Consider the following 461,373-nt stretch of genomic DNA (forward strand, 5'->3'; position numbering starts at 1 on the left):
CCGACCTGGGGTTCCACCAGAACACGTCGGCGGGCGTGGTGCCGGGGGTGTGGTCGGGATCGACCTCCGCGTCGACCGACTTCAACGGTTCGTCGTCGCGGGTGCGGTTGCCCCGTCGGCTGGTGACCGACGGGGCCTACCAGTCGATCAGTCTGTGGTTCCGGACGACCGACACCGATCAGGTGCTCTACTCGTACCAGAAGGATCCGATCACAGCGGGAAGTACGGAGGACGGCTTCACACCGGTGATGTACGTCGGCGCGAGCGGCAAGCTGCGGGCGAAGTTCTGGGACGGCGAGTTCGACACGATGGTGACCGCCCAGCGGGTCGACGACGGGCAGTGGCATCACGCGGTGCTGGCCGGAGCGGGTGACAGCCAGGCGCTCTACCTCGACGGAGCGCGCCAGGACACCGCCGACGGCATCATCGACATGTTCCAGTACGGTGGGGCGGCCAACGAGTACGTCGGCGCCGGGTTCCTGGGTGGAAAATGGCCGGACCAGAGCCTTCACAACCCCGTTGTCCACCTCGGATTCGCGAACTTCTTCGACGGGCAGGTCGCGGACGTCGCGTACTTCGACCACTCGCTGACCGGAGCGGACGTCACCGAGCTGTACACGGCGGCGACGAGCCAGAGCTGGCAGCTGTCGAAGGTGACCAGCGCCGAAGGGCGGACGCTGGCGTCGCTGTCGATGGATTCGGTGACCGGGAAGCTGGCGTCGGTGACCGACAGCAACGGTGGGACCTGGGGGTTGGGGACGCCGCGGGTGGCGGGGACGAGCGCTGTGTACGCCGCGGCGGTGCTGTCCTCCGAGCCGACGGACTACTGGCGGTTGCGGGATGCGGCCGGTGCGCAACCTGTCAACGAGACGCGACAGCCGAGTGATTCGTTCGAGTCGGTGAGGTTGGGGGCGGCGGGTCCGTTCGCGGACGGAACGGCGGCGGAGTTCGACGGGGAATCGTCGTCGGTGTACGTGCCAGGGGGGCGGGTGATGCCGGCGGGGCCGCGGTCCCAGGAGCTGTGGTTCAGGACCACGGCGACCAGCGGGGTACTGGTGGGCGCGCCGCTGCCCACGCTCGGTGGCATCCCTTCGCCGGCGCTGTGGATCGACGCCGACGGCCGGTTGCGGGGGCTGACGCCGTCGGAAGATCCGAACGGGCCGTTGACGGGGATCGCCGGCAAGTGCGCGGAGTGGGACAAGGCCGACAACAGCGTGCGGCTGCGCACCTGCAACGGTGAGTGGGAGCAGAGCTGGCTCTTCGACCGCGAAAGCCAGCAGCTGCGCCAAGGCACCAAATGTCTGGGTCTGACCGGTCAGGCGACCGGCAACGGCACCCTGGTCCAGGTGCAGGACTGTTCGAGCAGCTCGAGGCAGCAGTGGGCGCCGGACCGGGACGCATGGCGCAATGTGGGTGCCGGCCGTTGCCTGGAGGTGCCCGGCTCGTTGACTACGGACGGCACCCAGCTGGCGATCCGCAACTGCAACGACCAGGCCAATCAGTCGTGGGCGTTCGCGTTGGTGTCGGCGGTGCCGGTCAACGACGGCAAGTGGCACCACGCGGTGCTGACCGCGAGCAAGGAATCCACCGGCACGGCCCAGTCGCTGTACCTGGACGGCGTGCACGTGCAGACCACCACGAGTGCCGAGCCGTTCGACGGGGCACCTCCGCTCAGCCGCGCGAGCCTGGGCGCGGGGTACGTGGACAACGGTTGGTCGGGGTTCCCGGAGGAAATATGGGTCGCGCTCTACGCGGGTTCGTTGGCGGAGGTCGCGCTCTACGACCGGGCGTTGAGCGCGGACGAGGTGGCGTTGCACTACGAGTCGGTGGGTCGGACGGTGCCGTTGGTAGTGACTGCGGCGGGCGATGAGGTTGCCGAGTCGTCGTTGTCGGAGACGGCGGCGGGTGGGTTGCCGGTCGAGGTGTTGCCGCCGGGTGCGGTGCGGGTCGACGAGGCGGCGGAGCACGTGCAGACGACGACGGTGTCGAATCCGGTGAAGATCGTGTCGGTGACCGGTCCGGGTGGCAACGAGGTGTCGTACTCGTACGACCTGGTGTCGGGGCGGAGGGTGTCGCAGACCGACGCGTTGGGTCAGACGACGTTGTACGGCTATGACACGGGTGGGTTCACGAGTCTGGTGTACGACCCGAACGGGAACGTGACCCGGTCGGTGCAGGACGAGCGGGGCAACACCATCCAGGAGGTGACCTGCCAGGATCAGGCCGCGGACAAGTGTTCCAGCAGCTACTACCGCTACTTCTGGAACAGCGACAACGTGGCGGATCCGCGGAACGACCGGCTGATTGAGCTGCGCGGCCCGGGCTCGGATAGCGCGCAGGACAACGAATACCTCAGCCGCTACTCATACGACCACAAGGGCAACCTGACCGAGTTGCGGGACCCGGTCGGCCGGCAGATGAGAATCACCTATGGCGTGTCTGGCAGGTCGGCAGGTATGCCTTTGCGGGTGCTGGACTTCTCCGCCGGATCCCAGGAGATCACGTACACCACGGCGGGTGACGTGGCCGGGGTGTTGGACGCGGCGAATGCGGAGACGACGTTCACGTACGACGGGTTGGGTCGGACGTTGACGGAGACGGTGGTGACGTCGTCGTTTCCGCAGGGGCGGACGACGTCGTTCACGTACGACTCGGTGGGTCGGGTGGTGACGCGGACGGGTCCGGCGGTGACGGACCGGGTGTCGGGTGCGGTGCATCGGGCGGTGACGCGTTTTTCGTACAGCGTGGACGGGTTCCTGGTGGAGGAGCGGGTGAGTGACGCGTCGGGTGGGGATGTGGCCCGGGTCAGTACCTGGTCGTACGACTGGCACGGTCGTCGGTCGGCGTCGGTGGACGCCGAGGGCGCGGTGACCGGCTACGGCTATGACGTGTACGGGCACCTGGTGGAGCAGACCGATCCGGACGGTGTGGTGAACGCCTACGAGGTGGATGTCAACGGGAATGTGCTGTCGCGGACGGTGAAGGGGTTCACCGGGGATCCGAATGATCCGACGGATCCGGTGGATCTGGTGGTGGAGTCGAACGTGTACGACCCGGCGGGTCGGTTGGCGTCGGCCACGGACGCGATGGGCTTTGTGACGCGGTACACGTATACCGATGATGGGCGGACGGCGTCGGTGACCCGCTCCGACGGTGACAGTTCGTTCCTGCTGGAGGGCAACGGTTACGACGCGGCGGGGAACCTGGTTGAGCAGGTCACCGACAACGGTGCGACGGTGACGGCGTTCGAGTACGACGCTGCGGGTCGGCAGGTGCGGAGTGTGCTGGATCCGGGCGGCCTGGAGCGGGTGTCCGAGGTGGCGTTGTCGCCGGCTGACCGGGTGTTGTCGCGGGTGGATCGGGACGCTGCGGGGGAGGCGTTGTCGGTCGTCGATTATGCGTATGACGTGTTGGGTCGTCCGGTGTCGCAGACCCGGTATCTGTCGGCGGACCGGATGGTGACGCCGGTGGCGCGGTGGCGGTTGGACGAGGCGGGTGGGACGACGGCCGCTGACTCGGCGGGTAACAGTCCGGGTACGGCCACGGACGTGGTCTGGGCGTCGGATGCCGAGCGGGGTCGGGTCGCGTCGTTCAATGGTTCGTCGTCGCGGATCGTCACCGATGCGCCGGTGGTGGACACCACCCGGCCGTACACGGTCGCCGCCTGGGTGAAGGTGGACGACGTCGCGGCTGACGCTCTGGTACTGGAGATACCCGGCTCCGCCCGCCTGGGTCGGACCGCGTTCCTTGCCGCCTTGCAACTGAGCTTCGACTCCGCCACCGATGGATGGCGGATGACCATGACCGAGCAGGTGGGCCCGGGCGCCTACGTGACCCGCGATCAGACCTTCGGCCAGGGCACGGTGCAGGCGGGCGAGTGGCAGCACGTGGCCATCGGGCTGAACCCGCTCTCCGGATCGACCACGGTGTACCTCGACGGCGTCTACATCGGTCACTTTTTGGCGCTGAGCAACCAGGCGCGGGGCGGTCTGCGGATCGGTGGCGGGCTCAAGGGGGCCGTCTCCGATCTGCAGATCTATCAGGGGGTGCCGGGCGACGACGGCTGGGCCGCTGGGGTGATGGCGGGTGCGGTGCCGGTGGCGGATGCGGGGGTGTCGCGGACGAGTTATGTGGTTGATGAGGCGGGTCTGGCGACGTCGGTGGTGGATCCGTTGGGTCAGGCGACGTTTGTGGAGTATGACGAGGCGGATCGTCCGGTGGTGACGACGGGTCCGGCGGTGCAGGTGGAGTCGGGTGAGTTGGATGGTCCGGTGGTGTCGGCCCGGCCGGTGGAGCGGGTTGGTTACAACACGTTCGGTGAGGTGGTTGCGGAGTCGGATCCGAACGGGGCGGTGACGACGTTCGGGGTGGATCGGGTGGGTCGGCCGGTGGAGGTGCGGTTGCCGAGCTACACGCCGCCGGGGAGTTTGACCCCGGTCACTCCGGTCAGGACGGCGAGTTACGACAGTCTGGGGCAGGTGGTGTCGCAGACGGATCCGCTTGGCCGGGTCACGGAGTTCGACTATGACCAGTTGGGTCGGGTGGTGACGCGGGTGGCGCCGGACGGTGGCACGTCGACGGCGCGCTACGACCTGGTGGGCAATGTGTTGGCGGTCACGGATCCGACGGGTGCGGTGGCCGGTAGTGGTTACGACTTCCTGGGTCGGGTCACGAGTGTGAGTGAGGCGGTGCGGCAGACCGGTCAGGTGCACACGACGACGGTGGGTTATGACGCCGCCGGGCGGTTGTCGTCGGTGCGGTCGCCGGCGGGGGTGACGGTCGGGTACGGCTACAACGCTGCTGGTGAGGTGACGGGTGTGGTCGACGGTGCGGGGCAGACCCGGGGTGTCGTCCACGACGGGTTGGGTCGTGCGGTGAAGGAGGTCAATCCGGACGGTACGTACACCACCACGGGTTACGACATGTTGTCCCGGCCGGTGTCTGCGGCGGCGTTCCGGGCGTCCGGCGGGGCGGCGTTGGCCACGTCGAGTTGGACCTACGACGCCGCCGGCAACACCGTGTCGGCGACGGACGCGCGGGGCACGGTGACGCGGTTCGGTTATGACGCGGCGGGGTTGTTGCGGACGCAGTCCGAGCCGGTGGATGCGGCGACGACGATCGAGTCGTCGTTCGGGTATGACCTGGCGGGGAATCCGACGCGGTTCACTGACGGTCGTGGTCAGGCGTTCCGGTCGACGTACAACGTGTGGGGGTTGCCGCAGTCGCGGATCGAGCCGGTGACGGCGGCGTATCCGGATGCTGCGGACCGGACGTTCACGACGGTGTACGACGTGGCCGGGCAGCCGGTGTCGCAGCGTGCCCCGGGTGGGGTGGCGCGGACCCTGGTCTACGACGACGCGGGCCGGTTGGTGCGTCAGTCCGGCTCCGGTGCGGAGGCGGCCACCACGGATCGGACGTACGGCTACGACGCGGCGGGTCGGTTGGTGGAGTTCTCCGCGCCGGGGGGCAGCAATCAGGTCGTGTACGACGATCGGGGCCTGCCGTTGTCGGTGACCGGTCCGTCGGGGGACGCGGCGTTCACGTACACGGCGGACGGGTTGATGGCGTCGCGGGATGACGCGGCGGGGTTGACCGAGTACGGGTATGACGGTGCGGGCCGGTTGGCGTCGGTGGACAACACGGACATGGGCACGGCGATCGGCTACACGTATGACGTGATGTCGGCGGTGTCGTCGATGACGTTCGGGACGTCGGGGAACCGGCGGGTGTTCGCCTACGACGATCTGCACCGGTTGACCAGTGACCGGTTGGTGTCGTCGGGTGGGTCGACGATCGCGTCGATCAGCTACGGCTGGGACGTCAATGGTAACGAGACCAGTAGGACGGTCACCCGTGGCTCGTCGACGACGGTCAACACGTACAGCTACGATCTGGCGGACCGGTTGACGTCGTGGGACGACGGGAACACGACGGTCGGTTACCGCTACGACAGGGCGGGGAACCGGACCGGGGTCGGGGATGTCGACTACGTGTACGACGCCCGTAACCGCCTTGTGTCGGACAGTACCGGTGTCGGTTACCAGTACACGGCGCGGGGCACCCGCAGCGCGGCTGGTGGTGCGGCGACGGTGTCGGACGCGTTCGACCAGGTGGTTGAGCACGTTCCGGCGGGTGGTAACGCCCGGGTGTTCGACTACGACGGGTTGGGTCGGGCGTTGCGGGACGGCTGGGAGTACACCGGTCTGGGTAACCATCTCGCGCGGGACAGTTCCAACGCGTTGTTCACCCGGGATCCGGGTGGTGGTGTGGTCGGGGCGCGGCACAACACCACGCGCCGGTTGGTGTGGACGGATCTGCACGGTGACGTGGTCGCCCAGTTGAACCCGGCCGGGGCGTCGGTGACCGGCAGCCGCACCTATTCGCCGTTGGGTGAGGTGACCGCGGACAGCGGCATGCTCGGTGACCTCGGCTACCAGTCGGAGTGGACCGACATCCGCAGCGGGCAGGTCAACATGCATGCCCGCTGGTACGACCCGGTGACGGCGCAGTTCGGTGCCCGCGACAACCTGACCGTCAGCCCGGTGCCGGACTCGGTCCGGGCCAACCGCTACCAGTACGGCGACGGCAGCCCGTTGACGGTGGTCGACCCCACCGGCCACGTCGGAGAGCGGTTGACGAAGGGCTGGGACGACTTCACCGACTGGGCCGGCGACAGATGGGAAGACGTCACCGACTGGGTCGGCGACCGGTACGAAGACGCGACGAAGCTTGTCAACGACATCAAACAGAACGTGCAGCAGACGTACCAGGACGCCGCCCGGGCATTCGAAGCCGGTCTCGACCAGATCGGACAGTGGGCCCGTACGGCCCATGACTGGATCGTCGAGCACAAGGCCGCGATCGTCGGCGCGATCGTCGGCATGGTCGTCGAGGCCGGCTGCCTGGTCGCGATCGGTTGGACCGGTGTCGGGGCGGTCGCCTGCGGCATGGTCGGCGGCATGACCGATGCCCTGGTCGCCGGCCTCATCGACGGCAAGAGAGGCTTGGAGCTGCTGCAGGACGTCGCGATCGGCGGCCTGGCCGGTGGCCTCGGCGGCGCCCTGCCGATGATGGGCCCCGCTGCCGGTAAAGCCCTCGGCAAGCTCGGCTCCACCGGGGCGAAGAAGGTCGCCGGTACGAGCCTCGGCAAGGCCGCCGCCAGGGTCGGCGCGAAGGCCGTCGCCGGGGCCCGGTCGTTCAGCCGGGCGGTCACCCGCAAAGCCGACGACGCGTCCCGGGCGGTGTCCCGCGGCTCCAGCCGGTCCACCCGGGAAGCCGCCGAACACACCGACGACGCCGCCCGCGCTGGCGGGAGCCGGGTCGACGACGCCGCCGGGACTGGTGGCAGCCGGGTCGACGACGCCGCCGACGGGACGGCGGACGGGGCCGCCGGCTGCATGCTGCACAGTTTCGCCCCGGACACCCGGGTGCGGATGGCCGACGGCAGCACCAAGCCGATCGGCGAGGTGGAGCTCGGTGACGAGGTGCTGGCGACCGACCCGGCCACGGGGCGGAGCTCCGCCCGGCCGGTGCGGGTGCTGCACGGTCACGTCGACCGGGAGTTGACCGATGTCACGGTCATCGACACCACGACCGGTGAGAGCGCGGTGGTCGAGACGACCGCCCGGCACCCGTTCTGGAATGTCGACACCAACAGGTGGACCGACGCCGCGGACCTGCGTCCGGGTGACCGGTTGCGCAGTCCGGACGGCGAGACCAGCCAGCGGGTCGCGGCGGTCCGGGTGTGGACCGGCCTGAAGTGGATGCGCGACCTCACCGTCGGCGGCGTCCACACCTACTACGTCCTTGCTGGTGAGGCGCCGGTCCTGGTGCACAACTGCAGCCGGAAGACCACGTTGCTCGGCCGGTTCGCGGACATCAAGCGGTACATGCTCGATCGGCCCAGTGGAGCCTTCGACGCGGACTTCCTGAACATCAGGGGGACGTTGAACAACGGTAAGGGCGGCGTGGGTGGCTGGAACTGGACGCGGAACAAGCGGTTCATCAACGACGCTTTCGCCAACGGCAACGAGGTGCGGATCGTGACCAACCCCAACGTTCCGAACTATGCGGGTGGGAACGTGTTCCAGCGGGAGTTGAAGTACCTTCGGGACAAGGGCTACGGGTGGGCGCCCGTGGGTGACCACTGGTTGGTCACCAAGGTCCGACCGTAGGAGACAGTCCGACCGTAGGAGACGGTCCCGGTCGGGGTGACCGGGGTGGAAGGTGGACGTGCGGTGGCCGGTAAGGGGTTCGTCACCGTCCAGAAGGCGTTCGCCGAGGAAGCGGGAACCGCGTTCAGCTTCCTCGGCGACGAGTTCGGGCTGGTCGGACCGGTGTACGACGATGTCGTCCCGCAGACTGTCACGTTCACCTCGCCGGTGGCCCGGTACGCCGTCATGCTCGACCCGGCCGACAAGCTCGTGCTGACCCAGGTCGCGATGGACGTCGGCGCCAAGACCCTGGTCGCCGACCTGCCGGATCTCGTCGCGGCCGCGGAACTCGGCCCACGTAACCAGGTCCCGCAGTCCGCGCACACGCTGACCAGCCTCCGGAAGGCCCTGACCGGGCAGGCCGGCTACCTCAGGGCGATCCACCCGCGGATCGGAGCCGACTCGGCACCGACCCTGCTACGCGCGGCAAATGCCCGGGAATGGGCGGGCAGGTAGGCCGCGCCGGTGCTCGATGGTCCTGATGCGGTGGCGTGGGACGAGCTGTCGCAGGAAACGCTTCTCGACGAGCTGCTTCAAGCGGAGATTAGCGTGATCGCCTGTCTCCGCAACTAGGTAGCCGGGGCATCGCTGTCCGCGACGGTGATCACGACGTTGCCGACCTTGTGCCCGCTGTCGACGTACCGGTGGGCCTCGACGATCTCGGCCAACGGGTAGCTGCGGTCGATGACGACCCGGAGCCGGCCGTCGCCGAGCAGGTCCCGCAGCGCGGCCAGGGCGGCGTGCTTGCGTACCGACATCCCGGTCCGGACCCGCCGGCCGCCGGTGACGGCCGTGCCGGCAGCCAGCAGGCTGTTCGTCATCAGCCCGGTCGTCGGCAGGTAGCGGCCGCGCCGGTTCAGCACCGGCCGGCACCGGGCGAATGAGCTGCGACCTACGGTGTCGAAGACCACGTCGTAGCGTTCGCCGCTGGCGGTGAAGTCCTCGGCGGTGTAGTCGAACACCCGGTGTGCGCCGAGCGAGCGGACCAGTTCGGCGTTGCGGCCGCTGCACACGCCGTGCACCTCGGCGCCGAGGTGCTTCGCGAGCTGGACGGCGTACGTGCCGATGCTGCCGGAGGCGCCGACGACCAGCACCTTCTGACCGGGACGCAGGTCGGCCAGGTCGTGCAGGAAGTGCCAGGCGGTGGTGAAGCCGTCGACGGTCGCAGCCGCCTGCGGATACGTCACGTTCGCCGGCATCGTCGTCATCGACGCCCGCTCCGGCAGGCACTTGTACTCGGCGTTCGCCCCGACACCGAAGCCGGTGAAGCCGAAGACCCGGTCGCCGACCCGGAACCGGCTGGTCGCCGGCCCGGTCGCGGTGACCTCGCCGGCGAACTCCAGCCCGAGCACCCGGATCCCCTTGCGTGGACGCCGTACGCCGATGATTGCCCGGCCCCAGCGGGGTTCGCCCCTGCGCATCCCGCACTCGGCGGACGTCACAGTGGTGGCGTGCACCCGGACCAGCACCTGGTCGCCACGGGGCACGGGGGTCGGCAGGTCGACCTGGGTGAGTACGTCGGGCGGGCCGTACGCGTCGAACATCACCGCTCGCATGTGGCGATGATGGTGCAGGCACGCTGTGAGCGTGCTGAGAGGGAGCGGGACCACCTCCGATCACCAGGACAGCAGCGGTACCTGGCTGTCCGTACCGAGGTGTTCAGACGTTCGGCCAATCCCATGATCCGCCGGTGTCCGACCGCCGTACCCCGAGTTGCGACAGGTGCAGGACAACCCTATTGACCTGCGTAAACACCCCTGTGGCGACGAGGAAGGGCAGCAGGATCGTGACAGGACAGACAGCATCGACGGCGGCCTACCGGTCGCCGCGCGGGCGGCGGCGCCGCCCGCGCAACCGGCCGGGCTGGCTCCGGCTGCGGAACCTCTTCGTGGGCGGCGCGGCGGCGGCGGCGATCTCCGCCGGCGTCGTACTGGCGCCGACCGCGCAGGCGGCGGAGAGCCCGTTCGAGCGGGGACCGGCGCCGTCGGCGGCCAGCATCACGGCGGCCAACGGTCCGTTCGACATCGACGAGACGGTGGTACGTCGTTCCCAGGCCTCGGGCTTCGGGGGTGGGACCATCTTCTTCCCGACGTCGACCACGGAGGGCACCTTCGGCGGGGTGGTGATCGCGCCCGGTTTCACCGCCCGGCAGTCGTCGATGGCGTGGCTGGCGCCGAGGCTGGCGTCGCAGGGCTTCGTGGTGTTCAACATCGACACGAACACGACGACCGACCAGCCGGCCAGTCGGGGCCGGCAGATGCTGGCCGCGCTGGACTTCCTCACTCAGGACAGTCCGGTGCAGGACCGGGTTGATGCCGACCGGTTGGCAGTTATCGGACACTCGATGGGTGGGGGAGGAGCTCTGGAAGCGGCGGACGCCCGGCCGGAACTGCGGGCAGCCATCCCGTTGACCCCGTGGAACCTCACCAAGAACTGGTCCGACCTGCAGGTGCCGACGATGATCATCGGCGCAGAGCGGGACGGCATCGCTTCGGTACGGCGCCACTCGGAACGGTTCCACGCGAGCTTCCCGGACGACCTCGAGTCGGCGTATCTGGAACTGCGGGGTGCCAGCCACTTCGCGCCCAACATCCCGAATGCCACGATCGCCTCGTCCAGTGTCGCCTGGTTGAAGCGGTTCGTCGACGACGACCTGCGGTACGAGCAGTTCCTCTGCCCGCCGCCGGCCGACGACCGCGCCTTCTCCGAGTACATCGACAGCTGCCCGCTGCTCTGATTGGGTAGGACGTGCCGGACCCGGGGGCGGCCGGGAACGGCACGGTGCGCGAGGATGAGCAAGTGGAAGCTCTCAGACTCGTACTGCTCTACGCCCACCTGATCGGGTTCGCGTTGCTACTCGGTGGGGCTGTCGCCCAGTGGTTCAGCGGTCGCATCCGGATCAACCCGGCGATGCTCTGGGGCGCGGTGATCCAGGTCGTCACCGGCATCGGGCTGTCCGCGCCGTTGCGGGACGGCGCCGAGCCGGCCCCGGCGAAACTCGTTACCAAACTGGTGCTCGGGCTCGCCATCCTGGCGATGGTCTTCTTCTCCCGTAAGCGCGAATCGGTCAACAAGGGGCATTTCCTGGCGATCATCGTGCTGACGTTGGTCAACGCCGCCGTCGCCGTCTTCTGGCGCTGACGCCACGCCACCGTACCGCGACCGACCGTGCCGTCACCTGCCCCGGTCACGACCGGGTGAACCGCCGACGACCCGCTGCCGCCCCTTATAGGGTCGGCGGCGGGAGCGACCCTGCGGATCCGCGGGTGATCTCCCGCGCGGGAGAGTTACGCGAGGGTAACGGCGGCTCAACAGTCGTGCACGATTGTCGGCCGGTGGACGGGACCGCGCGTACGCTCCCGTCCAAAGTACGTCCGGTCCGACCGGCCGGGTGGGGACGCGATGCCGCGACAGTCTGCGGTGTGCAATGGAAGGAGACCGTCTTGCGCGCTACGCGTGGGATGCGGATCGTCTCGATGATCGCGGCGGGTGGGCTGGCGCTCACCGCTGCCGCGTGCGGCGAGGCACCCGATAACGAAGGCACGGACGGCACCGGTGGCGAGCCCACCGAGGCGTACAAGGCGTGCATGGTGACCGACGTCGGCGGCATCGACGACCGGTCCTTCAACGCCTCGGCCTGGGCCGGGATCGAGGCGGCGCAGAGCGAGAACGACGCGGTCGACGGCGACTACGTCGCCTCCAGCGCCGAGGCCGACTACGAGCCGAACCTGACCGGCTACGTCACCGGGGACTGCGACTTCATCCTCGCCGTCGGCGGCCTGATGCGCGACGCCACCATCGCGGTCGCCGAGGCCAACCCGGACCAGCAGTTCGGCATCGTCGACGCCACGACCGACCTGGCCAACGTCTACCCGATGCAGTTCGACACCGCCCAGGCCGCGTTCCTCGCCGGCTACCTGGCGGCCGGGTTCTCCGAGAGCGGCATCGTCGGCACCTACGGCGGCCTGCCGATCCCGCCGGTGACCATCTTCATGGACGGCTTCGTCGACGGCGTCGCCCACTACAACGAGGTCAAGAGCGCCGACGTGCAGGTGCTCGGCTGGGACAAGGCGACCCAGAACGGCTCGTTCACCAACGACTTCGTCAAGCAGGACGAGGGCAAGAAGGTCGGCGACAGCCTGGTCGCCCAGGGCGCCGATGTGATCATGCCGGTCGCCGGTGGCGCCGGGCTCGGCACCGCCGCCGCCGCGCAGGCCGCCGGTGGCGCGTACAGCGTCATCTGGGTCGACGTCGACGGCTGCCAGAGCGCCGAGCAGTACTGCGACACCTTCCTGACCACCGTGGTCAAGAACATCCCGGACGCGGTGAAGCAGGCCGTGCTGGCCGGCGCGAACGGCGACGAGCTCGCCGCCGACCCGGGCTACCTGGGGAACCTGGAGAACAACGGCGTCTCGCTGGCCCCGTACAACGAGTTCGACGACCGCGTCTCCGACGAGCTGAAGGCCGAGGTCGAGCAGCTCAAGGCGGACATCATCGCCGGCACCATCGAGGTCACCTCCGACGCGCAGCCGGAGTAGCCGGCGGCCGGCGTGCCGGGGCTGCCCCGGCACGCCCCGCGAGCGACACCCCGCCCCTGTCACCGGGGTCCACAGACCCCGGTGACAGGGGCGGCCTCAGCCATCGACCCCTCCGGGCACCCGCCGGTGGCCCGGAGTCTCCCCGGGAGGCTCCGCTGAGACTCGAACTGCGCGGCATCACCAAACGCTTCGGCGACCTGGTCGCCAACGACCACATCGACCTGACCGTCGAGCCCGGCGAGATCCACGCCCTGCTGGGCGAGAACGGCGCCGGCAAGTCGACCCTGATGAACGTCCTCTACGGGCTGCTGCAGCCGGACGAGGGCGAGATCCTGGTGGACGGCACCCCGATCAAGATCCGCAGCCCACGGGACGCCATCACCGCCGGCATCGGCATGGTGCACCAGCACTTCATGCTGGTGCCGGTGCTCACCGTGGCGGAGAACGTCATGCTCGGTGCCGAACGCACCCGGGGCGGGCTGCTCGGCTTCCTCGACCAGCGCCGGGCCCGCGCCGAGGTGGCCGACGTCTCGAACCGGTACGGCCTGGCGGTCGAGCCGGACGCGGTTATCGAGGACCTGCCGGTCGGCATCCAGCAGCGGGTGGAGATCGTCAAGGCGCTGACCCGCGACGTCGACCTGCTGATCCTCGACGAGCCGACCGCCGTGCTCACCCCACAGGAGACCGAGGACCTGCTCACCGTCATGCGGTCGCTGAAGGCGGCCGGCAAGTCGATCGTCTTCATCACCCACAAGCTCGGCGAGGTGAAGGCGATCGCCGACCGGATCACGGTGATCCGGCGGGGCCGTACGGTCGCCACCGCCGAGCCGACCGCCAGCCGCGACGAACTGGCCGCGCTGATGGTCGGCCGCAGCGTCAGCCTGACCGTGGACAAGTCCCCGGCGCAGCCGGGCGGCCCGGTGCTCGAGGTGGCCGGCCTGGTCGTCGCCGACGAGCGCGGCGTGCGGGTGGTCGACGGGGTCGACCTGACCGTACGGGCCGGCGAGGTGCTCGGCATCGCCGGAGTGCAGGGCAACGGCCAGACTGAACTCGTTGAGGCGATCATGGGTCTGCTGCCGGCGGCGGCCGGCACGGTCACCCTCAACGGCGAACGCATCGACGGCTGGAGCACCAAACGGGTGCTGCGCGCCGGGGTCGGCTACGTGCCGGAGGACCGCAGCGTCGACGGCGTCGTCAAGGAATTCACCGTCGCCGAGAACCTGGTGCTCGACCTGTACGACCAGCCGCCGTTCGGCTCCGGCCTGGCGCTGCGGCCGGCGGCCATCGCCGCCTCCGCGACCGAGCGGATCGCCCAGTTCGACATCCGTACGTCGTCGGGACAGGCGGCGGTCGGCACCCTGTCCGGCGGCAACCAGCAGAAGGTGATCGTGGCCCGGGAGCTGAGCCGGCCGCTGAAGCTGTTCATCGCCGCCCAGCCGACCCGGGGCGTCGACGTCGGCTCCATCGAGTTCATCCACGGCCGGATCGTCGACGAACGCGACGCCGGCACCGGCGTCCTGGTCGTCTCCAGCGAACTGGACGAGGTGATCGGGCTGGCCGACCGAATCGCGGTGATGTACCGCGGCCGGATCATCGCCGTGGTCGGACCGGACACCCCACGGGAACAGATCGGCCTGCTGATGGCCGGGGTCACCGGCGGGACCGAGCAAGAAGGGACGCAATGAGCAGCGACAACGGCTCGTCGGCCGGTTCGCCGGACAAGCCGCCCGCCGAAGCCGGTGACTCCCTCGGCCAGCGCTTCCTGCACAACCTGTGGGCCGCCAACACCGTCACCGTGACGGTGCTCGCCCTGCTGCTGGCCGTCGTCATCGGCGGCGTACTGATGATCGTCTCCGACCCGGAGGTGCTCGCCACCTACACCTACTTCTTCGCCCGCCCGGGTGACGCGCTGTCCGCCAGCTGGACCCTGGTCAGCGAGGCGTACGCCAACCTGTTCAAGGGCTCGGTGATCGACCCGGCGGCGGTGCGGTCCTTCGCCGCCGGCGACGCCGAGTGGTCGACGGTGTTCCGGCCGATCTCCGAGACGCTGACCTACACCGCGCCGCTGGTCTTCACCGGGCTGTCGGTGGCGTTGGCCTTCCGGGGCGGCCTGTTCAACATCGGCGCCCAGGGGCAGGCGATCATCGGCGTCGTGGTGGCCGCGCTGGCCGGCTTCCTGCTGCCGCTGCCGCTGGTGCTGCACGTGGTCGTCGCGGTGCTGGCCGGGGCGCTCGGCGGCGCGCTGTGGGGCTTCTTCCCCGGTTTCCTCAAGGCCCGCACCGGCGCCCACGAGGTGATCACCACGATCATGCTCAACTACGTGGCGCTGTACTTCCTCACCTGGATCATCGTGCAGCCCGGGGTGCAGAACCCGGACCGGCCGGACGCGATCAGCCGGCCGGTGGACACCACCGCCCAGCTGCCCCGGCTGCTCGGCGACGGGCTGCGGGTGCACGCCGGCATCCTGCTGGCGGTCGTCGTCACCGCCGCCGTCGCGTGGCTGCTCAACCGGTCCACGTTCGGTTTCGAACTGCGCGCCGTCGGCGCCAACCCGGACGCCGCGCGGACCGCCGGGATCAGCGTCACCGGCACCTACGTACTGCTGATGGTGGTCGCCGGCGGGCTCGCCGGGCTGGGCGGCGCCAACATGGTGCTCGGCAGCACGGCGAACGCGTTGACCCCGCTGGTCGCGGCCCAGATCGGCTTCGACGGCATCCTGGTCGCCCTGCTCGGCCGGGTCAAACCGTGGGGTGTCGCGCTGGCGGCGCTGCTGTTCGGGGCGCTGCGGGCCGGTGGCAACGCGATGCAGTCGGGTTCCGGTATCTCACTGGAACTGGTCACCGTGCTCCAGGCGTTGATCGTCATCTTCATCGCCGCCCCCGCCCTGGTGAAGGCGATCTTCCAACTCCGGGCGGCCCGGTCCGCCCGGTTGCAGACCAGCATGGCGAAGGGCTGGTGACCGCGTTGTCCACCATGATCGCAACTGACGCCCCGGTGGCGGTGGTGCAACGGTTCTGGAACCGTACCCGGATCAGCGGCGCCGTCCTGGTCGCCGCCGGCGTGGTCGCGGCCGCCGTCTTCGGCTCGCTCGCCGCCGAGCAGCAGGCCCGGTTCACGCTCAGCGAGACCGCCGGCGGGGCCGCGCTGCGGATCCCCGGCAACCTGGGCGCGGTGCTGTTCGGCCTGGCGACCCTCGCCGCCGGTGCGCTGCTGCTCAGCCCGTACGGTGCCCGCTGGTTCCGCTGGCTGCTCGGCGTCGGCATCGTCGGCTTCGTGGTCAGCTTCCTCTGCTGGCAGATCTCCACCGCGCCGACCGGGCAGAACTTCATGCCGATGGTCAACATCGTCCGGGGCACCTTCCTGCTGGCGTTGCCGCTGGTCTTCGGCTCGCTGGCCGGGGTGCTCTGCGAACGCTCCGGGGTGGTCAACGTGGCCATCGAAGGACAGCTGCTGATGGGTGCGTTCGCCGGTGCGCTGATCGGCACCATGTCCGGCAACGTCTGGGTCGGGCTGATCGCCGCCGCGTTCGGCGGGGCGTTCATCTCGCTGCTGCTGGCCCTGTTCGCCATCCGCTACCTGGTCGACCAGGTGGTCATCGGCATCGTGCTGAACCTGTTCGCGATCGGCCTGACCGGCTTCCTCTACGAGCGGCTGATGCAGACCGACCAGCCGGCCTACAACCAGCCGCCGCACTTCGGCACCTGGGAGATCCCGCTGCTGTCCGACATCCCGGTGCTCGGGCCGGCGCTGTTCCGGGGCAGCATCTTCCTCTACCTGGCGCTGATCCTGGTCGTGGTGATCAATGTGGCGCTGTTCCGGACCCGGTGGGGGCTGCGGACCCGGTCGATCGGCGAACACCCGATCGCGGCGGACACCCTCGGCGTACGGGTGCTGGGATTGCGTTACCGCAACGTGCTGCTGGCCGGCATGGTGGCCGGGATCGGCGGCGGGTCGTACACCCTGCTGCTCTACTCGTTCACCAAGAACATGATCGGCGGCAAGGGCTTCATCGCCCTCGCCGCGATGATCTTCGGCCGGTGGAGTCCCACCGGGGCGCTGCTGGCGTCGCTGTTCTTCGGCTTCGCCGACCAGCTCGGTGCCTACCTGGGGGCGATCAGCAGCGCCATCCCGAGCCAGTTCCTGGCGATGCTGCCGTACCTGGCGACGCTGCTCGCGGTCGCCGGACTGGTCGGCCGGGTACGGGCACCGGCCGCCGACGGCAAGCCCTACATCAAAGCCTGATCAACGCCGGTTACCGTTTACTACTGGCCGGTCAGGTCCGGTCGAACGAACCGGACCGACCGGCCGGTGGCGGTGGCCGGTGCAGGTGAGGAGGGCAGTCGTGGAGATCGACTGGGTGGAGCTGCGGCGGGCCGCGACCGAGGCGATGCGGCACGCGTACGCGCCGTACTCGAACTTTCCGGTCGGCGCGGCCGGGCTGGTCGACGACGGCCGGGTGGTCGTCGGCTGCAACGTCGAGAACGCCGCGTACGGCGTGGTGCTCTGCGCCGAGTGCGGCGTCGTCTCGTCGCTGCACAGCACCGGCGGTGGCCGGCTGGTGGCGTTGTCCTGCGTCGGCGGGGACGGTCAGCCGCTGATGCCGTGCGGGCGCTGTCGCCAGCTGTTGTGGGAGCACGGCGGGCCGGAATGCCAGGTCGAAGCGCTGCCTGCGCCGTTGACCGTGGCAGAGCTGCTGCCGCACGCGTTCGGCCCGGCGGACCTCGCGGCCGCCGCGCTCGCCCCGGGCGTCGGCGTCGGCCGGGGCACCGGACGCGGTGCCGGTCGTGGCGCGGCGGAGCGGGACCGGGTCGGCCCCGAGCACGTCGGGCGGGCCGACGCCGCCGGCCGCCCGGTGGTGGCACCGGACACCGCGGTGCCGGCCCGGCTGGCCAAGTGGCGGGGCCGGGGCACCGTCTTCGTGCACCCCGATTCGGCCGGCGGCGAGCTGGTCTGGACCGGCTACTGGGAACGGTCCGAATCCACCGGCGAGGCGGCCGGCTCGGGCATCCTGGAGGAGGCGCCGAGCTGGCCGTCGGCCGAGTCGGTGGTGGCCTGGGGCCGGGCGCGCACCCACCGGGTGGTGGTGGTCGACGCCGACGGCGGGGTCTCCTGGGCCGGCGAAGGCGACCCGCCGACCGAGGTGAGCACCCGCTGGACCAGCTGATCGAGCGCGGTAGCACCGCGAGCACCCGGCAGCAGCACCGCGAGCATCCGGCAGCCGATTTTCCTACCCCGCCCTCTCCGGCGTCGCCCGCGACCCTGGAACCATCGTAAAGGTATGACCGATTTGTCTAGTTACAGCACCAAGATAGCCGGCGTAGTCGACGTGATCCGCACCAAACGCGACGGCGGCCGGCTCAGCGACGCCCAGATCGACTGGACCATCGCCGCGTACACCCGGGGTGAGATCGCCGACGAGCAGATGTCGGCGCTGGCCATGGCGATCCTGCTGCGCGGCATGGACACCGCCGAGATCGCCCGGTGGACGGCCGCCATGATCGCCAGCGGCGAGCGGCTCGACCTGTCCGGCGTAGCCCGGCCCACCGTCGACAAGCACTCCACCGGCGGCGTCGGCGACAAGATCACCCTGCCGTTGACCCCGCTGGTCGCCGCCTGCGGCGCCGCCGTACCGCAGCTGTCCGGCCGAGGGCTCGGCCACACCGGCGGCACCCTGGACAAGCTGGAGTCGATCCCCGGCTGGCGGGCGGACCTGACCAACGACCGCTTCGTCGACCAGCTGCGCGACGTCGGCGCGGTCATCTGCGCGGCCGGCGACGGCCTCGCCCCGGCCGACCGCAAGCTGTACGCGTTGCGCGACGTCACCGGCACCGTCGAAGCAATCCCGCTGATCGCCAGCTCGATCATGAGCAAGAAGATCGCCGAAGGCACCGGCGCGCTGGTCCTCGACGTCAAGGTCGGCAGCGGAGCCTTCATGGCGTCGGTCGCCGACGCCCGGCAGCTCGCCCGCACCATGGTCGACCTGGGTGCCGCGCACGGCGTCCGCACGGTCGCCCTGCTCACCGAGATGTCCACCCCGCTGGGCCGGGCGGTGGGCAACGCCGTCGAGGTGACCGAAGCGGTCGAGGTGCTCGCCGGCGGCGGGCCGGCCGACGTCGTCGACCTCACCCTCGCGCTGGCCCGCGAAATGCTCGACGCCGCCGGCCTGCCCGACGCCGACCCGGCCGCCGCGCTGCGCGACGGCCGGGCGATGGACACCTGGCGGGCGATGATCGCCGCCCAGGGCGGGAATCCGCACGCCCCGCTGCCGGTCGCCGCCGAAGCCGAACTGGTCCGCGCCGACCGGGACGGCTACGTCGCCGCGGTTGACGCCCGTGCGATCGGGGTGGCCGCCTGGCGGCTCGGTGCCGGCCGGGCCCGCAAGGAGGATCCGGTCAGCGCCGCCGCAGGAGTGATCCTGCACCGCAGGCCGGGGGAGCCGGTCCGGGCCGGTGACCCGCTCGTCGAGCTGCGCGCCGACGACCCCGACCGGATCGCCGACGTGCTGCCGGCCCTCTCCGGCGGGTTCGGCCCGACGGATCCCGTTCAGCTCACCGACGCACCACCGGCGACTACCGAGCTGGTCGTCGACCGGATCGCCTGATCCGCCGCGACCGGCGTACCGACACCCCTTGTCGTGGTACCCGTGACACAGAGCGGATATCCTGCCTCGCCGGGGGTCCGTTCAGGAGAGAAGCCGACGCCGACTAGCAGGGAACGAAGCCTGTGACCGTACTCGCTCCTGACCCCCGGGCCATCCGCGCGGAGAGTCTCGACGAGCTGCGTCGGCTCCGCCTACCGTTGCCTCCGGCCGGCTTCCCGCTGGTCTGGGAGCCGGGTGACGGGGTCGAGCTGCGGCCCACCCCGGAGATCGAGGCCCGCACCGCGATCCTGCATCTGGTGCTGGCCCGCTGCTTCGGGATGCCGCCGCAGGCGGCGATGAGCTGGCTGCTCAACTCGCACCTGGTCGAGCTGGTCACCCCGCCGGAGTGGCAGTTCGTCATCGGGGGGCGTGGCGACCACCGCTCGTTCGTCCTGCACCACGACGCGATCTTCGCGTTGGCCTGGGTGCTGGGGCTGACCCGGCACCTCGACCCGGTCGCGGTCTCCGACGACCGACTGATGGCGTTGCTGCCGAAGCTGGCGGCCGGCGAAACCTTCGCCCAATGGCGTTCCCGGACCCTCGTCGCCCCCCGCGACGCGGCCGAGGCCGCCGTACTGCTCGACTTCTACTACTGCCTGGACTGGGGTTACCTGGAAGCGGAACGGCGGGGCGACCCGTTGCCCGGGGTGGTGGACGCCAACGCCATCGGGCAACGGCGGTGGGCCCTGGAATGGGCGGTCGTCTTCCGGGGCCCGTACCACGACGCACCGCCCGGCTGGGAAGAGGTTGACCTGTCGACCTGACCGGTCCTCGGTCAGCTGCCCGGCTGGCAGCGGTAGATCGCCAGTTGGACGGCGGCGGAGACGGTGACCGGTTCCGGCAGCGCGGCGATCGCCGAGGCCAGGTCGGCCGGGTCGGTGTGCCGGGCGCTCGGCCCCATCCGTACCAGCGCGGTGACGTCGCGGTGCGACAGGCGCAGCCGGCGGCGCAGGACGTGCAGCGCGACCCGGTCGAAATGGTGCCGTAGCGCCGCGCCGGTACGGTCGTCCTTCGCCGGGTCCACCCGGAGCAACCCGAGGGGGCCGATCACCTCGCCGAGATGGTCGGGCAGCGGGGTGACCACGACCAGCGCGCCGCGCGGGCGCAGGATCCGGGCGAACTCCCCGCCGTTGCGCGGAGCGAACACGTTCAGCACCAGGTCGGCGCAGGCGTCGGCGACGGGCAACGGTCGCCAGGTGTCGCAGCGGACCGCGGCGGCCGACGGATGGGCGCGGGCGGCCCGGCGTACCGCCGCCTTGGACAGGTCCAGGGCGAGTCCGACGGCGCCGGGCAGCGCGTCGAGCACCGCCGCGAGGTAGGCCCCGGTCCCGGCGCCGGCATCAACCACGATCGGCCCGGCCCGGTCGTCCGGAGCCGGCTTGCCCGCGACCCGGTTGTCGGGGGCTCGGTTGTCGAGGGCCGGGCTGCCCACCGCCTCGACCAGCCCCGTGGCGACAACGTCGAAATGTCCGGTTCGAAGGAACTCGTCGCGGGCGGCGACCATCTCGGCGGAGTCGCCGGCGTGCCGGGCCCGGCCGGTCACCAGGTCCACGTAGCCCTGCCGGGCCACGTCGAAGCTGTGTCCAGCCGGGCAGCGCAGCGCCCGCACGGCGCCGTCGGCGTTGCCGTTGGTGCCGCCCGCGCGGGGGACGCCGCCGTCGCGGGCGGCGAGCGGCGCTCGGCAGACCGGGCAGCGCAGGTACGGCAGTACGTCGGTGAGCATCGTAGACATCCTGCCTGGCTGGTGACCGGCACCCGCGCAGGCATCGGCAATACCCGTGTCCCGTGCCGGAGCGCGACGTCGGAACCTACTACCCTCCACCCATGGTGGCTGTTTCGTTGGCGGAGATCGTTCGGGCGCCGAAGGTGTTGCTGCATGACCATCTGGATGGTGGGTTGCGGCCGGCGACGGTGGTGGAGTTGGCGGACGAGGTGGGTCATGTGCTGCCGGTGACGGATCCGTCGGAGTTGGGTCGGTGGTTCGTGTCGGCGGCTGATTCGGGGTCGTTGGAGCGGTATCTGGAGACGTTCGCGCACACGGTGGCGGTGATGCAGACGGAGGCGGGGTTGTTCCGGGTGGCGGCGGAGTGTGCGGTGGATCTGGCGGCGGACGGGGTGGTGTACGCGGAGGTGCGGTTCGCGCCGGAGCAGCATCTGTCGCGGGGGTTGGGGTTGGGTCAGGTGGTGGAGGCGGTGTTGGCGGGGTTCGCGGCGGGGTGTGCGGAGGCGGCGGAGGCGGGTCGGGTGATCCGGGTGGGGACGTTGTTGACGGCGATGCGGCATGCGGCGCGGTCGCAGGAGATCGCGGAGTTGGCGGTGCGGTACCGGGATGTGGGGGTGGTGGGGTTCGACATCGCGGGTGCGGAGGCGGGTTTTCCGCCGACGCGGCATTTGGACGCGTTCGAGTTTTTGCAGCGGGAAAATTTTCATTTCACGATTCATGCGGGTGAGGCGTTCGGGTTGCCGTCGATCTGGCAGGCGATTCAGTGGTGTGGTGCGGATCGGTTGGGGCATGGGGTGCGGATCGTGGATGACATCGAGGTGGGTGGGGGTGGGGTGCGGTTGGGGCGGTTGGCGTCGTATGTGCGGGACAAGCGGATTCCGTTGGAGTTGTGTCCGTCGTCGAATGTGCAGACGGGTGCGGTGGGTTCGATTGGTGAGCATCCGGTGGGGTTGTTGCGTGATCTGCGGTTCCGGGTGACGGTGAACACGGACAACCGGTTGATGAGTGGGACGTCGATGTCGCGGGAGATGTGGTTGTTGGTGGAGGCGTTCGGGTGGGGGTGGTCGGAGTTGCGGTGGTTGACGGTGAACGCGATGAAGAGTGCGTTCATCCCGTTCGACGAGCGGCTGGCGGTCATCGACGACGTCATCAAGCCTGCGTACGCCAAGCTGATCGGCTGACCTGGTAGCCAACCCGCCGGTGGCCCATCGGCCGCCGACAGTGGTCCCCCGTTCGGGCCACCGGTAGCCAACCACCCGGTCGGTGGCTGGTCGCGGAGGGCCATGTCCGGCGGGTCCTATCGGTGGTGGCGGCTCGACGTGGTGGGCGTAAGATGCTCGTCGCGCTCCGAGAGCACAGTTGCCCTCGAAGCCGGCAACACGGACCGAAGTGTTTACTTAACGTGATCAGGCAAGTGCTATTTGTCACAGGTCGGGATAACCATCGCATCACACTCGCAGTGACGAGCCACCTGGGCTTTCTCTTTGCGTGGTGTCGTGATGGAATCTCGGGGGTCCGATCCGCCCGGGTCGGCCGATGGGGTGTCCGGTGCAACGAACCGGCACCGATGAGGAGGGCGGTGACGTGAGCGAGCGGCCGAAGACGGCAGATTCATTCCTGTCGCGTCTCCGCCGGCCGGTTGGCCGGCTCAACGATCTGCCGATCTGGTCCAAGCTCGGTCTGATCATGATCGTGCCGACCCTGGCGACGATCGTGGTCGGTACCAACGGCCTCATCGGGCACCTGGAGACCGCTGGGAACGCGTCTCAGGCACGCACACTTGCCACCTTGGCCGCCGCCTCCGGCGACCTGGCCCACGACCTGCAGAACGAGCGGGCCGCCGCAGTGCTCCTGCTCGGCACCGGCAACGAGCAGCGCCGGCAGGGCTACCTCGATGCGTACAACGCCCTGCACGGCACCGTCGACGAGGCCCGGACGCCGTACTCGCAGCGCCGCGCGGAGCTGACCGACCTGCCGGTGAACTTCCGTAACCTGCTTTCCCGGATCGACCAGAACCTCGCCGACCTGCCCGGGGTACGCAGCCAGGTGGTCAACAGCGCCACCGCCGACGGCACCTACCGTCTCACCGAGGCCGCCCGCGCCTACGAGGTGCTGCTCAGCGACCTGCTCGACATCCGCGACTCGGCCGCCCAGCTGGCCAACGACACCGAGCTGAGCGACCACATGCGGGCCGCCGCTTCGCTGGCCCGCAACAAGGAGTTCCTCTCCCGTGAGCGGATCGTCGTGCTGCGGGCGTTCAGCCAGAACGCGTTGACCCCGTCACTGCGAACCGACTACATCAGTACCCGGGCCGGCCAGGCCCAGTCCCGGCAGAGCTTCGAGGCCGCCGCCGTCCAGGAAGACCTGGAGTTCTACAACCAGACGGTGGCCGGTCCGGCGCTGCGGGAAGCGGACACCTACGGCGGTTTCATCCGGGGCCAGAACGAAGAGTCGATGCGTGACACGCCGTTCGACGCCGACGCCTGGGACGCGGCGCTGACCGGACACGCGGACCTGATCCGCACCGTCGAGCAGAAGATCGACAGCGACGTGGTCAACGAGGCCACCATCCTGCGCGACGACGTACAGCAGCAGTTGTTGATCGAGACGATCCTGCTGCTCGTCGTGCTGCTGCTGGCGATCCTCTTCGCTGCTCTGGTCGCCCAGGCGATGGCGCGTTCGCTGCGTGAACTGCGCCAGGGCGCGCTCGCTGTGGCCCAGCACGGTCTCCCGCATGCTGTTGCCCGACTGCGGGACCCGCAGGTCACCGCGCAGAGCTCGCCGATGCAACTGGCCAACCAGATCGCCGAGCCGCTGCCGGTCCGCAGCAAGGACGAGTTCGGTCAGGTGACCGAAGCGTTCAACGCGGTTCACCTGGAGGCGGTCAAGACCGCCGCCGAACAGGCCGCACTGCGTTCGTCGGTGTCGACGATGTTCGTCAACCTCGCCCGCCGGTCACAGATCCTGGTCGACCGGTTGATCGGCCACCTGGACCGGTTGGAGCGCGGCGAGGAGGACCCGGACCGGCTCGGCGAACTCTTCCAGCTCGATCACCTCGCCACCCGGATGCGGCGCAACGACGAGAACCTGCTGGTTCTCGCCGGCGCGGACTCTACCCGCGTACAGCGTGAGCCGGCGGCACTGAGCGACGTGCTGCGCGCCGCGCAGTCCGAGGTCGAGCACTACACCCGGATCGAATTCGGGATGGTCGACCGGGACATCGAGGTCGCCGCGCACGCCGTCAACGACCTGGTCCACCTGGTCGCCGAGCTGTTCGACAACGCCACGGCCTTCTCGCCGCCGGACTCGCAGGTGATGGTCGAGGCCCGCCGGGTCGGCGACCGTGCCGTGCTCTACGTCGAGGACCGCGGTATCGGCGTCAGCGCCGACCAGCTGCGGGAGCTCAACGACCGGTTGGCCAACCCGCCGATGGTCGACGTGGCAGTGTCCCGGATGATGGGTCTCGTCGTGGTCGCCCGGCTGGCCAAGCGGCACGGTGTCAAGGTCGAGCTGCGCCCAGCCGCCGACCGGGGCACAGTCGCCGACGTCACCCTGCCGACCTCGGTGCTGATTCCGCGGGCCCTCGCCGGCCGCAACGCCGCCCCGGCCGCGTTCGGCTCCGGTGGCGGCCAGGAGATGCCCGCCGTCGCCCGGCCGTCGTTCGCCGCACCCCTTGCGTTGGAGGGCGGCAACGGGCCGTCGGGCGGTGGCTTCGGCGGCCGACCGGCCGAGCCACCGGCACCGGCACCGGCCGGCCCCCCGCCACGACCGTTCGAACCGGCACCGATCAACGGTGGTGGCCCGGCGACCCCGCCGGCCGCCCCGGCCCGCCCGATGCCAGCCTGGTCGGACCTGACCGGAGCGACCAACGGCACGAACGGCGCCAACGGCTCCGACGTGCTGGGAGCCCCGCCGGCCAATGGCCAGCAGCGCACCGGTCCGCTGCCACAGCGCCGATCCAACGATCACTGGACAGTCGACGGCGAGGTGACCGGAGCGGCGCCCACCAGCGGCATCCCGCGTCAGGCCCCCACCTCGCCGGAGACCCACGGCGCGCCGACCGGCCACCAACCGGTCAGTGGGCAACCGTACGTCCCGCCGGTATCCGCACCCCCGGTCCGGCCGTTCTCGGCCCCGCCGGCGCCACCACCGGCAGCCGCCCCACAGCCCGCCGCGTTCCAGCAGCCGGCCAGCTTCCAACGCCCGACGCAGCCGCCGCCGCACCAGCAACGACCGGCGACACCGCCACCGGCTGCTCCGGCACCCTCGGCCGCGCCGCCGCCCAGCGCGGCACCACCGGCCTGGCCGCCGGTCGCGGCGGAGCAACGGGACACCCCGGCACCGCCGGTCCCGGAGAAGCTCGCTGCGGCGCTGGACATGACCGCCGAACTGCCGAGGGTGTCCCGGTCAGGTCCGGACAACGCGGCGACCGCCCAGCACCCGACGATCACCCCGCCAGCGGCACCCAAGCAGTTCGCCGACGAGACCATGGAACTGCCGATCTTCCGCGAGCTCGAGTCGGCTTGGTTCCGGACCCGGCGCCCCACCGCAGACGAAGCGCGGGCGGCAGCGGGAGCAATGATCAAGCAGTCCGGTGGTGCGGCCTCGACCGCCACCACCCAGCCGATCGCCAAGGTGGAGGCCTCCCAGCCACCCGCTCCGGCGACGGAATCCGGGACGACCACGGCTGGCAGGCCCGGTTCGTCGTTGCCGCGTCGACCCGAGCCGGTGGCCGCCACCTCGCGGTCGGCTGCGGCCGGTGGCGGCGGTGGCGAGGGTCCGCAGGACAGCTGGCAGACCGCCGCAGACGACGGCTGGCGCGCGGCAAGCGCTGCGGCTGATGTCGAAGTGGCCGAAAAGACCCAGGCGGGCCTGCCCAAGCGGGTCCCGATGGCACAGCTAGTACCAGGTGGCGTAGACAAGGCGTCAGGTTCGGTACAGCGTCGCACACCGGAAGCGGTCCGTGGGCTATTGTCCGCGTACCACCGTGGTGTGCAACGCGGCCGTACTCAGCCCAAGGACGACCACTCGACCAACCCGGGGGCGACCCCGGGAGGGCAGCAATCCTCGCAGGCTGGCAAGGAGCATGAGGGATGACAACTACGCAGGATCTCGGTTGGCTGCTGGCCAACTTCGCCGATCGCGTGCCGGGGGTCGCTCACGCGATTGCGGTCTCAGCGGACGGTCTGCTCCTGGCGGCGTCCCGGGATCTTCCCCGGGACCGTGCGGACCAGCTCGCGGCCATCGCCTCCGGACTGGTCAGCCTCACCCAGGGCGCGGCGCGGTGTTTCGAGGGTGGTGCGGTGCTGCAGACAGTGGTTGAGATGGACAACGGCTTCCTCTTCCTCATGTCGATCTCGGACGGTTCGTCGTTCGCGGTACTGGCCGCCCGAAGCTCTGACGTCGGCCAGGTGGGGTACGAGATGGCTCTGCTGGTGGACCGGGTTGGCGAGGCGCTGACGCCAGCGCCCCGCACGGCCGCCGGAATGCTGGGCTGACCACGCTGACGAGACCGGTGCCGGCGTCGACGACCGGCACCGGTCTAGCAGAGAAGAACTGGACGCTACGAGCTCCGACAGGTGGAGCTGCGGGCAGGACGAGAGGGGGTGACGGCAGATGACCGAGCGCGATGAACCGACCGGTGCTCTGGTCAGGCCGTACGCCGTTACCCGTGGTCGTACCCGGCCGAAGCTGGAAATCGCCCTCGAGGCGCTCGTGGAAACGACGGTGCGCGGCCGGTCCTCAGGCGCTGTGCAAGGCGGCTCGGGCCGGGAGCACCAATACATTGCCGCGCTATGTGACGGCCGGCTGCAGTCGCTCGCTGAGATCGCGGCGCGGATGCAGCTCCCACTCGGAGTAGCCCGGGTCATCATCGCGGACATGGCCTCGGACGGCCTGGTCGCGGTGTACGAGCCGACATCCTTGGACGACACGAACGACGCGGTGGGCACGGAACTGCTGGAGAGGGTGCTGAGTGGACTTCGCAGGCTCTGACATGGCGCACCGCCCCATGGCCGGGCGCGTGACATCGGCGAAGATTGTGATCGCCGGTGGGTTTGGCGTCGGCAAGACGACGCTGGTCGGCTCGGTCTCGGAGATCACGCCGTTGACCACCGAGGCGATCATGACCTCGGCCGGTGTCGGCGTGGACGACACGCGACAGGTGCCGGGAAAGACGACCACCACGGTCGCCATGGACTTCGGACGTATCTCGATCGACCGAGATCTGATCCTCTATCTGTTCGGTACGCCGGGCCAGACTCGATTCTGGTTCATGTGGGACGAACTGGTGCGAGGAGCGATCGGGGCGGTGGTGCTGGTCGACACCCGTCGACTAGCCGACTGCTTCGCGGCGATCGACTTCTTCGAGCATCGGCGGCTGCCCTACCTGGTGGCGATCAACTGCTTCGACGGCATGCAGTACCACGATCCGCAGGACGTGCGTGACGCGCTGGCCATCTCCAGCGACGTCCCTGTCGTCCCGTGTGACGCGCGGAACCGTGAGTCGACGAAGCACGTGCTGATCTCGCTGGTCGAGTACGTGCTGACCATGCGGCGTCAGCGCGCGGTGGCACCGGCCTGACCGCCCCGACCCACCCGGCACGGACTCTCCCGATCTGCGACCCGAACCGGCGGCACCTGACCCAGGTGCCGCCGGTAGGTGTCGTTTGCGGCCGGCCCGCGTGTGGTGCCTGCCGACATCAGCGGGGTGGGAGCGACATCGGCGTGGGCGGCAGTGGCACCTGCGGCAGGACGGGCGTTCCACGACGGGTGTACGGAGCACGGCGGGCACGACTCTCGGGCACCAGGCCCGAGCAGGCCGGCACCAGGCCCGAGCACGCGGGTACCCGTCAGCGGCGGGTGGTGACCCCCGGTCAGGAGTGGTGACCGGCCGGTCGGTACTCGTACTCGCGGCCGTCGCCCTGTCCGCTCTGGTCCCGGCTGAAGTCCCATCCGCCGGCGGCTTCCCGGCCGGGCCGTCCGCCGACGGCGTACCCGCCGATCTCCTGACCTCGACGCCAGCCCCGGAAGTAGCCGTTGGTGTGTTCGGCGATGCTCGCCGCGTCTCGGACGATCCGCAGCGGGCGCTCGTCGCGCAGCGGTGAGCCCGGAACCAGGTTGGCCTGCGGCACCCGCTTCGGTAGCCCGGCGTTGGTTGCGGCACCGATCGACGGCTGCGCGGCCAACTCGGCAGCCCGCCAGCCGTTGTCCGCCTGCGTCGCGAACTCCGCCCCGTCGGTTTCCGGATGCCGGACGAACCAGGCCGACCGTGCCGCCGCGAAGATCAGCAGGTCGCCGTCGCCCTCATCGGGTACGGGCGGGGCGCTCAGCGGCTCTACGGCGGCCCGACGGCCGCGACCGTACTCGGTGGGCTGGGGAGCGTCCACGAGACGCAGCGGTGGAGTCTCCGCCGGGGCGTCGGGCCGGCTGTAGTCGTCGGGCCGGTAGCTGTCGGGCCGTCCGTAGCCGTCGGCTCGGAAGTCGTCCTGTCGGACCTGGTCGGCGACCGGCGGTTCGACCAGACGCAGCATCGGTGGCTCCGGCGGCAGGTCGTCGGCCAGCCACGGTGGCTTGACCCGGCCGCTGTGCCCGTTGGACGCGGCCGGCAGGTGTTCCTCGTGCCCTCCCGGGTAGACCGGATCGGGCTCGTCAGCGCCGTCGGGACCGGGCGGCACCAGCGGCCAGTTGGACCGGGAACCGGGTGGTGACGACGTCGGCGGACCGGGTCGGGGGGCGGGAACGGGCAGGCTGTAATCGGTCGCGGAGAAGCCTCCGGTCGGCGGCTCGGCGAGCGGCGAACCACTGACCGGTGCTGCCGAGGCCGGTGCCCCGGACATCGGTGCCCCGGACATCGGGCTGCCAGAGACCGGGTGCGCCGACACCGGGGTCCCGGAGACCGGCGCCGTACCCGCCGGTGGCGCCGACTGTGGCGAGATGGTCGGGGCGGGGCCGGCCGGACCGGCACCTGCCCGGGTGTTCGGCCGAGGGGTGATCGGGGTCGGCCGGCGCTGTGCCCGCGCGTCGTTGATGGCAGCAGTGGTGAGCGTGGCGCGGAACGGCTCGCCGGCGTCCGCTGGTGCGATGCCGGGACGTTGCGCCGGCATCGGGGTCATCCCGGGCGGTGGCGGGGGAGGGGGAGGGGCGGACACCGGACGGTCGCTGCCCGGTTCGGCGGAACGCCGGGCCACCGGGGCGAGTGGGGTGAGTGGCGTCGGCGCGTTCGGCGGCGGCGCCACCGGGGCCGGTGCCACCGGCGGCGTGGTCATCGGCTGAGGGGAGGTGGGGGTGCCACCGCCTACCGGCTGCGGGCGGGCCCGCCGGCCGCCGGCGGGGGTGCGACTCGGGCCGGCGTCCGGGGCCGGCGGTACCGCGTGCAGCCCGGGTGCCGGCGGCCCGGAGGTCGGGTCGGCCGCCCGGCGCGCTGCGTGCGGCGCGCCGATCGGGGGCGGGGCGACGACCCGGGCGGTCAGGGTGGCGACCAGGGCATCGGCGGCGGCGTCGCAGGCCCGGACGGCGGCGACGGCGTGCCGCACCGTCTCGGCGGTGGCCGAGGTGAGCGCCTTGTTGACAGTGCTGCGGCGGGGCGACTCGACGATCGCCACCCGTAGGGCGGTCACCGCCGCGTCGATGGTCTGCGCGTCGGCCACCCCGTCGGAGGCGAGGTGGGCGGCGACCGCGTCAGCGGCGACGGTGAGCTCGCGGTTGCGTGAGCTGGTGCCGCTGAGCATGCCCGGCTCCGGCAGGGCGTCGAGCACCGCGAGCGCGACCGGCTCGGCCGGGTCGGGGTAGGCCCGCAGCGCGGCCGGGTACAGCTCCCGGAGCACCTCGCGCAGTGCCACGGCGGCGGCCTGCCGGCCGTTGGCCAACGCGGCGTGCGCGGCCAGCACCGGCTTGTACGCGACAAGGTCGCGGGAGACGGGCAGGGCCACCGCGGACATCGCCCCGGCCTGGAGCGACCGGGCCAGCCCGACGGCGCGCCGCTGGGCCGGCGCGGAGGACATCTCGTCCAGCGACTCGTCGTCGGCGAACCGCTCGGCGTAGTCGTCCGCGGCGTCGTCGTCGGCCACCGCGAGTGGGCGACCGGCAGCGGTCAGCAGCGAGGTGACGACGTGGTCGTCACTGTCGGCGGCGATGGCAGCTCCGCTCGCGCCACCCGACCGCTCGATGAGCATGCAGCTCAGCCGGGCGTAGCCAGCCGGGTCGTCGCCGATCTCGCAGACGTCGAGCAGCCGGCCGGCGTCGTCGACTATCGCGGCGGACAGGGCCGGACCGGTCGAAGCCGACCGGGCAGCCCGGTCCGCCGATGCCAGACCGCAGTACACCCGCACGAGCGCCACCGCGCCGTCCTCCTCCCGGACACCCGTCATGCCAAGGACTGATGGTCCCTGGTGAGGGGTCAGTCGCGCCAGTCCGCAGCGGCAGAGATCTTGCCGATAATCGTGCGCCAGCCGAGACTTGCCGTTTGTGCCCCGATTTTCTTCAACTTGCGGCGCGCCATGAAACCGCCGATGCCGCCGTCAACCGTCGACCTTAGCGCCTCGTCAAGATCGTCCAGCCTGGATCCGGTGGAGAGCATGTCCAGCACTGAGGGCATCCGCAGAGCGTACGCGAGGTCCCTCGCGACCTCGCCGGACTGGATCAGCAGCGCCGCGTCCCAGGCGTCGTGGCCGCCTCGCAGGTTCTCCACCACGAGATCGAGTTCGTAGGTGTCCTCCGGGAGCGCCGCGACGTCCGCCGGCTGCAGCCGGTCGACCAGATCCGGCCAGCTGTCCAGCTGCGCGAGGTCGTGCGACGCGCCGGACCGGACGAAACTGACGAGCGCCTCGGGGTCGCGGAACAGCAGCAGCTTGCCCCGGTGGCTGAGGAAGATCGGCACCTCTTCACCGCCGTCGGCCGACTCGGTGACATCGACATCGGCATCCGCATCGGCGACTTCGTCGGCGTCGTCACTCCCACCGGCTGCGTCACCCTTGCCGGCCTTGCCACCCTTGCCCGACTTGCTCGTTGACCCGGCCTGCTGCTCCTTCTCTTCCTCCGCGAGCGCTGCGGCGAACTCCTCGTCCAGGATGACCACGGACTCGTCGTCCTCGTCCTCCTCGGCGGCTGCCCGCTGCCGAGCGGCGAACAGATCATCCTCCTCGCGCTCGGAGATGTCGGTCGGGGTCAACGCGGCGGACGGCCGGTAGGCGCGCAGCGTGTAGCCGACGCCAGCCGGCAACGCGATCTCGACCGGGTCGATCCGTACGTCCTGCCAGAGCGACCGGTCGGCGGCGAGCGCCGTGTCGTCGGGGTCGGATACGGTGTCGGCCGCTGCTTCGACGTCGGCCGTCGCGGCGTCCACCGCGTCGTCAGGACCCTCGGATCCGGCCGTGCGCCGGTCGGCATCGGGCTGGTTCGGCAACTTGGCCACGCTGACCTCCGTGTGTTCTCCGGTGACGGCGCCCAGACCCGGACTGTCGGGTGGGTGACTCTGCGCACACCCTAGTGGGCTGCCCGCCGTGTGGCATGCCCGGACCCCGTCCCGCCTCAGTTGGCTGCCGCCAGGTAACCCTGTTCGGCGGCCCGCTGCATGATCCACTGTTCCTGGTACCAGCCGGGCCGTCCGGTCAGCTCGGCGTGGTCGCCCCGTTGGACGATCCGGCCAGCGTCCAACACCAGGATCTCATCCATCGATTCGAGCCCGGTCAGCCGGTGGGTCACCAGCACCACGCTGCGGCCGTCGGCGGCGGCCAGCGCCGACGCCAGCACCGTGTCCGCCGTCGGCGGGTCGAGCCCTTCGGTGGGTTCGTCGAGGACCAGCACCGATGGGCCGACCAGCAGCGCCCGGGCGAGGGCGAGCCGCTGCCGCTGTCCACCGGAGATCCGGCTGCCGGCCGCCCCTACCAGGGTCTGCCAGCCGTCCGGCTGCTCGCGTACCCAGTCGAACAGGCCGGCCGCAGCCGCCGCAGCGGCGAGCTCGTCGTCGGTCGCCGTGGGCCGGCCCAGCAGCAGGTTGTCGCGAACTGTGGCGTTGAACACGTACGCCTCGGCGAGCAGCCCGCCGACCAGCCGGTGCCGCCCTCCGGCCGGCACGTCGGCCAGGTCCACGTCGTCGACCGTCACCCGGCCGCCGTCCGGTGGCACCGCCCCGGTGAGCACGCCAAGCAGGGTGCTCTTGCCGGCGCCGCTCGGACCGACCACGGCGATCCGGCGATCGGGCGGCAGCGACAGATCGACCCGGTCCAACGCCGGCGACGCGCCGGCCCGGTATCGCACCGTGACGCCGTCGAGCACCAGCGTCGGCCGTCGGCCGTCGGCCGCCGCAGCGCCGACCGGGTCGGCCGCGAACTGTTCCGTCGTACGCGGCTCGGCGTCGGTCTGTCCGGCGTCGGCCTGTCCCGCTTCGGTCAGCAGGTCGGCGACCCGGCGCAGCCCGCCGCGCAGCTGTGCCCACTGCCGGGCGGCGGCGACCAGCGCCAGACTCATCTCGACGGCGGCCAGGGCACCGACCGCGAGGACGCCGACCAGTACCCCGCCGACGTCGTCGCGCAACGCGGTCACCGTCACCGCCGCCACGGTCAGCCCGGCGACGAGCACGCCGACGCCGTCGACCGCCCAGCCGGTCGCCGCCAGCCGCCGCTCCAGCCGGGCGAGTTCCCGGGCCCGCCGGGTGCTCCGGCGCAGGGCGTCGGCGGTGCCGCCGAACGCCGCCAGGTCGGCCGCCCCGTGGATCAGATCGGCGCCGTCCGCCGCGAACTCGCCGCGCAGCGGCGCCACCCGGTCAGCCGTACGCCAGGTGAGCAGCGCCGCGACCGCCGGCAGACCGCCACCGGCGACCGCCAGCCCGGCCGCCAGTGTGAGCGCCGCCGCCGGGCTGACCGTCGCGGCGCCGGCGACCGCGAGCACCGCGACGGTGGCCGCAGCGGTACCGGGCACCAGCACCCGCAGCAGCAGATCCTGCACGGCCTCGACGTCGGAGACCAACCGGCTGAGGGCGTCGCCGGAGCGGTCCTCGGTGGTCGGCCGTCGCGCGGCCAGCGCGGTGAAGATCCGGAACCGTACGTCGGTGACCACCCGTAACGTGGCGTCGTGACCGGCCAACCGTTCCGTGTAGCGCAGCACGCCCCGGCTGATCGCCAGCGCCCGTACGCCGACGATCGCCACGGTGACCGCGTCCAGCGGCGGCCGACCAGCGGCGGTGATCAGCAACCACACGGCGGTGGCCATCAACGCGAGCGCGGCCGCCTCGGTCGCCGCGGCCAGCAGGCCGGCACCGACCAGCCGGCCGAGGTACGGCCGGGCCAGCGACAGCACGGTCCGCTCCGGCCGCACGCCGGTCACGGGGCGGCCGCCGCGAGGTCGCGTCCGGTGATCCGGCCGGCGTCCAGCCGGACGACCCGCTCGACGCCGTCGAGCAGCGCCGGCCGGTGCGCCACGATCAACGCGGTCCGACCGGTGACCAGCTGCCGTGACCCGGCCAGGACCGCCGCCTCCGAGGCGCCATCCAGCCGGGCGGTCGGCTCGTCGAGCAGGACCACCGGCGCGTCCCGGAGGAAGGCGCGGGCCAACGCGACACGTTGGCGCTGCCCGCTGGACAGCCCGTGGCCCCGTTCGCCGAGCCGGGTGGCCAGCCCGTCGGGCAGCGCCGCCACCACATCGGTGAGCGCGGCGGCGCGTACCGCCGCCGACAGCTCGTCCGGGTCGGCGTCCGGCGCGCCCAGCGCGATGTTGTCGGCGAGCGAGGCGGCGAACAGGTGCGCGTGTTGGGGCACCCAGGCGAGCCGTAGCCGCCACTGCTCGATGTCGAGTTCGGCGAGGTCGACCCCGTCGACGGTGATCCGGCCGGCGGTCGGCGTGACGAAGCCGAGCAGCAGATGCAGCAGGGTGCTCTTGCCGGCTCCGCTGGGACCGATCACGGCGATCCGTTCGCCGGCCCGGATCGTCAGGTCGACGTCCCGCAGCGCTGTGGTCCGGGGGTAGGCCACGGTGACCGACTCGAACCTGATCTCCGCCGGCGGCGACCCGACGACCGCCGGTGTCGCTCGGCCCGCCCACCTGCCCGCGCCGTCGGCGGCGTCGCGGGCCGGATCGCCGTCGGCGTCGCGGGCCGGATCTATGCCGCTGACGTCGCGCGCCGGATCGTCCTCGCCGATCAGCGTGAGCGCCTCGTCGAGCACGGTGAGACCCTCCATGCTGGCGTGGAACCGGCTGCCTGCGGTGCGCAGCGGCAGGTACGCCTCCGGGGTGAGCAGCAGCACCAGCAACGCGGTGGACAGCGCCATTCCACCGGTGAGCAGCCGCAGTCCGATCGGCACCGCGACCAGCGCCACCGCCAAGGTGGCTACCAGCTCCAGAACCAGCCCGGAGAGGAAGGCGATGCGCAGCGTACCCATGGTGGCGACCCGGTGCCGGTCGGCCATCCGGCGTACCACCTCGGCCTGCGCCCGCTGCCGGCCGAAGGCCCGCAGCGTCGCCAACCCCGCCACCATGTCCAGGAAGTGGCCGCCGAGCTGGGCCAACCGCCGCCACTGCCGTTCGGTCGCGGCCTGCGCGTGCCAGCCCAGCAGCGCGCCGAAGACCGGGATCAGCGGCAGGGTGACCGCGACGATCAACGCGGAGCTCCAGTCGGCGAACGCCAGCCGGGCGAGCACCGCCACCGGCACGGTCACGCTCAGCACCAGCTGCGGCAGGTAGCCGGTGAAGTAGCCGTCGAGCGCGTCGACGCCCCGACCGGTCAGGGTGGCGAGCTGGCCGGCGCGCTGACCGGACAACCAGGCGGGGCCACGTCGGTGGATCGCGGCCAGCAGGTCCGCCCGCAACTGCGCCTTGACCACGGCTGCGGCGTCGGCGGCGAGGTAACCCTGCGCCCAGAGCAGCGCGGCGCGGCCGGTGACCGCCAGGACGAAACCGCCGAGCGCGGCACGGTCCAGCTCGCCACCGGCGGCCGCGGCCAGCACCAGTGCCAGCGTGGTGGCCTGGGCGATGATCAGGCCGGCGGCGACCCCACCGAGTACGCCGAGCAGGGCGAGCCGTACCCGCACCGCCGGCACCTGGCGCACCAGCCGGGGATCGAACGGCCGGCGGCGACCGGCCCGGTCGGCCGGTGCGGTGGCGGTGCCGGCGGTGCTCACCAGCTGAGGTACAGCGACGCGGGCAGCAGGAGCAGCGCGGCGGCGACCACACTCGCGGCCGCCGGCCGCAGCCGGGGTGCCGGACCGGCGAGCAGCAGCCGCTGCACCCGGGCGTCGAGCTCCAGGTCGGCGGCGCCGAGCGCACCGGCCGGGGTGATCCGGCTACCGGCGCTGGCGAACCGACGCAGCGCGGTGGCGAGCGGCTCGTCGGCGTGCTGACGCCGGGCCTTGTCGTCGGCGCGCATCTCGACCAGCAGGGCGACCGCGTCGTGCGCCGCCCGCAGCCAACGCACCCGGGGCAGCGCCCGGCACAGCGCGGTGAACGGCAGCAGTACCAGGTCGTGCCGTTCGTCGGCGTGCGCCCGCTCGTGGCTGAGCACGGCGGCGAGCTCGCCGGGGCCGAGCAGGTCGAGCGTGCCGGCGCTGACCACCACGGTCGGCCGAACCCCGGGCAGGCAGTAGGCGGCCGCCCCCGGGTGGTCGAGCACCAGTGCGCCCGGTGCGGCCGGATCGGCGCGGCCGACCAGTGCGAGCAGGTCCCGGTGCCGGCGCTGGACCCGTACGGCGGCGAGCAGGCTGCGTACGGTGGATCCGAGCAGGACGGTGGCGATCGCGGCGGCGAGGCCGACCAGCGCCAGCCGGACCGGCCCCAGCCCGGCCGGGAAGCCGCCCGCCGGCCAGCCGTGTCCGGTGGCCAGGCTGGTCACCCCGGCGGCGAGGTCGCCGACGAACAGGCCGGTGGCGCGGCCCGGCCCGGTGCCGTACGGGGCGAGCCCGACCGCCAGCGGAACGCCGATCGCGGCCAGCCCGACCGCCAGACCGAGCGCCTGCCAGCAGAGGATCGCCACCCGAGGGCTGCGCCAGGTCCAGCCGGGGCCGAACCAGACCGAGCGGGTCAACGCCTGGGCGGTCAGATAGCAGGCGAGGATCACCGCGGCGAAGTGCGCGCCGTAGGCCATGGCAGCGTCAACTCCGCCGGTCCGCCGCCTGCGCCTGGTCGGTGAGCGCGGCCCGGAGCACTTCGGCTTCGGTGCCGGTGACCGATCTGGCGAATCGGACCAGGGCCGCGTCCCGGCTGCCGGCCAGGTCCAGCGCGTCGAGCATCAACTGGGCGATGTACGCCTCACGGCTGGCCGCCGGCTGGTAGTGCCACGCCCGGCCGGCGCGCTCCCGACTGACCATGCCCTTGCCGGCCAGCCGGTCCAGCACCGTCATCACCGTCGTGTACGCCAGGTCGCGGTCCTGCAGGGTTTCGGCGACGTCGCGGACGGTGACCGGACCGGCTGCCGGGTCGCGGTCCCACAGCACGTCCATCACCGCGCGTTCGAGGTCACCCAGTCGCGTCACCTCGCGATCCTATCGCCCGTAGTAGACGTGCGGACCGCGATACCTGGCTGCCTCGGCTCGCCGGCCTTTCCGGTCGGTACCGGTTGGTATCGGCGTCGGAGCACCCGACGGGTGAGTTCTAGGCCGGTTTGCGCCAGTACCGGCACGTCCAGTCGACCTGGTGGAGCTGGTCGTCGATGCCATGAGCGCGCCGGAAGTCGTCGACCGCCTGACGACAGCCGCGTACGGCGTGATAGTCATCGACGATGACGTAGCCGCCGGCGGAGAGCTTCGGATACAGCGAGTCGAGCGCCACCATCGTCGAGTCGTACAGGTCTCCGTCGAGTCGCATGACAGCGACCCGGTCGACGTCGGCCGTCGGCAACGTCTCCTCGAACCATCCCGGCAGGAACCGGACCTGGTCGTCAAGCAGGCCGTACCGGCGGAAATTCGCCTGGACCCGGTCCAGCGGCACTGCGAGGAACGGCTCTTTCCAGAGGGCGTCCTCTACATCCTCGAGTCGATCGGGATCCGGTCGGGGCAGCCCTCGAAATGAGTCGGCTACCCAGACCACGCGATCGGTTTCCCCGTACGCCTTGAGTAGCGCGCGCATGAAGATGCAGGCGCCACCGCGCCACACCCCGGTCTCGATCAGGTCTCCAGGAACCTGGTTCCTGATCACCTCAGTCACACATCGTTCAAGGTTGTCGAGTCGCCGTAGGCCGATCATCGTCTCGGCTTCGGGGGGCCAGTCGCGGCCGTTCGCGCGTTCGTCCGCGTCGAACGGGAATCGCACCACGATGTCCATGTCTCGCCGGTTGAGTAGCCGCTGACCCTGACGGAGCAGGGTGCTGCGCAATGAATTGCGGCGCGGGTGGTAACGGATCCATGATTCGCCGAAGGCGTACCTTGTCAGGGCGCGCTTCATGAGGTCCAGGTACAAGGCGCGTGGGTCGCCGGCGGCGGTGACGGTGGGTTCCGGGTCTAGGGCCGGAATGACGCTCATCTGAACTCCTTCTGAGAAGTGGTTTCATCAATCAAGATTGGCCGTACAGACGCCGGTGGCCATCATCTGCTGAAACACGTTACTACTGACCGGCATCGAATGGCCGCTATTCGGCGCGAATCGCTGATTGTGTAGCGCCGGTCAGTGCTGCGGACTGCGTCGCTCGAGGAGCCGTTGCCGTCGGCGTGGCGGCAGCGGCCGGAGTCTCGGCGCCAGCCGGCGGATCCGTCCGCCGGTGCCGGCCGCCGTCGGAGCCCGGGGCCGCGATTCGGTCGGGGCGACCGGACAACCGGTGGGACAGCATGGCCGCGCCGTCAACGACGACGACACCGACGAACGGCACACCAAGATGCCGCATCAGCATCGAGGCCTGCCTGGCGTCGGCCGCGTCGGTGTCACCTCGCCGGACCACCAGCACGACGGCGTCGACCCTTCTGGCGAGCGTGGCCGCCGTGGTTCCGGTCAGGACCGGCGGCGCGTGCACCACCAGGTCGTCGTCCTTGCGACCGATGGTCTCGTCGAGCTGCCCGCCGATCGACCACTGGCCCGCCAGGTCCGCACCGACGACGGTGGGAACAGGCCCGGTCGCCGGCTGGCGGCCGAAGGTGCGTTCCATGAAGCTCAGGAGGATGCGGTCGGCAACCGGCTGCGGGTCACCTTGGTCGGCGGTCTGAGCTTCGACGAGAGTCACGTCGTCGCGGCCGCCGGCGATCCGAAGGGCCAGCAGGGCGGCCACCATGGCCTTCCCGTCGTCGTGTCGGGCGCTGGTGACCAAGATCCGCCGGCCCGGCAGCGAATCGACGAAGACGCTGAGGCCTGCGACCAGGGCGTCCGCTGCCACGGTAGCCGCACCGTGTCGCAGCATCCGGACATGTCGCGGCACGAAGCGTCGCGGCAGTTGCGGGAAGACCGCCAGCACCGGTAGACCCAGCTGGGCGTCCACGGCCTGAACATCGCGCAGCCGGTTGTCGAATCGATTGCGGGCGGTCGCCAGGCCGAGGCCGACGAGCAGGCCAGCTATCGCACCCAGCGCGCTGTTCAGCGTGGGTTTCGGTAGGACCGGCCGGGCCGGCGCAGTGGCCCGGTCCAGTACCCGCGCATCGACCTGAACCTGCTCCGCGAGCGCGAAGTCAGCGAGCCGCCCGATCACCGCCGCCGCGGCTTCGTTTGCGATCCCGGCCGCCCGGTCGGCCGACCGGGCGGCCGCCGCCACGGTGACAATCTGCATGCCGGGCTCGAACTGTCCGGTCACCTGCCCGACGACCTCGTCCGCCGGCAACCGCAAACTGTCGGCGGCTCTGGTCGCGACCTCGCGCGTCTCGGCCATCCGGGCGATCGTCGGCGCCAGGCTCTGCGCGAGAGTGATCGACGCTGTCTCCTGGCCGGCAACCTCCCCGTCGGCCTTCGCGCTGATCAGCAGCGAAGCCGACGCCTGATAGGTGGGCGGGGTCCACTGGGTGACCAACTGCGCGGCGAGCAGCCCGAGGCACAGTCCGAAGGCCGGAAGCCCGGCGAGCCGGGCGACGGCACGGACTGTCGACCGGCCACGGGACCATCGGGTCATGGGTTCGCCTCCAACTGCTGCGCTGCGGTGGTACGCGGCGTACGTTGCGGTTCCCTGCGGTGTCGGGGCAGGCTCGTCGCCGAGCGCCGGTCCCCGGCGTCGCGAAGCCCGTTCCACACATCGCACATCGCGTCGGCGATGCTCTCCCAGCTGAACAGCCGGTTGACTCGGGCCAGTCCGTTGGCGGACAGCCTGGCTGCGAGCTCCGGATCGTCCCGGAGTCGGGAGAGACAATTGGCAAGACCGACCCAGTCGCCAGCGGTGAAGGTCAGGCCGGCATCGCCGATCACGTGTGGTATCTCGCCGACGTCGCTGCCGACCACCGGTGTGCCACAGGCCATCGCCTCGACAAGTACCCGGCCGAACTGTTCGCGTAGCGGTATGCCCACCCACGGCAGGACGTTGCGCTGCACGACCTCGATGGAGGGCAGCGCCAGGGCATCCATCCGATTGAGGTGGCCGGGCAGGTCATGGTGATCTGCCCAGGAATGCAGCACGATTCGCCCTGGTCGGTTCTCGATCGCCTGCTCGACCAGGTGCCGGAGGGCTCCTGCGCCGATGAACGCCACGTCACAGTCGACCGACTCGGCCGCGCGCAGCAGATCGGCGATACCCTTGTGGTGTTCGAGCCGACCGACGAAACCAACGGTGAAGCGGCGGTTCACGTCCCCGGCCGGTTCTGGCCGAAACAGTTCCGGGTCGACGCCCAGCGGCACGACCGAAGCGCTGCCGGAGTATCCCTTGACTCGAAGGACGTAGAGCGCCGCCGGGGTGATCGGGAACATGTGATCGACCTGACGGTAGGAGTAGCGCTCGATGGTGGGAAAGGGTGCCGGGAACCTGATAACGATGTTCTGCGCGGCGTAGAGCGAGACCGGTACACCCGGCCAGCGTCGCCGGCAGGAACGGATCACTTGCCAGGTCGACAGGTAGGCGGCCTCACCGATGATGTGCACGACATCCGGAGGATGCTCCACAAATCGGCTAACGTCAGTCCGGAAGAGGACCGATGCCATGTGCCCGGTCCGGCCTTCCCCTAACAGGTGGGGAACGACGTGGTACCGGAACCTGGGGGATCTGCGGGACACCAGGTCGAGTTCGGTCCGGGTCAGCTTGGAAACATCGGCCGCGACAACCGTGACCGTGACGTCAGGGCGATTCGCCAGGGCGGCGAATAATTCGATCCAGTGTTCCGTCCGTGCGCCGACGACGGTGACCATCACGTGCACTTTTTCCTCCACGAAGTCTCCGGCCGGCTGGACAACGCGATCCGTGAAATCTCTGACCAGGCTCGAGCGCGGGCCGCTCCGGTTCGAGGTTGGATGGGCAACCGCATCCCGGCGATACCAATACCGAGCATCGCGCGCAGCAGCACCACGGCACGGAGAGCCGCGAGCGTCGCAGGTCGGTGGAGCGCGAAGAAGCGCAGCATGCTCCGGTACAGGTGCGGCCAGGTGCGGGCGGGGTCGGCACTGCTGCTGCCGCCGCCCACATGCATCGCCTCTGCGGACGGCAGGTACAGGACTGCGACGTCGTTGCGCCATGCCTGGAGGCACAGCTCCTCGTCCTCGTAGTAGAGGAAGTAACCCTCGTCGAGGCCGCCGACTCGCCGCAGCAAGTGGACGCGCACGGCCATGCACGCGCCGGAGATCCAGTCGACGGAGACCGGGCCGCCCGTGCCCCAGCACGCGTCGTACGCCGCCCGGCGGGTTCGCCCGGACACGAACCGGCGTAGCTGCACCGGTAGCAGATTGCCGCCGAACCGGGACGCAACGACCGTGGCCAACGATTCGAACGGGTGCGCACTAATGGCTATCTGTCCGTCCGGGCGGCGAATGCGCGGCCCTACGATTCCGGCCCGAGGGTGGTCACGCAAGGCAGTGAGGAGGGCGTCCACCGTAGCGGAAGGGCAGATGCAGTCCGGGTTCACCAGCAGTACGACATCAGTCCGGACGGTCGTGACCGCCTGATTGACGGCAGTCGCGAACCCGACGTTGACGATGTTCGCCTGCAGTGTCACCTCGGGAAACTCTGATCGTACGATCGCTACTGTGGAGTCGCTGGATGAATTGTCCACCACGATGACCGGCAGTCGGCTTCTCGCCAGTTCCGTCAGGGTGGCGCGAATATGATCTTGCGAGTTGTGCGTCACGATCACCGCGGTCGCGTTTGACTCGGTCATGTCCTCACCTCCTCGGGGACGGTCGGCTGGGGTGAATCGGCGGAGCCCGTGGTCATTGTCAGAGCTGGCAACAGGCCGAGTTCCCAGTGGCCCGCCGTCGGTCCGGCGAATGCTGCTCCGACAAGAAACCCACAGGTGAGCGCGGCGAACCCGAACGCTATGCCGTTACCGTACAGAAATCCGTTCCGTATTGTGCGGTAAAGTGGCCATAGCACGACGATGAGGCCGAGGATTCCGATGTTCGCCAGGACGGTCACGTAGAAGGCGTGGTAGACCGGGCCGACATCATCTCGAGCGAAGTCTGGTAGGTAGATGTTTCGCACCGACTGCCCCAGCCCACCACCGGTGAAAGGGCGCTCCGCGAAGACGTTCATCCCGACAGCGGACTCGGGGCCCCGGTAGCCCGACGACTCCTGCAGTTCAAGGGCCACCACGTCGACGTGGTTGGCAAGGTTCGACCCCAGGGCCAGGAACGCGACACCTGCGACGGCGACGGCGACCGTCGCCGCCATGCCACGACGTAGGGTGCGTCCGCCCCAGACCAGCATCACCGCGAGAGCGACTGCTGCGGCCAACCACAGCGCCCGGTACATCGACATGGCGACATCGGCGAGGAGTAACCCGGCGAGCAAGGCGAAGCCGGCCCGGCTCCAACCTTCGGCGAGCCCGGCCAGGACGATCAGCGGTGGTACGGCGAGTAGCGCGATCAGGCCACCGGTCTGGTTCGCTGTGGCCAGCGCAGTCAGTGTGAGTGCCACGGTCGGCACCAGGTACAGAATGGCGGCTGCGCGCAGCCGTCTCAGGTCGCCCAGCGTCTGGGCCGCGATCCAGAAGTAGACCGGAATGACCGCGATCTGGTAGGCACCGACCAGGACGTCCCGGGGTGGGTTGCCGAGCGAGAGGCCGTACACCGCCGCCAGCAGCACCAACAGCGTGAGACCCAGCATCGGCAGGTCCGCAGTCGTACGCCGGATCTTCTCCACTCGGATCAGCACCCGGATCAGTAGTGCGAGCCCTCCGGCACCGAGTGCGGCCGCGTGCATCGCGACGATCGTGGCGACGTCGCCGCCACCGACGGTTGCGCCGGCGATCGTGCCGCCGATGATGGCGACTGGGAGCACCGCCCACGGCCAGAGTACGAACGCCGCACAGCAGACAGCCGAAGCTGCCAGGACGGTACCGAGGAGGCCAGGCGAGACGGCCAGTGCTCCGACGACGGTCGCGGCGAACACCATCGGCAGCGGCGCGGTCCACAAGCTGTACGCCGGTCTCATCGTGGCGGCCCGGCCAGATCTGTGAGCAGGGCACGCAACTGGGCACCCCGTACCGCCCAGCTGTTGTCGACCGCGACGGACCGGCGTAGTGACACCTCGGCCGGACCGTTCGCCGTCTGCAACGCCTCTTCGACCGCAGCGCCGAACTGCTGCGGCCCCGCCGCCAGCCGGATCGGAGCGCCGATGCCACGCAGCGCTGGTAGCGGTGTGGCGACGACGGGTTTGCCTGTCGCGAGATACTCGTAGCACTTCTTGGGATGCACGTAGTCGATCAGCCCGCCGACCCGGTAGGGGATGATCGTCACGTCACAGCCGCGCAGGATCGCGGGGACGTCCGTGAAGGGAACCGGACCGGTGAGGACGATGTTGGGCAGCCTCGCGAGCGGAGTCCGGCCGCTCCGGGTCGTCGGACCGGCGAGTACGAAGGTCCACTCTGGGTGCTCCGTTGCCAGCTGTGCCACCAGGTCGGCGTCGAACGCCCGAGTGTCGACCGCACCGACGTAGCCCAGCACCGGACGGGGCAGCCGGGCCAGCCACGAGGAGACCGGCCCGGCTGGATGGAACCTGTCCGGGTCACAGCCGTTCGGCAGTACCACCACCGACCGCTGCCCGGTGGGTAGCCGCGTGGGCAGCGCCGACGACGAGGCCAACACCACATCGGCGGCGGCCAGCGCACTGCGCAGTGCCCGCCGTAGGTGCCATCGGTTCCACCGCCGGGTGAACGTCCAGTCCAGATCCGTCGCGTCGTAGACGACAGCTAGCTCTCCCAAGCGCCCGGCGACCGTCGCGGCCAGGTCCTCGTCGATCCACAGCAACCGGTGACCCGGCCGGTCGTCCAACCATCGACGGATGAGTGACGCGCCGCATCGGCGGTTGACCAGGTTGGCCGGGGGCAGCTGTCGGCCGAGGGGTAGAAGGACGGGCACCTCGGCGCGCCACAGGTTGTGCTCGACCGGGGTGACCGACATCCGCCAACTCGGTAGCTGGCCAGGGGGATCCACGTAGAGCACCCGCCGGTCTACCGCGATCTGACGGGCCAACGCGTGCTGGCGGTGGGCTCCGCCGCGCCATGGCGTAGCGCTGAACATCACCACCCACCCGCTGCCGACGTCGGTGGGGCGTCGTGACACATCGGTGTCGCCGGTACGGTGCATCCGCGGTCGTGGCGTGGCGGTGGACCGGGATGACCGGGACGACGAGCGGACCGGGTGACCAGGCCTAGACATGAGCTGGTTCCGCCACCACCGGACGGGACGACGACGAGACACTGCGTACCTCATCCTCGCCGAGGTATCCGATCACCGCGGTCGCGCGATCGTCGGTCAGGTACAGCACCCGGGCGCCGGCCTGCCGGTCCAGCCAGCGGCGTAGCCGGCCGGCGCCGACACGCAGATTGAGCCGATCGATCCAACGGACGTACCTGCCGAACGGCAGCGCCGACGGAAGGTCTGCGGACCAGACGGACTGGTCCTGCGTCTGAACCGTCAACCGCCAGCGTGCCCGTGCGGCGGGCTCCGCGTGCAGCAGCAGGACCCGCTTGTCCCCCAACCGGCTCGCCTCCGTCACCAGGGCTGCGGTCGCCGTGCCTGACGGAGGGGAGCCGGCAGCTGCCCCGGACCGCCCCGAGTCGACGATCACCCACCAGTCCCGGATGTCACCATCAGGCAGCGGGCCGACGTCGCCGCCTAGCGCCGCTCGTAGATCGCTAAGCCCCAGCGGCACGGGCCGGCCAAAGAGCCGTTTCACACCGTGATCGACGAGCGCCACCGCGCGGAAGATGGCCAGCTTGTATCGCGGTTCGGTCAGGGACAGGTAGCCGACCAGGCTGCCGAGTAGATGGCGCTGGCGGATGGTCGGTCCGAGCCGGCGGCACGAGGCGCCTCTACTGTGTGTCACCACCGCGTGTGGGATCATCCACAACTGGCGGCCGGCGTCGCGCAACGTTCGGGCGAGCACGGCGTCGTTCCAGTAGATCGGAAACCGTTCGTCGAAGATGTGATCCGTCGGCAGCACCTGCCTCCTCAGCAGCATGCAGCTGCCGGAGGCCAGCAACCGGGGTCGGCTGAAGTCCTCTCCGCGCATCTGAAATCTGTGCAGTGCCTGCCGGAAGACCGGGAGCTTGCGTAGCGCGGTGACCAGAGCGATCGTGGCAGTGAAAGTCGGCAGATTGACATAGTGCTGCTGGAAGGTCCCGTCCGGGTTCAGGTACAGCGGACTGACCCCGGCAGCCTCGGGATGCTGTCGCAGATGCTCGATCATTGTGCTCAACGCGCCCGGGTGAAACCGGACATCGCTGTTGAGCAGCAGGATAAGCGCGCCTCGGGCCTGCCGGTAGGCCTGGTTGACGGCGGCGGCGAACCCGACGTTGTGCTCGTTGCGCAGCAGCCGTACCTGGGGATGGTTGTCCAGTAGCTCGGCCGACCCGTCACACGAGCCGTTGTCGACGGCGACGATCTCGAAACGTAGGTCCCCGTGGATCCCGGTGGGCAGCGACTCGAGGCATGCCCGCGTCTCATCCCGGGTGTTCCAGCTGACCAGCAGGATCGACAGGTCCACGCTGCTCATCGGTCCTCCCTGCGCGCGAAGACCCGCAGCAGGTCGCCGAGGGTCGGGTGACTGACTTGCAGCGATCGACAGGCCGCGAAGTCGGCGACCACCAGGTTGCGGGCCTGCCGCAGGCGAGCCGGAGCCCGCCAGTAGAAGCGGGAGAAGACCGTGTCCTGACCGACCACCCGGAAGCCGGACTCGGCCAGCAGCCGGGCGAGCGAGTGCGGCGTGAAGTGCCAACGGTGGTAGTCGGGGGCGATCGCCGGCCACGCGCTACCGAGCCTGCGCGCGGCCGCCGAAGCGATGTTGGGCACCTCCAACGCCAGCCAGCCGTCCGGTCGCAGCGCAGCCCGGGCCGCCGCCAGGAACCGCCGCGGATCGGTCACGTGTTCGAGTACGTGAAAGGCGCAGACCGCATCGACCGGGGCGCCTGGCCGATGATCCTCGAACCGGTCCGTGCGTACCGGCACACCCAGTTGCTCCCGGGCGAAGCTGGCAGCCGCCTCCGACACCTCGACCCCACGGGCGTCGATGCCGGCGTCGCGGGCGGCCCGCAGGAAGTAACCACCAGCCGACCCCGCCTCCAGCAGGGTCGCCGGGCGAACCCGTGACCGCAGCCAGCGGAGTCGCCGGGCGGACTCGTAACGTCGTTGTCCGGCGGACGTGAAGTAGTCCTGGTATCCGTCGGTCTCGTAGTAGGCGCGGTCGTACAACTGCTCGGGTGGCGGCAGGTCGCTGGCCGTCCAGACGAACTGGCAGGTGTCGCAGCGCCGGAGCAGCCCGTCCGTGACGGGTCGACCGCCCGAGCCGTCGCCGCACAGCAGGCAGCCGGTGGCGACCTTCTCCGCAGATCTCATCGATTCTCCTGTCACTCGCCGTCCGTCGCTTTCGCCACCAGACGGACCAGGTCGCCCTGTCGTGGATGGACCAGCCGCAGCGAGCGGGTCGCCGACCAGTCCGATGGCAGCAGCCGGTGGGCGTGCCGTAGCTGATACCGGAGCGGCATGTAGTAGCGGAACACCGTGGTGTCCTGCCGGAGCACCCGGAACCCGGCCATCGTCACCAGATGCGCCAGCGAGCCGGGGGTGAAGTGCCAACGGTGGTACTCGGGCTGCAACCCGGGCCATTGCTCGCCGAGCAGCCGGGCCGCCGCCGAGGCGATGTTGGGAACCTCGAGCACCAATGCGCCCCTGGGACGCAGCGCCGCCCGTGCAGCACGCAGGAACTGCCAGGGATCCGTGACGTGTTCGAGTACGTGGAAGGCACAGACCGCGTCGACTCGGTCGGGTAGCGTCGCGGATTCGAAGCTGCCCTGCTGAACTGGCAGATTGAGGCGGTCGCGGGCGTAACGGGTCGCCGCCGGGGAGACCTCGACGCCGTACACGTCGATACCGCACCTGCGGGCAGCTTCCAGGAAGAACCCGCCAGCTGGTCCGACCTCTAGCAGGGACTGCGGCCGGACCGTGGAGCGCAGCCAGCGCAACCGCCGGCTGGCTTCGAACCGGCGCGGACCCGGCAGGAAGTAGTCCTCGTAGCCGCCGCCTTCGAAGTACGTGTCGTCGTAGAGGTCCGGTGTCGGATCGGCTGCGCCGACCGTCCAGGCGAAGCCGCAGGCCAGACATTGCCGCAGCCGTCCTCCGAGGATGGTTTTGTCGGTCGGTCCCGGACCGCAGACCAGGCAGTAGGCGCGACGGGGGCTCATCGGCTGCCAACTTCGTCGGTCAACGGCGCTCCGGTGCGAACGGCAATCTCCGCATCGACACATGGATGCACCTGGGCCGCCGCGCGGTCCGCCGGACCTGGTGCGCGACCGGCGATCGTGGGCCGGATCAACCGAACGCCGGCCACCAGGAGCGCCGAGACCAGTATCGTGATTCCGGTTCTGCAGCAGACCGCGAGCGCAGCGCCCAGCCGTCCGTCGCCGTCCGGCAGGTGCGGCGACACGAGGCCGCCGACGGCCGCCGCGACGGCGGTGGCGGTGGCCGTCCAGCCGAGGATTCGTAGTATCGGCGTCAGCGGCCGAGCCGTGCTGCGGTGGAAGTGCCACAGAAAATAGCCCGACGAGAGCAGGATCGCGGCCGCGGTGGCGAGCGGTACGCCGACCGGGCCGTACAACCAGATGAGGGGGACCGTCGCACCAAGGTTGAGCAGGACCGACAGCATGACGTACCGCGTCTCGAGGCCCGGGCGTCCCTCTGCCCGGGCCACGATCGTCGCCGCGCCGAGCACCAGGTTGACCGCGTACGCGGGAGCCAGTACCGCGAGGTTCGTCGCCGCCCAGGGCACCTGGGCGCCGATCCAGAGTCGGACCAGCGGGTCGGCGGCCACCACGACGGCAGCGGTGCACGGTGCCAGAAAGACGGCGAGACGCCACGTCGTGCGCAGGTAGAACCGGTTGAGCCAGCCAGGGTTGGCCGCGCCCGCGACAGCGACCGGAAAGAGCGCGAGGAGCGCGAACCCCGGGGGGAGTCGGAGCAGGTTCAGCAGCCGGGCACCCAGGTCGAAGTGCCCTGCGGTGGCCGGGGTGAAGAAGCCACTCAGTACGAACCGATCGAGCTCCGTGTTGACCACACCCGAGGCGCTCGTGGCCTGCACCCGGAGGCCGTAGCCGCGGACGACGCGCAGATCCTCGCGGCGGATGTCGGGAACCCGCGGGGTGTAGCCCGGGCAGTACCGGTGGGCGGTCAGGATAGTCAGTCCGGTCCGCAGGCCGCTGGCCAGGGCGGTGACGGCGGCCAGGCCTACCAGCCCACCGCCGATTCGCAACATACCGACCGTCAGCACACCGCCCACCAGCGCGGCTCCGGCACCGATCCAGGCCGCCGCGCCGTGTCGCTGGGTGCCCTCCAGAACCGCGCGCCATGGCAGTTCGACGCCGCCGAGGAACAGTGACAACAGCAACCACAACATCGCTCGGCGTGCCTCACCGGCGAGCTCACTCAGCTGCAACAACCGAGCGACCCAGGGCCAGGAAACGGTCAGTAGGGCCGTTGCCAGTACGGTGAGGCACACCGCCCAGACCAGCCCGAGGGCCAGCGTCGCATGTAGTCGCCGGGACGACGAGTCGCCGTCGTCCCGCGCGACTTCACGTACCATCGCTGAGCCGAGGCCCAGGTCGATGATGGCCAGGACGGCGACGACTGCGCAGAGCAACACCCAGACACCGAACTCCTGGCTGCCGAGGTGCCGATACACCAGGGGCAGCGTCACCAGCCCGACTGCGGTGACGATCAGTCGACCGCCCAGCAGACTGGCGGTGTTGCGGGCCACCCGGTGGCCGGTCCGGGTCGACAGGCTAACCACGGGGGAATCCCCGGCAGAGTTCCACGATGGTGAGCAGGAGCAGACCCAGGTCCAGCCGCAGTGACCGGCAGTGCAGGTACAGCAGGTCACACCGAAGTTTGTCCTCAGCCGTCGCTGCATAACCGCCGGTCAGCTGCGCGATGCCGGTCAGCCCTGGTCGGATGAGGTGACGCAGGTGGTAGTGCTGGAGCCGGCACAGCTCACCGACGAACTCGGGCCGTTCGGGCCGCGGCCCCACCAAACTCATCTCCCCCCGGAGGACGTTCCACAACTGCGGGAGCTCGTCGAGGCGGGTACGCCGGAGCAATCGGCCGAGTCTGGTGATCCGCTCGTCGTCGGCAGCGGCCAACGTCGGCCCTGTGGCGGACTCGGCGTCGACGTGCATCGTTCGGAATTTGACCAGTCGGAAGAGCCGACCACCGGCACCTACTCTGGTCTGCACGTACAGTGGTGGGCCGGTCACGGCCACCGCCAGCCCGACGAGTAGCAGCAGGGGGATGAGCAGGGGCGCCGCGAGCAAGATCAAGGCGAGGTCGAGTCCTCTTTTCGCCCACCTGTCTGCGGTCGTCAATGGACCGGAACGCAGTTGGAACCAGGGCAGCCCGCCGTACCTCCGCAGGCGGGCCGGCCGGAGGAGTCCGTACACCGGGCGGGCGAGCACGAGGATCGGCACCCGGTGGGCGCGACAGGCGGCGATCAGCCGTGCATCGGCGGCGTCGAGGGATTGCTTCAGCAGCAGCAGCTTTGGCTGGTATTGAGCGAGTACGGCTGGCAGTGCCTCCAGGTCTACCGGTCCGCGCAGGCGGAGCGCGACGTCGAACTCCTCGTCGAGCCGGTCCGCCGGGCTCTCGGGCCCATCGTTCTCTAGGACCAGGACCCTTCCGCCCCGGCTCCCGTCCGGGCTGCTGGAGTGCCGACGGCCAGCTCCACCGTTCGGCATCCGGGGTGCGACCCGCCGATCGGCGCCAGGCAGGACGGAAGCCGGCGCCGACGCGTCCGCGTGACTCGGCATGCGTGTACTCCAAACCAGGTCTTGGCCGTTAACCCCGCAAATCGGATGTAAGCACTATATATCTTGCTCAGCCGCCTACAGGTAACATATAGCTTGAAAACGTGTAATAGATCTTGAGCCATTCGTTGAAGGCGGCGCTGGTTCCTGCATGATGGGCAGGTGCCCCCAGGTCGTCGCCAGATCTTCGCCGTCTCCGGCATCCTGCACCCGGCGCCGGGTGAACCGGCTCCGCGCCGCAGCGCACTGCTCGACCACGCGATCTCGTTGACCGGCGTGCCGGTGGCGAAGGTCTGCCTGGTGCCAACCGCCACCGGTGACCAGCCAGACGTGATCGAGTCCTTTTACGCGGCGGTCGGCGACGCCAAGCAGGTGATCCCGTCCCACCTGCAGCTGTTTCCTCGGCCGAACGTCGACGACGTCGGGGCGTTCCTGCGCGAGCAGCAGCTGATCTGGGTGACGGGCGGCAGCGTGGTGAATCTGCTCGCTGTGTGGCGGGCGCACCGGGTCGACGCCATCCTTCGCGAGTGCTGGGCGGCCGGTGTGGTGCTGGGCGGGGGCAGCGCCGGCAGCATCTGCTGGCACACCAGCGGGGTGACCGACTCGTTCTCCGAGCGGCTCGACCCGGTCACCGACGCGTTGGGGTTGTTGCCGTACAGCAACGGCGTGCATCACGACCTGGCGGACCAGCCGCGTCGGAGGCGGTACCTGGAGTGCGTCGCGTCAGGCGACCTGCCGGCCGGGCACGCCACTGACGACGGAGTCGGCCTGCACTACGTCGGTACCGAACTGGTCGAGGCGGTCAGCAGCCTGCCCGGCGCCGGGGCGTACCGGGTAGAGCCGGGCGAACGGCACGGGACAGTGGTGGAACGGTCGATCCCGACCCGGCTGATCGGTGCCGCCCGGCGGACGTGAGCCGGGACCGGCGGGATGCTCGACGCCGTTGGCGTCAACCCGCTAAGCCATGATCAATCATGCCGTGACCCGGCGGTTCGCATGCAGCCCGGCACGGAGTTCGTCGTCGCTCATCACCAGGTAGACGAGGCCGCAGTCGGCCGGACCGGTGGCACCGGGCAGGCACAGCGTGCAGGGCTCGCCCGGCCGGATCGGGCATTTCGCCTCGGGGCGTCGGTGGTGCACTCGCGCGGTCATACCCTCACGGTCCCGGGTCGACGCGGCCGGCGGCAGGGCCGGACGGCACCCGGCGAGCCGGACCTCAGGCCTGGGACGGGGCGCCACGGTAGGTGCCCGGCCGTACTACTGTGCCGACGGCGGCGCGCGGCGGAAGAGATGGGTGGCATGGGATTCGGGGCGAACTGGTCGCTGCGCGACCACGACGGCGTGCTGCTGGCTGATCTGGCCGTGACCGACGGCGACTTCCCCTGGTTGTACGCCACCTTCCGGCCGACCGAGTCGTTCGCGCCGCTGCGGCCGATCTTCGACGCGGAGCTGCGGGCGATGCGGGTGGTCGAGGACGGTCCGGACGACGGCGCCTGGGAGCGGGCGTACCAGCAGGTTCGGGCCGCGGTCGTGCTGATCGACCCGGACGGGGCGGCGGTGCCGGAGTTCCTGCTGCACGTCGAGGGCGACGAGGCCTGGTGGCGGTGGAGCGACGAACCGTTCGACGAGGACGACGAGGACGGACCGTTCGACGAGGACGAGAAGGACGGCGGCAGCGACGGCGGCGGCGAGCCTGTCTCCGGGAACCAGACGGGCGACCGGTGATCCGCCGACGGGCCGGTGCGCTGCTGCTGGCGGCGGTGCTGCTCGCCGGCTGTGCCGGTCAGCTGCCGCAACCGGGTCCGCAGCCACCGGACAACGATGTGGCACCCGTTCCCACGCCGACGCCGGTGCCGTCGGCGGACCCGTCACCTGACTGCCCGGACTCCGGAGCGCTGCTCAGTCTGGGTGCGGTGGACGCCGCGATGGGTCTGCGGGCGATGCCGATTCGGCTGGTCAAGGGTGCCGAGGAACCGGTGCACGTCGACGGCTTCCCGGAGCTCACGGTCCTCGACGGGCAACTGCAGCCACTGGCGGTCGAGGTGATCGAGGGTGCCGAGGTGATCGCCCGGGTCGACACCGTGGCCGGCAGCCCTGTTCCGGTCACGGTGCAGCCGGGCGAGCGGGCCGGCGCGGTCCTGGTCTGGCGCAACACCGTGGACGATGTACGGGTGCCGCCGACGCACGGCAGCTTCCTGGCCGTGGCGCCGGCTGCGGGCGTACCGGCGCAGGTGCTGGAGCCCGACGGCGGCCTCGACATCGGCACCACCGGCCGGGTCGCGGTCAGTCCGTGGGCCCCGGTCGACTGATCGCCGCCTGCAGGTCAGCGCGGCCACCGATCATTTGAGCGACTGCTCAAACTCGTGCTAACCTCTCAGTTGAGCGTTCGCTCAAACCAGGGAGGTCTGGCGTGCTGTACATCGAGACGCTGATCCAGGCCCCGGTTGACCAGGTGTGGCGGTACACCCAGGACCCGGCCCGGCACGCCCGGTGGGACCTGCGCTTCACCCGGATCGAGCCGTACGGGTCGCAGGGACGGTTCCGGTACGCCACCCGGCTGCTGCCCGGCCTGACCGTCGCCGGCACCGGACAGTCCACCGGCGAGCGCCGCCGACCCGACGGCTCCGCTGCCTCCGCGTTGCGGTTCACCTGCGACCACAAGCTGTCGCTGATCCGAGCCGGCCACGGCTTCTGGCGCTACCAGCCGACCCTCAACGGCGTCCGGTTCTGGACCGGCTACGACTACACGCCCGGGTGGGGTCGCCTCGGCCCGCTCGCCGACCGGGCCTTCCGCCCTGCCTTCGGCTGGGCTACCGCGTGGTCGTTCGACCGGCTGCGACTGTGGCTGGAGCAGGGCGTACCGCCGGAGCGCAGCCGCGACCGGGCACTCGCCGAGGTCACCGCCCGGCTCATCCTGGTGGTCGCCGCCGTCGCGCTCGATCACCGGCTCGCGCTGGTGGCCGTACCGCTGGTCGCGCTCGCGCCGCCGCTGCCGACCACCCCGGCGGCCCGACGGTGCCGGCCGCGCCGCTACCGGCGGGCCGCCACCCGTGTGACCCGGGCAGTGCCCCGGTGACCTCGATCTTCCGACAGGCGCTCGGTGCCGACTTCGACCGGCTGCACCCGCGACTGCGGCAACGCTTCGGGATCAGCAGTCAGGAGCGGACGAGCTGCGTCGGCACCGGGGTGATGGACCGGATCTGGCACGGCCCGGCGGTCACCGTGCCGTTGCTGCGCCTCGGCGCGACCCGCCACATCCTCTTTCCCGAGCAGGGCGCCGACGTCCCGTTCAGCATCGGCAACTACGCGTACCGGGACAGCTTCGGCCGGGAGACGGTCACCTTCGTCCGCACCTTCGACGTCGCCGCGCACCGTCGCCGTCGGTTCGACGCGACGATGGTCTACAGCCCGGCCCGGTCGGCCATCGTGGACTATCTCGGCACCCATCAGCACTACGCGGTGCTGCTGAGCCTCGCCGTCGACCGGCGCGGCGGGCTGGTGGTCCGTACCGGCGAGCAGCGCTACGCCGGCCGGCGTTTTCCCCACGCCCTGTCCGGCTGCGCCGAGGTCCACGAGTGGTGGGACGGCTCCGACGGGTGTTTCCGGATCGAGGTACGGGTGACCAACCGCTTCCTCGGCCCGGTGTTCGGGTACCGGGGCCGGTTCACGGCACAGTACGTGGACACGGGGACGGCCCCGGTACCCGCTGCGGTGCGCCCGCTGCGGGAGAATGCTCGGGTATGAACAGTGCCCCCACCTCCACCAGGCAACGGTTGATGGACGGGGCGGTGCAGGCGATCCGCAGGTACGGCATCGCCGGAGTGTCCGCCCGTACCGTCGCCGGCTGCGCCGGAGTCAACCAGGCGCTGGTCTTCTACCACTTCGGCACCCTTGACGACCTGCTCGTCGCGGCCTGCCAGACGGCCACCGCCGAGCGGGTGGCCGACTACCGGGACCGGTTCGCCGCCGTACGGTCCCTCGGCGAGCTGCTCGACCTGGGCCGTGAACTGCACGAACAGGAACGCGAGGCCGGCAACGTCGCGGTGCTGGCCCAGGTGTTGGCGGGTGCGCAGACCGACGAGCGGCTCGCTCCGGCTGCGGCGGCCGCGCTGCGGCTGTGGACCGACGAGATCGAACTGGTGCTCCGCCGGGTGCTGGCCGGATCGCCGTTGGCCGGGTTGGCGGACCCGCCTGGCCTGGCCCGCGCCGTCGCCGCCGGGTTCATCGGCCTGGAGCTGTACGAAGGGGTCGACCGGCCCGGCGCCGACGACGTGTTGGCCGCGTTGGAACAGTTGGCGGTGCTGGTCGACGTCGTCGACGACCTGGGGCCGGTCGCCCGCCGGGCATTGCAGGGCAGGCTCGCCCGCCGCAGCCGGGGTCGGGCCACGCCGGGCAGCCGGAGCTGACGCGCGGTGGGATCCGGCGGACGGGCGGGCCGGAGCTGACGCGCGGCGGCGCCCGGCCGGCCGGGTCACAGCGGCCCCAGCACGCTGCCCGGGTCCGCGTCCAGCGTCAGCGTCTCCAGCACCGTCAGCAGTTGGCGTTCCTCGTACCTGAAGTGGGACTCCATGATCGCGGCCAGGCCGTCCAGGTGCCGGTCCAGCTCGGCGGGCGGCGCGGCCCGCGCCACGGCGGCCTGTAGCCCGCTCAGCAAATACGCGATCATCGAGTGGTCCTGCCGCAGGTTGCGCAGCGTGTCCTGCAGCTCGGGATGCTGCGCGGCGATGGCCGGGAACAGTCGATCGTCCTCGCCCTCGTGGTGGGCGGTCAGGGCGGCGCAGAACCCGTGACAGAACAGCAGCAGATCCCGGGTCGCCGACTCCGCCGGCCGGCCGGCGGCCAACGCCTCCCGGGTAACGGTCAGCGCCTCCCGGAGCCGGTTGTGTACGCCGCGCAGTTCGCGGCTCCAGGCCACCAGCCTGGCTTCGTCGCCCTCACCCACGGGTGAAGGGCGAAGGAACGACGGTCGTCAACGTCGTGCTCCCTCCGGTCCGGCGCCTCCATGCCTGACACGGACTGCCACCGGCACGCGACGCTGCGGCGAGGTTACCAGATGTGGCCCCGGACCGACCGGACCGGCCGGACCGGTCAGTCTTGTAGACAGAGGACTGTGACCAGGTTGTCGCCGTATTTACGATGGCAAACTTGGCGGGCGGTGATAAGGTTACTGTACGGCGACTCACGGGGAGACAGATCATGCTTCGAGTTGAGCCATGTGCATTCATTGTCCGGTGACCCGGCCAGCGATTCGACGCTGTTTCGCTTGGCGGTCGACGGCCGCGCCGGCCGGCCCGCGCTGTCGTAGCCTCGGTCAGCGGTAACTGACCTATCGGTGGCCGGATTCCGGCCACGAGGAATCAGCGGTTCGTCGCGTTGCGCGACGTGCCTGGTGCCCGCGCCCGCCAACCGGCCAAGCCGGTCTGCGGTGCAGTCCATCTGTATGCAATCCGGGGCCAGCGTCACGCCCTGGTCGGGACCCGACCGCCTGTCGTCGGGCTGCCGGCACTTGCCGGGCCGATGCCGGGTAACCGTTGTCGACCACTACCTGTTCCGTCTGATCGGCGCGATTCCCGACACCGTCCGGAGAGTCGCAGCTGATCGCTGTCTGCCAATGGCAGTTCCGTCGGATTCTGCCTGTCGACGTCAGCGGAGGTGATGTGTGATGGAGACCGACTGACCCGTTTCGACCGTTCCGATCCTGCGTCACGGCTGAAGTGCCGGAAACCACTGGATGCCGTACGCGAGATACAGTTCCGGATCGTCGAAATCCGTGAACACCTCGCCGACCGCGTCCGGCTGCAGCAGTTCACTGCCGGGCTGCGGTGTGTCCAGTAACCGAACGGGCTCCCCGGTCACTCGCCGCACCCACTTGGGCAACCGGTCCGGGTCGAATCTCACTCGCAGCTCGAAGCGCCGGCACCGTCGGGTAGCCGTCAACACGTAGTGCGGTGAGGCGATCTGGCTCGGCCCCAGCCGGGTGACCACACTGAAGTCGCACGACTCACCGGCGGCGAGTGGCCGGGGCAGGCCCACGACCAACTGTGACCGCTGCGGCAGCGGTCGTTCGTGCCTGATCAGCCGCCCACCCCAGTGCACGTCTGCCCGGATGTCGAGCCCGTCGCTGCCTGGTGGGCAGGGCAGCGACATACCGAGCACGACCTCGTCGACGCCGTCCCGGTCGGCGACGATCCGCCGTTCCTCGTACGCCTCCATCGTCGGGGTGTCCAGCCGGACCAGCACCCGCAGCCCGGCGACGTGCCAGCCGGCGCCGACCGGGCTGGAGCTGCGCCGGCCCAGCTCCTGGCCGATCGCCTCGGCCAGCAGCACTTCCGCTTCGTTGATCCGGCGCAGCGCGGTCCGGTCCTCGCGACCCAGCCGTCGGGCCAGCCAGGCGACCCGGCCACGGAAATGCGCGTCCTGCGCCTGCGGGTGCAGCCCCAGCGCGACCCTCGCCGCCAGCGCCATGTCGTCCGGTAGGCGTCGGACCTGGCTGTTCAGCTCGGCGATCACCCGCTCGCGCAACTCAGCGGGCTCGTCGTCGCGGTTCACCGCACTGTTGCCGCAGAGCGTACGCAGGTGGTCGCCGAGCCGACCGGACAGATCGGGTGCCGACACACCGCGACCGGCCCGCAGGGTGCGCAGCTCCGACTTGACCTCCACAGCGGACACGGATGTCACCGTCCTTCCTGGGCGAGTCACCTTGTCCTCGCCGTGACATCAGCACCAGATTCTGTCACGCGATGCGACTTTTGCGGACGTTCACCGTGGCCGAGACTGGTTGCAGCGAGATCCGGCGTGGTCCGCTCCTGCGCGGAAGGGCGTGAGCCGCCGTGCCTCCGTGTCCCGATCTGTGGGTGCCGGGACCGGTTCACGTGGTCGACGCGTGGACAACGGGGATGGCTCCGGTACCCGCAGCGGGGACGGCTCCGACGCCCGCAGCGGGAAGATCCGGCCACCCGGCCCGCCCCGCCAGACGGTCATCCACCGCCGGGCGGCTCCCCGTCGGCCGGGTCGAACAGGGACGACGGAGGCCCGGCCGCAGCCACGGGGCCGGGCCGGTGACTGGGCGGTGCCAACGGCCGCTCCGGCTGCCGGCTGAACAACCGTACGCCCGATCGCGCCGTGGTCGTCCGGACGGTGACCGGCAGGGTGACCATCCGCACCGGCTCAGGCGGGGCGGTGAAGCCACGACTGCCCCATCGGACCCAGATCGCCACTCGACCAGCGGCAGCCTCGGCGAGCAGTTTCTCCACCGTACGGTGCCGGTCGGTGTGGTCCACCTCGATCACCAGCGGCGGCGCGTCGGGCCGGGCACAGGCCACGTCGACGACCGAGTGCCGGCCCTGCATCGGCGGCGGCAGCGGCAGTACGCTGGCCGCCCGCCGGTACACCCGCCAGCCCTGCCCAGCACCCCACCGCACCACGGCGTCGATGATCGTCCTGGTGACCTGTTCGGTGCCGAGATCGGTGAAGGTCAGCGTGGCCAACTGGTCGCCCAGCCCGGCGGCCACTCGCGCCGCGTCGGCACCGTCGGTCACAACGGCAGCCAGGCGAGTACGTCCCGGATCTTGGCGTCCCAGTAGCTCCACACGTGGTCACCGGCTTCGAAGTCGACAGTGAGTGGAACGCCCCGGGCGGCGCATGCGTCGCGGAACCGGACGTTGTCCGGGTACAGCACGTCCTCGGTGCCGCAGCACAGCCAGAGCTGTGGCAACGCCGTCGGGTCGGCCCGGTCGAGCACCGCGAGCAGGTCGTCGTCGCTGCCGGCGATGTCCTGCTCGCCGAAGACCCGCCGCATCAGCGGGTCGGTGGCGGACACCGACGGTCCGTGCTGGCGGGCGGCCACGTCGAGTACGCCGGACAGGCTGGCCGCCGCCGCGAACCGTTGCGGCTGGCGCAGCGCCCAGCGCAACGCCCCGTACCCGCCCATCGACAGGCCCGCGACGAAGGTGTCCTCCCGCCGTCGGGAGACCCGGAAGAACGAGTCGACCACGGCCGGCAGTTCGGTGGACAGGAAGGTCCAGAACGGCGCTCCGTGCACCTCGTCGGCGTACATGCTGCGGTGCACCTGGGGCATCACCACGGCCAGGCCGCGCTCCTCGGCGTACCGCTCGATGGAGCTGTACCGGGTCCAGGCGGTGGCGTCGTCGGTGAGCCCGTGCAGCAGATAGAGCACCGGGGGATCGGTGTCGCCGGCCCGCGCCGGAGCGCCGATCCGGGTCCTGGTGTGCTGGGGCAGCAGGACGGTCATCGAGGTGGCCTGCTCCAGAACGTCGGAGTAGAAGTCGACCCGCAGGTGTGCCATCCGCCCAGTGTGCCGGTTCACCGGACGGCGGCCGCTGGTCGGGTCAGTCGTTCCCGGCGCCGCGCCGTTCCCGACGGACCTGGCCCGGCGGTACCCCGTACGCCCGTTTGAAGGCCCGGCAGAACGCCGCCTCCGACTGATAGCCGAACCGGCGGGCGACCACCGGCAGCGGGTCCGCGCAGCGCTGCAGATGGTCGTGGGCCAGCTGCAGCCGCCAGGTCGCCAGGTAGCGGATCACCGGTTCACCGACCAGCTCGGTGAACCGGGCGGCGAACGCCGACCGGGACATGCCGGCCTGCTGAGCCAGGGTGCTGACCGTCCAGTCCCGGTCCGGCTCGCGGTGCAGTGCGGTCAGCGCCCGGCCGATCTGGTCGTCGCGTAGCGCGGCCAGCCAACCCTGGCGCGCCTCCGGAGCGGCGTCCAACCAGGACCGGATCGCCTGGATCACCAGTACGTCGGCCAGCCGGGTCAGCATCGTCTCACCGCCCGGTCGCAGCGCCTGTGCCTCCCGGGTGACCAGCCGCAACGTGCTGTGCAGCCACCCCGACTCGTCGTCGTCGAACCGGTCGAGATGCAGCACCGGCGGCAGCTGGGCGATCAGCCGCCGGGCGGCGACGTGGTCTGGGCGCAGCACCGCGTACGTCACCTGGGTGAGCTCGCCGCCGCCACCGTGCCGCATGATTTCGTACCGGTCGCTGAGCTGCTGCACCGGGATGTCGAACAACGGCCGCGTCGACGCGGCCGGGGCGCTGCGGAACCGGTGCGGGACACCGTCCGGGATCAGCGTCAGACTGCCCGGCCCGATCAGGTACGGCTGGGCGTCGCCCACCTCCAGCCAGCACCGGCCGGCGGTGACGACCTGCAACGTCATGCAGCCCGGCAGGGCGGGCACGTCGATGCCCCACGGGGCGGTCAGCTCGGCCCGGCAGTAGAGGGTGCCGGTCAGCCGGAACATGTGCAGGGTCTCGCCGAGCGGGTCGCTGATCGCCGGGATCGCGCAACCGGGTGTCGTCCACACCCTGCCCAGCTTCCCGGACAATTTGCCAACCGTCCACAAGCCTGGACGCTGCGCAAAGAAATCAGGAATCACGGTCATTGTTCCGCCGCCGACGCCCCGGCAGGCTGATCGGTAAGGCAGCACCTTCCCGGGTCGGACGATTCGCCGACCCGGGCGGGTGGCCAGCAGCGGGCGGTAGAAGCCTGTCCGCGACACCCAGACCGAACGGGAGTTCCCACGCCATGTCACGACCGTCAGTGCTCGTCACCGGGGCGACCGGCAAGACCGGCCGGCGCATCGCCGACCAGCTCACCACGCTCGGCCATCCGGTGGTCCGGGCCAGCCGCCAGGGCGAGCAACCGTTCCACTGGGCGGAGCCGGCCAGCTGGCCCGCCGCGCTGCGCGGGGTGGACGCCGTGTACCTGTCGTACTCGCCGGACCTCGCCGCACCCGAAGCGCCCACCGTGGTCGAGAAGTTCACCGCCGCCGCCCGCGACGCCGGTGTCCGCAAACTGGTCCTGCTCTCCGGTCGGGGCGAGACCAACGCCGGCCGCTGTGAGGCGATCGTCGCCAGTTCCGGGCTGACCTACGGCATCGTGCGGGCCAGCTGGTTCAACCAGAACTTCACCGAAGGACACCTGCTCGGCCCGGTCCTGGCCGGGACGGTGGCCCTGCCCGCCGGCGAGGTGGCCGAGCCGTTCGTGGACGTCGACGACGTCGCCGACGTCGCGGTGGCGGTGCTCACCGACCGCCGGCACGACGGCCGGATGTACGACGTCACCGGGCCGCGCCTGCTCACCTTCGCGCAGGCGACGGCGGAGATCGCCGCGGCCAGCGGCCGGGCCGTCGGCTACCAGCCGGTCACCGCCGAGCAGTTCCATCTCGCCCTGGTCTCGCAGCTGGGGCCGGACTACGCGCGGCTGCTCACCGACCTGTGCGTGGAGGTGTTCGACGGGCGCAACGCGTCGCTCGGTGACGGCGTCGAGCGGGCGCTGGGCCGGGCCCCGCGAAACTTCGCCGACTTCTGCCGGCTGGCGGCCGCCGCCGGGGTGTGGCGGCAGTGACCGCCGTCGCCGGCCCGGCAACCGACGCGCCCCGCAGCCGCACCCGTACCCGCAGCCAGCAGGTGATCCTCGTCGTCGCCGGCCTGATCGTGGTCGGTATCGGGGGCGCGGTCCTGACCGCACCGGACGCCTTCCACGCCGGCAACGGCATCGACTTCGCCGGCAACAGCAGCCTGCTCAGCGAGACCCGGGCAGCCGGCGGGGCACTGCTGGCCACCGGGATCCTGGTCACCCTCGGGGCGTTCGTCCGCCGGCTGACCTTCGCCGCGGCGCTGATCGGGGCGACCGTCTATCTGGCGTACGGACTGTCCCGGCTGCTCAGCATCGCTCTGGACGGGATGCCGGCCACCGGTCTGGTCGCCGCTGCCGTCGCCGAGCTGGTCCTCGGCACGGCCTGCGGGTACGTCCTGCACCGTAACCGCCGTGCAGGTGCGAATCCGGCACCGTAACCGTCGCGCAGGTGCGAGTCCTGCCGGTAACCGTCGCACAGGTGCGCGCCCGGTCACCCCAACCGGGCGCGCCATGCGTCGAAGTCGTCGGCAAGCGGGTCGTCACCGGCCGCCCGGCAGCTGCCGGTGGCCACCTCCAGCAGCCGCTGCCAGACCGGCAGGTACGCCGCCGGTTCCGGCGGGGGCCGGCCGGGGGCGGCCCGGTACGCGCTGGCGAGCAACGCGTGCGCGGCCAGCGCCAGCCGCCGTCCGTCGGCGTACGCCGACGCCGTGGGCAGCACGTCGACGGCGACCGTCGCCAGCTGCACCGCCGCCTCCAACGACAGCCCGGACAGCCAGCGCATCGATGTGGTCCAGAGCAACGTCGGATCGCTGCGCGGCGTCGCCGTCTCCAGCGGTGTCGCCTGCCCGGCCCCGGCGGTGTGCCGCTGCGCCACCGCTGTCAGCGTCGGCTGGGCCGCCCGGTCCAGCCAGTCGTCGGCCGGCACCCACAGCAGGCCCCGGTCCCGCACGGTCGGCAGCACCAGCCGCGCCAGGCTGCGACCCATCTCCGGTGGGAACGGCACCGGGCCACCGGCCATCGAGAGCAGCCCGTCGACCACCCGCAACTCGGCCTCCAGCGCCTGCCGGGCCTGGCCCGGCGGGAGACCGGCGGCGATCACCGCCGCCGGTACGAAGCCCTCGACCACCCGGCCGTCGACGAAGTTCAGCAGTGCCGACACCACCGCTGCACTGTGTACGTACCCACTGTCGACGGTGCCGTCCGCGTCATTGCTGTCCGCGTCGTTTCCGTCTGCGTCGGGATGGCCGTAGTAGCCCAGCGCGGCGTTGGCCGAGGCGATCGCGAGGTGCGGGTCACCGTCCGGTGCCAGCGTCGCGGCGTTGGACGCCAGCACCCGGGCCAGGTCCCGGCGTCGCGGGTGGGCCGGATCGCCGCCGGTCACCGACAGATAGGCCAGGACCGCCGCGTCGGCGTCGACCTCCGCCGAGGCGGCCCACCCCGTACCGACTGGGCGAGACCACGGCGGGCCAGCACGTCGGCCAGCGTCAGCTCCGCGTCGGGCACGGCACCGACCAGCCCGGCGTACGCGCGTACCGCGTCGTCCAGCGCCGCCACCGCCGCCGCCGGATCCCGGTCGGCGAGGTACAGCGAGCCGAGCCGGTAGCACAGGCCACCCAGCCCGGTCCGCCGTCGCGCGTCGTCCGGCGCGTCGTCGAGCAGCTCACCGGCCAGGTCGACGGCCTGCCGCTGGCAGCGGACCGCCGCCGACCAGTCACCCCGCCGGCTGTGGTCGGCCGACTCGCCGACCAGCTCGTCGATGCGTGACTCGGGCGGCCGGTCCGGGACCACCGTCCGGGTCACCGCCCACTGCGCAGATCGTCCGGAACCACGTCGTCCAGACTGATCTGCTCGAACGTGGCGGTGCAGCGGTCACCGGTGGGCGACTGGGCGAGGAAGCCGGCCCGGGTCGGCGCATCGGCGGCACCGGTCAGCCGGAACAGTCGGGCGAACTGCCACGACATGCCGTCGAGTGAGTAGTGGAACGCGTACGCCGACCCCTTGCGCAGCACCCGGAGGTGGACGCTGGACGCTTCGACGGTGACCGCGTTGGCGTCGTCGGAGGTGCCGTTGGTCACCACGGTCACCACCATCGGCCGACCCTGCGGTGAGTATTCGAAGCACAGCTTCGCCCAGTGTTCCTCGTCGATACGCAGACACAGCACGCCGGCGTCGAACGCGGCCGTGAAGTCGACCGTGACCCGGGCGGAGAGCGCGAACTCGCCGTCCGGGCAGTCGAACAGCAGCGCCGGTGCGTTGTGGGTGCGGTACTCGCCGACCGGGTCGACGAACCAGTCGGTGCCGGCGCCTGCGGTGAGCGACAGGGCCTGCCGACCGGCGTGATGATCCGCTGCCACCGGCGTGTGCTGCCAGGCGAGCGGCGGCAGCCCGGCGATCGCGGGCGGCGGAGGTGCCTGCGGGGTCATCCTGCCTCCCGGCGGGGCATGTCGGTCTCGTCGGACGCGCACATCGATCTGGTCGGAACTGCAATGCTGCCACGGGCCGGCATCCCGCCGCTGGCCCGGCCCGTCGGCTCCGGTACCCGGCCGGCCTTGACCCCGGGCCGGCCTTGACCCCGGCTGGCCTTGACCCCGGCTGGCCTTGACCCTCGACCTGGTCGAGGCCGCAGAGTCCATGGACGTGGAGAGCGACATGCACAGCATCGGCGAGACGGCCCGCGCCAGCGGGCTGACCGTCAGCGCGCTGCGGTTCTACGACGCCGCCGGCGTGCTGGTGCCGGCCGCGGTGGATCCGCACACCGGCTACCGGTGGTACGCCGTGAGTCAGCTGCGCGCCGCCCGGCTGCTGGCCGGGCTGCGCCGGGTCGGCCTGCCGCTGGCCGAGATCACCGAGGCGGTCCGGGCGTTGCCCGACGTCACGGTGGCCCGGCGGCTGCTCGACGTGCACCTGCGCCGGCTGCAGGACGGCCTGGCCGATGCCCGTCGGGAGCTCTCCCGCATCCATGCCCTGCTCGATGCCGAGGAGAACCGAACCACCATGACCACAACCACGACCCGGGTCACCGTCGACGCCGCCGACCTGGCCGGCGCGCTGGACGCCGTACGGTTCGCCGTCGGCACCGACCCCGAGATTCCCGCCCTGGCCGGGGTGCACGTCGAGGTCTCCACCGACGCCGTACGGTTGGCCGCGACCGACCGTTACCGCATGGCGGTCGCCGAACTCGTCCCGACGGCGGTCGACGGCCCGGCGGTGACGGTCCTGGTGCCCGGCGGCTTCGTGACCGGCGTACGCAGCCAGGTCGACCGTAACCCGGTAGCGGAACTGGCCTTCGGTCCGGACGGCGTCGACGCCTGCGCGCCGGGCTGGCGGATCACCACCGACCCGCTGGACCACGACTTTCCCGACTACCGGCCGTTGCTGCCGGTCCGGGGCGCCGAGGGCCGACGGCAGGTCACCGTGGACGCCACCGAGTTGCGACGGGCGCTGGCACCCGACCGGGCCCCGGCGGTGGTACGCGAACACCTCGGCGTCGCCCACCCGGTCGCGGTGCTGGCGGCGACCGACGACGGTACCGTCGAATGCGTCGACGAGGCGGCCTGGCAGGCCGCACCGGATCGGTACGTCGCGGTGAACCGGGAGTTCCTGCTGCAGGCGGTGGTGGCCGCCGGCGGCGGTCAGCTGGTGCTGGAGCTGGACGGGCCGATCCGGCCGCTGGCCGTGCGACTGCCCGACGACGACCGGAGCTGTTCGCTGCTGATGCCGATCCGGCACTGACGTCGGCGCGGTCCGGCCCGGGACGGGGCCCAGGGCCGGACCGCGCCGCGCGCGGCAACCATCGTGCTGCCGCGCAGGGCGACCGCGAACTGCGCCAACGGAGGCAAGGTGCTCGGGGTCACCGGTGGCTCCACCGTGCAGGGGGCGCAGATCGTGACCTCGGACGACAACGGCCAGAACCACACGCTCTGGCGGTTCGTCTGACCCGTACCGGCTCGGGCCGGTCGCCCGTACCCGGGCGGCCGGCCCACCCGGCGGCCGGCCGGACTCGCGCAACCGGCCGCGCGGTCTCTGTCAGTGGTCGACGGTCCCGGCCGCAGCCATCACCCGCAGCGCGTTGGCGTCGACCCGCAGCCTGATCGGGGTCTCCCCGCACACCTCACCGTCGATCTCCACGGGCGCCGGCCGGTCCGTCTCGACCAGCAGCTCGCCGACCGCGAGGAACGGGTCGTGCCGCAGGGTACGCCGGTGGCCGGTCGCCGCGTTGCGTACCGTCGCACCCAGCAGGCTCTGCCGGGTCGCGCCGCCGACCGGGTACGCCACCAGCAGCCGGTCGTCGGCGTTGGCGTCCGCGGTGATCGGCCGGCCGGCCTGGTGACCGCCGTTGGCGACGTACAGCTGATGGGTCTGGAAGTCCCGGTTGCTGCTGGCGGTCCGGACGCTGACCCGTAGCGGACGGTGCCGGGCCATCAACGCCGCCGCCGTCGCCGGATAGGCGAACTTGCCGACCACCCGTTTCAGCCGGGGCGGAGTACGCAGCATCACCTCGGCGGACAGCCCGATACCGACGTGGTTGGCGAACGACAGATCACCGGCGAGGCCGAGATCGACGTCGATCACCTTGCCGGAGCTGATGACGCGGACCGCCGCGTCCAGGTCGATCGGGATCCCGAGGGTACGGGCGAAGTTGTTGGTGGTGCCCAACGGCAGCAGCCCGAGCGCGATGTCGCGGTGGGCGAGCAGCCGGGCGGCGGCCCCGATGGTGCCGTCCCCGCCGCCGGCGATCAGCAGGTCCGGGGCCATCCGGACCGCCTCGTCCAGGCTGCTCTCCAACTCACCGGGCTCGTCGACCGGGTAGCTGGCGATCAGCTCGAAGCCGGCGTCGGTCAGTCTGCGGGCGGCGTCGGTGTAGAACCGGCGGCCCCGGCGGGACCTGGCGTTGACGATCAGCACCGCCCGCCGTTGCTGCCGGATGGCGTCGGTCAACTCCTGCTTGGTCCGCACGGCCAGACCTTATCCTCACCGGCCGCGCGACCCCCTGGCCCGGGGGTCGCGCGGCCGGTGAGGATCTCACCTGTCAGGTGTCGTCAGCTCACCGTCACCGCCGAGCTGGCGGTCACTGCCACCGCACCGCCGGTCAGCTGGTGGGTGAAGGTGAACTCGCCGGGTCGGCGGGTGCGTACGTGCAGCTCCCAGGTCAGGTCGGTGCCGGCGGTCAGCGCCACCTCCGGCGAGATGGTGCCGACCAGGGCGCCGTCCTGCACGGACATCGGGATCCGGACCCAGGCCCCGTCGACCCGCAGCTGCACCGCGACGTCGCGGGCGAGCAGGTCACCGTCGGGGTGGGTGACCGTCAGCGTCGACTCGGCGGTGCCCTGGTCGACCCCGCTCGGGTTGACCACCCGGACCTCGGGATGGAACCAGCCGTCGACCTCGGCGCTCTGCGGGTAGGTCGAGGTGATCGTCGCCGCCTCGGCCAGCACGAGGGACGACTCGGCGTCGACCAGCCCGCTGTACCAGCCGGTGTCCAGCTCCAGTTGGAGCTGGTACCGGCCGGGCTGCGGGTCGGCGACCTCGAACCCGTACGGCTGGGCCGCCCAGTCGAGGTAGCCGGCCCGGATCTCGGCGCCGGTCGGGTCGGACAGCCGCAGCACCGGCCGGGCCTCGTTGGGCGCCAACGCCCGTACCGCCGGCACGACGTCCTCCAGGCGGGTCACCGCCGGCAGGTCGACGAACGGCCGTACGTCGGTGGCGCGCACCGTCGCGAACGGGTGACCGTGCGCATCGGTCACCGACCAGTCCACCTCGACCGAACCGGGTTCCGGTGTCGAAGCGGCCAGCTCGACCTGCGCCGCGCCGCCGAAGCCGAACGTGGCGTCGAACGGGTCGATCCAGTCCATCTCCGGCAGGATCTCGCTGACCAGCCACCAGTCGCGTTCCAACCGGGGCAGCTGGTGCACGGTGACCGCCTGGTAGCTGTCCAGCGTCGCGACAAGCGGTCCGGGCCCGAACGAGTACGCCCACGGCGCGGTGCCGGCCGGGCGCAGGTAGACGGTCGCCTCATGGCCGCTGCCGACCAGGTCGGCGGCGAGGTCCACCCGGGCCGACAGATCCTGGGCCGCCTCGGCCCCGGCCGGCCCACCGGCCAGCACCCGGGGCGCGAACAGCACCTCGTCGTCGTCGAACACCGTGATCACCTTGTGCAGTAGGTACGACGTACCATCGTCGGTCGCGGCCTTGCGCACCACCAGGGTGTACCGGTCGACGGCGGCCGGCGTCTCGAAGGTGAGGGTGCCGGCGTCGTCGGTGGCACCGACCGGGATCACCGCGCCGTCGTGGACCAGCTCGACCGCGGCGCCGGCCAGCGGGCCGGGTTCGGCGTCCGGAGCATCGACCGTACGTGCGGTGAGGCTCACCCGGGGCGGACGCACCCGGAACGACCCGGTCAGGTACTCGAGCGTCACGGCATAGTTGCCCAGCTCGGCCCGCTGCACCGTCCAGCTGACCGTCTGGTTCACGCCGGAGCCGACGTTGACCGTGGTGGTCGCCGCCGACTCACCGTCGACCCGCAGCACCGCCTGGTACGGACCGGCCGCCGCGCCGATGTTCTTCACCTGGGCGGTGACCCGTACCGGTTCGTTGCTCTTCACCACCTCCGGGTCGACCGTCAACCCGTGCACGGCGAAGTACGGCTGCCCTTCCTCGGCCGGGCGGGCCGCCCAGTCGATCGCGTCGAGGAACACCTGGGTGGCCTGCTCGGTCCAGTCGACCGGGCCACGGGTCACCGACACACCGTGGGTGGACAGCAGCACGTGCCGGTTGGTGGCCCGCTGGTCGACGCCGATGCCGCCGCCGTAGATCCCGGTGGTGTCGCTGCGGCCCAGGTCGGCGAGGGTCTGCCGGCCGTCGCCGGAGTAGTCGCCGAACCAGGCGATCCACTTGGCCTGGGTGCTGTCGTCCAGCGGAATCCGGTCACCGACGGCGTACCCGTCGAGGATCGGGTGTTCGGCGGTCACCTCGTAGTACGACTCGGCCACACCGGTGCCGCCGGTGTTGGAACCGGTCGAGACGGGCTGCCCGGTGTGCTGGGACAGCTGCCGGATGCCGTTGCCGGTGCTGTAGGCGTGGTCGGTGAAGATCACCCCGGTGCCGGCGGCGTCGGTGGCGTCCAGGAACGCCTGGAAGGTCGCCTCGTCGTAGTCGCTGCTCACCCCGTAGCCGAGTACCACGACCGGATGGTCGGCGGCGGCCACCAGCTCGTCCCAGTCGTAGATCACCGTCTCGATGCCGCGTGGGGCGAAGATCTCGTCGGCGTACGTGTCGACGTAGCTGCCGACCAGGGCGACCGTCTGTGGCGGTGGACTGAGCGTGAAGTCGGCGGTGACCGCGCCGCCTTCCGGAATGGTCACCTCGATGGCCGGGGAGACATCGAAGCGGGGATGGTCGGCCGTGATCCGGTAGCTCCCGGCCGGCAGTTCGAGCCGGTAGCTACCGTCGGTGCCGGTGACCACCGGGCTGCCGACCGGCGCGCCGTCGGCGGAGACCGTGACCGTCACCCCGGGTACGCCGTGACCGCTCTCGTCGAACGTCGCGGCGCCGGTGACCACCCCGATTGGCAGCGGCACCATCGCCAGGTCGACGGTGGTGAACGACTCTTCGACCACGACGACGTCGGCGACGCTGGCGGTCTCGTGACCGAACGCGGTGGCGGTCAGCGTGTAGCTGCCCGGTGCCAGCCGCAGGGTGAAGCTGCCGTCGTCCCCGGTACGCACCGAGGCCCCGCCCGGCGTGACGGTGACGGTGGCGTCGGCGACCGGGGCGCCGGTGCCGTCGGTGGTGACCCGTCCGGTCACGCCACTGTCGAGCGCCACCTGCACGGCGGCGGCGTACGCGTCGATCCGGCCGTGGCCGTAGCGGGTGTCGGGTGCCACGTCGGCGTACCGGTCGTCCCAGAACGCGGTGTCGATCAGCGCGGTACGGGTCGCGTCGACGCTGAGCTCCGGTGCGCCCTGCAGCAGCAGCGCGGCGACCGCGCTGGTGTGCGGGGTGGCCATCGAGGTGCCGCTGGCGTAGCCGTATCCGCCACCCGGCCTGGCCGACCACACCTCGTCGCCCGGGGCGGACAGGTCCGGGGTGACCCAGCTGTCCGGCCAGTCCGCGGGCGGGCTGGCCCAGCTGGACTTGTTGACCACGTTGCCGCAGGAGAAGTCGGCGACGTTGTCGTCGATGTCGGTGGCGCCGACGCCGACGGCCTCGTAGACGTTGCCGGGGCTGGACGAGCCGACGCCGCAGCTGCCGAAGATGTCCTCGTTGCCGATGGCGAACGACGGGAATGCGCCGGCGGCGACGATCGCCCGGGTCGGGGCGACCATCTCCGTCGCGTAGATCGCCGCGCCGAGCGACATGCTGACCACGTCGGCCGGGCGGCCCGCCGGGGTGCCGGCCGAGTCGGTCGGTGCGACCGCCCACTGCATGCCGGCGGCGACCTGCGCGAAGGAGCCGTTTCCGCCGGGGATCACCAGGCCGTGTGCCATCTCGGCACCGGGCGCGCCGCCGATTGTCACGCCGGACGCCGCACCACCGTGGATAGTGCCGGAGACGTGCGTACCATGGGTGGACGAGTCGTGCGGCTCGGAGGCCACCAGACCGCCGGCGGAGCTGAACTCCATCCAGCCACCCGGATAGGTCGGGTCGGTCGGGTCGTCGGTGGCCATCTTGCCGACCAGGTCGGGGTGGTCGATGGCGACCCCGGTGTCCAGGGTGACCACCCGGACGCCGGCGCCGTCCAGACCGAGCTCGGTCCAGACCTTTTCGACGCCGATGCGGTCCATGCCCCAGGTGATCCGGTCGTCGATGATCGACGCGGCCGGGTCGGCGGCGGCGGTCATCTCGGTCTCCGGCACGCTCAGGGTGAAGTTCGGCAGCACCCGTTGCACGCCGGGCAGGCTCGCCAGCGCCGACAGCCGGGAAGCGTCGGCGGTGAACTCGACGAGCAGCATGTTGGTGATCCAGAAGCGGTTGACCACCCGTACGTCGCCGGCGGTCTCGGCCCGCTCCTCCAGCGCCGTCTCGACCTCGGCCTGGATCTCCTCGGAGTGGGCGCGCAGCTGGTCGACGGCGGTGTCCGGGTTGGTCGGATAGCGCTGCGGGTTGGGCAGCATCAGCAGCGCCTGGACCCGGTCGCCGGTCGATTCGGCGACTGTGGCCTGTAGTTCCTCGGCGACTGCGGCGGTGCCGGCACCGGGGGCGTCGGCACCGCCGTCGGTGGGCGCGGCCGAGACGGGCAGTGGTACGCCGAGTAGCCCGCCGGCCAGCACGGCACCAGCGGTGACGGCCAGCAGGCGGCGTGCCCGGGGCAATAGTCGTGGTAGGGAGGGCTTGCGTCCTGACATCGATCGTCTCCTGGATCGCAGGGCCGGGATCAACCGGTTGGCATCGAAGATCGCTGAACGCCAATGGCGAACATGTTGATGTCGATGACTCCCCGCCGTCAACCCCTCACGATCCGGAACGGGGTCTACCATCCAGACGCGTCAGGTGGCGGTCAGCACCTCGTAGAGGTCGGGTCGACAGTTCAGCGCGGCCTCCCGAAGTGCGGCGACCCGGGCCAACTGTTCGTCCGCCGGCAGCGACCGCAACGTGGCCAGCGCCTCCTCGACCATGCCCTGTACGGGATTCCAGAACTCGTCCGGTGCCGCGTCCCGGCCCGCCAGCCAGAGGCCGGCCGCCGCCCGGGCCGCCTGGATCGGCTCCCAACCGTCGACGTCGTCGAGAGCGGCGCCGCACGCGACGGTCCCGGCGCCGTCGAGGATCTCGGCTTCGAGCGTGGGCAGCCCGGTGGCGATCGTCCCGTCGCCGTAGATGAGCAGATGGAAATTGGCCGTCTTCCGGCGCTCCGAGATCGTGGCGCCGTGCGGGCCGACCTGCTGCACGACGGCAGTTGGCGGGTCGGGCAGCCTGGCCAGCAGAGCCAACGCCCGCCGGGCCGGCCCGACCAGCTCCGGCAGGGCCGAGGCGTCGACCCGGCTGACGCAGACCCGGGGTGTCCCGTCGGCACAGACCAGTTCGGTGGCGCGCAGGTCGGGGTGCGCAGCCTCATTGACCGGTGGCAGCACGATCAGGGCGACGAGCAGCCCGGCGACGCCCGGCAGCACGGCGAGCAGCCGCGACCGGCCAGCGGCGGCGGCGTACAACGCCCACCCGGTCGCCGCCAGGGCGACGTACCACACCATCATGCCCGCGACGGCTCGGTCGTCGATCGTGGAGTAACGGTCAACCGGCCCGAGGGATGCCGGGCTGAGCAGCAACGCCCGGTTGTCGCCGCTGTTGGCGAGCAACTGCAGCGCGATGACGGCGGCGAGCGCACCCACGGCGAGCAGCGGGGCGGTCAGCCGGGACGGCAGCAGCCGACCCAGGCCGAGGCCGAGCAGACCGGCCGCCGCGACGCTCGCCGCGCCGAGCAGCACCGGCCAGACCCAGCCGGCCGGCTGATGGTCTGCGGTCAGCACCGCGAGGGCCAGCACCTCGAGCACTCCGCAGGTGAATCCGCCAGCGAGGCAGCCGACGAGCGCGACCGCCCGGGGCGCCACCCGGGTCAGGCCTGGTCGGGCACTCGTCGCGATCAGCTCGGTCATCCTGCTGGCGTGCTCCCGGCGCCCGTGCCAGGCGCCGACCGAGAGCGCGAGCGGCCAGATCAGTTCCAGCGTGTTGTGATGGGCCAGCACCCCCGCCATCCAGTACCCGTCCCAGCGTTCCCCGTCGACGGCCAACGAGGCCGCCGCGAACGCCAGCCCGACACCGAACCACACCACCGCGGTACGGCGCAGTTCCACGAAGAGAATCCGACCCGTCACGTCGTCGCACCGTTCCTGTCGTCGTTCCTGTTGTCGTTCACAACCGGCAAGACGGACCGGGTAACGGGCCCGGCTTTGGGTGTCGGTGTGAGCTGGATCTCACCTCTGTCGACCGGCCGGCCTGACTGCTGGACAGCCCAGCACATCGGATGGCGGCGGGTGTGGTGGCAGGGCGATCGACGGTGGGCGTGGTGGCAGGATGGGCGGCGTGCCGACCGTGCAGCCGTCCGCCCTGCATCCCGAACATCCTGCCCTGCATCCCGACTATCCGGTCCGCACCGAGCGGCTGCTGCTGCGTCCGCTGACCGGCGACGACGTCGAGGAGCTGTTCGCCTACCGCAGCCTGCCGACCGTCTGTCGGTACGTGCCGTTCGAGCCGATGACCCGCGACGTCATCGTCCAGCGGCTCGCCGCCCAGTGGGCGAACACCGGCCTCAGCGACGAAGGTCAGGCCCTCACCCTCGGTGTCGAGGTGGCAGCGACCGGCCGGCTGGTCGGGGACGTCGTGCTCTTCTGGCGCAGCCGGTTCCATCGCGGCGGCGAGATCGGGTACGTCGTACACCCGGACGCCGCCGGCCGGGGCTACGCCACCGAGGCGGCACGGGCGCTGCTCGGTCTCGGCTTCGACCAACTCGGCCTGCACCGGATCGTGGCCCGGGTCGACGAGCGCAACGAGGCGTCGGCCCGGCTGGCCCGACGCCTCGGGATGCGTCAGGAGGCCCGGCTGGTGCGCAACGAACTGTTCAAAGGCGAATGGAGTACGGAACTCGACTTCGCGATGCTCGCCGACGAGTGGGCGGCGTACCGTGACGGTCGGACGCCGGCCCTACCGTGACGACGGTCGGACCCCGGACCCGGCCGGGAGGAGACAGTGATGTGGGATCCGGCCGCCTACCTGCGCTTCGCTGATCAACGCTCCCGCCCGTTCGTCGACCTGCTGGCCAGGGTCGCCGCCGCCGACCCGGCAGTGGTCGTCGACCTCGGTTGCGGGCCGGGCACCCTCACCGTCCACCTTGCGGACCGCTGGCCGGAAGCCGTCGTGACCGGGATCGACTCGTCGACCGAGATGATCACCGCTGCTCGGGCGCTCGGGTCACCGGTCCGGTTCGACGTCGGCGACGTGGCCGACTGGGAACCCGGCCCGGACGTCGACGTGGTGATCTGCAACGCCGTACTGCAATGGGTGCCCGGTCACCCCGCCCTGCTCGACCGGTGGGCGGCCCGGCTGCGACCCGGTGCGGTGCTGGCCTTCCAGGTGCCGGGAAACTTCGACGCACCGTCGCACCAGGCGATCCGTACGGTCGCGGCGGATCCGTCCTGGCGGGGGCGGCTGCCGGACATCCGCGGCGGCGACGCGGTGCTCGACCCGGCCGGCTACGCGACCCGACTGCTGCGGGCCGGCTGTACGGTCGACGCCTGGGAGACCACGTACCTGCATCTGCTGCCGGCCGGGGACGCCGATCCGGCGGCGCATCCGGTGCTGGCCTGGGTCGAGGGGACCGCCGCCCGGCCGGTCCGGGCCGCCCTCGACGACGCGGGGTGGGCCGCGTTCCGTCGACGGCTCGGCGAGGAGTTGACCGACCGGTACCCGGCCCGGGACGGGCTGGTCGCGTTCCCGTTCCGACGGGTGTTCGTGGTGGCGACGAAGCCGGCTGGCTAACCTGTGGGTGTGCGCAGTGCGGTGCGGTACGGGTACCCCGATGGCTGACGCCGACGACGTCCGCCGGCTGGCGTCGGCTCTGCCGCAGGTCGTCGAGATCGACAGCGACGGCTTCGACTTCCGGGTCGCAGGCAAGGGCTTCGTCTGGTCCTATCCGGAGCGTCGGCCCGGCAAGCCCCGGGTGATCCGGACCGACGTCGCCGTGCTGTACGTCGGCGACGAGGCGGAGAAGCAGGCGTTGCTGCTCGGCGAGCCCAACCTGTTCTTCACCACACCCGGCTACGACGGACTGCCGCTGGTGATGCTCCGGCTGGCGCGGGTCGACGTCGACCGGCTCGCCGAGCTGGTCACCGACGCCTGGCGGATGCGTGCCCCGGACGGGGTGGACCTGCCGTCGGGGTGCTGAAGGTGCGGCCGGATCGGCGTCCGACGCTCGACGATTCTTACCGGCAGGTAGCAGGACAAGGCGACAGCTGCGCCCGAGGTCGCGCTCCGGGCGACCGCTTCACTGCATCACGGTGGCCGGCGGGTGCGTCGGTGAGGTCGGGCAGGCGAAGACGTGCAGGGAGTAACCCCGACCGATCAGTACGTCAACCGGGTTGCCGTCCGGATCGTCGGCGGACCGCCAGCGGGCGCTGCCATTTTGTTCGCCGGAGCTCGCGGTGAGCAGCAACGTCATTGCCGCCCCACACTCGGTGCAGTCGACCGGGTGCCAGTCGGAAAGTGACCAGTTGGCGAAACCGCCGACCTTCCAGCCCGGTGCGAGCGACAAGTCGGCCTGATAACTGTGCCCGGACTGCTTTTCCCAGGCGTACAGCCGCTTCTTGAGATTCTCCGGAAGTAGTCCGACGTACTGGTACTCGCGGACCTGTTCCGGACGCACCAGGCACGGCGTCGGCAGGTAGTTCTCGTTGACCACCACCGGCTCCGGCGCAGTTGCCAGCTGTTCGCCGAGCTCGGCGGTCCGCCGCCAGCGGAGCTCCACCCACGGGCTGTACCCGTTGTCGGGATGGTCCAACGGGCACCACAGCACCTGCAGCAGGTCCGGGGTCAGCAGCCGGTCGACGTAGTGCTCCCGGCCGGTGCAGTGCGGCCAGGACTCGTCGGCCGGCCAGCGCAGCGGACCGCCGATCGAGCTGTCGAGCGGGCCCGGCCGCCCGGGGCGGGGGTGCAGCCGGGTGGCGGTGGCCGCGTACTCCCTCAGCTCGGGAAACAGCTGCTCGATGTCCACCGGCGGTGGGCCGGCCGCAGGGTCCGACGGTCGCGCCAACTCGTCCTCCAGTCGCTGGTTGCGCGGGATGCTGTCGGTCGCGTGGATGCCGCGCGGGTCAGGCCACCCTACCGGCGGTGCCGGCGGCCCGGCCCGTCGCCCGGATCGGGCCAGTACGCCGCAGTGCCGGACGGTGAATGGCGCGTTTCCGATCGCGGTGTGACAGATTTCTTCACGTAGCGAGCAGGAACAGGATTGTGCCCTGCGGTCGCGGTCGCGAATAAGAATGATTCGTCATGTTTGCTTCTGCGGCTCCGCCGGACTGTCTCAATATCGACATAAAGCTATCGATCTTGTGGTTCCTCGACTCTTATTCGAGAAGCTGCGGCAACCGGCCGCAAATGTAGACGGAGGAATCATGTACGTGAGGAAGAGAGCGCTCGCCGGCACCGTCGCGGCGGCAGCCGTCGCGCTGACCATGCTCGGCGCCAGCGCGGCGCATGCCGCGCCGGACGGCGGCAAGGCGACCACGGGCTCGGCTGTCACCCGGCTCGACGACCGGCTGGCCCCGGACCGCACCGGCCGCGCCACGGTCGCCGCGTCGGTCGCCGCGTCGGCGATGTTGGAGACGATTCAACGCCGGATCGCCGACTACGTCGCCACCCACGGCACCAAGTACACGTTCGGCAGCTACCTCGACGCCACCACCGGCAAGATCGTCGTCGACACCGACGCGCCCGCCGACCTGGTGGCCGCGCTGATCAAGCCGGCCGGCACCTCGGCGGCACACCTTCGGGCGGCCAGCGAACTGCAGGTGAGCCGGTCCACCATCAGCGACTTCTGGCATCGCCGTGACGACATCCAGCCGTACTGGGGCGGCGGCGGCATCACCCAGACCGCGGGGGCGGCCTGGTGCTCGGCCGGGTACGCGGTGCGCAACGGTGCCGGCACCCGCTTCTCGGTCACCGCCGGACACTGCTTCGCCAACGGCATCAACGTGCTCACCGAGTCGGGTGCCAACGCGTACGGCGTGGTGTCGAACCGGCGGCTGCCCACGGTGAGCGGCCACGCCCAGGACATGGAGCTGGTCGGCGGCCGCTCCTACTCGGGTCGGATCTTCACCGGCGGAGTGACCAGCACCTCCAGCGCCCCGGTGGTGGCGGCCGGCACCGCGTACGTCGGCTTCTCCGACTACTGCCACAGCGGCCGCACCACCGGCGAGCACTGCGGACACACCGCGACCAGCATCACCGGCCAGGTGTGCACCTCGACCGGCTGCAAGTCGCCGGTCATCGTCTTCAACGGCGGCACCCAGCCGGCAGGCGGCGACTCGGGCAGCCCGTTCTACGTGAAAGACACCTCGGGTGGTGCCTGGATCAGGGGCAACGTGATCGCCGGCAACGGTGTCACCAGCTATGCGGAGCGCTACATCGACGTCGCGGCCGCGTACGGCGTCAGCATCGTCACCGGCTGAGCTCCAGCTGCCGGCAGATAGTCCAGCCGGCGTTAACCTGCCGGCTGGAACCCGCACCGACGAGCGGAGGGCCGGGGACCATCCAGCGGTCCCCGGCCCGGTCCGTACCCCGGTCGGCGTCGCGACCCGTACCTCAGGTCCTGCGTACCTCAGGTGACCCGGATCGGCCACGGGCCACCGAAGGACACCAGCCGGTCCGTGCCGCCGTGCGGGACGATCACCACCCGCGCGTACAGCTCGTAGGCGCCGGTCGGAACCGGTCCGCCGGCCGGTTCGCAGGAAACCAGCGGTACGTCGCCGGGCAGCTGCTCGACGTCGCCGGCCGCCAGATCCCACTGGACACCGATCAGGTCCTGCGCCGCCGGCACCGCCGCCACCCTGCCCTGCCGGACCAGGAAAACCTCGGCCCGCGGGCCGACCACGCCACGGATGGCGCGTCGACTGGTCACCTCGACGGTGCCGGTGACGGCACGGTCGGTGCCGGACGCCGTCGACGGGAACCGCCCATCGACGGTCAGTACGTCGTCACCCGGCGTCTCGAACGGTTGCCCGCAGCCGAGCGGGTCGGTGCCGGTGGTCGGAGCAGGATTGATGGTCGCCCGCTCCTCGGGAACCGGTCCGGAGCTGGCCGGCCCGACCGGACCGACAGTGTCATCCGGGCCGGGCGAGCTACCTGCGCCGGGGCCCGCGCAGCCAGCGGCGGCGAGCGCCACGACGAGCGGGACGAGAGCGAGCCTTCCGGTGTACCTCCGATGGTGCTGCATGGCCACCTCCTTGGGTGAGGGGCGTCGGATCGGACAGCGATTGGACGCGTACGCAGCGAATTCGGTTCCCTGGCCAGCGGCCGTAGCCCAGTGGCCGTAGCCCAGCGGCCGCGTAGCCTCCCGGCGGTCAGGGAGCTCCCGACAGTGCGCCGACGATCCCGAAGCCGCCGCAGCACAGCACCCCGATCACGACGAGCGCGACCAACGCGATCAGGTAGTTCGACCACATCCCGAACCTCGTCACGTCGGTGCCGTATCCGTCGTGGACGCGGTTGCGCCAGCCGCCGAACCGGAACGACAGCGGATGCGCCGCGCCGGGGTGCGCGACGACCGTCGTGGTGATCACCGGCACGCCCATGAAGTCGGTGTACCGGACGTCGTGCTGCCCGGCCGGCACCGCCACGTGCCAGGTGCCCTCGTGGGCGATCGGGACGTCGCGGCCGTCGACCTTGAACCTGCCCGCCGCCGTCGCCGGTACCAGGTACGGTCCCCGGTTGACCGAAACGACCAGCACGGCGCAGCCCGGCGGCGGCGCGATCGGCTGCGGGTAGGCGACCAGGAGGGACACGGCGCCGGGCATCGGCGGGTAGCCGGGGTGGTGAGGGGGGTACGACATGGCCACATCCTGGCATGCGCTGTTGCATCGATGCGTCACTGTGGGCGCAGAGCGGTCACCAGTGCGAAGGCGGGTCGGCGCCAATGTTCCGTGCAGCCGAAGAAGTGATGTCGGGGTGGACGGCGTTCGGGTGGTCCGTCGCGATCGCCGCCGGCGTCGGTCTGGTGGTGTTGGGGCTGATCTGGCTGTTTCTACGCGGCGAGCAGTCGCGCGACGCCCAGCTTGTCCAGCAGTTGCGGGCCGATCTGCTACCGGAGGCCGCCCGGACCGGATGGGTCGAGTCGGAGCCCGCGCCGGAGCTGACCCGGTGGGGCCTCGGCACGGTCGTGCCGGACGAGAAGCGCTGCTGCTCGCTCACCAGCCAGCAGGCGGGCCATCAGGCAGCCCTGATCTGGTGCGTGCACGGCGACAACGACAGGACGTTGCGCTACACGGTGCTGCTGGTCGGCCTGGCCGTCCCGGTGCCGGCCATGGAGATCCGCCGCCGGTTCAAGATCTTCTCCTTGCTTCGGCCCGGGCCGACCGGTCAGGAGACCGACGAGGACGCTCGGGTCGATCAGACCTTCAAGATCGTGTCGCACGCCGATTCCGACGCCCTCCGTCGGCTGTCGACCGGCCCGGTGCGTCGCGCCCTGCATCGACTGCACGAGCTGGGCGGGCTGGACCATGAGCCGATCCGGCTGGACGGCCGGGCGATGCGCGTCGTCCTGTCCGGCTGGCCACGGCTACCGGCGATCAGCGAACGACTGAACGCCACCATCGAACTCGCCGCCGCGCTGTCGACGACGGGGACCGACGACCCGGCACCGGCAGGTGCCTGACCGGCGGACGATCGAGTCAACGGAGCGGTGCCCGTGGAGATCATCGTCCTGGCCGTCCTCGCGGCCAGCGTGGTGACGCTGATGGTGTCCTTCTATCTGGGTGGCCGGATACGGAGGCTGCGCAGGCTGGCGGAGCTCGTCTCCAGTACGCCGCGGCTGACCGCCGAGGACGCCGCGTCGGCGGTGGCGGCGGCGTCGTCGGCGGTGGCGGCGGCGGCGGAGCGGGTGGCCGTGGTCGGACGTACGGTCGCCGGGCCCGACGGGCCTGTGCAGGCACCGCTGTCGGGCATCGACTGTGTCTGGTACCGGGTGGTCGTCGCCCGGCAGGACACCATCGGTTCCAACGAGGGCGTCGGCTCGGTCGAGCTCTACACCACGTCGGGTGGGACCGGTCCGATCCCGGTGGTCGACGGGCCACAATCTCTGCCGCTGCACGTCGCGGCGGAGCTGGCCGGGCAGGCGTTGGTGCCGTGGGCCGGCGCGCTGTTCGAGACCAGCGTGACGGAGTACACCGAGCGGACCCGCTCCGACCCCGTACCGCCGTCTCCTCGGCTGGCCGAGCTGCAGCGGTCCGGCGCGATCAGTCCGGAGCAGTTGCGACCCAGGCGCGACACCCGGGGATTCATGGTCACCGAGGACGTCGTCCGGGCGGGTCGCCCTGTTCTCGCCATTGGTCGGCCCCGGCCGTACGGCGACACGGTGGTGCTCGAGCCGGTCCGGGGTGGCAGTGGCGCGACGACCGCGACCACCGAGCAGATCCGCGAGCACGTGGCTCGGGCGATCGAGCTGCCCCGGCGACTCTGGCTGCCGCTGCTGCTCCTCGGGACGGTCCTGTTCGTCGTCGGCTGCTGCCTGGTGAGTGCCTAGACCGGCCAGACCAGTGCCGTCCTCAACTCCCTATACTTCCTTATATTGTTGTTGCGTAGGGAAGTTTGAGGTAGCTTAGCGCCATGGTTCTCCTGAAGGATGTCGGTCTCAGTCAGCGAGGTCGGCGATGACTTCGATCTACCGGTCCGAGGACGCGCGCCGCGCGGTCGAGCAGCGGTACCGGGCGTTTCTGCGGTGCTGGCCGGTGCCGGCGACGGAGTCGACGGTTCCCACCCGGCACGGCGACACGTTCGTGATCGTCTGCGGTCCCCGGGACGCCCCGCCGGTTGTCCTGCTGCACGGCGGCAGCTTCAACTCGGCGGCGTGGACCGGCGACGTCGCGGTCTGGGCGCAGACCCACCGGGTGTACGCCGTCGACGTCATCGGCGAACCCGGGTTCAGCGCGCCGTCGCGGCCTCCGCTCACCTCCGGCAGCTACGCCGAGTGGCTCGACGACGTGCTGGCCGCGTTCGACATCGGCCGGGCGGCGTTCGTCGGCGCCTCGCTGGGCGGGTGGCTGGCGCTCGACTACGCACAGCGCCGACCGGAGCGGATCAGCCGGCTCGCGTTGCTCGTACCGGGCGGCATCGGCCGCCAGAAGAACGGCGCGGTCATCGGGTCGCTCTTCCTCCTGCCGTTCGGGGCGTGGGGCCGGCGCGCTGCCGTCCGACTCGTGCTCGGCCCGCCCCCGGCGGCGTCCGACGTCACGGGGATGCCCGAATCGGCGGAGCTGGCAGACTTCCTGCTGCTCATCCAGCGGAGCTACCGGCGACGCCGCGACCGGCTGCCGATCTTCAGCGACGACCGGCTGCGCCGCCTCGACGTGCCGGTGCTGGTCGTCGCCGGCGCCAGGGACCGGCTGCTGGACTCCCGGCAGACCGCCCGCCGGGTGCGACGACTGCTGCCGCAAGCGACCGTCGTCCTGCTGCCCGACACCGGGCACATCCCCATCGGGTACACCGGGTCCGTGCAACGGTTCCTGGCCGGTGAGGAGGCACGTGTCCCAGACGGCGGGCGGCGGCGCTCACCGCAGCAGCAGAGTCCCGCTGACCGCGACGATGACCAGTAGCAGCCCCGCCGCGGCCGGGCCGCGGCGGTCGGCGGGGAGCCGGCGGAACAACCGCGACAGTCGACCGAGGACCGCCAACGGTGCCGCCGCGCGCCAGACGTCGCGTTCGACGCCGCGTCCGGCGAAGGCCACCACGCCGGGCAGGTGCCCGACCGCCCGCAGTAACGGTCCCACCATCGCCCTGCTGGCACCCCGTACGGGCGGTTGGCCGGCGGATGCCCGGGTGAGTGCGGACCGCAGCCCGCGTTCGTCGTTGGCCCAGTGTGCCCGGTAGACGATGACGCCGGTGGGGCTGAGCAGGTAGGCCGAGTTGGGTTTCGGGGTCATGGCCCGGTGCAGGTCGCCGTCGATGTCGTCGACCGCGACCTCGAAGGCGAATCCGTGGTGGGTACGCAGTTCCTGGGCGTGTGCCCACTTCTGCTGCGTGGTCCGTGGCTGGGTGAACACCTCGCCGGGATGTGCTTCGCGGGTGTTGACCAGCACGAACCGTACCCGTCCGGCGAATTCGGCGTGCAGGGTGCGCAGGATCGGGCCGGCGCTTTCGGTGACCGGGCAGGTGCGTGATCCGAAGATCATCAGTACTGGCAGCGGCCCCAGGTCGGCACTGCGGAACCGCCCGCCGTCCAGGGTGGGTAGATCGAAGGTCGGCACCCGGTCGCCGGCACCGGGCGCGTCGGCGCGGAAGAACATGTCGTCGACGAGCAACGCGGTGGTGAAGCGTTCGAACCGGTACGTGGACCCCGGCGTGCCTGTGCGTCGGGTACGGGTCGCTGTCGCTGGCCGGTCCATGGCTGGTTCTCCTCGTGTCGTCGTGGCCGGCCGCGCGGTTGACTGATCGGTCAACTGCGCGGGGTACGCGAAACCGCACGTCGTCGTCGACGTGCGGTCAGTCGGTCTGGTCGATGAGGGTCCGGACGGCGGTGCGGGCGGTGGCCACGAGGGTCGGATCGTCGTAGACCTTCGCCAGCAGCGCCAATCCCTGCAGGTAGGCCAGGACGCGCAGCGCCGCCGCCGCCGGGTCGGTGGTCCGGGCCAGTTGACCGCGGGTCTGAGCCTCCCGGATGGCGTCGGCGAAGTAGCGGGCCCAGGCTCGCAGGACGTCCTGTGCGCGGTCGCGGCCCGGCCCCGGCTGGGTGGACAACTCGGCGGTCAGGTCGCCCAGCGGGCAGCCGGGCGTCGCGCCCATCTTCTCGCGCATCAACCCGAGCATTCGGGCGAACCCATCGATGGAGCGGTCGATGCGGGCGAGTGGTTCGACCTTGGCCTGGAACGCCTCGTCCAGCACGGCCCGCACCATCGACCAGTTGAGGTCGAGCACCGCCAGGCCGAGCGCCTCCTTCGATGGGAAGAAGTGGTAGAGGCTGCCCCGGTGGACGCCGGCCCCCGCGCAGATGTCCTCGATGCTCACCTCGGCCAGCGAGGTGCCGTGCACGAGGTCTCGTGCCGTGCGCAGCAGGCGCTCCCGGGTGTCTCGTGCCATCAGATGAACCCGCCTTCTTGACCGTCTGGTCAACAGACTAGGTAAACTTGACTGTACGGTCAAGAAAGCGGGTGTGGAGCCCGGTCCAGATCAGCGGTACGGAGGTGCGACATCGCCACCGATTTCGTCAGGTTCTATGAGCAGGCCAGCCGGCACTTCTGCGACCTCGTCGCACGGATCGGCACCGATCAGTGGAGCGCCCCGACGCCGTGCTCCGAGTGGGACGTACGCGCGCTGGTCGATCACGTGGTGCGTGGCAACCTCGCGGTGGTCCCGGTGCTCGACGGTATTCACCTGGCCGAACTCGGCAGGCTCGACATCGCCCGACCGGAATTCGACGTGCTGGGCGACGATCCGCTCACGGCGGTACGCCACTCGGTCGACGTCGCCGTCGAGGCGTTCTCCCGCCCCGGGGTGCTCGACGCCGTCGTCCACCATCCGGCCGGCGACATGCGGGGCCGGCGGCTGGCCGGACTGTGCTTCAACGACAACCTGGTGCACAGCTGGGACCTGGCCCAGGCGATCGGCGTCGACACGGCCCTCGACCCGGTGCTGGTCGAAGCGGCCCACGCGTATCTCGCGCCGGTGGCGGGCTCCCTGCCGGCGAGATACTTCGCGGCGGCACCGGACGTCGGGCCCACCACGGACCGCCAGACCGAGTTGCTCGCCCTGCTGGGCCGCGACGCGCCGGCGTGGGACCGGGCGCGTTGACCTCCCCTCCACCCTAAAGGGCCTCCCTCCGCCCTAAGGGCCTCCCTCCGCCCTGAAGGGACGGAGTTTCCCTACCCGCGCCAGTCCTGTCGGGTGTCGTATCCCTGAGCTGAGCAGCACAGTCGCAGCTATTGAGAATGATTTTCGTTAGCTATAGGCTGCGCGCGGAGAAGGGAACGATCATGAACCTGAGACGCTCGCTCATACACCGCCCGGCGGTACGACTGGCCGCCGGGGCCGTCGCGATCGCCGTCGCCGCATCGGCCGGCGCGCTGCTGCTGCCCACCACGCAGGCCGCCGCCGCACCCGGCCCGGCACCCGCGCCGCAGCAGTACCGCGTACTGCAGGACATCCACACCGACGCGATATCAACCTTCCTGGACGACGGCGTTCTCGCCCTCGGCACCAAGGCGGACGTCGCCGAAGGCACCGGCACCCGGTTCGCCGCCGACGACATCTGGTTCCACATCGACGACGACGCGGCCAGCCCCGTCCCCGCCGGTTACGAGTTCATCGCCGCCGCCGGCGAGCAGGCCTGGATCGCGCCGGAATCAAACCCGGGCGGCACGCAGCTCTGGCCCGGCTTCTCGACCGAGTCGGTGCCGGCCGGCGCGGTCGCCGGCGATCAGACGACCTTCACACTGAGCGAGTTCGACGGGCCCGGCGACATCGAGCTCTTCCGCACCGGGTCGTTCGGCACCCCGACCCGCCTGTGGTCCTCCGACGAGGATCACAAGACCTTCAGCGTCGGCCGGACCCACATGCACGCCAACTGGGCGTTCACCGCCGCCGGCACCTACCGGCTCACCGTGACCGCCACGGCCACCGCCGGCGCCACCCCGATGGCCGCCACCGCCACCTACACCTTCGTGGTCGGTGACCTGCCGGAGGTCGTGGCCACCTCCACCGCACTGACGGCGTCGACGACCGCGCTGACCGTCGGCGAGCCGGTCACCCTCACCGGGACGGTGACGCCTGCGGAGACCGACGGGTACGTGGAGTTCCGCGACGGTGCCACCGTGCTCGGCCACGCGCCGGTCGACGGCGGATCGGCCGAGTTCGTCGTACCGGATCTGGCGGTCGGGACACACCCGCTCACCGCGTCCTTCGTACCGGCGGTCGGCAACCTCGCCGGGGGTTCCACCTCGGCGTCGGTGGCGGTCACCGTCACCGACGACTCCGGCGTCGAGTTCGGCATCGCCGGCATCGCCGATGCGTACCAGCCCGGTGACCTGCTCCAGGCCCGAGTGGTCGGTGCCACCCTCGCCGAAGGCCAGAGCTTCCAGTGGGCGATCCGGCCGGTCGGCGCGACGAACAGCGGGTACGCGTTCTCCGGCACCGGTGGGCAGGCTGCGCAGGGCATCGTCGAGCAGCGCGTCGACGTCGCCTACGACGGATACGAGATGCGGGTACGGCTACGCGCCGGCAGCACGACGCTGTCGACGACCGGTTGGGTGCCGATCCGGGTCGAGTCGTCGGCGGAGCCACTGTCCTTCGGCTTCGTCGCGACCGGCCCGCTGTACCTCGGCGACGACGTCCTGCTCCGGTGAGCGGCCGGGAACTCGCCGCTGGCGAGAGCCTGCGGTTCGTCGAGCGGTTCGGCTCCCCGTGGTCGCCGCGCGCCGGAGTGAGCCAGGTCGACGCCACCACGTACCAGGTCCAGCCGACCTACGCCAACACCAGTGGCGAGTGGGCGTTGCAGGTGATCCGCGACGACCTCGTCGTCGCCCAGTCCGCGCCGGTGCCGGTCGACATCCGCGCCCGGGAGGTGCTGGTCGAAGGCATCCAGGGGGTCTACCGGGTGGGTCAGACGCTGCGGGCCACCGGCACGGTCTACCCGGCCAAGGAGGGCCTGCTCTACCGCTGGGTCCTGCTGGACCTCACCACGTACCAGGGCACGACCCTGCAGGAGGGGGCCGACGCCGCGGCACTGTCCATCGAGCTGCCGGTCACCCTCGACCTCGACAATCACCAGCTGACCCTCGCCGCGGTCTGGGACTACGGCTCGACCGAGGTGTACGCCGGGCAGAAGGGCACGAAGATCGTCGTGTCCGACGCGGACCCGTCGACGCAGCTGTTCTTCTTCAACGGACTCAGCGGCCACTACCACCAGGGCAGCCCGATCAACCTTCAGTTGCTCGCCGACCCGCCGCTGGCCGACGGTGACACGGTCGACTGGCAGTGGCGGTGGCCCGGCAGCGACGAGTGGACGACCCTGCCCGGCGCGTCCGGTCTGGCACACTCCGTCGTCGCCGAGCAGGCGCTCGACGGGGTCGAGGTCCGGGCCACCCTGACCTTCGGTGTCGAGGGCACCGAGCCGATGGTCGCCGAGCCGGTGACGATCCACGTCGACGACCACGGCGCGGCGCCGCGCCAGCAGGTGACCGTCACCGGCGAGACTTCGCTGGCCGTCGGCGACGTCGCGACCTTCACCGCCGACGTGTCCGCCGACACTGTGCTGACCGGCTACCAGTGGTTCGAGAAGGCGCCGGACGCGGCCGAGGCCACCCCGATCGCGGGGGCGACCGGTCGCGAGTACTCGTTCACCGTCACCGCCGGGCACCACAGTCGCGAGCTCGGCGTCGCGGTGGTGACACCCACCGGGCAGACCGCGTACGGGCCGTCGAAACCGGTCACCCTCGCCGTGGACGATCACGGCGGCGGGGTCGGCGCGACCAGTCAGGAGATCATCGCCGCGGTGCCGGACGGCACCCTGGTGATCAGCGTCGACGCCGACGACCAGGTGCTGATGAGCGACTTCGCGCTCAGCGCCGAGGCCGACCGCTGGGTGTCGACCGGTGAACTGCGGCCGGTACGGGTCACCGACGCTCGGGCATCGGCACCGGGCTGGACCGCGTCCGGCCAGGTCAGCGACTTCGTCGCCGGTACGCAGACGCTGTCCGGTCGGTTCCTCGGCTGGACTCCGCGCGTGGTGTCGCAGCCCGGCGCGGGTGCCGTGACGGCGGGGGCGAGCATCGCTCCGGCCTTCGACGCCGGCCGGGGCCTGCTGGACAGCAGCCCGCTCGCGATCGGTGCCGCCGGTGCCCGGGGCACCAGTGAGCTCGGCGCCGGCCTGCGTATCGAGGCACCGACCGACGTCGCCGCCGGCACCTACGTCGCCACGATCACCTTCACCGCGATCTGACGGGCTGTCACCAGCCATGAGGTGAGGCTGATCCACGTCACGCAACGATGTGACGTGGATCGGCCTCACCTCGACGCGTTTCACGGCCACCGCTTTCCCGGTTTTCGCGGAGGCGGGACTTGATATGCAAGTGCAGGCTTGCCTATTGTGGGGCGGGTGGCGGTCCTCTACCGGGCACTCGCGGACCCGACCCGGCGGCGGATCATGGACGAGCTCGCCCGCAAGGGCGGGATGAGCCTGTTCGAGATCTGCACCCGCCTGCTCACCGAACACGGCACCACCTCCACCCGGCAGGCGATCTCGCAGCACCTGGCCGTGCTGGAGGAGGCCGGGCTCGTCCGCTGCGAACGGGTCGGCCGCACCAAACTCCACTACCTCGACACCCGGCCGCTGCGCTCGATCATCGAGCGGTGGCCGCTCAGCGATGAGGAGAAGACATGAAAGCCCGCATCTACGTGACCAGTGTCTTCGTCGACGACCAGGCCAAGGCGCTCGCCTTCTACACCGACAAGCTCGGCTTCGTCCCCAAGACCGATTTCCCGGTCGGGGAACACCGGTGGCTCACCGTGGTCGGCGCCGACGCCCCGGACGGCGTCGAACTGCTGCTGGAGCCCGACGAGAACCCGGCCGCCCAGGCGTACAAGCAGGCGCTCGCCGAGCAGGGCATCCCGGCGGCCTCGTTCGCCGTGGAGGACGTCGAGGAGGCCTACCGGGTGCTACAGGCCGAGGGGGTCACCTTCATCCAGACCCCCACGCCGATGGGCCCGTTCGTCGGCGCGGTACTCGACGACACCTGCGGCAATCTCATCCAGCTGGTCAGCCCGGCCTGACCCCTGATCTCGACGCGATGCGGTAGCCAGGTTCTGGTTCGGTCCGACCACTACTGAGCCGGTCGACACGGCATCGGCGGGACGTAGATCTCCGGGATCTCATCCATGATCCGCCGTACGGTCTCGGCAACGTCCAATGTTGTCGTGTCGATGCCGATGTAGCGGTAGTCGGCATCGAGAGCCTCGCGGATGGTCCGATCTTCCGGGATCAGATCGACCCGGTCGCGCCATCGCTGTGTCGTTCGCTTCGCCCGGGTGAGCCGGCGCTGGTCGCGTACGGCTCGGTCGACCAGCAACTCGCCAGCACGACGTCGAGCAGTTCGGCCGGCTCGGGCCGGGACCCGGTCAGCCGGGACCAGCCGGCTTCCGCCGCCGCGACGGCGACCGCCACCGCGCCCAGGACGGCGTCGGGGTGGGCGTGGGTGACCTCCGCCGACCGCCAGGCCTGCAGAGCGGCCGTACGGTTGTCGCCGGCGTGGAAGGCGCCGAGCGGAGCGACCCGCATTGCTGCGCCGTTGCCCATCGATCCCTGGCCGTCGAATGCTGCTGCGGCAGCGTCTCGCCAGGCGACGCCTTGGCGGACCTGGCGCAGCAGGACCACCGCGCCGGCACCATAGCCACGGTACGGCTCGAAGTGCTCGGCGAACCGGGCCGCCAGGTGGTCCTGGTCGATGCCGTCGTGCTCGCGCAACTCGGCGACGATCGAGCAGGCCATCTCGGTGTCGTCGGTCCACGGCCACGGCCCGGCCGGCGGAACCCCGTCGAGCAACGCGGCAAGGCTGGTGCCGGGGACGAAGAACTGGGCGCCGAGGGCATCACCGACGGAAAGACCGTCAAGACTGTCGGAGCAGAGGTCGAGCGACGTCATGTTGACGCAGACTCTGCCAGTTGCGGCGGCGGCCCGGTAGCCCTGGCTGTCATCCTGCGCCCGTGGCGGCACGTCGACGGTTACCCCAGGTTCCTTTCCCGTACGGCGATGAGCAGCCGGTCGACGGCGGCCCGGTCGGGTTGTTCCGGTAGTGCGGTGCCGGCCGCAGCGTCGTCGAGCTCGGCCAGCAGGTCCGCTGCCCACGCGGTGACCACCGCCCACGGCAGCTCGCCGCGCCGGACCGCCAACAGCCGGTCCCGCAACGGTCCCACGTCGACCAGGACCTGCCCGGTGCGCAGCACGTGCGCTCCGGCGGTCAGCAGCCGGATCATGTGCATGGCCTGCTTGTGGTTCGTTTCGCCGGTGCGTTCGCGGCGGGCCGCCACCCGGTCGAGCTGGTCGCGGGCGTAGCCGCCGTACGTCTGGGCGAGTCGCGTCGACAGGAACGCCTGCCGGGCCGCCAGCAACTGCTCGCCGTCCTCGCGCAGCGTCTCGATCAGCGGAGACCAGAGCACCTCCAGGACGGTCGGGTTGCCCTGCAGCGCCAGGGTGCAGAAGCGTTCGAACTCCCAGGAGAACTGCTCCGGCGCCGGCCCGTCGAGATGGGTGGGCGGCTTGTCCAGCTGCCAGAACGCTCGGGTCGGGGCCACGTACACGCCGCGCCGGTCGTAGTCGGAGTCCGGCCCGTGCAGCCCGTACGCCCGCGATCCGACGACGACGGCGAGGACGGTGTGCCGCTCGACAAGCTCGCTCACGCCGGCACGTTACCGGTCACCGGTGCAACTGGAAGTAGAGATAGCGGGTGTCGCCAGGGCCGGGGCGGCTGTGGCCGTCGGCCTGCCAGCCGCGAGCGGCGTAGAAGCGTTGGGCCCGAGCGTTACGCTCCCACGCCTCCAGCACCCCACCGGTCCGACCGGTCCGGTGCAGGTACGCGACGAAGGCGTCGTGCAGCAGCCCGCCGATCCCCCGACCCCAGCAGTCGGGGAGTACGTGGATCTGGTGCAGTTGGCCGACGTGGGCCGCGTCGACGTGACCGACGGCGGCGGGTCCCATCGCTGCGCAGCCGACGACCCGGCCATCGAGGACAGCGGCGACGGTGAACCGCTCCGGCAAGGTGAGAACCTTCGCCCAGGCGGCACGGCGTTCGGCGTACGCCTCGGGCGACGACAGCGACGGGTCGTCCGGGTCAAGCCCGCCGGCCGCCGTGTAGTAGGCGGTGCGGGCCAGCGTGTGCACCTCGGTCAGCTGATCGACATCGGCGAGAGTCGCCTCGCGTACGTGGGCCGATGCCGGCTGTGGCTCGTCATGATCACTTGACGTTCTGCTGGGCGACACGCCGACATTCTCCCAGCAGAGCATCAAGTGATCATGGCAGGGCTGGAGCGCTTCATCGATGTGAGGCTGAGATACCTCACGACGCGCTCGTAGCGTGTCTCAGCCTCACATCGACGCGGCACTGCTGCAGTCAGGCCGCGAGCCACTGGCCGACGGTGGAGAAGTCGGCGTCGATGAGGCCGAGATGCGGGTCGACGCGGTGCAGCAGCGCCTTGCCTGGGTGATGCTCTGCGACCCAGTGCCGGTCCAGGTCGGTGATCTCGTCGTCGAGCCAGACGAAGGTGCGCCCGGCCGCCCACGTGGTGAGGAACGGCGTCTTCCAGTGCACGCCGCGCGGCGGCTCGTCGTCGGAGTCCGGCCATGGGACGACCGGCAGTTCCGGCAGGCCGAGCAGTGGTGCGACGACCTCGTTCGCCTCGGCCATCCAGGTGGTCGCCCAGACGAGTTGGCAGTCGAGCGCCAGCAGCCGGTGGCCGTCCTCCGGATCGACCCGCTCCAGCAGCGGATTGCCGATCGAGTCACGATGAGCCGCACGGTGGGGCGAAGGTGACCGGCCGGTGGTGCGAGCGGCGAAGGGAATCAGCACTCCGTCGACGTCGAGGAAGACGTACGGGCGGTCGGCGGGCACGGGTGTCGGTCGTCGGAGGGGGTAGGCCGGTCGGGTCAGCGGCTGGACACGGTGGTGAGGAACGCCGTCCAGACGCCGGCGGGGAAGAGCAGCGCCGGGCCGTGCGGGTCCTTCGAGTCGCGTACGCCGATCGTGCCGCCGGCCAGCGTGGCCACCTCGACGCAGTTCGAGTCGCTGGCACCGCTGCGGCTGCTCTTGCGCCAGTGGGCGTGGGACAGGTCTGGTGCGGTCATCCCGCGTCTCCTCTGGCCGGTCGGGGTCAGTCGGGAAGCTCCTCTGCCGCCCGAGCCAGGAACCTGCCGGACTCGTCCGGGTCCATGGCCTTGGCACGGAGGTGGTCGAACATGAGTTTATATCGCGCTACCTGGGTGTCCTCCTCCAGCAACAGCGTGTTGTTGTCGTTGGCGACGTAGACGACGGGTGGGTCGAGGATCGGGTCGGAGTAGCCGAGGATGGTGAACGGGCCACCCATCGCGGCGTGCGCGCCTGCCCCGAACGGCACGATCTGCAGCTCGATCGACGGCTGGGCGCAGGCATCGATGAGCCGGGTGAGCTGAGTGCGCATCACCTTCGGGCCACCGACGACCCGGCGGATCGCCGCCTCGTCGAGGACGATCCAGAGCCTCGGCGGCACGTCCCGCGACAGCAACGACTTGCGGGCGAGCCGGGCGGCGACCCGCCGGTCGATCTCGTCCGCGTCGGCGGTGCTGCGGCCGGCGTGGATGATGGCACGGGCGTACTCCTCGGTCTGCAACAGTCCCGGCACGTACAGGCACTCGAAGCTGCTGATCGCGGTGGCCTCCGCCTCGAAGCCGACGTAGTCGTCGGGCAGTACGTCGCCGTACGCGCTCCACCAGCCCTTCTGCCGGGCCTGCTTGGCGAGCGCGGTCAACGACTCACGGTCCTCGTCGGACGCCTCGTAGAGGGCCAGCATTTGCTCAGTGTCCTTGAGCGTTATCCGTGAGTGGCCGTGTTCGAGCCGGATGACCTTGGTGCGGTGCCAGCCCAAGCGGCGGGCGACGTCCTCAGCCGTCAGACCGGCCGAGTCGCGGAGCCGACGTAGCTCCCGGCGTAACCGGCGAGCGCGGATCGTCGGGCTCGGAACCTGTGCCACGAGAACACCTCCGGGTGCATCCGGGTCTGGCAGCGGCGATGTGAGTTCGATCGAAGTATGTACTAGAGATTTCCCGAACGGAAGTTCGTTGCGACGTTGTATTTTTGTGTACGTGGATGCATGCTGAGGGCAGGATGACGTCGCCACTGCCTGGAGGTGTCCGTGACCGACAACCGTTCAGCACGCTGGACCGACCCGACCCTCGATCCGACGCAGCGCAACCGGGACCTGTTCGCCGTACTCGATCGGGCTGACCTGTCCGAACCGGCGCGGGCCGCCGTCGCGCACGCCCTCGGACCCGAGGCCGGCCCGGCCGGGCACGCCGAAGCGCTGGTCAACCGCTACCTCAACGAGCGCGAGCGCCGCCGGCCGGTGACGCAGGTCAACGGCAGCAGCGAGGGTCCGGGCGGGATCGGCAACCTGCCGGACTGGCTGCGGTACGACCGGCGCGGCCGGTACACGCTGCACCTGACGTTCGCCGCCGTCGACGTCGGCACCGCGCGGGAGCAGGCCGTCGCGTACGCCGAAGGGCTCGCCATCCTGTGTCCGGAGTTGGGTGAGCACGCGCCGTTGCTGTCGCGGGCGGAAGCGTGGAACGTCAACGAGCCGCTGTTCTGCGGCGTACGCGGCCCGGACGGTGAGGTGTGTGCAGAGGTCCGCCACCACCCGGGGTTCCACCGGGCGGCCGGGCTGGGCGGGTTGTGCTGGGGCGACGGCGACAGCCACGCCAATGGCACCGGCGACGCCGACGGCACACTGACATGACCGGCACCCCGGTCACGCCGCCGTACCCGAGGGTCGCGCCGTGCCGGCACTGCTGCCGGCCGGTGTTGCGCGACAACGACGGCGTCTGGATTCACGCCGACCTGTCGTACGTCTGCCGCGACCGCTGGGGCGGGATCACCGCCACAACCGCCGCACCCGAACCACCCGCCTGGTGCACCGAACAGCACCCTCCCCAGGCGATCCCCTGAGTGGCTACCGGTAGGGGTCGCGGCCCGGCCCGCGTACAGCTGCGGTGGCCGCCTGGGCGATCTCGGCCGCCGCCCCGGCGGGCAGATAGACCCGGGAGGTCGCGTTGCCGCGAGGCGTCAGCAGGCCGGCGCGGGTCAGCGCCTGCACGTCGCGGATGGCCTGATCGCGGCTGAGACCTTCGTCCTGCTGATACGTGGTCCGCCGTAGCTCGCCGGCGGCGGCAGCGTAGAGCGCCGAGACGACCCGTCCGGGCAGGCCCTGCTGCTCGGTGAGGCGGTCCAGATCGTTCCACAGTCGAACTGTCCACTCGTAGCGTCGTTTCACCCGTTGCGCCTGCCGATGATGCGCCGCCAGCACGAACCGCAGCCAGGGGTGGGCGTCGCGATCCGGTTGGAAGCTGCCGTTTTGGGCGGACCGCAGTGCCTCGTAGTACTGGACGGTGTTGATCTGCTCGCCCAGCCACTCCTCGATCGAGGAGAACTCGGCGGCGAGTTCGCCGGTGCGAGCCAGCACCAGGGTGTGCAGGGCGCGGGCGGTCCGGCCGTTGCCGTCGCGCCAGGGGTGGATGCTGACCAGGTTCAGGTGTGCCATCGCCGCTCGCGCGTACGCCGGCGCGTCGAGGTCGCCGTCGCGGAGCCAGTCGACCAGTTCGCCCATCAGCCCGGGGACCCGCTCCGCGTCCGGGCCGGTGTACACGGGCTCCAGCGGGTCGGCACTGGTCACGAAGATCCCGCCGGTCCGGTAACGGCCGGGCCATCTCGCCGGCTGATACTTGGTGATCATGAAATGCAAGGTCGAGAGCAGCGTCTGAGAGTACTCGAAGAAGTCCAACTCAGGCGTCTGCTGCACGTACGTCATCGCGTCGCGGTAGCCGACGACCGCCTGGCGGACCTCGTCGCTGGTCTCCGCCGACATGGGTGCCTGCTCGACGAGCGCTCGGGCGTCCGAACCGCTGATCGTGATGTGCTCGATGGTGTTCGAGCCCTGGATCGCGGCGGCGAACAGGCTCCGCCGCAGTTGGCCCGCCCAGCGTGGGGTGGACCGTAGCTGCAGCCGCAGGTCGGCACGCATCTGGTCCAACTCGTGCAGCACCCGCCGGTCGGCGGCGTCGAGCTGCGGCATCGCGTAGAGCATGCCACCATGCTACAAGAGTAGTAGCATTTGCGGGTCAGGGTAGCCAGCCGGGGCGGACCAGGCCGGCCTCGTACGCGAACACGACCAGCTGGGCGCGGTCCCGGGCACCGAGCTTCACCATCGCCCGCGACACGTGGGTCTTCGCCGTCGCCGGGCTGACCACCAGCCGGGCGGCGATCTCGTCGTTGGACAGTCCGGTGCCGACCAACGCCACCACCTCCCGCTCCCGCTCGGTCAGCTCGGCCAACCGCCGGGGCGCGGCCGGAGTGGCCGTCCGGGCGGCGAACTGCTCGATCACCCGCCGGGTCACGCTCGGCGACAGCAGACCGTCCCCGGCGGCCACCACCCGTACCCCCTGGATCAGCTCGGCCGGCTGCGTGTTCTTCACCAGGAACCCGGCCGCCCCGGCGCGCAGCGCCTCGCCGACGTACTCGTCGAGCTCGAACGTGGTCAGCACGATGATCCGTACCTCGGACAGTCGCGGGTCGGCGGCGATCTGCCGGGTGGCGGTCAACCCGTCCACCCCGGGCATCCGGATGTCCATCAGGACCACGTCCGGTCGGGTCTGCCCGGCCAGCCGGACCGCCTGCGCGCCATCGCCGGCCTCACCGACGACCTCGATGTCTCCCTCGGCGGCCAGCAGCGCCCGGAATCCGGCCCGGACCAGCACCTGATCGTCGACCAGCAGCACCCGGATCACGTCGACGTCTCCTCAGCCTGCGAGTCGGTGGGCAGCGGCAGGTGGGCCCGTACCCGCCAACCGCCGGCACCGTCCGGCGCCGGACCTGCGGTCAACTCGCCGCCCAGCGCGGCGGCCCGCTCCCGCATCCCGGTGATCCCGTTGCCAGCCGGAGCAGGAGCCACGGATGCGGCCGGCCCCGGTGCACCGGCGCCGTCGTCGTCGATCTGCAGCATCACCGCATCCTGCCGGTATCCGATGGTGACGGTGGCGGCGGCACCCGGGCCGGCGTGCCGGCGGACGTTGGTCAACGCCTCCTGCACGATCCGGTACGCGGCTCGGTCCACGGCGGCCGGCAGCGGCCGGGCCGGGCCGTCGATCACCGTCCGGGTCGGCACCGCCGCGTCGTCGGTCAACTCGCCGAGCCGGTCCAGCCCCGGCGCCGGGGCGCGCGGCGCGGCCTCGCCGCGCGGGTAGAGCGTGTCGAGCACCGCCCGGACCTCGCGCAACGCCTCCGCGCTGGACTGCGCGATCGCCTCCAACGCCGCGCGGGCCTGTTCCGGGTCGCGGTCCATCAGGTGCAGACCGACCCCGGCCCGTACGTTGATCAGCGACAGGTGGTGCCCGAGTACGTCGTGCAGCTCGGCGGCGATCAGCAGCCGTTGCTCGGTGGCCCGGCGGCGCTGCCGCTCCTCGGATAGCCGGCGCTGCTCCGCGACGCCCTCGCGGACCCGGTCGGCGACGAGGGTGCCGATCTCGGTGACCAGCCCGGCGGCGACGATCAGCACCAACGCCAGCGTCGCCTGCCGCAGCGTCGCCCCGGTGACCAGCACCCAGATGCCGTACGAGGTCACCGCCGCCACCCCGACCAGCCAGCGGTGACCGGCGGCCCGCGCCGCCGACGCGGCGATCATCGGCGCCAGCAGCGTCACCCCGGCCGGCTGGTCCAGCAGGTGGTACGCCAAGGTCGCGGCGACCACGATCAGGAAGTTGCGCCGAGGCGACCGGTGCCGGTCGGCCAAGGCCAGCCCACTGAACACCAGCAGCGCGTACCCGATGATCGAGACGTTGCCGGACTGCCAGCTGGCGGCGACCGCAGTGCCGACCGGCTGCCCGATCGCGGTCAGCACCGCCAGTCCGGGCCCGCGTCGCGACCCCGCCGGGCCGGCGTCCGCTGCCGCCGACCGCCAGTGCGGCGCGGCCGGGCCAGCGTCGGTGTCGGGCTGCGACCGGGGCATGCGCCGACTGTAGGCCGGCCGGCGGCGACGGCGGCAGCCCCGACGGCGGCAGCCCGGCGTACGCCCGGGGGAGTAGGCCGGCCACCGCGCTACCGCGCCGGGCGCAGTAGCGGTGCCGCCGCCGCGCCGACGCGCCGCCCCGGCCTTTGCCGACAAGCTGTGGACACCAGAGAATCCAGTGAGGAGAATCAGCGATGAAGGCGATGGTCCAGGACCGGTACGGCTCACCTGACGTCCTGCGGTTGCGCGACGTCGACACCCCGACCCCCGGCGACGGCGAGGTGCTGGTCCGGGTGCACGCCAGCTCGGTCAACGCGTACGACTGGCACGCGATGCGCGGCGACCCGTACCTGGCCCGGTTGTCGTTCGGGCTGCGCCGGCCCCGCACGGCCGTGCGCGGACAGGACTTCGCCGGCCGGGTCGAGGCGGTCGGCGGCGCGGTGACCCGGTTCCGCCCCGGTGACGAGGTGTACGGCGAGGCCGGCGCCGCCGGTGGCGCGTTCGCCGAGTACCTGTGCGTACCGGAGAACCTGGTCGAGACGAAGCCGGCGAACCTGGGCTTTGCGCAGGCGGCGGCGGTGCCGCTGGCCGCCACCACCGCCCTGGTCTGCCTGCGGGACGCCGCCGACCTGCGGGCCGGGCAGCACGTCCTGATCAACGGGGCGTCCGGTGGGGTCGGCACCTTCGCGGTGCAGCTGGCCAAGGCGTACGGCGCGCAGGTGACGGCGGTGTGCCGGACCCGCAACGTCGAGCTGGTCCGGTCGCTCGGTGCCGACCACGTCGTCGACTACAGCCGGGAGGACTTCACCCGTACCGACGCCGTCCGGGCCGGCCGCCGCTACGACGTGCTGCTCGACCTGGTCGGCAACCGGTCGTTGGCCGATCTCCGGCGGGTGCTGACCCCGGACGGGACGCTGCTGCTGTCCGGTGGCGGCGTGTCCACCGGCGGCAGCGTGTTCGGGCCGATGGGTCTGCTGCTGCGCGGGCCGCTGGTGGGGCGGTTCGTCAGGCAGCGCATCATCGCGCCATCGGCGACGGCGGGCCGGGGGCATCTGGCGGCGCTGCGGGAGCTGGTCGAATCGGGCAAGTTGACCCCGGTCGTCGACCGGACGTTCCGGTTGAGTGAGGTGCCGGCGGCGATCCGGTACGTCGAGACCGAGCACGCCCGCGCCAAGGTGGTCGTCACGATGTGACGACGGAGGGGACGGCGATGATCGACGGTTCGGCATATCCTCGGTGCGGGCGGGGGGTGGCGATGATGACGAGCCGGATGAGCGAGCTGCTGGCCGAGGCCGATCGGGCCGGGCAGGTCGACGGGTTGCACGCGGTCGTGGTGGTACGTCGTGGCGAGTTGCTGTGGGAGCATTACGGCACCGGCGAGGACTTCTCCTGGGAGCACTCCCTGGGGCAGGTCGACTTCGGCCCGGCGACGCTGCACGACCTGCGCTCGGCCACCAAGAGTGTGACCGCCCTGCTGTACGGCATCGCTCTCGGCGACGGGCTCGTCCCGGCCCCGGGGAAGCCGCTGCTGGGGCAGTTCCCCGAGTATCCCGACCTGGCGACCGACCCACAGCGGGCAAGGCTCACTGTCGAGCACGCGCTGACCATGTCGCTGGGGCTGGACTGGCGCGAGGACGTCCCGTACGACAGCCCGGACAACGCCGAGATCGCCATGGAGCTGGCCCCGGACCGCTACCGGTACGTCCTGGAGCGGCCGATCGTTGAGCCACCCGGCGAGCGCTGGTCCTACTGCGGCGGTGCCACCGCGCTGCTCGGCAAGCTGATCGCCGACGGCACCGGGCAGGCGTTGGAGGCGTACGGCCGGGCGAAGCTGTTCGCTCCGCTCGGCATCGAGCAGGTCCACTGGATGGCCGGCGACGACGGGGTGGCCTCGCCCGCGTCCGGGCTGCGGCTCACCCCGCGCGACCTGGCCCGGATCGGCGAGCTGGTGCTCGCCGCCGGGGTCTGGGCCGGCCGTCGACTGGTGCCGGCCAGCTGGATCAGTGAGATGCTCGAGCCGCGTCTGCCGACCGGTTGGTCCGCTGAGTACGGCTACCACTGGTACTTGCAGACCGTCGCCGGTCACCGGACGGCGGCGGCGATGGGCAACGGCGGCCAGCGCCTGATCGTCCTGCCCGACCTGGAACTCGTCGTCGTCGTGACCGCCGGCAACTACGACGACCCTGAGCAGTGGCGCACCCCGGTCGCGGTGCTGGAGCAGGTCGTCCTGCCCGCGCTCGACGTCACCTAGCCACCCGGCACGAGCCGAACACCAGGTACCTGTCGGCGGGAAGATGAGGTATCTGGTGTTCGGCTCGTCAGGGCTGGGCGCGGCGTCCGTCAGGGCTGGGCGCGGCGTTCGTCGATCGTCTGCCGGACATCCTTTACGACTTGCCCGCATTTGCGGAGTACGTGGTCCGCGGTGAAGCGCAACACCAGCCAGCCGGCGGCCCGCAGCGCGTTGTAGCGGTGCACGTCCCGGCGGAAAGTGGCCCTACCCCGGTGATGGTCACCCTCATATTCGAGGGCGATCCGCCACTGCGGGTAGGCGAGGTCGACGCGGCCGATGAAGCGCCCCCGCGGATCCGCGACCTTGTGCTGCGGCACCGGTCGGGGCAGGCCGGCGTCGTGCAGCAGCAGCCGCAGCCGGCTCTCCATCGGCGACTCGGCCAGCGGCTCGACCAGGCCGACCAGCTCACGCAGTTGCCGGGCGCCGGGCCAGCGCGGATGGCTGTCAAGGTAGCCGGCGAGTGCCTCGGTGCGCAGCAGCCGGCGGTGCAGCAGCGCGTCGACGGCAGCGACCGCGTCCGGGCGCGGCAACGTGCGTCCCAGGTCGAAGGCGGTACGGACCTCCGTGGTCACCGGCACCGCACTGAGCAGAACGGCGTCGTCGACGGCCAGCGTCGAGTTGGTGACGGCGATGCGTGGGTGCCGCCGGATCCGACCGGTCCGGGGCAGTACGACATGGACCGGGCTGCGCCGGGGGAGCAGGTCGACTCCCCAGAGGTACGCGGCGCTCAGCCCGCAGACCGCAGCGCCGGCCGGCAGTTTCAGTGCCACCGCGTTGCACCACATCCGATGGTCGTCGGGGTCGAACGCCGCAGCGTGCACATAGACGTCGGGCAGCAGCCGACACCACGCCGGCCCGGCCAGCATCCGTTTGCTGAGCAGGCCGGCGGCGACGGCGTGGCTACCGGAGAACGGGAGGAAACTCAGCTGATTCGGGACACTGGCGACGCGGGACACCGGCGTAGCCTGCCCGGCGGCCGGCCACTGCCGCTGCCCTGACCGGCCGGACGGTCACCCATCCGACACGTTGCGTCTGCCGTCCGCGTACCTTGCCCGGCAACCACCCGTGGCGGGTTCAGCTGCCCTTCGGATGCCAGACGGTCTTGGTCTCCAGGAACGTGGTCATCCGCCGGGTGCCCGGATCGGCGGACCAGTCGACCGACCCGACGGCTGGGCGCAGCACCCGTTTGAGGTTGCCGGCGGCGGCCTGCTCCAACTCGACGGCCAACTGCGGATCGGCCACCCCGGTCAGGTCGAGCGCGTCGACGTCCAGATGCGACGCCAGCCACGGCGCCGTCTCGGTGATCCTGCCGGTCAACACGTTGACCACCCCGGCGGGCAGGTCACTGGTGGCCAGCACCTCGGCCAGGGTGACCGCCGCCAGCGGACGGGCCGGCGAGGCCAGCACCACCGCCGTGTTGCCGCTGACGATCACCGGGGCGACGACGCTGACCAGGCCGAGCAGCGACGGCTCGACCGGCGCGACGACACCGACCACTCCGGTCGGCTCCGGTGTCGACAGGTTGAAGTACGGGCCGGCGACCGGGTTGACGCCGCCGTACACCTGGGGGAGCTTGTCGGACCAGCCGGCGTACCAGACCCAGCGGTCGATCGCCGCGTCGACCTCGCCGGCCGGCTCGCCGAGCGCGACGAACTGCTCGCGTCGGCCCTCCAGCATCTCGGCGACCCGGTAGAGGATCTGACCCCGGTTGTACGCGGTCGCGCCCGACCAGCCTTTCACCGCCGCCCGGGCGGCGACGACGGCGTCGCGGAGGTCCTTGCGCGAGGCGAGCGCCACGTTGGAGTCCTGCACCTGGTACGTCCGTCCCGACTCGCTGCGCGGAAACTTCCCGCCGATGAACAGCTTGTACGTCTTGCGTACGGCCACCCGGGTGGCGACGCCGCCACTGTCAGACATCGAGGTACGCCTCCAGCCCGTGCCGGCCGCCCTCGCGGCCGTAGCCCGACTCCTTGTAGCCGCCGAACGGCGATGTCGGGTCGAACTTGTTGAACGTGTTCGCCCACACCACCCCGGCGCGCAGCCGGTCGGCGGCCCACAGCACCCGGGAACCTTTCTCCGACCAGATGCCGGCGGACAACCCGTACGGCGTGTTGTTGGCCTTGTCGATGGCCTCGTCCGGGGTGCGGAAGGTCAGCACGGACAGCACCGGGCCGAAGATCTCCTCGCGGGCGATCCGGTGCGCCTGGCTGACCCCGGTGAAGATGGTCGGCGCGAACCAGAAGCCCTGCTGCGGCAGGTCGCACGGCGGCGACCAGGCCTGCGCGCCCTCGTCGCTGCCGGCGGCGGCCAGGGTACGGATCCGGTCCAGCTGGGCGGCCGAGTTGATCGCCCCGACGTCGGTGTTCTTGTCCAGCGGGTCACCGACACGCAGCCGGGCCATCCGCCGCTTCAACGACTCCAACAGCGGTTCGGCGATCGACTCCTGGACCAGCAGCCGGGAGCCGGCGCAGCAGACGTGGCCCTGGTTGAAGAAGATGCCGTCGACGATGCCCTCGACGGCCTGGTCGATCGCGGCGTCGTCGAAGACGATGTTGGCGGCCTTGCCGCCGAGCTCCAGGGTGAGCTTCCGGCCGCTGCCGGCGACCGCGCGGGCGATCTGCCGGCCGACGTCGGTGGATCCGGTGAAGGCGACCTTGTCGACGCCGGCGTGGCCGACCAGGGCCTGCCCGGTGGTGCCGGCCCCGGTGACGATGTTGACGACGCCGGGCGGCAGATCGGCCTGCTGGCAGATCTCGGCGAACAGCAGCGCGGTCAGCGGGGTCGTCTCGGCCGGTTTGAGCACCACCGTGTTGCCGGCCGCCAGCGCCGGGGCGATCTTCCAGGCCAGCATCAGCAGCGGGAAGTTCCACGGGATGACCTGCCCGGCGACGCCGAGCGGGCGCGGGTCCGGGCCGAAACCGGCGTACGGCAGCTTGTCGGCCCAGCCGGCGTAGTAGAAGAAGTGCGCCGACGCCAACGGCACGTCGACGTCGCGGGACTCGCGGATCGGTTTGCCGTTGTCCAGTGACTCGAGTACGGCCAGTTCGCGGCCGCGTTCGGCGAGGATGCGGGCGATCCGGAACAGGTACTTGGCCCGGTCGCGGCCGGGCATCGGACCCCAGACCCGCTGGTACGCGGCCCGCGCGGCGGCCACCGCCCGGTCCACGTCACCGGGGCCGGCCTCGGCGACCTCGGCGAGGACCTCCTCGGTGGCCGGGTTGACGGTCTTGCGCGCGCCGCCGTCGGTCGGGTCGACGAACTCGCCGTCAACGAACAGACCGTACGAGTCGCGGATGGTGACGACCGAGCGGGACTCGGGTGCCGGTGCGTAGTCGAACACGCTGATCAGTCCAGGGTGACGTAGTCGGGACCGGAGTAGACCCCGGTGCGTAGCTTCGACCGCTGCATCAGCAGGTCGTTGAGCAGGGTGGAGGCGCCGAACCGGAACAGGTCGGGGGTGAGCCAGTCGTCGCCGGCGGTCTCGTTGACCAGCACCAGGTACTTGATCGCGTCCTTGGTGGTACGGATGCCGCCGGCCGGTTTGACGCCGATCCGCCGCCCGGTGACGGCGTGGAAGTCCCGGACCGCCTCCAGCATGATCAACGTGACGGGCAGCGTCGCCGCGACCGGCACCTTGCCGGTGGAGGTCTTGATGAAGTCACCGCCGGCCAGCATCGCCAGCCAGGAGGCGCGGCGCACGTTGTCGTAGGTGGCCAGCTCCCCGGTCTCCAGGATGACCTTGAGGTGGGCGTCGCCGCAGGCCTGCTTGACCGCGACGATCTCGGCGTACACCTGGTCGTAGCGGCCGGCGAGGAACGCCCCCCGGTTGATCACCATGTCGATTTCGTCGGCGCCGGCCGCGACCGCCGCCCGGGTGTCGGCCAGCTTCACCTCCAGCGGCGCCTGCCCGGACGGGAAGGCAGTGGCCACGCTGGCCAGGTGTACGCCGGAACCGGTGAGCGCCTCGGCGGCGGTCGGCACCATCGACGGGTAGACGCAGACGGCGCCGACCGGCGGGCAATCGGGGTCGGCCGGGTCGGGGCGGCGGGCCTTGGCGCACAACGCGCGTACCTTGCCGGGGGTGTCGGCGCCTTCGAGGGTGGTCAGGTCGACCATCCGGATGGCCAGGTCGATCGCCCACGCCTTGGCGGTCGTCTTGATCGAGCGGGTGCCGAGCGTCGCGGCCCGCTGCCGCGCCCCGACCTCGTCGACGCCGGGCAGCCCGTGCAGGAAGGCGCGCAGGGTCGCCGCGCTCCGCCCCACCTCGGCCAGATCGTGGCGCGCGGGTGCCGGGGTGCTCACCGCTGTCGTGCCCGCGAGTCCGGTCATGCCGCGAGTCCTGTCATGTCCGCGAGTCTACGTCGCCAGCGAGTTCGCGATCTTGGCCGTCGGCTGATCGGACGAGCAGACTTAACGGCGCTGTTGGCCTACCGTTACATCATGTTGGCCCCGGTGACCCACCGTGCCTGACGTGCGAGCAGTGCACTTCACCGACACGTACCTGCCCCGCCGCGACGGGGTGGTCACCTCGCTGCGGACTCTCGCGGCGGCGTCGGCCGCCGCCGGGCATCCCGGCCTGATCGTGGTGCCCCGGCATCCGGACCAGCCGGCCGAGGCGGACGTGCTGCGGCTACGTGCGCTGCCCTGCGGAGTCGCCGACCTGCGGTTGTCGCCGTGGCTGCTGCGCGGCGCCGCCGCCACCGGCACCATCGCCGAGATCGCCGCCCACGCCCCGGACGTGGTGCACGTGCACACCCCCGGACCGGTCGGGCTGCTCGGCGTCCTCACCGCCCGCCGGCTCGGTCTGCCGCTGGTCCAGACCTACCACACCGACCTGCACGCGTACGCCGACGCGTACCGGGTGCCGGCCCGCGCGCTCAGCGCCGGCGTCCGACTGTACGCCCGCCGGCTCGGCGTGCCCCGCCCGGCGGCGGCACCGGCCGGCCACGCCCGCGACCACCGGCCGATGGCCAGCGGTGCGGTCGCCCGCCGCCGGGCCGCCATGGACGCCACCAACACCCTGCTGCTCGGCGGCGCCGACGCGGTGGTGGTGCCGACCCGGGCGGTGCTGGACCGGATCCACCTGCCGGTGCCCGCCGACCGGGTGCACCTGGTGCCGACCGGGGTCGCGGCCCGCCGCACCACCGCCGACGAGATCAACGCCTTCCGGTACGGCCATGGCATCACACCCAGCGACCGGGTGGTCCTCTATGTGGGTCGGATCAACCGGGAGAAGGGCATCGACCTGCTGATCGCCGCGTTCGAGCGGGTGCTGGCCGGCTGCCCGGCCGCCCGGCTGGTGCTGGTCGGTGCCCTGTACGAGCCGCGCTGGCTGGCCGGGCTGCTGCGCGCCATCGACCCCCGGGTGGCCGCCCGGATCACCCTCACCGGCCAGCAGGGCTCGGAGGTGGTGGCTGCGGCGTACGGGGCCGCCGAGGTGTTCGCGTTCGCCTCGCAGACCGACACCCAGGCGCTGGTCCTGCAGGAAGCCGGCCTGGCCGGGGCTCCGGTGGTGCTGGTCGACCGGGCGCTGCACGCGCACGGCGCGCTTGCCGGTGCCGCGCTGCGCACCGAGCCGCAGCCGGGTGCGCTGGCCGGCGGGGTGCTGCGGCTGCTGCTCGACCCGGACACGGCCCGCCGGCAGGCGGCCACGGCGGCGGCCCGCTGCGCCGAACACACTCCGGCCCGCTACGCCGAAGCGATCCGTGAGGTGTATGCGTCGGCCGCCGGGCTGGCGAGTAGGTTCAACGACCGTGGACGTACTCGTCGTTGATCACCCTCTCGCCCAGTCCCGGCTGACCGCGATGCGCGACGCCCGGACCGACTCGGCGGCGTTCCGCGCCGCGCTGCACGAACTCACCACCATGCTGGTGTACGAGGCGGCCCGATCCTTCCCGGTGGAGTCCTTCCCGGTGACCACCCCGGTGGCACCGACCGACGGGATCCGGCTGGCCAACCCGCCGCTGCTGGTGCCGGTGCTGCGCGCCGGGCTCGGGATGGCCGACTCGGCGTTGGCGCTGCTGCCGGAGTCGTCGATGGGCTTCGTCGGGCTGGCCCGCGACGAGGAGACCTACGAGCCCCGGGCCTATCTGGAGTCGCTGCCGGTCGACCTGACCGGCATCCCGGTGCTGGTGCTCGACCCGATGCTGGCCACCGGCGGTTCGCTGGAGCACTGCTGCCGGCTGCTCGCCGACCGGGGTGCCACCGAGATCACCGTACTGTGCGTACTCGCCGCGCCGGCTGGAATCGACCGGCTGGACCGCTCCGGCCTGCCGTTGCGGCTGGTGACCGCGTCGATCGACGAACGGCTCAACGAAAAGATGTTCATCGTGCCAGGGCTCGGCGATGCCGGTGACCGCCAGTTCGGCGGGATGCCGCGCTTCTGACCGGCCTTGACCAGTTCGGTTCAGCCGGCGGTGGTCCAGCTCCAGCTGGTCGCGACGCCGTCGGTGAACGGCATCACGCCGTGGAAGACGGTCGGCTGCTCGGCGAAGACCAGCGGCAGGAAGTGCCGGTCGCTGGGCCACATCGGCACCCGGCCGGCGAGGACGTCGGCCAGGTCGGTCCAGATCAGGGTGCCTTCCGGACAGTCCGGCCGGGGTTCGCCGGACCAGGTCGGCACCCGGAACAGGAAGCCGAACCAGTTTTCGCTGTGCCGGCCGAAGCCCGGCCAGGAGATGGTCCCGGCCAGCTCGACCCGTCCGCACTCCAACCCGGCCTCCTCCCGGATCTCCCGGCGCATACCGGCGATGACGTCCTCGCCCGGCTCCAGCTTGCCGCCCAGCCCGTTGTAGTAACCGTAGTGGATGTCGTCCGGCCGGGTGTCGCGGCGCAGCATCAGCACCTGACGTCCGTCGGGGGAGAGTACGTAGCCGAGGGTCGCGATGATCGCCTGCACCTGGTCACCATAGGTACCCGGTGGCCGGTCAGCCGCAGCGGTGTCCCACCAGCACCTCGGTGGCCGGGACCGGGTCGGCCGCCGACAGCGGGTCCGGCTGTGCGGGGTATCCGGCGTCGTGGTGGCGGGTCTGCTGCGGTGCGGCGGCCAGCCGCAGCTGCGGATTGACCGGGAACCGCCCGACCGGTGGGCGCAGCAGGCGCTGCGCCAGCTCGGTCGCGGTGAACGGGGCGCGGGCCGCCGCGGTCTCCGCGTCGACCTCGTACGGTGACCGGGTCGGGAAGTAGCGGTTGAGGAACTCGACCCGCAGCCGGCGGGCGGCGGAGTCGACCGCGTTGGTGAGTTCGGTGTCCAGCCCGAAGGCGTCGGCGTCGCGACGGTCGAGCAGGCGGTGCAGCCGCAGCGCGGCGTCGGGGGTGGCCGGGTCGACCCGGTGCCGGCGCAGTGACCCGGGGACTGCGGTGCCCCGCAGGTACGACCAGTGTGGGTGCAGCGAGCGGATCAGTGACACGTCGTCCGGATGCCGGATCTGGTGACCGCGAATCCGGGCGACCACCTCGGGAATGCTGGTGCAGATCTCGGCCAGTGTGGAGCGGCGCACCGGCAACGGTACGCCGACCTGGGCGCCCGGGTCGACGAGGCGGTCGAACTGGTCGGCGAAGACGCGCCGCGCGGCGGCCTCCGCCGGGGTGTCTCCCGAGCGGGCCAGCCGGCCGGCTCCCCGGCCCGGCCCGGGCGGCGGGCCGAGCAGCACCTTGGGGATTCCGTTGGGCTCGAAGAACGTGGTCCGGTCGACGGGCCGGCCGAGAAAGACGTTGCCGGGCAGGTAGAGGAACCGTTCCGCCAGGCCGTCGATCTCGTGCACTGCGGACTCGACGGCGTACGGGTTGAAGGTGGGCAGCACGGCGTGGCCACCGAGCAGGTCGCGATAGTCGACGACGGTCAACTGCGGATCGTTGACGTCGAGCCAGCCCGGCACCTGGTCTGCGGTGATCAGGAAGATCCGCCGGATCCAGGGCGCGTGCAGGTGCACCGAGCGGAGCAGGTGGCGCAGTTCCTCGGTGCCGTCCCAGCCGATCCATTCGTTGCCGGCGGGATCCGCCGGGCCGGCACCGTGGCGGTGGCGGTGCCGGTCGGCGCGCCGGGCGGCCGGCACCGGACCGGCGGTGCGGGCCATGGCCCGCTGCCGGCGGGAGCGCCACCGCGGGTCGGTCGGGTCGGTCCAGCAGCAGACCAGGTCGACTGGGAAGTCGGGCCAGGTCGCCGGCCGACGGGTGAACGGGGTACGGGTCACGTGCCGGGCGATCCGGTCCTCCGGCGCGAAGCAGCAGGCCTCGGCCTCGGTCAGCCGTACCGGGGCCGACCGGGCCGGGACGATGGCGGTGACGTCGTTGCTGCGGGGCGCGTGCAGCCGGTCACCGTCGACCGCCCAGAACTCGATCTCGCAGGCGGCCTGCCCGCCGTACGTCAGCTGACCGTTGACGCCGGTCACCGGCTGGAAGACCCGGATCACCGGGGTCCGGCGCAGCCGCCAGTCGGGCCGGGCCGGCAGTCGCCGGTACCGGTGTCCGGCACGTGCCACGGCCAGGCCGTCGAGGCGGCCGAGGGCCCGCAGTGCGGCGGTACGCTCGCCGGCCGGCACCCCGACCCGGCTGCTGAACCCGGACGCGGTCGGGATGACGAAGTGGTCCACCCCGGCCCGGGCCAGTGCGTCGGTGACGAGGTGCAGGTTGCGCCGGTGGGCGTTGAGCGGGCTGATCGTGTCGTCGTCGACGACGACGGCCATGACGGGGCGTCCGTCCAGTACGGACCATCGCCGGGGGAGACCGGCGGCGGTCGGGCGGGCCGGCCGCAGACGTCGGCCCAGCCAGCATCGGGCGGCCTGGCCGGGCCGACGGGTCAGGCGGAACAGGGCAGTCTGCCGGTGGAAGGGGAGCAGCGTGTACCGCCGGTGCGTCGCGGCGGTCAGGTAGGCGAAGCAGCGGCTAGCTAGCATAACCAGCTAAACGATCAGCAATATGAATTGGTCGCGCCTAACGGGTGAAACGGGCATCATCCGATGTTTAGGGCGGCTGATGTCTCCGTCCGCAGCTGTGCCAACGCCCGATCGGCCCGTTCGCGGGCCGCAGCCGGATCGCTGCCCGGCACCGGCTGGACCACCTCCAGGTACGCCTTCAGCTTCGGCTCCGTCCCGGAAGGACGGACCACGACCCGGGCAGTGCCGGTACGCAGGATCACCACGTCGGCGTCGGGCAGCAGATCCTGCGTCGCGGTGACCGGCTCGCCGAGCAGCGTCGTCGGCAGGTTGGCCCGCAGGTACGCCATCGCGGTGGCGATCTCACTCAGCTCGTCGACCCGCACGGCGAGCTGGTCGGTCTGGTACACCCCGAACTCGCAGGCCAGTTCGTCGAGCCGGTCAGCCAGGCCCCGACCGGTTGCCTTGAGCTCGGCGGCCAACTCGGCGAGCAGCAGCGCGGCGGTGATGCCGTCCTTGTCGCGTACCCGGTCGGGTGCCACGCAGTAGCCGAGCGCCTCCTCGTAGCCGTAGACCAGCGGCACCTCGGCCCCGTCAGTGGTGTCACTGCCGGCCCGGACGATCCACTTGAAGCCGGTGAGGGTCTCGGCGTACGGCTCGCCGCGCGCCGCGCACAGCACGCCGAGCAGCGACGACGAGACGATGGTGGTGGCGTAGCGGCCGTGCCGGCCGCGCCGGATCAGCTGATCGGCGAGCAGCACCCCCAGCTCGTCGCCGCGCAGCATCCGCCACCCGTCGCCGCCGCGTGGCACCGCGACCGCGCACCGGTCGGCGTCCGGGTCGTTGGCGATCGCCAGGTCGGCTCCGTGTGCCCGGGCCAGCGCGACGACCCGGTCCATCGCGCCGGGCTCCTCCGGATTGGGAAACGCCACGGTCGGGAACTGCGGATCCGGCTCGGCCTGCTCGGCGACGACCAGCGGTGCCGGGAATCCGGCACCGACGAACGCCTCCCGCAGCACCGCCCCACCGACGCCGTGCAGCGGCGTGTACGCCACGGTCAGCGCCCGGGGGGTCGCCCGGTCCACCACCGCCACGGCGGTCCGCAGGTAGCCGGCGACGATCTCGTCGTCCAGCGTCTTGCCGGGGCCGCCGAGCGGCACGTCGACCAGCTTTCCGACCGCCCGGATCGCCGCCTCGATCTGTTGGTCGGCCGGCGGGGCGATCTGCGCGCCCGCACCGGCCGGTCCGCCGAGCTGAGCGCCGAGATAGACCTTGTAGCCGTTGTCCTGCGGCGGGTTGTGGCTGGCGGTGACCATCACTGCCGCCACCGCGTCGAGGGCGCGGACCGCGTACGCCAGCACCGGGGTGGGCAGCGGGCGGGGCAGCAGGTAGGCGTCCCGCCCGGCACCGGTGACCACTTCGGCGGTGCGCACCGCGAAGGCCCGTGACCCGTGCCGGGCGTCGTAGCCGATCACCACCGGTCCGGAGCCGCCCTGCTCGGCCAACCAGCTCACCAGCCCGGCGGCGGCCCTGGTGACGACCTGCAGGTTCATGCCGTTCGGGCCGGCCCGCAGCGGACCGCGCAGCCCGGCGGTGCCGAACGTCAACGGCCCGGCGAACCGGTCGGCCAGCTCGGCGGCGCTGCCCGGCAGCTGGTCCAGCAGGGTCAGCAGTTCGGCGCGGGCGGCCGGGTCCGGCTCGTCGCCGAGCCAGGCCACCACCCGGGTACGCAGAGTCTGGAGACCTGGACCGTCGTAGTCGGATGAGCTGCCGTCAATTGGCGAGGTTGCGGGCTGTGACATGAACCACTTCCGAGTTAGTGTATCCGTCTTGACACTTTGAGTAGTTGTTTTCAATGTTACATATTAATGGTAGTCAATCTTTTGGCGTGCTGTCCTGTTGTCTTGATGGCACTTCCTCGCCTGGTGTCGCCAGCGGGATCATCTTAGTAGGGAGTTTTGTCATGTCTCGAAGAGTTGCAGGTTTCAGGGCTTCCCGGATGCTGGGATATGCGGGATCGATCGCGGGGCTTGCCTCAGTAGGCCTTCTTCTCGCATCAGTCCTAGCTGTTCCTGCCTCTGCTGGGCAGGGTGCTGAGGTGGGGAAGCGTTCCTCCTCAACTTCTGCGGCATTGGCTACTTCCTGCGACACTACGAGTGAAACGCTGAATGGGGTTCCGTTCTATGCGAGTTGGTGTTGGATGACCGTGTCGGGCGACTATGGGTTCCAGCGTGCCCTTGCGAACTGCCGCTACCCAGGTGGCGGTGGTATCCCGGCATACAACTACCAAGATCAGGGGCAGGTCGTCTTTGACAGTTCGACCTCGTCGCCGACGTCAAGCGCCTTCTGTTCGCAGAACTCTGGAGACTACCTGGTGAGTGGTCAGGTGGAGATCTTGTAGATTGCGCTGCCCGAGGACCGGTACGCCCTGGGGAAGGGGTGCCGGTCCTCGGGCAGGAGGTCCATACTTAGCTGCTCGTCAGAGAGAAAGTTCGTACCATTTCGTCGAAGATCGGCTTACTTTCCTCGAATCGGGCGTCTGGGGTGGTCAGGAAGAACGAGTACGCCTTTCCGTTGGCGACCACGGCGTGCCAGATGCCGTGTCGTTGTTCCTGTCCTTCGCCGCAGGTGTACTCCAGTTCAGCTGATGGCTGGTCTGCGATCTTGGACTCATCCAGTCTGATCTCCTGATACGGCTCATCGCAACTGCCGCGATTTTTCGACAACCGGTCGCCTGCGGCTCTGAGGAAAGACAGCGGCTGAGTGGAGGAACCTGCGTTCTCGACAAGGAGTCGAACGCGACGCCCACTTTCCTCTGGGTCGGTGTAATCGACCCAGACCCCAGCTTCTGTCCTGGCCCAGCCGTCGGGTACCTCAACCGAAATGCCGCGCTCAACGTAGGTCTGCGTCTCGAATGATGGGCCTGGCGGTTCAGTGCTGACAGGCGCAACGATAGACGGGGTCTGCGACGCGTCGTCGTCGCCACTAAACAGCGTCACGGACAGCAGCAGGATCAGCAGCGTGGCACCGGCCGCCGCGCCGATCTGCACCTTCCGGTCCCAGCTCTTCACCTTCTCGACGGCGCTGCCGGTGCCCTGCCGGAGCCCGGCGATCGCCTTGTCCAGCATCGCCCCGGCGGTGGCGGCACCTCCCGGTGCCGGCCGACCGGCCGCCGGTTGATCCCAGCCCGGCTGCCCGTCGCTCCAGCTCGGCGCCGGCATCGCCCCGGTCGGGCTGAGCAGCGCACCGCCCTGGCCGCCCTGCTGGCCGTGGCCGCTCTGCGGGCCGTGGCCGTGCCGAACCGGCTGCTGCCCACGCGGACCGGGTACGCCGGCCTGGCTGATCGGCATCGCGGCGGTCGCTCCGGCCGCCGGCGAGGTCGGGTTTGCGTTGTCCAGCCCGGCGGCGGACCACTGCGCCGCGCTCGGCATCTGCCGGCCGGCCTTGCGCAGCTCGGCGAGGCGGTCGGTGAGCGACTCGTCCGGGCCGATCATCGCCCGGCCACCGATCTTGCCACTCGGCTGGGGCTGCGCCGGTGGCGCCGGTCGGGCCTGCTGCTGCCAACTGGGCGGTCGCTGCACCGAGACCACCGCGTACGGGTCGGTGACCAGGTTGGCCGGGGCCTTGCTGGCCAGCGGCCCGGCGAGCAGTTCGCGCAGCATGCTCCGGGCGGTCGGTACGTCGAAGCGTCGCGCCGGGTCCTTCTCCAGCAGGCCGAAGAGCACCTCGGTGAGCGGGCCGGAGCGCACCGGGGCGGCGGGCGGGTCCTCGACGACGGCGTGCATGGTCTCGATCGGGTCGCCCTTGTCGAAGGGCGGGCGCCCCTCGACGGCGGTGTAGAGCGTGACGCCGAGGGAGAACAGATCACTCGGCGGCCCGAAGTCCTGGCCCATGGCCCGCTCCGGGGAGATGAAGTGCGGCGAGCCGAGCACCATCCCGGGCGTGGTGAGCTGGACGTCGGTGGGCATCCGCGCGACACCGAAGTCGGTGAGTACGCAGCGACCGTCGGTGCAGATCAGCACGTTGGCCGGCTTGACGTCGCGGTGCAGGACGCCGATGGCGTGGGCGACCTCCAACGCGCCGAGCAGCGCGATGCCGATCTTGGCGACCGCGCGCTGGGCGACCGGGCCATCCTCGATGACCATGTCGGCGAGGCTGCGGGCGTCCAGCAGCTCCATCACGATCCACGGGCGGCCACCCTCGGTGACCACGTCGTAGACCTGGACCACGGCCGGGTGCTGCAGTGCGGCCGCCGCGCGGGCCTCCCGCAGGGTGCGTTCGTACATCGCGTCGCGGTCGCTGGGGGCCAGCCCCGGGGGGAGGACGACCTCCTTGACCGCCACGTCGCGTCGGAGCAGGGTGTCGGTGGCGCGCCAGACGGTGCCCATGCCACCGTGCCCGACCGCGGCACGCAGCGAGTACCGGCCACCGATGGTGGCGCCGGGTGCCGCTCGTGCGCTGGTAGAGCTGACTGGTCCGCCACTCCACGTCGGAATCTGAGTCACAGGAAATGCCGCCGAGAGAAATTGAGGGGCCGGGGAACCAACCCCTCTATCTTGCTGGGTCGCTCGGCGGAACGAAAGCTACGCGCCGAGGTTGGTGAGAAGTCCACTCTGTGTCGTTGTGTGGTAGCCCAATGTACACCGGATCGGACTCTAGGTGCGCAACCCGTCACGGTGTCGTTATCAGATGGCACGCCCGGACTGGGGGGTGTCGCGACAGTCAGATATCTGTCAGTTTTCGGTCGAACCGGCAGCCGGGTCGCTACGTGGCTCGTTACTCGGCGTAGGAGGTGTGGGACCCATGGCTGCCTACGATGGTGACATTCGGGGCGGACCGCAGCGGTCCGATCGCCTCTACCAGGCATTCCATGACAATACGCGATGCGGCCACTACCCGAATGACGTTGCGCAGCGTTACCGTCCCCGGTCTAGGCTGTCGGAGTCCCATCCCATCCACAGTGATCGAGAATCTGACGTGACGAGTGCGTTGACGTTGCCCACCGGCAGCGAGATGGCGTCGTCCTGGCCCGATCCACTGCCAGGTGCCCAACCCCTGCCGGCCGGGCTGGACCAGTTGCTCGATGCCCGCGGGCGGCAGTTGACCGCGATCCGGCGGCACCTGCACGCCCACCCGGAGCTGTCCGGCCACGAGTTCGAGACGGCCGCGTTCATCGCCAACCAGCTCACCAGGATGGGGCTCACCGCCCGGCTGCTGCCCAAGGGCAACGGCGTCATCTGCGACATCGACGCCGGCCCCGCTGACGGCCCGGTGGTCGCGCTGCGCGCCGACATCGACGCGCTGCCGCTGGCCGACGTCAAGGACGTGCCGTACCGGTCGACCGTGCCGGGCGTCTGCCACGCCTGCGGGCACGACGTGCACACGACCGTGCTGCTCGGCGTGGCGATGCTGCTCGCGCAGCTCGCCGACCGGGGCGAACTGCGCCAGCGGGTCCGGCTGATCTTCCAACCGGCGGAGGAGATCCTGCCCTGCGGCTCGCTGGAGGTCGTCGCGGCGGGCGGGCTCGAGGACGTCACCCAGATCTTCGCGCTGCACTGCGACCCGAACCTGCCGGTCGGCCGGGTCGGGCTGCGGGTCGGCCCGATCACCGCAGCGGCGGACAACATCAGCGTGCGGCTGTCCGGTCCGGGCGGTCACACCGCCCGCCCGCACCTGACCGTCGACCTGGTCAACGCCCTGGGCCGGCTGGTCACCGAGGTGCCCGCGCTGGTCAACCGGCGGGTGCCGGCCAACGCCGGCCTGCTGCTGGTCTTCGGTCAGGCGTCCGCCGGCACCCAGTACAACGTGATCCCCAACGAGGCCAGCGCCGCCGGCACCTTGCGGGTGCTGGACCGGCCGACCTGGGACGCCGCACCGGACATCGTCACCCAGATCATCCGGGAAGTGGTCGCCCCGACCGGCGCGACGGTCGACATCGAGTATCTGCGTGGTCGACCACCGGTGATCAACGATGCCGCCGCGATCGGCGCGCTCACCGCCGCCACCGCAGCGGCCCTCGGCCCCGCCGCCGTCGCAGACACCCCGCAGAGCATGGGTGGCGAGGACTTCTCCTGGTACCTGGAGTACGTGCCGGGTGCCCTGGCCCGGCTCGGAGTCGGCCGCGCCGAGGCCGGCAGCGACCTGCACCGCGCCTCGTTCGACGTGGACGAGCGGGCGATCGCCGTCGGCGTCCGCCTGCTCGTCCACACCGTGCTGCAGCTGGCCGCGGCCGACTGACCGGCGGATCAGCCGGCCGTCGCGTCGCCGGCGACCCGGTCGTCGTCCGTGCGGTCACCTTCCGTACCGTCGTGGTCACCTCGCGGTGTCGGCACCGGTGCGCCGCCGGCGGGTGCGGTGGCGGCCGGAACCGGCCGGGACCGGCCCCGCGACGTCCGCACCAGCCAGAACACCCCCAACGCGGGTACGCCGAGTGCGATCAGCCACGGCAGCAGCGCGCCGACCACGGTGACCAGCACCTGCATCGACCCGACGAACGCCCGCCAACCGGCCCCCAACCCGGCCAGGAAACCCAGCTCCGACTCGTCGTCGACCGGTGGCGTCGCGTCCGGGCCGATCAGCTCGACGGTGATCCGCGACAGCGTCACCAGGTCGTCCAGGCCACGTTTGCGGGCCTCCAACGACGCCAGGTCCGCCTCCCGCTTGGCCAGCTCCGACTCCAGCATCACCAGATCGGCCAGGGTCTCCGCCTCGGCCAGCAGCGCCCGGCCGCTGCGCACCCGGGCCTGCTGGGTGGTGATCCGGGCGTCCAGGTCCAGCACCTCCTCGGTGACGTCCTGGGTGGTCAACTCCCGGCTGACCTCCTCGCCGAGGCGGGACAGCCGGTCGACGACCTGGTCGAACTGCTCCGCCGGCACCCGCAGCTCCAGTGTGGCCCGGCCGTACGACTCGTACTCGGAGCGTTGGTCTCGCCCGACGAACCCGCCGACCGAGGTCGCGATCGTCGCCGCCTCGCCGGCCTTCGCCGGCACATCGGTCACCCGTACGGTGATCGACCCGGAGTAGATGATCGACCGGTTGCCCACCGCCAGGTCGACCGGTGAGGTCCCGTCCGGCCGGTCGGCCTGGCCGCCCCGCTCAGCGCCGCCGGCCGAGTCCGCACCGGCCGCCTCCTCGCCGCCCGCGTCGTCCCCGCCGGTCAGTCCGCCGTCGCCAGGCGCGCCACCCGCCGGGGCCGGTTCGGCCCGCTGCGGCATGTCGGCGGAGCTGCTGACACCGGAGTCCTCCGATCCTGAGCAGCCGGTCAGGATCAGCAGGGCGAGCAGGGCCGCCGTGCCGGTCGCCGCGCCGCGCCGGCCACCGGTGCGCCACCGGCCTCGTCTTGCGTTGTTCACAGTCAAGGGGTGCTCCTCGGAATCGTCATACGGGTTCGCCAGGTGTCGTTCAGACGCGCGGCGCGAGCCGGCCGGTTCCGGCAGACTGCGAGGCGGCAGATCACGATTCGGCTCACAGGGGGTCACGGTGCGACTGATGAAGTTCGGGCATTCCTGCGTACGGGTGGAACACGACGGCGCGGTGCTGGTGATCGACCCGGGCGCGTTCAGCGAGCCGGCCGCGCTCGACGGCGTCGACGCGGTCCTCGTCACCCACGAGCACTTCGACCACCTCGACGTCGGCCAGCTGACCGACGCGCTCGCTCGACGACCCTCGGTGACCATCCACACTCATCCATCGGTGGTGTCCAAGCTGGACGGGCTCGGCGAGGTGGCGACCGCGGTCGAGTCCGGGGAGCGCTTCGAGGCCGCCGGTATCCCGGTCCGGGCGTACGGGGGATGGCACGCTGAGATCCACCCCGACCTGCCCCGGGTGCCCAACCTCGGCTTCCTGATCGCCGACTCGGTCTACCATCCGGGTGACTCGTTCGACGTGCCGACCGACGCCGAGGTGGACACCCTGTTCGTGCCGGTCTCCGCGCCCTGGCTGAAGCTCTCCGAGGCGGTCGAGTTCGTCCGCGCAGTGGCCCCGCGCCGGGCGCTCGCCCTGCACGACGGGCTGCTCAACGACGCCGGGCACAAGGTCACCGACAGCAACATGACCAAGCTGGCCGGCTGCGACTACGCCCGGCTGCCGGCCGGCACCCCGGCCCGCTGAGCCGGGCCGCCGTGACCGGCAGCGTAGTACCCGCCGAGGTGGTGCGACGGCTGTACGCCGTACCGCCGGCGCGGTTCGTCGCGGCCCGTACCGAGGCCGTCTCGGCCGCCCGGGGCAGCGACCCGGACACCGCCCGGGCCATCAGCAAGCTCCGCAAACCGACAGTGGCCGCCTGGCTGGTCAACCTGCTCGCGCTGCGCCGCGCCGACCTGCTCGACGGCCTGGTGGAGCTCTCCGGTCAGTTGCGCGCCGCCCAGCGGGACCTGCGGGGTCCCGCCCTGCGCGAGCTGTCGACCCGGCGGCGGGCGCTGGTCGACGGGCTGGTGGCCGAGTGCCGGGAGCTGGCCGTCGCCGAGGACCCGGCGCTGGCGTCGACGAAGCTGCCGTTGGGCGAGGTCGAGGCGACCCTGTCCGCTGCCCTCGCCGACGAGGAGATCGCCGCCCAGGTGCGATCCGGCCGGCTGGTCCGTGCGGTCGACTACGCCGGTTTCGGCGAGGTCCCGCGGCCCCGGTTGCGGCTGGTCGGCCCGGACGACGGGGTGGCCGCCGCCGATGAGCCGACCCGAGTGGCCGAGCCCGCTCGGGCGGCGGACAAGGCCGCTCGGGCGGCGGACAAGGCTGCTCGCGCGCGGGCCGCCCGCCGGCAGCGGTTGGTCGACGAGCTGGACAAAGCCGAGGCCGGCCAGCGGGCCGCCCGCACCGAACTCGACCGGGCCGTCGCCGCCGAGCAGGACGCGGCCGACGCCGTCGCCGAGGCGCAGCGTCAACTGGCCGAATGGGAACGGCGACGCTCAGCAGCCGAGCGGGAGCATGCCCGTCGTAAGGTGGCGCGCAAGACTGCGGAACGGGCAGCCGTCGCCGCCCGACGGTACGCCGGCGACGTGGCAGCCGCGCTGGAGGACCTGCCCGGGCCGCAGACCGACCGCTGACGGAAAGTCGGTGGCGGTGACCGGCCGGGCGGGTGGGCGAAAGGCGATGACGCGGTGATTCCCGATCAGGCGGCCGGCGCGTGCCGGCGCAGCCTGCACGAGTTGAGTACGGCGTACCAGGAGTGTCCGCGCACGTTGAGCCGGGCGCGCCAACTGGGGCTCAGCGGCTGGGCGTTCCACATCGCCGGCCGGGCCGGGGTGCTCGGCGGCGTACCGGCCGAAACGGTCGCGGCCGCGCTCGGGTTCATCGCCGCCGACGCGGTGGCCGACGGCTGGCAGGCTGCCAGCGCGGTGACCGACCCGACCGGGGTGGCGGCGGTGAGCATGGCCGAATGCTGCCGGTGGGGTGTCGAGCAGCTCGGCGACTGTCCGCAGGTGGACCGGCTGGTCGAGCTGGCCGAGGCGGTGGTGGGGGCGGCGGACGCGACCGCGATGCCGCTGTTCGCCGCCTGGCGGGCGATGCCCCGGCCGGACGACGCGGCCGGGGCGCGGGCCGCCGTCGCGGTACGACTGCTCGGCGAGCACCGCTCCGGGGCACACCTGATGGCGGTACGGGTGGCCGGGCTGACGCCGGTGGAGGCGCTGATGGGCGGCCCGGACGGGACGAAGGCCGCGGTCGCGGCCGGGTGGTCGCCGCCGTGGCCGCCGGTCGGCCCGCTGATCCGCCGCCGGTTGTGGGCGGACCGGGTTACCAACCGGATCACCGGTCAGGCGTTCGCCGCGCTGCGTGCCGAGCAGCGGCGGGAACTCGTCGAGTTGCTGCACGCTGCGCTGTCCCACGTACGGCCGGCGACCGGTCGGCCGGCCGACTGACGAGCGTACGGCCGGCGTCCTGCTGCTCGGCCGGCGGTAGGCAGGTCAGGCGGTGGCGGTACGGGTGGGTCGCTTTCGTAGCTCGGCGACGTAGTCGTCCGGCGCGCCGGCCTTCTCGGCGGCGTTGGCGATCTCCGACAGGTACCAGGCAGTGGGCAGCCCGCCCTCGTACCCGTCGAAGACGTAGACCCAGGCGGTGACCGCGCCGTCCAGGGTGACCGCCCGGACGGTCAGCCGCCGGTAGGTGCCGGACAACGCGCCCTCGACCTCGTCGAGCTGCGCGGCGTCCCACGGGTGTACGTCGTAGAGTGCGACGAAGACCCGGTCGCCGGGCGACTCCACGATGGTGGTGACCGCTCCCTCCCAGCCGATCACCCCCTCACCGGCGAAGGTGAGCCGCCAGCCTTCCAGCCAGCCGGTGCCCACCATCGGCGAATGCGGACAGTAAGCACGCATCCGAGCAGGGTCGAGGTTTGAGCCATACGCGGCGTAGTGACGCACGGCGATGACGATAGCCCGGCAGGGGGGTGGGGGAGAATACGAGTGAGCGTGTCGCGTGTCGGGCAACCGGTCGGCGGCCGTAGCCAGCCGGGTGTTTCGTCAGCATAAGTTCAAGTTTGGGGAGAGAGTCGTTTTGAAGCGGATAGTGATAATCGGCGGTGGCCCGGCCGGCTACGAGGCGGCGTTGGTCGCGGCACAGCTGCGGGCCGACGTCACGGTGGTCGAGGCGGACGGGGCCGGTGGCGCCTGCGTGCTGTCCGACTGCGTCCCGTCCAAGACCTTCATCGCAAGCTCAGAGGTGGTCACCGGGTACCGGGACACCGAGGAGTTCGGCATCGACTCCGATGGGCTGGAGGCGGTCACCGTCGACGCGACCGCAGTGCACGCCCGGGTGAAGCGGCTCGCGCTGGCCCAGTCGGCCGACGTGCACAGCAAACTCGTCAAAGCTGGTGTGACATTCGTCGCCGGCACCGCCCGGCTCGGTGAGGACACGCTCGGTCACACCCACCGGGTGCTCGTCAGGCCCGACTACGGTGACGCTGAGTACCCGATCGAGGCGTCGACCGTACTGGTCGCCACCGGCGCCACGCCCCGGCAGCTGCCCACCGCCGTGCCCGACGGCGAACGCATCCTGACCTGGCGGCAGGTGTACGACCTGCCGGCGCTGCCGGAGCACCTGGTGGTGGTCGGCTCCGGCGTGACCGGTGCCGAATTCGCCAGCGCGTACCTGGCGATGGGGGTGCCGGTGACCCTCGTCTCCAGCCGGGACCGGGTGATGCCGCACGAGGACGCCGACGCGGCGATGGCGATCGAGCAGGTGTTCCGGACCCGGGGCATGACGATTCTGAACAACTCGCGCGCCGACGCGGTCACCCGGGTCGGAGACGGGGTCGAGGTACGGCTCAGCGACGGCCGTACGGTGACCGCCTCGCACGCGCTGATCGCGGTCGGCTCGGTGCCGAACACGGCGGACCTGGGGCTCGCCGAGTACGGGGTGACGGTCGCGGACAGCGGGCATGTGCCGGTGGACCGGGTGTCGCGTACCAACGTGCCGGGCATCTACGCCGCCGGCGACTGCACCGGGGTACTGCCGCTGGCCAGCGTCGCGGCGATGCAGGGCCGGATCGCGATGTGGCACGCGCTGGGCGAGGCGGTGGTGCCGCTGCGGCTGCGTACCGTCGCGGCGAACGTCTTCACCGATCCGGAGTTGGCCACCGTCGGAGTGTCCCAGGATGAGGTGGACGACGGGCGGGTGCAGGCCCGGCAGGTGATGCTGCCGCTGGCCGGCAACGCCCGGGCGAAGATGGCCGACCTGCGGGACGGCTTTGTCAAGCTGTTCTGCCGCCCGGCCAGCGGGCAGATCATCGGCGGGGTGGTGGTGGCCCCCAAGGCCAGCGAGCTGATCATGCCGATCACCGTCGCGGTGGAGAACCATATGACGGTGAGCCAGTTGGCGCACACAATCACAATTTATCCTTCGTTGTCCGGATCAGTCGCCGAAGCCGCACGTCAGCTCATGTGGCATGACGAAGAGTGATTGACTAGGAACTTTCGGGGGCGGCGCGGATCGGCCAGGAAGGCGTACGGTTGACACGGCAACATCTGCTACCCCCGGATCCCCCGTTCCCGGTGGTCGCGGACGACGCCCGGGCTGCCGGCAGGTCCCGTGCCGGCAGCCCGCCTCCGCCTCGCGGTGCTGGTCGAACTGGCGAGGGCGAGCCCGCGTCGCGTGGCGATACGCCGGGGGGGCCGATGTGCAGGCCGACCCCTGCCGAGCAGCATAGCCGTGGTGGCCGGTCCGGCGTACCGTCGCGATGAGGGCGCTGGCCGGTGCAGTGGCCAGCCGTCAACATCCGTGTGGGAGGGACTCTGTGCGCGTCGTCGACCCGCGTCTACCCGCGACACTGCGGGCGCTACGGGAGCAGGCAGGCCTGTCACTACGTGACCTCGCCCGGATCGTCTACTCCAGCCGGTCACATTTGCACGACATCGAGCAGAGCCGCCGAAAGCCACCGCCCGAGCTGCTTGCGCGTCTCGACGACGCGCTCAAGGCCGGAGGGCGGCTCACCGCGATGATCCACACACCGGCCACGGTGCTCGACGGCGACCAGGTCGCCCGGCTGCACCACGCGAGCCGCACCAACCAGATCAGCGCAGGCGGAACTGCGGCACTCGCCGATCTGCTCGCGGCCCAGCGGCGACTGGACGACGCGGTCGGCTCGGGCTCGGTGCTCCCGGCGGCCGCGATGCAGCTCGACGTCATCACGGGCCTCGTCCGCGACGCCGCCGACGCGAACCGGCGCGCCCTGGTCGACGTCGCGGGGCAGTGGGCGCAGTTCGTTGGCTGGTTGTACGCAGCAGTGGGCGACGCCGCCGGAGCTGAGCGGACGTGGGCTGCCGGGCTCGCGTGGACCGCCGAGACCGGAGACACCGACCTCGCCGCCACGATCCTGAGCTTCCGTGGCTACGCCGCCGAGCATCAGGGCCAGGTTGGCGCGATGATCTCGCTGTCGCAGGCCGCGCAGCGCCAGCCGGGTGTCCACCCTGGCCAGCTGGCGTACAGTGCCGGTCAGGAGGCGCGCGGTATGGCCTCCTGCGGGCATCGGCCCAGCGCAGTGCTCGGCGTCCTGGACCGGTCCGCCGAGCACGCTACCCGGCAGTTCGAGCGTCCGGTGCCGCCCTGGAACTACTTTCATACCGGCGCGTTCTTCCTGGTACAGAAGGGCGTCGTCCTCCTGCACCTCGCCGACGCCGGCCATCCGGGCTACGCCGAGAAGGCCGTCGAACTGCTTGCCACCGGCCTCGCGCCGGACCGGCGGCGGCCCGGTTGGTCCGGCGCACACCTGTGTGACCTCGGCGATGCCCACGCACACATCGGCGACCGTCGAGCGGCGGAGCAGGCGTACACCGAGGCTGCCTCGGTAGCGGCCACCACAGGGGACGACCGCCTCGCCGCCAGGGCGTCCGCAGGTGTCCGCGCTCTGTCCGCACCGTCCGCGTAACGGTGCGATCGGTAGACCGCCACGCGTCGTGGCCGGCACTCTACGTGCGGGTCGTGTAGCTGCGCTGGAGCGCCGCAGGGCGTGCGGCCCGTACGGCCCGGTCCTGCTCGGTACCCCGCGAATGCCCTCGCGTGGGATCCGCGGGGCCGGGCCCCAGATCGGCGGCGGTCTGGCCGGGTTCCCCCGTGCCCACCGGGCCGACCGGCGGGGCGGCAACGGCGGCCGGTACTACCTGTCGTGACCGGCGGGGTGGGGCGGTGACCGCGATGGACGACGGGCCGGTCACCGACCGGGACCTCGACGAAGCGGCGGCCGGCGCGGTGCAAGCGCATGACGCTGGCCGCCGCCGAGTACCGCCGCATCCGACGGTCGATCTGAGCCGCAGCGCACGATCTGATCGACTGCGACGGGGCTGCCGGACCTTTCGGTGCCGCCAGACCCATGGTGTTTTTATGCCTGATGCCACAGGTGCATCAAGATGCACCTGTGGCATCAGGCTCGGTCGGACAACTCGACCCAGCGAGGTGACGCTGCGTAGTTCGTCGCCCCCTGGAGAGGTCGGAAACTGTACAGAATTCGCGCCAGTTCTGCTAGGCTGACGACATGGCGATCATGCCGTTCACTGATGCCCGCAACAGGCTGTCGGAGCTGATCGAGGAAGTCGAACGTACCCACGAGCGCATCGAGATTACGCGCCATGGACGCCCGGTCGCGGTTCTCATCTCTCCGGACGATCTCGCCGCGCTGGAGGAGACTCTGGACGTACTTTCCAGCCCGGAGGCCATGCGCCAGCTCGCCGAGTCCCGGGCGGCCATCGCGGCCGGTGACGTACTGGATGCCAGCCAGGTGGCCGCGCTGATGGCCAGCCGGGCTCCGTCATCTCGTGACCAGTGAGTCAGCCCTCGGACCAGCGGCCCTATCAGATCCGTATCGCCGGACCGGCGGCCCGTGCCCTTGCCGGGCGGCTGCCGGAGAAGGTCGCGACAGCCGTCTACGAGTTCGTCACCACTGTGTTGATCAACAACCCACACCGGCTCGGTGAACCGCTGATGCTCCCGCCCTACGAAGGGACCTGGTCGGCCCGACGCGGCGCCTACCGGGTCCTCTACGAGATCGATGATGAGCGGTACGTGGTCACGGTCACCGCCGTCGAGCATCGTGGCGATGCCTACCGGTCGCGCTGACCGGCGCGACGGACACGTCCGGTCGCGTTACTCGTACGCAACGAGCAACGCGTACCGTGCGGGAACCGTGAAGATGCAGGCGGCCGCGCTCCGTGGTGTGATGCAGGCAGGTGTGATAACCATCGGGGACAGGGAGCAGACCGCAGTCGTCGGATGAAGGGCGGGGCTGGCCGATGGCCGATCTGTTCGAGGACTACCACCTCGGCCCCGGCTGGGACGAGATGTTCGGCGAGCCGGGCATGCCGCGACAGACCTACGAGGCCCTGCACGCCACTCTGCAGCCCCCGTCCAGCGCCGAGCTGGAGGTACGCGCCGACGTCCTCGCCCGGGCCTTTCTCGACCAGGGCATCACCTTCGCGCTCAGCGGGTACGCGCGTTGGAGGCGTTCCTCGCCGACATCCACGGTCCGGCCCGGGTGCTTGCCGACGGCGTGGTACCCCGCCGGCTGGTGGTGACCAGCGCCCACTTCCACCGCGAGGCGGCCGGCATCATGCCGCACAACGGGGTGCGCATCCATGTCGCCGGAGTCGACCTGATCCGCGACGAGCAGGGCACCTTCCGGGTCTTGGAGGACAACGTACGGGTGCCGTCCGGGGTCAGTTACGTGATGGAGAACCGGCGGGCGATGGCCCACGTACTGCCGGAGGTCTTCGCCTCGACCCGGATCCAGCCGGTGGAGTCCTATCCGGCGCAACTGCTGCGGGCGCTGCGGGCCGCCGCGCCGGCGGGCGTCGTCGACCCGACGGTGGTGGTGCTCACCCCCGGGGTGCACAACTCGGCCTACTTCGAGCACGCGCTGCTGGCCCGGGAGATGGGCGTCGAGCTGGTCGAAGGGCGCGACCTGGTCTGCGTCGGCAACGAGGTGGCGATGCGCACCACCGGCGGTAAGCAGCGGGTCGATGTGATCTACCGGCGGATCGACGACGACTTCCTCGACCCGGTGCACTTCCGGGCCGACTCGGTGCTCGGCGTCGCCGGGCTGCTCAACGCGGCCCGTGCCGGCCGGGTCACCATCGCCAACGCGGTCGGCAACGGTGTCGCCGACGACAAGCTGCTCTACACGTACGTGCCGGAGCTGATCCGCTACTACCTGGCCGAGGAACCGATCCTGCCGAACGTCGAGACGTACCGCCTCGACGACGGCCCGGACGTGCTCGACCACGTCCTCGACCGGCTCGATCAGCTGGTGCTCAAGCCGGTCGACGGCTCCGGCGGCGCCGGCATCGTGATCGGTTCCCAGGCCAGTGACGAGCAGCTGGCTCAGGTCCGGGAGCGGATCCTGATCGACCCCCGTGGCTGGATCGCCCAGCGCGAGGTGGCCCTGTCGATGGTGCCGACGCTGATCGGCAACCGGCTGCGGGCCCGGCACGTCGACCTGCGCCCGTTCGCGGTCAACGACGGCGACCGGGTCTGGGTACTGCCCGGCGGCCTGACCCGGGTGGCGTGGTGGTCAACTCCAGCCAGGGCGGTGGATCCAAGGACACCTCACGCACCCTCGACGTACACCTGCACCGGATCATCTCTGATCCGTGGGTGGCCGAGGAGACCGCCTGCCGGTCGCTGCTCGGCGTGATGGGCGTCGACGTCGACGACCAGCCGGTGTCATCGGCGCGGCTCGTCGGGCTGCTCGGCCTCGACGGACGCAGCGCCAGTTCGGTCGTCGGGTCACTGGCCGCCGCCCGGGAGAACGCCCGTGGCGCCCGGGAGACGATCTCGTCGGAGATGTGGGAGTGCTCTCCACGGTGGAGACCCTGCCGCCGGGGGACCTGCTCGACGGGCAGAGCCACGCCTGGGTGGAGTGGTGGGCCGGCCGGTGGACGGCGTTCGACCCGACCAACGGGATCCCGGTCGGCGAACGGCACGTGGCGGTCGGCCGGGGCCGGGAGTACGGCGACGTGCCACCACTCAAAGGGGTGTACGCCGGCCCGGCGAACACCGGCCAGGGCGTCGAGGTGGCGATCACCCGGCTGCGCTGAACCGCGACCTCGCGCACCGACCGACTGGACTTCGCGCACCGACCGGGCTTCGCTCACCAGCTGCCGGCCACCGGCAAGCCTTCGGTGTAGCCGGCGGTGCTCTGCAACCCGACGACCGCCCGGTCGTGGAACTCGGCCAGGGTCGCGGCCCCGACGTAGGTGCAGGCACTGCGTACCCCGGCGACGATCTCGTCGATCAGGTCCTCGACGCCGGGTCGGGCCGGGTCGAGGAACATCCGCGCCGACGAGATCCCTTCTTCGAAGACCGCCTTGCGGGCCCGCTCGAACGGGCTGTCGTCGGCGGTGCGGGCGCTGACCGCCCGGGCGGACGCCATGCCGAAGCTTTCCTTGTAGCGTCGGCCGTCCGGGTCGGTGTAGATGTCGCCGGGCGACTCGTAGGTGCCGGCGAACCAGGACCCGATCATCACGTTGGCCGCTCCGGCGGCTAGGGCGAGCGCCACGTCGCGGGGGTGGCGCACCCCGCCGTCGGCCCAGACGTGCCGCCCGCGTCGGCGGGCCGCCGACGCGCATTCCAGCACGGCGGAAAATTGCGGACGGCCGACCCCGGTCATCATCCGGGTGGTGCACATCGCGCCCGGCCCGACACCGACCTTGACGATGTCGGCACCGGCGTCGATCAGGTCGTCGACCCCGGTGGCGGTGACCACGTTGCCGGCCACCACCGGCACTGTCGGGTCCAGTTTGCGCACCGCGCGGACCGCGGCCAGCATCCGTTCCTGATGGCCGTGCGCGGTGTCCACCACGATGGTGTCCACCCCGGCGGAGAGCAGCGCGGTGGCCTTGCCGGTGACGTCGCCGTTGATGCCCACGGCGGCGGCCACCCGCAACCGGCCGGCGGCGTCGACTGCCGGCCGGTACAGGGTGGCGCGCAGCGCGCCGGCCCGGGTCAGCACCCCGACCAGCCGGCCGGCGTCGTCGACCACCGGCGCGGCCCGCCGTCGGCCCTGCGCCATCAGGTCGAATCCGGTACGCGGGTCGGTGGTCTCCGGCACGGTCAGCGGCTCGCGGGACATCACGTCCCGCAGTTGGGCGAAGCGGTCGACGCCGGCGCAGTCGGACTCGGTGACGATGCCGACCGGACGCCCGGCCTCGACCACGATCACCGCGCCGTGGGACCGCTTGGGCAGCAGATGGATCGCGTCGCCGACGGTGTCGGTGGGAGCCAGGGTCAACGCCGTGTCGTGCACCAGGTGCCGCCGCTTGACCCAGGCGACCACCTCGGCGATCACCTCGATCGGGATGTCCTGCGGGATCACCGCCAGGCCGCCCCGCCGGGCGACGGTCTCGGCCATCCGCCGGCCGGCCACCGCGGTCATGTTGGCGGCGACGATCGGGACGGTGGTGCCGGTGCCGTCCGTGGTGGCCAGGTCGACATCGAGGCGGGACGCCACGTCGGAACGGTTGGGCACCAGGAAGACGTCGTTGTAGGTGAGCTCGTGCCCGCCGGGCACGTCGGAAGTGAACCGCACCCGGCCATCATGCCCTCCCGGGCATCCCGGCGCGGCGGTTCCGGAGCCGATCGCGAGCGCAGCAGGTCCAGGTCATGCCCTGGCGATCAAGAGCCGGAGACGTTTCCTCAGAACTTCTGAAAGCGAACCCCCAGGCGATCCTCAGCATTCCCTCAAGTTCCGGCATCGTCCTCCGTAGATGATTCCTGACGGTCGACCGCTGTGCGACCGAATGTATCGAGGTGGGAAGAGGTAGCCGCTGATGTCTGCGAGTCGTGCTGTTCACCGTCGGCGTCGCTTGAGGACAGCGGGGACGTTCGTTCGGTGGCGGCGGTGGGCCGGTGGGGTCGCTGTGGTGGTCGCGGCGCTGGTGGGGTTGTCGTCGTCGGTGCCGCCGGGTGCGGTGCCGGCGGACGGTGAGTTCCCGGTGGGGTGGTTGTCGTCGTGGTTCACCGGTCGGTCGGGGTGGTTGCCGTGGGGTGGGCCGGCGGTGGAGTTGCCGGCGGCGCGGGTCGGTGACGGTGCGGGTGCGGGTGGGTACGTGGGGTCGGCGGCGACGCGGGCGTCGGGTGGGGCGGGTTCGGCGCAGCGGTTGGTGAACGGTCTGTCGGGGTACGCCGGGGAGCCGGTGGTGGGCGAGTCGGTGACGCCGGTGACGGTGGGCCGGTTCGATCCGCAGACGAGTGTGCGGGACGCGGTGGCGTCGGGGCCGAATGCCGATGTGTACGCCAACACGGATGGTTCGACGACGGCGGAGTTGAGTACGGGGCAGGTCAACTACGAGGCGGCGGATGGTTCGTGGCGGCCGGTGGACTCGACGTTGGTGCGTCGGGGTGACCGGTGGGTGGTGCGGGAGAACTCGCTGGGGGTGTCGCTGGCGGGCGCTGCTGCCGGTGAGTCGTTGGTGGAGTTGTCGCTGCCCGATGATGGGTCGGTGGGCTGGGGTCTGGCTGGTGCGGCGGCGGTGGTGCCGGCGGTCGACGGCAGGACGGCCACGTACCCGGAGGTGTTCGCGGACACCGACCTGGAGGTGGTGGCGCGGCCGGACGGGGTGCAGCAGGGGCTGGTGCTGGCGTCGCGCGAGGCCGGGTCGGAGTGGGTGTTTCCGCTGACGCTGGACGGGGTGTCGGTCCGGGCCGGTGAGGGTGGGTCGGTCGAAGTGGTCGACGGCGCCGGTTCGGTGGTGGGGTCGATCCCGCCAGCGGTCATGCAGGATTCGTCGGTCGACCCGGAGACGGGGTTGCCGGCGCGGTCGGCGGCGGTCGCGATGGAGCTGATCGAGGTCGACGGTGCCCCGGCTCTGAAGCTGGTGGCCGACCGGGAGTGGTTGACGGATCCGGCGCGGGTGTTCCCGGCGCGGGCGGACGTGGGCGCGCTGATCTCGACGAGTGGGGACGTGTTCGTCGACACCGATCCGGACACCGGCCCGGCCGTGCAGAACGGTGACCGTCTCGCGATCGGCAACCGGGACGGCGTCCTGTCCCGGACGTTTCTCAAGTTCACCATCCCAGCGGAGTTTGCGAAGGCGGGCTGGTTCATCTCCTCGGCGAACCTGCGGCTGTACCTGAACTACCGGGCGAGGTGTGACGTCCAGCGGGTCAAGGTCGGGCTGGTCGAGGAGGAGTGGACGGTCGGGGATCTGCGGACCGCCGCCCATCCGGGCCCGAAGATCGATCTGGGACCGAACCACTACAGGTACTACACCGACAACGGGCGGGCGTGTGAGAACCCGAACGCGAATCCGTCCGTCGGCCAGTGGGTCGAGGTCGATGTCCGGGACCTGATCTCGGGCTGGGCGATCGGTCAGCCGAATCTTGGTCTGGCGCTGTTGGACGAGGAGGACTTGTCTGCGGCGGCGGCGGCCCTGTTCGCCTCGGCGAACTATGCCGGCGGTGACTACGCGCCGCGGTTGCAGCTGACCTTGTCGAACAATCTGCCGCCGCAGGTGGACCAGCGGGCACCGGCCCACGGTGCGGTGGTGTCGACGTTGACACCCCGGTTGTATGTGCGGGGTCGCGATTTCGACGAGTCCGGCACCGTGCGCTACAAGGTCTGGATCTACGACAACGCCGGGACCCTCATCCACGTCAACGAGGGCACCAAGTCGTACTACGACGTCCCGGTCGGGTTGTTGGAGACGAACAAGCAGTACTCGTGGGCGGTGCAGCCGTTCGACGGGGCTGTCTACGGCGCGCGCTATCCGAAGTACGTGTTCTACACGAGGATGCCGCAGCCGGCGTTGGGGTCGCGGTTGGTGCAGAACCCGGGGGTGGGCTATCACCCGGAGATCGGCAACTACACGTCGGCGGTGACGGACGCGCGGGTGACGGGGGTGGGGCCGGCGCTGGAGATCACCCGGTCGTACAACACTCTGGACACCCGGCGGTCGGGGGCGTTCGGGCAGGGCTGGTCGAGTCTGTTGGACGCGCGGGTGACCGAGCGGACCAACTCGGCGGGTGCGGTGCTGGGTGTGGTGGTGCGGTATCCGGACGGGTCGGAGGCGGTGTTCGGGCCGGGGTCGGACGGGTCGTTCGTGGCGCCGCCGGGGCGGTACGAGGTGTTGACCGCGGTGAAGTCCGGTTCGTCGGTGACCGGGTACCGGTTGACCGTCAAGCACGGGACGACGTACGTGTTCTTGCGCGCGGCCGGGGGTGGCGCGTTCAAGGTCACGTCGGTGACGGACGCCAACGACCAGACCTTGACGTTGACGTACAACGGCAGTGGGCTGGTGTCGAAGTTGACCAGCGCGTCGGGGCGGTCGTTGACGCTGACCTGGGCGGGCACCACCAGCCCGTCGGTCGGGTCGCATGTGACGAAGGTGACGACGGACGCGCCGACCGCCGGTGGCGGTGGGTACGTGTGGCAGTACACGTACGGCAGCTATGACCGCCTGACGAAGGTGTGTCCGCCGACGGCGTCGTGTACCACGTACACCTGGGATAACAGCGCCAACCAGGGGGCGAACGCGGTGCTGAATCATGCGCCGTCGTCGTTCTGGCGGTTGAACGAACCTTCCGGATCGACCCTGGCGGCCAGCAGCGTGCTGGACAACGGCGGCACCGACGTGGCGTTCTACGAGGGTACGACGCCGGGCCCGACACCGGGGGTGTGGCCGGGATCGACGTCGACGTCGACCGCCTTCAACGGCACGTCGTCGCGGGTGCGGCTGCCCAGCGGGCTGGTCAACGACAGCGCGTACCAGTCGGTCAGTCTGTGGTTCCGGACGGGGACGGCGTCCCGGGCGGGGGTGTTGTTCTCGTACCAGCATGATCCGATTTCGGACGGGACGACGTCGAGGAACTACACGCCGTCGATCTATGTCGGGTCGAGTGGGAAGTTGCACGCGAAGTTCTATGACGGCAACTCGACGACGATGCAGTCGTCCGGTCGGGTGGACGACGGGCAGTGGCATCACGTCGTGCTGGCCGGGGCCGGCTCGAGTCAGTCGCTGTATGTGGACGGGATCCGGCACGCGGGCCGCACCGGCCTGATCGAGATGTTCGACGTGGGTGGGTCGGCGCATGAGTACGTGGGTGCGGGGTTCGTCGGGGGGAACTGGCCGGACCAGCCGCATCATGGTTCGCCGAATTACCACGGGCATGCGAACTTCTTCGACGGGCATATCGCCGATGTGGCGTTCTTCGACCGGACGCTGACCTCGGCCGAGGTCACTGAGATCAACGCGACGGCGCGGGGTCAGAGCCGGCAGTTGTCGAAGGTGACCAGCCAGGAAGGTCGGGTACTGGCGTCGCTGTCGATGGATTCGGTGACCGGGAAGCTGGCATCGGTGACCGACAGCAACGGTGGGACCTGGGCGTTGGGGACGCCGCGGGTGGCGGGGACGAGCGGGGTGTACGCGGCGGCGGTGCTGGGGTCCGCGCCGACGGACTACTGGCGGTTGCGGGACGCGGCCGGTGTTCAAGCGGTCAACGAGACCTGGCAGACCACAGCGACGTTCAGTTCGGTGACGTTGGGAGCGGCGGGTCCGTTCGCGGACGGCACGGCGGTGTCGTTCGACGGGTCATCGTCGCTGGTGTCGGTGCCGGGGGAGCGGCTGGCGCCGGCCGGGACGCGGTCCCAGGAGCTGTGGTTCAGGACCACTGGTACCGGCGATGTGCTGGCGGGGGCGCAGGACGCGGCGGTGGACGGGACGCTGTCGGTGGGGTCGCCGGTGTTGTGGATCGACTCCGACGGCCGGTTGCGGGGGTTGTCGGCGTCGGTGGATCCGACCGGGCCGTTGACGTCGGGGCTCGCCGGCAAGTGCGCCGAGTTGGCGGCCGACGGCACGAAGGTGCAACTGAGCACCTGCGACGGTGCGAACGCGCAGAGCTGGCGCTACGTCGGCAGCAGTCGGCAGCTGCGTCGGGGTGACAAGTGTCTGGGCCTGGCAGGTCAGGCGACCGGCAACGGCACCCCGGTCCAGGCGCAGACCTGTTCGAGCAGCGCGAACCAGAAGTGGGGAACGTCCGGGAACGGTTGGCGCAACTCGGGGGCGGGCCGGTGCCTGGAGGTGCCCGGCTCGTCGGCCACGGACGGTACCCAGTTGGCGATCCGCAACTGCAACGACCAGGCCAATCAGTGGTGGGCGTTGGCGTTGGTGTCGGCGGCGCCGGTCAACGACGGCAAGTGGCACCACGCGGTGCTGACCAAGACCGCCGCCGGCGACGACACCGTCCAGGCGTTGTACCTGGACGGGGTGCGGGTGCAGTCCAGCACCGGCGCCCTGGCCGGCGGGGTCGAGAGGCTCAGCCACGGGTATCTGGGTGCGGGGTACACGGGCAACGGTTGGTCGGGGCTGCCCTCGGACTCGACGGCGTACTACGAGGGTTCGTTGGCGGAGGTCGCGCTCTACGACCGGACGTTGAGCGCGGACGAGGTGGCGTCGCACTACCAGTCGGTGGGTCGGGCGGTGCCGTTGGTGGTGACCGCGGCTGGTGACGGAGCTGCCGAAGCCCGGTTGTCGGAGACGGCGGCGGGTGGGTTGCCGGTTGAGGTGTTGCCGCCGGGTGCGGTGCAGGTCGACGAGGCGGCGGAGCACGTGCAGACGACGACGGTCTCGAACCCGGTGAAGATCGTGTCGGTGACCGACCCGGGCGGCAACGAGGTGTCGTACTCGTACGACCTGGTGTCGGGGCGGAAGGTGTCGCAGATCGACGCGTTGGGTCAGACGACGTTGTACGGCTATGACACGGGTGGGTTCACGAGTCTGGTGTACGACCCGAACGGGATCGTCACCCGGTCGGTGCAGGACGAGCGCGGCAACACCATCCAGGAGGTGACCTGCCAGGACCAGGCCGCCGACAAGTGCTCCAGCAGCTACTACACCTACACCTTGTACAGCAGCGACCCGACGCACCCGAAGAGCGACCGGCTGACCCACGTGCGGGGGCCGGGCTCGCAGAGCGCCCAGGACGATACCTACCTGACGACGTACATATATGACAACTCCGGCAACCTGCGCAGTGTGACGGACCCGCTCGGCCGGGAGACGGAGATCGAATACACCGACGGAACGGATGTGCCTGCGGTCGACGGCGGGTACGCCCCGGCCGGTCTGCCGTGGAATGTGTTGGATCCGTCGAAGGGGTGGATGGCAGTCACGTACACCTCGGCGGGTGACGTGGCGACGGTGTCGGACGCGGCGGGGGCGGAGACGACGTTCACGTACGACCGGTTGGGTCGGACGTTGACGGAGACGGTGGTGACGTCGTCGTACCCGCAGGGGCGGACGACGTCGTACACGTACGACTCGGTGGGTCGGGTGGTCACGCGGACGGGTCCGGCGGTGACGGACCGGGTGTCGGGTGCGGTGCATCGGGCGGTGACGCGTTACTCGTACAGCGTGGACGGGTTCCTGGTGGAGGAGCAGGTCAGCGACGCGTCGGGTGGGGATGTGGCCCGGGTCAGTACCTGGTCGTACGACGGGCATGGTCGTCGGTCGGCGTCGGTGGACGCCGAGGGCGCGGTGACCGGCTACGGCTATGACGTGTACGGGCACCTGGTGGAGCAGACCGATCCGGACGGGGTGGTGAACGCCTACGAGGTGGACGTCAACGGCAATGTGTTGTCGCGGACGGTGAAGGGGTTCACCGGGGATCCGAATGATCCGACGGATCCGGTGGATCTGGTGGTGGAGTCGAACGTGTACGACCCGGCGGGTCGGTTGGCGTCGACCACGGACGCGATGGGCTATGTGACGCGGTACACGTACACCGATGACGGGCGGACCGCGACGGTGACCCGCTCCGACGGGGACAGTTCGTTCCTGCTGGAGGGCAACGGTTACGACGAGGCGGGGAACCTGGTCGAGCAGGTCACCGGCAACGGTGCCACGGTGACGGCGTACGAGTTCGACGCGGCGGGCCGGCAGGTGCGCAGCGTGCTGGATCCGGGCGGCCTGGAGCGGGTGACCGAGGTGACGCTGTCGCCGGCCGACCGGGTGTTGTCGCGGGTGGACCGGGGCGCTGCCGGGGAGGCGTTGTCGGTCGTCGATTATGCGTATGACGTGGTGGGCCGGCCGGTGTCGCAGACGGGCTACCTGTCGGCGGACCGGATGGTGACGCCGGTGGCGCGGTGGCGGTTGGACGAGGCGGGTGGGACGACGGCGGTCGACTCGGCGGGGAACAGTCCGGGTACGGCCACGGACGTGGTCTGGGCGTCGGATGCCGAGCGGGGTCGGGTCGCGTCGTTCGATGGTTCGTCGTCGTTGATCACGACCGATGCGCCGGTGGTGGACACCACCCGGCCGTACACGGTCGCCGTCTGGGTGCGGTTGGACGACCTGCGAGCGCCCGGCTCGGTGCTGGCGATGCCCGGCCGCGCCCGGACGAGCGTGTCCGGGTGGGGCGCACCGGCGTTCGCGCTCAACTACGACCACACCGACGACGCATGGCGGGCGCTGACGAACGAGCAACTCGTGTTCAAAGGCGGCGGCGTACTACAACGCCGCCGCACCTTCGGGCAGGGCTCGACACAGGCGGGCAAGTGGCAGCACCTGGCGGTGGGCGTGGACCCGCAGGCCGGCCGGTGGATTGTGTTCCTCGACGGCGAGAAGGTCGACGACTTCACCGGCAGCAGCTTCCACAGCGTGGCGGCTGGCGGGGTGCGGATCGGCTCGGGCCTCGAGGGGGCGATCTCTGATCTGCAGGTGTACCAGGGGGTGCCGGACGACGCCGGCTGGGTTGCCGGGGTGATGGCGGGCACGGTGCCGGTGGCGGACGCGGGGGTGTCGCGGACCAGTTATGTGGTTGATGAGGCGGGTCTGGCGACGTCGGTGGTGGATCCGTTGGGTCAGGCGACGTTCGTGGAGTACGACGAGGCGGACCGTCCGGTGGTGACGACGGGTCCGCAGGTGCAGGCGGAGTCGGGTGAGTTGGACGGTCCGGTGGTGACGGCCCGGCCGGTGGAGCGGGTTGGTTACAACACGTTCGGTGAGGTGGTTGCGGAGTCGGATCCGAACGGTGCGGTGACGACGTTCGGGGTGGATCGGGTGGGTCGGCCGGTGGAGGTCCGGTTGCCGGCGTACACGCCGCCGGATGGGTCGTCGTCGGTGACGCCGGTGGCGTCGGCGGTGTACGACAGCCTGGGTCAGGTGGTGTCGCAGACGGATCCGCTGGGCCGGGTCACGGAGTTCGACTATGACCAGTTGGGTCGGGTGGTGCGGCAGGTGGCGCCGGATGACGGCACGACGACGGCGCGCTACGACCTGATGGGCAACCTGTTGGCGACGACGGATCCGACGGGTGCGGTGGCCGGTAGTGGTTACGACTTCCTGGGTCGGGTCACGAGTGTGAGTGAGGCGGTGCGGCAGACCGGTCAGGTGCACACCAGCACGGTGGGCTATGACGCGGCGGGTCGGTTGTCGTCGGTGCGGTCGCCGGCGGGGGTGACGGTCGGGTACGGGTACAACGCGGCCGGTGAGGTGACGGGTGTGGTCGACGGCGCGGGGCAGACCCGCGGTGTCGTCTACGACGGGCTGGGTCGGCCGGTGAAGGAAATCAATCCGGACGGTACGTACACGACGACGGGTTACGACATGTTGTCGCGGCCGGTGTCGGCGGCGGCGCACCGGGCGTCCGGTGGGGCGGCGTTGGCGACGGCGGCCTGGTCGTATGACCTGGCGGGGAATGTGGTGTCGGCGACGGACGCGCGGGGCACCGTGACCCGGTTCGGCTACGACGCGACGGGCCTGCTGCGGACGCAGCGGGAGCCGGTGGACGGTGACACGGTCATCGAGTCGTCGTTCGGCTACGACCTGGCGGGGAATCCGACCCGGTTCACCGATGGGGAGGGGCGGGCGTTCCGGTCGACGTACAACATGTGGGGGTTGCCGCAGTCGCGGATCGAGCCGGCGACGGCGGCGTACCCAAGTGCGGCGGACCGGACGTTCACGACGGTGTACGACGTGGCCGGACAGCCGGTGTCGCAGCGGGCGCCGGGTGGGGTGGTGCGGACCCTGGTCTACGACGACGCCGGCCGGCTGGTCCGCCAGTCCGGCTCCGGTGCGGAGGCCACGACGAAGGACCGGACGTACGGCTACGACGCCGCGGGTCGGCTGGTGGAGTTCTCCGCGCCGGGGGGAACCAATCAGGTCGTGTACGACGACCGGGGGTTGCCGTTGTCGGTGACGGGTCCGTCGGGGGACGCGGCGTTCACCTATACGGGGGACGGGTTGATGGAGTCGCGCGACGACGCGGCGGGGTCGACGCAGTACGGGTATGACGGTGCGGGCCGCCTTGTGTCGGTGAATAACGCCGACATGGGCACCGCCATCGGCTACACGTACGACCAGATGTCGGCGGTGTCGTCGATGACGTTCGGGACGTCGGGGAACCGGCGGGTGTTCGCCTACGACGATCTGCACCGGTTGACCAGCGACCGGCTGGTGTCGTCGGGTGGGTCGACGATCGCGTCGATCACGTACGGCTGGGACGCCAACGGTAACGAGACCAGCAGGACCGTCACCCGTGGCTCGTCCACGACGGTCAACACCTACACCTACGACCTGGCGGACCGGTTGACGTCGTGGGATGACGGGAACACGACCGTCGGCTACCGCTACGACAGGGCGGGGAACCGGACCGGGGTCGGTGATGTCGACTACGTCTACGACGCCCGTAACCGGCTGATCTCGGACAGTACCGGTGTCGGCTACCAGTACACGGCGCGGGGCACCCGCAGCGCGGCCGGTGCGGCGACGACGGTGTCGGACGCGTTCGACCAGGCGGTCGAGCACACCCCGGCGGGTGGTAACGCGCGGGTGTTCGACTACGACGGGTTGGGTCGGGCGTTTCGGGACGGCTGGGAGTACACCGGTCTCGGTAACCACCTCGCCCGGGACAGTTCCAACGCGTTCTTCACCCGGGACCCGGGTGGTGGTGTGGTCGGGGCGCGGCACAACACCACGCGCCGGTTGGTGTGGACGGATCTGCACGGTGACGTGGTCGCCCAGATGAACCCGGCCGGGGCGACGGTGACCGGCAGCCGTACGTACTCACCGTTGGGTGAGGTGACCGCGGACAGCGGCATGCTCGGTGACCTCGGCTACCAGTCGGAGTGGACCGACGTGCGTAGCGGGCAGGTCAACATGCATGCCCGCTGGTACGACCCGGTGACGGCACAGTTCGGTGCCCGGGACAGCCTGACCGTCGGTCCGGTGCCGGACTCGGTCCGGGCCAACCGGTACCAGTACGGCGACGGGAACCCGTTGACGGTGGTCGACCCCACCGGCCACGTCGGAGAACCGTACGCGAGGTCGTGGGACGACTTCACCGACTGGGTCGGCGACCGGTACGAAGACATCGAGGACGCCTACCACGGCGCCGTAGACTGGTTCGGCGACCGGTTCGGAGACTTCACCGACTGGGTCGGCGACGGCCTGGGGGCGGCCACCAGGTGGACGCAGGAGCAGCTCGTCGAGGCGGGCAACGTCATCAGGCAGACGGTGGAGCAGAACTATCAGGATCTGATCAAGGCCGGTGAGGCGCTGATAGCCGCCGCCGAACAGGTGGGCCAGTGGGCCCGTACGGCCAGGGACTGGATCGTCGAACACAAGGCCGAGATCGTCGGCGCGATCGTCGGCATGGTCGTCGAGGCCGGCTGCCTGGTCGCGATCGGCTGGACCGGTGTCGGCGTGGTCGCCTGCGGCATGGTCGGCGGTATCACCGGTGCCCTGGTCACCGGCGGGATGCAGGGCAAGACCGGCATGGATCTGCTGCAGGACGCGGTGATCGGCGGTCTTGCCGGTGGTCTCGGTGCCGCCCTGCCGATGATGGGCCCGGTCGCCGGCAAGGCGTTGAGCAAGGCCGCGTCCAGCGGCATCAAGAAGGTCGCCGGCACGAGCCTCGGCAAGGCCGGCGCACGGGTCGGCGCGAAGGCCGCCGCCGGGGCCCGGTCGTTCAGCCGGGCGGTCAGCCGCAAGGCCGACGACGCGTCCCGGGCGGTGTCGCGCGGCACCAACCGGTCGACCCGGGAAGCCGCCGCCCGCGCCGACGACGCCGCCCGGGCTGGTGGCAGTCGGGCCGACGGGGCGGCCAGCTGTGTGCGGCACAGTTTCGCGCCGGACACCCGGGTACGGATGGCCGACGGCACCACCAGGCCGATCGGCGAGGTCGAGCTCGGTGACGAGGTGCTGGCCACCGACCCGGCCACCGGGCAGAGCACGACCCGGCCGGTGCGGCTGCTGCACCGTCACGCCGACCGGGAGTTGACCGATGTCACGGTCACCGACACCACGACCGGCGAGAGCACGGTCGTCGAGACGACCGCGCAGCATCCGTTCTGGAACGCCACCACCGACCGGTGGACCGACGCCGCCGACCTGCGCCCCGGTGACCGGTTGCGCAGCCCGGACGGCGAATCCACCCAGCGGGTCGCCGCGGTCCGGGTCTGGACCGGCCTGAAATGGATGAACGACCTCACCGTCGACGGCGACCACACCTACTACGTGGTGGCAGCCGATCGGCCGGTGCTGGTGCACAACTGCGGCGGTTACACGGACCTGTACCACGGGACCAGCCGGCAGGCGGCGGACAACATCCGGAACAACGGCGTGGACCCGAACTTCTCCACCCGCTCAAGAATGGACTTCGGCAAGGGCTTCTACACCACCCGTTCCCAGCAGCAGGCACAGAATTGGGCCAGCAATCCCCGATTCGGAGGCGACGGAGCAGTTCTCCACTTCAAGGTGCCCAACGCGAAACTCAACGCCATGCCCACGAAGACGTTCACCAGGAACAGCCCGGACCTGACCGACATCGTACGGCAGTACCGCACCGGTGCCGGAGGAAACCTGTCGAATAACTACAATGTGGTCGAGGGGCCCATGCTCATGAACGTCGACGGTTTCCTGAGGTCGGGGGCTCCGCCCCGCTGGTCCGGCAACCAGGTCGTCTTCTACGGCAGGGACGCCGGCCAGGTACTCGCCGACGCTTTGCAGCCATAGAAGAGGAATCCGTGGACGACTACCAGATGGACCTGTCGGCCGAGGTCCGGGAGTTGCTGGACGCGACGGCGGCCGAGATGGTCGAGCTGTTCGGCATTTCCCGTGCCGAAGCCGTCGCCCGGATCAACGAGCAGTGGCACGGGCAGGACTTCTCCGGTGACGACGAGATAGTCCTGCACGAGGACCGGCATTACTGGGCGATGATCATCTACTTCGGTGAGGTACCGGACTGGAGCGACGACGCGGACCGGTCCGGCTGGGTTGCCCGGCCGGCGCCGGCCCGCGACTCCGGGCACTGGACCGTCCCGGGGTGATCAGGTCGGGCCCGGTCAGGTGATCACACAGATCGTGGCGTAGGCGCCGAACGCGGCGGTCAGGCAGCTGACCGTGCCGGCCTTGGGCCGTGTTGATCAGCTGCTCCAGCTTCATCGCCGCCGGCACCACGCACTCTGTCCATCATGCCTGGCCGGCTGCTGGCGCGCGCGCTCAGCGCTTCCCTGGTATTCCCCAACGGCTTCCTCAGATTTCCCTCATTACTCGGCGGCCCCGAGCCGGCACGATCTGTTCTTGGTCCTAACTGGGCGAACGGCGTACCGCAGCGAGAAAGGCCGCCACCGATGGGAACGAGCCAGGAGACACACCGCCGTCGTCGAACAGGGACCACCCGGACGTTCGCCCGGTGGCGGCGGTGCGCCGGTGGGGTCGCGGTGGTGGCCGCGGCGCTGGTGGGGTTGTCGTCGTCGGTGCCGCCGGGGGCGGTGCCCGCCGACGGTGAGTTTCCGGTGGGGTGGCTGACGTCGTGGATCACCGATCGGCCGGGCTGGTTGCCATGGGGCGGCCCGGCGACGGCTGAGCTCCCGGTGTCGCCGGGCGGCGACGGCGCCGGCCCGGGCGGGTACACCTCGGCGGCGGCGACCCGGGCCAGCGGTGGCGCCGGCGCCGCGCAGCGGCTGGTCGACGGGTTGCCGGGGTACGCCGGTCAGCCGGCGGTGGACGAGTCGGTGACGCCGGTGACGGCGGCGCGCCACGATCCGGCGACGAGCCGCCGCGACGCCCGGTCGTCACGGTCGACCATGACGGTGTACGACAACGCCGACGGTTCGACGACGGCGCAGCTGAGCACCGGTCAGGTCAACTACCGGGCGGCGGACGGGTCGTGGCGGCCGATCGATCCGACCCTGGTGCGTCGGGGTGACCGGTGGGGGGTCACCGACAACCCGATGGGGGTGTCGCTGGGGTCGACATCCAACACCACGGCGGCCGGGGCAGCGGCGACGTCCGGCGCGGCGGCGGGGGAGCCGCTGGTCGAGATGCCGCTGCCCGGCGGCGGCGTGTTCGGGTGGAGTCTGGCCGGTGCGGCGACGGTGACCCCGGTGGTCGACGGCGCGACGGCGACGTACCGGCAGGTGCTGCCCGGCACCGACCTGGAGCTGGTGGCCCGGCCGGACGGGGTGAAGGAGACGCTGATCCTGGCGTCGCCGCAGGCCGCGTCGGCGTGGGTGTTCCCGCTGACCCTGCGGGGGGTGACGGCCCGCATCTCCTCGGCCGGGTCGGTCGAGCTGGTCGACGACGCCGGGGCGGTGGTGGCGTCGATCCCGCCGGCGTACATGGAAGACTCGTCGGTGGACGCGGAGACCGGTCTGCCGGCGCGGTCGGCGGCCGTCGCGATGGAGCTGACCGAGGTCGACGGCGGGCCAGCGCTGCGGCTGGTCGCCGACCGTGCCTGGCTCGCCGACCCGGCGCGGGTGTTCCCGGTACGGGTGGATCCGACGGTGACGACCGGCCCCGACGGGGACGTGTTCGTCGACTCCGATCCGGCCACCGGCGCGACCGTGCAGAACGGCAACCACCTGCAGGTGGGCTACAACGGGGGAGTCGGTTCCCGGACGTTCCTCAACTTCGACATCTCGTCCGCGGTGACCGACGCCAAGCCGATCATCGCCTCGGCGTACCTGCGGCTGTTTCTGAACCACCGGGTGCGCTGCGACGTCAAGGACCTGCAGGTCGGCCTGGTCGAGCAGGAGTGGACGGTCGGTGAGTTGGCGACCGCCGCGCTGCCCGGGCCGGACCTCGAACCGGGCTCGGTGCGGTACCGCTACTACACCGACAACGGGCAGGCGTGCGCCAACCCGTCGGCGGGGCCGACGTCCGGCCAGTGGGTGCAGGTCGACGTCCGTGAGCTGGTCTCGGGGTGGGCGATCGGGCAGCGCAACCTCGGTCTCGCGCTGATCGACGACGAGCAGGTCCTGGCCGCCGGAGCGAGGTTCACCTCGGCGAACTACGGCAACGGGGCGTACGCGCCCCGGCTGGAACTGACCATGACGGCAAACCTGCCGCCGCAGGTGAGTCAGCGGTCCCCGGTGCACGGCGCGGTCGTGTCGACCCTGACCCCCCGGTTGTACGTGCGCGGTCACGACCCGGACAACTCCGGGACGGTGAGCTACAAGCTCTGGCTGCACGACGACGCCGGGACCGTCATCCGGGTCACCGAGGGCACCGGCTCCTACTACGACGTCCCTGCCGGGCTGCTGCGGTCGAACAAGCAGTACTCGTGGGTCGTGCAGCCGTTCGACGGTGCCGTTTACGGGGCCCGGTATCCGAGGTACACGTTCTACACCCGGGTGCCGCAGCCGGCGTTGGGATCCCGGCTGGCGCAGAACCCGGGGGTGGGCTACCACCCGGAGATTGGCAACTACACGACCACGGCGACCGACGCACAGGTGGCCGGGGTGGGCCCGGAACTGGCGATCACCCGGTCGTACAACACGCTGGACACCCGGCGGTCGGGGGCGTTCGGGCAGGGCTGGTCGAGTCTGCTGGACGCCCAGGTGACCGGGCGGACCAGCACGAACGACGCGCTGCGTAGTGCCGTGGTGACGTACCCGGACGGTTCGGAGGCCGGGTTCGGCCCCACCTCGGACGGATCGTTCGTGCCGCCACCGGGGCGGTACGAGGTGCTGACCGAGGTGCGGTCCGGTACGACGGTCACCGGGTACCGGCTGACCGTCAAACACGGCACGACGTACGTGTTCGGCCGGTCCGCCGGCGGTGGGGTCTTCCGGCTCACGGCGGTGACCGACGCCAACGACCGGACCCTGACGGCGACCTACAACGGCAGCGGACTGATCTCGAAGCTGACCAACGCCTCAGGTCGGTCGCTGACGCTGACCTGGGCGGGCACCGCGAGCCCGTCGGTCGGGTCGCACGTGACCAAGGTGACGACGGACGCACCGACCGCCGGCGGCAGCGGCTACGTGTGGCAGTACACCTACGGCAGCCACGACCGCCTGACGAAGGCGTGTACGCCGACGGCGTCGTGTACCACGTACACCTGGGGCAACAACGCCAACCAGGGGGCGAACGCGGTGCGCAACCACGCGCCGTCGTCGTACTGGCGGCTGAACGAACCCGCCGGGTCCACCTGGGCCGCCAGTGACGTGCTGGAACGCGGCGGCACCGACGTGGCGTTCTACGAGCACACGACGCCGGGCGCGACGCCGACGGTGTGGCCGGGGTCGACCTCGACGTCGACCGCGTTCAACGGCACCTCGTCGCGGGTGCGGCTGCCCAGCGGGCTGGTCAACGACAGCGCGTACCAGTCGGTCAGCATGTGGTTCCGCACCGGCGCGACGTCGCGGGCCGGGGTGTTGTTCTCCTACCAGCACGACCCGATCTCGGCTGGCACGACGTCGCGCAACTACACGCCGTCGATCTACGTCGGGACGAGCGGGAAGCTGCACGCGAAGTTCTACGACGGCAACTCGACGACGATGCAGTCGTCCGGTCGGGTGGACGACGGCCAGTGGCATCACGTGGTGCTGGCCGGGGCGGGCGCCAGCCAGGCCCTGTACCTGGACGGCACCCGGCAGGCGACCCGCGACGGCCTGATCGAGATGTTCGACATCGGCGGGTCGGCCCACGAGTACGTGGGTGCCGGGTTCGTCGGTGGGAACTGGCCGGACCAGCCGCATCAGGGCTCCGCCGGCCACACCGGGCACGCGAACTTCTTCACCGGCCAGATCGCCGACGTGGCGTTCTTCGACCGGACGTTGACCGCCGTCGACGTCACCGAGATCAACGGTACGGCGCGGGCGCAGAGCTGGCAGCTGTCCACAATTACCAGCGCCGAAGGGCGGACCCTGGCGTCGCTGTCGACGGACCCGGTCACCGGCAAGCTGTCGGAGCTGACCGACAGCAACGGTGGGACCTGGACGATGGGCACGCCGCGGGTGGCCGGCACCAGTGCCCTGTACGCGGCGGCCGTGCTGGGTTCGGCACCCACCGACTACTGGCGGCTGCGCGACGCCGCCGGGGTCGACGCCGTCAACGAGACGTGGCAGGAGACCGCGACGTTCAGCGCGGTGACACTTGGCGCGGCGGGTCCGTTCGCCGACGGCACCGCGGTGTCGTTCGACGGGGCGTCGTCGCTGGCGGCGGTCCCGGGCGGCCGGGTCGCGCCGACCGGCGCGAAGTCGCAGGAGCTGTGGTTCAAGACCACCGCGACCGCCGGGGTGCTGCTGGGCACGCAGGACGCGGCGGTGGGCGGTACGCCGTCGGCGGGCTCGCCGGTGTTGTGGATCGACGCCGACGGTCGGCTGCGCGGCCTGGCCCCGTCGACCGAGCCGACCGGGCCGCTGACGTCAGGGCTCGCCGGAAAGTGCGCGGAGCTGGCCACCAACGGCACCAAGGTGCAGGTCGGCACCTGCGCCGCCACGTCCGCCCAGAGCTGGCGGCACGTCGGCGGCAGTGGACAGCTGCGTCGGGGTGACAAGTGTCTGGGCCTGACCGGTCAGGCCACCGGCAACGGCACCCTGGTCCAGGCGCAGACCTGCTCGACCAGCGCCAACCAGAAGTGGACGCCGCACCAGGGCGGCTGGCGCAACACCGGGTCGGGCCGCTGCCTGGAGGTGCCGGGTTCGTCCACCACGGACGGCACCGCGCTGGCCATCCGCAGCTGCGCCACCAGCCAGGCCAACCAGCGGTGGGCGTTGGCGCTGACGTCGCCGGCACCGGTCAACGACGGCGCGTGGCACCACGCCGTACTGACCACGACGAACGCCGCCGACGCCACGACCCAGGTGCTGTATCTCGACGGGGTGCCGGTGCAGTCGAGCACCGGGGCGCTGCCGGCGGCCGGACCGCAGAGCCAGGGGTACCTGGGCGCGGGGTACACCGGCAACGGCTGGTCGGGGCTGCCCGCCGGGGCGACGGCGTACTACGCGGGGTCGCTGGCGGAGGTGGCGTTCTACAGCCGGGCGTTGGGCGCCGACGAGGTGACGTTGCACCACGGGTCGGTCGGGCAGACGGTGCCGCTGGTGGTCACCGCCGCGACCGGCGGCGGTACGGACGCACCCACGCTGTCGGAGACGGCGGCCGGCCAGCTGCCGGCGGACACCCTGCCGCCCGGTGCGACGCAGACCGACGCGGCGGCGCGCGACGCGCTGACCACGACGGTGGCCAACCCGGTGACGATCGTGTCGGTGACCGACCCGGGTGGGCATCAGGTGTCGTACTCCTACGACCTGGTGTCCGGGCGGAAGGTGTCGCAGACCGACGCGCTGGGCCGCACCACCCTGTACGGGTACGACACCGGCGGGTTCACCAGCCTGGAGTACGACCCGAACGGGATCGTCACCCGGTCGGTGCAGGACGAGCGGGGCAACACGATCCAGGAGGTGACCTGTCAGGACCAGGCCGCCGAGAAGTGTTCCAGCAGCTACTCCACCTACACCTTCTACAGCAGCGACCCGACGCATCCGAAGAGCGACCGGCTGACGGCGGTACGCGGGCCGGGCTCGCTCAGCGCGCAGGACGACACCTACCGGACGCAGTACTTCTACGACAACTTCAACGGCAACCTGCGCAGCACGGTGGATCCGCTCGGCCGGCGTACGGAGATCGCCTACACCACCGGCGGGAGCGTTCCGGCCGGGCTGCCCGCACAGGTGCTGGACCCGTCGAAGGGCTGGCAGCTGCTCACGTACACCTCGGCGGGTGACCTGGCGACGGTGGTCGACCCGGCGGGCGCGACGACCACGTACACCTACGACCGGTTGGGTCGGGAACTGACCGAGACGGTGGTGACGCCGTCGTTCCCGCAGGGGCGGACCACCACGTACACGTACGACGCGATGGGCCGGGTGGCGACCCGGACCGATCCGGCGGTGACGGACCGGGTGACCGGCGCGGTGCACACGGCGGTGACGCAGCACTCGTACAGCCCGGACGGGTTCCTGACCGAGCAGCGGGTCAGCGACGCCACCGGTGGGGATGTGGCCCGGGTCAGCGAATGGTCCTACGACGGCCACGGCCGCCGGTCGCAGGCCGTTGACCCGATGGGCACCACCACCGGCTACCGCTACGACGTCTACGGGCACGTGGTGGAGCAGACCGATCCGGACGGGACGGTCAACGCCTACCAGGTGGACGCCAACGGCGACCTGCTGTCGCGGACGCTGAAGGGCTACACCGGGGACCCGAACGATCCGACTCCTGCCGTGGACCTGGTGGTGGAGTCGAACGTCTACGACCCGGCGGGCCGGCTGGCGTCGACCACCGACGCGATGGGGCACGTCACGGAGTACACGTACACCGACGACGGGCGGCCCGCGACGGTGACCCGCACCGACGGGGACAGTTCGTTCCTGCTGGAGGCCAACAGCTACGACGCGGCCGGGAACCTGGTCGAGCAGCAGACCGACAACGGGCAGACCGTCACGACGTACGCCTACGACGCGGCGGGCCGGCAGACCCGCAGCGTGCTCGACCCCGACGGGTTGCACCGGGTCACCGAGACCACGCTGTCGCCGGGTGACCAGGTGCTGTCCAGCGTCGCCCGGGACGGATCCGGCGCGACGCTGGCCGTCACCGACCACGCGTACGACATCCTCGGCCGGGAGGTCTCGCAGACCCGGTACCGGGAGACGGACCGGACGACGACGCCGGTGGCCCGCTGGCAGCTGGACGAGACCAGCGGTACGGCGGCCGCCGACTCGGCCGGCAACAGCCCCGGTACGGCCACCGACGTGACCTGGGAGAACGACGCCCAGCGGGGGCGGGTCGCGGCGTTCACCGGTGCGTCGACGTCGCAGATCACCACGGCCGCGCCGGCGGTGGACACCACCCGGCCGTACACCGTGGCCGCCTGGGTGCGGGTCGACAACGACGGCAAGTCCGGCGCGGTGCTGACCGTGCCCGGTGCCGCGCGGGTGAGTACGTCCCCCACGAACCGCGACTTCGCCTTCCAGCTCCGGTTCGACCACACCATCGACGGCTGGCGGGTGGCCACGAACGAGCAGCAGACGGGCTCGATCATCCGGTGCGACTGTCCCTTCGGGGAAGGCACGGTGTATGAGGAGCAGTGGCAGCACCTGGCCGTCGGCGTCGACCCGCAGGCTGACAAGTTCACCGTGTTCATCGACGGCGACAAGGTCGACGAATTCACCGGCGCCCGCTTCCACAGCGTGGCGAGGGGCGGGCTGCGGATCGGCTCCGGGCTCGACGGGGCCATCTCCGACCTGCAGCTGTACCAGGGCGTGTCGGCGGACGCCGGCTGGGCCGACCGGGTGGTCGCCGGCACCGTACCGGCGGCCGACGCCACGGTGTCGCGCACCAGCTACGTGCTCGACGACGGTGGTCTGGCCACGGCGGTGCTGGATCCGCTGGGCAACACCACGAACGTGGCCTACGACGAGGCCGACCGGCCAGCGGTGTCGACCGGCCCGCAGGTGCAGGCCGAGAGCGGGGAACTCGACGGTCCGGTGGTCACGGCGCGGCCGGTGGAGCGGATCGGCTACAACGCGTTCGGCGAGGTCACTGCGGAGTCCGACCCGAACGGCAACGTGACCCGGTACGCGTTCGACCGGGCCGGCCGGCCCTACGAGACCCGGCTGCCCGCGTACACCCCGCCGGGCGGGTCGACCCCGGTCGTCCCGGTCTTCACGGCGGCGTACGACATCCTCGGCCAGGTCGTGTCGCAGACCGACCCGCTGGGCCGAGAGACCGGGTTCACCTACGACCAGCTGGGCCGGGTGGTGACCCAGGTGGCGCCGGACGGTGCCACCACGACCGCCCGCTACGACCTGGCCGGCAACCTGCTCGCCGTGACCGACCCCACCGGGGCGGTGACCGGCAGCAGCTACGACCTGCTGGGGCGGACCACCAGCGTCAGCGAGGCGGTCCGCCAGACCGGTCAGACGCACACCACCACGATGGGCCACGACACCGCCGGTCGCCTGTCGACGGTGACCACGCCGGCCGGGGTGACCACCAAGTACGGCTACACCGCCGCCGGGGAGCTGGCCAGCGTCGTCGACGGTGCCGGGCAGACCAGCCGGGTCGACCACGACGCCCTGGGCCGCCCGGTGAAGCAGACCAACCCGGACGGCACCTCCACCACCACCACGTACGACCCGCTGTCCCAGCCGACCGCGACGGCGGCGTACCGGGCGACCGGCGGGGCCGCGCTGACCACGTCGGCCTGGACCTACGACGCCGCCGGCAACATGGTGTCGGCGACGGACGCGCGGGGCAGCACGACCCGGTTGAGCTACGACGCGACCGGGCTGCCGCGCACCCAGTCCGAGCCGGTGGCTGCCGGCACCACCATCGAGTCGTCGTACGGCTACGACCTGGCCGGCAACCCGACCCGGTTCACCGACGGGCGGGGGCAGGCGTTCCGGACGACGTACAACGTCTGGGGGTTGCCGCAGTCGCGAATCGAGCCGGCGACGGCGGCGTACCCGAACGCGGCGGACCGCACGTACACCACTGTGTACGACGTGGCCGGTCAGCCAGTGTCGCAGCGTGCCCCGGGCGGGGTGACCCGGACCCTGGTCTACGACGACGCCGGTCGGCTGGAGCGCCAGTCCGGCTCCGGTGCCGAGGCCGCGACCCAGGACCGGACGTACGGCTACGACCCGGCCGGTCGGCTGGTGGAGTTCTCCGGGTCCGGCGGCACCAACCGGGTCGCCTATGACGACCGGGGGCTGCCGCTGTCGGTGACCGGCCCGTCGGGCGACGCGGCGTTCACCTACACGCCGGACGGGTCGATGGCCTCGCGCGACGACGCGGCCGGGTTGACCCAGTACGGCTACGACAGCGCCGGCCGGTTGGCGTCGGTGAGCAACAGCAGCGCCGGGGTGTCGGTCGGGTACTCCTACGACGAGATGTCGGCGGTGTCGTCGATGTCCTACGGCGGCACCAACAACCGGCGGGTGTTCGACTATGACGACCTGCACCGGTTGACCAGAGACCGGCTGGTGCGGTCCAACGGGCAGGTCCTCGGGACGATCACCTACGGGTGGGACGCCAACGGCAACGAGACCAGCAAGACCGTCACCCGTGGCTCGACGACGGCCAGCAACACCTACACCTACGACCTGGCCGACCGGCTCACCTCGTGGAACGACGGCAACACCACGGTCGGCTACCGGTACGACGCGGCCGGCAACCGGACCGGGGTCGGCGACGTCGACTACGTCCACGACGCCCGCAACCGGCTCGTCTCCGACAGCACCGGCACCAGCTACCAGTACACGGCCCGGGGCACCCGTAAGCAGACCGTCACCGGCGGCACCACCTCGGTCGGGGTCGCGGACGCGTTCGACCAGATCGTCAGCCAGCAGCCGACCGGTGGCGGCAACGCCCGGGAGTACACCTACGACGCGTTGGGCCGGGCGCTGCGCAGCGACTTCCGGTACACCGGGCTCGGCAACGACCTCGCCATGGACGGCGCGGCGAAGTACCTGCGGGATCCGGACGGCGGTGCCGTCGCGGTCCGGGACGGCGGCACCAGCCGGATGCTCTGGACCGATCTGCACGACGACATCGTCGCCCAGTTCAACACCGCCGGGACGTCGGTGACCGGTCACCGTACCTACTCGCCGCTGGGTGAGGTGACCGCCGCCAGCGGCATGGAGGGCAACCTCGGCTACCAGTCGGAGTGGACCGATCCCCGGTCGGGTCGGGTCAACATGCACGCCCGCTGGTACGACCCGGCCGTCGGCCAGTTCGACAGCCGCGACAGCGTCACCGTCAGCCCGGTGCCCGACTCGATCCGGGCCAACCGCTACCAGTACGGCGACGGCAACTCGCTGACCGTCACCGACCCGACCGGGCACTTCGGCAAGCGGCTGCGCAACGCCTGGAAGAAGGTCTCCTCCGGCGTGCAGAAGGCCTGGAACACGGTCAAGGCCGGGGTGCGGCAGGCGTGGGAGCAGGTCTTCGAGTGGGCGCAGGCGGCCCGCGAACAGATCGCCGAGAAGATCAACGACGTCAAGCAGGCCGTGTCGAAGGCCTATCAGAAGATGGCCGAGGCGGTCAGAGGGGCCGTCGACCAGGTCGGCCAGTGGGCCCGGACGGCCAGGGACTGGATCGTCGAACACAAGGCCGACATCGTCGGCGCGCTGGTCGGGTTCTTCGTCGAAGCCGCCTGTATGGTCGCGATCGGCTGGACCGGGGTCGGCGCGGTCGCCTGCGGGGTGGCTTCCGGCGTGACCGGTGCCCTGGTCACCGGTGCCATGCAGGGCCAGACCGGCGTCGAGCTGCTGCGCACCGCCGTACTGGGTGGTGCCGCCGGTGGTCTGGGCGCGGCGCTGCCGATGATGGGCCCGGCAGCGGGCAAGGCGTTGAGCAAGGCTGGGTCCGCCGGGGCGAAGAAGGTCGCCGGCACCAGTGTCGGCAAGGCTGCGGCGTCGGCCGGCAAGGCGGTCGGGCGCAAGGTCGACGACCTGTCGCGGGCGGTGTCGCGCGGCACCAGCCGGGCCACCCGGGAGGCGGCCGACTACGCCGACGACGCCGCCCGCGTCGGCGGTAGCCGGGTCGACGACCTCGCCGACGGGGCGGCCAGCTGTGTGCGGCACAGTTTCGCGCCGGACACCCGGGTACGGATGGCCGACGGCACCACCAGGCCGATCGGCGAGGTCGAGCTCGGTGACGAGGTGCTGGCCACCGACCCGGCCACCGGGCAGAGCACGGCCCGGCCGGTGCGGCTGCTGCACCGTCACGCCGACCGGGAGTTGACCGATGTCACGGTCACCGACACCACGACCGGCGAGAGCACGGTCGTCGAGACGACCGCGCAGCATCCGTTCTGGAACGCCACCACCGACCGGTGGACCGACGCCGCCGACCTGCGCCCCGGTGACCGGTTGCGCAGCCCGGACGGCGAATCCACCCAGCGGGTCGCCGCGGTCCGGGTCTGGACCGGCCTGAAATGGATGAACGACCTCACCGTCGACGGCGACCACACCTACTACGTGGTGGCAGCCGATCGGCCCGTGCTGGTGCACAACTGCGGCGGTTACACGGACCTGTACCACGGGACCAGCCGGCAGGCGGCGGAGAACATCCGGGCCGACGGCGTGGACACCGGATTCTCGTCACGGTCGAAGATGGACTTCGGGAAGGGTTTCTACACCACCCGGTCGCGGCAGCAGGCGGCCGACTGGGCGGGGAGTCCGCGGTTCGGTGGGGACGGCGTGGTGCTGCACTTCAAGGTGCCGAACGCGAAGCTCGACGCCCTGGCGACGAAGAAGTTCACCGCGACCAGTCCCGATCTGGCCGACGTCGTGAAGCACTACCGCACCGGTGCCCGGGGCAACCCACTCGGCCGGCATCAGGTGGTGGAAGGGCCGATGCTGATGAACGTCGACAAGTTCGTCAACAAGGGACTCCCCGCGCACTGGAAGGGCAACCAGGTCGTCTTCTACGGCAAGGACGCCGGTCGGATACTGACCGCGGCCCTGCAGCCGTAGGAGCGTGACGTGGACGTGCACTACTGGGCGCTGTTCGTCTACTACGACGGCAAGAGGCTCCGGGCACTGGACCGTCCCGGGGTGATCGCACCGGGACGGTCAGCTGATCACGCAGATCGTCGCGCCGGCGGTGACCACCGCGCCGACCTCGGCGGCCAGGCCGCTGACCGTGCCGGCCTTGGTCGCGTTGATCGGCTGTTCCATCTTCATCGCCTCCAGCACCACGACCAGATCGCCCTCGGCGACCTGGTCGCCGTCGGCGACCGCGATCTTGATGATGGTGCCCTGCATCGGCGAGACCAGGGCGTCGCCGCTGGCGGCCGCCGCCGTGCTGGTGCCACCCCGGCGGCGGGCCGGCTGGCGGGCGGCGGTCGGCGCGGCGGCCGTACCGCTGCCGAAGCCGGCGGGGAGGCTGACCTCGAGCCGCTTGCCGCCGACCTCGACCACAACGGTCTCGCGGGGTTCGGGGGCGTCGGGGGCCGCCGCCGGTGCGGTGAACGCCGGCACGGTGTTGTCGAACTCGGTCTCGATCCACCTGGTGTGCACGGTGAACGGTTCGCTGGTGAACGCCGGGTCGCGGACCACCAGGCGGTGGAACGGCAGGGCGGTGGCCATCCCGTCGACGACCATCTCGTCCAGTGCCCGCCGGGCGCGTTCCAGCGCCTCGGCGCGGGTCTCGCCGGTGACGATCAGCTTGGCCAGCAGCGAGTCGAAGTTGCCGCTGACGACGTCGCCGGCGGTGACGCCGGTGTCCACCCGTACGCCGGGGCCGGTGGGCAGGCGCAGTGCGGTGATGACACCGGGCGCGGGCAGGAAGTTGCGGCCCGGGTCCTCGCCGTTGATCCGGAACTCGATGGAGTGCCCGCGCGGGGGCGGGTCGTCGGTGAACCGCAGCGGCTCGCCGACGGCGATCCGGAACTGCTCGCGGACCAGGTCGATGCCGGCGGTCTCCTCGGTGACCGGGTGCTCGACCTGCAGTCGGGTGTTGACCTCCAGGAAGGAGGTGGTGCCGTCGACGCCGACCAGGTACTCGACGGTGCCGGCACCGTGGTAGCCGGTCTCCCGGCAGATCGCCTTGGCACTGGTGTGGATCTCGGCGCGCTGGGCGTCGGTGAGGAACGGCGCCGGTGCCTCCTCGACGAGCTTCTGGTGGCGGCGTTGCAGCGAACAGTCCCGGGTGCCGACCACGATCACGTTGCCGTGCTGGTCGGCGAGCACCTGCGCCTCGACGTGCCGGGGCCGGTCCAGGTAGCGCTCGACGAAGCACTCGCCGCGACCGAACGCGGCGACCGCCTCGCGGGTGGCCGACTCGAACAGGTCGGCGATCTCGGCCATCTCGCGGGCGACCTTCAGCCCGCGCCCACCGCCACCGAACGCGGCCTTGATCGCGACCGGTAGGCCGTACTGCTCGGCGAAGGCGACCACCTCGTCCGGGCCGGCGACCGGGTCGGCGGTGCCGGGAACGAGTGGTGCGCCGGCCCGCTGGGCGATGTGCCGGGCGGTGACCTTGTCGCCGAGGTCGCGGATCGCCTGCGGGCTGGGCCCGATCCAGGTCAGCCCGGCGTCGATGACCGCGGCGGCGAAGTCGGCGTTCTCGGACAGGAACCCGTAGCCGGGGTGGACGGCGTCGGCGCCGGACCGGGTGGCGGCGTCGAGCAGTTTGTCGATCCGCAGGTACGTGTCGGCGGCGGTCTCCCCGCCGAGGGCGTACGCCTCGTCGGCCAGCCCGGCGTGCACCGCCGAGCGGTCCGGGTCGGCGTACACGGCGACGCTGGCCAGCCCGGCGTCCCGGCAGGCACGGATCACCCGGACCGCGATTTCGCCCCGGTTTGCGACGAGAACTTTGCGCACGCCCTGTTCTCCTTTGCTCACGGATCAAGCCGGAGTCTATCGGCCTGCTTGATCAACTAAACCGGCGCTCAGTGTGGGATGGCACACTGGCGATTAGGCTCCGGATGTGTCTGCCACCCGGATGATGATTCTCGGTCTGGTCAACTGGATGCAACCGGTGCACGGCTACGACGTGCGCCGTGAGCTGCTCAGTTGGCGGGCGGACAGCTGGGCCAACGTCGCACCGGGGTCGATCTACCACGCGCTGCGCAAGCTCGCCGAGGAAGGGCTGCTCCGCCAGGTCGGCACCGCCCAGGTCGGTACCCGGCCGGCGCGGACCAGTTTCGAGATCACCGCCGCCGGGGTCGATGAATTCGACTCGTTGGTGCGGCAGCACTGGCGCGACTGCCGACCGCCGACCGACCCGTTTCTCAGCGCGTTCGCCTTTCTGCCGGCGATGCCCCGGGTGGAGGCGGTCGCCATGTTGCGGGGCCGGGCCGCGATGCTGCGGGCCGGCAACGCGGCTACCCGCGACGACCTGACCGCCGGGTGGTTGCGGCAGAAACCGTCGTACGTCGGCTGGATGCTGGAGCTGACCATCGCCCGGGTCGACGGGGAGATCGCGTGGTGTGACCGAATCGCCGCGCTGATCGAGTCCGGGGCGTCGTATCACCCGGCGGAGGAGTCGGCTGACGGCACCTGGGCGGGGTGGCAGGCTGACCTGGACGCCGCCGGCCGGGAGTCGGCCAGATCACCCAGCAATAATCAACGTTGACTAGCCCGATCGCCGGGGTCTAGCGTGCCAGACGCAGCGTGGGGAGCTGGGCGGCCCGGCCTGCCCACGGGGGAGAGCGGCCGGCGGCCGGCCGGCTCGGCAAGCCAGGAGACACTTCATGATCGAGACCAAAGGGCTGCGGAAGTCGTTTCGCTCCCGGCAGGGTCGTGGCGCCAAGACCGTCGACGCGGTCCGTGGCGTCGACATGCTGGTCGAGGAGGGGGAGATCTTTGGCTTCCTCGGGCCGAACGGTGCCGGTAAGACGACCACGCTGCGGATGCTCGCCACGCTGATCGAGCCCGACGGCGGGGAGGCCGTCATCGCTGGGGCCGACCTGCTGCGCAACCCCGGCGAGGTCCGTCGGCGGATCGGCTACGTGGCCCAGGGCGGCAGTACCTGGGACGAGGTCACCGGTCGCGAGGAACTGGTGATGCACGCCCGGATGTACGGCATCGGCAAGGCCGAGGCGCAACGTCGGGCCACCCGGGCGCTCGCCGCGTTCCAGTTGACCGAGTACGCCGACCGCAAGTGCAAGACCTACTCCGGCGGCCAGCGACGGCGGGTCGAGATCGCGCTGGGCATCATCCACGAGCCGAAGGTGGTCTTTCTCGACGAGCCGACCACCGGGCTGGACCCGCAGAGCCGGGCGCACATGTGGGACGAGATCCGCCGGTTGCGTGCCGAAGGCATGACCGTCTTCATCACCACCCACTACCTCGACGAGGCGGACGCGCTCTGCGACCGGATCGCGATCATGGACCACGGCGAGATCGTCACCGAGGGCACCCCGGCGGCGCTCAAGCGGGAGGTCGCCGGCGAGGTGGTCACCGTCGGGCTGCGTCCGGACGAGTCGGCCGCCGCCGCGCAACTGCTCGACAGCCAGCCGTACGTCAGCAAGCTGGAGACTCCCGACGACGGCGGCGTCCGGCTCTTCGTCGACGACGGCGCCACCGCCATCCCCCAGATCCTGCGCACCATCGACGGCGCCGGTCTCGAACTCGGCTCGATCGAGCTGCACCGGCCCAGCCTCGACGACGTGTTCCTCACCAAGACCGGCCGTTCGCTGCGTGAGAGCTGACCAGGGAGACCGCACGATGAAATTCGCCCGCGACACCTGGCTGATCTTCCAACGGCAGGCGTTGCTGCTGCTGCGCAACCCCGTCTGGATCTTCGTCGGGGTGTTCCAGCCGATCATGTACCTGGTGCTGTTCGCCCCGCTGCTCAAGCCGGCGCTGGCCCCGATGGGGGCGACCACCAACGCAGAGGTCTACCGCCTCTTCGTCCCCGGCCTGCTGGTGCTGCTGGCCATCTTCGGCGGGTTGTTCCAGGGCTTCGGCCTGATCGCCGAGCTGCGCGCCGGCGTGATCGAGCGCTCCCGGGTCACCCCGGTCAGCCGGCTCGCCCTGCTGCTCGGCCGCAGCCTGCGCGACGTGGTGTCCCTGCTGCTGCAGGCCGTCATCATCACGGTGCTGGCGATCCCGTTCGGGCTCACCGTGCAGTTGGGCAACCTGCTGCTGGCGTACCTGCTGCTCGCCCTGATCGCGCTGATGACCTCGGCGGTGTCGTACGGCGTGGCGTTGCTGGTCCGCAGCGAGGACGCGCTGGCCCCGCTGATGAACACGGTGGCCCAGCCGGTACTGCTGCTCTCCGGCATCCTGCTGCCGCTGGCCTTCGCGCCGCTGTGGCTGCAGCGGGTGGCGCAGTGGAACCCGTTCTCCTGGGCGGTCGACGGCACCCGGGCGCTGTTCGCCGGCAACCTCGGCGACGACGCGGTCTGGCAGGGCCTGCTGATCACCCTGGCGCTGGCCAGTCTCGCGGTCACCTGGGCGGCCCGAGCCTTCGCCCGCAGCGTTCGGTAGGCCGTCCGTCAGCCGGCACGGGACACGCCCGCAGCGCCTGCGGCGGTCGGCCCGGCCAACAGGGCTGCCCTCTGCGCACGGCAACGGCACAGAGGGCAGCCGTTCCAGGCTACCGCCGGCCGGGCCGGCCCGCTGTCACCTGCGCCGGGCCGCTGTCACCTGCGCCGGGCCAGGGTCAGCCCGTCGGCGATCGCCAGCATCACCACGTCCACCCGGTCGTCGGCGGCCACCTGCTGGTTGAAGGCGACCATCGCCTCGTCCTCTTCGCTCTGCGGGTCCAGCACCCGACCGTGCCGCAGCACGTTGTCAATCACGATCAGCCCGCCGGGCCGCATCCGGGGCACCAGCTCACCCCAGTAGACCGGGTAGCTGATCTTGTCGGCGTCGATGAATGCCAGGTCGAGGTGCGGTTCGCCCGGCAACGCCCGCAGCGAGTCGGCCGCCGGGCCGATCCGCAGGTCGATCCGGCCGTCGACCCCGGCCCGCTGCCAGTAGCGCCGGGCCACCGCGGTGAACTCCTCCGACACGTCCAGACAGATCAACTGCCCGTCCGCCGGCAGACCACGGGCGATGGCCAGCGCGGACAGCCCGGTGAAAGTGCCGACCTCCACCGCTCGGCGGGCGTTCACCAGCCGGGTCAGCAGGGTCATCAGCGCCGCCTGCTCCGGCGCGACCTGCATCTGCGCGTTCTCCGGCAGCGTGCTGGCGGTCTCGGCGATGAGGTCACTGACGATCTCGTCCGGCGGGGTGCCGTGGGCGACGACGTACGCCTGCAGGGCATCGGTCATCGGCAAGGTCTTGGTGGTCATGGGCATGACGCTAGTCCGGCTAACGTCCGGTGTCGGGCTCGCCCCACAGATCCGTGATCCGGTAGCCGACCTCGCTGACCAGCCGGCGCAGCAACGGCAGTGACAACCCCACCACCGTGCCGTGGTCACCTTCGATTCGTTCCAGGAACGGCCCGCCCAACCCGTCGATGGTGAACGACCCGGCCACCTGCAGCGGCTCGCCAGTCGCCACGTACGCCGCGACCTCGTCCTCGGTGACCTCGGCGAAGTGCACCACGGTCGCGGCGGCGGCGCAGGCCCACCCGCCGGTGGCCAGACTGGTCAGCGCGTGGCCGGTATACAGCACCCCGGACCGCCCGCGCATCCGCCGCCACCGCGCGGTCGCGTCGGCGGCGTCGGCGGGCTTGCCGAGGATCTCCCCGTCGAAGTCGAGCACCGAGTCGCAGCCGAGGACCAGCAGGTCGGTGCCGTCGTCGGCGAGGTCCGTCCGGAGCCGATCGGCGACGGCGGCCATCTTGCGCCGGGCCAGCTCCAGACACAACTCGTCGGCCCGGTCCAGCGTCACCGACTCCTCGTCGACGCCGCTCACCAGCACCTGAGGGGTGATTCCGGCGGCCTGCAGCAGTTTGTGCCGGGCCGGGCTCGCCGAGGCGAGCACCAGACGCGGACGCAGGGAGGTAGCCACGGGTGGTCAGGCTACCGGGCCCGGGCCTGCGGTACCGATGATCAGTGGGGTAGGGCGGCGGCCCGCCAGGCGTCCGGACCGAGCCGGCCGGGGAATCCCGGCGTGGGTCGGGCGGTGCGGGCCCACCGCGACGGCACCGGCCGATCGGTGCCACTGTCGGAAACCGGACGGGTACGGGCGACGATCACGCCCACCAGCGCCGCCAGTTCCTCGGCGGTCGGGGTGCCCCGGACGATCCGCCAGGCCGGGTCAGCGTCACTCATCGGCCGAGCGTACGCGGCGGGCCAGCCGGCCGGCGACCGGCCGGCGAGTGGTGATCATTACTGGCGCGCTACCGTCGGCGTCAGGTTGCCACCCCGGTACCATATGACGCGCGGCTCACACCGGCCGCGTGCCGATCGTGTGGCACCCAAACCTTCCGGGTACGGTCATTTGGATGTCCGCTGTGCCCCCGCAACTAGTTGCAGACCGTTACCGGCTGGTCGAGCCGCTCGGTCAGGGCGGCATGGGCCGGGTCTGGAAGGCCCGCGACGAGGTGCTGCACCGGGACGTGGCGATCAAGGAGCTGGTGCCGCCACCGGGCCTCACCGACCAGGAACGCCGCGAGATGCGGGAGCGCTCGCTGCGCGAGGCGCGGGCGATCGCCCGACTCAACCACATCAACGTGGTACGCGTCTTCGACGTGCTGCGCACCGACGGCGACCCGTGGATCGTGATGGAGTACGTGCCGTCCCGGTCGCTGCAGGACGTGCTCGCCCAGAACGGCCCGGTCCCGGCGACCCGGGCCGCGGAGATCGGCCTCGGCGTGCTCGGCGCGCTCCGGTCCGCCCACCTGTCCGGGGTGATGCACCGGGACGTCAAGCCCGGCAACGTACTGCTCGGCCACGACGGCCGGGTGGTGCTCACCGACTTCGGCCTGGCCACCGTGCCGGGCGACCCCAACGTCACCCGTACCGGGCTGGTGCTGGGCTCACCGGCGTACATCGCCCCGGAGCGGGCCCGGACCGGCAGCGCCGGCCCGGAAGGCGACCTGTGGTCGCTCGGCGCGACGCTGTACGCGGCCGTCGAGGGGCAGTCGCCGTACGCCCGGCAGACCGCCATCGCGACGCTGTCCGCGCTGGCCACCGAGCCGCCGCCGCCCGCCCGCCGGGCCGGCCCACTCAAGCCGGTGCTGGCCGGGCTGCTGCGCAAGGACCCGTACACCCGGATGAAGGCCGACGAGGCGGAGCGGCTACTGACCCGCGCCGCAGGTCGCGGTCCGCGGCGCGGTCGCTCACTGCTCGACGGGGTACGCCGACCCAGCCCGTACGGCAGCCGGGAGGTCCGCCCCGGCGAGTCCCGGTCGGGGATCGTGCCGGGTCCGCGCGGCGGGGCGCCACGCACCCCGGTCCCGTCGGAGCCGGTGTCGCCGCCGGTGGCCCCGTTGCCGTCCGCGTTGCCGGTCGTCCCCGGCCCGGCCAAGTACGGCCCGCCGGTCACCCGCCCGACCAACTCGGCGGACCCGACCAGGGTGGTGCCGTCGACCGACCAACCTGCCGGCGCGGCGACCGCAGCCGCAGCCGCAGCCGCAGCCGAGACGAGTGTGTTGCCGACCAAAGCCGGTGAGCCACCGTCGGAGACCACCGTGCTGCCCCAGGCGGAGCGTACCCAGGTGGTGCCGGGCCGCAAGGAGACTGCGCCGGACGGCAAGACGGCCGAGCGGTCCCCGGCCGCCGAGCCTGCCAAGGCGGCTGAGCAGCCGACGGCGGCGAAGGCGACAGAGCAGCCAGTGGCTGCCAAGGCGGCTGAGCAGCCAGTGGCTGCCAAGGCGGCTGAGCAGCCGACGGCGACGGAGCAGCCGACGGTCGTCGAGCCCGCCGAGCGGCCGCCGGTCGAGGAACAACCCGGGTCGGCGGCTGCTGCCGCCAGCGCGTCGGACCGGCGAAACTGGTCCGCGCCGGCCCTGCTGTTCGACCGCGCCGCGCAGGCCGTCCGGTCCATGACCGAGCTGCCGCGTACCTGGCTGATCAGCGGTGTGGCAGCTGTCGTCGTACTGGCGTTGCTGGTGACCGGCGCGCTGCTGGCCGCCGGCGACGAGGACGAGCCCGACGGCCAGCTCGGCACCGGTCCAGCCGCCTCGGCCACGCCGTCGGCCCCGGCCCCCACCTCCGGGGCGCCGAGTGCCGAACCGAGTGTCGAGCCGAGCTCGCCGGCGGCCGAGACGTCGCCCGAGGTGCCGGCGGTGCCGCCGCAGAGCGATGAGTCGCCCCAGCCGCCGGACCCGCAGTCGCCGTTGCCCGACGGCTGGCGGTTGCACGAGGACCAGACCGGGTTCTCGGTGCCGGTGCCGGAAGGCTGGTCGGTCAGCCGCGAACGAACCCGGGTGGAGTTTCGGGAGAACGGTCAGCTCGGCCGGCTGATCATCATCGACCAGACCGACAACCCGAAGCCGGATCCGGTCGCCGACTGGCAGAACCAGGAGCAGGCGCGGCGGGGCACCTACAACAACTACGAGCGGGTACGGATCGAGGCCGTTGACTACTTCCTCGACGCCGCCGACTGGGAGTTCCGCTACACCAGCAACCAGGGCAACCGACTGCAGGTGCGCAACCGGGGGTTCGTCACCGCGCCGGACAAGGCGTACTCCATCTACTGGTCCACCACGGCCGAACGCTGGCAGCAGGACCTGGTCTACTTCGAGCTGATGGCGAGCAGGTTCCAGCCCGCCGCAAGCTGAGCCTCGAACTACCCGCATGAACTTCCGATCTTCCGGGTACAACCGGAGCGCGACGGAAGGAGGGGTGCGACATGGTCAACCGTCGACGGATCGCCAAGCCGAGCGTTGCACTGTGGATGCTGGTGGCCCTGGCCGATGCGGCCCTGCTGGTCGCCAGCGTCGGTCTGGTACCCGTACTGCTGGTGCTGTCCGGCGGCACAGCCGTGACGCTCGCCGCTGTGGCCGCGTACCGCATGACCGTCAGTGAGCGGGCCGGTGGCGAACCTACGGTCGTGCCTGCCGGCGGACGGTGGTCTGGTGGGCGTGGCGAGCGGTGAGTAGGCTCGCTGGCTGTGTCGATCACCGGGCTGACGGAAATGTGGGACCGCCTCTTCACGGCCCAGACCGACCCGCCGCCACTGCTCGTGCTCATCACCGCCGCCGTCGCGCTGGCCGCGGTGCTCACCCGGCTGCCCTGGCGGATCGGCCGCAACGCGATCACCATCGCCCACGAAGGCGGGCACGCGCTGATCGCCCTGCTCACCGGCCGCAAGCTCAAGGGGATCCGGTTGCACTCGGACACCTCCGGGCTGACCCTGTCGGCCGGCCGACCGACCGGGCTGGGCATGATCCTCACCCTGCTGGCGGGCTACGTCGCGCCGTCGTTGGTCGGGCTGGCCGGTGCCCTGCTGCTCGGCGGCAACCGGATCACCCTGCTGCTCTGGATCGCCGTGGCGCTGCTGCTCGCCATGCTGGTGATGATCCGCAACCTCTTCGGGATCGTGTCCATCCTGGCCACCGGCGGTGTGGTCTTCGCCGTCTCGTGGTTCGCCGGCCCGGAGGTGCAGGCCGCGTTCGCGTACACCGGGGTGTGGTTCCTGCTGATCGGCGGGATGCGGCCGGTCGGTGAGCTGCAGCGGCTGCGTGCCCAGGGCCGCTCGCCGGAGTCGGACGCCGACCAGCTCGCCTGGCTGACCCGGGTGCCCGGCCTGGTCTGGGTGGGATTCTTCGGACTGGTCAACCTCGCGGCGCTGTTCATCGGAGCGCTGCTGCTGGCCAGCCCGTGGCTGGCCGACCTGGACCTGCCGACGCCACCGGGCGGGTGACCCGTACCGCTGCGACCCGAACCGGTCAGAGCGGGATGTTGCCGTGCTTCTTCGGCGGCAGGGTCTCCCGCTTGCCACGCAGCATCCGCAGCCCGCGCGCCACCTGCAACCGGGTCTGCGACGGTGCGATGACCGAGTCGACGTAGCCGCGCTCGGCGGCCACGTACGGGTTGGCCAGCCGCTCCTCGTACTCGGCGATCCGCTGCGCCCGCACCGCCGCCGGGTCGTCGGCGGCGGCCAGCTCAGCGCGGTAGAGGATGTTCACCGCGCCCTGCGCGCCCATCACCGCGATCTGCGCGGTCGGCCAGGCGAAGTTCAGGTCCGCGCCGAGATGCTTCGACCCCATCACGTCGTACGCGCCGCCGTACGCCTTGCGGGTGATGACGGTGACCTTCGGGACGGTCGCCTCGGCGTACGCGTAGATCAGCTTCGCGCCGCGCCGGATGATCCCGTCCCACTCCTGGTCGGTGCCGGGCAGGAAGCCGGGCACGTCGACGAAGGTCAGCACCGGGATGTTGAACGCGTCGCAGGTGCGCACGAACCGGGCGGCCTTCTCCGAGGCCTTGATGTCCAGGCAGCCGGCGAAGTGCATCGGCTGGTTGGCGACCACCCCGACCGGCCGGCCCTCGATGCGGCCGAAGCCGATCACGATGTTCTGCGCGTACAGCGGCTGGACCTCCAGGAACTCGCCGTCGTCCAGGACGTGTTCGATCACCCGGTGCATGTCGTACGGGTGGTTGGCCGAGTCGGGGATGATGGTGTCCAGCTCACGGTCTGTCTCGGTGTCGGCCGGCGCCACGTCGGCCGACAGCGTCGGCGGTTCGTCGAGGTTGTTGCTCGGCAGGTACGCCAGCAGCGCCTTGACGTAGTCGACGGCATCCTCCTCATCGGTGGCCAGATAGTGGGCGTTTCCGCTGGTGGCGTTGTGGGTGCGGGCGCCACCGAGCTCCTCCATGCCGACGTCCTCGCCGGTGACCGTCTTGATCACGTCCGGGCCGGTGATGAACATGTGCGATGTCTGGTCGACCATCACGGTGAAGTCGGTGACCGCCGGGGAGTACACCGCGCCCCCCGCGCAGGGCCCCATCACCAGGGAGATCTGCGGGATGACGCCCGAGGCGCGGACGTTGCGGAAGAAGATGTCGCCGTAGAGGCCGAGGCTGACCACGCCCTCCTGGATGCGCGCGCCGCCGGAGTCGTTGATCCCGATGACCGGGCAGCCGATCTTCATCGCGAGGTCCATCACCTTGACGATCTTTTCGCCGAAGACCTCGCCGAGCGAGCCGCCGAAGACGGTGAAGTCCTGCGCGAAGACGCACACCTGCCGGCCGTCGACGGTGCCGTAGCCGGTGACCACCCCGTCGCCGTACGGGCGGGTGCGCTCCAACCCGAAGTTGGTCGACCGGTGCCGGGCCAGCTCGTCCAACTCGACGAAGGAACCCTCGTCGAGCAGCATCGCGATCCGTTCCCGGGCGGTCTTCTTGCCCCGGGCATGCTGTTTCTCGACCGCGCGGGCCGAGCCGGCATGCACCGCCTCGTCGACCCGGCGTTCCAGGTCCGCCAGCTTGCCGGCGGTGCTGTGGAGGTCGGTTCCGGTCCCGGACTGCTCACTCGTCACGCCCACACCGCGGATGCTATCGACGTCGCGACCGCCGGTCAGGGGCCGACGGTGTGCGGTTTCCCTCAGTACGCCGCCGTCGGGCCGGCCCCAGCCTGGGTCGATCGACCCCGGGACGACGTTTCCTGCCTGTTGCCCGATTCGTTACCACCACGTGACAGTGTTGGGAGTCGCGCTGATCGCGTCCGGTCTGACGGTGCTGCTGGTGATGCGGCGGACGCTCTGGCCGGCGCGGGCGGCCACCGTCGGCAGCCGCAGGGCCGGAAGTCTGGACGCCGCGCCGCATCGGCGCCGTCGAGGGCGGGGGCGACGTCGGGCCACCCGTACCGGGCTGTTCCGTCGCCGGGCGACGCCCGGTGGACGCCACACGGTCGGCGTGACCGTGCCGCGCCAACGTCGGGGTGGTCGGCCCGCCGTCGTGCTGCCGGAGCCGTCGGTGGCCGCTGTGCCGCCCGTCGTTGTGCCGTCGGTTGCTGCTGTGCCGCCGGCTGCCGCGCCGCCGGCTGCTGCGCCGCCGGCTGCTGCTGACGAGGATTTTGACTGGTTCGACCGGCCTACGGACGCGTACGCACAACCCGTACGAGCGTCGGACCGGGCCGTTCCCGCGTCGGACTCGGCCGTCCCCGCGATGGACCCGCCGGTAGCAGTGCCGGTGGTCGGTACGACCGTCACCGGGCATCCGTTCCGCGGCGTGGCACCGGTGCCGCAGCGGCGCGACCACTGGTAGCGCGACGGAGCGACACCGGCCCAACCTGAAAGACTGCTCCGCTGCGGAGGGAGGCGGCGGAGCAGCCACGATTCCGGGACCCGCGTCTCGGTGAGAGGGCCTGGGTCAGGGTTGCGGTGGCCCGGATGGCTGGGTGGTGGTGAGGAAGGCGGCGGGCACGCCCGAGTCGATGAGACGACCGCGCATCCGGTCAAGCGCGTCAGGTGTCCAGTCTGGATAGGCGGACAGGAACAACAACCGCTGGGCGGCGCGGCGATCGGTCCGGGCTTCGGCGATCGAGTCCTTGACCATGTTCGCCGCCACCTCGAAGTCGTCGGCGATGCGGACGCCGCCAGTCGGCATGCCGACTGCGGCGAGTCGGGCCGGCGGCGGCCGGGCGGCGAACACGACGGTGACGATGACGAGCAGCCCGCCGACGGCGCTGAGGGCGGGAAGCAGCCACGGCGGTGCCGCTGGCCAGTACGGGACGGGCGACAGCGCGTGGTGCACACTGGGGAGCGGGCCGCCGGTATGAGCGTGCGGACGTATCGCGTGCGCGAGGCTGACATACAGGGCGACGACGGGTGCCGCGAGGACGAGGACGGTGGTGGCGGACAGCGCAGCCACGGTGATCCGGTGCGCGGGGTGTGTCGAGTGGATCCGCCGTGCTACCGCCGCCGCGAGCAGCCATCCGGTGGACAGCCCGAGCGCCACGCCTGCGACCAGCAGGATGCGCAGCACTGGTGAGCCTGCGGCCCAGGCGTCCACCCCGACCGTGGTCTTGCCGCCGACGGACATGCCGGCGATCGCGACGACCAGTCCGTGATGCTCGGCGGTGAACCGGTCGTAACGGGAGGGGATGTAGTCGCTGGTCCAGGCAGCGGGGTCCGCCACGCCCGCCTGGTCGTGTACGACCTCGATCTCTGAGACCGACCAGCCGGCGGCGGCGTAGCGCTGCCGGGCCTGCGACGCGTCCCACCTGCCGTCCAAGGTCACCGCAGTGAATACCCGGTCCGCTGTTTGTGCCGAGGTCTGCCGCAGCACGACCGAAGGAGCCTCGACGCCGCTGGCACGTCTGGTCAGGTCGACCATCGCGGTGTCGCTCGGAAGATTGGTCAGGGTGGTTGCCCCGAGCATGGAGCCGGTCGCCGCGCCGAACGCCCCGAGCACCGCCGTGACCACGACCGCTGCCGCTACCGTGACGGGACGACGGTCGGGAAGCGAAAGCCACCGACGGAGGCGCCCACCGCGTGGAGCCGAGCTGGTTCCGGCGATCGCCGAGGCGCTCACCCAGCCACTCCTGCCATCGACAGCAGTAGGTCAAGCGGGCGGCTCTCCATGCCCCATAGGGTACGGGTGCCTTCAAGCTGCGTCCATCGGATCGCAAGCAGTGGCCCGCTGTCGTACCCGCGACGGGGACCTGTCGAGCACGGGACGACCATCCTCTGCCGCTTGTCTGCTGTGGATCGCCGGCCGGCGATCCACGCCGGCAGGCGACCATGATCCTCGGTCTGGACGGTCTACTCGCCCGGCATGCTTCCCCGCGGCTGGCGGCAGACGCTGCAGTACGACACCGAGTTGACCACGAAGGAGAAGGATGCCCTGTCCTGCCCCGGGCCGACCACCGATGCCGACCCGCCGGAGTTCTCGCAGCGGTTCTGGTTGGCGCTCAGGGTCAGGCTGGTGCCGTTGCTCATCGAGCGCGTTCCGACCGGCATGTTGATGCACCAGACGGACGTACCCGGCAGCGGGATGCCCTGGAACAGCGTGCCGGAGAAGTTTGTGCCGGTCCAGTTGCAGAACCGGCCAGAGGTGCACAGGGCCAGCGCCGATCCGGCATCGGCCTGCGCAGTTGCCGGAACCAGCAGAGCGGCCCCGGCTGTGGCGGCGACCGCCAGCATGGCGAGCAGTCTCCTCATTGCGCCTCTCCATCCGATCCATCCGGTCGACGAAGGGGCATGACAGCCGAGCAGGTGCCAAGTGACTCTGGTGACCATCGAGACCTAGAACGTTCTAGAGTCACGCCCCGTGCTGAAACGGTAACCATCAATGATCGGTGACGCAAGAATCGACCGTCACAAATTAGGGAGATCCCGTTGGTCTCCGCCACGACCCCAGGCGGCGGCTGGACTCCTTGTATCAGCGGCGCGATGCTCCTTCCCGGAGCATGCCTGGTTCTGTGGCAGACGCGGTGCGCTGCCAGGTGCCGCCGTAGGGTGGGCGGATGGCCGGCTCACCGTACACCGATCTGGACCGTCCGCCGTTGGACGAGCGTGGTCTGCGTCGCGCGCTGGTCGTCCCCGACGGCCTGTGGACCGACGTGCAGGTCCGGGCGCAGACCGGCTCCACCAACGCGGACGTGCTCGCCGCCGCGCGAGCCGGTGCCGCCGAAGGCCTGGTGATCACGGCGGAGCAGCAGCACGCCGGGCGCGGGCGGCTCGGCCGAGACTGGACCTCGCCGCCGCGGGCCGGCCTCGCCGTCAGCGTGCTGCTGCAGCCGGCGGCGGCTCGGCCCGCCCGGTCGTGGCCGGCGGTGCCGGGGTCCCGGTACGGCTGGTTGCCGCTGCTGGCCGGCGTCGCGCTGGCGGAGGCGGTCACCCGGCTGGCCGAGTTGCCAGCCGCGCTGAAGTGGCCCAATGATCTGTTGATCGACGAGGCGAAGTGCGCCGGGATCCTTGCCGAAGCGGCCCCGGACGGGGCGGCCGGACCGGCCGTTGTGCTGGGCATCGGGCTCAACGTGACGCTGCGCGCCGACGAGCTGCCGCCGCCCGGCAGTGGCCTGCGCGCCACCTCGCTGCAGCTGGCCGGAGCAGCGGCGACCGACCGGGACCCGTTGCTGCGGGCTGTGCTGCGCGGGGTGGCCGACTGGTACGGGCGGTGGCGGGCCGCCGGCGGCGACCCGGTCGCGTCCGGTCTGCGGGCGGCGTACCTGCGGCACTGCGTGACGGTGGGCCGGCAGGTGCGGGTCTCGTTGCCGTCCGGAGCGGCGCACACCGGGCTGGTCGACACGGTCGACGAGGACGGTCGCCTGGTGGTCCGCACAGCCGGCGGCGATCTGCCGGTCGCAGCCGGGGACGTGACGCATGTGCGGTCCGGCGACGCGCCGGGAAACGGTACGCCCGGTTGACCGTACGGGTGGCGGTCAACCGCTACGGTCACCCCGGCGGCCGGTGTACGGACCGCCGGCCGGGTCCCCTGCCCGGCCCGGGCTAGGAGGTTGCCGTGGCATTTCCCGAAGACATGCTCACCGCGGACGAGCATGTCGTGTTGCACCTGCACCCGCACTGGAAGGCGCTGGTCCGGCCGGTGGCGGTGACGGTGCTGGCGGTCGCCGCCGTGGTGGCCGGGTTCCTGCTGCTGCCGGAGAGCACCGCAGCCTCCGTCGTGTGGTACGTGATTCTCGCGCTTGCGCTGGTCGCGGTGCTCTGGTTCGCCGTCCGGCCGTTCGCGGTCTGGCGCAGTACGCACTACGTGTTCACCAACGAGCGGGTGGTGCTGCAGCACGGGGTGTTCTCCCGGGAGCGCCGGGACATCCCGTTGAACCGGGTCAACGACCACTCCATGACGCAGCGGTTCAACGAGCGGCTGCTCGGCTGCGGGACGTTGACCATCGAGTCGGCAGGTGAACGCGGTCAGACCGTGCTGCCCGACCTTCCGGGGGTCAGTCAGGTGCAGACGCAGCTCTACGAGCTGGTCGAGGCGCACCACGATCTGCACAGCCTGGGCGACGGTGAGCTGCGGGAAATTCTCGACGAGGCACGCACCGGGCCGGACCAGGCAGCCCCGGCGCGACCGGACAACGCCTCGCCCGGCCGCTGACCGGGCGACGGCTGGCCAGCACTGCCGAGCGGGCCTGGCTCGCTGGCCAGCCGGGTCAGGTCGTCGGCCCGGCGCCGCGTAGCGCGAACCAGCCACGGAACCGGGTGCGCAGCACCTCGCGCTCCGGCCGGTCGTAGGTGTCGAGCCGGGTCAACGACCCCAGCAGGGTGACCGTGCCCAGGCCGGGCCGGGCGTCGGACAGCTTCCTGGTGAGCACGTCCAGCCGCCCGGCGAGCCGGTCACCGGCGTACACCGGGGCCAGCCAGCGCAGCTCCTCCAGGCCGGGGGAGGTGTCGGCGGCGGCCCGGGACAGCACCGCGTCCACGTACGCCCGCATGAACAGGCTGACGGTGAAGAATCCGCTGGCGATCACGGTGCCGTACGGGCTGGCCTGGGCGAGGTCCGGCTCGACGTGGTACCACTGCGGGTCGAAGCGTTCGGCGAAGCTGACCATTTCGACGCCGTCCACGGTGGTGATGCCGAGGTCGAAGGAACCGCCCGGGGCGAGATCCTCGAAGAACAGGTCGGCGTCAGCACCGGTGCCGGAGCGCACGGTCGTCGGTCAGCGCCTGGCCGGGCGGGTCGCTGCGGCGATCTCCGCGTCCAGTTCGGCGGTGATCTTCGCGTCGAGCTCGGCGGCGAGTTCGGCGTCGAGCTGGTTGGCCAGAGGTGCCGTGCTGTCCGGGGCCTGCATCGACTGGCTGGTCGGTGGCTGCCCGTCCCGCTGGATCTGCTGCGGGACCGGGCCGCGCGCCGCCGGTCCGGTCCCGGCCCCGGTGGTCGGGCCGGTTCCGGTGGTCGGGTGGGTGGCGGGTGCCGGGCGGAAGACGAACGTGCGGTACGCCCAGAAGCGGAAGATGGTGCCGAGCACCAGTCCGATGATCTTGACGATGTTCAGGGCCAGCAGCCCGCTGATGCCGAAGCCGTACTTGGCCAGCCCCAGCACCCCGACCTCGATCGCCAGGCCGGTGAGGTTGAACAGGAAGAAGAGCACGTACTCCCGCCGGATGGCCGACTTCGGCCGGTCCCGGTAGGTCCAGTGGCGGTTCATGAAGTACGAGCTGGTGGTCGCCACCAGTGCGGCGACGACAGTCGCCTTCAGTTGACCGTCGGCGAGCACGGTCAGTGCCAGAGCGTTGAACACCGCGAAGTTGACCACGGTGTTGATGCCACCGACGGTGCCGAACTTCAGCGCCTCGCGGATGAACCTCTGCCAGCGCTCGGGCAGAAGGCGAAGTATTCGCATCAGATCACCATACGGCAGGTCGACGGGCCGTTCGGGTTGACTGGCGGGTAGGGCGGCACCGGGTGGGGCTAGTCGCGGTCGCTGGCGGCCGCCACCGCGGCGGGTGCCGCGACGGTGAACACGAACCTGCGGTACGCCCAGAACCGGAACAGGGTGCCGACCGCCACGCCCACGATGTTGGCCGCGATGTTGTCGGCGAGCAGCGTCTGGAACACCCCCGGCCAGATGCTGCCCAGCCCGTAGTGGCTGATCCCCAGACAGGCCAGACCGATGCCCAGGCCGACGGCGTTGAAGAAGAAGTAGAGGCCGTACTCGCGGGCCAGTCCGGACCTGACCGAGTGCCGCCAGGTCCAGAAGCGGTTGCCGACGAACGCCACCGATGCGGCGATTACCGTCGACAGCGTCTTGGCGCTGAGCGGGCCCAACCCGAGCAGGCTTGAAGCGACGTTGAACAGGGTGATGTCGACGATGAAGGCGATCCCGCCGACCACCCCGAACTTGCCGATCTCGCGGACCAGCAGACCGAACCGGTCCCGGAGCCGGCGGATCAACCCCGGACTGGATGCGGGCGCGGACGGCTCGCCGGCGGCGTGGACGGGCACGTGGTCGAGCGTAGCGGGTTCCCGCCCGCCGATGTGTCGGCACCACCCGAGTTTCCCGGCCACCCCCACGCTTCCGGCACTCGAGTTCTGAACACGCAGAGTGATTGGGGTTGGAGTCGGTCGAGAGCCGGAGGTTTTTGCGTACAACTGCGCGTGGGAGCGAGAAACAACTCGTCAGATTGCATGCGCCGATAACTTGTGCACTTCTTCACAAGCTCCTCGGCTGCCCTGAACGATCAATCGGCTTACCCTGAGTCCAACTCCCGGACTTGTAACCCGGCGGCTGGGCCCGACCATCCGCCGGTGCCGTGCACTCCAGGAACGAGGTCAGCGCCGACCACGAGGAGATCGCCATGACTGCAACGGCCACCGCGTCCGTACCGTCGAACTTCCCCAGCCCCGCCCCGACCAGCCACGCCCGCCTGCTCGACTGGGTCCGGCAGATCGCCGACCTCACCACACCGGACCGGGTCGTCTGGGCCGACGGTTCGCTCGCCGAATGGCACCGGCTCACCGACGAACTCGTCGACTCCGGCACCCTGGTCCGACTGGACAGCGAACGCCGCCCCAACTCGTTCTGGGCCCGCACCGACCCGACCGACGTGGCCCGGGTCGAGGAACGTACCTTCATCTGCTCGCCCGACGAGTCCGACGCCGGACCGACCAACAACTGGGTGGACCCCGCCGAGATGAAGCGGGTGATGACCGAGCTGTACCGGGGGTGCATGCGCGGCCGGACCATGTTCGTGGTCCCGTTCTGCATGGGCCCGTTGGACGCCCCGGAGCCGATGTTCGGGGTGGAGATCACCGACAGTGCGTACGTCGTCGCCTCGATGCGGATCATGACCCGGATGGGCGCCGAGGTGCTCGCCGCGATGGGCGACGACGCCGAGTTCGTACCGGCCCTGCACTCGGTCGGCGCCCCGCTGGAGCCGGGCCAGGCCGACGTGCCGTGGCCGGCCAACGAGATCAAGTACATCTCGCACTTCCCGCAGACCCGGGAGATCTGGTCGTACGGGTCCGGCTACGGCGGCAACTCGCTGCTCGGCAAGAAGTGCTACGCGCTGCGGATCGCCAGCGTGATGGCCCGCGACGAGGGCTGGCTGGCCGAACACATGCTGATCCTCAAGCTGACCGCGCCGGACGGGCGGGTCCGTTACGTAGCCGGCGCGTTCCCGTCCGCCTGCGGCAAGACCAACCTGGCCATGCTGGAGCCGACCATCCCCGGCTGGAAGGTCGAGACGATCGGCGACGACATCGCCTGGATGCGGTTCGGCGACGACGGCCGGCTGTACGCGGTCAACCCCGAGTACGGGCTCTTCGGCGTCGCGCCCGGCACCGACTGGCGGACCAATGCCAACGCGATGCGGACCCTCGACCGGGGCAACTCCATCTTCACCAACGTCGCGCTGACCGACGACCGCGACGTGTGGTGGGAGGGGATGGGCGAGCCACCGGCGCACCTGACCGACTGGCGGGGCGAGGACTGGAACCCCGACCGGGGTACCGACGCCGCCCACCCGAACAGCCGGTTCTGCACCCCGATCACCCAGTGCCCGATCCTGGCCGACGAGTACCACGACCCGCGCGGCGTACCGATCGACGCGATCCTGTTCGGCGGCCGGCGACGCACCACGGTGCCGCTGGTCACCGAGGCACGCGACTGGGTGCACGGCGTGTACCTGGGTGCCACCCTCTCCTCGGAGACGACCGCTGCGGCGGCCGGCAAGGTCGGGGTGGTCCGGCGGGATCCGATGGCGATGCTGCCGTTCATCGGCTACCACGCCGGGGACTACTTCCGGCACTGGATCGAGATGGGCAAGGGCACTGACGGCGACGCCGCCAAGCTGCCCCGGATCTTCTACGTCAACTGGTTCCGCCGCGACGACGACGGCCGGTTCCTCTGGCCCGGCTTCGGGGAGAACTCCCGGGTGCTCAAGTGGATCGTCGAGCGGCTGGACGGCACCGGCACGGCGGTGGAGACCCCGATCGGCAACGTACCGACCGCCGACGCGCTCGACCTGTCCGGCCTGGCCGTCGACCCGGCCGACGTGGCCGCCGCGCTCGCCGTCGACCCGGCGCAGTGGCGCGCGGAACTGCCGCAGATCACCGAATGGTTCGAGCGGTTCGGCGACAAACTGCCCGGGGTGCTCTGGGCGGAGCTGGACGCGCTGCGGGCCCGGTTGGACGCCGCCGACTGACCGTTGGATAGCCTGCGCCGGTGGCGGCAGTCGATCCCGGTGCGGGCCGCGCCGGACCGGTCCGCCCGGCCGTGCCCGCCCTGCCGCCGCCGGTCCGCCGGCTGGTCGGGTTGCTCGCCGTCACCGCCGCGGCCACCGTCGTGGTCGACCTGCTCAACTGGTGGTACGCCCCCGAGCGGGACATCGGTGTGGCGGTCCGCTCCGGTTGGGCGCTGCTGCGGGCGTTCGGCTTCCTGGTCCTGATCCGGCAGGTACGCCGGGGCCGGGCCGGGGCCCGACCGTTCGGGCTGATCCTGGCGGTCACCACCGTCTTCGCGCTCGGCCGGCTGGTGGTGCCGCGCTCCGGCGTACCGCCGCTGCCCGGGGTGGCCGGGTTCGGCCTGATCGCCGGGCTCTGCCTGGCCGTGGTGTGGCTGCTGTACCGGTCCCCGGCGGTCGGTGCGCAGCTGACCCGGCACCCGGCCCGGTTGGTCCGCGACGGCCGGCGGCTGACCTGGCGCGAGGCCCCGCCCCGGCGGCCGCCGGTCGTCGCCTGGCTCCTCGTCGCCCGGGTCTCGGCCTTCACCTACCCGCCGTTGATGCTGGTGCCGGCGCTGGTCTCGATCGGGGTGCTGCTCGACGGCCGGCTGGTCGCCACCCCGGCGGTGGTGGCCTGGATCGCGGTCGCCACCGCCACCAGCTGGCTGGTGCTGCTGGTGTCGTTCTTCATGCTGCGCGGCCGACGCTGGGCACGCTGGCTGCTGGTCCTGGTCAGCCTCGGGGCGCTCGCGGTCGACCTGCCGCTGTGCTGGTGGCTGCTCGGCGTGGACGGTCTGGTCCGCGACGGCGCGCCGCTGGTGGTGGCGGTGGTGCTGGCCTTCTACGGTGTGTGGCGGGCCGGTCGCGCCGAACGGGGCCGGGCGGCGGGCAGCGCCGAGCCCGGCCGGGGGACCGTCGGTTCCCAGCCCGGCCGGACGGCCGCCGGCACGGAACCGGCCTGACGAGGAGGTCCAGGTGGACGGTACGTCGGTCGTCGACGTCGCGGTGGTCGGCGCCGGGCCGGCCGGTGCCGCCGCCGCGATCGCCGCCCGCCGGGCCGGTGCCCGGGTGCTGCTGCTGGACCGGGCCGACTTCCCCCGGGACAAGCCGTGCGGCGACGGCATCGCACCGCACGCCCTCGACGTGCTGGCCGGGCTGGACGTGCCCGACCCGGTCGCCGGGTTCGCCCCGGTCGGCCGGCTCCGGCTGGTCGCCCCGCACGGCGGGCAGGTCGCGGCCGAGCTGGTCCGTCCGGCGTACACGGTGCCGCGGGCCGTCTTCGACGCCCGGCTGGTCGCCACCGCGGTCGCCGTCGGCGTGCGGCTGCGGCGGCACACCGTACGGCGGGTCACGGTCCGCGACGACCTGGTGCTGCTCGACGGTGAGATCGCGGCGCGGGCGGTGGTTGGCGCGGACGGCGCGGGATCGGTGGTACGCCGGGCGTTGGGTCACGGGCCGAACCCGGACGGACATCTGGCCCTGGCGATTCGCGGCTACGCGCCGGTCGGGGCCGTCACCAGCCCCGGCGAACAGCGGATCGTCACCACGGCGGCCGGTTGGCCGGCGTACGCCTGGGCCTTTCCGATCGGCGACGGGCGGGCGAACGTCGGGTACGGGGAGGTGCTGCGCGGCCGGCCCCTGACCCGTGCCCGGCTGCTGGACCGGCTGTGCGCGCTGCTGCCCGGCACCGACCTGGCGCAGGTCACCGACCTGCGGGCGCATCATCTGCCGCTGTCCACCCGGCGGCCGCCGGCAGGTGCGGGTCGGCTGGTGCTGGCCGGCGACGCGCTGTCGCTGATCAACCCGTTCACCGGCGAGGGCATCTTCTACGCGGTGCTGTCCGGTGCGCTGGCCGGTGCGGCGGCGGCCGGTACGCCGGCGGCCGCCGCCCGCCGCTACCGGCAGGCGCTGCGCCGACGCCTCGGCGGGCACCTGCGGCACAGCGCTTTCGGCGCCTGGCTGGCCCGGCGGCCGACGACGGTGGACGCCGCCGTCGCGGCGGCGGCGCGGGACCGGCGCGTCTTCGACACCGTCGTCGAACTCGGTCTCGGCGACGGCCGGCTGGACGCGGTCACGGTTCGCCGGCTCGCCGCACAACTGACGATCCGCCGAGCGGCCGATACCGCGCGGCGGCGCTCCGGTCGCTAGTCTGCTTGGGATGACTCTGCGGGAGCTGCTCTACTCGGTCTATGAGCGACGGCTCATGGCGAGACTGGCGGGCAAGCCGGTGCCCGGCCACGTGGGCGTGATGTGCGACGGCAACCGCCGGTGGGCCCGGGAGATGGGGTTCGTGGATCCCAACGACGGGCACCGGGTCGGCGCAGCGAAGATCAAACATCTGTTGAACTGGTGTGACCAGGCCGGTATCGGTCACGTCACGCTGTACCTGCTGGCCACCGACAACCTGCGTCGGCCAGCCCGCGAGCTGGATCCGCTGTTGAACATCATCGAGGATCTGGTCACCGAGTTGGCCGAGGAGGGCAACCCCTGGCGGCTGCGTATCGTCGGCGCGCTGGACCTGCTGCCGGGTTCCACCGCGACCGCGTTGAAGGCCGCGCAGGAGCGTACCCAGACCCGGTCCGAGGGCGCGCAGGTCAACATCGCGGTCGGCTACGGCGGCCGCCGGGAGATTGCCGACGCGGTCCGATCGTTGCTGCATGAGCACGCCAGGTCCGGCGGCACCCTGGAGGAGTTGGCCGAGGTGCTCGACGTCGACCACATCGCCGAGCACCTCTACACCCGGGGCCAACCCGACCCGGATCTGGTCATCCGCACCAGCGGCGAGCAGCGGCTCTCCGGCTTCCTGCTGTGGCAGTCGGCGCACTCGGAGTTCTACTTCTGCGACGTCAACTGGCCCGACTTCCGTCGGGTGGACTTCCTGCGGGCGTTGCGGTCGTACGCGAACCGGCAACGCCGCTACGGCGCCTGACGACCCCCGGGGCCGTCCCTGCCGGGTGGTGTCAGTCCAGGGCGTGCACGGCGGAGGTCAGGAAGTCGCCGAGCGCTTCCGGCGAGTCGATGGTGAGGTCGGCGGCCGCTGACACATCGTGCCCGGTCTCGGCGTTGGCCACCGCCACGCAGACGCCGAAGAAATCCGGGTTGGCGCTGGCGTGTGCCCGGAGCGCGGCGAAGGCCTTGATGTCGGAGACGTCGTCACCGAAGTACCAGGCGCAGCCGGCGGTGCCGACCGCGTCGCCGATGACCATGCCCTTGTCGCGGTCGACCGGCGGCTTGATCTCGATGACCATCCGCCCGCTCTGCACCCGCAGGCCGAGCTGTTCGGCCTGGGCCTGCCCCCACGATTCGACGGTTTCGGCGAGCTCGGGCGCGGTCCGGTAGTGCAGCGCGACGGACAGCCGTTTGTACTCGACCAGTGCGCCGGCGGGCAGCTCGGCCCGGGCCCGGTCGGCCAACTCCTGCATCGCCGGGACCCAGGGCAGCGCGGCCGGTTCGGTGACGGTCGGCCCGGACCCGTGGCTGTGCTCCAGCCCGTACAGTCCGTACAGGTCGACCTCGGAGATCGAGGCGAACTGGGCCCGGAGGAAGTCGACCGGTCGGGCCGACACGATCGCTATCCGCTGCACCACCCCGGCGAGCGACTCGATCGCCGCCAGCACCTTGGGCGCGGGCTGCACCGACGTGGGATCGTCACCGACCGGGGCGAGGGTGCCGTCGAAGTCGAAGAACAGCACGCACCGGTCGGCGCGATCGATGGTGGCTCGCCATGCCTGCTCCGCGGTCAGCGGACGGGCCAAGCGCTGGTTTCCTACCTCGAACGGCCGCACGGGCGTCAGCGTACCTGCTGCCGCCGCAGGTGCCAGACCTCTCGGCGGGTGAACGTTCGGGGACGTCGGCGCTGGTGACTACGGTCCGCGAACCACCCGGCGGGTCAGTCGTCACCGCCGCTCATCAGTCGCCGGCCGTGCATCCGCGGTGGAAATTGCACGACTGCCGCGTCGTGTTGCTGTCCCTGCCGGAGCAAATAGCCCTCGACGAAGCCGGAGTTGCGGTCGGCGACGTGTGAATCGACTTCATTGAGCCGGGCGACGAGAAATTCGGTGAGCGCGGTCAGCCGTCCCTGTTGCCGGTCGTTGAGGTGCGCGATGACCGCCACCAGCGTGGCGACCGACGCGCAGGCGATGACGAACAGGTTCACCACCGCCGGCACCTCGCCGGTACTCAGGACGGCGACCACGATATTCGTGGTGCCGTAAAGCGTGATCGCGACGGCCGCGATCACGACTGCCGACCATTTGAGGGTCATCGGTTTCGACCCTCCCTCCTGTCCCGCAGGGCTGTGTCCGGGCTGTGTCCGGCCTTGTCCCGTCCCCCGTGGATGACGAGCCCAAGCAGTACGGAGAGGAACGTTATCGTGACTCAGCGTGCAAGCGGGGCGGAACCGGGCTGCTTGATCGGCTTTCTTTCGCCATCTGAGAACTACCCTGCCCGCTTGGGTCCTTTGCGAGGTTCGGCCGGCAGTAAGGGTCGGTAGGCGAGATAGCGGATTGTCTCCCTGATGTGAAATTTTTCCGCATCTGATACGTTCGGATCGACCAGCCGGCGGAGCAGTGCCTCTACGTCCGGGTCCATCGGCGGTGCCGAGGGCGCCGGCCGGGCGCTGGTGGCACGGTCCCAGCCGAGTACGCCGAACGCGACCGTCGGGCTGATCCCCAGTCCTTCGCAGAACGAGACCACCCGCTCGGCCTCCGGATCGCTGGACCACTCGCCGCGCACCCACCGGTTGATGGTCTGGCGGGACACTCCGGTGCGCCGGGAGACCTCCGAGCCGGTCCAGGCGCGGGTCGCGCGCGCGTCAGCGAGCGCCTTGCGTACGAAGGCGGCGAAGGCGATCTTTCGCGCGGCGGAGCTGTCCGGCACCGGCCGACGGTACGGCGAATCACCGCTTTTCCTGGGGGCAGGAAGCCTTCTGTACTGTGTTTGTGACAGAGCTTTGTGAATCTCTGTCGGGAAATCTTCCCTTGTCACGAGGGGTGTCACGGGTGCAGTCTAAGGATGAAGTGGGGTGGCGCTAATCACCCGAAAAGATGATGCTGTCACTTGCGCGTGACGCTTTACTCTACGTCACGTGGTTGAGACGCTGAGTGGGTGGAGTTGTCGCTTACACGTGACGGAGACGGTGCGGTGACCGAACTCGCGACCCGGGCCCAGGCCTTCGGCCTGATCGCGGACGCCGTCGCTGGCGGCTTGACCGCGCCGTGGCGGCTGTACCTGGCCCGGGGGTGTCGTCACCTGTCGCTCAACGTGGGGGACCGGTCCGAGTGGAACGCGTGGCGGGCGCACCTCGGCTGTCCGGAGTTGAGTGTGCGGGTGTACGACGCCGGCGGGGAGATCCGGCGGGCCTCGGTAGCCGAGGTGGTGCTGGGCGGTTGCCGGATCAGCGTCGAACTGGTCGAAGAGGTGAGGACCGACGACATCGATCGGCTGCTCACCGACGACCCGACGTCGTTCGAGTCGGAGGAGAGATGATCCCAGAGATCGGGGCGACCGGATGAGTTCGTTCTTCGCGGTCTTCCTGGTGTTGCTGCTGGCCTCGGCCAGCTACGCCGCCGGCCGGCTGCACGGCCAGCTCAGCTACCGGATCGGCTACCGGTTCGGCTACCGGCAGGGCTATTTCGACGGTGACCGCGGAGCGTGGACCCGGCGGCGCAGGGAGACCCGGGCCGCGATCGCGTCGGTGCTGCCGGATCCAGCCCGTCCGGTGGTCCCGCCCCATCCGGTGACCACGAGCCCGCCCCTGGTTACGGCGGTGCCAACCGGGGTCGACCTGGCGGTCCGTCCGGGCACCACCTACACCGGCGCCGCCTTCGTCGGTGGGACCGGCGTCGGCGGAACCCTCGACGGGACCGGTGGCCGGCACTCGACGGAACTGCTGGCCGGCCGACATCCCTGACCGGCCGCAGCGGTGGCTGTCGGGTGGCAGTCGTAGCGATGAGCTTTTCCGAGTGCGGTGTCGTGTTGAGGCGGACGCGACACCGCCGGGGAACCCGGCGTCACCGCGCCGGAGTTCCTCCCGGCCGGGATGCGTGCAGGGGGTGCGCATCCCGGCCGGCCGCCTACCCGGCCCGGATGTGTCCGTCGCGTGACCAATGTGTGTCGGTCCTGGGTACGGATCATCATCTGCCCCGCTCACCTCCGGTGTCTGGGACGAAGATCGGCTCTGACGCCTAGCCGAGGTCGGGATCCGGCAGCTAGCGTCTAGTCATGGTCCGGGGTCGTCCCGGGCCAGCCGGACGGTCCGGACCTGCAGTCGCATGGGTTCCGCATCCGACCCGTGCCTTCGGGCCCCGGTGGAGCCGGATCGCGGGCGGATCGGGTGCACGCCCGACGGAGCAGGCCTGTGACGAGTCGACGTACCACCCCCCGGGCCGGTCAGGACCCGACCGCCGCCACTGTCCCGTCCGACCGTAGCCGGACCCGCCGAGCCCCGGACGCCGCCGCGTCCGAGCCGGCCGACCGGTCCGCCGGCCCAGCCCAACCGGAGCCGCCAGTCACCACCCGCGCGTACGTCCTGGACACCTCGGTCCTGCTGTCCGACCCGGGGGCGTTCCACCGGTTCGCCGAGCATGAGGTGGTGATCCCGCTGGTGGTGATCTCCGAGCTGGAGGGCAAGCGGCACCATCCCGAGCTCGGTTGGTTCGCCCGGCAGTCTCTGCGGATGCTGGACGAACTCCGGGTCCGCCACGGACGGCTGGACCAGCCGGTGCCGGCCAACGAGTCGGGCGGCACGTTGCGGGTCGAGCTCAACCACGCCGACACGGATGTGCTGCCGCCGGGGTTCCGCAACGAGTCCAACGACACCCGGATCCTGTCGGTCGCGCTCAGCATGGGCGCTGAGGGCCGGGACGTGGTGCTGGTCAGCAAGGACATGCCGCTGCGGGTCAAGGCCGCCTCGGTTGGTCTGGTCGCTGACGAGTACCGGCACGGCCAGGCCAGCGACCCGACCTGGACCGGGATGGCCGAGCTGGAATCCACCGACGAACAGGTCAAGCAGTTGTACGCGGGCGAGGCCGTCGACCTGGACAGCGCCGCCGGGCTGCCCTGCCACACCGGCCTGGTGCTGCACGGCACCGGCGGTGCCGCGCTCGGCCGGGTGATGGCCGACAAGACGGTCCGGCTGGTACGCGGTGACCGGGAGGCGTTCGGGCTGCGTGGTCGCTCCGCCGAGCAGCGGATCGCATTGGACCTGCTGCTCGACGAGTCGATCGGGATCGTCTCGCTGGGCGGTCGGGCCGGCACCGGCAAGTCGGCGCTGGCGCTGTGCGCCGGGTTGGAAGCGGTGATGGAACGGCGTCGGCACAAGAAGGTCGTCGTCTTCCGCCCGCTGTACGCCGTCGGCGGTCAGGAGCTCGGTTACCTGCCCGGATCCGAGTCGGAGAAGATGTCGCCCTGGGCGCAGGCGGTCTTCGACACCCTCGGCGCGGTGGTGCACGAGAACGTGATGGAGGAGGTGCTCGCCCGCGGCATGCTGGAAGTGCTGCCGTTGACCCATATCCGGGGCCGCAGCCTGCACGACGCCTTCGTGATCGTGGACGAGGCCCAGTCGTTGGAACGCAATGTCCTGCTGACCGTGCTGTCCCGGATCGGACAGGGCTCCCGGGTGGTGCTCACACACGACGTCGCGCAGCGGGACAACCTGCGGGTGGGCCGGCACGACGGGGTGACCGCGGTGATCGAGGCGCTGAAGGGGCATCCGCTGTTCGCCCATGTGACGCTGACCCGTTCGGAGCGTTCTCCCATCGCCGAAATGGTTACTGATCTGTTGGAGGACATCCCACGTTGACTCCGCCCGGTGCGGGTCTATGCCCCACTATAGGGTGAAAATTGGCGTGACCAATCTCACATTCAAAGTCCCGCGTTTCCCAACGGCCTCACCGTGAGCGATGGTGGTCGACGAGCGCGCGCACCGGCGACGACCGATATCCGGGTCGTCGGTGGTAGTGCGTCAGCCGACCACCATCGCGGCCGGCCGACGCGCGACCGACCCGGTCGGGCGCTCACGGCGTGCCCGGACCAGCCGCACCGCCGCACCCGCACGTGACGGTCGCGCCGCACCTGGCGGCGGCCGCCGCGAGCCGGCCGTTCAGTCGGCCGGCCACGTGGGCGCGAGCGGTGCCGACCAGCCCGGCCCGCCGTGTCCTTGCCCCCGACGAAGGGACCACTTCGTGAGTCGGCTGTGGAGCCGGTTCGGTGTCCGGGCACTCGCCGTCGGCCTGCTCGTGACAGGCGTCGCCGGCGGGTTCTACCTGGAAAGCGACCGGGAGACCCAGCAACGCATCAGCGACGCCCGCCTGGCCGCCGAGGCCGAGCAGGTCGAGCTCGAACTGCTGCGTCAGCGCCGGGCCGAACACCAGCGGATGACGGTGCAACGCCGTACCGCCGAACGGGAAGCCACGGAGAAGGCTCTCGCCACGGCCAAGGCCGAGGCGGCCAAGGCCAAGCGGGCAGAGCAGGTGACCCAGCAGAAGCAGCAGGAGGCGGCGGCCCGGCCGCCGGCGGCGACGGTGCCCTTCACCGGCGAGATTCCGGAGTCCTGCGACGAGTTCAGCGGCAACCGGGCGATCGGCTGCGCCCTCACCCTGGAGAAGGGGTGGGGTCTCGACCAGTTCGCCTGCCTGAACAAGCTGTGGAACAAGGAGAGCGGCTGGAACCACAAGGCCTACAACGCGGCCTCCGGCGCCACCGGTATTCCCCAGGCGCTACCGGGCAGCAAGATGGCCTCGGCCGGTGCCGACTGGCAGACCAACCCGGCGACCCAGATCAAGTGGGGCCTCGGGTACATCAGCGGCCGTTACGGCACCCCGTGCGGCGCGTGGCAGCAGTCACAGAACGTCGGCTGGTACTGATCCGGTCCGGACTGTCGGCGGCACCTGTCGCACTCGTCACCGGCGGCGGTACGGACCTGATCGTCCGTACCGCCGCCGGTGTTTTTGTGCGGTTCGCCAGCTGTCGGCTGGCGTCGGTTGCGCGGACCTGATAGCTACTAGGAGATGGCGTACATGGGGACCTCCGGTGGTGACCCGAACCGCTTCGGCACCGAGGCCTTCTACGCCTCGCTGGGCCGGGCGTTCGTCGCAATGTGCGCGGTCGTCCCGGTGCTGTTCGTCATCGAGGCGTTCGACGTCTGGCTGAGCGCCGGCTTTGATCTGGCCGCCGGCATCGTCCCCCGGCGCATCGACGGGCTGGACGGGGTGTTCTTCGCCCCGTTCCTGCACCACGGCTTCGATCACCTCTACAGCAACAGCGTTCCGTTGATCCTGCTGGGCACCTTCGTCCTGGCCGCCGGGGTCCGCCGGTTCCTCTACTCCACCCTGGTGATCATCCTGGTCAGCGGGCTCGGCGTGTGGTTCACCGGCGCGCCGAACACCGTCGTGGTCGGCGCCAGCGGTGTCGTCTTCGGCTACCTCGGTCTGGTGTTGATGCGCGGCATCGTCGAGCGCACCTGGTGGAACCTCGGCGTCGTCCTGCTGGTCGGCCTGCTCTACGGCTGGCAGCTGGTCGGCATCCTGCCGACCGACGCGTTGATCTCCTGGCAGGGCCATCTCTTCGGGTTCGTCGGCGGGGTGCTCGCCGCGATCCTGTTCCGCCGCCGGCGCGACTACGACCCGTACGATCCGGACCCGCTCACCATGCCCTGACCGGGCCCCGGGTCAGAGGTCGAGCTCGGCGATCGGCCGACCGTCGAAGTCGACCGCCGAGTAGAGCGCCAGCTTCTCCAACCGGTGATGCGAGTCGATCACCCGGATCGTGCCGCTCTTGGAGCGCATCACGATCGACTGGGTGTACGCCCCACCCGAGCGGTACCGCACCCCGTGCAGCAGGTCACCCGAGGTAACCCCGGTGGCGACGAAGAAGCAGTTGTCGCCGGTGACCAGGTCGTCGGTGCGCAGCACCCGGCCCAGATCGTGCCCCGCAGCGACGGCCTTGTCCCGCTCCGCGTCGTCGCGTGGCCAGAGTTTCGCCTGCATCGCGCCGCCCATGCACTTCAGCGCGCAGGCGGCGATGATCCCCTCCGGGGTGCCGCCGATGCCCATCAGCACGTCGACGTCGGACTCCTCGCGGGCAGCCGAGATCGCGCTGGCGATGTCACCGTCGGACAGGAACCGGATCCGGGCACCGGCGTCGCGGATCTCCTGCACCAGCTCGGTGTGGCGGGGCCGGTCGAGGATGCTCACCGTCACGTCGGAGACGCTCGACTTCTTGACCCGGGCAATCCGCTGCAGATTCTCCCGCACCCCGGCCTCGATGTCGATGACGTCGGCGCAGTCCGGGCCGACCGCCAGCTTCTCCATGTAGAAGACCGCGCTGGGGTCGAACATGGCGCCCCGCTCCGCCACCGCCAGCACCGCGAGGGCGTTCGGCATGCCCTTGCTCATCAGGGTGGTGCCGTCGATCGGGTCGACGGCGACGTCGACCTCCGGCCCGGAGCCGTCACCGACCCGTTCTCCGTTGAACAGCATCGGGGCGTTGTCCTTCTCGCCCTCGCCGATCACGACGACGCCACGCATCTGGATCGAGTTGATCAGTTTGCGCATCGCGTCGACCGCGGCGCCGTCGCCGCCTTCCTTGTCTCCCCGACCCACCCACCGGCCGGCGGCCATCGCTGCGGCTTCGGTTACCCGGACCAGGTCCAGGGCCAGGTTACGGTCGAGATTCTGCGGGTTACGGGTGCCATTCTGCGGGTTACGGGTGCCGGTTCCACTCATCGGTGCTCCTCCTCGCGACGGTGCGGGGCGCATCCCGGAGCACAGCGTCGCCGGCTCCGGTCCTGAGGGAATCCTGGCACGTCACGACGGTGCCAGGTAGTCGCGGGGTGGTCGGTCCGCGCGTCAGTCCGCGCCGGCCGGCTGGGAGGATGGGGGCATGGAGACGACCGGGCCGGCGCGCGACCGGGCGGAACGCACCCCGAAGGACATCACCCTGTCGCTGCTCGTCCTGTTGGTGCCGATCCTGCTGGTGTTCGGGTTCTACCGGGTCTTCCTCGGTGCCGACGAGCCCGTGGCGGTGGATCCCGGGCCGGCGTACGAGCAGGCCGGTGCGGCGGGCCAGTTTCCGGTGCGCGCGCCCGCCGGTCTCGGACCGGACTGGGTCGCGGTGAGCGCGGTCTTCCGGCCGGTGTCGGCGGCGGACGGTCCGACGCTGCGGCTGGGCTACGTCACCCCGGCCGGCGCCGCCGTCCAGGTGGTGCAGAGTTCACGGCCGGCACCGGAACTGCTGGTGGCGGAGCTGACCGCGACCGCGCAGCCGCAGGGTGATGTGGCGATCGGGGCGACGACCTGGCAGCGGTACGCGGCCCGGCCCGGCGAACGTGCACTGGTGTGGCTGGCGCCGGACCACAGTGTGCTGGTGGTCGGCACGGCGGATACCGACGAGCTACGGGTGATGGCCGAGGCGCTCACGCCACGCTGATACCTCGGCGGGTCCGGCCCGTACCGGGCGGTTGCCCGGCCGGGAATCTGGTTTCCGGGACGTGGGTGGCAGACTCGACGGGGTGAGCGACGTGGCCGCATCGTCGGTGGATGGTGAGCTGGAGAGCCTGAGCCTGGTGGAGTTGGCGGTGCGGCGGCTGCGTCGCGAGATCCTCAGCGGCAAGACCGACCCCGGGCAACGGCTCGTCGAGGAGCAACTGACCCGGCGGTTGGGCATCAGCCGGGCGCCGCTGCGCGAGGCGCTGCGGCTGCTCGCCGAGCAGGGTTTGGTGGAGCACGTACCACGACGCGGCGTGCGGGTGGCGACCTTGTCCGACCGCGACGTTCAGGAGCTGTACGCGGTGCGCGACCTCCTGGAGCGGCACGCGGTGGAGTCGGTGCTGCCGGTGCGCCGGGACACCGCCCTCGGTGGCCTGCGGGCTGCGGTCGACCAGATGCGGCTGGCCACCACGGTCGGTGACCGGCTGCGGGTTGCCGAGGCGCATCGGCGGTTCCACGTCGAGCTGGTCGGCCTGGCCGGCAACCGGCAGCTCACCGGGGTGTACGAGTCGGTGCTGCTGAAGCTCCAGCTGTACCTGGCGATCAACCTGCAGCGGGAGGCCGAGGTGGCGCAGCCGGTCGACGGGGTGCACCGGCACGAGCGACTGCTGGCCGCGATCGAGGCGGGGGAACCGACCGAGGTGCTCCGGGAACTTGCCGAGCATGGTGTTCGTACCTACCGGCGCTCCGACGGCTCGAGCCGAACACCAGATACCTGATCCGGGTCCGGAAAGGTATCTGGTGTTCGGCTCGTTGGAGCGTGCAGTTGATCAGTGGTGGCGGTGGCTGCCCAGCCGCCGATCAGCCGTACGTCTCGTCAGGCGTACGTCTCGAATTCGGCGATCTGCGGCGTGCCGGAGGCACCGGTGATCTCAAAGCTGATCTTGCTGAGCGTGGTCGAGGAGAAGCTGATCATGCCGGCACCGCTGCCGGAGGCGAGGGTGGCACCGGTGTCGTGGTTGTACAGCCGCCACGATCCGATGGCACCTACGGCACCCGACGCCTCCCGGATGTTGACCGAGGAGACGGTGGTGTCAGCGTCCCACTTGATCGAGATTCGACCGGTGGTGCCGCTCGGCGACCAGTAGGTGCCCATGTCGCCGTCCCGTACGTCGCCGTAGCTGGTGCCGCTGCCCTTGCTCGAACCGTCCGATCCGGCGCCGATGCTCAGGTTGGTGCCACCGGGCTGGGTCGGGGTCGAGGTCGGCTGCGGCGCCGTCGGGCTCGGGGTCGGGCTGGGGCCGGTGCCGCCGGAGACCTGCAGGTAGTCGATGTTGCTCAGGCCCTCGCCGGTGGTGGCCACCAGCCGGATCGTGTTGGTGCCGCTGTTGAGCGCGACGGACACCGAGACGTTCGAGTAGCTGGTCCACCCGCCGGTCGGGTTGAACGCGACCCCTTGTTGCACGGTCGAGCCGTTGACGACCAGGTTGGCCGGTCGGTTGCCCGAGCCGCCGTTCGCGTGCCGGATAGTCAGGTTCGTCGTGCCACCACTCGAGCTGACCAGGAACTGCGATGCCGCACCCGAGGCGTTCTCCGTGTTGCAGTACCCGCTGCCGGAGTAGCCGGAGTGCTCTGACTCGATCTCACCGTCACACGAGGCCGGCGAGTACTCCGCCTCGTAGCGTCCGTCCGGGCCGGGCGTCGGCGGCACGGTCGGCGTGGGGCTCGGCGGGTTCGACGGCGGCGGCGAGGTCGGCGAGCAGCTGCCGTCCGAGACGCGGTTGCCCTTGTTGGCGCCGGAGATCTGCCGGAGCATGTTCGGCACGCAGCTGGCTCCGTCGAGTGTGTAGGAGTACGGGATGCTCACGCTCGTGTTCGAGGTGGGGTTGGGGCCGGCCGGCTGGTTGTCGCCGCTGCGGCTGGACCAGTCGATGTTGTCGTAGATGTTGCCGCTGACCTGCCAGTAGCCGGCTTCGCTGGTGTAGAACGTGCCCAGAACGTCGTTCGAGTCCTGGAAGTAGTTGTTCTCCACCTTGGCGCGTCCGCCGGCTCGCGAGTTGATGCCGGACTTCTCGATGTCCGTGTAGTGGTTGTTGTAGATGTGTGCGATGCCGCCACGCAGCAGCGGAGTACGGGAGTCGATGTTCTCGTACACGTTGTGGTGGAACGTCACGTACCCGTTGGACCTGTCGCTCTCGCTGGAGCCGATCAGACCACCACGGCCGGAGTTGCGCAGGATGCTGTACGACAGGGTGACGTACTGCGTGTTGTTCTTCATGTCGAACAGGCCGTCGTAACCCTCCGACTCGCCGCCCGAGGCTTCCAGCGTCACGTGGTCGACCCAGACGTTGCGGACGTCGGACTCCATGCCGATGGCGTCACCACCGTTGGAGGTCGGCGAGCCCGACTTCTTCACGTTGCGGACGGTCACGTTCTGGATGATGATGTTGCTCGCCTCGCGGATGTGGATGCCGAGCTGGTCGAAGACCGCGCCGCTGCCCACCCCGATGATCGAGACGTTGCTGATCTGCTTGAGTTCGATCACGTCGTCGGCGGTGTTGCAGCTGTCGCCGGAGACCTTGCTGGTGTTGCCGTGGTTGATCGTCCCCTGGACCTCGATGATGATCGGGGTGCTGCTGCTGGAACGGTTGCACAGCGCGGAGTGGATACCGGTACCGGAGCTGACCCGTACCGTCTGGCCGCCCGCGCCGCCGGTGGTCCCGCCGTTGCGGGTGGCGAATCCGGTGGCGCTGCCGGTCGCCGCCGAGGCCTGGGGAATCGCCAGGGCCACGCCGACCGTGCCGGCTACGGCTGTGATGGCCAGTCCTGCGAGAAGTCGCAGTCCGACTGGTCGTCTCATAGTCTCGTCTCGCCTTCGTCTTGAAGTTGCTGATGGATCGTCTCGACTGCTGGAGGACGCGTACCGTCCGGCGCAACCGGTACGGCACTGGTCGCAGCCCGTGGTCAACCCGCCGGCGGCACCGATGTGACCGTTGCCCGGCCGTCAGATGACGGCCATCGGCCACGGATGGCGGCAGCCGGGGCGGGGACGCCTCGACCCAGGTGCGGTGTTCTTGGTGATGTGGACGAGTCTGCGGCTCGTCGGGCCCCGGACGCGTGGCCGTCAGCGCTGAGGGCGCGAGGTCACCCGGACCGTCCTCACGTCCCCGCCGCCGGTGTGCTGCAGCACACCTTGCCCTGACTCTGGAAAGCGCTTTCCCCGAAGGATAGGTCGATGTCCATCAACTTGCAAGATCGTAGCCGAATTGTGGCGAAATGCCGTCTTGGGTGCACCCTCAGCCGGTGGGTCGGGCGCCGCGGGCGGCTTCGAGTCGCTGACGGGCCCCGTCCAGCCAGCGCTGACAGGTGGCGGCCAACTGCTCACCGCGCTCCCACAGCGCCAGTGACTCCGCCAAGGTGGTGCCGCCGGACTCCAGCCGCTCCACCACCGAGGCCAGCTCGGCGCGGGCCTGCTCGTAGCTCAGCGAGTCCGCCGCCAGCGGCCCGCTCGCCGGCTCAGTCGCCGGAACCTTCGCCGACGTGGTCGCCGTACCTCGGTCAGCTGCCTTCTTCGTGGTCACCTGATGCCTCACTCATTCGGTTCGGGCGGCGACGGCCGGCAGCTCACCGCCGGCCAGTCGCAGCCGCAGCGGGTCGCCAGCCGCGACGTCGTCGGGGGATCGGACCACCGCGCCGGCGGCGTCCTGCACGATCGCGTACCCCCGGTCGAGGGTCGCGGCCGGTGACAGCGCGCGCAGCCGGGCCAACGTGTGTCCCAGCTCGGCGGTGCCGGCGGACAACCGGTGCGCCAGGCAGCGGGTGGCCCGGTCCCGCAGCGCGTCGACCTCGCCGACCCGCCCGTCCAACAGCACCTGTGGCCGGGCGAGTACCGGCCGGGACCGGACCATCTCCAGCCGGTGTGTCTCCCGGTCGAGCAGACCGGTCACCGCCCGGTCCAGCCGGTGCCGGGCCAGGGCGATCAGCCGCAGCTCCTCGGCCAGGTCCGGCACCAGCCGTTTGCCGGCGTCGGTCGGCGTGGACGCCCGTACGTCGGCGACGTAGTCGAGCAGTGGTGCGTCGGTCTCGTGGCCGACGGCGCTGACCACCGGGGTACGGCAGCCGAACACCGCCCGGCACAGCGCCTCGTCGGAGAACGGCAGCAGGTCCTCGACGCTCCCGCCGCCGCGGGCGATGACGATCACGTCGATCGACGGATCCGCGTCGAGCACCGCCAGCGCGTCGATCACCTGCGGCACCGCGCCGGAGCCCTGCACCGCGACGTTGACCACCCGGAAATCGACCGCCGGCCAGCGTCGGCGGGCGTTGGTCAACACGTCCCGTTCGGCGGCCGACGCCCGGCCGGTGATCAGCCCGATCCGTTGCGGCAGGAACGGCGGGCGGCGCTTGCGGGACCGGTCGAACAACCCCTCGGCGGCCAGTAGCTTCTTCAGCTTCTCCAGCCGGGCCAGCAGCTCACCGAGGCCGACCTGGCGGATCTCGTCGGCGCGCAGGCTGAGCGTGCCCCGCGCCGGGTAGAACTCCGGCTTGGCGCGTAGCACCACCCGGGCACCGTCGGCCAGCTCCGGCGCGCCGAGGTCGAGCACGTCCCGGTTGGTGGTGACGGTCAGGCTGAGATCCGCCGACGGGTCACGCAGGGTCAGGAACACGGTGGTCGCGCCGGGCCGCCGGCTGATCTGCGCGACCTGCCCGTCGACCCACACCCAGCCGAGCCGGCCGATCCAGGCGCTGATCTTCTGGCTGACCACCCGGACCGGCCACGGCTCGTCCGCGCTGCTGCGCGGCGTCGCGTCGGTGTCGGTCACCCGGCAAGGGTACGGGCGGGCGGTGACACCGACGCCGCTCGCCCCGCCGGGAGGCGTCCGGCCCCGGCCCGGTCCCGCCGGTTGGTCACGCTGCCGCCGTGGTCGACGGCACGTAGACTCGGCCGGGTGAGCGAGCCTGACGCGAAACCGGTCCACCGCAAGCGGGTGCTGCTGGCCAATCCCCGTGGCTACTGTGCCGGCGTCGACCGCGCGGTGCAGACCGTGGAGGAGGCGCTGAAGCTGTACGGCGCCCCGGTCTACGTACGCAAACAGATCGTGCACAACAAGCATGTGGTCTCGACCCTGGAGGCCAAAGGCGCGATCTTCGTCGAGGAGAACGAGGAGGTTCCGCACGGCTCGACCGTGGTCTTCTCCGCGCACGGCGTCGCTCCGGAGGTGCACCGGCAGGCGGAGGCGCGGTCGTTGAAGGCGATCGACGCCACCTGCCCGCTGGTGACCAAGGTCCACCAGGAGGCCCGCCGGTACGCCGCGCAGGACTACGACATCCTACTGATCGGCCATGAGGGCCACGAGGAGGTGGTCGGCACCTCAGGCGAGGCTCCGGCGCACATCCAGCTGGTGGACGGCCCGGAGGACGCCGACAAGATCACCGTACGGGATCCGGAGAAGGTGGTCTGGTTGTCGCAGACCACGCTGTCGGTCGACGAGACCATGGAGACCGTCGCCCGCCTCAGGCGGCGGCTGCCGATGCTGCAGTCGCCGCCGACCGACGACATCTGCTACGCCACCCAGAACCGCCAGCAGGTGATCAAGCAGATTGGGGCCGATTGCGACGTGGTGCTGGTGGTCGGTTCCCGCAACTCGTCCAACTCGGTGCGGCTGGTCGAGGTAGCGATCGACGCCGGTGCTCGCGCCGGTTACCTGATCGACTTCGCCCACGAGATCGACGACGCCTGGCTGGCCGACGCGACCACCGTCGGGCTGACCTCGGGCGCCAGCGTCCCCGACGAGTTGGTGCACCAGGTGGTCGACCACCTCGCCGATCGGGGTTTCACCGACGTCGAGCAGGTCACCACGGTCGAGGAGACGATCACCTTCTCGCTGCCGTCCGAGCTGCGCCGGGACATGAAGGCAGCGGCGGCGGGAACGGACGTCCCGGTCACCGCGTCCTAGTCGGTATGAGAGTCACTCGGATCGGCGTACCCCTGTTGCTGACCTGCCTGGCGCTGCCGGCGTGCGGCACCGGTGAACCCACCACCGAGCCCGACCCCGACCCGGTGCCGACCGTGACGGTCGCACCGTCCTCGCCGCCGGCAGCCGAATCACCGAGCGGAGGTGCCACGGTGAGCACAGCACCGCAGACCCCTGGACCGCCCGAGGACCTGCCCACCTCGGTCCCGGGGGGCACCCCAGGGCCGGGGAAGTCGACCGGGTCGTCGCGGCCGATGACCCTGACCGGCACCGTCGAGGCCGGGGTGGAGCACGACTGCTACCTGCTCGACGGCTATCTGCTGGTCGGCGGTTCGCATGACCTGATCCGTCCGGGTGCCCGGCTGAGCGTCACCGGGCACGTCCAGGCTGACCTGATGACCACCTGCCAGCAAGGCACCCCGTTCATGGTGCAGCGGGTCGAGCCCGCCTGACCGGCGGCGCGACCGCCGACCCTGGTGCGCGCCGACCACCGGCGTCGGTGCCCGTAGGACACAGTGAAGGGCCCACCCCGACTCGGGGTGGGCCCTTCTTCCGTCGTACGGCTTAGCCGACGGTCAGCTCACCGAGCTGACCGAGACCCCGCCGCGGCCGACGACCGCGCCCTGGTCGGTGACGACGAGCATCTCACCGAACAGCTCCCGGCCCGCCTCCGGAGTGGCGTCCACCGTGACGCTGCCGCTGAGCGTGGCGCTGGCGCCGTTGACCAGCTCCGTCGAGCCCGACTCGACCGAGATGGTGCCCAACCCGGTCGAGTAGAACACGTCCAGGTAGTCGTACTCGGTGGTGCCGGCCGGCACCGAGTACCCGTCGACCTCGATGTCGTAGACACCGGGTGCCGGGTTGTCGATGGTGACAGCCTCTTCGGAGTCGCCGTCGGCGGTGTAGTCGATCAGCGAACCGTTCCGGTAGACGAACAGGTCCAGGTCGGCGCTGAGATCGCTGGTGTTGCCGATCTTCGCGAACAACCGGGTTGCCCCGGCCGGGACCGTCACCTGGAAGGTCTGCACCTCCAGGTCGGCGATCGTCGGCCGGTCACTGTTCGCCGAGCCGAGCGAGCCGCCCTGCCCCGAGACGACGACCGGGCCGAAGATGTTCTCCACCGTCCAGCTGAGCGGGGTGGTCTCACCGAGGGTGACGTCCTCGAGCACCGTGCTGGTCGGGTCGACGGTGACGCCCTGTACCTGGGCGGTCAACTCGAACGGGTTCTGCAGCATCGGCGAGGTCCGCCGCGACTCCACCTCGATCTCCCAGACCCCCGGCAGCGGGTCCTGGTAGTCCCGCTCGTCCGGCTTGCAGACGTCCGGGTCGGAGAAGTTGGTGTAGCAGCGCAGACTGCTGGAGCTTTCCAGCGGTACGCCGTACGGGTCGATCGCGATGAACCGGGTCTGCGATCCGTCCGCGATGCCCGACAGGCTGACCTGCAGTGCCGTCGCGCCTTCCGGCACCGTGACGAAGTACGACGTGTACGCGTTACGCGTCACCTTGCCGGAGGTGCTGAACTCGTACTCCGGGCTGGTCATCGCGGTCGACGCCACCACGGTGTTCATGATCTCGAAGTCGACCGTGGCGGTGAACGGGTTGTCCACCCGGAGGATGGCACTGTGCACACCGACGTCCGGGGTGGCCCGCACGTTGAACGTGACGGCCTCGTTCAGCGGCAGCACCACCTGGCCGGGGGCAGCGAAGGTGCCGTCGTTGCCGACCCACTTGAGCTTGTGCAGCAGGTCGACGTCCGGGCCGCTGGTCCGGGTGATGGTGACCGGGTAGGACTTGAACTGGCCCGGCCGGTGACCACCGGCGTCGGCGGCGCACCGGTTGTAGACGCCGGTGCCCTCGTGCGGGGTGGCCAGGTACTCCGAGATCGGGGTGCAGACCGGAGCGCTGACGTCGTAGCCGTTGACCTCGACGCCCTCGCGCAGCAGCTTCCAGGTGTCGGCCACGTGCAGCATGCCGTTGCCCTGCTCGTGGGCGGAGGCACCGTTGATCCAGCGGGCACCGCTGTACAGCGCCCGACGCAGCTGCATCGGGGTGACGTCGAGGTCCTTGGCCTTGACGCCCGACATCAGCAGGGCAACCGCGCCGGTGGCCTGGGGAGCGGCCATCGACGTGCCGTTGTACATGGCGTAGCCGGGCGGCAGCGGGTAGCCGGCCTCAGGGACCGGGCCGCCCTCCTCCCAGCCGGCGACGGTGGAGATGGCCGCGCCGGGGGCGCTGATGCTCGGCTTGAACCCGCCGTCCTCACGCGGACCGCGCGACGAGAAGGGGAACAGCGAGTTGCGGGTGCGTACCTCGGAGCCGTAGTTGGCCAGCCAGGTGTCCCGGCTCACGCTCGCGGCGACGCTGACCACGCTCGAGGCCACCGACGGGTCACCGATGGTGTTGGTGCCCGGGCCGGAGTTGCCGGCCGAGATGAACATCTGCACGCCGTACACGTCGATGAGGATGTTGTAGAGCTCGGCGCGGGCGTTGTTGCCGTCGTTGAGTGCCGGCAGACCACCGATCGACATGTTGATGATGTCGACGCCCCGGTTGATCACCAGGTCGATCATGCCGTCGGTCAACGCGGCGGCGGTGCAGCCGCCGGCGAAGGTGCAGGCCCGGGAGGAGACCAGCTTGGCGCCGGGCGCGGCGCCGTCGAAGTCCTCGTTGCCCAGCATGTCGTTGGCGGCCACGATGCCCGCCACGTGGGTGCCGTGCGACGACGAGATCAGTCCGATGTTGACGTAGTCGATCAGGCCGGGGCCGCCGACCGGAGCGGTGTCGACGTCGGTGCGGAACTCGACGACGAACGGCACCTGCTCGGCGATCGGGGTCGAAGGATCGTCCGTGCCGAAGTGGCCGATGTCGAAGTTCTCCTGGTACGGGCGCATCACCGGCTCGTCGGTGAAGTCGAAGTCCTGGTCGACGTCGACCCGTACGTCGTTGGTGGCCGGGTCGTACAGCACCCCGAACCGGTCGCTGGTGTCGCCGTCGCGGTTGACGTCACCGTTGGCCGACCCGCCCGCGGTGATCGACTCCGAGAACAGGTTGATCATGTAGGAGCCGGCCGGCGCGGACCAGGTGACGCCGGCGTAGCTGAAGCTCGGGCCGCTCACACCGGTGAGCATCGGCCGCCAGGTGCCGTCATTCTCGTAGACCGGGTCGATCGGGGTGACCCAGTCGACGATCTTCCGCTCCCCGGTGGTGGTGGTCTGCAGCGCCGGGTGGTCCAGGTCGATCCCGGAGTCCATGATGCCGACGAGGACATTGCGGCCGTCCCAGCGCGGGTGGCTGTTCTTGAACGAGACCGCGCCGGTCTCATTGGTCGGCATGTAGGGGTTGACCGCGCCGGTGTCCGGCCCCGGGCCGGTGGTCGCGCTCGCCACGGAGGAAGCCGCCGCCATGCTCTCCGGCATCGGGTCCGGCATCGGGATCGTCTCGTTGAGGTCGACCGCCGAGACCCCGGGCAGTTTCGACGCCGCGACGACGTTCTTGACCGGCACGCGGGCCCGGACATAGCCGACCTCGTCGACCTGGTTGCCGATCACGCCGCCGAGCTTCTTCAGCTCGGCCGCGACCTTCGGTGCCTGGCCCTGCTCGGTGGCGACCAGCAAGGTGACGCTCTGCTCGCTCTTCGCCTCCGCCTCGGCGAGCAGGTCGAGATCGTGCGACCCCAACGTATCGGTAGGGGTGTCCTTCAGTACGTCGGCCTTGGTCGACGGGTTGGCGCTCGCGGTGGACGCACCACCCGCCAGCGTCACGGCACCGGCCACCATGACGGATGCCAGGAGCGCGGCAGAGGTTCGCCGTCTCCAGATGCGGGGTTTACTCACGTTCTCTTCCTCCGGAAGAACTGGGCCCTGTGGTGCAGGGCACGTGTGACCGCATCCTTTGTGTTCCGGTGGATCGCTGTCACTACCTAGCCAAGCGTTGTGACCAGCCCGTGACATAAACTTCCCTGAATAGGTGGCGTGGTCGTAGTGAAATGCCTGCAATGAGTGATGTCTATTTGGGGTTTTCCCAGCTCAACCCGGTCCACTCGGGACGTGTCCGATGCGCCCGGTCATCGCCGGCCGACGGCGATTCCAGCTCCGGCGCCTGCACCTGACGGGGCGCCACCTCGACCTGTGGCGGGGGCGTCAGTTCAGCGCCGGAAACCCCGAGATCGGCGAGTTTGCGCGCACTGACCAGGACCCGCCCCTCCAGCGATCCCACCGCCCGGTTGTACGCGGTGACCGCACCTCCCAGCGCGTTACCCAGCTTCGTGACATGCTCGCCCAGCGTGGCCAGCCGCCCGTACAGTTCACGGGCCAGCCCGTGCACCGCCACCGCGTTACGGGCCAGCGCCTCCTGTCGCCACGAGTACGCCACCGTACGCAGCAGGGCCACCAGCGTCGCCGGGGTGGCCAGCACGATGTCCCGGCTGAACGCGTGCTCCAGCAGAGCCGGGTCGCGCTGCAACGCGGCGTCCAGGAACGGGTCGGCCGGCACGAACAGCACCACGAACTCCGGCGTCTGATCGAACGCGGACCAGTACTGCTTCGCGGCGAGCGCGTCCACATGGGTCCGCAGCTGCCGGGCGTGGCTGTCCAGGTGCTGGTCCCGGGTGCGCTCCTCGCGGGCCTCCATCGCGGACAGGTAGCCGTCGAACGGTGCCTTGGCGTCGACCACCACGCTGCGCCCGCCGTGCAGCCGTACCACCAGATCCGGGCGGACCGTCTGCTGCTCGGTCCGCGCGGTCACCTGCTCGGCGAAGTCGCAGTGCTCGAGCATCCCGGCCGCCTCGACGATGCGCCGCAGCTGGTGCTCACCCCACCGGCCCCGCACCTGGGGCGCGCGCAGCGCCGCCACCAGCTGCTTGGTCTCGGTACGCAGCTCAGCGGAGACCCCGCCCATCGCCCGGACCTGCTCACGCAGCTCGGCGTACGCGTCGACCCGGTCGTGCTCCAGCTCAGCCACCCGCTGCTCGTAGCGGCGCAGTGCGTCGTGCAGCGGAGCCACCGCCCGCGCCACCGCCTCCTGCGACTGGGCGGTCGCCTCGTACGACAGCGCCCGCATCGACTGCTCCAACCGACCCTCGCCGTCGCGGGTGGCGCGCAGCGTCGCGTCCAGCCGGGCGATCTCGGTCGCCGACCGGGCCCGGGCAGTCAGCCAGCCGAGCGCCGCGCCGCAACCGAGACAGACGACCACCACCACAACCGTCGCGACATCCACGCCGGAAAGCATGTCAAACAGGTACGCCGCCCGCCCGCCGACGCCCGGCACCGCCCGTCGTTGTGGCTGGTGGTGGATCAGGGCGGCTACCGTCGTAGCCATGGAATTTCTTCTGCTCCTGGTCTTGGTGGCGTTGTTCGCCGGCGGCCTGCTGTGGTGGCGGGGGGAGAGCGCCGCCCGCAAGGAGCGGGCGCTGGCCGACGCCCGGGCCGAGGCACAACGCTGGTACGAGCGGCTCGGCGGCCAGGTGATGAACCTGCACGGCGACCAGCCGGCGGTCCGGCAGTCGCTGCTCGACGCCGGCGAGCGCTACACCGCAGCCGGCTCCCAGTTGGAGCAGGCCCGCAGCCTCAAGCAGTTCGAGCTGGCCCGGGAGACCGCCCTGGAGGGCCTGGCCTACGTCCGGGCGGCCCGGGTGGCGCTCGGCATCGACCCCGGTCCCGAACTGCCCCCACTGGCCGCCGCCCGGGGCGCCGGGCAGCTCACCAAGGAGCGTGAGGTCGACGTCCAGGGGCAGACCTTCCGGGCCGGGCCCAACCCGGGCCCGCAGACGCCGCACTACTACCCGGGCGGCTACCACCAGGGCCGGCCGGTGCCGGCCGGCTGGTACTCCCAACCGCTGTGGAAGCCGGCGCTGGCCGGGGCGGCCGGTGCGATCGGCGGCATGCTGGTCTTCAGTGCATTGTTCTCTCCGACGTTCGGCGACCCCGGCTACGACGCCGGGTACGCCGCCGGCTTGGAGGACGGCGGCGGTGACGAGGACTTCTCCGGCGGGGAGGACTTCTCCGGTGGCGAGGATTTCGGTGGCGGCGACTTCGGCGGTGGGGATTTCGGTGGCGGCGACTTCGGCGGATTCGGGGATTTCTGACCTTCGGAAGTAGGGCTACCCGGATGGTCCGCCGGCCGGCGACCGGGCAGGCTCGTCGTCGTGGACACCAAGCGACAGATTCAGCGCGGGTGGCTCGCCGGTCTCGGCGCGGCGGCCCTGGCCACCGGGGCGGCGACCGCCGCCGCCCAGTCGCCCGGGCGGTTCCACTGGTGGGCCGGGTTCATCCTGGTACCCGGCGCGTTGATCGCCGCCGCCGGTGGCCCGCTGATGGCCCGCGGTGGCGGCCGCGCCTTCGGTGGATACGTCGTCGCCGGCATCGGCGCGATCGTCTTCACCGTGGGCGCACTGCTCATGCTGGGGCTGATGGGTGACGGCTGGCCGTTGCTCGTCGTGCTGCCCTGCCTGGCGGTGGCCGGCACCTACCGTTGGCGTCCGGACCATCCGCTCGCCCGAGGGCTGCACCGCACCGTGGCCCTGCTGGCCGTAACCGGTGCCGGGGTCGGGGCCACCCTTGAGCTGATCGTGACCGGTCTGGTCGACTTCGGCACCATCGGCTGGTGGGGCGGTTTCATGATGCTCGCCGCCGCCTCGGTGTTCGCCAACGCACTCGAACTCGGCCGGCACCGGATGCCGTACCGACTGCAGGCGGTGACGCTGCTCGTCGGGCCGTCGGTGGTGGCCTTCCTGCTCGGCCTGCGCTTCCTGCGTGGCTGGTGACGCAGGCACCGGCGGACCATCAGCCGGCGAACGGGTCCGATCCGACACGGTCAGCCGGCCTGGACCGGCACCCAGTCGGCGTACTTCGCGGTCCGCCCGTCACCGGACGAGCGGCCGCGCAGCCGGCGGTGTACCCAGGGCACCACGAACTCCCGGTAGTAGCGGGCCTCGGCGAGCAGGCTGCGCCGGCCGACCGGTGCCGGGTCGACCACGTGCGCCTCGGTCGGGTGGCCCAGCCCGTCCAGCACCAGGCTGGCGACCCGGCGGTGGCCGGCAGAGTTGAGATGCAGGCGGTCGGGCGACCAGTACTGTTCGCGGCGGATCTCCACGTCGCTGAAAACGTCGATGAAGTCGAGACCGTGCCGGGCTGCGAGCTCAGCGGTGGCGGCGGTCAGCGAGACCCCGCGCCGCCGCATCGTCGTGCCGAACGGCAGCCGGGCGCTCGGGTCGCCGCCGCTGAGCAGCACCAGCCGAACCCCGGCGTCGGCGCAGCGGCGTACCGCGCCCTCGGTCAGCGCGACCAGCCGGCTCAGGTCCGTGCCGGGGCGCATCATGTCGTTGCCGCCGCCGTTGAGGGTGATCATCGTCGGGAGTGGGGACAGCGACAGTGCCCGGTCGAGCTGCTGGGTGACGATCGGCTCCAGCAGCCGTCCCCGGACCGCCAGGTTGGCGTACTGCACGCTACCGCCATTCGCGGCGGCGAGCCCGGCGGCGACCAAATCGGCCCAGCCGCGTACGGTGCCGTCCGGCAACTCGTCGCCGAGCCCTTCGGTGAAACTGTCCCCGATCGCCACGTACCGCACCCGCGACCCTCCCCGTTCCGCGAAACCAGCGGCACCAAGTTACCTCCCGGTACTGACAGGTGCTGTGACGCGGATCCTGTTCTGACGGTTGGCGGGCAGTGCTTCCTGACCGGGCAGCCCGTCCGAGGCCAGGTGAGTGAGCTTAGGGATCAACTTGCGGGCACGTCCGGCGAACGGCGGAAGTGGATCTGTTCAGCGGACGCCGTCCCGTCTGGCCAGCTACGCCGCGCCGGACATGCGTGTCGAGTGAGGTGGACCTCCGGTAGTTTCGCGCGACTTGCCCTATTTGCTGTCGTTCTCGTTTCTGACGGATGGGCGCACCGGCCTGTCCGGCTCACGCAGAAGACGAGACGGGGGAAAAGTGCAGTCAACGTTGAAACGGGTGGCCAGCGTCTCGCTGGCCGCGCTACTTGGCACCGCTGGCGGGTTGGCGGTGACGGCCGCACCCGCCTACGCAGCTCCCGGAGACGCGCATGCGAGGGGGGTGATCGTCGACCTCTCGGCTGAGGTCCTCGGGATTCCGGTGATCGAGGCCAGTGCGGTGATCGGGTCGGTGGACGCCCCACCCGCCGGCGGCACCGACACCGAGACCCTGCTCGACATCACCCTGCCGGGAGCCATCGGCGTCGCCGCCGACGGCACCGTCCTGGAGGTCAGCGCTACCAGGGGCCCAATTTCGTCGTCCGCCTCGTCCTCGGTCGCCGACGTGTCGTTGGACATCCTCGGGGTGAACGTGCTGACCGCATCGGCCGTCGAGGCTGCGGTCAGCTGCCCCTTCGTCGGTCCGCAGACTGCCGACACGACGTTGACCGGGCTTACCGTGTTCGGCCTGGCGGAGGTCCTGATCCCGAACGGGCCGAGCCTTGACGTGAGCGCCGCGGTGACGGTACCGGGTCTGGTCGGAGCGATGCTCGATGTCTCGCTGTCGCGTATCGAGACCGTCACCGCCGACAGCGCGGCGGCGGCCACCATCGTGCTCACCGCCTCACTCTCGGGTCTGCTCCTCGGGTTCCCGGTGGTCATCCCGGTCGGTGAAGTCATCATCGCCGAGGCCACCTGTGAACGTCCGGCCGCACCGGCGCCGCCGACTGCGTCGTCTATTGATCCGGATTCTGGTCCGCAGTCTGGTGGTCAGGTGGTGACGATCACTGGTTCGGGTTTTGTGCCGGGTGACACGGCGGTGACGTTTGACGGGTTGCCGGCCACTGATGTGGTGGTGGATCCGTCTGGTACGTCGTTGACGGCGGTGACTCCGGCGCATGCGCCTGGTGTGGTGGATGTGGTGGTGACCACTGATGGTGGTTCGACTGATCCGTTGGCGTACACGTATCTGGCTGATGGTTCGGATGCGGTGGTGACGGATCTGGATCCTGATTTCGGGCCGACGTCTGGTGGTACCACGGTGACGATTACTGGTTCGGGTTTCACTGGGGCGACCGGTGTCACGTTTGATGGCGTGGCGGGTACGGGGTTCGCGGTGAATCCGGCTGGTACGGAGATCACGGTGGTGACTCCGCCGGGTGCTGCTGGTCCGGCTGATGTGGTGTTGGTGTTCCCGGCTGGTACTGCGGATGCGGGGATCTTCACCTATGTGCCGCCGACGATTGATTCGGTGGTGCCGGATTCGGGTCCGAACACGGGTGGTACCACGGTGACGGTCACGGGTTCCGGGTTCACCGGGGCGACTGATGTGACGTTCGGTGGTGTGCCGGGGACTGATCTGGTGGTGGATCCGTCGGGTATGTCGTTGACGGTGGTGACGCCGCCGGGGCCGGTGGGTCCGGTTGATGTGGTGGTGGTGTTGCCGGGTGACGACGCGGTCGCTCCGGACGGCTTCACCTACGTGGTCGCGCCGCCGACTGCGTCGTCTATTGATCCGGATTCTGGTCCGCAGTCTGGTGGTCAGGTGGTGACGATCACTGGTTCGGGTTTTGTGCCGGGTGACACGGCGGTGACGTTTGACGGGTTGCCGGCCACTGATGTGGTGGTGGATCCGTCGGGTACGTCGTTGACGGCGGTGACTCCGGCGCATGCGCCTGGTGTGGTGGATGTGGTGGTGACCACTGATGGTGGTTCGACTGATCCGTTGGCGTACACGTATCTGGCTGATGGTTCGGATGCGGTGGTGACGGATCTGGATCCTGATTTCGGGCCGACGTCTGGTGGTACCACGGTGACGATTACTGGTTCGGGTTTCACTGGGGCGACCGGTGTCACGTTTGATGGCGTGGCGGGTACGGGGTTCGCGGTGAATCCGGCTGGTACGGAGATCACGGTGGTGACTCCGCCGGGTGCTGCTGGTCCGGCTGATGTGGTGTTGGTGTTCCCGGCTGGTACTGCGGATGCGGGGATCTTCACCTATGTGCCGCCGACGATTGATTCGGTGGTGCCGGATTCGGGTCCGAACACGGGTGGTACCACGGTGACGGTCACGGGTTCCGGGTTCACCGGGGCGACTGATGTGACGTTCGGTGGTGTGCCGGGGACTGATCTGGTGGTGGATCCGTCGGGTATGTCGTTGACGGTGGTGACGCCGCCGGGGCCGGTGGGTCCGGTTGATGTGGTGGTGGTGTTGCCGGGTGACGACGCGGTCGCTCCGGACGGCTTCACCTACGTGGTCGCGCCGCCGACTGCGTCGTCTATTGATCCGGATTCTGGTCCGCAGTCTGGTGGTCAGGTGGTGACGATCACTGGTTCGGGTTTTGTGCCGGGTGACACGGCGGTGACGTTTGACGGGTTGCCGGCCACTGATGTGGTGGTGGATCCGTCGGGTACGTCGTTGACGGCGGTGACTCCGGCGCATGCGCCTGGTGTGGTGGATGTGGTGGTGACCACTGATGGTGGTTCGACTGATCCGTTGGCGTACACGTATCTGGCTGATGGTTCGGATGCGGTGGTGACGGATCTGGATCCTGATTTCGGGCCGACGTCTGGTGGTACCACGGTGACGATTACTGGTTCGGGTTTCACTGGGGCGACCGGTGTCACGTTTGATGGCGTGGCGGGTACGGGGTTCGCGGTGAATCCGGCTGGTACGGAGATCACGGTGGTGACTCCGCCGGGTGCTGCTGGTCCGGCTGATGTGGTGTTGGTGTTCCCGGCTGGTACTGCGGATGCGGGGATCTTCACCTATGTGCCGCCGACGATTGATTCGGTGGTGCCGGATTCGGGTCCGAACACGGGTGGTACCACGGTGACGGTCACGGGTTCCGGGTTCACCGGGGCGACTGATGTGACGTTCGGTGGTGTGCCGGGGACTGATCTGGTGGTGGATCCGTCGGGTACGTCGTTGACGGTGGTGACGCCGCCGGGGCCGGTGGGTCCGGTTGATGTGGTGGTGGTGTTGCCGGGTGACGACGCGGTCGCTCCGGACGGCTTCACCTACTCGGGTGGCCCGGCACCGGTGATCGACTCGGTCGACCCTGGACAGGGACCGGCCAACGGCGGGACCACAGTGGTGGTCGGAGGCAGCGGCTTCATCCCAGGCCAGACGACCGTGACGATCTGCGGCAAGACGATTCCAGCGAACAAGGTCACGGTCAACAGTTCCGGGACCTCGCTGAGCTTCGTCACTCCGCCGTGCGACGTCAAGCACACAACCATCACGGTGACGACACCGAACGGCACCTCGAACGAGATCGCCTTCCGGTACGTGGGGCTGCCGGTCACCGGCAGCGCGACCACGAACCTGATCACCAGCGGCGGTGCGCTCGTGGTGCTGGGCATCTCGTTGCTCCTGCTCACCCGCCGTCGGGCGAACAGGGCGTGACACGCAACAACTGAGAAAGCGGGTGGCCCCGGGAGCGCATGAGCGACCGGGGCCACCCGCCGTTACCAGGCTCACCGGGCCGGACCCGACCGGACGATAACGGGGTGCCAGCGGCGTCGGATCATGCGATGGTCGGCGGCATGACCGACTATCTGGCGCTCAACCGGGCCAGCTGGGACGAGCGCGCGCCGGCACACGCCGCATCGCCGGACTACCGGGTGGCGCAGCTGATCGCCGACCCGGCGCTGCTCAGTGAGGTGGTGCGCTTCGACCTGCCGAGGCTCGGCGACCTGACCGGCGTACGCGGAGTGCATCTGCAGTGCCACATCGGCACCGACACGCTGTCGCTGGCCCGGCTGGGCGCGACCATGACCGGCCTGGACCTTTCCGGCGCGTCCCTGGCCGAGGCCCGGCGGATCGCCGCAGCCGCACAGACCCCGGTCGAGTACGTCGAAGCCGATGTCTACCGCGCCGTGGAGGTGCTCGGCGCGGGAGGGTTCGACCTCGTCTTCACCGGGATCGGCGCGCTCTGCTGGCTGCCGAGCGTGACCCGATGGGCGGAGACGGTGGCCGCACTGCTGCGGCCGGGCGGCCGGCTGTTCCTGCGGGAAGGGCACCCGGCGCTGTGGGCGGTCGACGAGACCCGCCCGGACGGCCTGCTCGTGCTCGACCTGCCGTACTTCGAGACGGACCGGCCGCTGGTATGGAACGAGGACGGCACCTACGTCGATACGGCCGTCAGCTTCACCCATAACCTGACCCACTCCTGGAACCACGGCATCGGGGAGATCTTCACCGCGCTCACCGACGCCGGGCTCCAGGTGACGATGCTGGTCGAGCACGACAGCGTGCCGTGGAACGCGTTGCCCGGCCGGATGATAAAGGGCGACGACGGCGAGTGGCGGTTGACTGAACGACCGGAGCGGTTCCCACTCAGCTACACCCTGCAGGCGGTCCGGGTCAGCTAAGGCTGTCGCGCCACTGGTGGTGCAGCACGGCGTACCGACCGCCGTCGGCGATCAGGTCGGCGGGCCGGCCGTCCTCGACGATCCGGCCGTCGTCGAGGACCAGCACCCGGTCGGCGATCTGCACCGTCGACAGCCGATGCGCGATGACCAGCGCAGTGCGCCCGTGGCCGGTCGGCGAGCTGTTGGCCCCCGGTCCGTCGCCGTTGCGGCCACCGTCGTTGCCGCCACCGCAGTTCTGGCTACTGCAGTTCTGGCCACCGTCGAGCATGGTCTGCAACGCCCGCTGCACCAGGCGCTCGGTCGGCACGTCCAGCGACGAGGTCGCCTCGTCGAGGATCAAAACTGCCGGGTCGGCCAGCACCGCCCGGGCGAAGGCGACCAACTGCCGTTGCCCGGCGGACAGCCGCCCGCCGCGCCGGTGCACGTCGGTGGCGTACCCGTCGGGAAGTCCGGCGATGAACTCGTGTGCGCCGATCGCCCGCGCCGCAGCCTCGACCTCGGTGTCGGTGGCGTCCGGCCGGCCGAACCGGATGTTGTCCGCGACGCTGCCGGCGAAGAGGTGATTCTCCTGCGTCACCATGATCACGTCCCGCCGTAGGTCGCGGCCGGCGATGTCGCGCAGGTCGATCCCGTCCAGGGTGACCGACCCGCTGACCGGATCGTAGAGCCGGGCCACCAGCTTGGCGATCGTTGACTTGCCGGCCCCGGTGGCCCCGACCAGCGCGACCGTCTGCCCGGCCGGAATGCGCAGGGTCAGCTCGGGCAGCACCAGACGGTCCGGCCGGTAGCCGAAGGAAACGGCATGCAGCCGCACCGCGCCGCGTACCGGCTGCGGCAGCGGCCGCGGCCGCACCGGTTCGGGGACGTCCGGCCGCTCGTCGAGTACGCCGGAGAGCTTCTCCAGCGCCGCGGTCGCCGACTGCAGCGAGTTGTAGAACTGGCTCAGCTCCTGCATCGGCTCGAAGAACCGGCGCAGGTACAGCAGGAACGCGGCGAGCACGCCGATCTCAGTGCGGCCCTGCAGCACCTGCCAACCGCCGAAGGTGAGCACCATCGCGATGGCCACGTTGCCGATGCCCTTGAGGCTCGGTGAGTAGATCGCGATCAGCCGGAACGCGTGCAGGCTGGCCCGCTGGAAGCCGGTGTTGACCTCTGCGAAGATCTCCTGGTTGCGGGGCTCGCGCCGGAACGCGTGCACGGCCCGGACACCACCGAGCGACTCCACGAAGTGGACGATCAGCAGCGCCACAGTCTCCCGGGTACGCCGGTAGGCGACGGTGGAGGCGCGGGCGAACCAGATCGACATCCACAGCAGGAACGGGAATGCCAGCAGGGTCACCAGGGCCAGCGGCAGGTCCAGCCAGAGCAGGATCGCCGCCACCGAGACCACCGACAGCCCGGCGAGCACCAGATCGTCGATGCCGCCGTTGACCAGCTCGGAGATCGAGTCCATGTCACTGGTCAACCGGGCCACCACCCGGCCGGAGGTGTAGCGCTCGTGAAAGCTGACCGACAGGCCGAGGAAATGCCGGTACACCCGCTGACGCAGGTCGAGCAGGATCGCCTGACCGATCCGGGCAGACAGGATCAGGAAGCTGCGCTTGCCGACGTACTCGGCGACGGTGGCGACCGCGAAGGCGACGGCGATCGCGATCAGCGGCCCCGCGTCGCCGTCGTCGGTCAGCGGCGGAATGGCCCGGTCGATACCCAGCATCACCAGGTACGGACCGGCCATCGCGGCGGCGTTCTGCAGCAGCAGCAGGGCGACCGCCACCGCGATCATGCGCCGGTGCGGCCGGGTCAGCGAGCCGAGCAGCGCCCGGCTGCGGGCCCGGACCCGGGCGTTGTCGACCGGGTCGCCGTCGCCTGCGCCGCCGACCCCGTCCGCCGCCCGGTCGGAGATCCCACGCCAGTCCAGCTGCCCGTCGTCGTACCTGCTCGCGTCGCGATCTGCGGTACCGCCGGCACCGTCGGTCCGGTTCACCGCGACCTGACCAGGCCGGGTCCGTCGGCGGAGAGTACGGCCCGGTAGGCGGGCACGGTGGCGAGCAGTTCGGTGTGGGTGCCGACAGCCGCGATCCGGCCCGCGTCCAGCAGTGCCACCCGGTCGGCCAACGCGACCGTGGACGGCCGGTGCACCACCAGCAGCGCGGTGGTGCCGACCAGCACTCGGCGCAGCGCCTGCTCCACCAACGCCTCGGTGTGCACGTCCAGGGCGGACAGCGGGTCGTCGAGCACCAGCACCCGGGGCCGGCCCAGCACCGCCCGGGCCAGCGCCAGCCGCTGCCGCTGTCCGCCGGACAGTGACAGCCCCTGCTCGCCGATTCGGGTCCGCAACCCCCAGGGCAGGTCGTGGACGAAGTCGGCCTGCGCCAACCGGACCGCGGCGTGCACCTCGGCGTCGGTGGCGTCCGGGCGGCCGAGGGTCAAATTCTCCCGGACCGACATCGAGAACAGGGTGGGGTCCTCGAACGCCACGCCGACGCACCGGCGCAGCTCGTCGAGGCGCAGGTCGCGCAGGTCATGACCGTCCAGGGTGATCCGCCCGCCGGTGACGTCGTACAGCCGCGGCACCAGCGACACCAGGCTGGTCTTGCCGCTGCCGGTCAGGCCGGCGATGGCCAACGTCTCACCCGGCCGTACGGTGAGGTCGACGCCGCGCAGCACCGGCTCCGGCGTCCCCGGGTAGCCGAAGGTGACGTTGTCGAAACGCAACTCGCCGCGGACCTCACCGACCCGGATCCTGATGGCATCCGGTCGGTCGACGATCGACGGCGAGGTGTCCAGCACCTCCTGAATCCGGTCGGCGGCGGTCATCGCCTCCTGGGCGTGCGAGATGATCCAGCCCAGCGACTTGATCGGCCAGATCAGCATCAGTTGCAGGGTGACGAAGGCGACCAGTTGACCGATGGTGAGCTGCTGGTCGGCGACGGCGACAGCCCCGACAACCAGCACGACCGCGAGGCTCGCGTTCGGCACCAGGTCGTAGCGGGCCGAGGCATGGGCGAGCAGCCGGCCCTTGCCGACCGCGGTGTCGTGCAGCTCGCGGGCCAGGTCGGTGAAGCGCGCGGTGAGGTACGGCCCGCGCCCGAACGAAATGATGGTCCGCAGCCCTTGCGCGGACTCCTCGACCAGGGTGGCCAGGTCACCCTGCTGGTCCTGCATTCGTCGGGACACCCGCAGGTAGGCGCGGGTGAACTGGTGGCTGAACAGGTATAGCGGTAGGGCGCTGGCCGCCACCACCAGTCCCAACGGCCAGTACAGGTGCAGCAGCAGCGCCACCACGGTCAGGTAGGTCGCCGAGTTGAGGATCAGGAACAGCAGGCCGAAGGAGAGGAAGCGTCGGATAACCGACAGATCGCTGATCGCCCGGGACAGCAGCTGCCCGGACTGCCACTGGTCGTGGAAGGTGACCGGGAGTCGCTGCAGGTGGGCGTAGATGTCGTCGCGGATGGTGCTCTCCATCCCGATCGACGAGGCACTCTGTGTCCACCGCCGGATGAAGATGAGCACCGCCTCGACGACGCCGAGCAGCAGGGCGAGTCCACCGAGGAACAGCAGACCAGCGGGATCACCAGCGGCCACCGGGCCGTCCACCACCTCGGCGATGACCAGCGGGATGGCGATGCCGGCCCCGGTCGCTGCTGCGGCGGCCGCCAGCAGCCAACCAAGTTGACCGAGGTACGGGCGCAGGTAACAGCGCAGTCGCCAGAGATTGTGGACGGCGCGCCGCCGGGGCGGAGATCGGTCGGGTACGGCGTCCACACCACGACGGTAGCCGGTGCCGGCACCGGTTCACTGCCCTGCGAAGGTCACCTGCGATTCATGGTCGAGCAGCCACTTCTTGATCGGCAGACCCCATCGGTAGCCGCCCAGCGTGCCGTCGCCGCGCAGCACCCGGTGGCAGGGGACCACCAGCGCGACCGCGTTGCGGGCGCAGGCGCCGGCTGCCGCCCGGACCGCTGCCGGGCGGCCGGAGCGCAGGGCGAACGCCGTATAGCTGACCGGCCCGCCGGGCTTCACCTCACGCAGCGCCGACCAGGCGGTGCGCTGGAACGGACCGCCGCGCTGACTGACCGGGAGCTGGTCGATCGCAGTGAGCTCACCGGCCAGGTAGGACCGTACGGCGCGGGTGACGTCGCCGAGGTCGGCCCGGTGGCGGACCGGTCCGCGCAGGTCGGGGTGGACCACGGCGAGCAGGTCGTCCGGGTCGGCGGTGAAGCCGGCGGCCCGCAGTGCCCCGTCCGGGTCGGCGATCAGTGTCAGCGGCCCGACCGCCGTGGCGATCGTACTCGCGTCCAATGTCGAAGACGTTGTCATCATTCACTCCGATGTAGATTTCGTTGGCGTGGCGGACCGCCACAGCCGCAGGTTGGCGTAGGACCGCCAGGGCCGCCAGCGCTCAGCGTGGGTGGTCAGGTCTGCGGGGGAGGCGGGCAGGCCGAGCGCCGCCGCGCCGCGCCGTACCCCCAGGTCGGTGCCGAGCAGCACATCCGGGTCGCCGAGCGCCCGCATCGCCACATAACCGGCGGTCCACGGGCCGATGCCGGGCAGTGCGGTGAGCCGGTGCGACAGCTCGGCCCGGTCGCTGCCCAGGTCGAGCCCGATGTCGCCGTCGGCGACCCCGGCGGCCAACGCGCGCAGCGTGCCGCGCCGGGTGGCTGGCATCGCGAAGGCGTCGTCGGGTAGGGCGAGCAGTTCGGCCGGGCCCGGGAACGGCGCCAGGCCGTCCGCAGGCAGGGCTGTTCGCGACCCGTCCGCAGGCGGGGCTGTTCGCGACCCGTCCGCAGGCGGGGCTGTTCGCGACGCGGTCGCCGCGCAGAGGCGGGCCAGCACCCGGCGGGCGGCGGACACCGAGATCTGCTGCCCGACCACGGCCCGTACCGCCAGTTCGAAGCCGTCCACCGCGCCCGGCACCCGGACCCCGGGCTCGGCGGCGACAGCAGCGGCGAACGCCGGATCGGCACCCAGCACGGCGTCCACCGCCGCCGGGTCGGCGTCCAGGTCGAACAGCCGGCGGCAGCGGGACACCGCCGGTGCCAGATCACGCAGGTCGGCGAGGCGCAACGCGGCGGCGAGGAAACCGTCGTGCGGGGTGAGCGCCACCGTGCCGGTGCCGTACGGCAACCGCAGCGCACGCCGGTATCTGCCGCCGTCGGCGGACTCCACGCCGGGCACCGCCCGGTCGGCCAGGAATCCGAGTACGGCGTCGACCGCCATCGGCCGACGGAACGCCAGCCGTACGGTGATCACCCCGGCCCGGTCGGGCGCACCGGGCCGTACGCGGCCGCGCAGCGTCGACGGCGGGCCGCCGTACACCGTCCGGAACGTGTCGTTGAACTGCCGGACGCTGCCGAACCCGGCCGCGAACGCGATCTCGGCGACGGTCAGAGCGGTCCGCTCCACCAGGATCCGGGCCGTCTGCGCACGCTGCGCCCTGGCCAACGCCAGCGGGCCGGCCCCCACCTGCTCGGTCAGCACCCGGGTGAGATGCCGTTCGGTGTAGCCGAGCCGGCGGGCCAGCCCCGGTACGCCGCCGCGGTCCACCACCCCGTCGCCGATCAACCGCATCGCCCGCCCGACCAGGTCGGCGCGGCGGTCCCAGTCGGGCGAACCCGGGGTGGCGTCGGGGTGGCAGCGCCGGCAGGCGCGCAGCCCGGCCTGTTGCGCGGCGGCCGCCGAGGCAAAGAACCGAACGTTGTCCCGCTTCGGGGTGACCGCCGGGCAGGACGGCCGGCAGTAGATGCCGGTCGACGTCACGCCGGTGTAGAACCAGCCATCGAAGCGCTGGTCGCGGCTGTCCACCACTCGGTAGCACCGCTCGAAGTCGAGCTCCATGGGTCGATCCTGCCCGCTTGCCGGCCCGGTCGGCTGGCGGGAATCGGACCTGCAGTCACGAGCCCTGGCCCGTGCCGGCCGGCTGGGTAGCGCTGGCCGTGCCGCCCGTGCCGGCCGGCCGGGTAGCGCCGGCGGCCAGCAGGCCGATCGCCAACGCCCCGAGCACCACCAGCAGCGATCGTAGGATGCCGACCTGCTCGGCCAGGAAACCGATCAGTGGCGGACCGGCCAGGAACGAGGTGTAGCCGATCGAACTGACCACCGACACCCGTACCGCCGCCCGGTCGGCCTCGTCGGCGGCCGCGCTCATCCCGACCGGGAAGCCGAGCGACGCCCCGGCGCCCCACAGCAGTGCCCCGAGCAGCGCCAGCGGCAGCGTCGGCCCGAACACCACCAGGGCCAGGCCGATCAGGGCGAGCACCGCCGTCGCCCGCAGCACCGTCACCCGTCCCCAGCGTTGCAACGCCGTACCGCCGACCATCCGGGCGGCGGTCATCGCCGCGACAAACACCCCGAATGCGACCGCGCCGACCGCGTCACCGACTTGGTAGCCGTCGACCACGGCCAGGGTGAGCCAGTCGTTCGCCACCCCTTCGACGAACGCGAAGGCCAGCACCAGCAGACCGATCAGCAGGGTGCGCGGCTCCCGCCAGGCACGCAGCACCCCGGACCGGGGTGCTGCCGCGCCGGGCACCCGCACCGGGACCGGCAGGAACATCCGTACGGCCGCGGCGATCGAGGCGATCACCAGCAGTGCGGTGACGGCGAGTTGCCAGTCGACCGGCACCGCCAGCCAGGCACACCCGGCCCCGAGGAGCGCGCCGGTCACCGTACCCAGGCTGAAGCCGGCGTGGAAACGGGGCATCAGCGGGCGGTCGAGCCGGCGCTCGACGTCGGCACCCTCAACGTTCATCGCCACGTCCCAGCTGCTCAACCCGGTGCCGGTCAGCAGCAGCCCGGCGCCGGCCAGTGGCGGTGAGACGACCGCCACACCGACTGCGACGGCGAGCATCCCGACGGTCACGGCCGCGGCGCCCAGCAGCACCGTCCGGTGGGGCCCGATCGCGTGTACCAGCGGACCGGACAGCGGCAGCGCGCTGACCGCGCCCACCGACGTGCACAACAGCAGCAGCCCGAACTGGGCGTTGGTCAGATCGAGGGCGTCGCGGATCGCCGGGGTACGGGAGATCCACGAGGCGAACGCCAGACCACTGACCCCGAACGCGATCGCGACCGCGATGCGTGCCCGTTCCACCACCGGCCGCGCCAGCGCCGCCGCCCCGTTCGCCACCACGCCACCCGCTCCCCGCTCGCCCGGACCTTGTCGTCCACCCGAACGTCCGTCCGGGCGGCAACGGTACGCCGCTCGCAGCGGGTACCGCCCGGTGCTGCCGGGTCTGGCCGCGCTGGGCACACGGCGCCGTTGCCCTGCGCAGACGGTAGAGCACGCGTCACTGGTAAGTAACATGACGATGCTCACCATCAACTGCTGGCAGCGGCGCTCTCGCCATCTGTGTCGGTCGATGGGCTCCGTTCGGCGACCTGGCTCCTGGATCGATAGAGTGGCACAGTTTGGTGCACCTCGATAAAGGAGTCGGTAGATATCATGCGTCGCCTACTGGCCAGCGCCGTCCTCGGCTCGGCCCTGATCCTCGGATTCACCGGCTGCGGCACCGAGCCGCCGCCGACGGGCGCGCCGTCGCCGACCGTCGGCAGCAGCACCGCCAGTGAGGCCGACATCCTCGCCGCCACCAACGCCGCCTGCAATCAGGCGGTATCGATGAGCAGCGACTTCGCCGCCGGTTTCCAGCGTGACGTCAACCAGTTCGCCGACCCGACGGCCAGCGCGGGGGCGCCGGCGGACGCGAAGGACAACTTCGAGGCGCAGATGCGCGGCTGGTCGGCGACGCTCACCTCACTGGCCACCGGCCCGGTGTCGGACGAACTGCGGACGGTGCTGACCGAGAGTACGGCCGCGATCGAGGCCGCCACCGAGATCGGTGAGACTCCGCTCAGCGACGAGCAGGTCGCCGCCGTGGTGGCGATCCCAGAAGATTTCCGCGCCGTCTGCGAGTGACGTCCACGAGGGGCCGGGCGGGCCGGGAGCAGACGTCCGTTAGCCTGGTCCAGTTTGCTCGCCTCTCAATGGACGGATCTTCGATGCGACGTACCCTGATCACCGCCGCCGCTGCGACGGCGCTCGCGTTGACCCTGGCCGGCTGCGGCGGTGGCGACAGCGAAACCGACACCGCCGCCGGTCAGACGTCATCGCCGACGGCGACCGCGTCGGCCGACGCGGAGTCGGCCGGCTCCGCCGAGGGCGGGGCCGCCGCGGCCACCAAGACGGCATGCGACACGGCGGTACCGGTCGCCGAGGAGACTGCATCGACCATCGAGGCGTACTTCGCCGACCTCATCGCCGCAGTGGCTGAGGGCGGGACGGCTGCGGAGACCGCCGACGCCGAGTTCCGGGCCAAGTTCACCGACCTCTCGGCAATGCTGGAGTCGCTCGCCGCCGACCCGGTCGACGCCGACGTGCAGCAGGCGTTGACCGAGGCGTCCGAGTTCGCCGCCCAGATCGTCGACCCGGACGACAACACCCCGATGGGACAGGTGGAGGGTCGCCTGGCCGAGCTGGCGGAGAAGCTGAAGACCGCCTGCGCCTGACCCGCCACCGGACGCTGCGTAGACTCGACCGACGTGAGTCTCACCATCGGCATCGTCGGCCTGCCCAACGTCGGCAAGAGCACCCTGTTCAACGCGCTCACCAAGAACGACGTCCTCGCGGCGAACTACCCCTTCGCCACGATCGAGCCGAACGTCGGGGTGGTGGGGCTGCCGGACGGGCGGCTGGGCAGGCTGGCGGAGATCTTCGGCTCGGAGAAGACCATCCCGGCGCCGGTGTCGTTCGTCGACATCGCCGGTCTGGTGCGGGGCGCGTCCAAGGGGCAGGGCCGAGGCAACGCCTTCCTGGCCAACATCCGCGACGCCGCCGCGATCTGCCAGGTCGTGCGGGTCTTCTCCGACCCGAACGTGGTGCACGTCGACGGCAAGGTCTCCCCGGGTGATGACATCGCCACGATCAACACCGAGCTGATCCTGGCCGACCTGCAGACCTTGGAGAAGGCGCTGCCCCGGCTGGAGAAGGAAGCCCGGCTGCGCAAGGACCGGGCGGCGATCCACGCCGCCGCGAAGGCCGCCGCCGCGCTGCTCGACGGCGGGACCACGCTGTACGCGGGTGCGGCCGCCGCCGGCATCGACGTCGCCGAGCTGCGTGAGCTGCACCTGCTCACCACCAAGCCGTTCCTGTACGTCTTCAACGTCGACGAGGACGAGCTGGGCAATGCCGAGCTGCTCGCCGAGCTGCGGGCGCTGGTCGCCCCGGCCGAGGCGGTCTTCATGGACGCCAAGATCGAGTCCGAGTTGATCGATCTGCCGGACGACGAGGCGATGGAGCTGCTGGAGTCGACCGGGCAGAGCGAGCCGGGGCTCAACCAGCTGATCCGGGTCGGATTCCGTACGCTTGGGCTGCAGACGTACCTCACCGCCGGGCCGAAGGAGGCGCGGGCCTGGACCATCCCGGTTGGGGCGACCGCGCCGGAGGCCGCCGGGGTGATCCACTCCGACTTCCAGCGCGGCTTCATCAAGGCCGAGATCGTCTCCTACGACGACCTGGTCGCGGCCGGCACGATGGCGGCGGCCAAGGCGGCCGGCAAGGTCCGGATGGAGGGCAAGGAGTACGTCATGCAGGATGGCGACGTCGTCGAGTTCCGCTTCAACGTCTGATTCCGGCATGCCGGGCACGAGCCGGCGTGTGCCTCGTCCCAGAATTAGCGGTGTCTGCGAGGTGGTAGCAGCTGTGCCCAGCTCGCGGTAATACCGTGGTATGGTTGCTGGATGGCGAGGACGAGGAAGGTCACGATCACGCTGCCGGTGGAGCTGCTGGAGAGCATGAAGTCGCACACCGACAACGTCTCCGGCTACCTCACCGAGCTGGCCGAGCGGGCTGAACGGCGGAGGCTTCTCCGGGAGGAGTTGGACCGCTATCAAGCTGAGTCCGGGGCGTTCACCGATCAGGAGATGGCCGAGGCCCAGGCGCTTCTGTACGGGACCAGGGAGACGGACCGGGCGGCGTGAGCCTCGAATCGCTTGTGCTCGACTCGCAAGGCTTCTCGGGATGGATCGGCCGGGATCGCATGGTGATGCGACTGCTGGAGCAGGCGGAGCGTGACGGGGCTGATCTGGCCATGTCGGCTGCCACGATCATCGAGGTTTCCCACACCGGCGTGGACACCGCTCGGCTGACCTGGCTGTTGTCCCGCATTCGTGTGGAGGCGGTGACGGAAGAGAACGCCCGTCGCAGTGCGGGGCTGTTGAAGGCGGCGGGGCTGCACGGGCACAAGTACGCCATCGATGCCATGGTCGCCGAGATGGCGCTACGACTACCCGCGCCGGTCGCGGTCTTGACGTCGGATGTCGACGACATGACCAGGTTGTGCGGGCATCGGGTTCGGGTCATCAGGCTGTAGGCCGGCCCTGCGGCCGTGGCAGAGATGCGTCAGGCAGTTGAGCGGCTGCCCGGCTCAGCTCTTGCGACCGGGCACAAGCCCGTCCAGATTCAGCTTGAGCTCGAACGGCGTCGTGGTGTGCAGCTCGTGGCGGTGGATCCCGGTCGCGACGTACGACCGGGTGGGCTCGTCGAGCTCGTATGCGTGGACCACCGGTGATCCACCCTCGTCCTCGACGCGCCAGTAGTGCGGAATGCCGGCTTCCGCGTACTTGCGCAGCTTGACTGTCCGGTCGCGGTGGGCCGACTCCGGCGACACCACCTCGACGACCAACAGCACCTGGTCGGGTGTGTAGAAGGTGCAGTCCGGGTCGTAGTAGGGAGCCCGCGTGGCGAGGAGATCGGGCTCGGGGCGGTTCCGTTCGTCGAGCCGAATCGTCATCTCCCGCTCAATCTCGACGCCTGCTGGCGCCTGCTCCATGAGAGCGAAGAGCAAAGCGGAGACAGCTCGGCCGTGCCAAGCCCGCTGGGGGGACATCATGAAGACGAGTGCTCCGTCGATCAGCTCGGTGTGACGGGGCGCCTGCGGGAGCTGGTCGAGGTCGTCGGCGTACCACCCTTCAGGGCGGGGCGGCCGCATCCACTCGGGCACTGCGGTCATGTTCCTCACCGTAACAGCCGGCTTCTGTTGACTTACCGTCGTTCAGTCTCGATGTCTGCGCCGCATCGAGGTGAGGCTCAGACACCTTACGAGGCGGTTTTGAGGTGCGTGAGACTCACCTCGACGCTGAACGGAGGGGTCAGCCTTGGTGGTGGAACGGTCCCAGTCGGTATAGGGCCTTGACGCCTTCGCCGGAGTCGATATTGGCCAACCGAAGGCGGTCGACGGCAACATCCACCCGCTGACCGGTTCCGCCTGAGCCGGCGTCGGCCCAGATCTGCACCGTCCCGTGCCCCGGCAGCACTCTCGGACCGACCACGGCTCCTGAGGAGGCGTCGTATCGCCGCGCGCTTCGTCTGGGAATCCGCGGTGCGGGTGGGTTTTGGGCTGGTGAACTGAATGGATAGCATCGGTCGGCTGGACAGGTGGCAGCCTGTGAGCATGGTCGACCCGTGGTCGCCGCGTTCGTTTGCCGAGCAGGTGGCCGATGCGCTCAACGCGCAGATCGATAGCGGCGATTGGCTGCCGGGGCGCAAGCTGCCTGGTGAGGTGACGTTGGCGCAGACGTACCTCGTGGCGCGTGGCACCGTGCGGGCCGCGCTTGACGTGCTACGCGAGGAAGGCCGTGTGGTCACCTTCGCCGGTCGCGGCACGTTCGTTACGCCAGACCCGAAGCCCTGAGGCACCTTCCGCCGTGGCAGGTGACCTTGAGGCGGCAGCGGAGGCGTACCGGGCTGCGCTCCGACGCGTGCAGGATGGGCTCGCGGAAGTCGCTTCAGCGCGTGCCGAGGTGCCACAGGTACGGAAGCGGCTTGCGGCCGCAATCGTGACTGCATACCGAGGCGGTGCCCGCGTGGGCGAGATCGCTCGGGTGACTGGCTACGGCCGGGAACAGGTCCGGCGGATCCTGCGAGCCGGCGGTGTCGAGCCGGAGAAGCCGGAAGCCGCTTAGGTTGAGCGCGGGATGGACATAATCGAGCGGTCAGCCCTGCTGTCTGTCGGTCCCGCGGTCGGTCACGAGATGTAGTGCAGGATCACGTTGTGTACGTGGTGGGACTTCTGGTCGCCACGGAACTCGACCTCGTAGGTGTGGGTGCCGACGTTGATCGCGATGGCGCCGGACGAGAAGTACGAGCCGCCCCAGGACTTGTTGCTCACTACGCTCACGCTGGTGATCTTCGAGTACGGGATGCTGGTGATGGCGACCTTTTTGCCGACGAACGACTTGTCCTGGATGATCACCCGGCGGTTGGTCAGCCCGATGAAGCCGGTGCCGGTGCCGATCGCGTCGTAGACCGCGATCACCTGCTCCCCGTCGAGCAGCCCGCTCTCGATCTGCCGAAGTTGCTCCCGCCGGTCGTACGCCACGTTCGCCATGTGCCCGAGGGTAGGCGGCGGGCACAACCACGCCAGCGATGAGCGAGGTCGCTGCGGTCAGCGGTGATCCGTGCGGGGGACGCGGGATCAGCGCAGGTCGACGACCGTACGGTAGGCGTCCTCGATGCGGGCCGCGAGTGCGACGTCGCCGTCGGTGATCTTGTCGCCGTCGGGGGAGCCGAGCCGGATCTGGGTCTGTCCGTCGGCTCGGCGTACGTCGGGCCGCAGGTGCAGGGCGTCGGCTGCTACCTTGATCCGCTCGGTGAGCTCGGCGTGCTGGCTGTCGTCGAGCAGCAGGGTTCGCCGGAGTTGCTGGCCGTCCTGCGTCCACCCGTCCAGTTGCGTGAGCGCATCGCTAAGGTAGTCGCGGCCGGTCCGGCTGGACCAGAGTGCTCGCAAAGCCACACCTCCCAGGCGTCGTTGCCGGCTTGTGGCCAAATCGTCGCCATCCTGTGTCTTGGTCGGTGGTCCCCAGTCTGGCCGCTAACTGGTTGGTGTGTCCACGTCCACCCTTCCGTCATCTGCTGTCCTAGCAGTCAGCAGGGTTACCCGAAATGCTGATTGATCTGGCAGGCTCATCTGCTGTGCGGAGCGGGCGGGCGAGGCGTCAGGTGGTGGTCGGGGCGGCGATCGTCGTTGACGGTCGGGTGCTGGCGTGTGCCCGGACCCATCCACCGGGCGCGGCCGGCAAGTGGGAGTTTCCCGGCGGCAAGGTGGAGAGCGGCGAGACCGAGACCGATGCCCTGATCCGTGAGTGCCGCGAGGAACTCGGGGTTGCGATCACGGTGGGTGACCGGGTCGGCCCCGACCAGCCGCTCGGCCACGGCCGGTCGGTGCTGCGGGTCTACCTCGCCGGACTGCTCGGACCGGCGCAGCCGACCGCGCTCGAGCACTCAGCTCTGCGCTGGCTGGCGGCCGACGAACTCGATCAGGTCACCTGGCTGCCCGCAGATCAGCCGATCGTCGCCGAGCTCCGTCCGTTGCTGCACGCCGGCAGCAGGCCGCACGACGGCTGATGCCGGGTGCTGTGGTGTCCAGTACAGGCTGCGGCTCAGTATGGGCTGGCGCTCGGGTCGCGACTACCGCGGACCGAGCCGGGAGCGACTCCGATCATGCGTTTGAACGCCCGGCTGAACGCGGCTTCCGATCCGTAGCCGGACTGGCCGGCCAGTTCGCGGACCGTCGTCTGGCCCTGTTCGAGCCTGGCGAGCGCGACGTGCATCCGCCACCGGGTGACGTACTGGAGTACCGGTTCACCGACGAGCCGGGTGAACCGGGCCGCGAACGACGACCGCGACATCGCGGCTACGCGCGCCAGCGAGGCGACGGTCCAGGTACGGCTGGGTTCGCGGTGGATCGCCGCGATGGCCCGCCCGATCAGTGGGTCTGACAGCGCGCCGAGCCATCCGGCTCGCGCCTGCGGGTCGTCGCTGTCGATCCATGACCTGATCGCCTGGATCACCAGGATGTCAGCGAGTCTGGTGGTGACGGCTTCCCCGCCCGGGCGAAGGTCCGACACCTCGCTGGTCAGCAACGCGAGGGTGGCACCGATCCAGCCACTGGTCCGCGGGTCCGACCCGGTCGCATGGATGACCGGTGGCAGCAGCCGTACGAGTTGGTGAGCGGCCGGCCCCTCGAACGACACCACTGCGCAGACCAGCGTGGACGTCTCGCCGCCGCCACCGTGACGGAGTATCGAGTAGTGCGCGTTGAGATGTTCCTGCGGTAGCAGGTCGACCCGTCCGGCCTTTCCGGCCTGTCCGGTCTGTGGGCTGCTCATCAGCAGATGCCCACGGCCATGCGGCACGAGCGCGAGGTCGCCGGCGCTCAACTGCAGTGGTGGCGCGTCCCCGACACGTAGCCAGCAGCCACCGGACGTCACGACATGGACACTCAGACAATCGCCGAACGGCGGCATCTCCAGCGCCCATGGGGCGCTGACCTCGGTGCGGCAGTAGAAGATCCCGGTCATCCGCAGCAGGTGCAGTGCTTCCCCGACCGGGTCCACCGACACCCACGGCGCATCGACCTCGAGTTTCACCATCGCGATTCCTGGACGATCGAGCATACTTTCGCGTTTCCCGATCATATCCTCGCCGACCCGGAACTGATTTTGTCGATGGGGAGCCGCGCACTGGCGGCAACGACGACAGGGGGAGCAGCGATGAAGGTACTGGTGGTCGGTGCATCCGGTGGGTCCGGCCGTGCCACGGTGCGGGAACTCGGCCACCGGGGCCATGAGGTCACCGCGTTCTCGCGGAACGCGACGACGGTGGCCGGGCAGGTCGATGGCGGCTTGCTGCGCGGGGTGAATGGCGACGCCACCGACCCTGGTGACGTCGACAAGGCAGTGCGTGGTCAGGATGCGGTGATCGTCACGCTGGGCATCAGCGAGAACCCGGTGGGGGTCAGGCTGCGTGGTCCGGCGCACACGCCGCTGGATGTCCGTTCCCGGGGGACCGGTGTCGTTGTCGAGGCGATGCGTCGTCACGGCGTACGCCGGTTGGTGGTGCAGACGTCGTACGGCGTCGGACCCACCCGGACGCACCTGCCCATGCTCCAGCGTCTGGTCTTCTGGGTCCTCCTACGACCGCAGATCGTCGACACCGAGAGGCAGGAGCGGATCGTGCGGTCCAGTGGCCTGGACTGGACCGCAGTTCAACCGGTGAACCTCACCGACGACGACCCGGCCGAGCCGCCGTTCGTCTCGACCACCGGTGCGACCCGCAGCATGAAAGTGGCTCGTACGCAGGTCGCCTGGCTCCTGGCGGAGTCGGTCGAGAACGACGGCCACATCGGCGCGACACTCTCCCTCTCGGCTCGATGACCGACGGCGCGACCGACGATCAGAGGTTGATCGCGACCTGGAACGCCCGGGAGGTGAGCCCGGCACCGCCGTGCCAGATCTCGAAACCCGCCTCGACCCCGCTGAGGTACCAGTCCCGGTCGAGGTAGCCGCGGCCCACCGCGTCCCGGGTGAACGCCGCCAACTCCAGGTCCCGTACCTCGTCGACCGGCGTGGTACGCACGTACGCCACGTAGTTCCAGTGCCAGTCGGCGTAGTAGACGTCCCAGGTCGCCCCGGCCAGGGTCACTCCCCGCGCCACCAGCGTCCCGGCCGGCTCGGCCCCGCCGGCCCGATCCAGCCAGACCATCAGTTCGGCGCCGTCGGGGGAGCGGTGGGCGTTGGCGTCGGTGTGGAACCACAGGTCGTACGCGGCGTTCCAGCGGCCGGTGGCGTCCTGGGTGTCGATCGTCCAGTCGGACCGGGCGGAGCGCAACTGCCGTACCTTGATCGGCAGGCCGCTGCCGACGGTGCAGTTGCCCCAGTGGCAGCCCTGGTAGATGGTCGGGTAGGCGACGGCGGAGCCGTCCCGCTTGTCGTGCTCGGTGTGGGTCACCTCGAACTGGCCGGCCGCGTCGACGGTCAGGCACTGCGGGGTGTCCGCACCCCAGATGTTGTTCATCACCACGTACCGCTTGTCGGTGATGTCGATCGTGTCGGCCCGCCCGCAGAGTTCGCTGGCGTCGGCGTCCGGTGCCAGCCAGACGACGGTCACGCCGGCGACGACGAGGGCGGCGACGACGAGTGCGGGCAGGCGGTGGCGCCGGAGGCGGAGCGGGATCATGGTGGGGGAGTCCTTCGGCGAGCAGCCCGCAGTACAGGCTGGTGCCGTGGGTCCGGCGGCCCGACGCCGCCCCACGACGGAAACGGTGGACAAGGTCCGTTCCCGGCTCCGCCGAGGATGTTACGACCGTCAATGGCTGGCGGGCAACCCCGGCGACCACGGAAAGAAACCGCCCCTCCCGGCGCACGAAGCACCGGGAGGGGCGGTCAGCGGTCCTGGTCCGGGTGAGACCGGCTCAGCGGTCCTGGTCCGGGTGGTGGTAGTTGAGCGACTTGTCCGGCAGTGGGAAAGTGACGTCCTCGCCGAACGGCGACGGCGCGGCCGGCTTGTCGAACGCCAGCTCGCTGATCGGCAGGTGGCCCTTCTCGTCCACCGCCGCCGCCTGCGGGCGGGGCACCTGGCGGTGCCAGTTGACCCCGCGCTCGGCGTCGGCCGCCGCGCTGTGGTCGCCGTCCGCCGGCAGCCCGGCGGTCGTGGCGGCCGGCTGGTCCAGGCCGGACTCGCCGAGCGCCGGTCCACTCGCCGCCGTGCCGTTCTGTCCCCGCCGGAAGATCTTGCTGCCGAGCCACACGAGGGGATCGTACCGCCGGTCGACGACGCGTTCCTTCATCGGGATGATCGCGTTGTCGGTGATCTTGATGTGCTCGGGGCAGACCTCGGTACAGCACTTGGTGATGTTGCAGTAGCCCAGCCCCTGCTGCGCCTGCGCGTACTGCTTGCGGTCGGTCCTGGTGTCCAGCGGATGCATGTCCAGCTCGGCGGCGCGGATGAACACCCGGGGACCGGAGAACGCGGTCTTGTTGTCCTCGTGGTCACGTACCACGTGGCAGGTGTTCTGGCAGAGGAAGCATTCGATGCACTTGCGGAACTCCTGCGAACGTTCCACGTCGACCTGCTGCATCCGGTACTCGCCGGGGGCAAGGTCCTCCGGCGGGCTGAACGCCGGCGTCTCCAACGACTTCTGGTAGTTGAACGAGACGTCGGTGACCAGGTCGCGGATCACCGGGAAGGTCCGCAGCGGGCTGACGCTGATCGTCTCGTTCTCCTCGAACGTCGACATCCGCGTCATGCAGCCCAGCTTCGGCATGCCGTTGATCTCCATGGAGCAGGAGCCGCACTTGCCGGCCTTGCAGTTCCACCGGCAGGCCAGATCCGGAGCCTCGGTGGCCTGCAGCCGGTGGATGACGTCGAGGACAACCTCGCCCTCGTTCACCTCCACCTGGTAGTCCTGCAGGTCGCCGCCGGTCTCGTCGCCCCGCCACACCCTGAAGTGGCGCTTGGTGCCCATCAGTTGTCCGCCTCCTCAGCGAGCGCGTCCTGCGCCAGCGCGTCGAACTCCGCCAACTCCTCGTCGGTCAGATACTTGGCCAGCTCCGCCCGGTCGAAGAGCTTGATCAGCTCCGGGCGCATCTTCGGCAGCGGCTTGGGCTCCAGCTTGACCGTGTCACCGTCCAGCGAGCAGACCAGGTTGACCGTGCGCCACGTCGGGGCCATGGTCGGGTGGTCCTCGCGGGTGTGCCCGCCGCGGGACTCGGTGCGCTCCAGCGCGGCCTTGGCGGTGCACTCCGACACCACCAGCATGTTGCGCAGGTCCAGCGCCAGGTGCCAACCCGGGTTGTAACGCCGGCCGCCGGCGGCGCTGACCTTGACCACGCGCTCGCGCAGCTCGGCCAGCCTGACCAGCGAATCCGCCAGTTCACCTTCGCGCCGGATGATGCCGACCAGGTCGCCCATCACCGCCTGCAGGTCCTGCTGCAGGGTGTACGGGTTCTCCCCGGTGTCGCGCGACAGCGGCGCCAGCGCCTGGTCCACCGCCTGCTCCACCTCGTCGGCCGAGACCTTCGGCCGCCGGTCCAGCCCGCCGACGTACGCGGCCGCGTGTTCACCGGCCCGCTTGCCGAAGACCAGCAGGTCGGACAGGGAGTTGCCGCCGAGGCGGTTGGAGCCGTGCATGCCGCCGGAGACCTCACCGGCGGCGAACAGGCCGCTGATCCGGCCGGCCGCTGCGGCGGTGTCCGGGTCGACCTCGACACCACCCATCACGTAGTGGCAGGTCGGCCCGACCTCCATCGGCTGCCTGGTGATGTCGACGTCGGCCAGCTCCTTGAACTGGTGGTACATCGACGGCAGCCGGCGACGGATCTCCTCGGCCGGGAGCCGGCTGGCGATGTCCAGCAGTACGCCGCCGGACTCCGTACCACGACCGGCCTTGACCTCGCTGTTGATCGCGCGGGCGACCTCGTCACGGGGCAGCAGCTCCGGCGGACGCCGGTTGTTGTCCGGGTCGGTGTACCAGCGGTCCGCCTCCTCCTCGGTCTCCGCGTACTGCTTGCGAAACACGTCGGGAACGTAGTCGAACATGAACCGCTTGCCGTCGGTGTTGCGCAGCACGCCGCCGTCGCCCCGGACCGACTCGGTGACCAGGATGCCCTTGACCGACGGCGGCCAGACCATGCCGGTCGGGTGGAACTGCAGGAACTCCATGTTGATCAGAGTGGCGCCGGCCCGCAGGGCCAGCGCGTGCCCGTCGCCGGTGTACTCCCAGGAGTTGGAGGTGACCTTGTACGACTTGCCGACCCCGCCGGTGGCCAGCACCACCGCCGGCGCCTCGAAGAGCACGAACTCGCCGCTCTCCCGGTAGTAGCCGAAGGCGCCGGCGACCCGGGGGCCGTCCGGCCCGTCCTCCAGCATCAGCTCGGTGATGGTGGTCTCGGCGAAGACCTTGATCCGGGCGTCGTGGACGCCGTACTCCCGCTTGTCCTCCTGCTGCAGCGAGACGATCTTCTGCTGCAGGGTACGGATCAGCTCCAGGCCGGTGCGGTCACCGACGTGGGCCAGTCGCGGGTACTCGTGACCGCCGAAGTTGCGCTGCGAGATCTTGCCGTCCTTCGTACGGTCGAACAGCGCGCCGTACGTCTCCAGCTCCCAGATCCGCTGCGGTGACTCCTTGGCGTGCAGTTCGGCCATCCGGAAGTTGTTGAGGAACTTGCCGCCGCGCATGGTGTCGCGAAAGTGCACCTGCCAGCTGTCGCGGCTGTTCACGTTGCCCATGGCCGCCGCCGCGCCGCCCTCGGCCATCACCGTGTGCGCCTTGCCGAACAGCGACTTGGAGATGATCGCGGTACGTTTGCCGGCCAGCCGGGCCTCGATCGCCGCCCGCAGCCCGGCGCCGCCGGCGCCGATGACCACGACGTCGTAGTGGTGTCGTTCGATTCGGGTAGTCATATCGTCCAAGCCCTTAGTTGAAGAACCGCAGGTCGCCGAACCAGCCGGCGGACAGCGCCATCACGTAGAAGTCGGTCAGCGCGAGCGTGCCGAGGGTGATCCAGGCCAACTGCATGTGCCGGACGTTGAGCTTGGAGATGAACGTCCAGATCCGGTAGCGCACCGGGTGCTTGGAGAAGTGCTTCAGCCGGCCACCGGCGATGTGCCGGCAGGAGTGGCAGGACAGCGTGTACGCCCACAGCATGATCACGTTGCCGAGCAGGATGACGTTGCCCAGGCCGACACCGAAGCCGTTCTCGCCGTCGAAGGCGAGGACCGCGTCCCAGGTGTTGATCAGCGAGATGATCGCGGCGGCGTAGAAGGCGTAGCGGTGCACGTTCTGGAAGACCAGCGGGAAGCGGGTCTCGCCGGTGTAGCGCTGGTGGCCGTCCGGCACCGCGCAGGCCGGCGGGCTCAGCCAGAACGCCCGGTAGTAGGCCTTGCGGTAGTAGTAGCAGGTCAGCCGGAACAGCAGCAGGAACGGCAGGGTCAGCGCCGCGTCCGGGATGATCCACCAGCCGGGTAGGAACCGGCCGAAGTGCGCCGCCTCCGGTACGCAGCGCTCGGTGACGCACGGTGAGTAGAACGGGGTGAGGTAGTGGTGCTCCTGGACCCAGTAGAAGTCGTGCATGAATACCCGGACGGTGGCGTAGGTGACCCAGGCACCGAGTCCGATCACGGTGATCAGCGGGGGTAGCCACCACCGGTCGGTGCGCAACGTCTTCGCCGCGATGGCGGCGCGCGCCCGCGCCTGCCCCGGCATCGTTGCCGTAGTCGTCATCCTGTCTCCCTGACGGGGCCCGACCCGTGCAAGGGCGGACCCGGATATCTTCGGCCGGTCTGTGGCGTAGCAGGGCAGAGCCCAGATGCCGTGCGACCGCGTGCTCCGGAACCCGCACCACACGCATCGGCGGGCGCTGGTCCGGTGCACACGTTACGCCCAGTACCGGCGGCCGTATGCGCAAGGGAGTCTTGCCGGTATCGCGTCGGTTACGAAAGCCCGGCCCGCCGCTAGGGCGGTGGATGTGCAGAAGCTCACTGGATCCCGAGCGGCGTCGGTCACAGATTGACAGCGAACGCGTCGTCAGGGGTGACGGGCGGTGCGGTCGACCAGCCCGCACCGCCCATCGCGGACCCCAGAGTTAGTGAGGTATGGCTAACCTAAGCAATCCGCCTAGCGTCGTCAATCTCGCAGGTTTCGCCGGGGTCAGCCGGCGGCGCCGCCGGTGATCTGCCAGTCCGCCAGGTGCAGGGCCGGCGCGTGCCAGGAGGTGTCGTCCCAACTGTCCGGCAGCCGGCTCAACTCCGAGCCCAGGCCCAGCACCGCACCGGGCGCGAGCGCCTGCGGATACGACTGGGTGAACCGCAGACTGCGGACCGCCGCCACGATCTCACCGGACTCGACGAGCCACGCACCGTTACGGGTCAGGCCGGTCACCACCAGGCTGCGTGGATCGAGAATCCGGGTGTACCACAGATCGGTGACCAGCAGACCGCGCTGCGCACCGCCGAGCAGCGCCGCACTGCCCCCAGCCGCCGGCCCGTCGCCGCTGGCCGACTGCCAGCCATCGGCCGGGAGCAGCCGCAGATGCTGACCCACCGGCCCCCACGGGACGTTGCCCGGTGCCGCGTGTCCGGTCGAAGCGGTGCCGGCCGCCGCCGCGGTCCGTCGGTCGTGAGTGAGCGCCGTTGATCGGCCGCCGTCCACCAGCACCGTACGGCCGGTCGGGGTGCCCTCGGCGTCGAACGGCAGCCCGCCACCGGTGGCCGGGTCGTCGACCAGCGAGATGGCCGGGTCGAACTGGGCCTCACCGAGCCGGACGAACGACCGCCGCTCATGGTGCGCCTTGCCGGCGAAGCCGTGCCGGGCCAGCATCTGCAACAGATCCAGCACCGCGGTCGGTTCGAGCACCACCGGGTAGCGCCCCGGCGGCAGATCGACCGGGTGCCGGCCGGCCCGAGCCTTCACCGCGGCTCGGGCACCCAGCGCCGCGCCGTCGATCTCGGTCAGCCGGTCGGCCGCCTGCCGGGCCACCCCGTCGGCGCCGTCGGTCCGGGCGATCCCGTCCATCGCGGCCTCCGCCGCCCGGCCACCGGCGGTCTGCCCGGCGCTGTTGGCGAACCCCGTCGACCGGTGCACGGTCCGGCAGAACCCGGCGCATTCCAGACCGCCGGCTGCCGCGACGAAGTCCCGCACCCGGGCCGCCCGCTCCGCAGGACCGGCCTGCGCGGTCGCCTCGTCCCACGAACCGGCCGCGAGCAGCGGCGCCGGTCCGGCGAGCCCCGGCCAGGACGGATCCGGCGGGCAGAGCCGGGCCGCCGCCAAGGTGCGCTCGACCAGGTCGGCCAACCCGTCCGGGCCGGTCAGCGTGGTCGAACCGATCGCGGTCCGGCCGTCGACGTGCAGCCGCAGCCACACTGTGGTGACTGCCTCGGCGACGTTCTGGTGGATGAACGAGTTGGCGAACCGGGTCAGCGCCAGCGCCCGGTGGCTGACGTACGCCTCGGCCTGAGCGCCCGGCCCGGCGGCCCGGCGGACCGCTGCCACCACCCGGAGGGCCAGATCGGTCTCGGCGGGCGACGTCGCCGCGCCCGTCAGCCCCGCGTCCAGACTCACCCGCGTACCCCCACCCGGACGTTGGTGAACCGGGCCGGCGCCGCCGGATGCCCGGTGTGCCCGACCTGACCGGGCTGGCCCTTGCCGCAGTTCGGCGTCCCCCAGGCGACGCTCTCCGACGACAACATGTCCATCGACCGCCAGAACACCGGGCCGATTCCGGTGTACGTCGGGTTGCGCAGCATCCGCCCCAACTTGCCGTTGCGGATCTCCCAGCCGATCTCACAGCCGAACTGGAAGTTGAGCCGCTTGTCGTCGATCGACCAGGACCGGTTGATGTCCATCAGCACCCCGTGGTCGGTCGCCGCGATCATCTCGTCCAACGTGTGCGGCCCCGGCTCCAGCCCGACGTTGGTCATCCGGACCATCGGCAGCCGCGACCAGCCGTCCGCCCGTACGCTGCCGCCGTGGTCCAGGCCGGCGACGGCGGCCGAGTCCCGCCCGGCCAGTACGCCGACCCACCGGCCCTGCCGGACCGCGTCCCGCTTGACCGCCGGGCTGCCCTCGTCGTCGAACCCGAAACTGCCCAACGCGCCCGGGATGGTCGGGTCGATCGTCACGTTCATCAGCTCGGATCCGTACCGCAGGCTGCCGAGTTGGGCCAGGTCCAGCCAGGACGTGCCGGCGAAGGCGGCCTCCCAGCCGAGGATCCGGTCCAGTTCGATGGCGTGCCCGACCGACTCGTGGATCTGCAACGCCATCTGCTCCCCACCGAGGATCAGTGTGGTCTCCCCGGCCGGGCAGGCCGGCGCGGTGAGCAGCGCCCGTGCCTCCTCGGCGATCCGCGCGGCGTGCGCCGGCAGGTCCAGGTCGTTGACCAGCTCCCAGCCGCTGGTGCCGTACTGGCCGCGGTGGCTCGGATAGGAACGGCGCTGGGTCTCCCCGTCACCGATCACCGTCGCGGACAGCCCCGCACCGCACTCGCGGATCCGCTGGTCGATCCGGTGCCCCTCGCTGGAGACGAACCACTTTTCGGTGTCCCAGATCTGGTACAGCCCTTCGGCCAGGTCGGCGCCGTGGTCGAGCATCGTGCGGGTCGCCGACACCAGCAGATCGCCCTTGTCCGGCAGCGGCACCGACAACGGGTCGACCCGGCACGGGCTGGCCCAGCTCGCGGTGCCGGCCCCGGCCGGCACCAGGTCGATCGGCGGCCCTGGCACCTGGGCGCTGGCCGCGGCGATCTTCGCCGCCCGACCACCGGCGGCCCGCGCCGCCGCCGGCGACGGATCCGGTACGGCGTAGAAGCCCCAACTGGAACCGACCAGTGCGCGGACGCCGAGACCGGCGTCGCTGTGCTGAACCAGCGCCTCGATCTCACCGTTGCGTGCGGTCATTGACTCATAACGGCGGTGCATCACCCGCGCGTCGGCGTACCGGGCGCCGGCGTCGAGTGCCGCCTGCACGGCGGCCGTCGCCACCTCGAACTGGGTCACCCTGTGACCTTATGCGACATCGGCTCGGCCGGGCGATCCCGACGCCCGCCGGCGGCCGCTCAGCCGAGCGGTCCCAACGCTTGCCGGACGAAGGCGAGTTCGGCGCGCAGCACGGTGGCCGCGTCCGGGTCGGTGCCGGCGGCCAACGGCAGCACCGCGTGCGGTCGGCCGGCGGCCAGCAACGCGGCGGACAACCGTAGGGTGTGCGCCACCGGCACGGCGCCGTCGGCCAGCCCGTGCACCAGCAGCAGCGGGCGGAGCTCGTCGCTGCCGGTCACCGGTTCGGCGGCGATCTCCACCAGGCTGTGGTGCGGATAGATCTCGCCGCCCTCCTCGGGCAGGCCGAGGAACCGTTCGGCGTACCCGCTGCGCAGCAACGCCCAGTCGGTGACCGGGTCGCGCGCCACGGCGGCCCGGAACACGTCCGGACGGCGCAGCGCGGCCAGCCCGGCCAGCCAGCCGCCGAACCCGGTGCCCCGCACCGCCACCCGGCCCAGGTCGAGGTCGGGATGTTTCTCCGCGATCGCGGTCAGCGCGTCTACCTGGTCGGCGAGCAGCACGTCGGCCAGCCGCCGGTGCACCACCTTCTCGAAACTCGGCGCGATGCCCGGCGTACCCCGGTTGTCGACGGTGACCACGGCGAAGCCGGCGTCGGCCCACCATTGCCGGGCCAGCCAGCCTGCCCGCTCGGCTCGGACCTGCTGGTGGCCAGGTCCGCCGTGCACCTGCAGCAGCACCGGCAGCCGCCGGCCGGCGACATGCGACTGCGGGTACAGCACACCGGACGGCAGCCGGCGGTCGGTTACCCGTTGCAGCGTGGGCCGGGGAGTCACCGCCGGGGTGGCCGCCAGGCTCCGCAGCACGCCGAGTTCGGCGTCGTCCCGGTAGATCGTCCAACGCACCCCGGGCTGGTCCAGGGTGGCCGAACCGACGGCCAGTACGGCACCGCCGACCGCGGCGACATGCCAGCCGGGACTGCTGGTGAGCCGGACCGCGTCCAGGCCACCCGAGGAGGCCGCGGTGCGGACCCGGTAGAGGTGCTGTTCGCTGGGTTCCCCGTCACTCGCCTCGATCAGCAGGTCCGGGCTGGTGTGCCGGCCGGGCAGCCGGCCGACCACCCGGCGTACGTACAGCGCCGCCGGGGTGAGCAGGGTGCCGTCGGCGAACAGGCAGCGGGCGTCGTACCCGTCGTGGGCGAGTTCCCCGCCGACCAGCACCCGGCCGTCGGACAGGTGGCAGGGAGTGCCGGGGATCGGCTCCACCCACCGGGGGTCGGCCAGCTCGGCGTGTACCTGGGTCTCGCCGGTGCGTGGGTCGATGGACAGCACCAGACCGTGCTGCTGCAACCGGCGCAGCACGGTGATCAGTGGGCCGCCGTCGGACCAGTCGACCGACACCAGGTACGGGTAGGTTTCCCGGTCCCAGTGCACGTCGACCCAGCCGCCGTCGAGGTCGAGCAGGTGCAGGGTCACCTCGGCGTTCGGACCACCGCACATCGGGTACGGCCGGCTGCGGGCCCGCCGCTGGGGCCGCGCCGGATCGGCGTACTGCCAGCGGGGCAGCCGGGACCGGTCGGACCGGGCGGCGAGGATGCTCTGGCCGTCGGGTGACCACCAGTAGCCGCGGTCCCGGCCGAAGTCGGCCGCAGCCGGGTCGGGCAGCGCCCAGGTGATGTCGCCGTCCTCGCCGGCGAGCAGCACGTCACGGCCGTCCGGGTGGACGATCCGGAGCTTGCCGGCACCGTCGCGGTCCGGGCCGCCGCCCGGCCCGTTGCCGCTGAGTCCGTCATGGGTCGATCCGTCGCGGCCGGATCCGCCGGTCGCGCCGGCCGGCCCGACCGGGTCCGCGTCGCTGTCCGACACGTACGCGATCCGGCTGCCGGTCGGATCCGGCCGGGCATCGGTGACCGAGCCGACCACCAGTACCTCGATCACGTCGCCGGTCACCAGGTCGGCCCGGAACAGTCGGCCGGCCAGGACGAAGACGGCGACCCGGGCGGCCGGGTCGGTGGCGTACCGGGTGATCCCGACGCCGGCGGTGTTCCCGGTGCCGGCGGCGTGTTCGGTGCCGAGCAGGATTGTCGGGTCGGCGATCCGGCGGTGCTCGCCGCTGTCGACCTCGAACGACCAGAGACCGGCGGCCGGGTCGTGCGGGCCGGTGGAGCGCAGGAACACCACGCGGGCGCCGTCGGCGCCCACGGTCACCACGTGCGGGGCGCCCCGGACGGGTCCACGGGTACGGGCGGCAGGCTCCGGAGATTCCACTCTCGGATCGTAGAACCGGCTGATCAGCGATGAGACCGGTAATCCACTCCGGTGCCCATCCGGCGTAAAGTTGCCGGAGTGACCGACCCCGCCGCCGCGCGACGGCTTCTCCTGGTTCATGCCCATCCGGACGACGAGACGATCGGCACCGGTGCCCTGATGGCCCGGTACGCCGCCGCCGGGGTGCAGGTCACCCTGGTCACCTGCACTCTCGGCGAGGAAGGCGAGATCCACCTGCCGCGCCTCGCCGGACTGGCCCCTGATCAGGCCGACCAGCTCGGCGGGTACCGGATCGCCGAGCTCGACGCCGCCTGTGCGGCGCTCGGAGTGACCGACCACCGGTTCCTCGGCGGTGCCGGCCGGTACCGGGACTCCGGGATGATGGGCCTGCCGACCAACGACCACCGGCGGGCGTTCTGGCAGGCCGATCTGGACGAGGCCGCCGGGTTGCTGCTCGAGGTGCTGCGGGAGACTCGGCCGCAGGTGGTGGTCACCTACGACGACAACGGCTTCTACGGTCACCCCGACCACATTCAGGCCCACCGGGTGACGATGCGCGCCGCCGAGCTGGCCGCCGCCGAGGGTGTCGCCCCTGACAAGATCTACTTCACCGCGATGCCGAAGAGCGTGCTCGCCGCCGGCATCGACGCGTTCCGGGGCGCGTCGAACAACCCGTTCGCCGGCGTCGAACACGTCGACGAACTGCCGTTCGGCACCCCCGATCCGCAGATCACGGCGCGGATCGACGGCACCGCCCACTACCAGGCGAAGCAGGCCGCCATGCGGGCGCACGCCAGCCAGATCCCGGACGACTCGTGGCTGTACGCGCTCGCCGGCAACGTGGGCGGCGAGTTCATGGGCTACGAGTACTTCGTCCTCGGCGCCGGCCGGCAGGGTCCGGGCGACGGCCCGTGCGGCTGGGAGACCGACCTGTTCGCCGGGCTGCCGGCCGCCGAGGTGCCGCTGCCGTGACCTCGCCCGGTGTCTCCGGCCAGGTGTCGGCGGTAGAGCCGACGCCGCCGGTGGCGTCGGCTCCGGCCCCTACCGGCCTGCGTGAGCTGGTGGATGTGGGGCTGCGGACGGTCGGCGGGGTGGTCGCGGTGGTCGCGGCGCTGCTGTCCGCGGTTCTGGAGCTGCTGCTGGCCACGGTACGGGTCGGCGGGCACCTGGTCGGAGTGTCGGTGCTGCTGGCGATCGCCGGCAACGTGCTGGTGAGCTGGTTCGCGATCCGCGCGGTGGGTGCCCGGTGGGCGATGACGTTGCCGGCGGCGGCCTGGTTCGCGGTGATGGTGCTGGCCGCTGGCGGCACCACCGAGGGAGACATTCTGCTGGCCGGCGACAACTGGGTGGGCTTCGCGGTGATCTTCACCGGGGCGATCGCCTTCGCCGTACTCGCGTTCCGGATGATCCTGGCCCAGCCGGCCCGCCGCAGCGACGGAGGCTGACGCGACCGGGTGTCGGCTCCTACAATCCTCGGTACGAAAATTGTGGTCCGGAGGACACACCCGCGCGGTCCGGCGTGCCGTGGACGCGGTGCGGGTCTGGGTGCGGGAGGTAAAGATGAGGCAGCGCTGGCTGCCGGTCGGCGTACTCGCCGGGGTGCTGTTCGCGGTCAATGTGGTGGCCCGGCTGGTGGTCCGCTTCGGGTTCGACACCGACGCGCAGACGCAGGACCGGCTCTCGTTCGTGATGTTCGTGGTGATCGGCGTCGTGCTCGGCACGGTGGCCTTCGTCTGGGGGCGGGACCGGCCGGTCGAGCGGTGGAGCGGTGACGTCGCGGCAGCGATTCTGGCGGCGCTGGTGCTGACCGTCTTCGTCGGGCCGTTCGTCAGCGGCGACCATCCGTTCTCGGCCGGGGCGGGCGCGTTCTTCTCCCAGGTGTGGCTGTACGGCGGCTTCTCCATCGGTGGGGTGCTGCTCGGTTATCTGGTGCTGATCACACTGGGCTGGGACCACCGGTCCAAGTCGCTGGAACGGTACGCCGAGACCAAGCTCAACAAGCCCCGTCGGGTGGTCCGTCGCTGACCGCCGGCTGCCACGGCAGATACACGTGGTGGGTGGTGAAGCCGAGCCGGGCGTACAGGGCGGTCGCCGGGTTGTGCTGTTCGACCTGGAGAAACGCGGCCGGCACGGCCAGTTCGTCGACGGCCCACCGGCCGACGGCCCGCAGCACCCGGGTGGCGTGCCCGCGCCGCCGGGCCGCCGGCTGCACCTCCAGCAGCGCGATCTGACACCACCGGTGGTCGGCGTCGACAGCGCCCCGGGCGATGGCGACGAGCCGGCCGTCGACGTACAGGTGGGCGAAGCGCACCTGCGGTGCGTCGGTGAGCAGCCGGTGGGCGGCGGCCGGCAGCGGGTCACCGGCCGATTTGCGGGCCGAGACCAGGGCGAGCCACTCCGGCGACGGCGCGCGGTCCAGCCGTACCGTCGCCGCGTCGCCGGGTGGATCGTCGGCACCGTCGGCCAGCAGGTCGGCCAGCAGCACGGTCTGCACCAGCACCAGCGGTCCGCTGCGCCAACCCCGACCGGCGAGTTCGCTGGCGACCTCGGCGGCGGCCGGCAACGGCACGTTGACCTGTGCCGGCAGGCCACGCTCGGCGTACCAGGCGGTGACCGCGTCCACCGCCGCCGGCAGGGGGCTGCCGGGGTCGCCGAGCGGCAGCGCGGAGTTCGCCCGGCCGGTCCAGCCGTCGGCGGCGCGCAGCAGCCAGTCGCCGAGCCGCTGCTGTACCGGCGCCGCCCAGGTCTGGTTCGCGGCCCGTTCCAGCTCGGCGACGGCAGCGGATTCGCGGTCCGCCGCCCGACGGGCCGCCGGACTGGCGGTCGGCGGCACCAGCTTGCTGCGGTGCACGTCGGCGAGTGCGACCCGGCGCGGCCCGTTGCGGGTCAGCACCGTGAGTTCGGTCTCGGTCAGCTCGGCCAGCAGGCCGAGTAGGTCGGTATAGAGCGGACGATCTCCGCCAACACCTATAATTTTTCGGACTACCACGCGGTGTCCCACATCTTGTGGCCGGAGCACGATCGACCCCCTCCCCGGCGAGATACTAGGCTCGTCAGTGCCGCGGGCGATCGCGGCATGTCGTGCGGGAAGGAAGGCCAGTGACCTACATCATCGCCGAGCCGTGCGTCGATGTGCTCGATAAGGCGTGCATCGAGGAATGCCCGGTCGACTGCATCTACGAGGGCAACCGGATGCTGTACATCCACCCCGATGAGTGCGTCGATTGTGGTGCCTGTGAGCCGGTCTGCCCGGTGGAGGCGATCTTCTACGAGGACGACGTGCCGGAGCAGTGGAAGGAGTACACCACCGCGAACTACGAGTTCTTCGAAGATCTCGGCTCGCCGGGCGGTGCTTCCAAGGTCGGCAAGATCGAGAAGGACACCCCGTTCGTCGCGGCCCAGCCGGCGCGCGGGGACGAGCACTGACCGGGGCGCGGGCGGGCTTGGCCACTGGGCGGTCCGCGCCGACCGGCGGCGGGTCACCGGCCGCCGGTCTGCCGGATTTTCCGTGGGATCGGCTGGTGCCGGTCAAGGAGCGTGCCGCCCGGCACCCCGACGGCATCGTGGACCTTTCGGTCGGTACACCGGTTGATCCGGTGCCGGCCGTGGTCCAGCAGGCGCTGGCCGCCACCACGGACACCCCGGGTTATCCGATGACGGCCGGTACCCCGCGACTGCGCGAGGCCATCCGGGACTGGTTCGTACGCGAGTGCGGCGCCGTCGGCGACCGGATCGGCGTGCTCCCGACGGTCGGTTCGAAGGAACTGGTCGCCTGGCTGCCCACCCTGCTCGGGGTCGGCCCCGGTGACGTGGTGGTGGTGCCGTCCGTCTGCTACCCGACCTACGAGGTGGGCGCCCGGCTCGCCGGGGCCGAGGTGGTACGGACCGACTCGCTGACCGCACTCGGACCATCCAGTCGGGCCCGGCTGGTCTGGGTCAACTCGCCGGGCAACCCGACCGGCCAGGTGCTGCCGAGCGGGCATCTGCGCAAGGTCGTCGACTGGGCGCGTGAACGCGGGGCGGTGGTGGCCAGCGACGAGTGCTACCAGGCCCTCGGCTTCGAGGCGCAGCCGGTCTCGGTGCTCAGCGACGACGTCTGCGGCGGTGATCCGACCGGCCTGCTCGCCGTGCACTCGTTGTCCAAACGGAGCAACCTGGCCGGCTACCGGGCCGGGTTCGTCGCCGGTGATCCGCGGCTCGTCGGTGACCTGCTCGCGGTGCGCAAACACGCCGGCATGATCGTGCCGGCTCCGGTACAGGCGGCGATGGTTGCCGCGCTCCTCGACGACCAGCATGTCGCCGACCAGCGTCGGCGGTACGCGGCCCGCCGGGACCGGCTCCGGGCGGCACTCACCACGGCCGGGTTCACCATCTCCCACTCGACCGCCGGTCTCTACCTGTGGGCCAGCCGGGACGAGGACAGCTGGTCGACCGCCGACTGGTTCGCCACCCGCGGCATCCTGGTCGCGCCGGGTGCCTTCTACGGCCCGGGTGGGCAGCGCCATGTACGGGTGGCATTGACCGCCACCGACGAGCGGGTGGCGGCGGCGGTCGCCCGGCTCGACTAGGCTGGCCGGATGGATGCTCCGGTGGTGGCGGTGCGCGGAGAGGTGACCCGGGAGGTCCCCCCCGAGTTGGCCCGGTTCGGGGTGACCGCCGTCGCCCGGGGCAAGGACCGCTCCGGCACCCTGGCCCGGCTCGCCGAGCGGGGCGACACGGTCCGCACCCTGATCGACGGGTACGGGCCGGCGATCGAGCGCCGGGAGTCCGGCGCGCTGCTGGTGCGGCCCGAGTGGCGACGCTCCGGGGAACGGGTGATCGCCTACCACGCCAGCGTCACCACCACCGTCACGGTCGTTGACTTCACTGTGCTCGGTGAGCTGATGATGCGGCTGGCCGGCCAGGACCAGGTCCAGGTCAGCGGGCCGTGGTGGTCGCTGCGGCCGACCAGTCCCGAGCTGGGCCAGGCCCGCCGGGCGGCGATCGCCGAGGCGATCACCCGGGCGCGCGACTACGCCGACGCGCTCGGCGCGGAGGTGACCGGCCTGGTGGAACTGGCCGACCACGGGATGTCCGGGCCGCAGCCGGTGATGTTGCGTGGCGCCCCCCGAGCGTTCGCCGCGACCGAGATGGCGGATCCCGCGCCACAGCTCGACCTCGACCCGCAGGTGCAGACGGTGCAGGCGGTCGTGGAGGCCCGATTCACCATCTCTGCTCCGGCGGTACTGCGTCCATCGTGACAGGTGAACTGCCCCATCCGGATCGACGTCTCATCGTTGCCGACCATTGCCCGGCAGAAGTATGGCCAACGCGTTGTCGGACTGGTAAACCGAGCGGTGGATGTTTTGCCCGGCGGTGAATGGATCGTCCGGGCGTCGACGGGTCAGTTGTAGGCGTTGCCACGTGTCGACGTCCGGCCTGAGGGGAGGCCCGTGTCGGTCCGGAAGCTCACCAGTGGATACGCCACGGTGATGATCCTGCTGTCCGCCGGGATCCTTCTTGCCCCCGGTTGGCATCCGGTGCTGTGGCCGGCGCTCGGGCTCACGAGCGCTGGTGGAATCGTCTTCGGTATCCGCCGCTACCGGCCGAAACGGGCTGCGGCGTGGTGGAGTCTCGCTGCCGCGTTGGTGATGCTCGCTGCCGGCGACACCACGTACGCGATTTCTCCCGGCACAATCGTCAGTGAACTGTGCTATCTGACGGTATTCGTCCTCACCGCCGTCGGTCTGTTCATGTTGACCCAGGGCAGCCGGATGCTCGGCGACCGGTCACGTCTGCTCGACGTCCTCACGTTTGTCTGCACCGCCGTACTGCTCGCCTGGATCTTCATCATCGGTCCGTACATCACCGCTCCCGGGCTGGAGCCGGTCGAACGGTCGATGCTCGCCGCGTACGCCCTCGGGGACCTGTTGATTCTGGCCGTGATGATTCGTCTCCTGGCCACGAATTCCCGGACCCCGGCCCTGGTGCTGCTGCTCGTCGGCGCTGCCGGCATGCTCGTCGGTGACATCCTCTACGGACTGACGACGCTCGGCGAGCAGTGGCAGCCGGGCGGGCCGATCGAACTCGGCTGGCTGCTGACGTACCTCACCTGGGGAGCGGCCGGGCTGCATCCGTCGATGGCGCAGCTGTCCGAGCCGGTCGAGATCGAGCAGGGCAGGATCAGCCGGCCGTGGGCGGTGCTGTTGATCCTGGCCACCATGATCTCCCCGTCGATCCTGCTGGTCGAGGCGATGACCGGGCGGATCCGTGACGGGGCGATGCTGGCAATCACCTCGGCGGTGGTCTTCGCGCTGGTGCTCAGCAGGTTCGGCGACGTGCTCGCCGCGCACCGTCAGACGGTCCGCCGGGAGCAGGGGCTGCGGGACGCGTGCGCCGCCTTGGTCTCGGCGGCCGACGCCGCGCAGGTGGATCACGCGGTACGGTCCGGGCTGGCCCGGATCGTACCGGAGGGTGTCGATCACCGTCTGGTGCTGGTACTCAACCGCACCGGAGGTGTGCCGGCGCTGGCCAGCAGCGTCTGGGGACCGTCGGTGCCGGCGACGGCGACCGGCACGTTGCTGCCGTCGACCGCAGCGGTACGGCGTACCCGGCTGCTGCGTCGGCCGGCTCTGACGCCGATGCTGGCCCACCAGCTCGGGTCCTTTCCGTTCGCGCTGCTCTGCCCGTTGGTGCTGCCGGAGCAGCGGCCGCCCGGTCCGGTGCCGGCACGGCCGCGGCCCGACGCGCTCGGCCCGCGGGCCGGGGTGCTGCTGGTCTCGGCCGAGACCAGCGTCCTCAACGCGTTGCGCGACGCCATCGAGGTGCTGGCCAGTCACGCCACGATGGCATTGGAACGGATCCGGCTGGGTGACGAGATCAACCGGCGGGACGCGGAGGTGTACTTCCGCGCCCTGGTGCAGAACAGCGTGGACATCATCCTGATCGTCGACGACGGCGACGCGGTCCGGTACGCCAGCCCGGCGGTGCAGACGGTGCTCGGTCGGCCGGCACCGGACGGCGGGCAGCTGACCGACCTGGTCGATCCGCCGGACCACGGGCGGGTGCTCGAAGGGCTGGCCCTGGTCCGCTCCTCCGGCGAGCCGCACGACTGGCCGGACTGGCGGCTGCGGCACGCCGACGGGAGCACCGTGCAGGTCGAGGTGAGCTGCCGTGACCTGCGGTCGGACCGGGCGGTACGCGGTCTTGTGCTCACCCTGCGGGATGTCACCGAGCGACGTCGGCTGGAGCAGGAGTTGACGCACCGGGCGTTCCACGACTCGTTGACCGGGCTGGCGAACCGGGTGCTGTTCCACGACCGGGTGCAGCAGGCGGTGGCCCGCGCCCAGCGCAGCGGACTCGCGGTCGGCGTCCTGTTCATCGATCTTGACGATTTCAAGGTCGTCAACGACACGATGGGCCATCAGGCCGGCGACGAGCTGCTGGTCGCCGTGGCGAACCGGTTGGCGGCCACGCTGGGGTCGGCCGATGCGGCCGCCCGGCTCGGCGGCGACGAGTTCGCCGCGCTGGTCGATGACGCGACTGACCCGGCCGAGGTGGAGCAGGCGGCGCAGCGGGTGGTCGCCGCCTTCGCCGAGCCGTTCCGGCTCGCCGGGCGGATGGTCGGTGGCGCGGTCAGCGTCGGGGTCGCGACCACCTCGGACGCCGGGGGCACCGACGAGTTGCTGCGGCACGCGGATCTTGCCCTCTACGTCGCCAAGGGTGCGGGCAAGGGCCGCTGGCGGCGGTACCAGCCGGCATTGCACGTGAGCCTGATCCGGCGGATGGAGCTGCGCACCGCGTTGGAGCGGTCGGCGCCGGAGTCCGACTTCGCCGTCGTGTACCAGCCGATCATCGAGCTGGCCAGCGGCAACGCCGTCGGGCTGGAGGCGTTGCTGCGGTGGCGGCACCCGAGCCTGGGACTGCTGCGGCCGGACCAGTTCATCGACGTGGCCGAGGAGACCGGGCTGATCGAGCCGATCGGCGACTGGGTGCTGGGCCGGGCGCTCGCCGCTGTCAGCCAGTGGCGGGCCGCTCTGCCGGTGGGTGAGGCCCCGTACGTCAGCATCAACGTCTCCGCGCGGCAGTTCCGGGTCGCCGGCTTCACCGGCAAGGTCCGTCGCGAGTTGATCGCCGCCGGGTTGCCGGCGAACTCGGTGATGCTGGAGTTGACCGAGAGTCTGCTGCTGCAGAACGACGACCAGGTCTGGTCGGACCTGGCGCAGCTGCGTGAGCTCGGTGTCCGGTTGGCCATCGACGACTTCGGTACGGGGTTCTCCTCGCTCAGCTACCTGCGTCAGCTGCCCATCGACGTGCTCAAGATCGACCGTTCGTTCACCGCGGAGATGGCCTTCTCGCAACGGCAGCGCTCGTTGGTGGACGGGATCATCCGGTTGGCGCACTCGCTCGGTCTGCAGGTGGTGGCGGAGGGCATCGAGACGGTAGCCGACCGGAACCTCCTCGGAGACCTGGGGTGCGGCTACGGGCAGGGTTATCTGTTCTCCCGTCCGCTCGCCGAGGCGGACGCGGTGGCCTGGCTGGCCGGTGGGCGGCCGGTCGGGTTGCCGCAGCCCTAGATGATCTATAAGTAGTCGAAAGGCAACCTTGAGTGCAAATCCTGTCCATATTGCCCCGAGTTTCGGGTCGAGTGAGTGCATACCGGGTATGTAATCCTGAGGCTTCGGAATCACGACCCTGACGCCCGCTGCGGCGTCTACCGGGGAGGTTCACGATGTCCAATCCATCCAGGAGACTCCACGCCGCCACGCTCATCGCCGTACTGACCGCGACGCTGATCGGTGTCGGACGGCCCGGACCGGCCGCCGCCCAACCGGCACCGAACCCCGACGACCCGGTCAGTCGGGTCCGTGCCGACCCGGCGACCGCGGTCACCCTGATCACCGGTGACCGGGTCGTCGTCACCCGCGCCGGCACCGCCGTCCAACCCGCCCCGGACCGCAACCACCTGCGGTTCCACACCTACCAGAGCTCCGACGGCCGGTATGTCGTACCGGCCGACGCGCAGCCGCTGATCCGCACCGGCGTGCTGGACCGGCGACTGTTCAACGTCACCGATTTGATCTCGTCCGGCTACCACGACGCCGCCACCGCTCGGCTACCGCTGCTCGTCGAGTACGCCGCCCCGGCCGACGCCGCCCGCCGGGCCGCCGGCGGCCTTGCCGGCGCGAGGATCACACGGGACCTGCCGGCGATCGGCGGTGCCGCGCTGACCGCCGACAAGCACGCGGCAACCGACTTCTGGGCGGCGGTCACCGGCACCGACCCGGCCCCGCCCGGCGAGGCCACCGGCCGCGCCGGGGCCCTGGCCACCGCCTCCGGCCTGGCCCGGGTCTGGCTGGACGGCCGACGGCGACTGCTGCTCGACCGCAGCGTCGGGCAGATCGGTGCGCCGGCCGCCCACGACGCCGGATTCACCGGGGCCGGGGTGACCGTCGCCGTACTGGACAGCGGAGTCGACGCCGACCACCCCGACCTGACCGGCAAGGTGGCCCGGTCGGAGAACTTCACCGACGACCCGGACCCGGCCGACCGGGTCGGGCACGGCACCCACGTCGCCTCGATCATCGCCGGCAGCGGTGCCGCCTCCGGCGGGGCGAACCAGGGAGTGGCCCCCGACGCCACCCTGGTTTCCGGCAAGGTGTGCGAGTCGTCCTGGTGCACCGAGTCGGCGATCCTGGCCGGCATGCAGTGGGCCGCGACCGACCAGCGGGCCACCGTCGTCAACCTCAGCCTCGGTGGCCCGGACACCCCGCAGACCGATCCGCTGGAGAAGGCGGTCGACACGCTCACCGCGCAGACCGGCGCGCTCTTCGTGATCTCAGCCGGCAACTCCGGCGCGGACCGCACCGTCGGCTCGCCGGGCAGCGCCGACGCGGCGCTGACCGTGGGCGCGGTGGACCGCGACGACACGCTCGCCGACTTCTCCAGCCGTGGCCCGCGCACCGGTGACGACGCGGTCAAACCGGACATCACCGCCCCGGGCGTCGGGATCGTCGCGGCCCGCGCCGCCGGCACCACCCTCGCCGATCCGGTCGACGAGCACTACGTCGCCGCCTCCGGCACCTCGATGGCCGCGCCGCACGTGGCCGGAGCCGCCGCGCTGCTCGCCCAGCGCCGGCCGAACTGGACCGCCGTGCGGTTGAAGGCCGGCCTGATGGCGTCGGCCACACCGCGGTCCGGCACCGGCGCCTACCCGCAGGGTGCCGGCCGGGTGGACGTCGTTCGCGCCGTCACCCAGGAGCTGATCAGCCGACCTGCCAGCGTGTCGTTCGGCCGCGCCGACTGGCCGCACCACGACGACCCGGCGATCGTCGAGAAGGTCACCTACCGCAACACCGGCAGCAAGCCGCAGACCCTGACCCTCACCGTCGAAGCCGTCGGTCCGACCGGCCGCAGCGCACCGGCGGGAATGTTCCGGGCCGGCACAACCACGCTGACCGTACCGGCCGGCGGCACCGAAGCAGTGACGCTGACCGCGGACACCAGCGTCGGTGGCCAGAACGGCTACTACTCCGGCCATCTGATTGCCACCGGTGCCGGTCAGCGCGTCGTCACCCCGTTCGGCGTCCACCGGGAAGTGGAAAGCTACGACCTGACCTTCGTCCACGTCAACCAGGCCGGCGTGGCGACCGACGACTACTGGACCGTCGCGGTCGGCCTGGACCAGATGGCGGACGCGATGCCGTGGACCTCGGACGGCTCCGGGCGGGTCACCACCCGGCTGCCCGCCGGCCGGTACGGGCTGTCCAGCGTCATCCAACGCCAGACCGGCGAACAGAAGTACGAGCTCGCCGTTCTGGTCCGGTCGAACCTGCGGCTGGACGCTGACCGCACCGTACTGTTCGACGCCCGTACCGCCCGACCGGTCCGGATGACCGTGCCCGAGCCGACCGCCCGTCCGGCGCTGGTCGACGTCAGCCTCTACTACCGCACCCCGCAGATGGGTGCCGGGATCGGGGTGCTGGCCGACACCTTCGACGGGCTCTCCGCCGCCCACGAGGGCGGTCCGTCGGGCACGGGCGAGTTCAGCGCCAGCATCGCCAGCCAGTGGCTGCGACCGGACGGCGCGGACGGGTTCACCGCCAGCCCGTACTTCTACGGGTTGACTGAGCTCTTCGCCGACCGGCTGCCCACCGGCTTCACCCGGCACTACCGCCCCCGGGAGCTGGCCACCGTCCGGCACCGGTTCCGCGGGGTCAGCCACGGCGACCGCACCGACCGGTTGGTCTTCCCCGGCCACGGCGAGCAGGACATCGGGGGATGGGCGCTGGTGACCCCGGTCGAGCTGCCCAGCGTGCGGGTGGAGCACTACAGCGTGTCGAGCACGTCGACCTGGGAGAGTTCCCTGGAGTTCGGCCGGGCGGTGGACGGTCAGCTCTGGCCGGAGAACACCGCCGTGCTGGTCTCACCACCGAGCCGCCACCAGCCCGGCAAACGCATCCTGGACACCTGGAACCTGGCACCGTACGGGCCGGTGTTCCCGGCCGTCCCGGGCGACGGTGCCTGGGTCAGCCGGCGGGGCAACGTCGTCGACGTCCAGGTGCCGATGTTCGGCGACGCGCAGGGCCACCTCGGCGGGGTGGTGACGGAGACCGCGCGGACCGCGCTGTACCGCAGCGGAAAGCTGATCGGGGATAGCCCGGAGCCGGGCTACGGCCGGTTCCCGGTGCCACGGGCTCAGGCCGACTACCGGCTGGAGGTGTCGGCGACGCACGACGTCGGGGACTTCTCCACGTCGGTCAGCGGGGCGTGGACCTTCCCGTCCGGTCCGGTGACCCGTGACCAGGTGGCGGCGCTGCCGGTGATGGCGGTGCGGTTCACCCCGTCGGTGGACGCCGGCAACACCGCCGTCGCCGGGCGGGCGATGGAGATCCCGTTCACCGTCGCCCACCAGCCGGGTGTGGTCGGGATCGGGATCCGTCGGCCGACGGTCGAGGTGTCCTACGACGGCGGACAGACCTGGCTGCCGGCCGACGTACGGTCCGCAAAGGCCGGCTGGACCGCCACGGTCCACCATCCGGACCGGGACGGTTACGTGTCGCTGCGGGCGTCGGTCACCGACCGGGCCGGCAACACGGCACGGCAGACGATCATCCAGGCGTACCGGATCGCGCGGCGCTGACCCGCGCCGGCCGGTGCCCTGCCCGCCCCGTAGCGGCGGGTGGGGCACCGGCCGACCTCGGCGGAGCCGCCACCGACTCACCGCACCGGCCGGTCCGCGATCAGCTGTTGGCGTGCAGTGCCTCGTTGAGCTGGATGCCGGCACCGGTACGCGGCCGGGCCTCCAGCGCCCCGGTGACTGAGTTGCGCCAGAACAGCAGCCCGTCGACCCCAGACAACTCGCGGGCCTTGACCACCCGGCCGCCCGGCAGGGTCACCTTGGAGCCGGCGGTGATGTAGCAGCCGGCCTCGACCACGCAGTCGTCGCCCAGCGAGATGCCGATGCCGGCGTTCGCGCCGAGCAGGCTGCGCTCGCCGATGCGGACCTTCTCGGTGCCGCCACCGGAGAGGGTGCCCATGATCGACGCGCCGGCCCCGACGTCGGAGCCGTCACCGACCACCACGCCGGCGACGATCCGCCCCTCGACCATCGAGGTGCCGAGGGTGCCGGCGTTGAAGTTGCAGAAGCCTTCGTGCATCACGGTCGTCCCGGACGCCAGGTGGGCGCCGAGCCGTACCCGGTCGGCGTCGGCGATCCGCACCCCGGACGGCACCACGTAGTCGGTCATCCGGGGGAACTTGTCCACCCCGTACACCGCCAGGTGCCGCCCGGCGGCCCGCTCGATCAGCCGCAGCTCGTCGACCCGGTCCGGCGGGCACGGTCCGCCGGAGGTCCAGGCGACGTTGGCCAGCCGGCCGAAGATGCCGTCCAGGTTGAGCTCGTTCGGCCGGACCAGCCGGTGGGACAGCAGATGCAGCCGCAGGTACGCGTCGGCGGCGTCGGCGATCGGGTCGGCCAGTGAACCGATCTCGACGACCACGATCTCGGTACGTAGTCCGGGCAGTGCCCGGGGGCCGACCACCCCGGCGGGCAGTCCGGCCGGTGTGGTGCCCTTCGCGGCCGGCGGACGCTCGCCGAGCCCTAGCTGGCCGACCGGATACCAGGTGTCCAGCACCTGGCCCTGCTCGGTGCAGGTGGCCAGGCCGATGCCCCAGGCGGGCTGCGTCGAAACCGTCACCGAAATGTCGCCTTCCGATCGGAGTACGTGTCACCAGTGGGCCGACGTCCGGGCGATCCGGGTGATCAGCGGACGAGTCGACCCTGCCGAGACGGTACCGTGCCAGCCATGGTGAACCCGCTGACCCCCGAGGTCCTGGCCGATCCGGTGACCCTGACCCGCGCCTTGGTCGACATCGAGTCGGTGTCGCGCAACGAGCAGCGGATCGCCGACTGCGTGGAGCAGGCACTGTCCGTCGTGCCCTGGCTGACTACCGGGCGGTACGGCAACACCGTGATGGCCCGGACCGAGCTGGGGCGTTCCCGGCGGGTGGTGCTCGCCGGGCATCTGGACACGGTGCCGCTGGCGGACAACTTCCCGTCCCGGGAGGCCGATGGCCTGATCTACGGTTGCGGCACCTCGGACATGAAGTCCGGGGTGGCGCACGCGTTGCATCTGGCGGCTACCGTCGCCGAGCCGAGGTACGACGTCACCTATCTGTTCTACGAGGCGGAGGAGATCGACTCACGGTTCAACGGGCTGCGTCTGGTGGCCGAGGCCCACCCGCAGTGGCTGTCGGCCGACTTCGCGGTGCTGCACGAGCCGACCCACGGCGTTGTCGAGGCCGGTTGCCAGGGCACCCTGCGGGCGGTGGTCGGCACCACCGGCCGCCGGGCCCACTCGGCCCGGTCCTGGCGCGGGGTGAACGCCATCCACGCCGCCGGTGAGGTGCTGCGCCGTCTGGGCAACTATTCGGCGCGGACCGTCGTCATCGACGGATGTGAGTACCGGGAAGGGCTGAACGCGGTCCGGATCAGCGGCGGGGTGGCCGGCAACGTGATCCCGGACCGGTGCGACGTCGAGGTCAACTTCCGGTTTGCGCCGGACCGCGACGGGCGGCAGGCGGAGCAGCACGTCCGCGAGGTCCTCGCCGGGTTCGATGTCGAGGTGGTCGACTGCGCCGATGGGGCGCTGCCCGGACTGACGTCGGCTCCGGCGCGGGAGTTCCTCGCCGCGGTCGGCGAGCCGCCGGTCGCGAAGCTGGGCTGGACCGACGTCGCCCGGTTCGCCGCGCTGGGCATCCCGGCGCTCAACTTCGGCCCCGGCGACCCCAACCTGGCGCACGCCCGTGACGAGCGCGTGGAGATCGACAAGATTCAGCAAGGTGCCGAGACACTCCGGCGTTGGCTGACGCCGGAGTGAACCGGGGTCACCGCAGCAGTGCCGGCTCCTGCTCGACGGTGTCGTCCACCGGCTCAGCCGGAAGCGCTCGCCCGCCGGCAACCCGGCGCTCGGCCACCACGACACGGATCCGGCGGTGCATCTGCCGCCGGACCCGGATGAGTTCGCTACGTGTCATCATGACTACTCCTCCCCCCGAAGGTGCCGTGACGGCGTCCTCCCCACCGTCCGGCGCACCCAGTATCTGTTGATGGAGACGTAGCCGCAGCCGATTTGGTTGCACTTGACGCAAGATTGACATCACCTTTCTCATCGTGGGCCGGGTTAGCGTCGCAGTGGGGCGGTTCGGCGTCCGCACTGGACACGCGCGGGCGGCCGCGTCAAGCACGGCACGCCGCCCACTACGGTTGTCCAGATGGACCAGTCGAACAACTATCGCGCGCCAGACGACCAATCCCGACCGGGACCGGACCGGGTTGGCCCGACACCCGACGAACCGGGGTCGGAGCGGCACCGGGGCGCGGTGACCCTGCGCCGGGAAGCGGTCCGCCGCAGCACCGCCGATCAGGGTCTGCTCGATTCACGGGCCCGTGGCGAATGGAAGACCAAGGATTCCTGGCGGGCGCTGCGAATCCTGTCGGAGTTCGTCGAAGGGTTCGACACTCTCGCTGATCTGCCGCCGGCGGTCAGTGTTTTCGGTTCAGCCCGCAGCGCGTCGGGCAGCCCTGAATGCCGGCTCGCCGAAGAACTGGGCCGTGCGCTCGCCGGTGCCGGCTACGCCGTGATCACCGGCGGCGGTCCCGGTGTGATGGAGGCGGCCAACCGGGGTGCCACCGAGGCCGGCGGCGTGTCGGTGGGGCTCGGCATCGAATTGCCGTTCGAGCAGGGCATCAACGAATGGGTGGAGGTCGGCATCAACTTCCGTTACTTCTTCGCCCGCAAGACCATGTTCGTCAAGTACGCCCAGGCGTTCGTGGTGCTGCCCGGCGGGTTCGGCACCATGGACGAGTTGTTCGAGGCGCTCACCCTGGTGCAGACCGGCAAGGTGACCAGGTTCCCGGTGGTGCTGATGGGCACCGGGTACTGGTCCGGACTGGTCGACTGGCTGCGTGACACGATGCAGGCGCAGGGGCGGATCGGCGATGCCGATCTCGACCTGCTCTGCCTGACCGACGACGTCGCCGAGGCGGTACGGCACATCGTCGACGCGGACGCCGCCCTCGCCGCAGAGCAGGAGGCGCTGCGCCAGACGGCGCACGCCCAGATCGCGGCCGAGCGGCAGGCCGACGAACGGGCACCGGCCGGGGACCACCGGCCGGCGGAGTGAGAGGAGCAGCACGGATGGCCGCGATCGGAGTCTTCTGCGCCTCGTCGCGCACCCTTGAGCAGCGGTGGCTCGACCTGGCCGCCGAGACCGGACGGGAGCTGGCCCGGCGTGGGCACACCCTGGTCTCCGGCGGCGGCTGCGTCGGCATGATGGGTGCGCTCGCGGACGGCACCCGGGCCGGCGGCGGCTGGACCCTCGGGGTGATCCCGCAGTCGCTGGTCGACCTGGAAGTGGCCGACACCCGCTCCGACGAACTCGTCGTCACCGACGGGATGGCCAGCCGTAAGACGCTGATGATCGAAAAGTCGGATGCGTTCGTCACCCTGCCCGGCGGCCTCGGCACTTTGGACGAACTGTTCGAGGTGTGGACCACGGCGGTGCTCGGGCTGCACCGCAAACCGGTGGTCCTCGTCGACACCGACGGCTTCTACCAAGGGCTGCTGGACTGGCTGACGGCGCTGGCGGAGACGGCGTTCGTCGGGTGGTCGGCCCGGGAGATGCTGATTGTCGTCGATTCAGTGCCGGCGGCGCTGGACGAGATCGAGGCCCGGCTCGATTGACCGGATCCCTGCAGTCCGGCGTGCCCGCGACCCGGCGTGCCGGCCACCCGGCTGCCGACAGCTGTCCCATCGTCGTGGTGAGATGAGCGGCGTGCAGGCGTACCGGCTGGTCCGCCGGCCGGCGCAGGCCGAGCCGGCGCGCTTCGACGACTCCGCGCAGCAGGCAGTGGTCACGCACACCGACGGACCGCTGCTGGTCGTCGGCGGTCCGGGTACCGGCAAGACCAGCACCCTGGTCGACGCGGTCGCCACCCGGGTCGCCGAGGGGACCGACCCGGAGCGGATCCTGGTGCTCACCTTCAACCGGCGGGCCGCCGTCGCACTGCGCCGACGGATCGAGGCGGCGATCGCCGCCGGCTCCCGGCGGGTGTTGCACGAACCCCTGGTACGAACGTTTCCCGGCTACGCGTTCGGCCTGTTGCGCCGTGCCGCCGCCGAACGGGGTGAGCCGTCGCCGCGGCTGCTCACCGGCCCCGAGCAGGATCTGATCATCCGCGAACTGCTGGACGTGGCCGGCCCGCAGCCAGGGGCCACCGGACTGGACGGCCCGACCGCCGCCACCACCGGCCCGGCCGGCAATCAGATCGGTGACCAGATCGGTGACCCGGTCGGCTGGCCGCCGGAGTTGCGCGCCGCCCTGCCCACCAGGGCGTTCGCCACTCAGCTGCGCGACCTGCTGCAGCGGGCCACCGAACGTGGTGTCGGGCCGGTCGAGCTGGCCCGGCTCGGTGAACGGCTGGGCCGGGCAGACTGGCCGGCGGCGGCCCGCTTCCTGCGCCAGTACGTCGCGGTTCTCGCGCTGCGCGACGTCAGCAACCGGGGTTCGATCGGCTACGACCACGCCGAGCTGGTCCGGGCCGCCACCGGGCTGCTCACCGACGATCCGCCGCTGCTTGAGGCCGAACGGGGCCGGCTGTCCTACATCTACGTCGACGAACTGGCCGACACCGACCCGGCGCAGGTCGAGCTGCTCGGCCTGCTCGCCGGCGGCGGGCGGCCGCTGGTCGTGTTCGCCGACCCGGACTCCTCGACGTACGCGTTCCGGGGCGCCGATCCGGGCATCGTGCCGGCGTTCAGGCACCGGTTCCGGACTGCCTCGGGCGCGCCCGCCCGGCAGATCCTGCTGCCGGTCTGCTACCGCACCGATCCGGAGCTGCTGGTGGCGACCGGTCGGGTGGCCCGGCGGCTGCGTGGCCCGGCCGGCCACCGCGAGCTGCGCCCGGCCCCGGCCGGCGGGCCGGTCGGTCGGTCGCCGGCCGACCCGCCGCCGGCCGACGGCGCGACGCCGGACCGGGCCGACCCGGTAGCGGTACGGGTGTTCCGCTCGGCGACCAGCGAGGCCGGCTACCTGGCGCACGCGCTGCGGGTGGCGCACCTGATCGACGGGGTGCCGTGGTCCCGGATGGCGGTGATCGTGCGCTCCACCACGCTGCAGCTGCCGCCGCTGCAGCGGGCGCTGCACGTCACCGGCGTACCGACCGTGGTGCACGCGGAGGACCTGCCGCTGCACCGGCAGCCGGCGGTGGCGCCGTTGCTGTTGCTGCTGCGCTGCGCGTTGGAGCCGGACCGGCTGGACGAGGAGGCGGCGGTCGCGCTGCTGCACTCCCCGCTGGGCGGGGCGGATCCGTTGGCCGAGCGGCGGCTGCGGCAAGGGCTGCGGGCTCTGGCGCTGGCCGCCGGTGACCGCCGTCCCTCCGGTGAGTTGCTGGTCGACGCGTTGCGCGATCCGGCGGAGCTGGCCGCGATCGAACGCCGCTGGGCGGCACCGGCGCAGGCGGTCGCGGCGCTGCTGGCCACCGCCCGGGACACCGCGGCCCGGCCGGGTGCGACCGCCGAGGATGTGCTCTGGGCGGTGTGGCAGACCAGCGGTCTGGCCGACCGGTGGTTCGGCGCGATCCTGCGCGGCCGGACCCCGGGCGGGCCGGCCGGCACCGTACCCGTCGGTGGGGTGACCGACGCCGGGGCGCGGTGGCGGGCCGCGGCGGCGGACCGGGACCTGGACGCCGTGATGGCGCTGTTCGACGCGGCCGCGCGGTTCGTCGATCGGCTGCCGGGTGCCCGGACCGAGGTCTTCCTCGACCATGTGCTCGGCCAGCAGTTGCCGGCCGACACCCTGGCGCCGAGCGGCGACCGCGGCGAAGCGGTCCGGCTGCTCACCGCGCATGCCGCGAAAGGCCTCGAATGGGACGTGGTGGCGGTCGCCGGGGTGCAGGAGGGTGTCTGGCCGGACCTGCGGCTGCGCGGCAGCCTGCTCGGTTCGGAACGGCTGGTCGATGTCTTGACCGGCCGGGCCGACGGCGCCGGGCTCACCGCGTCGCTGGTCGCGCAGACGTCGGCGCTGCTCGACGAGGAGCGGCGGTTGTTCTACGTGGCGGTGACCCGAGCCCGCCGACGGCTGCTGGTCACCGCGGTCGCCTCCGCCGGGGTCGGCGGGCTGGACCACGAGGAGCAGCCGAGCCGGTTCCTGCACGAGCTGGGCGTGTCGACGGTGGATGCCGACGGCGAGGAGCTGCCGACCCTGCCGGTCGGCCGGCCGCCCCGGTCGCTCACCCTGCCGGCGCTGGTCGCCGAGCTGCGTACCGTGGTCACCGACCAGACGGCGCAGCCGCAGCGCCGGCAGGAGGCGGCGGCGGTGCTCGGCCGGCTGGCGGTCGCCGGGGTGCCCGGTGCCCACCCGGACGACTGGTGGGGGCTGCGGCCGCTCTCCGACGACCGGCCGCTGGTCGACGAGGGCGAGTCGGTCCGGGTCACCCCGTCGACCATGGAGAGCGCGCTGCGGTGCAGCCTGCGCTGGCTGCTGGAGCGGCACGGCGGCCGGGGCGAGCCGAGCGCGGCGGCCGGCGTCGGCAACCTGGTGCACGCGGCGGCGATGCTCGCCGAGGACGCCAGCGTCGACCGGGCGAAACTGCTGGAGTACGTCGCGGCCCGGTTCGACGCGATCGACCTGGCCGCCCGCTGGATGGCCGGTCCGGAGCTGGCCCGCGCCGAAGGCATGGTCGACAAGCTGCTGCGCTGGCTGGCCAGCAACCCGCGCCGGCTGCTCGCGATCGAGCACGAGTTCACCGTACGGCTGGACGACCCGCGGCAGCCGGTGGAGCTGACCGGCCGGGTGGACCGGTTGGAGATCGACGCCGACGGCCGGTTGGTGGTGATCGACCTCAAGACCGGCAAGTCGACCTCGGTCACCGCCGCCGAGCTGGCCGAGCATCCGCAGCTCGGTGCCTACCAGGCGGCGGTCGAGGCGGGGGCGTTCGCCGAGTACGGCGACGACGCCGGTGGCGCGGCGCTGGTCCAGCTCGGTACCCCGGTGAAGGAGGCGAAGGAGCAGCAGCAGGAGCCGCTGGCCGACACCGACGACGCCGGCTGGGCGACGGCGATGGTCCGCCGTACCGCCCAGACGATGGCGGCGTCGACGTTCTCGGCGGTGGCCAACTCCAGCTGCCGGGTCTGCCCGGTGAAGACCAGCTGCCCGGTCTCCGGCAAGGGCCGGCAGGTCGTCGAACCACCAGCGGAGCACGGATGACGCAGCAGTCGTTGTTCGCCGCCGCTCCGCCGCCGCGCCGCCGCCCTGACGCCGGGCCGCGCTACACCCCGCAGGAGCTGTCCCGGCTGCTGAAACTGCCGCCACCGACCCCGGAGCAGGCGGCGATCATCGCCGCCCCGGTGGAGCCGCTGCTGGTGGTCGCCGGGGCCGGGTCCGGCAAGACCGAGACGATGGCCGCCCGGGTGGTCTGGCTGGTCGCCAACGACCAGGTACGCCCGGAGCAGGTGCTCGGCCTCACCTTCACCCGTAAGGCGGCCGGTGAGCTGGCCCACCGGATCCGGACCCGGCTGGGACAACTGGTCCGCCAGCTCGGCCGGCAGGGTCGCCGGGAGGAGGAGGATCCGCTGGCCGGCGAGCCGATGGTGGCGACCTACCACTCGTACGCCGCCCGGGTGGTCACCGAACACGGGCTGCGGGCCGGGTACGAGCCGTCGGCCCGGCTGCTCACCGAGGCGTCCCGCTGGCAGATCGTCGACTTCCTGGTCCGCAACTACGACGGTGACATGTCCGAGGTGGACCGGGCGCCGGGCACGGTCACCGACGCGGTGCTGGCGCTCGCCGGGGAACTGGCCGAGCACCTGGTCACCCCGGACCAGTTGGCCGGCTGGACCGGCCGGTTCTTCGCCGAGGTGCAGTCCCGGCCCGGCCGGGTGTACGCCGACGTGCGGCGGGCGCTGACCATCCAGCAGATCCGGCTGCGGCTGCTGCCGCTGGTCCGGGCGTACCAGCAGCGCAAGGCCGATTTCGAGGCGATGGACTTCGCCGACCAGATGTCCCGGGCGGCGCAGGTGGCCCGGGACCATCCGGCGGTGGGCGAGTTGGAGCGGGACCGCTACCGGGTGGTGCTGCTCGACGAGTACCAGGACACCAGCCACGCCCAGGTGGTGATGCTGCGGTCGCTGTTCGGCGGCGGGCATCCGGTGGTCGCGGTCGGTGACCCGTGCCAGTCGATCTACGGCTGGCGCGGGGCGAGCGCCGGCACCCTGGACCGGTTCCCCGGCGAGTTCGCCCGTGCCGACGGCACCCCGGCCCGGTCGCTGACGCTGACCACCAGTTGGCGCAATCGGCCGGAGATCCTCAGCGTCGCCAACCAGCTGTCCGGCCCGCTGCGGACCGCCGGGGCCCGGGTGGCGGCGCTGGCCGCCGCCGCGAAGGTCGCTCCGCCGATTCCGGGCCGCACGGCCCGGGGCGCGCCGGCCGCGACGGTGCACTGCGCGCTGCTGGACACGGTGCTCGACGAGGCCGAGTGGATCGCCGACGGCATGTTGGCGGCCTGGCGGGGGGCGGCCGGCGTCGAGCCGGGTCGCGGTGACGAGATCCCGGTCGACGCCCGGCCGACCAGCGCGGTGCTGGTCCGGGTGCGCAGCCAGATCCCGGCGGTCGAGGCGGCGCTGCGGGCCCGCGGCCTGCCGGTCGAGGTGGTCGGTCTCGGCGGCCTGCTGGACACCCCGGAGGTCCGCGACGTCGTCAGTACGCTGCGCGTGCTGGCCGATCCGACCGACGGCGCGGCGCTGCTGCGGCTGCTGACCGGGGCCCGGTGGCGGATCGGTCCCCGGGACCTGGTGGCGCTGCACCGGCGGGCCCGGGCGATCGCCGACGCCCGGCGGGAGCTGCCCCGGGCCGGGGCGGCTGAGCCGGAGATCGTCGTCGACCGGCTCGACGAGGCCAGCCTGGTCGAGGCGTTGGCCGATCCGGGGCCGGCCCAGCTGTACTCGGCGGAGGGCTACGCCCGGCTGCGCGGGTACGGCCGGGAGCTGGCCCTGCTGCGGCAACGCCTGGACCAGTCGTTGCCGGACCTGATCGCCGACGTCGAGCGGACCACCGGCCTGGACGTGGAGGTGGCGGTGCGGGCCGGCGGGGCCGGCGGCGGTGACGCCGGGCTGGCCCGCGGGCACCTGGACGCGCTCGGCGACGTCGCCGCCCGGTTCGCCGGTGAGTCGGACACCGCGACCCTGTCGGCGTTTCTGGCGTTCCTGGACGCCGCCGAGGACGAGGAACGCGGGCTGAGCCCCGGCGAGATCGACGTGGTGTCCGGCGCGGTGCAGATCCTCACCGCGCACGCCGCCAAGGGCCTGGAGTGGGACGTGGTGGCGGTGGCCGGGCTGACCCGCGACGTCTGGCCGGGGGCGGTGCGCGGCTCGGACCACTACCTGTACGGCCTCGGGGTGCTGCCGTTCCCGTTGCGCGGCGACGCGGATGGCCTGCCGGCGCTGGTCCTCGACGACGCCGAGGACCAGAAGGCGGTGGAGCGGGAGCTGACCGAGTTCAGCAAGCGGTGGCGCGAGCACGACGAGCGGGAGGAGCGGCGGCTGGCGTACGTGGCCGTCACCCGGCCGCGCCGGCTGCTGCTCTGTTCCGGCTACTGGTGGGGCGCCGGGGTGAAACGGCACCGTGGGCCGTCGGTGTTCCTCAGGGAGATCCACGACGACTGCCTGGCCGGCGCGGGGGTGGTGGACCACTGGGCGGCGGAGCCGCTGCCGGGCGCGGCGAACCCGATCGACGAGGTGACGGTCCGGGCCGAGTGGCCGGCCGATCCGCTGGGCGCGCAGCGGCCCCGGATGACGGAGGCGGCGAACCTGGTCCGCCAGGCGATGGACCGGCCGGTCGACCCGCCGGACGATGAGCCGTCGGCGGGGTGGTGGGCGGAGGCCCGGATCCTGCTCGCCGAGCGGGACCAGCTGGCTCACGGGGTCGGGCCGGTGGACGTGCCGCTGCCGGACCAGTTGTCGGTGTCGCAGTTGGTGGCCTTGCGTCGGGACCGGTTCGGGCTGGCCCGGACGCTGCGCCGGCCGCTGCCCGGTCGACCGGATCCGTACGCCCGGCGGGGGACGGCGTTCCACGCCTGGCTGGAGCAGCGCTTCGGCGCGGACCGGCTGTTGGACGTCGACGAGTTGCCCGGTTCCGCCGACGCCGACGCGGCACCCGACGACGCCCTGCTGGAGCTGCAGGAGCGGTTCCTGGCCAGCGAGTGGGCCGGCCGGGTGCCGGTCGAGGTGGAGGTGCCGTTCGCCACGGTGATCTCCGGGGTGGTGGTTCGTGGCCGGATGGACGCGGTGTTCGCCGGTCCGGGCGGCCGGTACGACGTGGTCGACTGGAAGACCGGGCGGCAGCCGACCGGGGTGGCCGAAGCCGCGGCGGCGGTGCAGCTCGCCGCGTACCGGCTGGCCTGGGCGGACCTGGCCGGGGTGCCGGTGGAGCAGGTCCGGGCCGCGTTCCACTACGTGCGCGACGGTGTCACCGTGCGGCCGGCTGACCTGCTGGACCGGGCCGGGCTGGCGAAGCTGATCAATGATCTGCCGTTGCTGGGTGGCACGTCGGATTCGTGATAGCCTGGCGGTGTTGCAGTATTGGTTCCCCGTGCCGTCCCCGGTGCTACCCGCCGGCCGGCCGGTCACAGTGACAGTGCGAGCGCCTGTGGGGTCTCGGCCCAGGCGCTCTTTGTTGTGTCCGGACTCTGTTCCGGATGGGGCGATCAGCACCGCGACGCCGGTCCGCGTAGTAAGCGCGGATCTCACATCGGCCCGCAGGCAGTCTCGGGTCCGATCGTTCCATCAAGGAGAAGAGTTACATGGCAGTAGGCACCGTCAAGTGGTTCAACGCGGACAAGGGTTTTGGTTTCATCACCCCGGATGAGGGCGGTGCCGACGTGTTCGCCCACTTCTCCGCCATCCAGTCCTCCGGCTACCGGAGCCTGGACGAGAACCAGCGGGTCGAGTTCGAGATCACCCAGGGCCAGAAGGGCCCGCAGGCGGCCAACATCCGCCCGCTCTGAGCTGTTCGGTACGAACGGTCCGGCTCCCGCCGCCTGAGCGGCGGGAGCCGGACCGCAGCAAGTCCCACCCTGGTTCGTGCTTGTGACCCGCTGCTGGCGACCCCGTCGCCCGGCGCCTTCCTCGCTACGTGCCACCTCGCTAGCGGAAGGCCGATCCGGTCATATGAGCACCACCACGATTCTTCACGTCCAGACGCCCTCCTTCGCCGACCTCGGTGTGCCGGCGAGCCTGCTCGCCGCGTTGACCGCCAACGGCATCAACGAGCCGTTCCCCATCCAGGCGGCGACGCTGCCCGACTCGTTGGCCGGCCGTGACGTCCTCGGCCGCGGCCGCACCGGCTCCGGCAAGACCCTCGCCTTCGGGCTGCCGCTGGTGGCCCGTACCGCCGGGCGGCGCGCCCGCCCCGGTCGGCCACTGGCCCTGGTCCTGGTCCCCACCCGTGAGCTGGCCCAACAGGTGACGGCCGCGGTGGAACCGTACGCCCGGGCGGTGCGGCTGCGCTGCGTCACCGTCGTCGGTGGCCTGTCGATCCAACGCCAGGCCGACGCGCTGCGCTCCGGCGCGGAAATCGTCGTCGCCACCCCGGGTCGGCTCAACGACCTGGTCAACCGGGGTGCGTGCCAGCTCGACGACGTTACCGTGACGGTGCTCGACGAGGCCGACCAGATGGCCGACATGGGTTTCCTGCCGCAGGTCACCATGATCCTGCGCAAGGTCGCGCCGGGCGGGCAGCGGATGCTCTTCTCGGCCACTCTGGACCGCGGGGTGGACCGGCTGGTCCGCGAGTTCCTCACCGACCCGGTGTCGCACCAGGTCGACCCGTCGACCGCCACCGTCGGTGCGATGAGCCACCACCTGTTGCACGTGAGCGCGGCCGACAAGCCGGCGACCACGGCGGCCATTGCCGCCCGGGACGGCCGGGTCATCATGTTCATCGGCACCAAGCACCGCGCCGACCGGCTGGCCCGCCAACTGCTCGCCAGCGGGGTACGGGCGGCCGCCCTGCACGGCGGCAAGTCCCAGGGGCAGCGCAACCGCATCCTGGAGCAGTTCAAGACCGGTCAGGTCACCGCGCTGGTCGCCACCGACGTCGCGGCCCGTGGCATCCACATCGACGACCTCGACCTGGTGCTCAACGTCGACCCGCCGGCGGACCACAAGGACTACCTGCACCGGGGCGGGCGTACCGCCCGGGCCGGTGCCGCCGGAGTGGTGGCCACCCTGGTCCTGCCGGAGCAGCGGCGGGACATGGACCGCCTGATGGCCGCCGCGAAGATCCGGCCGCAGCGCAGCTCGGTCAGCCCGGCGGACGCGGAACTGGCCCGGGTCACCGGCGCCCGCACCCCGTCCGGGGTGCCGGTCACGCTCCCCGCGCCGACCCGGGCCGTGGCGGCGAAGAACACTCCGGCCGGCACCGCCGACGGCACCGGTACCGGTCGGCGTCCGGGGCGTCGCCCGGGCGGCCGGCGTCGCCCGGCCCGCCGTCCGGCGGCCCGCTGACCGGCCAGACCCGGATCAGACCCGGACCGGGCCGGACCGAGATGCGGTCCGGCCCGCCCGGGAGCCGTACGCGGCCCGGCCGGTCAGGGCCGTGGGCCGGTGCTGCCGGCCGGATAGTCGCGCAGCGGTGTCCGACCCTGCGCCCAACCGGCCAGCACCGGTTCGATGATCCGCCAGCTCTCCTCGGCCTCCTGCGCCTGGGCGCTGAGCCGGGTGTCACCTTCGATGATGGCCAGCAGCAACTGCCCGTACGGGCTCGGTGCCTGCCGGGCCAGCTCGGTGACCATCTCGACCGGCTCCAGGTCGAACGGGTCGCCGATGCCGTTGACGTTGAGCCGCAGCGACATCCGGTCCGGGTCGAGCTGCAGCCGCAGCTCGTTGCACTGGCTGTCCCGGTCGGTGAAGATCGCGTGCGGCACGTCGGCGAACCGGATCACGATCTCGCGCCGGTCGGCGGCCAACGCCTTGCCGGTACGCAGCTTGAACGGCACCCCCGACCACCGCCAGTTGTCGATGTGGACGGTCAGTTCGGCGTACGTCTCGGTGTCCCGGGCCGGGTCGACCCCGGCACCGTCGACGTAGCTGGCCACCTTCCGCTCGCCGCGTCGGCCCTGGACCACCCCGGCGGTGTACCGGCCGCGTACCGTGCAGTCGGCCACGTCGGCGGCCCGGATCGGGCGGACCGCCCGCAGTACATCCAGTTTGCGCACCGCCAGGTCGGCCGGGTCGACGGTCAGCGGCGGCTCCATCGCCACCAGGGTCAGCAGCTGCAGCAGATGGTTCTGCACCATGTCGCGCAGCGCGCCGGCGTGGTCGTAGTAGCTGGACCGGCCTTCCGCGTCGACCGTCTCGTCGAAGACGATGTCGACCCCGGTGATGTGCGTGTTGCTCCACAGCGGCTCCAGCACCCGGTTGGCGAACCGCAGTCCGAGCAGGTTCAGCACGGTCTGCTTGGCCAGGAAGTGGTCGACCCGGAACACCCGGTCGTCCGGCAGCACCTGGTGCAGCACCGTGTTCAGCCGTCGGGCGCTGGCCAGGTCCTCGCCGAACGGCTTCTCCACCACCAGCCGGATGCCGGCCGGCAGGTCGCAGCGGCCCAGCGCGATCGCGACCGGCTCGAACAGCCGGTGCGGCAGGGCCAGGTAGACCACCACGGCGTCGTCGCCGTGACTGGCCCGCTCGCCGTCCCGGGCGATCTCCAGCGCCGTCGCCAGCACCTCCGGGTCGGTCACGTCACCGTGGACGTAGCTGGCCGACTCGGCGAGTTCGCTGCGGGCCCGGGTGGCCACCTCGGGGGCGTGCTCGCGCAGCGCGGCGCTCACCCGGTGCCGGAAGCCCCGGTCGTCGAGCTCGTCGCGGGCCACCCCGATCAGCCGCATCCCGTCCGCCGGCCGGTCCAGCTCGCGCAGCTGGGCCAAACCGGGCAACAGGTAACGGGTGGTGAGGTCGCCGGTGGCGCCGAGCACGATCACGTTCGCTGTCACGTCCGCATCCTTCCGTACCGGGCCAGGTTGACCGCGCTGCTGATCAGCCCGATGTGACTGAACGCCTGCGGGAAGTTTCCCAGGAAGGCGCCGGTCGCGGGGTCGATCTGCTCGGGGAGCAACCCGACGTGGTTGACCCGGCCGCAGAGCTGGTCGAACAGTTCGTGGGCCCGGTCCAGTTGGCCGCTGCCGGCCAGGTTGTCCACCCACCAGAAGGAGCAGAGCAGGAACGCTCCCTCTCCGCCGCCGACCCCGTCCGGCGACTCCTCGGGCAGGTAGCGGTAGAGCAGGTCGCCGCCGGCACCGAGGCGTTGTTGGACGGCGTCGACGGTGGCGACCATACGCGGATCGGCGGGGTCGACCACCCGGCGCAGCGGCAGGGCGAGCAGGCTCGCGTCGACGGTACCGGGCTGGCCGAGGTGCTCGGTGAAGTGCCCGTTGTCGTCGTCCCATGCCTCGGTCAGCAGCGCCGAGCGGATCTCCTCGGCCGCCCGCCGCCACTGCTCGACCTCGTCGCGCCGGCCGGTGGCGGTCGCCAGCCGGGCCATCCGGTCCGCCGCCACCTGGCACATCGCCACCGAATAGGTGAACGGGCGGCCCTCATGGCGGATCTCCCAGATGCCGTGGTCCGGGGTACGCCAGTGCTGCAACGCCGAGCGGCCCAGCCGGGTCAGCCGGGACCACCGCCGGTCGTCGACCGCGCCGCCGGCCCGGGCCCACTGCCAGGCGCAGTCGAGGATTTCGCCGTACACGTCGTGCTGGATCTGGTCGGCCGCCGCGTTGCCCCAGCGCACCGGCCGGGAACCGCGGTAGCCGGACAGGTCCGGGTCGATCCGTTCGGGGGCCGGCCGGGTGCCGTCCAGGGTGTAGAGCACGTGTGGTCGGCCGTCGCGGGTGCAGGCCTGCAGCACCCAGGACAGGAACGACTCGGCTTCGGCGGCCATCCCGACCCGACGCAGCGCGTAGACGGTGTACGCGGCGTCGCGTACCCAGGTGAACCGGTAGTCCCAGTTGCGGCGGCCGCCGATCGCCTCCGGCAGCGACGACGTGGGTGCGGCGACGACTGCCCCGCTGTCGTGGTCGTCGCAGAGCTTGAGCGTGATGGCGCTGCGGCGGACCAGATCGGCGTGCCGGCCGGAGTAGTTGATCTGGCGGCTCCAGATCCGCCAGGCCGCAGCGGTGCGGTCCAGCGCGGCGGCGAGCTGATCGGCGTCGCGGTGCCGGGTCGGACCCTGCGCCCAGCGCAGCACCAGGCCGAGCCGGTCGCCGGCGGTCAACCGGATCCGGCCGGCCAGCCGGTCCAGGCCGGGTACCGGCCGGCTGGCGGTCAGCCGCAACCGGCCGCCGTCCCCGGCCAGGGACTCGATGCCGATCTCCTCGGCGGCGGGGGTGGTTCGTAGCCCACCCCGGCCGGTCAGTCCGATCTCCAGGTCGACCGTGCCGTCGATGACGGTGACCAGGCGGCCCAGCTCGCCGCAGGCCGCCCCGAGTTCGGTGTTGAGCGGCCGGTCGACGGCCGGTCCGGCCCCCTCGGCCGGCCCGTCGGACGCGGCGGCGATCAGCAGTGCGTCGCGGATCTCCAGGCGTCCGGTGGCGGTGTGCAGTTCGGTACGCAGTACGGCGGTGTCCGGCAGGTACTCCTGCCGGACGGCGCGCAGGCCGGCCGGCCGCAGCGTCCAGGCACCGCCCCGTTCGGCGTCGAGCAGTGTCGCGAACAGCGCCGGGCCGTCGAATCTCGGCAGGCAGAGCCACCGTACGGTGCCGTCCATGCCGACCAGCGCGGCGGTCTGGCCGTCGCCGATCAGGCCGTGGTCGGCGATGGCCGGGTAGCGGTCGGTGAGTTCGGGCACCGGCAGCGCTTTGATCTCCGCCAGATGGTCCGTCACGGGTGTCTCCTCCGCATGGTGGGTCCGTCAGGCACCACTCTCCCCGGTGAGCCGTACTGCCGAAAGGTAGGTGGTGCCGACAGGTACGCGGGTCCCTCTACCCGGTGCCGGACCGGTTGACGCCTGCGACGGATCCGCTGGCCGCGCCATCCGCCGGCCGTTCGTCGTCGCGGCCGGCCGCACGGTCTGTCAGAGCAGCCGGTGTCGACGGACAGTGACGCCGCACGGATGAGCAGGGTCGTCCGTACGGCCGGCGGGTTCCGCGAGACATCCACGCTTTTCGTCCGATGGCTGACTGCACGTCGCGCCCGCCACCGGGATCCTTTGGCTGGCGGACGAGGCACGGCCGCCGGGACGCGACCCCCGGGCAGAGAGGTCGGGTGGAGATGACAGCCGAGACCAGCGCGACGAGGGAGATCCTGCTCGTCGTCGGCGTCGCGATGCTCGGCGTGCTACTGGCCCTGGCCTCTGTCGTCACTCCCTGGTACACCGGTCCGACCGCCGGCGCCGGGCCGGTCGTCGTCGAACTGCATGCACCCGACCCGGCGGTACGGTCCACCGACATCGAAGCGGCCCCGCGCTGATCCGCGTCCAGGCGGCCCCGCGCTGATCCGCGTCCAGGCGGCCCCGCGCTGATCCGCGTCCAGGCGGCCCCGCGCTGATCCGGCGGCGCGGTGTCGGCACGCCGGGGCCGCACCGGTCGGGGCGCTGCCGGTTTTCCCGCCGACGAGTGCTTCACTAAGGGAGATGTCTCATCCGCCGCCGTCTGACCGGGCAACGTCCGGCACCGCCGTGGACTGGTCCGCCGGGCCGGTCACCCGGTCGGGCCGCCCGTACCCGGCCGCCGGTGCCGACGCGGGCCCGCCCACCGGGCCGCCGACCGGCCCAGGCGTCGGGTCGGGGCGGCCGCCGACTGACCCAGGGCGCGGCGGGCGGGACGGGGTGCGGCTGTGGTGGTTCGGCGGTGCCGCAGCCGTGGTGCTCGCCGGTGGACTGGTCGCCGTGCTGGTGCTGGTGCTCAGCGGCAACCCGGACCCGTTCGGCAGCCCGGATCCGCCGCCGGACGTCCGGCCGCCGCTGGCCCAGCTCTGCCCCGGACCCACCGGAGGCCCCGGCGGGCAGCCCACGCCGGCGGACCCGACACCGGGCCCGACACTGGGCCCCGCGCTGCCCGAACCGACCGGGCCACGCACCGTCGACCCGGACGCCGGGATCTCCTACACCGAGTACGGCGAACCGTGGCGGCCGTGGTCGACGGTGTGGAACGCCGGGGCGCTGCAGGTGCCGTACAAGGTGGGGCAGCATTTCGTGACCGAGGCGGACTACAACGGGTTCAGCGACTACCACGCCTCGATCCTGTCCGCCGCCGTGCCGGCCGCCGACAACGACGCGCTCTCCCTCGACCTGGAGTGCGTCGGCCGGCAGGTGGCCGCCGACGTCCGCGCCGAGTACTACCCGCAGCCCAACCGGATGGACCTGATCCGCGACGAGCGGACCCCGATCGGTGGGCGACCCGCCTGGCTGACGGTGTTCCGGCTGCACTTCACCCAGCCCGGCCTGCAGGCCACCGACGAACTGGTGGCGGTGGCGTGTATCGACGTCGGACGCCCGACCGCGGCGGTGCTGTTCGTCTCCATCCCCGGCACCCACCGCGAGCTCGACTGGGTGGTCGACGACCTGTACGCATCCGTACGTGTCGAATGATCCGGCGGTGCACCGAGGACTGTCGCCGACAGGTTAGGGTCGGTCCGTGGCGCGTACAGTGCGGATCCCGGCGACCGCGTACCCGGTGGAGCGGTTCACCCTCCCCAACGGCCTGCGGGTGGTCCTGGCGCCCGACCGCAGCGCGCCGGTGGTCGGCGTCGCGGTCGTCTACGACGTCGGGATCCGGTCCGAACCACCGGGGCGTACCGGGTTCGCGCATCTGTTCGAGCATCTGATGTTCCAGGGTTCGGCGAACCTGGAGAAGCTGGCGCACTTCCGCCACGTGCAGGGCTCCGGCGGCACCTTCAACGGCAGCACCCACCTGGACTACACCGACTACTACGAGGTGCTGCCGAGCAACGCGTTGGAGCGGGCGCTGTTCCTGGAGGCCGACCGGATGCGTGGTCCGCAGTTGACCGAGGAGAACCTGCGCAACCAGGTCGACGTGGTCAAGGAGGAGATCCGGGTCAACGTGCTCAACCGGCCGTACGGTGGGTTTCCCTGGCTGCGGCTGCCGCCCGTGCTGTTCGACACCTTCCCCAACGCGCACGACGGCTACGGTTCCTTCGAGGATCTGGACAGCGCCACCGTCGGTGAGGCCGCCGAGTTCTTCACCCGCTACTACGCCAGCGGCAACGCGGTGCTCGCCGTCGCCGGGGACTTCGATGTCACCGCCGCGACCGGGCTGATCGAGCGGCACTTCGGAGACGTGCCGGCCCGGCCGGCGCCGGCCCGGCCCAGCTTTGCCGAGCCGGACCTGACCACCGAGCGGCGTACCGCGTACCCCGATCCGCTGGCTCCGCTGCCGGCGGTGGCCGCCGCCTGGCGGGTGCCGGACCCGGTCGACGACCTGGCCGGCTACCTGCCGTACGTGGTGCTCGCCGAGGTGCTCACCGACGGTGACGCGGCCCGGCTGGTGGAGCGACTGGTGCGTGGCGACCGTACGGTGACCAGCCTCGGCGGCTACTTGTCGTTCGAGGGGGAGCCGTTCGACGTACGGGACCCGTCGGCGTTGGTCCTGCAGGCGCATCTGCCGCCCGGCGGCGACGTCGACAAGGTGCTCGGCGCGGTCGACGAGGAGCTCGACCGGCTGGCCGTCGACGGCTTCGCCCGGGGCGAACTGGCCCGGGTGCAGGCCCGGATGGCCACCCACCTGCTGCGCGACACCGACGCGGTGCTCGGCCGAGGGCTGCGGATGGCGGTGCTGGAGCAGCAGCGGGGCACCCCCGAGCTGCTCAACGAGTTGCCGCGGATGCTCGGCACGGTCACCGAGACACAGGTCCGTGCGGCCGCCGCCACCCTGCGCCCGCACCGGCGCGCCACGATCGAGGTCGTCCCCGGAGGAGCCCAGTGACCGCCGCCCCCACCCGGAGGCCGTTGCCGCCGCTCGGACCGACCCGTCGACCGCCGTTGCCCAAGGTTGCCGAGCGGACGCTGGACAACGGGCTACGGGTGATCGCCATCCGCCGGCCGTCGGTGCCGCTGGTGGAGATCCGGCTCCGGGTGCCGTTCGCGCGGGCCCCGCTGGCCAGGGCGACGGTGCTGTCGCAGACCCTGTTCTCCGGCACCGTCGACCGGTCCGGCGTGGAGCTGGCCGCCGAGTTGCAGGCGGTCGGCGGTGGCCTGTCCGCCGGGGTGGACGCCGACCGGCTGCTGGTCGCCGGCGCCGGGCTGGTCACCGGGCTGCGGCGGATGCTCGAACTGCTCGGCGAGGTGCTGACCGGGGCGACGTACCCGGCTGGCGAGGTGGCGATCGAGCGGGCCCGGCTGGCCGACCGGATCCAGGTGGCGCTGAGCCAGCCGGCGCACCTGGCCCGCGCCGCGCTGTCCCGGCGGATGTTCGGCCGTCACCCGTACGCCGAGTCGGTTCCCGGGGTGGACCAGGTCCGCGCCGTCCGGCCGGCCGGGCTGCGCGCTCTGCACGCCGACCGGGTCCGGCCGACCGGGGCGCACCTGGTGCTGGTCGGCGACGTGTCACCTGCCCGGGCGTTGGACACCGCGGAGCGGGTGCTCGGCGACTGGCCGGCCGGCGGCCGGCAGTTGACGCTGCCGATGGCGCCCGCGCCGCGCCCGGCCCCGCTGCTGCTGGTCGACCGGCCCGGCTCGGTGCAGTCGTCGATGCGGATCGCGTTGCCAGCGGTGGACCGGCGGCACCCGGACCACGCCGCCCTGCAGCTGGCCAACATGGTGTTCGGCGGCTACTTCTCGTCCCGCTGGGTGGAGAACATCCGCGAGGACAAGGGCTACAGCTACGGCCCGTACTCGATGGTTGAACATTCGGTGGCCGGATCGGTGCTGCTGCTCGCCGCCGACGTGGCGACCGAGGTGACCGCGCCCGCGTTGCTGGAGACCCTGCACGAGCTCGGCCGGCTCGCGGTGCTGCCGCCCGACGACGACGAGCTCGAACAGGCCCGGCAGTACGCGGTCGGCAGCCTGCAGCTGGGCATGTCGACGCAGGCCGGGTTGGCCGGGGTGGCCAGCACCTACGCCGGGTTCGGCCTGCCGTTGGATTTTCTCGCCGAGCACACCGCGCGGCTCGCCTCGGCGACCCGTGACGAGGTGGCGGCCGCCGCGACCCGCTATCTGGCACCGGCGCTGGCGATGGGGGTGGTGCTCGGCGACGTCGCGCGGATCGCCGGTCCGGTCGCCGCGTTGACCGAGGTCGAAACGTCCGACGCGTCGGTCACCGGCGTAGTCGGGCCTGGTGCGGCAGCGCCCGATGTCGCCGGGTGACACCTCCGTCGGGCCGACCGCCGGTACGCAGCCGACCGTCGGTACACAACCGTCGCTGGCCCGCGCCGCGATGGACCGGGCAGCGCCGTACCGCCGGGATCCGCAGTGGTTGGCGCGGGCCTGGCCACGTTCGCTGGTGCTGGTGGTGGACGGCGCGGCCGGTGGCCGGGCGCTGGTGCGCGACGGCGCCGACGGGACCACCCTGGTGCTGGTGCGCCCGGACCAGGCACCGGCCGTCGAGGTCACCGACCGCATTTTCATCGGTACGGTCGACGACGGCACCCCGGTCTTCGCGGTTGACGCGGCACTACCGTCGTCCGTACCGCCGTCGTCCGTACTGTCCTCGTCCGTGGCGGTGCCGTCCGTGGCTGACCCGGGCCTGCGGTCGGTGACTGTCCGGGAGGTCGGCCATCTGCTGCCGGACCGCGACGCCGGGCTGTTCACCACCGCTGCGGCGATGGTCAGCTGGCACGCCCGGCACCGCTACTCGGCGTCGTCGGGGCTGCCGACCCGGGCAACCGATGGTGGCTGGTCACGCGTCGACGACACCGGTACGCGGAGCTGGCCACGGACCGATCCGGCGGTGATCGTGCTGTTGACCGACGGCGGTCCCGGCCCGGACGGGAGGTGTCTGCTGGCCAACCACCACGCCCGGCGCGGCGACGGGCCCGACCGGCTCTACTCCTGCCTGGCCGGGTTCGTGGAGCCCGGCGAGTCGGCCGAGTCGGCGGTCGCCCGTGAGGTGGCCGAGGAGGTGGGTCTGACGCTGACTGCGATGCGGTACGTCGGCAGCCAGTCCTGGCCGTTCCCGGGCACCCTGATGCTGGGCTACCTCGGCCGGGTCGACCCGGAGCAGCCGCTGCGGCCGGACCCGGAGGAGATCATCCGGGCGCGCTGGTTCACCCGGGCCGAGGTGGCCGCCGGGCTGGCGGGTGAGCGGCTCGACTCCGGCGACGGGTACCCGGTCCGGTTCGCGCCGCCGGCGTCGATCGCGGCGTTCCTGATCCGCAGCTGGGTGGCGGAGACCGCGCCGGACCCCGGCCGGTGACCGCCGTGCCGGACTCCGCCGTGCCGGACCTCGCCGGGTGGGTGCCGGTCCGTGGGTGCCGGTCCGGTGGGTGCCGGTCAGCGGATGGGCGGGACCGGCACTACCTTCACCCGTTGCCGGCCGGAGCGGACCGGCCCGACGGTGGACAGTGCGCGGGCCAGGTGCATGGCCGCTTCGAGGTTCTCCGCACAGACCGTCTGCCGGCGCGGCTCGGGTGTGGTCCGCTCGTCGCGAATGCGCTGGCCGGTGCGGACCGCGGTGATGAGTTCGTCGTGTGCCACCGCGCGGATCTCCGTGCGGACGATCAGGTATCGCATGAACGACTCCGAGCAACCGGTGACCTGGGTGGTGGGACGGCCGATGGCTCAGGTCGGACAGGCTCCTGCTGGAAATTCCATCGGTTGTCTCCGCAGGAGGAGAACCCGCTGCGGTGGCCGGTCAAACCTGACGAACGGATCGATCCTGATGTCCGTTCGGTCGAGCCGGGTCGGGGTGGCGTCGGCCACCCGGCTCGACCTGCCCTGCGGTGCCGGCGGTCAGATCAGGTCGAACTCGCCATCCTTGGCGCTGTCGATGAAGTCACGCCAGGTGGTGCGGTCGAACGACAGCACCGGCCCGCTGCGGTCCTTGCTGTCGCGCATCAGCACCGGTGCGCGGTGACCCGCCATCGCCCCGACCTCGACGCAGTTGGTGCTCTGGCTGCGGCTGCTCTTGCGCCAGGCGGGCGGGGTCGGACCGGGGACGCGCACGCTGGACTGATCTGCTGGGTTCATTCCTGCTCCTTGCTGGTCAAACGGACCGGGCGGGCGGACCGTCGGTCAGTCCGGGATCGCCTGGCCGGTCCGGCGCGTGGTCCGCTCGTGCGGTCCACGCTGGATCGGCGGCCCGGCCGGTCGGCCGGGGCCTGCCCCGCCCGCGGCGGGCGGGGACAGCGGGGCAGGGGTGGTGGGGGAGGAGGGGGCGGTGCCGTCGGGTACGGAGTCGAGCTCGGTGGCGCCGGCGGCGACGTGCCGGGCCACGGCGTCGCTGAGCCAGTCGATCGACTCCTGCGGGCTGCGGGCGGCCTCGCAGAGCCAGTCGAAGACCTGGCCGTACCGTTCGAGCACCGGCACGTCGTTGACGATCATGTCGGCGGCGAGCGTCTCGACCGCCACCGCGCTCAGGTCCTCCGGGTCGGCGAAGTGGTAGATCGAGAACGCGGTCTCCGACAGGTACCAGGAGGCCACGGTGGCGTTCGGTGGCAGCACCCGCAGGGTGACGTTGGGCAGCTGCGCCATGGTGAGCAGATGTTTCAGCTGCGCCACCATCACGTCGGGCGGGCCGCAGCGCAGGCTGACCGCCGCCTCCTCCAGCACTGCGGTGTACTTCGGCGCCCCGTTCTCGCGCAGCAGCATCGACTGCCGGGACTGCCGGGCCGCGACCTCGGTGTCCGGGTCGTCGGCGTTGCGCTTCTGGCCGGCGGTCCGGTGGTTGGTCGCCTTCTGCAGGATCGTCCGGCGTCCGGTGGCCCGCTCGTCGACCATCTCCACCAGCGGGCGCGCCGAGAGGATGCGCACCTTCGCGTAGGCGGAGGTCTGCAGCAGGCCCGGGATGATCACCGCGCCGTACTCCTGGATCTCGGTGCAACCAGCCTCCAGCTCGGCGTACGCCCGTTGGAGGCTGGTCATCACCGCGTACGAGCTGAGAAAGGCTCGGGTGTTGCCGGCGTCGCGAGCGATGCCGACCAGATCATCGCGTTCGGAGCCGGTCACGCCGTACAGGTCGAGCAGGTCCATCACGTCGCCGACCCCCGGCCGACTGCGCCCGTTCTCGAGCCGGGAGAGCTTGGACGCGGACGCCCACTTCACTCTTTCGATCACCTGCTCACCGGTCAGTCCGGCGTGTTCCCGCAGCCGCCTCAGCTCGCTGCCGAGGCGGCGACGACGCAGGTTCGGGCTCGGTATGGGCTGCTCGGGCTCCTCGGGCTGCACCGGAAACCACCCCCGATCCGTTTGGTGACCGCCAATGTCGCGGCGATGTGGGTCACGGCCCGAAACAGTATGGCCCGATTGCTGCCTCGGTGGGGTCCTCTGGTGGGCGTGTTAGCCAAATGCGATGTTGTGCACGGCGGCGGACGGACCGTGAGTGCGACTCAGCTCGCCGCGAGGTCGCTGAGCCGCTGCCGAACCTGAACGATACTCGGGTTCGTCAATGCCGAACCGTCCGGGAAACGGACCGTCGGTACCGTCTGATTGCCGCCGTTGACCCCCATCACGTACGCGGCCGCCTCGGCGTCCTGCTCGATGTCAACCACCTCGTAGGGAATCCGCTCCCGGTCGAACTGCGACTTGAGCCGGTGACAGTAGCCGCACCAACTGGTCGAATACATGGTCAACATCTGCAGGTCCTCCGCGGTCGTCGGGCCACGGCGGGCACTCGCCCGCCGGGTCGCCGGCCCCGGGCGGTGCCGGGGCGCAGTAGTTCCGGCCCGGGCGGCACCCGGGCTAGCCGGTGCAACGTCGCGCGAGGCTGCGATGATTCCTACCCGTGGCGGCCGACATCAACTCAGACCCAGGACCAGGCCGAGTGCTGAGCGGGCTGGACCCGGAGCAGCGTACGGCGGTGACCGCTCCGCCGGTGCCGGTCTGCATCCTGGCCGGTGCCGGCACCGGGAAGACCCGGGCGATCACCAGCCGGATCGCCTACCGGGTGCTCTCCGGCGAGATCGCCGCCCGGCACGTACTGGCGGTCACCTTCACCGCGCGGGCCGCTGCCGAGATGCGGGCCCGCCTCGGCGCGCTGCACGTGGGCGGGGTGCAGGCGCGGACGTTCCACGCCGCGGCGCTGCGCCAGGTCCGCTACTTCGCGCCCCGGCTGCTCGGCGGCCGGGAGATGCCGGAGCTGCTGGACAGCAAGGTCCGGCTGGTCACCCTCGCCGCTGGTCGGGTCGGGGTGCGCACCGACCGGGCCGCCGCCCGGGACCTGGCCGGTGAGATCGAGTGGGCGAAGTCGGCGATGGTGGAGCCGTCCGAGTACGCCGTCGCGGCGGCGAAGGCGCTGCGGGAGACTCCGCACGAGCCGGCCAAGGTGGCCGAGGTGTACGCCGGGTACGAGCAGATCAAGCGCGGCAACGGCGTGATCGACTTCGAGGACGTGCTGCGGGCGGCGATCTGGGGCATCGAGGAGCACCCGGACGTCGCCGAGCAGGTCCGGGCCCAGTACCGGCACTTCGTGGTGGACGAGTACCAGGACGTCAACCCGTTGCAGCAACGGCTGCTCGACGCCTGGCTGGGGGAGCGGGACGACCTGACCGTGGTCGGCGACGCGAGCCAGACGATCTACTCGTTCACCGGCGCCACGTCGGCGTACCTGGTCGACTTCGCCCGTCGGCGCCGGGAGGCGGTGGTGGTGCGACTGGTCCGCGACTACCGGTCGACGCCGCAGGTGGTGGGCCTGGCCAACACGGTGATCAGGCAGGCCAAGGGCACCGAGGCCCGGCTGCGGCTGGAGCTGGTCGGCCAGCGCGAGCCCGGCCCGGAGCCGGACGTGCGGATCTTCACCGACGAGCCGGCCGAGGCGGCGGCGGTCGCGGCGCGCTGCGCCGAGCTGATCGCGGCGGGTACGCCGGCCGCCGAGATCGCCGTGCTGTTCCGGACCAACGCCCAGTCCGAGGCGTACGAGAAGGCCCTCGCCGAGGCGGCGGTGCCGTACGTGGTGCAGGGCGCGGAGCGGTTCTTCGAACGCGCCGAGATCCGGCAGGCGATGGTCGCGCTGCGCTCGGCGGTCCGGTCGACGCCCGGGGAGACCCCGTTGGTCGAGGCGGTCACCGCCGGGCTCGCCGCGGTGGGTTGGACCCCGGACCAGCCGCCGCCCGGCGGGGCGGCGCGGGAACGCTGGGAGGCGCTCGCTGCGTTGGTCCAGCTGGCCGAGGAGTTCGGCGCCCAACCGGTGCTGGTGCCGGTGGGGGAGGCGGCGGTCAGCGAACGCCCGGTCCCGCTCGCCGACTTCTGCGCCGAGCTGCAGCGGCGGGCGGCGGCGCAGCACGTGCCGACCGTCGCCGGAGTCACCCTCGCCTCCCTGCACTCGGCCAAGGGCCTGGAGTGGGACGCGGTCTTCCTGGTCGGGCTCGCCGACGGGACACTGCCCACTACGTACGCCCGCACGGCCGAGCAGCTGGAGGAGGAGCGCCGGCTGCTCTACGTCGGGGTGACCCGGGCCCGGCAGTGGCTGTGGCTGTCCTACGGTGCCGCCCGGTCGCCGGGCGGGCGGACCCGCCGGCCCTGCCGGTTCCTGCCGCAGCTGGACCGCTCGGGCGGTGGTGCCGGCGGTGCTCGGCGCGGCGGTCCGGGGGCGGGCCGCTCCGGCGAGCGCCGACGCGGCCAGCCGGTCTCCTGCCGGGTCTGTGGGACCACGTTGCTGGCCGGCGTCGACCGCAAGCTGGGCCGGTGCGCCACCTGTCCGTCGGATCTGGACGAGGATCTGCTGGACCGGCTGCGGGCGTGGCGGTCGCGGGTTTCCGGCGACCAGCGGGTGCCGGCGTACGTGGTGTTCACCGACGCGACCCTGCTGGCGATCGCCGAGCGGCGGCCCGGCAGCGACGCCGAGTTGCTGGCGATCGCCGGGATCGGCCCCCGCAAGCTGGGACTCTACGGTCCGTCGGTGCACGCTCTGGTGGGCGGTGTGGCCGTAGATGATCTTGACTGGCAAAAAAGTTCGGAATCCGACCCGGAAAATGGTTTGCCCCCGGCGTCGCAAGAGGCTTAGCCTCAGGTCACACCTCGCGAGCAGTGGGCGTTCTCGCTGCTCCGTCGGGGTGGAGGGTTTTCGTGACGAGTCCAGGCAGGAGGTGACGACGGTGCTGAGCTACGAGACTTCCACGCTGTCGACGCTGACCGCTGCCTGCGCTCCGACGGTCGGTGGCTATCTGGCCGCCGTCGCGCCCATCGGTCACTCGGCAGTGGCGCACCAGGACCAGATCCAGATCCAGGTCGAGCAGCACCGCACGGTCAACGGGTGGGCTGGCGTCGATCAGGGCTGGCTCCGGCTCCGGGGTGCGTCCGTAGTCGCGACGACCAATGGCACCAGCAGCTCCGAAGGCAGCGTTCGCACCACCATCCCGGCGGCCAAGAAGCCGTTCATGGATGCTGCCCGCGGTGTTCCCCCTCGAGGAAGGCCGGTCTGACACCAGACCACACCGGCTCACCTCGAGGCCGCGGAACCCGCAACCGGGATCCGCGGCCTTAGTTTTTGCCGCCGCACAGGTACGAGCAAGTCGGAAGCGATCCACGAGATCGAAGCGAAGAAAGAGGTGACCGGGCGATGAGTCTGGCGTTTGCCACTCTCGACCGCAGCGACTACCAGCCGGGGTGCCGGCCGGCCGCAACGGGCCAGCCGGACGTCGTGGCGGAGCTGCCGTGCCGGAAGTTCGACCCTGACCTGTGGTTCTCCGACTCCCCGACGGAGCTGGAGCTGGCCAAGTCGCTCTGCGTGGACTGCCCGCTGCGGGTGGAGTGCCTCGCCGGGGCGATCGAGCGGGCCGAGCCGTGGGGCGTCTGGGGCGGCGAGATCTTCGAGCGGGGGGCGGTCGTGCCGCGTAAGCGGCCCCGCGGCCGGCCACGCAAGGAGGACCTGGCCCGTGACGCCGCCCTGCGGGGCGAAGTCGAGGCACGCATGGCGGCCAACGGCGTCGTCGGTGCCCGCGGCACCGTCCGGCTGGCGGCCTGACATGCATCGGATCACGACGAGCACCGGCCGGGCGCCGGCACAGACCACCCACACCGCAGCACCGACCATCACAGGAGAAACCGTCATGCACTTGCTCTACGAGGCGCTCTCCCGGGCGCGAATGCAACCGCCTCAGGCCGGCACCGCGCGTACTGAGGCACCCCGATCCGCCCGCACCGTCGCCATGCAGGCCCGGCACCTCTGGGCCCGCAGCCTGAGCGGGCGCTGACCGAGCCCGGTCCCCGCTGTACACAGCGGGGACCGGGCACTACCCCACCACCCGTGCGTGCGGGTCAGCCGGTCGGGGCGAAACCCGGCAGCCAGCGCCGCACCACGTCCCGGTACCGGGCCCGGGCCTCCAGTTGGCTGAGCACCCCGATCGAGCCGAGCGTCACCCGGTGGATCAACAGGTAGGCCGGCGGCAGGTTGAGGTGTCGGCTCAGCTGGTAAGCCGGCGACTTCGGGTTGGCCAGCCGGGCCGCCTCGTCGCGCAGCCACTGCCGGGTGAACTGGAACTCCTCGGCCGCCAGCGGCGCCAGCATCGGCAGCAGGAAGTCGAGCACCGCTGGGGCGTCGATCGGGTCGTCCGGTTTGATGAAGCCCTCGTCGCGCAGCCCGGCCACCACCGCGTCGGCGTCCCCGTCGAGCGTCAGCCGGACCAGCCGGCCGATCGGCTCGGGATGCCCGCCGGGCAGTCGGGCCACGGCACCGAAGTCGACCACGCCGAGCCGGCCGTCGTCGAGCAGCCGGAAGTTGCCCGGATGCGGGTCGGCGTGCAGCAGCCCGGCGCGGGCCGGCGCGGAGAAATGCAGCACCGCCATCAGCAGCCCGGCCCGGTCGCGTTGGTCCGCCGTACCGGAAGAAACGATCTTCGAAAGCGGGATGCCGTCGATCCACTCGGTGACCAGCACCCGGGGCGCGGCGGCGAGCACCGCCGGCACCATGATCTGGTCGTCGCCGGCGTACGCGGTGGCGAACGCCCGCTGCGACTCGGCCTCCAGCTCGTAGTCCAGCTCCTCGGCCAGCCGGTTCAGCAGCTCGTTGAGCAGCGGCTTGATGTCCAGCCCAGGCTGGATCGCCCGGAACATGGTGCTCAGCCGGGACAACTGCTTGAAGTCAGCGAGCAGGGCGTCGCCGGCCCCCGGATACTGCACCTTGACCGCCACCGGCCGGCCAGCTGCGGAGCCGTCGCGCCACACCGCCCGGTGCACCTGGCCGATGCTGGCCGCGGCGGCCGGCCGGTCGTTGAATTCGACGAACCGTTCCCGCCAGTCGGCGCCGAGCTGCTCGGCCAGCACCTTGTGCACCGACCCGGCGGGCAACGGCGGGGCGGCCTCCTGCAGCTTGGTCAAGGCTTGGCGGTACGGAGCGGCGAGCTCCTCCGGCAGCGCCGCCTCGAACACCGACAGCGCCTGTCCCGCCTTCATCGCACCACCCTTGAGCTGTCCGAGCACGCTGAACAGCTGCTCGGCGGTGCGTTCCTGGATCTCGGTGGAGATCACGTCGGAGGCGAGCCCGGTGACCCGCTTGCCCAGCCCCAGGACGGTGCGGCCGGCGAAGCCGATCGGCAGCGCGGCGAGTTTGGCGGTCCTGGACACGGCCCAGCGAGGGATTTCGGTCACCTGGCCATTGTTACCGACGATCGCGGACCGTGACCCCTGGCTGAGCGTGGCTCATGCCACCGGCCCCCGGAGCGTGGCCCATCCCATCGGCAGGGCTCCGCCCCGGTGTGCAGCGGCGCGGGCGGCGACGGTGGCAGTGGCAGCCCTGGTGGGCAGGCCAGGCCCGGCGTCGCAGCCGGGCCGGGGCGTGCACCTCGAGCGCCGCCCCGATCGTCTCCGGGCTCCCACCGTCGACGAACGCCAGGATCTCGGCCGTCCCGACGCTCACCGCCGCCAGCAGGGTCGCCGAGTCGCAGATCGTCGCCGGGCCGATCGCGCACAGTTGCGACGCCAGCTGCGGCCAGCCCGGATCCCGGTCCTGGCGGTGCAGGTCCAGGCAGTTGAGGCACGGTGTGCCGGTCGTCGGCACGAGCGGGCCGACCACCGGCGTCCGGTCCCGGATGTCGACCAGCAGGTGGGCCTGCCGGTGCCGGGCGTAGCTCGCGGCGAGCAGGTTGGCTGGCCGGTCGGCGCCGAGCAGCACCGTCAGGGTGGCCTGGCCGGGCCGTACCGGGCGGGTCTCGACCCCGGGAACCGCCTGGCTGACGGCGGCGGCGACGGCTTCCCGGGCTTCGCGCGTATCGGCCAGGTCGATGGCGACGTGGCCGATCCCCGCCTCGGCCACCGCGACGGCCAGCGGCCGGGCCAGCCGACCCCGGCCGGTCAGCACGATCCGGGCGGCGGCGCGCCGCCGCAGGATCTGCGCCGGGGTGCCGGGAAGTTCGTCGCGGCGCAGCGCCAGGGCGGTCGCCTCGGCGGTCAACCGGTGCCGGGCGTGCTCCGGCAGGTTCGCTGGCAGCAGGGTGTGCGCGCCGACGATCAGGCCTCGGGCGATCAGCATGTCCAGCAGGTGCCGGGCCTGGTCGGCCGGGACGCCGAGCCGGACGGCGTGGTCCACTACGGCGCGGGTCGACCGGCTGCCGTCGAGGAGGTCGAGCAGCCGGGACAGTGCCGGGTCGGTGAGGTCGAGCAGTACGGCGTGCGCCGGGTCCGAGCCGAGCTGCAGAGTGTCGCGGTCCCGCCAGAGGCGGGCCAGGCCGGGCAACAGAGTCGGCCTGAGCAGGGGATTGGTGGGCATGGACAACAGGCTGTCACCGTAACGGAACGCTCGTTGGCTCGTTATCCACAGCCTGTGCCCCGCACATCCTCGGTTATCCACAGGTTCCGGGGAGTTTTCCACAGCCCGGTCGGTGGGGTGTCGCGGCTCGGACATGACGCAGCGTGTAGTGGCGTACGACCGGCTGTTGGTGGTTGTGGTTTGCGATGGCCGTGCGCGTCGAAGGGGCGGCTCCAGCCGCCCCTTCGACGCAGCGCCGCGAGTCAGACCTTGGCTTTACCCAAGATCCGGTTGACTGTTGTGCCGCAGACCGGGCACTTGCCCTTGGCCATGTTCATGCCGGTCTTCGACACTGCGACGGTGCCTTCGAAGTCGCGCTTCTCCTTGCACTTCACGCAGTAACCGTTGTAGGTCTGGGCCTGGTCGGCCACGGTGCCCCTCCTCGTCTCCTCGCCGGGTGGTTGCAGACCCGGCGTGCACCCGCTCGCGGCCACCACCGGTGGCGCCGCGCGCTGGGATTTCTCCGCGGCCACTGTTGACCGCCGGTCCGCGGACCCTACCCAGGACTGGGCGGTTCCATGTCAACAATTCACCGACACTGTGAGTAAGTCGACGTCGAGAGTGTGCATGCCGCAATAGATCGGATAAGTCAGATTCGCAGTGACACGCCGGGAGAAGATCCGCAGGTGGTCACCGGCCGGGGGGTGGAGGTGAAAACTTCTTCGCGATCGCCTACGGTGATCCTGGGCGGCTCGGGCGCGACGTACGGCGGTCGAGTGGGTAACTTTTTTCGCGACAATCGGCCCCAAAAGGGGTGATTCACCCTGGCTGCGCCGTGTTGCCTCTTGCGTTCCCCTGGTCAGTACGGATTAGCGTGCCATCGTGAGCGAAACCCGGGGCTGCGCGGGCCGCTGATGGCAGGGGCGCGTAAGCCGGTCGTCGAGGTACGGCGCAGCCAGCGCCGACGCCGGACGGTGTCCGCGTACCGGGAGGGCGAACGCGTCGTCATTCTCATCCCGGACCAGTTCTCGCGGGCCGAGGAGACCGAGTGGGTGGACCGGATGCTCGCCCGGCTGGCGGCCCGGGAGGAACGCCTCCGTCGATCGGACAGCGAGCTGGTCGGCCGGGCCCGCCGGCTGGTCGACCGGTACCTGCCGGATCATGCCCGAGTGGTGGCCCCGACGAGCGTCCGGTGGGTGACCAACCAGAACAGCCGCTGGGGGTCGTGCACCCCGGCGGACCGGACTATCCGGATATCCCACCGGATCCAGGAGATGCCGGACTGGGTCATCGACTACGTCCTGCTGCACGAGTTGGCGCACCTGGTCGTGCCGAGCCACAACGCCCGGTTCTGGGAGCTCGTCGGCCGCTACCCCAAGGCGGAACGTGCCCGTGGCTACCTGGAAGGGGTGGCGGCGGCCAGCGGCTTCGTCCTGGCCGACTGACCGACCTGCCGGGTGCACCGACTACGCCGACCACCCCGGGTACGCCCCGGACCTGCCGGGTACGCCGCCGCTAGAGTGGGTCAGATGCGCCGTGCCGTGGTCATTCTTCTCGACCTGGTCGACTGGTCGCCACCCGGCACCGATCCCGCCGCCTGGCGGGCCGCCCTGGCCGAGGACATGGTCGACCTGCTCGCCACCCTGAGCCAGGTGGAACCGGCGATCGCCGCGAGCGAAGCGGACCTGCCGTTGGCCAGGTCGATCGCCTGGCCCGACATGCCGATCCATCCGCTGCCGGAGCTCTCGGTCAACGCGGCGCTGGCCGCCGTCGCGGCACACGGCTACGACCAGGCGGCGGTGCTCGCCGCCGACGCGCCGGACCTGCCCGGCCTGCTGATCGGCAAGCTGCTGCGACCGATCACCACCCGGCCGGTGGCGGTGGCTCCGGCCGGCGGCGACGGCGGGGGACTGCTCGGCGTGGCGGCCCAACTGCCAGCTCCGGACTGGCTGCCGCCGCTGAACCTCGCCGCCGATCCGCAGGCCGTCCGGGCGGCGGCGCCGCACCCGGAACAGGTGGCGGTGACGCCGTCCTGGCGTCGGTTGCGGGGCCCGGCGGACCTGGCTGCCCTGAACCCGGCCATCGAAGGCTGGGAGACCACCCGCGCGCTGCTGACCCCCGGCTGAACCCGGGGCCTATCGGTCAGCGGGGTCCGTCGGCCGGCGGCTGCGGCGGATCCGGCTGCTCCGGCTGCTCCGGCGGGTCGCCGCCGAAGTCGATGTCACCGAGGTCGAAATCGGTCTTCGCCTGGGCGAACGCCTCCGGGTCGGCGAAGTCGTCGTCCGACGGCAGCAGATCGGGGTGGCTCCACAACGCGTCCCGGCCGTCGACCCCACGATGGGTGTCCAGCGCGGCCCACAGCGCGGCCGCCTCGCGCAGCCGGCGGGGCCGCAACTCCAGCCCGACCAGGGCGGCAAAGGTCTGCTCCGCCGGCCCGCCGGCCGCCCGCCGACGCCGGAACGCCTCGGCCAGCTTCACGACGTTCGGCAGCCGGTCCCCGGCGGCGCTGTCGACGACGTGACACACCCAGCCCTCGATGAGCGCGAGAACCGTCTCGATCCGGGCCAACGACGCCTGCTGGGCGGGGGTGTCCTCCGGAGTGAAGATCCCCTCCATGGCAATCTCCTGCATCGACTCCGGATTCATCGGGTCGACCCGGCCGAGGGCGTCCTCGATCGCCTCCCGGTTGACGGTGATCCCGGACGCGTAGGTCTCCACCGCGGCCAGCACGTGCCCCCGCAACCACGACACATGCTCGAAGAGGCGCTGGTGGGCCGCCTCGCGCAGCGCCACGTACAGCCGCACCTCCTCCTCGGGCAGCTCCAGGCCGGACCCGTACGCCCGGATGTTCGCGGGCAGCAGCGCGGCGGTGCCGGCCGGGCCGAGTGGCAGCCCGATGTCGCTGGCCGACAGCACCTCGGTGGCGAGCGAGCCGAGCGCCTGGCCGAGCTGACCGCCGAACAGGGCCCCGCCGAGAGTGGTCATCATGGCGTGCATCGGGCCGAGTTGGCTGCGGGCCTCCGGCGGAACGAGGTCGCCCATCGCGCCGACCATCCGACCGGCCACCGGGTCGCAGAGCTTGCGCCACACGTCGAGCGTCCGGTAGATCCACTCGTTGCGGTTCCACGCCGCCGACGTGCGGGTCCCGGACGGGAACGTCGACGACGACTCCAGCCACAGGTCGGCGACGCGCAGCGACTCCTCGACGGTGTGCCACTCGTGCGGGTTGACCGACGGGTCACCCTCGGCGGCGAGTTGGCTGGCCGCCACCTGCCGGGCCAGGTCCCAGTTCACCGGGCCGCTGCCCGGAGCGGCGAGCAGCTGCTGCAGCTGCGCCATGAACTGCTGCATCTGCCGGGGGTCGTTGGGGTCCGGAGGCTGGCCGCCGGGGAGCTGGAAGCCGAACGGAGTATCAGGCACGCCCTCCACGGTACGCGGGCCAGCGGCTGCAACGCCGCCGGTGCGTTCCGCTCAGCGCGAAGCGCCGTGTCGCAGGCGCGACGTCACCGCCCGGCTGCGCGGTTTGCGTCGGTACGCGGTCCGCGTCGCGGTCGTGAGCGCAGTCGGTACGCTCAGGCGCATGAGACGTCGCGGTGTCACGGTCATCCTCGGCGCGCTGCTCACCGCACTGCTCGCCTACGCCGTGCTCGCCGCACCGGTCCCGTACGTGGTGCTCGGCCCCGGCCCGACGGTCGACACGCTCGGCACCGACGACGGCGAGGACGTCATCCAGATCACCGGGACCGACACCTCGACCTCGGCCGGGCAGCTACGGCTCACCACCGTCGGCGTACGCCCGAACGTGGGGCTGCGGGAGGCGATCGCCGGCTGGCTGAGCGACTCCGAGGCGGTAGTGCCGTACGAGGTGATCTACCCGCCGGGGCAGACCCAGGAAGAGGTCGAGGAGCGCAACGCCGAGGACTTCGCGGCGTCGCAGACCAGCGCCGAGACCGCGGCGCTGCGCCAGCTCGGCTACCCGGTGCAGGTGCTGGTGAGGGCGGTCACCCCGGACGGGGCGTCGGTCGGGCTGCTCGATGTCGACGACGTGATCACCTCGGTCGACGGCACGCCGGTCAGTTCGGCGACGCAGCTGACCGAGCTGATCCGGGCCGAGCCGGAAGGCAGCACGCTGACCATCGGCTACACCCGCGACGGCCGGTCGGCCACCGCCGAGATCACCACCCGGGCCAGTGACGGCGGCCCACCCCGGATCGGCATCGAGATCACCGAGGAGCAGCCCCGGCCGTTCGAGCTGACCATCGATCTCGACGAGATCGGCGGGCCGAGCGCCGGGCTGATGTTCGCCCTGGGCATCATCGACAAGCTCGAACCCGAGGACCTCACCGGCGGCAAGATCATCGCGGGGACCGGGACCATCGACAACGAGGGCAGCGTCGGCGCGATCGGTGGTATCCCGCAGAAGCTGGTCGGGGCCAAGGAAGCGGGTGCGGTCGCCTTCCTCGTGCCGCAGGCCAACTGCGCCGAAGCGGTCGCGAACGCCGTACCCGACCTGCCGCTGCTGCGGGTGGCCACCCTCGACGAGGCGCTCGACGCGCTGGCCCGGCTGCGTACCGGCGAGAAGCCGACGCTCTGCGGCAGCGACTGACACCCCGGTCAGGTGCACCTCAACCGGCCTTGAGGTGGACACACCCCGTAGTCTTGGTGCCTGATCGCCCAGCGGATCACACCAACGTGCGGAGTACCTAGTCGTGGTCATGCGTAGCAGCCCAATGCCCGGAATGAGCCGACGTGGCCGGGTCACCGTCGGCGTACTCATCGGGATCTTCCTTCTGTTCACCCTGCTCGGCTGGGGGGTGAACGCATGGACCGACTGGTTGTGGTTCGAGGAGGTCGACTACACCCAGGTCTTCACCGGCGTGCTGTTCACCCGACTGCTGCTGTTCGCGGCGGTCGGCCTGGCCATGGCACTGGTGGTCGCGGCCAATCTGTGGCTGGCGTACCGGCTGCGGCCGGCGCTGCGACCGCACTCGCCGGAACAGGTCAGCCTGGAGCGCTACCGGATGCTGCTCAGCCCCCGGATCGGCATCTGGATCGCCGTGGCCGCGGCGCTGGTCGGTGTCTTCGCCGGGCTGTCCGCGCAGAACCGGTGGAGCCAGTGGCTGCTGTTCCGCAACTCCCAGGAGTTCGGCGTCACCGACCCGGAGTTCGGCATCGACATCGGCTTCTACGTCTTCGAGTACCCGTTCCTGCGCTACCTGCTCGGCCTGGCGTTCACCGCGGTGGTGCTGTCGGTGATCGGTGCGCTCGCCGTGCACTACCTCTACGGCGGTGTACGGCTGCAGGGCATCGGTGACCGGATGACCACCGCCGCGCGGGCCCACCTGACCACCCTGGTCGCCGTCTTCGTACTGCTCAAGGCGGTTGCGTACGTGCTGGACCGGCGCGGCATGCTGCTGGAGTACAACGAGCAGGCGCGCATCTACGGCGCCGGCTACGCCGACATCAACGCACTGCTGCCGGCGAAGGAGATCCTGGCGTACATCTCGATCGTGGTGGCGATCGCGATCATCGTGTTCTCCAACGCGGTGATGCGCAACCTGGTCTGGCCGGGGATCTCGCTGGCGCTGCTGGGCATCTCCGCCGTGGCGATCGGCGGCATCTACCCGTGGGCGGTGCAGACCTTCGAGGTCAACCCGAGCCTGCGGGACAAGGAGGCGGCGTTCATCGAACGGGGCATCGTCGCCACCCGGGAAGCGTTCGGGCTGGACATCAGCCAGCAGACGCCGTATCCGGCGACGAACCTGACGCCGCCGGAGAGCCTGGCCACCGACACTGCGGTGGTGCCGAACATCCGGCTGCTCGACCCGCAGCTGGTCTCCGAGACCTACACCCAGCTGCAGCAGGTGCGTGGCTTCTACGACTTCGGCACCAAGCTGGACATCGACCGCTACACCATCGACGACGAGACCCAGGACTACGTCGTCGGCATGCGGGAGATCAACTACGGCGAGCTGACCGAGCAGCAGAGCAACTGGATCAACCGGCACACCGTCTTCACCCACGGGTACGGCATGGTTGGCGCGCCGGCCAACCAGGTGGTCTGCGGCGGGCAGCCGTACTTCGTCTCCGGCTTCCTCGGCGACCAGGCGCAGGAGCAGTGCTCCTCGGCCACTGAGGAGATCCCGGTCGAGCAGCCGCGGATCTACTACGGCGAGCAGATGGACGGCACCGACTACGCCATCGTCGGTTCGCCCGGCGACAGCAACGTCGAGTTCGACCGGCCCACCTCCAGCGGCGGCGAGCAGTACTACACCTACACCGGCACCGGCGGGGTCGAGGTCGGTTCGTTCGGCCGCAAACTGCTGTACGCGATCAACGAGCAGGAGACCAACTTCCTGCTCTCCGAGGCGGTCAACGAGAACTCCAAGCTGCTGTACATCCGCAACCCACGGGACCGGGTGGAGAAGGTCGCCCCGTTCCTGACCATGGACGGCGACCCGTACCCGGCGGTGGTCGACGGCCGGATCCAGTGGATCGTCGACGGCTACACCACCTCGGCGACGTACCCGTACTCGGAGCGGGTGAACCTGCAGGCGGAGACCGCCGACGAGCTGACCGGCCAGGGCACCTTCGTGCTGGCCCGGGAGAACGTCAACTACATCCGCAACTCGGTCAAGGCCACCGTCGACGCATACGACGGCACCGTCCGGCTGTACGAGTTCGACGAGAACGACCCGGTGCTCAAGGCGTGGAACGCGGCGTTCGGCGGCGACCTGGTCATCCCGAAGGCGGAGACGCCGCCGGATCTGGTCGCCCACTTCCGCTACCCGGCGGACCTGTTCAAGGTGCAGCGCAACCTGCTGGCCCGCTACCACGTCACGAACCCGGCCGAGTTCTTCTCGGGCCAGGACTTCTGGGAGGTGCCGAACGTCCCGGACTCGCCGGACAGCGGGGTCAAGCAGCCGCCGTACTACCTGATGACCCAGCTGCCGGAGCAGGACGAGCCACGGTTCCAGCTGACCTCGGCGGTGACCCCGGCCGGCCGGCAGAACCTGGCCGCGCTGATCTCCGGGTCGTACGTCGACGGGCAGCCGCAGCTGCAGGTGCTGGAGCTGCCCGACCAGACGGCGATCTCCGGCCCGGTGCAGGTGCACCAGCGGATGACCAACAACGCGGCCATCCGGCAGCAGCTGAACCTGCTGTCGTCGAACCAGGCGCAGGTGCAGTACGGCAACCTGCTGTCGCTGCCGTTCGGCAACGGCATGCTCTACGTCGAGCCGGTCTACGTGAAGAGCAACCAGACCAACGCGTATCCGCTGCTGCAGCGGGTGCTGCTCTCCTACGGTGACGGCGGTTCGTACGTGGTGCTGGCCAACAGCGTGCAGGACGGCATCCGGCAGCTGATCGAGCAGGCGGAGGCGGGTGGTGCGCCGACGACCCCGCCAGAGGGCGAAGGCGAAGGTGAGGGCGAGGAGCCCGGCGGCACCCCGACCCCGACCCCGTCGGCCACCGGCGACCCCGGCCTGGTGACCCCGGAGCTGCAGGCGGCCGCCGCCGAGGTCAGCGCCGCGATCGACGAGGCCCGCGCCGCGCAGGCGGCCGGCGACTTCCAGCGGTACGGCGAGGCACTGGCCCGGCTGGACGCCGCGATGACGGCGTTCCAGGCGGCGCAGCAGGCGGCCGGGGTGGGTGGTGCCCAGCCGTCGACCACCGACCCGTCACCGAGTGCCGACCCGTCACCGACCGGCTGACGTCAACTGACTGACGCCGAACCGGCCTCGGTGATCCCGACTTGTCCGCTTTTGTGGGTGGATCAGGGTGGGATCACCGAGGCCAGTCGGTCAGTACGGGGGTCGTTTTGCGGCGGGCTGACGGTATGCGCTAGGGTTAACTCATCGCCGCGGGGTGGAGCAGTTCGGTAGCTCGCTGGGCTCATAACCCAGAGGTCGCAGGTTCAAATCCTGTCCCCGCTACCACGGTGAACGGCCCGCCAGGGATCTCCCTGGCGGGCCGTTTCGCGTACCGGACTCCCGCCCAGCCCCGTTGAGCCCTCGTCGCCCTCAGGTGCCCGCCGAGACGGCTATCGGACTGAAGCCGTATTCGTGCCGTCGGGGGACAGTCACACGGGAATCAGAGCGCTACAGTGACACAGTATGCGAGCGATCCACACTGGTCGGATACAGTCGCTGCTCGCCTGCCTCGTACTGATGACGATCGTGATCGCCGATCCGGCGCGGAGTCTGGCAGCCGAGCCACTGGATCGGGAGGCGTCGACGTTGGTCTGCTTGTCGCCCGCGCGTCAGCAGCAGGTCGGTCAGGCTGCGGAGTTGCTTGGCCTGGTCGAGTCGGCAAGCGGGGACCGGGTGGTACTAGATGGGCAGCAGGTGGCGATCTCGCGATGGCGGGACACTCAGCCGGCCGACTTTGACCGGGCGTGTGCGACCATGATCGCGGCGCTGAGCATCGATCCAGACGCAGCACGCGCCGGACCGACCTCCGAGATGCGTGGCTTGCTGATCGGTGGCGCACTCACCTTGGTGTCCGCTCTGATCAGCGCGTTGTTCACCAGTGTGCTGACGACCGGCGTCCACCGGCGGACTGAGGCGCGCCAGCAGGCCGCCCAGCTTCGGGTGGCCGTGGCCGAGTTCATTCGGGCAGCCGACGAGTCTCTCACCCGGTACGCGGATGCCTCCGCCAGACAACCGAAGGGGACCAGCCTCGACGAGCCCCGCCTCCGGCTGATGCTGCATCTCGATGCCCTGCCGGCGGTCCTGGGCCCATCGATGGAGGTGATCCGTGATTCTGTCGAGACGTTCTGTGAGTCGATGCGCGATTCGTGGTCCGGGCCGGACCGATCGGCGGACAGCCCTCGGGTACGGGAGGCGCGGACCGGACTCATGCATCTGCGAACGGCGGTCGAACAGGCAGCTCGAGAGGCGGAGCGGGCTGCTGGTGTCATCGGCTTGCGACGGTGACAACAGCAGCGGCGTGATGGGAGGGCATCGTGATGACACAGACCAGCAGTGCTCATGCGGGTAGGCCTGAGGAGATTCCGAACCCCTTCGAACTGCCCCCCGTACTGGGTCAGTCCCTCCGTGCGCTGCGCCCGTGGCACGACAGGGAACACGAGGCGTACTACCTCCCAGTGGACAGAGCCGAGGAGGGGTACCGCAGCTTCGTCAACCATCTACCGGACCCGTCGACGCACCTCACCAGATTCGGTCAGTTGGTGGTGGTGGCCGGGCCTACGGGCTGCGGGCGTACCTCGTTGATTCACAGGTGCGTACACCACTTGAAGCAGGAGTTCGATGGCGCCTCCGGCGGCCGGATCATGGCCGCGCCGGTGGCCGACCTCAGTAGAGAGCGGGCGTTCGATCTCGAGATGGTTGGTCGCAGAGGCGATTTCGACCAGTATCTGGCCCTGCTGGCATACAAGATCAGAAGCAGGCTGTCCCGGCAGCTGGAAGGGCTGTCGGACCCAGGGGATCAACCGATGCAGGGGAAGGTGGCTTTCACACGACTCGGGCGGGATCTCGAGGATGCGGACGCAGTCGCGATCATCGTGCTACCGCAGTTCAACGACGCGACGTGGAAGAGATCGATGCTTTCGCTGCAGGCTATGCACCCGATCAACCACTATCTCGACCTTGTCGGCGAGCGCATGATCCTTTTTGCGGAGAGCGATAATCCCCAGCAGATCAAGGACTGGAGCGATCGAGTCCGGGGTGAAGCCAGGGAGGGTGTTCTTGTGATCGAGGTAGGTATGCTGACCGGTACGGACGGGTGGACATTCGCTAACGGGCGGCTGCAAATGTGTGATCATCCTCGGGTTCCGACAGTTACCGCAGAAACTATGCACGCGGTGATGGAGGATCATCGTTCGATGTCCTTGAAGCAGCTCCAGAAGATGTGTTTTCATTTATGGGACGAGGCTCGGCGTCGCCCAGGTGCCAAGGAAGTCAGTAAGCACGACTTCGATCGATACTATGTAGACCGGCGCGACGGCTACCGGCCTCGTGGCCGGGGCATCAAGAATGGATGACCATGATTGCCTCATCGGGAGAGTCGCGGGCGGTCGGGGTCAACCCGTACTCGCCAACCGCTGTTGCGCGTGTCTCGGAGGTCGGCCAGGGCCTGCCGACGGTGTCGACCCGTGCGGTCGAGGAGGCGTTCCGCTATCTTGACGCCTTCCTGGCGCAGGCCGTCCCTCCGGAGCGGGTCGGGCTGTCCGGTCGCCTGTTGACTGTGGTGGGTGAATACGGCACCGGCAAGTCTCATCTTGCGGCGGCCCTGCTGCATCGGGCTCGTCGATCGGGTGACTCGGCGGTGCGCACCCTGTACGTTGAGGCGCCCCAGTTCGGCTCGTTGGTCGACCTGTACAAGCGCTTTGTCGGTCGTCTCGATCGGGAGGACATCGTCGACCTCCTGCGCGACTACTACTCCGAGGTGGTCGCCGATGGGCTCAGCCACGTGCCACATGCGCAGCAGATCGCTGACGACCTGCGGCGACATGTCATCGAGCCGCAGGCGGTGGTTGACGACCTCGGGTTGCCGGAGAGCGTCCTGCTGCCCCAGTTGCAGGACCGGCTGATCGAGGCAACCGGCGATGACGACCTTGGTACGGCGATGACGTTGCTGCTCGACGAGCGGACCGCAGTGCAAGCGTGGGACTGGTTGATCGGCAACCGGTCGGACGGCTTCGTCACGGAGCACGGACTGTCGAAGTACATCGATAGTTCAGCTGCTGCCATGTCGGCGATCATCGCGCTCCTGAACTTGCACGGCCGGAGTGGCCGGCGATTCGTCGTCGTACTGGACGAGCTCGACCGGGTCCTTGATCCGGCGGATCAGCGAGATGCGGGTGTGGTCGGGCAGTTTCGAAATCTACTGACTGCGGTGGAGGAGTCCGGAGCATTCTTGATCATCACCGGTCTGGTGGAGATTACCCCGCAACTGCAGGGAGACGTGCTGCAGCGGATGGGACATGCCGTCCGGATGACTCCGCTTACGGGGCAGGAGGCGCGTGAGCTGATTGAGCAAAGCCATCTTGCGGCCCGAGGCGACAGCGACATAGTCCCGTTCCTCGACGATGCCGTGCAGTACCTCGTTGACATGACCCACGGCGTTCCGCGGCAGTTCATCAAGCTCTGCCATCATCTGTACCGCCGAGCCGAGCTCGAAAGTACGGTGATAGGAATCGAACTTGTCCAATTGGTGGCTCGGGATCATTTCGACTTCGCCACCATTGATGATGTGCGGCGTGAGGTGATGCTGACTCTCGAACGTGAGGCCATCGGATTTGAGCGGCGTCGTCAGCTTGACGTCGACGGCCGGTCGTTGCTCGACCTCGTCGTGCTGAACGAGGACGGTGAGCCGAGTTGCGTCATCCTGCTCTCCGAGGGCATCATGCGGGAATCGGACGTCGAACGGGTCGCTCGCCGAGCTGCGGCCGCTCGATCAGAAGGTGTCGACGTCGAGATCATCCTGGTGGTGGTCGGCTACCTGGCACCCGACGTGGCCTCGAACGTCCGCAACGTCGTCCTGGCCGAGCCGATCGAGTACGAACGTCGAACCTTGGCGAGCGCCGTGGTTGCCAGGATCGCGCATGTGCTTCAGCGTGACCGGTTGAGCGAGACTGACCCGGTCCGGCTGATGGTTACCCGGGTCGATCGGCTCGTTCGCCAGCAAGCCGGCGCGTACACCATGATCGACCGGCTTGAGCAGCAGGTCCGTGACATGCGGCGGACGACCAACCAGCGCCTCAGCGAGATCTCCGCCGATGTGGCTGGCCTGCTCACCGGGGCAGTGTCAGTGAGCCGGGCCGTCCCTGTGCCGACCCAGCCCGGCCCGATGGACGAGATGGGCGAGATCGACGAACTGTTCGAGTCGGCGATCGACGCTGCCGTACGGCTCGGTGACGGACTGCCAGACGCCTTCACCCAAGCATTCAGAGCAGCTCCGGGCCTCTCAACGGCGATCAGATCCGCACAGGAGCGCATCCACGGGTGGACCGCCGATCCCGACAGCTTCAGCCTGCTGGGTACGGCCGTGTTCCTGCAATCCCTGATCGAATCTTTTCGACAGGCGGTCGTCGAATGGCGAATGCGGCGGGTGTCGGTGGACCGCGCCGACGCCGCGTCGTCGAGCACCGACCTGGAACGGCTGGACGTTCTCTGCCTCACCTACGAGGCGATCTTCGACTACGCGTCGTTGCAACATCTCAAACGTCTTGCCGAATCCATGGCGTTGCCGCCGGAAGCGGCCGCCGCGACTGGTCCGCACCCAATGCATCTCGACGACATCCGGGAGGTGTTCGGAGGGCTTGGCGCACGGGTACGGGCGGCGGCGCGACGCACGATCGGCGACGTGTGATCGGTCGGCGTCACGCCTGCGGCACCTCAACGAAGCGGCTGGACGGCGGCAGCGGCCGGGCCGCTCACCGCAAGGACGACCTCGGTCAAGTGATCGTCGGCTATATCCACCTGGTCCTGATCGAGGCACAGGCCGATGACGTACTCCCGTCCCGACAGACGGTAGTAGTAGATCGCGCCGATGTCCGTATCGAGTACCGCGCGGACGACCGGTCCACCGATCGCAGGGCGGGCGGTCCGGCCAAGCTCCCTGAGGTAGGCGGCAGTCGGGGGACCCATCGCGTTGACCTGCTGGCGTCGGTGGCTGGGCGAGTGGTGGTAGGCAACTCCACGTAGCTCGGGCGTACCGAGCGCGTCGACCGAGAACAGCTGTGCCTTGTCGATGAAGCACGCGACAAGGTGCAGCCCGGTGCCGTCGACGGCGGCTGCGCAGGCGTTGAAGGCCCAGTGACGGCGGTCGCCGGTGATCGCCAGGTCTCGCCGGGGGTCGACGGACGTCTCGAGGTTTCGCCGCGTCGTGGAACCGATGGCTGGCACTGGCTGGCGCGCGCCCGCCGACAGTTGGCGCGGACTGTCGGCCGCGTCGCGGTCGAACGCGGACTCCCGGAAGTGTTTCGTGTCCCAGGCACCCAGGTTCTGCCGGGGCAGCCGAATACTAGCTCTGATCTGATCGACCAGCTGTGAGAGTGCGCTGTCAGCCTCTTGTACGGCAGGCTGCCGGGCCAGTGACGCAACCTGGTCGGTGGCCAGACTCAGGGTCCCGGCGACGAGCAGCACACTGGGAACTACCCGGGCACAGTAGAAGGCTCCGCCGGCCGACTGGAGCACCGTGCGCAGCGGCACGCCCTGACCGAGGGGCCGTAACCACTCGTGCATCACCTGACCTGACTGAAAACTCAGCCGCCTCGCCACGCGGCGGCAGTTCTCGACACGTCGATCGTCGTCCTGGCCGGGCCCACCAGGTGCGTACAGGTCGAAGTCGCGGGATCCGGGACTGCAATGCGCCAGGTAGTGCAGCGGTCCGCCAGCCCGAAAGAGGCCTCGACAGTAGGCAATCCGATCGTCGACGTCGCTGAACTGGCGACCAGTCGGCTCCTGCGTCACGATGATTGCGTCGGAGTACTCTCGGTGCGGCGAGCCGATCACCGAGTCCGCATGTGGTCCCTGCTCTGTCGGCACGTGAGACTTCCTTTGCTGTGGTCGTGGTTCGCCGGGACGGGGGTCGGGTTTCGCCGGATGCTTCTCAGCGCCGCGGGATGTCGATATCGAGGTCGTGGGTGGATAGTGGGGGGGTGGGACCCGTGCTGGCGGATCGACGCGTTGCCTGCTCCCATACTCGAAGATTGGCACGCGCGATGTCGGGGTAGGGATGCCCTGGCGGCAGGTCCTCCTCACACAGCTCGACGGCCTGACCAGCGAGTCGCACTGCGGCATCTACCGCACCACCGTGCCCCAGGTTGCCGGCCTGGTTGATGGTTGCCGCGAGCACCCACGGGTGGGTCTCGGCCGGCACAGCGGTCCGGATGATCCGCAAACCGTGGTCACCGACCCGCCGGCTCTCGTCGAGATCGCCGACACCGCGTAGGAACAGCGCGAGATTGACCAGGCAGATGCCGGTGAGCGGATGCTCCGGGCCGAGTTGGCGCTGGTAGCCGCGGTAGCAGGACTGCCCGAACTCGACCACTCGTGCTGGTGTCTCCCGCAGCAGATGCATGTCGGTGGCCAGCGCGAGCCTGCAGGCCAAGGTGTCGAGGTGGTTCGTCCCGCGCAGCTGCTGGTACCCGCGCAGCGCGTCGGCGTGATTCTCCTTCGCCTGAGGCACCATGTTCTTGCGGCGTTGGGTGACCGCGAGTACCCGGATGATCCGCAGCGCGCTCGCGCTGTCCGTCGGGATCTTGCCGGTCGGATGGCCCATCCAACCGCGAGCATCGTCGATGGTCCGAGTCGCAGCGTGGTAGTCGCCCAGCTCACGTTGATATGTCGCCAGGTTGGCAGCGGCCCACCAGAGGAAGGGGTCTCTCGTGCCGAACACCCGCAATCGGCGGTTGACCACTTCTCGTTCCACCACCATCGCGGTGTAAAGGTCGCCGTCGAAGTACGACGACAGCGCCAGATTGTGCGCGACCATCAAGGTCTGCTGGTGCTCCTCGCCGTATGCCTTGCGCAGAACGTCGTAGGCGACGCCCTCATGACTCTTGGCGAGCTCGAACTCTCCGAGCGCCCGTACGTCCCCGGCGATCCCCTGCAGCGTGGTCGCGGTGTTCGGATGCTCCTGCCCGATGGTGCGCAACTGCAGTAGCCGCAGTTGCTGAGCAATCTCGAGCGACTCGCGGTACCGGCCCATCCAGCGCAGCAGACTCGCCTGCTCGCCCCGTAGCTGCATATTGATGCGATCGGTGGGCGGCACCGCTGACGACCAGTGGTCGAGAGCCTCGTCGATGACCTTCAGGGCGACATTCGCGCTGTCCCAGGTCTCCTGGCGGCGCATGTACCGAACTTGTCGGACGACCCACCTGCGCACCTTCGGGTCGGTCTCGGCCACGGCACCGCTGGGCAGCAGATGGGGTTGCAGCTCGGCGAGGCGGTGCCGTTGCCAGCGGCCGTCGACCTCCGCTCCGGTTGGGGCGTAACCTGCCAGGCCGAGCCGCAGGTGACGGCGAACCTCGGCGGCCCGCGCCGGCGGCAGGGCGCCACGTACCGCGTCCTGTACCGCTCGGTGGATACGGATCGAGGGACGCTGCCCCCAACGTACGTCGAAGACGCCGAACCGGGCCCCGGTCCAGACGACCTCGTCGAAGATCGCGGGGTCATTGCGCACGCGCTCTTCGCCATCGTCTGACAGCGTGGCCAGCTGATCGATCATCGAACTCGAACGGAGCAGCGTGAGACTGATGTCGTCGGACGACAGAAAGGAGCACATCTCAGCGAGGTGAATGGCTATCCGACCAATCTCCGTCTGTCGCAGCGTCGCCTCCAACGCACGCCAGGATCGCCGTAGCGCGTGGTAGGTGGGATCGTCGTCGGGCACCGACACCGCCGGCGATGCATCCGTATCGGCGGGCAGACCGGCCGGGGATTCGGGCCGGAGGCTGGCGACCATCGCTTCGGTAGCGGCTTGGAGATCTGCGGGCGCGTACGCCATCAGGTGGTGTCTGCTCTCCCGTAGCCACGCCCCGGTCAGCCGCAACGAAAGCGGGAGCTGCCCCACCTCGGCGACCACCGCGGCGCAGTGCTCCTCGCTGAGTTCCGGGACGTAGGCGCGCAGCAACTCGGTTGCGTCGTCCGTCCCGAGGTGGGTCACGACGAGCATGCGCGGGGTGGGCGTATCGGTGATCCTTGAGGTCACCACCACGTGTCCGGCGGCGGACCCGACCCACCCGAGAAGCTCCCGATCGTCGAGCCCGTCGAAGATGAATAGACACGGTCTCCTGGCGGCGAGCTGCAACAGGTGGTCGAATGCTCGTCGCGGCTGCTCCTCAACGCCATCGGTGTCCACCTCGGTTGGATTCGGATCCAGCAGCTGGAACTGATCGTTGAGTCGGCGAAGCGCAAGGGCGATCGATTCCCAGCTGTCCGCCGGGATCCACCAGACGATGTCGTAGTCCTTTTGGAACCGGTGGGCGTACTCGTTGGCCAGCTCGCTCTTGCCGACTCCGGTGGCACCAACTACCAGAACAGGCCCGGGGCCGTCAGCGAGTAACTTGTCGCGGAGCGTTTCAAGATCGTCGACTCGGCCGATGAACTGCTGATTGCGGCCGGGAAGGTCGACGGTCTGCGGCAGCTGACGGTGTTCAGGCAGGCCGCCCGGATAGCGCGGGCGGAACCCGGCACGGTCGTCGTAGGGCGTCTCGATGAGCAGGAACTGCCGACGTAGCCGTGCCTCGGCGTCACCGGCGGACAGGCCGACCAGATCGAGACATGGCACTGTGGCATCGAAGTCAGCCGGGGTCGGAGCGGTGACGGCCACCTGTACGACTGGGGCGGATTCGTCGGTGACCTGATCGGATACCTCAGTGGGCGAGATCATCGCGTCGCGGAGCCGTTCGGCGATGCGGCGTACTCGCCCGTCGGCCGTGGCGAGCCCGCCGATCACGACGAGGCTCGGCGGCGTCGACTGCTCGATCCACGAATCATCGGCGGGTAGCCGGCTGGTGGGCAGGCCCTGCTGTCGCAACCGGTCGGTGATCCAGTCCGCCCAGCGCCGGTCGGCCGGTCGGTACGCAAGGTAGACCTTCTCCGGCTCGGCCTGCGGATCGAACCCGAGCGCCCGTTTGTAGCGCATCCGTAGTCGTCGACCGACATCCGGAGCGGTCGGAACGGCACCGTCGGTCATCGCGTGGACGACGCCCGTCAGACCTGTCCGGAGGCTGCCGCGATCGAGAATGATGGCGAGAGCTTCCCGCTCGATGTCGTACGAGTGGCGCGGCACCTCGACGAACGACACGGTGACACCCGCGCTTGCCGGCCCGGCGAGCTGGGCGAACTGTTGCCGGGCGGCATGTAGCCACTCGGCCGCGTGAGGTTCGCCGAGCCGTACCTGGGTCGGGGTGGCCACCAGGCGCAGACCGACAGGAGCGGCGTTGACCAACGCGCCTGCCAGCCGCAACGCGTCCTGCTGCACTCGCTGGTGCGACCGGAAGCAGACCGCGGCGGCGTCACAGAGACAGGCGAGCTGGTGCAGCGCGCTCTGCGAGTTCTGCGGCGGTGCGTCGAGCAGCACGTAGTGGTAGCTGGTCTGCTGCAGCAGGCGTCGGAGCTGGCTACCGTCGCCGGCACCGTCGGGCAGCGCTGCCGGGTAGAAGCTGTCGGAGGTCGCGGTGACGACGTCCACGGCGTCGGCCCAACCAGCCGCCTGGAAGCGTTGGACACTGGTCTCCGACATCGTGTCGGTGCGGTCGGCGATCATCCGCAGAGCCGCGCCGAGCGGTTCGTCGACGGACGTGGTCACGTCAAGGAAAGGATGCAGGTAGTCCTGGACGCGGGGTGCGTTACCTCCCCAGTCGAGAATGAGGACCCGGTGTCCGGTGCTGGCAAGTATCCAGGCGATGTTGGCGACGATGCTCGTCTGCCCGGCGCCGCCGCCGGGGGAGACGAAGACCAACACTTCGGCCGTCTGCCGCCCCGTGCCAGTCTTGCCCGCCGCGGTCGTCGTCGGCGTGTCGGTCATCTTGAATCTCTTTCGATCATGAGGGTTGTGCGGCGCTGCTCGCCGGATCGCCATCGTGCTGACCAAGGAAGAAGGCGATCGGATTCAATCGTTCGTCGAGTAGATGATCGAGGGAGATCTGCAGGGCATCTGGTGGCATCTCGGACAGTGTGTGCAGGTCGACGTCGGTGAGGTCGACGAGAAGTGTCTCTTGCTCGTGCCGATCTTGGGTCATTCGCCGGTCCTGTCTGCCGGGGGTGCCCTGTTGCGCGGGAGCATCGTCGCTCGCTGCGGCGTGGAACGCCAATCGTAGTGCAGATCGCCGTAATCCTCACCGACGTCGCGCAGTCTCTGTGGACGCTGTGGGAAGTCGGATGTACGACTGTCGGACAGTCAGGCGGGTCAATGCCACTTCCCCAGATGATCGACCTTGCGCTCCACGCGGCGGCAATGATGTGCGATCATCGATGAATAGGTGGGGCGAAGATTGCGGTAGCAAGTCGGTAACCAGGAGCTTCGGGAGCAGGCATGATCCAACCGCACCGATTCTCGAGGAACATGCTGACTGAGTTCGCGCAAGGTGGTGGTGCCCCCGCCGGCATCCGGGTCCTCGCCGGACTGCAGAACAGCCGCAGCAGACTGTTCTGCTGGATGCTGCCCGACCTCGCGCGACGGACCAGCCACCCGGAAGCAAGACAGACCATGTACGCATACCGCCTGCTGGCTGATCTCGAGCGAGCCTCGCCCACTGCGGTGCACGACGTACTCTGCTATCCGGCGGTCGGGGCCTGGCTGGGCCGCACCGTGGCGGCGCTGTCCAGCCACCGACCCGCTCACCCGGGCCGACTCGCCCTGGTCGCGGCCGCAGTGGCGGCACGTTGCGGGGCCACCGCCGAGGTGCCGGTCGGCCCTAGTCGTTCCGACCACGGCATCGTGCTGCCGTCCCTGGGCATCGCGACCCTGCCGGGAGGCAGCTGCGACCCGCTACGCGTGCGGCCCGCGGACGGTGACCTGGCGCTGCTGGAACGGGCCGGGCGGCAGGTGATTGTTCCCATCCCGACGGCTCACCGGTCTGCGGCTGGGGACAGGCCGACCTCGCGGGACTGGGACGGTCTACCGCAGGTGCTGATCCGCCGGCAGGTCGCCATCGACGGTTCGGGGTGGCAAGGGCTCGGCAACGACGAACCAGGGTGGCCCCGTACCGTCGACGAGCGCCACCTCGACCTGCGCCGCTGGACCGGCGGCGTCCGCGCTGGCTGGCTGCTGCTCGCCGAACATCATCCCGAGGTCGCGGCGGAGGTCGCCGAGTGCGTCACCGCCGTCGTACCGATGCAACTGCTGGGCAGTTCGGTCGGCAGTGCTACCTTCGCGGGCGCGTTCGGTGCCGTCGCGATGTCCTCCCCGGACGACACGCGGACGGTCGCGGTCACCCTCGCGCACGAACTGCAGCACGCGAAGCTGCTCGCCCTGAGCGACGCCCTTCCGCTGATCGTTCCGACGGATGACGACAAGCGCTACTACGCGCCGTGGCGCCGGGATCTGCGGCCCCTAGCCGCGCTGCTGCACGGCGCGTACGCCCATCTCGCGGTCGCCACGTTCTGGCAGCGGCAGCAACGGGTCGAAACCGATCCGACTAACATCCACCTCGCCCAGGTGCGGTTCGCCCGGTGGCGCGCCGCCGTGCGGGACACGTTGCAGGTGATCAGTCGGAGCGGCCAGCTGACCGGGACCGGTCAGCTGCTGGTCGACGGGATGTGGACGACGGCGGACCGGCTCACGCGCGAGCGGCTGCCTGCCGCTGCCCGCCGCGAAGCCGCGGAGATCGCGGCCTCGCACCGCAGTCAGGTCGACGTCGGCTGAGGAAGGTGAACGTCGGTTGACTCTACCGCGCCCGGCGGACCCTGCTGTGGCCCGGAGGTCCCCGCTACCACGGTGGACGGCCCGCCAGGGAATCTCCCTGGCGGGCCGTTTCGCGTACTGGACTCCCGCCCAGCCCGGTGATCAGCTTGCCGCCTCCCACAGCCACGTCTGGATCAGTTGCGGGTCGCCCTGTTCGACCGTGAGCTGATTGCCGACACCATGATCGGACAGGTACAGGTCCTGTGGCACCCCGGCCACGACGGTACGGTTCGCCAGCGTCATCGACATCGACTGCTGGCTCTCGCACCACAGGTAGCCGTCGGTGTTGCCCCGGAAGTGGTGCAGCGCCACCGCCGCCCCGTCGACGGACACCCCGGTCGGCGCGGCGCTCAGGTAGCCGCCGGAGTTGACCAGGTAGGAGCAGTTCTGGCCGTCGGTCTGCCCGGCGGGAAGGACGCTGAACCGCTGGTTGTCGCCGTCGTTCTCAGCGTGCAGGATCGCCGGTGTGCCGTTGGCGGTGCCTCCGCCGGCGATGTCGACCACCAGGTCGGTCTGCTGCAGCGGCGGGAAGTGGTTGATCTCCCGCAGATCGGACATCGACTGCGTGGTCTGGAAGAACCAGCGTTGCTCGGCAGAGCCGTCCCAGTCCCGCCCGGCGACCGAGCGTGCGCCGGGCACCGCCGTCAGCATCTGCCGGGTGACCATGTTGCGCAACGTCCACGTGCCGTCGCCCTGATAGTCGGGCCGCCAGAGCTGATCCGCCGCCTCGTGGGGCCACTCCACCACCGGTGCGTCCGCTGCCCCACCCTCCTGGCCCATGAAACTGCGGGTGACCGGGTGGACCAGCCGGTAGTAGGACGGGAACTCCGCGCTTTCGTCCAACCACCACGGCTGCTGGAAACCCGAATGGAACGGTATGTCGAGGATGCCGTTGCCGATGCGGAAGGGGTCGATGTCGGCGACGTTGGTGGTGCCGGCGTTGCGCAGCACCGCGTTTCCTGGTGGGGTTGGTTGCTCCACCAGCTCCGGCGGGTCGGCTGCGGCTTCCAGGACCAGCCGGAACCGGGCCGGCAGATGATCCGACAACAGGACCTGCGACAAGGTCTCGGAACCGGTGATCCGGGGTATGTTGCCGGCGTCCGGTACGACCGCATAGTCGAGGTACCGCTGTGGATCCGCGGTCGGGTGGGTCGGTGAAGGCGGAGCGTGCACCCGGAACTGTCCGGCGGGCAGGGCGTTGGCCAGACTGTCCGGATCGCGGTTGAAGTCGCCCATCGCGACCCAGTCCAGTGACTGGTTGCCCGGCCCAGCGGTGAGCATCCGTTGTCGGATCGCGCCTAGCAGGCCAGGCATGTCGTTCCCGTTGCCGGAGAAGCCGTGCACGGTGAAGAAGACCGTGCCGCCCACGTTGACCCCCAGCGCCGGTCGGCCGCCCATCGGCGAGGCGACCACGAAAATCCCGTCCGCTGGCACCTGGCTGCGGGTGGCGATGGCCAGGTTGACCCGGCCCGGCCCGTTCGCCGAGGTGTCCGTGTGCAGCCAGTAGAGGTAGCCCTGGGGGCGGCGGGCGGTCCCGCCGTGGCGATACTCCCGCACCGGTGGGAACGTCCCGTTGGCCCGCTGGAAGTCGGCCTGCTGGTGGTCGGTCGGCGGCCCGGCACTGGGCGGTGGTGCACCGGCCTCCTGCAGGGCGATCACCGTGGCACCGCCGGTCACGGCCAGCGGCAGGACTCCGTTGGCGTACTTGTCCTCGTACTCGCCGTCCTGGCCGCTCCAGCCGCCGGACGTGCCAGCGCCCTGCATGTTCCAGGTGGCCGCCTGGCGGACCTCCTCGAAGCGTGGGTCGAGCTGCCCGACATTGATCAGGAACAGCGACGGTTGGCGGTGCCCGGTCACGGCGACTACACCTTTACCGCCTGTGTAGTCGAGGGTTTCCCGGCCTGACCAGTCGGGGATCACCGACCCGGCTGCGCTGAGGTGGCGGAACTGGCGCGGGTGGGTCGGGTCGGAGCCGAAGTGGTAAACCGTTTCGGACGGGTTGGTGGTGCCGGTGACCGAGTACGGCTCGTAGGTTGTGTACGGACCGCCGGGCGTGAGTTGCTTGGACAGTTCGTTGTGATAAAAGACGTTCTGCGGTCCGGCCGACCCGGACCATTTGATCGCCTTGGGCCCAGCCGCCCACCAGATCGGATACCAGGTGCCCTCGTCGACCTGGCCGCCCTCGCCCCCGCAGTTGGCGGTACAGCTGCCCGAACTGTGCTCGTACGGCACCCGCACGGTGTTGTCCTCGAACAGGTTGTACCGTTCCCAGCCGCCGTGCAGGTTCAGATCGGAGTCGAAGTCGTTGCGGAACGCCACATTGCCGCTGGCCGACCACTGGAAGGTGAAGTGCCGCAGGTTGCGGCTGGTGTTGTACGCGTACAGCGAGTTCCAGACGCGGCTGCCGCGCAGGTAGCCGTTGCCGCCCTTGCCCTTGTTCCAGGCCCCGTCGAACGTGTTGTCCTCGATCTGCAGGTTGCGGGCGACCTCGGTGACGATGGGGTGGGATCCGGTCATCGTGCCGGTGAGGCCACGGACCCAACTGTTGGCCGCCCATTTGAACAGCACCCCGTTCATGGCGTACTCGGGGGCGAGGTTGCCGTAGTTGTGCACCGCGTCGGCCGGGTCGAGGGCGTAGGTGCCGCCGCCGAGCTTGGGCAGCCCGGTCATCTCCTGGGTGAAGGCGAAGTTCTCCAGTCCGACGCCCTCGACCGCGGTCAGCGGGGTGACCTTGCTGGCGAACGTCGTCCCGGCCGGCAACGGCGGTGAGCCGTCGGAGATCGAGTCGACCGGTAGGTCGTACTCCAGTGGTCGGTCCAGGGTGATCGTCTTGGCTGACGAGTCCACCCGGGTCACCCGGAACATCTGCTGTCGCATATGGAGGTTCTCCATCATGCTGGCGTGTTCGGCGTAGGTGACGCCCTGCTGTTCGTAGAAGTTGACGCTGTTGGCTGCGCCGACCCAGATGTAGCCGCCGGGGGAGAACTTCGACATGTTGGTGTTGCTGGCCAGGTGGATGACGCTCTGCCCGGAGCGGGCGGAGAAGCCCGGGTCGTCGCTGCGGTCGGCGAGCTTCTGCCCGGAGACCCAGTGCTGGTTGACGGAGCCCTCGAACAGGTCCTTACGGTTGGTCGGTGCCGACTGCCACTCGTTCTGGTAGCGGCTCGCTACCTCGCGGGTCTGCACCTTGAACAGTGCCCTGCCCGGCCAGATCCAGCCGCCCTTGCCGATGTCGTTGCCGCTGCCGTAGCTCATCCCGTTCGGATCCCAACGGCTACCGTCGGTGCTGAGGGTGTCGTAGCGGGTGTCGGTGTCCGGCCGGAACACCACCTGGGTGCCGCCGGCACCGGAACCCTGGCCACGAAGTATCAGGAAGTTCGCGTCGACGTAGATCTGCCGGGACACGTCTATCCGGCCGGCCGGCAGGTTGATCAGTGACAGCTTGTGGAAGTTGGCCGACGGCGAGCAGGCGGCGCGGACGTGGTCGATGGCGGCCTGCAGGCCGGCAGTGTCGTCGAGGCCGTCGTCGGCGACCACGCCGAACTCGCCGGCCAGGCGACTCGGGTCGAGGCGGCAGGCCGCGTCGGCGGTGATCAGGTGCTCGCCGGGAAGCGGGTGTCCGCCCTGGTAGCCCACCCGCGACCAGTCGGGCAGTCCGTCGACGCCGCCGCGGATCCGGTTGGTCATGCTGAGGTCCGGGCGACTGGTCGACTGTGGCTCGATCGCGGTCGCTGCGGCGCTGACGGTGGTCGCACCGGTGGCGGTCGCCGGTGTGCCGGCCTGCGCCATCAGCTGTGGACTCCATGTCGGACTGGAGAGCGCGGCCGCGAGTGCGGCGGCTAGCAACAAGCGGGGTGTCATCACCCGGCCAGCCTTGTCCGGCAACTGCCCGTGAGTCATCAGTAGCAGGGTGTATGTTCACCATTCGTCGATTGCGGGTGTTCGTCCCGGTCCGTCGGCTCACCGGCTCCCCATGTCGTTGTCCCGAGGCGACCGGTCGTGCGGCCTGGTCTGCTCGACGGCGTGCGGCCTGGTCTGCTCGACGGCGGGCGGACCGGCCTGCCGGGGTACCTCGATCCGGGGCAGGATCATCGTGGCGGAGACGTCGTCGGGCTGGTCGTCGACCGACCGGCTGGCCAGATGCGCCGCCAGCAGCGCTCGTGGGATCTCCATGGTGATGTCCCCGGCCCGGTCCGGACCACGTACCTCCTCGATCGTCGGTGGTCCGCCGTCGCTACCGCTGTCACCCGTGGGCACCGGGTGGGAACGCCGGCGGAGGTCCCGTCGCCACAGCGCGACCGGTAGCAGACAGATCAGCAGCGCCACGCCGGGCCAGAGCAGCGACGGCAGGCTGGCGTAGTCGCGGGCAACGGCGACCCCGACCGCCGCGGCGAGCACCGCCAACCAGCCCAGGTGCGCCCGGAACGTGTACAAGCCGTCGCTGCTGCTGTGCGCCCCCTTCGGGGTGACCACGAACCGGGCCGGCCGACGCAGCAGCGTACTGACGAACTGCCCGGCGTAGATCGGTGCCGAGATGATCGACATCAGCATGCCCTTGAGCCCGCGGGAACCGGGTGCCTCGTACGGGCTGACGTTGTACCGCCGGTTGTGCAGGTAGAGCCAGAGCGAGAAGGCGGTGGCGTCGGTGTAGAGGGCGAACCAGATCTGCGGTGAGATCGTCATGCCGCTGACGCCGAGAGCCAGGAACAGCACCGCGTTGACGATGCCGAGCAGCCAGGCGACGGCCATCGACGGATAGAAGGTGGTGATCAGGGTGTAGTGCAGCATCCCACCGGCGGACAGCCGGGGGAAGCGCAGCCAGTAGCGGCCGAACAGCAGTTGGAAGGTGCCCCGCGACCAGCGCCGCTGCTGGGAGAAGTAGTCGCTCCAGCTGGCCGGGCCGTCGCCGGCGGAGAGCACGTCCGGGGTGTACACCGACTTCCACCGACGGCCGGTCGACGGGTTGCGGGTGGTGTGCACGGCCAGCCCGGTCGCCATGTCCTCGGTGATCGAGTCGGCCAACCCGCCGATGCTGCGCAACGCGCTGATCCGTACCGCGTTGTTGGTGCCGACCAGCATCGACGTGCCGTACGCGTTGGCGGCTCGCTGGATCACGCTGTGGAACGGGAACTGCTGCGACTCGGCGGCCCGGGTGACGAACGCCTCGCCGTTCTTGTAGCACTGCGGGCCGACGACGTACGCCACGTCCGGGTCGCGGAAGTAGCCGAGGATCCGTTCGGCGAAGTTGGCCAGCGGCACGTGATCGGGGTCGACGGAGAGGAAGACGTCGTAGCCGTCGCCGTGCGCGTCGACCCAGGCGTTGTAGTTGCCGTGCTTGGTCTTCGCCCGGAACGGTCCGCGCCGCTGGTTGTACCGCTCGATGCCGTTGCGGGTGAAATGTCGCACGCCGAGCTGGTCGCACATCGCCTTCACCTCGGCGTCGTCGCCTTCGTCGAGCAGCCAGATGTCGAAGACGCCCCGGTGCCGGATCCGCTTCGCCGCTCGCAGCGTGTCGCGGACCACCGCGACCGGTTCCTTGCTCGGCACGATCGTGGTGAGAAAGGCGACCCGCAGCCCTCGGGGCGGGACCACCGGCACCGGATCCCGCGCGATCACCGAGGCCAGCGACAGCGACAGTACGTTGACCAGCCGTAACGCCTCGACGACGGCAATGGAGCAGATGACGAAGACATTGGCGAGCCGGGCAGCCTCGGCCACCGGACCGGGATTGGTGTCGGCGAAGTGCCCCGGCTGCAGCAGCCAGACGAAGAAGAACACCTCGAAGCAGATGTTCGCCAGCGCGATCAGTACCGCGGTGACGATCTGCCGGCTACCGTGCGCTCCATGCATGCTGCGGTAGCGGACCCGGTACGGCACGCCCTCCGGCGGATCGGTCAGCGAACCAGCGAGCCGGCTATAGGATTCGAGTCGAGCCCAGGACCGGCCGTACACCGGGATGTCGAATGGTTCCGCCACAAGCAGCAAGCCGCCCCGCAGTCGTGCCCACCGGCCGCACGCCCCGACCGACGGTTTCGTCGATCCTATGGCACCGGGGAAGTCTGCCCGAATCAGCCAGTTGAGCTAGTCTCGGCCGTGCTTTACGCCACTGACGGAGGACGAACGGTGCTGTGGTCGATGGTCCGCCGGTCGACGTCCGCGCTTTCCGTCGGCTCGCTCCTGGCGTTGCTGGCTGGTTGCGGCACAGCCCCGACGGAGCCGGCCGGTGATCTCGGCGACCAGATCACCGATGCCCGCACCACTGGCGCCAGCGGCCCGCCGGTCGCGGTGCCGCTCGCCGGAGCGGAGCTGTTCGTCGACCCGACCGGAGCCGCCGCCGACCAGGTCACCGCCTGGGTGGCGGCCGGCCGCACCGGTGACGCCGACCGGCTCCGACGGATCAGTGAGCAGCCGACAGCGGTCTGGGTCACCAGCAGCACCACCGCGGTACGCGCCGGCGTCGACACCGTGCTGACCCGGGCCGACGCTGCCGGCGGCATGCCGGTGCTGGTGGCGTACCACATCCCGGACCGGGACTGCGGCAGCTTCAGCGGCGGCGGTGCGGTCGACGGCGACGACTACCGGGCCTGGGTCCGGGAGTTCGCGGCCGGAATCGCCGGTCGTCCGGTCACGGTGATCGTCGAACCGGACGCTGTGGCGCACAGCCTGGACAGCTGCGGCGCGGGCTCCGCCGACGAACGGTTCGCGTTGCTCGCCGATGCGGTCGCCGTGCTCAAGCAGACCGGCAGCGCCCAGGTGTATCTCGACGCCGGCCACGCCCGCTGGGTCGCCGACCTGCCGAGGTTGGCCGACGCGCTGCGCCGGGCCGGGATCGGGCAAGCCGACGGCTTCGCGCTCAACGTCTCCAACTTCATCGGTACGCAGGAGAACGTCGACTACGGCCGGCGGCTGTCCGACGAACTCGACGGGCGTACCAGGTTCGTCGTCGACACCAGCCGCAACGGCGCCGGGCCGGTCGACGGTGCCACCGTCGACGGTGGTCCGTCCTGGTGCAACCCGCCCGGCCGGTCACTGGGGGAATCACCGACTACGACGACCGGACTGGACCGGGTCGACGCCCTGCTGTGGATCAAACGTCCGGGCGAGTCCGACGGCGACTGCCGGCCGGGTGAGCCGCCCGCCGGCGGGTGGTGGCCCGAGTACGCCCTCGAACTGCTCGGCAAGGCGGGGTGAGTGACCGCCCGCTCAGCGCACCATCACCGGTACGCCGACCGACGGCACCCCGTCGGTGTCGATGGCGAACAGCAGGTACGGCCCGGACGGCAGGATCGTCGCCTCTTCCGGCAGGCTCAGCTCCAGTCGTCCCGTGCTGGCAGGGGTGAAGTCTACCGCCACCGACCGCTGCTCGTTGTTGAGCATGTGGGTGGCGGCACCCGGCCGGATCAGCCGCACCCGGTCGATCCGGTCGGCGTGCGGGCTGATCACTGTGACGCTGCCGCCACGTTCGATCCGCTCCGGCACGCTGCCGAGGACCGGACGCACACCGCTGAACAGGTACGGCGGGGAGTACAGCTCCAGCCGCTGCTCGAACTCACCGCTGATGCTGTTCTTGGCGTCGCGGAACAGCGGGTCGGAGCCGACGGTGAGCACCCGGCCGTCGGGCAGCAGCAACGCCGCCGAGTGGTAGTTACGACCGACATGGGGGTCGGCGGCAACCGTCAGAGTGTTGCTGTCCGGGTGGAAGATCCGGGCGGTGTGGTTGTCGCTGAGGCCGCGACCCCGGTAGTCGCTGGCGCCGTTGGTGATCAGCACGGTGTCGTCGGGCAGCTGCACCAGGTTGGGGTAGCGGGTCCCGTCCGGCAGGTCCGGACCGGGGGTGAACCGGGGGTTGTCCGAGGTCAGGTCGATGAGGTCGATTCGGTCGCTGGACAGGGCCGACTCGCCGACCCCGCCGCCGCCGACGACCATGATCCGCTGCTCCTGCACCGGGCCGGCCCAGGCGCTCATGCTGGTTTCCAGTTGGTCGGTGTCGCGTAGCCCGTCGACCTCGGTGAACGTGTTGTCGCTCAGGTCCCACAGGCCGGGTTCGCGGCCCTGGTCGTCGGGTCCGTAGCCGGCGTTCGATCCGGTGTAGAACAGCAGGTCGGGCGTTGCGGTCTGGAACAGACTGGGGTACGTCGGGAAGTACCGTTCCAGGTCGGGTCGCAGGGTCCAGCTCCTGGTCTGCGGGTCGTAGGTTTCGTGCTGCGTGCCGTCGAGGACCTGGCCGCTGCCGTCGAGCCCGGCCACGGTGAGCACCTGCCCGTCGGGCAGCGTGGTCAGCGTCGGGTACCAGCGTTTGACGTGCATGTCGTCGACCCGCTCGTACCGTTCGGTCCACGGGTTGAACTCGAACGCGGCGTCGAGTCCCTGGTAGTCCTGCTTGTCCATGGTGATTGCCTCGGCGAGGCCGTAGATGTCCTGCACCTCGTCGCCGACCAGGCCGTTGACCCGGTACTGGGTCTGCCGGTCGACGACGTACTCGTCGCCGAAGCCGGCGGCGTCGACCCAGACCTCCGTCTCGCTGGCGGTGACGACGACCCGGTCGCCCGGTTCGTCGGTCTTGGTGGCCGGCGGTACGACGAAGTCGTGCCCGGCGGAGTAGCGCCGCCCGTCCGGGGCGACGAACTCGGTGCCCTTGACGAAGCCGCGCGGTCCGCCGTCCGGGGACTCGTTCTTGACCAGCATGGTGCCGCCGGCCCGGTCGATGTCGGGTTCGAGGACCTCGTACCGCTGGGTGCCGCCCGCGACGAGCAGGTTGCCGTCGGCCAGGAACGAGTGCCCGGAGCAGAACAGATCCTCCGGGGTCGGTACGAGTTCGGTCTGTTCGGTCGCCGGGTCGAACAGCAGGGTCTTGAACGTGCCGGCGTCGAACTGCTCCCGGTCGTTGCCTGAGCCGGCGATCAGCAGCACCTTGCCGGTGGGCAGCAGCGCGGCGTGGATCGCGTTGACCCGCTGGTCCTCGGGGAGTTCGAGGACCTGCCAGTAGCCGTGTTCCCGCTGGTACTCGACGCTGTTGAGCTTGCGCTCGTGCAGCCAGTCACTGGTAAAACCGTACAGTGGTGGCACGTTTGCGCTGAGTAGTAGCGCTACGCCGAGTACGGGTAGCAGGACGCGGTGGCGCAGGGTTGCGGGGGTAGGCCACTTCACCCGCTGCACGCTAGCCGCCGCAATCGCCACTGTGGAGCGGCCGACCGGGCCGGCGAGCCCGACCGCCCGCCGCAGCGGCGGTGGGTCATCGGCCCAGTCGTGGTCGGCCGTTGGGACTACACCCGGTCGAACTACTCGCTCTGCTCCCGGATCGTCTCCGCCACGTCGAGCAACTCGCCGATGGTGCGCGGTTTGCTGCCGGCAGGGTCTGCCGCCGCCGTGCCGGTGTCGGCCCGGAACCGCTGCCGTAGTTCGGCGGTGACGGCCAGCCCGTCGCCCTGCAGCAGGCCGAGCAGCGCGGTGTCCTTGTCGGCGGAGGGCAGCTGAGCGATCCAGTCGGCCAGCCGGGCCGGGTCAGCGGCGGCGCCCGCGGCCTCCGGGGCACTGCCCTGCGCCGCGGCGGCGATCAGGTCGGGGTCGATCCGCAGGAACTCGGCGAACTCGTGCAGCGCGCCGGTCAGGTCACCGAGCCCGGCCGGCACCGCCGGTTCGGTCGCCTCGTCGCCGAACTCCCCGTCCTGGATGAGGAACAGCCAGGCCAGGTAGAGGGCACGGTAGTCGCCGGCCGCGAGCTGGTCGCGGACGCCGACGATGCTGGCGAGCCAGCCCTCACCGTCGCGGTCGAAGTCCTCGACGCCGTCGGGGTCCTCGCTGAAGAAGTTCAGGATGAGGTTGTCGCCCGACTGGTACGCCTCGGCCGGCTCGGCCCAGCAGTACTGCTGGGCGGTCTCCAGGTCGAGCAGCCGCAGCGGCAGCCGCAGCACCAGCTGCCGGGTGCCCCAGTTGGTGATGTAGAGGTGCGCGTCGAAGTACTCCTCGACCATGGCGAGCGGATCGCCGCCGAAGCTGCCGAAGTGGTACACGTTGGTGAAGCTGGTACGGGTGATCTCCGCCCGGGTGGACAGCGTACGGAGCTCAGCCATCTGCTGCTCGTCGAGTGGCCGGTCGATGGCACGGAAGTCGTAGTACTGGTACTCGCTCACCCGGCCATCATTCACCGGGTCGCTGCCGGCTGCTGCCCGGGGTCAGTCCCGCAACCACCTTGACGGACCGGCGGAGCCTGCCCGATCGGTATCGAACAGATACTTTCCGGCCGATGCCGTGTCGGCCCGAGCATGGATAGGCTCTGGCGTTCTACATCGGTCGTACCCCTGTGGAGAGTTGTGGATCATCAACGAATCCGGCGTCTCGCCAACCAGTCCGCCAACTTCGGGTTCCTTGTGGATCATGGATTGCTGGTCTGGTACGGCGTCGGCGCCGAGTCGTTGATCTACGTGGACGCCCAGTCGTCGATGTTCAAGGCGCGGGCGTTCGGCGACACTCTCGCCCGTGAGCTGGTGAATCGCACCGGCACCAAGGCCAGCAGTGACAGGTTCGTCGACCAGGTGCAGGCACTCAACGCCAACGGCGTACTCACGCCGAAGATCAACGAGGCGTTCACCCGGCTGCGCAAGGTCGGCAACCAGGCCGTGCACGACCACCTCGACCAGGTACGGACCGCGCTGGAGCTGCTGCGCGACTGCTTCGAGCTGGGGGTGTGGTTCCACCGGGCGTTGACCGACGACCGCCGCCCGATCGGTTTCGTGCCGCCCAGCCCGCCACCGCAGCAGGTGCCACAGCACATCGTCGTCGGCCTGCAGGCCGAGCTGGACCGCTACCGCCAGGAGCTGGCCGAGGCGAAACTTCTGCTCGACGGACAGCCGTCGGTGGCGGCGGCGCAGGCTGCGGCGGAAGCCGCTGCCGACCGGGCAGTCACCGAGTCGGCGGCCCGCCGTACGGTCGCCGCCGAGCTGGTCGCGGACCTGGAGCCGCAGATGACGGTGGCCAGTGCGGAGTTCGCCGCCCGTGCGCCGGCGAAGGTGTCGGCGGCGAAACGCGAGGCGTTCATCAGCCGCGCCCGGCGCGCGTCGGCCGAGCCGCTCAACGAGGTGCAGACCCGGGTCGAGATCGACCGGCAGCTCATCGCCGCCGGCTGGCAGGTCCAGGACGAAACCCAGATCAATCTGTACGCGGGGACCGGGGTCGCCGGTGTCGCCGTACGGGAGGTCACCCTGGCCACCGGCCGGGCCGACTACCTGCTCTACGTACAGCAGAAACTGGTCGGGGTGATCGAAGCCAAGCGGGAAGGCACCGCGCCGCGTGGGGTGGAGGCGCAGCTGGACCGCTACCTGCGCGGGCTGACCCGCGAGCAGCGAATCTCCGCCTGGCGGCGGGACGCGCCGCTGCCGTTCGGCTACGTCGCCACCGGCACCGAGACGGCGTTCGTCAACGGGCTGGACCCGCAGCCGCGTACCCGGGAGGTTTTCGCCTTTCACCAGCCGGAGACGCTCGCGCGCTGGATGCGCGAGGCCGACGACGACCCGGCGGCCCCGACGCTGCGGGCCCGGCTGCGGCAACTTCCGCCGCTTGCGGAGGAGGGGCTGCGCCAAGCCCAGATCGACGCGGTACGCGGCCTCGAAGGCGCGCTGGCCGCAGACAAGCCTAGGTCGCTGATCCAGATGGCGACCGGTGCGGGGAAGACGTTCATGGCGGTGACCAGCAGCTACCGGCTGCTGCACCACGCCAAGGCAGTCCGCATTCTGTTCCTGGTCGACCGCAACAACCTGGGCCGGCAGACGCTGCGCGAGTACGCCGGCTACGCCACGCCGGGGGACGGGCGCAAGTTCACCGAGTTGTTCAACGTGGACCGGCTGGCCGGGGCCGGCATGCTCGGCTCGTCGGCGGTGGTGATCTCCACGATCCAGCGGCTCTACGGCGCGTTGGCCGGGCGGGAGCTGCCGGACGTCGACGTCGACGACCAGGCGTACGACAGCTATGACCTGGATGAACCGGCGCAGGTCGCCTACAACCCGGCTATCCCACCGGAAGCGTTTGATCTCATCATTGTGGACGAATGCCACCGGTCGATCTACGGCAAGTGGCGGGCGGTGCTCGAGTACTTCGACGCCTTCATGGTCGGGCTGACCGCCACGCCGGTGAAGCAGACCCTCGGCTTCTTCCGACAAAATCTGGTCTCGGAGTACACCTACGAGCAGGCGGTCGCCGACGGGGTCAACGTCGGCTTCGACGTCTACCGGATCCGCACCGAGATCACCGACGCCGGCTCGACCATCGAGGCGAAGACGGTGGTGCCGCTGCGCGACCGGCGCACCCGCGCCGAGCGCTACCAGGAGCTGGAGGAGGACTTCAGCTACGTCGGTAAGGACGTCGGCCGCACGGTGATCTCCCGTGGCCAGCTGAAACTGGTGCTGGAGACCTTCCGGGACCGACTCTTCACCGAGATCTTCCCCGGCCGCACGACCGTACCCAAGACGTTGATCTTCGCTCGGGACGACAACCACGCCGAAGAGATCGTCACCATGGTCCGCGACGTCTTCGGCCGCGGCAACGACTTCGCCACCAAGATCACGTACGCGTCGCGGCGCACCGGCGACAACCCCGACGAGCTGATCCAGGCGCTGCGCAACAGCCCGGAGCTGCGGATCGCCGTCACCGTCGACATGATCGCCACCGGCACCGACGTCCGGCCGCTGGAATGCCTGCTGTTCCTGCGCCCGGTCCGCACGGCGACCTACTTCGAGCAGATGAAAGGCCGGGGCGCCCGCACCATCGACGCCGCCGACTTCCAGGCCGTCACCCCGGACGCCCAGGTCAAGGACCGGTTCGTCATCGTCGACGCGGTCGGCGTCACCGAGCAGGAGTTGGACGAGGCGGTGCCGCTGCACCGGCGCACCGAAGCACAGATCTCACTGCGCGAACTCCTCGGCAAAGCCGGCACCCTCACCGCCGACCAGGACGAGGTCGCCACCCTGGCCGCCCGACTGGCCCGGCTAGACCGCCAACTCACCGACGACGAACGCGCCGAGCTGACCGACCTCGCCGACGGCCAACCCCTGGCCGCAATCGCCCGCCGACTCACCGACGCCGTCGCCCCCGAATCGCTGATTCCCGCGCACGAGGCCGGCCCCGACGCGGTACGCGACCTGCTCGCCGAAGCGCTCCGGCCGCTGGCCGCCGCACCGGAGCTGCGGCACCGCATCCTGGAGATCCGCCGCGCCCACGACATCACCATCGACGAGGTCAACCGGGACACGCTGCTGTCCGCCGCCGGGGTGCCGGCCGCCGAACGGGCGCAGAAGGTCGTCCGCAGCTGGCACGCCTACCTCGAAGAACACCGCGACGAGATCACCGCGCTGCAGGTCTTCTTCGACGGCAAAGGCCGGGTCGACTTCGACCAGCTCAAAGAGCTGGCCGCGCGGATCTCCCGACCACCGCAGGCGTGGACGCCGGACCGGCTGTGGGAGGCGTACGTGCTGCTCGGCCGCACCGCCGAAGCCCCCGGCGACCGGGGCGTCACCGACCTGATCACCCTCGTGCGCTACGAGCTCGGCCTCGACCAGGAGCTGCGCCCGTACCGGTCGGTCGTCGAAGAACGCTTCCAAGGTTGGCTGCTGCGCCAGGAGCAGGCCGGCGCAGCCTTCACCCCCGAGCAAGTCTGGTGGCTGGAAAGGATCAAGAACGTGATAGCGGCAAGCGTTGCCGTCACCCCCGACGACCTGGACGGCGCCCCGTTCACCGAACGCGGCGGCATCGACGGGTACGTCCAGACCTTCGGTGCCCAGGCCGAACCCCTCATCACCGAACTCAACCAGGAACTCACCGCATGAGCGACCTACCCCCCGGCTGGGAATGGGCGACCCTTGGCGAGGTCGCTGACATCAGGGGTGGCATCCAAAAGCAAGCAAAACGGCGTCCGGTCGAAAACAAGTACCCATTTCTCCGTGTCGCCAACGTGCTCAGGGGGCAGCTCAACCTGTCCGAGATCCACGAGGTTGAACTCTTCGAAGGTGAGCTCGACCGCTATAGGCTGCAGCGAGGGGACTTGCTTGTTGTCGAGGGCAACGGGAGCCCGGATCAGATTGGCCGAGCCGCGCTCTGGGACGGAAGTATCATCGACTGCGTCCACCAGAATCATCTGATCTGCGTCCGTCCGTCTCCGGCTGTACTGCCTGAGTATCTTGAGTATGCGTGGAACTCTCCGACTGTTTCGGCTTACGTTCGATCAGTCGCGGGTTCCACCAGCGGGCTGTACACACTAAGTGTGGGCAAGCTGAGAAGCGTGGTACTACCGGTTCCGCCACTCGCTGAGCAGCGCCGCATCGTCGCGGCCGTCGAGAAGGAACTTTCACGGTTGGAAGCGGGGAAAGGATACTTGCAGCGAGCAGCGGCACGTCGGCTGCCATTGCGTAGGTCACGGTTGATGGCGCTTCGCGAGGAGGCGCTCCTTGCGGGTGCCGTTCAGCTTCCTCTAGGGGAATTGGCTGATACGAGCCTGGGAAAGATGCTCGACGCGAAGCGTTCTACTGGCGAGCTGTCGCCGTACCTTCGGAACATCAATGTTCGCTGGGGTTCTGTGGACCTCACCAACGTCGAGCGCGTGCCGCTGGGGAGCCGCGAGCGGACCAGGTTCGCGTTGCAGGCAGGCGACCTGCTGGTCTGCGAGGGTGGTGAGCCGGGACGCTGTGCCGTTTGGCGAGACTCACGAGAGATGGCCTACCAAAAGGCTCTGCACCGCGTTCGAGTCACTGAGCGAGTTCTGGTGGACTGGGTAGCGTTGATGCTTGAGGAGTCCGTCCGGAACGGCCGGATCAACAAGCTCCTTACGGGAACTACTATCAAGCACCTTCCTCAAGAGAAGCTGCGAATCATCACCATCCCTGTCCCTGATTTGGAGTATCAGCGTAGCGCCATTTCGCGTTCCGCCGAACTGGATGTGAGCCTCGGAGAGGTAGAGCAGTCAATAGCCCACGCCGATCGGCGGGCGGGGCGGCTTCGTGAGGCGTTGCTGGTGGAGGCATTTGCGGGGCGGTTGGTGGAGCAGGAACCGGCGGATGAGCCGGCGTCGGAGTTGCTGGCACGCATTCGGGCGCAACGGGTGGTGGTGCCGAAGCAGCGAGGGCGGCGTACGGCCAAGGAGCTGGCTGCGCCCGCGACCAGGGCGATTGGGACCGATTTTCAGCAGGGAGAGTTGCCGCTGTGAGCAACGTGGATTCGCGCCGGCTGGTGCAGAAGCTGTGGAACTACTGCGACGTGCTGCGCGACGACGGGGTTTCCACGATCGACTACGTGGAGCAGCTGACGTACCTGCTGTTCTTGAAGATGGCCCACGAACGGGCCAACCGGCCGCTCAAGCCGGAGCAGATCGTGCCGGCGGACCTGAGCTGGCAGACGTTGCTCGACAGCGACGGTGTCCGGCTAGAAGTGCAGTACCGCAACATCCTCAGCGGCCTCGGGCAGGAGTCCGGCACGCTCGGCACGATCTTCCGCAAGGCGCAGAACAAGATCCAGGACCCTGCGAAGCTCAAGAAGCTGATCGTCGACCTGATCGACAAGGAGCAGTGGTCGCAGGCCGGCGTCGACGTCAAGGGCGACGCGTACGAGGAACTGCTGGCCAAGGGCGCGGAGGATGCCAAGTCGGGTGCCGGGCAGTACTTCACGCCGCGTGCGCTGATCGAGGCGATCGTCGACTGCGTGCAGCCGACCCCGGGCGACACGATCACCGACCCGGCGTGCGGCACGGGTGGGTTCCTGCTGTCGGCGTACGACCATATCCAGCGGCACCACGGCGACAGCCTGACCCGCGACCAGGCCCGGCACCTGGCCAACGGTGGGATCACCGGCACCGAGCTGGTCGACGGCACCGCGCGGCTCGCCGCCATGAACATGCTGCTGCACGGCATTGGTACGGCGAGCGGCCCGTCGCTGATCGACGTCCGCGACTCGCTCGGGCGGGAGCCGTCGAGCAAGGTCAGCCTGGTGCTGGCCAACCCGCCGTTCGGGCGTAGCTCGTCGATCCGCATGATCGGTGAGGACGGGCGGGCCAGCCGCGAGGAGCGGGAGATCGAGCGCGCCGACTTCTGGGCGACGACGTCGAACAAGCAGCTCAACTTCGTGCAGCACATCGCTTCGATGCTGGAGATCGACGGGCGGGCCGCGGTGGTGCTGCCCGACAACGTGCTCTTCGAGGGCGGGGCGGGGGAGACGATCCGGCGGCGGCTGCTCAAGCAGTACGACCTGCACACCATGCTGCGGCTGCCGACCGGCATCTTCTACGCCGGTGGGGTCAAGGCCAACGTGCTGTTCTTCGAGCGCAAGCGCGCCCGGGAGGAGCCGTGGACCAGCAAGCACTGGGTGTACGACTTCCGCACCAACCAGCACTTCACCCTTAAGCAGAACCCGCTGCGGCGGGAGCATCTGGAGGAGTTCGTCAGGGACTGCTACCTGCCGGGCAAGGATCGGGCCGAGCGGGTGGAGAGCGAGCGGTTCCGAGCGTACGACTACGACGAGTTGCTGAGCCGGGACAAAGTCAACCTGGACATCACCTGGCTGAAGGACGCCTCGCTGGAGGACGCCGACGCACTGCTGCCACCCGAGGTCATCGCCCAGGAGATCGTCGAAGACCTACAAGCCGCCCTACGCGAGTTCGCCGCCATCGCCGACGCGCTCACGAGTCGCGCTGCAGTGAATGCGCTACCTTTGCAGAAGTCGGAGTCAAGAGTTCCTGATGCAAATACTACTTTGCAGTAGAGTGGAAAGAATGCGGTGCCCACTCCAGACGGGAGTGCGCTCTCTCTGCAAAGATCCGGTTTCTGGTGCCTTGTTGGTTGTGGTTAGTCTGACAAGCCTCTCCGACAATCCAAGAACAGTCCGGCTATGCGGGAATTATATCCTGCGGCCAAACCGAGGAGTGCCAAATGCCCCCAACGCTGGTTAATGGTAGATTTGTACTGACCGACGAGTCGCCAAAACGGGGTGGCTTGTCAGAGGTGCGGAAGGCGTTCGACAGTGCAAGTGGCGGGTTCGTCGCGGTCAAGATGCTTAACTCGCCTACGGGTGACGGCGTCATCGAGATTTTCTTGCAGCGGGAGACGGAGACACTCGGAAAGCTGCAGCACAAAAACATCGTCCGCTTGCTAGACTCCGGATGGAGCGCAGAGCTCGGCAAGTACTTTATGGCCCTGGAGTGGATCGACCGTAGTCTGAAGGACGAACTTGACGCAGGACGCGTTTACGAGTGGCAAGAGTACTTTGACAAGATTGGCCTTCCGCTCGCAAATGCGTTGAGTTTTGCACACGCAAAGGAAATTGAGCATCGGGATGTCAAGCCAGGAAATGTGCTGCTTGATCCCGAAGGTGAGGTAAAGCTTGCGGACTTTGGAATTGCAAAGATTCGTTCAAAAATGACGGATCCGGACCGGACTGTTTCCGGCTTCCGGTCTGGCTTGTACGCACCTCCCGAAATGGATGATTCGGTTCCTTATGTGCGCGACATATTTGCATTCGGGGTACTTGCGGTCAAGGTGCTTGCGTCGCGTGAGGTCGCAAGTTACGCAGACCTTGAGCCGGCGCTAAATAGTCTCGTAGTCGTGCCAAACGAGATTCGTGATGTCCTGTGGAATTGTGTCGCCCTCGATCCAAGTGATCGCTTCAAAAATGCTGCAGTGCTGAACCAGAAGCTGACGGATGCTTACCAAATTTTCCGGCAACGGACCTCTCGTAAGAATAACGTTCTTTGGCTTGGGATGACCCGTGCCGCCGCTGGTGCGATCCTGCGCGTTGAAAAGGAGAAGGTTGACCAAAGGCGGGCTGAGGCTGATGTCCTCAACGATTTGGGTGATGTATTGCACATCGATTATGGATACGACGCAAGAAGTCGGCAAGTCGACCGCGATGTGATCGTTCTTGCCGGCAAGTCCATGATGCTGCGCGTTGTGCAGGACCACGAGTATGACGACCGGGCGCGGATCGTGAGTGCTAGTGTCAGAGACGAGGAGTGGCTACGGCGATGGCGAGAGAAAGCTGTCGATTTCAGCCGACTTCTGACTCTCCGTTTCGATGATCCGGGCGAGGCGGCGGCCAGTGCAGGCATCGATTTTGTGCTTGATCGCTTGGACGAGGATCAGTCAAATAAACGTGCTGCAGCCGAGAGTTCGGCAGAGAACGGGGACAAGATTGGTGACCTGTATGAAAAATGGCGCAGGCTGCTGGAAGCGCGCGAAGTCCTTGCCCGTGGTGCCCGGAAGCCAATTGTCTATAGGGGAATTACTCAGCGTGGCCGAAAAATCATTTTTCATCTGACCGAACCTCATGAGATTTCCCTGATGGGGGAGGAATGGGAGGTGGCCCACTCACCTCAGGGCTATTCCGTCGATCGTGGCGAGGTGATTGAGCAAACAGATGACGGCATACGCATCCAGTTCCGGAAGCAGACAAATAGGGTTCCCCGAAACGGCGTCCTGGTGCCGTACCTAGGACCGAGCAAGGTCGCCCTGCAGCGGCAGCAGGAGGCACTCGTCAACGTCCGTACCGGCCAGACAGCGAACCCACGACTGGGGCAGATCATCCAGGATCCGATCTCTCTACAGGCAGGAACGCCAGTCGAGGTCACGGAGTGGTCGCGCGGTAACCTTGATCAGAGCAAGCAGCAGGTGGTCCGGCACGCTTTGGGGACACAGGATCTCTTGCTTATCCAAGGACCGCCTGGTACCGGCAAAACGACGGTCATCGTTGAAATCGTGCGGCAGACGATTAGGCGACAGCCGAACGCCCGGATCCTAATAGTCAGCCAAACCCATATCGCAGTCGACAATGCGCTGGAGCGCTTGGAATCGGCTGGCGTTGAGGGCCTCGTACGGCTTGGACGTCCGGACGATCCTAGAGTTTCCGGGGATGTTCGACATCTGTTAATCGACGGTCGGATCAAGAAGTGGTCACGTGGTATACGGGCAAAGGCTGCCGCATACTTAAAGCAGATCGCATCCGCTCAAGGGCTTAATTCCCGTCATCTCGAAGCCGCCTTGCTGTTGGAAGAGTTGGCAGCGATTCAATCAGATGCGAGTCACGTGCGGGAAGTCGTTGCTCGTCTGGAGTCTTCGATAACCGGTGATAAGACTAGTGCAACGAGAAACGCTGCTGGCGATCTGATTAACGCTCGGGAGCGGTTGGAGCGGCTGCAGGAGAAGTCCGACGAGCTGATGGTGGATATCCAAGTTCTCCTTGATGGAGCACTTACGCTTCCAGCCCGACCTAATGCCTCCGTGGCGCGCTCTGCTATCGGCGCGCTGCTTGGTGATGCACCCACAGCACATAATCTGATGAACCTTCTCAGATTGCAGGGAGAGTGGCTACAACGCATCGATACCGACATGAAGCTAGTAACCGCGTATTTGCGTACCACAAATGTTGTTGGTGGTACGGCGCTTGGATTCCTCAGCCATCCTGCTGCGCGTGAGTTGGATTTTGATCTGTGCATCTTCGACGAGGCATCGAAAGCTACTGCGACCGAGGCTCTGGTACCACTTGCTCGAGCTCGGCAGTGGATCCTGGTGGGAGACACCAACCAACTGCCGCCGATGGACGAAGACCTGTTGCGGGAGCCTCGATTGATAGACGAGTTCGGACTCACCGAGGAGCTGATCAAGACAACGCTATTTCAGTACCTATCAGATCGGACTGCAGCGCCAATCCGGCACATGCTCACCGAGCAGTACCGCATGACGCCTGCAATTGGGAACCTTGTCTCAACTTGCTTTTATCAGGGCGAGCTCGTTTCGCCGAACCGCCACCTGCTGAAGGGCTACGATTGGCTCAACAAGCCGGTGCTCTGGATTAACACGCGTTCGCTAGGTGAGGCGCGGCGCGAGTCAATACGTAGCTTTGGAAATACGAGCGTCGCCAATCCGGCTGAGGCGAGTCAGGTGATCGCAGCGCTTGAGGTGATGAATCGGGCGGTCGATCTGCACATGGTCGAACCGGGCGGAGATAGGCTCAATATTCTCGTGATTGCGCCATACGGGCGCCAGGTGGAGGACCTTCGAAGGCGAGTCGCGGGCATGCGTCCGACGCATCTGATCGTCGAAGTTCTGTCTGTCGATGCGGTGCAAGGGAGGGAGTGCGATATTGCAATCTTCTCCGTCACGCGCAGCAACGAACGCGGGGAATTCGGATTCATCGGCGAGCACTACTGGCGGCGAATAAACGTTGCGCTCTCTCGTGCCCGTTTTGGTCTGATCGTCATCGGGGACGCCGAATTTTGCCGAGGTAAGCCGGGTGCGCTGCGTGATGTCCTATATTATATCAGCGAGCACCCAGAGGAGTGTGGTATCCGTGATGCAGGCAACTAGCAGTCCAGACAACCAGTTGGCGTTGCGGTTCCAGGGAAGTCGTCCCGGTTGGGACCTGGTCGCTATTGTCGATGCGGCCATTCCTGTCACTCTAGTCAGCGCGGATGTGCTCGCCCAGGATAGGAAGAAGCTACCGCCACTAGACGAATTTATCCTCCGATTTCTTGCTGCAGACGTTGTAACTGTCGAAGACCTCACCGGTCTCCTAGGCCTTCCGGAAGCTATTGTCACTGACGCCATCGCCGGCCAATTGTCGTCTGACAACATCGCCTACCGTCACCACCTAAATCGAAAGACGCTGGCGCTCACTGGTCGCGGTCGGGTTACGGCCCGGGAACTTGCGTCGGTGAGCCCTGTGAACGTAGAGCTTCCGTTGATTTTCGACCGGCTACTCTGGCGAATTCGGCCGTATGACGATGGTCAGACAATATCCCGAAGTGAGGCCCAGCGAGATGATGTCGTCATCCTTCCGGAGTTGCGGCCACATAAAGTGGCGACGACGGATATAACCGCGGCGGAGATTAATTCGATTCTCCAGACTGATGGGCTAGCGGAGCGCGAGGTGCTGGTTGTCAAGGGGGTTCGGCAGCGACCCGCAAAGCGCTTTATGTCGGCAAAGTTGATGGTCTTTGCGGACGCGTCGCGAGAGGAAGTGCAGCTAGCTGTCGTTGTGGACGACGAACTCAGCCAAGAGCATGAGATGGCTTTGCTGAGTTTAGGCGGCGCATCGAGGATTGGGATCAAGGCCGAGCCTGCTGAGCCAAGACCGTTGCTCTCGGATGAGTTGGAGAGCTTACGTGTCCCGCTGGAAGAAGTGACGCGGCAGCAGGCGGAGTCTCTATCCGATGGCCAGCGCGACGAAGTGGCTCTTCCGGTGGACATGCCGGAGGTCCGTGGGATCGGAGTCGTTGAGCATCCCGGCCTTTTGGATGAGGCGCTGACTCAAGCATCACGCCGTGTTCTTATCGTGTCGCCTTGGATCAAGAGGAATGTCGTCAACACCTCTTTTCTTGGGAAGCTCGAGCAGCGACTACGACGAAATGTTTCAGTGCATATTGCGTACGGGATCGACCCAGGGGATCCAGAATGTCACGAGGACGCCGTGCGCAAGCTGTCGAACCTCGCGGGACGATATCCCGATCGGTTCACCTTCACTAGGTTGCGCAGGACGCATGCCAAGGTGCTTATTTATGATGACGTATGGATTACAACAAGTTTCAACTGGCTTTCGTTCCAGGGATCGGCGGACCGCACCTATCGGATGGAAGAGGGCACGCTCGTGCGAAGCAAGGAACTAGTTGATGAAAATTACCAGAAGTACTTAAGCTTGATTGCGCAACACCGCCTCACTGCGTGACTTGGTGTGGGATGGTCGTGGTATGGGCCTGCCCTCGATCGACTCCTAGTTTGTTCCGGGATTGTGCGGATTCCGATTTGTGGGGTTCTATCGTGTTCCTGAGAAAAGGTTGGGGCGTTGACCCTGTTCACCAGGTGAGTGGGTTGCGGTTGTGAAGAGTCGGCCGGTGTGTCCGTGGCCGGGCAGTGTGGCCAGCCAGGTGAGTGTTTCGGCTGCTTCGTCGGGGGTGTGGTTGGCTTTGCCGTAGGGGAGGCGGGTGTTGCCCTTCCCTGGCGAGGCGGCGTTGACGAGGATGTTGTGGTCGTGTAGCTCAGCCGCGAGGATCTGGGTGAGTGCGTTGACGCCCGCCTTGGAGACTCGGTAGGAGACGCTGCCGGTCCCCATCTCGGCGGACGTGCCCATGTGGCTGGTGACATTGACGATCCGGCCGTACCCGTTTCGCTTCATCTCCGGGATGGCGGCGGTGCAGCAGCGCCAGGTGCCGATGAGGTTCGCGTCGAGGGTCGCGGTGACCTTTTCCATGTCGACTGCGCTGGCTGCCTGGCCTCGGTCGATGGCGATGGCGGCGTTGTTGACCAGGACGTCGAGTCGGCCGTACTGGTAGCCGATGTCGGCCATGGCGCGGGCGACGCTGGCGGGGTCGGTGATGTCGAGCTGGTGGCCCGAGACCGGCAGGCCGAGTCCGGTCAGCTCGGCGGCTGTCCGTTCTGCGGCTTCCTCGCTTCTGGCGGTGACGACGACGTGGAGGCCGGCCTGGGCGAGCTGTTGGGCGATTGCTCGGCCGAGCCCTCGGTTGGCTCCGGTGACCACCGCTACCCGCTGGAGTGCCGAGGCTGCGCCGGCATCTGCTGCTGCCTGCGTGGCCTGAGGACTGCTACCGGTGGGTTGGTCAGTCACGGTGGGCACCGGGCGGCCAGATGATGTTCACAGGGACGCCGCGAGACTTGGCGTAGGCGACGGCCTAGGCGGTGCCGCCGTAGCTTCGGGCGGGCATACCGTCCCAGACGGCGAAGAGCCGATCCGATTGGTCGACCATCAACTCGCTTGCCGCCATGTGGGCATCCGAGTCGGAGACCCGGTAGTCGCATCGGTGGACCTTCGCGGCCTGACTGATCAACTTGTCGTACGCGGCGTGGGCGTGCTCGGGCAGGCCGTCGCGGTACTCCTGTGCAGGGACGACAACTTCAAGCCGACCGCCGCACCGGAGCACCGCTTCAGCGAAGAGTTGATCTGCCCCGTCAGCGAGGCAGGTGACGCCAACGAGGTCGTCGGTCAACTGCGCGAGTTGCACACCGAGGGCTCGCGCGACAAAGCCGCTGACCTCGTCGCTGAGCCCTCGATGTCCGGTGATCGCTATCCGCATGGATGCCAAGTCAGTGCTTGGTGCTGACCTCGGCGATGAACGACTGCCAGGCAGCCGTCGCGAAGGCCAGGGTGCCGCTGTCGCGGTCCTTGCTGTCGCGGACGAGCACGCGACCGGGGACGTTGGCGGCCACCTCCACGCACTCGCCACCGTTGCTGCTGCTGCGGGATGATTTGCGCCAGATCGGTTCAACCGTGCTCATCGATCATCCTCCGGTTGAGTCTCGCGGCTGCTGGTCGGGGGAGCCTCTGAATCTTCCCACGGATCCATCCTGAGTCCAACCGTGAGTGCAACTGCTCCGTGCACCCGCCGCGATCTTGCTTGGCTGCGACAATATTGCGACATGCGTGATCTGGCGCGGGCAGCGTCAGCTGTGGACAGCGTTGGTATATCGATGGCAGCATCGATCACTGCCGGAGATAGTTCGTACGGGGAAGTGGCAGCGGATATGGCAATCGGTAACGCCGGTAAGGATCATGAGGTCGGCATGATCAAATCGCAGGTGATCGCCGAAGCGCGGAGAGCGCTGGGACGGCAGCTCGCCGCCTACCGGGAGGCCGCCGGGCTCATCCAAGAACAACTCGCCCCTTTGATCCACTACGGTCGCAGCACGATCGCCAACGCCGAAACTGGCTATTCGATCTGCAGCCGTACCTTCTGGGAACGGTGTGACGCGGAGCTGAACGCGCATGGCGTGCTGCTCCGCAGCTACGACGAGTTCAAAGCACTCACGCGCGGACAGCGAGCTGCGGCCGCCGAGCAGGTGAAGGATGACCGGCTCGCCAAGCTGCGGCGGTTGCAAGATCATTCGAGTGGGACCTCCGGCGTTGGCACGGTAGGCGAACCATCCGATGTGCCTCTCCAGCGGATACCGGAGCCCTCGTCGTTCGCCGAGAGCCGGCCGGACGAGCCCTGGGGCCGTCTCGCGTACTTCATGCAGCATCCAGATCAACTGGACGAGCCCACCGTCGAACACCTTGAGTGGTACACCTGCGAGATGTTCCGCCGCGAGGAGCACCTGCCGAGCGGAGATCTGACCAGGCACCTGCAAGCGCACATCATGCGTCTGAATCACCTGCTCACCGGGCCGCCTGTGCGATTCCAGCGCCGGTTGCTGATGGCGGCCGGCGAGGCGCTGGCCCTGGCCGGCTGGCTCGCCTGGGATCTGAGGGACTTCGCCGAAGCGGACCGTCTCCTCGGTGCCGCGTCAGATGCGGCGCACCAGGCCGGAGACGGACCGCTGCTCGCCTGTGTCCTGGCCTACCGCAGCTACGCCGCCGAAGCAGACGGCGACACTGGAAACGCCCGCGAACTGCTCGTCGCGGCCCAGCGCTATGCGCGCAGCCCAGAAAGTGCCACCACGCGGGCATGGCTGGCAGCACGCGAAGCCGAGATCAACGCCACTCTGACGGACGAGATGCCCGCGCTGCGGGCGCTCGACCGGGCGATGACGGCCTACGATTACGCCCGTCCTCACAATGAACGTTCGTGGACCGCCTTCCTGACGCCGACACGTCTGGGCAGCATGTCGATCACCACGCATGCCCGGCTGGACCATGCCGATCTTGATGCGGTCACGGACTCGGTCATCGCCTCGCTGGAGGCGACAGACTTCAAGAAGGTCATCGTCCTCGCGGACGTGTCCGCTGCGGCTATCCAGCGCGGACGTTACGACCAAGGTGCGGCGCTCGGCCACGAGGCTCTTGACCACACAGGAGCAAGGAAGACCCGCCTGATTAGCCAGCGGGTGCACGGCTTGCGTCAGCTGATCCGGGACAAGTCCGATGTCCCGGCGCTCGCCGAGCTTGACGACCGGCTCCTGACCCACGTGGCGTGAACGTTCAGCGCTCCTGCGTCTCGGCGACAATCCACTGCAGGTACGGTGCGAATCCGGCGACGATCGGCACACACACGATGCCGGGCACCTCGTAGTTGTGACGCGCCCGGATGTGCTCCTCCAAGTCCGCGTACCGGGTGATCGTGGTCCTGAACGTCACCCGCCACTCCTCGGCGGCCACCACCTCGCCCTGCCACCTGTAGGTGCTCCTGATCGGGCCGGCGATCTGAGCGGAAGCAGCCAGCCGCGCCGCGACGGCAGAATCGGCCAGCGCTTCGGCCACCGTACGGGAATCGGTAGCCGTGACGACGTGGCAATGCTGCTGACTGGACATCGATGGCTCTCCCTCGGGGATCGTCTGGTCGTGACCGTCAAGTTGGCAGGGTCGGCGGCGCGCCTCCGGTCTGGAGATATGTGACCGCTGCTGCGATGGCTGCCTCCGGTCGGAGGCGGAGGTGTTCGGCGGGATACTCCGTGGGGACGCCGCCGAAGTCGAAACTGATGCCACCCGCCGGGGGTCTGACGTCCGAGGCGGCGAGGTGGTAGCCGTTGTCCGAGATATGGGCGACGAACGCGTGGATGGGGTGGCCGAGTCCGATCTGCAGGCCGGGTGGCAGCTCGTCGGGGTCAGTGGGTGGCTCGGGGTAGATGGTCACGACAACGGGCTCGGCCCGGTCGTGGATCTCGCGCAGCAGGGAGCCCAAGTCAGCGGCGTCTATTGATGTGGTGCTGTGGCGCTCCCGGAGGCCGCCCTTGTCGTATGCCCAGTTCACTTTCATGCGATGGCGTTTGAGCTGCGCTGCCACTCGGTCAGCAGTTCGCGCTCGCGGTCTTGCGGCAGTCCGTGGTCGGCGGCGCGGGCCGCTTCGCCTTCGCCAACTATCCAACTGCCGCCCTCGGTCAGCCACGCCCAGGTGTCGTCGATGGTCGCCGTCAGAGGTACGCAGCGTAGCCCGGCGGCCTGTGCCCGTGAGCTGTCGACGGCCCACACACCGCCGTGGGTACGCCACAGCGGCAGGCCGGTCCACTGCTCGACGCCGTGTGCGGTCAGCCAGTCGGGGTCGGCCCAGACCGGCTCGGCGTCCGATCCGGTCGCCGCGATACAGCCGGTGACCAGGTCCGCGAATGTGGCGTGCCCTGGCGGGGCGGTGATGTTGAAGGTGCCTGAGGTGCCGTGGCGGGCGCAGCGCAGGGCGAAGTCAGCCACGTCGCGTACGTCGATCGGCTGAATCGGTCGTGCCGCCGGGGCGGGCACGAGTAGCTGACCGCCTCGGGCGGCGCGAGCCAGCCACCAGGTGAGCCGGCCTACGTACTCGTAGCGGCCGAGGATCACACCGGGGCGCAGGATCGTCGTTTTATCGGTGCCGACAGTCGCTGTCACCGCCTGTTCGCAGCCGGCTTTGAGCGCGCCGTACTGGCCGGCGTAGCCGAGGTCTGCCCCGAAGTCAGCTCCGGCGTCCGGTGGGCAGTCGAAGACAGGGGAGTCCTCGTCGAGCGGCTGGTCCGGCCAACCGGTGTAGACGTTGACAGTGGACAGGTAGACGTAGTGCCCGACGACGGGGGCCAGCGCCGACGCGGCGGCCAGGACCTGGTTCGGGACGTAGCCGATGGTGTCGATCACGGCGTCCCACGGGCCGTGGTCGGCCAGCCGGTGGAGGTCGTCGGGGTTCTCCCGGTCGCCGTGGACAGCAGAGACCCCAGGCGCGTCGGCTGCTGACGAGCCCCGGTTGAAGGTGGTGACCGCCCAGCCGGCGGCGAGTGCCCGCTCGGCCAGGTGGCGTCCGAGGAACCAGGTCCCGCCCAGGATCAGCAGCCGCATGTCCTCATCATGGCGCAGCGACGGATCGACGGCTGATGTGCCTGGACTGTCAGCCGATTGCTGCCGTCAGCGTGACGCCGTAGCCGACAACGAGATCGGGCGAGTTCGCTCGGTGGGCACGTGATTCGTGTCCGTTCGATCTTGCGGGAGACGACTGTGGAAAGACTGCTGGCGTTCACCATGGTGGGCTTGGCCGCCGGATTCATGCTCGGCTTCTTCACGTTCCGGTTGAAGCAGCGGTGGTGTCCGGTGTGTGGGGCGACGTTGCGGTGTCCGGAGTGTGCGCCTCGGCATTCGATGCGGTTCAGCCCGACCGGACCGTCCGGCGTGCATGGTTCGGCGGGTGCTGGTCGGACTGGTGCTGTCGGGCGGGCTGCGGTGGACGCGGCTCGGGTGAACCGGGGGCGGTGGTCGCGGTGAGGGCGCGGTTGCGGGAGCTGGCCGCTGCTGGTGGTGGGGTGCTGGTCGTCCGTCATGACGGGCATCCTGGGGTCGGCCGGGTCGGCGGCTCTGCGTACCGCGATGTGACCGGTGTGGAGCCGGCGGCCGACAGCGGCGGCGGTGGTGGTCATGTGGCGGTGCGGCCGTTGTGGTCGTGTGCCGGCTGCGGCGAATTGTGGCCGTGTTTGGTGGCGCGGGTCGAGTTGGCGGGGGTGTTCGGGCCGGTCGCGTTGGCGACGTATGCGGTGGAGCGGATGACCGAGGCGGCGTTCGACCTGCCCGATGTGACGGCGGCGGAGTTGTTCGACCGGTTTCTGGTGTGGACGTGGCGGCCATGCTGACCGTACGGGCGGCGACGGTCGCCGACGTGGAGCCGTTGGGGGAGTTGTTGGCGCAGTCGTGTGTGGTGGACCCGGTGGTGGCGTGGCTGATCAGCGACCACGCGTTGCGCTATCTGACGATGCACCGGTTCTTCACCGCTGAGTTGGAGTTCGGTGTCCGGCACGGGATCGTGGACGTGGTGGGGCACTGCGACGGGGTGGCGATCTGGTATCCGCATCCGGCGGACCGGCTGCTGGGTGCGGAGCATCAGCGGCGCAGGTTGCGGTCCTGTGGTGACCGGCATGGCCCGTACGCGCACTACACGTTCACCGCCGGCCGGCTGGAGCCGACCGGCCGACACCACCACCTGGCGTTCCTGGCGGCGGCACCCTGGCTGAGACGCCAGGGCATCGGGTCGACGCTACTCGCGGCGCATCATGCCCGGCTGGACCGGATCGGCATGCCGGCGGTGGTCGAGGCCAGCAGCCAACGACAGCGGAAGTTCTACGAACGCCACGGTTACCGCGTCGTCCGCGTGGCGCACCTGCCGGCGGGCGGGCCGCCGCTGTCGGCGATGCGCCGCTCCGGCGACCCGGTCGACCAACCGCCCATGGCCGCAGCGCTGCGTGTCGGCTGAGTCGGATGCTGGCCTGCGGCCACGTTGTCGCAGGCCAGCGGGTCACGAGGCGAGCGGGAACTCCGCACGAGTGCTGGTGCCGGTGATCTTGATGTCCAGCTCGCCTTCCAATGCCCCGGCCAGGCGATGCAGCAGTGGAAGCGTCGGCGTGACCGCGCCACCTTCCAACCGCGAGATCACTGTCTGTGTGGTGCCAGCCCGAGCGGCGAGCTCGGCCTGGCTCAGGCCGAGCGCGACCCGACGATCGTAAACGGCCTGCCCGAGGGCGATGCGGGCGCCAGCCTCGACGTACTCAGGGCTCGCCCGGTGCTCGTCCGGAACAGTCCACCTGGTGTGGTATCCCTTCATGGCCTCATCCTCTCCCGATCGTAGGAATGCGTCGCTGGCTGATGCTGCTCCCGACACCACCACGAACAACTCCCGTCCGTACGGAAGGAACCCGGTGTCCTCAACTCCGGCTACGCCCACGCCACGGGTGGTGGTGTTCGGCCTCGGCGGCACCATCGCCATGACCAGCAGCACCGGTGGCGGCGCGGTCAGTCCCGCCCTGACCGCCCAGCAACTCGTCGACGCCGTACCCGGGCTCGCGGACGCCCGGATCGCGGTCGACGTCGTCGACTTCCGCCGCCGCCCCGGCGCAAGCCTCACCGTCGCCGACCTCACCGAGCTGCACACAGCCGCGACGCGCGCCTTGGCCGACGGCGCGGCCGGTGTCGTCGTCACCCAGGGCACCGACACCATCGAGGAAACCGCCTACCTGCTCGACCTGCTCCACCACCGCCCCGAACCGATCGTGGTCACCGGCGCGATGCGTAACCCCACCCTCGCCGGCGCCGACGGCCCCGCGAACATCCTCGCCGCCATCCACACCGCCGCCTCCCCACAGGCGCGGGACCAGGGCTGCCTCGTCGCCTTCGCCGACGAGATCCACGCCGCACGTTGGGTGACGAAGACCCACTCCACCAGCGGCGCGACCTTTCGCTCCCTCGACACCGGCCCCCTCGGCTACGTCCTCGAAGGCACCGTACGGATGCTCAACCGGCTGCCCCACCGGCTGACCATCCCCGCCCCGCACCGGGCAGACACCGCGACCGTCGCCCTGCACACCGTCACCCTCGACGACGACCCCACGCTCCTCGACGCCATCAGACGGCACTGCGACGGACTCGTTGTCGCCGGATTCGGCGTCGGCCACGTCCCCGAACCACTCGTCGACACCCTCACCGCCCTCGCCGGACGAATCCCCGTCGTCCTCGCCTCCCGCACCCCCGCCGGACCGACCCTGACCCGCACCTACGGCTTCCCCGGCTCCGAGCAGGACCTCATCGGTCGCGGTCTCATCCCTGTCGGCTGGCTCCACCCCTACAAGGCCCGCATCCTGCTTCGTGCCTTGCTCGCCGCCGACGCGAGCCCGCACGACATCGTGGCCGCGGTCGCCGCAGCCGGTGGAATCATCGAACTCACCGCCTGGCCCTGGACCACCACCGCCACCAGCGACGGCCGGCCGGGAACGAGCCCGACGGATGGGTAGAGCGGCGGCCAGACTTGGTCGAAGTGGTTGACGGGCGCCTCGATGAGCTACCCTGCCCCCGTGCCGGAGGGTGGAAGCTGCAGTACTACCGATCCTGCGCGACCGCTCGATGTACGGCAACCGAGGCGCTGCGGCTGATCGACGCCCGGTACGGCTGCCTGGAGTGACGAGATGAAGCTGGGTCATGTCATCTACAAGGTGAACGACCTCGATCGGGCGGTCGAGGAGTACACCGCAAAGGGCTTCATGGTCGAGTACGGCAAGGCGAAGAACCCCTACAACGCGCTGATCTACTTCGCCGAGGGACCCTACTTCGAGCTGCTCGGGTCTACCGGCATGCCTGGGTTCGCCAAGCGGCTGTTGAGGCTCTTCGGGAAGCACGCCTTCGTCGACCGGCTGGATGCCTGGGACCGGGCAGAGGAAGGCTTCATCGGACTGGGCCTCGAGAATGACCGGCTGGAAGTCGACCAGGAACAGAAGATCCTCGATGAGGCGAAGGTGACCTACCTCAAGGGCAGGTCGGGCAGAACTGACCCGAAGGGTCGAAAGATCCGGTTCCGTGGCATCTTTCCGGACGACATGCAGCTCCCGGTGTTGGGCAGCGCCTTCAACGTGAACGTGCGCCCCTCCGGGGGATACGTGCACCCCAACGGCGTCAAGGCAATCAAGAGCGTCGCCTTCGGCACCCGGGAGGAGCTCATCCCCGTCATTCGCAGGCTATGTGACGACGAGGGGCTGACCCTGTTCATGGGGCAAGGCGTCAAGGACGTCGAGTTCGAGTACGCGGACACGACGGCCGACCCCGAAAAGAAATGACCCGCGAGTCACCTTGCTGAACCTCTGACAGCGTCATCAGCACGAGCAACGCCTGAACGAGCGGCTCCGCCAACGCAATGACCGACAAATCCTGAAATCCGTGCGCTCGCGCCGGTACCTGCCTCGACGGACTGGGCTGCCGTTGCCTCGCTGCCGATGCCGTCGGGCTACAGCAGGTCGTAGACGTCGCTGCGATGGCCGAGGTGCACCACGAGAACGATCAGCTTGCCATCGTCGATCTGGTAGACCACCCGGTAGTCGCCGACGCGGATTCGCAGGAGCCCAGGGTGTCCTGTCAGGGCTTTGACCCCGTGTGGTCGTGGATCGATGCTGAGGGCGGCGATGGCGGCGACAAGTCGGGACTGGACGGGTCGGTCCAGCTTGCGCAGCAGCTTGGCAGCTTTCGTATCGAGCTGGATTTCGTACGGTGGCCGCCGAGTCGGTCCGGTCACAACCCGAGCTCGGCACGAAGCTCTGCCAGCGAGACGGGCTTCTCGCCCGCATCGATGCGGGCCAGCGCCTCGCGGGCGGCCGCGACGTCGGCGGCGTCCTCGGCACGCTCGATCGCCTCGGCCAGGTCGGCAGGGACGATCGCGGCGAGTCGTTGACCCCGTCGAGTGACGTAGGTGATCCGGCCGCTGTAGTGGGCGCGGGACACGATGTCGGCGAGCTCATCTCGGGCGGCCGAGATGCTCAGCTCCTGCTCGGGTCTGATCGGTTCTGCGGTCACGTACGAATCGTACGCCTTGTACAAGTCGTACGCCACCGTCTGCCACTACCCGCACCTATTTTCGTGTCATATGAGTGCTCTGTTGCCTCACCTCGGCGATGGGCGACAAGGCAACGCCGGCACCCGAGCCGGCCGCCGCTGACGATGCACTGCCCGGCCGGCGCACCACTCGACAGGCGGCGCGGCGCTCCACTGGCGTGCCGCGTTGGTGACACGGTGACGGTTGTGCGACGCTGCGCAGTCAGTTTTCGGTGGCCGGTGGAGGCGTGGTGCGTGAGGTCGAGGTCAAGTACCGCGTCCAGGACCGGGAAGCGCTGCTCGTCGCGCTCACGGCGCGCGGCATCGAGCCCGGTCCGCCGGTCGTCCAGGACGATCAGGCGTACGCCCCGACCACCTGGTCGTACGGCGACAGCAAGACCGGCGTCCCCTTCGTACGGTTACGGACCGTCGACGGCCGGCACACCTTCACCCTGAAACGTCCAGTCGACAACGCGCTCGCCGGCGACGAGTACGAGACGGCGGTCACCGACCGCGGTCAGATGCACGCCGCCATCCTGGCGATGGGCTTCCGTCCGACCGTACGGATCGCGAAAGTACGCCGTACCGCCGATTTGCCCGACGGTGAGCTCTGCGTCGACGACGTCGCCGGCCTCGGCACGTTCCTTGAGGTGGAACGCATCGTCCCCGAGGGCGTGCCCGGCGTGGCGGTGCAGGCCGAGTTGGCGGCGTTCGTCGCGTCACTCGGCCTCGCGGCGATCCGCACCGAGGAGACGTACGACTCGCTTGTCCGCGGGGCGACCTTCCGGCGGCAGGCTGTCGTCGGCAGAGAGCAGGCTTAGATGCGTGCTGTCCTACTGCGGACACCCAAACAACGAACCATCCGTGTTGAGGATCAGGTGCGGGCAGTCAGCCAGGCTAGTAGCCCAGCCGCCATTGCTGGTAGCCGTTCCCCGCGATGCATCCGTACCCGTAAACGGCACCTTGGGAGTTGCCGTCCAGGCACAGGTCGCTGAACCTGTTCTTCAGTGCCACCTTGTACCAGTCTCGGCCACCGACCACCTCCCACTGGGTGCTCTTCGCCGAGTTGCACTCACTCAGCCCGGCTCCACCGCCCGTATTGACCTGGACGCAGTAGCCGGTCTTGACGTGCTGCAGCATCACCAGATCGTGGCCGTCCCAGCTGCCTTGATCGATCGGCCGCCAGAGCTGATAGCGGTTCGAGCCGACCGGCATGCTGCACGGCAGGGTGTACATCTGCCCCCGGTCGTTCGCGTCCAGGCACCTGCCGGTGCTCCAGTTGCGTAGATAGTTCTGCCCAGGTACGGCCTGTGCCGGTGCTTGCGCCGCCACCACCGAGATCGCCGCCGCGCACACCGCGACGAGCATCATGGCCAGCAGCCGCAGTGGCCGGCGAACCATTTCCCCGGTGCCGATCGACCAATTTCGGACTCGAGACACGCTTGCTCCTAGTTGCAGATGACATAGACGAGGCCCACGCTCGAGGGCACGATACATGTGTTGCCGGCGGCTCTCGGTGGCGGTCGATTCGGGTGCCGGCGGGGCCGTTCGGTGCCCTGACCTCTGCTTCTATCCGGCTCCGATGATGTCGGGTCACGGTCGAGGTTGCTGGGAGGTGGTCGGATGACGACCGTCGTACCGGTGAATACTAGGCAGTTCACCATCAGCGGGGTGGGTGGTGCTGCAACTGTTCAGTGTGGCTCCTCGGTGTCGGGATCCCCGGAAACCGGGGATCCCGACAGATCACTTGTCGTCAGGAGTGCGTGACGAGTAGTTTGTACAGGCTTGTCTGACCGTAGTTCGAGCTGCTGCACGGGGAAGAGTTGCCGCAGTTGGCCTGGGTGTAGGCGCCGGCCTTGAAATAGTTGCCGGACGCGGTGTGCGAGATGGTCGTCTGCAGGGCGCCGTTGTAGTACACCTTGATCTGACCGCCACTGACCACGAACTTGCCTTCGAAGACTGTGTGCAGCTTGTAGCTGCTGGTGATCAGCTTGTGATTAGTGGTGTTTCCTTTGGTGACGTACAGGTTGGTGCCTTCCAGGCGGAAGACGGTGACGTCGTCGTCGCCGTCGTGGATCTGGGCTCCGACGACGTGTGCCTTGTCGTTCGGGAGCTTGTTGAACGCGAGCCGGAAGGTCATGGTGCGGGTGCCCGAGGTCGCCGACCAGGAGGCATTCGCGGTGCCGTTGCTGGCCATCTCGCGAAGCTCGGAGCGCGCGTAACTCGAGTTGGGCGTGGTCACTCCGTTGACCGGGGATCGGAACTGAACTCCGGTGCAGGCGGAGTTGACCGTGAACCACGGATTGGCCGAGTAGGTCTTGAGCTGCGGTTGCTTGATCTCGGTCGGGGATCCGGATGAACCGGTCGGCAACGTGACCTTCCAGTTCGTCAGGTTGAGCTGTTGGGCCGGGTAGTCGCACGGGGCGGCGGCGGTGGCGACGCCTCCCGGGGTGAGGAGGGAGGCTGCCAGGACGACTGTGGTCGCCAGCAATGCGGTCACGAGTCGCTGTGTGCGGTGCGTTGTCATCGCGGGTTGAGGCCTTTCGGGTGATGGTGATGGCGTCGGACGGCGATCGGCACCCATGGCGGACGATTCGTCGCGCGTCGCTTCATCGCGCCAGGAGTGCGCATTCAGTTCACAGTTGTGAACTGTTGGGCACTAGTGCCAGGTGAGAGTAGGAGACGCAATCAGATACGTCAATAGAAGTTTTTCCGCTGCACGGAAACAGGACCAGACCCGGTACGGCGGCCACCTGGCGACCGTACGTGTCCGGTCCTGTTTCTGGCCCTGGCCGTGGGGATGTGCGGGTACGAGCGTCGACTACCGGTATCCCCGAGTCCGTTACTGGAGCGGACCACCCGTGTGTACGACGTTACTGAAGGTGACCCTGGCCTTGCTGATGTCGGAGTCGGCGAAGTACTGCCGCCAGAGCACCTCCGCCTCTGCCGGACTGCTGGCTTCGCCGTACGGTACCCACCCGGGGTACTCGCAGTCGAGATCGTTGGTGACGTTGCAGCCGCTCTCGGCGTCCTGGGCTTGGACGTAACTCCCGAACTTCATGTAGGACGCCTGGGAATCCTGCATGTCGTACGTGAAACTGGTCGACGTACGGCCGATGGTCGAGTCGACCGTGACCACGCCGTAGTCGTTGATGAACTCGTACCTCATGGTCTCTCCGCTCCGGACGGTGCCGAGGTCGAAGATCTCCTCGTTGATCTGGCCGTCACCGCTCACGAAGCCCGGGATCTGAACACGAACGTACACGTCGAAGACACCGTTGCTGGGTACCCCCTCGAGCAGCGGGTAGTCGTCGATCGAGAAGTCCTGTTCGCCCTCGCCTTTGAAGATTCCGAGTGGGCTGGAATCCTGGACGTAGAGCTTGACCTGGGTGGAGAAGCCGGCACCGGTGCCGGCGTGGATCTGGTGGGCGATGAGCTTGACCCCGTCGTCGAGATCGAACCTGATGTCAGCCGAGAAGGATTCGTAGATCTCGTCCGAAGCCTTCCTGGCAGCCACCGGTGTCTTCAGCTCGTCGCGCGGACCGCCGCCGCTGCCGGTGACGGTGAACTGCTCCAAGCCGTCGAAGCTCAAGACGTACGGGTCGCTTGACTTGATGTAGTCGCCCGCCTCCGAACTGTCCCAGACGCTCGGGTCGAAGCCGGCGCCCGGTGCCGGTCCGGTGGACAGGGTGAAATCGTCGAACCGGCCGGTCTTGCCACCGTAGGCCGCGAAGATTTCGACGGTGCTGGCGCTGCCGGTGTTGAAATCGACGCTGACCGGCTCGAAGCCACGGCCACCGCCGGAAGAGGTGTAGGTGTCGCCGCCCACCCTGGCGCCGATGACGCCCTTGCCCCGGACGTACGCGGTCAAGGTGTAGTCGGTGCCGGGCGTGACAGTGACGTCTTGCCGGACTTCGCCGCCCGTACCTTGGATCTTGGCCGAATGGTGGCCGGTGTTGCCGATATCAGAGAGAGCCACCTTGCGGGAGTTGATGATGCGCCAGCCGTCGAAGTAGCCACTTTCGAAGCCGGGATTGGCGACGGCCACGGAATCGGCACTCGCGGTGGTGGCCAGCGTGCCGGTGGCAACCGCGGCGATGAGGCCTACTGTTGCTATCCGCGCGAGTGACGTGGTCCGTCTTCTGATTGCTTTCATGGTGCGGGTTCCTTCCGGGTCGCAGATCGGGACGGTTGATACGGCGAGGCCGGTCCGGCGTCCGCGCGGCGGCACGGCAACGGCACCGCAACGGCACCCCGCAGGGCGCCACAGGGGGTCCACGGACCATGACGCAAAGTAGTCGCATCGTCACCTAGACTCAGTGCATCGGTTTACTGAGATTCAGGATTATCTGTTCCTGGTGGCCTGGCTGTCAATGCTTGGCGATGGCCCGAACCCCCGGGGTGGGCGTGAGCAAGGCTGCGACATGCCGCACCGGCCCGATGAGGCGCTGCGCAAGCAGAGACTTCGCGTCACAGACGGTCACCCGAGCTAGTCGACCGATGCACTAGAAGTCCCGGATCGGGGCAGGTGACTGCTGACATACTGCGAGAGCATGTCGGGCCGTCCACGCGGCACCAGCGAGGCGGGCTCGCTCCCGCTACAGCTGGCCGCCGGTGCCGGTCTGCCAGAAGACCTGCCGGGTGGACCCGGACCGCAGCACCAGGTTCCCGTCGTCGCGCAGCACCAACTCCGGGCTGGGGCCAGCCCCGACGGAATCCGACGCCCACACCGCCGCCGCATCAGCGGCTGAGTTGTCGTAGACGACGAGGTTGCCGTCGGGCTGCATCCTGGTCTCCCGCACGCTCATGCCGCCGACGACGATCTGGTGTGTGCCGGACGACCAGAGCACGCTGGTGCCGGGCCCGTACAGGACCAGGTTGCCGTCCTGCTGTTGCATCAGGTGGTAGACCTCGTTCGGCGAGGACAGGTACCGCAGGGTGGTGAGCCGGTAGCCGGCCGGCATCGTGCCAGCGTACGACAGGGAGCTTTTCTGTTCGGACAGGCCCGTCAGCGTCATCACCGTCGAGCCGTCCCTGCGGGCCAGATGGAAGTGTCCCTGGTTGGTGACCATCACCCTGGTCGCGTCGGAATCCTTGGTGTTGGATGCCCAGGCGACGCTGCCGTCGGGGCGGTAGATGACGAGGTTGCCGTCGCTCTGCATGACGACCCGGCTTCCGGGCTGGCCGTTGGTGTTGCTGGCCCACCAGTCGTAGGGGCCTTGGCAGATGTTGGGTCGGGGCGCCCCGCAGGGCGACGGACCGTAGGCGACGAGGTTGCCGTCGGTCTGCATCAGCAGGCCGAACCGGCCGTCGGGGGAGAGGATGTACTCGCCTGCGTACATGGTCGTGTCCGCGTTGAGCTGGCTGCCGATCCTGGTCGCGCCGACGAACGCACCGGTCCGGATCGCGCCGGTGGCGGGTTGCGCCGGGGCGGCGGGCGACATCGACCCCGGCGACGCCGCCGCGGCGACGGCCTGCCGGTCCGGGCCTGCCTGCGACGCCGTCGGGCTCGGCGTGGCACCGGGCGACGGTGCTGCCGGATCGGGCGTTGCCGGATCCGCCGGCCCAGCGGACGACTCCGCCGTCGGCTCGCCGGTCAGCGCCACCGCCCCCGGCGTCTCGATCTCGTCGGACCGGTTCGCGAAGGCCACGGCCGTTGCGATCGTCAGCACCACGGCGACCATGCCGAGCGCGCCGAGCAGCAGCGCCGGCCGCCGAGGTCGGGTCGGCGGCGCGTTGTCGCCCGGGCCAGGATGCGACACCCCGACGATTTCCGTGGCGGCACTGTCGATGCCGACATCGCCGCTGCGCTCACCCGTCGGGGTGCCGGTGACGACAACTGCCGGATCGACATCCGCCCACGGGTCGACCGGATCATGCTGCGACATTGACATCTCCTGACGGACCAGCGACAAGGTACGGGTCGTCCGGAATCCGGACGCGGCGCACCGGGGCCAGGCCACGGTGCCTGGCGCGAACAAGGCACCAGCGGGAAATCCTGCCAATCCCTGGAGGCCGTTGACCAGTCGCGACCGGCGAATCTAGGCAGTCGCCACGTCTGACCGTGGACCTTGACCCGCGCGTCGCGCTCGTCGCGTACGGGCAGACGTTGGCGTCGCTGCGTTGGGCGATCCGCACCGTCTGCGGCCTGTTGATCGGCGCGATGGCGCTGCCGGTCGGCTTGCAGACGACCCCGGTGCTGAGCTTGATGGTGCCGTAGCGGCGCGGTCCCGGACGCCGGGCCAAGGGCGCGATCACCCCTGGCCGATGCCGGCGTCGGGGGGCAGCCGGAGCACCGGCCGGCCGAGCATCGGCAGCAGGCTGGCCAGCATCCCGACGGCGCACACCCACAGTGCGGTCCGTTCCCCGATCGCCTGGACCAGGAAGCCGCCGAACAACCCGCCGACCGGCATCATGCCCCACATCAGGAACCGCATGGCGGAGTTCATCCGCCCGTGCAGTTCCGGCGGGCAGATGGCCTGACGGTAGGTGATCTGGGCGACGTTCTGGATGGCGCTGCCGCCGATGTAGGCGGCGTAGCCGATCGGGTAGAGCACCACCAGCCAGCCCTGACCCACCAGCGGCATGAGCAGCAGCAGCGGAAACGTCACGGCGAACGGCAACCACAGCGTACGGGCGATGCCGAACGTCGCGACGAAGCGGTTGGCGAACACGCTGCCGACCACCCCGCCGACCGCGACGGCCCCGGTCACCAGGCCGTACGCCGCCGGCGACAGGCCGAGCGTGTTCACCAGCAGCAGCGGCTGGACGGTGAGCAGCGCGTACTCGAACAGCAGGGCGATCATGCCGTGCAGCACGACCAGCCGGAGAATCGGCTGACCGGCGACGTACCGCACTCCGATGGTGAGCTCCCGGCCCAGCCGTGGCCGTCCACTGGGCCGGTCGACCTGCGGTTCCGGTGGCCGGATCCGGCCGAGCAGCCAGGCGGAGGCCAGGTGGCACACCGCGTTGAAGGCCAGCGCGCCCGAGGCGGTGACGATCTGCACCAGCGCCCCGCCCAGGGGCGGTCCGGCCAGCTGACTGCCGTTGCCGGCCACCTCCAGCTTGCTGAAGCCGGCCAGTAGGCGGTCCTTGCCCACCAGGTACGTGACGTAGCCCTGCTGCGCGACGTCGAAGAAGACGTTGCCGACCCCGATGACCAGGGCGACCACGTACAGCTGCCCCAGGCTCAGCGCCCCGAACGCCGCTGTCACCGGCACCGACAACAGCACCAGCGCGCGGACCAGGTCGGCGGCCACCAGCACGGACCGCTGCCGTAGCCGGTCCACCCAGACCCCGGCCGGCAGCGCGACGACGAGGAAGGCGAGCGTGCTCGCCGCCACCAGGAGCCCCACCTGCTGGGCGGAGGCGTCCAGCACGAGCACCGCGAGCAGCGGCAGGGCGACGAGTGCGACGTGGCCGCCGGTGCGGCTGACCACATCGGAGGCGAGCAGCAGACGGAAACCGCGATGGGAGCGCAGCAGGTCGTCGGCTGGCCGTACCCGCTCGGGCACGTCCACTGTCGTCAAAGAACCAACCTCCGGGGTGTCATCGACCGGACCGGACCCGCTGTTGCCGTGGCGGCGTGCGCCAACCGTCGCACGATCTCGGTGAGGATAGCGGGGGTGGTGGCGAAGTTGAGTCTGAGGAAACCCGTGCCCGGCGGGCCGAACTCGGCACCGTCCATCACGCTCACCCGCGCGCGTTCGGCGAGGTCTGCGGCCGGCGGGTAGTCGCGCAGGTCGAGCCAGCCCAGGTAGGTGCCTTCGGGCGGGGTGTAGCGGGCCATCGGCAGGTGCACGCCGAGCAGCTCGGCCAGCAGATGCCGGTTGCGGTCGAGCCGGCCGAGCACCGTGTCGAGCCACGGCCCACCGGCCAGGTACGCGGCCGTGGCGGCCAGCACGCCCAGGGTGGCGGTGCCGTCGGTGTGCAGCCGTCCGAGCTCACCCCACCGCTTACGGTCGGCGTCGTTGCTGGTCAGCAGCTGAGCGCACTTCAGACCCGCCACGTTCCACGCCTTCGACGTCGACGTGGCTGTCACCGTGTGTCCGGCCGCCGCTTCACAGCAGGTGGCGTACGGGACATGCCGGTGCCCGGGATAGACGAGCGGTGCGTGGACCTCGTCGCTGAACACCCGGCCACGGTGCCGTTCGACGACCTCCGCGACGGCCAACAGTTCACCGGGCTCCATGACCGCGCCGAGGGGGTTGTTGGGGTTGCAGAGGACGAGCGTGTTCCCGCCCGCCGCGAAGGCGCGGTCGAGAGCGTCCAGGTCGTAGCCGTAGCGGCCGCCCGACTCCACCATCTCGACCTGGATGACGCGTCGACCGAGCAGCCGGGGTACGGCCAGGAACGGCGGGTACGCGGGCACCGGCACGATGACGGCCGAGCCGGGCCGGGAGAAGCAGTCGATGGCGACGTGCAGGGCACGGATGACGTCCGGCAACGGCCGCACATCCGCCGGCGAGAGGTCCCATCCGTACCTGTCGTGTTGCCAGGCGGCGCACGCCTCAGCCAGCTGTGCCGTCAGCTGCGGCGTGAGGTAGCCGACCTGACCGCGGTCCACCGCGTCGTGCAACGCGTCCGCAACGTCGGGTGCCGTACCGAAGTCCATCTCGGCCACACACGCCGCCAGTCTTCCCGGGCCGGCGGCGGCCCACTTCAGCCCACCGCGCTCGCGCAACGAGTCGACGGTGACGACGTCGGAACCTGTCCACACCTGCGTTGTCACCTACTCCGTCAACACGTGTTTGCCGGCGGCGATGCTCGCCTCCCAGTTCTGCCCGTCGAATTCCACAAACTCGATGTTCTCGGCGGGGGAGAGGTCGAGGCACCGCGCGTTGACGCTGAAATAGCCGGTGGGATGCGATCGGGGGCGGTAGAACGGCAGCACGCCGCAGACCGCGCAGAAGGTGTGGTCCGCGATGCGGTTGCCGAACCGGTACGGCTTGAGGAACTCCTGTCCCTGGTGCAGCTTGAACCGCGCCTCCGGGGTCATCAGTTCCTGGTGGCCGTGCCGGTGGCAGATTCCGCAATTGCACAGGGTGATGGTCAGGTTGCGACTGGCCGCTGCGGAAAATACCACCCCGCCGCAGTGGCAGCTGCCGTCGTACCACACGCGTTCGATGGTCTCGGTCGTTCCCGTCACCTCTTCGGTCATAGCGTCACTCCGATCAGTTGGCGGTTGCGAGCGCGGGCAGGTCGGCGGGCAGGCCGAACGACATGGGCAGCATGCGGTGCGGGGCGACCGAGTCGTACCGGAACGAGACGTGCCCCTTCTCGGTGGGCTTCCTGGTGAAGAAGATGAGCATGTCCCGGATGGCTGGCTCCGTGTCGTCGATCGGGTAGACCGGCGAGACGCTGTGCTTGTACTCGTGATCGACGACCATCAAGGTGTCCAGGAATTCGCCGTGCCGCGCCCTGCCCTTGACCAACGCGGGGTCCGTCTCGTGCCAGCGGCGGCCGTTGACCTCTCTCATGTCGTGCAGGAAGGTCTCCGCGCTGTCGGTGGTCATGTTGCGCGCGGAGAGGAACGTGGTCATGGTGTGGTCCACCCCGTCGGAGTGCACGCCCTCCAGCGCGGGTTCGCCCAGCAGGCCGGTGGTCGTGACGGTCCGCAGGTTGAACAGGGTGCAGATCCACTCGGCGCGGCCGTAGTCCAGCCGGGGCCGCTGTGCCACGTCGATCCCGTGGGCGACCAGGAACTTGAAGACCAGCATCGCCTGCAGGGCGGTGTTCAGTTGCAGGTCGTCCTGCACCTCGTCGAACGTGCGCAGCGTCTCCGAGTCGTGCCGCACGAAGTCCTCCTCGCGGGAGAGAACGAAGGGCTGCGCCTCCAGCCGGTACCCGCGCCGGGTCTGCGGGTCGAGGCAGATCCGTCCGTTCCTGCTCTTGCGAAATGGCAGGGTCGGGTCCGACTCCAGTTGGTCGCTGATCACCTTCAGGCGCTCGAAGTCCTCGTCTGTCGCGCCGAGCGATTGCAGCATCGAGACCATTCTTGCCCCGTCGACGAAAGCCCATCGGGCGCGGATGTACTCGGATCTGACATCCATGACGTCGGACACGGCGGAGTCGTATTTCACAGCCTTCTCCACTCCCTGAAATGACTTTGACAGCAAGCGCTCTGAGATCCACATCATGGTGCGGGCGGTAGGCCTCCGCTTCTTCTGAATTGCCCTCACGGAGGGTGATGGGTTACCGGTGGTAGTCGGGGATTGAGAGCAACGTGGGAGAAGACAACTGCCCCGGGGCGGGGAACCGTGTACACGGTCGAGCGTGCTCGTCAGCCGCGCCTCTTACCGTTTCGAGATTTGACACCAACGTGGTAAGTGCCCTGCTCGGGGACACCACGACAAACCGGGAGGACGACCGTTGCCAAAGTTGATGTTCGCCAATTCGACCAGCCGTGTGATGGCAGCTCGGCCGGATGACGTCCCGGACGACGCGAAGGACTCCTACCGTTTTCTCGCCAACCGGATGCTGTGGTCGATGGACGAGGGCGACGTAGCTGTTCTTCCTGGCAAGGTCAGTGACGCGTGGCTGGCGTACGTCGCCGATCTGCTCGGCCTCGCGTCACCTCCCACGGTGCTTTCCCTGGCTGACTACCCCGGCGCCGGGTGGTATCCCGGCGACCGACCGCAGCTCGCCGATGCCCTGCGCGGTCTGATGGTGGCCGGTGGCGGCGCCACGGACCCGTGGCGTCTGGAGTGCTACATCCACGACCGGGACATCGCCTCCTGGGAGCGACTGCTCGGCATCGGCGCGGAGGAGTCCGTGCGCTTCGCGCAAGGGACCGCCGAGCTGGTCAACTCCAAGTCGGTCTTCCGGTCCATGGCAACGGCCTGCGGGATCCCGGTCGCCGAGGGGCGCGTCGTGGACCGTGGACCTGAGCTGGTCGACGGCGCGTCCGAACTGCTCGCCCGGACCGGCGCCGTCATCATCAAGCAGGACGTCAACGCCGGCGGAGACGGCAACATCCTGCTGACCACGGTCGAGGGAGGAAAGGAGGCCGGCGCGCACTACGTGGTTCACCTGGCGGCGACCGATCCCGCGACGGTCGCGTTGGCGCTCGAACCGTTCGGCCTGACGGCCCTGCCCGACCTGCCGGCCGGCGCCAGCCCGGCGCACAACATCATCGAGGTCTACCACGAGTCGGTCCGCGAACTGTCCGCTGACATGACCGTGCCACGCGTCGGCGCGCCGACCCTGATGAGCTACAGCGACCTACGCATGGCCGAGACCTGGAAGGGCAGCATCTACCCGCCGCAGAACCTCACCCCCAGATTGCACGCGCATCTGGGCGCATACATGCAGCAGGTCGCGATCGTCGCCCAGCAGCTCGGCTACTACGGGCCGATGAACATCGACGCGATCGTTACCGGATCCGGCGAGCTGCTGTTCAACGAGTTCAACGGGCGGGTCGGTGGCACCACCGGCATCGACATGATCGGACGGCGGCTGCTCGGCCAGGACTACCTCGACCATCACGTCCTCGCCTCGCGTATCGACGTGCCCGCGCCCGGCTGCGATATCCTCGTGAAGGCCCTGGACGAGCAGGGACTGCTGTTCACCCGGGGATCAGACCACGGCGTGGTCGTCTACAACGACACCACCGAGCAGACGGGCACGATCGAGTACGTGGTGATCGGCCGTAGCTGGGCGGAGACGTCCCGTGCCGAGGAGCAGCTGACCAGCGTCCTGAACAAGCTCTGAGCGACTCCGAGCGACTCCGAGCAGCTTCGAGCAGGTCCGGCAGGTGGTCCGGCTGCGGGTTCGTTCAGCGCAGTGGCGATGCCGTCGACACTATGTGGACGACTCTGGGCGCGGCCGGGGCGTGAGTCCGTCGTGCAGGACGGTGAGGATCCGTTGCTGGCCTTTCTGGTCGGGGCCGACCTGCTCCAGCGCCCGCGAGGTGCCGATCATCAGCCCGATCAACTCGGCTGTGGCGATGTCCGGGCGTACGGCTCCGGACTGCTGCGCCCTGGTCAGCAGGTCCCCCATCGCGTCGCGCAGGTCCGCGCCGGCTGAGGCGATCGCCGCCCGTACTGCGGCCATCGCCTCGTCATCGGAGTCGACGGCGTCGGTGAAGGCATGCTTGACCGTCGACTGTTTGACGGCCTCGGTGAAGAACGCGAAGAAGCCGGCGCCGACGTCGCCGGCGGTGGCCATCTCCCGCGCGTACGCGGTGATCTCCCGTAGCCGGGACATGAACACCGCCTCGATGAGAGCGGCCTTCGTGGGGAAGTGACGGAAGACGGTGCCGATCGCCACGCCGGCGAGCTCGGCGAGCTCCTCGGTCGAGGCGGACGGACCGGCCGCCGCGAAGACCTGTTCGGCGGCGGCGAGGATCCGGGCGGCCGTTACTGCCTGGATCTGTCCGATCAGGGCGGTCCGGCCGGGCCGGACTCGTACGCGCAGCCGCTGGCCGGGTGTGCGGCCCGCGCGATCACCTCGTCCAGGCGGGAGCGGGCTGCCGTCAACTCGGCGATCCGCGCGTCGATCCGGTCGCGCTCGGCAGCCAGCCGGGCGCGTGACTCGGGCGTGTTGACCTTGGCGTCCACACAGGGCATCAGGTCGGCGATGGTCCGGCTGGACAGGTTGGCCGCGTACAGCCGCTGGATCAGCCGGACCCGTTCGACGGCCGACTCCGAGTAGCGGCGCTGACCGGCCGGGCTGCGCTGCGCGACCAGCAGACCCTGCTCCTCGTAGTAGCGCAGCGCCCGGGTGCTCACCCCGGCGCGGTCGGCCAGCTCACCGATCCGCACAGTGACCCCCATCACAAGTCTTTGCCTTTGACGTCAATGTCAGGTTTTAGCGTAGCCAGCATGCAGATTTTCGGAGCAACCGCCCTGGTCACCGGGGCCAATCGTGGTATCGGCCGGCACTTCGCCGCCCAGCTGGTCGAGCGCGGTGCCGCCACGGTCTACGCCACCGCCCGCCGCCCCGAGTCCGTCGACCTGCCCGGCGTACGGGTCCTGCCGCTGGACGTCACCGACCCGGACTCGGTCGCCGCCGCCGCGGCGGCCACCGGTGACGTCACCCTGCTGGTCAACAACGCCGGGGTCACGACCGGAGCGGACCTGGTCGGCGGTGACCTCGGCCTGATCCGCCAGGAGATGGACACCCACTTCTGGGGGACGCTGCACATGATCCGGGCCTTCGCGCCGCAGCTGGCCAACGGCGCGATCCTCAACGTGCTGTCGGCGCTGTCCTGGAGCGCCTACCCGGGTGCCGGCGGCTACGCGGCGGCGAAGGCCGCCGAGTGGAACCTCACCAACGCCGTACGGCTGGAGCTGGCCGCACAGCACACCCAGGTCACCGGTCTGCTGATGGGCGCCGTCGACACCGACATGATGGCCTCCTACGACGGACCGAAAAGCGACCCGGCGGTGATCGTCAAGGCAGCCCTGGACGGTCTCGAGGCGGGTGAGTGGGAGGTGCTCGCCGACGAGACGGCCCGTGCGGTCAAGGCATCCCTCGCCGCGGACCCCTCCGGCGGTCAGAAGACCTGACCAGAGCGTACGGCGGTGAACAGCAGCGGCGTGCCGACGCCGAGCCGGGCCACGGCGTCGGCGGCCGCCTCGGCCAGCCACCCGATCGCGTCGCAGGACCACTCGACCAGCTCACCGCGAAGCACCACACCGTGCAGTGGTGGGCCGTTCCAGAGGCTGTCGTCGAACAGTGGAGCCGGGGTGGTGTCGGCGGCCGCGAGGTCGTGCGACCGGTATCCGAACACATCCGGACCCAGGTCGGCGAGCAGCTCGGTGAGCTGGACCGCCACGTCGGGTAGCGACGGCTCCCGGCCGCTGTTGACGGTGATCTCGACCGGCGTCCGGTCCGCCGGACCGTGGCCGGTGAACCACGGGCTCGTCCGAGTCGCCGACACCGGCGCGTACGGCGGGCGGGACGCCGGGTCGAGCCCGTGCACCGGTAGCAGCAGTTGTACCGCAGACAGGTCGAGCGGACCCCGCCGTGCCGTCACCTCTGCGGCGCAGTGCAGGAACGGCTGCACCGGCAGTGGCCGGTCGCCCGCCACCGCGCTGGCGTCGACCTGGAACCAGGACAGCAGGGCGGCGTCGGGCGCGGCGGCTGGATGCTGCCACCCGGCGTCGTTCGTCGCCCACAGGCCACCCGACCGGAGCATGCCGTTGTCGCGATCGCCGCCAGCCGAGGAATCGTCGAGCCAGCCCATGGCGAGTGACCGGTGGTAGAAGAGCGAATAGGCGTCCAGCTCCCCGTCGGCCCCGTGTGGCACATCGTCTGCGGGTCCGGTGAGGAAGCTGCCGTAGAGAGCGGCGAACATGGTGCCGGCGACCCGAAGGGTCGCCGGCACCACGCCGGGCCGCGTATTGATGCTGCGTTCCGGCATCTGTTTCCTGTGCCTTTCCAGCTGCCGCGCAGCTGCGAGTCTCCTGTTTGCGAAAGGGTCAGTATACGCGACAGGCGACGTCGTTCTGGCGATGCGGCCACTCGCCGGTGTCGATTTCTCCGATCACGTCGACGTCGACGTGATTGCGCCACGACGTCATCTGGGTGTCGTCGCAGTCGTGACGCGCGACGGTGCGGTCGCCGCTTCCGGTGTAGGGCCGTAGTTCCCTGGTCGACGAGCAGGCCTTCTGCCGCCAGGTGTTGTCCCGGCCGCTCTCTGGTGTGCAGCCGATCAGAGCCGTGTCTGCGGCCGTGCCGGTGGTCGTGGCCATCGGGATCATCCGGCCGGCGCGGTCCAGATATGTTGCGGTGCCTGCGGAACCCGATGGCGCGATTCCCGGCACCGCGACCGCAGTGTCCGTTGGCTCAGCCATCGCCTGTGCGGGCGTGGCAACGCCGACGAGGGCGAGGGTGGTTGCGGCCAGGGCGCTGAGCACCCGTGTTGCTTGTTTCATTGATCCTCCCCGTGCTGGAACAATTGAGGACACGCGACTGAGATAGCATTTCCTGCAGTCAGGGGTGAATTGTCGGCCGGCGAGTGGGGGTTGATCAATTCGCCCCGTACGACGACCAACGACCACGACGCTAATCGATTGACTCTCGAGGTGCAACCCGGGGTCGACGTGAAGCAGACCGATCATGAAAGCAGACCGATCATGAAACATGGGTGCGCCGGTGCGGCTCAGCTTGCGGACGCGGTTTCACCAAATGGTCGCCGACGCTTTGGATGCTCTGCGGACCGGCCTGATGGTGCAGGCGCATGTCGATGCATCTGCGCCATCAGGATGGCGGAGTCGCTTGCCCTGTCAGAGGGGCACGGTCGGGGTGACGGTCGACGGGGTGAAGGTGTGCGGGCGGCCGCAGTAGTCCGGGATCGGGGTGATGTCGAGCAGTGACACCCGGCAGACCTGGATGGCGACGCGGTCGATTCCTCGGACGGCGGCGTTCGCGCCGAGGACGAACTCGATCTCGACGACGCCGTTGTTCACCCGGCGGGCGGTCTCGTCGACGACCCGCTCGCCGGCGTACGCGGTATAGCTGGCGATGGTGTAACGGCTGTCGTCGCGGCAGACGGCTCCCGGGTCGTTCGGGAACGGACGGTCGGCGAGCATCCCGGTCACCCGTACCGCGCTGGTCGGCGGGGCGGAGCGCCACTCCAGGTGACCCAGGGTGTAGCCGTAGGTGCAGTTGTCCCCGGACGGGACGGAGAACCGCTGCAGGATCGACGGGCTGGCGGTGGCTCCGCTGGCCGCGAGGGCAGCGGCGGCGATCGCGGCGGCGAGGACGGTCGCCGCACGCAGGACTGCGCGCTTCATCTGCTTCCTTTCTGCTGTCTCGGATGCTTCGTGGACGGTCATCGGCACCTGGTGCGGGTGTGACGACAAATACATCAAAGATTACCGATGTATAGCTGTGAAGTCATCTGCTGGCCGATGGGCGTTGTGCGTGAAGGAGTCGCCTGTTGGGTACCGGCTCGGGCAGTGGCATCGACCCGACGAGTCCACCCCCGAAGGAGACATGGCATGAGCCAGGTCACCGAGGCCGCGCCGCAGCGGTCGACCGGCGTACCCGAACCACCGACCGGCTGGCGCCGATTCCGCTACATCGGCCCCGGCGTGCTGTGGGCGCTCGCCGCCCTCGCCACCGGCGAACTGCTGTTCACTCCCCGGGTCGGAGCCCAGTACGGCTACAGTCTGATGTGGGCGCTGGTCGCCGTACTCGTCCTCAAGCTCTTCGTCACCCGGGAAATCGGCCGCTACAGCGTCGTCACCGGCCGCCGGCTGCTCACCGGCCTGGCCGGCCTGCCCGGCCCGGCCGGCTGGGCGATCTGGCTGATCCTGGTGCCGCAGCTGGTCGTCGGGATCGCCGCGATCGCCGGGATCGCCAGCGCCGCCGGCAGCGCACTCGCGCTCGCCGTACCCGGTCCGATCCAGGCCTGGACCGGCGCGGTCCTCGCGGCCGCCGCCGGGCTGGTGCTGGTCGGTCACTACACCGGCGTCGAATGGGTGTCCCGAGTCCTCGGCATCGCGCTCGCCCTCGGCGCGGTCGTCGCCGCGATCCAGGTCGGGCCGGACCTGACCGAGGCCGCCGCCGGGTTCGTCCCGGTGCCGCCGGACGATCTGCAGGTAGCCGAGATCCTGCCCTGGCTCGGCTTCCTGTCCAACGGCGCGGCCGGACTGATGTGGTACTCGTACTGGATCACCGCCAAGGGCATCGGCCACGCCGGGGTGGCGGCGGCCGACCGCCGCGACCCACGGGACCTCGACAGCCACCAGATCGACCGGGTACGCGGCTGGCTGCGGACGATGACCCTCGACTCGACGTTCGCCGTGGTGGGCGTCGCGCTGATCACCGTCGCGTTCCTGATCCTCGGCGCCGAGCTGCTGCGGCCGGAAGGCATCGTGCCCGCCGAAGCCGACGTCGCCCGCGACCTGACCCGCCTGTTCAGCGAGGTGTTCGGCAGCGTCGGCTTCTGGCTGATGGTCGTCGGACTGGTCTCGGCGTTCTGGACCGCCACCCTCACCAACATCGACGGGTGGCAGCGGCTCTACACCGACGGCGTACGGCGTGTGCTGCCGGAACGGCTCACCGAGCACAGCCTGGCCCGCCCGGCGGTGATCAGCCGGACCGCCGTCGTGGTGTGGCTGGCGACCCTGCCGTACGCCGTGTTCCTGATCTTCGGCAATCCGGTCGCCCTGCTGACCCTCGCCGGGTCGATCGAGGCCGTGCACATCCCGCTGGTCGCCGGACTCGTGCTGTGGCTCAACCGGCGGACCATGCCACGCGCGTTGCGCGCCGGGTGGGCCGCGACCGCACTGGTGGTCGCCGCCGTGGTCTTCTTCACCTGGTTCGCGCTCTACTACCTGTGGCAGCAGTTCGCCGGCTGACCGGAAGCGGCCAGCCGAAGAGGGCAGGCCGGTTGCGGTCGGTGGCCAGATCCGCCACCATGGTGGACATGATCACTTCCTACCGGAAGGGCGGAACCGCCCTCGCGCGGTGACCGCGCCCGCGCGGCGTGACGCCGCCCGCTCCACCTCCCCAGCACCAGCTTCCGATCGGCTCGTCGCCTACTGGCGGCTGGCCGAACCCGTCCGGCGCGAATGGCTCGACCACGGGCTCGACACCGCGCCCGCCGGCCGGGCCACCACAGAGGACATCCTGTCCCGCATCTATGCCCGGCACTCTCGTCGTCGACCCCGGTTCCGTTGGGTCGACTCACCACGTCAGGCACTGCCGCTGCTGGCCGGTCTGCCCACCCACGACCTGCTCCAGCAGTGGATCAGAGCTCGACAGCCGGCCGGGAAACCCCCACTAGCCAGCGACATCGCCGCCGGGCTGTCCCGGCTGCGCAGCGCCCTGGACGCGGCCGCCGACCATCCCGACCTGACCCCACCACAGGCCGGCCGGAAGAAGGACACCCGGAAGAAGGACGCCTGGAAGAAGGACGCCGGCCAGAAACAGGACGGTGCCGGATCGAAATGGCCGGTGCTGCCGCCGATCGAGGCGCTCGCGGCCGGCGTACCGCTGCGGGTCGTCCTGCAGCAGGGGGTCCGCGACGCGCTGCGGACCAGCCTCGTTGACGGCTTCTCCCTACCGGTCCGCGCGGCACTCGCGGCCGTCGGGCGACAGCCCGTGCCGACCGCCTGGTACGGCCAGCAGGACGCGCACTGGGTGGCGTACTACGACGTGCTGCGCCGGCTCGGGCTGGCCCGGTACCGGCGGGCCGACGAGACTCAGCTCGACGAGTGGGCGACGTTGGCCCGGTCCGCCGGCTGGTGGTGGCCGGGGGAGCGGACCTGCGTACTGGTCGAACGTCCGGCGGTGATCCGGACCGGGCCGGTGCCGGGCGCCCGGCACGGCGAGCAGCGCCCGGCATCGGGGGTGGCCGGCCCGGTCGGATACCGGGACGGCTGGCGACCACTCGGGTAGCCGTCCGGCGGCTGAGTCTGCCGGGCAGATGGTGGACAGACGCCTCCTCGCTACTGTGGTGCGGACATAGGCGATCATGATCTGCCCGGCGGCTCCCGGCCGCCGAGGCTCGAAGGGCGGTGGCTGTCCTGATGCACTCGCACCAACATGAACCCGTTGGCCGTACGCCGGGTGCTGCCCGTGGCAGCGGTGCACCTGCCCTGCGTCCGGCATCGAACCCGGCACACCACCTGCAGCGCCGGTACGGCAACCGGCAGACCAGGGCGATCATCCAGGCGAAGCTTGCGGTGGGCTCCACCACCGACCCACTCGAGCGGGAAGCGGACCGGATCTTGCGGCTGGCAACCGGCGGGTCGGCGCAGCGGGCACCCGAGGCGGTCGGGCAGGAGCCCGCGACGGCGGTGGGTGAGTCGGCGGGCGCGGCGGTGGAGCAGGGCGTGGCCCGGGCCCGGGCGGAGCAGGGCAGGGAAAGCCGGTCCGTCGCCGGGGCGGATCGGCGTCCACCCCACACGCGACCCCACGGCTCACGACCGAATCGCTAGACTGTGGACTGTGTCCAGGACCGTGAAGCGGGCGTTCAGGTACCGCTTCGACCCCACCCCCGGGCAGGCCGCCGAGCTCGCCCGGACGTTCGGCTGTGTCCGGCTGGTCTGCAACATGGCCGCTGGCCGCCCGCACCGAGGCGTGGACCCTGCGTCGGGAACGGGTCACCTACAACGCCACGTCGGCGATGCTGACCGGGTGGAAGAAGACCGACGACCTCGCGTTCCTCAATGAGGTGTCGACGGTGACCGTGTCGCAGGACCCGGCGGGCCGCTGGTTCGTCTCCCTGCTCTGCGACGACCGGATCGAACCGGCCCCGGCCACCACCGCCGTGGTGGGGGTCGACGCCGGCCTCGACAGCCTGTTCACCCTGTCCACCGGGGAGAAGATCCCCGACCCGGGACATGAACGCCGTGACCGGCGGCGGCTGGCCCGGGCCCAGCGGAACCTCGCACGCAAGGCCAGAGGCTCCGCGAACCGGGCCAAGGCTCGGCTGGCGGTGGCCCGGGTTCATGCCCGGGTCGCCGACCGCCGCCGCGATCACCTGCACAAGTTGACCACCCGGCTCGTTCGTGAAACCCAGACGATCGTGATCGAGGACCTGGCCGTCCGCAACATGATGGCCAACCACCGTCTGGCCCGCGCCGTCTCGGACGCGGGCTGGCGGCAGTTCCGCAGCATGCTGGGGTACAGAGCGGACTGGTACGGCCGGGATCTGGTGGTCGTGGACCGCTGGTTCCCGTCGACCCGACTGTGCTCGGGCTGTGGTGTACTGGCTGAACACCTGCCGTTGGCGGTCCGGTCGTGGACCTGCCGGTGCGGGCAGGCCCATGACCGGGACGTGAACGCGGCCCGGAACATTCTCGCGGAGGGGCTCTCCGTGATTGCCTGTGGAGGCGGTGTGAGACCTCACCGGGAGTCCTCCTCTCGGACGGGGCGGTCGTCGGTGAAGCAGGAACCCCCTGGGGCGACCCAGGGAATCCCCGTCCCTTCAGGGCGGGGAGGATTGTCAAGGTCTGCAATGGTGCGGGCAGTGAGGTGCCCCGAGGATTCCGGACAGGGAGCGAGACGATGTCGGTGACCCCCAGCGACGGCCGGTTGGACAGGGTCAGCAGGTCGTGGACGACGCGGGGCGGGCCGACGGTAACCGGCTGGGACGGTTCGTCCGTTTCCATGCCGAGATCCACAGACGTGCACGCGCTGCCGGTGGCGAGAGCGCGCAGGGTCACCGACCAGATGGCCAATCCCTGGCTGACCCGGGACTGAGCCTCGATCCCGTACATGTCGTCGCTGTCGAGGACGCGCAGGTGTAGCACCTTGTCACCGACGACGGTTTCACCGAGGTCGATCGGTGTCGCATCAGGATCGTCCAGTGCCCACCGGCTGAAACTCTCGTGTGCCAGCTCCACGACGGCCCGCGGTCGGATTCCTCGGTGCAGTCCTTCCAAATGGCTCGGTAGAGAAGGCTCATCTGCTGCTCCCGAGTCACTCGGCGACGACACGTGGGCTGCGGACGAGCCCATCGCGTATCGCAGAGAGTACCGAGCTGATGCACGTACCGGCATCGACTGTACTTCCATGCCTGACCGACCCCGGCGTACGCCGCTACGGCGCCGAAGCGCCTACGTTGCCCCGACCCGATCCGGTGCCGACTAGCGGTAGAACGGGTAGCCCGGGTACACGTACCCGACGCCCCAGAACGGCGGGCAACCGTAGTAGCCGTACAGCTCCTCGTAGTACTTGTCCTGTGACACGAGCTCCGGATCGTAGGCCGGGGCACCGGCCACCCGCTCACTCGACTCGTTGATGTGCACGACGCCGTCGGTGATCCGGACGATCGCGTCGACCGGGACGAACGACGGAGTGGCCCCGAGACCGAGGATGCCGCCGTGCTCGACCCGCAGCAGCCGGACCTTGTGTTCTGCCTCGTCGATCAGCAGGTCGTCGACCTTACCGATGTCGTTGCCGTCCGCGTCGCACACCTTTCGGCCGCGAATGTCCTCGGCCGGATCGGCGACCATTTCGTGGGCGTCGCTCATCCTGACCAGCTTCGCCAACCCCTCGGTCATGGTGCCCCCTCCTGCTCGCCAACTGCCTCACCCCTTCCGGGTTACCACTTCCGTCGGCCGGCAAACCCGCCGGCCGGCGGTCACAGCAGCAGGGCCCTCGGATCGGCGTCCATGGTGTGCAGGAGATGGGCGGCCTCGTGTGCGCCGGGGCAGGAAGCGGCGGAGAACGCCCGGGCCAGCGCGATCATCTCGGCAGCGGGTAGCAGGGTGCCCTCCCGGTTGCGCAGCGGCAGCCGGACGGTGCCGTCCGGGCCGCTGACGGTGAGCACCGGGGTGCTGGCGGCGCCGCCGCCGCTGTCCTGTTCCGTGCCGCTGTTCTGTTCCGTGCCGCTGTTCGGTTCCGCATCGGTGGTCGCGGGGGAGCCGAGCGAAATCGTCACGGTCTCGGCCGTACGCAGGTCGACGGTGCGGGTGGCGAGTCCGCGTACGGTGAGCTGGGTGCCGGACAGCCACGCCCCGGTCCGGGCGACCCGGGCGATCGGCAGGCCGATACCGGCGGACGCCCCCAGAGCGAGACCGGTGCCGAGCAGCACCGGCAGGGTCGGCTCGTCCCCGCCGCCCGAGACCACCAGCCCGAGCAGGCTGCCGAGGCAGCACCCGGCGGTGACCAGCCCGACGCCCAGTACCGACAGCACCGCGAGCCGGGTCGGCCGGCTGGTTGGGTATCCGATGGACAGTTCGAGTCTGCCGTGCCCGTGATCCATGGCGGAGATCGTGCCATTGTCGATCAAGGTCGGCGACGGCGGTGGTGGCGACCGGCCATCGCAGCGGTGGCGGTGGCCGACGGGACGGTGATGGGGAGGGATCCCGTCGGCCACCGGGATCACCCGCGCGAGGCGTGGGACCTACCAGCGTATCGGACGACCGCCGGTCTCGGCATCGGCCGGCGCGTCCACCGTCCTCGTTGGTCGGCGTCGTGGTGGGGGCCGATCGGGGCGCTGCCATCCGGATTCCGGACGACCTCCGAGGAGTCGACGAAGGTGAACCCGCAGCTGTTTCGGGGTTTTCAAACTCTCGGCGCGGTTTCACCGGCGCGTTGAGCGTTGCACCACTGTGGGTACCCTGGCAGACTCGATCTGCGTCCGCCGATGGCGGTCAATCGATGGTGTCCCAGGGTGAGGAGTTCGCGATGGCGAAAAGCCGTGGCACGCGCTGGGAGATCACCGACGGTGCTGAGCTGAATGATGCTCGGGTCGGCGCTCTCAATACGTCGCCCGGTGGCTATCCGTCACCACTGGCCGGTCTGCTCTTCTGTGCAACTTGCGAACGGCAAATGATCCCGATGGCCAGGCTCAACGGCTGGGTGTACGGTGCCCCGTGCGGCTGCCGGCTGAGCCCGGTGGACGCGCTCACCGTCGAACGTCTCGTGTTCAACGCGGTGGCGGCTCATCATCCGGATCTGTTGGCCGGCACCGCCGTCGGGGATCTTTCCTCGGCGTTCCGGGAGGTGCTCTCCGAGGTTCGGATCGGTGGTGCAGCCGACGAGTTGGAATTCATCTGGTCCACGTGACCAATGTCCGCCAAGCGCTCTCCCCGACCTGGATCTTCACGTTAGAGAAAACGACGTCCGGATCGCCTGCCGTGCTCCGGATGGCGACGCGTGCCCCCGGTGGCGCGTCCGATGATTCCGGCTGGATCGATATATATGACCTACAATGTTAAGAACGTGGAAGTTTCGGAGTTGCCGCCGGGTACGGTGCTCCGATTCGCCGTCTCCGAGTGGCAGTACGGGCGAGGTCCCGTGCCCGGCGAGCCCTTCGATCTGCTGATCACCTACGTCCGGATCGGCTCCGCCCGCAGCTACGGCGGGCAGTGGGTGTGGGTCGACGGCCACCACGTCGACTGTCGACCCGACCATCCACCTTGCCAACAGGCGCTGGTCAGCGTCGCTGCGGTGCGGCGGGCCGCCGTCGGCGAACACGCCAGTATCCAGCCGCCGCCCGCCGAGCAGGTGGTGGTCGACGGTGCCGCTGCTCGCCGATGAGTTCTTCCTGCTTGCCCACCACGATGTCACCGGTCGCGCCCGGCTGCACCCCCGGGCGGTCGGGCTCGGTCTGGCCAGCGCGGTCCTCGCCGAGCTGGTCACCGCGCAGGCCGTCGCCGTCGATGCCGGTCACGTCTGGGTGGTCGATCCGGCGGCGCCAGCCGATGCGCTCGGTCGTTCCGCGCTGCGGCTGCTGCTCGACGAGCCGGAGCACACCAGCCTACGGGTCTGGCTGACCGTTCTGTCGGAGCGGGCCCCGGACCACGTCGCCCAGCGGCTGACTGCCGCCGGGGTCGTCCGACCCGAGCAGGTACGCCGGCTGATGCGCACCCGGACGATCTACGTACCGGTCGACATCAACCTCGCGGCCTGGCCGTGGGCGCGGTTGTCGCTGCGGCTGCGCCGGATGGAACCGCTCGACGAGCCCGACCTGTTCCTTGCCGGACTGGCTGCGGCGACCGGACTGGACACCTATCTGCTCGACGGTGCCGAACCCGAGGTGGCCCGTCACCTCGATGTCCTGCTACGGGCGCTGCGGCCTGCGCTGCGCGACCTGTTGGGCCGGACCGGCGCGGCGGTCGGCAACGCTGTGCTGAGCGGGCGTACCTGAGCCTGAGTCGGCCAGCCGGGGCCGGCACGACCTGCCACCCGCACGATCCTCCTACCGCGCAGTCCCTTTACCGCGCGACCCAGCTGTTTCATTCCACCTGTTCCATTCCACCCACACTCACCCTCCTGGAGCGTGCCGATGAACGCGACCACACCCGCCATGACCGTCCGGGCCGCCACCCACGACGACATCCCTCAGGCGGCGACGCTGCTCACCGAGGCGTTTCTGATCGCACCGGTCTCCCAGTGGTTGGTGGGGGACATCGACGCCCGGGTCACCACGTTCCGGTCGCTGTTCACCATCGAACTCGAACACGCCATCGACACCGGTGCCGACGTGTACGTGGCGGGACCGTTCACCGGGGTGGCGATCTGGTACCAGCGTGATCAGCCGGAGTCGGCCAACCACATCACCGTCCACCAGCGTCGAATGATGCTCGCCGCCGGCATCTGGCAGCACCGCGTCGCCGCCCTGCACGGCATCCTCAGCGGACACCGGCCGGACCGGCCGCACCGGTATCTCGCGTACCTCGGGGTCACACCCTGGCTGCAGGGCCGGGGCGTTGGCACCGCCCTGCTGACCCACCAGCACCGGCAGCTCGACGCCTCGGGCACCCCGGCGTACCTGGAGGCCACCACGCCGCGCAACCGCGGCCTCTACCTTCGGCACGGGTACGTCGCCGCCGAACCGGTCCAGCTGCCGGACGGCCCGCCGATCTGGCCGATGTGGCGCGCGCCGGCTCAGGGCGACCAGCTCTCCGGCCGCGACGGCGACCAGCCCTCCGGCCGCGACGGCGACCAGAGTCGGGACCAGCGCCCCGGACCCGGGTGACGATCAGCTCTTGCCGGATCATCGGGACCGCCGGGAACCAACCGGCATCGGCGGCCGACCAATCCACCAAGCTCCCGCCCAGAGGCACCCTCGGCGGCCCGATGATCGAGAGGTAACCCGTCCATGCACTCCACCCTTCGTCGCGTCGCCCGGTCCGGTGCCGTCGCCGCCATCGCCGGCGGCGCCATCCTGCTCGCTGGCTCCCCGGCGGCGGCGCACGTCACCGTCACCCCCACCGTCACCACCGCCGACTCCTACACCGTGCTGACGGTGTCGGTGCCGCACGGCTGCGACGGCTCGGCCACCACCAAGGTGGCCATCCAGATCCCCGACCAGATCAACTCGGTGACACCCACCATCAATCAGGGCTGGACGGTCGAGAAGGTGATGGCCACCCTCGACCCGCCGGTCACCGACAGCCACGGCAACGAGCTCACCGAGCGGGTCGCGGAGATCGTCTACACCGCCAAGACCCCACTGCCCGAAGGTCACCGGGACGTGTTCGAGCTGTCCCTGCGACTGCCCGACGCGGCCGGGGAGACCCTCGTCTTCCCCTCCATCCAGACCTGCGAGCAGGGCGAGACCGCCTGGGCCCAGGTGCCGGCGGACGGCCAGGACAGCCACGAGCTGGACTACCCGGCACCCTCGTTCGTCATCACCGCCGCCGACGCCGACGGCACCGCCGCCGGTGACGAGCCCGCCGACGACGCCGAGCCGACCGAGCTCACCACCGCCGGCTCCACCACCAGCGACGGCGGCTCCGTCGTCGGCTGGATCGGCCTGATCCTCGGCCTGCTCGGCTTCACCGCCGGCGGCCTGGCGCTGCAGCGCACCCGGAAGACCACATAGGGGTGTGGTCGCCGCACCGGGTACGGCGGGCCGCGCTGCTCGCCGTACCCGGACTGTTGTCCGGAAGCCTGCTCGGTCTGCTGCTCGCGCTCGCCGGGGCCGGCCCGGCCGCCGCGCACGCCACGCTGCTGACCAACGATCCGGCGGACGGCGCGTTGCTCGCCGAGGCGCCGCCGTCGGTCACCCTGACCTTCGACGAGCCGGTCCAGATCCGCGCCGAGGGCGTGCAGGTGCTCGACGCCGGCGGGTCCACGATCGACGTCACCGCCAGGTCGGTGGACAGCACCGTCGTCATCGACCTGCCGACCGGCCTGGCCGACGGCACGTACGTGGTCAGCTGGCGGGTCGTTTCCGCGGACAGCCACCCGGTGGCCGGCGGGTTCAGCTTCGCGATCGGCGCACCCACCGCCGGCAGCGTCGCGATCCCGGTCACCGAGCCGGACCTCGCCCTGCGGGTGCTCCGCCCGGCCACCGAGGCGCTGCTGTACGTCGGCGTGCTCGGCGGCACCGGGCTGGCCGTGTTCGGCCTGTCCTTCCTGCCGATCCCGGCGCGTCGACGACAGCTGCCCACAGTGGTCGGGCTCGGGGTCGTCGCCCTCGTCGCGGTGGCGGTGATGCCGCCGGTCACCACCGCATGGCAGGACGCGGCCGACGTCGGCGCGTTGGCCGGCCCGGCGCCTTGGCGGACCGGCTACCTGTCCGACCTCGGCCTGGCCGCCGCACTCACCGCCGCCGGCGTGCTCGCGGTCCTGGTCGGAGCCAGGCTGGGCAGCGGCGGTGCCGGTGCGGCCCGCCGCCCGGCCGGTGTAGCGGTGTTCGCCGGGGCCGGGCTGGCGCTCGGCGCGTCGGCGCTGGTCGGCCACACCCGCAGCTTCGGCCCGGCCTGGCTGACCCTGGGCAGCGACCTGCTGCACCTGGTCACGGCCGCGGTGTGGCTCGGCGGGATCCTCGGCCTGGGTCACCTGCTGTCCCGGCGGACCGACACCCCGTCGGCCACGCAGCGGGCCGGCGTCGTGGCCGCGTTCTCCCAGACCGCCGCGTTGCTGGTCGCCCTGCTGGCGGTGGCCGGAGTCCTGCTCGGTTGGCGGATCGTCGGCTCCTGGTCGGCGTTGCTCGGCACCACGTACGGGCTGGTGCTGCTCGGCAAGGTCGCGGCGGTGGCGGTGCTCGTCGGAATCGCCGGCTGGAACCGTTATTTGCTGGTGCCGCGTACCCGCCGACCTGACACCGAGGCCGCCGCCCTGCGTTCACTGCGCCGCACCGTCCGGGCGGAGGCGGTACTGCTGGTCGGGGTGCTCGCCGTCACCGGTGTGCTGGTCACCCGAGACCCGACCAACCGGGCCTCCGAGACCGACAACGCCGCCACCGGTTCGGCCGACGGCCGTACCAGCTCCGTTGAGCAGGCCGTCGTCGCGGACGCCGCGCTCGGCGACGGCCGGGTGCAGATCCGGATAACCCCGGGTGCCACCGGGATCAACGCGCTGGAGTTGGCGCTGTTCGACGTCGCCGGGCAGCCGTTGGAGCCGGTCACGCCGCCGACGGTCACTGTCACGCTGCCCGAAGTCGGGGTCGGGCCGCTGGAGCGCCGGCTCGCCCAGACGGGCCCCGGAAGCTACGAGGCGGTCGCCGACTTCCCGTTGCCCGGCAGTTGGGAGGTCACCGTCAACGCGCGTACCTCCCGGTTCGACAGCCCGATCGCGATTATTCCGGTGGAGATCCGATGAACAGGTTCCGACGACGTGCCGCAGGACTACTCGGCGCGGCGCTGCTGGGCCTGGCACCGGCGGCGCTGGTGACGCTCTGGTCGGCGGCGCCGGCGGCGGCCCACACCCAGCTGGCCGGCGCGGCCCCGAACGGTGCCGGTGCCACCACGTTGACCTTCACCTTCGACCACGGCTGCGACAACGCGGACACCGACGAGCTGGTGGTCGAAATGCCGGCCGGGGCGATCGCCGGTTCGACGACCGGACAGCCGCCCGGGTGGGCTGCCGAGGTCACCCCCGGCCGGGTCAGCTGGACCGGGCCGGCGATCAGCGCCGAGCAGATCGCCGCCGGGGTCGCCGAGTTCTCGGTGCTTGTCCGGTTGACCGGGACGGCCGGGCAGACCTTCTGGTTCCCGGCGGTGCAGCGGTGCGTCGACGGCGACAGCTACGAGTGGTCGGACACCGGGCCGGGTGCTGAGCGGCCCGCCCCGTCGCTGATCGCGACCAACGCGGTGCTCGCGCCGGCACCACCGGCGGCTCCGGCCGATCAGCCGGCCGGCGGTGGCGGTGCCAGTGTGGCGCAGGCGTTGACCGCTGTAGGGCTGCTGGTGGTCGGTGCCGGTCTGGTCGGCTACCGACTGACCGGACGGTGACGGCGGAGCTTCATCGTGGCCAGTGGCCCCGGTTGATCGGCACCCGGTGCAGGGTGCGGCAGGGCAGTTCAGCGCCACACCGGCAGGTCCGCCGCCACCGGCGCCACGACCACTGTGGCCGGTGTCGGCGGGCCAGTGTCGCCGCGACGGCGAAGAGGTACTCGTCGTACGAGACCATGTCCCTCCCTCCACGACAGTCCTTCACGACGGTGCGAGCGCAACAGGGGACCGCCGAGCGGAGCCACAGGTGCGACCCGGAAGCCGGGGTGCGACACCGGGGGCTCTCCACTGACACCCGGCACCGCACCCCGTACTCATGACGGTACGAGACTGCAAGCGGATTCTGCGTAACGAGCGGTTACGTCGAATGATCCTCTGGCGAGAGTGGATCGATTCCCATCCGTACCGCGAGTTGCCGAAGCTCGTCGGAGCCACTACGGGGCGACGAGTCCCGCACGATGTGCGCGATGATCTCCCGGACGGTGGCCCGGCTGCGGGTCTCGTGCGGGGCGATCGCCTCGGCCCGCAGGAACGCCCGTACCGCCTCTTCGTTGCGCTTGGCGGCGTGGAACCCGCGCCCGGCGTCCATGTGCAACCTGGCCCGGCGCTGCGGGGTCCGCAGCGCGCTCTGGTCCACTTTGCGGGCGAGTTCCGGGGCGCGGCCCGGCTCGCCGTTCTCCAGCACCACCCCGACCCGCCACACCGCGACGTTCGCCGAGGTGAACTCCATCCGCCACGGATCACCAGCGGTACGCCGGGCGACGTCGGCGGCCTCGGCGATGTGCGTTTCGGCGACGTCGTGCTGACCTAGGCTGGCGGCGGACAGCGCGGCGTGCAGGTGCAGCATGCCGTACCACGCGCGGCCTTCGTCCGTACTTGTGTGAAGTTGGATTCGTTCGGCGGCGTCGCAGGCCAACGTCCAGGATCGCTTCCGCAGCCCGGTGGCCAGGACCGCCTGGGCCAGCGCGTAGTCGGCGGCGGCGACGCAGGCCGGGTCGTCGGCGAGCTGCGCCGCCCGGACGGCGCGCTCGGCGAGCCGCATCGCCAGGTCGACGTGGCCCTGTGGTTTGAGCGCCAGCGAACCGGTGACCAGGGCCTGCACCGCGATCCGCAGTGCGACTGGGTCTTCGTCGGCGTTGGCCGTGGAGCGGATCTCGGCGATCAACCGGGGCAGCAGGATGCCGAGGGTCGGGTTGTCGCAGGCCATCCGGGCCCGCATCGCCCGGTCGGCCTCGGCGGCGAGCAGCGCCGCCGGGCGGGCCGCAGCCGGCTCGTCGTCGTCCATCGCCTTGCGGATCGCCGGTACGGCGGCGTAGAGCGCCAGGTCGTTGCGGGACCGGGGCAGGTACGGCTGCGCGGTGAGGTCCATCGTAGAGACCCCGAGCGCGGTGGCGAGCGCGATGAGCATGGACCTCTTGGTCACCGCGCGCTTGCCGTTCTCGATCATGGAAACGTACTCGCGGCTTACCCCGATCTCGGCGGCGAGCTGTTGCTGCGTCATGCCGGCGATGTCACGCCACCGCGCGACCCGCAGGCCGATGTAATCCTCCGGCATGGGGGACCTCCCATGCTGACGGTACGGTCGAAACGGCGTGACGTCGACCAATGTAACTGGTTGTTACGCCTGTCCCGCCTGTTGGTGACCCAGGTGGTCGGCCGACCTCACTCTTCGTGGCCCGGTCAGCTGTTCGCCAACACCGCATTGGCCTGTGCGACGAACTCCTCGGCCGCCTGCCGAGGGGTCGCCGCGCCGATCTGTACGCTCTCCGCCGCCGTGACCAGTAGTGTCCGGACCGTGGTGTGGCCGGGCGGCGGGGGCACCGGTGCCGGACCGAACAGATCGGACATCTGCTGCTCGAACGCGACCGACGCCTGCATCTTCTCGTCGGCGAGCGTCGCCTGCACCGTCTCGCGGACTTTCAGGTTGGAGCTGAGGCCGCGCTCGGTGCCGAGGATGCGGCCAGCCTGCGGGTCGTTGACCAGGAAGTCGATCAGGTCCACCACTTCCTGCTGGTGCCGGGTGCCCCGGAATCCCGCCCAGTACATCGACGCCCGCGCCCACTGGCCCTCCGGGTCGCCTGGATAGGCGACCACGCCGAGGTCGGCGGTGGTGTGCTTTTGCAGCTCAGCCAGCTGATTGGACCACATGAACGACGTCGCCGCGTCACCGGTGACGACGAGTTGCTGGGTGGCGTTGCCGTTGTTCGCCGCCCTGATCAGCTCGACGCTCGGGGTGGCGTCCGCGTCGCGGGCCTGTTGCCACAGGTCGAACCAGGCTTTGAGGTCGTCGACCTCGAAGCCCAGTTGCCGTCCCCGGTACAGCTCGAGTTCGTTGCTACGTAGCCAGAGCCAGAGCGCCTTGTAGTCGGCCGACGGGTCCATCGTGCCGGCCACCTCGCCGTCGGTGAGCGCGGTGATCTGGCTGGCCCAGTCGATCAGCACCGGGTAGGTCATTCCGATCGTCGGTTCGTCGACACCGAGCTCGGCCAGCAGCGTCTTGTTGTACACCATCGCCGGGGTGTTCGCGGCGGCGGCGACCGCCACCGTCCGTCCGCCGATCTGTCCGTACTGGACCAGGCTGTTAGGGAAGCCGGAGAGGTCGAGCTCGCCGCTGTCGACGTAGGGGGTGAGGTCGAGTACGACGTCACGTTCGGCGTACTCGGTCAGGTAGTTGTCGTCGATCTGGAACAGGTCCGGCGTGTTGCCGGCGGCGGCCTGGGTGGCCAGCTTGTCGTAGTAGCCGGTGTAGCCCTGCCAGGTCACTCTGAAGGTGATCCCCGGATTGCGGGCGGCGTAGACGTCGAGCGCCTGCTGGGTCAGCTCGGCCCGGCGCTCCGCGCCCCACCAGAAGACGGAGAGTTCGATCGGCCCGTCCTCGGTCGGCTCGCCGGTGTCGTCGGTGGCGCAGGCGCCGAGTCCGATGGCGACCGCCATCAGGACAGTGAGTGTTCGGGCAACGGCTCCGCGTGTCGATACGGCGGATGATGACACGGGTTTCTCCTGATCAGGGCTGGGCTGGCCGGTCTACGGCCCGATCATTTACACAAGCGACCAGGTCGGGTGTCAACGGGCCGTCCGGCTGTTCGTGCCGCCTCCTCAGTCGATGCATTGACGGTGTGTGGGCTGATCGCGTAGCGTTCGTCCCACTGGAAAGCGTTTTCCTGAGGAATATCAGGGCCAGTACGCGTCGCTTCGTCGGCCCGGGTAACGCCGACGAAGCGGCGGCCGGCCAGGATCGAGCCCCCAACCTGGCCAGCCCGTCCGCCCGCCAGCCCGGGGCGGACGGGCACCCGTCTTCGCCGGCCGCCGTCGTGATGTACTTGCCGACGTGGAGCTGCTGCACTCGGGCAAGGTCAGGGACGTGTACGCCGACGGCAACGACCTGATCCTGGTCGCCTCCGACCGGATCAGCGTCTACGACGTGGTGCTGCCCACCCCGATCCCGGACAAGGGCAAGCTGCTCACCGCGCTGTCGCTGTGGTGGTTCGAGCAGCTCGCCGATCTTGTGCCGCACCATGTCGTCTCCGCCACCGACGTACCGGCCGAGTTCGCCGGCCGGGCCATCCGCTGCCGCCGCCTCGACATGGTGCCCGTCGAGTGCATCGCTCGTGGTTACCTCACCGGACTCGGGTTGAAGGAGTACGAGAAGTCGGGCTCGGTCTCCGGCATCGCGCTGCCCGCCGGCCTGGTCGAGGCGTCCCGGCTGCCCGAGCCGATCTTCACCCCGACCACCAAGGCCCCCGTCGGCGAGCACGACGAGTTCATCACGTACGCCGACGTCGTCACCCAGGTCGGCGCGGAGACCGCCGAGCGGCTGCGGCAGATCACCCTGGACGTCTACCGGCGCGGCGCGGCGCTCGCCGCCGAACGCGGCCTGATCGTCGCCGACACCAAGATCGAGCTTGGTTGGGCCCCCGATGGCACCCTGGTCCTCGCCGACGAGGTGCTGACCAGCGACTCCTCCCGCTTCTGGCCGGCCGACGCGTACCTGCCGGGCCGCCCCCAGTTCTCCTTCGACAAGCAGTACGTGCGGGACTGGGCCGCCGGCACCGGCTGGGACAAGCGCCCGCCCGCCCCGCAGGTGCCGGCCGACATCGTCGAGATGACCCGGGCCCGCTACGTCGAGGTCTACGAACGAATCACCGGCCACACCTGGTGATCCGGGCGCCTCGCCGCTACCGCCGAGCGCGCAGTTCGGCGACGCTGACCCCGAGTCCGGATCTCTCGAGGCGGTCAAGTACGTCGTCGAAGCTCCCAGGCGGGTTGCGCCACGAGTCGGCGATCTGCTGCACCGCGGCGTGTACCGTGCTGCGGTCTAGACTGATCTGGTCGCGAACGAACTCGTCAGGTGACTTCGGGTCGATGTCCCAGCCGGTCAGCTCATCGGCGGGGAAATGTCGGAGGTTGCCGGTGACAGTGAGTTGAGCCCGCGCCCGGATCGCGGCGGCAAGCACGTGACGGTCGTCAGGGTCGGGCAGTTTGAGCGAGTCGACGAGCGGCTCGTAGCCGGTGATCTTCCAGTCCCGGACCGCAGTGCCCATCAACCTTCGTGTCCGTGCGAGTCTGGCCTCGTCGAGGTCTGGTCGCTGCCGGCGTAGGGCGGCGAAACCTCATTGAAGAATCTGCTCGGTCCATTTGGCGTCGACCAGACCTGACTGGGCGATTCGCAGCAGTAGATCCCGTAGCGTGCTCGGGTACGACACGCTCGCGTCGAAGATGACAACGAAGGTCATGACTCAGGTGAGGTCCATCTCCTGGGCGAGCCGGGTCAGCTCATCGGCTGCGGCACGACGGCGGGCGTCGTCCCGGTGTTTGTACGCCAGCAGTGATCCGGCGAGTACCCGCCGGTGGGTGCCCACCCTGCGGAACTGGATCTCACCCGCCTCCAGTAGGCCGATCAGATGCGGGCGGGAAACGTTGAGCAGCTCGGCTGCCTGCTGAGTTGTCAGCTCCGCGTGAGCCGGAACGACCGAGACGCTGTGGCCGTTAGCCATGTGGGCCAGAACGCGCGCCAACAACTCGATGGCTCCACGGGGCACCACGAGTGTGTCGCCAGCGCCGTCCTCCACGAGTCGAACGGCTGCCGCAGCCTCCTCGTGGGTGCGCAGGTAGGCCTGCACCCGCGTCAGCGCCTCAGCTGCCACCTCGACCGACTGCGGATCAGGCGTGACCGGACTGACCGCGAGAGTCATGATCACCTCCGGGAGGGCAGTCGAAACATGTGCAGCAAGTGTGGCAACCGAAACGACTGAGTTCGAGCGTTCGGTGAATCTGGTGGTTGGCGCCCAGACGAACCATGGGCACCAACCACCAGCACGACGACCTGACGCAAAGCGCGTTCAGCCGGCGACCGCGTCCTTCGTGGGATCCCCTGGCGACGGTTCCGGCTGCTCGGCTCGTGGCCGACGCTGCGGACCCCGGGCGAGCACGTAGCCGAACAGGAGCACCATCACCCCGACGCCCACCCACATCGCCTGCTGCCAGCCGTCGACGAACGACTGCTGTGCGGCCCGGACCAGCTCGTCGGCGTACGGGCCGGCGTCGTCGGCGGCGGCGAGAGCGGTGGCGATACCCTCCCGGGCCGCGTCGGGCGCGTCGACGGCCAGCTCGTCGAGCCGGGTGCCGACGGCGTTGCGGTAACCGGCGGACACGATCGCCCCGAGCAGCGCGACGCCGAGCGCGGCACCGAACTCCCTGGTGACGTCGTTGAGCGCGGACGCGGTGCCCTGCCGGGCGCGGGGCAGGGCGCTGGTGATCGCCTCGGTGGAGGGGGTCATCGACAGGCCCATGCCGAGCCCCATGGCGAGCATGCCGGGCAGCACCGACAGGTAGCCGCCGTCGACGGAGACGAAGCCGGCCATCAGGGCCAGGCCCGCGCCGCCGAGGAAGATCCCGGCCGCCATGGTGGCGCGGGCACCGACCAGCGCGGCCAGCCGTGGGGCGAGGCCGGAGGCGACCATCATCAGCAGGGCCATCGGCATCATCGCCAGCGTGGAACGCAGCCCGGACCAGCCGAGGACCGCCTGGAAGTACGGGAAGAGCACCACGAAGATGCCGGCCTGTACGCCGAACACCGCGAGCAGCGCCACCGAACCGCTGGACAGGCCCCGATCACGGAACAGCCGGACGTCGAGCAGTGGTGCCCGCCGGCGCAGCTCCCAGGCGACGAAGACGGCGGCGCCGGCGACGCCGACGAGCAGACCCGCCAGCGTGGCGGGCGCGGTCCAGCCGTGTTCCGGACCCTCGTGCAGGACGAAGATCAGCCCGACGGCGGCCAGCACCGACGACAGCGAACCGACGGTGTCGAACGGGTGGTCCGACTCCTCGCGGGAGTTCGGGACGTACCGGATCGTCAGGCCGGCGGCCACGACGACCAGCGCGACCGGGAGGGCGAACAGCCAGCGCCAGTCCGCCACGTCGACCAGCAGCGCCGACAGGTACATCCCGAGCAGGCCGCCGCCACCGGCGACAGCGGTCCACGCGCCGATCGCCCGGGACCGCTCCTGGTCCGGGAAGGTCGAGGTGATCACGGCCAGCGTGATCGGCATGATCATCGCCGCGCCGACGCCGCTGAGCAGCCGTGCGGTGATCATGATCTCGGTCGAGGTGGCGAGGCCGGCGGCGGCGCTGGCGGCCCCGAAGACGACCAGCCCGGCGAGCAGTACGGGTTTGCGGCCCCACCGGTCGCCGACCGCGCCGAGCGGCAACAGCAGTGCGGCCAAGGTGATCGTGTAGATGTTGATGATCCACAGGACGGTGCTCTGCGAAGCGCCGAACGCGACGGCGAACTCCTGCTGGGCGACGTTCAGCCCGGATACGGAGGCGATCACCGCCATCAGCGCGATGCAGACCGCGATGAGGACGGCGCGGCGTCGACGCGGATCGTGGATCGTCGGGTCGGAATCGGCCGCAGCGGCTTCCGTCCCGGCGGACACCTGCGGAGACAGGCTTGGAGAGGTCATGCGGGAAAGCTAACGCCGGCTTGCTCAATCGGCACCAAGGCTTGCAGTAATGGCAAGACTAACTGGTTGGGGCGTCTCCCGACGACTGCGCGTGTGCCCGCTCGCCGTCCTGGTCGAAGATGGTGAGGATCTCCACCGGCCCGTTCACCGCGCCGATGGAGTGCGGGATCATCGTGGAGAACTCTGCCGCGTTCCCTTGGCCGACCGGGATCTGCCGCTCACCCAGGTGCAGCAGTGCGGTGCCGCTGAGCACGAAGAACCACTCCCGCCCTGGGTGCACGCTCAGATGCCCCGGACCGGTACGGCGCTCCGGAGTGATCCGCATCTTCGCCACCATGCTGCCGCCGGGCTGGCTTGAGCCGCGCGACAACACCCAGGTGGCCAGACCCGGCTCCTGGTGCTTCATCGGCCGGATGATCACGTCGGCATCGTCGACCGGCTCGACGAGCTGGTCGATCGTGGTGTCCAGGGCCCGGGCCAGGGCGACGAGCTGGTCGAGGTCGATCCGCCGGTGGCCGGTCTCGATGCGGCTCAGCGTGGACGGGCTCAGGTGGCAGCGTGCGGCGAGGGAGTCGAGACTCCAGCCGCGCGCCTGCCGCAGGCCACGGATGCGCTGCCGGACCACGTCGGAAAGCTCGACCCCTGACACGCCCACCATGCTAGGTGCCCCCGCTGCCGGGCCTCGCTGTTGTACGGCACCTTCTTGCGGAAACCGCATGAACTCTTCCGATTGCCGAAAGGCTCACTACCGTCGAAGCATGACCAACGAGACCCACGCGGGCCATCCCGCGTTCAGTGCCGACTGGTGGGAGCAGCACTATCAGGCGCACCCGGCGGGACACGTCTCGCCAGGACCACAGCTGGTCGCCGAGGTTGCGGACCTGCCCCCCGGTACGGCGCTCGACGCGGGCTGCGGCACCGGCGCCGACGCGATCTGGCTCGCCGGCCGGGGCTGGCAGGTGACCGCCGTCGACGCCTCGTCGACAGCGGTCGGCCGCGCCCAGAAGCTTGCCGCGCAGCAGGAACCGGGCGTCGCGCAGCGGATCACCTGGCTCACCACCGACCTGACCAGCTGGGAGCCGTCGCAACGCTACGACCTGGTGACCAGCCAGTACGTCCACCCCGACCTGCCGTTCGACCAGTTCGTGGCACGGCTGGCCGCCGCCGTCGCCCCCGGCGGGACGCTGCTGGTCGTCGGCCACGACCACGCCGACACCCACTCGGCTGCCCACGCCCCACAGGCCGCGTCGATCGGTCTGGACGCCGTCGTCGGCTCTCTACCCGAAGCGCAGTGGAAGGTGGTTGTGGCGGAGTCCCGTACCCGCGAGGTGCACCACGAATCGCAGCAGCTGATCATCCACGACTTCGTCGTCCGGGCCCACCGCACGCCGTCGCCCTGAGAAACCGCGCTGGCTGCTGCCTCGATGCCGTCTGCCGGGCTGGCCGTGATCGGCCAGCCCGGCAGACGTCTGTCAGCAGTCGGCTGTTGCGTGCAGGTCGCCGGGCCGGCCGGCGCGTCAGCTCCCGCCGTCGGCGTAGGGCAACTCCACGTACGCCGTCCAGTAGCAGAGGTCGGCCCGGTGCTCGACCAGCGTGACCGGCTTGCCGCAGTGCTCGGAGATCAGCGTCGCCGCCTGATCGAGGTCGACCACGTCCGCCTCCCAGTGGTGGTCCAGGTAGAGCTTGAGCCCCGGGTTCTCCCGGCCGAGATCCAGGACCTCCGCCTCCTCCGGCGGCAGCAGGATCACCGTGTAGCGGGCAGCCGTGTGCTCCGCCTCGCTGAGCTGCTCGGGCAGGTCCGGGCCAGGCCGGAAGTGGTCGATCACCGACGGAATCGGCCCCGGGCTGTCCGCCGGGTCGTACGCCCGCACCTTCACCAACATCACTGGCTCACCTCACTCAAGCTGTATCTCTCGGGGAAGCAACGTTGCATACAACATGGCTACGGCGGTAGCCTCGTGTCAAGAGGTTGGGGACAGGAGGATTTCGATGACCAAGCCAACGCCGTCCACCATCGCCATCCGTGGCCTCGCTGGCGAACTACGGACCCTGCGGCAGGGCAGGAAGCTGAGCGTCCGTGGGGTGGCGGCGAGACTGGGCTGGCCGGCGTCGAAGTTGTCCAGGATGGAGACCGGTCGGCAGGGCAGCAAGTTGGAGGACGTCGCATCCCTGCTCGTCATCTATGGCGTCACTGGGGAGGAACGTCAGCGGCTGCTCGCCATGTCGGAGCGCTCCGAGCCCGGCTGGTGGGAGGTGCTGGGCGGTCTCCCGGTCGAGTCCCGGACGTTGATCCAGTTGGAGGCCGAGGCGTCGGCGATCGTCGACTTCGAGCCACTGCTTGTGCCGGGGCTGCTCCAGACCCCGGACTACACCAGGGCAGTCTTGCAAGGCTGCGGCGTTCCGGAGGCCGACGCGCAGACCAGAGTTACCGCTCGGCTTGGGCGCCAAGCCATTCTGGCGAGGTCCGAACCCCCGGCGCTGCATGCCATCCTGGACGAGTCGGCGCTGCGTCGGCCGCTCGGCGGTCCATGGGTGATGGGCCGGCAACTACGGCACCTTGTCGACGCCGCCGACCGCCCGAACGTCACCCTGCAGGTCGTGCCGTGGTCGGTTGGTGGCTACACGGGTCTGGACGGAGCATTCGCCATCTTGGACTTCCCCCGTAATCGGACGGTTGTGCACCTTGAGCACAAGATCTCCGGATTGTTCCTGGAGGAGCCCGAGCAGGTGAGCTTCTTTCGCGAGGAACTGGATAGGCTGCTCACGGTGGCGCTGAGCCCTGCCGAGTCGATCGACCTGGTGGCCCGGCTCGCGGGAGAACACGAGCGTGAGCGAGGCGAGGATGGACGCAGCCGAACTGCCTGACGGGACGTGGCGCAAGTCGAGTCGGAGCGGTTCAAACTCCAACTGCGTCGAGGTGGCTGGGCTTCCCGGGGTGGTTGGGTTCACTGACCAGGGTGTCTCTGGTGCGCTTGGCGTCGCGGTGCGGGACTCGAAGGATCCGTACGGCCCGGTGTTGTCCTTCTCCGGCGACTCCTGGACCGGCTTCGTGACCGCCCTTCGGCACGGCGGCCCCGCCTCAGCTTGACGTGCTCGTGTCGAGGTGAGGCTGACGCACCTCATTTCGCGTTTTGACGTGCGTCAGCCTCACCTCGACGGGCGCGATGTGGTCAGGTGGCGCGGTCGGCGATCGCGCGCCGTACCTTTTGGGTGACTTGTTCTTTCCGCCGGAGTACGTCGTCGGCTGTGAAGCGGAGCGCGATCCAGCCAGCTTCCCGCAGCGCGTTGAAGCGGTACACGTCCTTGCGGAACGCGGCCCGCTCCCGGTGATGGTCACCTTCGTACTCGATGGCGATCCGCCATTGCGGGTACGCCAGGTCGACCCGGGCGACGAACCGCCCCTTGCCCGCAGAAGGAGCCTTCACCCTGTACTGCGGAGTGGGTTTTGGCAGGCCGGCGTCGTGCAGCAGCAGGCGGAGCCGGCTCTCCATCGGTGATTCACTCAACGGTTCCGCGAGAGCAAGAAGATCCCTGACCTGTAGCAGGCCGCGCAGCCCGGAGCGGGTGTCGATGTATGCGGCAAGGCTGTTGCGTGTGACAAGGCGGCGTTGGAGGAACGCGTCGAGGGCACCGAGCGCAGCGGCACGCGGCAATGATCGGCCCAGATCGAACGCGGTACGGACTTCAGTGGTCAAGGGAAGCCCACTCAAGGAGGTGATGTCGTCCGGGGTGAGCGTCCGGGATGCGTACCTGATCCTGGGGTGCGGATCAGGCCGGGCGGTCTTCGGCAGCGCGACGTGCACCGGTACCACCGTCTGTCTCGGGCCGCGTAGCGGCAGAAGATCAATCCCCCAGAGAAAAGCCGCGCTGAGCTCGTGGATCGCCGCGCCGGGCGGCAGTCGTGCGGCGGCGGCTACACACCACATCCGGTGGTCCTCGGGTCGGTACGAACCTTCGTGCACGTAGACGTCGGGCAGGATGCGGCGCCAGTGCGGGCCGTTGAGCATCCGTCGGGTGATCAGGCCGGCGGCGATGGCGCGGCTGCCGGAGAACGGCTCGAAGCTCAACTCGCGGGGCACCGTGGCGGGGCGGGACATCGGACGAGCTTGCCGGGTCGTCGCCGTCGTTTTCTGCCCGGTACGCCGGTCCAGTCGCGCATCCGACGCAAGAAAACCACCGCAATAGAAACCATCGCCGGCTCCAGACGCACCCGCCGGGTACAGGAGCACTGCCGGCAGCGTGGCCTTCGTAGTTCAGCCGCGTGGGGCGTACATGATGACGGCGACGCCGATCAGGCAGATCGCCGCGCCGGTGATGTCCCAGCGGTCCGGCCGGAACCTGTCCACGACGACGCCCCAGACGAGTGAACCGGCGACGAAGACCCCACCGTAGGCGGCGAGGATCCGGCCGAAGTGCGGGTCCGGCTGCAAGGACGCCGCGAACCCGTACAGCCCGAGCGCCATCACCCCGGCGGCGATCCACAGCAGGCCGCGGTGCTCCCGCCAGCCCTGCCAGATCAGCCACGCCCCACCGATCTCGGCCAGCGCGGCGAGGACGAACAGGACCAGGGATCGCGTGACGGTCACGGCGCTGACCCTACCCAGACCTTCGCCGGCACCTGGGGGCGCCGCACCGCCGTCGTCCGCCGCATCGAGGTGAGGCTGACACACCTCAAATCGCGAAATGACGTGCGTCAGCCTCACCTCGACGGTGTGACCACTCCGCACTTTAAAGACTTGCGTGTGTACGGGAACGCTTTGAGTATCGTGTCCATGACGAGCAGTGACCTATGGGGCGAGCAGGCAGCGCAGGCGTACGACAAGGGCTCGGCCGAGATGTTCGCCCCACACGTACTTGCGCCGACGGTGAAGTTTCTGGCTCAACTGGCCGGCGCCGGTCCTGCGCTGGAGTTCGCGATCGGCACCGGTCGGGTGGCGATCCCGCTTTCCGCGAAGGGCATTCCGGTGAGCGGGATCGAGCTGTCGCAGCCGATGGTCGATCAGCTCCGCCGCAAGGTCCCACTGGCAGACGACCTGCCGGTCGTCGTCGGCGACATGGCGACGGCGACGGCTCCGGGGCGGTTCTCCCTGGTATACGTCGTGTACAACAGCATCGGCAACCTGCGTACGCAGGATGAGCAGGTGGAGTGCTTCCGCAACGCCGCCCGGCACCTCTCGCCGGGTGGGCGGTTCGTCGTCGAGCTGTGGGTGCCGGGTATCCGGCGGTTCCCACCGGGGCAGTCGGCGGTGCCGTTCGAGGTGACGGATCGGCATGTCGGCTTCGACACCTACGACATGGTCACTCAGCAGGGCACCTCGCACCACTACCGCCGGCGCGACGACGGCAGCGCCAGCTACGGTGCCAGCAACTTCCGCTACATCTGGCCGGCCGAGTGCGACCTGATGGCCCGGCTCGCCGGCCTGGAGCTGGAGCAGCGGGTAGCGGACTGGGACGGCTCGCCGTTCACCTCCGACAGCGAGAAACACGTCTCCGTCTGGCGCATGCCATCGACTGGCCCGGGGAGCGAGACCGATGAAAGATAGTGGGAACATCGTCGGTGAGGTGGCCGCTGACGCCGATTCCGATCGGCGTGCCGAGCTGCTGGAATCCCTTCGTGATCTACTCGACCGGCTCGACGTCGACCTCATCGAGCAGGACGAAGCCGACGACCACCAGACTCTCGCCGATGGCGGTCGGAATCCGGATGCGGACGGCGACGGTGAGCGGTTAGCGTCTGCAGACAACAGCGACGACGGAGCCGAGTAGCGGTTGCGCCCACCGGAGTGACAGAGAGCCGCCCACAGCTGAGAGGGCGGACTCCGGCCCAGCCGTGAAGACCCTCCTGAGCTGCGGGAAAGAACGGCCCGTCCGGGCTCAGTAGACTCCCGCCGACTCGCCCACGTCACGGGTAAGCGAAGGCCGCGCCACGCGTACACGACGCGGTGGCGCGGTGAAGGTGTGGTGGCACCGCGAGGATCCCGCTCGCCCACACCTCTCTGGGGACGCGTTGCGCACACCGGAGGAGGTCACCACATGCAACGCATCCTTTCCGCTCGTCTACCGGACTTCATTGGCCAGCCCGTACGGCTGGCTGGCTGGATTCACCGGCGGCGGCTGCTGAAATCCGTCGCGTTCCTGATCCTGCGCGACGCCGCCGGGCTCGCCCAGGTCGTCGTCACCGACCCGGCGGTACGGGCACAACTCGAGCACCTGCCGGAGGAAACCGTCGTCGCTGTCGTTGGGACCGCGACCGCCCAGCCGACCGCCCCCGGTGGCGTCGAGGTCACCGGGCCGACGATCACCCCGCTCAGCGACCCGGCGGCGCCCGTACCGTTTGATCTGTATCGGCCGGACCTGCGGGCGAACCTGCCGACGATCCTGGACCACGCGCCGGTCGCACTGCGGCACCCGAAGCTGGCCGCGACGCACCGGATCGCGGCCGCCGCCGTCGCCGGCTTCCGAAAAACACTCACGACGATGGGGTTCGTCGAGATCCACACCCCGAAGATCGTCGGTACGGCGACCGAGAGCGGCGCGAACGTCTTCGCCCTGGACTACTTCGGCCGCCGGGCCTATCTTGCCCAGTCACCGCAGCTCTACAAGCAGATCATGGTGGGCGTCTTCGAGCGGGTTTTCGAGGTGGGGCCGGTGTTCCGGGCCGAGCCGAGCGACACCGCCCGGCACCTGGCCGCGTACACGTCGCTCGACGCCGAACTCGGCTTCGTCGACGACCACCGGGACGTGATCGCTGTCTGCCACGCCACGGTGGCCGGCATGCTGGCGGCGGTCACCGAGCGCGCCGGGCCGGCGCTGGAGCTGCTCGACGTACGGCTGCCGGCGTTGCCGGCCGAGCCGGTGATCGTGCACTTCGCCGACGCCCTCGACATGGTCAGCGCGGCGACCGGCCGGGACGTCACCGGCGAGCCGGACCTGGCCCCGGAGCACGAACGCTGGCTGGGGGAGTGGGCGCTGCGCGAGCACGGTAGCGACTTCGTCTTCGTCGAGGGCTACCCGACCCGGCACCGGGCGTTCTACACCCACCCGGACCCGGCCCGGCCCGGCCACTCCCGGGCCATCGACCTGATCTTCCGGGGCGTGGAGCTGGTCAGCGGCGGGCAGCGGCTGCACCGGTACGGCGACTACGTCGACGCGCTCGCCGAGCGGGGCGAGACCGACCTCACCCCGTACGCCGGTTACCTGGACGCGATGCGGTACGGCATGCCGCCGCACGGCGGCTTCGCGTTCGGGTTGGAGCGGTTCGTGGCCCGGCTGCTCGGCGTACCGAACATCCGCCAGGTCACGCTCTTCCCGCGCGACCTGCACCGCCTCGCCCCCTGACCCTCGACGGTGTCGTCCGGTGTCCCGCGACCAGCAGGGCACCGGACCACCGCCGGTCGTCAGGGTCGCCGGAGCCGGACGGCGACGAAGGACGGCGACTGGCACAGCTTGTGGTAGGCCGCCTCGTCGACATCACGGAGACTGGGCACCGGGCGCGGTTCGACGAGCCGCTCCAGGCGCAAGCCGGCGTCCAGCAGCTCGCCCAGGAACGTCTCCAGCGTCATCCGTTGATAGTGGATCGACATCTGCCCGCCGGCCAGCGAAAGGTCCACCCAGTCGTCGGCGAAGTACGAGCCGCCGAAGTGTCGCCAGTCGGCGGTCGGGTGGGTCGTGGAGACCAGCAGCCACCCGCCCGGCCGGAGCACCCGTCGTAGCTCGCCGAGTAGCTGTCGCGTAGTGCCCGGCCCCGCAGCCGACGTCGAGGATTCGCTGCCCGGCGACGTCCCCGGCGAGGGCGACCATCGCGGGCCGGTCGACGTAGGCGTTGTACGGGCTCGTGTCGGCGTGTCGGGCGAAGTGGTCGCCGAGCTCGTCGTGGTAGGCGGTGCGGGCGGGCATCCGGACAGCATCCCCGTCGTGCGCCGTCCAATGCGAACTGTTTAGCCGCGCCCGGTTGCCGGGCTCCGGGAACTCCAAGGTGCCGTCGCGGACTTGATGCCACAGGTGCATCTTGATGCACCTGTGGCATCAGGCTCGACGGGTGGACCCGACCCGAAGAGGTGACGCTACGTGAATTTCTGGAAGCTGAACGGCGATGAAGCTGCCGTCAGTCGTCGACCCAGTCGAGGGTGCGGCTGACGGCCTTGCGCCACTGGGCGTACTCCCGGTCCCGGTGCGCCGACGACATCGCCGGCCGCCAGTGCGCGTCGGCCCGCCACTGGGCGCGCAGCGTGTCCAGGTCCGGCCAGAAGCCGACCGCCAGCCCGGCCGCGTACGCCGCCCCCAGGCAGGTGGTCTCGCTGACCGCCGGGCGGACCACCGGCACGTCGAGGACGTCGGCGAGGAACTGCATCAGCAGCCCGTTGGCGGTCATCCCGCCGTCGACCCGCAGCCGGCGCAGCGCCACGTCGGAGTCGGCGTTCATCGCGTCGACCACCTCACGGGTCTGCCAAGCCGACGCTTCCAGCACCGCGCGGGCCAGGTGTCCCTTGGTGATGTAGCCGGTCAGCCCGGTGACCACGCCCCGGGCGTCGGCCCGCCAGTGCGGGGCGAACAGTCCGGAGAACGCCGGCACGATGTAGCAGCCGCCGTTGTCGTCGACGCTGCGGGCCAGCTGCTCGATCTGCGCCGCGCTGGAGATCAGCCCCAGATTGTCGCGGAGCCACTGCACCAGCGAGCCGGTCACCGCGATCGCACCTTCGAGCGCGTAGTGCGCCGGGGCGTCACCGATCTGGTAGGCCACCGTGGTCAGCAGCCCGTGTTGCGAGGTGACCGCACTCGTACCGGTGTTGAGCAGTAGGAAGCTGCCGGTGCCGTAGGTGCATTTCGCCTCGCCGGGCTGGAAGCAGGTCTGCCCGAACAGCGCCGCCTGCTGGTCACCGAGCGCACTGGCGACCGGCACGCCGGCCAGCGCACCGCCAGCCACTGAGCTGTCCGCCGTACCGTAGATCGAGGCCGACGGGACGATCTGCGGCAGCATCGCGGCCGGAATGCCCGCCGCGGACCGGATCTCCTCGTCCCAGCGCAGCGTGCGCACGTCCATCAGCAGGGTACGGCTGGCGTTGGTGACGTCGGTGACGTGCCGGCCGGTGAGCTTCCAGATTAGCCAGGACTCCATCGTGCCGAACAGCACCTCGCCGCGTTCGGCCCGCTCACGCAGCCCGTCGACGTGTTCCAGCAGCCACATCGCCTTCGGCCCGGCGAAGTACGTGGCCAGTGGCAGCCCGGTGCGTTCCCGCAGCCGCTGCTCGCCGACGGCCGCGCCGAGCCGCTGCAGCTGCGGCCCGGTGCGGGTGTCCTGCCAGACGATCGCGTGGTGCACCGGGCGGCCGGTGGCCCGGTCCCACACCACGGTGGTCTCCCGCTGGTTGGTGATGCCGATCGCGGCGAGCTGGCCGGCACCAGCGCCGGCACCAACGCCGGCATCGGCCAGTGCCTGCCGGACCACCTGCTCGACGTTGGCCCAGATTTCCTCGGCGTCGTGCTCGACCCAGCCTGGCCGGGGGAAGATCTGCCGGTGCTCCCGCTGCGCCATGGCGACGATCGCGCCGTCCGCATCGAAGACGATGCACCGCGACGAGGTGGTGCCCTGGTCGATGGCGGCGACGTACCGCCCGGCGGTGGCCACGCTGGTCTGCTCCGTCATCGGGCCAGTATGGCCGTAGCCAGGGCCGGCATGGCCGCAGACATCGGTCCCCGTCGGGTCGGCCGGCGCTGGTAGCGTGCCGCCATGGCCTGGTTCGATCTTCCCCTCGATCAGCTGCGGCGCTACCAGCCTGAGCTGTCACCCCCGGCGGATCTGCGCGAGTTCTGGGACGAGACGCTGTCCGATGCCCGGTCGATGGCGGTGCCGCCGGTGGCGACCCCGGTGGAAACCGCGCTGCGCATGATCAACACGTACGACGTCAGCTTCACCGGCTTCGCCGGCCAGGAGATCAAAGGCTGGCTCAACGTGCCGTCGGGCGCCGCCGGGCCGCTGCCGGTCGTCGTCGAGTTCATCGGGTACGGCGGCGGCCGCGGCCGCCCACACGAGTGGCTGCTGTGGGCCTCGGCCGGCTTCGCCCACCTGGTCATGGACACCCGGGGCCAGGGCGGGTCGTGGCGCGGCGGGGACACCCCGGACGCCGGGCCGGACGGGTCCGGGCCGACCACGCCGGGCTACCTGACCCGGGGTGTGCTGGACCCGGCCGGCTACTACTACCGCCGGCTGATCACCGACGCGGCCCGAGCGGTGGAGATCGCCCCTGACCTGCCCGATGTCGACCGGTCCCGGATCGCCGTGGTCGGGACCAGCCAGGGCGGCGGGTTGGCGCTGGCCGCCGCCGCGCTCGCCGGGGACCGGGTCGGCGCGGTGGTGTCCCGGGTGCCGTTCCTGTGCCAGATCCGCCGCGCCGTCACGATCACCGACGCCGACCCGTACAACGAGCTGGTCCGGTTCTGCCGGATCCAACCGGAGCGGGCCGCGGCGGCGTTCACCACGGTCGACTACGTCGACGCCGCGCACCTGGTGCCGTGGGCCACCGCCCCGGCGCTGTTCAGCGCGGCGCTGATGGATCAGACCTGCCCGCCGTCGACAGTCTTCGCCGCCCACCACGCGTACGCCGGCCCGAAGGAGATCGAGGTGTACGAGTGGGACGGGCACGAGGGTGGCCGGGCGCACTTCGACCAGCTGTCGATCGAGTTCGTGCGCAAGCAGCTCGGCTGAGCCCGGCCGAGGGTCTCGCCGACTGCGCCCGTCCGGGGCTGACCTACCATCACCTGGTGCGTGACATCGCAGTGTTCAGTGGCAGCGCCCACCCCGAGCTGGCTGCGGAGATCTGCACCCACCTCGACGTGCCGCTGCACCCGGTGCGGGTGTCCCGGTTCGCCAACGACTGCCTGGAGGTGCAGCTGCAGGCGAACTGCCGCGAACGGGACGTGTTCCTGATCCAGCCGCTGGTGCCGCCGGTGCAGGAGCACCTGGTGGAGCTGCTGCTGATGCTCGACGCCGCCCGGGGCGCCTCCGCCGGCCGGATCACCGTGGTGCTACCGCACTACGCGTACGCCCGGTCGGACAAGAAGGACGCCCCACGGATCTCGATCGGTGCCCGACTCGTCGCCGACCTGCTGGTCTCCGCCGGTGCCGACCGGGTGCTCGCGATGACGCTGCATTCCCCGCAGGTGCACGGCTTCTTCAGCGTTCCCGTCGACCACCTGCACGCGCTGCGCGAGCTCGCTGCGCACTTCCACGACCAGGACCTGACCGACACCGTGGTCGTCTCACCCGACCTGGGCAACGCCAAGGAAGCCGCCGCCTTCGCCCGGATGCTCGGTCTGCCGGTCGCGGCCGGGGCCAAGCAGCGGTTCAGCGACGACCGGGTGCAGATCAGCGCGGTGATCGGCGACGTCGTCGACCGCGACGTGATCGTCCTCGACGACGAGATCGCCAAAGGCAGCACGGTGATCGAGCTGATCGACCACCTGCGGGAGCTGAAGGTCCGGTCGATCCGCATCGCCTGCACCCACGGGCTGTTCTCCAGCGGTGCGCTGGACCGACTCAGCGACCAGGACGGCGTGCTGGAGATCGTCTGCACGAACACGGTGCCGATTCCGGCCGCCAAACGGGTGCCGAAGCTGCAGGTGCTCTCCGTCGCGCCGGCGCTGGCCGAGGCGATGCGCCGGATTCACAACGGCGAGTCGGTCAGCGCCCTGTTCGGCTGACCGGATCGTCCACCCCGGCCCCGGACGCCGCAGTCTCGGACATCCCGGCCCCGGACGCCGCAGGGCCGGACAGTCCGAGGCTGATCCGTACCGTGGTGCCCTCCGGGCCGGTGGCGACTGCCATGGTGTCGGTCAACCGCTCGGTGAGCCACAGTCCCCAGCCGCCCGCCGTGTTCGGCGCCGGGCGGTCCCGGTTGCGCAGCCGGTCGGACCCGATGCCCTGCCCGTTGTCGGCGACCTCGCAGTTCATCGACTGTGTGTCACGCCACATCCGCAGCCAGCCCTGGCCGCCGCCGTGCCGGACCGCATTGGTGATCAGCTCGTTGACGGCCAGCACGAAATCGTCGAGCCGCTGGCCGCTCATCCCGGCCGAACTGGCGCACGATGCGACGTGATGTCGCAGGTCAGTGACCTGCGACCGGTCGAAGGCCTCGCTGAGCAGATCCATCGGGTCGATAGGCACGACCGTACGCGATGACGGGGGATCTGCGTCGGTCATGGCCCATCCGGCTGCTGATCGTCAGTGCTTTCGCGGCATTCTCACCCTACGTTGACCTGTGGGGAAATGCACATCGGTCCGGGCGTGTTAGGCCGACCAGCCCTCGCCGGCCGCTCGGCTGTGTGCCATCGTCGGCGGGTGCGGCAGAGCCCCGCCCCGGTAGGCACCCTGATCGTCCCGTTGTGGCGGGCTCTCGCGGTGTTCCGGTTCACCGCCCTCGGCTATGTGCTGGTGCTGTACGCGCGCAACGCCGCCGACTACGCCCATCCGCTCGTCGCCGTCCCGGTCCTGCTCGGCATGATCGCCTGGACGGTCGCCGCCAGCTGGGCGTACGCCCGGCCCCACCTGCGTCGCTGGCCGCTGCTCGCCGCCGACCTGTTCGTCGCGTTGGTCCCGCTGCTGGTCAGCCCGTGGATCATCGGGCGGCCCGCGTTGGCCGGCGGGGTGCCGACCATCGCGGTCGCCTGGCTCGCAGGTCCGGTGCTGGCCTGGGCGGTCGCCGGTGGCCGGCGCCTCGGGGCGACCGCCGCCCTGGTGCTGACCGCCGCCGACCTCGCGGTACGGGACCGGCTCAACGAGTCGTCGGTCACTCCCGGTGTGCTGATGCTGCTGGCCGGCATCGCCGTCGGGCACGTGGCCCGGCTGATCGGCGCGGCCGAGGACCGGTTGCAGCGGGCGGTCGAGCTGGAGGCGGCGACCCGGGAGCTGGCCGCCGCGACCCGGGAGCGGGAACGGCTGGCCCGCGACATCCACGACTCGGTGCTGCAGGTGCTGGCGATGGTCGCCCGGCGCGGGGCCGACCTCGACGGCGAGGCCGGTGAGCTGGCCCGGCTCGCCGGGGAGCAGGAGGCCGCGTTGCGGGCGCTGGTCACCAGCCGGGTCACCGTACCGCCGGACAAGCCCGCCGCGACGGCGGCGGACGGGCGGACAGCGGCCGACCCGCCGGCGGCGCTCGTCGCCGGGCCGGTCGACCTGCGGTCGGTGGTCAACGGGTACGCGTCGTCGCGGGTCTCGGTCGCCACCCCGGCCGAGCCGGTGCTACTGCCCGGTCGGCTCGCCGCCGAGCTGGGTGCGGCGCTCGGTGCCGCGGTCGACAACGCGGTGCGCCACGGCGGTCCGCAGGCGCGGGTGTGGGTGCTGGTCGAAGAGGAGCCGGACGCGGTTACCGTGTCGATCCGGGACGACGGGTGCGGCATCCGACCCGGTCGGCTGGCGGAGGCGGCCGCGCAGGGTCGACTCGGGGTGAGCCAGTCGATCGAGGGGCGCGTCGCCGAGATCGGCGGCACGGTACGGATCGTCTCGGAGCCCGGCGCGGGCACCGAGATCGAGCTGCGGGTGCCGAGCCCGGACACGACGGTGGAGGAGTACGGGTGACGGCAGGTGCGCCAGCGGATGCGGTGGATCCGATCCGGGTGATGGTGGTCGACGACCATCCGATGTGGCGGGAAGGGGTGGCCCGGGACCTGACCGAGGCCGGCCACGAGGTGGTCGCCACCACCGGGGAGGGGCGCCAGGCCGTGCGGATCTGCGCGGCGGCCCGACCTCAGGTGGTGGTGCTGGATCTGCAGTTGCCCGACATCTCCGGGGTGGAGGTGATCCGCGGCATGCTGGCCGAGCAGCCCGGCGTCCGGGTGTTGATGCTGTCGGCCAGCGGAGAACAGCAGAGCGTGCTCGACGCGGTCAAGGCCGGCGCGACCGGCTACCTGCTGAAGTCGGCCGGCCCGGCGGAGTTCCTCGACGCGGTCCGGCGGACCTCGACCGGGGAGGCCGTCTTCACGCCGGGACTGGCCGGACTGGTGCTCGGCGAGTACCGCCGGCTGGCCGCCGCCGCGCGGCCCGCCGGGGACGAGCCCCGGCTCACCGACCGGGAGACCGAGGTGCTGCGGCTGGTCGCCAAAGGGTTGTCGTACAAGCAGATCGCTGGCCGGCTGGGGCTGTCCCACCGGACGGTGCAGAACCACGTGCAGAACACCCTGGGCAAGCTGCAGCTGCACAACCGGGTGGAGCTCACCCGGTACGCGATCGAACGGGGCCTGGACGACTGACGGAACCGTCGCCAGCCGGCTGGCGACAGCTCCGTCAGCGCCCGATCGGGTGGTCCTCGGGCGACTCGGCCTCGTGGACCGCCAGTTCCTCGGCACTGGCCCCGCCACCGGCGGCTCCCGCGTCGGCAGCCACCGAGTCCGGTTCGTCGTCGGTGTGTGCTCCCTCGTCGGCTTCGACCAGCCGCCCCACCGTTCCGTTGTCCGCCCCACCGAGCCGACCGTGGTCGTAGAGCGAGACCGGTGAGTTCGGGTCCGAGTACGGGCCGGGGTCGAGCACGTCAGCGTCGCGTTGCGCCTGGGCGGCGGCCTGTTCGCTGTTGGCCTCGTCGCCGAGCGCCTGGTCGACCGGCCCACTGAGTGGATCGTCCACCGGCCTGCCCAGCGCCTCACGGGCGAGTTTGTAGTCCAACGACTCCCCGTCGAGCTGTTCCTGGGCGGTGTTGCCGAAGTGGTCCACCGCCACCGGCACGTCGCCCGGGATGCTCTCCGGGTCCGGACCGTCGGCCTCGCGGCCGCTGGCCACGTCGTCGTACGCGGTCGAGTCGTCGTCCGCGGTCTGCGGGATTCCTTCGGACTCCGGGTCGGAAACCGGCCGGGGGAAGTCGTCTGTACGCATGCCGTCCCATTACCCGGGTCGGTGGCGGTCACACACCTGGCCGGGGCGGGTCGGGGCGCCGGCGCGCCGGCGGCGGCGCGTCGTCACCGTCCGCGCCGGTCGGCACGGCCGGGTCGCCGACCGGTGCCGCCGGCGTCGCCGTGGTCCGACCGGCCGGCACCTGGTACGGGTGCGAGGCGGTGGTTGCAGATGATCCGCTCACCACGTCGGCGGCGAACTCCTCGTCCGCCGGCCGTCCCGGGTGGTACCCGAGGTCGGTCCCGGGCCGTTGACCGGCAGGCGCCACCGCTGGCCGTACCCGCACCGGGCCGGCGGCCGGCGGCTGGCCCGGTGCGGCTCCGGCCGTCGGCTGGTCCACGGCCGGCCCCGTCGTGACGTCGGTTCCGCCGGACCTGGTCCGGCTGCCGAGCAGGTAGCCGACCGCCACCCCGGCCAGCAGCAGGGCGAGCCGGGCCGGGCCGGTCGAACTGTCGTGCCGTCCCACTGTCAGTCTCCGTCCTGTGGATGGTCCGCCGGATCGATGGCCGCCCAGACGAGTTTGCCGCCGCGCAGCGGGGTACAGCCCCACCGCCGCGCCACCGATTCGACCAGCATCATGCCCCGACCGCCCAGCGCGTTCGGTGCCACCGGGACCGGCCCGGCCGGGGTGGGCAGGCCGTCCGAGCCGTCGCGCACCGACATCCGCAGCCGGCCGTCCCGGAGGCCGATCCGCACCGACATCGGCGTGCCGGCGTGCACCACCACGTTGTTCACCAGCTCGGTGAGCGCCACGGCGGCCGGATCGGCCAGCTGCGGCAGCCCCCACCGGCGGCAGCCCTCGGCGAGCAGCGCCCGTGCGGTCCGCGCCGCTCCGACGACCGGATCCAGCTCGGCGCTCAGTGGCGCGGCCGGCGGAGCGCCGTCGACCAGCGCCGCCGCCAGGGTGGTGTCGGGCAGTACGGTCAGCCCTGCCGCAGACCAGGCCCGGCCGGTGCCGGGTGGCGCGGCGCAGCAGACGAAGCCGCCGGCCGGCCACTCGGCGACCGTACGGGCGAGCTCGCCGAGCCGCAGCAACGCGGCGGGCGCGGCGTCGCGTACTGCGGAGACGTCCACCGCGACCGGGGCCGCCCGGTCGGCCAGGCAGTCCAGCAACGCTGCACGGACGTCGTCGACGGCGTGCCGGTCCAGCACCCCGACCAGCCGGATCACCGGATCGGTCGGGTCGCACTCCAGCACGCATCGCAGGTCGGTCGGCACGTTTCTCCTCCCGGCACCCCGTACCGGCCCGGCGACAAGGACATCGGGCCCGGTCCCATCAGGCCCGATCGTCAGCCGCCCCGACGTACCCGTTGGGCGGAAGCGGCTGCTCTGCGTCCCGGTCGCTGCCATGCGTACGGGTACCCCGATTTGGGCGTGTCATACCACCGGCGTGGTCGTCGTACTTCACCCGTGGATCTCACCCGAGGGTGGTGCTCGCCGGAACCGGAGGAATCCTCGTACCGCAGGGGTTAGAAAGAACCGCTAGCACCCGTGACGAGCAACGGAGGTGAAGATGCGCGTCGGTCTGGTGTCTGCCCACGATGGAGCTGCGATGGGTCACCCCGTACACCGTGACCTCGCACAGCGTGACCCCGGACGTCTCGACACCGCCGGGCAGCCGGTCACCGGCACCCGGCAGCACGTCGCCCGGCTCGCCACCGAACTGGCCGCTCTCGGCCACGACGTCCGGGTCTACCAGCGGCGGACCGGACCGGACGAGCCGGACGGCGAGTCGTCGTCCGGCTACCAGTTGGTCCGGGTGCCGGTCGGTCCGCCGACCAGGCTCGGCACCGCCGCACTGCTGGCCCACCTGCCGGAATTCGGGCGCTGGCTGGCGGGTCAGTGGGACGACGGGGAGTGGACGCCGGACGTGGTGCACGGGCACTTCTGGCCGGGTGGTCTCGCGGCCGCCAGCGCGGTCGGCCGCAGCCGGGTTCCGCTGGTGCAGACCTTCCACAGCATCGGTGGTCAACAGCAGCGGCAGTTGGGTCCGGGCTACCGGGGGCCGCGGCAACGGATCGCGCTCGAGCAGGCGCTGTGCCGGGTGGTCGACGCGGCCGTCGCGCAGTGCAACGAGGAGGTGGACGAACTGGCCCGGATGGGGCGGGACCGCGCGTCGGTCGCGATGATTCCCCCTGGGGTGGACACCGTTCGGTTCGCGCCGGACCCCACGCCGCCGGTCCGGCGGCGTCGCCGGCTGCTCGCCGTCGGCGACCTCACCCCCGGCTCCGGGCATGACGAGCTGATCGGCGCGCTCCGGTTGGTCGGCGACGTCGATGTGCTCATCGCCGGCGGGCCCGACCGGGCCGAGCTGGCCGGGCATCCGGAGGCGCGGCGGCTGCGGGAGGTGGCCACCCGGTACGGGGTGGCCGACCAGATCGAGCTGATCGGCGCGGTTCCGGCCGGGGAGATGCCGCAGCTGTACCGGTCGGTCGATGTGGTCGCCTGCACCAGCCGGTACGTGCCGGTGGGCACGGTGGCGTTGGAGGCGATGGCGTGCGGCGTGCCGGTGGTGGGGTACGCCCACGGCGGGGTGGCCGATTGCGTGGTGGACGCGGTGACCGGTCGGCTGGTGCCGCCTGGCGACGTCCGGGCGCTCGGCGTCGCGCTGCGGCGGCTGCTCGCCGATGAGGCCGAGCGGTTCGCGTACGGGCACGCGGCGGTCGACCGGGTCCGGTGCCGGTACGGCTGGGACCGGACCGCCGCCGCCATCGAACGGCTCTACCAGCGGGTGCTCGGGTCGCGCCACGGCGGCCCGGTGCCGGCGGGGTCGAGCGGCGTCGTCTCCGGGCAGTTGCCCGACGGCGATTCGGTCGAGCCGGTCGATGTGGAGATCGATCTGGCGGGGATCGAGGCGACCGCACCGGCGGAGGCCGCCGCCACGCCGATCCGGGCCGGCTGACCTGTGCTGTCGGTCCGGTCTGCCTGGCCCGGGCTACCGGCCCAGGCCGGCCGCGTGGTCTCGGGCGCGTGCTGGGTCGTCGCGTACCGGGTCAGACCGAGCACGGCGGCCAGCGTGATCAGGAAACCGACCGCGGCCAGCCACTCGCGTCCGGGCCAGATCTTGTCGTTGAGCAGCAGCAGGCCGACGATGGCGGCCGGGACCGCGCCCGCCGCGTCCATCGCCGCGATGGCGGCGGTGACCGAACCGCGCTGCATCGCCAGGCCGATCAGCCACTGACCGATGGCTGAGTGCACGATCAGCAGGTAGAGCAGTGGTTCGGTGACCAGGTCCCGGTAGCTGGCGGTGCCGGCGAGCGGCCGGGAGGCGACCGCGGCGGCGGAGAAAGCGAACCCGGCGAGCAGTCCGAGCAGGACGGCTGCGGCCGGGCCGTCCAGCCGGGCGGCCCCGGCACCGAGAGCGGAGATCAGCAGGCCGGCTAGGGCGATGACGGCCACCGCGCGGGGGCCGAGCGGGTGCGCCGACGCGGGTCGGGCGGCGACGACCAGCGCGGTGACTCCGACCAGCAGCAGCACCAGCAGGACCACCTCGGCGGCTGGCAGCCGCCAGCCCATGGTCAGCACCCCGAGCAGGGCGGTCACGCCGAGCGCGGCGGCCACGCTCGCCTGGACCAGGAACAGTGGCAGGTCCCGCCGGGCGAGGAAGGCCAGCACGAAGGCGAGGCACTGGCAGCCGAGGCCGATCAGGTACACCGGCTGCCGGGCGAGTCGCAGCAGCAGACCGGGGTCGAAGCAGCGGCGGACCGTGGTGCGGGCGGCGGCCACCGCCTGGAAGAGGTGTGCGACGCCGTACGTGGCGATCATCGCCGCGAGAAAACACCAACCGGTCGACGTCACCCGGCGAGGATAGACGGTCGCTCGATTCGCTCCATCTGAGACCGGCTGCGGTCAGCTGAGCCGGTGCAGCAGGTCGGAGTGCAGCCTGCCGTTGCTGGCCACGGCGCTGCCGCCGGCCGGGCCAGCCCGGCCGGTCAGATCGGTGAAGGTGCCACCCGCCTCGGTGACGATGGGAATCAACGCTGCCAGGTCCCACAGCGACAGCTCCGGTTCGACCATCGCGTCCACCGCGCCCTCGGCGACCAGCATGTAGCCGTAGAAGTCTCCGTAGGCCCGGCTGCGCCACACCGACCGCATGATGTCCAGCATGGCCGGTAGTCGCCCGGACTCCTCCCAACTGGTCAGCGAGGAGTAGCAGAAGCTGGCGTCGGCGAGGCGGCGGATCCCGGAGACCCGGATCGCGGTCGCGGCGGCTGTGTGTCGTCCTGCGTACGCTCCGTGACCGACTGCGGCCCACCAGCGTCGGCCCAGCGCCGGTGCCGAGACCAGGCCGACCACCGGCTGATCCCCTTCCATCAGGGCGATCAGCGTGGCCCACACCGGTACGCCCCGGATGAAGTTCTTGGTGCCGTCGATCGGATCGATCACCCACTGCCGGTTGCCGGGTCCCGCCGCCGCGACCGACGCGCCGAACTCCTCGCCCAGCACCCCGTCGCGGGGTCTGGTCCGGGCCAGGGTGGCGCGTAGCGCCTTCTCCACGGCGGTGTCCGCGTCGGAGACCGGCGTGAGATCCGGCTTCGCTTCGACCCGCAGGTCGAGCGCCCGGAAACGGGCCATCGACATCGAGTCCGCGGTGTCGGCGAGCAGATGGGCTAGGGAGAGATCGTCGGCGTACCGGGCCATGGCGGGAAAGGTATCTGATTACTCACCGCAATGGTCGGATGTCCTACCGCGCAAGGTTCGGCCGGCTCACTCGCGGGTCGCGGTACGGCCCGTCTCGGTGTCCCCGGACCGCGAGTCCAGCAGCCGTCGGTACGACGCCAGCCGGCGCGGATCGGCGTTGCCGGCCGCCACCCAGCCGCCCAGCCGGCACCGGTCGGCGTCGCCGGTGTGCTCGCAGTTCGGCGGGCAATCGAGGCTCCCCTCGACCAGGTCGGCGAAGCCGTGCAGCAGGCTCTCGGCCGACACGTGGGCCAGCCCGAAACTGCGTACGCCGGGCGTGTCGACGATCCATCCGGGATCGCCGGCCGGGACGACCCGCGCGTCGGCCCGAGTACCCACATCGGCATCGTCGGCCGGCGTGTCGGCACCGTCGGGCGACACGCCGGAGTACGGCAGCCGCAGGGCGACCGCGCTGGACGAGGTGTGCCGTCCCCGGCCGATCGCGCTGACCGTGCCGACCGCTCGCAACGCCTCCGGCACGAGCCGGTTGACCAGCGTGCTCTTGCCGACCCCGGAGTGCCCGACCAGCACCGAGAGCCGACCGGCCAGGCGGCGCCGCAGGTCGGTCAGGTCACCGCCGGGTCGGCACAGCACGTACTCCAGGTCGAGGTCCCGGTAGTAGTCGACAACCGGCGCCGGGTCGGCCAGGTCTGCCTTGGTCAGGCAGAGCAGTGGGTCGATCCCGGCGTCGTATGCGGCGACCAGGCAACGGTCGATGAACCCGGTCCGGGGCGGCGGGTCGGCCAACGCGCTGACGATCACCAGTTGGTCGGCGTTGGCGACGACCACCCGTTCCAGCCGACCTTCCGGCGTGCTCTCGTCGTCGTCGGCGGTACGGCGCAGCACCGAGGCCCGTTCGTCGATCCGGACGATCCGGGCGAGACTGCCGGCGTCACCCGAGACGTCGCCCACCAGCGCGACCCGGTCGCCCACCACCACCGCGCGCCGGCCGAGTTCCCGGGCCCGCATCGCGGTCACCACTGGAGGCGGGCCGGCGACCGGCTGGGTGGCCGGCGGGCCGGTGAGCACGCAGCCGTAGCGGCCCCGGTCGACCGTGACCACGAAACCGTCGACCGCGTCGTCGTGCGCCGGGCGGGTGCGGGTACGCGGCCGGGACGACCGGCGGGGTCGTACCCGCACGTCGTCCTCGTCGTACTCCCTGCGCCTGCCGGCCAGGATCGGCTCCTTCCCGTCGCGGTCAGTTTCCTGCCGCCACCGCCGACCATAGTGCCGGAAATTCCGGCAGCGTCTTGGCCGTGCACGCGACGTCGGTCAACTCGACGCCCGGCACCGCCAGCCCGAGCACGGCGGCGGCGTGCGCCATCCGGTGGTCGTCGTAGGTGCGGAACACCGCGCCGTGCAGCGGTTCGGGGGCGATCTCCAGCCCGTCGGGCAGCTCGGTCACCGCGGCACCGAGCCCGGTCAACTCGGCGGCGAGCGCGGCCAGCCGGTCGGTCTCGTGTCCACGGATGTGGGCGACGCCGGTCAGCCGCGACGGCGCGTCGGCGAGTGCGGCGAGTGCGGCGATCACCGGGGTGAACTCGCTGACCTGGCGCAGGTCGACGGTGACGCCGTGCACCGTGCCGGTGCCCCGTACGGTCAGCCCGTCGGCGTCGACCGTGACCGAGCCGCCGAGCTGCTCGATCAGCTCGATCAGCAGGCCTACCGGCTGGGCGCTCTGCGCCGGCCAGTCGGCCAGCGTGACCGTGCCGCCGGTGACCAGCGCGGCGGCGAAGAAGGGCAGCGCGCCGGACAGGTCGGGCTCGATCGGCCAGTCCCGCCCGCGCAGTTCGCCCGGCTCGACCCGCCAGGTCTGTGGCACCGAGTCGTCCACCACCGCGCCGGCGGCGCGCAGCATTTCGACGGTCATCCGGATGTGCGGGGCGGACGGCAGCACCGCTCCGGTGTGCCGGACCAGCACCCCGCCGGTGAACCGGGGCGCGGCCAGCAGCAGCCCGGAGACGAACTGGCTGGACTTCGAGGCGTCGACGTCGACCTCGCCGCCGGCGACCTGCCCGGTGCCGTGCACGGTGATCGGCAGGCCGCTGGTCGGTGCGGCGTCGATGCGCAGCCCGAGGTGGCGCAGACCGTCGAGCAGCGGGCCGAGCGGGCGGGCCCGGGCCTGCGGGTCGCCGTCGAAGGTGACCGGGCCGTCGGCCAGCCCGGCCACCGCCGGAAGGAACCGCATGATGGTGCCGGCAAGGCCGACGTCGACGTGCGTCGGGCCATGCAGTGCGGCCGGGACGACCGGCCAGCGCTGCGCGGAGCCGGTGTCGATCCCGGTCCCCATCGCGGCCAGGCCGGCGGCCATCAGCGTGGTGTCCCGGGCCCGGAGCGGGCGGACGACGCCGCCGGGGGTGGTGCCGAGCGCACTCAGCACCAGGGCGCGGGCGGTCATCGACTTCGAGCCGGGCAGTCGGAGGGTGGACCGGACCGGACCGGCGGCGCGGGGTGCGGTCCACGGTTGGTGCAGCGGGACGCTGCTCAGTTCAGGCACCCGTACAGTGTGCCAACCCCGCCGGGCCGACCAACTAGCCTGGGCACCATGTGTGGGCGGTACGCGACCACGCGCAGCGCGGCGGATCTCTCCGCGTTGTTCGAGGCGCTGGACGACACGGGCGGCCCGCTGGCGGCCGACTACAACGCGGCACCCACCGATCCGGTGCCCATCGTGCGGTTGTCCCGGGGCGACCGGGCCGGCCAGCCGCAGCCGCGCGCCGATCCGGCGGCCGCCCGCCGGGTGGTGAGCGTTGCCCGGTGGGGCCTGGTACCGCCGTGGGCGGCCGACCCCCGGATCGGCGCGCGGATGATCAACGCGCGGTCGGAGACGGTCGCGACCAGTAGGGCGTTCGCGCCGTCGTTCGCCCGCCGTCGCTGCCTGGTGCCGGCCGACGGCTGGTACGAGTGGGTACGCCCGCCCGGTGCCCGGCGCGGCGGCGGGCAGCCGTACTTCATGACCCCGGTCGACAGCCGGGTACTGGCGTTCGCCGGTCTCTGGTCGGTATGGGGCCGGGCCGAGCCAATGATCACGAGCAGTGTGCTTACCACTGCGGCGGTCGGGCCGTTCGCCGAGGTTCATGATCGAATGCCGCTGTTGCTGCCGGAGGACCGCTGGGCCGAATGGCTCGATCCGGACGTGGACGGCACCGCCCTGTTGGCTGCGCCGGATGACAATTACCTGGACCTCATCGAGATTCGGCCGGTGGGCACAGCGGTCGGCAACGTCCGCAACAACGCCGCTGAACTGGTGCAACGGGTCGCTCCGGGGGGCGGGTCGGGGCCGGCTGGTCCGACGGCGCAGCCGGAGCTCTTCTGACCCTGCGGATGGTACCGCTCCCACACTCGGCGGCGGCACCAGGGTCCCGCGTTCGGTGATCGGCCGACTACGCAGGTGGAGGTTTGCCAGTGTTGGGACCGAATCGCCAGACGTATTTTCCCCAGAATCGATGCAGGCCCTTGTCTGCGCCTGCCGAAGTGCGATAGAAACCAGCGCCGAGAGTGGATTCCGATTCGCCGCAGATGAACGATGTTGATCAATGTCTAAGTTCCCACGGGGGAGGTGGGTAATGACACGGGCGCGAATGCCCCGTCCACACGAGGTCGCTGCCGCGCGCCGCGACCCCAGGCTGCTCACAGCGATGGCGGAACGCCGCCTCGACGAGGCCTGGCGGACTCATGGGGTCTGTCAGAGCGTCGACCCGGAGACGTTCTTTCCCGCGCCGAGCGAACCGGCCGACGCGGCAGTCGCGCTCTGCCGTACCTGTCCGGTCCAGGGGCCGTGCCTGGCCTGGGCGCTCGACGCCGGGGACAGCCACGGCGTCTGGGGGGCGACGACCCCACGGGAACGCCGGGCGATGCAGGTGGCCTGGCGGGACTCCGGTGGTCCGGATCCCGGTCCGGTCGACGAAGCCGGCCCCCCGGTCCGCGACCGGTTGCTCACCCTGGTGCCGCTGAGCTGATTGGGGCGTTGCCAGGCGGGTACGCCCGGCGACCACGGCACAATGGTCCGGTGAAGCGAAGCCACCCGGACCAGCCGGAGGCGGTGGACCCGGGCGGGCCGGTGGGCCGGGGCGAGCCGGCCGACCCGGGCGCAACCGTGGGCCCGAGCGTCGACCGGCGGTCGGTGCCGACGCCGCGCGGGACCGCCTGGGTCGACCTGACGGTCCCGCCGGTGCCCCCGGCTGGTCTGCTGGTGCTCGGGCACGGTGCCGGCGGCGACGTGACCGCCGCCGACCTGTCCGCAGTGCGCTCGGCGGCGTCCCGGGCAGCGGTTGCGGTGGCCCTGGTGACCCAGCCGTACCGGGTCGCCGGTCGGCGGGCTCCCGCGCCGGCCCACCACCTGGACGAGGCCTGGCGTGCCGTGGTCACCGAGGTGGTCGCCGGGCTCACCCCCGCGCCACCGCTGATCGTCGGCGGACGGTCCAGCGGGGCGCGGGTGGCCTGTCGTACGGCTGCGGCGGTGCACGCCGACGCGGTCGTCGCCCTCGCCTTCCCGCTGCATCCGCCCGGTCGTCCGGAGCGGACCCGGGCGGACGAGCTCGACACCGGTCGGCCGACCCTGGTGGTGAACGGCGACCGCGACCCGTTCGGGGTGCCGGACCCGGCGGCTGGCCGAGACGTGGTGGTCCGGCCGGGTGAACGGCACGATCTGCGGGTCGACCCTGCCGGCACGGCCGACGTGGTGGTCGACTGGCTGGTCCGGCACGGCTGGGCGGGCCGGTGACCGCACGGCCGGGCCGTGTCCGGCGCCCGGTACCCGTCGTTGCATCGGGTGTCCGCGACGCCGAGCCGGCGTCCGGAGCGCCGCGGTGGCGACACCGCCGCGGGAACTCCCAGGCCCTTCCCGGTTCCGGAGCCCGTCACCGGGTTCCGGGGCCGGGACGGGTTGGAATGCGCTACCACCCGGCCCGCGTTACTACCCCGGGAGCTAAGTCTCGATGAAGGGGTGGAGAACCGGTGCGCATCCACATACGCGGCGCGACGCAGCCCGCGGGCCAGCCCGACGGTGGCCGTCGACTGCGGGACGCCTTCGAATGGTCACCCGAATTTCGGACCCTGGAAGGGCTTGCCGCGCCGGGGCCGTCCCGACCCCTCGGACCGGTCCGGCCGGCGTCAGCCGCGCGGCGGGTCGGTGAGCCCGCCCCGCGTTGGACGGGTCAGCCTGCCACACAACCGGTGAGTACGGGCACACCTGGTCGAACCGCGACGGCCGGCCAGCCTTTGCGCGTATCCTCGGCGGGACAGTCGAGGGGGGACGAGCGGTTGACCCGATCAGAGCGGACAGACGAGCGGCGCGCGCGGTTCGAGCGTGACGCGTTACCCTTCGTCGATCAGTTGTACGCGGCCGGGCTGCGGATGACCCGCAACCCGGCCGACGCCGAGGACCTGGTGCAGGAGACGTACCTGAAGGCGTTCTCCGCCTTCCACCAGTTCGAGGAGGGCACCAACCTCAAGGCCTGGCTCTACCGCATCCTGACGAACACGTACATCAACTCCTACCGTCGGCGGCAGCGCCAGCCGGTGCAGGCGCCGACTGAGGAGATCACCGACTGGCAGCTCGCCGCCGCCGAGTCGCACACCTCCAGCGGACTGAAATCGGCCGAGACCGAGGCGCTGGAGCGGTTGCCGGACAGCGACATCAAGCAGGCCCTGCAGCAGCTGCCGGAGGATTTCCGGCTCGCCGTCTACCTTGCCGACGTCGAAGGCTTCTCCTACAAGGAGATCGCGGACATCATGGGGACTCCGATCGGGACGGTCATGTCCCGGTTGCACCGCGGGCGGCGCAATCTGCGCGGGATGCTGGAGCGCTACGCCACCGATCGCGGCCTCAACCGGGTCCGCTCGACCAAGCCCGCCGCGGCCGGCCAGGAGGTGTGACGATCGTGCAAGGCGGTGACTCGTTCGACCAGGACTGCCGTCAGGTACTCGCCGAGGTCTACCTCTACCTGGACCTGGAGTGTGCCGAGGAGCGGCGGGAACTCATCCGGCACCATCTCGACGAGTGCTCCCCGTGCCTGCGGGAGTACGGCATCGAGCAGGAGGTCAAGGCGCTCGTCGCGCGTTGCTGTGGCAACGAGACGGCACCGGCCGAGCTGCGGGACCGGCTGCGCGCCAAGCTCAGCGAGTTCGTCTTCGACGCGGACTCGCGGGAGTACCTGCCGGACTGACCCTGCTGCGGGCCGCCGGCCGGGTGGCCCGACCGGCGACCCACGGCATCAGGAGTTGGGGCGCTTGCCGTGGTTGGCGGCGCTCTTCTTACGTGCCTTCTTCTTACGGGCCTTCTTGGCCATCTGTCCTCCCGTCGGACGGTGTCTCCCGTAGACCGGGAGCTGACCCGTTGATGCTAGGCGGGTCCGACGAGCGGCATGCGCGACGGGCACGTCATCGGATACCTTTCGGATGTCGCGCAACCGGCACATGCGGGACGGGCCGGTGGTTACGGGACGGGCCGGCCGATGGGCCGGCGCGAGGGACGGGGCCGCCCGGCGAGCCGGGCGTACGGAGGAGGGCCGGCCGATGGCCGAAGAGATCCGGGCCGAGATGGTGGCCAACGTCTGGAAGGTGGTGGCCGCCGCCGGCGACACCGTTTCCGACGGCGACACCCTGGTGATACTGGAGTCGATGAAGATGGAGATCCCGGTGGTCGCCGAGTCCGACGGGGTGGTGCAGAAGCTCGCCGTCGACGAGGGCGACGTGGTCCAGGAAGGCGACCTGATCGCGGTCATCGAATAGGTTCTTGCGGACCGGTCGACGGGGGATCAGGCTCGGCCCAGCAGCCGACGGATCAGACCGGGCCGGCGCTGGCGCGGGACCCGCGCTGACCGGCCGGCGATCCGGCGTGCCGTGCTGGCGGTGTCCGGGTCCAGCTCCGGGGTCGCCAGGGCCAGGTGGGCCAACGACCAAAGGATCGGCACGGTTCGGTGCCCGGCGACCTCCACCGCGTCGGCGAGCCGCTCCGCCACCACCCGGGCCACGTCCGGGCGTACCGCCGGATCCACCCAGGCGGCGGTGACCAGGGCGAACAGCGCGGCCTCGGCGGCCCAGTCCTCGACACCCCAGGCCACGTCGACGAGCACCCGGCGCCGGGTCGAGTCGGGCCAGGGTTCGTCGGTGCGGTGGTGCAGCATGCCCAGGCAGGCCCACACCTGCACGCACCGCAGCCAGCCGGCCGGGTCGGTGCCGGCGGGATCCGCTGGCGGCGGTGGGTGCACCAGCAGGCCGAGCAGGTCGTCCGCGTCGAGGGTGGCCAGGATCACCGCGCTGTCGTACGCCGCCGGCGGGTGGTGCCAGACAGGCTGGGCGATCTGCCGGATCCGCTCGCACGCCTGCGGCGACGGGTGGTCCAGCGCCGGGTCGGCCTGCCAGCCGGCGTAGCGCCAGAGCTGCCGTACCGAAGTGCGGCGTGGCTGACGGGGATCCGGTGTCGGAGTCCGCTCCACGGTGACCGGTAGTCCGGGCAGGGCCGTGCCGAGCAGCCGCATCGCGCTGGGCGGCTCCGGCTGGCGCAGCGACAGCCGGCTCGGCACCAGGCCACGGGTGAGCGCCCGTTCGAGAGTGGCGACCACCGGACCACCGGCCGCCGGCAGCCGGGCCAGCCAGGGCCGGTCGTGACAGCACTCAGCCAGGTCGTGGTGTTCGTGCGAGTCGTCCGGGTGGTCCCGCTGGAAGTCCGCCAGGGCGATCAGGTGGCGCAGGTCACCGTCCCGCCGGTAGCGCAGCCGGTACGCGGTGTGCACCGCGCAGTCGAAGGTGGGGTTGCGGGCCAGCGCCCGCTCGATCCAGTCGATTGCCTCGTCGAGGCGCCCCACGTCGGCGAGGGTGCCGGCGATGTCGGCGTAGATGGACAGGTCGTCCGGGTCGTGGGCGCTCGCCCGGCGGAGGGCGGCGATCGCCGCGCCGGTGCGCCCGGCGCTGCGGTACGCGTACCCGAGCCACACCTCGGCCAGCTTGGACGGCTCGGCGCGGACCCCTTGGGTCGCCCAGTCCAGCGCGGTGGTGATCTCCCCGAGCCGGCGGGCCAGCGCCGAACTGGCGCCGAGCAGCAGGCCGTGGTCCGGGTGTGCGGCGGTGGCGTGCCCGGCGAGCCGCAGATACGGCAGCAGGGGCGGCCGGTCGGCGGTGGGGACCGGGTCGGGCACGCTGGCGCAGATCTGCATCAGCACGATGGCGATCTGGTCCGGGTCGAGCCGGGCCGGCAGGTCCTCGGCACCCACCCAGGGCACCCCGGCCCAGTCCACGGTCGGCGCGTGCCCGGTCGCGGCGGCCAGCAGTTCGAGCCCTTCGCCGGCCCGGCCGGCGGCGGCCAGCAGATGCGCCCGGGCCACCACGGCGCCGATGAAGACCTGCTCGTCCAGCGGGAACAGGTCGAGCCCGCCGCCGGTGCGCGTGGCCAGCCGGGTGAGCATCTCGTGCACCTCGGGCAGGGTCGGCGCGTGTGTGATCGCACCGGCGACGTGGTCGGCGGCGTGCCGGTAGTCACCCTCGTCGAGTGCCATCCGGGCCAGTGCCAGCTCGCCCTCGGCGGCCAGCCGCGGGTCGTGCAATCCCTCGGACACGTTCTTCCGATCCTCGTAGCCGATCGTCCCCCCTGGCTCCGGCAGCCTAGGGCACGAAGCGCCAAACGTCGTACCCCTGCGCATTGCTGCTCGCTTCATTGCGTAAGCCAGCCGAAAAGTGCAAGAATGATCACCGCTCAAGCTGAATCGCGCAGACAGGGAGGCGTCGTGACGCAGCGGAAGCCGGTGGCGGACCAGACCGGGACGGCTGACCGGGCAGCTGACGGGGCAGGTGCCGCCCGCCCCGGCGCCGGGATGGCCGCTGACATCGCCGAACAGCCGGCCGGCTACGCCCGGCTGCTGCAGCCGGCGTACGCCGAGCCGATCGCCGAGGTGGCGGCGGCGATCGCCGGCCGCCGCCCACGCCACGTGGTGTTCACCGCCCGGGGCACCTCCGACCACGCCGCGCTGTACGCCGCGTACCTGAGCGAAATCAGGCTCGGGCTGCCCGCCGGGCTGGCCTCACCGAGCGCCGTGACCCTCTTCGGCGCCCGCCCCGACCTGCGGGACGCGCTCGTCGTCGGGGTCAGCCAGAGCGGCGGCTCACCGGACCTCGCCGAGGTGCTGGCGGTGGCCCGGGAGCAGGGCGCGCTGACCGTGGCGGTGACCAACACCCCCGAATCGCCGCTGGCCGCCGCCGCCGAGCTCACTGTCGACATCGCCGCCGGCCACGAGCGGGCGGTCGCCGCCACCAAGACGTACACCGCCGAGCTGCTCGCCCTGCTGATGCTGGTCGAGGGGATTCGGGCCGGCGACGGGGTGCTGCCGCCCGACCAGCGGGCTGCCCTCGACGCCCTGCCCGCGCTCGCCGACCGGGTGCTGGCCGATCCCACTGCCGCCGAGCTGGCCCCGCGCTACCGGTTCGCCGCCCGGCTGGTCACCACCGGGCGCGGGTACGGCTACCCGACCGCGCGGGAGACCGCCCTGAAACTGATGGAGACGTCGTACCTGCCGGCGCTCGCCTTCTCCGGAGCCGACCTGCTGCACGGCCCGCTGGCGATGACCGACCCCGACGTGCCGGTGCTCGCCGTGGTCGGCTCCGGGCCCGGCGGCACCGCCATGCGCGACGTGCTGCGCCGGCTCGGTGAGCGGCGGGCCGACGTACTCGCCATCGGGGCCGGGGCCGGCGCCATCGGGACCGGCCCGACCGGTCCGGCTGCGGTGACCGGTCCGGCCGCGGTGATCGGGGTGCCCGACGTCGACGAGCGGTACGCGCCGCTGCTGGACATCCTGCCCGCGCAGCAGCTGGCCCTGGCCCTCGCGCTGGCCCGGGGCGAGGACCCGGACGCGCCCCGTGGGCTGGCCAAGGTCACCTCCACCCGGTGACGGCTGTGCCCGCCCCGCCGCCGCATGGCAGGCTACGAGGGTGTCCACGCTGCGTGATCTCGTCGAGGAGCACACCTCCCTCGGGCCGGTCGACATCGACCACCTGCACCGGCTCGCCGGGGAGTGGCAGCTGCTCTCCGACCTGTCCTTCGCCGACCTGCTGCTCTGGGTGCCGGTCGACGCCGACAGCTCGTTCCTGTGCGTGGCCCAGGTCCGGCCCACCACGGCGCCGACCGCGTACCAGGACGACCAGGTCGGGCGGACGGTGGACGGCCCGGAGGTGGCGCACCTGACCATCGCGTACGACCAGGGTCGGATCTGGCGCGAGGGCGACCCCGTCTGGTACGGCAACACGCCGGCCCGGCACGAGGCGATGCCGGTCCGGATGCGCCCGACCGTCGGGGAGACCGGGCGGGTGATCGCGGTGGTCGGCCGGGACACCAACCTGTCCACCGCCCGCACCCCCAGCCAGCTCGAACTGAACTACCTGACCACCGCCGACGACCTCGCCCAGATGGTCGCCGACGGCACCTTCCCGCCAGCCCGGCACCCGGGCGAGACCACCTCGGCGCCCCGGGTCGGTGACGGGCTGATCCGGCTGGACGCCAGCGGCAAGACCACGTACGCCAGCCCGAACGCCCAGTCGGCGTTTCGCCGGCTCGGCTTCTCCGCACACCTGGTGGGTGAGGACCTCGCCGCGCTGTGCCACCGGCTCGCCGACGACCCGCTGGAGGGCACCGACGCAGCCAACCGGATCCTGGCCGCGCTGCGCGGCGAGGCGCCGGCCCGCAAGGAGATCGAGGCCCGTGGCGCCACCATGCTCACCCGGGCGCTGCCGTTGATGCCGGCCGGTGTGCCGATCGGTGCGTTGGTGCTGGTCCGCGACATCACCGAGGTACGTCGTCGGGACCGAGCGCTGATCACCAAGGACGCCACCATCCGGGAGATCCACCACCGGGTGAAGAACAACCTGCAGACGGTGGCGGCGCTGCTGCGGCTGCAGGCACGTCGGGTGGAGCAGCCGGCGGCGCGGGCGGCTCTGGAGGAGTCGGTACGCCGGGTCGCGTCGATCGCCCTGGTGCACGAGACCCTCGCCATGTCCAGCGACGAGGCGGTCGAGTTCGACGGCATCCTGGACCGGGTGGCCAGCGCCGCCACCGAAGTGGCCGCCACCGAGGTCGAGGTGGTCATGCGCAGGGAGGGCACGTTCGGCGTACTGCCGGCGGAGATCGCCACCTCGCTGGTGATGGTGCTCAACGAGCTGCTGCTCAACGCGGTCGAGCACGGCTTCCCGCCGGCCGGCGAGGGCGGCGGAGCGTCGCAGCCGGCCGCCGAGGTGGTGGTGACGGTGCACCGGTTCCGCAAGCAGTTGCACGTGACGGTGGTCGACAACGGCCAGGGACTGCCGGCGGAGTTCGACGCGACCGCGGGCGGCCGGCTCGGCCTGCAGATCGTGCGGGCCCTGGCCACCGGCGAGCTGCGCGGCACCATCGAGCTGCGCAACCGGGCGGGCGGCGGCACCGAGGCGGTGCTGGTGGTCCCGCTGGCCCGCAGGTGACTCCCTGACCCCGCCGGCCGCAGGTGAGCCGGCCCACAGCCCGCCCGTCATGTGGGACGTCGGCTACGGTGCGCTGGTCTGACCGGTACGGATGTGGCAACATTCGTGCCATGACCGCTGCCGTTGAGCGCCGCTTCGTGGCCCGCCGCCACGTCGATTACGGTCGCGTCCGCAGCGCCATCTGTCCGGCTAACTGAGGCACGCCCGACCTTTTTGTGTTCCGGGCGGCATTCCGCGCCGGCCTTCCTTCTGGCCCCGTCGTCGATGACGGCGCAGGTGCCCGTGCCGCCCACCGAGATCGACCCGCAGACACGGAGGACGCCGCGATGGCGCGCAGCAGCACCCCGACCCGACCCGGCCGCCGGCGTGGCGAGGGACAGTGGGCGCTCGGGCACCGCGAGCCGCTCAACCCCAACGAGCGGACCAAGAAGGACGACGATCCGCTCAACGTCCGGGCCCGGATCGAGAACATCTACGCCCACCGGGGCTTCGCCTCGATCGACCCGGCCGACCTGCGCGGCCGGTTCCGCTGGTGGGGCCTGTACACCCAGCGCAAGGCGGGCATCGACGGCGGGCGCACCGCCGTGCTGGAGCCGCACGAGCTGGAGGACGAGTACTTCATGCTCCGGGTGCGCATCGACGGCGGCCAGCTGAACCTGGCCCAGTTGCGCACCATCGCCGACATTTCGCAGCGGTACGCCCGGGGCACCGCCGACGTCACCGACCGGCAGAACATCCAGCTGCACTGGATCAGGGTCGAGGACATGCCGGCGATCTGGAAGGCCCTGGAGGACGTCGGGCTGGAGACCACCGAGGCGTGCGGCGACTGCCCCCGGATCGTGCTCGGCAGCCCGGTCGCCGGCGTCGCCGCCGCCGAGAAGATCGACCCCACCCCGGCGATCGACGAGATCGTCCGCCGGTACGTGGGCAGCAAGGAGTTCTCCAACCTGCCCCGCAAGTTCAAGTCCTCGATCTCCTGGCTGGCCGACACACCGTACGAGGTCAACGACATCTCGTTCGTCGGCGTCGACCACCCCGACCACGGCCCTGGGTTCGACCTGTGGGTCGGCGGTGGGCTGTCCACCAACCCGATGATCGCCCAGCGGCTCGGCGTCTGGGTGCCGCTGGCCGAGGTGCCCGACGTGTGGGCCGGCGTGGTCGGCATCTTCCGCGACTACGGCTACCGCCGGCTGCGGCACCGCGCCCGGCTGAAGTTCCTGGTCGCCGACTGGGGCACCGAGAAGTTCCGCGAGGTACTGGAAAAGGAGTACCTCGGCCGGACCCTGCTGGACGGGCCGGCTCCGGAGCTGCCGGCCAAGCCGCTGGACCACATCGGGGTGCACCCCCAGGCCGACGGCCGCCGCTACGTCGGAGTCGCCCCGGTGGTCGGGCGGGTCTCCGGCGGCCAGCTCGCCGCCCTGGCCGACCTGGCCGCCGAGCACGGCTCGGACCGGGTACGGCTCACCCCGTACCAGAAACTGCTGGTGCTCGACATCGCGCCGGACCGGGTCGAGTCGCTGGTCACCGGGATGCGCACGATCGGCCTGGAGGCCCGGCCGTCCACCTGGCGGCGCGGCACGATGGCCTGCACCGGGATCGAGTTCTGCAAGCTGGCCATCGTCGAGACCAAGCGGCGTGGCGAGGAGCTGGTGGCTCACCTGGAGCAGCGGCTGGCCTCGGCCGGTCTCGCTGAGGACGCCGACATCTCGATCCACATCAACGGCTGCCCGAACGCCTGCGCCCGTACCCAGGTTGCCGACATCGGGCTCAAGGGCCAGCTGGTCGTCGGGCCGGACGGCCAGCAGGTCGAGGGTTACCAGATCCATCTCGGCGGGGGCCTGGGCATGGCCCAGGGGCAGACCGCCGGCTTCGGGCGCAAGGTACGGGGTCTCAAGACCACCGCCGACGAGCTGCCCGAGTACGTCGAACGCGTGGTCCGCCGCTACCTGGCCGGTCGTACCGACGGCGAGCGGTTCGCCAGCTGGGTCGTCCGGGCCGATGAGGAGGAGTTGCGATGAACGAGCGAGGTGAGGTGCGGTGAGCACCGAGACACGCGCGGCACCGCTCTACTGCCCGTACTGCGGGGAGGAGAACCTCCGCCCGCACGCCGACGCGCACACCGCCTGGGAGTGCCACGACTGCGCCCGGGTCTTCACCGTCAAGTTCACCGGACTGCTGGCCCGCAAGGGGGTGTCCCGATGAGCCCGGTGCTCGCCGCCGACCTGAACCTGATCCGGCTCGGCCCGGCCGCCGACCAGCAGCCGACCCGACGCAGCCCGGCCGAGCTGCAGGCCCTTGCCGACCGCGCCGGCCGGGAGCTGGAGGATGCCCCGGCCGAGGAGATCGCCCGGTGGGCGGTGCGGACCTTCGGTGACCGGTTCTGCGTGACCAGTTCGATGGCGGACGGGGTGCTGGCGCATCTGGTCTCCCGGGTGGCACCCGGCGTCGACGTGGTGTTCCTCGACACCGGGCTGCATTTTCCGGAGACGCTGCGGGTCCGTGACCAGGTGGCCGCGACCATGCCGGTGAACCTGCGGTCGATCCGGCCCCGGATGACCGTCGGCCAGCAGGACGGCGAGTTCGGTCCCCGGCTGTTCAACCGGTCACCGGACGAGTGCTGCGCGCTGCGCAAGGTCGAGCCGCTGGAGCGGGCGCTCGGCGACTACGACGCCTGGGCCGCCGGGCTGCGCCGTGACGAGTCGCCTACCAGGGCGAACACCCCGGTGGTCGGGTTCGACGCCCGACGCGGCCGGGTCAAGGTGAATCCGATCGCGGCGTGGACCCAGGCGGATGTGGACGCCTACGTGTCCCGGTGGAACATCCCGGTCAACGAGCTGTTCAAGCAGGGGTACACCTCGATCGGCTGCTGGCCGTGCACCCGGCGTACCACCGCCGGCGAGGACCCGCGGGCCGGCCGCTGGGCGATGTTCGAGAAGACCGAGTGCGGCCTGCACGGATGACCGGGCCGATCGTGCTGGTGGCGCACGGCAGCCGGGACCTGCAGGCGGCGACGGCAACGCGGGCGCTGGTCCGGGCGGTCGCTGCGGCCCGGCCGGGGGTCGACGTCCGGGCCGCGTACCTGGACCACGCCGGACCGCGTCCCGGGGCGGTGCTGGCCGACCTGCAGACTGCCGGCTATCCGGGGGCGACGGTGGTGCCGCTGCTGCTGACCGAGGCGTTCCACGGCCGGGTGGACATTCCCGAGGTGGTGCGGGCTGCGTACCGCGACGGGCTGCGGATGCCGGTGACGACGACCCGGGTGCTCGGCCCGTCGGTCGGTTCCGACGCGGTGGACCCGCTGTTGACTGCCGGGCTGCGGCGGCGACTCGCCGAGGCCGGCACCGGCTGGGACGCCGTGGTGCTGGCCGCCGCCGGCACCCGGTCGGCTCCAGCCCGGGAGACGGTGGCGGTGGCCGCGACGGCGTTCGGCACCGAGGTCGGGGTGCCGTGTGTCGAAGGCTTCGCCTCGGCGGCACCGCCGACTGCGGGGGCGGCGGTCGAGACCCTGCGTGCGGCGGGTGCCCGGCGCGTCGCGGTGGCCGCGTACTTCCTGGCACCCGGCCTGCTCTATGACACGGCGATGGCGTCGGCCCGGCAGGCTGGCGCGGTCTGTGCGGCGGCACCGCTGGCCGGCGCACCGGAGCTGGCCCGGCTGGTGCTGCGGCGGGTCGACTGGGCGGCCGCGCCGGTGCCGGTCTGAGTGGGTGCCGCGTACCGTGGCGGTTGCCGGCTCGGAGCCGCCGGGGTGCCAGGTACGACGGCGCCCCGGAGACAGCTCCGGGGCGCCGTACGGACGTCGCTTGGTGGTGGTCGGGTGGGTCAGGCAGTTTGAGCGCGCAGGACGCGCAGTCCGCCGCGACGCTTGACGGCGCGCCGCTCCTCTTCGCTCATCCCGCCCCAGACGCCAGCGTCCTGTCCGGACTCCAGCGCCCACTGCAGGCACTGGTCGGTCACGGAGCAGCGCCGGCAGACAGCCTTGGCCTGCTCGACCTGCAGGATCGCGGGGCCGGACGTCCCGATCGGGAAGAACAGCTCCGGGTCCTCGTCGCGGCAGACAGCATGGTGACGCCAGTCCATGGCGGCAACACTCCTCATTCTGGATCGGTGGCGGTAAATGCTCCGGTCTTTCTTTATGCGCCCGCGCAGTCGGCCACAACGGATTGCATCCGTCGGATCGGCAGCGCGTGAGCAGGCGTAAGCCTGTGGAACGTTGCTCCTAGCTGCCGCGTGGCGAGCGCATCCAGGCAACGTCCCGGGTGAATCGGTCCGCTTGTGAATACTTTCACGAACCCCTGCGATGTCAAGAGCAGCGCTCAGAAAAAGTCCAATCGGGTGAGCAACGTCACGACCCATTTGTCCGTTTTCTGACGCTCACCGACACCCGGAGTGCGACAGTCAAGAATCAATGTAGTACGTTCCGCGCCGCAGTGCAGGCATTTCGGCCACGTGTCTTCCGTGCCTCTGGTCACGCTCCGCAGTCGAAGCTCTGTTACGGAGAGTGTCAGAAGACTACTCGCAAGGCCTCTCGGACCGCCGCGAAACGGACTTTGAGCCGCTCTCCGAGATAATCTCCGTCGAGTTGGAAGGCCTGCGGCTGTGTTGCGGATAGCGTAAATTCGGACAAATCGTGCAGTCGGACGAGTTGGCGGCCGCGCGGATCCGGTCGGCTGGCGGCGACCTGGGCCAAAGTGCGGGTGGTGCTCGGCACATGCAATTGGCGAAGCGCCATCACGTCCAGGCCGAGATCGAAGGACGCCTCCGGATTCGGATTGATCGCCCGCTCACCGATGAAGGTCCACGGCGCGGTGTTCTGCACCACGACGGTGGCGAGTTCCGTCGCCACCGGCTCACCGGCCCGCTCCAACCGGATCGCCGGATGCCGCCGGTCCATTCCGATGAAGAACTCGCTGACCATCGACCGCAGGTAGAGGCCGACGGTGGACCGGCGCCCGCGCAGTCGGGCCCGCTCGACCTGCCGGATCACCGCCGCGTCCAACCCCAGCCCGGCGCAGAAGGTGAAGTACCGGCCGTCGGCGCGGCCCAGCCCGACGGTACGGAACCGCCCGGTCCGCAGACCCTCCAGCAGTACGCTCGTCGCCTCCGGCCACTGCGGCGGCAGCCCCACCGCGCGGGCGAAGACGTTCGTCGAGCCGAGCGGCACCACCGCCAGCGCCGGCAGCCGGTCCGCTGCCGCACCCGGCAGCGTCTCCATCGCCGGAGTGGACGTCATCAGGCCGTTGACGGCCTCGTTCACGGTGCCGTCGCCGCCCAGCGTGACCACCACGTCGAAGCCGTCCTCAGCGGCCGCCCTGGCCAGTGCGACGGCATGCCCGCGCCGGTGGGTGGACGCCACCGACAGGTCGACTTCGCTGCGCAACGCCCGGACGATCACGTCCCGGGTGCGCTCGCTGGTGGTGGTGGCCTTCGGATTGACCACCAAGAGGGCCCGCATGGGCGGCACTTTATCGCGAGCCGGCGCGGGTATCGTGACGCCGTGACCATCGACGCACAGCCCACTCCGGTGACGTTGCGGTGGGCTGTGCGGTTGCTGGCCGGAGAAGCCGTGGCCGTCGGGCTGGTCGCCGGCTACCTCGCGTACCAGGATTTCACCAGCACCGCGACCGATCTCGCCTCGGCGCTGATCGTCACCGGGTTCGCCGTCGGAGGTGCGGCGCTGCTCGCGGTGCTGGCCCGTGCGGTGGCCCGCCGCCGTAGCGCGGCCCGGGCACCGGCGATCGTCGCGCAGTTGATGCTGCTACCGGTCGGCTACTACATGATCGTCGGCGGCCTGGTCTGGCTCGGCGTACCGCTGATCGCCCTCGGTCTGTCGGTGACGGTGCTGCTGGTGGCCCCGCCGACGACCCGAGCCTTTGGGCTGGAGTGACCGACCGGCTGCCGGTCGGGGTGGGCCCACCGGTCGGTCAGTGCTGGCCGAACCGGCGGGTGAGCAGCCTGATGCTGGCCTGGCCGCTGCTGGCGGTCGCCGACGCCGACGTGGTCAGCGCCCGGAGCACCTTCCAGGCGAAGGAGGAGTCCGGTGGCAGTCGGGCACCGCGTACCGTCGCGACGGCGACCTCGACGGTCAGCGCGTCGTCGGTCACCGAGAACCGGCACTGCAGGTCCGCGTTGCGGGCGGCGACGGCGAGCAGCATGGCGCAGGCCTCGTCGACCGCGATCCGTAGATCCTCGATCTCGTCCAGCGCGAAGTGCAGGCGTGCGGCCAGCCCGGCCGTCGCGGTACGCAGCACGCTCAGGTAGCCGCCGTCGGCAGGCACGGTGAGCAGCACCACGTCATCGTCGACGGTCGGCTCGGATTGTGTGACCAGCGAACTCATCCCGGATACCCCCGCGTGGACTCTACCGGTTGACGTCTATCCCTGCGGTGTCATCCGGAGTGATTCGTTGTCCGACCGAGCCGGGCGGGTGGTGTGCGGCAGCTGACACCTGCCACGGCCGTGGCAGGGCGACCTGCGCCCGGCGGCCCCGGCCGGCCGGTGCGCGTCGCGCACCGGCCGGACCGACGGATCACGCCTGCTTGGTCTCCCAGAAGATCTTCGCAATCTCGTCGATCTTGACCAGCAGCTCGTCCGCCTTGGCCGGGTCGACCGACGCCTTGGTCCCGCCGCCGCCACCGGCGAGCTTGGTCGCCTCGTTGAACAGCTGGTGCAGCTGCGGGTACTTCTCGAAGTGCGGCGCCTTGAAGTAGTCGGTCCAGAGCACCCACAGGTGGTGCTTGACCAGCTCGGAGCGTTGCTCCTTGATGATCAGCGCCCGGGTGCGGAACTCCGGGTCGGTGTTCGCCTGGTACTTCTCCGCGATCGCCTTGATGGATTCGGCCTCGATCCGGGCCTGCGCCGGGTCGTAGACGCCACAGGGCAGGTCGCAGTGGGCGCTGACCACCGTGCGCGGAGTAAACATGCGTAGAAGTCGCATCAGGACCCTCCGTGTGTTGGCCGGCGGCACGATCGCCGGCACGCGTAAGCTGGAGGATGATCCTCCCTGCCGACCCTATCGCGCATCGGCCTCGCTGACCGGGTGGGAGGTGCAAGTGCTTTCGCCGCTGTTCGCCGTGCTCGTGCACGGCCCGTCTATGGCACCCACCTTGCGGCACGGCGACGCGTTGCTGGTCCGCCGGGGCGGGCGGTCGGTCCGCCCCGGGGACGTGGTGGTCGCCACCTTCCGGTCCCGTCCCGGACTGCTGGTGGTCAAACGAGTGGTACGGGCCGAGTCCGGCGGCTGGTGGCTGCGCGGGGACAACGATCTGGTCACCGACGACTCCCGCGCCTTCGGGGTGGCCGACGTGCGTGGCCGGGTGCTGTGCCGCTATTGGCCACGGCCGCGCCGGGTAAGCCCGGGTCACCGACTGCGGTGAACCACTTCGCAGGAAACCGCGCTGTGTGACACTATGCTCGACACGGAATCCGGGTGACCCCCGCAGCGCCTCGCCGGTCAACGCTGACCTCGCGCCGAGCCGGCGGCGATCTATCACGCTCAACGGCTCTGGAGTCACCATGTCTACTGTGGCAATCTCTGACCCGGTCTTCGACCTGCATCGGGGCGGCAAGATGGCGATCACGCCCACCGTCGCGCTGGCCGACCGGGACGACCTCTCACTCGCGTACACACCGGGGGTGGCCCGGGTGTGTGAGGCGATCGCGGCCGATCCGACCCTGGTCGACGACTACACCTGGGTGTCGCACACCGTCGCGGTGATCACCGACGGCACCGCGGTGCTCGGTCTCGGCGACATCGGCCCACGCGCCGCGATGCCCGTCATGGAGGGCAAGGCGGTTCTGTTCAAGCAGTTCGGCGACGTCGACGCGGTGCCGATCTGCCTGGACACCCGGGACATCGACGCGATCGTGGCGACCGTCACCGCACTGGCACCGTCGTTCGGCGGGATCAACCTGGAGGACATCAGCGCGCCACGCTGCTTCGAGATCGAGCGACGCCTCGACGAGGCGCTGCCGATCCCGGTCTTCCACGACGATCAGCACGGCACCGCGATCGTGGTGCTGGCGGCCCTGCGCAACGCGGTCGCCCTGCTGGACCGCAAGCTCGGCGACCTGCGGGTGGTGGTCAGCGGCGCCGGCGCGGCCGGCGTCGCGGTGACCCGGATGCTGATCGCCGGCGGCGTCGATCCCGCGAAGACCGTGGTCTGCGACTCGCGCGGCATCATCCACTCCGACCGGGCGGACCTCACCGGGGTCAAGGCCGAGCTGGCCGCGATGACCGCCGCGTGTGCCGGTGGCATCGCCGACGCGCTGGTCGGCGCCGACGTGCTGATCGGCCTCTCCGGCGGGCAGATCGACGAATCGGCGGTCGCCGGCATGGCACCCGGCGGGATCATCTTCGCGCTGGCCAACCCGACTCCGGAGGTCCACCCCGAGATCGCCCACCGGTACGCCGCCCTGGTGGCCACCGGCCGCAGCGACTTCCCCAACCAGATCAACAACGTGCTGGCGTTCCCCGGCGTGTTCCGGGGAGCCCTGGACGCCGGTGCCACCCGGGTCACCGAGGGGATGAAGGTTGCCGCCGCCGACGCGATCGCCGGCGTCGTCGCCGACCTGCTGCAACCGGAGGCGTTCGTGCCGTCGGCACTCGACCCCCGGGTCGCGCCGGCGGTCGCCGCAGCGGTCGCCGCCGCCGCCCGCCGCGACGGCGTCGCCCGTCGCTGACCCCGGGCACCGGCGTCGCCCGCCGTCGACACCGGACCGGTCGTGCCCGGTGTCGACGGCGTCGACCGAGCGGCTGGGCCGACGAACGAACTGGTCAGCCGCCGAGCAGCCGGCCGATGGTGCGTACGAGATCGGCGTAGAAGGTGCCGTCGATCTCGCGGAACACGGCGAACGGGCTGCCCGCGTCGCCGAAGAAGGGCCGTAGCGTCCAGGCGAGTTGAGTGCCGACGAAACCGAAGAGCATGATCCAGATGTAGACGAGATTCATGCTGGCCGGGCGCTGTGCCGCCCCCGCCCCCACCGGTGACGATGCGTGCGTATATCGGTGCGCTCCGTCACCGATGGGGCCTGTGTTCTCCCGAAGTCCCAGCTCAGCCGACCCCTCAGCCGACTCCGCGACGGCCCCGGACGTGGGCCGCCTAGGCTGGTCGGATGGACCGCCCCGACCTGCGCGCCTCGGACGAGGACCGGGAGCGGGTCGTACGCTGCATCGAGCGGCACACCTCAGCCGGTCGGCTGAGCCTCGATGAGCACGCCGACCGGGTGGAACGGGCCCTGTGCGCCCGGACGCACGGCGAACTGGCATCCATTCTGGCGGACCTGCCGGCCGAGCCGGCCGCGGCTGCCCCGGCCGGCCCGACCGCCACACACCAGCTGGTCGTGGCGTTCCTGATCGCCGGGGTGACACTCGCCGTACTCGCCGCGCTGCTCCTGCTGCGTTGACGCTGCCGCGCTCACGTAGCTAGCTGCTAGCGTGCGGTGCATGCGAGCTGTCTTCGCCTCGACGGTCGACGCCGACGACCCGCTCGCCGCGCTGCGCGTCGGCGATCTGCCCGAACCGGACCTGCCCGCCCCGGACTGGACGGTGGTCGAGGTCCGCGCCAGCTCACTCAACCACCACGACCTGTGGTCGCTGCGCGGTGTCGGACTGCCCGCCGACCGGTTACCGATGATCCTCGGCTGTGACGCCGCCGGCGTCGACGACGCCGGCAACGAGGTCGTCGTCCACCCGGTGGTGCCCGACCCGGCGGACCCGCGCGGCATGTCGATCCTGTCCGAGCGCTACCCGGGCACGTTCGCCGACCGGGTAGCGGTGCCCCGGTCGAACCTGATCCCGAAACCAGCCGGGCTGACCTTCACCGAGGCGGCGTGCCTGCCCACCGCCTGGCTGACCGCGTACCGGATGCTGACCACCCGGGGGCGGGCCGACCAAGCCGAGTCGGTGCTGGTCCAGGGAGCGGGCGGCGGGGTGGCGACGGCGGCCGTGGTGCTCGCCGTCGCGCTGGGCAAGCGGGTCTACGCGACCAGCCGGGACGAGAGCAAGCGGGACCGGGTCGCCGCGCTCGGCGCCACCGCCCTGGCGCCGGGCAGCCGACTACCGGAACGGGTCGACGTGGTGATCGAGACCGTCGGTGCGGCCACCTTCGACCATTCGATGAAGTCCGCCGCGCCCGGTGCCCGGATCGTCGTGTCCGGTGCCACCAGCGGTCATCTGCCCGCCGTCGACCTGCGCCGGGTGTTCGCCATGCAGCTGGAGCTCCTCGGCACCTCGATGGGCACCCCCGACGAGCTGCGGGACCTGCTGGCGCTGTGTGCGCAGCGGGGCATCCGGCCGGTCGTCGACACCGAATACGGCTTCAGCGAGGTACGCGACGCCTTCACCCGGCTGCACACCGGCCGCACGTTCGGCAAACTGGTGCTCGACCACCGGCGTTGACGAGCCGCGTCACCAACGGGCCGGGTCAGAGCTGGTTGTCGAAGACGGCGACCCCGGCCGGCGGGTCGTCGGCCAGCCGCCGCCGAGCGACGTCGTCGCCGTACAGCGTCCACCGCAGGAAGTCGGTGCTGGTGCCGAGTACCACGTCGTACGCCGGGTTGCCGGGCCGCAGCAGCGACTGACCGTGGTCGCCGTCGGGCAGGCTCAGCATCGCCTTCGGCCACGGCACCCGGTCGTACGCCGCCTTGCCCGACGCGTACGACACCACCTCGTCCAGTTCGCCGTGGATGAACAGCTGCGGTGCGGCGGCACCGCTGAACGCCGTACCGACGCCGAGCGCGCTGCCGGCCAGCACCACGCCGGCGTCCAGCCGGTCGTCCCGGGCGGCGGTGAACAACCCGACGGTGGTGATCCCGCCGGCTGAATGCCCGGCGGCGGCGACCCAGTCGACGTCGAGCCGGCCGGCGAACTCGTCACCGTCGCGGCCGTCGAGCGCCAGCAGCTCGTCCAGTACGTGCGACGCGTCCGCCGGCTGGTTGAGCACGTCCAGTGCGTTGCCGCCGGAGCCGCCCTGACTGGTGAACGGGTAGGTCGGGGCGGCGACGACGAACCCGGCCGCCGCCCACTCGGACAGCACCGTACGGTAGTCGGCCGGCCTGCCGCCGAGGCCGTGGCTGAACAGCACGACCGGGTACGGGCCGTCTCCGCCGACCGGGTACCAGACGGTGACCGGCAGCGGCCGGTCACCGCGGCTGAGATCGAGGGTGCGGGTGCCGACGTCGAGCCGTCGCGTCGGTGCCGATCGGCCGGGTCGCTGGTCGGGCTGCGCGGACGTCGGGTCGGGCTGGCCGGCCGCCGGGGCGGTCTGCGTCGCAGTCGGGGCGTCGGCCACCGGGCCGGGTGCGGCGGCGGTGCCGCATCCGGCCAGCGAGGTGGTGAGCAGACCGACGGTGAGCAGGCCGGCTACCGCCGGACGGAAGTCACGCATTGGACGATTGTTACCGGCATCCGTCGGGTCGACCACCGGCATCCGTCGGGTCGACCACCGGCTCGCGCCGGCCGGTCGTGGCAGCGTCCAGTCGACTTCGCTAGGGTCTTCGTCATGTCTGACGAGTACGTCGATCCGAGCGGCAACACCGAGGCGTTCCGGGCCTTCCAGACCTCGCCGTCGCCGGTCGCCGACCAGCCATCCCGGCTGCCGCTGATCATTGGTGTCGCGGTGGCGGTGGTGATCGTGGTCGCGATCGCCCTCTGGCTGGTGCTCTGATCCTTTCCGGCCCCGGCGACCAGGATCAGCCGGCGGTCAGCACCGCCCGCGTCTGACTGGCGATCTCGTACTCCTCGTCGGTGGGGACCACCCACACCTGCACCGGTGTGCCGTCCGGGGAGATCAATCGCTCGCCTCGGCCCTCGTCGTTGCGCCGCGCGTCGACCTGAACACCGAGCCGGTCGAGCCCGGCCAGCGACGCCGCGCGCACCGGGGCGGCGTTCTCGCCGACCCCGGCGGTGAAGACGATCGCGTCGACCCGACCGAGCAGCGCGTGGTATCCGCCGACGTAGAACCGGATCCGGGCACAGTAGATGTCGAAGGCGAGCCGGGCCGCCGGATCCCCGTCCGCGCGGCGGCGCAGCACCTCGCGCATGTCGCCGGCCCCGGTCAGCCCGACCAGGCCGCTGCGCTGGTTGAGCAGCCGGTCGACGTCGGCGGTCGACCAGCCGGCCACCCGCTCCAGGTGGAACACCACCGCCGGGTCGAGGTCACCGCTGCGGGTACCCATCACCAGGCCCTCCAACGGTGACAGCCCCATCGAGGTCGCCACGCTGCGCCCGCCGGCCACCGCGCAGACGCTGGCCCCGTTGCCCAGGTGCAGGGTGATCACGTCGACGTCGGCCGGCGCCCGGCCGAGCAGCGCGGCAGTCCGTCGGGACACGTACGCGTGCGAGGTGCCGTGGAACCCGTACCGGCGGATGCCGTACCGCTGCGCGGTGTCGACGTCGATCGCGTAGCTGGCCTGCTCCGGCGGCAGGGTGCGGTGGAAGGCGGTGTCGAAGACCGCGACCTGCGGTACGCCCGGCAGCAGCCGGCGGGCCTGGGCGATCCCGGTCAGATTGGCCGGGTTGTGCAGCGGGGCGAGCGGCACCAGCCGTTCGATCTCGGTGACCACCCCGTCGGTGATCAGGGTCGGTTCGGCGAACCGGACACCGCCGTGCACCACCCGGTGCCCGACCGCGCCGAGCCCGGCCAGGTCGACCCGTTCGGCCATCAGCCGCAGCGCGGCCGCGTGGTCGGCCGGCCCGCCGCCGGGCTCGCCGATCCGTTCGACGGTGCCCTTGTCGACCACCCGGTCGCCGTCGAAGAGCTGGTACTTCAGCGACGATGAGCCGCAGTTGAGCACCAGGATCCGGGCCGCGTCGCTCACTGCGCGGCCGCCTGGATCGCGGTGATCGCCACGGTGTTGACGATATCGGGCACGGTGGCTCCCCGGGACAGGTCGTTGACCGGTCGGCGCAGACCCTGCATGACCGGTCCGACGGCGACCGCGCCGGCCGAGCGCTGGACCGCCTTGTAGGTGTTGTTGCCGGTGTTCAGGTCGGGGAAGACGAAGACGGTGGCCCGCCCGGCGACGTCGCTGCCGGGCAGCTTGGTGGCGGCGACCGTCGGATCGATCGCCGCGTCGTACTGGATCGGACCCTCGACCAGCAGGTCCGGGCACCGCTTGCGGACCAGGTCGGTGGCGGCCGCGACCTTGCGGACGTCGTCGCCGCTGCCGGAGGTCCCGGTGGAGTAGGACAGCATCGCGACCCGCGGCTCGATACCGAACCGGGCGGCGGTCTGCGCCGAGCTGACCGCGATGTCGGCCAGCTGCTCGGCGTCCGGGTCCGGGTTGACCGCACAGTCGCCGTACACCAGTACCCGGTCGGCGAGCAGCATGAAGAACACGCTGGACGCGACCGACACGTCCGGCAGCGTTTTGATGATCTCGAAGGCGGGGCGGATCGTCGCGGCGGTGGTGTGGGTGGCCCCGGAGACCATGCCGTCGGCGTGCCCGGTGTGCACCATCATCGTGCCGAAGTAGTTGACGTCACCCATCACGTCGTGGGCGAGCTCCCAGGTGACGCCCTTGTGCCGGCGCAGCTCGGCGTATCGGGACGCGAAGTCGTCGCGCCACGGGCTGACCGTCGGGTCGACCAGCCGCGCGCCGTCGATCTGCACGCCCAGCTCGCGGGCCCGGCGGCCGATGTCGTCGGCGTCGCCGAGCAGGGTCAGGTCGGCGACGCCGCGTCGGAGCAGGATCTCGGTTGCCCGCAGGATCCGTTCGTCGGTGCCCTCCGGCAGCACCAGCCGGCGGCGGTCGGCCCGGGCCCGGTCGATCAGCGCGTACTCGAACATCATCGGGGTCACCCGGGCCGACCGGGTCACGTCCAGCCGGCGGGCCAGCTCGGCCGTGTCCACGCTGGATTCGAAGGCGCCGAGTGCGGCTTCCACCTTGCGGGGGTTCGCGGTGCTGGGCCGGCCGGAGATGCGTCCGGCGGTGGCCACCGCGTGGAAGCTGTCCGCCGGTGCGGACAGCACCGCCAGGTTGGTGCCGAGCCGCTCCACCAGACGCATCGCCCGCGGATCCGGTCGTTCCCCCAGCGTCAGCGCCACCCCGGCCAGCGAGACCAGCCCGGCGGCGTGCGCCGCGCTGACCGCGACCAGCAGGTCCGCCCGGTCGCCGGGGGTGATCACCAACGCGCCGTCGACGAGATGGTCCAGCAGCACCGGAACGTGTGCCGCGCCGACCACGAAGTCCAGCACGTCGCGGGCCAACGCGGCGTCGTCGCCGGCCAGCACGGTGGCGTCGAGGGCTCCGGCGACCTCGGCGACGGTCGGCGCGGAGACCGCCGGGATCTCCGGGATGGCGTAGACCGGCACCGGCAGCGTCGGGGTCACCACCCCGGCGTCGACCCGGTTCGCGATGACGGCCAGCACCGTCGCGCCGAGTTCGGTCAACGAGTGGTACGCGCTGCGGGCCGCGCCGGCGACCTCGGCGCTGTCCCGGTGGATCCCGTCGACGAGAGCCACCACCACACTGCCGAACTCGGTGGCCAGCCGGGCGTTGAACGCCAGCTCGCGGGGGAGACCGCCGTTGTCACCGGTGTCGTCGAAATCGCTGCCGACCACCAGCACCGCCGGGCAGCGCCGCTCCAGTTCGCGGTACCGGTCGACAATCCGCGAGATCAGCTCCTCCCGCCGACCGTCGGCGACCAGCCCGGCCGCCTCGGCGTAGCTGACCCCGTACAGCTGATCGTCGGGCAGGTCGATCCGGTAGCGCTCACGCAGCAGCGTCAGGGTCGCGTCCGGGCCGGCACCGACGACCAGCGGCCGGAACACCCCGATCCGCTCGACCCGGCGGGACAGCAGCTCGGCCAGGCCGAGGGCGACGGTGGACTTGCCGCCACCGGGGCCGAGACCGGCTAGGTAGACACTTCGCGCCACCGCCCCAACGTACAAGGCGGAGGCGGCCGGAGTCTGGTGACCTTGGTCCCGGCCCGGGTGGGTCCGGCGTCAACGCCTGGCTCAGTCGTCCTCGTCGTCGAGCCGGGCCAGCCAGGTGGCGAACCGCTCCACCGGGGTCTCGAACTCCGGGTGCAGGTCGACGAAGTCACGCAGCCGTTCGGCGAGCCAGGAGATGGCGACCTCCTCCTCGCCGCGGCGCTGCGCCAGCTCCTCGATGCCCCGGTCGGTGAAGTACACGTGTCCCTCCCGGTCAGCGTCGCGGCAGCGCGGCGTCGATCAGCGCGGACTGCTCGGCGTCGTGCAGCTTCGTCGAACCGACGGACGGTGCCGCCGCCGCCGGCCGGGAGATCCGCCGCAGCCGTACGCCGTCGAGGTGCTCCAGCAGGTTGAGCGCGACGAACGACCAGGCGCCCTGGTTGGCCGGCTCCTCCTGGACCCAGGCGAAGTCCTCGGCGTTCGGGTAGCCGGCCAGCGCCGCGCGGACCTGCTCCACCGGCAGCGGGTACAGCTGCTCCATCCGAATGATTGCGGTGTCGGTGTCGAGCTGACCGTTGCCGCCGGCGACCGCGTGCCGCTCGACGCGGGCCTGCAGCAGGTCGTAGTAGATCTTGCCGGTGCACAGCAGCACCCGCTTGACCGCTGCCGGCCGGCCGTCGGCTACCGGGTCCGGCAGCACCGGCTGGAAGGTGCCGGAGGTGAAATCGGCGACGGGGGAGACGCACAGCTTGTGCCGCAGCAGCGACTTGGGGGTGAACACCACCAGCGGTTTGCGCTTCGGCGACAGGGCCTGCCGGCGCAGCAGGTGGAAGTAGTTCGCCGGGGTGGTCGGGATCGCGATGCGCATGTTGTCCTCGGCGCACATCTGCAGGTAACGCTCCGGACGCCCGGACGTGTGGTCCGGACCCTGCCCTTCGTGGCCGTGCGGCAGCAGCAGGGTCAGCGCCGACCGCTGCCCCCACTTGACCTCGCCCGAGGAGACGAACTCGTCGACGATCGACTGGGCGCCGTTGACGAAGTCGCCGAACTGCGCCTCCCAGAGCACCAGCGCTTCCGGGTTCTCCACCGAGTAGCCGTACTCGAAGCCCATCGCCGCGTACTCGCTGAGCAATGAGTCGTGTACGAAGAACCGCGACTCGTCGGTGACCAGGCTGGCCAGCGGCAGGTAGTCGCGGCCGGTGTGGGCGTCGACCACCGAGGCGTGCCGCTGCACGAAGGTGCCCCGGCGGGAGTCCTGCCCGGCGAGCCGGACGGTGACCCCGTCGGCGAGCAGCGTGCCGAACGCGACGATCTCGCTGAAGCCCCAGTCGATGTCGCCGGAGACCGACATCTTCGCCCGCCGTTCCAGCAGCTGCTGGATGCGCTTGTGCGGGGTGAAGCCCTCCGGCAGGTCCACGTGCGCGTCGCCGACCGCCTGCACGGCGGCGGCGTCCACTGCGGTCGCCACCTGCGGCTCCGGCTCCGGCTGGCGGCCGGGCAACCGGCTGGTCGCCGAGGTGGCGGCGTCCCGGGTCGCCTTGAACACCTGCTCCAGTTGGGTTTGGTAGTCGCGCAGCAGCTCCTCGGCGTCGGTGATGGTGATGTCACCCCGGCCGATCAGCTCCTCGGTGTAGAGCTTGCGGACGCTGCGCTTGGAGTCGATGATCGCGTACATCAGCGGGTTGGTCATCGACGGGTCGTCGCCCTCGTTGTGCCCGCGTCGCCGGTAGCAGACCAGGTCGATCACCACGTCCTTGTTGAACGCCTGACGGTACTCGAAAGCGAGCCGGGCGACCCGGACGACCGCCTCCGGATCGTCGCCGTTGACGTGGAAGATCGGCGCCTGGATCATCCGGGCCACGTCGGTGGAGTAGAGCGAGGACCGGCTGTGCTCCGGTGCGGTGGTGAAACCGACCTGGTTGTTGACCACCACGTGCACTGAGCCGCCGGTCCGGTAGCCGCGCAGCTGCGACAGGTTGAGCGTCTCGGCGACCACGCCCTGCCCGGCGAACGCGGCGTCACCGTGTACCAGCAGCGGCAGCACGGTGTAGCCCTCCAACTTGAGGTCGATCCGGTCCTGCTTGGCCCGGACGATGCCCTCCAGCACCGGGTCGACCGCCTCCAGGTGCGAAGGATTGGCGGTCACCGACACGGTGATGCCGTGCTCGCCGTCCGGGGTGGTGAACTTGCCGACCTGACCGAGGTGGTACTTGACGTCCCCGGAGCCCTGAGTGGACTTCGGGTCGAGGTGCCCCTCGAACTCAGAGAAGATCTTCTCGTACGGCTTGCCGACGATGTTGGCGAGCACGTTGAGCCGGCCCCGGTGGGCCATGCCGATGACCACTTCGTCGAGGTCGGCCCGGGCCGATGACTGCAGGACCTCGTCGAGCAGCGGGATCAGTGACTCGCCGCCCTCCAGTGAAAAGCGCTTCTGCCCGACGTACTTGGTCTGCAGGAAGGTCTCGAACGCCTCGGCTGCGTTGAGCCGGTTGAGGATGTGCTTCTGCTCGGCGGCGTCAAGTTTCTCGTAGCCGCGCTCGATCCGTTCCTGGATCCAGCGGCGCTCCTCCGGGTCCTGGATGTGCATGTACTCGATGCCGACCCGGCGGCAGTAGGAGTCGCGCAGCACGCCGAGGATCTGCCGCAGCTTCATCCGCTGCTGGCCGGCGAAGCCGTCCACCGGGAAGGTGCGGTCCAGGTCCCACAGGGTCAGGCCGTGCTGCAGCACGTCCAGGTCCGGGTGCTTACGGATCTTGAACTCGAGCGGGTCGGTGTCAGCCATCAGGTGCCCGCGCACCCGGTACGCGTGGATCAGCTCGTTGACCCGGGCGGTCTTGTTGATCTGTCCCTCGGAGCTGACCGCCACGTCGCGTACCCAGCGCACCGGCTCGTACGGGATCCGCAGCGCGGTGAAGAGCTGGTCGTAGAAGCCGTGCTCGCCGAGGATCAGCTCGTGCATGGTCTTGAGGAACTCGCCGGACTGCGCACCCTGGATGATCCGGTGGTCGTAGGTGCTGGTCAGCGTGATGACCTTGCTGACCGCCAGGTCGGCGAGGGTCTCTTCGGACATCCCGGCGTACGGGGCCGGGTACTCCATTGCGCCGACACCGATGATCGCCCCCTGCCCGGTCATCAGCCGGGGCTGGGAGTGCACGGTGCCGATGCCGCCCGGGTTGGTCAGCGAGATCGTGGTGCCGTTGTAGTCGTCCATGGTCAGCTCGCCTCGGCGGGCGCGGCGGACCACGTCCTCGTACGCCTGCCAGAACTGCCGGAAGTCCATCTGCTCGCACGCCTTGATCGACGGCACCACCAGGGTCCGGGAGCCGTCCGGCTTGGCCAGGTCGATGGCGATGCCGAGGTTGACGTGCTCCGGCGCGACCATGTTCGGCTTGCCGTCGATCTCGGCGAACGAGTTGTTCATCTCCGGGTGCTCGACCAGCGCCCGGACCATGGCGTATCCGATCAGGTGGGTGAAGCTGACCTTGCCGCCACGGCCCCGGGCCAGGTGGTTGTTGATCACGATGCGGTTGTCGACCAGCAGCTTGGCCGGGACCGCGCGCACGCTGGTCGCGGTCGGCACAGCCAGCGACGCGTCCATGTTCTGCACGATCCGGGCGGCGACCCCGCGCAGCGGCGTCTGCCGACTGCCACCGGCCGCCGAACCGTTGTCGGCTGCTGTCTTGTCGGCTGGTGCCTTGCCCGCCGTTCTGGTCGCGGCGGGCTGGCTGCCGGTCGACCTGCCGGCGGTGGTCTTGCCCGTGCCCTCCTGACCGGCGGCCGGCTTGGCCGGTGCCGTCTTGCCGGCCGGTGCCGTCTTGCCGGCTGGTGCAGCCTTGCCGGCCGGCGCGGTCGCCCGGGTGGGGCTGCTCTTTGCCGTGGTGGTGGGCTCGGCCGCCCGGCGGGTGGTCCCGCGCCCCGGCGCGGGCGCCCCGGTCTGCTGAGCGGTCCGCGCGGCCGGCGCGTCGGTGCCGGCCCGGGCTGCCGCCGTGGTCGCCGTCGCGGCGGCCGCCTCGGTGGGCGAGGCGACCTGCTCGTGGCTGTAGTCGGCGAAGAAGTCGTGCCAAGCCGGATCTACGCTGGCGGGATCGGTGAGATACTTCTGGTACATCTCATCGACGATCCACTCGTTCGGGCCGAAGCCCGCCAGCGGATTGTCCTGCGAAGTCTGCTGGGTCGACACGGCCGGTAATCGCCTCTTTCACGCGGTCGGATTTGTCACGCGGGGGACGCCACCAGGGTCGGGGCGCTGGTCGGGACGGCTACCAGGCTACGCCGTACGCCGACGGGCGGCATTGTCGCATGCGGCTCGTGTCACTTTTCACAACGGTTGCCCCAGCCGTACCGGCCGGCACGGCGGTTGCCGTACCGGCCGGAATGGCAGGTCAGTGGTGGTAGGCCCGACCGGTCAGGAGATGTCCCGACGGCGGGTGATCACCGTACCGACGATGCCGGTCAACAGCGCGTAGCCGATCAGGATCAGCGCGCCGGTCCACCGGGGTGGGCTGTCCGGCAGGTCGGTGCCGGCGACCATCAACTGCGACGCGATCGAGGGCACCAACCACTGCAGGTCGCTGACCCAGTCGCCGAACCGGGACGCCAGTGTGGCAAGGATGATCGCTGTGCCGAGGTAGCCACCCAAATAGAGCAGGATCGCCGAGACGGTGGCCCCGAGCTGACTGCGGATCAGCACCCCGAAGCCGACCCCGAAGATCGCCCACAGCAGGTAGGCCAGGCCGTTGAGCCCGACCGCCTCCCAGACCGCGCCCGAGCCGAACTGTGCACCGATGTCGAACGTGGCCAGCACCAGCGCACCGGCGATCAGGTTGACCACCGTGGTGATCAGCCAGAAGACGAAGCCGAGCAGCGACGCGGCGGCCAGCTTCGCCAGCACCACCTCGGTACGTCGTGGGCTGGTCAGGAAGGTCGTGGTCGCGGTCTGGTGGAAGTACTCGTTGGTCACCACGATCACGCCGAGCAGCATCACGACCAGCAGCCCGAAGAACTGGCCGTTGGTGTAGAGGTTGGCTGCCAGCGCCGGCGCCTCGCTGACGGCGCTGAGCACCTCGTCGTTCTCCGGCGTCGTCGGGCCGAACCGCTCCGGGTCGGACAGCACGCTGGTCTGCACGTAGTTCACCAGCAGAGTGACCGCCCACAACGGCAGGTAGATCAGGCCGAAGACCCACCAGGTGGCGGTGGTGGTGATCTTGAGCAGCTCGCTGCGTACCAGGTTCATCGGATGGCCGCCTTCGCGCTGGTCAGGTCCAGGAAGACCCGTTCCAGGTCGGGTCGTTCGGTGGTCAGCTCATGCAGCTCGACGCCCTCGGCCAGGGCGGTCCGGCCGACTGTCGGCGCGTCCGCCCCGACGACCAGCAGCGTGCCGTCCGGCGCGGTCTGCACCGTCGCCTCGGCCCGGCTCAACGCCGCTGTCAGCTTCTCGCCCTGCGGGGTGCGGACCCGGATCGTCGGGGCACCGGACATCGAGGCCATCACCTCGCCGACCGGGCCGTGCCGGACCAGCCGACCGGCCGCGATGATCACCACGTCGTCGGCGAGCAGCTGCATCTCGGCCAGCAGGTGGCTGGAGACGAGCACCGTACGGCCCTGCGCCGCGAACGACTTGAGCAGGTCCCGCATCCAGCGGATCCCCTCCGGGTCCAGCCCGTTGGCCGGCTCGTCGAGGATCAGCACCTTCGGGTCGCCCAGCATCGCCGCGGCGATCCCCAGCCGCTGCCGCATGCCGAGCGAGTAGCCCTTGAACTTGCGCTTCGCGGCCGGCGTCAACCCGACCAGGCCGAGCGTCTCCTCGGCGCGGCGCAGCGGCAACCCGGCGGCGGCGCAGATCACCCGCAGGTGGTTGATCCCGGAGCGGCCCTTGTGCGCGCTGGACGCCTCCAGCACCGCGCCGACGTGCCGCAGCGGATCGGTCAGGTCGGCGTACCGTCGCCCACCCACGGTGGCATGACCGCTGGTCGGCGTGACCAGGTTGAGCATCATCCGCAGGGTGGTCGTCTTGCCGGCCCCGTTCGGGCCGAGGAAGCCCGTCACCCGCCCCGGCTCCACCGTGAACGACAGATCGTCGACCGCGCGGACATTGCGGTACTGCTTGGTCAGCCCGGAGACGACGATGCGTCCGTCCTCCGACATGTGGCTCCTCTCGTCACACCGCCCCGTCACCCGGCGGCGGGTCCGGCGATGGCGATCCAGGTCGCCCGGGCCGCCGCCAGCGGTTGTCCCGCAGCATCGTAGAGCGTCGTGCGTACCTCGGCCTTGCGGCCGCTGGTTTCGATCAGTTCGCCGACCACCACGCAGCGCTGGCCGGGTGCCGGCAGTGCGGCCACCGTCGCGGTCATCCGGCCCAGCAGGTACGGCCGGCCCGCGGCGAGCACCGTCCAGCCGCCGGGGCAGTCCAACGCGGCCCAGACCGTCGGCACCGTACGGTCGTCCGGGACGACGAACGGCGCGGCGGTGCGTCCGTCACCCGCCGGCCCGGGAAACACCCGCAGACCGTCGGGGTGCCGTGGGCCGCAGACGTAGCAGTCCGGGAACGGATGGGCGTCGTGTCCCGGGTACCGGGAGCTGGCAGCCTCCGCCGTGGCCAGGTCGACCGGCGGTACGGGCGGCCCGCCCGCCGGGCTGGCCGAGCCGTCAACCGGGCCGGTCAGCCCGCCGATCGAGCCGTGGACCGCCTCGGCCTCGGCGATCAGCGTGACCGGATCGGCGCCGGTCTCCACGCTCAGGGTGTCGTCGGCGGTACGCACCACCCGCAGCTCGGTGTCCAGCGGCGGCGGCCGGCGCAGGGTCACCCGGACCGGTCGACCGGGAACCACGGTGGCCGGGTCGGCGCGCAGCAGCGCCTGGGCGAACCGGCCGGCCGCGTACCCGCCGTTGGCAGAGCCGGTCGGGCCGTTGAACCGGGCGGAGATCAGCATCGGACCATCCTCGCAGTCGGCCGCCACCGCCGTTCGATCGCCACCGCCGTTCACCGGATCGACACCGGTGCCATCCGCTACCGACACGCCGACGGTTCCGGGGCACCTTAAACACATGACATGGCCGTGTTGCTGACCGCCGCCACCCCAACCAGGACCAGCGATTACGTCGTCTCGGTCGCCGATCACACCGACCAGGTCGCCGCCGCACAGCGACTGCGCCGCCAGGTGTTCGCCGCCGAGTTCGGTGCCGGTTGCGACACCCGCTCCGGCGGGTTGGACGCCGACCGGGACATTGACGGGTTCGACGAACACTGTGACCACCTGATCGTCCGGCACGGCCGGACCGGTGCCGTGGTCGGCACCTACCGGCTGCTGCCGCCGGACCGCGCCGCCCGGCTCGGTCGCTGGTACGCCGACACCGAGTTCGACACCAGACCACTGCGGCTGATCGGTGACCACCTGGTGGAGGCCGGCCGGGCGTGCGTGCACCCTGACCACCGGGGCGGCGCGGTGATCAACCTGATCTGGGCCGGCATCGCCCGCTACCTGCGGGAACGTGACCTGCGTTGGCTGGGCGGCTGTGCGTCGGTGCCGCTGCACGACGGCGGGGCGAGCGCCCACGCGGTCTGGCGCACGGTCCGGGACCGGCACCTGGCCCCGCCGCTGCTGCGGGTGCGGCCACGTCGCCCCTGGCTCGCCGAACCCGAACCGCCACCCGCACCGGTCCTGCCGAGGACCGGCCGGGTCGGCATGCCGCCGTTGCTGCGCGGCTACCTGCGACTCGGCGCCTGGGTGTGCGGCGAACCCGCGTACGACCCCGACTTCGCAGTCGCCGACCTGTACGTGCTGCTGTCGCTGGACCGGATCGATCCCCGTTACCTGCGTCACTTCCTGGAGCTGTGATGGCACCGAGATCGCTCGCCAGGTCACCGCGACCGCTCGCCAGGTCACCGCGACCGGTCGGGCACGGCACTTTCTGGCGACCCCGATCCGGGTGTGGGGCCGGCTGTCTGCCGCCCCCGCCCACCGTGCCCGCCGCCGGCCGATTGACCCGGTTGACCCGGCTGACCGGTGTGCTCGGCATGCTCGCCGCCGGGCTGGTCCTGCTGGTGCTGCTGCCGCTGCTCACCCGGCGGCTACGCCCGGTCGCCGGGCGACTGTGGGCCCGCGGACTGCTGCGTACGCTCGGCGTCCGGCTGCGGCTCGTCGGCCGGCTGCCGGTCCGGGCGGCGCTGCTGGCCGCCAACCACGTCTCGTGGCTGGACACCCTGGCCATCCTCGCCGTCACCCCGGCCCGGCTGCTGGCCAAGCGGGAGATCCGCGGCTGGCCGGTGATCGGCGCGCTGGCCCGGGTCGGCGGCACCCTGTTCATCGACCGCGACCGGCCGCGTACGCTGCCCGGCACGGTCGCTGACGTCGCCGCTGCGTTGCGCGCCGGGCACCAGATCGCGGTGTTCCCGCAGGCCACCACGACCTGCGGCACCGCCGGCCGGGCCACCTCCGCCGGTCGGTGCAGTTCGGGTGCGCCGCGCCCGGCACCGTTTCGTCCCGCGCTGTTCCAGGCTGCGCTCGACGCGGAGGTGCCGGTCGTCCCGCTCACCCTCACGTACCACTTCGCCTGCCCGGCCAGGACCCCGCCAGCCGGGCCGGCCGGCGCGGTCCCGGCCGGGCCGGTGCCGACCAGCGTGGCGGCGTTCATCGGAGACGAGGCGTTGTGGCCGTCGGTACGGCGGGTGCTCGGGCTGCGGGACCTGGTGGTGACGCTGGACGCCGGTGCGCCGCTGCCGCCGGACCGGTTCCGGCACCGGCGGGCCCTCGCCCGGCTCGCCGACCGCGACCCGGCACCGGCCCGCTCCGCCCTCGACCTTGTCGGCTGAGGTCACTCGTCCGGGCGTGGAGCTCACTCTCAGCTGATTGTCAGCGGCTCCCCAGGCCGAACCCAGACCGATCCGGGATGATGCGGTCATGACCGCATCGCAGACCGAGGCGAAGCTGCTCGTCGTCGAGGACGACCCGAACATCCTCGAACTGCTCTCCGCCAGTCTGCGGTTCGCCGGATTCGACGTCACCACCGCGACCAGCGGCAGCGCCGCGCTCAACGCCGCCCGCGAGCGCCGGCCCGACCTCGTGGTGCTCGACGTCATGCTGCCCGACCTGGACGGCTTCGAGGTGATCCGGATGATGCGGGAGGCCGGCACCCGTACCCCGGTGGTCTTCCTCACCGCGCGGGACGCCACCGACGACAAGATCCGCGGGTTGACCCTCGGCGGCGACGACTACGTCACCAAGCCCTTCTCGCTGGAGGAGCTGACCGCCCGGATCCGGGCGGTGCTGCGGCGTACCAGCAACGGCGGTCAGATCTCGTCCCGGCTCACCTTCGCCGACCTGGAGCTGGACGAGGAGACCCACGAGGTCTACCGGGCGGGCAACCGGGTGCAGCTGTCACCGACCGAGTTCAAGCTGCTGCGCTACCTGATGCTCAACGCCAACCGGGTGCTGTCCAAGGCGCAGATCCTCGACCACGTGTGGAACTACGACTTCCGGGGCGACGACAACATCGTCGAGTCGTACATCTCGTACCTGCGCCGCAAGATCGACAACACCCAGCCCCGGCTCATCCACACCCTGCGTGGCGTCGGCTACGTGCTGCGCAAACCAGCGGCGTGAGCAGGCCGACGCTGGCGCCCGCCCCGGTGACGGGCTGGCTGCGCGGCGTACCGCTGCGGGTCAAGCTGGTCACGTCGGTGCTCAGCCTGGTCCTCACCGCGCTGCTGGTGATCAGCGTGAGCAGCGCGTTCTTCCTGCGCAGCTACCTGGTCGACCAGATCGACACGGACCTGCGCGACTACGTCGTGAAGCTGCGCGAGGAGGTCAGCAACGCGCAACGCCTGCCGGTGTGGGACCAGCCAGCTTCGGTGGACGCCCCGCTGCCGACCAACTACCTGGTGGTCGTCTCGTACCAGGACGGCCCGATCGGCGGGCCCTACTACGACGACGACCGGATCGCCACCGGCGAGCTGCCGCGCTGGCCGGCCGACTGGGACGGCTTCGCCGCGCTGCAGGGCGAGCCGAAGACGGTGTACGCCCGCAACGGCGCCCCACGCTGGCGGATGCTCTACGCGTCGCTGCCCACCGGCGACGTCATCGCGGTCGGGCAGAGCCTCGTCGACGTCGACCGGGCCGTCAGCCGGCTGGTCTGGATCGACATCCTGGTCGGCATCGGAGTGGTGACGCTGCTGGCACTGGCCGGTGCCGCGATCGTACGGACCAACCTGCGGCCGCTGGTCGAGATCGAGCAGACCGCGGCGGCCATCGCCGCCGGTGACCTGAGCCGGCGGGTGCCCGACCCGGAGCCGGGCGTGCACGTGCCGCAGACCGAGCTGGGCCGGCTGTCCCGCACGCTCAACGCGATGCTGACCCAGATCGAGGCGGCGTTCACCGCGCGGGCGAGCTCCGAGTGGGCGGCCCGGATGGCTGAGGCGTCGGCCCGGGAAGCCGCCGTCGCGGCCCAGTCCTCGGAGACCCGGGCCCGCCGGTCCGAGGAGCGGATGCGCCAGTTCGTCGCCGACGCCTCGCACGAGCTGCGCACCCCGTTGACCACCATTCGCGGCTTCGCTGAGCTGTACCGGCAGGGGGCCGCCGCCGCGTCGCCGCAGGAAGCGGCCCGGCTGGTCCGCCGGATCGAGGACGAGGCGGCCCGGATGGGTCTGCTGGTGGAGGACCTGCTGCTGCTGGCCCGCCTCGACCGGGAACGCCCGTTGGATCTGGCGCCGGTCGAGCTGCCGGTGCTGGCCAGCGACGCGGTGCAGGCGGCCCGGGCGGTCGACCCGCAGCGCCGGGTGGAGCTGGACATCGGGCCCGGTGCCGGCCGGCTGGTCGTGCTGGGCGACGATGCCCGGCTGCGTCAGGTGATCGGCAACCTGATGACCAACGCGATCAACCACACTCCGGCCGACACGCCGGTCACTCTGCGGTTGCGAGCCACCGAGCCGGGGTTCGCCACGGTCGAGGTGGCCGACGAGGGGCCCGGTCTGACCCCGGAGCAGTCCGAACGGGTCTTCGAGCGGTTCTACCGGGCCGATGCCGCCCGTACCCGCAGCACGGGGCGGCCGACCGGCACCGGACTCGGGCTGGCGATCGTCGCCGCCCTTGTCGCCGCCCACTCGGGCACCGTCGAGGTGCACAGCGAGCCCGGCCGGGGCGCCACCTTCCGGGTCCGGCTTCCGCTGGCCGACACGGACCTCGCCGACTCCGAATCCATCGACGACAGCGAATCATGATTTTCAGCAAAACCTCAGCCGCAAATCAGGTGCGTCAAAGTGCCGGGGGGCAATCTGAGTACATGAGCGAGCACGAGACCACGCCGCCGGCGGAGCCGTCGGACAAGGCTCAACCGCCGGCCAGCCCTTGGCAGGCCCCGGCTGGGTCGGGCCAGCCCGACCCGGCCGCCGGGCGTCCGTCCACCGACTGGACGCCGACCAACCAGCCGTACGCCGGCTCACCCGCACCGGCTCAGCCCGCGCCCAACTCACCCGCACCTGAGGCTCCCGCGTCTGTGACTCCCGCGTCTGTGACTCCCGCGCCCGAGGCACCCGCGCCCGAGGCACCCACGTCGGCTCAGCCGGTCACCGGAGCGCCGCTCAGCGGCCAGCCGCAGGCCGGCCCGTACGCTCCCGGCTACGCCCAGGTGTCGTACGGGCACGGGCAGTGGAGCCACGGCCAGCCGTACGCTGGGCACGGCTACAGCCAGCCGCACGTCAGCTGGTCGCCGCCGCCCGGTGCCGCCGCCCAGGCCGGCGCACAGCCGCCGCCGAACCGGCTCGGTCGGATCGTCGCCGGCTCGGCGGTCGTCCTCGCCCTGATGCTCGGCTCCGGTGCGGTCGGTGGTGCGGTCGTCGCCGCCTTCGACAACGGCGGCGCGGCGCCAGCGGTGCAGACCGGCAGCAACGGTGGCGGCAGCGCGGCACCGGTGATCGACCGCTCGTCGCTCGCCGAGATCGCCGACGCCGTCCAGGACAGCGTGGTGTCCATCTCCACCGGCTCCGGTGAAGGCTCGGGTGTGGTGCTCAATGCCGAAGGCTTCATCCTGACCAACAACCACGTCGTCGAGTCGGCGCGCGGCGGATCGGTCACCGTGTACTTCGCCGACGGCGGCTCCGCGTCCGGCGGCGTGGTCGGCACCGACGCGCGCACTGACCTGGCCGTGGTCAAGGTCGACGACGTGGACGGGCTGTCCCCGGCGACCCTCGGCGACAGCAGCACGATGCGGGTCGGTGACACCGTACTGGCCCTGGGCAGCCCGCTGGGTCTGCAGGGTTCGGTGACCGCCGGGATCATCAGCGCGCAGGACCGCACCATCTCGGTGGGTGGCGGCCAGCAGCAGAGCCCGTTCGGCGGCGGGGGCCAGGTCAGCTCGATGTCCGGGCTGTTGCAGACCGACGCCCCGATCAACCCGGGGAACTCCGGTGGCGCCCTGGTCAACACCAACGGTGAGGTGATCGGCATCAACACGGCGATCGCCACCTCCGGTCAGGGCGAGGGCAACATCGGGGTCGGCTTCGCGATCCCCAGCAACAAGGCCAACGACGTGGCCGAAGCGCTGATGGCCGGCGAGGAGGTCAGCCACCCGTACCTCGGAGTGAGTGTGACCGCGGCTGACGAAGGCGGCGCGTTGATCGCTGCGGTCGAGGACGGCAGCCCGGCCGACCAGGCTGGCCTGGCCCAGGGCGACGTGGTCGTGCGGATCGGCGACACCCCGGTGAACGACTCGGATGATCTCGTCGCGGCGGTGCAGTCCGGCCAGGTCGGGGAACAGATCGAGATCACCTACGAGCGCGACGGCGAGGCGCGGACCGCCTCCGCGACCCTGGTCGACGCGCCGTGACCGCAATGTGACACAGATGGACCTGCCTCCCCCGAAAAGAGCGGCGGGTGGTGTGACCAAGGGGGTTGGTCACGCCGCCCGCCGTTCGCTTCTTCCCTGGCGTTCGCTACCTTCCCGGCGTGCGCACCGAGACCTTCACCGACCGGTTCACCGTCGCGGCGGCACCGGACCGGGTGCACGCCCACCTGGCCGACCCGGCCAACCACATCGGGCTTTCGCCGCTGATCGTCGCGGTCCGTGACATCGAGCGGAGCACCGACGCCGACGGCCACACCGTGCTGCGGTACATCGCGGTGGAGCGGTTCAAGATCGTCGGACCGCTGCGGTACGACAACATCCTGCACGTCCGGCAGACCGATACCGATCCGGGCCGCCGACTCGTGATGCAGGTACGCAGCCCGGCGCGGGTGTCGGTGCGGTTCGTGATGGAGACCGAGCCCGATGGCACCGGATCGGCGGTCACCGTCACTGTGAGTCTCACCATGCCGACCCTGCTGCGCTCCTATGTGGTGCGCACGGCCAGGCGGGTGCAGATGTTCCGGGCCCGTACCCTGGCCGAAAGGATGAGCGGCTGACCCCGGCGTAGTCGATCGACGGGACTTTTTCCGCACGACATGCTGTCCGAAGCGGTTGAGCAGTCGCGTGCGGTCGACAAGGCGGTCTAACCTGCAGCCGCAAGTAGCGGCGGAGGAGCAGGCACAGTGACGGTCGTCGAGACCAGGATGAGCGTGTGGGAGGCCCTGGCCGGCCGGGCACCGGGCCAGCCGGTCGCCCCGGCCGACGCCGGGCTGTGGGGTGCCGTCGTCGAACGGCTCAACCCGGCCCGGGCCCGGCCGGTGCTGCGGCCCGGTATCGAACACGTCGAGCTGACCTCGGTACGCGGGATGCCGTACGTGATGCTCCGCTCGCCGGACGGTCGCGGCGGTGCCTGCTACCTGCGGCTGGCCTCGGACGAGTGGCGGCTCGCCCAGCTGATGGACGGCAGCCGCACGGTGGCCCGGTTGGTCGCGGAGTTCGCCCGGATCGCCGGCCGGCTTGCCCCCGACCAGGTCACCCGGGTCGTCGCCGATCTGGCCGGCAACCGGATGCTCGCCGAGCTGCCGGTCGACGCGTTCCGCCCGCTGGCCCGGGTGCACCGCCGGCCGTGGCCGTTGCGGTTCGGCCGCACCCTGCTGGCCGTGGCGCAGGGCCGGCGTACCGTGCTGGCCGACGTCGACCCGCTGGTCGGCGCCCTCTACCGGGGCGGCGGCCGGTTCCTGTTCACCCGGCTGGCGGCGGTGCTGCTGGCCGTCGTCGCGCTGGCCGGGTTCGCCGCGTTCTGCTGGACCTGGTGGCGCGGCGAGCAGGCAGTCTTCCTCACCGGCGGGTCGTACGCGGCCGGCGCGGCGGTGCTGCTCGGGTTGAACGTGGTTGCCCTCGCCTGCCACGAACTCGGCCACGCCCTGGCCACGAAACACGCCGGCCGGCGGGTGCCGGCCGCCGGCTTCCTCATCTATTTCGGCATCCCGTCGGTCTTCGTCGACACCACCGACGTCTGGCTGGCCGGTCGCCGGCAACGGCTGATCACCACCGCCGCCGGGCCGGCCGCCGGGCTGGTGCTGGCCGGCGTCGCCGGCATCGTCGGGCTGATCTTCCCGGCCGCCGCACCGTGGACGTTCAAACTCGCCTTCGCCTGGTACCTCAACGCTCTGTTCAACCTCAATCCGTTCCTCGCCCTCGACGGCTACTACCTGTTGATGGACTGGCTGGAGATCCCGAATCTGCGTACCCGTGGCCTGGCCTACGTCGTCGGCCGGCTGCGCCGGCGCGGCCCGCGCTGGTCGGCGCTGGACCGGGAGGGCAGGCTGGTCGCCCTGTACGGGACGCTCGCCGTGCTCTGGGTGGTCATCGCGGTCAACCTGTTCTGGCGGATCTGGACCGACCGGGTCGCCGGCCTGGTCCTCGGCCTGTGGCGGTCCGGGTGGCCGGCCCGGCTGCTGCTCGCCGCGGTGGTCGCCGGCCTCGCCGCCCCGCTTGTCTACCTGGCAGCCGGCTGGCTGGCCCAGCGCTGGCGGCGGCTGCGCGGCGCGCTCGCCGAGCGGCGGCACGCCAGCGACACCCCACGGCGGCTGGACGCGCTGCGTGCCAGCGCGCTGCGGACACTGCCGGCCAGCGCGTTGAACCGGCTCGCCGCCCAGGCGCGCTGGGTGCACCCGCGTACCGGTCAGCAACTCGTCGCCGCCGGCGCGGCCCAGCCGGCGGTCTACGTCGTGGTCGACGGCGCGGTGGAGGGCCGGGCGCCCAGTGACCCGGCCGGCACGGTCCGGCAACGGCTCGGGCCGGGCGGCCTGGTCGGTCTGGCCAGCGCCCTGACCGGTACGCCGGCCACGCTCACCTGGCGCACCGCCGGTACGACGCTGCTGGCGGTGCCGCCGACCGCGGTCGCCACGGTCGTCGGCCCGCTGCCCGGTCCGCCGTCGACCGACCGGACCGCCGCCGAGTCGCTGTTCGCCGAGACCCCCGCACTGTCCGGGCTGACCCCGGAGGACCGGCTGGGGCTGGTGTCCCGGGCCCGGCCGGTGACGTTGCCGCCCGGCGCGCCGGTCCGGCTGTCCGGCCCGTACGACGCGGTGGTCCTCGAATCGGGTGTGATCGCCCTGATGGACGGCCTCGAACTGCGCCGGGGCACAATGATCGGCCCGGTCGGTGCCGATCCGCCGGACGTGGTCGCGACCACCCGTACACAGACCCGGCTGTGGCAGTTGCCGGCCGTCGCCGGGCTGCCGATGCTGCTCGGCGCGGCGCCGTCGCAGGTGGCCGAGGCCGCTGCGGCGACGGTCCGCGGCGGTCCGCCGACCAGCGGCGTGCATCCGCCCGCCGACTATCCGCCGCTGGCCGCCCCGCCCGGCCCGCCACCACCGGGGGACACCGACGACCGGGTGGACCGGCGGTTCGAGCGCCGGCTGTGGTGGCTGGTGCTGCTCCTGCTGCTGTTCGCGTTGCTGATCAGCGGCGGCAACCTGCTGCCCGGGCCGGCCTGGGCGGAGATGCCGGCCGACCGGGCGCTGCTGCGGGCCGAGCGGGGCACCGTCGAGGTGCGCACCGCCGGTGGGCGGCTGTTGACGTTGCGCGATGGTGCGGCGGCATACGTCGCCGAGGGGGACCGGATCGAGGTCGCCGACCGGTCGGCCGGTGAACTCGTCTTCCGGGGCGGGGCCGCCACGGTGCTCTGCGCCTGGGTCGAAGCCGAGGTGGGGGCGCTGTGGAGCGACGGCACCCGGCCGGTCGCGCCCAGCGGGGAGCTGACCCTGGACCGGGGCCGGATCCTGGCCGACACTGCCAGCGTCTCCGGTGCCTTCCGACCGTTGGCGATGACCGTGATCAGCCAGGACTCGGTACTGGCGAACCGGGGCGAGGCCTGGTTCGCGGTGAACGCCGGAACGGCCCGGGTGTCGCTCGGTGAGGTACGGCGCAACGGGGTGTCCCTGCGGGCCACCGGGGAGCAGCTCGGCTGCGGTGACGGCCAGGTCGTCGACCCGCCCGGCGGTACGCCGAGCGCCCCCGCTCCGGGCGCTACCAGCGGATCGCCGACGGTGCAGAGCCCGTCGCCGGATCTTTCCGCGACCAGCCAGCCGACGCCGGTCCCGGCGCCGAACCCCGGCGTGACTCGCCAGCCGCAGCCGACTACCCCGACCGCGCAGCCGAGCCCGCCCGGCCCGCCGCCGACCAGCGCCCCGGCGCCGACCACGGCAGCGCCGACGACCGGTCCGCCGACCGGTACGCCACTGGAGACCACGGCGCCGCCGACCACCGCCCCACCGCCGACCACCGCCCCACCGCCGACCACCGCCCCACCGCCGAATGAGCCTCCGGTGATCGGCTGGGAGATCGAGCCGCAGGGCCCGATCACCCTGGTGACCGATAACGGGCCCTGCAGCGACTACCCGAGCAGCGTGCGTTGGATGGTCGTGGTCTCGGACGACTCGCCTGCCGGGTTGACCGTCGTCGCGCGGTACAGCGGGTTGGTGGAGCGCGTGGAGACCTTCCGTGGTGCGGGGACACACGAGGGCACCGTCGGCCCAGTGGCGTCCAACGAGTCGATCGGGACCGGGTCCGTGACGATCACGGTCACCGTCACGGACAGTGGCAAGCTCAGTCGGCAGGTGAGAAGCGATGTATTGGTTGTCGGCTGCGCGTTCGGCGAACAGACGTAGACATCGATCCGAGCGGAGATACAGGTGCTTTGTTGGTTCTGTCCGAAGGCGGCGCGGGGTGGCTGCCGGTTCTGCGGTCGAGGCGTGTGTGAGGACCACGCCCGCTTCGGTCCGTATCTGCTGGAGGTGCACCGGTCGGAGCGGCGGGGACGGGCGGAAGGGCTGGTCGTCGAGGACGCGTTGCAGTGCGGCACCTGCCGGCCCAGGCCGCAGCCTGTACCAATGCCGGAGCTGGACTGATCGAGGAGACGTCCGGTCACCGGCGACCCGCGCCGGACGCCGCCGGGCTCGTGGCGGATTGTGGCCCCGGACTACCCTGGAGCGACATCGACGAGGGGACCGGTGATGAGTGACTTCGACACCGCGCTCGAACGCCTGCTGACCGACCCTGGATTCGCCGCCGCGCTGGCCGCCGACCCGACTGCGGCGCTAGCCGGCTATCAGCTCACCGCCGAGGAGCAGGAGCTGCTGCGGACCCAGATGGGCGGTGCCGGGGGCGGCTCGACGGCGGCGGTGGAGACGCGGGCGAACCAGTCCAGCGCGTTCGGGCTGCTGAGCCCGTTGACCGGGATGATGGGCGGCTTCGGCGACATCGGCGCGGCGGCCGGTGCCGTCGACGAGGCTCTCGGCTCTGCCGGTGCGCAGAGCGGCTTCGGGCCGGCCGGTGCACAGAGCGGCTTCGGGCCGGCCGGGTCCGGCGGTGGGTTCGGTTCGGCCGGGGAAGACAGCGGCTTCGGGGCACGGCCGGAGGGCGCCGGTCCGCCGGTGCCGGACCGGTCCGCCGGGCTCGGCACGGCACCCCAGCCGGTCGAGCCGGCGGTGCCGGAGGACTACCGGACCCGGGTGGACGTCGACGGCGACGGCGAGTGGGACCGGCACATCGTCCGGGGACGGGCGGACGGCGGGGTGGACATACTGGTTGACCAGGACGGCGACGGTCGGGCCGACTTCGTCGGCCGGGACGACGACGCCGACGGTCTGGTCGACTCCGCGGCGTACGACACTGACGGTGACGGGTTCTTCGAGCAGACCCATTATGACGACGACGGCGACGGGTGGCTCGACCGCAGCGTCACCAACCAGCCCCCGCCCACCGGACCACCCCCGCCCACGCCGCCATCCCCGCCCCCGGCCGGCGGCGGGCTGATCGGCGACAACCTGCGGCTTCCCGAGGAACTGCGCTGACCTTCCCGACGGTCGCCGTCGGCGGTGCCGCCGCCGACCGCTCACCGGCGGTCGCGGGCCGTCCGTCGACAGGGGCTGGCGTCGATGGCCGCTGGGCCTGACGATGGGGTCAGGAGGTGATCGCGTGGTCGCCATCGCCACCGACCGGCTGACGAAGGTCTTCGACGACGGCACTGTCGCAGTCGACGGGGTGAGTCTCGCGGTCCCGTCCGGCCAGTTCCTGGTGCTGCTCGGGCCGACCGGGTGCGGGAAGTCGACGATCCTGCGGCTGGTCGCCGGCCTGGAGACTCCGACGTCCGGGCACGTGCTGATCGACGACCGGGTGGTGGACGGCTGGTCGGCGCAGCGACGACAGGTGTCCATGGTGTTCCAGGACTACGCGCTGTACCCGCATCTGAGCGTCGCCCAGAACATCGCCTTTCCGCTGCGCGTGGGGCACGGCCCGGCGGTGGAACAGCGGATCCGGCAGGTGGCCGCTGAGCTGGGCATCGCCGAACACCTGCACCGGCAGCCCGCCGTGCTGTCCGGAGGGCAACGTCAACGGGTCGCCATGGCCCGGGCCATCGTGCGCCAGCCGAAGGCGTTCCTGCTGGACGAACCCTTGTCCAATCTGGATGCTGGGCTGCGCGCCGAGCTGCGGGCCGACGTGACGGCGCTGGCCCGCCGGCACGGGGTGACCACCGTCTACGTGACCCATGACCAGACCGAGGCACTGACCATGGCGGACCAGCTCGCGGTGCTCCGCAAGGGCCGGCTGCAGCAGACCGGGCCGCCAGCGCAGGTGTACGGTGACCCGGCGAACCTGTTCGTCGCGGCGTTCCTCGGCACCCCGCGGACCAGCCTGCTGCAGGGGGCGGTCTACGCCGAGCCGGACCGGATGGTGATCGATCTCGGTTCGCAGGTGCTGGAACTGCCGGTGGGCGACGCCCGGGTGGCCCGGCTGGCCGAGCACCACACCGAGCGGGTGACCGTGGCGTTGCGGGCCGACGCGCTGCACCCCGTACCGCCGACCGGCGCTGACCCGGCGCTGCCCGGCGGCCCGGACCCGGCAGGGTCCGACCGGACGCTGTCAGTCACCCTGCGCGGCACGGTCCGGGCCGTGGAGAACCTCGGCCACGAGGCACTGGTCTGGGTGGATACCGGCGGTGTGCCCACCTCCCCGGCCGAGTCGCAACTGGACCTGCCGGATCCGCAGAACCACCTGGCCGAGCTGCTGGCCGAGGATCCGCCGCCCCGGCACCAGCTGCGGGAGACCATCGCCCGGATGATTCCGCAGCAGCGCCGTCCGGACCGGCCGGCGACCGCTCGGACCCGGTACGGTTTCTACCCGGTGTACGAGCCGGATCCGTCCGACCCACCGGGCGGTGACGGTGACGTCGTGGTCCGGGTGCCGGCGGCGGCGCCGCCGCAGCCCGGCGAGACGATGACCATGGCGCTGGATCTGGACCGGCTCCTGCTGTTCGACCGGTCCGGGCATCGCATCCGCCTGCACTGACACGCCCGTACCGCGACCCGGTTGGTGCCGTGGCTGCCGGCGGTCAGACAGCGGCACCGGCCAACTGGTCCAGTGCCGAGTCCAGCTTGTCGGCGTACGCGTAGGTGATCGCGCCTTCGTCGGCGCGGATCCGCACCTTGCGGCGCAGTTGGTCGACGTCCCGGTCGATGTCCGCGGTGCCACTGGTCAACGACGTCCGCAGGTTCCGGACCAGGTTCTGCAGGTCGAGGCCGGCATCGCGGCGGATCGCACCGTCCGTTAGCCCGTCGTCGATCACCTGACCGAGCAGGGTGATCGCCTCGTCGACGGTCGGAACGACCGGTGCGGTCGCCGCTGGTGCGGTGTCGGTTGCCGTGGGGGTCGGCGCGGCGCCGGTGGCTGGCGCGTCGGTGGGCGGTGCGTCCGCCGACGTCCCCGGCTGTGTCGGCTGCGTCGGCGGGGTGGGACCGGCGGGTGTACCGGTGGACTGCGGTTGCCCGCCGGGCGGCGGATGGTCGCTGCCCGGCCGCCGCAGCACCTCGGGCTGCAGCAGCAGGATCACGGCGACCGCGACGGCGCTGACCACCAGTAGCGTGGCGACCCTGGAGTCGAGCCGGCCGACCCGCCGTCGACCGTCGACAGCCGGTGCTCCGGCGTCTGGGGCCGGTGAATCGGAGCCGAGGGCCGATGTTTCGGCGGCGGCGGGTGGCGCAGCGTCGTACTCGGTCATCGTCGGCAGGGCCATCGTCGGCGCGAGCATGGTCGCCGCCTGCGGATCGGCGGGTAGCAACTGGTCCCGCAGCGCGGCGCCGACCTGGTGCGCGGTGGGGCGGCTCAGCGGGTCCCGGGACAGGCAGCGCAGGCAGATCTCGGCGACCGGGGTGGGCAGTCCGGGCACCGTCAGCGGCGGGATCTCCTGATCGAGTGCCCGGTGCAGGTCGTCCCAGGTGTCAGCGGGGTACGGCACCCGGCCGGTGAGGGTCTCGTAGAGCAGGACGCCGAGCGAGTAGACGTCGGTGGCGGGCTGTGCCGGCCGGCCGTCGAGGCGTTCCGGGGCCACGTACGCCGGGGTGCCGAAGGTCTCGCCCTCCTCGTCCTCGTCGGGGGCACCGATCTGGGTGGCGATCCCGAAGTCGAGCACCTTGACGCCGATCGAGGTCATCATGATGTTCGCCGGGGTGACGTCGCGGTGCACGATGCCCAACCGGTGCGCGGCGGCCAGCGCCTCGGCGACCTGGGCGCAGGTCTCCACCGCCGCCGGCCAGGCCAGCGGGCCGGCGGTGAGCCGGGCGTCCAACTCCTCGCCGGACAGCAGCTCCATCACCACGAACGCGGTGACGGTGCCGTCCGGTGCGACCGCCTCGCCGTAGTCGTGCACCGCGGTCACGTGTGGATGGATCAGCTGGGCGGCGGACCGCGCCTCCTCCCGCACCATGCTGCGGAACCGCGCGTCGGCGGCCAACGACGCGGCGAGCACCTTGACCGCGACCACCCGGTCGAGCACCTCATCGCGGGCGCGCCAGATGACCGACATGCCGCCGGCACCGATCCGGTCGATGAGACGGTATCTGCGGGCGAGTAGTTCGCCCGCTTGCAGCGATGCCATCGTTGTCGCACCTGCCTGGGGAGTGGAGGTCGTATCAGGCTGCGCGAATTGGCACGTCCTGTCAACGGCACGTTAAACAGGTGAACATTTATCATTTAACCCGACATAAACCGGCATTGGCGATGAGCCGGTAGTTCCGACCGAGCCCGGGCGGCGGGACCGACCTGACCGGCGGCCACCGGGCCCGTGCCAGGATGAACGCCATGGTCAACGGTCCGGTCGCCTTCGTGCTGGGTGGCGGCGGGGTACTCGGCGCGGTCGAGGTCGGCATGCTGCGCGCCCTGTTCCGCTCCGGCATCGAGCCCGATCTCGTCGTCGGCACCTCGATCGGCGCGGTCAACGGTGTACTGGTCGCCGCCGACCCCTCCGAGGCGGTCACCCTGCGGCTGGTCCGGCTCTGGGCCTCCCCGGAGGCCAGCGAGGTGTACGGCGACTCGATGGCCCGCCAGTTGCGCCGGTTCGCCGCCCGTACCCACCTGCACTCGCCACGGCCACTGCGCCGGCTGCTGGCAGCCGAACTGGGCGAGACCACCACCTTCGCCGACCTGGCCGTGCCGTTCCACTGCTGCGCCGCCAGCATCGAACGCGCCGCCGAACACTGGTTCGACACCGGCCCGGTGGTGCCGGCAGTGCTCGCCTCGGCCGCGGTGCCCGGCCTGCTGCCCCCGGCTGAGATCGACGGCGAGCACTTCGTCGACGGTGGGATCGTCAACTCGATCCCGATCGGCAAGGCCGTCGAAGCCGGGGCGAAGCGCGTCTTCGTGCTCCAGGTCGGCCGGATCGAGCGGCCACTCAGCGCACCCCGGCGGCCCTGGGAGGTCGCCCAGGTCGCCTTCGAGATCGCCCGCCGGCACCGGTTCGCCCGGGAGTTGGCGGCGCTCGGTCACGATGTGGAGGTGCACGTACTGCCGACTGGTGGGGGAGAGACGCGTGACGACACACCCTGGGCGTACCGGGACATGACCGCTGTCGGCCGCCGGATCAGCCGCGCCTACACCGCCTCCCGGCGCTACCTCAAGACCAACGTGGCCGGCTGCTGATGCCGCTGCCACCCCGCTGGGTACGCCGGACACTGCTCGCCCCGGCCGTACCGCTGCTTGCCGCAGCGGTGCTCACCACGCTGCCGTTCTGGATCTTCCTGGCCGCAGCCGCTTCGTTACTGGTGCCCGGCCGGCTGCGGGTGTTGCGACTGTTCTGGGTCGCCGTGGTCTACCTGCTGTGGGACACCGCCGCACTGATCGCCCTCTTTGGACTCTGGCTGGCCTCCGGCTGCGGATGGAAGATCCGCAGCCCGGCGTTTCAACGCGCCCACTACGTGCTGACCGGTTGGTTCCTGACGTTCTTCTTCTGGCACGCCCGTTGGGCGTTGCGGCTGAGTATCGACGTGGTCGGCACCGATCCGGACACCGCGCTGCCCGGCCGTCCCGAACTGGTGGTGTCCCGGCACGCCGGTCCGGGTGACTCGTTCATCCTGATCCACGGCCTGGTCAACTGGTTCGACCGGGAGCCGCGGATCGTGCTCAAGGAGACCCTGCAGTGGGATCCGGCGATCGACGTGCTGCTCAACCGGCTGCCCAACCGGTTCATCGCCCCCGGCGACCGGCGCGCTGAGCCGGTCGAGACCCAGATCGCACACCTGGCGACCGGGCTGGACGCCAACGACGCGTTCGTCATCTTCCCCGAGGGCGGCAACTTCACTCCGGGCCGGCGCAGCCGGGCCATCGAGCGGCTGCACGCGTTGGGACTGCGCGGGATGGCGGCCCGAGCCGAGTCGATGCGGCACGTCCTGGCGCCGCGCCCCGGCGGCCTGCTCGCCGCGCTGGACGCCGCCCCGGACGCGGGCGTCATCTTCGTCGCGCACACCGGCCTGGACCGGATGCTGACCGGCGCCGACGTGTGGCGGGAACTGCCGATGGACAAACGGATCGTGATGCGGTTCTGGTCGGTGCCGCCCGAGGAGATTCCGGCCGGCCGTGACGAACGCATCGAATGGCTCTACGACTGGTGGGCGCGGATCGATTCGTGGATCGAGAAGAACCGCTCGGACACCTTGAGGGCGTAAGGTGCGCTCCGTGGATCAAATCTCCGTTGTGACGACGGTGGTGGATGCCCGCTCGGTCGCCGAAGTGCTCGCCGCTTCTGCGGTTGCCGGCCGGTTCGCCGCCTGCGCCCAGATCGGCGGTCCGGTGGCCAGCACCTACTGGTGGGAAGGCCGGGTGGAGACCACGAAGGAGTGGTCTGTGCAGTTCAAGACCGCCACCGACCGTAGCGACCCACTGGTCACCTATCTCCGCACCGCGCACCCCTACGACGTACCCGAGATCCTGGTTGCCGTCATCGAAGCCGGCAACCCCGATTACGCCCGGTGGGTATACGAACACACTCGCCCCTGAGTCGTCTATCAGTCGTCCATTCCCGGTCGGCTGGTCCTGAATGGTCCTGAACCGTCCCCACCTGAGCCGCCCCCTCGGTCGGGCTGAGTACCCGCACTCTGTCGGCCGCACCGGCCGGGCGGCGAGGATGCGGTCATGAGCAGCACCGCGACAGCCCACTACCCGTGTCCGGCCTGCGGCACGCCGGCGAGCCTCGCCGCCGGCTGCCCAGGCTGCGGCCGGGCACCCGACCCGGGGGCAGCCGAGGTGATTCGGCTCGACGGCGAGATCGCCGGGCTGGCCGCCCGCGTCGAACAGGCCCGGGCGGCGTGTGCCACGCTGAGTGGGCAGTTGCACGTCGCGCAGATCCGAAGGCAACAGCTCGCGGCCCAGGTTCAGGCGGCGGTACGGGCGACGACCGTCCCACCGGCCCGCCCGACCGCCGCGTCGGCGGCCGCACCAGCCGCCGCACCAGCCGGCGGCCAGCCACCACGGCCGGAGACCTCCACCCGTACCGTGCAGACCATTCTCTTCGTCCTCGGTGGACTGCTGCTCGGCACCGCAGCGATCGTCTTCACCGCGGTCGCCTGGGCCAGCGTCGGCGTCGGCGGCCGGGCCGCGATCCTGGCCGGCGTCACCGCCGTACTGCTCGCCCTGCCGCCGCTGGCCAACTGGCGCGGCCTGCGCGGCACCGCCGAGACGTTCGCCGCGCTCGGGCTGCTGCTGGTGTTGCTCGACGGCTACGCCGCTCGCTACGTCGACCTGTTCGGCGCCGCCGACCTGCCAGCCGCCCGGTACGCCGCCGTGACCTTCGCGGTCACCGGGCTGGTCGCCGCCGGCTACCACCTGATCACCGGCCTGGCTGTGGCCCGCTTCGCCGCCCTGCTCGCCGCGCAACCCGTGCTGCCGCTGCTCGCCGTCGACCTGCACGCCGACGCCGCCGGCACCACCCTGTTGCTGCTCGGCACCGCCCTGGGCGCCCTGGCGATGATCGCGCTCACTCCGCCGGCCCGGCTGGCGCTGCGGATCACCGGCTGGGCGGCCGTCGGCGCGGCGCTGACCGCCGCCGGGATCGCCGCCCTGGCCGCAGTCATCCTCGGCCACCCGTCCGGCGCTCCCGCCCTGGCCGGGTTGCCGCTACTGGCCGTCGCCGCCGTGCTGGTCGTCGCCGGCCGGCTCACCGGTGTACCGGCGCTGCTGGCGATCAGCCTGGCCGGGCTGGCGCCGGCGGTGACCATCGCCATGGTCCGGGCCGGCACCGAACCGGCACCGTCGCGGGCGCTGGCCATCGTCGCCGGCACCGCCGTCGGGCTCGCCCTCGCCGGCCGGTACCTGCGCGGCCGGCTGCCGGCGGTGGTCCGTACCGGGCCGTGGGCGGGTGCACTGCTGGTGACCGGTCTGCTCGGGGTCGGCGTACTGCTGACCGCTCTGGCCGTCGCCGCCGAAAGTATCGCGGCGGCCCGCCCGCTGTGGCGGGCCGCCGCCGGTCCGGTCGACGCGTCCGGGGACTGGCAGTTGCCGTTCGCCGTCGTCGCGGTCACCGGCGCGCTGATTCTGCTGCTGCCCCGGGCGGTCCGGCCGGTGCTGCTCACCGTCGGGGCCGCCACCGGGCTGCTGACCGTACCGGCGGCGATCCCGGTGCCGTGGTGGGCGGTCGCCGTCGGCGGCCTGGCCGGTGGGGCGGTGGCGGCGCTACGGGCCGCCAGGTCGCGCAATGCCGCCGTCGCGCTGCCCGGCGCGGCCGTCGCCGCCCTGCTGACCGGCCACGCGCTGCTGGTCAGCGCCGGCCGACCGGCCGTTGCCGCGACCGCCGTCGCGGTCGTCGTCGGCACGGCGCTCGCCGTCGCCGCCGTCGCCCGCCACGCCCTGCAGCGCCCCGGAGCTCCCTGGTGGCAGGCCCCGATCGGCGGCCTCGGCGTCGCCGTCGCGGTCGCCGGTTGGCCGGCGCTCGTCGCGCTCGCCGTGCACACCCTCGACCCGTCGGCGGGCTGGCCGGCCCGCGCCGGGGCAGCCGCCGCCATCGGGCTACCGGTCGCGCTGGTCGCGGTCCGCCGCTGGTGGCCTGGATACCTCTGGTACGCCGGGGCGGCGCTGCCGGTCACCGTCGTCGCCACCCTCGTCGCTCCGGCCGTCGGCGCCGTGCCGTACGTGCCGGGGGAGTCCACCGGCGGGTACGTCGCCGCGGCGGCGCTGTTGCTGGTTACCGCCGCGGCCCTCGTCCCCCGTGGCGTGCTGCGACTGCTGCTGACCGGCGTCGCCGCCGGGCTGGTGCTGCCGGCGGCGGTCAGCACCCTGCCGGTACTGGCGTCGCTGCTGCTCACCCCGTACCGCTGGCTGGACGCCAGCTGGGCCGGCGTACCGGCCGGGACCGGACTCAGCCCGGCGCTGCCGGTGCCGGTCCCCGCCGCCGGGGCGGTCACCCTGGCCGTGCTCGCCGCCACCACCGTGGCAGCCGTCGCGGGGTACCGGGCGCGGTACGCGGTGCTGGCCGGCGGACCGGTCGCGCTGGTCGCCCTGCTGGCCGCCCTGGCCAGCGCCGGTACGCCGTGGCCGGTGGTGCCGGCAATCAGCCTCGCCGCCGGACTCGCCGGGCTGGTGGTCGCCGCCCGGTCCACCGCCGCACCGCAGGTGGCGGTCACCCTGCTGGTCGGTGCCCCGCTGGCCGGGGCCGGGTTGGCCGGACTGCTGCCCACCCGGGTCAGCACCCTGACCGCGCTGGCCGCCGTGGTGGCGTGCGCTGCCGGAATCGGCGCGGCGGGTCGCCGTACCCCGGTGCGGGTTGCTGCCGGGGTCGTCGCTGTGGTCGCCGGCAATGTTCTCGCCGCGACCGCCGTGCACGCCGCCGACCTGCCGGTCCGGGTCGGCGGGTACGCGGTCCTCGCCGTCGCCGCGCTGGCCATGGCGGTCGGCGCGATGCTGACCCTCCGGTCGGCCGCCGGGGGCGTACGGGGGCGGGCCGAGTCGATCGGCGTCGAAGTAGCCGGGCACGCCGCCGCCGGCGTGGCTGTGCTGATGACGGTCGGCTCGGCCCGGTACGCCGCCGGGGTATGCACCCTGTGGGGCGTCGTGCTGGGTGCCCGGGCACTGCTGGCAACCGTCCACCCGGTGCCGCTGCGGCCAGGCGAACGGCAGGCGGTGCCGCACCGGCCGCGGGTGCTGGTCATGACGGCCCTGGCCAGCGAGATCGTCGCCTGGTGGCTGCTGCTGACCAGCGAGCAGGTGGCGCTGGCCGAGGCGTACACGCTGCCGGTGGCCCTGGCCGCGCTCGGCGTCGGCTGGCTGACCCTGCGTGCCCAGCCGCAGCGGTCAAGCTGGCTCGGGTACGCCCCCGGCCTGGCCGCCGCCCTGCTGCCCAGCCTCGGCTCGGTGCTGGTCGCCGACGGTCAGCCGGTGCGCCGGCTGCTGCTCGGGGCCGGGGCGGTGGCGGCGGTGCTGCTCGGTGCGGCGTACCGCCGGCAGGCCCCAGTCATGATCGGCGGTGCGGTGCTGGCGGTCCTCGCGGTGCGGGAACTCGTCGCCGTCTGGGACCTGCTGCCCCGGTGGAGCTTCCTGGCTGTCGGCGGCCTGGCGTTGATCACTCTGGCGGTCACCTACGAACGCCGTCGCCGGGATCTGCGCAGATTGCGTACTGTTGTCGGCCGGATGACCTGACCGGGAGGGGGCTAGCGTCACCCGGGTTCCGGGGGGAGACAGGATTACCCCACGCGGCGGATCCCCGCAGACTGGAGACGTCGCCGGTCCTCGCCAGCACCTCGCACCGCCAGTACCCCTGCACCACCACCCCCGAATCGCCGGCCCCGACAGGCCGGGACAGCCACGGAAGGCATTCGATGACTGCTGCCGCACCCACCCTTACCAGCCCTCGCCCGCGGGGCAGCGACTACGCCGACCTGTCGCGGCGGGTGAGTCAGGCCGGGCTGCTGGACCGCCGACCCGCCTGGTACGCCGCCCGGATCGTGCTGACCGTCGGGGCCTACCTGGCCGGCTGGGCGGTGCTGTTGGCCGGCGGGGACAGCTGGTGGCAGCTGCTGACCGCCGTCGGGTTGGCGATCGCCGCCACCCAGGTCGCGTTCCTCGGCCACGACGCCGGACACCGGCAGATGTTCCGTACCCGGCGGGCCAGTGAGACCGCCGGCCTGCTGCTCGGCAATCTCGGGGTCGGGCTCGGCTACGGATGGTGGATGGACAAGCACACCCGGCACCACGCCAACCCGAACCACGTCGACGACGACCCGGACGTCGGAGCCGGGGCGCTGGTCTGGACCGAGGAACAGGCCGTCGCGACCCAGGGCTTCGGCCGTTGGCTGGCCCGCCGGCAGGCGTACCTGTTCTTCCCGCTGCTGCTGCTCGAAGGCCTGGCGTTGCGGGTGGCGAGCGTCCAAGCGGTTATCAACGGCCCGGTGAAGCGGCGCGTCGTGGAGGGGCTGCTGCTGGCGGTGCACACCGCCGCGTACCTCGGGATCGTCTTCGCGGTGTTGTCGCCGGTGCGGGCGGTGGCCTTCATCGTGCTGCACCAGGCGCTATGGGGTCTCTACATGGGGTGCGCGTTCGCGCCGAACCACAAGGGGATGCCGATGTTCGGCCCGGACGACGACCTGGACTTCCTGCGCAAGCAGGTGCTGACCTCCCGCAACGTGCGCGGCGGCTGGTTCGTCGATGTACTGCTCGGTGGGCTCAACTACCAGATCGAGCACCACCTGTTCCCCAGCATGCCGCGGCCGCATCTGCGGTACGCCCAACCGATCGTGCGCGGCTACTGCCAGGAACGCGACCTGCCGTACACCGAGGCCGGGCTGATCGACTCGTACGCCGAGGCGCTGCGCCACCTGCACTCCGTCGGCCAGCCGCTGCGCTGACCCACCCGGCTGCCGCCGCTGACCCACCCGGCTGCCGCCGCACTCATGATCACTTGACGAGAATTCGGTTTGCTGCCGGCGTGTCGCCCAGCTCAGCATCAAGTGATCATCATGACTGCCGGGTAGCAAGCGCGGGGCCACCCTAGTGGGTGGCCCCGCACCGTCGATCGGACTCGCTACCTGCCGGTCGTACTGCTCTGCCGGTCGTACTGCTCTGCCGGTCGGTTCAGACGTCGAACAGGTCCAGCATGTCGTCCGACATGTCGATGATCTCGCCGTCCGGCTTCTCGACGGTCACCGGCTCGCCGAAGTTGGCGTACCCGATGGTGATGGTGCCGGAGGTGGCCGACACGCTCTCCAGGTCGATGACCATCTCGACCAGCCGGCCCTCGGCGTCAAGCGTCGCGATGAAAGGCACCGCCTTGGCCGCGTCCCCCAGATCCGCCAGCATCTCCTCGTCGGCGCTCGGCGACTTGGTCATGTCGATCGTGCCGGTGATCTCGGTGTCGGTGGACCACTCGGCGTCGGCGACGCTGCCGATAATCTCGGCCGGATCACCGGTCGGCATCATGCTGAAGCCGGCACCGGCAGGAAGCTTCGACGTGTCCGACTTCATCCACACGTCGGCGAGCTCGTCCATGTCCGTGCCGCCGAGCTGCATGTAGATGTCGGTGCCGAGCTGGCGAAGGACGATGCTCACCGTGTCGCCGTCGGCACCCATGTTGATCTCGATGTTCGACTTTTCGCCGGCCGGGTCGACGTCGCCGACGACCTCCATCAGTACGCCGTCGGCCTCGGTGCCCAGGCTCATGGTGAGCCGGGCGCTCTCCTCGGTGCTCTTCGCGGTGGCGGCGGCGATCGCCTCCGTGGCGTCACCCCGGTTGTCGGCCGCACCGGACTCGGCGCTGCTGTCGGTGGCGGGTGCGTCGGTGTCAGCCGCGCCGCCGCAGCCGGAGACCGCGAGCGAGAGCGCGGCGACGACGCCGATCCCGGCGTGCGTCAACCGTCGAATGTGCATGAAGATGTTCCGTCCCCTCGTGAATGCAGCCGGCGGGAGAACACCACGACGGTGGCGTCTTCGACGTTGTGCCGTACCACTGCGGTAGGCCGTCCGCCGGCTGGTGCCGCGTCAGCCTACCGGTCGGCTCCGGTCCGGGGTGGACCGCTGCCGATCGGTGCGGTCGGTGCGGTCGGGTGCCGATCGGGTCAATCGGCGAGGGCGGCGACCATCGCCTCCGGCATCGGCACGATCTCGCCGTAGGTCGGGGCCTCGATGGTCTCGGCCCGGCCGAAGTTGCCGAAGCGCAGCCAGATCTTCGGCACCTCGGGCAGCTGCTGCTCGTCGCCGAGGGACAGGTCGGTGAGCCGGCGCTCGCGGTCGAGGGCGGCGGTGAACGGTACGGCGCGGATCATGTCACCAAGCTCACCGGGGTCGCCGAGTTCACCGAGGTCGGGCAGGGCCGCAGAGGACCATCTGGTCAGGTCGACGGTCCCGGCGATCACGTTCTCCCCGGTCCACTCGGCTGTGGTGACGCCGCCGATCAGACCGGCCGCGCCGATCAGATCGCCCTTGGCCATCGTGTCGAAGGTGCCCCCGGGCGGGAGGTCCGTCCGATCGGTGTGGAACCAGACCCCGGCCCACTCTCCGCTGCCGTTCATCAGGTAGAAGTCCTGTTCCAGCAGGATCATGGTGACCATCACCGTGGACCCGTCCTCCTGGAAGTAGGACTCGATCCTGACCCGTTGGTTCTCCGGGTCGATCTCGGCGTGCGCCTCGGTCGTCTCGCCGGACCGGCCGGACATGACGAACCGCACCCTGGCGGGCTGCTCCTGGGCCTTGCCGATCGCGGCGGCCAGCGCCTGCGTGGCGTCGCCTAGGCGGTCGGCTTGGTCGTTGCCTAGGTCGTCGGCGGAGCTGGCCGAGGCTGTGGTCGGCGGGTCCGGGTCGGTGGCAGGGCCCGACCGGCCACACCCGGTGACGATGAGGGCGAGTGAAACAACAAGCCCGCCGACAACTGCGGTAGCTCGCCTTATTTGCGGCATTTGTGCCTTCCCGAACAGGAATGACTGATGCCGAGACAACCTACTCGCCGCGACCCGCGTGCCGATCACTTGGGCGAGACAGACGGTAAGGTCACCGCATGGCAGAGGTGCTGGACACCGCACAGGTGCAGGCCGCGCTCGCGGAGCTGACGGACTGGGTGGGCGACCCTGAGGCGATCGCCCGTACCGTCTCGTTGGCGACCTTTCCCGACGCGGTCGCCGTGGTGACCCGGGTGGCGATCACCGCCGAGGAGATGGACCACCACCCGGACATCGACATCCGGTGGCGGACCCTGACCTTCCGGTGCCGCACCCACTCGGCCGGCGGCACCACCGCCCTGGACATCGAGCTGGCCCGCCGCATCGACGAGATCGTCGCGGCGCAGGGTTGACGGGGGAGCGGACACGGTGACATTCCAGACCGGGAGAGGTACGCGGTGGGATTCCTGACCGGGGGAGGTACACGGTGAGATTCGAGGTCAGCAAGGTACTCGACGCGATCGAGCGCCGACTCAGCACCGACCCGGCGACCGCACGTGCCGTCGTGGACCTGGCCGAGGTCGTCCGGTACGTCGACTTCGACAACGGTCGGCCGGCCAATATGCTGCGCCTCGGGCAGCTGATCGACGCCCTCGGCCGCAGCGTCGCCGAGGAGAACGTCCCGGTGTACGTGGTCGTGCACCGCGGCCTGCTCTCCGACGCCGACCTGACCTCCAACGAGCGGATGGTCGCCCGCCGGTGGTCCGACGACGGCCTGGTGGAGGTGCTCGCCGACCCCGCCGACCGGCTTCTGGAGGTCGCCGAACTGCTCGGCCTGCCGGTGCTCAGCCGCCACCGGTTCGACGGCATGCGCGGGCGTTACCAGTGGCTCAGTCAGCCTGGCCGGCTGCTCGCCCCGCTGCCCGGCCACGGCGGCCCGGCGCTGACCGCCCGCGCCGGCGGCGGCAACACACCGGCGACCGCCGAGCCGTCGCCGGCCGGTGCGCAACTGCTGGCCCGACTGTGGAGCTGCCCCGACCCGGAATGCGCGCTGTTCGGCCGGATGCGGGTCGGCCGCCCCGGCGGGCAGCCGCCGCCGACGCTGCGTACCGGCCAGCCGACCTGTCCCCGGCACGGGGAACGACTCACCGAGGCGGGTGCCCGCCCACCGGCCGAGGTGCTGTCGATCCGCATCGACGGAATGGTCCGGCAGCGGTTCGTCGTCTCCGCCGACCACCCGATGGTGGTCGGCCGGGCACCCGAGCGCGGCGAAGGCATCATGCTCGGCCAGTGGCTCACCGAGGAGGCGCGGCGCTGGATCAGCCGCAGCCACGTCCGGTTCGAGCTGCACGGCAGGGACCTCGTCGTGCAGGACGTCAGCACCAACGGCACCGGCGTACGGCCGGGTGGCTCACCCGACGACGACGAACGCCGCACCATCAAACGCCAGGCCCGGCCGTTGCAGGCCACCGACGTCGTCGAGCTCTACCCGGGGGTGCACATCGCCCGGTCGAAGGTCTGGGCCACCGGTGGCGTGTCGAACCCGACGTCGGTGATGGCCGACGCGCCGACCATGGCGCTGCGGATGATGGACCGCTGACCCCGCGTTTCCTTCAGCCGAGATGGTCGGCCGGGGACGTCTGCAGCAACCAGGCCAGGGGCATCTTGGCGCTCTCCTGGTAGGTGCCGTGCGCGGCGAGCCGGTGCAGGGTGACGGTCTGCGCGCCGTCTCGGTCGACCACCCAGTACTGGGGGATGCCCGCCGAGGCGTACTCGCGGACCTTTGTCACCGCGTCGATGCCTTCCGAACCGGGCGAGACGATCTCGATCACGAGCACGATGTCTGCCACCGCTGACCAGACGCTCCTGGGCGGAGGCTTTTGCCAGACGCTGATGTCCGGGATCCTGCCCCCGTCGCCGTCTGGCCCGGGGATCCGGACCCCAGCCGCCTGAAGAACCTGCTCTGCCGGCCAACCCGCCATGATGAGCCAGGCGAACAGGCGGCTCGCGGTCATCGCGTGCGCAGAGTCGGGTGGGGGCATAACCGACAGGACCCCTTCAGGGCTGGTCTCGTAGCGGTGGCCGTTCGGATCGGCGGAGTTCATTGCGGCCGCGTCGTCGAGCGTGACAACGGCGGGCATGTGCATGCCGACGGCCTCAGCGCTCATGCGGCTCATTGTAATGGTCGGCGCCGTTGACGGGGCGGGGGCGCTCGACGACACCGGGGCGGGTCAGCGCGCTCTTGTAGACGGCGATCGCCACCATCCGGCCGTCCCGGCCACCGGCGACGACGGTGCCGATGAGCCCGACGACCTGCGACTGCTCCTGGTCGAGCCCGTAGCGGATGTCGGCGACCCGGACGATCATCGAACGGTCGGCGTACACCCAGTCGGCCTTGCCCAGGCGCAGCGTGTCGCCGACACGGAGCAACTCGTCACGCGACATCGTCACCATCCCCATGCCCATCGGCTTCGTCGTCGGGGGTCATCGGAGGCCACAGGCCGGCGAAATAGAGTACGGCCATCACCCGTCGGGCCTTTCCCGGATCGTGTCGGCGCAGCACCGCGAGCGCCTTCGTGAACGGCTCGCAGAGCGCGGCGGAATTGCATACCCGGCATTCGGCAAGTCGGCTCGGCAGGTGGGTGCTGACGATCTCCCGCGCCCGCTGTACCACCGGATGATCCACTGACAGGTGGACGCTGTCCGGCAGTGGCGGTCGGTTCGGCGTCGGATCATGATCCTTTTTCCCGCCGGGCGGGGTGCCGATCGAGGTGTAGCGGGCGAGGCGGGGTATGCCGCCGATCCCGTCGTTGCGTAACACGTGATCTCCCTTGCCGTCGTCAAAGCGCCTGTGGTGATTTCCAGCCTGGACTGTGCGACCTCGACACGGAATACTCAGACCACCGAATGCCGTGCGTCAGTCATTCCAGCGCGTACCAATGGATTCCAATGGAGGCCAGGAGATGAGTGAACTTCAGGATCTGTTGCGCAGTGAGCGCCTCAAGCGCAATCTGACCCAGGCCCAGGTGGGTGAGGCCATCCGGGTCAGCAATTCCCTCATCGGCGCGTTCGAGACCGGCAAGTCGATCCCACTGCCGGACAGCGCCGTCGACCTCGACCGCATCTACGAGACCGGAGACCAGATCCAGCGGCTGTCCCGGACCGCCCGGGAGGACGCGCAGGCCCTGTGGCTGCGCTCCTGGCTGGAGAGTGAGCGCCGCGCGCTGGTGCTGCGCTCGTTCCAGCCGCTGGTGATCCCGGGGCTGCTGCAGACCGAGGCGTACGCCCGCGCCGTCCTCACCGCCGGCACCCGCACCCGGCGGCGGCTCGACGAGGCGATCGCCGTCCGACTGGAACGCCAGTCGGCCACGCTGGACCGCGACGAGGACATCCAGTTCACCTCGATCATCGCCGAGGCGGTGCTGCGCCAGCCGGGCGCCGCCTTCATGAAGGATCAGTTGGAGCACCTGGTCGACATCGGCCACCGCCCGGATGTGCAGATCCGGGTGCTCCCCGCCGACGTCGGCATGCACGTCGGGCTGGCCGGCGCGTTCGTCGTCGCCGTGCTCCCCAACGATCGGCGGATCGGCTACCTCGACGACCATCTCGGTGGCCGGATCGTCACCGAGGCTCAGGACGTGCTCGACCTGGAACAGTCGTGGGATGCTGTGTCGGGACTGGCGCTCACCGTCAGCCAGAGCCGCGATCTGATCGTGAGGATGATAGATGAACACGAGTGAGCCGATCTGGCGCAAGTCGAGCCGCAGCAGCCCGAACGGTGGCGACTGCGTGGAGGTCGCCGACAATCTGCCGGGCCGGGTGCTGGTGCGGGATTCGAAGGACCGGGCTGGTGGCACGTTGGCCTTCGCGCCGGCTGCCTGGTCCGCCTTCGTCGCCCACACCCCGTCAGCCGTACGCTGACCCACCCCCAACGCCGCCCCACCCGCCCTCGGGCATGTGCGCTCAGCCGACCGGCTCGCCCCCATCTCATCAGCGGGCGAGCCGGTCGGACACCATCGAGTGACCGGTGGCGGGACAATGCTGGTGTGGCAGCGTGGGCTGACGGCGCGCTGGCGGTGAGCCGAGCCCGCCGTCGTTATGATCCGTGGTAGTTGACGATGTGTTGGCCAGGATCGGGGACTGGGACGTGGACGAGTTCGGCAGGGCGGGGCGTGGCGCACCAAGCGGGTCGCGTTACGCCGACCAGCGTCCGTACGTGGTCAGCGAGAACCTGGACGATCTCCATGGCCCGGTCAGTGGGCAGGTCACGTTGAGTAGAAGTCTGGACTGGTCGGGGCGGGCGCAGTACGACCTGGCCAACCCTCGCAGGCTCGCCAGCATGTACGAGACAGTGCTCCGCGAAGCGACGACAGTGGATGACCTTATTCAATGGCTGGACGGCCCGACGCTGGTCCGCATCTGGCCTACGCTGGTCCTGCCTCCACAGGTCCGGCAGGTGTGGGAGTCCAAGCACCAGGTTCTCGCGCATGCGCGGCAGGCCGCCGCGTAGTGCCGCACGAGACTCACCCACTCCATCGACAACTGGCTGAAATCGGTCTGCGAGCGGGCGGACCCTTCGGCTTCGCGTTGGCCGGCGGCCATGCGGTGGCAGCGCATGGGATCCTCGATCGGCCGAGTGAAGACGTCGATCTCTTTTCCGACTGGCAGCGTCGCGCCGACTTTCCCCAAGCTGTTGACGTCCTCATCGCTGCCTACGAAGCCGAAGGATTCAACGTCACCGTCGATCTTCGGCTGGACACTTTCGCTCGACTGCACATCAGTCACGGCGATGCCCCGGGCGAGCAGCACCGCGTCGAACTTGTCGCGAACTGGCGCGCGCAACCGCCCGTTGAGATGCAGATCGGCCCGGTGCTCCACCCTGACGATGTGATGGCAGGCAAGATGGACGCGCTCTACAACCGCGCGGCAGCACGCGACTTCCTCGACATCGACGCTGCCGTAACACGTGGCCGGTACACCCATGACGAGCTCTGCGCACTTGCGACAGCCGCAGATGCTGGCTTCGACCAGCAGCTCTTCGCACAGATGCTCGGCTCGATCGCACGGTTCGATGACCAGGACTTCATCGACTACGGGCTCGACGCCAACGATGTGGCCGCATTGCGTGACCGGTTCAGCGCCTGGCAGGCTCGGATCCGGGCCCAGCTCTCCGGGGCCGCACCGCGATCTGAACGTGAGGATGATCGATGAAAACGAGTGAGCCGATCTGGCGCAAGTCGAGCCGCAGCAGCTCGAACGGCGGCGACTGCGTGGAGGTCGCCGACAACCTGCCGGGCCGGGTGCTGGTGCGCGATTCGAAGGACCGGGCCGGTGGCACGTTGGCCTTCGCGCCGGCCGCCTGGTCCGCCTTCGTCGCCCACACCCCGTCAGCCGTACGCTGACCACCGGGGCCGGCGTGCACCCGCCGGAGCTTCCGTCGACGCCGATCGGCCTGACGCCGGTCGACCGGTCGCACCGTGCGGTGCTCGGCAACCTGGGGCAGCTGTACCGGTACGACCTCGCCGAAGCGTACCGTCACCTGCCGAACGCGGACGGCACCTACAACAATCGCCGTCTCGATCGCTTTCTGGCCGGCGCGGATCCGGACACTCGGGCGTGGCTGATCACAGTGGCGGGAGGGCTTGGCGGATTCGTCATGGCGGGCCGGGTGGATCAGATCGCCTCGATCAATGACTTCTTCGTGGTCCGGCCGTTGCGGCGGACCGGCGTGGGACGTGTGGCCGCCGGCCGGGTCATTGCCGAATGGCCGGGCCGGTGGCGGATCGCCTTCCAGGCGTACAACCCTGGAGCACAGCTGTTCTGGCAGCGGGTGGCGACCGACGCGGTCGGACCGCACTGGCACCGGTCCGAGGCGCCGTCAGTACCGGGCGCACCTGCGGATATCTGCCTCAGCTTCGATACATCACCAACGACCGGGTGATGTTCGATCATGGCTGGGGGCGGTGAAGGTCACTGTTTCGGAGGGGGCGGACGTTATGCCAGCCTGGTCGACCGCCCGTACGTAGACCTCGTATGTCCCGCCTGGGGAAACGGCGAACGTGACGGTCCGTACGTCCGGCCCGGGGTTCGGGATTCCGAGGCCGACGCCGTTGACGTACGGGTAGTACCGAGAGATCGGGAAGTCGCCCGGCGTCGAGGCCGTCCACGACACCGTCGCAGAGGTCGGGCTGAGCGCGGTGACGGTCAGGTCGGACGGCGGGGACGGCGGCACCGACGGGACGGTGGTGAAGGCGCCCCGTGCCGACGGGGCCGAACGCGGCGTGCCGCCGGTGTATCGGACGACGACGAGGAAAACGTAGCTCGTGCCCGGCCTGAGCCCGACGAGCTGGACGCTGGTCGTCGACGGGTCGGTCCTCGCCCGGATCTGGATCGGCTGGGTCGGGGTGGCGGGTGGGACGATCAGGTCGTAACCGGCGATCCGTTCGACGGCGACCGCCGGTGGTTGCCAGGAGACCGTGGCGGTGGTGGCGGTGACGTCGGTCGCCACCGGCGGGCCGGGAACGATCTCGCTCGGCAGGGTCGTGATGTTCACTGGGGCCGAGGCGGGCCCACGGAGGCCACTGGTGTCCCGTGCGCGTACGAACAGGTCGTAGTTCGTAGCCGGGCGCAACCCTCCGATCGGCACGAAGACCCACGAGCTGGTCGTGGTGGCGACCAATTCGTCCGGGTAGATCCAGCCCAGCCGGCGGGCGTAGACCTCATATGCCGCGATTGGGTTGGTCCCTGCGGCGGCCGGCATCCACGCCAGGTCGACGGTGGTGGCGGAGAGGAACTGTGTGCCGGCGGCTTGTGGAGCACCGGGCGGGGTCACCGGCGCGCTTGCCTGTGCCGGCACCGGCCCGGAGATCACCAACGCGACGGCGAGCGCGACGCCGAGAAAATGCCTGTGTCCCACTCCGACATGCTGCGCCAGACAATTATATCTGTCAATCACTCGATGATGTTTCAGCTCGCGGTTGACGCCTCGGTCTCGACAGCTCCGGCCGGGAGTGGGTGACGGCGCCCCGATTCCCGGCGGTGGTGGTTGAACTCGACCACCCTCCACCTCGGTCACCTCACGTCGGCGAGCGGTCGCCGGGTCAGCACCCGGCGGACCAGGTTGTGGATCGTCGCCGCCATGTCGACTGCCATCGGCACCACGACCAGCTCCGTCACTCCAGGTAGGAAGGTTTCCATCCCGAGCCGGCGGGAGCTGAGCTGGTCTCCAGCCGGCGGCATCCGGAAACTGCTTCCGGCGTCACCGCGGCGCCGCCCCGGTGTTCCGTTGAGACGAGAATCGCGAGGATGCTAGAAGTCGAGCAGGGCGTCGGTCGTGATGTCGATCGGGAACGGAAGGTCGGAGGTCAGCCGCTGTCCGTCTGCGGCGACCGAATGTTCGACGTAGTGCTCGCCCTCCAGCCGGAACAGCCGCAGCGTGAGTGATTCGTACTCGACCATGTCGGGCTCGACGAGCAGGTACCAGCCGATTCGCGCGGCCGCGTAGAACTGCATCTTCTGTACGCGGTCGGTGGCGACACTGCTCGGCGAGGTGATCTCGCCGGCCAGGACGACCTCGTGTGCGTCGGCGACGCCACCGAGCCGCCCGACCTTTGCCACCACCAGGTCCGGGATCACGATCCGGTTGGCGGCCAGTCGTACGTTCACCGCCTCGTGCGCGCGCATACCCGCCGACCGCGCGGCCGGCCGGATCGCGGTCAGGAGGAGGAACGAGATGTCCTGATATGGCCTGTTCGGTGCGGGGCTCACCCACAGTCCTCCGTCGATCAACTCGATCCGGTTTCGGGTCTCCCCGAGCGCGAAGTACTCGGACTCGGTCCACGGCTCGGGGTGATCAAGTGCGGCAACGCTCATTGGCAGACTCACCTCCTTACGGATGCTGTCACAAGTCTCCCACCACTGCGTGCTGCAGCCCGGCGATCGTCGGCGAGCCGAGTAGTTCAGACTCAAGATGGCCATGCCCTGGTGATGCTCCTGGATACTTGGTTGGCGGGTCAGCTGTCGGTCGCGACCAGGTGGACGCAGTGTCGGGCTCTGCGGAGCGTGGTCGGGTCACCGGTGGCGGCGTACACGTCCAGAGCGGTGTCCGCGAACTTGATCGCGTGCGGATCGGTGGTGCGGGCAGCGACCTCGAACAGCTCGGCTGCCTGCTCCGCGTCGTGTACTGAGTCCGTACAGCTCACGGTGTCGCCGGCCGGGTCAGGCACTGGCCGGGGTTCGGCGGGGGAGTAGGCAGCGGTCACCGCTGCTGTCGCGGCCCAGGCCGCGGCGAGGCTCGGCTCCCAGAGCCGTTCGGGCAGCGCTGGCAGGGCGCGCAGGACGGCGTTCGGCGCGGTGGCCGCGTGCACCAGCATGACCGGGTTGGCGTACCCGTGGGTGGCGTGCCGGGCGACGGCGGCGGCGACGATCGCCGCCAGTCGGTCGGGAGCCGACCCGGCCGCGCTGCCCGGCTCCGCGCCCGAAGCGGCCGGTAGGTCGGGCACCGCGCCTGCTGTTGCGGGCCAGTCGGGCAGATCGGCGAGCTGTGCCAGTCGCGCCCGGATACCGTACCGCTGGTCCGGCACCCTCGGTACGGCGTCGAGCGCTGTCCGGGGGTCCGACGTCGGGTAGGCGCCCCTGCCGGGCGGGGCGAGTGGTTGCCAGCGGGCGGCCCAGTAGGCGAGCCCGTGGCCCAGTTCGGCGACCCGGGGTGCGGTTTCGGCGTCGATCAGCGCCCGGACGGCATGGCCGACCCGGATCACCCCGTGCGTGGCGCCGGCGGCGATCCCCGGCAGCAGCCGGGGCCACCATCGGGTCAGCACCTCCCGCCAGGGGGCGAGGGCCAGCTCCCGCTCGAAGTAGTCGAGCCAGTCGCCGGTGCGGACCGGGTCACCGAGCGGGTCGCGCCACTGCTGCGCCGCGATCGGGCTGACACCTCGGGGTCGAGGTTCGAGTCGGTCGGCGTACCCGTCCAACCACTTGTGGACGACGTCGCCGCGCCCATGCCGGGCCAGCGCCTCGGCGGCCATCGGCGCGTGGTTAGACAGCCAGCCGTCGCGCTCCGGCCCGGTCGCCAGAATCCGTTCGTACGCCTCGTCAAGCACTCCGTCCACCATGTTCCGCAGTCTGCAACTTCGATCGAACTTGAGGTCAAGCCAGGCGCCCGCGTCGTTGCGGTGGCTCTGGCTGCTGGGCGCCGGCAGTGCGAGACAGAAGGCCCTGGGGGAGGTAGACTGAATCATCATACGAGAAAGTGATTCAAGTCGGGAGGGGCGGCGGCAATGAGTACTGGTGCCCGGATCGAGCGTGCCCGGATCGCCGCTGGTCTGAGTCAGCGAGCTCTCGCCGAACGTTCAGGCGTCTCGCAGTCGACCCTGTCGCGCATCATCTCCGGCGACCGGGTGGCCAAGATGCCCGAGATCGTCACTATTGCCTGGGCCACCGGACACACCGTCGCTCAACTCACCGGGGCGGTGGCGGTGGCGGACCGCGTCCAGTTCGCGGCCAGGGCGACCGGTGGTTCGGACATGGAAGGGATGAGGCAGGCACTACTAGGGTTTCTGGAACTCGATGACTATCTTCACCAATATGCCATCCCGGCCGTCAGCGACATCGGTTCCGGGCGTGACACCTGAAGCACAGGGACGCGCGGCGGCCAGCCGTTTCCGCCTGGAGCACCACCTCGGGATTCAGCCGCTGGGTGATCTCGTCGCAGTCATTGAACAGGCCACCGGCGTCGATGTGGCGGTCCTTGACGCTGGACCCGACGAACACGGTCTGACCATGTGTGACCCGGCCCACGGCACTGTGTTCATCGGCGTCGCCCGGACCCGGCACCCGATGCGGCAGCGCAGCACGCTCGCCCACGAGCTCGGCCACGTGCAGTTCGGTGACTGGGCGGCAGACGGTGCCGGCAGCTGCGGCCAGCGGTCACCGGTCGAGGTCCGGGCCGATGCTTTCGCCCGGCACCTGCTGCTGCCGCTGGACGGTCTGCGGCAGTTCCTCGCGGACCTGCGGGTGACTGATCGGTCCGTGCTGTCTGCCGTCGTCCAGCGCTACCTGGTGTCTCCAGCCGTCGCCGCCATCGCCTTGGAGCAGGCCGGATACATCGACGCGGGCAGGAAAGCGGAGTGGATGGGAGTGACGACCCCCCAACTCGCTGTCCGCTTCGGATGGATCGACCAGTACAACGCGCTGCAGGCTGACTCGAACCGACGGCGGGCGCCACAACGACTACTGTCCCGCGCAATCGAGGGCTACGCGGCAGGTGTGCTCTCCGCCCAGGTCATCGCCAACCTGCGCGGCGTCGCCCTCGAAGCAGCCGAAGCGGAACTGGCCGAGGCTGGGATCGGACCGGCGGCCCAGCAGACGGTCTGGGCTGATCCGGCGGACCTGCCGGATGTCGGAGTCGATGTGACGGAGCTCGACGACTATCTCCGCGACGCGGGCGACGGTGAGGAGTGGGCCACGGAGACAGGGAAGCAATGAGCCCACGGCCGATCATCGATGCAGGCCCTGGTCTGAACTTCCTGTCGATCAACAAGGAACGGCTCCTCATCGGTGTCCTCGGGCCGTTGAGTGCCCCGGAGACGGTGCAGGACGAGGTGCTGCGCAAGGCGCGGGCGGACCCACGATTCCGTACGGCAGGCAGTGTGTGGCGCAAACTGACGCCACGGTGGATCCAGGTGCTGTCTGACGATGAAACGCCAGAACTTGCGGTGGCCGTACGCCGGATGACCCAGCAACCGATGCAGAAACGGATGCAACAGCCGAAAGATCTGGGCGAAATCATGGTGGTGGCGCACGCTGTCGTCGCAGCAGAAGCGGGCGCAGCGATGTCCGTGCTCATCGACGACGGAGCGGGAGCCCGGATCGCAGCCGCTGAAATCGGTCGGTTGCGACAACTCCATGCCGCCGGTCAGCCAGTCGGGTCGATCCGACTGGTCAGCACGCTGACGGTGCTGCAGCGGGCGGCCGGCACGCAACACATTCCGGACCGAGCCGCCATGCGTGACATCTACCAGCGCCTCCGTGGCTTGGACGACGGGCTGCAGCCGATCGAGGCGACGCCACTGCTGTCTCCTGGCCATTGGGCGTGACCGGCCTCGGTTGGCCGGCGCAGTGGGTGGAGGCTACCGCTCGACGTACGTGGCGAGGTTCGCCAGCGAGGAGGCGAGGCCGGCGGCGTGGTCCGCCGCGCTGATGCCGGCCGGTACGTCGTCGGCGCGGATGTCCACCCGGGTGCCGCCGTCGACCGCCGACACCTCCCAGGTCATGGTCATCGTGCCGGCGTACGCCGGATCGTCGGCGACGAAGTCGACGGCCTGCACGACCCGTACGCCCGGGACGAGGTCGACGAAGCGGGCCTCGACGATGTCGGAGTCGGCGGTGGCCTTGCCCGGTCCGGTCGTCGCGTCGGCGTAGGTCAGGACCAGCCGGTAGCCGCCACCGGGCCGGGCGTCGAACCGTTCGAACCGGCCGGTCATCCCCTGCGGCGGCAGCCATGCGGCGAGTGCCTCCGGGTCGACCAGGGCGGCGTAGACGCGCGCGACCGGGGCGGACATCACCCGGGCTGCCGAATCGGTACGGGTCACGGCGCGTCACCGGGACCGGCGATCAATCGTTGCGCTGACACCCGGCTAACCTACGTCGCGACGCGGCCTATCCGGGAGACGACGAACAGTGGCGAAGCTGGAACTCACCGTCGAAGAAGCGGCGCTGTGCGAGATCGTCGGCGTACGGGCGTTCCTGCGCGCCCGTGCGCAACTCGCGGACGGCGAGTTGACCGACGCCCGCTGGGATCCGACGACCGGGCACGCCCAGGGCCGACTGGACCCTGGTCGCGGGGGCACCGTGACGGCGGCGGTCACCACCGACCCCGACGGCCTCGTCGCCACGGTCGACGGTGCCTGCTCCTGCGGCGAGAGGTCCTGCGGCCACCCGTACGCGCTGGTGCTGCAGGCCGTCGTCGGTGCCGCGCCGACGGTCCCGCAGCAGCGGCAGGCACCGGACGCGCCGACGGCGGACTGGGAGAAGAGCCTGTCGGCGCTGGTCTCCGACGTCGCCCCGGTCGTCACCGCCGCGCCGGCCCGGGCCACCGTCGGCCTGCAGTTCGAGCTGGTCAAACCGGGCGCGGCCGGCGCCGGCGGGCCCGCCGGACGCATCGCGTTGCGTCCGGTCGTACCCGGCCAGACCGGCTGGGTCCGCTCCGGCATCAGCTGGTCGAACGTGCAGTATGCCGGCTATGGCCGGTCGCCCGAATCCCAACGGCACCGCCAGTTGCTCGGCGAGATCCTCACGCTATCGAGGTTGGACGAGGACCGGTACGGCTACTACAGCCACCCGACGACGATCTTCCTGGACGCGTTCGCGAGCCGGCGGATCTGGGACCTGTTGGCCGAGGCCGACGACGCCGGGCTGCCGCTGGTCCAGCCCGGCAAGTACGGCCGGCCGGTGGTCGTCGGCCGGCAACCGGCCCGGCTGTCGGTGCAGGTCGACCGCGCCGACGACGAGTTGATCGTGCAGCCGGTGCTGCTGGCCGACGGCGTACCCGTCGCCGCCGAGTTCTCTGTCTTCGTCGGCCGACCGGCGCACGGGATCGCCTGGTGGGCCGAGCGCGGCGGCGTCGAGCCGCAGCCCCGGGACCGGGTGCTGCGGCTGGCGCCCCTGTCCGGCGCGGTGTCGGCGGCGGCGGCGAAGGCCCTGGCCGGTCCCGCGATCCGCGTCCCGGCGGCCGACGAGGCACGGTTTCTCGAACGGTTCTACCCGGAGCTGCTCAAGCAGGTCGAGGTCGTCGCCGCCGGACCGGCGGTGCACCTGCCACCGGTGCTGCCTCCCACCCTGACCCTGGCCATGACACCGATGCCGGGACAGGCGTTGTCGATCCACTGGCAGTGGGTCCGCGCGGTCGGCGCGCACCGGCAGACCGAGCCGCTGTGGGCCACCGGTCCGCGCGGGCACGCCGACTCACGTGGGCACGCCGACCCCCGTGACGCCGTCGTCGACCAGGTCACCGAGGCGACGGCCAAAGCGGTACCGGAGGCGATCGAGTCGACTCCGAACGGCCCGCGACTCGCCGCCCTGACCACGCTCACCGGCGACGCCATGATCCGGTTCCTCAGCGAGGTCCTGCCCCGGCTCGCCGACCTCGACGGCGTCGAGGTGGTCGAATCGGCAGCGGAGCCTGTACCGGACTACCGGGAATCCGACGAGACGCCGGTCATTCGGTTCGCCGGCACCGACCATCCCGGCGAACACGACTGGTTCGACCTGTCAGTGCAGGTCAGCGTCGGCGGCGAACAGGTCATCTTCGATCAGCTGTTCACCGCGCTGGCGCAGGACCGGCAGTACCTCATCCTGCCCAGCGGCACGTACTTCAGCCTCGACCGCCCCGAGTTCGCCCAGCTCCGCGAGCTGATCGACGAATCGCGGGCACTGGAGGACCGGCCGCCGGGCGTGCTGCGCGTCGGCCGGTTCCAGGCCGGCCTCTGGGCCGAACTGGCCGAACTGGGGGAGATCACCGGCCAGGCCGCCGCCTGGCAGCGCGCGGTCCGCGAGCTGGCCACCGCCGGCGCCGCCGTCGACCACCAGGTTCCCTCGCAGGTACGGGCGGAGCTGCGCCCGTACCAGCTCGACGGGTTCCGCTGGCTCGCCGCCCTGCGGGAGCACCAGCTCGGCGGCATCCTCGCCGATGACATGGGTCTCGGTAAGACCCTGCAGACGCTGGCCCTGATCCGGCACGCCCGCGCCGACGTACCGTTCCTCGTCGTCGCCCCCGCCAGCGTCATCCACAACTGGGTCGCCGAGGCCGCGCGGTTCACCCCGGACCTGACCGTACGGGCGGTCACCCAGACCTCGGCACGGCGCGGCGTGGCTCTCGCCGAGGCGGCCACCGGGGCAGACATCGTCGTCACCTCGTACACGCTGCTGCGGCTGGAGTTCGACGACTACCAGGCGCTCGACTGGGCCGGGTTGATCCTCGACGAGGCCCAGTTCGTCAAGAACCACCAGTCGCAGAGCCACCGCTGCGCCAAGCAGCTGACCGCGCCGTTCAAGCTGGCCATCACCGGTACGCCGATGGAGAACAACCTGCTCGAACTCTGGGCGCTCTGCTCGATCACCGCCCCCGGGTTGTTCCCCCGGCTGGACCGGTTCACCGACTACTACCGCGGGCCGATCGAGCGGGACCGCGACGGTGACCGGCTCGCCCAGCTGCGCCGCCGCATCCGGCCGCTGATGTTGCGTCGCCGCAAGGCCGACGTCGCCGCCGACCTGCCGGAAAAGCAGGAACAGGTGCTGGAGCTCGACCTCGACCGCAAACATCGCCGGATCTACCAGGCCTATCTGCAGCGGGAACGGCAGAAGGTCCTCGGCCTGCTCGGGGACCTGGAGAAGAACCGGTTCGAGATCTTCCGGTCGTTGACGTTGCTGCGCCAGGCCAGTCTCGACGTCGCCCTGGTCGACCCGAGACACGAGGGTGTTCCGTCGACCAAACTGGACGTGCTGGCCGACCAGATCACCAACCTGGTCGCCGAAGGCCACCGTACGCTGGTGTTCAGTCAGTTCACCCGGTTCCTCGGCGCGGCGCGTGACCGGCTCGTCGGCGCCGGCGTCCGGTGCGGCTACCTCGACGGGTCGACGACCAACCGGGCCGCCGTGATCGCCGAGTTCAAGCGTGGCGACGCCGACGTCTTCCTGATCAGCCTCAAGGCGGGCGGGTTCGGCCTCAACCTGACCGAGGCCGACTACTGCATCCTGCTCGACCCGTGGTGGAACCCGGCGACCGAGGCCCAGGCCGTCGACCGCGTCCACCGGATCGGTCAGACGTCGAACGTCATGGTCTACCGGATGGTCGCCAAGGACACCATCGAAGAGAAGGTCATGGCGTTGAAGCAGCGCAAGGCCGAGCTGTTCAGCAGCGTGCTGGACGGGGGCGAGTTCGCCTCCGCGCAACTGTCCGCCGCCGACATCAGGGACCTGCTCGACCTGGACTGAGTCGACCGACCGGCCCGTGCGGTGAGCTGCGTCTGCCGGCACCGGCGTCCCGGCCGGCGGCGCCGTCGCGAACGTGCGCACCGCCGGTGCGCCGGGCCGCGTCAGAGGTACGCGACGCCGGTGAGCCGGGCCGCCTCGGCCCACATCCGCCGGCCGTTGCCCAGGTCGCGGGCCTGGGGGCTGGCCCGCACCTCGGTGACCGGGCCACGGATCTCCTGGAACCCGCGCGGCCCGAGGAACTGCCCACCCCGTACGCCGGGAGCGGTCGCCGCGTACAGCTGGGGTCGGGCCCCGGCCTCGACCGGGCTGACGACCAGTGACATGAGTCGGCTGGCGGCGCGCATCAGCCGGCCCCGGTCGGCCATCGCGCGCGGGGTGAGGTTGGTGCGGGTCATGCCGGGGTGGGCGAGCACGCTGACCACCGGCGACCCGGTGGCTCGCAGCCGCCGGTCCAGCTCCAGGCCGAGGATGGTGCCGACCAGCTTCGACAACGCGTACGCCCGGTTTCCGTTGTAGGACCGCTCCAACGTCAGGTCATTCAGGTCGAGATTGCGCCATCTGTGGACGATCGACGACACGGTGACCACCCTGGGTTCCTTGCCGGCGGTCAGCCGGTCCAGCAGCAGCCCGGTCAGCGCGTACGGCCCGAGTGCGTTGGTGCCCATCTGCAGGTCGAACCCGTCCACGGTCAGCGGCGGTCGCGGGCCGGTCAGCACCAGCCCGGCGTTGTTGACCAGCAGGTCGAGGCCACCGGTGAGGTCGGCGGCGAAGGCCCGGATCGACGCGAGTGACGCCAGGTCCAGTCGGCGTACCTCGACGTCGGCACCCGGCACCTCGCGCCGGATCGTGGCGGCCGCTTCCTCGCCGGCCGCCACGTTGCGTACCGCCAGCACCACGGCGGCCCCGTGCCGGGCCAGCTCCAGCACGGTGACCCGCCCCACGCCGGAGTTCGCGCCGGTCACCACCGCGCGCCGACCGTGCTGGTCGGGGATCTGCTCTTCGGTCCAGTTCCGCATGTCCTGCATGACCGTCGACGCTAGGTAGCTGGACGCACCGTCGGAGAGACCTGGCCAACCTGGGACCACGGGACCTACCCTGCGGGGTGCGTCGACCGGCACACTCGACAGTGTGACGAGCACGGTCTACGCCCGCGAGCTGGCCGACTTCCTCCGAAACCGCCGCTCCCGGCTGCGGCCCGAGGAGATCGGGCTGGCACCCGGCCCGCGTCGGCGGGTCGCCGGCCTGCGCCGTGAGGAGCTGGCGCTGCTCGCCGGGGTGAGCACCGACTACTACCAGCGGCTGGAGCAGGGCCGCGACGTGCGCCCCTCCGACGACGTACTGACCGGCATCGCCCGCGCGCTCGCGCTCAACGCCGAGGAGACCCGCCACCTGCGCGCCCTGGCCCGCCGGGCACAGCAGCCACCGAAACCACGACGGCGTGCCCGCGAGACCGTTCCGGAGAGCACCTGCCGGCTGCTGCACAGCCTGCACACCCCGGCCGTGGTGGTCAGCCGGCACCTGGACCTGCTGGCCTGGAACGCCATGGCTGCCGCCCTCTACCCGGGTATCGGGCCGGCCAACGCGCTGATCGACATGTTCGACCATGCGCAGGCGCACGGCCGCTGTCCCGGCTGGGAGGAGACGGTGCTGGACTATCTGGGCTTCCTGCGGGCGGCGGTCGCCGCTGACCCGGAGCACCCACGCGCCCGGGAGATCGTCGGCACGCTCAGCATCCGCAGCGAGGAGTTCCGCCAGCTCTGGGCCCGCCACGAGGTGCGTGAGTCGGTCAGCGGCAGCAAGACGTTCCCGCATCCACTGGTCGGTGACCTGCGGCTGGACTGGGACGCCTTCACCCCGCCAGGACGCTCCGGCCCGATCCTGATCGTCTACACCGCCGCGCCGGGCAGCGCCGACGCTGAACGGCTGCAACTGCTCGGCGCGTACGCGAGCTGATGTCTTACTCGGTGACGGGTGCCACCGGGTCGGGTCGGCGGCGGGCGAGCAGCAGCCGGCCGAGCGTTCCCAGGTGCGTACGCGGTTCAGGGCCTGCCACCCTCCCTGGCCCGTTCCCCAGCCCGCTCCCGATCCCGCGCTCGCTCCCGGGGGCGGGCCCGCAGGTGGGCGCGTTCGCCCTGCTGGCCGAAGAGGCTGAGGAACTCGACCGGCTCATCACCGACCGCGCCGAACCAGTGCGGCACCCTGGTGTCGAACTCCGCCGCCTCGCCGGGAGCCAGGATCAGATCGTGCTCACCGAGCAGGACACGCAGCCGCCCGTCGAGGACGTACAGCCATTCGTAGCCTTCGTGGGTCTTCAGCTCAGGCTCGCGGCGTGGGCTGCGTGTCGGGATGATCAGCTTGTACGCCTGGATACCGCCGGCCCGCTGGCTGAGCGGAAGAACGGTCATCCCGAAGCGGCTGACCGGCCGCAGGTGGATGCGTGGGTCGCCGGTCGGCGGCGCGTCGACCAGTTCGTCCAGGCTGACCCCGTGGGCGCGAGCGAGGGGTAGCAGCAGCTCCAGGGTGGGTCGGCGGGTGCCGGATTCCAGCCGGGACAGGGTGCTAACCGAGATGCCGGTGACTGCCGACAACTCGGCGAGGGTCGTCTCGCGCTGTTTGCGCAGCGCCCGCAGCCGGGGGCCGACCGAGTCGAGGGCATGGTCGAGGTCGTCGTCCATGCCACCCAGTTTGCCAGACCGGCAAGAGCATTTGCCGGTACGGTGGCCCGCCCGACGGCGCCCTGCCGGACATGCCCGGCACCGACCTTGTCGACCCGGTGCCCGGCGCAGGCATACTCGGTTGGTGACCACTACCAAACAGCCACGGTTGGAGATCGAGTACTGCACGCAGTGCCGCTGGATGCTGCGCGCCGCATGGACGGCTCAGGAGCTGCTCACCACATTCGCGCTGCGGCTCGGTGAGGTGGCGCTGGTGCCGGGCACCGGCGGAGTGTTCGAGGTCAGGCTGGACGGTGAGACGATCTGGTCGCGCGGGGAGAGCGGCTTCCCAGGAATCCCCGAGCTGAAAAGACTGGTACGGGACCGCATCGCGCCCGATCTCAGCCTCGGCCACACCGACCGGGCCCTGCCGCACGGGCTCTGATCCACCGCTCGGCTGTGCACCGTACGGCCATCGGTAGTCAACTCCTTGGATATCGACGTTGACCACAATACGCTGGTCACTTCGGTCAATCAGGGAGGTCGCCTTGCGTCGATCCGCCAGCCCGAACCGTACCGCGATCCACGGCCGAAACTGGATCGCAGCCGCAGCGCTGTCCACTGTGCTGGTGGTCGCTCCAGCCGCGGCCGCGCGGGCCGCGAACCTGCCCAACCTGCCCCAGTCCGCCGGCGGTTACGAGCTGACGTTCTCGCCGGCGTACGACTACGACGGCGACGGGTGCTATCCGGTAGCGGCGATCGCCCCCGACGGCACCCTCAACGGCGGCCTGAACACCACCGGGGCGGTCAACGGAAACTGCCGCGACCAGTCGGACCTCGACCGGACCCAGACGTACGCCAGGTCGAAGTGCAACAACGGCTGGTGCGCCATCGTGTACGCGAGTTACTTCGAGAAGGACCAGGTCCTGCAGGGCTGCTGCGGTCACCGGCACGACTGGGAGCACGTCGTCTCCTGGGTGAACCAGGCGTCGGACCGGGTCGACTACGTGTCCCGGACGGTGCACGGCGAAGTGCAGACCTATCCGCGGTCCTCGGTGCGGTTCGACGGCACACATCCGAAGATCGTGTACCACAAGGAAGGCGCCTTCGGCTCGCACAACTTCCGGCTGGCGAACAGCAACGACGACCCGCCGGAGAACCACTACGGTACCTGGCGGTACCCGCCGGTCGTCGACTGGAACGGCTGGCCCGGCACGGCGCTGCGGGACCGGTTGATGACGGCCGACTTCGGCTCCGCCAGCATCAAGATCACTGATCGGGACGACCGGTTCCGTAACCTTTTGAGCAGGTCGAAACCGGCAGGTATCCCCTTCGACCCCTGGGCCTGAATCCGAGGCTGATGCCACAGGTGCATCAAGATGTACCTGTGGCATCAGCCTCGCCCAGGTCGACCAACCCTCAGCGGGGCTGTACGACGGCTCTCAGACCGGCGCGGAATGATCCGCCGGGCATCGTCGTTGTGCATGGTCGCGCCACGCACTCCGGCCCGCAGCCGCCAGGCCCCGGCCAGGCGGCCCGGCGGGTGGGCCCGGTCGGGAATCGTCGACGGGTCGGCGTGGTTGTACATGGTCACGGCGCGCGGCAGCGCACCCGCACCCCCCATTCGGGGCGTGCCGGAGCCGCCCGCGAGCCGACGTCGCACGTCTGACATCCCGTACCACCCGGACGACCGTTTACCGCGCACCCGCCCGTGACAGGTGTGGTGCGCCCCCTCGGCAAACGGAAGGTGGACCCCCATGACCACGATCATCACCCGTACCCTGCGTACCAGCCTGCGCACCACCGCCCTCGGCATCGCCGGGCTGACCCTGGCCGGCGGCGCGGTCGCCGCCCCCGCCCTGGCCGCCGAGCACGCCCCCACCGCCCTGGCCGCACCCGCGGCCGCCGCGAGCAGCGACAGCGTCGACACCGACAAGCTCACCCCGCACGGCGTGCAGGGCGAACAGTCCCGCATCAGCCTGTCCGGCGAGCAGACCGACAACGTCAAGGGCATCATCGCCGCCACGAAGAAGGCCGGCATGCACGAGCGGGCCGCCGTGGTCGCCATCGCCACCGCCCTGCAGGAGTCAAAGCTGGAGAACCTCGGCCACCTCGGTGACCGCAACGACCACGACTCGCAGGGCCTGTTCCAGCAGCGCCCGTCGTCGGGCTGGGGCACCGTCGAGCAGATCACCGACGTGGAGTACTCCACCACCGCGTTCCTCACCGGGCTCAAGGCCGTCGACGGCTGGCAGGACATGCCGCTGACCCAGGCCGCGCAGACCGTGCAGGTGTCGGCGTACCCGGACCACTACGCCCAGTGGGAGACCCAGGCCGCCGAACTCGTCGCCCAGCACTGGAACAGCTGACCCGAAACACCCCAAGCTCAGCGCGAAGGGCCGGACCCCGCACCCGGGGTCCGGCCCTCGCGCTGCGTCGGGTCCCGAGCCGTTGGAAAACCGACCGGGATCAGTCGGACAGTGACCGGCGGGCGGCGGCGACGACCTCGGGGTCGGCGCAACCGGCCGCGTAGCCGGCGATGCGGCGGCGGATGTCGCGGCCCAGCAGCCACACCCCGATCCGGTCGGCGACCGGGCGCAGCGGTGCCGGCCGGCAGCGGAAGCTGTACCGCCAGGTCGCCACCGTACGACCGGACCCGCATACCGGGGCGAACCGCCAGCCGCCGGCGAACATCTCGAAGAACCACGGACCACGCACCATCTTCATGCCGACGTTGGTCGGCGGCGCGTACGAGACGTACTCGCTGATCATCGTCAGACCGTGCCGGGACCGGGTGAAGGCGAGATCTGGTGGTACGGGGACGGTGACCGCTGCTTCCACCACAGGCATCGGCCCATCATCCGCCACCGGCGGTCAGGTGCGGCGCGGGCGCTCGGCCCGAACGGGTGTTCTTCCGGCTATGTCCGGCCCGGTACGGGCTCGGTGCCTGCCAGCACAGGGGGCCAGTCCAAGAGGCGGCGAACTCCTCGGCTCCGCTGCCGTCGAGGCGGACCTGCGCCGACCGGTAGGTGTCCGGCCGGTCGCCGCCGACGGTCCGAATCCGGCGGGTGGCCAGGCGGTGGGCCACCAGGTCGGCGACGACCCGCTCGATGCGTTGTACGCCGTCGGCGCCTCCTCGAACAGCAGCTGACGATCACCGCACACCACCGAGTTGACCGGGGTACGGCGCAGCTCCGCCACGGTGTGCTTGACCCGACCACGGCGCAGGGCGTCAGCGCGGGACATTCTGCGGCCGGCTCCGTGCGCCACCGAGTAGTTGGCGTCCGGGCCGGCGTGCGCGGCGACCAGGTAGGAGGCGGTGCCACGGGTGCCGGCGACCAGGACGTCCCGGCCGTCGCCGGGAGCCGCCCCTTTATGGTGCAGGTACCTGCCGTCACGGATCTCCCCCAGGTTGTGGCACCGGTCGACGATCGGTTCGGCCGGGCCGGCACCGTGCACGTCGGTGTGGGTACGCAGGATCCGTTCGCCGAGACCACGGGAACCGCTGTGCACGATCAGCACGAGGTCGCCGTCAGCCACACCGAGCCGGCCGGCGTGCATGACGTCGCCGTCGGCGACCTCTCAGGCCGGATCGCCGTCACCGACGCGTAGTGGGCGGTCCAGGTCGGGGAAGCGCGGGCCAGGTTCACGGCGACGGCCCGTCTCAGCGTGATCGGGAAGACCGCGATGCGCACCAACTGGCCTGGGTGCCGGAAATGCATACAGTAGACAAAACGCAACCAGTCCGTACCGGGCAACGCGATTTGCTCGAAGCTCGCTGCAGGGGACCGGCGGTACGAGCGGTCAGAACAGGGTCAGCGGCTGTGCCGGGATCGGTTCGGGTAGCCGGTCGAGCTGCGGCAGCGTGGCCCGTACCTCGTCGTGGAAGCGGCGGGCCAGGGCCGGCGCGTCGGCGTTGTCCGGGGTGTGGATGAACACCGTCGGCGAGCAGCCCTGCCGCAGCCAGGCCACCGATGCCTCGACCCAGCGTCGCCAGCCGGCGACGGTCTGCTCGACGTCGTCGCGGCCGAGGTAGCGCACGATCGGCCGGTCGGTCAGTGCCCGGGTGCGCAGCGGGGCGCGGGGCTTCTTGACCCAGGCGTCGCGTTCGGCGTCGCTGGTCGGCCCGGCGGCGAAGAACGTCGTGGTGTCGAACGGCACCCACTCGGCGTCAACGTCGCTCAGCACCCCTTCGAGCAGCCGGGTCGCGGCCGGGTCGGTGAAGAACGCCGGGTGGCGGACTTCGACCGCGTACCGGTGGTCGCGGGGGAGCCGGCGCAGGAAGCGGGCCAGGACGGGCACGTCGTCAGGGCCGAACGACGCCGGCAGTTGGGCCCAGATCGCATGGGTACGCGGCCCGAGCGGGGCGATCGCGTCGAGGAAGGCGTGCAACGGTGCGTGGGCTTCGGTGAGCCGGTGGTCGTGGGTGACGGTCTTCGGCAGTTTGAGTACGAAGCGGAAGTCTGGGGCGGTCTGTGCTGCCCAGGTGGCCACGGTCTCCCGGGTCGGGGTGGCGTAGAAGGTGGTGTTGCCTTCGACGGCGGTGCACCAGGTGGCGTAGTGGCGCAGCCGCTCGGCCGGCGGCAGCGGGTGCGCGATCAGCCGTCCCTGCCAGGACCTGTGTGTCCACATCGCGCAGCCAACGTACAGCTGGGGCCTTGTCGGCGAGGGGGAGGCGGCGTCGATGCTCGGCACGGCCACAACGATAGGGCCATCCGGTTGGAGCGCTGGACTTAACGCCGTGTTCATCGACTCGTCTTGATCAATGTAATCGAGGAGCTTAGATTCCCGGTATCGACCTGCCCACCGTATCCCCAGGCCGGAGCGCCCGACCCGGCCGCGGCGGGCAGCGACACCAGGAGCCCACATGGCCCGCCCCACCGTCAACGTCCGCCGCACCGTCAGCGCCGTCGTCGCAGCCACGGTCGCCGCCGCCGTCGCCCTCACCGTGACCGCCGTCCCCGCACAGGCCACCCCGCCCAACATCCCGTCCTACAGCACGGCGCTCAGCCGGCTGAACTCGCTGACCGTGGCCGCCGAGTCGCACCAGTCGAGCTACAACCGGTCGCTGTTCCCGCACTGGATCACCATCACCGGCAGCTGCAACACCCGGGAGCAGGTGCTCAAGCGCGACGGCAGCAACGTCGTGGTCAACAGCAGCTGCGCCGCGACCTCCGGGTCCTGGTACAGCCCGTTCGACGGAGCCACCTGGACGCAGGCGTCGGACGTAGACATCGACCACATGGTGCCGCTCGCCGAGGCGTGGCGTTCCGGTGCCTGGGCCTGGTCCACCGCCCGGCGTCAGACGTACGCCAACGACCTCGGCGGGCCGGAGCTCTGGGCGGTCACCGACAACGTCAACCAGTCCAAGGGCGACAAGGACCCGGCCGACTGGCAGCCGCCACTCGCGGCGTTCCGCTGCACCTACGCCCGGGCCTGGATCCAGGTGAAGTGGTACTACGACCTGACAGTGGACAGCGCGGAGAAGTCCGCCCTGTCCGGCATGCTGGCCACCTGCTGACCCTGCGGCGTACTGGCCACCTTGCTGACCTGACCGCCCTGTCGGGCAGCCCGGCTAGCCTGCCTCGCATGAGTCTTGCGGTCACGGTCGGGATCACCACGGCACTGTCCGGCATCGACGACGAGGGGGCGGCGCACAACCGCGCCGCCCTCGACCAGTTGAGCGCCGCGCTGGCCGCCGAGGGCGTCGGCTGGCAGGAGCAGTATGCGGCGGCGGTCCCGTCGACCCGGCCGCACCTGCGCAGCCTGCCGACCAACTGGCTGCACCAGCTGCGCCGGGTGCTGGCCCTGGTGGACGTGGACCGGCCGGTCACCCCGGTCACCGACGTGAGCGGGCTCGCCGCCGACCGGGAGCTGGTCGACGACCAGGCGTCGATGCTGGAGTCGCACCTGCTGTGCCACTCCGACACCGCCGGCTACTACGTGCCGGCCGATCTCGGCGACCCGGTGTTCCTGCCGGGCGAGGCAGGGGTGGCCGGCGGCGGCATCGTCGGGTCGAGTTCGGCTCTGCTCGCCGAGCTACGGCGCTGTGCCCCGGCGCTCGGCGTCCGGCTGGACCCGGCCGGGAATTTGCCGGACACGGAGGCGGCCCGGCTGTTCGCGGTGCCCGACGGCACCGCCTTCTCCGCCGAGACACAGGCGTGGCTCACCCTGCACGAGGCGGGCCGGGCGAGCATCACCTGCGGCCGGGCCATCGTGTTCCACTGACCCTGACCCTGACCCTGACCCCTGGCCGCGCCTGCTGACCGTGACCGTGCCCCTGGTCGACCGGCCTCCGGCCGGGCGGCGCATCGCCCCCCGGCCGGCCGGTGTGCTCAGCGCAGCACGTGGGAAAGCTGTTCGATGGCGAAGTCCACGTCGGAAGCATCGGCGACCAGCGGTGGAGCCAGCCGGATCGTCGCACCGTGGGTGTCCTTGGCCAGTACGCCCCGTTCGGCGAGCCGTTCGCAGGCCTGCCGACCGGTCGTCCGCCGTGGGTCCAGGTCCAGCCCGGCCCACAGCCCGCGACCTCGGACGGCGAGCAGCCGTCCCTCGTCGCGCAGCGCGTCGAGCCCGGCGTGCAGTCGGGTACCCAGCTCCGCCGAGCGCCGCTGGTACTCGCCGGTGGCCAGCAGCCGCACCACCTCGGTGGCGACCGCGCAGGCGAGAGCGTTGCCGCCGAACGTCGAGCCGTGTTCGCCGGGGCGCAGCACGCCGAGCACCGGCCGGTCGGCGACCACCGCCGATACCGGCACGATGCCGCCGCCGAGCGCCTTGCCGAGGATGTACATGTCCGGCACCACGCCCTCGTGGTCGCAGGCGAACGTCGCCCCGGTGCGGCCCAGGCCGGACTGGATCTCGTCGGCGAGCAGCAGCACGTCGTTGCGGGTGCACAGGTCCCGTACCCCGGTCAGGTAGCCGTCCGGCGGCACCACCACGCCCTGCTCGCCCTGGATCGGTTCCAGCAGCACCGCGACGCAGGTCTCGTCGATCGCGTCGGCCAGCGCGGCGAGGTCGCCGTACGGCACGATCCGGAACCCCGGGGTGTACGGCCCGAAGCCGTCGCGGGCCTCGGCGTCGGTGGAGAAGCTGACGATCGTCGTGGTCCGGCCGTGGAAGTTGCCGTCGGTCACGACGATGGTGGCCTGCCCGTCCGGTACGCCCTTGACCTGGTAGCCCCATTTGCGGGCGACCTTGATCGCGGTCTCCACCGCCTCGGCGCCGGTGTTCATCGGCAGCACCATGTCCTTGCCGCACAGCTCGGCCAGCTCCCGGCAGAAGTCGGCGAACCGGTCGTGGCTGAACGCCCGACTGGTCAGGGTGAGCCGGTCCAGCTGGGCGTGCGCGGCGGCGGTCAACGTCGGATGCCGGTGGCCGAAGTTGAGCGCCGAGTAGCCGGCCAGGCAGTCGAGGTAGCGCCGGCCGTCGACGTCGGTGACCCAGGCACCGGCGGCCTCGCTGATCACCACCGGCAGCGGGTGGTAGTTGTGCGCGGTCCAGCGTTCGGCGTCGCGTACCGCCCCCGGCGTCCGCAGCATCCCGTCGACGATCATCGGCTCGACCCCCTCAGCTCCAGGGTGCAGCATTTCGGGCCGCCGCCAGCCTTGCGCAGCTCGGACAGGTCGACCCCGATCGGGTGGTAGCCGCGTTCGCGCAGCGCCGCCGCCAGCCCGTCGGCCTGCACCGGCAGCACCACGTGCCGGCCGTCGCTGACCGCGTTGAGGCCGAACGCGGCGGCGTCGGCCAGGCTGGCAGTGACGGCGTCCGGGAACAGCCGGCGCAGCACCGCCTGACTGCCGGGCGAGAACGCCTCCGGCAGGTACGCGATGGTCCGCTCGTCGATCACGGCGAGTGCCGTGTCCAGGTGGTAGAAGCACGGGTCGACCAGTTGCAGGGTGACCACCGGGCGGCCGAACACCTCCTGGGCGTGGGCGTGCGCAGCGTGCGAGGTGCGGAATCCGGTGCCGGCCAGCAGGTAGTCGCCGACCACCAGGAGGTCGCCTTCGCCTTCGTTGACGTGTTTGGCCTCGTGCACCGGGAAGCCGGCCTGCTCCAGCCAGTCGCGGTAGGCGGGTGCCTCGTCGGCCCGCTGCGGCTCGCGGAACTGCACGGCCAGGGCCCGGCTGTCGATGACGGTGGCGCCGTTGGCGGCGAAGACCATGTCGGGCAGGCCGGGCAACGGCTCGATCTCATCGACGGTGTGGCCCAGTTCCAGGTAGGTCCGGCGCAGCTGGTCCCACTGCGCGATCGCCAGCTCCCGGTCGACGGGGCGGGCCGGGTCCATCCACGGGTTGATCGCGTATTCCACGGCGAAGTACGTCGGCCGGCACATCAGGTACTGCCGGCGGGTGGCGTGCATCGTCATGCGGCTGGCTCCTGTGGGTCGAAGGCGCGCCCCGGCGGTGGCCGTGGGCTGGCGCTTGTTCTCCACGCTAAGGGCTAGCACCCGCAGAAACCATCGCCAGGAGTTGCTTCTAGCAGCGATTCGTTGCGTCATCGATGACTGCGGCATGCGCTTTGTTGCGTACGCACGCTTTCGGGGGGCGACCACGCTGTCGCCCCCCGAAGATGCGGTACCCGGTGAACCACCGGTTCGGTCGGCCCTCGTGCGGTGAACCACCGCTGCCGGGCCCTGCGGGGCGGTGAACCACCGTCCCGGGTCACGATTGCCCGTCAGAAGATTCCGGCAAACTGTGAATCAAGCCACTGCCGTACCTGCTGCACCATGTCGGTCTCGGTGGTCAGCCAGCTCAGCGCGCCGGTCAGCGCAAGGCTGCCGACGATCATCGTCCCGAGGGCGAGGACGATGCCCGTCAGCGCCTCGGTCCGGCCGGCGATGTGCCGGCGGGCCGTCGCCGAGATCCCGCCGAGGCCGGTGGCGAGGGCGATCACCCCGATCGCGATCCCGTACGGTGCCAGCGGCCCGGACAGCACGAACAACGCGCCGGCGACCCCGGTGATCAAACTGACCGTGGCCAGCAGGCTGGCCCGGGGCCGTGGGCCGGCAGGTGCCGGCGGGGGAGCCGGCCGGGGGTCGCCGCCCTCCCGGGTGGGTGGCTCGGGGCGCGGTCCGGGCGGCGACGGCCGGGTTGCCGGATCGGTGAACCCGGCCCGCGTGTTGTCGGCCCGCGTCGCGTCGGCCCGTGCGGTGTCGTGCCGCTGCGTCTCGGCGCGGTCGGCGGCCCGCTCGGCGTCGTCGGCCGTGCCGGTCGCGGTCGCGGTGGAACCGCCGGTCGGTGGTGGGTCGTCCGCCGGCCTCGTCGGCTCCGTGCGCCGGGACAGCGAGGGAATCCTGACCATGACAGACCTCCTTATCGGTACGCCGGACCGCACCGCGGCTGGGCGGGTCTCCGACGGTTGCCGGCTTGCAGTACCCGGATGTCCGGTCCGCCACACCAGTCACGGTCAAGCAGGTGGCGATACCCTCGGGCGGTCAGGTTCCGATCATGGGCGGGTGTAGCGGTGACGGTGAGGCCAGCAGGACCGGAAGCGGATCAAGGGACGCGCGGTCCCGACGATCCGCCGGAGCTCACGGACTACTTCCGTCAGCTGCTGTGGCAACGGCACATCGTCGGTCTCTGCCGGGCCGGGGCGGCGGCGACCCGCATCGGTGAGGCCGCCGCCGCGCGGACCGGCCGTAACCTCACCCAGTTCCTGGTGCTGGGCATGCTCGACGCCACCGGTCCCCGTTCCCAGCAGGAGCTCAGCGACGGGTTACGGACCGACCGGACCACGATGGTCGGCACGGTCGACGCGTTGGAACGCGCCGGTCTGGTCACCCGGCAGCGCAATCCGACCAACCGGCGGGCGTACATCGTCACCATCAGCCCGGCCGGTCGGGCGGCCCTCGCGACGATCTCGGCCGACGCGGCGACCCTCGAGGCCCGGTTCTTCGAGCGGCTCACCGCCGACGAGCGGGACCAGTTGGTCGGCCTGATCGGCAAGCTACTGATCGGTGCCGACTAGGCTCTGCTGTCATGCCCGAGGGCCACACCATCCACCGGCTGGCCGCCCACCACCACGCCGTACTCGGCGGAGCGCAGGTCGTCGCGACCAGCCCGCAGGGTCGGTTCACCGCCGGCGCCGCCCAACTCACCGGCGCCACCCTCGCCGCCACCGAGGCGTACGGCAAGCATCTGCTGCACCACTACCGGGGCGGTCCGGGAGGCGGCATCCTGCACGTGCATCTGGGCCTCTACGGCACCGTCGCCGACGGGCCGGGACAGCCGCCCGCACCGGTCGGGCAGATCCGGCTGCGGCTGGTCGGCGGGCCGGCAGTGGCAGCCGACGGACCGTCCGCGACAGCCGGCGTAACCGACCGCCGACACTGGCTGGACCTGCGCGGACCGGCCGCCTGCGAACTGCTCACCGAGGCCGAGGCCGACGCCCTGCGGGACCGGCTCGGCGCCGACCCGCTGCGCGACGACGCCGACCCGGACACCGCCGGCGGACGGATCCGGCGCAGCGTCAGGCCGCTCGGCGCGTTGCTGCTCGACCAGACGATCGTCGCCGGGGTCGGCCTGGTCTACGCCACCGAGGTGCTGTTCCGGGCCGGGATCGCGCCGACCACGCCTGGCCGGCGGCTGACCGCCGACCAGTGGCAGCGGATCTGGGCCGACCTGGTCACCCTGATGCGGATCGGGGTGCGTCGGGGCCGGATCGACACCGTCCGCGACGAGCACCTGCCGGAGGCGATGGGCCGGGCGCCGCGCAACGACCGGCACGGTGGGGAGGTGTACGTCTACCGGCGTGCCGGCCAACCCTGCCTGTGCTGCGGCACCACCGTGGCCGCCGGAGCGCTGGCCGCCCGCAACACCTACTGGTGTCCGACCTGCCAACCGGGCTGACCAGCCGTCGTCACCACCATTTGCGCTTCGGTGGACGCACCACGACCGAGCCGAAGATCACGTTGCAGACCACCTGGATGACCGGGGCACCGGGCCGGGGCGGTGCGGTCAGCTTCGACTTCTTGTCGCCGAACACCGCCGTGCCGGTCATCCGGACGTCGACCCCCTCCGGCACGTACACCGTGACCGAGCCGAAGATGGCGGTCGCCTCGATCGTGGTCACCTGATGCTGGATCTGGGCGTCCTGCAACTCGATCTTGCAGTCGCCGAAGACCGCCCGTGCCTCCACCCGGTCCGGCACCAGCCAGTGTCCCTTGCGCACCTCGTCGCCGAAGATCGCCACCATCCGCTCCACCGGGGCGGGCAGCGTCGCGCCGCTGCCCGGCACCGCCGGATACGCCGGACCGCGCGCCGCCAGCGCACCCGGCCCGGCGGCGACCGGCAGCCCACCAGACGGCTCGATGGGCAGGTCGGCGGTGAGCCGGGCCAGCTCACCCCGGGTCTTGGCCTGATGCGCCTCAGTGGCCCGGTCGGCGTACTCGTCGAGGGTCAGGCGGCCTTCCGCGGTCGCCTGGCCGAGCAACTCCACCACCTGCTCCCGCTCGGTGTCCGAGACGCGCAGGTGATCGTCGCTGGAATGGGTCGCCGGGTCCACCCACCAAGCCTAACGGCCACGCCCAACGGCAACCGCTACCCGTCCGGCCCGGCCAGGCGCCCGCTCACGGGGTGTTGGCGACGGCGTCGTTGGCCCGTCGGGCGGCGACCAGCACCGGATCCCAGACCGGCGAGTACGGCGGGGCGTAGCCCAGGTCGAGGGCGGTCATCTCGGCCACCGACATCCGGTTCCACACCGCGACCGACAGGACGTCGATCCGCTTCGCAGCCTCCGACGTACCGACGATCTGCCCACCCAGCAGCTGCCCGGTGTGCTGCTCGGCGATCAGCTTGATGGTCATCGGGGCGGCACCGGGGAAGTAGCCGGCCCGGTTGCTCGACTCCACGGTGGCGCTGACGTAGGCGTACCCGGCTTTCGCCGCCTCACGTTCGAGCAGCCCGGTGCGGGCCACCTCCAGGTCACAGACCTTGGTGATCGCGGTGCCGATCACCCCGGGGAAGGTGGCGTACCTGCCACCGATGTTGATTCCGGCGACCCGGCCCTGCTTGTTGGCGTGGGTGCCCAGCGGGATGTGCACCGGCTGCCCGCTGACCCGGTGGAAGGTCTCGACGCAGTCGCCGGCCGCCCACACGTCGGGCACCCCGACCACCCGCATCTGCAGATCGGTACGGACGCCGCCGGTGACGCCGATCGGCAGGCCGGCCTGCTCGGCGAGCCCGGAGTTCGGCCGTACGCCCAGGCCCAGCACCACGACGTCGGCCGGCACCGCGCCTTCGTCGGTCAGCACCTCGCAGACCCGCCCGTCCCGCTCGTGCAGACCGGTGACCGATACGCCGGTACGCACGTCGATGCCGAGCCCGACCAGCGCCGAGCGGACCAGCGCCCCCATGTCTGGGTCGACAGTGGACATCGGCTGTGGGCTGCGCTCCACCAGCGTCACCGCCAGGCCACGCCGGATCAACGCCTCGGCCATTTCCACCCCGATGTACCCGCCGCCGACCACCACCGCCCGGCGCGGCACCGGTTCCTGGTCGAGCCAGTCCCGTAGCGCCGCGCCGTCGTCGAGGGTCTGCACCCCGAACACGCCGGAGGCGGCGTTGCCCGCCCACGGCGGCTGCGCCGGCGCCGCTCCGGTGGCGTACACCAGGGTGTCGAACGGCTCGCGGACCTCCCGCCCGCCGTCGCCGAACGACGTGGCCACCACCTCCCGCGCGGCCAGGTCGATCCGGGTGACCTCATGCCGGATACGCACGTCGATGTGGTGGTCGCGGCGGAACGTCTCCGGATCGCGGACGATCAGCTCCTGCGGGTCGTCGACCAGGCCGGAGATCCAGTACGGGATCCCGCAGGCCGAGTACGAGGTGAACCGGCCCCGCTCGAACGCGACGATGCTCAGCTCGTCGGGGCCCCGCAGCTGCCGGGCCTGGGACGCGGCCGACATGCCGGCCGCGTCACCGCCGATCACCACCATCCGTTGCGCCATCTCACATCTTCTCCAGTCGCGTCTGGTCGGACCAGGTCAGCGGTCCGGCGGGGGATCGGTGACCGGACCGGCGGGGGGAGCAGTCACGTGCGGCGGTGCCGGGATGATCGACCGGCTGCGGGTCTGCGCGGCCAGGTAATCCACCACCGCTGCCAGGTCGCCGGTGCCGGCGTGCACGGCCCGCTGCCGGGCCGCTCCGGTGCCCCGGGCCCGCAGCCGGCCCAGCAGCGAGTTCACCAGCGCGACGTCGCCGTGCCGGTCGAGCTCGGGGCGGACGGTGTCGACCAGCCGGCGCAGCAGGTGCCAGCCGGGACGCAACGCGGGTGCCCCGGTGCTCAGGTCCACGGCCTGCCCCTCCAGCCCGTCGTGCGCGGCCCGCCAGTGGGCGGCGACCAGCACATGATGTTCCACGTCGACAGGTGGCCGGTCCTGTGCCACCGCGGCGAGCGCTGTGCCGACCAGACCGCGGACCAGCGCGGCGAGCAGGATCGTGTCGTCCAGGCTCGGGCAGACGTCGCCGATGCGGACCTCGACGGTGGGGTAGTGCGCCGACAGTCGGGCGTACCAGTGGAGCATCCCTTCGTCCAGGATGAGACCGGCGGTGGTCAGGTCGTCGACCAGTGACCGGTAGTGCTCGTACGAGCGTAGTCGTGGGGCCGGTGCGACCGCCGGCCAACGCTGCCACATCACCGAGCGCCAACTGGCGTACCCGGTGTCGACGCCTTGGAAGAACGGTGAGTTGGCGGTCGCCGCCTGCAGCACCGGCAGCCACGGGCGGAGGTGGTTGAGCACCTGTACGCCGACCTGCTGGTCCGGGACCGCGACGTGCACGTGCAGCCCGTTGGTACCCGGGCCGGGCAGCAGCCTGCCGTACCGTTCGACGATCCGGTGGAAGCGTGGGTCGTCGACCACGTCGACCACGTCGGGCTGCGGTCCGGCGACCGGTGCGGTGCCGACGGCGAGCAGCCGGACACCGGCCCGCTCGGCGGCGTCGGCGACCCCGGCGCGCAGCGTCCCGAGGGTACGGCGCAGCGCCCGTAGGTCCAGGCCGGGTGGACTGCCGATCTCGATCTGGCTGGTCTGGAACTCCCGCTGCACCTGCCCGCGCAGCTCCGGCGGGATCTCGGCGAGCACCGCCGCGACCGCCGGCGCGGCGGCGCCGGACCGACGGTCGACGAGCAGGAACTCCTCCTCCACACCCACGGTCAGTGCCTCGGGCCGGTGCCGGGCCGGCTCGGCGGCGACAGTACTGCTGGTCATCGGGCCATCCTGCGCCTTCGGGTGACCCGGCGGTACGGCTTTGCGGTGCCGCCGGAAGCGCCGGTCGGCTCAGCGTTCGCGGCGGGGTGGCCGGGGCAGCGGCAGGTCGTGCCGACCGGCGATCAACTCCTGGACCCGGATCTTGGCCAGGATGATCGGTTGCCGGTAGCGGCGCTCGCGGTCGGCGGACCTGGCTCGCCGCCACTCGGCCCAGCGGCTCTCGCCGCGGTAGAACCAGCGTGCCCAGGGCGCGTGCGGCCGGGCCAGCCGCAGCGCGCCTACGATCAGCAGGACCGGGAGGAACAATCCCAGCAGCCCGGTCCAGATCTTACCCTTGAGCAGGGTGACCGCCGCCAGCACCAGGTTGATCACGATGAGCGCGGCGCCGGCGAACTGTGCCGGGTCGGTCTCGCCGGTGAGGAACTCGTTGGCACCCAGTGGCCGCAGGCCGAGCAGCAGCAGCCCGGAGACGGCGATCGCGACGAAGACCGCGTCGATCGAGGTGCGGCCGCGCTCCGACCAGTAGACGTCGCTCAGATGCAGCAGCAGGGCGAACTCGTCGAGCACCAGCGCGGCGCCGACGCCGAACAGCGCGGCCGCCACCGCTCGCCACAAGGTCGTCTCCACCGGGATCGCCAGCCCGGCGACCCCGGCGACCAGCATGAAGACCACCCCGAAGACGACGTGATGGATGTGCAGGTCGCCGCGGGTAACGTTGCCGGGCCACCAGCGCACCTGTGCCCGGATCATCCGGACCGAGAAGCGGATGAACGCGAAGCCGAGGACGACGCCGACGAAGAAGCAGAACAGCGGCAGCCGCCCGGTCGAGACGATGGTCTGCTCGAACCAGCCGTTCACCGGGCTCCTCCATGCGACACGCGCACACTGTCTCCTTATCCACTGCTATGCAGGGATTTAACTGACTTTACGAGCTGCCCGGCCTGGTCGGACGGGTGTCTCCAAGGGTGCCGGTGATCCGCACGCCGCCCCCGCCGGGGGCGGCCGCACGGGTTCAGAGCCAGTCTCCACGCCGGCTGTGGCATCGACATCGGTTGACAAGTCCAGTCTGGAGACGTATAGACCCTGAGAGCGCTCTCCCATGTGATTCGAGCGATCCCAACCGTCCCCATCAGTTCTGATGCTCCCTAGAACGTAGATCGGCAACCTCCCGGGGAGAACGCTCTCAGCCGGTCGACGGCATCTGCCCTGACCCGGATCCAGATCGGCGACGTGACCGGGGCCGCCGCCTCCGGCTACCGGAATGCGGGCCAGTGCTCCGGCCTTCAGGCCGGGGGTGAAGGCTCGCGCTGGGGGGCAGCCAGGCCCGAGCAGTGCCTTAACCGGGACGGTTCTGCTGCTCGATGTACTGCTTGATGACGCTCAAGGGCGCGCCGCCGACAGACCCGGCGAAGTACGAGCCGGACCAGAGTTTGTTGGCCCGGTAGTAGTGGCGCGCCAGGTCGGGGAACTCCTGCCGGAGGCGGCGCGAGGAGACCCCTTTGAGGCTGTTGACCAGCCTGGCCACGGCGACCTTGGGCGGGAAGTTGACCAGCAGGTGGACGTGGTCATTCTCGCCGTTGAACTCGACCAGTTCGGCCTCGAAGTCGGCGCACACGTCTCGCATGATCGCCTCCATCCGGGTCAGGTGCCGGTCGGCGAACACGTTGTGCCGGAACTTCGTCACGAAAACCAAGTGGACATGCATCGCGAAAGTGCAGTGCCTGCCGGTGCGGATGCCTTGAAGTTCGACCATAAACCAACATGATACATATGATGGCCGTGCAGCTCCGTTACAACTACCGGATCACCCCGGACGCCGCCCAGCGCACCGCGCTGGCGCAGGCACCGGATCGCTGATCGGGGACCTGCGGGCCAACGCCCGGCTGGTGCAGCGCACCCTGGCCGATCCGCGTCAGGGTGCGCTCTTCCGGGCGGTCATCGTCGCCGCGACCTGCGACCCCCGCGCCGCCGAGGCGCTGCACCGCTTCTACGCCGTCCGCATTGCCGAGTGGCCACCCTGCGTGGAGCAGGCCGTACGGCGGGCGGAACTGCCTCAGGGCACGGACGCCGTCGAGGTCATCCGCGCCGTCTCGGCGCCGCTGTACTACCGCCTGCTCGTCAGCGGAGACCCGGTCGACGAGGCCACGGCAGACCGGGCCGCCGAAGCGGCAGCCGCAGCCGCCCGCGTCGGCGTCGACGCGTCTGCCAGCGGTCTCAACTAGAAACAGGTCGGCGCAACCGAGATCCACTGGGGGACGGTACGTTCACTGGCAGTACCCGGTTCCCGGGTGAGGCGTTCCCGGACCAGGTCGTCACCCAGCAGCTGCGCGTTCAGTTCGAGGCGTTCCTCGACGAGCACCGCAGCGCACTCAACCGCTGTCTGGACGGGCTGACCGAGGAGCAGGCCCGCCGGTCGTTGGTCGCCTCCCGGACCACGTTGCTGGGTCTGGTGAAGCGCGCGACCTTCGTCGAAAGGGTCTGGTTCGACAAGGCCGTGACGTGCCGGTCGCGTACGGAGCTCGGGCTGCCCGCTACCGCTCGTCCGGGGCGAGTCGCACCCGGCGGAGCAGTTGCGCGTTGAGGGCGACCACGATGGTGGACGCGGACATCAGGATCGCCCCGACCGCCGGGCTCAACGTCAGCCCGGCCCAGGCCAGCACGCCGGCGGCGAGCGGAATGGCGATGACGTTGTAGCCGGCGGCCCAGCCCAGGTTCTGCAGCATCTTGCGGTAGGAGGCCATCGACAGCCGGATCACCCCGGTGACCCCGCGCGGGTCGGACGAGGCGAGAACGACTCCGGCGGATTCGATCGCGACATCGGTGCCGGCCCCGATGGCGATGCCGACGTCGGCACGGGCCAGCGCCGGTGCGTCGTTGACGCCGTCGCCGACCATCGCCACGGTCAGCCCCCGGGCCTGCAGGTCCGCCACCGTCTCGTCCTTGTCGGCGGGCAGCACCTCGGCGAAGACCTCGTCCACGCCGGACCGGAAGCCGAGATCGGCGGCGACCGCCTCGGCGACCGGCCGGGCGTCACCGGTGATCATCATGATCTTGTCGATGCCCTGTCGGCGCAGTTCGGCGATCGCCTGCCGGGCCTCGGGCCGGACCTCGTCGGCCAGCCCGATAGCGCCGAGCACCTCGGCGCGGCCGCCGTCGAGCCGCAGCAGATGCAGTACGGCGGCACCACGCTGCGACCAAGCGTCGGTCGTGGTGGTCAGCTCCGGCGGGACTGAGGCGTCGAGTTCGCCCAGCAGCGCCGGGCCGCCGACGGCGTACTGAGTGCCATCCACGTTTGCCTGCACGCCCCGGCCGGTCAACGACCGGAAGTCGGTTGCGGCGCTCGTCGGACCCCGTTCGGTGGCGGCGGCCACGATGGCGCGGGCCAGTGGGTGCTCGCTGTCGGTTTCCACCGCTGCGGCCAGGCGCAGTACGTCGTCCTCGGTGTGCCCGGGAGCCGCCGCGACGCCGGTCACGGTGTGCGCGCCCGTGGTCAGGGTGCCGGTCTTGTCGAACAGCACCGCGTCGACGGTGCGCATCCGCTCCAAGGCCAGCCGGTTCTTGACCAGGATCCCGGCCTTGGCCGCCACGGCCGTCGACAACGCGATCACCAGGGGGATCGCCAGGCCGAGGGCGTGCGGGCAGGCGATCACCAGTACGGTGACCGTCCGTACCACGGAATCGTCGAGGCTGCCGAACGTCCACCAGGCGGCGAAGGTCAGCACGGCGGCGGCCATCGCGACGTAGAACAGCAGGGCGGCGAATCGGTCGGCAAGCATCTGGGCCCGGCCGCTGGAGGCCTGAGCCTGTGCGACGAGACGTTGGATGCCGGCCAGGGCGGTGTCCTCGCCGACGGCCTCGACCCGTACCCGGATCGCCGAGTCGGTCGCGACGGTGCCGGCCACCACCGGGTCTCCGACGCGTCGGGGTACCGGCCGGGACTCTCCGGTGATCATCGACTCGTCCAGCTCGGCTTCGCCGTCGGTGATCCGCCCGTCGGCGGGTACCCGGGCGCCGGAGCGCACCAGGACCAGGTCGCCGGCTCGCAGGTCGGCCACCATGACCGGCTGGACCTGCCCGTCGTCGGCGACCCGTTCCGCGTCGTCGGGCAGCAGCGCGGCCAACGCGGACAGCGCGCCCTGCGCCTGGCCGATCGCCTTCATCTCCTGCCAGTGGCCGAGCAGCATGATGGTCACCAGCGCCGCCAGCTCCCACCAGAAGTCCAGGTCGAAGGCGCCGACGCTGGTGGCCAGTGAGGCCAGGTAGGCGACGGTGATCGCCATCGAGATCAGCAGCATCATGCCGGGGGCACGGTCTCGGACCTCGTGTACGCCGCCGACCAGGAACGGCCAGCCGCCGTAGAAGAACACCACCGAGCCGAGCACCGGGCCGACCAGGGACATCCCGGGAAAACTCAGCGAGTAGCCGAACCAGTCCATCACCATATGACTGGTGAGCACGACCGGTACGGTCAGCGCGAGACTCAGCCAGAACCTGCGGCGGAACATCTCCGGATCGTGCCCCGCGTGCTTGTCGTGGCCACCGTGGCCGGTGTGCTCGTCGTTTCGGGTTCCGTCCGTTCCCACGCCGCCACAATACCCCCTAGGGGTATATCCGCAAGGGGTTCATGAACCTCGCGGCTCCGGGGAACCCAAAGGTGTCTCCGCAGGTCTGATGCCACAGGTGCATCAAGATGCACCTGTGGCATCGAGGCTGGACGGGTCTGTCGTCCCGTCGGGTCACGCCGAGTTGGTCGGCCGAGGGCTTATCGGCACCGCCGACGGCTCGTCGGCCGAACCGTCCCTGGCATCAGGGCGACGGTCGGCGGCCGGCCGCAGCCCGACGGCGGCGACGCCG

The 461,373-nt window shown here is 70.7% G+C and carries 412 protein-coding genes, 1 tRNA gene and 7 pseudogenes (2 of these 420 cut by a window edge); 220 read left to right on the plus strand and 200 right to left on the minus strand.

Features of this window, described 5'->3' with window-relative positions; genetic code table 11:
• Both O7610_RS27245 and O7610_RS27250 read left to right on the plus strand, forming a co-directional pair.
• Window positions 1–8,174 carry the 3' portion of a LamG-like jellyroll fold domain-containing protein gene (locus tag O7610_RS27245; protein WP_289212164.1) on the plus strand. Its footprint begins 2,863 nt before the window's first position, so 8,174 of the gene's 11,037 nt are visible here — the last part of the coding sequence; its start codon lies off the left edge, out of view; the stop codon is at window positions 8,172–8,174.
• A 45-nt stretch (window positions 8,175–8,219) separates the two neighbouring features.
• Window positions 8,220–8,669 carry a hypothetical protein gene (locus tag O7610_RS27250; RefSeq protein WP_289212165.1) on the plus strand — a complete coding sequence of 150 codons (450 nt, stop codon included), beginning with the start codon at window positions 8,220–8,222 and terminating at the stop codon, window positions 8,667–8,669.
• A gap of 113 nt (window positions 8,670–8,782) precedes the next feature.
• On the opposite strand, the gene O7610_RS27255 is transcribed toward O7610_RS27250, so the two are convergent.
• Complete coding sequence (locus O7610_RS27255; RefSeq protein ID WP_289212166.1) at window positions 8,783–9,769, minus strand: NAD(P)-dependent alcohol dehydrogenase; 987 nt, start codon at window positions 9,767–9,769, stop codon at window positions 8,783–8,785.
• A gap of 230 nt (window positions 9,770–9,999) precedes the next feature.
• Here O7610_RS27255 and O7610_RS27260 point away from each other — a divergent pair, with 230 nt between their 5' ends.
• The 9 genes from O7610_RS27260 to O7610_RS27300 all read left to right on the plus strand — a co-directional run bounded on the left by O7610_RS27260 (window position 10,000) and on the right by O7610_RS27300 (window position 20,155).
• Entirely contained in the window at window positions 10,000–10,950 is a 951-nt protein-coding gene (locus tag O7610_RS27260; RefSeq protein WP_502959061.1) for an alpha/beta hydrolase family protein, read from the plus strand.
• 62 nt (window positions 10,951–11,012) lie between these two features.
• Entirely contained in the window at window positions 11,013–11,354 is a 342-nt protein-coding gene (locus O7610_RS27265; RefSeq protein ID WP_281553222.1) for a hypothetical protein, read from the plus strand.
• Window positions 11,355–11,674: 320 nt separating this feature from the next.
• A complete protein-coding gene (locus tag O7610_RS27270) occupies window positions 11,675–12,751 on the plus strand; it encodes a BMP family lipoprotein (RefSeq protein WP_281555427.1) in 1,077 nt (358 codons plus the stop codon).
• A gap of 215 nt (window positions 12,752–12,966) precedes the next feature.
• Entirely contained in the window at window positions 12,967–14,436 is a 1,470-nt protein-coding gene (locus O7610_RS27275) for an ABC transporter ATP-binding protein (RefSeq protein ID WP_353850399.1), read from the plus strand.
• Window positions 14,433–15,710 carry an ABC transporter permease gene (locus tag O7610_RS27280; RefSeq protein ID WP_289212167.1) on the plus strand — a complete coding sequence of 426 codons (1,278 nt, stop codon included), beginning with the start codon at window positions 14,433–14,435 and terminating at the stop codon, window positions 15,708–15,710. Before O7610_RS27275 ends, O7610_RS27280 begins: the two co-directional genes overlap by 4 nt.
• A 5-nt stretch (window positions 15,711–15,715) precedes the next feature.
• Window positions 15,716–16,993 carry an ABC transporter permease gene (locus tag O7610_RS27285; protein WP_475054834.1) on the plus strand — a complete coding sequence of 426 codons (1,278 nt, stop codon included), beginning with the start codon at window positions 15,716–15,718 and terminating at the stop codon, window positions 16,991–16,993.
• Between the two features lie 100 nt (window positions 16,994–17,093).
• A complete protein-coding gene (locus O7610_RS27290; RefSeq protein ID WP_289212168.1) occupies window positions 17,094–17,915 on the plus strand; it encodes a cytidine deaminase in 822 nt (273 codons plus the stop codon).
• Between the two features lie 114 nt (window positions 17,916–18,029).
• Window positions 18,030–19,352, plus strand: a complete 1,323-nt coding sequence (locus O7610_RS27295) for a thymidine phosphorylase (RefSeq protein WP_289212169.1) — start codon at window positions 18,030–18,032, stop codon at window positions 19,350–19,352.
• 122 nt (window positions 19,353–19,474) lie between these two features.
• The gene (locus O7610_RS27300) at window positions 19,475–20,155 is read left to right on the plus strand and encodes a DUF4272 domain-containing protein (RefSeq protein ID WP_123605494.1); all 681 of its coding nucleotides are present in this window, start codon (window positions 19,475–19,477) and stop codon (window positions 20,153–20,155) included.
• Between the two features lie 11 nt (window positions 20,156–20,166).
• Here O7610_RS27300 and O7610_RS27305 read toward each other — a convergent pair whose 3' ends face one another.
• Window positions 20,167–21,114 (minus strand): putative RNA methyltransferase, encoded by a 948-nt coding sequence (locus O7610_RS27305; RefSeq protein ID WP_281553225.1) that lies wholly within the window; start codon window positions 21,112–21,114, stop codon window positions 20,167–20,169.
• Between the two features lie 101 nt (window positions 21,115–21,215).
• Between O7610_RS27305 and O7610_RS27310 the strand changes: the two genes are divergently transcribed.
• The 5 genes from O7610_RS27310 to O7610_RS27330 all read left to right on the plus strand — a co-directional run bounded on the left by O7610_RS27310 (window position 21,216) and on the right by O7610_RS27330 (window position 27,697).
• Entirely contained in the window at window positions 21,216–22,295 is a 1,080-nt protein-coding gene (locus tag O7610_RS27310) for an adenosine deaminase (protein WP_278171353.1), read from the plus strand.
• Window positions 22,296–22,698: 403 nt separating this feature from the next.
• A complete protein-coding gene (locus O7610_RS27315) occupies window positions 22,699–26,211 on the plus strand; it encodes a sensor histidine kinase (RefSeq protein WP_289212170.1) in 3,513 nt (1,170 codons plus the stop codon).
• The gene (locus tag O7610_RS27320) at window positions 26,208–26,612 is read left to right on the plus strand and encodes a roadblock/LC7 domain-containing protein (RefSeq protein WP_278171351.1); all 405 of its coding nucleotides are present in this window, start codon (window positions 26,208–26,210) and stop codon (window positions 26,610–26,612) included. The genes O7610_RS27315 and O7610_RS27320 overlap by 4 nt, the downstream gene beginning before the upstream one ends.
• Window positions 26,613–26,730: 118 nt before the next feature.
• Complete coding sequence (locus O7610_RS27325; RefSeq protein WP_281553227.1) at window positions 26,731–27,108, plus strand: DUF742 domain-containing protein; 378 nt, start codon at window positions 26,731–26,733, stop codon at window positions 27,106–27,108.
• Window position 27,109: 1 nt separating this feature from the next.
• Window positions 27,110–27,697: a GTP-binding protein gene (locus O7610_RS27330; protein ID WP_123605491.1), complete on the plus strand. Its 588-nt coding sequence runs from the start codon at window positions 27,110–27,112 to the stop codon at window positions 27,695–27,697.
• A gap of 292 nt (window positions 27,698–27,989) precedes the next feature.
• On the opposite strand, the gene O7610_RS27335 is transcribed toward O7610_RS27330, so the two are convergent.
• From O7610_RS27335 to O7610_RS27415, 17 genes are all read right to left on the minus strand, one after another.
• Window positions 27,990–30,482, minus strand: coding sequence for a transposase (locus O7610_RS27335; protein WP_281553228.1), 2,493 nt, complete (start codon window positions 30,480–30,482; stop codon window positions 27,990–27,992).
• 29 nt (window positions 30,483–30,511) lie between these two features.
• Window positions 30,512–31,561 (minus strand): SatS C-terminal domain-containing protein, encoded by a 1,050-nt coding sequence (locus O7610_RS27340; RefSeq protein WP_281555431.1) that lies wholly within the window; start codon window positions 31,559–31,561, stop codon window positions 30,512–30,514.
• Window positions 31,562–31,641: 80 nt separating this feature from the next.
• Entirely contained in the window at window positions 31,642–33,435 is a 1,794-nt protein-coding gene (cydC, locus tag O7610_RS27345; RefSeq protein ID WP_502959062.1) for a thiol reductant ABC exporter subunit CydC, read from the minus strand.
• Window positions 33,432–35,225 (minus strand): thiol reductant ABC exporter subunit CydD, encoded by a 1,794-nt coding sequence (cydD, locus tag O7610_RS27350; protein ID WP_289212171.1) that lies wholly within the window; start codon window positions 35,223–35,225, stop codon window positions 33,432–33,434. The genes cydC and cydD overlap by 4 nt, the downstream gene beginning before the upstream one ends.
• Window positions 35,222–36,184 carry a M56 family metallopeptidase gene (locus O7610_RS27355; protein WP_281553230.1) on the minus strand — a complete coding sequence of 321 codons (963 nt, stop codon included), beginning with the start codon at window positions 36,182–36,184 and terminating at the stop codon, window positions 35,222–35,224. Before O7610_RS27355 ends, cydD begins: the two co-directional genes overlap by 4 nt.
• A gap of 7 nt (window positions 36,185–36,191) precedes the next feature.
• A complete protein-coding gene (locus O7610_RS27360; protein ID WP_281553231.1) occupies window positions 36,192–36,572 on the minus strand; it encodes a BlaI/MecI/CopY family transcriptional regulator in 381 nt (126 codons plus the stop codon).
• A 118-nt stretch (window positions 36,573–36,690) separates the two neighbouring features.
• A complete protein-coding gene (locus O7610_RS27365) occupies window positions 36,691–37,557 on the minus strand; it encodes a TylF/MycF family methyltransferase (RefSeq protein WP_289212172.1) in 867 nt (288 codons plus the stop codon).
• A gap of 106 nt (window positions 37,558–37,663) precedes the next feature.
• A complete protein-coding gene (locus O7610_RS27370) occupies window positions 37,664–39,121 on the minus strand; it encodes a hypothetical protein (protein ID WP_289212173.1) in 1,458 nt (485 codons plus the stop codon).
• Window positions 39,118–40,077, minus strand: coding sequence for a glycosyltransferase family 4 protein (locus O7610_RS27375; protein WP_281553234.1), 960 nt, complete (start codon window positions 40,075–40,077; stop codon window positions 39,118–39,120). The genes O7610_RS27370 and O7610_RS27375 overlap by 4 nt, the downstream gene beginning before the upstream one ends.
• 263 nt (window positions 40,078–40,340) lie before the next feature.
• Window positions 40,341–41,303, minus strand: coding sequence for a glycosyltransferase family 2 protein (locus O7610_RS27380; RefSeq protein ID WP_281567112.1), 963 nt, complete (start codon window positions 41,301–41,303; stop codon window positions 40,341–40,343).
• Window positions 41,300–42,577, minus strand: a complete 1,278-nt coding sequence (locus O7610_RS27385) for an O-antigen ligase family protein (RefSeq protein WP_281553236.1) — start codon at window positions 42,575–42,577, stop codon at window positions 41,300–41,302. Before O7610_RS27385 ends, O7610_RS27380 begins: the two co-directional genes overlap by 4 nt.
• Complete coding sequence (locus tag O7610_RS27390; RefSeq protein WP_289212174.1) at window positions 42,574–43,731, minus strand: glycosyltransferase; 1,158 nt, start codon at window positions 43,729–43,731, stop codon at window positions 42,574–42,576. The genes O7610_RS27385 and O7610_RS27390 overlap by 4 nt, the downstream gene beginning before the upstream one ends.
• 64 nt (window positions 43,732–43,795) lie before the next feature.
• Window positions 43,796–45,142: a glycosyltransferase family 2 protein gene (locus O7610_RS27395; protein WP_289212175.1), complete on the minus strand. Its 1,347-nt coding sequence runs from the start codon at window positions 45,140–45,142 to the stop codon at window positions 43,796–43,798.
• Complete coding sequence (locus O7610_RS27400; protein ID WP_289212176.1) at window positions 45,139–45,981, minus strand: class I SAM-dependent methyltransferase; 843 nt, start codon at window positions 45,979–45,981, stop codon at window positions 45,139–45,141. The genes O7610_RS27395 and O7610_RS27400 overlap by 4 nt, the downstream gene beginning before the upstream one ends.
• A gap of 11 nt (window positions 45,982–45,992) precedes the next feature.
• Window positions 45,993–46,826 (minus strand): class I SAM-dependent methyltransferase, encoded by an 834-nt coding sequence (locus tag O7610_RS27405; protein WP_281553240.1) that lies wholly within the window; start codon window positions 46,824–46,826, stop codon window positions 45,993–45,995.
• Window positions 46,823–48,427, minus strand: a complete 1,605-nt coding sequence (locus O7610_RS27410; protein ID WP_289212177.1) for a lipopolysaccharide biosynthesis protein — start codon at window positions 48,425–48,427, stop codon at window positions 46,823–46,825. The genes O7610_RS27405 and O7610_RS27410 overlap by 4 nt, the downstream gene beginning before the upstream one ends.
• Window positions 48,420–49,439, minus strand: a complete 1,020-nt coding sequence (locus O7610_RS27415) for a sugar transferase (RefSeq protein WP_281553242.1) — start codon at window positions 49,437–49,439, stop codon at window positions 48,420–48,422. The genes O7610_RS27410 and O7610_RS27415 overlap by 8 nt, the downstream gene beginning before the upstream one ends.
• A 159-nt stretch (window positions 49,440–49,598) precedes the next feature.
• On the opposite strand from O7610_RS27415, the gene O7610_RS27420 reads away from it, so the two are divergent.
• Entirely contained in the window at window positions 49,599–50,351 is a 753-nt protein-coding gene (locus O7610_RS27420) for a Type 1 glutamine amidotransferase-like domain-containing protein (protein WP_289212178.1), read from the plus strand.
• Window positions 50,352–50,408: 57 nt separating this feature from the next.
• Here O7610_RS27420 and O7610_RS27425 read toward each other — a convergent pair whose 3' ends face one another.
• Window positions 50,409–50,588 carry a DUF6767 domain-containing protein gene (locus O7610_RS27425; RefSeq protein ID WP_281553244.1) on the minus strand — a complete coding sequence of 60 codons (180 nt, stop codon included), beginning with the start codon at window positions 50,586–50,588 and terminating at the stop codon, window positions 50,409–50,411.
• A gap of 147 nt (window positions 50,589–50,735) precedes the next feature.
• Here O7610_RS27425 and O7610_RS27430 point away from each other — a divergent pair, with 147 nt between their 5' ends.
• The 5 genes from O7610_RS27430 (at window position 50,736) to O7610_RS27450 (ending at window position 53,842) form a co-directional block, all read left to right on the plus strand.
• Window positions 50,736–51,161, plus strand: coding sequence for a hypothetical protein (locus tag O7610_RS27430; RefSeq protein ID WP_281553245.1), 426 nt, complete (start codon window positions 50,736–50,738; stop codon window positions 51,159–51,161).
• Entirely contained in the window at window positions 51,158–51,745 is a 588-nt protein-coding gene (locus O7610_RS27435; RefSeq protein ID WP_281553246.1) for a DUF4232 domain-containing protein, read from the plus strand. The genes O7610_RS27430 and O7610_RS27435 overlap by 4 nt, the downstream gene beginning before the upstream one ends.
• A 101-nt stretch (window positions 51,746–51,846) precedes the next feature.
• Entirely contained in the window at window positions 51,847–52,512 is a 666-nt protein-coding gene (locus tag O7610_RS27440) for an SRPBCC family protein (protein WP_281553247.1), read from the plus strand.
• Window positions 52,509–53,180: a DUF4166 domain-containing protein gene (locus tag O7610_RS27445; protein WP_281553248.1), complete on the plus strand. Its 672-nt coding sequence runs from the start codon at window positions 52,509–52,511 to the stop codon at window positions 53,178–53,180. Before O7610_RS27440 ends, O7610_RS27445 begins: the two co-directional genes overlap by 4 nt.
• Entirely contained in the window at window positions 53,177–53,842 is a 666-nt protein-coding gene (locus tag O7610_RS27450) for a TetR/AcrR family transcriptional regulator (RefSeq protein ID WP_281553249.1), read from the plus strand. Before O7610_RS27445 ends, O7610_RS27450 begins: the two co-directional genes overlap by 4 nt.
• A 65-nt stretch (window positions 53,843–53,907) precedes the next feature.
• Here O7610_RS27450 and O7610_RS27455 read toward each other — a convergent pair whose 3' ends face one another.
• The 5 genes from O7610_RS27455 to O7610_RS27475 form a co-directional block, all read right to left on the minus strand.
• Window positions 53,908–54,378 carry a hemerythrin domain-containing protein gene (locus O7610_RS27455; RefSeq protein ID WP_281553250.1) on the minus strand — a complete coding sequence of 157 codons (471 nt, stop codon included), beginning with the start codon at window positions 54,376–54,378 and terminating at the stop codon, window positions 53,908–53,910.
• 761 nt (window positions 54,379–55,139) lie between these two features.
• Complete coding sequence (locus O7610_RS27460; protein ID WP_281567108.1) at window positions 55,140–56,105, minus strand: hypothetical protein; 966 nt, start codon at window positions 56,103–56,105, stop codon at window positions 55,140–55,142.
• 308 nt (window positions 56,106–56,413) lie between these two features.
• The gene (locus O7610_RS27465) at window positions 56,414–56,974 is read right to left on the minus strand and encodes a hypothetical protein (protein WP_289212179.1); all 561 of its coding nucleotides are present in this window, start codon (window positions 56,972–56,974) and stop codon (window positions 56,414–56,416) included.
• Complete coding sequence (locus O7610_RS27470; protein WP_289212180.1) at window positions 56,971–57,741, minus strand: alpha/beta hydrolase; 771 nt, start codon at window positions 57,739–57,741, stop codon at window positions 56,971–56,973. Before O7610_RS27470 ends, O7610_RS27465 begins: the two co-directional genes overlap by 4 nt.
• A 43-nt stretch (window positions 57,742–57,784) precedes the next feature.
• On the minus strand, window positions 57,785–58,780 hold the full coding sequence (locus O7610_RS27475; protein WP_289212181.1) for an AraC family transcriptional regulator: 996 nt from the start codon (window positions 58,778–58,780) through the stop codon (window positions 57,785–57,787).
• 200 nt (window positions 58,781–58,980) lie between these two features.
• Between O7610_RS27475 and O7610_RS27480 the strand changes: the two genes are divergently transcribed.
• Both O7610_RS27480 and O7610_RS27485 read left to right on the plus strand, forming a co-directional pair.
• Complete coding sequence (locus O7610_RS27480; protein WP_289212182.1) at window positions 58,981–59,802, plus strand: NAD(P)H-binding protein; 822 nt, start codon at window positions 58,981–58,983, stop codon at window positions 59,800–59,802.
• On the plus strand, window positions 59,799–60,251 hold the full coding sequence (locus O7610_RS27485) for a DUF4345 domain-containing protein (protein WP_289212183.1): 453 nt from the start codon (window positions 59,799–59,801) through the stop codon (window positions 60,249–60,251). The genes O7610_RS27480 and O7610_RS27485 overlap by 4 nt, the downstream gene beginning before the upstream one ends.
• A 53-nt stretch (window positions 60,252–60,304) precedes the next feature.
• On the opposite strand, the gene O7610_RS27490 is transcribed toward O7610_RS27485, so the two are convergent.
• From O7610_RS27490 to O7610_RS27500, 3 genes are read right to left on the minus strand one after another with little or no spacing between them, the layout of a single operon-like run.
• Entirely contained in the window at window positions 60,305–61,195 is an 891-nt protein-coding gene (locus O7610_RS27490) for a hypothetical protein (RefSeq protein ID WP_281553257.1), read from the minus strand.
• Window positions 61,192–61,614: a hypothetical protein gene (locus tag O7610_RS27495; protein ID WP_281553258.1), complete on the minus strand. Its 423-nt coding sequence runs from the start codon at window positions 61,612–61,614 to the stop codon at window positions 61,192–61,194. Before O7610_RS27495 ends, O7610_RS27490 begins: the two co-directional genes overlap by 4 nt.
• Window positions 61,611–62,237 (minus strand): DUF1349 domain-containing protein, encoded by a 627-nt coding sequence (locus O7610_RS27500; protein ID WP_281553259.1) that lies wholly within the window; start codon window positions 62,235–62,237, stop codon window positions 61,611–61,613. Before O7610_RS27500 ends, O7610_RS27495 begins: the two co-directional genes overlap by 4 nt.
• A 226-nt stretch (window positions 62,238–62,463) precedes the next feature.
• Between O7610_RS27500 and O7610_RS27505 the strand changes: the two genes are divergently transcribed.
• Window positions 62,464–63,546: a DNA polymerase III subunit beta family protein gene (locus O7610_RS27505; RefSeq protein WP_281555432.1), complete on the plus strand. Its 1,083-nt coding sequence runs from the start codon at window positions 62,464–62,466 to the stop codon at window positions 63,544–63,546.
• A 294-nt stretch (window positions 63,547–63,840) separates the two neighbouring features.
• On the opposite strand, the gene O7610_RS27510 is transcribed toward O7610_RS27505, so the two are convergent.
• From O7610_RS27510 to O7610_RS27520, 3 genes are all read right to left on the minus strand, one after another.
• Entirely contained in the window at window positions 63,841–64,770 is a 930-nt protein-coding gene (locus O7610_RS27510) for a diacylglycerol/lipid kinase family protein (RefSeq protein WP_281553261.1), read from the minus strand.
• 83 nt (window positions 64,771–64,853) lie between these two features.
• A complete protein-coding gene (locus O7610_RS27515; protein WP_281553262.1) occupies window positions 64,854–69,158 on the minus strand; it encodes a S8 family serine peptidase in 4,305 nt (1,434 codons plus the stop codon).
• A 141-nt stretch (window positions 69,159–69,299) separates the two neighbouring features.
• The gene (locus tag O7610_RS27520) at window positions 69,300–70,619 is read right to left on the minus strand and encodes a hypothetical protein (RefSeq protein ID WP_289212184.1); all 1,320 of its coding nucleotides are present in this window, start codon (window positions 70,617–70,619) and stop codon (window positions 69,300–69,302) included.
• Between the two features lie 208 nt (window positions 70,620–70,827).
• Between O7610_RS27520 and O7610_RS27525 the strand changes: the two genes are divergently transcribed.
• From O7610_RS27525 to O7610_RS27535, 3 genes are read left to right on the plus strand one after another with little or no spacing between them, the layout of a single operon-like run.
• Window positions 70,828–71,454, plus strand: a complete 627-nt coding sequence (locus O7610_RS27525; protein ID WP_289212185.1) for a GNAT family N-acetyltransferase — start codon at window positions 70,828–70,830, stop codon at window positions 71,452–71,454.
• Between the two features lie 39 nt (window positions 71,455–71,493).
• Window positions 71,494–72,279: a trans-aconitate 2-methyltransferase gene (locus tag O7610_RS27530; protein WP_281553265.1), complete on the plus strand. Its 786-nt coding sequence runs from the start codon at window positions 71,494–71,496 to the stop codon at window positions 72,277–72,279.
• Window positions 72,280–72,319: 40 nt separating this feature from the next.
• Complete coding sequence (locus O7610_RS27535) at window positions 72,320–72,685, plus strand: MmcQ/YjbR family DNA-binding protein (RefSeq protein ID WP_281553266.1); 366 nt, start codon at window positions 72,320–72,322, stop codon at window positions 72,683–72,685.
• A 99-nt stretch (window positions 72,686–72,784) separates the two neighbouring features.
• Here O7610_RS27535 and O7610_RS27540 read toward each other — a convergent pair whose 3' ends face one another.
• Window positions 72,785–73,549 (minus strand): hypothetical protein, encoded by a 765-nt coding sequence (locus tag O7610_RS27540; protein WP_281553267.1) that lies wholly within the window; start codon window positions 73,547–73,549, stop codon window positions 72,785–72,787.
• Between the two features lie 358 nt (window positions 73,550–73,907).
• Here O7610_RS27540 and O7610_RS27545 point away from each other — a divergent pair, with 358 nt between their 5' ends.
• Entirely contained in the window at window positions 73,908–74,963 is a 1,056-nt protein-coding gene (locus O7610_RS27545; protein WP_289212186.1) for a chymotrypsin family serine protease, read from the plus strand.
• Between the two features lie 149 nt (window positions 74,964–75,112).
• Here the strand turns inward: O7610_RS27545 and O7610_RS27550 are convergent, their stop codons facing one another.
• Both O7610_RS27550 and O7610_RS27555 read right to left on the minus strand, forming a co-directional pair.
• On the minus strand, window positions 75,113–75,727 hold the full coding sequence (locus O7610_RS27550; protein WP_281553269.1) for a hypothetical protein: 615 nt from the start codon (window positions 75,725–75,727) through the stop codon (window positions 75,113–75,115).
• Between the two features lie 127 nt (window positions 75,728–75,854).
• The gene (locus tag O7610_RS27555) at window positions 75,855–76,343 is read right to left on the minus strand and encodes a hypothetical protein (protein ID WP_289212187.1); all 489 of its coding nucleotides are present in this window, start codon (window positions 76,341–76,343) and stop codon (window positions 75,855–75,857) included.
• A gap of 83 nt (window positions 76,344–76,426) precedes the next feature.
• On the opposite strand from O7610_RS27555, the gene O7610_RS27560 reads away from it, so the two are divergent.
• The 3 genes from O7610_RS27560 (at window position 76,427) to O7610_RS27570 (ending at window position 79,100) form a co-directional block, all read left to right on the plus strand.
• Complete coding sequence (locus O7610_RS27560) at window positions 76,427–77,164, plus strand: hypothetical protein (protein WP_289212188.1); 738 nt, start codon at window positions 76,427–76,429, stop codon at window positions 77,162–77,164.
• Between the two features lie 33 nt (window positions 77,165–77,197).
• Entirely contained in the window at window positions 77,198–78,031 is an 834-nt protein-coding gene (locus O7610_RS27565; protein WP_289212189.1) for a hypothetical protein, read from the plus strand.
• Window positions 78,032–78,158: 127 nt separating this feature from the next.
• Window positions 78,159–79,100: an alpha/beta fold hydrolase gene (locus O7610_RS27570; RefSeq protein WP_289212190.1), complete on the plus strand. Its 942-nt coding sequence runs from the start codon at window positions 78,159–78,161 to the stop codon at window positions 79,098–79,100.
• Here O7610_RS27570 and O7610_RS27575 read toward each other — a convergent pair.
• Window positions 79,056–79,889 (minus strand): redoxin domain-containing protein, encoded by an 834-nt coding sequence (locus O7610_RS27575; protein ID WP_289212191.1) that lies wholly within the window; start codon window positions 79,887–79,889, stop codon window positions 79,056–79,058. The two genes, O7610_RS27570 and O7610_RS27575, sit on opposite strands and share 45 nt — an antisense overlap.
• 97 nt (window positions 79,890–79,986) lie before the next feature.
• Window positions 79,987–80,580 carry a TetR/AcrR family transcriptional regulator gene (locus O7610_RS27580; protein ID WP_289212192.1) on the minus strand — a complete coding sequence of 198 codons (594 nt, stop codon included), beginning with the start codon at window positions 80,578–80,580 and terminating at the stop codon, window positions 79,987–79,989.
• Between the two features lie 111 nt (window positions 80,581–80,691).
• Between O7610_RS27580 and O7610_RS27585 the strand changes: the two genes are divergently transcribed.
• The 5 genes from O7610_RS27585 to O7610_RS27605 all read left to right on the plus strand — a co-directional run bounded on the left by O7610_RS27585 (window position 80,692) and on the right by O7610_RS27605 (window position 85,266).
• Window positions 80,692–81,291: a TIGR03086 family metal-binding protein gene (locus O7610_RS27585; protein WP_289213703.1), complete on the plus strand. Its 600-nt coding sequence runs from the start codon at window positions 80,692–80,694 to the stop codon at window positions 81,289–81,291.
• A gap of 182 nt (window positions 81,292–81,473) precedes the next feature.
• Complete coding sequence (locus O7610_RS27590) at window positions 81,474–82,841, plus strand: choice-of-anchor M domain-containing protein (protein ID WP_289212193.1); 1,368 nt, start codon at window positions 81,474–81,476, stop codon at window positions 82,839–82,841.
• The gene (locus O7610_RS27595; RefSeq protein WP_289212194.1) at window positions 82,838–84,436 is read left to right on the plus strand and encodes a WxL domain-containing protein; all 1,599 of its coding nucleotides are present in this window, start codon (window positions 82,838–82,840) and stop codon (window positions 84,434–84,436) included. The genes O7610_RS27590 and O7610_RS27595 overlap by 4 nt, the downstream gene beginning before the upstream one ends.
• A gap of 156 nt (window positions 84,437–84,592) precedes the next feature.
• The gene (locus O7610_RS27600; protein ID WP_289212195.1) at window positions 84,593–84,877 is read left to right on the plus strand and encodes an ArsR/SmtB family transcription factor; all 285 of its coding nucleotides are present in this window, start codon (window positions 84,593–84,595) and stop codon (window positions 84,875–84,877) included.
• On the plus strand, window positions 84,874–85,266 hold the full coding sequence (locus O7610_RS27605; RefSeq protein ID WP_289212196.1) for a VOC family protein: 393 nt from the start codon (window positions 84,874–84,876) through the stop codon (window positions 85,264–85,266). The genes O7610_RS27600 and O7610_RS27605 overlap by 4 nt, the downstream gene beginning before the upstream one ends.
• A gap of 295 nt (window positions 85,267–85,561) precedes the next feature.
• Here O7610_RS27605 and O7610_RS27610 read toward each other — a convergent pair.
• From O7610_RS27610 to O7610_RS27635, 6 genes and pseudogenes are all read right to left on the minus strand, one after another.
• Window positions 85,562–86,134, minus strand: a pseudogene (locus O7610_RS27610) (ADP-ribosylglycohydrolase family protein); the annotation flags it as partial.
• Window positions 86,135–86,214: 80 nt separating this feature from the next.
• Window positions 86,215–86,889, minus strand: a complete 675-nt coding sequence (locus tag O7610_RS27615) for a nucleotidyltransferase domain-containing protein (protein ID WP_289212197.1) — start codon at window positions 86,887–86,889, stop codon at window positions 86,215–86,217.
• Between the two features lie 16 nt (window positions 86,890–86,905).
• A complete protein-coding gene (locus O7610_RS27620) occupies window positions 86,906–87,469 on the minus strand; it encodes a GNAT family N-acetyltransferase (protein ID WP_289212198.1) in 564 nt (187 codons plus the stop codon).
• 130 nt (window positions 87,470–87,599) lie between these two features.
• Entirely contained in the window at window positions 87,600–88,097 is a 498-nt protein-coding gene (locus O7610_RS27625; protein ID WP_289212199.1) for an HAD domain-containing protein, read from the minus strand.
• Between the two features lie 35 nt (window positions 88,098–88,132).
• Complete coding sequence (locus O7610_RS27630) at window positions 88,133–88,330, minus strand: DUF397 domain-containing protein (RefSeq protein ID WP_289212200.1); 198 nt, start codon at window positions 88,328–88,330, stop codon at window positions 88,133–88,135.
• A gap of 26 nt (window positions 88,331–88,356) precedes the next feature.
• Complete coding sequence (locus O7610_RS27635) at window positions 88,357–89,211, minus strand: helix-turn-helix domain-containing protein (protein ID WP_289212201.1); 855 nt, start codon at window positions 89,209–89,211, stop codon at window positions 88,357–88,359.
• 162 nt (window positions 89,212–89,373) lie between these two features.
• Here O7610_RS27635 and O7610_RS27640 point away from each other — a divergent pair, with 162 nt between their 5' ends.
• Window positions 89,374–89,976 (plus strand): hypothetical protein, encoded by a 603-nt coding sequence (locus O7610_RS27640; protein WP_289212202.1) that lies wholly within the window; start codon window positions 89,374–89,376, stop codon window positions 89,974–89,976.
• Complete coding sequence (locus tag O7610_RS27645; RefSeq protein WP_289212203.1) at window positions 89,973–90,185, plus strand: hypothetical protein; 213 nt, start codon at window positions 89,973–89,975, stop codon at window positions 90,183–90,185. The genes O7610_RS27640 and O7610_RS27645 overlap by 4 nt, the downstream gene beginning before the upstream one ends.
• Window positions 90,186–90,189: 4 nt before the next feature.
• Here O7610_RS27645 and O7610_RS27650 read toward each other — a convergent pair whose 3' ends face one another.
• The 3 genes from O7610_RS27650 to O7610_RS27660 are packed head-to-tail and all read right to left on the minus strand — an operon-like array spanning window position 90,190 to window position 93,237.
• Window positions 90,190–91,320: a Fic family protein gene (locus tag O7610_RS27650; protein ID WP_289212204.1), complete on the minus strand. Its 1,131-nt coding sequence runs from the start codon at window positions 91,318–91,320 to the stop codon at window positions 90,190–90,192.
• A gap of 34 nt (window positions 91,321–91,354) precedes the next feature.
• A complete protein-coding gene (locus tag O7610_RS27655) occupies window positions 91,355–92,020 on the minus strand; it encodes a response regulator transcription factor (protein WP_289212205.1) in 666 nt (221 codons plus the stop codon).
• Window positions 92,017–93,237, minus strand: coding sequence for a sensor histidine kinase (locus tag O7610_RS27660; RefSeq protein ID WP_281553286.1), 1,221 nt, complete (start codon window positions 93,235–93,237; stop codon window positions 92,017–92,019). The genes O7610_RS27655 and O7610_RS27660 overlap by 4 nt, the downstream gene beginning before the upstream one ends.
• A gap of 194 nt (window positions 93,238–93,431) precedes the next feature.
• Here O7610_RS27660 and O7610_RS27665 point away from each other — a divergent pair, with 194 nt between their 5' ends.
• Both O7610_RS27665 and O7610_RS27670 read left to right on the plus strand, forming a co-directional pair.
• Complete coding sequence (locus tag O7610_RS27665; RefSeq protein WP_289212206.1) at window positions 93,432–94,430, plus strand: NAD(P)-dependent alcohol dehydrogenase; 999 nt, start codon at window positions 93,432–93,434, stop codon at window positions 94,428–94,430.
• A 77-nt stretch (window positions 94,431–94,507) separates the two neighbouring features.
• A complete protein-coding gene (locus O7610_RS27670; protein WP_289212207.1) occupies window positions 94,508–95,488 on the plus strand; it encodes a serine hydrolase domain-containing protein in 981 nt (326 codons plus the stop codon).
• Window positions 95,489–95,577: 89 nt separating this feature from the next.
• On the opposite strand, the gene O7610_RS27675 is transcribed toward O7610_RS27670, so the two are convergent.
• From O7610_RS27675 to deoC, 4 genes are all read right to left on the minus strand, one after another.
• The gene (locus O7610_RS27675; protein WP_289212208.1) at window positions 95,578–96,483 is read right to left on the minus strand and encodes an endonuclease domain-containing protein; all 906 of its coding nucleotides are present in this window, start codon (window positions 96,481–96,483) and stop codon (window positions 95,578–95,580) included.
• Between the two features lie 118 nt (window positions 96,484–96,601).
• Complete coding sequence (locus tag O7610_RS27680) at window positions 96,602–97,444, minus strand: aldehyde dehydrogenase family protein (protein WP_289212209.1); 843 nt, start codon at window positions 97,442–97,444, stop codon at window positions 96,602–96,604.
• On the minus strand, window positions 97,437–98,867 hold the full coding sequence (locus O7610_RS27685; protein WP_289212210.1) for an aldehyde dehydrogenase family protein: 1,431 nt from the start codon (window positions 98,865–98,867) through the stop codon (window positions 97,437–97,439). The genes O7610_RS27680 and O7610_RS27685 overlap by 8 nt, the downstream gene beginning before the upstream one ends.
• A 5-nt stretch (window positions 98,868–98,872) precedes the next feature.
• Entirely contained in the window at window positions 98,873–99,856 is a 984-nt protein-coding gene (gene deoC / locus O7610_RS27690; protein WP_289212211.1) for a deoxyribose-phosphate aldolase, read from the minus strand.
• A gap of 142 nt (window positions 99,857–99,998) precedes the next feature.
• Between deoC and O7610_RS27695 the strand changes: the two genes are divergently transcribed.
• On the plus strand, window positions 99,999–101,300 hold the full coding sequence (locus O7610_RS27695) for a glycosyltransferase (RefSeq protein ID WP_289212212.1): 1,302 nt from the start codon (window positions 99,999–100,001) through the stop codon (window positions 101,298–101,300).
• A complete protein-coding gene (gene upp, locus O7610_RS27700) occupies window positions 101,281–101,913 on the plus strand; it encodes a uracil phosphoribosyltransferase (protein WP_289212213.1) in 633 nt (210 codons plus the stop codon). The genes O7610_RS27695 and upp overlap by 20 nt, the downstream gene beginning before the upstream one ends.
• Window positions 101,914–101,933: 20 nt before the next feature.
• On the opposite strand, the gene O7610_RS27705 is transcribed toward upp, so the two are convergent.
• The 4 genes from O7610_RS27705 to O7610_RS27720 form a co-directional block, all read right to left on the minus strand.
• Window positions 101,934–102,425, minus strand: a complete 492-nt coding sequence (locus O7610_RS27705; RefSeq protein WP_289212214.1) for an NUDIX hydrolase — start codon at window positions 102,423–102,425, stop codon at window positions 101,934–101,936.
• A 28-nt stretch (window positions 102,426–102,453) separates the two neighbouring features.
• Window positions 102,454–104,421: a stealth family protein gene (locus O7610_RS27710; RefSeq protein WP_289212215.1), complete on the minus strand. Its 1,968-nt coding sequence runs from the start codon at window positions 104,419–104,421 to the stop codon at window positions 102,454–102,456.
• Between the two features lie 56 nt (window positions 104,422–104,477).
• On the minus strand, window positions 104,478–106,202 hold the full coding sequence (locus tag O7610_RS27715; RefSeq protein ID WP_289212216.1) for a phospho-sugar mutase: 1,725 nt from the start codon (window positions 106,200–106,202) through the stop codon (window positions 104,478–104,480).
• Between the two features lie 666 nt (window positions 106,203–106,868).
• Window positions 106,869–108,905: a serine/threonine-protein kinase gene (locus tag O7610_RS27720; protein WP_289212217.1), complete on the minus strand. Its 2,037-nt coding sequence runs from the start codon at window positions 108,903–108,905 to the stop codon at window positions 106,869–106,871.
• 472 nt (window positions 108,906–109,377) lie between these two features.
• Between O7610_RS27720 and O7610_RS27725 the strand changes: the two genes are divergently transcribed.
• Window positions 109,378–110,637: an amidohydrolase gene (locus O7610_RS27725; protein WP_281553299.1), complete on the plus strand. Its 1,260-nt coding sequence runs from the start codon at window positions 109,378–109,380 to the stop codon at window positions 110,635–110,637.
• A gap of 8 nt (window positions 110,638–110,645) precedes the next feature.
• Here O7610_RS27725 and O7610_RS27730 read toward each other — a convergent pair whose 3' ends face one another.
• Window positions 110,646–111,752 carry a DUF4349 domain-containing protein gene (locus tag O7610_RS27730; protein WP_289212218.1) on the minus strand — a complete coding sequence of 369 codons (1,107 nt, stop codon included), beginning with the start codon at window positions 111,750–111,752 and terminating at the stop codon, window positions 110,646–110,648.
• A gap of 127 nt (window positions 111,753–111,879) precedes the next feature.
• On the opposite strand from O7610_RS27730, the gene O7610_RS27735 reads away from it, so the two are divergent.
• Genes O7610_RS27735 through O7610_RS27745 form a run of 3 tightly spaced genes read left to right on the plus strand, consistent with a single transcriptional unit; the run spans window position 111,880 to window position 114,251 of the window.
• Window positions 111,880–112,509 (plus strand): MBL fold metallo-hydrolase, encoded by a 630-nt coding sequence (locus tag O7610_RS27735; protein WP_281553301.1) that lies wholly within the window; start codon window positions 111,880–111,882, stop codon window positions 112,507–112,509.
• An 11-nt stretch (window positions 112,510–112,520) separates the two neighbouring features.
• Window positions 112,521–113,438, plus strand: a complete 918-nt coding sequence (locus O7610_RS27740; RefSeq protein WP_289212219.1) for a hypothetical protein — start codon at window positions 112,521–112,523, stop codon at window positions 113,436–113,438.
• A gap of 54 nt (window positions 113,439–113,492) precedes the next feature.
• Window positions 113,493–114,251 (plus strand): SCO6745 family protein, encoded by a 759-nt coding sequence (locus O7610_RS27745; protein WP_281553303.1) that lies wholly within the window; start codon window positions 113,493–113,495, stop codon window positions 114,249–114,251.
• A gap of 45 nt (window positions 114,252–114,296) precedes the next feature.
• Here the strand turns inward: O7610_RS27745 and O7610_RS27750 are convergent, their stop codons facing one another.
• A complete protein-coding gene (locus O7610_RS27750; protein ID WP_278167063.1) occupies window positions 114,297–114,752 on the minus strand; it encodes a gamma-glutamylcyclotransferase family protein in 456 nt (151 codons plus the stop codon).
• Between the two features lie 133 nt (window positions 114,753–114,885).
• Here O7610_RS27750 and O7610_RS27755 point away from each other — a divergent pair, with 133 nt between their 5' ends.
• The 8 genes and pseudogenes from O7610_RS27755 (at window position 114,886) to O7610_RS27790 (ending at window position 120,914) form a co-directional block, all read left to right on the plus strand.
• Window positions 114,886–116,289 carry an NAD(P)H-quinone dehydrogenase gene (locus O7610_RS27755; protein ID WP_289212220.1) on the plus strand — a complete coding sequence of 468 codons (1,404 nt, stop codon included), beginning with the start codon at window positions 114,886–114,888 and terminating at the stop codon, window positions 116,287–116,289.
• Between the two features lie 334 nt (window positions 116,290–116,623).
• Window positions 116,624–117,754, plus strand: coding sequence for a helix-turn-helix domain-containing protein (locus O7610_RS27760; protein ID WP_289212221.1), 1,131 nt, complete (start codon window positions 116,624–116,626; stop codon window positions 117,752–117,754).
• Between the two features lie 603 nt (window positions 117,755–118,357).
• Window positions 118,358–118,648, plus strand: a complete 291-nt coding sequence (locus O7610_RS27765) for a type II toxin-antitoxin system Phd/YefM family antitoxin (RefSeq protein WP_281553307.1) — start codon at window positions 118,358–118,360, stop codon at window positions 118,646–118,648.
• Window positions 118,645–118,938 carry a type II toxin-antitoxin system RelE family toxin gene (locus tag O7610_RS27770; protein ID WP_281553308.1) on the plus strand — a complete coding sequence of 98 codons (294 nt, stop codon included), beginning with the start codon at window positions 118,645–118,647 and terminating at the stop codon, window positions 118,936–118,938. The genes O7610_RS27765 and O7610_RS27770 overlap by 4 nt, the downstream gene beginning before the upstream one ends.
• A 173-nt stretch (window positions 118,939–119,111) precedes the next feature.
• Entirely contained in the window at window positions 119,112–119,393 is a 282-nt protein-coding gene (locus O7610_RS27775; RefSeq protein WP_289212222.1) for a hypothetical protein, read from the plus strand.
• Window positions 119,315–120,511, plus strand: a complete 1,197-nt coding sequence (locus tag O7610_RS27780; protein ID WP_289212223.1) for a circularly permuted type 2 ATP-grasp protein — start codon at window positions 119,315–119,317, stop codon at window positions 120,509–120,511. The genes O7610_RS27775 and O7610_RS27780 overlap by 79 nt, the downstream gene beginning before the upstream one ends.
• A pseudogene (locus O7610_RS27785) lies at window positions 120,472–120,615 on the plus strand (alpha-E domain-containing protein); the annotation flags it as partial. The gene O7610_RS27780 and the pseudogene O7610_RS27785, both read left to right, overlap by 40 nt.
• Before the next feature lie 47 nt (window positions 120,616–120,662).
• The gene (locus tag O7610_RS27790) at window positions 120,663–120,914 is read left to right on the plus strand and encodes a transglutaminase family protein (protein ID WP_289212224.1); all 252 of its coding nucleotides are present in this window, start codon (window positions 120,663–120,665) and stop codon (window positions 120,912–120,914) included.
• 53 nt (window positions 120,915–120,967) lie between these two features.
• Here O7610_RS27790 and O7610_RS27795 read toward each other — a convergent pair whose 3' ends face one another.
• Window positions 120,968–122,404 carry a GuaB1 family IMP dehydrogenase-related protein gene (locus O7610_RS27795; RefSeq protein ID WP_281553312.1) on the minus strand — a complete coding sequence of 479 codons (1,437 nt, stop codon included), beginning with the start codon at window positions 122,402–122,404 and terminating at the stop codon, window positions 120,968–120,970.
• Between the two features lie 331 nt (window positions 122,405–122,735).
• On the opposite strand from O7610_RS27795, the gene O7610_RS27800 reads away from it, so the two are divergent.
• The 3 genes from O7610_RS27800 to O7610_RS27810 all read left to right on the plus strand — a co-directional run bounded on the left by O7610_RS27800 (window position 122,736) and on the right by O7610_RS27810 (window position 145,582).
• Window positions 122,736–133,826 carry a LamG-like jellyroll fold domain-containing protein gene (locus O7610_RS27800; protein ID WP_289212225.1) on the plus strand — a complete coding sequence of 3,697 codons (11,091 nt, stop codon included), beginning with the start codon at window positions 122,736–122,738 and terminating at the stop codon, window positions 133,824–133,826.
• Between the two features lie 11 nt (window positions 133,827–133,837).
• Window positions 133,838–134,140, plus strand: coding sequence for a hypothetical protein (locus O7610_RS27805; protein ID WP_281553314.1), 303 nt, complete (start codon window positions 133,838–133,840; stop codon window positions 134,138–134,140).
• A gap of 303 nt (window positions 134,141–134,443) precedes the next feature.
• Window positions 134,444–145,582 carry a LamG-like jellyroll fold domain-containing protein gene (locus O7610_RS27810; RefSeq protein WP_289212226.1) on the plus strand — a complete coding sequence of 3,713 codons (11,139 nt, stop codon included), beginning with the start codon at window positions 134,444–134,446 and terminating at the stop codon, window positions 145,580–145,582.
• Window positions 145,583–145,681: 99 nt separating this feature from the next.
• On the opposite strand, the gene O7610_RS27815 is transcribed toward O7610_RS27810, so the two are convergent.
• On the minus strand, window positions 145,682–147,433 hold the full coding sequence (locus O7610_RS27815) for an acetyl/propionyl/methylcrotonyl-CoA carboxylase subunit alpha (RefSeq protein ID WP_289212227.1): 1,752 nt from the start codon (window positions 147,431–147,433) through the stop codon (window positions 145,682–145,684).
• Between the two features lie 106 nt (window positions 147,434–147,539).
• Here O7610_RS27815 and O7610_RS27820 point away from each other — a divergent pair, with 106 nt between their 5' ends.
• From O7610_RS27820 to O7610_RS27830, 3 genes are all read left to right on the plus strand, one after another.
• Window positions 147,540–148,187, plus strand: coding sequence for a PadR family transcriptional regulator (locus tag O7610_RS27820; RefSeq protein ID WP_289212228.1), 648 nt, complete (start codon window positions 147,540–147,542; stop codon window positions 148,185–148,187).
• Window positions 148,188–148,305: 118 nt separating this feature from the next.
• Window positions 148,306–149,265: an ATP-binding cassette domain-containing protein gene (locus O7610_RS27825; RefSeq protein WP_281553317.1), complete on the plus strand. Its 960-nt coding sequence runs from the start codon at window positions 148,306–148,308 to the stop codon at window positions 149,263–149,265.
• Between the two features lie 16 nt (window positions 149,266–149,281).
• The gene (locus O7610_RS27830) at window positions 149,282–150,046 is read left to right on the plus strand and encodes an ABC transporter permease (protein WP_281553318.1); all 765 of its coding nucleotides are present in this window, start codon (window positions 149,282–149,284) and stop codon (window positions 150,044–150,046) included.
• Window positions 150,047–150,201: 155 nt separating this feature from the next.
• Here O7610_RS27830 and O7610_RS27835 read toward each other — a convergent pair whose 3' ends face one another.
• The 3 genes from O7610_RS27835 to O7610_RS27845 are packed head-to-tail and all read right to left on the minus strand — an operon-like array spanning window position 150,202 to window position 151,782.
• Complete coding sequence (locus O7610_RS27835; protein ID WP_281553319.1) at window positions 150,202–150,855, minus strand: O-methyltransferase; 654 nt, start codon at window positions 150,853–150,855, stop codon at window positions 150,202–150,204.
• 19 nt (window positions 150,856–150,874) lie between these two features.
• Window positions 150,875–151,519 (minus strand): Maf family protein, encoded by a 645-nt coding sequence (locus O7610_RS27840; RefSeq protein ID WP_281553320.1) that lies wholly within the window; start codon window positions 151,517–151,519, stop codon window positions 150,875–150,877.
• A 41-nt stretch (window positions 151,520–151,560) separates the two neighbouring features.
• Window positions 151,561–151,782: an acyl-CoA carboxylase subunit epsilon gene (locus O7610_RS27845; RefSeq protein ID WP_281553321.1), complete on the minus strand. Its 222-nt coding sequence runs from the start codon at window positions 151,780–151,782 to the stop codon at window positions 151,561–151,563.
• Window positions 151,783–151,955: 173 nt separating this feature from the next.
• On the opposite strand from O7610_RS27845, the gene O7610_RS27850 reads away from it, so the two are divergent.
• The 3 genes from O7610_RS27850 to O7610_RS27860 all read left to right on the plus strand — a co-directional run bounded on the left by O7610_RS27850 (window position 151,956) and on the right by O7610_RS27860 (window position 155,320).
• On the plus strand, window positions 151,956–154,235 hold the full coding sequence (locus O7610_RS27850) for a serine/threonine-protein kinase (RefSeq protein ID WP_289212229.1): 2,280 nt from the start codon (window positions 151,956–151,958) through the stop codon (window positions 154,233–154,235).
• A gap of 71 nt (window positions 154,236–154,306) precedes the next feature.
• Window positions 154,307–154,552, plus strand: coding sequence for a hypothetical protein (locus O7610_RS27855; RefSeq protein ID WP_281553323.1), 246 nt, complete (start codon window positions 154,307–154,309; stop codon window positions 154,550–154,552).
• 39 nt (window positions 154,553–154,591) lie between these two features.
• Window positions 154,592–155,320 carry a M50 family metallopeptidase gene (locus O7610_RS27860; protein ID WP_281555436.1) on the plus strand — a complete coding sequence of 243 codons (729 nt, stop codon included), beginning with the start codon at window positions 154,592–154,594 and terminating at the stop codon, window positions 155,318–155,320.
• A gap of 25 nt (window positions 155,321–155,345) precedes the next feature.
• Here O7610_RS27860 and O7610_RS27865 read toward each other — a convergent pair whose 3' ends face one another.
• Entirely contained in the window at window positions 155,346–156,938 is a 1,593-nt protein-coding gene (locus tag O7610_RS27865) for an acyl-CoA carboxylase subunit beta (RefSeq protein ID WP_281555437.1), read from the minus strand.
• Between the two features lie 154 nt (window positions 156,939–157,092).
• Between O7610_RS27865 and O7610_RS27870 the strand changes: the two genes are divergently transcribed.
• Window positions 157,093–157,665, plus strand: a complete 573-nt coding sequence (locus tag O7610_RS27870) for a hypothetical protein (protein WP_281553324.1) — start codon at window positions 157,093–157,095, stop codon at window positions 157,663–157,665.
• Window positions 157,666–157,770: 105 nt separating this feature from the next.
• Here O7610_RS27870 and O7610_RS27875 read toward each other — a convergent pair whose 3' ends face one another.
• Window positions 157,771–158,826, minus strand: a complete 1,056-nt coding sequence (locus tag O7610_RS27875; RefSeq protein WP_281553325.1) for a hypothetical protein — start codon at window positions 158,824–158,826, stop codon at window positions 157,771–157,773.
• A gap of 338 nt (window positions 158,827–159,164) precedes the next feature.
• Window positions 159,165–159,545 (minus strand): hypothetical protein, encoded by a 381-nt coding sequence (locus O7610_RS27880; protein WP_281553326.1) that lies wholly within the window; start codon window positions 159,543–159,545, stop codon window positions 159,165–159,167.
• A 323-nt stretch (window positions 159,546–159,868) separates the two neighbouring features.
• Between O7610_RS27880 and O7610_RS27885 the strand changes: the two genes are divergently transcribed.
• Window positions 159,869–160,771, plus strand: coding sequence for a biotin--[acetyl-CoA-carboxylase] ligase (locus O7610_RS27885; RefSeq protein WP_281553327.1), 903 nt, complete (start codon window positions 159,869–159,871; stop codon window positions 160,769–160,771).
• Between the two features lie 95 nt (window positions 160,772–160,866).
• Window positions 160,867–161,463, plus strand: coding sequence for a PH domain-containing protein (locus tag O7610_RS27890; protein WP_281553328.1), 597 nt, complete (start codon window positions 160,867–160,869; stop codon window positions 161,461–161,463).
• Window positions 161,464–161,518: 55 nt separating this feature from the next.
• Here the strand turns inward: O7610_RS27890 and O7610_RS27895 are convergent, their stop codons facing one another.
• From O7610_RS27895 to O7610_RS27905, 3 genes are all read right to left on the minus strand, one after another.
• A complete protein-coding gene (locus O7610_RS27895; protein ID WP_278167091.1) occupies window positions 161,519–162,016 on the minus strand; it encodes a MaoC/PaaZ C-terminal domain-containing protein in 498 nt (165 codons plus the stop codon).
• A 9-nt stretch (window positions 162,017–162,025) separates the two neighbouring features.
• Window positions 162,026–162,709, minus strand: a complete 684-nt coding sequence (locus tag O7610_RS27900) for a GtrA family protein (protein ID WP_281553329.1) — start codon at window positions 162,707–162,709, stop codon at window positions 162,026–162,028.
• A gap of 68 nt (window positions 162,710–162,777) precedes the next feature.
• The gene (locus O7610_RS27905; protein WP_281553330.1) at window positions 162,778–163,311 is read right to left on the minus strand and encodes a GtrA family protein; all 534 of its coding nucleotides are present in this window, start codon (window positions 163,309–163,311) and stop codon (window positions 162,778–162,780) included.
• 353 nt (window positions 163,312–163,664) lie between these two features.
• Here O7610_RS27905 and O7610_RS27910 point away from each other — a divergent pair, with 353 nt between their 5' ends.
• The 4 genes from O7610_RS27910 (at window position 163,665) to O7610_RS27925 (ending at window position 168,459) form a co-directional block, all read left to right on the plus strand.
• Window positions 163,665–165,512: a phosphoenolpyruvate carboxykinase (GTP) gene (locus tag O7610_RS27910; RefSeq protein WP_281553331.1), complete on the plus strand. Its 1,848-nt coding sequence runs from the start codon at window positions 163,665–163,667 to the stop codon at window positions 165,510–165,512.
• A gap of 71 nt (window positions 165,513–165,583) precedes the next feature.
• On the plus strand, window positions 165,584–166,492 hold the full coding sequence (locus O7610_RS27915; protein ID WP_281555438.1) for a hypothetical protein: 909 nt from the start codon (window positions 165,584–165,586) through the stop codon (window positions 166,490–166,492).
• A gap of 13 nt (window positions 166,493–166,505) precedes the next feature.
• Window positions 166,506–167,678 carry an NAD(P)/FAD-dependent oxidoreductase gene (locus O7610_RS27920; RefSeq protein ID WP_281553332.1) on the plus strand — a complete coding sequence of 391 codons (1,173 nt, stop codon included), beginning with the start codon at window positions 166,506–166,508 and terminating at the stop codon, window positions 167,676–167,678.
• Between the two features lie 10 nt (window positions 167,679–167,688).
• Window positions 167,689–168,459 (plus strand): isoprenyl transferase, encoded by a 771-nt coding sequence (locus O7610_RS27925; RefSeq protein ID WP_281553333.1) that lies wholly within the window; start codon window positions 167,689–167,691, stop codon window positions 168,457–168,459.
• Window positions 168,460–168,490: 31 nt separating this feature from the next.
• Here the strand turns inward: O7610_RS27925 and otsB are convergent, their stop codons facing one another.
• The 3 genes from otsB to O7610_RS27940 form a co-directional block, all read right to left on the minus strand.
• Window positions 168,491–169,315 (minus strand): trehalose-phosphatase, encoded by an 825-nt coding sequence (otsB, locus tag O7610_RS27930; RefSeq protein WP_281553334.1) that lies wholly within the window; start codon window positions 169,313–169,315, stop codon window positions 168,491–168,493.
• A gap of 104 nt (window positions 169,316–169,419) precedes the next feature.
• Window positions 169,420–169,794 carry a hypothetical protein gene (locus O7610_RS27935; RefSeq protein ID WP_123605395.1) on the minus strand — a complete coding sequence of 125 codons (375 nt, stop codon included), beginning with the start codon at window positions 169,792–169,794 and terminating at the stop codon, window positions 169,420–169,422.
• 173 nt (window positions 169,795–169,967) lie between these two features.
• The gene (locus O7610_RS27940; protein ID WP_281553335.1) at window positions 169,968–170,408 is read right to left on the minus strand and encodes an XRE family transcriptional regulator; all 441 of its coding nucleotides are present in this window, start codon (window positions 170,406–170,408) and stop codon (window positions 169,968–169,970) included.
• A 264-nt stretch (window positions 170,409–170,672) separates the two neighbouring features.
• Between O7610_RS27940 and O7610_RS27945 the strand changes: the two genes are divergently transcribed.
• From O7610_RS27945 to O7610_RS27965, 5 genes are all read left to right on the plus strand, one after another.
• Window positions 170,673–171,017 (plus strand): hypothetical protein, encoded by a 345-nt coding sequence (locus tag O7610_RS27945; protein WP_281553336.1) that lies wholly within the window; start codon window positions 170,673–170,675, stop codon window positions 171,015–171,017.
• Between the two features lie 22 nt (window positions 171,018–171,039).
• Entirely contained in the window at window positions 171,040–171,441 is a 402-nt protein-coding gene (locus O7610_RS27950; RefSeq protein WP_281553337.1) for a hypothetical protein, read from the plus strand.
• Window positions 171,442–171,888: 447 nt separating this feature from the next.
• The gene (phoH2, locus tag O7610_RS27955) at window positions 171,889–173,331 is read left to right on the plus strand and encodes an RNA 5'-3' helicase PhoH2 (protein WP_281553338.1); all 1,443 of its coding nucleotides are present in this window, start codon (window positions 171,889–171,891) and stop codon (window positions 173,329–173,331) included.
• Between the two features lie 382 nt (window positions 173,332–173,713).
• Window positions 173,714–174,394: an aggregation-promoting factor C-terminal-like domain-containing protein gene (locus tag O7610_RS27960; protein WP_281553339.1), complete on the plus strand. Its 681-nt coding sequence runs from the start codon at window positions 173,714–173,716 to the stop codon at window positions 174,392–174,394.
• Window positions 174,395–174,547: 153 nt separating this feature from the next.
• Complete coding sequence (locus O7610_RS27965; RefSeq protein ID WP_475052696.1) at window positions 174,548–175,186, plus strand: rhomboid family intramembrane serine protease; 639 nt, start codon at window positions 174,548–174,550, stop codon at window positions 175,184–175,186.
• Window positions 175,187–175,198: 12 nt separating this feature from the next.
• On the opposite strand, the gene glpX is transcribed toward O7610_RS27965, so the two are convergent.
• On the minus strand, window positions 175,199–176,254 hold the full coding sequence (gene glpX / locus O7610_RS27970; RefSeq protein WP_281553341.1) for a class II fructose-bisphosphatase: 1,056 nt from the start codon (window positions 176,252–176,254) through the stop codon (window positions 175,199–175,201).
• A gap of 157 nt (window positions 176,255–176,411) precedes the next feature.
• On the opposite strand from glpX, the gene O7610_RS27975 reads away from it, so the two are divergent.
• Both O7610_RS27975 and O7610_RS27980 read left to right on the plus strand, forming a co-directional pair.
• Complete coding sequence (locus O7610_RS27975; RefSeq protein ID WP_281553342.1) at window positions 176,412–176,957, plus strand: DUF4245 domain-containing protein; 546 nt, start codon at window positions 176,412–176,414, stop codon at window positions 176,955–176,957.
• Between the two features lie 82 nt (window positions 176,958–177,039).
• Entirely contained in the window at window positions 177,040–177,735 is a 696-nt protein-coding gene (locus O7610_RS27980) for a GntR family transcriptional regulator (RefSeq protein WP_281553343.1), read from the plus strand.
• A gap of 98 nt (window positions 177,736–177,833) precedes the next feature.
• Here O7610_RS27980 and O7610_RS27985 read toward each other — a convergent pair whose 3' ends face one another.
• The 3 genes from O7610_RS27985 to xseA all read right to left on the minus strand — a co-directional run bounded on the left by O7610_RS27985 (window position 177,834) and on the right by xseA (window position 181,779).
• Complete coding sequence (locus tag O7610_RS27985; protein WP_353850303.1) at window positions 177,834–179,816, minus strand: pectate lyase family protein; 1,983 nt, start codon at window positions 179,814–179,816, stop codon at window positions 177,834–177,836.
• Window positions 179,817–180,252: 436 nt separating this feature from the next.
• On the minus strand, window positions 180,253–180,456 hold the full coding sequence (locus O7610_RS27990; RefSeq protein WP_281555439.1) for an exodeoxyribonuclease VII small subunit: 204 nt from the start codon (window positions 180,454–180,456) through the stop codon (window positions 180,253–180,255).
• 93 nt (window positions 180,457–180,549) lie between these two features.
• Window positions 180,550–181,779 (minus strand): exodeoxyribonuclease VII large subunit, encoded by a 1,230-nt coding sequence (xseA, locus tag O7610_RS27995; RefSeq protein ID WP_281553344.1) that lies wholly within the window; start codon window positions 181,777–181,779, stop codon window positions 180,550–180,552.
• Between the two features lie 126 nt (window positions 181,780–181,905).
• Here xseA and O7610_RS28000 point away from each other — a divergent pair, with 126 nt between their 5' ends.
• Both O7610_RS28000 and O7610_RS28005 read left to right on the plus strand, forming a co-directional pair.
• On the plus strand, window positions 181,906–182,913 hold the full coding sequence (locus O7610_RS28000; RefSeq protein WP_281553345.1) for a 4-hydroxy-3-methylbut-2-enyl diphosphate reductase: 1,008 nt from the start codon (window positions 181,906–181,908) through the stop codon (window positions 182,911–182,913).
• A 5-nt stretch (window positions 182,914–182,918) separates the two neighbouring features.
• A complete protein-coding gene (locus O7610_RS28005; RefSeq protein WP_281553346.1) occupies window positions 182,919–183,383 on the plus strand; it encodes an RAD23 family protein in 465 nt (154 codons plus the stop codon).
• 123 nt (window positions 183,384–183,506) lie between these two features.
• Here O7610_RS28005 and O7610_RS28010 read toward each other — a convergent pair whose 3' ends face one another.
• Complete coding sequence (locus tag O7610_RS28010) at window positions 183,507–186,764, minus strand: S8 family serine peptidase (RefSeq protein WP_289212230.1); 3,258 nt, start codon at window positions 186,762–186,764, stop codon at window positions 183,507–183,509.
• Window positions 186,765–186,936: 172 nt separating this feature from the next.
• Entirely contained in the window at window positions 186,937–188,157 is a 1,221-nt protein-coding gene (locus tag O7610_RS28015) for a DNA recombination protein RmuC (RefSeq protein WP_281555440.1), read from the minus strand.
• Between the two features lie 88 nt (window positions 188,158–188,245).
• On the opposite strand from O7610_RS28015, the gene O7610_RS28020 reads away from it, so the two are divergent.
• Window positions 188,246–189,013, plus strand: coding sequence for a hypothetical protein (locus O7610_RS28020; RefSeq protein WP_281553348.1), 768 nt, complete (start codon window positions 188,246–188,248; stop codon window positions 189,011–189,013).
• 60 nt (window positions 189,014–189,073) lie between these two features.
• Entirely contained in the window at window positions 189,074–189,691 is a 618-nt protein-coding gene (locus tag O7610_RS28025; protein WP_281553349.1) for a hypothetical protein, read from the plus strand.
• 50 nt (window positions 189,692–189,741) lie between these two features.
• Here the strand turns inward: O7610_RS28025 and O7610_RS28030 are convergent, their stop codons facing one another.
• Window positions 189,742–190,494 carry an SGNH/GDSL hydrolase family protein gene (locus tag O7610_RS28030; RefSeq protein WP_281567464.1) on the minus strand — a complete coding sequence of 251 codons (753 nt, stop codon included), beginning with the start codon at window positions 190,492–190,494 and terminating at the stop codon, window positions 189,742–189,744.
• Between the two features lie 382 nt (window positions 190,495–190,876).
• Between O7610_RS28030 and O7610_RS28035 the strand changes: the two genes are divergently transcribed.
• Window positions 190,877–194,263: an IPT/TIG domain-containing protein gene (locus O7610_RS28035; RefSeq protein ID WP_281567463.1), complete on the plus strand. Its 3,387-nt coding sequence runs from the start codon at window positions 190,877–190,879 to the stop codon at window positions 194,261–194,263.
• A 140-nt stretch (window positions 194,264–194,403) separates the two neighbouring features.
• The gene (locus O7610_RS28040; RefSeq protein WP_281567462.1) at window positions 194,404–195,231 is read left to right on the plus strand and encodes a class I SAM-dependent methyltransferase; all 828 of its coding nucleotides are present in this window, start codon (window positions 194,404–194,406) and stop codon (window positions 195,229–195,231) included.
• On the opposite strand, the gene O7610_RS28045 is transcribed toward O7610_RS28040, so the two are convergent.
• The 5 genes from O7610_RS28045 to O7610_RS28065 form a co-directional block, all read right to left on the minus strand.
• On the minus strand, window positions 195,224–197,149 hold the full coding sequence (locus O7610_RS28045) for an ABC transporter ATP-binding protein (protein WP_475050287.1): 1,926 nt from the start codon (window positions 197,147–197,149) through the stop codon (window positions 195,224–195,226). The genes O7610_RS28040 and O7610_RS28045 overlap by 8 nt on opposite strands.
• A 62-nt stretch (window positions 197,150–197,211) precedes the next feature.
• Complete coding sequence (locus tag O7610_RS28050) at window positions 197,212–198,996, minus strand: ABC transporter ATP-binding protein (protein WP_281553354.1); 1,785 nt, start codon at window positions 198,994–198,996, stop codon at window positions 197,212–197,214.
• A 30-nt stretch (window positions 198,997–199,026) separates the two neighbouring features.
• The gene (locus O7610_RS28055; protein ID WP_281567461.1) at window positions 199,027–199,554 is read right to left on the minus strand and encodes a methylated-DNA--[protein]-cysteine S-methyltransferase; all 528 of its coding nucleotides are present in this window, start codon (window positions 199,552–199,554) and stop codon (window positions 199,027–199,029) included.
• Complete coding sequence (locus O7610_RS28060) at window positions 199,555–201,069, minus strand: AlkA N-terminal domain-containing protein (protein WP_281567460.1); 1,515 nt, start codon at window positions 201,067–201,069, stop codon at window positions 199,555–199,557.
• Window positions 201,070–201,124: 55 nt separating this feature from the next.
• Complete coding sequence (locus O7610_RS28065) at window positions 201,125–202,363, minus strand: MFS transporter (protein ID WP_281567459.1); 1,239 nt, start codon at window positions 202,361–202,363, stop codon at window positions 201,125–201,127.
• Window positions 202,364–202,675: 312 nt separating this feature from the next.
• On the opposite strand from O7610_RS28065, the gene O7610_RS28070 reads away from it, so the two are divergent.
• The 5 genes from O7610_RS28070 (at window position 202,676) to O7610_RS28090 (ending at window position 205,598) form a co-directional block, all read left to right on the plus strand.
• The gene (locus O7610_RS28070; protein WP_281567458.1) at window positions 202,676–203,146 is read left to right on the plus strand and encodes a hypothetical protein; all 471 of its coding nucleotides are present in this window, start codon (window positions 202,676–202,678) and stop codon (window positions 203,144–203,146) included.
• A gap of 83 nt (window positions 203,147–203,229) precedes the next feature.
• Entirely contained in the window at window positions 203,230–203,736 is a 507-nt protein-coding gene (locus tag O7610_RS28075; RefSeq protein WP_281553359.1) for a hypothetical protein, read from the plus strand.
• A gap of 33 nt (window positions 203,737–203,769) precedes the next feature.
• Window positions 203,770–204,855 carry a redox-regulated ATPase YchF gene (gene ychF / locus O7610_RS28080; RefSeq protein ID WP_281553360.1) on the plus strand — a complete coding sequence of 362 codons (1,086 nt, stop codon included), beginning with the start codon at window positions 203,770–203,772 and terminating at the stop codon, window positions 204,853–204,855.
• 111 nt (window positions 204,856–204,966) lie between these two features.
• Entirely contained in the window at window positions 204,967–205,206 is a 240-nt protein-coding gene (locus O7610_RS28085) for a hypothetical protein (RefSeq protein ID WP_123605371.1), read from the plus strand.
• Window positions 205,203–205,598, plus strand: coding sequence for a PIN domain-containing protein (locus tag O7610_RS28090; RefSeq protein WP_281567457.1), 396 nt, complete (start codon window positions 205,203–205,205; stop codon window positions 205,596–205,598). The genes O7610_RS28085 and O7610_RS28090 overlap by 4 nt, the downstream gene beginning before the upstream one ends.
• A gap of 54 nt (window positions 205,599–205,652) precedes the next feature.
• Here the strand turns inward: O7610_RS28090 and O7610_RS28095 are convergent, their stop codons facing one another.
• Window positions 205,653–206,237 carry a Uma2 family endonuclease gene (locus O7610_RS28095; RefSeq protein WP_278167158.1) on the minus strand — a complete coding sequence of 195 codons (585 nt, stop codon included), beginning with the start codon at window positions 206,235–206,237 and terminating at the stop codon, window positions 205,653–205,655.
• 441 nt (window positions 206,238–206,678) lie between these two features.
• On the opposite strand from O7610_RS28095, the gene O7610_RS28100 reads away from it, so the two are divergent.
• Window positions 206,679–206,918 (plus strand): GntR family transcriptional regulator, encoded by a 240-nt coding sequence (locus O7610_RS28100; protein WP_281567491.1) that lies wholly within the window; start codon window positions 206,679–206,681, stop codon window positions 206,916–206,918.
• A gap of 333 nt (window positions 206,919–207,251) precedes the next feature.
• Here the strand turns inward: O7610_RS28100 and O7610_RS28105 are convergent, their stop codons facing one another.
• Window positions 207,252–207,614, minus strand: coding sequence for a PH domain-containing protein (locus tag O7610_RS28105; protein ID WP_123605368.1), 363 nt, complete (start codon window positions 207,612–207,614; stop codon window positions 207,252–207,254).
• An 87-nt stretch (window positions 207,615–207,701) separates the two neighbouring features.
• Window positions 207,702–208,013 carry a 4a-hydroxytetrahydrobiopterin dehydratase gene (locus O7610_RS28110; RefSeq protein WP_281567456.1) on the minus strand — a complete coding sequence of 104 codons (312 nt, stop codon included), beginning with the start codon at window positions 208,011–208,013 and terminating at the stop codon, window positions 207,702–207,704.
• 155 nt (window positions 208,014–208,168) lie between these two features.
• On the opposite strand from O7610_RS28110, the gene O7610_RS28115 reads away from it, so the two are divergent.
• Window positions 208,169–208,630 (plus strand): (deoxy)nucleoside triphosphate pyrophosphohydrolase, encoded by a 462-nt coding sequence (locus O7610_RS28115; protein WP_278167161.1) that lies wholly within the window; start codon window positions 208,169–208,171, stop codon window positions 208,628–208,630.
• Window positions 208,631–208,665: 35 nt separating this feature from the next.
• Here O7610_RS28115 and O7610_RS28120 read toward each other — a convergent pair whose 3' ends face one another.
• Window positions 208,666–209,658 (minus strand): AraC family transcriptional regulator, encoded by a 993-nt coding sequence (locus O7610_RS28120; protein ID WP_281567455.1) that lies wholly within the window; start codon window positions 209,656–209,658, stop codon window positions 208,666–208,668.
• Between O7610_RS28120 and O7610_RS28125 the strand changes: the two genes are divergently transcribed.
• Window positions 209,596–210,441: an NAD(P)-dependent oxidoreductase gene (locus O7610_RS28125; RefSeq protein ID WP_281553364.1), complete on the plus strand. Its 846-nt coding sequence runs from the start codon at window positions 209,596–209,598 to the stop codon at window positions 210,439–210,441. The genes O7610_RS28120 and O7610_RS28125 overlap by 63 nt on opposite strands.
• A 19-nt stretch (window positions 210,442–210,460) precedes the next feature.
• On the opposite strand, the gene O7610_RS28130 is transcribed toward O7610_RS28125, so the two are convergent.
• The 8 genes and pseudogenes from O7610_RS28130 to O7610_RS28160 all read right to left on the minus strand — a co-directional run bounded on the left by O7610_RS28130 (window position 210,461) and on the right by O7610_RS28160 (window position 220,821).
• Window positions 210,461–211,243 (minus strand): GH12 family glycosyl hydrolase domain-containing protein, encoded by a 783-nt coding sequence (locus tag O7610_RS28130; protein WP_281567454.1) that lies wholly within the window; start codon window positions 211,241–211,243, stop codon window positions 210,461–210,463.
• Between the two features lie 235 nt (window positions 211,244–211,478).
• Window positions 211,479–211,685, minus strand: a pseudogene (locus tag O7610_RS30940) (succinate dehydrogenase/fumarate reductase iron-sulfur subunit); the annotation flags it as partial.
• A 93-nt stretch (window positions 211,686–211,778) separates the two neighbouring features.
• Window positions 211,779–212,531: pseudogene (locus tag O7610_RS28135) on the minus strand (succinate dehydrogenase/fumarate reductase iron-sulfur subunit); the annotation flags it as partial.
• A complete protein-coding gene (locus tag O7610_RS28140) occupies window positions 212,531–214,468 on the minus strand; it encodes a fumarate reductase/succinate dehydrogenase flavoprotein subunit (protein ID WP_281567453.1) in 1,938 nt (645 codons plus the stop codon). The gene O7610_RS28140 and the pseudogene O7610_RS28135, both read right to left, overlap by 1 nt.
• Window positions 214,469–214,481: 13 nt before the next feature.
• Window positions 214,482–215,288 (minus strand): succinate dehydrogenase subunit SdhC, encoded by an 807-nt coding sequence (gene sdhC / locus O7610_RS28145; RefSeq protein ID WP_281553368.1) that lies wholly within the window; start codon window positions 215,286–215,288, stop codon window positions 214,482–214,484.
• Between the two features lie 426 nt (window positions 215,289–215,714).
• Window positions 215,715–217,106, minus strand: a complete 1,392-nt coding sequence (locus O7610_RS28150; protein WP_281567490.1) for a TldD/PmbA family protein — start codon at window positions 217,104–217,106, stop codon at window positions 215,715–215,717.
• Between the two features lie 14 nt (window positions 217,107–217,120).
• Window positions 217,121–218,557 carry a TldD/PmbA family protein gene (locus O7610_RS28155; protein ID WP_281567452.1) on the minus strand — a complete coding sequence of 479 codons (1,437 nt, stop codon included), beginning with the start codon at window positions 218,555–218,557 and terminating at the stop codon, window positions 217,121–217,123.
• Window positions 218,558–218,616: 59 nt separating this feature from the next.
• A complete protein-coding gene (locus tag O7610_RS28160; RefSeq protein WP_289212231.1) occupies window positions 218,617–220,821 on the minus strand; it encodes a S9 family peptidase in 2,205 nt (734 codons plus the stop codon).
• A gap of 78 nt (window positions 220,822–220,899) precedes the next feature.
• Between O7610_RS28160 and mshB the strand changes: the two genes are divergently transcribed.
• The 3 genes from mshB to O7610_RS28175 all read left to right on the plus strand — a co-directional run bounded on the left by mshB (window position 220,900) and on the right by O7610_RS28175 (window position 222,846).
• Complete coding sequence (mshB, locus tag O7610_RS28165; protein WP_281553371.1) at window positions 220,900–221,793, plus strand: N-acetyl-1-D-myo-inositol-2-amino-2-deoxy-alpha-D-glucopyranoside deacetylase; 894 nt, start codon at window positions 220,900–220,902, stop codon at window positions 221,791–221,793.
• The gene (locus tag O7610_RS28170) at window positions 221,790–222,266 is read left to right on the plus strand and encodes a hypothetical protein (RefSeq protein WP_281553372.1); all 477 of its coding nucleotides are present in this window, start codon (window positions 221,790–221,792) and stop codon (window positions 222,264–222,266) included. The genes mshB and O7610_RS28170 overlap by 4 nt, the downstream gene beginning before the upstream one ends.
• Window positions 222,267–222,381: 115 nt before the next feature.
• Window positions 222,382–222,846, plus strand: coding sequence for a hypothetical protein (locus O7610_RS28175; RefSeq protein ID WP_281553373.1), 465 nt, complete (start codon window positions 222,382–222,384; stop codon window positions 222,844–222,846).
• Here O7610_RS28175 and O7610_RS28180 read toward each other — a convergent pair.
• Complete coding sequence (locus O7610_RS28180) at window positions 222,815–223,840, minus strand: GNAT family N-acetyltransferase (RefSeq protein ID WP_281553374.1); 1,026 nt, start codon at window positions 223,838–223,840, stop codon at window positions 222,815–222,817. The two genes, O7610_RS28175 and O7610_RS28180, sit on opposite strands and share 32 nt — an antisense overlap.
• An 80-nt stretch (window positions 223,841–223,920) precedes the next feature.
• Between O7610_RS28180 and fdxA the strand changes: the two genes are divergently transcribed.
• The 5 genes from fdxA (at window position 223,921) to O7610_RS28205 (ending at window position 232,942) form a co-directional block, all read left to right on the plus strand.
• Window positions 223,921–224,247 (plus strand): ferredoxin, encoded by a 327-nt coding sequence (gene fdxA, locus O7610_RS28185; RefSeq protein WP_281553375.1) that lies wholly within the window; start codon window positions 223,921–223,923, stop codon window positions 224,245–224,247.
• Between the two features lie 17 nt (window positions 224,248–224,264).
• Window positions 224,265–225,389 carry a succinyldiaminopimelate transaminase gene (dapC, locus tag O7610_RS28190; protein WP_475050277.1) on the plus strand — a complete coding sequence of 375 codons (1,125 nt, stop codon included), beginning with the start codon at window positions 224,265–224,267 and terminating at the stop codon, window positions 225,387–225,389.
• Between the two features lie 9 nt (window positions 225,390–225,398).
• Entirely contained in the window at window positions 225,399–226,061 is a 663-nt protein-coding gene (locus O7610_RS28195) for an SIMPL domain-containing protein (RefSeq protein WP_289212232.1), read from the plus strand.
• A 192-nt stretch (window positions 226,062–226,253) separates the two neighbouring features.
• Window positions 226,254–229,376, plus strand: coding sequence for a putative bifunctional diguanylate cyclase/phosphodiesterase (locus O7610_RS28200; protein WP_281553377.1), 3,123 nt, complete (start codon window positions 226,254–226,256; stop codon window positions 229,374–229,376).
• 155 nt (window positions 229,377–229,531) lie between these two features.
• On the plus strand, window positions 229,532–232,942 hold the full coding sequence (locus O7610_RS28205; protein ID WP_281553378.1) for a S8 family serine peptidase: 3,411 nt from the start codon (window positions 229,532–229,534) through the stop codon (window positions 232,940–232,942).
• 100 nt (window positions 232,943–233,042) lie between these two features.
• On the opposite strand, the gene dapD is transcribed toward O7610_RS28205, so the two are convergent.
• Window positions 233,043–233,999, minus strand: a complete 957-nt coding sequence (gene dapD, locus O7610_RS28210) for a 2,3,4,5-tetrahydropyridine-2,6-dicarboxylate N-succinyltransferase (RefSeq protein WP_281553379.1) — start codon at window positions 233,997–233,999, stop codon at window positions 233,043–233,045.
• Window positions 234,000–234,107: 108 nt separating this feature from the next.
• Here dapD and dapE point away from each other — a divergent pair, with 108 nt between their 5' ends.
• Complete coding sequence (dapE, locus tag O7610_RS28215; protein ID WP_281553380.1) at window positions 234,108–235,181, plus strand: succinyl-diaminopimelate desuccinylase; 1,074 nt, start codon at window positions 234,108–234,110, stop codon at window positions 235,179–235,181.
• 7 nt (window positions 235,182–235,188) lie between these two features.
• Here dapE and O7610_RS28220 read toward each other — a convergent pair whose 3' ends face one another.
• Window positions 235,189–235,341 (minus strand): hypothetical protein, encoded by a 153-nt coding sequence (locus tag O7610_RS28220; RefSeq protein WP_281553381.1) that lies wholly within the window; start codon window positions 235,339–235,341, stop codon window positions 235,189–235,191.
• Between the two features lie 234 nt (window positions 235,342–235,575).
• Between O7610_RS28220 and O7610_RS28225 the strand changes: the two genes are divergently transcribed.
• The 6 genes from O7610_RS28225 to O7610_RS28250 all read left to right on the plus strand — a co-directional run bounded on the left by O7610_RS28225 (window position 235,576) and on the right by O7610_RS28250 (window position 245,864).
• Complete coding sequence (locus tag O7610_RS28225) at window positions 235,576–236,487, plus strand: LOG family protein (protein WP_289212233.1); 912 nt, start codon at window positions 235,576–235,578, stop codon at window positions 236,485–236,487.
• Window positions 236,488–236,501: 14 nt separating this feature from the next.
• The gene (locus O7610_RS28230) at window positions 236,502–237,047 is read left to right on the plus strand and encodes an LOG family protein (RefSeq protein ID WP_281553383.1); all 546 of its coding nucleotides are present in this window, start codon (window positions 236,502–236,504) and stop codon (window positions 237,045–237,047) included.
• An 82-nt stretch (window positions 237,048–237,129) separates the two neighbouring features.
• Window positions 237,130–240,570, plus strand: coding sequence for an ATP-dependent helicase (locus tag O7610_RS28235; RefSeq protein WP_502959063.1), 3,441 nt, complete (start codon window positions 237,130–237,132; stop codon window positions 240,568–240,570).
• The gene (locus O7610_RS28240) at window positions 240,567–243,917 is read left to right on the plus strand and encodes an ATP-dependent helicase (RefSeq protein ID WP_289212234.1); all 3,351 of its coding nucleotides are present in this window, start codon (window positions 240,567–240,569) and stop codon (window positions 243,915–243,917) included. The genes O7610_RS28235 and O7610_RS28240 overlap by 4 nt, the downstream gene beginning before the upstream one ends.
• Window positions 243,918–244,159: 242 nt before the next feature.
• Window positions 244,160–244,363, plus strand: a complete 204-nt coding sequence (gene cspE / locus O7610_RS28245; RefSeq protein ID WP_123605346.1) for a transcription antiterminator/RNA stability regulator CspE — start codon at window positions 244,160–244,162, stop codon at window positions 244,361–244,363.
• A 163-nt stretch (window positions 244,364–244,526) separates the two neighbouring features.
• Complete coding sequence (locus tag O7610_RS28250; protein ID WP_289212235.1) at window positions 244,527–245,864, plus strand: DEAD/DEAH box helicase; 1,338 nt, start codon at window positions 244,527–244,529, stop codon at window positions 245,862–245,864.
• An 83-nt stretch (window positions 245,865–245,947) separates the two neighbouring features.
• On the opposite strand, the gene O7610_RS28255 is transcribed toward O7610_RS28250, so the two are convergent.
• The gene (locus O7610_RS28255) at window positions 245,948–247,348 is read right to left on the minus strand and encodes a glucose-6-phosphate dehydrogenase (RefSeq protein ID WP_281553386.1); all 1,401 of its coding nucleotides are present in this window, start codon (window positions 247,346–247,348) and stop codon (window positions 245,948–245,950) included.
• Window positions 247,345–249,234: a glycoside hydrolase family 15 protein gene (locus O7610_RS28260; protein ID WP_281553387.1), complete on the minus strand. Its 1,890-nt coding sequence runs from the start codon at window positions 249,232–249,234 to the stop codon at window positions 247,345–247,347. Before O7610_RS28260 ends, O7610_RS28255 begins: the two co-directional genes overlap by 4 nt.
• A gap of 386 nt (window positions 249,235–249,620) precedes the next feature.
• On the opposite strand from O7610_RS28260, the gene O7610_RS28265 reads away from it, so the two are divergent.
• The 5 genes from O7610_RS28265 to nudC all read left to right on the plus strand — a co-directional run bounded on the left by O7610_RS28265 (window position 249,621) and on the right by nudC (window position 254,719).
• The gene (locus tag O7610_RS28265; RefSeq protein ID WP_289212236.1) at window positions 249,621–249,818 is read left to right on the plus strand and encodes a hypothetical protein; all 198 of its coding nucleotides are present in this window, start codon (window positions 249,621–249,623) and stop codon (window positions 249,816–249,818) included.
• A gap of 163 nt (window positions 249,819–249,981) precedes the next feature.
• Window positions 249,982–250,938, plus strand: coding sequence for a hypothetical protein (locus O7610_RS28270; protein WP_289212237.1), 957 nt, complete (start codon window positions 249,982–249,984; stop codon window positions 250,936–250,938).
• A 46-nt stretch (window positions 250,939–250,984) separates the two neighbouring features.
• Entirely contained in the window at window positions 250,985–252,292 is a 1,308-nt protein-coding gene (locus O7610_RS28275) for a M16 family metallopeptidase (protein WP_289212238.1), read from the plus strand.
• Window positions 252,289–253,671 carry a M16 family metallopeptidase gene (locus O7610_RS28280; RefSeq protein ID WP_281553390.1) on the plus strand — a complete coding sequence of 461 codons (1,383 nt, stop codon included), beginning with the start codon at window positions 252,289–252,291 and terminating at the stop codon, window positions 253,669–253,671. The genes O7610_RS28275 and O7610_RS28280 overlap by 4 nt, the downstream gene beginning before the upstream one ends.
• Before the next feature lie 70 nt (window positions 253,672–253,741).
• Window positions 253,742–254,719: an NAD(+) diphosphatase gene (gene nudC / locus O7610_RS28285; RefSeq protein ID WP_281555445.1), complete on the plus strand. Its 978-nt coding sequence runs from the start codon at window positions 253,742–253,744 to the stop codon at window positions 254,717–254,719.
• Window positions 254,720–254,796: 77 nt separating this feature from the next.
• Here nudC and O7610_RS28290 read toward each other — a convergent pair whose 3' ends face one another.
• From O7610_RS28290 to O7610_RS28305, 4 genes are all read right to left on the minus strand, one after another.
• Window positions 254,797–255,036 carry a hypothetical protein gene (locus O7610_RS28290; protein ID WP_281553391.1) on the minus strand — a complete coding sequence of 80 codons (240 nt, stop codon included), beginning with the start codon at window positions 255,034–255,036 and terminating at the stop codon, window positions 254,797–254,799.
• A 219-nt stretch (window positions 255,037–255,255) separates the two neighbouring features.
• Window positions 255,256–255,492, minus strand: a complete 237-nt coding sequence (locus tag O7610_RS28295; protein WP_289212239.1) for a DUF397 domain-containing protein — start codon at window positions 255,490–255,492, stop codon at window positions 255,256–255,258.
• Window positions 255,493–255,537: 45 nt separating this feature from the next.
• A complete protein-coding gene (locus O7610_RS28300; protein ID WP_281553393.1) occupies window positions 255,538–256,689 on the minus strand; it encodes a helix-turn-helix domain-containing protein in 1,152 nt (383 codons plus the stop codon).
• A 161-nt stretch (window positions 256,690–256,850) separates the two neighbouring features.
• Window positions 256,851–257,096, minus strand: a complete 246-nt coding sequence (locus tag O7610_RS28305) for a mycoredoxin (RefSeq protein WP_281553394.1) — start codon at window positions 257,094–257,096, stop codon at window positions 256,851–256,853.
• A 161-nt stretch (window positions 257,097–257,257) separates the two neighbouring features.
• Here O7610_RS28305 and O7610_RS28310 point away from each other — a divergent pair, with 161 nt between their 5' ends.
• The 4 genes from O7610_RS28310 (at window position 257,258) to O7610_RS28325 (ending at window position 260,651) form a co-directional block, all read left to right on the plus strand.
• Complete coding sequence (locus tag O7610_RS28310) at window positions 257,258–259,462, plus strand: ATP-dependent DNA helicase UvrD2 (protein ID WP_289213705.1); 2,205 nt, start codon at window positions 257,258–257,260, stop codon at window positions 259,460–259,462.
• Between the two features lie 91 nt (window positions 259,463–259,553).
• Window positions 259,554–259,880 (plus strand): hypothetical protein, encoded by a 327-nt coding sequence (locus O7610_RS28315; protein ID WP_289212240.1) that lies wholly within the window; start codon window positions 259,554–259,556, stop codon window positions 259,878–259,880.
• Window positions 259,881–260,017: 137 nt separating this feature from the next.
• Window positions 260,018–260,422 carry a WhiB family transcriptional regulator gene (locus O7610_RS28320; protein ID WP_281553396.1) on the plus strand — a complete coding sequence of 135 codons (405 nt, stop codon included), beginning with the start codon at window positions 260,018–260,020 and terminating at the stop codon, window positions 260,420–260,422.
• Between the two features lie 85 nt (window positions 260,423–260,507).
• Complete coding sequence (locus O7610_RS28325) at window positions 260,508–260,651, plus strand: hypothetical protein (protein WP_199757942.1); 144 nt, start codon at window positions 260,508–260,510, stop codon at window positions 260,649–260,651.
• A gap of 64 nt (window positions 260,652–260,715) precedes the next feature.
• Here the strand turns inward: O7610_RS28325 and O7610_RS28330 are convergent, their stop codons facing one another.
• The 3 genes from O7610_RS28330 to O7610_RS28340 form a co-directional block, all read right to left on the minus strand.
• The gene (locus O7610_RS28330) at window positions 260,716–262,044 is read right to left on the minus strand and encodes an ABC1 kinase family protein (RefSeq protein WP_289212241.1); all 1,329 of its coding nucleotides are present in this window, start codon (window positions 262,042–262,044) and stop codon (window positions 260,716–260,718) included.
• Window positions 262,045–262,054: 10 nt separating this feature from the next.
• Complete coding sequence (locus tag O7610_RS28335) at window positions 262,055–263,161, minus strand: hypothetical protein (protein WP_281553398.1); 1,107 nt, start codon at window positions 263,159–263,161, stop codon at window positions 262,055–262,057.
• Between the two features lie 242 nt (window positions 263,162–263,403).
• Complete coding sequence (locus O7610_RS28340) at window positions 263,404–263,571, minus strand: DUF5679 domain-containing protein (protein WP_281553399.1); 168 nt, start codon at window positions 263,569–263,571, stop codon at window positions 263,404–263,406.
• 483 nt (window positions 263,572–264,054) lie between these two features.
• On the opposite strand from O7610_RS28340, the gene O7610_RS28345 reads away from it, so the two are divergent.
• A complete protein-coding gene (locus O7610_RS28345) occupies window positions 264,055–264,585 on the plus strand; it encodes a M48 metallopeptidase family protein (RefSeq protein ID WP_281553400.1) in 531 nt (176 codons plus the stop codon).
• An 84-nt stretch (window positions 264,586–264,669) separates the two neighbouring features.
• A complete protein-coding gene (locus O7610_RS28350; protein ID WP_281553401.1) occupies window positions 264,670–265,266 on the plus strand; it encodes a hypothetical protein in 597 nt (198 codons plus the stop codon).
• A 16-nt stretch (window positions 265,267–265,282) separates the two neighbouring features.
• Here the strand turns inward: O7610_RS28350 and O7610_RS28355 are convergent, their stop codons facing one another.
• On the minus strand, window positions 265,283–266,560 hold the full coding sequence (locus tag O7610_RS28355; protein ID WP_289212242.1) for a zinc-dependent metalloprotease: 1,278 nt from the start codon (window positions 266,558–266,560) through the stop codon (window positions 265,283–265,285).
• Window positions 266,561–266,720: 160 nt separating this feature from the next.
• Here O7610_RS28355 and O7610_RS28360 point away from each other — a divergent pair, with 160 nt between their 5' ends.
• From O7610_RS28360 to O7610_RS28385, 6 genes are all read left to right on the plus strand, one after another.
• Window positions 266,721–267,746 (plus strand): YlbL family protein, encoded by a 1,026-nt coding sequence (locus tag O7610_RS28360; RefSeq protein WP_281553403.1) that lies wholly within the window; start codon window positions 266,721–266,723, stop codon window positions 267,744–267,746.
• A 103-nt stretch (window positions 267,747–267,849) separates the two neighbouring features.
• Window positions 267,850–270,852, plus strand: a complete 3,003-nt coding sequence (locus O7610_RS28365; RefSeq protein WP_281553404.1) for a UPF0182 family membrane protein — start codon at window positions 267,850–267,852, stop codon at window positions 270,850–270,852.
• A gap of 148 nt (window positions 270,853–271,000) precedes the next feature.
• Window positions 271,001–271,077, plus strand: a tRNA-Met gene (locus O7610_RS28370).
• A 231-nt stretch (window positions 271,078–271,308) separates the two neighbouring features.
• A complete protein-coding gene (locus tag O7610_RS28375; protein WP_281553405.1) occupies window positions 271,309–272,076 on the plus strand; it encodes a hypothetical protein in 768 nt (255 codons plus the stop codon).
• 317 nt (window positions 272,077–272,393) lie between these two features.
• A complete protein-coding gene (locus O7610_RS28380; protein WP_289212243.1) occupies window positions 272,394–273,143 on the plus strand; it encodes a hypothetical protein in 750 nt (249 codons plus the stop codon).
• Window positions 273,140–275,473 carry an ATP-binding protein gene (locus O7610_RS28385; RefSeq protein WP_289212244.1) on the plus strand — a complete coding sequence of 778 codons (2,334 nt, stop codon included), beginning with the start codon at window positions 273,140–273,142 and terminating at the stop codon, window positions 275,471–275,473. The genes O7610_RS28380 and O7610_RS28385 overlap by 4 nt, the downstream gene beginning before the upstream one ends.
• A 26-nt stretch (window positions 275,474–275,499) precedes the next feature.
• Here O7610_RS28385 and O7610_RS28390 read toward each other — a convergent pair whose 3' ends face one another.
• The 3 genes from O7610_RS28390 to O7610_RS28400 all read right to left on the minus strand — a co-directional run bounded on the left by O7610_RS28390 (window position 275,500) and on the right by O7610_RS28400 (window position 280,853).
• Window positions 275,500–276,348, minus strand: a complete 849-nt coding sequence (locus tag O7610_RS28390; RefSeq protein ID WP_289212245.1) for a hypothetical protein — start codon at window positions 276,346–276,348, stop codon at window positions 275,500–275,502.
• A 367-nt stretch (window positions 276,349–276,715) separates the two neighbouring features.
• Window positions 276,716–280,639 carry an FxSxx-COOH system tetratricopeptide repeat protein gene (gene fxsT, locus O7610_RS28395; RefSeq protein ID WP_281553409.1) on the minus strand — a complete coding sequence of 1,308 codons (3,924 nt, stop codon included), beginning with the start codon at window positions 280,637–280,639 and terminating at the stop codon, window positions 276,716–276,718.
• A gap of 16 nt (window positions 280,640–280,655) precedes the next feature.
• Window positions 280,656–280,853 (minus strand): hypothetical protein, encoded by a 198-nt coding sequence (locus O7610_RS28400; protein WP_281553410.1) that lies wholly within the window; start codon window positions 280,851–280,853, stop codon window positions 280,656–280,658.
• Window positions 280,854–281,176: 323 nt separating this feature from the next.
• Here O7610_RS28400 and O7610_RS28405 point away from each other — a divergent pair, with 323 nt between their 5' ends.
• Window positions 281,177–282,478: an aKG-HExxH-type peptide beta-hydroxylase gene (locus O7610_RS28405; protein WP_289212246.1), complete on the plus strand. Its 1,302-nt coding sequence runs from the start codon at window positions 281,177–281,179 to the stop codon at window positions 282,476–282,478.
• Between the two features lie 141 nt (window positions 282,479–282,619).
• Here O7610_RS28405 and O7610_RS28410 read toward each other — a convergent pair whose 3' ends face one another.
• Window positions 282,620–286,417 carry an RICIN domain-containing protein gene (locus O7610_RS28410; protein WP_289212247.1) on the minus strand — a complete coding sequence of 1,266 codons (3,798 nt, stop codon included), beginning with the start codon at window positions 286,415–286,417 and terminating at the stop codon, window positions 282,620–282,622.
• Between the two features lie 60 nt (window positions 286,418–286,477).
• A complete protein-coding gene (locus O7610_RS28415) occupies window positions 286,478–288,493 on the minus strand; it encodes a glycosyltransferase family 2 protein (RefSeq protein ID WP_281567446.1) in 2,016 nt (671 codons plus the stop codon).
• 147 nt (window positions 288,494–288,640) lie between these two features.
• On the opposite strand from O7610_RS28415, the gene O7610_RS28420 reads away from it, so the two are divergent.
• Window positions 288,641–289,708: a glycoside hydrolase family 6 protein gene (locus O7610_RS28420; protein ID WP_281553416.1), complete on the plus strand. Its 1,068-nt coding sequence runs from the start codon at window positions 288,641–288,643 to the stop codon at window positions 289,706–289,708.
• 12 nt (window positions 289,709–289,720) lie between these two features.
• Here the strand turns inward: O7610_RS28420 and glxA are convergent, their stop codons facing one another.
• Together glxA and O7610_RS28430 are read right to left on the minus strand one after the other, a co-directional pair.
• Entirely contained in the window at window positions 289,721–291,664 is a 1,944-nt protein-coding gene (gene glxA, locus O7610_RS28425; RefSeq protein ID WP_289212248.1) for a radical copper oxidase GlxA, read from the minus strand.
• A 131-nt stretch (window positions 291,665–291,795) separates the two neighbouring features.
• Window positions 291,796–292,647 carry a hypothetical protein gene (locus O7610_RS28430; RefSeq protein WP_289212249.1) on the minus strand — a complete coding sequence of 284 codons (852 nt, stop codon included), beginning with the start codon at window positions 292,645–292,647 and terminating at the stop codon, window positions 291,796–291,798.
• 180 nt (window positions 292,648–292,827) lie between these two features.
• On the opposite strand from O7610_RS28430, the gene O7610_RS28435 reads away from it, so the two are divergent.
• The 5 genes from O7610_RS28435 to O7610_RS28455 all read left to right on the plus strand — a co-directional run bounded on the left by O7610_RS28435 (window position 292,828) and on the right by O7610_RS28455 (window position 304,204).
• Window positions 292,828–296,331, plus strand: a complete 3,504-nt coding sequence (locus tag O7610_RS28435) for a DEAD/DEAH box helicase family protein (protein WP_289212250.1) — start codon at window positions 292,828–292,830, stop codon at window positions 296,329–296,331.
• Complete coding sequence (locus O7610_RS28440; RefSeq protein WP_289212251.1) at window positions 296,328–297,704, plus strand: restriction endonuclease subunit S; 1,377 nt, start codon at window positions 296,328–296,330, stop codon at window positions 297,702–297,704. The genes O7610_RS28435 and O7610_RS28440 overlap by 4 nt, the downstream gene beginning before the upstream one ends.
• Window positions 297,701–299,251, plus strand: coding sequence for a class I SAM-dependent DNA methyltransferase (locus tag O7610_RS28445; protein ID WP_289212252.1), 1,551 nt, complete (start codon window positions 297,701–297,703; stop codon window positions 299,249–299,251). The genes O7610_RS28440 and O7610_RS28445 overlap by 4 nt, the downstream gene beginning before the upstream one ends.
• A gap of 167 nt (window positions 299,252–299,418) precedes the next feature.
• Window positions 299,419–302,847, plus strand: coding sequence for a serine/threonine-protein kinase (locus O7610_RS28450; protein WP_289212253.1), 3,429 nt, complete (start codon window positions 299,419–299,421; stop codon window positions 302,845–302,847).
• Window positions 302,831–304,204 carry a phospholipase D-like domain-containing protein gene (locus tag O7610_RS28455; RefSeq protein ID WP_289212254.1) on the plus strand — a complete coding sequence of 458 codons (1,374 nt, stop codon included), beginning with the start codon at window positions 302,831–302,833 and terminating at the stop codon, window positions 304,202–304,204. Before O7610_RS28450 ends, O7610_RS28455 begins: the two co-directional genes overlap by 17 nt.
• Window positions 304,205–304,291: 87 nt before the next feature.
• Here O7610_RS28455 and O7610_RS28460 read toward each other — a convergent pair whose 3' ends face one another.
• The 3 genes from O7610_RS28460 to O7610_RS28470 form a co-directional block, all read right to left on the minus strand.
• A complete protein-coding gene (locus O7610_RS28460) occupies window positions 304,292–305,101 on the minus strand; it encodes an SDR family NAD(P)-dependent oxidoreductase (protein WP_289212255.1) in 810 nt (269 codons plus the stop codon).
• A gap of 64 nt (window positions 305,102–305,165) precedes the next feature.
• Entirely contained in the window at window positions 305,166–305,567 is a 402-nt protein-coding gene (locus O7610_RS28465; RefSeq protein WP_289207660.1) for a hypothetical protein, read from the minus strand.
• A 10-nt stretch (window positions 305,568–305,577) separates the two neighbouring features.
• Complete coding sequence (locus tag O7610_RS28470) at window positions 305,578–305,769, minus strand: DUF397 domain-containing protein (protein ID WP_289207659.1); 192 nt, start codon at window positions 305,767–305,769, stop codon at window positions 305,578–305,580.
• Window positions 305,770–305,910: 141 nt separating this feature from the next.
• On the opposite strand from O7610_RS28470, the gene O7610_RS28475 reads away from it, so the two are divergent.
• Entirely contained in the window at window positions 305,911–307,404 is a 1,494-nt protein-coding gene (locus O7610_RS28475; protein WP_289212256.1) for a helix-turn-helix domain-containing protein, read from the plus strand.
• Between the two features lie 4 nt (window positions 307,405–307,408).
• Here O7610_RS28475 and cutA (O7610_RS28480) read toward each other — a convergent pair whose 3' ends face one another.
• Genes cutA (O7610_RS28480) through O7610_RS28490 form a run of 3 tightly spaced genes read right to left on the minus strand, consistent with a single transcriptional unit; the run spans window position 307,409 to window position 309,223 of the window.
• Complete coding sequence (gene cutA, locus O7610_RS28480) at window positions 307,409–307,738, minus strand: divalent-cation tolerance protein CutA (RefSeq protein ID WP_289207657.1); 330 nt, start codon at window positions 307,736–307,738, stop codon at window positions 307,409–307,411.
• Window positions 307,739–307,775: 37 nt separating this feature from the next.
• Window positions 307,776–308,183 carry an Imm1 family immunity protein gene (locus O7610_RS28485; RefSeq protein WP_289207656.1) on the minus strand — a complete coding sequence of 136 codons (408 nt, stop codon included), beginning with the start codon at window positions 308,181–308,183 and terminating at the stop codon, window positions 307,776–307,778.
• Window positions 308,180–309,223 (minus strand): NAD-dependent epimerase/dehydratase family protein, encoded by a 1,044-nt coding sequence (locus O7610_RS28490; protein WP_289207655.1) that lies wholly within the window; start codon window positions 309,221–309,223, stop codon window positions 308,180–308,182. Before O7610_RS28490 ends, O7610_RS28485 begins: the two co-directional genes overlap by 4 nt.
• A gap of 416 nt (window positions 309,224–309,639) precedes the next feature.
• On the opposite strand from O7610_RS28490, the gene O7610_RS28495 reads away from it, so the two are divergent.
• Window positions 309,640–310,005: a hypothetical protein gene (locus tag O7610_RS28495; protein WP_289212257.1), complete on the plus strand. Its 366-nt coding sequence runs from the start codon at window positions 309,640–309,642 to the stop codon at window positions 310,003–310,005.
• Entirely contained in the window at window positions 309,999–310,622 is a 624-nt protein-coding gene (locus O7610_RS28500) for a GNAT family N-acetyltransferase (RefSeq protein ID WP_289213706.1), read from the plus strand. Before O7610_RS28495 ends, O7610_RS28500 begins: the two co-directional genes overlap by 7 nt.
• Window positions 310,623–310,664: 42 nt before the next feature.
• Here O7610_RS28500 and O7610_RS28505 read toward each other — a convergent pair whose 3' ends face one another.
• Window positions 310,665–310,970, minus strand: a complete 306-nt coding sequence (locus O7610_RS28505; RefSeq protein WP_278118350.1) for a helix-turn-helix domain-containing protein — start codon at window positions 310,968–310,970, stop codon at window positions 310,665–310,667.
• 94 nt (window positions 310,971–311,064) lie between these two features.
• On the opposite strand from O7610_RS28505, the gene O7610_RS28510 reads away from it, so the two are divergent.
• Together O7610_RS28510 and O7610_RS28515 are read left to right on the plus strand one after the other, a co-directional pair.
• The gene (locus O7610_RS28510; RefSeq protein ID WP_289212258.1) at window positions 311,065–312,153 is read left to right on the plus strand and encodes an asparaginase; all 1,089 of its coding nucleotides are present in this window, start codon (window positions 311,065–311,067) and stop codon (window positions 312,151–312,153) included.
• 171 nt (window positions 312,154–312,324) lie between these two features.
• A complete protein-coding gene (locus tag O7610_RS28515; protein ID WP_289212259.1) occupies window positions 312,325–312,969 on the plus strand; it encodes a VOC family protein in 645 nt (214 codons plus the stop codon).
• A gap of 167 nt (window positions 312,970–313,136) precedes the next feature.
• On the opposite strand, the gene O7610_RS28520 is transcribed toward O7610_RS28515, so the two are convergent.
• Both O7610_RS28520 and O7610_RS28525 read right to left on the minus strand, forming a co-directional pair.
• A complete protein-coding gene (locus tag O7610_RS28520; protein ID WP_289212260.1) occupies window positions 313,137–313,421 on the minus strand; it encodes a type II toxin-antitoxin system RelE family toxin in 285 nt (94 codons plus the stop codon).
• Window positions 313,418–313,699, minus strand: coding sequence for a type II toxin-antitoxin system prevent-host-death family antitoxin (locus tag O7610_RS28525; RefSeq protein WP_289212261.1), 282 nt, complete (start codon window positions 313,697–313,699; stop codon window positions 313,418–313,420). The genes O7610_RS28520 and O7610_RS28525 overlap by 4 nt, the downstream gene beginning before the upstream one ends.
• A gap of 269 nt (window positions 313,700–313,968) precedes the next feature.
• Between O7610_RS28525 and O7610_RS28530 the strand changes: the two genes are divergently transcribed.
• Window positions 313,969–314,538, plus strand: a complete 570-nt coding sequence (locus tag O7610_RS28530) for a class IV adenylate cyclase (protein ID WP_289212262.1) — start codon at window positions 313,969–313,971, stop codon at window positions 314,536–314,538.
• A gap of 76 nt (window positions 314,539–314,614) precedes the next feature.
• Here the strand turns inward: O7610_RS28530 and O7610_RS28535 are convergent, their stop codons facing one another.
• From O7610_RS28535 to O7610_RS28550, 4 genes are all read right to left on the minus strand, one after another.
• Window positions 314,615–315,157, minus strand: a complete 543-nt coding sequence (locus O7610_RS28535) for an RICIN domain-containing protein (RefSeq protein ID WP_282234048.1) — start codon at window positions 315,155–315,157, stop codon at window positions 314,615–314,617.
• A 313-nt stretch (window positions 315,158–315,470) separates the two neighbouring features.
• On the minus strand, window positions 315,471–316,301 hold the full coding sequence (locus O7610_RS28540) for a polysaccharide lyase family 7 protein (protein WP_289212263.1): 831 nt from the start codon (window positions 316,299–316,301) through the stop codon (window positions 315,471–315,473).
• Between the two features lie 258 nt (window positions 316,302–316,559).
• Entirely contained in the window at window positions 316,560–317,948 is a 1,389-nt protein-coding gene (locus O7610_RS28545; RefSeq protein WP_289212264.1) for a hypothetical protein, read from the minus strand.
• Window positions 317,949–318,315: 367 nt separating this feature from the next.
• Window positions 318,316–319,605: a hypothetical protein gene (locus tag O7610_RS28550; RefSeq protein WP_289212265.1), complete on the minus strand. Its 1,290-nt coding sequence runs from the start codon at window positions 319,603–319,605 to the stop codon at window positions 318,316–318,318.
• A gap of 176 nt (window positions 319,606–319,781) precedes the next feature.
• Between O7610_RS28550 and O7610_RS28555 the strand changes: the two genes are divergently transcribed.
• Window positions 319,782–319,937, plus strand: a complete 156-nt coding sequence (locus tag O7610_RS28555) for a hypothetical protein (protein WP_281567434.1) — start codon at window positions 319,782–319,784, stop codon at window positions 319,935–319,937.
• A 34-nt stretch (window positions 319,938–319,971) separates the two neighbouring features.
• On the opposite strand, the gene O7610_RS28560 is transcribed toward O7610_RS28555, so the two are convergent.
• Genes O7610_RS28560 through O7610_RS28575 form a run of 4 tightly spaced genes read right to left on the minus strand, consistent with a single transcriptional unit; the run spans window position 319,972 to window position 323,703 of the window.
• Window positions 319,972–321,237 carry an MFS transporter gene (locus O7610_RS28560; RefSeq protein WP_281555448.1) on the minus strand — a complete coding sequence of 422 codons (1,266 nt, stop codon included), beginning with the start codon at window positions 321,235–321,237 and terminating at the stop codon, window positions 319,972–319,974.
• Between the two features lie 5 nt (window positions 321,238–321,242).
• A complete protein-coding gene (locus tag O7610_RS28565; RefSeq protein WP_289212266.1) occupies window positions 321,243–322,436 on the minus strand; it encodes a MalY/PatB family protein in 1,194 nt (397 codons plus the stop codon).
• A gap of 12 nt (window positions 322,437–322,448) precedes the next feature.
• The gene (locus tag O7610_RS28570; RefSeq protein WP_281567432.1) at window positions 322,449–322,877 is read right to left on the minus strand and encodes a GFA family protein; all 429 of its coding nucleotides are present in this window, start codon (window positions 322,875–322,877) and stop codon (window positions 322,449–322,451) included.
• 13 nt (window positions 322,878–322,890) lie between these two features.
• Entirely contained in the window at window positions 322,891–323,703 is an 813-nt protein-coding gene (locus O7610_RS28575; protein ID WP_281553440.1) for a 2OG-Fe dioxygenase family protein, read from the minus strand.
• Between the two features lie 424 nt (window positions 323,704–324,127).
• Between O7610_RS28575 and O7610_RS28580 the strand changes: the two genes are divergently transcribed.
• Entirely contained in the window at window positions 324,128–325,429 is a 1,302-nt protein-coding gene (locus O7610_RS28580) for a preATP grasp domain-containing protein (protein WP_289212267.1), read from the plus strand.
• Between the two features lie 90 nt (window positions 325,430–325,519).
• Here O7610_RS28580 and O7610_RS28585 read toward each other — a convergent pair whose 3' ends face one another.
• Together O7610_RS28585 and O7610_RS28590 are read right to left on the minus strand one after the other, a co-directional pair.
• Window positions 325,520–326,101, minus strand: coding sequence for a TetR/AcrR family transcriptional regulator (locus tag O7610_RS28585; RefSeq protein WP_502959123.1), 582 nt, complete (start codon window positions 326,099–326,101; stop codon window positions 325,520–325,522).
• Window positions 326,098–326,481, minus strand: coding sequence for a MerR family transcriptional regulator (locus tag O7610_RS28590; RefSeq protein ID WP_289213708.1), 384 nt, complete (start codon window positions 326,479–326,481; stop codon window positions 326,098–326,100). The genes O7610_RS28585 and O7610_RS28590 overlap by 4 nt, the downstream gene beginning before the upstream one ends.
• A 60-nt stretch (window positions 326,482–326,541) precedes the next feature.
• Here O7610_RS28590 and O7610_RS28595 point away from each other — a divergent pair, with 60 nt between their 5' ends.
• A complete protein-coding gene (locus O7610_RS28595) occupies window positions 326,542–327,228 on the plus strand; it encodes an SDR family oxidoreductase (RefSeq protein WP_281553442.1) in 687 nt (228 codons plus the stop codon).
• On the opposite strand, the gene O7610_RS28600 is transcribed toward O7610_RS28595, so the two are convergent.
• The 3 genes from O7610_RS28600 to O7610_RS28610 form a co-directional block, all read right to left on the minus strand.
• Entirely contained in the window at window positions 327,216–328,085 is an 870-nt protein-coding gene (locus tag O7610_RS28600; protein ID WP_289212268.1) for a hypothetical protein, read from the minus strand. The two genes, O7610_RS28595 and O7610_RS28600, sit on opposite strands and share 13 nt — an antisense overlap.
• A gap of 58 nt (window positions 328,086–328,143) precedes the next feature.
• Entirely contained in the window at window positions 328,144–328,581 is a 438-nt protein-coding gene (locus O7610_RS28605; RefSeq protein ID WP_281553444.1) for a hypothetical protein, read from the minus strand.
• Window positions 328,582–328,950: 369 nt separating this feature from the next.
• Window positions 328,951–329,460, minus strand: a complete 510-nt coding sequence (locus O7610_RS28610) for a hypothetical protein (protein WP_289212269.1) — start codon at window positions 329,458–329,460, stop codon at window positions 328,951–328,953.
• Window positions 329,461–329,667: 207 nt separating this feature from the next.
• On the opposite strand from O7610_RS28610, the gene O7610_RS28615 reads away from it, so the two are divergent.
• The 5 genes and pseudogenes from O7610_RS28615 (at window position 329,668) to O7610_RS28630 (ending at window position 333,698) form a co-directional block, all read left to right on the plus strand.
• Window positions 329,668–331,032 carry an Nramp family divalent metal transporter gene (locus O7610_RS28615; RefSeq protein WP_281553447.1) on the plus strand — a complete coding sequence of 455 codons (1,365 nt, stop codon included), beginning with the start codon at window positions 329,668–329,670 and terminating at the stop codon, window positions 331,030–331,032.
• Between the two features lie 109 nt (window positions 331,033–331,141).
• Window positions 331,142–332,074: a DUF6745 domain-containing protein gene (locus tag O7610_RS28620; protein WP_289212270.1), complete on the plus strand. Its 933-nt coding sequence runs from the start codon at window positions 331,142–331,144 to the stop codon at window positions 332,072–332,074.
• A 131-nt stretch (window positions 332,075–332,205) separates the two neighbouring features.
• A complete protein-coding gene (locus O7610_RS28625; protein ID WP_281553449.1) occupies window positions 332,206–332,616 on the plus strand; it encodes a hypothetical protein in 411 nt (136 codons plus the stop codon).
• A 22-nt stretch (window positions 332,617–332,638) separates the two neighbouring features.
• Window positions 332,639–332,689: pseudogene (locus O7610_RS30800) on the plus strand (helix-turn-helix domain-containing protein); the annotation flags it as partial.
• A 22-nt stretch (window positions 332,690–332,711) separates the two neighbouring features.
• Entirely contained in the window at window positions 332,712–333,698 is a 987-nt protein-coding gene (locus O7610_RS28630; protein ID WP_289212271.1) for an RNA-guided endonuclease InsQ/TnpB family protein, read from the plus strand.
• Window positions 333,699–334,269: 571 nt separating this feature from the next.
• Here O7610_RS28630 and O7610_RS28635 read toward each other — a convergent pair.
• Both O7610_RS28635 and O7610_RS28640 read right to left on the minus strand, forming a co-directional pair.
• Window positions 334,270–334,686, minus strand: coding sequence for a PRC-barrel domain-containing protein (locus tag O7610_RS28635; protein WP_289212272.1), 417 nt, complete (start codon window positions 334,684–334,686; stop codon window positions 334,270–334,272).
• 80 nt (window positions 334,687–334,766) lie between these two features.
• Window positions 334,767–335,390, minus strand: coding sequence for a hypothetical protein (locus tag O7610_RS28640; RefSeq protein ID WP_281553452.1), 624 nt, complete (start codon window positions 335,388–335,390; stop codon window positions 334,767–334,769).
• 425 nt (window positions 335,391–335,815) lie between these two features.
• Here O7610_RS28640 and O7610_RS28645 point away from each other — a divergent pair, with 425 nt between their 5' ends.
• The 7 genes from O7610_RS28645 (at window position 335,816) to O7610_RS28675 (ending at window position 341,316) form a co-directional block, all read left to right on the plus strand.
• Window positions 335,816–336,196 (plus strand): hypothetical protein, encoded by a 381-nt coding sequence (locus tag O7610_RS28645; RefSeq protein ID WP_289212273.1) that lies wholly within the window; start codon window positions 335,816–335,818, stop codon window positions 336,194–336,196.
• 156 nt (window positions 336,197–336,352) lie between these two features.
• Complete coding sequence (locus tag O7610_RS28650; RefSeq protein ID WP_289212274.1) at window positions 336,353–336,670, plus strand: hypothetical protein; 318 nt, start codon at window positions 336,353–336,355, stop codon at window positions 336,668–336,670.
• The gene (locus O7610_RS28655; RefSeq protein WP_289212275.1) at window positions 336,651–337,280 is read left to right on the plus strand and encodes a GOLPH3/VPS74 family protein; all 630 of its coding nucleotides are present in this window, start codon (window positions 336,651–336,653) and stop codon (window positions 337,278–337,280) included. The genes O7610_RS28650 and O7610_RS28655 overlap by 20 nt, the downstream gene beginning before the upstream one ends.
• Before the next feature lie 138 nt (window positions 337,281–337,418).
• The gene (locus O7610_RS28660; RefSeq protein ID WP_281553456.1) at window positions 337,419–338,111 is read left to right on the plus strand and encodes a GNAT family N-acetyltransferase; all 693 of its coding nucleotides are present in this window, start codon (window positions 337,419–337,421) and stop codon (window positions 338,109–338,111) included.
• 123 nt (window positions 338,112–338,234) lie between these two features.
• Entirely contained in the window at window positions 338,235–338,960 is a 726-nt protein-coding gene (locus O7610_RS28665) for a YcnI family copper-binding membrane protein (RefSeq protein WP_281553457.1), read from the plus strand.
• Between the two features lie 2 nt (window positions 338,961–338,962).
• Complete coding sequence (locus O7610_RS28670) at window positions 338,963–340,684, plus strand: copper resistance CopC/CopD family protein (protein WP_289212276.1); 1,722 nt, start codon at window positions 338,963–338,965, stop codon at window positions 340,682–340,684.
• Window positions 340,681–341,316, plus strand: coding sequence for a DUF1775 domain-containing protein (locus tag O7610_RS28675; RefSeq protein ID WP_281553459.1), 636 nt, complete (start codon window positions 340,681–340,683; stop codon window positions 341,314–341,316). Before O7610_RS28670 ends, O7610_RS28675 begins: the two co-directional genes overlap by 4 nt.
• A 10-nt stretch (window positions 341,317–341,326) precedes the next feature.
• On the opposite strand, the gene O7610_RS28680 is transcribed toward O7610_RS28675, so the two are convergent.
• The 3 genes from O7610_RS28680 to O7610_RS28690 form a co-directional block, all read right to left on the minus strand.
• Complete coding sequence (locus O7610_RS28680; RefSeq protein WP_199757933.1) at window positions 341,327–341,494, minus strand: hypothetical protein; 168 nt, start codon at window positions 341,492–341,494, stop codon at window positions 341,327–341,329.
• Between the two features lie 180 nt (window positions 341,495–341,674).
• Entirely contained in the window at window positions 341,675–342,871 is a 1,197-nt protein-coding gene (locus O7610_RS28685) for a helix-turn-helix domain-containing protein (RefSeq protein ID WP_281553460.1), read from the minus strand.
• A gap of 125 nt (window positions 342,872–342,996) precedes the next feature.
• Window positions 342,997–344,250 (minus strand): ABC transporter substrate-binding protein, encoded by a 1,254-nt coding sequence (locus O7610_RS28690; RefSeq protein WP_281553461.1) that lies wholly within the window; start codon window positions 344,248–344,250, stop codon window positions 342,997–342,999.
• Window positions 344,251–344,644: 394 nt separating this feature from the next.
• On the opposite strand from O7610_RS28690, the gene O7610_RS28695 reads away from it, so the two are divergent.
• The gene (locus O7610_RS28695) at window positions 344,645–345,475 is read left to right on the plus strand and encodes a phosphoribosylaminoimidazolesuccinocarboxamide synthase (protein ID WP_281553462.1); all 831 of its coding nucleotides are present in this window, start codon (window positions 344,645–344,647) and stop codon (window positions 345,473–345,475) included.
• A 16-nt stretch (window positions 345,476–345,491) separates the two neighbouring features.
• Here the strand turns inward: O7610_RS28695 and O7610_RS28700 are convergent, their stop codons facing one another.
• The 5 genes from O7610_RS28700 to O7610_RS28720 all read right to left on the minus strand — a co-directional run bounded on the left by O7610_RS28700 (window position 345,492) and on the right by O7610_RS28720 (window position 348,927).
• On the minus strand, window positions 345,492–345,857 hold the full coding sequence (locus O7610_RS28700) for a VapC50 family PIN domain-containing toxin (RefSeq protein WP_289212277.1): 366 nt from the start codon (window positions 345,855–345,857) through the stop codon (window positions 345,492–345,494).
• 69 nt (window positions 345,858–345,926) lie between these two features.
• A complete protein-coding gene (locus O7610_RS28705) occupies window positions 345,927–346,049 on the minus strand; it encodes a hypothetical protein (RefSeq protein WP_281553464.1) in 123 nt (40 codons plus the stop codon).
• A 3-nt stretch (window positions 346,050–346,052) separates the two neighbouring features.
• Window positions 346,053–346,508 (minus strand): helix-turn-helix domain-containing protein, encoded by a 456-nt coding sequence (locus tag O7610_RS28710; protein WP_281553465.1) that lies wholly within the window; start codon window positions 346,506–346,508, stop codon window positions 346,053–346,055.
• 147 nt (window positions 346,509–346,655) lie between these two features.
• Complete coding sequence (locus tag O7610_RS28715) at window positions 346,656–348,278, minus strand: MFS transporter (RefSeq protein ID WP_289212278.1); 1,623 nt, start codon at window positions 348,276–348,278, stop codon at window positions 346,656–346,658.
• A 58-nt stretch (window positions 348,279–348,336) separates the two neighbouring features.
• On the minus strand, window positions 348,337–348,927 hold the full coding sequence (locus O7610_RS28720; protein WP_421357467.1) for a helix-turn-helix domain-containing protein: 591 nt from the start codon (window positions 348,925–348,927) through the stop codon (window positions 348,337–348,339).
• Between the two features lie 109 nt (window positions 348,928–349,036).
• Between O7610_RS28720 and O7610_RS28725 the strand changes: the two genes are divergently transcribed.
• Complete coding sequence (locus O7610_RS28725; protein ID WP_289212279.1) at window positions 349,037–349,678, plus strand: class I SAM-dependent methyltransferase; 642 nt, start codon at window positions 349,037–349,039, stop codon at window positions 349,676–349,678.
• Window positions 349,679–349,795: 117 nt separating this feature from the next.
• Here the strand turns inward: O7610_RS28725 and O7610_RS28730 are convergent, their stop codons facing one another.
• The gene (locus tag O7610_RS28730; RefSeq protein WP_289212280.1) at window positions 349,796–350,161 is read right to left on the minus strand and encodes a hypothetical protein; all 366 of its coding nucleotides are present in this window, start codon (window positions 350,159–350,161) and stop codon (window positions 349,796–349,798) included.
• 106 nt (window positions 350,162–350,267) lie between these two features.
• On the opposite strand from O7610_RS28730, the gene O7610_RS28735 reads away from it, so the two are divergent.
• Both O7610_RS28735 and O7610_RS28740 read left to right on the plus strand, forming a co-directional pair.
• On the plus strand, window positions 350,268–351,143 hold the full coding sequence (locus O7610_RS28735; protein ID WP_289212281.1) for a helix-turn-helix domain-containing protein: 876 nt from the start codon (window positions 350,268–350,270) through the stop codon (window positions 351,141–351,143).
• Window positions 351,121–351,366, plus strand: a complete 246-nt coding sequence (locus O7610_RS28740; RefSeq protein WP_281555451.1) for a DUF397 domain-containing protein — start codon at window positions 351,121–351,123, stop codon at window positions 351,364–351,366. The genes O7610_RS28735 and O7610_RS28740 overlap by 23 nt, the downstream gene beginning before the upstream one ends.
• 82 nt (window positions 351,367–351,448) lie before the next feature.
• On the opposite strand, the gene O7610_RS28745 is transcribed toward O7610_RS28740, so the two are convergent.
• Together O7610_RS28745 and O7610_RS28750 are read right to left on the minus strand one after the other, a co-directional pair.
• Window positions 351,449–352,375 carry a type IV toxin-antitoxin system AbiEi family antitoxin gene (locus tag O7610_RS28745; RefSeq protein ID WP_289212282.1) on the minus strand — a complete coding sequence of 309 codons (927 nt, stop codon included), beginning with the start codon at window positions 352,373–352,375 and terminating at the stop codon, window positions 351,449–351,451.
• 156 nt (window positions 352,376–352,531) lie between these two features.
• Entirely contained in the window at window positions 352,532–352,864 is a 333-nt protein-coding gene (locus O7610_RS28750) for a YnfA family protein (protein ID WP_281553472.1), read from the minus strand.
• A 186-nt stretch (window positions 352,865–353,050) separates the two neighbouring features.
• Here O7610_RS28750 and O7610_RS28755 point away from each other — a divergent pair, with 186 nt between their 5' ends.
• The 3 genes from O7610_RS28755 (at window position 353,051) to aspS (ending at window position 355,616) form a co-directional block, all read left to right on the plus strand.
• The gene (locus tag O7610_RS28755) at window positions 353,051–353,821 is read left to right on the plus strand and encodes a class I SAM-dependent DNA methyltransferase (protein ID WP_289212283.1); all 771 of its coding nucleotides are present in this window, start codon (window positions 353,051–353,053) and stop codon (window positions 353,819–353,821) included.
• Window positions 353,822–353,840: 19 nt separating this feature from the next.
• On the plus strand, window positions 353,841–354,044 hold the full coding sequence (locus O7610_RS28760; RefSeq protein WP_281553474.1) for a hypothetical protein: 204 nt from the start codon (window positions 353,841–353,843) through the stop codon (window positions 354,042–354,044).
• Between the two features lie 267 nt (window positions 354,045–354,311).
• Window positions 354,312–355,616, plus strand: a complete 1,305-nt coding sequence (gene aspS, locus O7610_RS28765) for an aspartate--tRNA(Asn) ligase (protein WP_289212284.1) — start codon at window positions 354,312–354,314, stop codon at window positions 355,614–355,616.
• A 59-nt stretch (window positions 355,617–355,675) separates the two neighbouring features.
• On the opposite strand, the gene O7610_RS28770 is transcribed toward aspS, so the two are convergent.
• Both O7610_RS28770 and glpK read right to left on the minus strand, forming a co-directional pair.
• Complete coding sequence (locus O7610_RS28770; protein ID WP_281553476.1) at window positions 355,676–355,981, minus strand: hypothetical protein; 306 nt, start codon at window positions 355,979–355,981, stop codon at window positions 355,676–355,678.
• A gap of 401 nt (window positions 355,982–356,382) precedes the next feature.
• Entirely contained in the window at window positions 356,383–357,921 is a 1,539-nt protein-coding gene (glpK, locus tag O7610_RS28775; RefSeq protein ID WP_281553478.1) for a glycerol kinase GlpK, read from the minus strand.
• 84 nt (window positions 357,922–358,005) lie between these two features.
• Between glpK and O7610_RS28780 the strand changes: the two genes are divergently transcribed.
• A complete protein-coding gene (locus tag O7610_RS28780) occupies window positions 358,006–358,980 on the plus strand; it encodes an acetylxylan esterase (RefSeq protein ID WP_281553479.1) in 975 nt (324 codons plus the stop codon).
• Window positions 358,981–359,036: 56 nt separating this feature from the next.
• Window positions 359,037–359,975, plus strand: coding sequence for a ribose-phosphate diphosphokinase (locus O7610_RS28785; protein WP_281553480.1), 939 nt, complete (start codon window positions 359,037–359,039; stop codon window positions 359,973–359,975).
• Here the strand turns inward: O7610_RS28785 and O7610_RS28790 are convergent.
• Window positions 359,956–360,474 (minus strand): ATP-binding protein, encoded by a 519-nt coding sequence (locus O7610_RS28790; RefSeq protein ID WP_281553481.1) that lies wholly within the window; start codon window positions 360,472–360,474, stop codon window positions 359,956–359,958. The genes O7610_RS28785 and O7610_RS28790 overlap by 20 nt on opposite strands.
• Window positions 360,475–360,612: 138 nt before the next feature.
• Between O7610_RS28790 and macS the strand changes: the two genes are divergently transcribed.
• Together macS and O7610_RS28800 are read left to right on the plus strand one after the other, a co-directional pair.
• A complete protein-coding gene (gene macS / locus O7610_RS28795) occupies window positions 360,613–361,848 on the plus strand; it encodes a MacS family sensor histidine kinase (protein ID WP_281553482.1) in 1,236 nt (411 codons plus the stop codon).
• Window positions 361,849–361,889: 41 nt separating this feature from the next.
• On the plus strand, window positions 361,890–362,519 hold the full coding sequence (locus tag O7610_RS28800; RefSeq protein WP_289213709.1) for a response regulator: 630 nt from the start codon (window positions 361,890–361,892) through the stop codon (window positions 362,517–362,519).
• Between the two features lie 34 nt (window positions 362,520–362,553).
• Here O7610_RS28800 and O7610_RS28805 read toward each other — a convergent pair whose 3' ends face one another.
• From O7610_RS28805 to O7610_RS28815, 3 genes are read right to left on the minus strand one after another with little or no spacing between them, the layout of a single operon-like run.
• Complete coding sequence (locus tag O7610_RS28805; RefSeq protein WP_281553483.1) at window positions 362,554–363,135, minus strand: DUF5709 domain-containing protein; 582 nt, start codon at window positions 363,133–363,135, stop codon at window positions 362,554–362,556.
• A gap of 28 nt (window positions 363,136–363,163) precedes the next feature.
• Window positions 363,164–363,619, minus strand: coding sequence for a hypothetical protein (locus tag O7610_RS28810; protein WP_289212285.1), 456 nt, complete (start codon window positions 363,617–363,619; stop codon window positions 363,164–363,166).
• A 2-nt stretch (window positions 363,620–363,621) separates the two neighbouring features.
• Window positions 363,622–364,371 (minus strand): ATP-binding protein, encoded by a 750-nt coding sequence (locus O7610_RS28815; RefSeq protein WP_281553485.1) that lies wholly within the window; start codon window positions 364,369–364,371, stop codon window positions 363,622–363,624.
• A gap of 295 nt (window positions 364,372–364,666) precedes the next feature.
• On the opposite strand from O7610_RS28815, the pseudogene O7610_RS28820 reads away from it, so the two are divergent.
• Window positions 364,667–365,899 (plus strand): annotated as a pseudogene (locus O7610_RS28820) (glycosyltransferase); the annotation flags it as partial.
• Here the strand turns inward: O7610_RS28820 and O7610_RS28825 are convergent.
• From O7610_RS28825 to aroA, 4 genes are all read right to left on the minus strand, one after another.
• Complete coding sequence (locus tag O7610_RS28825) at window positions 365,875–366,918, minus strand: hypothetical protein (protein WP_475049187.1); 1,044 nt, start codon at window positions 366,916–366,918, stop codon at window positions 365,875–365,877. The pseudogene O7610_RS28820 and the gene O7610_RS28825 overlap by 25 nt on opposite strands.
• An 84-nt stretch (window positions 366,919–367,002) precedes the next feature.
• On the minus strand, window positions 367,003–367,794 hold the full coding sequence (hisN, locus tag O7610_RS28830; RefSeq protein ID WP_281553487.1) for a histidinol-phosphatase: 792 nt from the start codon (window positions 367,792–367,794) through the stop codon (window positions 367,003–367,005).
• Between the two features lie 66 nt (window positions 367,795–367,860).
• Window positions 367,861–369,009, minus strand: coding sequence for a ribosome small subunit-dependent GTPase A (rsgA, locus tag O7610_RS28835; RefSeq protein ID WP_281555453.1), 1,149 nt, complete (start codon window positions 369,007–369,009; stop codon window positions 367,861–367,863).
• A 22-nt stretch (window positions 369,010–369,031) separates the two neighbouring features.
• Window positions 369,032–370,330, minus strand: coding sequence for a 3-phosphoshikimate 1-carboxyvinyltransferase (aroA, locus tag O7610_RS28840; protein ID WP_281553488.1), 1,299 nt, complete (start codon window positions 370,328–370,330; stop codon window positions 369,032–369,034).
• 48 nt (window positions 370,331–370,378) lie between these two features.
• On the opposite strand from aroA, the gene O7610_RS28845 reads away from it, so the two are divergent.
• The 5 genes from O7610_RS28845 to rsrA all read left to right on the plus strand — a co-directional run bounded on the left by O7610_RS28845 (window position 370,379) and on the right by rsrA (window position 374,000).
• Complete coding sequence (locus O7610_RS28845; protein ID WP_289212287.1) at window positions 370,379–371,149, plus strand: SOS response-associated peptidase; 771 nt, start codon at window positions 370,379–370,381, stop codon at window positions 371,147–371,149.
• A gap of 250 nt (window positions 371,150–371,399) precedes the next feature.
• A complete protein-coding gene (locus O7610_RS28850; RefSeq protein ID WP_281553490.1) occupies window positions 371,400–371,792 on the plus strand; it encodes a WhiB family transcriptional regulator in 393 nt (130 codons plus the stop codon).
• Between the two features lie 137 nt (window positions 371,793–371,929).
• Window positions 371,930–372,556 carry an alpha/beta hydrolase family protein gene (locus O7610_RS28855; protein ID WP_281555454.1) on the plus strand — a complete coding sequence of 209 codons (627 nt, stop codon included), beginning with the start codon at window positions 371,930–371,932 and terminating at the stop codon, window positions 372,554–372,556.
• A gap of 332 nt (window positions 372,557–372,888) precedes the next feature.
• Window positions 372,889–373,710, plus strand: a complete 822-nt coding sequence (locus tag O7610_RS28860; RefSeq protein WP_348650132.1) for a sigma-70 family RNA polymerase sigma factor — start codon at window positions 372,889–372,891, stop codon at window positions 373,708–373,710.
• Window positions 373,711–373,715: 5 nt separating this feature from the next.
• Entirely contained in the window at window positions 373,716–374,000 is a 285-nt protein-coding gene (rsrA, locus tag O7610_RS28865) for a mycothiol system anti-sigma-R factor (RefSeq protein ID WP_123607142.1), read from the plus strand.
• Between the two features lie 48 nt (window positions 374,001–374,048).
• Here rsrA and O7610_RS30945 read toward each other — a convergent pair whose 3' ends face one another.
• Window positions 374,049–374,123, minus strand: a complete 75-nt coding sequence (locus tag O7610_RS30945; protein ID WP_370461611.1) for a 50S ribosomal protein bL37 — start codon at window positions 374,121–374,123, stop codon at window positions 374,049–374,051.
• A 226-nt stretch (window positions 374,124–374,349) separates the two neighbouring features.
• Between O7610_RS30945 and O7610_RS28870 the strand changes: the two genes are divergently transcribed.
• The gene (locus tag O7610_RS28870; RefSeq protein ID WP_123605236.1) at window positions 374,350–374,565 is read left to right on the plus strand and encodes a biotin/lipoyl-binding carrier protein; all 216 of its coding nucleotides are present in this window, start codon (window positions 374,350–374,352) and stop codon (window positions 374,563–374,565) included.
• Window positions 374,566–374,591: 26 nt separating this feature from the next.
• Here O7610_RS28870 and O7610_RS28875 read toward each other — a convergent pair whose 3' ends face one another.
• Entirely contained in the window at window positions 374,592–376,328 is a 1,737-nt protein-coding gene (locus tag O7610_RS28875) for a tetratricopeptide repeat protein (protein WP_281555455.1), read from the minus strand.
• 315 nt (window positions 376,329–376,643) lie between these two features.
• Between O7610_RS28875 and O7610_RS28880 the strand changes: the two genes are divergently transcribed.
• From O7610_RS28880 to O7610_RS28905, 6 genes are all read left to right on the plus strand, one after another.
• The gene (locus O7610_RS28880; protein WP_281567485.1) at window positions 376,644–377,714 is read left to right on the plus strand and encodes an SIS domain-containing protein; all 1,071 of its coding nucleotides are present in this window, start codon (window positions 376,644–376,646) and stop codon (window positions 377,712–377,714) included.
• A gap of 40 nt (window positions 377,715–377,754) precedes the next feature.
• Window positions 377,755–379,272, plus strand: a complete 1,518-nt coding sequence (locus O7610_RS28885) for a sensor histidine kinase (RefSeq protein ID WP_281553491.1) — start codon at window positions 377,755–377,757, stop codon at window positions 379,270–379,272.
• A gap of 326 nt (window positions 379,273–379,598) precedes the next feature.
• On the plus strand, window positions 379,599–381,290 hold the full coding sequence (locus O7610_RS28890; RefSeq protein ID WP_281553492.1) for a nitrite/sulfite reductase: 1,692 nt from the start codon (window positions 379,599–379,601) through the stop codon (window positions 381,288–381,290).
• Between the two features lie 19 nt (window positions 381,291–381,309).
• The gene (locus tag O7610_RS28895; RefSeq protein WP_281553493.1) at window positions 381,310–381,474 is read left to right on the plus strand and encodes a hypothetical protein; all 165 of its coding nucleotides are present in this window, start codon (window positions 381,310–381,312) and stop codon (window positions 381,472–381,474) included.
• Window positions 381,471–382,232 carry a phosphoadenylyl-sulfate reductase gene (locus tag O7610_RS28900; protein WP_281553494.1) on the plus strand — a complete coding sequence of 254 codons (762 nt, stop codon included), beginning with the start codon at window positions 381,471–381,473 and terminating at the stop codon, window positions 382,230–382,232. Before O7610_RS28895 ends, O7610_RS28900 begins: the two co-directional genes overlap by 4 nt.
• The gene (locus tag O7610_RS28905; RefSeq protein ID WP_281553495.1) at window positions 382,214–382,972 is read left to right on the plus strand and encodes a sirohydrochlorin chelatase; all 759 of its coding nucleotides are present in this window, start codon (window positions 382,214–382,216) and stop codon (window positions 382,970–382,972) included. The genes O7610_RS28900 and O7610_RS28905 overlap by 19 nt, the downstream gene beginning before the upstream one ends.
• A 119-nt stretch (window positions 382,973–383,091) precedes the next feature.
• Here the strand turns inward: O7610_RS28905 and O7610_RS28910 are convergent, their stop codons facing one another.
• Together O7610_RS28910 and O7610_RS28915 are read right to left on the minus strand one after the other, a co-directional pair.
• Window positions 383,092–383,349: a WhiB family transcriptional regulator gene (locus O7610_RS28910; RefSeq protein ID WP_123605230.1), complete on the minus strand. Its 258-nt coding sequence runs from the start codon at window positions 383,347–383,349 to the stop codon at window positions 383,092–383,094.
• A 424-nt stretch (window positions 383,350–383,773) separates the two neighbouring features.
• Window positions 383,774–384,724: a diacylglycerol/lipid kinase family protein gene (locus O7610_RS28915; protein ID WP_281553496.1), complete on the minus strand. Its 951-nt coding sequence runs from the start codon at window positions 384,722–384,724 to the stop codon at window positions 383,774–383,776.
• A 42-nt stretch (window positions 384,725–384,766) separates the two neighbouring features.
• On the opposite strand from O7610_RS28915, the gene O7610_RS28920 reads away from it, so the two are divergent.
• The gene (locus tag O7610_RS28920) at window positions 384,767–385,156 is read left to right on the plus strand and encodes a hypothetical protein (RefSeq protein ID WP_281553497.1); all 390 of its coding nucleotides are present in this window, start codon (window positions 384,767–384,769) and stop codon (window positions 385,154–385,156) included.
• A gap of 37 nt (window positions 385,157–385,193) precedes the next feature.
• Here O7610_RS28920 and O7610_RS28925 read toward each other — a convergent pair whose 3' ends face one another.
• Complete coding sequence (locus O7610_RS28925; protein ID WP_281553498.1) at window positions 385,194–385,607, minus strand: ATP-binding protein; 414 nt, start codon at window positions 385,605–385,607, stop codon at window positions 385,194–385,196.
• Window positions 385,608–385,797: 190 nt separating this feature from the next.
• A complete protein-coding gene (gene sodN, locus O7610_RS28930; protein WP_281553499.1) occupies window positions 385,798–386,205 on the minus strand; it encodes a superoxide dismutase, Ni in 408 nt (135 codons plus the stop codon).
• Between the two features lie 94 nt (window positions 386,206–386,299).
• Between sodN and O7610_RS28935 the strand changes: the two genes are divergently transcribed.
• On the plus strand, window positions 386,300–386,644 hold the full coding sequence (locus O7610_RS28935) for a S24/S26 family peptidase (protein WP_475049193.1): 345 nt from the start codon (window positions 386,300–386,302) through the stop codon (window positions 386,642–386,644).
• A 139-nt stretch (window positions 386,645–386,783) separates the two neighbouring features.
• On the plus strand, window positions 386,784–387,950 hold the full coding sequence (locus O7610_RS28940) for an NAD(P)-dependent malic enzyme (protein ID WP_281553501.1): 1,167 nt from the start codon (window positions 386,784–386,786) through the stop codon (window positions 387,948–387,950).
• A gap of 94 nt (window positions 387,951–388,044) precedes the next feature.
• Here the strand turns inward: O7610_RS28940 and O7610_RS28945 are convergent, their stop codons facing one another.
• Window positions 388,045–388,218 carry a hypothetical protein gene (locus O7610_RS28945; RefSeq protein WP_281553502.1) on the minus strand — a complete coding sequence of 58 codons (174 nt, stop codon included), beginning with the start codon at window positions 388,216–388,218 and terminating at the stop codon, window positions 388,045–388,047.
• Between the two features lie 164 nt (window positions 388,219–388,382).
• On the opposite strand from O7610_RS28945, the gene O7610_RS28950 reads away from it, so the two are divergent.
• On the plus strand, window positions 388,383–388,673 hold the full coding sequence (locus O7610_RS28950; protein WP_289212288.1) for a DUF1707 SHOCT-like domain-containing protein: 291 nt from the start codon (window positions 388,383–388,385) through the stop codon (window positions 388,671–388,673).
• 40 nt (window positions 388,674–388,713) lie between these two features.
• Complete coding sequence (locus tag O7610_RS28955) at window positions 388,714–389,667, plus strand: zinc-binding dehydrogenase (protein ID WP_475053224.1); 954 nt, start codon at window positions 388,714–388,716, stop codon at window positions 389,665–389,667.
• 25 nt (window positions 389,668–389,692) lie between these two features.
• On the opposite strand, the gene O7610_RS28960 is transcribed toward O7610_RS28955, so the two are convergent.
• Window positions 389,693–390,655, minus strand: coding sequence for an alpha/beta hydrolase family protein (locus O7610_RS28960; RefSeq protein WP_281553505.1), 963 nt, complete (start codon window positions 390,653–390,655; stop codon window positions 389,693–389,695).
• A gap of 114 nt (window positions 390,656–390,769) precedes the next feature.
• Between O7610_RS28960 and O7610_RS28965 the strand changes: the two genes are divergently transcribed.
• On the plus strand, window positions 390,770–390,934 hold the full coding sequence (locus tag O7610_RS28965) for a hypothetical protein (RefSeq protein WP_281553506.1): 165 nt from the start codon (window positions 390,770–390,772) through the stop codon (window positions 390,932–390,934).
• 25 nt (window positions 390,935–390,959) lie between these two features.
• On the opposite strand, the gene O7610_RS28970 is transcribed toward O7610_RS28965, so the two are convergent.
• The 7 genes from O7610_RS28970 to O7610_RS29000 form a co-directional block, all read right to left on the minus strand.
• Window positions 390,960–392,087, minus strand: a complete 1,128-nt coding sequence (locus O7610_RS28970) for an acetate/propionate family kinase (protein ID WP_289212289.1) — start codon at window positions 392,085–392,087, stop codon at window positions 390,960–390,962.
• The gene (gene pta, locus O7610_RS28975) at window positions 392,084–394,147 is read right to left on the minus strand and encodes a phosphate acetyltransferase (RefSeq protein ID WP_281553508.1); all 2,064 of its coding nucleotides are present in this window, start codon (window positions 394,145–394,147) and stop codon (window positions 392,084–392,086) included. The genes O7610_RS28970 and pta overlap by 4 nt, the downstream gene beginning before the upstream one ends.
• 81 nt (window positions 394,148–394,228) lie before the next feature.
• Entirely contained in the window at window positions 394,229–394,405 is a 177-nt protein-coding gene (locus O7610_RS28980) for a DUF6104 family protein (RefSeq protein ID WP_199757927.1), read from the minus strand.
• A gap of 13 nt (window positions 394,406–394,418) precedes the next feature.
• Entirely contained in the window at window positions 394,419–398,324 is a 3,906-nt protein-coding gene (locus O7610_RS28985; RefSeq protein WP_289212290.1) for a multifunctional oxoglutarate decarboxylase/oxoglutarate dehydrogenase thiamine pyrophosphate-binding subunit/dihydrolipoyllysine-residue succinyltransferase subunit, read from the minus strand.
• A 225-nt stretch (window positions 398,325–398,549) separates the two neighbouring features.
• Complete coding sequence (locus O7610_RS28990; RefSeq protein WP_281553510.1) at window positions 398,550–399,377, minus strand: DUF2705 family protein; 828 nt, start codon at window positions 399,375–399,377, stop codon at window positions 398,550–398,552.
• Window positions 399,374–400,288 carry an ABC transporter ATP-binding protein gene (locus tag O7610_RS28995; protein WP_281567421.1) on the minus strand — a complete coding sequence of 305 codons (915 nt, stop codon included), beginning with the start codon at window positions 400,286–400,288 and terminating at the stop codon, window positions 399,374–399,376. The genes O7610_RS28990 and O7610_RS28995 overlap by 4 nt, the downstream gene beginning before the upstream one ends.
• 26 nt (window positions 400,289–400,314) lie before the next feature.
• On the minus strand, window positions 400,315–401,073 hold the full coding sequence (locus tag O7610_RS29000; protein WP_289212291.1) for a hotdog fold domain-containing protein: 759 nt from the start codon (window positions 401,071–401,073) through the stop codon (window positions 400,315–400,317).
• Window positions 401,074–401,193: 120 nt separating this feature from the next.
• On the opposite strand from O7610_RS29000, the gene O7610_RS29005 reads away from it, so the two are divergent.
• The 10 genes from O7610_RS29005 (at window position 401,194) to O7610_RS29050 (ending at window position 413,833) form a co-directional block, all read left to right on the plus strand.
• On the plus strand, window positions 401,194–401,979 hold the full coding sequence (locus tag O7610_RS29005; protein WP_289212292.1) for a GNAT family N-acetyltransferase: 786 nt from the start codon (window positions 401,194–401,196) through the stop codon (window positions 401,977–401,979).
• Window positions 401,980–402,131: 152 nt separating this feature from the next.
• Window positions 402,132–402,953, plus strand: coding sequence for a lysophospholipid acyltransferase family protein (locus O7610_RS29010; RefSeq protein ID WP_281553514.1), 822 nt, complete (start codon window positions 402,132–402,134; stop codon window positions 402,951–402,953).
• 88 nt (window positions 402,954–403,041) lie between these two features.
• The gene (locus O7610_RS29015) at window positions 403,042–403,743 is read left to right on the plus strand and encodes a response regulator transcription factor (protein ID WP_281553515.1); all 702 of its coding nucleotides are present in this window, start codon (window positions 403,042–403,044) and stop codon (window positions 403,741–403,743) included.
• Entirely contained in the window at window positions 403,740–405,356 is a 1,617-nt protein-coding gene (locus O7610_RS29020) for a sensor histidine kinase (RefSeq protein WP_281553516.1), read from the plus strand. Before O7610_RS29015 ends, O7610_RS29020 begins: the two co-directional genes overlap by 4 nt.
• Window positions 405,357–405,418: 62 nt before the next feature.
• Window positions 405,419–406,960, plus strand: coding sequence for a S1C family serine protease (locus O7610_RS29025; protein WP_289212293.1), 1,542 nt, complete (start codon window positions 405,419–405,421; stop codon window positions 406,958–406,960).
• Between the two features lie 119 nt (window positions 406,961–407,079).
• Window positions 407,080–407,535, plus strand: coding sequence for an SRPBCC family protein (locus O7610_RS29030; protein ID WP_281553518.1), 456 nt, complete (start codon window positions 407,080–407,082; stop codon window positions 407,533–407,535).
• A 126-nt stretch (window positions 407,536–407,661) separates the two neighbouring features.
• On the plus strand, window positions 407,662–411,153 hold the full coding sequence (locus O7610_RS29035) for a cyclic nucleotide-binding protein (RefSeq protein WP_289212294.1): 3,492 nt from the start codon (window positions 407,662–407,664) through the stop codon (window positions 411,151–411,153).
• An 84-nt stretch (window positions 411,154–411,237) separates the two neighbouring features.
• Window positions 411,238–411,393 carry a hypothetical protein gene (locus O7610_RS29040; protein ID WP_233606460.1) on the plus strand — a complete coding sequence of 52 codons (156 nt, stop codon included), beginning with the start codon at window positions 411,238–411,240 and terminating at the stop codon, window positions 411,391–411,393.
• A 105-nt stretch (window positions 411,394–411,498) separates the two neighbouring features.
• Complete coding sequence (locus O7610_RS29045) at window positions 411,499–412,338, plus strand: Os1348 family NHLP clan protein (RefSeq protein ID WP_281553520.1); 840 nt, start codon at window positions 411,499–411,501, stop codon at window positions 412,336–412,338.
• Between the two features lie 124 nt (window positions 412,339–412,462).
• Window positions 412,463–413,833 carry an ABC transporter ATP-binding protein gene (locus tag O7610_RS29050; protein ID WP_281553521.1) on the plus strand — a complete coding sequence of 457 codons (1,371 nt, stop codon included), beginning with the start codon at window positions 412,463–412,465 and terminating at the stop codon, window positions 413,831–413,833.
• Window positions 413,834–413,876: 43 nt separating this feature from the next.
• On the opposite strand, the gene O7610_RS29055 is transcribed toward O7610_RS29050, so the two are convergent.
• Complete coding sequence (locus tag O7610_RS29055; RefSeq protein ID WP_281553522.1) at window positions 413,877–415,418, minus strand: serine/threonine-protein kinase; 1,542 nt, start codon at window positions 415,416–415,418, stop codon at window positions 413,877–413,879.
• 203 nt (window positions 415,419–415,621) lie between these two features.
• Here O7610_RS29055 and O7610_RS29060 point away from each other — a divergent pair, with 203 nt between their 5' ends.
• The 5 genes from O7610_RS29060 (at window position 415,622) to O7610_RS29080 (ending at window position 422,646) form a co-directional block, all read left to right on the plus strand.
• Window positions 415,622–416,458: a patatin-like phospholipase family protein gene (locus O7610_RS29060; RefSeq protein ID WP_289212295.1), complete on the plus strand. Its 837-nt coding sequence runs from the start codon at window positions 415,622–415,624 to the stop codon at window positions 416,456–416,458.
• Complete coding sequence (locus O7610_RS29065) at window positions 416,458–417,480, plus strand: 1-acyl-sn-glycerol-3-phosphate acyltransferase (protein ID WP_281553524.1); 1,023 nt, start codon at window positions 416,458–416,460, stop codon at window positions 417,478–417,480. Before O7610_RS29060 ends, O7610_RS29065 begins: the two co-directional genes overlap by 1 nt.
• A gap of 10 nt (window positions 417,481–417,490) precedes the next feature.
• The gene (cutA, locus tag O7610_RS29070; protein ID WP_281553525.1) at window positions 417,491–417,811 is read left to right on the plus strand and encodes a divalent-cation tolerance protein CutA; all 321 of its coding nucleotides are present in this window, start codon (window positions 417,491–417,493) and stop codon (window positions 417,809–417,811) included.
• Between the two features lie 135 nt (window positions 417,812–417,946).
• A complete protein-coding gene (locus O7610_RS29075; RefSeq protein ID WP_289212296.1) occupies window positions 417,947–421,441 on the plus strand; it encodes an SCO7613 C-terminal domain-containing membrane protein in 3,495 nt (1,164 codons plus the stop codon).
• 179 nt (window positions 421,442–421,620) lie between these two features.
• Window positions 421,621–422,646, plus strand: coding sequence for a fatty acid desaturase family protein (locus O7610_RS29080; RefSeq protein WP_281553527.1), 1,026 nt, complete (start codon window positions 421,621–421,623; stop codon window positions 422,644–422,646).
• Between the two features lie 226 nt (window positions 422,647–422,872).
• On the opposite strand, the gene O7610_RS29085 is transcribed toward O7610_RS29080, so the two are convergent.
• Window positions 422,873–423,664, minus strand: a complete 792-nt coding sequence (locus O7610_RS29085; RefSeq protein WP_289212297.1) for a hypothetical protein — start codon at window positions 423,662–423,664, stop codon at window positions 422,873–422,875.
• Window positions 423,665–423,852: 188 nt separating this feature from the next.
• Complete coding sequence (locus O7610_RS29090) at window positions 423,853–424,689, minus strand: hypothetical protein (RefSeq protein ID WP_289212298.1); 837 nt, start codon at window positions 424,687–424,689, stop codon at window positions 423,853–423,855.
• Between the two features lie 98 nt (window positions 424,690–424,787).
• On the opposite strand from O7610_RS29090, the gene O7610_RS29095 reads away from it, so the two are divergent.
• Window positions 424,788–425,081, plus strand: coding sequence for a 4a-hydroxytetrahydrobiopterin dehydratase (locus O7610_RS29095; RefSeq protein ID WP_278167350.1), 294 nt, complete (start codon window positions 424,788–424,790; stop codon window positions 425,079–425,081).
• Between the two features lie 74 nt (window positions 425,082–425,155).
• On the plus strand, window positions 425,156–426,268 hold the full coding sequence (locus O7610_RS29100; protein WP_289212299.1) for an FHA domain-containing protein: 1,113 nt from the start codon (window positions 425,156–425,158) through the stop codon (window positions 426,266–426,268).
• 13 nt (window positions 426,269–426,281) lie between these two features.
• On the opposite strand, the gene O7610_RS29105 is transcribed toward O7610_RS29100, so the two are convergent.
• The 3 genes from O7610_RS29105 to O7610_RS29115 are packed head-to-tail and all read right to left on the minus strand — an operon-like array spanning window position 426,282 to window position 427,489.
• Window positions 426,282–426,836 (minus strand): Uma2 family endonuclease, encoded by a 555-nt coding sequence (locus tag O7610_RS29105; protein ID WP_282234135.1) that lies wholly within the window; start codon window positions 426,834–426,836, stop codon window positions 426,282–426,284.
• Entirely contained in the window at window positions 426,826–427,113 is a 288-nt protein-coding gene (locus O7610_RS29110; protein ID WP_289212300.1) for a hypothetical protein, read from the minus strand. The genes O7610_RS29105 and O7610_RS29110 overlap by 11 nt, the downstream gene beginning before the upstream one ends.
• Window positions 427,103–427,489 (minus strand): hypothetical protein, encoded by a 387-nt coding sequence (locus O7610_RS29115; RefSeq protein WP_289212301.1) that lies wholly within the window; start codon window positions 427,487–427,489, stop codon window positions 427,103–427,105. Before O7610_RS29115 ends, O7610_RS29110 begins: the two co-directional genes overlap by 11 nt.
• Before the next feature lie 142 nt (window positions 427,490–427,631).
• On the opposite strand from O7610_RS29115, the gene O7610_RS29120 reads away from it, so the two are divergent.
• From O7610_RS29120 to O7610_RS29145, 6 genes are all read left to right on the plus strand, one after another.
• Window positions 427,632–428,408 (plus strand): helix-turn-helix domain-containing protein, encoded by a 777-nt coding sequence (locus O7610_RS29120; protein ID WP_289212302.1) that lies wholly within the window; start codon window positions 427,632–427,634, stop codon window positions 428,406–428,408.
• Entirely contained in the window at window positions 428,395–428,589 is a 195-nt protein-coding gene (locus tag O7610_RS29125) for a DUF397 domain-containing protein (protein WP_289207543.1), read from the plus strand. The genes O7610_RS29120 and O7610_RS29125 overlap by 14 nt, the downstream gene beginning before the upstream one ends.
• Before the next feature lie 226 nt (window positions 428,590–428,815).
• A complete protein-coding gene (locus tag O7610_RS29130; protein ID WP_289212303.1) occupies window positions 428,816–429,178 on the plus strand; it encodes a hypothetical protein in 363 nt (120 codons plus the stop codon).
• Window positions 429,178–429,879, plus strand: a complete 702-nt coding sequence (locus tag O7610_RS29135) for a nucleotidyl transferase AbiEii/AbiGii toxin family protein (RefSeq protein ID WP_281553536.1) — start codon at window positions 429,178–429,180, stop codon at window positions 429,877–429,879. Before O7610_RS29130 ends, O7610_RS29135 begins: the two co-directional genes overlap by 1 nt.
• A complete protein-coding gene (locus O7610_RS29140; RefSeq protein ID WP_281553537.1) occupies window positions 429,876–430,070 on the plus strand; it encodes a DUF397 domain-containing protein in 195 nt (64 codons plus the stop codon). Before O7610_RS29135 ends, O7610_RS29140 begins: the two co-directional genes overlap by 4 nt.
• A gap of 14 nt (window positions 430,071–430,084) precedes the next feature.
• A complete protein-coding gene (locus O7610_RS29145) occupies window positions 430,085–430,609 on the plus strand; it encodes a hypothetical protein (RefSeq protein ID WP_281553538.1) in 525 nt (174 codons plus the stop codon).
• Here O7610_RS29145 and O7610_RS29150 read toward each other — a convergent pair.
• The 4 genes from O7610_RS29150 to O7610_RS29165 all read right to left on the minus strand — a co-directional run bounded on the left by O7610_RS29150 (window position 430,592) and on the right by O7610_RS29165 (window position 433,781).
• The gene (locus O7610_RS29150) at window positions 430,592–431,584 is read right to left on the minus strand and encodes a fibronectin type III domain-containing protein (protein WP_289212304.1); all 993 of its coding nucleotides are present in this window, start codon (window positions 431,582–431,584) and stop codon (window positions 430,592–430,594) included. The genes O7610_RS29145 and O7610_RS29150 overlap by 18 nt on opposite strands.
• 155 nt (window positions 431,585–431,739) lie before the next feature.
• Entirely contained in the window at window positions 431,740–431,907 is a 168-nt protein-coding gene (locus O7610_RS29155; protein WP_281553540.1) for a hypothetical protein, read from the minus strand.
• A gap of 69 nt (window positions 431,908–431,976) precedes the next feature.
• Window positions 431,977–432,540, minus strand: coding sequence for a Uma2 family endonuclease (locus tag O7610_RS29160; RefSeq protein ID WP_281553541.1), 564 nt, complete (start codon window positions 432,538–432,540; stop codon window positions 431,977–431,979).
• Between the two features lie 140 nt (window positions 432,541–432,680).
• Window positions 432,681–433,781 carry a questin oxidase family protein gene (locus tag O7610_RS29165; protein WP_281553542.1) on the minus strand — a complete coding sequence of 367 codons (1,101 nt, stop codon included), beginning with the start codon at window positions 433,779–433,781 and terminating at the stop codon, window positions 432,681–432,683.
• A 165-nt stretch (window positions 433,782–433,946) separates the two neighbouring features.
• Between O7610_RS29165 and O7610_RS29170 the strand changes: the two genes are divergently transcribed.
• The 3 genes from O7610_RS29170 to O7610_RS29180 are packed head-to-tail and all read left to right on the plus strand — an operon-like array spanning window position 433,947 to window position 435,764.
• Window positions 433,947–434,300: a helix-turn-helix domain-containing protein gene (locus tag O7610_RS29170; RefSeq protein ID WP_278174377.1), complete on the plus strand. Its 354-nt coding sequence runs from the start codon at window positions 433,947–433,949 to the stop codon at window positions 434,298–434,300.
• On the plus strand, window positions 434,290–435,153 hold the full coding sequence (locus tag O7610_RS29175; RefSeq protein WP_281553543.1) for an ImmA/IrrE family metallo-endopeptidase: 864 nt from the start codon (window positions 434,290–434,292) through the stop codon (window positions 435,151–435,153). The genes O7610_RS29170 and O7610_RS29175 overlap by 11 nt, the downstream gene beginning before the upstream one ends.
• Entirely contained in the window at window positions 435,150–435,764 is a 615-nt protein-coding gene (locus tag O7610_RS29180; RefSeq protein ID WP_281553544.1) for a PIN domain-containing protein, read from the plus strand. The genes O7610_RS29175 and O7610_RS29180 overlap by 4 nt, the downstream gene beginning before the upstream one ends.
• A 33-nt stretch (window positions 435,765–435,797) precedes the next feature.
• On the opposite strand, the gene O7610_RS29185 is transcribed toward O7610_RS29180, so the two are convergent.
• Entirely contained in the window at window positions 435,798–436,259 is a 462-nt protein-coding gene (locus tag O7610_RS29185; RefSeq protein ID WP_281553545.1) for an SRPBCC family protein, read from the minus strand.
• Window positions 436,260–436,347: 88 nt separating this feature from the next.
• Here O7610_RS29185 and O7610_RS29190 point away from each other — a divergent pair, with 88 nt between their 5' ends.
• A complete protein-coding gene (locus tag O7610_RS29190; RefSeq protein ID WP_281553546.1) occupies window positions 436,348–439,659 on the plus strand; it encodes an SNF2-related protein in 3,312 nt (1,103 codons plus the stop codon).
• A 101-nt stretch (window positions 439,660–439,760) separates the two neighbouring features.
• Here the strand turns inward: O7610_RS29190 and O7610_RS29195 are convergent, their stop codons facing one another.
• Entirely contained in the window at window positions 439,761–440,684 is a 924-nt protein-coding gene (locus O7610_RS29195) for an oxidoreductase (RefSeq protein ID WP_353850305.1), read from the minus strand.
• Window positions 440,685–440,787: 103 nt separating this feature from the next.
• On the opposite strand from O7610_RS29195, the gene O7610_RS29200 reads away from it, so the two are divergent.
• Window positions 440,788–441,612, plus strand: coding sequence for a helix-turn-helix domain-containing protein (locus tag O7610_RS29200; RefSeq protein ID WP_281553547.1), 825 nt, complete (start codon window positions 440,788–440,790; stop codon window positions 441,610–441,612).
• 86 nt (window positions 441,613–441,698) lie between these two features.
• On the opposite strand, the gene O7610_RS29205 is transcribed toward O7610_RS29200, so the two are convergent.
• Window positions 441,699–442,334: a helix-turn-helix domain-containing protein gene (locus tag O7610_RS29205; protein WP_289212305.1), complete on the minus strand. Its 636-nt coding sequence runs from the start codon at window positions 442,332–442,334 to the stop codon at window positions 441,699–441,701.
• Window positions 442,335–442,458: 124 nt separating this feature from the next.
• On the opposite strand from O7610_RS29205, the gene O7610_RS29210 reads away from it, so the two are divergent.
• The 3 genes from O7610_RS29210 to O7610_RS29220 all read left to right on the plus strand — a co-directional run bounded on the left by O7610_RS29210 (window position 442,459) and on the right by O7610_RS29220 (window position 444,682).
• Window positions 442,459–442,758, plus strand: a complete 300-nt coding sequence (locus O7610_RS29210) for an Rdx family protein (RefSeq protein WP_233605653.1) — start codon at window positions 442,459–442,461, stop codon at window positions 442,756–442,758.
• A gap of 103 nt (window positions 442,759–442,861) precedes the next feature.
• Window positions 442,862–443,662: an NPP1 family protein gene (locus O7610_RS29215; protein ID WP_281567411.1), complete on the plus strand. Its 801-nt coding sequence runs from the start codon at window positions 442,862–442,864 to the stop codon at window positions 443,660–443,662.
• 432 nt (window positions 443,663–444,094) lie between these two features.
• Window positions 444,095–444,682, plus strand: coding sequence for a hypothetical protein (locus O7610_RS29220; RefSeq protein WP_281567484.1), 588 nt, complete (start codon window positions 444,095–444,097; stop codon window positions 444,680–444,682).
• Window positions 444,683–444,782: 100 nt separating this feature from the next.
• Here the strand turns inward: O7610_RS29220 and O7610_RS29225 are convergent, their stop codons facing one another.
• From O7610_RS29225 to O7610_RS29240, 3 genes and pseudogenes are all read right to left on the minus strand, one after another.
• Window positions 444,783–445,163: an SRPBCC family protein gene (locus O7610_RS29225; protein ID WP_281567410.1), complete on the minus strand. Its 381-nt coding sequence runs from the start codon at window positions 445,161–445,163 to the stop codon at window positions 444,783–444,785.
• A gap of 199 nt (window positions 445,164–445,362) precedes the next feature.
• Window positions 445,363–446,002: pseudogene (locus O7610_RS29235) on the minus strand (RtcB family protein); the annotation flags it as partial.
• A 115-nt stretch (window positions 446,003–446,117) separates the two neighbouring features.
• A complete protein-coding gene (locus O7610_RS29240; protein ID WP_502959124.1) occupies window positions 446,118–446,963 on the minus strand; it encodes a DUF72 domain-containing protein in 846 nt (281 codons plus the stop codon).
• Between the two features lie 217 nt (window positions 446,964–447,180).
• On the opposite strand from O7610_RS29240, the gene O7610_RS29245 reads away from it, so the two are divergent.
• Both O7610_RS29245 and O7610_RS29250 read left to right on the plus strand, forming a co-directional pair.
• Window positions 447,181–447,834, plus strand: a complete 654-nt coding sequence (locus tag O7610_RS29245) for an HNH endonuclease family protein (RefSeq protein WP_281553552.1) — start codon at window positions 447,181–447,183, stop codon at window positions 447,832–447,834.
• 68 nt (window positions 447,835–447,902) lie between these two features.
• Entirely contained in the window at window positions 447,903–448,541 is a 639-nt protein-coding gene (locus O7610_RS29250; protein ID WP_281553553.1) for a putative DNA-mimic protein, read from the plus strand.
• A gap of 107 nt (window positions 448,542–448,648) precedes the next feature.
• Here O7610_RS29250 and rocD read toward each other — a convergent pair whose 3' ends face one another.
• The 3 genes from rocD to O7610_RS29265 all read right to left on the minus strand — a co-directional run bounded on the left by rocD (window position 448,649) and on the right by O7610_RS29265 (window position 451,613).
• Window positions 448,649–449,866 (minus strand): ornithine--oxo-acid transaminase, encoded by a 1,218-nt coding sequence (rocD, locus tag O7610_RS29255; protein WP_502959125.1) that lies wholly within the window; start codon window positions 449,864–449,866, stop codon window positions 448,649–448,651.
• A complete protein-coding gene (ddaH, locus tag O7610_RS29260) occupies window positions 449,863–450,672 on the minus strand; it encodes a dimethylargininase (RefSeq protein ID WP_281555460.1) in 810 nt (269 codons plus the stop codon). The genes rocD and ddaH overlap by 4 nt, the downstream gene beginning before the upstream one ends.
• A 314-nt stretch (window positions 450,673–450,986) precedes the next feature.
• Window positions 450,987–451,613 carry a hypothetical protein gene (locus O7610_RS29265; protein ID WP_281553554.1) on the minus strand — a complete coding sequence of 209 codons (627 nt, stop codon included), beginning with the start codon at window positions 451,611–451,613 and terminating at the stop codon, window positions 450,987–450,989.
• Between the two features lie 162 nt (window positions 451,614–451,775).
• Between O7610_RS29265 and O7610_RS29270 the strand changes: the two genes are divergently transcribed.
• Window positions 451,776–452,279, plus strand: a complete 504-nt coding sequence (locus tag O7610_RS29270; protein WP_281567409.1) for a MarR family winged helix-turn-helix transcriptional regulator — start codon at window positions 451,776–451,778, stop codon at window positions 452,277–452,279.
• An 11-nt stretch (window positions 452,280–452,290) separates the two neighbouring features.
• Window positions 452,291–453,160, plus strand: a complete 870-nt coding sequence (locus tag O7610_RS29275; RefSeq protein ID WP_281567408.1) for an Fpg/Nei family DNA glycosylase — start codon at window positions 452,291–452,293, stop codon at window positions 453,158–453,160.
• Window positions 453,161–453,170: 10 nt separating this feature from the next.
• Here O7610_RS29275 and O7610_RS29280 read toward each other — a convergent pair whose 3' ends face one another.
• The 5 genes from O7610_RS29280 to tnpA form a co-directional block, all read right to left on the minus strand.
• Entirely contained in the window at window positions 453,171–453,815 is a 645-nt protein-coding gene (locus tag O7610_RS29280) for a DUF1707 SHOCT-like domain-containing protein (protein WP_281553557.1), read from the minus strand.
• Between the two features lie 64 nt (window positions 453,816–453,879).
• The gene (locus O7610_RS29285) at window positions 453,880–455,259 is read right to left on the minus strand and encodes an FAD-dependent oxidoreductase (protein ID WP_281553558.1); all 1,380 of its coding nucleotides are present in this window, start codon (window positions 455,257–455,259) and stop codon (window positions 453,880–453,882) included.
• Window positions 455,260–455,295: 36 nt separating this feature from the next.
• Window positions 455,296–456,519 carry a carboxylate-amine ligase gene (locus O7610_RS29290; RefSeq protein WP_281553559.1) on the minus strand — a complete coding sequence of 408 codons (1,224 nt, stop codon included), beginning with the start codon at window positions 456,517–456,519 and terminating at the stop codon, window positions 455,296–455,298.
• Window positions 456,520–456,588: 69 nt separating this feature from the next.
• The gene (locus O7610_RS29295; protein ID WP_281553560.1) at window positions 456,589–457,377 is read right to left on the minus strand and encodes a hypothetical protein; all 789 of its coding nucleotides are present in this window, start codon (window positions 457,375–457,377) and stop codon (window positions 456,589–456,591) included.
• Window positions 457,378–457,855: 478 nt separating this feature from the next.
• Window positions 457,856–458,272, minus strand: coding sequence for an IS200/IS605 family transposase (gene tnpA, locus O7610_RS29300; RefSeq protein WP_281553561.1), 417 nt, complete (start codon window positions 458,270–458,272; stop codon window positions 457,856–457,858).
• 8 nt (window positions 458,273–458,280) lie between these two features.
• On the opposite strand from tnpA, the gene O7610_RS29305 reads away from it, so the two are divergent.
• Window positions 458,281–458,376, plus strand: a complete 96-nt coding sequence (locus tag O7610_RS29305; RefSeq protein WP_281553562.1) for a helix-turn-helix domain-containing protein — start codon at window positions 458,281–458,283, stop codon at window positions 458,374–458,376.
• Between the two features lie 29 nt (window positions 458,377–458,405).
• On the plus strand, window positions 458,406–458,741 hold the full coding sequence (locus O7610_RS29310; RefSeq protein ID WP_289212306.1) for a TetR-like C-terminal domain-containing protein: 336 nt from the start codon (window positions 458,406–458,408) through the stop codon (window positions 458,739–458,741).
• Here the strand turns inward: O7610_RS29310 and O7610_RS29315 are convergent.
• Entirely contained in the window at window positions 458,738–458,878 is a 141-nt protein-coding gene (locus O7610_RS29315; RefSeq protein ID WP_289213720.1) for a hypothetical protein, read from the minus strand. The two genes, O7610_RS29310 and O7610_RS29315, sit on opposite strands and share 4 nt — an antisense overlap.
• Window positions 458,879–458,908: 30 nt before the next feature.
• Here O7610_RS29315 and O7610_RS29320 point away from each other — a divergent pair, with 30 nt between their 5' ends.
• On the plus strand, window positions 458,909–459,100 hold the full coding sequence (locus O7610_RS29320; protein WP_289213711.1) for a mycothiol transferase: 192 nt from the start codon (window positions 458,909–458,911) through the stop codon (window positions 459,098–459,100).
• Here O7610_RS29320 and O7610_RS29325 read toward each other — a convergent pair.
• A complete protein-coding gene (locus O7610_RS29325) occupies window positions 459,051–461,102 on the minus strand; it encodes a heavy metal translocating P-type ATPase (RefSeq protein ID WP_289212307.1) in 2,052 nt (683 codons plus the stop codon). The two genes, O7610_RS29320 and O7610_RS29325, sit on opposite strands and share 50 nt — an antisense overlap.
• Before the next feature lie 223 nt (window positions 461,103–461,325).
• Window positions 461,326–461,373 carry the final stretch of a DedA family protein gene (locus O7610_RS29330; protein WP_281553565.1) on the minus strand. It continues 621 nt past the right edge of the window, so the window shows 48 of its 669 coding nt (coding positions 622–669); its start codon lies off the right edge, out of view — the gene reads right to left on this strand; the stop codon is at window positions 461,326–461,328.

Source organism: Solwaraspora sp. WMMA2065 (assembly GCF_030345075.1).
In the GTDB taxonomy this organism is placed as follows: Bacteria; Actinomycetota; Actinomycetes; order Mycobacteriales; family Micromonosporaceae; genus Micromonospora_E.

What these genes read in the sequence shown, in the direction of transcription:
- O7610_RS29165 (WP_281553542.1), bottom strand. Translation starts at nt 433,781, where the DNA reads ATGGTGGACGGAGTGCTTGACGAGGCGTACGAACGGATTCTGGCGACC.
- O7610_RS29170 (WP_278174377.1), top strand. Translation starts at nt 433,947, where the DNA reads ATGAGTACTGGTGCCCGGATCGAGCGTGCCCGGATCGCCGCTGGTCTG.
- O7610_RS27645 (WP_289212203.1), top strand. Translation starts at nt 89,973, where the DNA reads ATGACCGGCACCCCGGTCACGCCGCCGTACCCGAGGGTCGCGCCGTGC.
- O7610_RS27335 (WP_281553228.1), bottom strand. Translation starts at nt 30,482, where the DNA reads ATGACGGGTGTCCGGGAGGAGGACGGCGCGGTGGCGCTCGTGCGGGTG.
- O7610_RS27880 (WP_281553326.1), bottom strand. Translation starts at nt 159,545, where the DNA reads ATGCTGGCGGTCGCCGCCACAGCCGGGGCCGCTCTGCTGGTTCCGGCA.
- O7610_RS28345 (WP_281553400.1), top strand. Translation starts at nt 264,055, where the DNA reads ATGGCAGGGGCGCGTAAGCCGGTCGTCGAGGTACGGCGCAGCCAGCGC.
- O7610_RS28915 (WP_281553496.1), bottom strand. Translation starts at nt 384,724, where the DNA reads ATGCGGGCCCTCTTGGTGGTCAATCCGAAGGCCACCACCACCAGCGAG.
- O7610_RS27330 (WP_123605491.1), top strand. Translation starts at nt 27,110, where the DNA reads ATGGCGCACCGCCCCATGGCCGGGCGCGTGACATCGGCGAAGATTGTG.
- O7610_RS28465 (WP_289207660.1), bottom strand. Translation starts at nt 305,567, where the DNA reads ATGCGGATAGCGATCACCGGACATCGAGGGCTCAGCGACGAGGTCAGC.
- O7610_RS27845 (WP_281553321.1), bottom strand. Translation starts at nt 151,782, where the DNA reads ATGAGTGACGCTGACCCGGCCTGGCGGATCGTCCGGGGCACCCCGACC.
- O7610_RS27575 (WP_289212191.1), bottom strand. Translation starts at nt 79,889, where the DNA reads ATGGACCGGCCAGCGACAGCGACCCGTACCCGACGCACAGGCACGCCG.
- O7610_RS28005 (WP_281553346.1), top strand. Translation starts at nt 182,919, where the DNA reads ATGAGAGTCACTCGGATCGGCGTACCCCTGTTGCTGACCTGCCTGGCG.
- O7610_RS27425 (WP_281553244.1), bottom strand. Translation starts at nt 50,588, where the DNA reads ATGACCGCGCGAGTGCACCACCGACGCCCCGAGGCGAAATGCCCGATC.
- O7610_RS28600 (WP_289212268.1), bottom strand. Translation starts at nt 328,085, where the DNA reads ATGCCGGAACGCAGCATCAATACGCGGCCCGGCGTGGTGCCGGCGACC.
- O7610_RS28060 (WP_281567460.1), bottom strand. Translation starts at nt 201,069, where the DNA reads ATGGAGCTCGACTTCGAGCGGTGCTACCGAGTGGTGGACAGCCGCGAC.
- O7610_RS28040 (WP_281567462.1), top strand. Translation starts at nt 194,404, where the DNA reads ATGACCGACTATCTGGCGCTCAACCGGGCCAGCTGGGACGAGCGCGCG.
- O7610_RS28955 (WP_475053224.1), top strand. Translation starts at nt 388,714, where the DNA reads ATGCGAGCTGTCTTCGCCTCGACGGTCGACGCCGACGACCCGCTCGCC.
- O7610_RS27580 (WP_289212192.1), bottom strand. Translation starts at nt 80,580, where the DNA reads ATGGCACGAGACACCCGGGAGCGCCTGCTGCGCACGGCACGAGACCTC.
- O7610_RS28390 (WP_289212245.1), bottom strand. Translation starts at nt 276,348, where the DNA reads ATGCACGAGTGGTTACGGCCCCTCGGTCAGGGCGTGCCGCTGCGCACG.
- ddaH (WP_281555460.1), bottom strand. Translation starts at nt 450,672, where the DNA reads ATGCACGCCACCCGCCGGCAGTACCTGATGTGCCGGCCGACGTACTTC.
- O7610_RS28230 (WP_281553383.1), top strand. Translation starts at nt 236,502, where the DNA reads ATGGCCGCGATCGGAGTCTTCTGCGCCTCGTCGCGCACCCTTGAGCAG.
- O7610_RS28910 (WP_123605230.1), bottom strand. Translation starts at nt 383,349, where the DNA reads ATGGACTGGCGTCACCATGCTGTCTGCCGCGACGAGGACCCGGAGCTG.
- O7610_RS28735 (WP_289212281.1), top strand. Translation starts at nt 350,268, where the DNA reads ATGACCAAGCCAACGCCGTCCACCATCGCCATCCGTGGCCTCGCTGGC.
- O7610_RS27270 (WP_281555427.1), top strand. Translation starts at nt 11,675, where the DNA reads ATGCGGATCGTCTCGATGATCGCGGCGGGTGGGCTGGCGCTCACCGCT.
- O7610_RS27605 (WP_289212196.1), top strand. Translation starts at nt 84,874, where the DNA reads ATGAAAGCCCGCATCTACGTGACCAGTGTCTTCGTCGACGACCAGGCC.
- O7610_RS28130 (WP_281567454.1), bottom strand. Translation starts at nt 211,243, where the DNA reads ATGATCCCGCTCCGCCTCCGGCGCCACCGCCTGCCCGCACTCGTCGTC.
- O7610_RS27470 (WP_289212180.1), bottom strand. Translation starts at nt 57,741, where the DNA reads ATGGCACACCTGCGGGTCGACTTCTACTCCGACGTTCTGGAGCAGGCC.
- O7610_RS28870 (WP_123605236.1), top strand. Translation starts at nt 374,350, where the DNA reads ATGGCCGAAGAGATCCGGGCCGAGATGGTGGCCAACGTCTGGAAGGTG.
- O7610_RS28410 (WP_289212247.1), bottom strand. Translation starts at nt 286,417, where the DNA reads ATGACTCACGGGCAGTTGCCGGACAAGGCTGGCCGGGTGATGACACCC.
- O7610_RS29095 (WP_278167350.1), top strand. Translation starts at nt 424,788, where the DNA reads ATGGCAGAGGTGCTGGACACCGCACAGGTGCAGGCCGCGCTCGCGGAG.
- O7610_RS28540 (WP_289212263.1), bottom strand. Translation starts at nt 316,301, where the DNA reads ATGGGTGCCGATCGCCGTCCGACGCCATCACCATCACCCGAAAGGCCT.
- O7610_RS29110 (WP_289212300.1), bottom strand. Translation starts at nt 427,113, where the DNA reads ATGTCGCGTGACGAGTTGCTCCGTGTCGGCGACACGCTGCGCCTGGGC.
- O7610_RS28990 (WP_281553510.1), bottom strand. Translation starts at nt 399,377, where the DNA reads ATGAACCTGGTACGCAGCGAGCTGCTCAAGATCACCACCACCGCCACC.
- O7610_RS27545 (WP_289212186.1), top strand. Translation starts at nt 73,908, where the DNA reads ATGTACGTGAGGAAGAGAGCGCTCGCCGGCACCGTCGCGGCGGCAGCC.
- O7610_RS27405 (WP_281553240.1), bottom strand. Translation starts at nt 46,826, where the DNA reads ATGAGCCCCCGTCGCGCCTACTGCCTGGTCTGCGGTCCGGGACCGACC.
- O7610_RS27480 (WP_289212182.1), top strand. Translation starts at nt 58,981, where the DNA reads ATGTCACGACCGTCAGTGCTCGTCACCGGGGCGACCGGCAAGACCGGC.
- O7610_RS28700 (WP_289212277.1), bottom strand. Translation starts at nt 345,857, where the DNA reads ATGGGCACTGCGGTCCGGGACTGGAAGATCACCGGCTACGAGCCGCTC.
- O7610_RS29195 (WP_353850305.1), bottom strand. Translation starts at nt 440,684, where the DNA reads ATGCAGGACATGCGGAACTGGACCGAAGAGCAGATCCCCGACCAGCAC.
- fxsT (WP_281553409.1), bottom strand. Translation starts at nt 280,639, where the DNA reads ATGACCGACACGCCGACGACGACCGCGGCGGGCAAGACTGGCACGGGG.
- O7610_RS28575 (WP_281553440.1), bottom strand. Translation starts at nt 323,703, where the DNA reads ATGCTGCAATCGCTCGGCGCGACAGACGAGGACTTCGAGCGCCTGAAG.
- O7610_RS28550 (WP_289212265.1), bottom strand. Translation starts at nt 319,605, where the DNA reads ATGTCGCAGCATGATCCGGTCGACCCGTGGGCGGATGTCGATCCGGCA.
- O7610_RS28965 (WP_281553506.1), top strand. Translation starts at nt 390,770, where the DNA reads ATGTCTGACGAGTACGTCGATCCGAGCGGCAACACCGAGGCGTTCCGG.
- O7610_RS28950 (WP_289212288.1), top strand. Translation starts at nt 388,383, where the DNA reads ATGGACCGCCCCGACCTGCGCGCCTCGGACGAGGACCGGGAGCGGGTC.
- O7610_RS29155 (WP_281553540.1), bottom strand. Translation starts at nt 431,907, where the DNA reads ATGCCGCCGGCTGGAGACCAGCTCAGCTCCCGCCGGCTCGGGATGGAA.
- O7610_RS28595 (WP_281553442.1), top strand. Translation starts at nt 326,542, where the DNA reads ATGCAGATTTTCGGAGCAACCGCCCTGGTCACCGGGGCCAATCGTGGT.
- O7610_RS28805 (WP_281553483.1), bottom strand. Translation starts at nt 363,135, where the DNA reads ATGCGTACAGACGACTTCCCCCGGCCGGTTTCCGACCCGGAGTCCGAA.
- rocD (WP_502959125.1), bottom strand. Translation starts at nt 449,866, where the DNA reads ATGATCGTCGACGGGATGCTGCGGACGCCGGGGGCGGTACGCGACGCC.
- O7610_RS27280 (WP_289212167.1), top strand. Translation starts at nt 14,433, where the DNA reads ATGAGCAGCGACAACGGCTCGTCGGCCGGTTCGCCGGACAAGCCGCCC.
- O7610_RS27355 (WP_281553230.1), bottom strand. Translation starts at nt 36,184, where the DNA reads ATGGCCTACGGCGCGCACTTCGCCGCGGTGATCCTCGCCTGCTATCTG.
- O7610_RS28235 (WP_502959063.1), top strand. Translation starts at nt 237,130, where the DNA reads ATGAGCGGCGTGCAGGCGTACCGGCTGGTCCGCCGGCCGGCGCAGGCC.
- tnpA (WP_281553561.1), bottom strand. Translation starts at nt 458,272, where the DNA reads ATGGTCGAACTTCAAGGCATCCGCACCGGCAGGCACTGCACTTTCGCG.
- O7610_RS27430 (WP_281553245.1), top strand. Translation starts at nt 50,736, where the DNA reads ATGGGATTCGGGGCGAACTGGTCGCTGCGCGACCACGACGGCGTGCTG.
- O7610_RS28140 (WP_281567453.1), bottom strand. Translation starts at nt 214,468, where the DNA reads ATGACTACCCGAATCGAACGACACCACTACGACGTCGTGGTCATCGGC.
- O7610_RS28705 (WP_281553464.1), bottom strand. Translation starts at nt 346,049, where the DNA reads ATGACCTTCGTTGTCATCTTCGACGCGAGCGTGTCGTACCCGAGCACG.
- O7610_RS27860 (WP_281555436.1), top strand. Translation starts at nt 154,592, where the DNA reads ATGTGGGACCGCCTCTTCACGGCCCAGACCGACCCGCCGCCACTGCTC.
- O7610_RS27950 (WP_281553337.1), top strand. Translation starts at nt 171,040, where the DNA reads ATGAGTTCGTTCTTCGCGGTCTTCCTGGTGTTGCTGCTGGCCTCGGCC.
- O7610_RS28120 (WP_281567455.1), bottom strand. Translation starts at nt 209,658, where the DNA reads ATGGTGAAACTCGAGGTCGATGCGCCGTGGGTGTCGGTGGACCCGGTC.
- O7610_RS28225 (WP_289212233.1), top strand. Translation starts at nt 235,576, where the DNA reads ATGGACCAGTCGAACAACTATCGCGCGCCAGACGACCAATCCCGACCG.
- O7610_RS29305 (WP_281553562.1), top strand. Translation starts at nt 458,281, where the DNA reads ATGATACATATGATGGCCGTGCAGCTCCGTTACAACTACCGGATCACC.
- O7610_RS28740 (WP_281555451.1), top strand. Translation starts at nt 351,121, where the DNA reads ATGGACGCAGCCGAACTGCCTGACGGGACGTGGCGCAAGTCGAGTCGG.
- O7610_RS27295 (WP_289212169.1), top strand. Translation starts at nt 18,030, where the DNA reads ATGACCGATTTGTCTAGTTACAGCACCAAGATAGCCGGCGTAGTCGAC.
- O7610_RS27395 (WP_289212175.1), bottom strand. Translation starts at nt 45,142, where the DNA reads ATGAGCAGCGTGGACCTGTCGATCCTGCTGGTCAGCTGGAACACCCGG.
- O7610_RS28745 (WP_289212282.1), bottom strand. Translation starts at nt 352,375, where the DNA reads ATGTCCCGCCCCGCCACGGTGCCCCGCGAGTTGAGCTTCGAGCCGTTC.
- O7610_RS28470 (WP_289207659.1), bottom strand. Translation starts at nt 305,769, where the DNA reads ATGAGCACGGTTGAACCGATCTGGCGCAAATCATCCCGCAGCAGCAGC.
- O7610_RS27850 (WP_289212229.1), top strand. Translation starts at nt 151,956, where the DNA reads ATGTCCGCTGTGCCCCCGCAACTAGTTGCAGACCGTTACCGGCTGGTC.
- O7610_RS29275 (WP_281567408.1), top strand. Translation starts at nt 452,291, where the DNA reads ATGCCCGAGGGCCACACCATCCACCGGCTGGCCGCCCACCACCACGCC.
- O7610_RS28665 (WP_281553457.1), top strand. Translation starts at nt 338,235, where the DNA reads ATGCACTCCACCCTTCGTCGCGTCGCCCGGTCCGGTGCCGTCGCCGCC.
- O7610_RS27570 (WP_289212190.1), top strand. Translation starts at nt 78,159, where the DNA reads ATGACTTCGATCTACCGGTCCGAGGACGCGCGCCGCGCGGTCGAGCAG.
- O7610_RS28320 (WP_281553396.1), top strand. Translation starts at nt 260,018, where the DNA reads ATGAGTCTGGCGTTTGCCACTCTCGACCGCAGCGACTACCAGCCGGGG.
- O7610_RS28350 (WP_281553401.1), top strand. Translation starts at nt 264,670, where the DNA reads ATGCGCCGTGCCGTGGTCATTCTTCTCGACCTGGTCGACTGGTCGCCA.
- O7610_RS28400 (WP_281553410.1), bottom strand. Translation starts at nt 280,853, where the DNA reads ATGACCCAAGATCGGCACGAGCAAGAGACACTTCTCGTCGACCTCACC.
- O7610_RS29065 (WP_281553524.1), top strand. Translation starts at nt 416,458, where the DNA reads ATGCCGCTGCCACCCCGCTGGGTACGCCGGACACTGCTCGCCCCGGCC.
- O7610_RS28250 (WP_289212235.1), top strand. Translation starts at nt 244,527, where the DNA reads ATGAGCACCACCACGATTCTTCACGTCCAGACGCCCTCCTTCGCCGAC.
- O7610_RS28690 (WP_281553461.1), bottom strand. Translation starts at nt 344,250, where the DNA reads ATGGCGGTCGCCATCGGACTCGGCGCCTGCGCCACCGACGACACCGGC.
- O7610_RS27305 (WP_281553225.1), bottom strand. Translation starts at nt 21,114, where the DNA reads ATGCTCACCGACGTACTGCCGTACCTGCGCTGCCCGGTCTGCCGAGCG.
- O7610_RS28290 (WP_281553391.1), bottom strand. Translation starts at nt 255,036, where the DNA reads ATGCGATACCTGATCGTCCGCACGGAGATCCGCGCGGTGGCACACGAC.
- cspE (WP_123605346.1), top strand. Translation starts at nt 244,160, where the DNA reads ATGGCAGTAGGCACCGTCAAGTGGTTCAACGCGGACAAGGGTTTTGGT.
- aspS (WP_289212284.1), top strand. Translation starts at nt 354,312, where the DNA reads ATGCAACGCATCCTTTCCGCTCGTCTACCGGACTTCATTGGCCAGCCC.
- O7610_RS29005 (WP_289212292.1), top strand. Translation starts at nt 401,194, where the DNA reads ATGGCCGTGTTGCTGACCGCCGCCACCCCAACCAGGACCAGCGATTAC.
- O7610_RS27680 (WP_289212209.1), bottom strand. Translation starts at nt 97,444, where the DNA reads ATGTCTGACAGTGGCGGCGTCGCCACCCGGGTGGCCGTACGCAAGACG.
- O7610_RS27965 (WP_475052696.1), top strand. Translation starts at nt 174,548, where the DNA reads ATGGGGACCTCCGGTGGTGACCCGAACCGCTTCGGCACCGAGGCCTTC.
- O7610_RS28625 (WP_281553449.1), top strand. Translation starts at nt 332,206, where the DNA reads ATGCACTCGCACCAACATGAACCCGTTGGCCGTACGCCGGGTGCTGCC.
- O7610_RS27365 (WP_289212172.1), bottom strand. Translation starts at nt 37,557, where the DNA reads ATGAGCGTCATTCCGGCCCTAGACCCGGAACCCACCGTCACCGCCGCC.
- O7610_RS27900 (WP_281553329.1), bottom strand. Translation starts at nt 162,709, where the DNA reads ATGCGAATACTTCGCCTTCTGCCCGAGCGCTGGCAGAGGTTCATCCGC.
- deoC (WP_289212211.1), bottom strand. Translation starts at nt 99,856, where the DNA reads ATGACCGGACTCGCGGGCACGACAGCGGTGAGCACCCCGGCACCCGCG.
- O7610_RS27450 (WP_281553249.1), top strand. Translation starts at nt 53,177, where the DNA reads ATGAACAGTGCCCCCACCTCCACCAGGCAACGGTTGATGGACGGGGCG.
- O7610_RS27560 (WP_289212188.1), top strand. Translation starts at nt 76,427, where the DNA reads ATGTTCCGTGCAGCCGAAGAAGTGATGTCGGGGTGGACGGCGTTCGGG.
- O7610_RS27910 (WP_281553331.1), top strand. Translation starts at nt 163,665, where the DNA reads ATGACTGCAACGGCCACCGCGTCCGTACCGTCGAACTTCCCCAGCCCC.
- O7610_RS29085 (WP_289212297.1), bottom strand. Translation starts at nt 423,664, where the DNA reads ATGCACATTCGACGGTTGACGCACGCCGGGATCGGCGTCGTCGCCGCG.
- O7610_RS29105 (WP_282234135.1), bottom strand. Translation starts at nt 426,836, where the DNA reads ATGAGCGCTGAGGCCGTCGGCATGCACATGCCCGCCGTTGTCACGCTC.
- O7610_RS28360 (WP_281553403.1), top strand. Translation starts at nt 266,721, where the DNA reads ATGAGACGTCGCGGTGTCACGGTCATCCTCGGCGCGCTGCTCACCGCA.
- O7610_RS29140 (WP_281553537.1), top strand. Translation starts at nt 429,876, where the DNA reads ATGAAAACGAGTGAGCCGATCTGGCGCAAGTCGAGCCGCAGCAGCTCG.
- O7610_RS27835 (WP_281553319.1), bottom strand. Translation starts at nt 150,855, where the DNA reads ATGACCACCAAGACCTTGCCGATGACCGATGCCCTGCAGGCGTACGTC.
- O7610_RS28680 (WP_199757933.1), bottom strand. Translation starts at nt 341,494, where the DNA reads ATGGTCTCGTACGACGAGTACCTCTTCGCCGTCGCGGCGACACTGGCC.
- sodN (WP_281553499.1), bottom strand. Translation starts at nt 386,205, where the DNA reads ATGCGACTTCTACGCATGTTTACTCCGCGCACGGTGGTCAGCGCCCAC.
- O7610_RS28440 (WP_289212251.1), top strand. Translation starts at nt 296,328, where the DNA reads ATGAGCGACCTACCCCCCGGCTGGGAATGGGCGACCCTTGGCGAGGTC.
- O7610_RS27650 (WP_289212204.1), bottom strand. Translation starts at nt 91,320, where the DNA reads ATGCTCTACGCGATGCCGCAGCTCGACGCCGCCGACCGGCGGGTGCTG.
- O7610_RS27505 (WP_281555432.1), top strand. Translation starts at nt 62,464, where the DNA reads ATGCACAGCATCGGCGAGACGGCCCGCGCCAGCGGGCTGACCGTCAGC.
- O7610_RS27555 (WP_289212187.1), bottom strand. Translation starts at nt 76,343, where the DNA reads ATGTCGTACCCCCCTCACCACCCCGGCTACCCGCCGATGCCCGGCGCC.
- O7610_RS28615 (WP_281553447.1), top strand. Translation starts at nt 329,668, where the DNA reads ATGAGCCAGGTCACCGAGGCCGCGCCGCAGCGGTCGACCGGCGTACCC.
- O7610_RS28485 (WP_289207656.1), bottom strand. Translation starts at nt 308,183, where the DNA reads ATGAAAGTGAACTGGGCATACGACAAGGGCGGCCTCCGGGAGCGCCAC.
- O7610_RS29225 (WP_281567410.1), bottom strand. Translation starts at nt 445,163, where the DNA reads ATGCCTGTGGTGGAAGCAGCGGTCACCGTCCCCGTACCACCAGATCTC.
- O7610_RS27320 (WP_278171351.1), top strand. Translation starts at nt 26,208, where the DNA reads ATGACAACTACGCAGGATCTCGGTTGGCTGCTGGCCAACTTCGCCGAT.
- O7610_RS27390 (WP_289212174.1), bottom strand. Translation starts at nt 43,731, where the DNA reads ATGCACCGTACCGGCGACACCGATGTGTCACGACGCCCCACCGACGTC.
- O7610_RS28505 (WP_278118350.1), bottom strand. Translation starts at nt 310,970, where the DNA reads ATGAAGGGATACCACACCAGGTGGACTGTTCCGGACGAGCACCGGGCG.
- O7610_RS28685 (WP_281553460.1), bottom strand. Translation starts at nt 342,871, where the DNA reads ATGCCGGAGGATTACATCGGCCTGCGGGTCGCGCGGTGGCGTGACATC.
- O7610_RS29125 (WP_289207543.1), top strand. Translation starts at nt 428,395, where the DNA reads ATGAACACGAGTGAGCCGATCTGGCGCAAGTCGAGCCGCAGCAGCCCG.
- O7610_RS28450 (WP_289212253.1), top strand. Translation starts at nt 299,419, where the DNA reads ATGCCCCCAACGCTGGTTAATGGTAGATTTGTACTGACCGACGAGTCG.
- O7610_RS29290 (WP_281553559.1), bottom strand. Translation starts at nt 456,519, where the DNA reads ATGACCAGCAGTACTGTCGCCGCCGAGCCGGCCCGGCACCGGCCCGAG.
- O7610_RS28105 (WP_123605368.1), bottom strand. Translation starts at nt 207,614, where the DNA reads ATGGCGAACGTGGCGTACGACCGGCGGGAGCAACTTCGGCAGATCGAG.
- O7610_RS28305 (WP_281553394.1), bottom strand. Translation starts at nt 257,096, where the DNA reads ATGTTGACCATGTATTCGACCAGTTGGTGCGGCTACTGTCACCGGCTC.
- O7610_RS27530 (WP_281553265.1), top strand. Translation starts at nt 71,494, where the DNA reads ATGTGGGATCCGGCCGCCTACCTGCGCTTCGCTGATCAACGCTCCCGC.
- O7610_RS27855 (WP_281553323.1), top strand. Translation starts at nt 154,307, where the DNA reads ATGGTCAACCGTCGACGGATCGCCAAGCCGAGCGTTGCACTGTGGATG.
- O7610_RS29075 (WP_289212296.1), top strand. Translation starts at nt 417,947, where the DNA reads ATGAGCAGCACCGCGACAGCCCACTACCCGTGTCCGGCCTGCGGCACG.
- O7610_RS28995 (WP_281567421.1), bottom strand. Translation starts at nt 400,288, where the DNA reads ATGTCGGAGGACGGACGCATCGTCGTCTCCGGGCTGACCAAGCAGTAC.
- O7610_RS28755 (WP_289212283.1), top strand. Translation starts at nt 353,051, where the DNA reads ATGACGAGCAGTGACCTATGGGGCGAGCAGGCAGCGCAGGCGTACGAC.
- O7610_RS27975 (WP_281553342.1), top strand. Translation starts at nt 176,412, where the DNA reads ATGGAGACGACCGGGCCGGCGCGCGACCGGGCGGAACGCACCCCGAAG.
- O7610_RS28845 (WP_289212287.1), top strand. Translation starts at nt 370,379, where the DNA reads ATGTGTGGGCGGTACGCGACCACGCGCAGCGCGGCGGATCTCTCCGCG.
- O7610_RS28100 (WP_281567491.1), top strand. Translation starts at nt 206,679, where the DNA reads ATGGTCGACCCGTGGTCGCCGCGTTCGTTTGCCGAGCAGGTGGCCGAT.
- O7610_RS27590 (WP_289212193.1), top strand. Translation starts at nt 81,474, where the DNA reads ATGAACCTGAGACGCTCGCTCATACACCGCCCGGCGGTACGACTGGCC.
- O7610_RS29090 (WP_289212298.1), bottom strand. Translation starts at nt 424,689, where the DNA reads ATGCCGCAAATAAGGCGAGCTACCGCAGTTGTCGGCGGGCTTGTTGTT.
- O7610_RS27825 (WP_281553317.1), top strand. Translation starts at nt 148,306, where the DNA reads ATGATCGAGACCAAAGGGCTGCGGAAGTCGTTTCGCTCCCGGCAGGGT.
- O7610_RS28055 (WP_281567461.1), bottom strand. Translation starts at nt 199,554, where the DNA reads ATGATGACAACGTCTTCGACATTGGACGCGAGTACGATCGCCACGGCG.
- O7610_RS27380 (WP_281567112.1), bottom strand. Translation starts at nt 41,303, where the DNA reads ATGACCGAGTCAAACGCGACCGCGGTGATCGTGACGCACAACTCGCAA.
- O7610_RS28725 (WP_289212279.1), top strand. Translation starts at nt 349,037, where the DNA reads ATGACCAACGAGACCCACGCGGGCCATCCCGCGTTCAGTGCCGACTGG.
- O7610_RS27385 (WP_281553236.1), bottom strand. Translation starts at nt 42,577, where the DNA reads ATGAGACCGGCGTACAGCTTGTGGACCGCGCCGCTGCCGATGGTGTTC.
- O7610_RS28240 (WP_289212234.1), top strand. Translation starts at nt 240,567, where the DNA reads ATGACGCAGCAGTCGTTGTTCGCCGCCGCTCCGCCGCCGCGCCGCCGC.
- O7610_RS28825 (WP_475049187.1), bottom strand. Translation starts at nt 366,918, where the DNA reads ATGATCGCCACGTACGGCGTCGCACACCTCTTCCAGGCGGTGGCCGCC.
- O7610_RS28175 (WP_281553373.1), top strand. Translation starts at nt 222,382, where the DNA reads ATGAGGCAGCGCTGGCTGCCGGTCGGCGTACTCGCCGGGGTGCTGTTC.
- O7610_RS27935 (WP_123605395.1), bottom strand. Translation starts at nt 169,794, where the DNA reads ATGACCCTCAAATGGTCGGCAGTCGTGATCGCGGCCGTCGCGATCACG.
- O7610_RS28115 (WP_278167161.1), top strand. Translation starts at nt 208,169, where the DNA reads ATGCTGATTGATCTGGCAGGCTCATCTGCTGTGCGGAGCGGGCGGGCG.
- O7610_RS28075 (WP_281553359.1), top strand. Translation starts at nt 203,230, where the DNA reads ATGCGACGTACCCTGATCACCGCCGCCGCTGCGACGGCGCTCGCGTTG.
- O7610_RS27765 (WP_281553307.1), top strand. Translation starts at nt 118,358, where the DNA reads ATGGCGATCATGCCGTTCACTGATGCCCGCAACAGGCTGTCGGAGCTG.
- O7610_RS27830 (WP_281553318.1), top strand. Translation starts at nt 149,282, where the DNA reads ATGAAATTCGCCCGCGACACCTGGCTGATCTTCCAACGGCAGGCGTTG.
- O7610_RS28475 (WP_289212256.1), top strand. Translation starts at nt 305,911, where the DNA reads ATGCGTGATCTGGCGCGGGCAGCGTCAGCTGTGGACAGCGTTGGTATA.
- O7610_RS28015 (WP_281555440.1), bottom strand. Translation starts at nt 188,157, where the DNA reads ATGCTTTCCGGCGTGGATGTCGCGACGGTTGTGGTGGTGGTCGTCTGT.
- O7610_RS27535 (WP_281553266.1), top strand. Translation starts at nt 72,320, where the DNA reads ATGGCTGACGCCGACGACGTCCGCCGGCTGGCGTCGGCTCTGCCGCAG.
- O7610_RS29120 (WP_289212302.1), top strand. Translation starts at nt 427,632, where the DNA reads ATGAGTGAACTTCAGGATCTGTTGCGCAGTGAGCGCCTCAAGCGCAAT.
- O7610_RS28960 (WP_281553505.1), bottom strand. Translation starts at nt 390,655, where the DNA reads ATGCGTGACTTCCGTCCGGCGGTAGCCGGCCTGCTCACCGTCGGTCTG.
- O7610_RS28640 (WP_281553452.1), bottom strand. Translation starts at nt 335,390, where the DNA reads ATGGATCACGGGCACGGCAGACTCGAACTGTCCATCGGATACCCAACC.
- nudC (WP_281555445.1), top strand. Translation starts at nt 253,742, where the DNA reads ATGGACCGGGCAGCGCCGTACCGCCGGGATCCGCAGTGGTTGGCGCGG.
- O7610_RS28710 (WP_281553465.1), bottom strand. Translation starts at nt 346,508, where the DNA reads ATGACTCTCGCGGTCAGTCCGGTCACGCCTGATCCGCAGTCGGTCGAG.
- O7610_RS29000 (WP_289212291.1), bottom strand. Translation starts at nt 401,073, where the DNA reads ATGCTGATCTCCGCCCGGTTCAACGGCCCGACCGGCTCTGCCAACGGC.
- O7610_RS28675 (WP_281553459.1), top strand. Translation starts at nt 340,681, where the DNA reads ATGAACAGGTTCCGACGACGTGCCGCAGGACTACTCGGCGCGGCGCTG.
- O7610_RS27325 (WP_281553227.1), top strand. Translation starts at nt 26,731, where the DNA reads ATGACCGAGCGCGATGAACCGACCGGTGCTCTGGTCAGGCCGTACGCC.
- O7610_RS28635 (WP_289212272.1), bottom strand. Translation starts at nt 334,686, where the DNA reads ATGACCGAGGGGTTGGCGAAGCTGGTCAGGATGAGCGACGCCCACGAA.
- O7610_RS28610 (WP_289212269.1), bottom strand. Translation starts at nt 329,460, where the DNA reads ATGAAGCGCGCAGTCCTGCGTGCGGCGACCGTCCTCGCCGCCGCGATC.
- glpX (WP_281553341.1), bottom strand. Translation starts at nt 176,254, where the DNA reads ATGAGTGGAACCGGCACCCGTAACCCGCAGAATGGCACCCGTAACCCG.
- O7610_RS28095 (WP_278167158.1), bottom strand. Translation starts at nt 206,237, where the DNA reads ATGACCGCAGTGCCCGAGTGGATGCGGCCGCCCCGCCCTGAAGGGTGG.
- O7610_RS28295 (WP_289212239.1), bottom strand. Translation starts at nt 255,492, where the DNA reads ATGAACCCAGCAGATCAGTCCAGCGTGCGCGTCCCCGGTCCGACCCCG.
- O7610_RS28335 (WP_281553398.1), bottom strand. Translation starts at nt 263,161, where the DNA reads ATGCCCACCAATCCCCTGCTCAGGCCGACTCTGTTGCCCGGCCTGGCC.
- O7610_RS29250 (WP_281553553.1), top strand. Translation starts at nt 447,903, where the DNA reads ATGAGTCTTGCGGTCACGGTCGGGATCACCACGGCACTGTCCGGCATC.
- O7610_RS27925 (WP_281553333.1), top strand. Translation starts at nt 167,689, where the DNA reads ATGACTCTGCGGGAGCTGCTCTACTCGGTCTATGAGCGACGGCTCATG.
- O7610_RS27665 (WP_289212206.1), top strand. Translation starts at nt 93,432, where the DNA reads ATGAAGGCGATGGTCCAGGACCGGTACGGCTCACCTGACGTCCTGCGG.
- O7610_RS28070 (WP_281567458.1), top strand. Translation starts at nt 202,676, where the DNA reads ATGCGTCGCCTACTGGCCAGCGCCGTCCTCGGCTCGGCCCTGATCCTC.
- O7610_RS28660 (WP_281553456.1), top strand. Translation starts at nt 337,419, where the DNA reads ATGAACGCGACCACACCCGCCATGACCGTCCGGGCCGCCACCCACGAC.
- O7610_RS27810 (WP_289212226.1), top strand. Translation starts at nt 134,444, where the DNA reads ATGGGAACGAGCCAGGAGACACACCGCCGTCGTCGAACAGGGACCACC.
- O7610_RS28325 (WP_199757942.1), top strand. Translation starts at nt 260,508, where the DNA reads ATGCACTTGCTCTACGAGGCGCTCTCCCGGGCGCGAATGCAACCGCCT.
- O7610_RS27415 (WP_281553242.1), bottom strand. Translation starts at nt 49,439, where the DNA reads ATGCCGAGTCACGCGGACGCGTCGGCGCCGGCTTCCGTCCTGCCTGGC.
- O7610_RS28925 (WP_281553498.1), bottom strand. Translation starts at nt 385,607, where the DNA reads ATGAGTTCGCTGGTCACACAATCCGAGCCGACCGTCGACGATGACGTG.
- O7610_RS29025 (WP_289212293.1), top strand. Translation starts at nt 405,419, where the DNA reads ATGAGCGAGCACGAGACCACGCCGCCGGCGGAGCCGTCGGACAAGGCT.
- O7610_RS28020 (WP_281553348.1), top strand. Translation starts at nt 188,246, where the DNA reads ATGGAATTTCTTCTGCTCCTGGTCTTGGTGGCGTTGTTCGCCGGCGGC.
- O7610_RS28385 (WP_289212244.1), top strand. Translation starts at nt 273,140, where the DNA reads ATGACCATGATTGCCTCATCGGGAGAGTCGCGGGCGGTCGGGGTCAAC.
- O7610_RS29160 (WP_281553541.1), bottom strand. Translation starts at nt 432,540, where the DNA reads ATGAGCGTTGCCGCACTTGATCACCCCGAGCCGTGGACCGAGTCCGAG.
- dapE (WP_281553380.1), top strand. Translation starts at nt 234,108, where the DNA reads ATGGTGAACCCGCTGACCCCCGAGGTCCTGGCCGATCCGGTGACCCTG.
- O7610_RS28195 (WP_289212232.1), top strand. Translation starts at nt 225,399, where the DNA reads ATGGATGCTCCGGTGGTGGCGGTGCGCGGAGAGGTGACCCGGGAGGTC.
- O7610_RS28580 (WP_289212267.1), top strand. Translation starts at nt 324,128, where the DNA reads ATGGCAGCTCGGCCGGATGACGTCCCGGACGACGCGAAGGACTCCTAC.
- O7610_RS29180 (WP_281553544.1), top strand. Translation starts at nt 435,150, where the DNA reads ATGAGCCCACGGCCGATCATCGATGCAGGCCCTGGTCTGAACTTCCTG.
- O7610_RS29265 (WP_281553554.1), bottom strand. Translation starts at nt 451,613, where the DNA reads ATGGTCAGGATTCCCTCGCTGTCCCGGCGCACGGAGCCGACGAGGCCG.
- cutA (WP_289207657.1), bottom strand. Translation starts at nt 307,738, where the DNA reads ATGTCCAGTCAGCAGCATTGCCACGTCGTCACGGCTACCGATTCCCGT.
- O7610_RS28645 (WP_289212273.1), top strand. Translation starts at nt 335,816, where the DNA reads ATGGCGAAAAGCCGTGGCACGCGCTGGGAGATCACCGACGGTGCTGAG.
- O7610_RS29285 (WP_281553558.1), bottom strand. Translation starts at nt 455,259, where the DNA reads ATGGCGCAACGGATGGTGGTGATCGGCGGTGACGCGGCCGGCATGTCG.
- O7610_RS28085 (WP_123605371.1), top strand. Translation starts at nt 204,967, where the DNA reads ATGGCGAGGACGAGGAAGGTCACGATCACGCTGCCGGTGGAGCTGCTG.
- O7610_RS28205 (WP_281553378.1), top strand. Translation starts at nt 229,532, where the DNA reads ATGTCCAATCCATCCAGGAGACTCCACGCCGCCACGCTCATCGCCGTA.
- O7610_RS28940 (WP_281553501.1), top strand. Translation starts at nt 386,784, where the DNA reads ATGTCTACTGTGGCAATCTCTGACCCGGTCTTCGACCTGCATCGGGGC.
- O7610_RS29205 (WP_289212305.1), bottom strand. Translation starts at nt 442,334, where the DNA reads ATGGACGACGACCTCGACCATGCCCTCGACTCGGTCGGCCCCCGGCTG.
- O7610_RS29245 (WP_281553552.1), top strand. Translation starts at nt 447,181, where the DNA reads ATGGCCCGCCCCACCGTCAACGTCCGCCGCACCGTCAGCGCCGTCGTC.
- O7610_RS28515 (WP_289212259.1), top strand. Translation starts at nt 312,325, where the DNA reads ATGAAGCTGGGTCATGTCATCTACAAGGTGAACGACCTCGATCGGGCG.
- O7610_RS28405 (WP_289212246.1), top strand. Translation starts at nt 281,177, where the DNA reads ATGCTGACTGAGTTCGCGCAAGGTGGTGGTGCCCCCGCCGGCATCCGG.
- O7610_RS28790 (WP_281553481.1), bottom strand. Translation starts at nt 360,474, where the DNA reads ATGACCGACGCAGATCCCCCGTCATCGCGTACGGTCGTGCCTATCGAC.
- O7610_RS28900 (WP_281553494.1), top strand. Translation starts at nt 381,471, where the DNA reads ATGAGCCCGGTGCTCGCCGCCGACCTGAACCTGATCCGGCTCGGCCCG.
- O7610_RS27400 (WP_289212176.1), bottom strand. Translation starts at nt 45,981, where the DNA reads ATGAGATCTGCGGAGAAGGTCGCCACCGGCTGCCTGCTGTGCGGCGAC.
- O7610_RS28780 (WP_281553479.1), top strand. Translation starts at nt 358,006, where the DNA reads ATGGCCTGGTTCGATCTTCCCCTCGATCAGCTGCGGCGCTACCAGCCT.
- O7610_RS29015 (WP_281553515.1), top strand. Translation starts at nt 403,042, where the DNA reads ATGACCGCATCGCAGACCGAGGCGAAGCTGCTCGTCGTCGAGGACGAC.
- glpK (WP_281553478.1), bottom strand. Translation starts at nt 357,921, where the DNA reads ATGACGGAGCAGACCAGCGTGGCCACCGCCGGGCGGTACGTCGCCGCC.
- O7610_RS28880 (WP_281567485.1), top strand. Translation starts at nt 376,644, where the DNA reads ATGGCCGCTGACATCGCCGAACAGCCGGCCGGCTACGCCCGGCTGCTG.
- O7610_RS27985 (WP_353850303.1), bottom strand. Translation starts at nt 179,816, where the DNA reads ATGAGACGACCAGTCGGACTGCGACTTCTCGCAGGACTGGCCATCACA.
- O7610_RS28890 (WP_281553492.1), top strand. Translation starts at nt 379,599, where the DNA reads ATGGCGCGCAGCAGCACCCCGACCCGACCCGGCCGCCGGCGTGGCGAG.
- O7610_RS27715 (WP_289212216.1), bottom strand. Translation starts at nt 106,202, where the DNA reads ATGTCACAGCCCGCAACCTCGCCAATTGACGGCAGCTCATCCGACTAC.
- O7610_RS27370 (WP_289212173.1), bottom strand. Translation starts at nt 39,121, where the DNA reads ATGACCCGATGGTCCCGTGGCCGGTCGACAGTCCGTGCCGTCGCCCGG.
- O7610_RS28490 (WP_289207655.1), bottom strand. Translation starts at nt 309,223, where the DNA reads ATGCGGCTGCTGATCCTGGGCGGGACCTGGTTCCTCGGACGCCACCTG.
- O7610_RS28715 (WP_289212278.1), bottom strand. Translation starts at nt 348,278, where the DNA reads ATGACCTCTCCAAGCCTGTCTCCGCAGGTGTCCGCCGGGACGGAAGCC.
- sdhC (WP_281553368.1), bottom strand. Translation starts at nt 215,288, where the DNA reads ATGACGACTACGGCAACGATGCCGGGGCAGGCGCGGGCGCGCGCCGCC.
- O7610_RS27710 (WP_289212215.1), bottom strand. Translation starts at nt 104,421, where the DNA reads ATGCTAGCTAGCCGCTGCTTCGCCTACCTGACCGCCGCGACGCACCGG.
- O7610_RS27255 (WP_289212166.1), bottom strand. Translation starts at nt 9,769, where the DNA reads ATGCGAGCGGTGATGTTCGACGCGTACGGCCCGCCCGACGTACTCACC.
- O7610_RS27885 (WP_281553327.1), top strand. Translation starts at nt 159,869, where the DNA reads ATGGCCGGCTCACCGTACACCGATCTGGACCGTCCGCCGTTGGACGAG.
- O7610_RS27310 (WP_278171353.1), top strand. Translation starts at nt 21,216, where the DNA reads ATGGTGGCTGTTTCGTTGGCGGAGATCGTTCGGGCGCCGAAGGTGTTG.
- O7610_RS29060 (WP_289212295.1), top strand. Translation starts at nt 415,622, where the DNA reads ATGGTCAACGGTCCGGTCGCCTTCGTGCTGGGTGGCGGCGGGGTACTC.
- O7610_RS28500 (WP_289213706.1), top strand. Translation starts at nt 309,999, where the DNA reads ATGCTGACCGTACGGGCGGCGACGGTCGCCGACGTGGAGCCGTTGGGG.
- O7610_RS28220 (WP_281553381.1), bottom strand. Translation starts at nt 235,341, where the DNA reads ATGATGACACGTAGCGAACTCATCCGGGTCCGGCGGCAGATGCACCGC.
- O7610_RS27670 (WP_289212207.1), top strand. Translation starts at nt 94,508, where the DNA reads ATGAGCGAGCTGCTGGCCGAGGCCGATCGGGCCGGGCAGGTCGACGGG.
- O7610_RS28800 (WP_289213709.1), top strand. Translation starts at nt 361,890, where the DNA reads ATGGTGGTCGACGACCATCCGATGTGGCGGGAAGGGGTGGCCCGGGAC.
- O7610_RS27775 (WP_289212222.1), top strand. Translation starts at nt 119,112, where the DNA reads ATGGCCGATCTGTTCGAGGACTACCACCTCGGCCCCGGCTGGGACGAG.
- O7610_RS28850 (WP_281553490.1), top strand. Translation starts at nt 371,400, where the DNA reads ATGACACGGGCGCGAATGCCCCGTCCACACGAGGTCGCTGCCGCGCGC.
- O7610_RS28375 (WP_281553405.1), top strand. Translation starts at nt 271,309, where the DNA reads ATGACGATCGTGATCGCCGATCCGGCGCGGAGTCTGGCAGCCGAGCCA.
- O7610_RS28945 (WP_281553502.1), bottom strand. Translation starts at nt 388,218, where the DNA reads ATGAATCTCGTCTACATCTGGATCATGCTCTTCGGTTTCGTCGGCACT.
- O7610_RS29045 (WP_281553520.1), top strand. Translation starts at nt 411,499, where the DNA reads ATGAGTGACTTCGACACCGCGCTCGAACGCCTGCTGACCGACCCTGGA.
- O7610_RS28875 (WP_281555455.1), bottom strand. Translation starts at nt 376,328, where the DNA reads ATGGCACTCGACGAGGGTGACTACCGGCACGCCGCCGACCACGTCGCC.
- O7610_RS29080 (WP_281553527.1), top strand. Translation starts at nt 421,621, where the DNA reads ATGACTGCTGCCGCACCCACCCTTACCAGCCCTCGCCCGCGGGGCAGC.
- O7610_RS28570 (WP_281567432.1), bottom strand. Translation starts at nt 322,877, where the DNA reads ATGACCGAAGAGGTGACGGGAACGACCGAGACCATCGAACGCGTGTGG.
- O7610_RS28270 (WP_289212237.1), top strand. Translation starts at nt 249,982, where the DNA reads ATGTCTCATCCGCCGCCGTCTGACCGGGCAACGTCCGGCACCGCCGTG.
- hisN (WP_281553487.1), bottom strand. Translation starts at nt 367,794, where the DNA reads ATGGCCCGGTACGCCGACGATCTCTCCCTAGCCCATCTGCTCGCCGAC.
- O7610_RS28265 (WP_289212236.1), top strand. Translation starts at nt 249,621, where the DNA reads ATGACAGCCGAGACCAGCGCGACGAGGGAGATCCTGCTCGTCGTCGGC.
- O7610_RS28730 (WP_289212280.1), bottom strand. Translation starts at nt 350,161, where the DNA reads ATGTTGGTGAAGGTGCGGGCGTACGACCCGGCGGACAGCCCGGGGCCG.
- O7610_RS27515 (WP_281553262.1), bottom strand. Translation starts at nt 69,158, where the DNA reads ATGTCAGGACGCAAGCCCTCCCTACCACGACTATTGCCCCGGGCACGC.
- O7610_RS27500 (WP_281553259.1), bottom strand. Translation starts at nt 62,237, where the DNA reads ATGACCCCGCAGGCACCTCCGCCGCCCGCGATCGCCGGGCTGCCGCCG.
- O7610_RS27550 (WP_281553269.1), bottom strand. Translation starts at nt 75,727, where the DNA reads ATGCAGCACCATCGGAGGTACACCGGAAGGCTCGCTCTCGTCCCGCTC.
- O7610_RS27630 (WP_289212200.1), bottom strand. Translation starts at nt 88,330, where the DNA reads ATGACCGCACCAGACCTGTCCCACGCCCACTGGCGCAAGAGCAGCCGC.
- O7610_RS29055 (WP_281553522.1), bottom strand. Translation starts at nt 415,418, where the DNA reads ATGGCATCGCTGCAAGCGGGCGAACTACTCGCCCGCAGATACCGTCTC.
- O7610_RS27660 (WP_281553286.1), bottom strand. Translation starts at nt 93,237, where the DNA reads ATGCCCCGGTCGCAGCCCGACACCGACGCTGGCCCGGCCGCGCCGCAC.